At 69.1% G+C, this 402769-nt stretch carries 381 protein-coding genes, 8 tRNA genes and 4 pseudogenes (1 of these 393 running past the window's edge); 246 read left to right on the top strand and 147 right to left on the bottom strand.

What is annotated here, in order from left to right:
• Positions 1-279 precede the first annotated feature (279 nt).
• The gene (gene ribD, locus K340_RS0107915; RefSeq protein WP_051265399.1) at positions 280-1350 is read left to right on the top strand and encodes a bifunctional diaminohydroxyphosphoribosylaminopyrimidine deaminase/5-amino-6-(5-phosphoribosylamino)uracil reductase RibD; all 1071 of its coding nucleotides are present in this window, start codon (positions 280-282) and stop codon (positions 1348-1350) included.
• A gap of 84 nt (positions 1351-1434) precedes the next feature.
• On the opposite strand, the gene K340_RS0107910 is transcribed toward ribD, so the two are convergent.
• Positions 1435-1507 (bottom strand) — tRNA-Lys (locus K340_RS0107910).
• 142 nt (positions 1508-1649) lie between these two features.
• On the opposite strand from K340_RS0107910, the gene K340_RS28290 reads away from it, so the two are divergent.
• The 8 genes from K340_RS28290 (at position 1650) to K340_RS37270 (ending at position 7018) form a co-directional block, all read left to right on the top strand.
• Positions 1650-2177 carry a MarR family winged helix-turn-helix transcriptional regulator gene (locus tag K340_RS28290; RefSeq protein ID WP_051265398.1) on the top strand — a complete coding sequence of 176 codons (528 nt, stop codon included), beginning with the start codon at positions 1650-1652 and terminating at the stop codon, positions 2175-2177.
• Positions 2174-4030, top strand: a complete 1857-nt coding sequence (locus tag K340_RS28285; RefSeq protein WP_051265396.1) for an MDR family MFS transporter — start codon at positions 2174-2176, stop codon at positions 4028-4030. Before K340_RS28290 ends, K340_RS28285 begins: the two co-directional genes overlap by 4 nt.
• A 126-nt stretch (positions 4031-4156) precedes the next feature.
• A tRNA-Glu gene (locus K340_RS0107895) sits at positions 4157-4229 on the top strand.
• Between the two features lie 64 nt (positions 4230-4293).
• A tRNA-Asp gene (locus tag K340_RS0107890) sits at positions 4294-4367 on the top strand.
• A 46-nt stretch (positions 4368-4413) separates the two neighbouring features.
• Positions 4414-4490, top strand: a tRNA-Phe gene (locus K340_RS0107885).
• A 137-nt stretch (positions 4491-4627) separates the two neighbouring features.
• A complete protein-coding gene (locus K340_RS0107880; RefSeq protein ID WP_029136323.1) occupies positions 4628-5404 on the top strand; it encodes an SDR family oxidoreductase in 777 nt (258 codons plus the stop codon).
• A 3-nt stretch (positions 5405-5407) separates the two neighbouring features.
• The gene (locus K340_RS0107875; protein WP_029136322.1) at positions 5408-6457 is read left to right on the top strand and encodes a DUF4185 domain-containing protein; all 1050 of its coding nucleotides are present in this window, start codon (positions 5408-5410) and stop codon (positions 6455-6457) included.
• Between the two features lie 45 nt (positions 6458-6502).
• Positions 6503-7018, top strand: a complete 516-nt coding sequence (locus tag K340_RS37270; protein WP_029136321.1) for a gamma carbonic anhydrase family protein — start codon at positions 6503-6505, stop codon at positions 7016-7018.
• 16 nt (positions 7019-7034) lie between these two features.
• On the opposite strand, the gene K340_RS0107865 is transcribed toward K340_RS37270, so the two are convergent.
• Entirely contained in the window at positions 7035-7844 is an 810-nt protein-coding gene (locus K340_RS0107865) for a DUF1295 domain-containing protein (protein WP_029136325.1), read from the bottom strand.
• A 54-nt stretch (positions 7845-7898) separates the two neighbouring features.
• On the opposite strand from K340_RS0107865, the gene K340_RS0107860 reads away from it, so the two are divergent.
• Genes K340_RS0107860 through K340_RS0107845 form a run of 4 tightly spaced genes read left to right on the top strand, consistent with a single transcriptional unit; the run spans position 7899 to position 13038 of the window.
• A complete protein-coding gene (locus tag K340_RS0107860; RefSeq protein WP_029136320.1) occupies positions 7899-9347 on the top strand; it encodes a magnesium chelatase in 1449 nt (482 codons plus the stop codon).
• A gap of 2 nt (positions 9348-9349) precedes the next feature.
• Complete coding sequence (locus K340_RS0107855) at positions 9350-11368, top strand: vWA domain-containing protein (protein WP_029136319.1); 2019 nt, start codon at positions 9350-9352, stop codon at positions 11366-11368.
• A 17-nt stretch (positions 11369-11385) separates the two neighbouring features.
• Positions 11386-12432: an enoyl-CoA hydratase/isomerase family protein gene (locus tag K340_RS0107850; RefSeq protein WP_084614145.1), complete on the top strand. Its 1047-nt coding sequence runs from the start codon at positions 11386-11388 to the stop codon at positions 12430-12432.
• Between the two features lie 51 nt (positions 12433-12483).
• Positions 12484-13038 (top strand): DUF421 domain-containing protein, encoded by a 555-nt coding sequence (locus K340_RS0107845; protein ID WP_029136317.1) that lies wholly within the window; start codon positions 12484-12486, stop codon positions 13036-13038.
• Between the two features lie 27 nt (positions 13039-13065).
• Here the strand turns inward: K340_RS0107845 and K340_RS0107840 are convergent, their stop codons facing one another.
• The 3 genes from K340_RS0107840 to K340_RS34040 all read right to left on the bottom strand — a co-directional run bounded on the left by K340_RS0107840 (position 13066) and on the right by K340_RS34040 (position 17761).
• Entirely contained in the window at positions 13066-15141 is a 2076-nt protein-coding gene (locus K340_RS0107840; protein WP_029136316.1) for an ABC transporter ATP-binding protein, read from the bottom strand.
• A complete protein-coding gene (locus tag K340_RS0107835) occupies positions 15138-16871 on the bottom strand; it encodes an ABC transporter ATP-binding protein (protein ID WP_029136315.1) in 1734 nt (577 codons plus the stop codon). Before K340_RS0107835 ends, K340_RS0107840 begins: the two co-directional genes overlap by 4 nt.
• Before the next feature lie 161 nt (positions 16872-17032).
• On the bottom strand, positions 17033-17761 hold the full coding sequence (locus K340_RS34040) for a TetR/AcrR family transcriptional regulator (protein ID WP_154674133.1): 729 nt from the start codon (positions 17759-17761) through the stop codon (positions 17033-17035).
• 246 nt (positions 17762-18007) lie between these two features.
• Here K340_RS34040 and K340_RS0107825 point away from each other — a divergent pair, with 246 nt between their 5' ends.
• Entirely contained in the window at positions 18008-18913 is a 906-nt protein-coding gene (locus tag K340_RS0107825; protein ID WP_029136314.1) for an endonuclease domain-containing protein, read from the top strand.
• A gap of 86 nt (positions 18914-18999) precedes the next feature.
• Here K340_RS0107825 and rfbB read toward each other — a convergent pair whose 3' ends face one another.
• The 3 genes from rfbB to K340_RS0107810 form a co-directional block, all read right to left on the bottom strand.
• The gene (gene rfbB / locus K340_RS0107820) at positions 19000-19995 is read right to left on the bottom strand and encodes a dTDP-glucose 4,6-dehydratase (RefSeq protein WP_029136313.1); all 996 of its coding nucleotides are present in this window, start codon (positions 19993-19995) and stop codon (positions 19000-19002) included.
• Between the two features lie 64 nt (positions 19996-20059).
• On the bottom strand, positions 20060-20821 hold the full coding sequence (locus tag K340_RS0107815; protein WP_029136312.1) for a GntR family transcriptional regulator: 762 nt from the start codon (positions 20819-20821) through the stop codon (positions 20060-20062).
• Positions 20822-20855: 34 nt separating this feature from the next.
• Complete coding sequence (locus tag K340_RS0107810) at positions 20856-21419, bottom strand: GNAT family N-acetyltransferase (protein WP_029136311.1); 564 nt, start codon at positions 21417-21419, stop codon at positions 20856-20858.
• A 177-nt stretch (positions 21420-21596) separates the two neighbouring features.
• Between K340_RS0107810 and K340_RS28275 the strand changes: the two genes are divergently transcribed.
• Genes K340_RS28275 through K340_RS0107795 form a run of 3 tightly spaced genes read left to right on the top strand, consistent with a single transcriptional unit; the run spans position 21597 to position 28455 of the window.
• The gene (locus K340_RS28275) at positions 21597-26279 is read left to right on the top strand and encodes an ATP-dependent helicase (RefSeq protein ID WP_037363486.1); all 4683 of its coding nucleotides are present in this window, start codon (positions 21597-21599) and stop codon (positions 26277-26279) included.
• The gene (locus K340_RS28270) at positions 26279-27253 is read left to right on the top strand and encodes a DNA-formamidopyrimidine glycosylase family protein (RefSeq protein WP_051265392.1); all 975 of its coding nucleotides are present in this window, start codon (positions 26279-26281) and stop codon (positions 27251-27253) included. The genes K340_RS28275 and K340_RS28270 overlap by 1 nt, the downstream gene beginning before the upstream one ends.
• Positions 27254-27279: 26 nt before the next feature.
• Positions 27280-28455, top strand: a complete 1176-nt coding sequence (locus K340_RS0107795) for a hypothetical protein (RefSeq protein ID WP_154674132.1) — start codon at positions 27280-27282, stop codon at positions 28453-28455.
• 14 nt (positions 28456-28469) lie between these two features.
• Here the strand turns inward: K340_RS0107795 and K340_RS0107790 are convergent, their stop codons facing one another.
• The gene (locus K340_RS0107790) at positions 28470-29906 is read right to left on the bottom strand and encodes a neutral zinc metallopeptidase (RefSeq protein WP_154674131.1); all 1437 of its coding nucleotides are present in this window, start codon (positions 29904-29906) and stop codon (positions 28470-28472) included.
• A 336-nt stretch (positions 29907-30242) separates the two neighbouring features.
• Here K340_RS0107790 and kynA point away from each other — a divergent pair, with 336 nt between their 5' ends.
• Complete coding sequence (gene kynA / locus K340_RS0107780) at positions 30243-31112, top strand: tryptophan 2,3-dioxygenase (RefSeq protein WP_051265390.1); 870 nt, start codon at positions 30243-30245, stop codon at positions 31110-31112.
• A gap of 81 nt (positions 31113-31193) precedes the next feature.
• Here kynA and K340_RS28265 read toward each other — a convergent pair whose 3' ends face one another.
• Positions 31194-32390, bottom strand: coding sequence for a dipeptidase (locus K340_RS28265; protein WP_051265388.1), 1197 nt, complete (start codon positions 32388-32390; stop codon positions 31194-31196).
• Positions 32387-33640 (bottom strand): pyridoxal phosphate-dependent aminotransferase, encoded by a 1254-nt coding sequence (locus K340_RS0107770; protein WP_037363150.1) that lies wholly within the window; start codon positions 33638-33640, stop codon positions 32387-32389. Before K340_RS0107770 ends, K340_RS28265 begins: the two co-directional genes overlap by 4 nt.
• Before the next feature lie 151 nt (positions 33641-33791).
• Between K340_RS0107770 and K340_RS0107765 the strand changes: the two genes are divergently transcribed.
• From K340_RS0107765 to K340_RS28260, 3 genes are read left to right on the top strand one after another with little or no spacing between them, the layout of a single operon-like run.
• Positions 33792-35132: a DUF445 domain-containing protein gene (locus tag K340_RS0107765; RefSeq protein ID WP_029136306.1), complete on the top strand. Its 1341-nt coding sequence runs from the start codon at positions 33792-33794 to the stop codon at positions 35130-35132.
• A gap of 7 nt (positions 35133-35139) precedes the next feature.
• The gene (locus K340_RS0107760) at positions 35140-36084 is read left to right on the top strand and encodes a S66 peptidase family protein (protein WP_029136305.1); all 945 of its coding nucleotides are present in this window, start codon (positions 35140-35142) and stop codon (positions 36082-36084) included.
• Positions 36074-36706: an SIS domain-containing protein gene (locus K340_RS28260; RefSeq protein WP_037363147.1), complete on the top strand. Its 633-nt coding sequence runs from the start codon at positions 36074-36076 to the stop codon at positions 36704-36706. Before K340_RS0107760 ends, K340_RS28260 begins: the two co-directional genes overlap by 11 nt.
• A gap of 19 nt (positions 36707-36725) precedes the next feature.
• Here the strand turns inward: K340_RS28260 and K340_RS0107750 are convergent, their stop codons facing one another.
• Positions 36726-37490, bottom strand: coding sequence for a hypothetical protein (locus K340_RS0107750; protein WP_154674130.1), 765 nt, complete (start codon positions 37488-37490; stop codon positions 36726-36728).
• A gap of 286 nt (positions 37491-37776) precedes the next feature.
• Here K340_RS0107750 and K340_RS28255 point away from each other — a divergent pair, with 286 nt between their 5' ends.
• Genes K340_RS28255 through K340_RS0107735 form a run of 3 tightly spaced genes read left to right on the top strand, consistent with a single transcriptional unit; the run spans position 37777 to position 39418 of the window.
• Positions 37777-38235 (top strand): helix-turn-helix domain-containing protein, encoded by a 459-nt coding sequence (locus tag K340_RS28255; RefSeq protein ID WP_051265385.1) that lies wholly within the window; start codon positions 37777-37779, stop codon positions 38233-38235.
• Between the two features lies 1 nt (position 38236).
• Positions 38237-39088 (top strand): hypothetical protein, encoded by an 852-nt coding sequence (locus tag K340_RS0107740; RefSeq protein ID WP_029136303.1) that lies wholly within the window; start codon positions 38237-38239, stop codon positions 39086-39088.
• 15 nt (positions 39089-39103) lie between these two features.
• Positions 39104-39418: a DUF2516 family protein gene (locus tag K340_RS0107735; protein ID WP_211229314.1), complete on the top strand. Its 315-nt coding sequence runs from the start codon at positions 39104-39106 to the stop codon at positions 39416-39418.
• 4 nt (positions 39419-39422) lie between these two features.
• Here the strand turns inward: K340_RS0107735 and K340_RS28250 are convergent, their stop codons facing one another.
• Complete coding sequence (locus K340_RS28250) at positions 39423-39980, bottom strand: inorganic diphosphatase (protein ID WP_051265383.1); 558 nt, start codon at positions 39978-39980, stop codon at positions 39423-39425.
• A gap of 301 nt (positions 39981-40281) precedes the next feature.
• On the opposite strand from K340_RS28250, the gene dacB reads away from it, so the two are divergent.
• From dacB to tilS, 3 genes are read left to right on the top strand one after another with little or no spacing between them, the layout of a single operon-like run.
• Positions 40282-41700: a D-alanyl-D-alanine carboxypeptidase/D-alanyl-D-alanine endopeptidase gene (gene dacB / locus K340_RS0107725; protein WP_211229313.1), complete on the top strand. Its 1419-nt coding sequence runs from the start codon at positions 40282-40284 to the stop codon at positions 41698-41700.
• Entirely contained in the window at positions 41697-42776 is a 1080-nt protein-coding gene (locus tag K340_RS0107720) for a zinc-dependent metalloprotease (RefSeq protein ID WP_029136300.1), read from the top strand. Before dacB ends, K340_RS0107720 begins: the two co-directional genes overlap by 4 nt.
• Positions 42776-43771, top strand: a complete 996-nt coding sequence (gene tilS / locus K340_RS0107715; protein ID WP_051265379.1) for a tRNA lysidine(34) synthetase TilS — start codon at positions 42776-42778, stop codon at positions 43769-43771. Before K340_RS0107720 ends, tilS begins: the two co-directional genes overlap by 1 nt.
• A gap of 6 nt (positions 43772-43777) precedes the next feature.
• On the opposite strand, the gene K340_RS36580 is transcribed toward tilS, so the two are convergent.
• Positions 43778-44485 carry an Rv0361 family membrane protein gene (locus K340_RS36580; protein WP_051265377.1) on the bottom strand — a complete coding sequence of 236 codons (708 nt, stop codon included), beginning with the start codon at positions 44483-44485 and terminating at the stop codon, positions 43778-43780.
• A gap of 233 nt (positions 44486-44718) precedes the next feature.
• Between K340_RS36580 and hpt the strand changes: the two genes are divergently transcribed.
• The 8 genes from hpt to K340_RS36575 all read left to right on the top strand — a co-directional run bounded on the left by hpt (position 44719) and on the right by K340_RS36575 (position 52064).
• On the top strand, positions 44719-45291 hold the full coding sequence (hpt, locus tag K340_RS0107705; RefSeq protein WP_029136298.1) for a hypoxanthine phosphoribosyltransferase: 573 nt from the start codon (positions 44719-44721) through the stop codon (positions 45289-45291).
• Between the two features lie 247 nt (positions 45292-45538).
• Positions 45539-48001, top strand: coding sequence for an ATP-dependent zinc metalloprotease FtsH (ftsH, locus tag K340_RS28240; protein WP_084614143.1), 2463 nt, complete (start codon positions 45539-45541; stop codon positions 47999-48001).
• A 5-nt stretch (positions 48002-48006) separates the two neighbouring features.
• Positions 48007-48636: a GTP cyclohydrolase I FolE gene (gene folE, locus K340_RS0107695; RefSeq protein WP_051265447.1), complete on the top strand. Its 630-nt coding sequence runs from the start codon at positions 48007-48009 to the stop codon at positions 48634-48636.
• A gap of 44 nt (positions 48637-48680) precedes the next feature.
• Positions 48681-49583 (top strand): dihydropteroate synthase, encoded by a 903-nt coding sequence (folP, locus tag K340_RS28235; protein ID WP_456093902.1) that lies wholly within the window; start codon positions 48681-48683, stop codon positions 49581-49583.
• A gap of 1 nt (position 49584) precedes the next feature.
• Positions 49585-50025: a dihydroneopterin aldolase gene (folB, locus tag K340_RS0107685; protein ID WP_029136296.1), complete on the top strand. Its 441-nt coding sequence runs from the start codon at positions 49585-49587 to the stop codon at positions 50023-50025.
• A gap of 2 nt (positions 50026-50027) precedes the next feature.
• Entirely contained in the window at positions 50028-50507 is a 480-nt protein-coding gene (gene folK, locus K340_RS0107680) for a 2-amino-4-hydroxy-6-hydroxymethyldihydropteridine diphosphokinase (RefSeq protein ID WP_029136295.1), read from the top strand.
• Positions 50507-50992 carry a DUF3180 domain-containing protein gene (locus K340_RS0107675; RefSeq protein WP_029136294.1) on the top strand — a complete coding sequence of 162 codons (486 nt, stop codon included), beginning with the start codon at positions 50507-50509 and terminating at the stop codon, positions 50990-50992. Before folK ends, K340_RS0107675 begins: the two co-directional genes overlap by 1 nt.
• A 52-nt stretch (positions 50993-51044) precedes the next feature.
• A complete protein-coding gene (locus K340_RS36575; RefSeq protein ID WP_211229312.1) occupies positions 51045-52064 on the top strand; it encodes a DUF6779 domain-containing protein in 1020 nt (339 codons plus the stop codon).
• Between the two features lie 9 nt (positions 52065-52073).
• On the opposite strand, the gene K340_RS0107665 is transcribed toward K340_RS36575, so the two are convergent.
• A complete protein-coding gene (locus K340_RS0107665) occupies positions 52074-52955 on the bottom strand; it encodes a hypothetical protein (RefSeq protein WP_051265445.1) in 882 nt (293 codons plus the stop codon).
• Positions 52952-53767: a class I SAM-dependent methyltransferase gene (locus tag K340_RS34035; RefSeq protein ID WP_051265375.1), complete on the bottom strand. Its 816-nt coding sequence runs from the start codon at positions 53765-53767 to the stop codon at positions 52952-52954. The genes K340_RS0107665 and K340_RS34035 overlap by 4 nt, the downstream gene beginning before the upstream one ends.
• Before the next feature lie 182 nt (positions 53768-53949).
• Here K340_RS34035 and K340_RS34030 point away from each other — a divergent pair, with 182 nt between their 5' ends.
• The 3 genes from K340_RS34030 to K340_RS28215 all read left to right on the top strand — a co-directional run bounded on the left by K340_RS34030 (position 53950) and on the right by K340_RS28215 (position 60436).
• Complete coding sequence (locus K340_RS34030; protein ID WP_051265373.1) at positions 53950-56733, top strand: C40 family peptidase; 2784 nt, start codon at positions 53950-53952, stop codon at positions 56731-56733.
• A 435-nt stretch (positions 56734-57168) separates the two neighbouring features.
• Positions 57169-57519: a histone-like nucleoid-structuring protein Lsr2 gene (locus tag K340_RS0107650; RefSeq protein ID WP_029136292.1), complete on the top strand. Its 351-nt coding sequence runs from the start codon at positions 57169-57171 to the stop codon at positions 57517-57519.
• Between the two features lie 340 nt (positions 57520-57859).
• Entirely contained in the window at positions 57860-60436 is a 2577-nt protein-coding gene (locus K340_RS28215) for an ATP-dependent Clp protease ATP-binding subunit (protein ID WP_037363143.1), read from the top strand.
• A 241-nt stretch (positions 60437-60677) separates the two neighbouring features.
• Here K340_RS28215 and K340_RS0107640 read toward each other — a convergent pair whose 3' ends face one another.
• The 4 genes from K340_RS0107640 to K340_RS0107625 all read right to left on the bottom strand — a co-directional run bounded on the left by K340_RS0107640 (position 60678) and on the right by K340_RS0107625 (position 64280).
• On the bottom strand, positions 60678-61673 hold the full coding sequence (locus K340_RS0107640; protein WP_029136291.1) for an ABC transporter ATP-binding protein: 996 nt from the start codon (positions 61671-61673) through the stop codon (positions 60678-60680).
• On the bottom strand, positions 61670-62506 hold the full coding sequence (locus K340_RS0107635) for an ABC transporter permease (protein ID WP_211229311.1): 837 nt from the start codon (positions 62504-62506) through the stop codon (positions 61670-61672). The genes K340_RS0107640 and K340_RS0107635 overlap by 4 nt, the downstream gene beginning before the upstream one ends.
• On the bottom strand, positions 62499-63305 hold the full coding sequence (locus K340_RS0107630; RefSeq protein ID WP_029136289.1) for an ABC transporter permease: 807 nt from the start codon (positions 63303-63305) through the stop codon (positions 62499-62501). The genes K340_RS0107635 and K340_RS0107630 overlap by 8 nt, the downstream gene beginning before the upstream one ends.
• 111 nt (positions 63306-63416) lie before the next feature.
• On the bottom strand, positions 63417-64280 hold the full coding sequence (locus K340_RS0107625; protein WP_037363141.1) for an HhH-GPD family protein: 864 nt from the start codon (positions 64278-64280) through the stop codon (positions 63417-63419).
• 160 nt (positions 64281-64440) lie between these two features.
• On the opposite strand from K340_RS0107625, the gene K340_RS36570 reads away from it, so the two are divergent.
• The gene (locus K340_RS36570; protein ID WP_211229310.1) at positions 64441-65430 is read left to right on the top strand and encodes a hypothetical protein; all 990 of its coding nucleotides are present in this window, start codon (positions 64441-64443) and stop codon (positions 65428-65430) included.
• Positions 65431-65448: 18 nt separating this feature from the next.
• Here K340_RS36570 and disA read toward each other — a convergent pair whose 3' ends face one another.
• The 4 genes from disA to K340_RS0107595 all read right to left on the bottom strand — a co-directional run bounded on the left by disA (position 65449) and on the right by K340_RS0107595 (position 70026).
• A complete protein-coding gene (gene disA, locus K340_RS0107610) occupies positions 65449-66501 on the bottom strand; it encodes a DNA integrity scanning diadenylate cyclase DisA (RefSeq protein ID WP_037363445.1) in 1053 nt (350 codons plus the stop codon).
• Positions 66502-66624: 123 nt separating this feature from the next.
• Positions 66625-68052 (bottom strand): DNA repair protein RadA, encoded by a 1428-nt coding sequence (gene radA, locus K340_RS0107605; protein ID WP_029136285.1) that lies wholly within the window; start codon positions 68050-68052, stop codon positions 66625-66627.
• Positions 68053-68172: 120 nt separating this feature from the next.
• On the bottom strand, positions 68173-68826 hold the full coding sequence (locus tag K340_RS0107600; protein ID WP_029136284.1) for a response regulator: 654 nt from the start codon (positions 68824-68826) through the stop codon (positions 68173-68175).
• Positions 68827-68844: 18 nt separating this feature from the next.
• The gene (locus tag K340_RS0107595) at positions 68845-70026 is read right to left on the bottom strand and encodes a sensor histidine kinase (protein ID WP_051265368.1); all 1182 of its coding nucleotides are present in this window, start codon (positions 70024-70026) and stop codon (positions 68845-68847) included.
• Between the two features lie 143 nt (positions 70027-70169).
• Between K340_RS0107595 and K340_RS0107590 the strand changes: the two genes are divergently transcribed.
• Positions 70170-70940 carry a sensor domain-containing protein gene (locus K340_RS0107590; RefSeq protein ID WP_037363136.1) on the top strand — a complete coding sequence of 257 codons (771 nt, stop codon included), beginning with the start codon at positions 70170-70172 and terminating at the stop codon, positions 70938-70940.
• Positions 70941-70950: 10 nt separating this feature from the next.
• Here the strand turns inward: K340_RS0107590 and K340_RS28205 are convergent, their stop codons facing one another.
• From K340_RS28205 to K340_RS28190, 4 genes are all read right to left on the bottom strand, one after another.
• Entirely contained in the window at positions 70951-72429 is a 1479-nt protein-coding gene (locus K340_RS28205; protein ID WP_051265366.1) for a glycoside-pentoside-hexuronide (GPH):cation symporter, read from the bottom strand.
• A 126-nt stretch (positions 72430-72555) separates the two neighbouring features.
• Positions 72556-74265 (bottom strand): hypothetical protein, encoded by a 1710-nt coding sequence (locus K340_RS28200; RefSeq protein WP_051265364.1) that lies wholly within the window; start codon positions 74263-74265, stop codon positions 72556-72558.
• Positions 74266-74409: 144 nt separating this feature from the next.
• Complete coding sequence (locus tag K340_RS28195) at positions 74410-76815, bottom strand: beta-glucosidase family protein (RefSeq protein WP_084614140.1); 2406 nt, start codon at positions 76813-76815, stop codon at positions 74410-74412.
• Positions 76816-77012: 197 nt separating this feature from the next.
• Positions 77013-79547, bottom strand: coding sequence for a carbohydrate-binding protein (locus K340_RS28190; protein WP_161632069.1), 2535 nt, complete (start codon positions 79545-79547; stop codon positions 77013-77015).
• 794 nt (positions 79548-80341) lie between these two features.
• On the opposite strand from K340_RS28190, the gene K340_RS28185 reads away from it, so the two are divergent.
• The 3 genes and pseudogenes from K340_RS28185 to K340_RS36935 all read left to right on the top strand — a co-directional run.
• Positions 80342-82456 carry a glycoside hydrolase family 3 protein gene (locus K340_RS28185; RefSeq protein WP_051265362.1) on the top strand — a complete coding sequence of 705 codons (2115 nt, stop codon included), beginning with the start codon at positions 80342-80344 and terminating at the stop codon, positions 82454-82456.
• A 214-nt stretch (positions 82457-82670) separates the two neighbouring features.
• Positions 82671-83033 carry an ArsR/SmtB family transcription factor gene (locus K340_RS0107560; RefSeq protein ID WP_029136281.1) on the top strand — a complete coding sequence of 121 codons (363 nt, stop codon included), beginning with the start codon at positions 82671-82673 and terminating at the stop codon, positions 83031-83033.
• 17 nt (positions 83034-83050) lie between these two features.
• Positions 83051-84115 (top strand): annotated as a pseudogene (locus K340_RS36935) (cation diffusion facilitator family transporter); the annotation flags it as partial.
• 27 nt (positions 84116-84142) lie between these two features.
• Here the strand turns inward: K340_RS36935 and K340_RS36930 are convergent.
• The 4 genes from K340_RS36930 to K340_RS0107535 are packed head-to-tail and all read right to left on the bottom strand — an operon-like array spanning position 84143 to position 88344.
• Complete coding sequence (locus K340_RS36930) at positions 84143-85036, bottom strand: ABC transporter permease (RefSeq protein ID WP_084614138.1); 894 nt, start codon at positions 85034-85036, stop codon at positions 84143-84145.
• Positions 85036-85953, bottom strand: coding sequence for an ABC transporter permease (locus K340_RS0107545; protein ID WP_029136279.1), 918 nt, complete (start codon positions 85951-85953; stop codon positions 85036-85038). Before K340_RS0107545 ends, K340_RS36930 begins: the two co-directional genes overlap by 1 nt.
• The gene (locus K340_RS28175) at positions 85950-87092 is read right to left on the bottom strand and encodes an ABC transporter ATP-binding protein (protein WP_051265360.1); all 1143 of its coding nucleotides are present in this window, start codon (positions 87090-87092) and stop codon (positions 85950-85952) included. Before K340_RS28175 ends, K340_RS0107545 begins: the two co-directional genes overlap by 4 nt.
• Before the next feature lie 28 nt (positions 87093-87120).
• A complete protein-coding gene (locus tag K340_RS0107535; RefSeq protein WP_154674125.1) occupies positions 87121-88344 on the bottom strand; it encodes an extracellular solute-binding protein in 1224 nt (407 codons plus the stop codon).
• A gap of 184 nt (positions 88345-88528) precedes the next feature.
• On the opposite strand from K340_RS0107535, the gene K340_RS0107530 reads away from it, so the two are divergent.
• From K340_RS0107530 to K340_RS28170, 3 genes are all read left to right on the top strand, one after another.
• The gene (locus K340_RS0107530) at positions 88529-89587 is read left to right on the top strand and encodes a LacI family DNA-binding transcriptional regulator (RefSeq protein WP_029136277.1); all 1059 of its coding nucleotides are present in this window, start codon (positions 88529-88531) and stop codon (positions 89585-89587) included.
• 70 nt (positions 89588-89657) lie between these two features.
• Complete coding sequence (gene uxaC, locus K340_RS0107525) at positions 89658-91079, top strand: glucuronate isomerase (protein ID WP_037363133.1); 1422 nt, start codon at positions 89658-89660, stop codon at positions 91077-91079.
• On the top strand, positions 91076-92452 hold the full coding sequence (locus K340_RS28170; RefSeq protein ID WP_154674124.1) for a mannitol dehydrogenase family protein: 1377 nt from the start codon (positions 91076-91078) through the stop codon (positions 92450-92452). Before uxaC (K340_RS0107525) ends, K340_RS28170 begins: the two co-directional genes overlap by 4 nt.
• Positions 92453-92464: 12 nt before the next feature.
• Here the strand turns inward: K340_RS28170 and K340_RS28165 are convergent, their stop codons facing one another.
• The 4 genes from K340_RS28165 to K340_RS0107500 form a co-directional block, all read right to left on the bottom strand.
• Positions 92465-94048: a gluconokinase gene (locus K340_RS28165; RefSeq protein WP_051265358.1), complete on the bottom strand. Its 1584-nt coding sequence runs from the start codon at positions 94046-94048 to the stop codon at positions 92465-92467.
• A complete protein-coding gene (locus K340_RS0107510) occupies positions 94045-95430 on the bottom strand; it encodes a mannitol dehydrogenase family protein (RefSeq protein WP_029136275.1) in 1386 nt (461 codons plus the stop codon). Before K340_RS0107510 ends, K340_RS28165 begins: the two co-directional genes overlap by 4 nt.
• Positions 95427-96845, bottom strand: coding sequence for a glucuronate isomerase (gene uxaC, locus K340_RS0107505; RefSeq protein ID WP_037363127.1), 1419 nt, complete (start codon positions 96843-96845; stop codon positions 95427-95429). The genes K340_RS0107510 and uxaC (K340_RS0107505) overlap by 4 nt, the downstream gene beginning before the upstream one ends.
• Positions 96846-96935: 90 nt before the next feature.
• A complete protein-coding gene (locus K340_RS0107500) occupies positions 96936-97574 on the bottom strand; it encodes a dihydrofolate reductase family protein (protein ID WP_029136273.1) in 639 nt (212 codons plus the stop codon).
• 176 nt (positions 97575-97750) lie between these two features.
• On the opposite strand from K340_RS0107500, the gene K340_RS0107495 reads away from it, so the two are divergent.
• The gene (locus K340_RS0107495; RefSeq protein ID WP_029136272.1) at positions 97751-99157 is read left to right on the top strand and encodes a lactate racemase domain-containing protein; all 1407 of its coding nucleotides are present in this window, start codon (positions 97751-97753) and stop codon (positions 99155-99157) included.
• Here K340_RS0107495 and K340_RS0107490 read toward each other — a convergent pair.
• Positions 99142-100161 carry a LacI family DNA-binding transcriptional regulator gene (locus K340_RS0107490; protein ID WP_029136271.1) on the bottom strand — a complete coding sequence of 340 codons (1020 nt, stop codon included), beginning with the start codon at positions 100159-100161 and terminating at the stop codon, positions 99142-99144. The two genes, K340_RS0107495 and K340_RS0107490, sit on opposite strands and share 16 nt — an antisense overlap.
• A gap of 155 nt (positions 100162-100316) precedes the next feature.
• Between K340_RS0107490 and uidA the strand changes: the two genes are divergently transcribed.
• The 3 genes from uidA to larB are packed head-to-tail and all read left to right on the top strand — an operon-like array spanning position 100317 to position 103739.
• A complete protein-coding gene (uidA, locus tag K340_RS0107485) occupies positions 100317-102125 on the top strand; it encodes a beta-glucuronidase (RefSeq protein ID WP_029136270.1) in 1809 nt (602 codons plus the stop codon).
• A gap of 26 nt (positions 102126-102151) precedes the next feature.
• Positions 102152-103012 (top strand): ATP-dependent sacrificial sulfur transferase LarE, encoded by an 861-nt coding sequence (locus K340_RS0107480; RefSeq protein WP_029136269.1) that lies wholly within the window; start codon positions 102152-102154, stop codon positions 103010-103012.
• A complete protein-coding gene (gene larB, locus K340_RS0107475) occupies positions 103005-103739 on the top strand; it encodes a nickel pincer cofactor biosynthesis protein LarB (protein ID WP_029136268.1) in 735 nt (244 codons plus the stop codon). Before K340_RS0107480 ends, larB begins: the two co-directional genes overlap by 8 nt.
• Here larB and larC read toward each other — a convergent pair.
• Positions 103736-104965, bottom strand: a complete 1230-nt coding sequence (larC, locus tag K340_RS0107470) for a nickel pincer cofactor biosynthesis protein LarC (protein WP_029136267.1) — start codon at positions 104963-104965, stop codon at positions 103736-103738. The genes larB and larC overlap by 4 nt on opposite strands.
• A gap of 16 nt (positions 104966-104981) precedes the next feature.
• Positions 104982-105659, bottom strand: a complete 678-nt coding sequence (locus tag K340_RS34025) for a copper chaperone PCu(A)C (protein WP_051265356.1) — start codon at positions 105657-105659, stop codon at positions 104982-104984.
• 291 nt (positions 105660-105950) lie between these two features.
• Between K340_RS34025 and K340_RS0107460 the strand changes: the two genes are divergently transcribed.
• Together K340_RS0107460 and ispD are read left to right on the top strand one after the other, a co-directional pair.
• Positions 105951-106433 carry a CarD family transcriptional regulator gene (locus K340_RS0107460; RefSeq protein ID WP_029136266.1) on the top strand — a complete coding sequence of 161 codons (483 nt, stop codon included), beginning with the start codon at positions 105951-105953 and terminating at the stop codon, positions 106431-106433.
• Between the two features lie 40 nt (positions 106434-106473).
• A complete protein-coding gene (ispD, locus tag K340_RS0107455; protein WP_029136265.1) occupies positions 106474-107676 on the top strand; it encodes a 2-C-methyl-D-erythritol 4-phosphate cytidylyltransferase in 1203 nt (400 codons plus the stop codon).
• Here ispD and K340_RS28155 read toward each other — a convergent pair whose 3' ends face one another.
• Entirely contained in the window at positions 107677-111390 is a 3714-nt protein-coding gene (locus K340_RS28155; RefSeq protein WP_161632068.1) for an NPCBM/NEW2 domain-containing protein, read from the bottom strand.
• 182 nt (positions 111391-111572) lie between these two features.
• Positions 111573-112817, bottom strand: coding sequence for an MFS transporter (locus K340_RS0107445; RefSeq protein WP_029136264.1), 1245 nt, complete (start codon positions 112815-112817; stop codon positions 111573-111575).
• Between the two features lie 77 nt (positions 112818-112894).
• Here K340_RS0107445 and proC point away from each other — a divergent pair, with 77 nt between their 5' ends.
• The 3 genes from proC to K340_RS35015 all read left to right on the top strand — a co-directional run bounded on the left by proC (position 112895) and on the right by K340_RS35015 (position 114515).
• Positions 112895-113725 (top strand): pyrroline-5-carboxylate reductase, encoded by an 831-nt coding sequence (gene proC, locus K340_RS0107440; RefSeq protein WP_029136263.1) that lies wholly within the window; start codon positions 112895-112897, stop codon positions 113723-113725.
• A gap of 277 nt (positions 113726-114002) precedes the next feature.
• Positions 114003-114233, top strand: coding sequence for a helix-turn-helix domain-containing protein (locus K340_RS0107435; protein WP_029136262.1), 231 nt, complete (start codon positions 114003-114005; stop codon positions 114231-114233).
• 180 nt (positions 114234-114413) lie between these two features.
• Positions 114414-114515, top strand: a complete 102-nt coding sequence (locus K340_RS35015) for a 30S ribosomal protein bS22 (RefSeq protein ID WP_015746237.1) — start codon at positions 114414-114416, stop codon at positions 114513-114515.
• An 82-nt stretch (positions 114516-114597) separates the two neighbouring features.
• On the opposite strand, the gene K340_RS0107425 is transcribed toward K340_RS35015, so the two are convergent.
• The 5 genes from K340_RS0107425 to K340_RS0107405 form a co-directional block, all read right to left on the bottom strand.
• Positions 114598-115449, bottom strand: a complete 852-nt coding sequence (locus K340_RS0107425) for a polyphosphate polymerase domain-containing protein (protein ID WP_029136261.1) — start codon at positions 115447-115449, stop codon at positions 114598-114600.
• On the bottom strand, positions 115446-116075 hold the full coding sequence (locus tag K340_RS28150; protein ID WP_037363122.1) for a DUF4956 domain-containing protein: 630 nt from the start codon (positions 116073-116075) through the stop codon (positions 115446-115448). Before K340_RS28150 ends, K340_RS0107425 begins: the two co-directional genes overlap by 4 nt.
• A 96-nt stretch (positions 116076-116171) precedes the next feature.
• The gene (locus K340_RS0107415; protein ID WP_029136260.1) at positions 116172-116831 is read right to left on the bottom strand and encodes a response regulator transcription factor; all 660 of its coding nucleotides are present in this window, start codon (positions 116829-116831) and stop codon (positions 116172-116174) included.
• A complete protein-coding gene (locus tag K340_RS0107410; protein ID WP_211229308.1) occupies positions 116828-118249 on the bottom strand; it encodes a sensor histidine kinase in 1422 nt (473 codons plus the stop codon). Before K340_RS0107410 ends, K340_RS0107415 begins: the two co-directional genes overlap by 4 nt.
• Positions 118237-118665 carry a hypothetical protein gene (locus K340_RS0107405; protein WP_029136258.1) on the bottom strand — a complete coding sequence of 143 codons (429 nt, stop codon included), beginning with the start codon at positions 118663-118665 and terminating at the stop codon, positions 118237-118239. Before K340_RS0107405 ends, K340_RS0107410 begins: the two co-directional genes overlap by 13 nt.
• A gap of 160 nt (positions 118666-118825) precedes the next feature.
• On the opposite strand from K340_RS0107405, the gene K340_RS0107400 reads away from it, so the two are divergent.
• Positions 118826-119956, top strand: a complete 1131-nt coding sequence (locus tag K340_RS0107400) for an NAD-dependent epimerase/dehydratase family protein (protein ID WP_029136257.1) — start codon at positions 118826-118828, stop codon at positions 119954-119956.
• Complete coding sequence (locus K340_RS0107395; protein ID WP_029136256.1) at positions 119953-120927, top strand: lysophospholipid acyltransferase family protein; 975 nt, start codon at positions 119953-119955, stop codon at positions 120925-120927. Before K340_RS0107400 ends, K340_RS0107395 begins: the two co-directional genes overlap by 4 nt.
• A 38-nt stretch (positions 120928-120965) precedes the next feature.
• Here K340_RS0107395 and K340_RS0107390 read toward each other — a convergent pair whose 3' ends face one another.
• Positions 120966-121859: an HAD family hydrolase gene (locus K340_RS0107390; RefSeq protein ID WP_029136255.1), complete on the bottom strand. Its 894-nt coding sequence runs from the start codon at positions 121857-121859 to the stop codon at positions 120966-120968.
• A gap of 143 nt (positions 121860-122002) precedes the next feature.
• Between K340_RS0107390 and K340_RS34020 the strand changes: the two genes are divergently transcribed.
• A complete protein-coding gene (locus tag K340_RS34020) occupies positions 122003-123994 on the top strand; it encodes a class I adenylate-forming enzyme family protein (RefSeq protein ID WP_029136254.1) in 1992 nt (663 codons plus the stop codon).
• Positions 123995-124000: 6 nt separating this feature from the next.
• On the opposite strand, the gene pdxR is transcribed toward K340_RS34020, so the two are convergent.
• Positions 124001-125482: a MocR-like pyridoxine biosynthesis transcription factor PdxR gene (pdxR, locus tag K340_RS0107380; RefSeq protein WP_037363403.1), complete on the bottom strand. Its 1482-nt coding sequence runs from the start codon at positions 125480-125482 to the stop codon at positions 124001-124003.
• Between the two features lie 99 nt (positions 125483-125581).
• Here pdxR and pdxS point away from each other — a divergent pair, with 99 nt between their 5' ends.
• Positions 125582-126526, top strand: a complete 945-nt coding sequence (pdxS, locus tag K340_RS0107375; protein ID WP_084614134.1) for a pyridoxal 5'-phosphate synthase lyase subunit PdxS — start codon at positions 125582-125584, stop codon at positions 126524-126526.
• Positions 126527-126588: 62 nt separating this feature from the next.
• Positions 126589-127167 (top strand): pyridoxal 5'-phosphate synthase glutaminase subunit PdxT, encoded by a 579-nt coding sequence (gene pdxT / locus K340_RS28140; RefSeq protein WP_211229319.1) that lies wholly within the window; start codon positions 126589-126591, stop codon positions 127165-127167.
• Here pdxT and K340_RS28135 read toward each other — a convergent pair.
• On the bottom strand, positions 127077-128279 hold the full coding sequence (locus tag K340_RS28135; RefSeq protein ID WP_051265351.1) for an MFS transporter: 1203 nt from the start codon (positions 128277-128279) through the stop codon (positions 127077-127079). The genes pdxT and K340_RS28135 overlap by 91 nt on opposite strands.
• 123 nt (positions 128280-128402) lie before the next feature.
• Between K340_RS28135 and K340_RS0107360 the strand changes: the two genes are divergently transcribed.
• The 11 genes from K340_RS0107360 to ccsB all read left to right on the top strand — a co-directional run bounded on the left by K340_RS0107360 (position 128403) and on the right by ccsB (position 138315).
• Positions 128403-129584 carry an acyl-CoA dehydrogenase family protein gene (locus K340_RS0107360; RefSeq protein ID WP_029136251.1) on the top strand — a complete coding sequence of 394 codons (1182 nt, stop codon included), beginning with the start codon at positions 128403-128405 and terminating at the stop codon, positions 129582-129584.
• On the top strand, positions 129581-129826 hold the full coding sequence (locus tag K340_RS0107355; protein ID WP_029136250.1) for a glutaredoxin family protein: 246 nt from the start codon (positions 129581-129583) through the stop codon (positions 129824-129826). Before K340_RS0107360 ends, K340_RS0107355 begins: the two co-directional genes overlap by 4 nt.
• 185 nt (positions 129827-130011) lie before the next feature.
• Positions 130012-130782 (top strand): redox-sensing transcriptional repressor Rex, encoded by a 771-nt coding sequence (locus tag K340_RS28130; protein ID WP_322786026.1) that lies wholly within the window; start codon positions 130012-130014, stop codon positions 130780-130782.
• Entirely contained in the window at positions 130779-132302 is a 1524-nt protein-coding gene (locus K340_RS0107345; RefSeq protein WP_029136249.1) for a bifunctional uroporphyrinogen-III C-methyltransferase/uroporphyrinogen-III synthase, read from the top strand. The genes K340_RS28130 and K340_RS0107345 overlap by 4 nt, the downstream gene beginning before the upstream one ends.
• 92 nt (positions 132303-132394) lie before the next feature.
• Positions 132395-133051 (top strand): hypothetical protein, encoded by a 657-nt coding sequence (locus K340_RS0107340; RefSeq protein WP_029136248.1) that lies wholly within the window; start codon positions 132395-132397, stop codon positions 133049-133051.
• Entirely contained in the window at positions 133048-133413 is a 366-nt protein-coding gene (locus K340_RS0107335; protein ID WP_029136247.1) for a hypothetical protein, read from the top strand. The genes K340_RS0107340 and K340_RS0107335 overlap by 4 nt, the downstream gene beginning before the upstream one ends.
• Positions 133410-134099 carry a histidine phosphatase family protein gene (locus tag K340_RS0107330; RefSeq protein ID WP_051265347.1) on the top strand — a complete coding sequence of 230 codons (690 nt, stop codon included), beginning with the start codon at positions 133410-133412 and terminating at the stop codon, positions 134097-134099. Before K340_RS0107335 ends, K340_RS0107330 begins: the two co-directional genes overlap by 4 nt.
• On the top strand, positions 134096-134704 hold the full coding sequence (locus K340_RS0107325; protein WP_037363112.1) for a TlpA family protein disulfide reductase: 609 nt from the start codon (positions 134096-134098) through the stop codon (positions 134702-134704). Before K340_RS0107330 ends, K340_RS0107325 begins: the two co-directional genes overlap by 4 nt.
• Complete coding sequence (locus K340_RS0107320; RefSeq protein WP_051265345.1) at positions 134701-135534, top strand: cytochrome c biogenesis CcdA family protein; 834 nt, start codon at positions 134701-134703, stop codon at positions 135532-135534. The genes K340_RS0107325 and K340_RS0107320 overlap by 4 nt, the downstream gene beginning before the upstream one ends.
• Positions 135535-137259, top strand: coding sequence for a cytochrome c biogenesis protein ResB (gene resB, locus K340_RS28125; protein ID WP_084614133.1), 1725 nt, complete (start codon positions 135535-135537; stop codon positions 137257-137259). It abuts the gene before it with no gap.
• A gap of 3 nt (positions 137260-137262) precedes the next feature.
• A complete protein-coding gene (ccsB, locus tag K340_RS0107310; RefSeq protein ID WP_037363395.1) occupies positions 137263-138315 on the top strand; it encodes a c-type cytochrome biogenesis protein CcsB in 1053 nt (350 codons plus the stop codon).
• A gap of 226 nt (positions 138316-138541) precedes the next feature.
• On the opposite strand, the gene K340_RS0107305 is transcribed toward ccsB, so the two are convergent.
• Positions 138542-138781 (bottom strand): hypothetical protein, encoded by a 240-nt coding sequence (locus K340_RS0107305; RefSeq protein WP_029136242.1) that lies wholly within the window; start codon positions 138779-138781, stop codon positions 138542-138544.
• A gap of 73 nt (positions 138782-138854) precedes the next feature.
• Positions 138855-139061: a BldC family transcriptional regulator gene (locus K340_RS0107300; protein WP_037363393.1), complete on the bottom strand. Its 207-nt coding sequence runs from the start codon at positions 139059-139061 to the stop codon at positions 138855-138857.
• A 229-nt stretch (positions 139062-139290) separates the two neighbouring features.
• Here K340_RS0107300 and K340_RS0107290 point away from each other — a divergent pair, with 229 nt between their 5' ends.
• The 3 genes from K340_RS0107290 to cds1 are packed head-to-tail and all read left to right on the top strand — an operon-like array spanning position 139291 to position 141250.
• Complete coding sequence (locus K340_RS0107290; protein ID WP_029136240.1) at positions 139291-139770, top strand: Lrp/AsnC family transcriptional regulator; 480 nt, start codon at positions 139291-139293, stop codon at positions 139768-139770.
• Positions 139771-139775: 5 nt separating this feature from the next.
• Entirely contained in the window at positions 139776-140111 is a 336-nt protein-coding gene (locus K340_RS0107285) for a DUF4229 domain-containing protein (protein ID WP_051265343.1), read from the top strand.
• Entirely contained in the window at positions 140108-141250 is a 1143-nt protein-coding gene (cds1, locus tag K340_RS0107280) for an L-cysteine desulfhydrase Cds1 (protein WP_037363109.1), read from the top strand. Before K340_RS0107285 ends, cds1 begins: the two co-directional genes overlap by 4 nt.
• Here the strand turns inward: cds1 and K340_RS28120 are convergent.
• The 6 genes from K340_RS28120 to K340_RS0107245 are packed head-to-tail and all read right to left on the bottom strand — an operon-like array spanning position 141233 to position 149317.
• Positions 141233-142144: an MBL fold metallo-hydrolase gene (locus K340_RS28120; protein WP_084614132.1), complete on the bottom strand. Its 912-nt coding sequence runs from the start codon at positions 142142-142144 to the stop codon at positions 141233-141235. The genes cds1 and K340_RS28120 overlap by 18 nt on opposite strands.
• A 6-nt stretch (positions 142145-142150) precedes the next feature.
• Entirely contained in the window at positions 142151-144262 is a 2112-nt protein-coding gene (locus tag K340_RS0107270) for a S9 family peptidase (RefSeq protein ID WP_084614163.1), read from the bottom strand.
• 48 nt (positions 144263-144310) lie between these two features.
• A complete protein-coding gene (locus K340_RS0107265) occupies positions 144311-145600 on the bottom strand; it encodes an ABC transporter permease (RefSeq protein WP_084614131.1) in 1290 nt (429 codons plus the stop codon).
• Complete coding sequence (locus K340_RS0107260; protein ID WP_051265340.1) at positions 145597-146322, bottom strand: ABC transporter ATP-binding protein; 726 nt, start codon at positions 146320-146322, stop codon at positions 145597-145599. Before K340_RS0107260 ends, K340_RS0107265 begins: the two co-directional genes overlap by 4 nt.
• A complete protein-coding gene (locus K340_RS34015; protein WP_051265338.1) occupies positions 146319-148124 on the bottom strand; it encodes a hypothetical protein in 1806 nt (601 codons plus the stop codon). The genes K340_RS0107260 and K340_RS34015 overlap by 4 nt, the downstream gene beginning before the upstream one ends.
• Positions 148124-149317, bottom strand: coding sequence for a hypothetical protein (locus tag K340_RS0107245; protein WP_029136234.1), 1194 nt, complete (start codon positions 149315-149317; stop codon positions 148124-148126). Before K340_RS0107245 ends, K340_RS34015 begins: the two co-directional genes overlap by 1 nt.
• Before the next feature lie 173 nt (positions 149318-149490).
• Between K340_RS0107245 and K340_RS0107240 the strand changes: the two genes are divergently transcribed.
• Together K340_RS0107240 and K340_RS0107235 are read left to right on the top strand one after the other, a co-directional pair.
• A complete protein-coding gene (locus tag K340_RS0107240; protein WP_029136233.1) occupies positions 149491-150150 on the top strand; it encodes a response regulator transcription factor in 660 nt (219 codons plus the stop codon).
• Positions 150147-151448: a sensor histidine kinase gene (locus K340_RS0107235; RefSeq protein WP_037363107.1), complete on the top strand. Its 1302-nt coding sequence runs from the start codon at positions 150147-150149 to the stop codon at positions 151446-151448. The genes K340_RS0107240 and K340_RS0107235 overlap by 4 nt, the downstream gene beginning before the upstream one ends.
• 43 nt (positions 151449-151491) lie before the next feature.
• Here the strand turns inward: K340_RS0107235 and K340_RS36925 are convergent, their stop codons facing one another.
• Positions 151492-152244, bottom strand: coding sequence for an HNH endonuclease (locus tag K340_RS36925; RefSeq protein ID WP_051265336.1), 753 nt, complete (start codon positions 152242-152244; stop codon positions 151492-151494).
• 265 nt (positions 152245-152509) lie between these two features.
• Positions 152510-153151: pseudogene (locus tag K340_RS37480) on the bottom strand (DUF222 domain-containing protein); the annotation flags it as partial.
• A 627-nt stretch (positions 153152-153778) separates the two neighbouring features.
• Here K340_RS37480 and K340_RS34005 point away from each other — a divergent pair.
• Entirely contained in the window at positions 153779-154354 is a 576-nt protein-coding gene (locus K340_RS34005; RefSeq protein WP_051265334.1) for a GNAT family N-acetyltransferase, read from the top strand.
• On the opposite strand, the gene K340_RS0107215 is transcribed toward K340_RS34005, so the two are convergent.
• Positions 154355-155086, bottom strand: coding sequence for an SDR family oxidoreductase (locus K340_RS0107215; RefSeq protein WP_029136230.1), 732 nt, complete (start codon positions 155084-155086; stop codon positions 154355-154357).
• On the opposite strand from K340_RS0107215, the gene K340_RS0107210 reads away from it, so the two are divergent.
• Positions 155064-155729 carry a TetR/AcrR family transcriptional regulator gene (locus K340_RS0107210; protein WP_211229307.1) on the top strand — a complete coding sequence of 222 codons (666 nt, stop codon included), beginning with the start codon at positions 155064-155066 and terminating at the stop codon, positions 155727-155729. The genes K340_RS0107215 and K340_RS0107210 overlap by 23 nt on opposite strands.
• Positions 155726-156691 carry a prolyl aminopeptidase gene (pip, locus tag K340_RS0107205; protein WP_029136228.1) on the top strand — a complete coding sequence of 322 codons (966 nt, stop codon included), beginning with the start codon at positions 155726-155728 and terminating at the stop codon, positions 156689-156691. Before K340_RS0107210 ends, pip begins: the two co-directional genes overlap by 4 nt.
• Before the next feature lie 38 nt (positions 156692-156729).
• Here pip and aspS read toward each other — a convergent pair whose 3' ends face one another.
• Positions 156730-158046, bottom strand: a complete 1317-nt coding sequence (gene aspS / locus K340_RS0107200) for an aspartate--tRNA(Asn) ligase (protein ID WP_051265433.1) — start codon at positions 158044-158046, stop codon at positions 156730-156732.
• A gap of 254 nt (positions 158047-158300) precedes the next feature.
• On the opposite strand from aspS, the gene K340_RS28095 reads away from it, so the two are divergent.
• From K340_RS28095 to K340_RS28085, 3 genes are read left to right on the top strand one after another with little or no spacing between them, the layout of a single operon-like run.
• A complete protein-coding gene (locus tag K340_RS28095) occupies positions 158301-158672 on the top strand; it encodes a nuclear transport factor 2 family protein (RefSeq protein WP_051265330.1) in 372 nt (123 codons plus the stop codon).
• A gap of 10 nt (positions 158673-158682) precedes the next feature.
• Positions 158683-159474 carry a helix-turn-helix domain-containing protein gene (locus tag K340_RS28090; RefSeq protein WP_051265327.1) on the top strand — a complete coding sequence of 264 codons (792 nt, stop codon included), beginning with the start codon at positions 158683-158685 and terminating at the stop codon, positions 159472-159474.
• 10 nt (positions 159475-159484) lie between these two features.
• On the top strand, positions 159485-160993 hold the full coding sequence (locus K340_RS28085) for a pyridoxal phosphate-dependent decarboxylase family protein (protein ID WP_211229305.1): 1509 nt from the start codon (positions 159485-159487) through the stop codon (positions 160991-160993).
• On the opposite strand, the gene K340_RS0107180 is transcribed toward K340_RS28085, so the two are convergent.
• Entirely contained in the window at positions 160971-161855 is an 885-nt protein-coding gene (locus K340_RS0107180) for a 1,4-dihydroxy-2-naphthoate polyprenyltransferase (RefSeq protein ID WP_029136226.1), read from the bottom strand. The two genes, K340_RS28085 and K340_RS0107180, sit on opposite strands and share 23 nt — an antisense overlap.
• Positions 161856-161887: 32 nt before the next feature.
• Between K340_RS0107180 and K340_RS0107175 the strand changes: the two genes are divergently transcribed.
• Positions 161888-162232 carry a DUF6412 domain-containing protein gene (locus K340_RS0107175; protein ID WP_211229304.1) on the top strand — a complete coding sequence of 115 codons (345 nt, stop codon included), beginning with the start codon at positions 161888-161890 and terminating at the stop codon, positions 162230-162232.
• Positions 162233-162356: 124 nt separating this feature from the next.
• The gene (yidC, locus tag K340_RS28080; RefSeq protein WP_084614129.1) at positions 162357-163202 is read left to right on the top strand and encodes a membrane protein insertase YidC; all 846 of its coding nucleotides are present in this window, start codon (positions 162357-162359) and stop codon (positions 163200-163202) included.
• On the opposite strand, the gene K340_RS0107165 is transcribed toward yidC, so the two are convergent.
• The 3 genes from K340_RS0107165 to K340_RS0107155 are packed head-to-tail and all read right to left on the bottom strand — an operon-like array spanning position 163156 to position 165722.
• Positions 163156-163632: an OsmC family protein gene (locus K340_RS0107165; protein ID WP_029136224.1), complete on the bottom strand. Its 477-nt coding sequence runs from the start codon at positions 163630-163632 to the stop codon at positions 163156-163158. The genes yidC and K340_RS0107165 overlap by 47 nt on opposite strands.
• Positions 163629-164765 (bottom strand): o-succinylbenzoate--CoA ligase, encoded by a 1137-nt coding sequence (gene menE, locus K340_RS0107160; RefSeq protein WP_029136223.1) that lies wholly within the window; start codon positions 164763-164765, stop codon positions 163629-163631. Before menE ends, K340_RS0107165 begins: the two co-directional genes overlap by 4 nt.
• Positions 164766-164771: 6 nt before the next feature.
• Entirely contained in the window at positions 164772-165722 is a 951-nt protein-coding gene (locus K340_RS0107155) for a 1,4-dihydroxy-2-naphthoyl-CoA synthase (RefSeq protein ID WP_029136222.1), read from the bottom strand.
• A gap of 140 nt (positions 165723-165862) precedes the next feature.
• Between K340_RS0107155 and K340_RS0107150 the strand changes: the two genes are divergently transcribed.
• The 4 genes from K340_RS0107150 to recD all read left to right on the top strand — a co-directional run bounded on the left by K340_RS0107150 (position 165863) and on the right by recD (position 176510).
• Positions 165863-167458 (top strand): phosphodiester glycosidase family protein, encoded by a 1596-nt coding sequence (locus K340_RS0107150; protein WP_029136221.1) that lies wholly within the window; start codon positions 165863-165865, stop codon positions 167456-167458.
• A gap of 66 nt (positions 167459-167524) precedes the next feature.
• Entirely contained in the window at positions 167525-170992 is a 3468-nt protein-coding gene (recC, locus tag K340_RS0107145) for an exodeoxyribonuclease V subunit gamma (RefSeq protein ID WP_029136220.1), read from the top strand.
• Complete coding sequence (locus tag K340_RS0107140) at positions 170989-174513, top strand: UvrD-helicase domain-containing protein (protein ID WP_211229303.1); 3525 nt, start codon at positions 170989-170991, stop codon at positions 174511-174513. Before recC ends, K340_RS0107140 begins: the two co-directional genes overlap by 4 nt.
• On the top strand, positions 174510-176510 hold the full coding sequence (gene recD / locus K340_RS0107135; RefSeq protein ID WP_029136218.1) for an exodeoxyribonuclease V subunit alpha: 2001 nt from the start codon (positions 174510-174512) through the stop codon (positions 176508-176510). Before K340_RS0107140 ends, recD begins: the two co-directional genes overlap by 4 nt.
• Positions 176511-176526: 16 nt before the next feature.
• Here the strand turns inward: recD and K340_RS0107130 are convergent, their stop codons facing one another.
• Positions 176527-177672, bottom strand: coding sequence for an ROK family transcriptional regulator (locus tag K340_RS0107130; protein ID WP_029136217.1), 1146 nt, complete (start codon positions 177670-177672; stop codon positions 176527-176529).
• Between the two features lie 325 nt (positions 177673-177997).
• Between K340_RS0107130 and K340_RS28075 the strand changes: the two genes are divergently transcribed.
• Together K340_RS28075 and K340_RS0107115 are read left to right on the top strand one after the other, a co-directional pair.
• The gene (locus K340_RS28075; RefSeq protein WP_084614128.1) at positions 177998-180694 is read left to right on the top strand and encodes a beta-glucosidase family protein; all 2697 of its coding nucleotides are present in this window, start codon (positions 177998-178000) and stop codon (positions 180692-180694) included.
• 492 nt (positions 180695-181186) lie between these two features.
• Positions 181187-182383 (top strand): RtcB family protein, encoded by a 1197-nt coding sequence (locus K340_RS0107115; RefSeq protein WP_029136216.1) that lies wholly within the window; start codon positions 181187-181189, stop codon positions 182381-182383.
• A 69-nt stretch (positions 182384-182452) separates the two neighbouring features.
• On the opposite strand, the gene K340_RS28070 is transcribed toward K340_RS0107115, so the two are convergent.
• The gene (locus K340_RS28070) at positions 182453-182914 is read right to left on the bottom strand and encodes a MarR family winged helix-turn-helix transcriptional regulator (RefSeq protein ID WP_037363103.1); all 462 of its coding nucleotides are present in this window, start codon (positions 182912-182914) and stop codon (positions 182453-182455) included.
• Positions 182915-182943: 29 nt separating this feature from the next.
• On the opposite strand from K340_RS28070, the gene K340_RS28065 reads away from it, so the two are divergent.
• Positions 182944-184140, top strand: coding sequence for a bifunctional NAD(P)H-dependent oxidoreductase/GNAT family N-acetyltransferase (locus tag K340_RS28065; protein ID WP_084614127.1), 1197 nt, complete (start codon positions 182944-182946; stop codon positions 184138-184140).
• On the opposite strand, the gene K340_RS0107100 is transcribed toward K340_RS28065, so the two are convergent.
• Together K340_RS0107100 and K340_RS0107090 are read right to left on the bottom strand one after the other, a co-directional pair.
• Complete coding sequence (locus tag K340_RS0107100; protein ID WP_084614126.1) at positions 184044-185021, bottom strand: zinc-binding dehydrogenase; 978 nt, start codon at positions 185019-185021, stop codon at positions 184044-184046. The two genes, K340_RS28065 and K340_RS0107100, sit on opposite strands and share 97 nt — an antisense overlap.
• Positions 185018-185905 (bottom strand): haloalkane dehalogenase, encoded by an 888-nt coding sequence (locus K340_RS0107090; RefSeq protein ID WP_029136214.1) that lies wholly within the window; start codon positions 185903-185905, stop codon positions 185018-185020. Before K340_RS0107090 ends, K340_RS0107100 begins: the two co-directional genes overlap by 4 nt.
• A gap of 142 nt (positions 185906-186047) precedes the next feature.
• On the opposite strand from K340_RS0107090, the gene K340_RS0107085 reads away from it, so the two are divergent.
• The 5 genes from K340_RS0107085 to menD are packed head-to-tail and all read left to right on the top strand — an operon-like array spanning position 186048 to position 190139.
• Positions 186048-186425, top strand: coding sequence for a MarR family winged helix-turn-helix transcriptional regulator (locus K340_RS0107085; protein WP_154674123.1), 378 nt, complete (start codon positions 186048-186050; stop codon positions 186423-186425).
• A 4-nt stretch (positions 186426-186429) separates the two neighbouring features.
• Positions 186430-186822, top strand: a complete 393-nt coding sequence (locus K340_RS0107080; RefSeq protein ID WP_029136212.1) for a VOC family protein — start codon at positions 186430-186432, stop codon at positions 186820-186822.
• Complete coding sequence (locus tag K340_RS0107075; protein WP_245599488.1) at positions 186815-187819, top strand: o-succinylbenzoate synthase; 1005 nt, start codon at positions 186815-186817, stop codon at positions 187817-187819. Before K340_RS0107080 ends, K340_RS0107075 begins: the two co-directional genes overlap by 8 nt.
• Complete coding sequence (locus K340_RS28060) at positions 187816-188481, top strand: class I SAM-dependent methyltransferase (protein ID WP_154674122.1); 666 nt, start codon at positions 187816-187818, stop codon at positions 188479-188481. Before K340_RS0107075 ends, K340_RS28060 begins: the two co-directional genes overlap by 4 nt.
• Positions 188478-190139: a 2-succinyl-5-enolpyruvyl-6-hydroxy-3-cyclohexene-1-carboxylic-acid synthase gene (gene menD, locus K340_RS0107065; protein WP_029136210.1), complete on the top strand. Its 1662-nt coding sequence runs from the start codon at positions 188478-188480 to the stop codon at positions 190137-190139. Before K340_RS28060 ends, menD begins: the two co-directional genes overlap by 4 nt.
• A 169-nt stretch (positions 190140-190308) precedes the next feature.
• Here the strand turns inward: menD and K340_RS0107060 are convergent, their stop codons facing one another.
• Positions 190309-191544 carry an isochorismate synthase gene (locus K340_RS0107060; protein WP_029136209.1) on the bottom strand — a complete coding sequence of 412 codons (1236 nt, stop codon included), beginning with the start codon at positions 191542-191544 and terminating at the stop codon, positions 190309-190311.
• A gap of 184 nt (positions 191545-191728) precedes the next feature.
• Here K340_RS0107060 and K340_RS28055 point away from each other — a divergent pair, with 184 nt between their 5' ends.
• A complete protein-coding gene (locus tag K340_RS28055; protein ID WP_154674121.1) occupies positions 191729-192181 on the top strand; it encodes a DUF3592 domain-containing protein in 453 nt (150 codons plus the stop codon).
• A gap of 5 nt (positions 192182-192186) precedes the next feature.
• On the opposite strand, the gene K340_RS0107050 is transcribed toward K340_RS28055, so the two are convergent.
• The gene (locus K340_RS0107050; RefSeq protein ID WP_245599487.1) at positions 192187-193032 is read right to left on the bottom strand and encodes an inositol monophosphatase family protein; all 846 of its coding nucleotides are present in this window, start codon (positions 193030-193032) and stop codon (positions 192187-192189) included.
• A 173-nt stretch (positions 193033-193205) separates the two neighbouring features.
• On the opposite strand from K340_RS0107050, the gene K340_RS0107045 reads away from it, so the two are divergent.
• From K340_RS0107045 to K340_RS0106955, 19 genes are all read left to right on the top strand, one after another.
• Positions 193206-193898 (top strand): demethylmenaquinone methyltransferase, encoded by a 693-nt coding sequence (locus K340_RS0107045; protein ID WP_029136207.1) that lies wholly within the window; start codon positions 193206-193208, stop codon positions 193896-193898.
• Between the two features lie 240 nt (positions 193899-194138).
• A complete protein-coding gene (locus K340_RS0107040) occupies positions 194139-195419 on the top strand; it encodes a geranylgeranyl reductase family protein (protein ID WP_029136206.1) in 1281 nt (426 codons plus the stop codon).
• 27 nt (positions 195420-195446) lie between these two features.
• Positions 195447-195815, top strand: a complete 369-nt coding sequence (locus tag K340_RS0107035; RefSeq protein WP_037363097.1) for an NADH-quinone oxidoreductase subunit A — start codon at positions 195447-195449, stop codon at positions 195813-195815.
• A gap of 53 nt (positions 195816-195868) precedes the next feature.
• Positions 195869-196471: a NuoB/complex I 20 kDa subunit family protein gene (locus tag K340_RS36565; RefSeq protein WP_051265315.1), complete on the top strand. Its 603-nt coding sequence runs from the start codon at positions 195869-195871 to the stop codon at positions 196469-196471.
• A gap of 56 nt (positions 196472-196527) precedes the next feature.
• A complete protein-coding gene (locus K340_RS0107025; protein WP_029136204.1) occupies positions 196528-197256 on the top strand; it encodes an NADH-quinone oxidoreductase subunit C in 729 nt (242 codons plus the stop codon).
• Positions 197256-198638, top strand: coding sequence for an NADH-quinone oxidoreductase subunit D (locus tag K340_RS0107020; protein WP_029136203.1), 1383 nt, complete (start codon positions 197256-197258; stop codon positions 198636-198638). Before K340_RS0107025 ends, K340_RS0107020 begins: the two co-directional genes overlap by 1 nt.
• Entirely contained in the window at positions 198635-199435 is an 801-nt protein-coding gene (gene nuoE / locus K340_RS0107015) for an NADH-quinone oxidoreductase subunit NuoE (RefSeq protein ID WP_084614125.1), read from the top strand. Before K340_RS0107020 ends, nuoE begins: the two co-directional genes overlap by 4 nt.
• Before the next feature lie 85 nt (positions 199436-199520).
• Positions 199521-200804: an NADH-quinone oxidoreductase subunit NuoF gene (nuoF, locus tag K340_RS0107010; RefSeq protein WP_051265313.1), complete on the top strand. Its 1284-nt coding sequence runs from the start codon at positions 199521-199523 to the stop codon at positions 200802-200804.
• A gap of 53 nt (positions 200805-200857) precedes the next feature.
• Positions 200858-203362, top strand: a complete 2505-nt coding sequence (locus K340_RS28045) for an NADH-quinone oxidoreductase subunit G (protein WP_051265311.1) — start codon at positions 200858-200860, stop codon at positions 203360-203362.
• Positions 203359-204774, top strand: a complete 1416-nt coding sequence (gene nuoH, locus K340_RS28040; RefSeq protein ID WP_051265309.1) for an NADH-quinone oxidoreductase subunit NuoH — start codon at positions 203359-203361, stop codon at positions 204772-204774. Before K340_RS28045 ends, nuoH begins: the two co-directional genes overlap by 4 nt.
• Positions 204761-205381, top strand: coding sequence for an NADH-quinone oxidoreductase subunit NuoI (gene nuoI / locus K340_RS28035; protein ID WP_245599486.1), 621 nt, complete (start codon positions 204761-204763; stop codon positions 205379-205381). Before nuoH ends, nuoI begins: the two co-directional genes overlap by 14 nt.
• Complete coding sequence (locus K340_RS28030; protein WP_051265308.1) at positions 205378-206229, top strand: NADH-quinone oxidoreductase subunit J; 852 nt, start codon at positions 205378-205380, stop codon at positions 206227-206229. The genes nuoI and K340_RS28030 overlap by 4 nt, the downstream gene beginning before the upstream one ends.
• The gene (gene nuoK, locus K340_RS0106985) at positions 206226-206525 is read left to right on the top strand and encodes an NADH-quinone oxidoreductase subunit NuoK (protein WP_029136200.1); all 300 of its coding nucleotides are present in this window, start codon (positions 206226-206228) and stop codon (positions 206523-206525) included. Before K340_RS28030 ends, nuoK begins: the two co-directional genes overlap by 4 nt.
• 36 nt (positions 206526-206561) lie before the next feature.
• Positions 206562-208460, top strand: coding sequence for an NADH-quinone oxidoreductase subunit L (gene nuoL, locus K340_RS0106980; RefSeq protein ID WP_029136199.1), 1899 nt, complete (start codon positions 206562-206564; stop codon positions 208458-208460).
• Positions 208457-210349 (top strand): complex I subunit 4 family protein, encoded by a 1893-nt coding sequence (locus K340_RS0106975; protein ID WP_245599485.1) that lies wholly within the window; start codon positions 208457-208459, stop codon positions 210347-210349. Before nuoL ends, K340_RS0106975 begins: the two co-directional genes overlap by 4 nt.
• Complete coding sequence (gene nuoN, locus K340_RS0106970; protein ID WP_037363094.1) at positions 210346-211926, top strand: NADH-quinone oxidoreductase subunit NuoN; 1581 nt, start codon at positions 210346-210348, stop codon at positions 211924-211926. The genes K340_RS0106975 and nuoN overlap by 4 nt, the downstream gene beginning before the upstream one ends.
• Positions 211927-211958: 32 nt before the next feature.
• The gene (locus K340_RS0106965; protein ID WP_029136196.1) at positions 211959-212162 is read left to right on the top strand and encodes a ribbon-helix-helix protein, CopG family; all 204 of its coding nucleotides are present in this window, start codon (positions 211959-211961) and stop codon (positions 212160-212162) included.
• Positions 212159-212539, top strand: coding sequence for a type II toxin-antitoxin system death-on-curing family toxin (locus tag K340_RS0106960; protein ID WP_029136195.1), 381 nt, complete (start codon positions 212159-212161; stop codon positions 212537-212539). Before K340_RS0106965 ends, K340_RS0106960 begins: the two co-directional genes overlap by 4 nt.
• A 111-nt stretch (positions 212540-212650) precedes the next feature.
• Positions 212651-213646: a polyprenyl synthetase family protein gene (locus K340_RS0106955; RefSeq protein ID WP_029136194.1), complete on the top strand. Its 996-nt coding sequence runs from the start codon at positions 212651-212653 to the stop codon at positions 213644-213646.
• A 50-nt stretch (positions 213647-213696) separates the two neighbouring features.
• On the opposite strand, the gene K340_RS0106950 is transcribed toward K340_RS0106955, so the two are convergent.
• The gene (locus tag K340_RS0106950; protein WP_154674120.1) at positions 213697-216627 is read right to left on the bottom strand and encodes a zinc-binding metallopeptidase family protein; all 2931 of its coding nucleotides are present in this window, start codon (positions 216625-216627) and stop codon (positions 213697-213699) included.
• Positions 216628-216813: 186 nt separating this feature from the next.
• Entirely contained in the window at positions 216814-217425 is a 612-nt protein-coding gene (locus tag K340_RS0106945) for a hypothetical protein (RefSeq protein WP_084614124.1), read from the bottom strand.
• 145 nt (positions 217426-217570) lie between these two features.
• Between K340_RS0106945 and K340_RS0106940 the strand changes: the two genes are divergently transcribed.
• The 3 genes from K340_RS0106940 (at position 217571) to K340_RS0106930 (ending at position 219388) form a co-directional block, all read left to right on the top strand.
• The gene (locus K340_RS0106940; protein ID WP_029136191.1) at positions 217571-218467 is read left to right on the top strand and encodes a sulfurtransferase; all 897 of its coding nucleotides are present in this window, start codon (positions 217571-217573) and stop codon (positions 218465-218467) included.
• Positions 218464-218931 carry a SufE family protein gene (locus K340_RS0106935; protein WP_029136190.1) on the top strand — a complete coding sequence of 156 codons (468 nt, stop codon included), beginning with the start codon at positions 218464-218466 and terminating at the stop codon, positions 218929-218931. The genes K340_RS0106940 and K340_RS0106935 overlap by 4 nt, the downstream gene beginning before the upstream one ends.
• 85 nt (positions 218932-219016) lie before the next feature.
• Positions 219017-219388, top strand: coding sequence for a cupin domain-containing protein (locus K340_RS0106930; RefSeq protein ID WP_029136189.1), 372 nt, complete (start codon positions 219017-219019; stop codon positions 219386-219388).
• 33 nt (positions 219389-219421) lie between these two features.
• Here K340_RS0106930 and K340_RS0106925 read toward each other — a convergent pair whose 3' ends face one another.
• Both K340_RS0106925 and K340_RS34000 read right to left on the bottom strand, forming a co-directional pair.
• Positions 219422-219931 carry a hypothetical protein gene (locus K340_RS0106925; protein WP_029136188.1) on the bottom strand — a complete coding sequence of 170 codons (510 nt, stop codon included), beginning with the start codon at positions 219929-219931 and terminating at the stop codon, positions 219422-219424.
• Between the two features lie 23 nt (positions 219932-219954).
• Positions 219955-221853: a glycoside hydrolase family 15 protein gene (locus K340_RS34000; RefSeq protein WP_051265304.1), complete on the bottom strand. Its 1899-nt coding sequence runs from the start codon at positions 221851-221853 to the stop codon at positions 219955-219957.
• A 209-nt stretch (positions 221854-222062) separates the two neighbouring features.
• On the opposite strand from K340_RS34000, the gene K340_RS0106915 reads away from it, so the two are divergent.
• From K340_RS0106915 to efeB, 4 genes are all read left to right on the top strand, one after another.
• Positions 222063-223268: a GNAT family N-acetyltransferase gene (locus K340_RS0106915; protein ID WP_029136187.1), complete on the top strand. Its 1206-nt coding sequence runs from the start codon at positions 222063-222065 to the stop codon at positions 223266-223268.
• A gap of 105 nt (positions 223269-223373) precedes the next feature.
• Positions 223374-225038, top strand: coding sequence for an iron uptake transporter permease EfeU (gene efeU / locus K340_RS37265; protein ID WP_154674119.1), 1665 nt, complete (start codon positions 223374-223376; stop codon positions 225036-225038).
• A gap of 126 nt (positions 225039-225164) precedes the next feature.
• A complete protein-coding gene (efeO, locus tag K340_RS0106905; protein ID WP_407662205.1) occupies positions 225165-226367 on the top strand; it encodes an iron uptake system protein EfeO in 1203 nt (400 codons plus the stop codon).
• The gene (efeB, locus tag K340_RS0106900) at positions 226364-227707 is read left to right on the top strand and encodes an iron uptake transporter deferrochelatase/peroxidase subunit (protein WP_245599484.1); all 1344 of its coding nucleotides are present in this window, start codon (positions 226364-226366) and stop codon (positions 227705-227707) included. Before efeO ends, efeB begins: the two co-directional genes overlap by 4 nt.
• Positions 227708-227718: 11 nt before the next feature.
• Here the strand turns inward: efeB and K340_RS28015 are convergent, their stop codons facing one another.
• The 3 genes from K340_RS28015 to aceA all read right to left on the bottom strand — a co-directional run bounded on the left by K340_RS28015 (position 227719) and on the right by aceA (position 231501).
• A complete protein-coding gene (locus K340_RS28015) occupies positions 227719-228327 on the bottom strand; it encodes a uridine kinase family protein (protein WP_211229299.1) in 609 nt (202 codons plus the stop codon).
• A 79-nt stretch (positions 228328-228406) separates the two neighbouring features.
• Positions 228407-230086 (bottom strand): malate synthase A, encoded by a 1680-nt coding sequence (gene aceB, locus K340_RS28010; protein ID WP_037363089.1) that lies wholly within the window; start codon positions 230084-230086, stop codon positions 228407-228409.
• A gap of 41 nt (positions 230087-230127) precedes the next feature.
• A complete protein-coding gene (aceA, locus tag K340_RS0106885; protein ID WP_084614122.1) occupies positions 230128-231501 on the bottom strand; it encodes an isocitrate lyase in 1374 nt (457 codons plus the stop codon).
• 116 nt (positions 231502-231617) lie between these two features.
• Here aceA and K340_RS0106880 point away from each other — a divergent pair, with 116 nt between their 5' ends.
• Together K340_RS0106880 and K340_RS0106875 are read left to right on the top strand one after the other, a co-directional pair.
• Entirely contained in the window at positions 231618-233081 is a 1464-nt protein-coding gene (locus tag K340_RS0106880; protein WP_037363087.1) for an XRE family transcriptional regulator, read from the top strand.
• Positions 233082-233189: 108 nt separating this feature from the next.
• Positions 233190-233627: an OsmC family peroxiredoxin gene (locus K340_RS0106875; RefSeq protein WP_029136182.1), complete on the top strand. Its 438-nt coding sequence runs from the start codon at positions 233190-233192 to the stop codon at positions 233625-233627.
• A 3-nt stretch (positions 233628-233630) separates the two neighbouring features.
• Here K340_RS0106875 and K340_RS35745 read toward each other — a convergent pair whose 3' ends face one another.
• The 3 genes from K340_RS35745 to K340_RS28005 are packed head-to-tail and all read right to left on the bottom strand — an operon-like array spanning position 233631 to position 235441.
• Complete coding sequence (locus K340_RS35745) at positions 233631-234035, bottom strand: hypothetical protein (protein ID WP_029136181.1); 405 nt, start codon at positions 234033-234035, stop codon at positions 233631-233633.
• A 31-nt stretch (positions 234036-234066) separates the two neighbouring features.
• Positions 234067-234945, bottom strand: coding sequence for an EamA family transporter RarD (gene rarD / locus K340_RS0106865; protein ID WP_029136180.1), 879 nt, complete (start codon positions 234943-234945; stop codon positions 234067-234069).
• Positions 234946-234949: 4 nt separating this feature from the next.
• Positions 234950-235441: an Lrp/AsnC family transcriptional regulator gene (locus K340_RS28005; protein ID WP_245599483.1), complete on the bottom strand. Its 492-nt coding sequence runs from the start codon at positions 235439-235441 to the stop codon at positions 234950-234952.
• A 52-nt stretch (positions 235442-235493) separates the two neighbouring features.
• Here K340_RS28005 and ddaH point away from each other — a divergent pair, with 52 nt between their 5' ends.
• Entirely contained in the window at positions 235494-236345 is an 852-nt protein-coding gene (gene ddaH, locus K340_RS0106855) for a dimethylargininase (protein ID WP_051265302.1), read from the top strand.
• Positions 236346-236349: 4 nt separating this feature from the next.
• Here the strand turns inward: ddaH and K340_RS0106850 are convergent, their stop codons facing one another.
• From K340_RS0106850 to K340_RS0106840, 3 genes are read right to left on the bottom strand one after another with little or no spacing between them, the layout of a single operon-like run.
• Positions 236350-237543 carry an acetate/propionate family kinase gene (locus K340_RS0106850; RefSeq protein ID WP_029136178.1) on the bottom strand — a complete coding sequence of 398 codons (1194 nt, stop codon included), beginning with the start codon at positions 237541-237543 and terminating at the stop codon, positions 236350-236352.
• On the bottom strand, positions 237540-239618 hold the full coding sequence (gene pta, locus K340_RS28000) for a phosphate acetyltransferase (protein WP_037363085.1): 2079 nt from the start codon (positions 239616-239618) through the stop codon (positions 237540-237542). The genes K340_RS0106850 and pta overlap by 4 nt, the downstream gene beginning before the upstream one ends.
• 4 nt (positions 239619-239622) lie before the next feature.
• Positions 239623-240114 carry a YajQ family cyclic di-GMP-binding protein gene (locus K340_RS0106840; protein ID WP_029136177.1) on the bottom strand — a complete coding sequence of 164 codons (492 nt, stop codon included), beginning with the start codon at positions 240112-240114 and terminating at the stop codon, positions 239623-239625.
• A 131-nt stretch (positions 240115-240245) separates the two neighbouring features.
• Between K340_RS0106840 and K340_RS0106835 the strand changes: the two genes are divergently transcribed.
• Positions 240246-240327, top strand: a tRNA-Tyr gene (locus tag K340_RS0106835).
• A 45-nt stretch (positions 240328-240372) separates the two neighbouring features.
• On the opposite strand, the gene K340_RS27995 is transcribed toward K340_RS0106835, so the two are convergent.
• Both K340_RS27995 and K340_RS0106825 read right to left on the bottom strand, forming a co-directional pair.
• Positions 240373-241602 (bottom strand): site-specific integrase, encoded by a 1230-nt coding sequence (locus K340_RS27995; RefSeq protein ID WP_084614121.1) that lies wholly within the window; start codon positions 241600-241602, stop codon positions 240373-240375.
• The gene (locus tag K340_RS0106825; RefSeq protein ID WP_161632066.1) at positions 241595-242260 is read right to left on the bottom strand and encodes a helix-turn-helix domain-containing protein; all 666 of its coding nucleotides are present in this window, start codon (positions 242258-242260) and stop codon (positions 241595-241597) included. Before K340_RS0106825 ends, K340_RS27995 begins: the two co-directional genes overlap by 8 nt.
• A 93-nt stretch (positions 242261-242353) precedes the next feature.
• Between K340_RS0106825 and K340_RS35740 the strand changes: the two genes are divergently transcribed.
• Together K340_RS35740 and K340_RS0106815 are read left to right on the top strand one after the other, a co-directional pair.
• The gene (locus K340_RS35740) at positions 242354-242554 is read left to right on the top strand and encodes a helix-turn-helix domain-containing protein (RefSeq protein ID WP_211229298.1); all 201 of its coding nucleotides are present in this window, start codon (positions 242354-242356) and stop codon (positions 242552-242554) included.
• A 38-nt stretch (positions 242555-242592) separates the two neighbouring features.
• The gene (locus K340_RS0106815) at positions 242593-243717 is read left to right on the top strand and encodes a hypothetical protein (RefSeq protein ID WP_029136175.1); all 1125 of its coding nucleotides are present in this window, start codon (positions 242593-242595) and stop codon (positions 243715-243717) included.
• Between the two features lie 723 nt (positions 243718-244440).
• Here K340_RS0106815 and K340_RS0106800 read toward each other — a convergent pair.
• From K340_RS0106800 to K340_RS37475, 11 genes are all read right to left on the bottom strand, one after another.
• Positions 244441-244671 (bottom strand): hypothetical protein, encoded by a 231-nt coding sequence (locus K340_RS0106800; protein WP_154674114.1) that lies wholly within the window; start codon positions 244669-244671, stop codon positions 244441-244443.
• Positions 244672-244712: 41 nt separating this feature from the next.
• Entirely contained in the window at positions 244713-247007 is a 2295-nt protein-coding gene (locus tag K340_RS36560; protein WP_029136172.1) for a lytic transglycosylase domain-containing protein, read from the bottom strand.
• Entirely contained in the window at positions 247004-247459 is a 456-nt protein-coding gene (locus K340_RS0106790; protein ID WP_029136171.1) for a phage virion morphogenesis protein, read from the bottom strand. Before K340_RS0106790 ends, K340_RS36560 begins: the two co-directional genes overlap by 4 nt.
• 238 nt (positions 247460-247697) lie before the next feature.
• A complete protein-coding gene (locus K340_RS33985) occupies positions 247698-249188 on the bottom strand; it encodes a CHAP domain-containing protein (protein ID WP_084614120.1) in 1491 nt (496 codons plus the stop codon).
• Complete coding sequence (locus tag K340_RS33980; RefSeq protein ID WP_051265296.1) at positions 249185-249694, bottom strand: hypothetical protein; 510 nt, start codon at positions 249692-249694, stop codon at positions 249185-249187. The genes K340_RS33985 and K340_RS33980 overlap by 4 nt, the downstream gene beginning before the upstream one ends.
• Positions 249691-249912 carry a hypothetical protein gene (locus K340_RS0106775; protein WP_029136170.1) on the bottom strand — a complete coding sequence of 74 codons (222 nt, stop codon included), beginning with the start codon at positions 249910-249912 and terminating at the stop codon, positions 249691-249693. Before K340_RS0106775 ends, K340_RS33980 begins: the two co-directional genes overlap by 4 nt.
• Entirely contained in the window at positions 249909-250115 is a 207-nt protein-coding gene (locus K340_RS0106770; RefSeq protein WP_029136169.1) for a hypothetical protein, read from the bottom strand. The genes K340_RS0106775 and K340_RS0106770 overlap by 4 nt, the downstream gene beginning before the upstream one ends.
• Positions 250112-250291, bottom strand: coding sequence for a hypothetical protein (locus tag K340_RS0106765; protein WP_029136168.1), 180 nt, complete (start codon positions 250289-250291; stop codon positions 250112-250114). Before K340_RS0106765 ends, K340_RS0106770 begins: the two co-directional genes overlap by 4 nt.
• Positions 250288-250647 carry a hypothetical protein gene (locus tag K340_RS0106760; RefSeq protein ID WP_029136167.1) on the bottom strand — a complete coding sequence of 120 codons (360 nt, stop codon included), beginning with the start codon at positions 250645-250647 and terminating at the stop codon, positions 250288-250290. Before K340_RS0106760 ends, K340_RS0106765 begins: the two co-directional genes overlap by 4 nt.
• Positions 250644-251738 (bottom strand): P-loop NTPase family protein, encoded by a 1095-nt coding sequence (locus tag K340_RS33975; RefSeq protein ID WP_161632065.1) that lies wholly within the window; start codon positions 251736-251738, stop codon positions 250644-250646. Before K340_RS33975 ends, K340_RS0106760 begins: the two co-directional genes overlap by 4 nt.
• A gap of 205 nt (positions 251739-251943) precedes the next feature.
• Positions 251944-252495, bottom strand: a complete 552-nt coding sequence (locus K340_RS37475) for a DnaB-like helicase N-terminal domain-containing protein (protein WP_084614119.1) — start codon at positions 252493-252495, stop codon at positions 251944-251946.
• An 878-nt stretch (positions 252496-253373) separates the two neighbouring features.
• On the opposite strand from K340_RS37475, the gene K340_RS0106745 reads away from it, so the two are divergent.
• Genes K340_RS0106745 through K340_RS36905 form a run of 3 tightly spaced genes read left to right on the top strand, consistent with a single transcriptional unit; the run spans position 253374 to position 254243 of the window.
• Positions 253374-253637 (top strand): hypothetical protein, encoded by a 264-nt coding sequence (locus K340_RS0106745; RefSeq protein WP_154674112.1) that lies wholly within the window; start codon positions 253374-253376, stop codon positions 253635-253637.
• Positions 253634-254020, top strand: coding sequence for a hypothetical protein (locus K340_RS0106740; protein ID WP_029136164.1), 387 nt, complete (start codon positions 253634-253636; stop codon positions 254018-254020). Before K340_RS0106745 ends, K340_RS0106740 begins: the two co-directional genes overlap by 4 nt.
• Position 254021: 1 nt before the next feature.
• The gene (locus K340_RS36905; protein ID WP_029136163.1) at positions 254022-254243 is read left to right on the top strand and encodes a hypothetical protein; all 222 of its coding nucleotides are present in this window, start codon (positions 254022-254024) and stop codon (positions 254241-254243) included.
• 64 nt (positions 254244-254307) lie between these two features.
• Here K340_RS36905 and K340_RS0106730 read toward each other — a convergent pair whose 3' ends face one another.
• From K340_RS0106730 to K340_RS0106715, 4 genes are all read right to left on the bottom strand, one after another.
• The gene (locus tag K340_RS0106730; RefSeq protein ID WP_154674111.1) at positions 254308-254646 is read right to left on the bottom strand and encodes a hypothetical protein; all 339 of its coding nucleotides are present in this window, start codon (positions 254644-254646) and stop codon (positions 254308-254310) included.
• Positions 254647-254795: 149 nt separating this feature from the next.
• Positions 254796-255263, bottom strand: a complete 468-nt coding sequence (locus tag K340_RS0106725; protein ID WP_029136161.1) for an ImmA/IrrE family metallo-endopeptidase — start codon at positions 255261-255263, stop codon at positions 254796-254798.
• Positions 255260-255655 carry an ImmA/IrrE family metallo-endopeptidase gene (locus K340_RS33970; protein ID WP_161632064.1) on the bottom strand — a complete coding sequence of 132 codons (396 nt, stop codon included), beginning with the start codon at positions 255653-255655 and terminating at the stop codon, positions 255260-255262. Before K340_RS33970 ends, K340_RS0106725 begins: the two co-directional genes overlap by 4 nt.
• Before the next feature lie 41 nt (positions 255656-255696).
• Positions 255697-256215, bottom strand: coding sequence for a hypothetical protein (locus K340_RS0106715; protein WP_029136160.1), 519 nt, complete (start codon positions 256213-256215; stop codon positions 255697-255699).
• A gap of 340 nt (positions 256216-256555) precedes the next feature.
• Here K340_RS0106715 and K340_RS0106710 point away from each other — a divergent pair, with 340 nt between their 5' ends.
• The 15 genes from K340_RS0106710 to K340_RS0106640 all read left to right on the top strand — a co-directional run bounded on the left by K340_RS0106710 (position 256556) and on the right by K340_RS0106640 (position 264121).
• Positions 256556-256813 carry a type II toxin-antitoxin system RelE family toxin gene (locus K340_RS0106710; protein ID WP_029136159.1) on the top strand — a complete coding sequence of 86 codons (258 nt, stop codon included), beginning with the start codon at positions 256556-256558 and terminating at the stop codon, positions 256811-256813.
• Between the two features lie 5 nt (positions 256814-256818).
• Positions 256819-257079: a type II toxin-antitoxin system Phd/YefM family antitoxin gene (locus K340_RS27965; RefSeq protein WP_154674110.1), complete on the top strand. Its 261-nt coding sequence runs from the start codon at positions 256819-256821 to the stop codon at positions 257077-257079.
• A 175-nt stretch (positions 257080-257254) separates the two neighbouring features.
• A tRNA-Thr gene (locus K340_RS0106700) sits at positions 257255-257327 on the top strand.
• A gap of 101 nt (positions 257328-257428) precedes the next feature.
• A tRNA-Met gene (locus tag K340_RS0106695) sits at positions 257429-257504 on the top strand.
• Positions 257505-257587: 83 nt separating this feature from the next.
• Positions 257588-257752 (top strand): 50S ribosomal protein L33, encoded by a 165-nt coding sequence (gene rpmG, locus K340_RS0106690; protein WP_029136158.1) that lies wholly within the window; start codon positions 257588-257590, stop codon positions 257750-257752.
• Positions 257753-257790: 38 nt separating this feature from the next.
• A complete protein-coding gene (locus K340_RS0106685; RefSeq protein WP_029136157.1) occupies positions 257791-258237 on the top strand; it encodes an FAS1-like dehydratase domain-containing protein in 447 nt (148 codons plus the stop codon).
• A complete protein-coding gene (locus K340_RS0106680) occupies positions 258237-258659 on the top strand; it encodes a MaoC family dehydratase (RefSeq protein ID WP_029136156.1) in 423 nt (140 codons plus the stop codon). The genes K340_RS0106685 and K340_RS0106680 overlap by 1 nt, the downstream gene beginning before the upstream one ends.
• A 204-nt stretch (positions 258660-258863) precedes the next feature.
• A tRNA-Trp gene (locus K340_RS0106675) sits at positions 258864-258936 on the top strand.
• Positions 258937-259160: 224 nt separating this feature from the next.
• Positions 259161-259724: a preprotein translocase subunit SecE gene (gene secE, locus K340_RS33965; RefSeq protein ID WP_029136155.1), complete on the top strand. Its 564-nt coding sequence runs from the start codon at positions 259161-259163 to the stop codon at positions 259722-259724.
• Between the two features lie 88 nt (positions 259725-259812).
• A complete protein-coding gene (gene nusG / locus K340_RS0106665; RefSeq protein WP_029136154.1) occupies positions 259813-260670 on the top strand; it encodes a transcription termination/antitermination protein NusG in 858 nt (285 codons plus the stop codon).
• A gap of 69 nt (positions 260671-260739) precedes the next feature.
• Positions 260740-261177, top strand: a complete 438-nt coding sequence (rplK, locus tag K340_RS0106660) for a 50S ribosomal protein L11 (protein WP_029136153.1) — start codon at positions 260740-260742, stop codon at positions 261175-261177.
• Between the two features lie 106 nt (positions 261178-261283).
• On the top strand, positions 261284-261997 hold the full coding sequence (rplA, locus tag K340_RS0106655) for a 50S ribosomal protein L1 (RefSeq protein ID WP_029136152.1): 714 nt from the start codon (positions 261284-261286) through the stop codon (positions 261995-261997).
• A gap of 463 nt (positions 261998-262460) precedes the next feature.
• Positions 262461-263087 carry a 50S ribosomal protein L10 gene (gene rplJ, locus K340_RS0106650; RefSeq protein ID WP_029136151.1) on the top strand — a complete coding sequence of 209 codons (627 nt, stop codon included), beginning with the start codon at positions 262461-262463 and terminating at the stop codon, positions 263085-263087.
• A gap of 103 nt (positions 263088-263190) precedes the next feature.
• Positions 263191-263583: a 50S ribosomal protein L7/L12 gene (gene rplL / locus K340_RS0106645; protein WP_029136150.1), complete on the top strand. Its 393-nt coding sequence runs from the start codon at positions 263191-263193 to the stop codon at positions 263581-263583.
• 145 nt (positions 263584-263728) lie between these two features.
• Positions 263729-264121: a hypothetical protein gene (locus K340_RS0106640; protein ID WP_029136149.1), complete on the top strand. Its 393-nt coding sequence runs from the start codon at positions 263729-263731 to the stop codon at positions 264119-264121.
• Between the two features lie 66 nt (positions 264122-264187).
• On the opposite strand, the gene K340_RS0106635 is transcribed toward K340_RS0106640, so the two are convergent.
• Positions 264188-265576 carry an FAD-binding oxidoreductase gene (locus K340_RS0106635; protein WP_037363077.1) on the bottom strand — a complete coding sequence of 463 codons (1389 nt, stop codon included), beginning with the start codon at positions 265574-265576 and terminating at the stop codon, positions 264188-264190.
• A gap of 79 nt (positions 265577-265655) precedes the next feature.
• Here K340_RS0106635 and K340_RS0106630 point away from each other — a divergent pair, with 79 nt between their 5' ends.
• From K340_RS0106630 to K340_RS0106600, 7 genes are all read left to right on the top strand, one after another.
• The gene (locus tag K340_RS0106630; RefSeq protein WP_029136147.1) at positions 265656-266036 is read left to right on the top strand and encodes a VOC family protein; all 381 of its coding nucleotides are present in this window, start codon (positions 265656-265658) and stop codon (positions 266034-266036) included.
• 419 nt (positions 266037-266455) lie between these two features.
• Complete coding sequence (rpoB, locus tag K340_RS0106625) at positions 266456-269908, top strand: DNA-directed RNA polymerase subunit beta (protein WP_029136146.1); 3453 nt, start codon at positions 266456-266458, stop codon at positions 269906-269908.
• 110 nt (positions 269909-270018) lie between these two features.
• Positions 270019-273933 (top strand): DNA-directed RNA polymerase subunit beta', encoded by a 3915-nt coding sequence (locus K340_RS0106620; protein WP_029136145.1) that lies wholly within the window; start codon positions 270019-270021, stop codon positions 273931-273933.
• A 270-nt stretch (positions 273934-274203) separates the two neighbouring features.
• Positions 274204-274797 carry a HEAT repeat domain-containing protein gene (locus K340_RS0106615; protein ID WP_029136144.1) on the top strand — a complete coding sequence of 198 codons (594 nt, stop codon included), beginning with the start codon at positions 274204-274206 and terminating at the stop codon, positions 274795-274797.
• Entirely contained in the window at positions 274784-275827 is a 1044-nt protein-coding gene (locus K340_RS0106610; RefSeq protein WP_211229297.1) for a MerR family transcriptional regulator, read from the top strand. Before K340_RS0106615 ends, K340_RS0106610 begins: the two co-directional genes overlap by 14 nt.
• Before the next feature lie 69 nt (positions 275828-275896).
• Positions 275897-277048 carry a sensor histidine kinase gene (locus K340_RS0106605; RefSeq protein ID WP_029136142.1) on the top strand — a complete coding sequence of 384 codons (1152 nt, stop codon included), beginning with the start codon at positions 275897-275899 and terminating at the stop codon, positions 277046-277048.
• Positions 277036-277725 (top strand): response regulator, encoded by a 690-nt coding sequence (locus K340_RS0106600; protein WP_029136141.1) that lies wholly within the window; start codon positions 277036-277038, stop codon positions 277723-277725. The genes K340_RS0106605 and K340_RS0106600 overlap by 13 nt, the downstream gene beginning before the upstream one ends.
• 8 nt (positions 277726-277733) lie before the next feature.
• On the opposite strand, the gene lysS is transcribed toward K340_RS0106600, so the two are convergent.
• The 6 genes from lysS to K340_RS0106570 form a co-directional block, all read right to left on the bottom strand.
• The gene (lysS, locus tag K340_RS0106595; protein WP_037363279.1) at positions 277734-279515 is read right to left on the bottom strand and encodes a lysine--tRNA ligase; all 1782 of its coding nucleotides are present in this window, start codon (positions 279513-279515) and stop codon (positions 277734-277736) included.
• Between the two features lie 126 nt (positions 279516-279641).
• On the bottom strand, positions 279642-281153 hold the full coding sequence (locus K340_RS0106590) for a mannitol dehydrogenase family protein (RefSeq protein WP_211229296.1): 1512 nt from the start codon (positions 281151-281153) through the stop codon (positions 279642-279644).
• Positions 281150-282037 carry a carbohydrate ABC transporter permease gene (locus tag K340_RS0106585; protein WP_029136138.1) on the bottom strand — a complete coding sequence of 296 codons (888 nt, stop codon included), beginning with the start codon at positions 282035-282037 and terminating at the stop codon, positions 281150-281152. The genes K340_RS0106590 and K340_RS0106585 overlap by 4 nt, the downstream gene beginning before the upstream one ends.
• Positions 282034-282981 carry a carbohydrate ABC transporter permease gene (locus tag K340_RS0106580; RefSeq protein WP_084614117.1) on the bottom strand — a complete coding sequence of 316 codons (948 nt, stop codon included), beginning with the start codon at positions 282979-282981 and terminating at the stop codon, positions 282034-282036. Before K340_RS0106580 ends, K340_RS0106585 begins: the two co-directional genes overlap by 4 nt.
• Positions 282982-283071: 90 nt before the next feature.
• Entirely contained in the window at positions 283072-284448 is a 1377-nt protein-coding gene (locus K340_RS0106575; protein WP_029136136.1) for an ABC transporter substrate-binding protein, read from the bottom strand.
• Positions 284449-284551: 103 nt separating this feature from the next.
• Positions 284552-285325, bottom strand: coding sequence for a DeoR/GlpR family DNA-binding transcription regulator (locus K340_RS0106570; protein WP_029136135.1), 774 nt, complete (start codon positions 285323-285325; stop codon positions 284552-284554).
• Positions 285326-285761: 436 nt separating this feature from the next.
• On the opposite strand from K340_RS0106570, the gene K340_RS27955 reads away from it, so the two are divergent.
• The 5 genes from K340_RS27955 to tuf all read left to right on the top strand — a co-directional run bounded on the left by K340_RS27955 (position 285762) and on the right by tuf (position 292187).
• A complete protein-coding gene (locus tag K340_RS27955; RefSeq protein WP_084614115.1) occupies positions 285762-287393 on the top strand; it encodes a M28 family metallopeptidase in 1632 nt (543 codons plus the stop codon).
• A gap of 390 nt (positions 287394-287783) precedes the next feature.
• Positions 287784-288158, top strand: coding sequence for a 30S ribosomal protein S12 (rpsL, locus tag K340_RS0106555; protein WP_029136134.1), 375 nt, complete (start codon positions 287784-287786; stop codon positions 288156-288158).
• Between the two features lies 1 nt (position 288159).
• Positions 288160-288630: a 30S ribosomal protein S7 gene (rpsG, locus tag K340_RS0106550; RefSeq protein WP_029136133.1), complete on the top strand. Its 471-nt coding sequence runs from the start codon at positions 288160-288162 to the stop codon at positions 288628-288630.
• A gap of 77 nt (positions 288631-288707) precedes the next feature.
• On the top strand, positions 288708-290804 hold the full coding sequence (gene fusA / locus K340_RS0106545) for an elongation factor G (RefSeq protein ID WP_029136132.1): 2097 nt from the start codon (positions 288708-288710) through the stop codon (positions 290802-290804).
• A 192-nt stretch (positions 290805-290996) separates the two neighbouring features.
• Positions 290997-292187, top strand: a complete 1191-nt coding sequence (gene tuf / locus K340_RS0106540; protein ID WP_029136131.1) for an elongation factor Tu — start codon at positions 290997-290999, stop codon at positions 292185-292187.
• 250 nt (positions 292188-292437) lie between these two features.
• Here the strand turns inward: tuf and K340_RS27950 are convergent, their stop codons facing one another.
• Positions 292438-293421, bottom strand: coding sequence for a hypothetical protein (locus K340_RS27950; RefSeq protein WP_154674109.1), 984 nt, complete (start codon positions 293419-293421; stop codon positions 292438-292440).
• A 302-nt stretch (positions 293422-293723) separates the two neighbouring features.
• Here K340_RS27950 and K340_RS0106530 point away from each other — a divergent pair, with 302 nt between their 5' ends.
• From K340_RS0106530 to K340_RS33960, 16 genes are all read left to right on the top strand, one after another.
• Positions 293724-294536 (top strand): MBL fold metallo-hydrolase, encoded by an 813-nt coding sequence (locus tag K340_RS0106530; protein WP_029136130.1) that lies wholly within the window; start codon positions 293724-293726, stop codon positions 294534-294536.
• A 79-nt stretch (positions 294537-294615) separates the two neighbouring features.
• Positions 294616-295866 (top strand): glycosyltransferase, encoded by a 1251-nt coding sequence (locus K340_RS0106525; RefSeq protein ID WP_029136129.1) that lies wholly within the window; start codon positions 294616-294618, stop codon positions 295864-295866.
• Positions 295863-296648: a PIG-L deacetylase family protein gene (locus tag K340_RS27945; RefSeq protein WP_051265288.1), complete on the top strand. Its 786-nt coding sequence runs from the start codon at positions 295863-295865 to the stop codon at positions 296646-296648. The genes K340_RS0106525 and K340_RS27945 overlap by 4 nt, the downstream gene beginning before the upstream one ends.
• Before the next feature lie 45 nt (positions 296649-296693).
• Entirely contained in the window at positions 296694-297086 is a 393-nt protein-coding gene (locus K340_RS0106515) for a DUF1304 domain-containing protein (protein WP_051265286.1), read from the top strand.
• 501 nt (positions 297087-297587) lie between these two features.
• Positions 297588-297893, top strand: a complete 306-nt coding sequence (gene rpsJ / locus K340_RS0106510) for a 30S ribosomal protein S10 (RefSeq protein WP_003938093.1) — start codon at positions 297588-297590, stop codon at positions 297891-297893.
• An 85-nt stretch (positions 297894-297978) separates the two neighbouring features.
• Complete coding sequence (gene rplC, locus K340_RS0106505; protein WP_029136127.1) at positions 297979-298662, top strand: 50S ribosomal protein L3; 684 nt, start codon at positions 297979-297981, stop codon at positions 298660-298662.
• Complete coding sequence (gene rplD / locus K340_RS0106500) at positions 298662-299675, top strand: 50S ribosomal protein L4, sunset domain variant (protein WP_051265284.1); 1014 nt, start codon at positions 298662-298664, stop codon at positions 299673-299675. Before rplC ends, rplD begins: the two co-directional genes overlap by 1 nt.
• On the top strand, positions 299672-299965 hold the full coding sequence (gene rplW, locus K340_RS0106495; protein ID WP_029136125.1) for a 50S ribosomal protein L23: 294 nt from the start codon (positions 299672-299674) through the stop codon (positions 299963-299965). The genes rplD and rplW overlap by 4 nt, the downstream gene beginning before the upstream one ends.
• Before the next feature lie 27 nt (positions 299966-299992).
• The gene (rplB, locus tag K340_RS0106490) at positions 299993-300832 is read left to right on the top strand and encodes a 50S ribosomal protein L2 (RefSeq protein ID WP_029136124.1); all 840 of its coding nucleotides are present in this window, start codon (positions 299993-299995) and stop codon (positions 300830-300832) included.
• A gap of 65 nt (positions 300833-300897) precedes the next feature.
• Positions 300898-301179 carry a 30S ribosomal protein S19 gene (gene rpsS, locus K340_RS0106485; protein WP_029136123.1) on the top strand — a complete coding sequence of 94 codons (282 nt, stop codon included), beginning with the start codon at positions 300898-300900 and terminating at the stop codon, positions 301177-301179.
• A gap of 44 nt (positions 301180-301223) precedes the next feature.
• Entirely contained in the window at positions 301224-301679 is a 456-nt protein-coding gene (gene rplV / locus K340_RS0106480) for a 50S ribosomal protein L22 (protein WP_037363067.1), read from the top strand.
• Entirely contained in the window at positions 301679-302515 is an 837-nt protein-coding gene (gene rpsC / locus K340_RS0106475; protein WP_029136121.1) for a 30S ribosomal protein S3, read from the top strand. Before rplV ends, rpsC begins: the two co-directional genes overlap by 1 nt.
• A gap of 5 nt (positions 302516-302520) precedes the next feature.
• A complete protein-coding gene (gene rplP, locus K340_RS0106470; RefSeq protein WP_029136120.1) occupies positions 302521-302940 on the top strand; it encodes a 50S ribosomal protein L16 in 420 nt (139 codons plus the stop codon).
• Complete coding sequence (gene rpmC / locus K340_RS0106465; RefSeq protein ID WP_084614114.1) at positions 302940-303248, top strand: 50S ribosomal protein L29; 309 nt, start codon at positions 302940-302942, stop codon at positions 303246-303248. Before rplP ends, rpmC begins: the two co-directional genes overlap by 1 nt.
• Positions 303245-303553, top strand: a complete 309-nt coding sequence (gene rpsQ, locus K340_RS0106460) for a 30S ribosomal protein S17 (RefSeq protein WP_037363064.1) — start codon at positions 303245-303247, stop codon at positions 303551-303553. The genes rpmC and rpsQ overlap by 4 nt, the downstream gene beginning before the upstream one ends.
• A 122-nt stretch (positions 303554-303675) precedes the next feature.
• Positions 303676-304320, top strand: coding sequence for a DUF1707 SHOCT-like domain-containing protein (locus tag K340_RS33960; RefSeq protein ID WP_051265282.1), 645 nt, complete (start codon positions 303676-303678; stop codon positions 304318-304320).
• On the opposite strand, the gene K340_RS27935 is transcribed toward K340_RS33960, so the two are convergent.
• The 3 genes from K340_RS27935 to K340_RS0106440 are packed head-to-tail and all read right to left on the bottom strand — an operon-like array spanning position 304301 to position 305791.
• The gene (locus K340_RS27935) at positions 304301-305035 is read right to left on the bottom strand and encodes a DUF998 domain-containing protein (protein WP_211229295.1); all 735 of its coding nucleotides are present in this window, start codon (positions 305033-305035) and stop codon (positions 304301-304303) included. The two genes, K340_RS33960 and K340_RS27935, sit on opposite strands and share 20 nt — an antisense overlap.
• Before the next feature lie 4 nt (positions 305036-305039).
• A complete protein-coding gene (locus tag K340_RS0106445) occupies positions 305040-305471 on the bottom strand; it encodes an SRPBCC family protein (protein ID WP_029136117.1) in 432 nt (143 codons plus the stop codon).
• Entirely contained in the window at positions 305468-305791 is a 324-nt protein-coding gene (locus tag K340_RS0106440) for an ArsR/SmtB family transcription factor (protein WP_029136116.1), read from the bottom strand. Before K340_RS0106440 ends, K340_RS0106445 begins: the two co-directional genes overlap by 4 nt.
• A gap of 76 nt (positions 305792-305867) precedes the next feature.
• On the opposite strand from K340_RS0106440, the gene K340_RS0106435 reads away from it, so the two are divergent.
• The 17 genes from K340_RS0106435 (at position 305868) to K340_RS0106355 (ending at position 317980) form a co-directional block, all read left to right on the top strand.
• Entirely contained in the window at positions 305868-306824 is a 957-nt protein-coding gene (locus K340_RS0106435) for a pseudouridine synthase (protein WP_029136115.1), read from the top strand.
• Positions 306825-307152: 328 nt separating this feature from the next.
• Complete coding sequence (rplN, locus tag K340_RS0106430) at positions 307153-307521, top strand: 50S ribosomal protein L14 (RefSeq protein ID WP_029136114.1); 369 nt, start codon at positions 307153-307155, stop codon at positions 307519-307521.
• A 5-nt stretch (positions 307522-307526) separates the two neighbouring features.
• Complete coding sequence (rplX, locus tag K340_RS0106425; protein WP_029136113.1) at positions 307527-307841, top strand: 50S ribosomal protein L24; 315 nt, start codon at positions 307527-307529, stop codon at positions 307839-307841.
• A complete protein-coding gene (rplE, locus tag K340_RS0106420; protein WP_029136112.1) occupies positions 307841-308413 on the top strand; it encodes a 50S ribosomal protein L5 in 573 nt (190 codons plus the stop codon). Before rplX ends, rplE begins: the two co-directional genes overlap by 1 nt.
• 4 nt (positions 308414-308417) lie before the next feature.
• Entirely contained in the window at positions 308418-308603 is a 186-nt protein-coding gene (locus K340_RS0106415) for a type Z 30S ribosomal protein S14 (RefSeq protein WP_029136111.1), read from the top strand.
• 135 nt (positions 308604-308738) lie between these two features.
• Positions 308739-309137: a 30S ribosomal protein S8 gene (gene rpsH, locus K340_RS0106410; RefSeq protein WP_029136110.1), complete on the top strand. Its 399-nt coding sequence runs from the start codon at positions 308739-308741 to the stop codon at positions 309135-309137.
• Positions 309138-309154: 17 nt separating this feature from the next.
• Positions 309155-309691, top strand: coding sequence for a 50S ribosomal protein L6 (rplF, locus tag K340_RS0106405; RefSeq protein ID WP_029136109.1), 537 nt, complete (start codon positions 309155-309157; stop codon positions 309689-309691).
• Positions 309691-310059 (top strand): 50S ribosomal protein L18, encoded by a 369-nt coding sequence (rplR, locus tag K340_RS0106400; protein ID WP_029136108.1) that lies wholly within the window; start codon positions 309691-309693, stop codon positions 310057-310059. Before rplF ends, rplR begins: the two co-directional genes overlap by 1 nt.
• A gap of 49 nt (positions 310060-310108) precedes the next feature.
• Positions 310109-310741 carry a 30S ribosomal protein S5 gene (gene rpsE, locus K340_RS0106395; protein WP_029136107.1) on the top strand — a complete coding sequence of 211 codons (633 nt, stop codon included), beginning with the start codon at positions 310109-310111 and terminating at the stop codon, positions 310739-310741.
• Between the two features lies 1 nt (position 310742).
• Positions 310743-310970, top strand: coding sequence for a 50S ribosomal protein L30 (gene rpmD / locus K340_RS0106390; RefSeq protein ID WP_029136106.1), 228 nt, complete (start codon positions 310743-310745; stop codon positions 310968-310970).
• A 6-nt stretch (positions 310971-310976) separates the two neighbouring features.
• Positions 310977-311420 carry a 50S ribosomal protein L15 gene (rplO, locus tag K340_RS0106385; protein WP_029136105.1) on the top strand — a complete coding sequence of 148 codons (444 nt, stop codon included), beginning with the start codon at positions 310977-310979 and terminating at the stop codon, positions 311418-311420.
• Between the two features lie 221 nt (positions 311421-311641).
• Positions 311642-312976: a preprotein translocase subunit SecY gene (secY, locus tag K340_RS0106380; protein WP_029136104.1), complete on the top strand. Its 1335-nt coding sequence runs from the start codon at positions 311642-311644 to the stop codon at positions 312974-312976.
• A 14-nt stretch (positions 312977-312990) separates the two neighbouring features.
• Positions 312991-313578 (top strand): adenylate kinase, encoded by a 588-nt coding sequence (locus tag K340_RS27930; protein WP_051265410.1) that lies wholly within the window; start codon positions 312991-312993, stop codon positions 313576-313578.
• The gene (gene map, locus K340_RS0106370) at positions 313571-314419 is read left to right on the top strand and encodes a type I methionyl aminopeptidase (protein ID WP_029136103.1); all 849 of its coding nucleotides are present in this window, start codon (positions 313571-313573) and stop codon (positions 314417-314419) included. The genes K340_RS27930 and map overlap by 8 nt, the downstream gene beginning before the upstream one ends.
• Positions 314420-314543: 124 nt before the next feature.
• Positions 314544-315800 carry a polysaccharide pyruvyl transferase family protein gene (locus tag K340_RS0106365; protein ID WP_029136102.1) on the top strand — a complete coding sequence of 419 codons (1257 nt, stop codon included), beginning with the start codon at positions 314544-314546 and terminating at the stop codon, positions 315798-315800.
• A 54-nt stretch (positions 315801-315854) separates the two neighbouring features.
• Entirely contained in the window at positions 315855-316964 is a 1110-nt protein-coding gene (locus K340_RS0106360; RefSeq protein ID WP_029136101.1) for a nitroreductase family protein, read from the top strand.
• Complete coding sequence (locus tag K340_RS0106355) at positions 316961-317980, top strand: lysylphosphatidylglycerol synthase transmembrane domain-containing protein (RefSeq protein ID WP_029136100.1); 1020 nt, start codon at positions 316961-316963, stop codon at positions 317978-317980. The genes K340_RS0106360 and K340_RS0106355 overlap by 4 nt, the downstream gene beginning before the upstream one ends.
• Positions 317981-318005: 25 nt before the next feature.
• Here the strand turns inward: K340_RS0106355 and K340_RS0106350 are convergent, their stop codons facing one another.
• From K340_RS0106350 to K340_RS0106335, 4 genes are all read right to left on the bottom strand, one after another.
• A complete protein-coding gene (locus K340_RS0106350) occupies positions 318006-318440 on the bottom strand; it encodes a CBS domain-containing protein (RefSeq protein ID WP_029136099.1) in 435 nt (144 codons plus the stop codon).
• Positions 318441-318580: 140 nt separating this feature from the next.
• Positions 318581-320188, bottom strand: coding sequence for a DHA2 family efflux MFS transporter permease subunit (locus tag K340_RS0106345; RefSeq protein WP_029136098.1), 1608 nt, complete (start codon positions 320186-320188; stop codon positions 318581-318583).
• Positions 320189-320470: 282 nt separating this feature from the next.
• On the bottom strand, positions 320471-321127 hold the full coding sequence (locus tag K340_RS0106340; RefSeq protein ID WP_051265280.1) for a TetR/AcrR family transcriptional regulator: 657 nt from the start codon (positions 321125-321127) through the stop codon (positions 320471-320473).
• Positions 321128-321278: 151 nt separating this feature from the next.
• Entirely contained in the window at positions 321279-322178 is a 900-nt protein-coding gene (locus K340_RS0106335) for a LysR family transcriptional regulator (protein WP_029136096.1), read from the bottom strand.
• A gap of 72 nt (positions 322179-322250) precedes the next feature.
• Between K340_RS0106335 and K340_RS0106330 the strand changes: the two genes are divergently transcribed.
• Positions 322251-323306, top strand: coding sequence for a YeiH family protein (locus K340_RS0106330; protein WP_051265278.1), 1056 nt, complete (start codon positions 322251-322253; stop codon positions 323304-323306).
• 11 nt (positions 323307-323317) lie between these two features.
• On the opposite strand, the gene K340_RS27925 is transcribed toward K340_RS0106330, so the two are convergent.
• From K340_RS27925 to K340_RS27910, 4 genes are read right to left on the bottom strand one after another with little or no spacing between them, the layout of a single operon-like run.
• The gene (locus K340_RS27925) at positions 323318-324100 is read right to left on the bottom strand and encodes a serine hydrolase (protein ID WP_051265276.1); all 783 of its coding nucleotides are present in this window, start codon (positions 324098-324100) and stop codon (positions 323318-323320) included.
• 32 nt (positions 324101-324132) lie between these two features.
• Positions 324133-325014, bottom strand: coding sequence for a phosphatase PAP2 family protein (locus K340_RS33955; protein WP_051265274.1), 882 nt, complete (start codon positions 325012-325014; stop codon positions 324133-324135).
• Positions 325011-325538, bottom strand: coding sequence for an ankyrin repeat domain-containing protein (locus tag K340_RS27915; protein WP_051265272.1), 528 nt, complete (start codon positions 325536-325538; stop codon positions 325011-325013). The genes K340_RS33955 and K340_RS27915 overlap by 4 nt, the downstream gene beginning before the upstream one ends.
• A 48-nt stretch (positions 325539-325586) precedes the next feature.
• On the bottom strand, positions 325587-327038 hold the full coding sequence (locus K340_RS27910; protein WP_154674108.1) for an MFS transporter: 1452 nt from the start codon (positions 327036-327038) through the stop codon (positions 325587-325589).
• 201 nt (positions 327039-327239) lie between these two features.
• Here K340_RS27910 and K340_RS0106305 point away from each other — a divergent pair, with 201 nt between their 5' ends.
• The 13 genes from K340_RS0106305 (at position 327240) to glmM (ending at position 337871) form a co-directional block, all read left to right on the top strand.
• Positions 327240-328241 carry a sigma-70 family RNA polymerase sigma factor gene (locus K340_RS0106305; protein WP_029136094.1) on the top strand — a complete coding sequence of 334 codons (1002 nt, stop codon included), beginning with the start codon at positions 327240-327242 and terminating at the stop codon, positions 328239-328241.
• 374 nt (positions 328242-328615) lie between these two features.
• The gene (infA, locus tag K340_RS0106300; RefSeq protein WP_029136093.1) at positions 328616-328837 is read left to right on the top strand and encodes a translation initiation factor IF-1; all 222 of its coding nucleotides are present in this window, start codon (positions 328616-328618) and stop codon (positions 328835-328837) included.
• 44 nt (positions 328838-328881) lie between these two features.
• The gene (gene rpmJ, locus K340_RS0106295) at positions 328882-328995 is read left to right on the top strand and encodes a 50S ribosomal protein L36 (RefSeq protein ID WP_029136092.1); all 114 of its coding nucleotides are present in this window, start codon (positions 328882-328884) and stop codon (positions 328993-328995) included.
• Positions 328996-329190: 195 nt separating this feature from the next.
• On the top strand, positions 329191-329568 hold the full coding sequence (gene rpsM, locus K340_RS0106290; protein ID WP_029136091.1) for a 30S ribosomal protein S13: 378 nt from the start codon (positions 329191-329193) through the stop codon (positions 329566-329568).
• A gap of 6 nt (positions 329569-329574) precedes the next feature.
• Complete coding sequence (rpsK, locus tag K340_RS0106285) at positions 329575-329982, top strand: 30S ribosomal protein S11 (RefSeq protein WP_029136090.1); 408 nt, start codon at positions 329575-329577, stop codon at positions 329980-329982.
• A 20-nt stretch (positions 329983-330002) separates the two neighbouring features.
• Positions 330003-330608: a 30S ribosomal protein S4 gene (gene rpsD, locus K340_RS0106280; protein ID WP_029136089.1), complete on the top strand. Its 606-nt coding sequence runs from the start codon at positions 330003-330005 to the stop codon at positions 330606-330608.
• Positions 330609-330821: 213 nt separating this feature from the next.
• The gene (locus K340_RS0106275) at positions 330822-331877 is read left to right on the top strand and encodes a DNA-directed RNA polymerase subunit alpha (protein WP_029136088.1); all 1056 of its coding nucleotides are present in this window, start codon (positions 330822-330824) and stop codon (positions 331875-331877) included.
• Positions 331878-332009: 132 nt separating this feature from the next.
• Entirely contained in the window at positions 332010-332810 is an 801-nt protein-coding gene (gene rplQ, locus K340_RS37410) for a 50S ribosomal protein L17, sunset domain variant (RefSeq protein WP_029136087.1), read from the top strand.
• Between the two features lie 103 nt (positions 332811-332913).
• On the top strand, positions 332914-333849 hold the full coding sequence (truA, locus tag K340_RS27905) for a tRNA pseudouridine(38-40) synthase TruA (protein WP_154674107.1): 936 nt from the start codon (positions 332914-332916) through the stop codon (positions 333847-333849).
• Positions 333849-335192, top strand: coding sequence for a DUF7373 family lipoprotein (locus tag K340_RS0106260; protein ID WP_029136086.1), 1344 nt, complete (start codon positions 333849-333851; stop codon positions 335190-335192). Before truA ends, K340_RS0106260 begins: the two co-directional genes overlap by 1 nt.
• Before the next feature lie 182 nt (positions 335193-335374).
• A complete protein-coding gene (gene rplM, locus K340_RS0106255; RefSeq protein WP_029136085.1) occupies positions 335375-335818 on the top strand; it encodes a 50S ribosomal protein L13 in 444 nt (147 codons plus the stop codon).
• 29 nt (positions 335819-335847) lie between these two features.
• Positions 335848-336471: a 30S ribosomal protein S9 gene (gene rpsI, locus K340_RS37470; protein WP_084614111.1), complete on the top strand. Its 624-nt coding sequence runs from the start codon at positions 335848-335850 to the stop codon at positions 336469-336471.
• Between the two features lie 17 nt (positions 336472-336488).
• Complete coding sequence (glmM, locus tag K340_RS0106245) at positions 336489-337871, top strand: phosphoglucosamine mutase (protein ID WP_029136083.1); 1383 nt, start codon at positions 336489-336491, stop codon at positions 337869-337871.
• Between the two features lie 121 nt (positions 337872-337992).
• Here the strand turns inward: glmM and K340_RS0106240 are convergent, their stop codons facing one another.
• Genes K340_RS0106240 through K340_RS37255 form a run of 3 tightly spaced genes read right to left on the bottom strand, consistent with a single transcriptional unit; the run spans position 337993 to position 341104 of the window.
• Positions 337993-340389, bottom strand: a complete 2397-nt coding sequence (locus K340_RS0106240; protein WP_029136082.1) for an FtsX-like permease family protein — start codon at positions 340387-340389, stop codon at positions 337993-337995.
• The gene (locus tag K340_RS37260; protein WP_281170690.1) at positions 340389-340745 is read right to left on the bottom strand and encodes an ATP-binding cassette domain-containing protein; all 357 of its coding nucleotides are present in this window, start codon (positions 340743-340745) and stop codon (positions 340389-340391) included. Before K340_RS37260 ends, K340_RS0106240 begins: the two co-directional genes overlap by 1 nt.
• Positions 340742-341104, bottom strand: a complete 363-nt coding sequence (locus K340_RS37255; protein WP_051265268.1) for an ATP-binding cassette domain-containing protein — start codon at positions 341102-341104, stop codon at positions 340742-340744. The genes K340_RS37260 and K340_RS37255 overlap by 4 nt, the downstream gene beginning before the upstream one ends.
• A 426-nt stretch (positions 341105-341530) precedes the next feature.
• Here K340_RS37255 and K340_RS37465 point away from each other — a divergent pair.
• Positions 341531-341728 (top strand): annotated as a pseudogene (locus tag K340_RS37465) (hypothetical protein); the annotation flags it as partial.
• On the opposite strand, the gene K340_RS0106230 reads toward K340_RS37465, so the two are convergent.
• On the bottom strand, positions 341676-342431 hold the full coding sequence (locus K340_RS0106230; RefSeq protein WP_029136081.1) for an SDR family oxidoreductase: 756 nt from the start codon (positions 342429-342431) through the stop codon (positions 341676-341678). The pseudogene K340_RS37465 and the gene K340_RS0106230 overlap by 53 nt on opposite strands.
• 8 nt (positions 342432-342439) lie before the next feature.
• The gene (locus K340_RS27895) at positions 342440-343258 is read right to left on the bottom strand and encodes a poly(ethylene terephthalate) hydrolase family protein (protein WP_037363054.1); all 819 of its coding nucleotides are present in this window, start codon (positions 343256-343258) and stop codon (positions 342440-342442) included.
• Positions 343259-343378: 120 nt separating this feature from the next.
• Here K340_RS27895 and K340_RS0106220 point away from each other — a divergent pair, with 120 nt between their 5' ends.
• Both K340_RS0106220 and K340_RS33940 read left to right on the top strand, forming a co-directional pair.
• The gene (locus tag K340_RS0106220; protein WP_029136080.1) at positions 343379-345031 is read left to right on the top strand and encodes an AAA family ATPase; all 1653 of its coding nucleotides are present in this window, start codon (positions 343379-343381) and stop codon (positions 345029-345031) included.
• 198 nt (positions 345032-345229) lie between these two features.
• Complete coding sequence (locus tag K340_RS33940) at positions 345230-345889, top strand: hypothetical protein (protein ID WP_029136079.1); 660 nt, start codon at positions 345230-345232, stop codon at positions 345887-345889.
• Between the two features lie 35 nt (positions 345890-345924).
• On the opposite strand, the gene K340_RS0106210 is transcribed toward K340_RS33940, so the two are convergent.
• Together K340_RS0106210 and K340_RS35720 are read right to left on the bottom strand one after the other, a co-directional pair.
• Positions 345925-347007: a hypothetical protein gene (locus K340_RS0106210; protein WP_029136078.1), complete on the bottom strand. Its 1083-nt coding sequence runs from the start codon at positions 347005-347007 to the stop codon at positions 345925-345927.
• A gap of 54 nt (positions 347008-347061) precedes the next feature.
• Positions 347062-347217: a hypothetical protein gene (locus tag K340_RS35720; protein WP_154674105.1), complete on the bottom strand. Its 156-nt coding sequence runs from the start codon at positions 347215-347217 to the stop codon at positions 347062-347064.
• A gap of 400 nt (positions 347218-347617) precedes the next feature.
• Here K340_RS35720 and K340_RS0106200 point away from each other — a divergent pair, with 400 nt between their 5' ends.
• The 8 genes from K340_RS0106200 (at position 347618) to tsaE (ending at position 355096) form a co-directional block, all read left to right on the top strand.
• Positions 347618-348166, top strand: coding sequence for a methyltransferase (locus tag K340_RS0106200; RefSeq protein WP_029136077.1), 549 nt, complete (start codon positions 347618-347620; stop codon positions 348164-348166).
• Between the two features lie 179 nt (positions 348167-348345).
• Positions 348346-348723, top strand: coding sequence for a holo-ACP synthase (locus K340_RS0106195; protein ID WP_029136076.1), 378 nt, complete (start codon positions 348346-348348; stop codon positions 348721-348723).
• Positions 348720-350189 carry an NAD(P)H-hydrate dehydratase gene (locus K340_RS27885; protein WP_051265266.1) on the top strand — a complete coding sequence of 490 codons (1470 nt, stop codon included), beginning with the start codon at positions 348720-348722 and terminating at the stop codon, positions 350187-350189. The genes K340_RS0106195 and K340_RS27885 overlap by 4 nt, the downstream gene beginning before the upstream one ends.
• A gap of 71 nt (positions 350190-350260) precedes the next feature.
• Positions 350261-351637, top strand: a complete 1377-nt coding sequence (locus K340_RS0106185) for a TrkH family potassium uptake protein (RefSeq protein ID WP_051265264.1) — start codon at positions 350261-350263, stop codon at positions 351635-351637.
• A gap of 19 nt (positions 351638-351656) precedes the next feature.
• The gene (locus tag K340_RS0106180; RefSeq protein ID WP_029136074.1) at positions 351657-352316 is read left to right on the top strand and encodes a potassium channel family protein; all 660 of its coding nucleotides are present in this window, start codon (positions 351657-351659) and stop codon (positions 352314-352316) included.
• Complete coding sequence (gene alr / locus K340_RS0106175; protein ID WP_029136073.1) at positions 352313-353458, top strand: alanine racemase; 1146 nt, start codon at positions 352313-352315, stop codon at positions 353456-353458. Before K340_RS0106180 ends, alr begins: the two co-directional genes overlap by 4 nt.
• A complete protein-coding gene (locus tag K340_RS27880; RefSeq protein WP_084614107.1) occupies positions 353427-354611 on the top strand; it encodes an alpha/beta fold hydrolase in 1185 nt (394 codons plus the stop codon). The genes alr and K340_RS27880 overlap by 32 nt, the downstream gene beginning before the upstream one ends.
• On the top strand, positions 354608-355096 hold the full coding sequence (gene tsaE, locus K340_RS27875; RefSeq protein WP_051265260.1) for a tRNA (adenosine(37)-N6)-threonylcarbamoyltransferase complex ATPase subunit type 1 TsaE: 489 nt from the start codon (positions 354608-354610) through the stop codon (positions 355094-355096). Before K340_RS27880 ends, tsaE begins: the two co-directional genes overlap by 4 nt.
• Here tsaE and K340_RS0106160 read toward each other — a convergent pair.
• On the bottom strand, positions 355093-356130 hold the full coding sequence (locus K340_RS0106160; RefSeq protein ID WP_029136072.1) for a LacI family DNA-binding transcriptional regulator: 1038 nt from the start codon (positions 356128-356130) through the stop codon (positions 355093-355095). The two genes, tsaE and K340_RS0106160, sit on opposite strands and share 4 nt — an antisense overlap.
• Positions 356131-356240: 110 nt before the next feature.
• Between K340_RS0106160 and tsaB the strand changes: the two genes are divergently transcribed.
• From tsaB to groL, 6 genes are all read left to right on the top strand, one after another.
• On the top strand, positions 356241-356957 hold the full coding sequence (gene tsaB, locus K340_RS0106155; protein ID WP_029136071.1) for a tRNA (adenosine(37)-N6)-threonylcarbamoyltransferase complex dimerization subunit type 1 TsaB: 717 nt from the start codon (positions 356241-356243) through the stop codon (positions 356955-356957).
• A complete protein-coding gene (rimI, locus tag K340_RS0106150; RefSeq protein WP_051265258.1) occupies positions 356954-357439 on the top strand; it encodes a ribosomal protein S18-alanine N-acetyltransferase in 486 nt (161 codons plus the stop codon). Before tsaB ends, rimI begins: the two co-directional genes overlap by 4 nt.
• Positions 357436-358557 carry a tRNA (adenosine(37)-N6)-threonylcarbamoyltransferase complex transferase subunit TsaD gene (tsaD, locus tag K340_RS0106145; RefSeq protein ID WP_029136069.1) on the top strand — a complete coding sequence of 374 codons (1122 nt, stop codon included), beginning with the start codon at positions 357436-357438 and terminating at the stop codon, positions 358555-358557. The genes rimI and tsaD overlap by 4 nt, the downstream gene beginning before the upstream one ends.
• An 88-nt stretch (positions 358558-358645) precedes the next feature.
• On the top strand, positions 358646-359086 hold the full coding sequence (locus tag K340_RS0106140; protein ID WP_029136068.1) for a DUF4259 domain-containing protein: 441 nt from the start codon (positions 358646-358648) through the stop codon (positions 359084-359086).
• Between the two features lie 221 nt (positions 359087-359307).
• A complete protein-coding gene (gene groES, locus K340_RS0106135) occupies positions 359308-359607 on the top strand; it encodes a co-chaperone GroES (protein WP_029136067.1) in 300 nt (99 codons plus the stop codon).
• Positions 359608-359768: 161 nt separating this feature from the next.
• The gene (gene groL, locus K340_RS0106130) at positions 359769-361385 is read left to right on the top strand and encodes a chaperonin GroEL (RefSeq protein ID WP_029136066.1); all 1617 of its coding nucleotides are present in this window, start codon (positions 359769-359771) and stop codon (positions 361383-361385) included.
• A 50-nt stretch (positions 361386-361435) separates the two neighbouring features.
• Here the strand turns inward: groL and K340_RS0106125 are convergent, their stop codons facing one another.
• Complete coding sequence (locus K340_RS0106125) at positions 361436-361723, bottom strand: WhiB family transcriptional regulator (RefSeq protein WP_029136065.1); 288 nt, start codon at positions 361721-361723, stop codon at positions 361436-361438.
• 403 nt (positions 361724-362126) lie between these two features.
• On the opposite strand from K340_RS0106125, the gene K340_RS0106120 reads away from it, so the two are divergent.
• The 7 genes from K340_RS0106120 (at position 362127) to nagA (ending at position 369849) form a co-directional block, all read left to right on the top strand.
• Complete coding sequence (locus K340_RS0106120) at positions 362127-362726, top strand: response regulator transcription factor (protein WP_029136064.1); 600 nt, start codon at positions 362127-362129, stop codon at positions 362724-362726.
• A 32-nt stretch (positions 362727-362758) separates the two neighbouring features.
• Positions 362759-363388: an RNA polymerase sigma factor ShbA gene (shbA, locus tag K340_RS27870; protein ID WP_051265256.1), complete on the top strand. Its 630-nt coding sequence runs from the start codon at positions 362759-362761 to the stop codon at positions 363386-363388.
• Complete coding sequence (locus K340_RS0106110) at positions 363385-364818, top strand: hypothetical protein (RefSeq protein ID WP_029136063.1); 1434 nt, start codon at positions 363385-363387, stop codon at positions 364816-364818. The genes shbA and K340_RS0106110 overlap by 4 nt, the downstream gene beginning before the upstream one ends.
• An 85-nt stretch (positions 364819-364903) precedes the next feature.
• Positions 364904-366547 carry an IMP dehydrogenase gene (gene guaB / locus K340_RS0106105; protein ID WP_084614106.1) on the top strand — a complete coding sequence of 548 codons (1644 nt, stop codon included), beginning with the start codon at positions 364904-364906 and terminating at the stop codon, positions 366545-366547.
• A gap of 10 nt (positions 366548-366557) precedes the next feature.
• Positions 366558-367688 (top strand): GuaB3 family IMP dehydrogenase-related protein, encoded by a 1131-nt coding sequence (locus tag K340_RS0106100; protein WP_029136061.1) that lies wholly within the window; start codon positions 366558-366560, stop codon positions 367686-367688.
• Positions 367689-367702: 14 nt separating this feature from the next.
• Entirely contained in the window at positions 367703-368656 is a 954-nt protein-coding gene (locus K340_RS0106095; RefSeq protein WP_211229291.1) for an ROK family protein, read from the top strand.
• On the top strand, positions 368653-369849 hold the full coding sequence (gene nagA / locus K340_RS0106090) for an N-acetylglucosamine-6-phosphate deacetylase (protein WP_029136059.1): 1197 nt from the start codon (positions 368653-368655) through the stop codon (positions 369847-369849). The genes K340_RS0106095 and nagA overlap by 4 nt, the downstream gene beginning before the upstream one ends.
• Here nagA and K340_RS0106085 read toward each other — a convergent pair.
• Positions 369846-370112: a DUF4031 domain-containing protein gene (locus tag K340_RS0106085; protein ID WP_029136058.1), complete on the bottom strand. Its 267-nt coding sequence runs from the start codon at positions 370110-370112 to the stop codon at positions 369846-369848. The two genes, nagA and K340_RS0106085, sit on opposite strands and share 4 nt — an antisense overlap.
• A 36-nt stretch (positions 370113-370148) precedes the next feature.
• Between K340_RS0106085 and K340_RS36550 the strand changes: the two genes are divergently transcribed.
• Positions 370149-371744 (top strand): hypothetical protein, encoded by a 1596-nt coding sequence (locus K340_RS36550; RefSeq protein ID WP_029136057.1) that lies wholly within the window; start codon positions 370149-370151, stop codon positions 371742-371744.
• An 11-nt stretch (positions 371745-371755) separates the two neighbouring features.
• Here the strand turns inward: K340_RS36550 and K340_RS35715 are convergent, their stop codons facing one another.
• The 3 genes and pseudogenes from K340_RS35715 to paaZ form a co-directional block, all read right to left on the bottom strand.
• Positions 371756-372118 (bottom strand): HNH endonuclease, encoded by a 363-nt coding sequence (locus tag K340_RS35715; RefSeq protein WP_154674104.1) that lies wholly within the window; start codon positions 372116-372118, stop codon positions 371756-371758.
• 220 nt (positions 372119-372338) lie between these two features.
• A pseudogene (locus tag K340_RS37460) lies at positions 372339-373121 on the bottom strand (DUF222 domain-containing protein); the annotation flags it as partial.
• 419 nt (positions 373122-373540) lie between these two features.
• Positions 373541-375586, bottom strand: coding sequence for a phenylacetic acid degradation bifunctional protein PaaZ (paaZ, locus tag K340_RS0106065; protein ID WP_029136055.1), 2046 nt, complete (start codon positions 375584-375586; stop codon positions 373541-373543).
• Positions 375587-375695: 109 nt separating this feature from the next.
• Here paaZ and paaA point away from each other — a divergent pair, with 109 nt between their 5' ends.
• Genes paaA through paaI form a run of 7 tightly spaced genes read left to right on the top strand, consistent with a single transcriptional unit; the run spans position 375696 to position 381989 of the window.
• Positions 375696-376697: a 1,2-phenylacetyl-CoA epoxidase subunit PaaA gene (gene paaA / locus K340_RS27855; RefSeq protein ID WP_084614104.1), complete on the top strand. Its 1002-nt coding sequence runs from the start codon at positions 375696-375698 to the stop codon at positions 376695-376697.
• Positions 376694-377071 (top strand): 1,2-phenylacetyl-CoA epoxidase subunit PaaB, encoded by a 378-nt coding sequence (gene paaB, locus K340_RS0106055; RefSeq protein WP_084614103.1) that lies wholly within the window; start codon positions 376694-376696, stop codon positions 377069-377071. The genes paaA and paaB overlap by 4 nt, the downstream gene beginning before the upstream one ends.
• Complete coding sequence (gene paaC, locus K340_RS0106050; protein WP_084614102.1) at positions 377068-377862, top strand: 1,2-phenylacetyl-CoA epoxidase subunit PaaC; 795 nt, start codon at positions 377068-377070, stop codon at positions 377860-377862. The genes paaB and paaC overlap by 4 nt, the downstream gene beginning before the upstream one ends.
• Positions 377862-378974 carry a 1,2-phenylacetyl-CoA epoxidase subunit PaaE gene (gene paaE / locus K340_RS0106045; protein WP_037363214.1) on the top strand — a complete coding sequence of 371 codons (1113 nt, stop codon included), beginning with the start codon at positions 377862-377864 and terminating at the stop codon, positions 378972-378974. Before paaC ends, paaE begins: the two co-directional genes overlap by 1 nt.
• Before the next feature lie 21 nt (positions 378975-378995).
• A complete protein-coding gene (gene pcaF, locus K340_RS0106040; RefSeq protein ID WP_029136051.1) occupies positions 378996-380198 on the top strand; it encodes a 3-oxoadipyl-CoA thiolase in 1203 nt (400 codons plus the stop codon).
• Positions 380199-380215: 17 nt separating this feature from the next.
• Entirely contained in the window at positions 380216-381523 is a 1308-nt protein-coding gene (gene paaK / locus K340_RS0106035) for a phenylacetate--CoA ligase PaaK (RefSeq protein WP_029136050.1), read from the top strand.
• Positions 381516-381989, top strand: a complete 474-nt coding sequence (paaI, locus tag K340_RS0106030; RefSeq protein WP_084614101.1) for a hydroxyphenylacetyl-CoA thioesterase PaaI — start codon at positions 381516-381518, stop codon at positions 381987-381989. The genes paaK and paaI overlap by 8 nt, the downstream gene beginning before the upstream one ends.
• An 18-nt stretch (positions 381990-382007) precedes the next feature.
• Here the strand turns inward: paaI and K340_RS0106025 are convergent, their stop codons facing one another.
• Positions 382008-382583, bottom strand: a complete 576-nt coding sequence (locus K340_RS0106025) for a TerD family protein (protein WP_029136048.1) — start codon at positions 382581-382583, stop codon at positions 382008-382010.
• A gap of 215 nt (positions 382584-382798) precedes the next feature.
• Here K340_RS0106025 and K340_RS27850 point away from each other — a divergent pair, with 215 nt between their 5' ends.
• The gene (locus K340_RS27850) at positions 382799-384043 is read left to right on the top strand and encodes a hypothetical protein (RefSeq protein WP_051265253.1); all 1245 of its coding nucleotides are present in this window, start codon (positions 382799-382801) and stop codon (positions 384041-384043) included.
• A 39-nt stretch (positions 384044-384082) separates the two neighbouring features.
• Here the strand turns inward: K340_RS27850 and K340_RS33925 are convergent, their stop codons facing one another.
• Both K340_RS33925 and K340_RS0106005 read right to left on the bottom strand, forming a co-directional pair.
• Positions 384083-384676: a histidine phosphatase family protein gene (locus tag K340_RS33925; protein WP_029136046.1), complete on the bottom strand. Its 594-nt coding sequence runs from the start codon at positions 384674-384676 to the stop codon at positions 384083-384085.
• A 3-nt stretch (positions 384677-384679) separates the two neighbouring features.
• Positions 384680-385246, bottom strand: coding sequence for a dTDP-4-dehydrorhamnose 3,5-epimerase family protein (locus K340_RS0106005; RefSeq protein ID WP_051265251.1), 567 nt, complete (start codon positions 385244-385246; stop codon positions 384680-384682).
• Positions 385247-385396: 150 nt separating this feature from the next.
• Here K340_RS0106005 and K340_RS0106000 point away from each other — a divergent pair, with 150 nt between their 5' ends.
• Together K340_RS0106000 and K340_RS0105995 are read left to right on the top strand one after the other, a co-directional pair.
• Complete coding sequence (locus tag K340_RS0106000) at positions 385397-386167, top strand: phosphatidylserine decarboxylase (protein ID WP_029136044.1); 771 nt, start codon at positions 385397-385399, stop codon at positions 386165-386167.
• Between the two features lies 1 nt (position 386168).
• A complete protein-coding gene (locus tag K340_RS0105995) occupies positions 386169-387152 on the top strand; it encodes a CDP-alcohol phosphatidyltransferase family protein (RefSeq protein WP_029136043.1) in 984 nt (327 codons plus the stop codon).
• A 61-nt stretch (positions 387153-387213) separates the two neighbouring features.
• Here the strand turns inward: K340_RS0105995 and K340_RS0105990 are convergent, their stop codons facing one another.
• The 5 genes from K340_RS0105990 to hppD form a co-directional block, all read right to left on the bottom strand.
• Positions 387214-388773, bottom strand: a complete 1560-nt coding sequence (locus K340_RS0105990; protein WP_029136042.1) for an ATP-dependent DNA ligase — start codon at positions 388771-388773, stop codon at positions 387214-387216.
• A 56-nt stretch (positions 388774-388829) separates the two neighbouring features.
• On the bottom strand, positions 388830-389135 hold the full coding sequence (locus tag K340_RS0105985; RefSeq protein ID WP_029136041.1) for a DUF3263 domain-containing protein: 306 nt from the start codon (positions 389133-389135) through the stop codon (positions 388830-388832).
• 133 nt (positions 389136-389268) lie between these two features.
• Positions 389269-389712 carry a VOC family protein gene (locus K340_RS27840; RefSeq protein ID WP_051265249.1) on the bottom strand — a complete coding sequence of 148 codons (444 nt, stop codon included), beginning with the start codon at positions 389710-389712 and terminating at the stop codon, positions 389269-389271.
• 47 nt (positions 389713-389759) lie between these two features.
• Positions 389760-390464 carry a VIT1/CCC1 transporter family protein gene (locus tag K340_RS0105975; protein ID WP_029136040.1) on the bottom strand — a complete coding sequence of 235 codons (705 nt, stop codon included), beginning with the start codon at positions 390462-390464 and terminating at the stop codon, positions 389760-389762.
• 79 nt (positions 390465-390543) lie between these two features.
• The gene (hppD, locus tag K340_RS0105970; protein WP_211229315.1) at positions 390544-391746 is read right to left on the bottom strand and encodes a 4-hydroxyphenylpyruvate dioxygenase; all 1203 of its coding nucleotides are present in this window, start codon (positions 391744-391746) and stop codon (positions 390544-390546) included.
• 208 nt (positions 391747-391954) lie between these two features.
• Here hppD and K340_RS0105965 point away from each other — a divergent pair, with 208 nt between their 5' ends.
• Complete coding sequence (locus K340_RS0105965; protein WP_029136038.1) at positions 391955-392446, top strand: Lrp/AsnC family transcriptional regulator; 492 nt, start codon at positions 391955-391957, stop codon at positions 392444-392446.
• Between the two features lie 4 nt (positions 392447-392450).
• On the opposite strand, the gene K340_RS0105960 is transcribed toward K340_RS0105965, so the two are convergent.
• Together K340_RS0105960 and K340_RS37250 are read right to left on the bottom strand one after the other, a co-directional pair.
• The gene (locus K340_RS0105960) at positions 392451-392864 is read right to left on the bottom strand and encodes a PPOX class F420-dependent oxidoreductase (protein WP_029136037.1); all 414 of its coding nucleotides are present in this window, start codon (positions 392862-392864) and stop codon (positions 392451-392453) included.
• Positions 392865-392956: 92 nt separating this feature from the next.
• Positions 392957-393628: an IclR family transcriptional regulator gene (locus tag K340_RS37250; RefSeq protein WP_029136036.1), complete on the bottom strand. Its 672-nt coding sequence runs from the start codon at positions 393626-393628 to the stop codon at positions 392957-392959.
• Positions 393629-393659: 31 nt separating this feature from the next.
• Here K340_RS37250 and K340_RS27835 point away from each other — a divergent pair, with 31 nt between their 5' ends.
• Positions 393660-395000, top strand: coding sequence for a hypothetical protein (locus K340_RS27835; RefSeq protein ID WP_211229290.1), 1341 nt, complete (start codon positions 393660-393662; stop codon positions 394998-395000).
• On the opposite strand, the gene K340_RS0105945 is transcribed toward K340_RS27835, so the two are convergent.
• Positions 394932-396002, bottom strand: coding sequence for a copper resistance D family protein (locus K340_RS0105945; RefSeq protein ID WP_211229289.1), 1071 nt, complete (start codon positions 396000-396002; stop codon positions 394932-394934). The genes K340_RS27835 and K340_RS0105945 overlap by 69 nt on opposite strands.
• Positions 396003-396077: 75 nt before the next feature.
• Between K340_RS0105945 and K340_RS0105940 the strand changes: the two genes are divergently transcribed.
• Complete coding sequence (locus K340_RS0105940) at positions 396078-396698, top strand: putative glycolipid-binding domain-containing protein (RefSeq protein WP_154674103.1); 621 nt, start codon at positions 396078-396080, stop codon at positions 396696-396698.
• Positions 396699-396739: 41 nt separating this feature from the next.
• Positions 396740-397027 carry an antitoxin gene (locus K340_RS27830; RefSeq protein ID WP_037363052.1) on the top strand — a complete coding sequence of 96 codons (288 nt, stop codon included), beginning with the start codon at positions 396740-396742 and terminating at the stop codon, positions 397025-397027.
• Here the strand turns inward: K340_RS27830 and K340_RS0105930 are convergent.
• The gene (locus K340_RS0105930) at positions 397021-398244 is read right to left on the bottom strand and encodes an MFS transporter (protein ID WP_029136033.1); all 1224 of its coding nucleotides are present in this window, start codon (positions 398242-398244) and stop codon (positions 397021-397023) included. The two genes, K340_RS27830 and K340_RS0105930, sit on opposite strands and share 7 nt — an antisense overlap.
• A complete protein-coding gene (locus K340_RS27825) occupies positions 398241-398906 on the bottom strand; it encodes a TetR/AcrR family transcriptional regulator (protein ID WP_037363051.1) in 666 nt (221 codons plus the stop codon). The genes K340_RS0105930 and K340_RS27825 overlap by 4 nt, the downstream gene beginning before the upstream one ends.
• Before the next feature lie 157 nt (positions 398907-399063).
• Here K340_RS27825 and K340_RS0105920 point away from each other — a divergent pair, with 157 nt between their 5' ends.
• Positions 399064-399954: an LLM class flavin-dependent oxidoreductase gene (locus K340_RS0105920; protein WP_029136032.1), complete on the top strand. Its 891-nt coding sequence runs from the start codon at positions 399064-399066 to the stop codon at positions 399952-399954.
• A 39-nt stretch (positions 399955-399993) separates the two neighbouring features.
• Here K340_RS0105920 and hrpA read toward each other — a convergent pair whose 3' ends face one another.
• On the bottom strand, positions 399994-402769 hold the 3' portion of the coding sequence (hrpA, locus tag K340_RS0105915; RefSeq protein ID WP_211229288.1) for an ATP-dependent RNA helicase HrpA. The gene runs 1571 nt beyond the window's last position; only the last 2776 of its 4347 coding nucleotides appear in the window; the start codon falls outside the window, past its right edge — the gene reads right to left on this strand; its stop codon occupies positions 399994-399996.

The raw sequence follows: 402769 nt of genomic DNA, 5'->3' as shown, positions 1-402769 counted from the left end.
TCCTCGCGGGTTGACCCCGCTCAGTGCCGATGGTTCGTCCCCGCGTTCCGTTGCTGCGCAACGGTCCGCGCGGGTCCACGCCCGCTCGCTCACGGAATCCCCCACTCGTCGGATCCCGGACCGATGGCACCGGGTGCGGCGGCTGTCGCCGGGAGCGGCGACCGTCGACGTATCCTCGACCGTGCCGCAGCACCACAATACGGCCCGATCTCGCAGTTCGGGCGGCAGGTGTCCAGGCGATCGTGGCCGGCTCAACCGGCGCGGGGAAGGGATGACCGGATGGCCCCGGCGACCGACATCACCGACCAGGAACGCGATGCGCTGCAACGCGCCGTCGAGCTCGCCGGCCGCGGCGCCGGCACCGCGCTGCCCAACCCGGTGGTCGGCTGCGTGCTGCTGGACGCCACCGGCGCGCCGGTCGGCGAGGGGTTCCATCGACGGGCCGGCGGGCCGCACGCCGAGGTGCTGGGGCTGGCCGCGGCCGGCGAGTCGGCCCGCGGCGGGACGGCCGTCGTCACCCTCGAGCCGTGCAACCACACCGGCCGCACCGGCCCGTGCAGTGAGGCGTTGATCGCCGCCGGGGTCGCCAGGGTGGTGGTCGCGGTCCGCGATCCGTGGCGGCCGGCGGCCGGCGGCATCGAACGCCTGAGGTCCGCCGGCGTCGACGTCGTCGACCTGTCTGAGCTGCCCGCATCGGCCGACGCCGAGCAGGTGAACCGGGTCTGGCTCACCGCGACCCGGCTGCAGCGCCCGTTCGTCACTTTCAAGGCCGGGATGACGATCGACGGTCGGGTGGCCGCTGCCGACGGCAGCAGCAGATGGATCACCTCGGAGCAGTCCAGGGCCGACGTGCACCGGCTGCGATCGGCGGTCGACACCATGATGGCCGGGGTCGGCACCGTGCTGGTCGACGACCCGCAGCTCACTGCCCGTGGCCCCGACGGAGCACCGGCCGGTCGCCAGCCGCTCCGGGTGGTGGTCGATTCCCGGGGCCGAACACCCGCCACCGCACGGGTTCTGGATGATGTCGCGGAGACACTCATCGCGACCGTCGCCGAGTTCGGCGCCGGCCCGGCGGGCGGGGTCGACCTGCCGGCCCTGCTGTCCGCGCTGTACGGGCGCGGCCGGCGGCACGTGCTGCTGGAGGGCGGACCGCGGCTCGCCGCGGCGATGTTCGATGCCAACCTGGTGGACGAGGTGCTGATCTATCAGGCGCCGATGCTGTTGGGCGCGGGATCCCAGGTGGTCGCCGGTGGAACGGTCGGCACCCTGGCCGACGCACATCACTTCGAACTGCGCGACGTCACCCGGTTCGGACCAGACGTCCGGCTGCTCTGGGTGCGCTCCTGAGCCTGCCAGTGCCCCCAGGATTGGGGAGATTTTGGCCGCGACTACGCGGCGGAAATCGACCCAGTATTGAGCCGGCGTGAGGAGTGGGCCCCCAGGGGCTCGAACCCTGGACCAGCGGATTAAAAGTCCGATGCTCTACCGACTGAGCTAGAGGCCCGTGCGCGACGTGATCGCGCCCTGCGAGCGTACCGATCCGACAGCGGCGCTGTCCAAGCCGGTACCCGCGACCCCACCGCATGACGAGCCCCGGAATCCGGGTGCATACTTGCTGGCGGCAACTAGTTGATAAGGGCAAGCAAATGATGTCCGAAGAGGCGTCCGACGAAATTCCGGACCTGATGATGCGGCTGATGCGGCAGTTCGGCATCGCCAAGTCAAGGGTGAGTGCACTGCATCGCGAGGATGCCGTACCGCTCTACCTGCTGGCCAAGATCGGTGAGGGTCCGCCAAGGCGGGCGGGCACGCTGGCCGCCGAACTGGACGCGGATCCGTCCACCGTTTCGCGACAGGTCGCGCAGTTGGTCAAGGACGGGATGGTCGAGCGCAAGGCCGATCCGGAGGACGGCAGGGCCTCGATCCTGGAACTCACCGACGCCGGGCGCCGGCGCCGTGCGGAGATGTTCCGGCATCGGGCCACCGTCTTCGGCGCCGTCACCCAGGACTGGACCGACGGCGAGCGCGCCGAGTTCGGACGGCTGCTGCACCGGTACGTCGAGCAGTTCGAAGCCGATCGCGAGGACTTGCTGGCCGACGCGCTCGGCGCCAGGTTCGTAACCCTCCATCCGTCAGAACAGAAGGACTCCGTCACAGGAGAGGGACAGTCATGACCGTCAGGATTGCCAAGTCGCCCGGCCACGCCGACGACGGTTCGATCACCCACAAGCAGATCCTGACCATTCTGTCCGGCCTGATGGCCGGCATGTTCCTGGCCGCGCTCGACCAGACGGTGGTCTCGACGGCGATCCGGACGATCGCCGACGACCTCAGCGGCCAGAGCCTGCAGGCCTGGGTCACCACCGCCTACCTGATCACCAGCACCATCGCCACCCCGCTCTACGGCAAGCTCTCGGACATCTACGGCCGCCGGCCGTTCTACCTGCTGGCCATCTCGCTGTTCGTCATCGGATCGTTGGCCTGCACGTTCTCCACCTCGATGTACGAGCTCGCCGCCTTCCGGGCGTTCCAGGGGCTCGGCGCCGGCGGGTTGTTCTCGTTGTCGTTGGCGATCATGGGCGACATCCTTGCCCCCCGGGAGCGGGCGAAGTACCAGGGTTACTTCATGGCCGTGTTCGGCACCTCTTCGGTGCTCGGGCCACTGATCGGCGGGCTCTTCGCCGGGGCGAACTCGATCCTGGGTATCGCCGGCTGGCGCTGGGTGTTCCTGATCAACGTGCCGATCGGGATCGCCGCGCTGCTCATCGTCTACCGGGTGCTGCACATCCCGCACACGCCACGGGATCACCGGATCGATTGGTGGGGCGCGGTGGCCCTGGTCGTCGGCCTGGTGCCGCTGCTGACGGTGGCGGAGCAGGGCCAGCAGTGGGGGTGGAGCTCGGCCGGATCGCTGATCCTGTTCGCGATCGGCGCGATCGGCCTGGTCTCCTTCGTGCTGGTCGAGATCAGGATGAAGGAGGAGGCGCTGATCCCGATGCGGCTGTTCCGCAACAGCGGGTTCACCCTCATGCAGGTCACCGGCCTGCTGGTCGGCATGGCGATGTTCGGCGCCATCCTCACCCTGCCGTTGTTCCTGCAGATCGTGCGCGGCGCCACCCCGACCCAGTCCGGCCTGCAGATGCTCGCGATGACCATCGGGATGATGTCGGCCGCGGTGATCTCCGGCCAACTCACCGCCAGAACCGGGCGGTACAAGATCTTCCCGCAGATCGGCATGGCACTGGTGGTGATCGGCGCCGTGCTGCTGGCCTTCTTCCTGCAGATCGACACCAAGAACATCTGGCTGTGGGCGATGATCTTCCTGGTCGGGTTCGGTATCGGTAACTGCATGCAGTCGCTGACGCTGGCCACCCAGAACTCGGTGCCCAGCCAGGACATGGGCGTGGCGACCTCAGCGGCCACCTTCTTCCGTCAGGTCGGCGGCACCATCGGCGTCGCGGTCTTCCTGTCGATGCTGTTCAGCCTGCTGCCCAAGAACATCGGCAAACAGGTCGCGGCCGCGATGCCGGACCCGGCCTTCCAGCAGGCCGCCGCGGAGCACGCCCACTCCAGCGACCCGGCGGTGATCGGGCAGTCCATCGCCCATATGGGTCAGCAGATGGAGGCCGACACCTCCTTCCTGCAGCACATCCCGGCGGTGCTGGCGTACCCGTTCAAACAGGGTTTCGTCGACTCCATGCACCCGGTGTTCCTGCTGGCCGCGGTGGTCGCCGCGCTGGCCTTCGTCGTGCTGCTGTTCTTCAAGGAAGTACCCCTGCGGATGACGTCAGCGCTGGTGGAGCGGCAGCAGGCGGCGAAGGCCGCAGCGGCGGCCGACTCGGCGGCCGGCGGCCCGGATGAGGCGGCGCACGGCTCGCACGACGCAGGTGACGTGCCGGTCCCGGTCGGCGAGCGGATCCCAGGGCTGACGGACGGGCACGGTCACGCTGCGGACGGGCAGCCGGACGCTGCCGACGGGGGAGGTTCGGCACCGCCCGGTCCCGGTCGGCACTCGCGGCCGGACTGACCGGTACCCGCGCTGGGTCGAACCAGCTCCTACCGCCATTGCTCAGGCGTTTTGTGCCCGGTGGCCTGCCTGCCGTATGCTGATCGGGCTCCCAACGGCAAGCCGTTGGAGGTGGACTTTGGTCCAGCCCCCATCGTCTAGCGGCCTAGGACCCCGCCCTTTCACGGCGGTAGCACGGGTTCGAATCCCGTTGGGGGTACACGCGGTCAAACGGCCCGGATTTTTCCGGTACGGTTGCCGATGCAGTACCAGTACAACAGCAAGGCCCTGTGGCGCAGTTGGTTAGCGCGCCGCCCTGTCACGGCGGAGGTCGCGGGTTCAAGTCCCGTCAGGGTCGCAGCGCGCGGGGCCGGTTCGAGAAATCGGACCGGCCCCGCGCGTATGGCCAGGTAGCTCAGTCGGTACGAGCGTTCGCCTGAAAAGTGAAAGGTCGCCGGTTCGATCCCGGCCCTGGCCACCAGACAGACCCCGGTCGGCCGCTGCCGACCGGGGTTTCGGCGAACTACCGACCGTTTCGGTCCGCCCCTGTTGACCGGTTCGACCCGTTACCGATGGGTCGAACGGCCGGACGCCGATTCGACATGCGATGGTGGGCGGATGCAGATCTCGTTGCGCGATCGGACCGCGATGGTGACCGGAGGATCCAGAGGCCTGGGTCTGGCAACGGCCCATCGGTTCGTCGCCTCCGGAGCGAGTGTCGCGGTGGTCGCCAGGGACGCAGCAGTGCTGGCCGGCGCCGTCGAGCAGCTGCGGGCCGCGGGCGCCGGGTCGGTGGTGGGCATCGCGGCCGACGTCGCCACCGCCGACGGCGTCCGGCACGCCTATCACGAGGCGATGGCGCAACTCGGCCGGCTGGACATCGTGGTCAACAACGCCGGGTCGGCCGCCGTAGGGCCGGCCGCCGAGCTCGCCGACGACGTCCTGCAGGCCGACCTGGATCTGAAACTGTTTGCGGCGCTGCGGCTCTCCCGGCTGGTCTGGCCGCAAATGGTCGAGCGGCGGTGGGGTCGGATCATCAACGTGCTCGCCATCGCGGCGAAGGCGCCGCCGACCGGAACGGCCCCGACCTCGATCAGCCGGGCGGCCGGGATGTCGTTGACGAAACTGCTGGCCGGCGATGGAGCGCCGCACAACATCCTGGTGAACGCCCTACTCGTCGGGTCGATCGAGTCCGACCAGACCGAGCGGATGGCGCGCGAACAGGGCGTAGCGGTTGCCGATTTTCTTGCCCGGTCCGGCGAGCGCATTCCGCTGGGCCGGGTCGGTCGGGCCGCGGAGTTCGCCGATGTCGCCTGCTTCCTGGCCTCGGAGGCGAGTTCGTACGTCACCGGTACCGCGATCAATGTCGACGGCGGATTGTCCCCGGTGGTCTGACGAATGACGCTGCCAGACAGTCCATTGGTCGCTTCCGTCCGCGACCTCGGTGTCCAGTTCCTGGACAACGACATCGACATCACCGGTCAGGACGCCGTCAGCTCGGTGCTGTTGGCGGACGGCACCACATTCTGGATCTTCGGTGACACGATCGAAGGGCCGTTCGACTCCATCCGGGGCTTCGAGCTCACCGAGGTGCTGTCCAACACCGGAGCGGTCGTGCCGTTACAGGACCTGTCGGCGGGGGTCAGGGATTTTCGCTATCTGACGACGCCCGACGGTACCCGGGCAAGGCAGCTCATCGGCTTCATCCCACCGGAACATAAGGCACGGCAACGGCTATGGGCTATTCACGGTGTCCAGATCGGCGATCAGCTCTACCTGTACTACCACAAGATCACCATGGACCCGACGCGCGACGTCTTCGAGACCTTCACCCTGGACGGAATGGGGGTGGCCAAGGCCGGCCCGGATCTCCAGTTCGAGCGGCTGACGGCGCCGGACGGCAGTCGCGAGTGGTGGAAGGGTGACGAGCCGGGGTTCGGGGTCTGGGTGCACCAGCACGGGGAGCACCTGTACCTGTGGGGTTCGATCCAGCCGGCATCGAAGTCGGCCGGCGACCTGTATCTCGCCCGGGTCCGGCCCGCGGACATCGAGAACCATGCCGCCTATGAGTATCTCGTGCAGGCGCCGACGCCGGCGCGACCGGACGTGCCACCGCGCTGGTCGCCGACGTTCAGCCCGACCGCGTGCCTGTTCTCCGATGTGCCGAACGAAATGTCCTCGTCCTGGAACGAGTACCTCGGCGCCTTCGTCTCGTTGACCACCTACCAGCGGGAGAACCAACTCGTCATCCGCACAGCGCCGGAGATCACCGGTCCGTGGAGCGAGCCGCAGGTGATATTCCGACCGGCGAAGACGACACCGGACTCGCTGTTCAACGCGGGCAAGGAGCATCCCGAGTTCGCCCGCGACGGTGGCAGGACCACCTACATGACATTCATCGACTCGTCGGTCTATGTCCCGCACCTGATCGAGATCACCTTCGCCTGACGCCCGCCCGGCCACCACCAAGGAGTCGGTGCGAAGATCGCTGTCATGATCATCGACCTGCCCGATCGCCGACCGCAGATCCACGAATCCGCCTGGATCGCACCCACCGCAACGATCGTCGGCGGCGTCAGCGTCGCCGCCGACGCCAGCATCTGGTACGGCGTGGTGCTGCGGGCCGACTCCGGCCCGATCGAGATCGGTGCCGGCTCCAACGTGCAGGACAACTCGGTGATGCACACCGATGAGGGACTCACCCTGCGGATCGGTCGCCGGGTCACCGTCGGGCACGGTGCCATCGTGCACGGCGCGGACATCGACGACGACGTGCTGATCGGGATGGGTGCGGTGCTGCTGAACCATTGCCGGATCGGCAGCGGATCCATCGTCGGGGCCGGCGCGGTGGTGTCCGAGGGTGCGGTGATCCCGCCGAACTCGCTGGTGCTCGGCGTTCCCGGCAAGGTCCGGCGGCAGACCACCGATGCCGAACGGGAGCGGATCGCCGGCGGGGCCAGTGGTTACGTCGACAGGGCGCGGCAGCACCGACAGGGTTCGCCCCGATAGTCGCCGACCCGTCCGGTCACGGCTGCGGGTGCGCCGGCGCCGTCCGCTGCCGTCGCGGCGGCAGCGGGATCAGCATCGACGTCCGACGCCGATAGTCGGCGTACCCGGGATACCTGCTCGCCGAGATGCTCTCGGTGAACAGCGTCGATCCGATGAACAGCAGCGTCAGCAGCACAGCACCGGCGACGGTCCACACCGCGACAGTGCCGGCGGCGATCGCGCCGAAGGCGAAGATCGCCCACCACTGGCCGAGCTCGCAGAAGAAGTTCGGGTGTCGGGAGTAGCGGAACAGCCCGCCCGTCAGGAATCCGCTCGCCTGCCCGGATGCCTTGCGCCGGTGGAAGTCCCACTGCTGTTGGTCGGCGACGGTCTCGCCGGTGAGCAGCAGCAGGAAGACCACCGCTGCGATGACGTCACCGGCGCCCAGCGACGTCGGATGCTGCGCCGCGGTCCAGGCCGGCAGGGTGATCATCAGCAACAGGAAGTTCTGGTAACCGGCGATGAACACGATGTTGAACGCCTGGAATGCGGCGGGTGGCATCTTCGAGCGCAGGATCTTCCATCGGTAGTCCTCGCCGCCGGGCGAGTATCCGCCCTTGCGCGCGTAGTTGAACGTCAGCCTGATCGCCCACAAGGTCACCAGCGCGGCCATCAGCGTCACCCGAGCGTCGAAGCCGGAACCGGCGGCGAACACCCACAGGTACCCGGCCGGCACCACCGACCAGATCCGGTCCACCCACGAGTATTCGCGGGTGAGGACCGACAGCAGCCAGCACAGGATCGCGACCCCGGCGGCGATCCAGCAGTTCAGCGCCAACGCACTCACGACCCGGACGCTACGCCTGCCACCGGCCTTGTCGAATCCGGGAATCGGCCTACGCTGGACGGGGTGACTTCTCCTGCAGAGCCGACGGGCTCCACCACTCCCGTCACCGATACCCCGCCACCGACCATCACGACCGTCGCCGAGCTCCGCGCCTCAGGCCACCGCTATCGCACCGTCAAACAGGAACTGCGGGAGAACCTGGTGCGGCGGCTGCGGTCCGGCGAGCCGTCGATGCCGGGCATGGTCGGGCTGCAGGACACCGTCATCCCCGAGGTCGAGCGGGCGGTACTGGCCGGCCACGACTTCGTGCTGCTCGGCGAGCGCGGCCAGGGCAAGACCCGGCTGATGCGCACCCTGGTCGGCCTGCTCGACGAGTGGACGCCGGTGATCGACGGCTCGGAGCTCAACGAGCACCCCTTCCATCCGATCAGCGTCGGCTCGCGAGCCAGGTCCGCCGAACTCGGCGACGAACTGCCGGTCGGCTGGCTGCACCGGGACCACCGGTACGCCGAGAAGCTGGCCACCCCGGACACCAGCGTTGGCGACCTGATCGGCGACGTCGACCCGACCAAGATCGCCGAGGGCCGGCACCTCGGCGACCCGGAGACCGTGCACTACGGGCTGTTGCCGCGTGGCAACCGCGGGATCTTCGGCATCAACGAGCTGCCGGACCTGGCCGAGCGGATCCAGGTGGGTCTGTTCAACGTGTTGGAGGAACGGGACATCCAGATCCGCGGCTATGCGCTGCGGTTGCCGTTGGATCTGCTGGTGGTGGCCTCGGCCAACCCGGAGGACTACACCAACCGCGGGCGGATCATCACCCCGCTCAAGGACCGGTTCGGCGCCGAGATTCGTACCCACTACCCGACCGATACCGACGCCGACGTCGACCTGGTGCGGCAGGAGGCCCAGCTGGTCGCGGTGGTGCCAGAGCACCTGCTGCGGGTGATCGCCCGGCTCACCCATGAGCTGCGCGGCTCCACCTCCATCGACCAACGATCCGGGGTGTCGGCCCGGTTCTCGATCGCCGCGTCCGAGGCCGTCGCCGCCGCGGCGCTGCGGCGCGGTGCGCTGGTCGGTGAGGACGACCCGGTGGCCCGGATCGGCGACCTCGCGCCGGCGCTGACCACCCTGCGCGGCAAGCTGGAATTCGAGATGGGCGAGGAAGGCCGCGAGGACGAGGTGCTGGAGCACCTGCTGCGGATGGCCACTGCCGGGGTGTTCCGCGAGCTCACCCGTGGTGTCGATCTGTCCGGACTGACGGAGCGGTTCGCCGACGATCTGATCGTCGAGACCGGGACGCTGGTCCCCGGACGGCAGCTGCTGGACCAGATCGGCACCGTCCGCGGGCTGTCGGCGCTGCTGGACGCGGCCGGCATCAACGAGGACAGCGTGACGCCCGGGCAGGTGGCGGCGGCCGTCGAGTTCGCCCTCGAGGGCCTCTACCTGTCCCGCCGGCTGAGCAAGGAATCAGCTGGTGGCAACACGATCTACGGCAGCTGACGATGCCCGCCAACGATGCCGGCGGCCGGTTCCGATACCGGTCGTGGCGCGAGGGTCCCGACCCGCTGGCGCCGCCGTTCGACGTGCGGGCGGTGGTCGACGAGCTGGGCGACTCGCTGATGACCGGCAGCAGCCTTCGGGACGCGCTGGACCGGTTGCGGCACAGCGGAACCAGGGACACGCCTGGCATCGACGAACTGCACCGGCGGATCGCCAGGCAACGTCGGGAACTGTCCCGGCGGGGTGATCTGACCGGTGCGCTGTCGTCAGCCAGGGCGGCGCTGGACCAGGCCCTGGCCGCCGAACGGGAGACCCTCGCCGGCGCCGATGACGACGAGGCGCGACTGGCCGAGATGACGCTGGACGCCCTGCCGGACACCGTCGCCGCCGCGATGCGCGAGTTGCAGGACTATGCCTGGCGCAATCCGGAGGCGGCGGCCGCGTTCCGGGCGATCTCGGAGCAGATGCGCGATCAGCTGCTCGACCAGCAGTTCGGCGGGCTGAAGCAGGCGCTGCAGTCGCAGGATCCGGCCGCCCTGCGGCGGATCAAGGACATGATGGCCGACCTCAACCAGCTGCTGGCCGACCACGCCAGGGGGACCGACACCCCCGAGCAGTTCGAAGAGTTCATGGATCGGCACGGCGATTTCTTCCCCGAGCAGCCGAGGGATGTCGACGAGCTGATCGATCAGCTGGCCAAGCGGCAGGCGGCCGCTGAGCGGCTGCTGCGTTCGCTGAGTCGCGAGCAGCGTGCGGAGCTGGAAGACCTGATGCAGCAGGCGATCGGGACAGATCCGGACCTGGCCTCCGAGCTCGCCCAGCTGCAGGACAACCTGACCGCGCTGCGGCCGGGGATGATGCGCGGTCAGGGTTTCAACGTCGACGGCGACCAGCCGCTGGACTACGGCGAGGCGGCCGGGGTGATGGGCGAGCTCGCCGACCTGGAGGACCTGGAAACCCAACTGTCGCAGCAGTATCCGGGTGCCACGCTGGACGACATCGACGTCGAGAACGTCGAACGGCAGCTCGGTGCCGACGCCGCCCGGGACCTACGGGCGCTGCGCGACCTGGAACGCGAGCTGGAGCGGCAGGGCTACCTGCGCCGTACCGCCGAAGGACTGTCGTTGTCGCCCAAGGCGTTGCGTCGGCTCGGGCAGAGCGCGTTGAAGCGGATCTTCGCCGACCTGAACGCGCACGGCGCCGGCGGGCACGACGACCGCCGGACCGGTGCGGCGGACGAGCGTACCGGGGCGTTCCTGCCCTGGGAGTTCGGCGGCGAGCAGCCGATCGACGCCGTCCGCACCGTCACCAACGCGGTGCTGCGGCGGGCAGCCGGCGACGGGCCCGGGACACTCCCCACCTCGCTGACGCTCGGCGTGGGCCCACCGCTACGGCTGGAGGTCGAGGACTTCGTCATCGCCGAGACGGAACGCCGGACCACGGCAGCGGTGGCGCTGTGTGTCGACCTTTCCTTCTCCATGGTGATGGAGGATCGCTGGCTGCCGATGAAGCAGACCGCGCTGGCGCTCACCCACCTGATCGGTACCCGGTTCCGGCAGGACGCGCTGGAGATCATCGGATTCGACCGGACCGCCAGGGTGCTGAGCGCGATGGAACTGGCCGAGGTGGAACCGGAGTGGGTCAAGGGCACCAACCTGCAGCACGCGCTGATGCTGGCGACCCGTCACCTGCGCCGGCATCCGGAGGCCGAACCGGTGATCCTGGTGATCACCGACGGGGAGCCGACCGCATCGCTGCAGGACGGCTTCCCGGTGTTCTCCTGGCCGCCGACGCCGCAGATCATCGCGGACACGGTGACCGAGGTGGACGCCGTGGCCCGGCTCGGTGCCACCCTCAACATCTTCCGGCTGGGTGAGGATCCCGGCCTGGCCCGATTCGTCGACGCGATGGCGAAACGGGCCGGCGGGCGGGTGTTCGCACCGTCCACCGACCGGCTGGGGGAGTACGTGGTGAGCGACTACCTGCGCGCCCGCCGGGGCCGGCACCGGCGAGCGGGCTGATGACCTAGGTTGGCGGGGTGACGTCATCCCCCTCGCCCGCCGGCCCTGCGGCATCGGCCGCCACCGAACCCGACCTGATCGCGACCGTCAGGGGTCGGCTCGGCCACCTGAGGCTCAACCGCCCGCGGCAGATCAATGCCTTGAGCGTCGAGCTGATCGATCTGCTGAGCGCGCAGCTGTCGGCCTGGGCCGACGACGACGCGGTCGAGCTGGTGCTGGTCGACGGTGCCGGCGGCCGCGGGCTGAGCGCCGGTGGCGACATCAAGGCGCTGTACGCCGGGATTTTGGCCGGCAGCGGCCCTGGCAACTTCTTCACCCACGAGTACGCGATGAACGCGATGATCGCGCACTACCCGAAGCCGTACGTGGCGGTGATGGACGGCGTCACCATGGGCGGCGGGGTCGGCATCTCGGGGCACGGCAGTGTCCGGATCGTCACCGAGCGGTCCCAGGTGGCGATGCCGGAAACCGCGATCGGGCTGTTCCCCGACGTCGGCGCGCTGTACCTGTTGGCCCGCTGCCCCGGCGAGCTCGGTACCCACCTGGCGCTGACCGGCGCCCGGCTGAACGGGCCGCAGGCGATCGGCGCCGGACTGGCCGACCACTACCTGCCGGCTGCCGGGGTGCCCGAGCTGATCGAGCGGCTCGAACAAGGCGTAGCGGGGTTGTCCCGCAGCGCCTGGGCAACCCCGCCGGCCGACCTGCCGGGCGCGGACATCGGCAGCGGCTGGATCGATGCCTGCTACGTCGGCGATCGGGCCGAGGACATCCTGGATCGGCTGGACTCGCGGCCGGAGCCGGCCGCCGGGGCGGCCGCGGCCACCATCAGGTCGATGTCGCCGACCTCGGTCAAGGTCACCCTGGCCGCGATCCGCCGGGCCGCCTCGATGACCGTCGACCAGGTGCTGGCCCAGGATCTGGCGCTGATGGACCATTTCGTCCGCAGCCACGACCTGCGGGAGGGCATCAGGGCCCAGGTGATCGACAAGGACCGGTCGCCGAAGTGGGACCCGTCGACCCTCGACGCGGTGAATGACGCCGACGTGGTGGCCCTGTTCCTCTAGCGTGCCTGGCAGGGGCGTCGATCCACGGCGCCGGGCCCTACGGAGTGCGCCATGTGGCACAGCATGTTCAGCTTCGACATCCCGGTCGCGGAGAAGATCATCCGGACCATCGCGATCTACCTGCTGATCGTCATCATCTTCCGGATCACCGGCCGCCGATCGCTGTCCCAGTCCAACACCCAGGACCTGGTGGTGATCTTCCTGCTGTCCAACGTTGTGCAGAACGCGGTGATCGGTCCGGACAACACGGTGCTCGGCGGTGCCGTCGGTGCGGTGGTGCTGGTGTCGGCGAACTCGTTGCTGGACAACCTTTCCTACCGGTTCCCGGCGGTGCAACGGTGGCTGGACGGGACGTCGGTGGAGGTGGTGGCGGACGGCGTCGCCACGCCGGCGGCCAAGCGGCTGCAGCTGCGGCCGAGCGACCTTGACCACGTGGTGCGCTTGCAGAACGGCAACGACCTGTCCGAGGTCCGCACCGGTGAATTGGATCCGGACGGGCACCTGGTGATCACCCTGAAGGAGCAGTTCCGGTCCGCGACCGCCGGCGACATCCAGGCGTTGAACGCCCGGCTGGACCGGATCGAGGCGCTGCTGACGGCTCGGTAGGCCGTGTCGTCAGCAGCGCCTCGCCCGTCAGCCCGGCAGTCGGCCGGGAGCACCGGCCGGGACCGCGTCCGTCCCGCCCTCCTCGCCATCCTCCTCGATCGGGGCGGCGAACTGCGACTGGTACAGGTCGTAGTAGGCGCCCTCGGCGGCGATCAGCTGGGAGTGGTTGCCCTGCTCGACGATCGCACCGTTCTCCATCACCAGGATCAGGTCCGCATCCCTGATGGTGGACAGCCGGTGGGCGATCACGAAGCTGGTCCGGTCGCTGCGCAGGGCGGCCATCGCGTGCTGCACCAGCAGTTCGGTGCGGGTATCGACCGAGCTGGTCGCCTCGTCCAGGATCAGCAGTGACGGATCGGCCAGGAACGCCCTGGCGATGGTGATCAGCTGCTTCTCGCCGGCCGAGACGTTACTGCCCTCGGAGTCGATCACCGTGTCGTAGCCGTCCGGCAGCGAACGGACGAACCGGTCGACGTAGGTGGCGGTGGCGGCGGCGACGATCTGCTCTTCGGTGGCGTCCGGATTGCCGTAGGCGATGTTCTCCCTGATGGTGCCGCCGAACAGCCAGGTGTCCTGCAACACCATGCCGATGCCGGACCGCAGCTCGTCGCGGGTCATCGCCGCGATGTCGGCACCGTCCAGGGTGATCCGGCCGCCGTCGAGTTCGTAGAACCGCAGGATCAGGTTCACCAGGGTGGTCTTGCCGGCGCCGGTCGGTCCGACGATGGCCACCGTGTGGCCAGGCTCGGCGACCAGCGACAGATCGCGGATCAGCGGCTTGTCCGGCGAGTAGGAGAAGCTGACATTCTGGAACTCGACCCTGCCGTGCCGGAAATTCGGCGGCACGGTGACCGGGACCTTCGGGTCGGCGCTCTGCTCCGGCTCGTCCAGCAGTTCGAAGACCCGCTCGGCCGAGGCCACCCCGGACTGCAGCACGTTGGCCATCGAGGCCACCTGCGACAGCGGCTGGGTGAACTGGCGCGAGTACTGGATGAACGCCTGCACGTTGCCGAGGCTGATCGATCCGGAGGCCACCCGGAGCCCGCCGACCACCGCGACCAGCACGTAGGTCAGGTTCCCGATGAACATCATCGCCGGCATGATGGTGCCGGAGATGAACTGAGCCTTGAAACTCGACTCGTACAGCTCGGCGTTCTTCTCCCGGAAGCCCTGCTGCACCTCCTTCTGCCGGCCGAAGACCTTGACCAGCGAGTGCCCGGTGTAGAACTCCTCGACCTGGCTGTTCAGCTCGCCGGTGCTGCGCCACTGGGCGATGAACTGCTTCTGGCTGCGCTTGGCGATCTTGGCGGTGATCAGGAAGCTGATCGGAATGGTGATGATGGCGATCAGCGACAGCAGCGGGGAGATGATCAGCATCATGACCAGCACGCCGATCACCTGCAGCACACTGGTGAGCAGCTGGGACATGGTCTGCTGCAACGACTGTGAGATGTTGTCGATGTCGTTGGTGACCCGGCTCAGCACCTCGCCGCGTTGCTGGGTGTCGAAGTACTTCAGCGGCAGCCGGTTCAGTTTCGCCTCGACGTCACTGCGCAGCCGCACCACGGTGCGGTTGACCAGTCCGGCCAGGATGAATCCCTGCATCCACAGCAGCAGCGAACTCACCACGTAGATGCCCAGCACGATCAGCAGGATCCGGCCGAGCTCGGAGAAGTCGATGCCGGCTCCGGGTACCAGGTTCATCGCCGACAGCATGTCGGCCTGGCTGGTGTTGCCGGCGCTGCGCAGGATCTCGACGACCTGATCCTTGGAGGTGCCCGCCGGGAACTGCTTGAAGATGCTGTTGCTGGTCCAGCCGTCGAAGATGACGTCGGTGGCCTTGCCGAGCACCTTGGGCCCGATCACCGCCAGGGCGATGCCGACCACCGCGAGGGCGAGCACTGCCGCCACCCGGATCCGTTCCGGGGCAAGGCGTCCGAGCAGTCGTTTGGCCGACGGCCCGAAGTTCAGCGACTTCTCGGTGGGCATCGAGTTCCCCCAAGGGCCGCCGCCGCGGTTACCGCCCTTACGGCTGACGTCGCGGACGGTCGCCGCGTCGTCCTTCTTTTCCTGGGTGTCCTTGTCCAGCTTCGGCCGACTCATGCTGCCTCCTCCACGCTCATCTGGGACTCGACGATCTCGGCGTACGTCGGGCAGCTGTCCAACAGGTCGTGGTGCCGGCCGATGCCGACGATCCGGCCGTTGTCCAGCACCACGATCGAGTCGGCGTCCCGAATGGTCGAAACCCGTTGCGCCACAACGATCACGCTGGCATCTCTGGTTCTGGGCCTCAGTGCGGCCCGAAGTCTGGCATCGGTGGCCACGTCCAAGGCGGAGAACGAGTCGTCGAACAGGTACACCGGCGGCTTCTTGACCAGGGCCCTGGCGATCGCCAACCGCTGCCGCTGGCCGCCGGAGACGTTGGTACCGCCCTGGGAGATCGGCGATTCCAACCCCTGCGCCATGGCTCGGACGAAGTCCTCCGACTGGGCCACCCGCAGGGCGTCCCACAGTTCCTCGTCGGTGGCGTCCGGGTTGCCGTAGCGCAGGTTGCTGGCCACCGTTCCGGAGAACAGGAAGGCCTTCTGCGGAATGAGGCCGATCCTGGCCCACAGGTCGTCCGGGTCGTAGCTGCGAACGTCCAACCCGTCCAGCAGGACCCGTCCGCCGGTCACGTCGAACAGCCTGGGGATCAACGAGATCAGCGTGGTCTTGCCGGATCCGGTGGAGCCGATCACTGCGGTGGTCTGGCCCGGCCTGGCGCTGAAGCTGATGTTCGTCAGCACTGGTTCGTCAGCCCCGGGGTAGGAGAATTCGACATCCGCGAATTCGACGATGCCGACGGCGGCGGGCGCCGGTACGGCGGATTCGGGAGCCTGCACCGACGATTCGGTGTCCAGCACCTCCTTGATCCGCTCCGCGCTGACCGCGGCCCGCGGGATCATCACGGACATGAAGGTCGCCATCATCACCGACATCAGGATCTGGATCAGATAGTTCAGGAAGGCCATCAGGGAGCCGACCTGGATGGTGTCGGTGTTGACCCGATGGCCACCGAACCAGAGCACCGCGACGCTGGAGGCGTTGAGGATCAGCATCACCACCGGGAACATCAGCGCCATCAGTCGTCCGACCCGCAGCGACACCCTGGCGAGTTCGTCGTTCGCGACGCCGAACCGTTTGGTCTCCTGGGGTTCCCGGACGAACGCGCGGACCACCCGGATACCGGTGATCTGCTCGCGCATCACCCGGTTGATGTTGTCCAGCTTCTTCTGCATCACCCGGAACCCGGGGACCATCTTGATGACGATGGCACCGATGCAGATCAGCAGCAGCGGCACCGCGACCAGCAGCAACCAGGACAGCCCCGCGTCCTGCCGCAGGGCCATGATGATGCCGCCGATGCACATGATCGGCGCCATCACCAGCAGGGTGAAGGTCATCACCACCAGGGTCTGCACCTGGGTGACGTCGTTGGTGTTGCGGGTGATCAGCGAGGCCGGGGTGAAGTGCTGGACCTCGCGGTCGGCGAAGGTGCCGACCTTGTCGAACAGGCCCTGCCGGACGTCCCGGCCGAAGGCCATCGCGACCTTCGCGCCGAAGTAGACGGCCGCGATGCTGCAGACGATCTGCACAGCGGTGACGGCCAGCATCACCCCACCGAGACCCCAAATGGTGCCGATGTCGCCCTTGGCGACGCCGTCGTCGATGACGTCGGCGTTCAGGCTCGGCAGGTACAACGAGGCGATGGTGCCGATGAGTTGGAGAACGATCACCGCCCCGATCGGCGCCTTGTACGGCGCCAGATAGGTGCGGAGTAGGCGGAGCAGCATTGCCGGTCCTTCCGGTGGTGGTGTCGAGTTGCGGGTGCTGTTGTGTGTGCTGCGCGAGCCGTGTCGGGCGACTCTGACCGGGCAGCCCGGCGTCGGCGCCGGGCTTGGTGGAACTGGACACCGACGTGGGAGTAACGATCGACCCTCACGTCGGGTAGCGGTCAAGACGTGTTCGCGCTGGGCGATCTTCTGCGGCGGGTTTTCGCTGACGGCGCAGCCGTGGCGACGTCGGCACGGATGACGTCGGCGCCGATGGAGTCGGCGCCGACGGCCGTGGCCGGCCGGCGGCGGGCGGCCACCGCCGTTGTCGTGCTCGGGATCCCGGCGGGCCGGCGGCGGACGCCGTCCAGCAGCACCTCGACGATGTCGACCGCGGCCAGCGGCCGGCCCTCGTTGATCATCGGGTGGGTGCTGGAGAAGATGAGCAGCCGCAACACTTCCGCGGCCGTTGTCGGCTCGACGGACAGCTCGTGGCGACGGTGATCGAGCAGATCGACGATGCGCTGCTGGACCGGATCGAGTTCGACGTGGCGCTCCATCGCCCACTCCGGCATCCACCGGATCGCCATCGCGATCTGGAAGATCTCTTGGACCCGGTCCTTCATCGCGGCCACCAGGTCCGAGATCAGCTCGTGCAGTGGTGCGTCGCGGTCCATGGCATCGATCTCGGCGAGTACCGGCTTCGGATCGATCGCGTCGACCACCACCGCCCGTAAGATGGCCTCCTTGTCGTCGAAGACGCGGAACAGCGTGCCCTCGGCCACTCCGGCCGCCGCGGCGATCTGCTTGGTGGTCAATTCCCGGCCGTGCTCCCGGACCAGCGGTCGGGTCGCCGTGACGATCGACTGCCGTCGCTCGTCCGGGGACATCGGCCTGGCTCTGGGGGACACGTCGACCACAGTAACTGAGTGAGTGCTCACTCACAAGCTAATATTCCGGGTCCGCGGGTCCTGCCGGATGACCGTCGGCGCCGACCCCGCGCGATTCTCGACTTCGAGATACCACCGGTGGGCCACGGAGTCCGAGTTCCTATCCCGAGGTCCGGCCCAGCAAGGTTTGTCCACCCGCCCAGGTTTGTCCACAGAACCTGCTGCGACTCGGCCGCTGCCGCCAACGATGGTCGAGGCTTGCTCGTCATGGGGGAAGAAATTGCGCTACTGGCAACCATCGCGGGAAGCGCCGGGCTGTTCAACGCCGCCCAGGCAGCACTGGCCGGCGTCACGGTGGATCGATTGGCGCTGCTGATCCGGCGAAAAGCCGTCCTGCGACTGGCCAAGGGTTGGTACACGGTTGGACCGATCGAGAGCCGCGAGCAACGCCACCTGTTGACCGCGCGCGCACTGGTCAACACTTTCGCCGGGCGCGCGGTCGCCAGCCATCAGACGGCGGTTCTCTGGCATGGCCTGCCGCTCTACCTGTGGGCTGCCGCGACCGTTCACCTGACCAGGTCGAACGACGACCACGCCCGTCGTCGCCGTGGTTTGGTGCTACATCCGGCCCCGGCCGGCTGGGCGTCGCCGACCGAGGTCGTCCCGCCGGCGGTGGCGGTGGTGCAATACGGACAGCAGCACGGCCGAATGTCGGCGATCGTCGCCGGCGATGCCTTGCTGCACCGCAAGCTGGCGACCCTGGCTGACCTCGGTGCCGCGGTCGAGTTGCTGCGACATGTGCCCGGAAATGGTGCCAGCAGATCCATGCTCGAGCTGCTGGACGAAAGTTCGGAGTCGCCGGGGGAGAGTCGGCTGCGGATTGCGCTGAAGCTGCTGGGCTTCGCGGTGACGCCGCAGGTGGCCTTCCCGGAAGTCCGAGCCAGAGTCGACTTCGTCTTGGACACCGCTCGAGTGATCATCGAGTTCGATGGCCAGATCAAGTACCAGACGCCGGCAGACGTTTTCAAGGAGAAGCAACGGGAGGACCAGTTGCGGGAACTCGGCTACGAGGTCGTGCGATTCGTTTGGGCAGACCTCGATGATCTCGAGTTGATCCGGGGCCGGGTGGAGCGAGCGATTCGCCGTGCGGAGTCCCGGTCCGGCCGCCGATAGCGGCTCTTCGGGGTACCACCTTCGTCGACGTTACCCACTGGTACTCGGGCGAGGACGGATTTGGTACCCCGAAGACGGGCTCGGTGTCAGCGGCCGAGGCGGGCGTAGGTCTGCTCGGTGGCTTCCTTGGACTTGGACCACCAGTCGGTGTTGTCGGCGTACCAGTCGATGGTGTTCTGCAGGCCGGCGCGCAGGTCGGAGTACTGCGGTCGCCAGTCGGTCTCGGCGCGCAGTTTCGACGAGTCGATGGCGTAGCGAAGGTCGTGGCCGGGCCGGTCGTTCACGTGCTCGAACCAGTCGGCAGGCTTGTCCATCAACTCCAGCAGGAGCGCGATGATCTGCTTGTTGTTCCGCTCGCCATCCGCCCCGATCAGGTAGGTCTCGCCGAGACGCCCCTGCTCGAGAATGGCGACAACGGCATCGTTGTGGTCGTCGACGTGGATCCAGTCGCGGACGTTCTCGCCGGTGCCGTACAGCTTGGGCTTGACCCCCTGCAGGATGCCGGTGATCTGCCGCGGGATGAACTTCTCCACATGTTGCCGCGGCCCGTAGTTGTTGCTGCAGTTGGACAGCGTCGCCTGCAGGCCGAACGAGCGGATCCAGGCGCGCACTAACAGGTCTGCGCTGGCCTTCGACGCGGAGTACGGACTGGACGGGTTCAGCGGAGTGCTCTCGGTGAACCGGCTCTCCTCGTCCAACTCCAGATCGCCGTAGACCTCGTCGGTGGAGATGTGGTGCAGCCGCTTGCCGTGGGAGCGGACCGCCTCGAGCAGCCGGTAGGTGCCGATGATGTTCGACTCGATGAACGGCCACGGATTGTCCAGCGAGTTGTCGTTGTGCGACTCGGCGGCGAAGTGGACCACGATGTCGTTGTCGGACACCAGTTTTCCGATCAGTTCGGCGTCGGCAACGTTGCCCTCGACGAACTCGACCCGGTCACCGGCCGGGGCCAGGGTCGCCTTGTCGCCGGCATAGGTCAGGGCGTCGACGACGGTGAGCTGCCAATCCGGGCGGGTCTGCAGGGTGCGCAGGACGAAGTTGGAGCCGATGAAACCGGCACCGCCGGTGACCAGGACGCGCATGGGGTTCTCCTTGGTGGTGAGGGTCTTTCGGGGCTGACGAACAACAGGGCTGACGAACAACAGGTCAGCCGGGCTCCTCCCGCAGGCCTGGTGGCTCGTCGGCCAGCGGCGACCAACCACGGAACTCGACCTCGAGGCTGAACCGATGGGCCAGATAACGATGGTCCGACAGGGCTATCGGGTCGCCGTCAGTGGCCAGCGGGACCCGGCGGATCAACAGCAGCGGCGAGCCGACCGGTGCGCCGAGCAAAGACTGGTCGAGCGCCCCGGCGATGCCGGCGGTGATGCTCTGTCGGACCGCATCGATCGTGGTTCCGGACCGGTGCAGGCTCTGCCAGATCCCGGGGGCGGCCGCGTCGGCGCGGCTGATGTCGGCGGCCAGATCCGGGCGGACCCATTCGGTCGACCGCTCCAGTGGGTCGCCGTCGGCCGAGCGGACGCTGCGGCAGTGCAGAGTGTCGGCGCCGGGCCGCAGACCCAGGATCGCCGCGACATGGTCGGGTGCCGGCTCGAAGGCGAACGAGACCACCCGGCGGTGCAGTTGCTGGCCGGCGGACGTCACCGCCGACTCCGCATGTCGGAACGAGCCGATCGCCAGCGCCTGGTGGAACGACCGGCCGGCAACGAACCAGCCCGCACCCTGGCGACTCTCCAGCAGGCCCTCATCCCGCAGCAGGTCGAGCGCCTTGCGGATCGTCATCCGGCTGGCCAGGTATCGCCCACCGAGGGCGGCCTCGCTCTCCAGCGCGCCGCCGCTGCCGACATCGCCGAGCGCGATGCGCTCCCGCAGCTCGTCGGCGATCTGCCGGTAGCGGGCACCTGTCATAGATTTGTATAGTACAGGTAGTTCGACGAAGTCGTCAGCGCCCGAGCCACTGCTCACGGGTGATCGCGTACTCGACCTCTCCGTGTTCCGTCCCGGGCAACGGGTGTTCCCAGTCCTGGTGGAACGTGCGGACATAGGTCAACCCGACCGACTTCATCGTTGCGCGCGAGGCGGTGTTGACGGCCATCGTCTCGGCGAAGATCCGGTCGAGACCGAGGTCGGCGAACCCGTGCTGCAGCAGGCGGCGGGCGCCCTCGCCGGCCAGTCCGCGGCGCCAATGCCGTCGCAGCAGCCGATAGCCGAGCTCGGCCTGACCGCGAACGGGCCCCTGGTCCGGGCGTTCCGGCGGCTCGAGGATCCACCAGCCGACGAACCCGCCGTCGGTGAACCCGGCCCAGAATCCGAGACCGGGCACCCGATCGGCGACGGCCAGCCTGCCATGGTGCAACTCGGTCACTTCGCTGCGGGAGCGCGGGCGACCGGGATCGAGGTAGCGCATCACCTCCGGGTCCGAGTCCAGCTCCACCTCGTACTCGAGATGGTCATCGGTCAACGGAACCAGCGTCAGCCGGTCGGTCGTGAGCGTGCGTTGGGGCATCGTCGGATCCTGTCAACTGCAGCGCGGTCGCGTCGATCCCAATTCGGCCCGCCCCGCAGTGTCAGTGCCGCAGGACACAATGGGTGGGTGAGTAGAGGTCCAGCCGGCCCGCCGGAATCCACCGACCCGCCGGAGTCCACCGGTGCGGCGGGCGGCCCGGGCGCCCCCGGCGATCCACTGGCCCGCTTCTCGCCGTTGGTCAGGGACTGGTTCGCCGCGGCGTTCGCGCAGCCGACGCCGGCGCAGGTCGGGGCCTGGCGCGCGATCGGCAGCGGCGACCACACCTTGGTGGTGGCACCCACCGGCTCCGGCAAGACCCTTGCCGCCTTCCTGTCGGCCATCAACGAAATCGTCACAGCCGAAATCGGCAGCGCAGGGCCCCGGGTCGACCCGCACCGGCGCTGCCGGGTGCTGTACCTCTCGCCGATCAAGGCGCTCGCGGTCGACGTCGAACGCAACCTGCGGTCGCCGATCGCCGGCGTCGCCGGCCTGGCCAGGGCGCGTGGGCTGGCGCCGCCGGAGGTCACCGTCGCCGTCAGGTCCGGCGACACCCCGGCGGCGGATCGCCGGGCCTTCAGTCGCTATGGGGCGGACATCCTGATCACCACCCCGGAATCGCTGTTCCTGCTGCTGACCAGCCGGGCCAGGGAGATGCTGGTCGGCGTCGACACCGTGATCATCGACGAGGTGCATTCGATCGCCGGCTCCAAACGCGGTGCGCACCTGGCCGTTTCACTCGACCGGCTGGATGCCCTGCTGGACCGGCCGGCCCAGCGGATCGGGTTGTCGGCCACCGTCCGCCCGGTGCAGGAGGCGGCCAGGTTCCTGACCGGCGGCCGGCCGGTCACCGTCGTCGACCCACCCACGAGCAAGGTGATCGACGTCGACGTGGTGGTCCCGGTGGAGGACATGTCCGCGCTCGGCGGCCCGGCCGAAGATCTCACCGGTCCCGCCTCCGGCGACGTCCGCCGGACGTCCATCTGGCCGCATGTCGAGGAACGGGTGGCCGATCTGATCACCGCCCATCACTCGACCATCGTGTTCGCCAATTCCCGTCGACTTGCCGAGCGGTTGACGGCCAGGATCAACGAGATCCACGCCGAGCGCACCGGTGTCGAGATCGACCACGACAGTCCGCCGCCGGCCCAGCTGATGGCCCAGTCCGGCCGATCCTTCGGCGCCGCAACGGTTCTGGCGAAGGCGCACCACGGTAGTGTCTCGGCCGAGCAGCGATCGATCATCGAGAACGAGCTGAAGACCGGGGTGCTGCCGGCCGTGGTGGCCACCTCGAGCCTTGAGCTCGGCATCGACATGGGCGCGGTCGATCTGGTGATCCAGGTGGAGGCGCCGCCCAGCGTCGCCGGCGGCCTGCAGCGGATCGGCCGGGCCGGCCATCAGGTGGGGGCACCCAGTCACGGGGTGATGTTCCCGAAGTTCCGCGGCGATCTGCTGTCAACGGCGGTGGTCGCCGAGCGGATGCGGTCCGGCGAGATCGAACAGCTGTCGGCGACCTCGCTGCCGCTGGACGTGCTGGCCCAGCAGATCGTGGCGATCGTGGCGATGGAGCCGATCACCGTCGACGAGCTGCATGCGCTGCTGCGGCGCAGCGCCCCGTTCGCGGCTCTCGGCCGCGGACCGTTGGACGCCGTGTTGGACATGCTCTCCGGCCGGTATCCCAGCGAGGAGTTTGCCGAGTTGCGGCCGCGGCTCAACTGGGACCGGACGACCGGGCGGCTGGTCGGCCGACCGGGTGCGCAGATGCTGGCCAACACCTCCGGTGGCACCATCCCGGACCGCGGGCTGTTCGGGGTGTTCCTAGCGTCGGGGGACGGCCCCGGTCGGCGGGTCGGCGAACTCGACGAGGAGATGGTCTACGAGTCGCGGGTCGGCGATGTGTTCGCGCTCGGGTCCAGCAGCTGGCGGATCGTCGACATCACCCACGACCAGGTGCAGGTGGTGCCGGCGACCGGGTTGCCCGGCCGGCTGCCGTTCTGGAAGGGCGACACCCTCGGCCGGCCGGCCGAGCTCGGGCGTGCGCACGGGGCCTTCGTCCGGGAGATCGCCGACAGCGCAGCGGGTGCGGCGCAGTCGGCCGCGGCTGACGAACGACTCGCCGCGATCGGCCTTGACGCCAACGCCAGGGCGAACGTGGTCGGCTACCTGGCCGAGCAGAAGGCCGCCACCGGCCTGGTGCCGGACGAGAAAACCCTGGTGCTGGAACGGTTCCGCGACGAGCTCGGCGACTGGCGGCTGGTATTGCACTCGCCCTACGGGGCGGCCGTGCACGCGCCGTGGGCGCTGGTGATCGCCGCCCGGATGCGGGAGCGGTTCGGGGTCGACGTCTCGGCCATGCACGCCGACGACGGCATCGTGCTGCGGCTGCCGGACCTGGAGTACGACGGTGGGCTGCCCGATCTGGCCGAGCTGCTGGTGCTGGACCCGGACACCGTCACCGCGGAGGTGACCGAGCAGATCGGCGGATCGGCGGTCTTCGCCGCCCGCTTCCGCGAGTGCGCCGCCCGGGCGCTGCTGTTGCCGCGCAGGCAGATCGGGTCGAGGCAGCCGCTGTGGCAGCAGCGGCTGCGAGCCGCCCAGCTGCTCGAGGTGGCAGCGAAGTACCCGTCGTTCCCGATCGTCGCCGAGGCGGTCCGGGAATGCCTGCAGGACGTGTTCGACGTTCCGGCCCTGGTAGAGGTGCAGCGGCGACTCGCCGCCCGCACCGTCCGGCTGGTCGAGGTGCAGACCGCCGCTCCCAGCCCGTTCGCCTCGTCCCTACTGTTCGGCTACGTCGCGCAATACATCTACGACGGCGACTCGCCGCTGGCCGAGCGCCGGGCGGCAGCGCTCACCCTCGACCCCGGGTTGCTCGCCGAATTGCTCGGCGGGCCCGACGTGCCGGTGCTGCGCGACCTGCTCGATCCGGCATCGGTGGTCACCACCGAGTCGGAACTGCAGCGGCTCGCGGAGCAACGCCGGGCCCGCAACATCGACGAGATCGCCGATCTGCTCAGGATCCTCGGCCCGCTGACGGCCGACGAGGTGGCCGTCAGGAGCGTGCTGGTCGAACCTGGTACGGCGCTGGTCGCGCTGACCGAGCTGGTCGCGGCCCGGCGAGCGCTGTCGGTCCGGGTCGGTGGCCGCGACTGCTATGCCGATCCGAACGACGCCGCGCTGCTCCGGGACGGGCTGGGGGTGGCGTTGCCGGTCGGCGTTGCCGAGGCCTACCTGACGCCGGTCGACGATCCGATTGGGTCGCTGATCGGCCGTTACGCCCGTACCCGCGGGCCATTCGTACCGGCCGCGCCGGCCGTCAGATACGGGCTCGGCGTCGCTGTGGTGTCCGACGCGCTGCGCCGGCTGGCCTCCACCGGCCGGATCGCCGAGGGCGAGCTGCGCCCGCCCGGTGCCGAACCCGTCGACCCGCTGGATGCCGCCGCCACCGCGGGGAACCCCGGCCGGGAGTACGTCGATGCCGAGGTGCTCCGACTGCTCCGCCGGCGGTCGCTGGCTGCGCTGCGCGCCGACGTGGAACCCGTTGATCCGCGCCAGCTCTCGACGTTCCTGCCGGCCTGGAACGGCATCGGGGCGAGCGGGTCCGGCCGCTTGCGCGGGGTGGACGGTGTGCTGCGGGCGGTCGAACAACTCGCCGGGGTGCGGTTGCCGGCGTCCGCCGTCGAGACGTTGGTGTTGCCCGCCAGGGTGCCCGACTACGCGCCGGCGATGCTGGACGAGTTGCTGGCCACCGGCGAGGTGTTGTGGGCCGGCCACGGTGCGCCGGCGGCCGACGACGGCTGGATCAGCCTGCACCCGGCCGACAGTGCCGCGCTCACCCTGCCGATCCCCGGGGAGGTGCCGGCGGGAGTCGCGTACCGGGCACTGGTGCAGGTGCTGGGCGGTGGCGGTGCCTACTTCTTCCGGCCGCTGGCGGATGCGGCGGCCGGGCAGCTCGACGAGCCGGTATCCGACGCAGACCTGACGGAAGCGTTGTGGGAGTTGGTGTTCGCCGGCTGGCTGACGGCCGGCACGCTGGCGCCGTTGCGGGCCAGGATGTCCGGCGGCCGGACCACCCACCGCCAGCCCAGCCGGCCGCCCCGGCTGCGGATGGGCCGGGGCGGCGGGCTGGCGGCGATGGCGGCCGGCCGCAGCACCCGGGTGCCGCCGATGGTCGGCGGCGCCTGGTCGCTGTTGCCCGCTGCCGAGGTGGATCCGACGATCAGGGCGCACGCCGCGGCCGAGACCTTGCTCGACCGGCACGGCATCGTCACCCGCGGGGCGGTGCTGGCCGAGGACGTGCCGGGCGGGTTCGGCGGCGTGTATCGGGTGCTGTCCGCATTCGAGGAGACCGGCCGGGTACGTCGCGGGTACTTCGTCGAGGGACTCGGCGCCGCGCAGTTCGGCACCTCCGGTGCGGTCGACCGGCTGCGGACCTCGACCGACCCGCTGGCGGGCGGCGCGGCCGGGCCCGCTGACCAGCCGGTGGTGTTGGCGGCGGCCGACCCGGCGAATCCCTACGGCGCCGCGCTGCCCTGGCCGGACCGGGGTGAGCTCGCCGAGAAGCACCGGCCGGCCAGGCGGGCCGGAGCGGTCGTCGTGCTGCTCGGCGGCGCCCCGGTGCTGTACGCCGAACGCGGCGGACGGTCGCTGCTCAGCTTCACCGGCGATGCCGCCCGGCTCACTGCTGCCGCCGGCGCGCTGGCCGGCCTGGTCCGCGGCGGCCGGCTCGGCGGGATGACGGTGCGCCGGATCGACGGCGTCGACGCGGTCGGTCCCGACCTGACCGGACCGCTGCCGCAGGTACTGCAGGACAACGGGTTCGCCGTCACCCCACGGGGCCTGCGACTGCGGGCGGGGGTGCGCTGATGCCCGAGGGCGACACCGTTCTGCGTACCGCACAAGGACTCCACCGAGCGCTGGCCGGTCGGATCCTGACCGTCGCGCAACTGCGCTGGGCCGAGCTCGGCGAGGTGGACCTGACCGGCCGCGAGGTGATCGAGGTGCGGGCCTACGGCAAACACCTGCTGCTGCGGATGGGGCCGACGGCCACCACGGCCTCCGCGGCCGGCGGCCCGATGCGATCGCGGGGGCCGACGGGACCGGCGACCCTGCACACCCACCTGCGGATGGACGGCAGCTGGCGGATCCACTCGACCCCGGACCGCGGGATCCCGAGCGCCCGCGACCACCAGGTCCGAGCGGTGCTGGCCAATGCGGAATGGACCGCGGTCGGCACCCTGCTCGGCATGCTCGACCTGGTGCCGACCGCCGACGAGCACACCCTGATCGGCCATCTCGGCCCGGATGTGATGGCCGACGACTGGGACGCGGTCGGCCGTGACGCGGCCCTGCAGCGATGGGCGGCGGCACCGACCCGGCCGGTCGGCGAGGCTTTGCTTGACCAAACGACCGTGGCCGGGATCGGCACCATCTACCTGGCCGAATCGCTGTTCATGGCCAAGATCTCGCCGTGGACGCCGGCCGGCGAGGTGGACGCCGGCGCCCTGTTGGACATCGCGCGCAGGCTTCTGCTGCGGGGAGCCGGGCAACCGGCGCCGAACACCACCGGCGACCCGCGGCGCAACGAAGGGACCTATGTGCACGCCAGGTCCGGCCGGCCGTGCCGGCGCTGCGGCACCGTCGTCCGGGTGGCCGGCGTCCGCGCCGCGCCGACCGAACGCCCGGCCTTCTACTGTCCGACCTGCCAGGTGGGCCCGACCCCGACGGACGACGGCCGGCCGATGGCGCCGCTCGGGTCCGCGCCGTACCGGTTCGGCTCGAGGCGGAATGTCGGTCTGGGGCCGCCGCGGACGAAATCCCGCCGACCGCGACCCGGCTGAATCACGACCATGGGAGGATCAGTTCGATGCCTTCCACCAAACCCAGGGTCGTCGCGAGCCGGCGGATGCCTGGACCAGTACGCGGCATCGTCACCGTGCTCGCCGTGCTGGTCGTTGCCGGGCTGGCCTTTCTCGGAGTGACCGGGATCGAGCGGGCCCGCGACAGCAACGCGGGGACGACGCCTGGCGGTGCCGGCGGAGCGGACGGATCCAGCGGAGCCGGGGCGACGGCCACCGGCGACGGGCAACATTGGATCACCCTGACCACCGCGCCGCCGGCCACCAGCACGGCGAGCAGCACGCCGGCGACGCCGACCAGCGCCCCGCCGCCGGTGTCCAAGCTCGGCGCGGCGGTCGATGTCAGGCACGGCGACAGCAACTTCCGGATCACCGTCGGCGCCCCGAGCTGGCAGCCGGGTGCCCAGTGGGCGAGCCCGCATCGGGCGTCCAACGGCGGCTTCCTGGTGGTTCCGGTGACCGTCGTCCGGCTGTCCGGCCCGCAGGGTCTGGACACGTTCAGCTACAGCGACTGGAAGCTGGGCGGCGCGGCGAAGCCGGCCGCTACGGGATCGACCGGCGCGGGATCGACCGGCGCCGAGCTGATCGATGCGGAACTGATCGGCGGCGGCTACGTCGACGAGTTCAGCAGCGTCGATCCCGGGCTGGGGAAGAAGGTCACCGGGAACGTGGTGTTCGACGTGCCGTACCGCAGCGGTGTGCTGGCGCTGACGGACACCGACACCGTGCTCGCGCAGTGGAAACTGGGAACCGCGCGGAAGTCGGCGGCGCCGAAGACCGCGGCCATGGGCGAGAAGATCAGCAGCCCGGTCGGGCAGGTGCCGCTGCGCGCTGCCGTCACTGCGACCCAGTGGTACCCGACCTCCGACCCCGCGGTCGGTGAGGCCCTGGACAACGGATACCTGCTGGTGATCACGGTGAGCGTCAGCCCCGTTGCGAAGGCGCTGGACGAGGAGACCTATCTCGCCCCGGACCAGTGGTCGTTCGTCGCGGCCGGGCACCAGCCCAGCTCGGGCAACGGCGGCACCATCGGTCGGGAGCACGTCGGTCAGATCACGCTGTCCGCGGACAGCGGCACGGTCGGGACCAGGGTGATGTTCGACGCCGCCGGGAAGGCCGGAACGGTGCGACTGCTGGGCCGGGACGGAACTCCGCTGATGAGCTGGGCGGTGCCCGGCCCCTGAGCGCAGCGGTTTCTCTACTGCTGCCCGTAGAAGTCGAAACAGCTGCGGATGTCGTAGACGATGCCGATGTGCAGGGCCTGCACCTGATCCAGCACCCTGGTGCTGTTCTTCGAATTCACGTCACCGGCCGGCAGCGGTGAGGTGACCACCTCGTAGACCGCCTTGTTCAGGTCGTTCGGCGACAGCTTCAACTTGTCCGGACCCTGCGGATCCTTCAGCCACTTGGCCCAGGTGCCGGCGTAGCACAACGCCTTCAGCCCGGCCTGGTTGCCGGTCAGCGTGCCGCCGCCGGTGGCCTGCGCGGCCAACGCGTAGCGGCTGGCGAGCAGCATCATCGCCGAGAAGTCGCCGCGATTGGTCGTCCAGTCGGCCGGCGGGGTACCGATCTTCTGCAGCTGCTCGAGGTTGTAGTTGACGGTTCCGGTTGCCGGGCAGTAGCTGACCGGGCCTTGCGGGCTGGTGCCCTCACAGGCCGGCGGGGTGTCGCCGGAGTACTTGGCCAGCTTGGGTTTTTGGTATCCGGGCACGGTGTGGCCGAAGTACTCGTCGAGGGTGGTGGCCACCTGGTTGATCAGCTTGTCCGTCACCTCGATGTTGCTGAAGTCCTTGGGAATCTGGGTGAACCCGGTCTGCTGGATCCGCTTGTTCACCTCCGCCTGGGTGATCTCGTTGCAGCGCTTGGCGCCGTTCGCGAATCCCAACGAGGCGGCGAACGTGCGGTCGAAGGCCGATCCGTGGCCGCCGGCGTTGTCACTGCTCAAGCCGACCGGGTCGCCGACCCACATCATCGCGGCCATCACCTGACGCATCCCGGCTGCATCGGAGAAATCGAAGTACGTCGAGTGTCCGTCAGCGACCCATCGCCAATAGGCGCCGGCGTAGCAGTCGGCCTGTTGTTCCAGCAACACCGTCGAACTACGCGGCACGCCGAGCCGGGCCTGCACCAGGTGCCCCATCTCGTGGGCCAGCACGGTCGGCGCGCTGATCTCACCGACGTCCTGCTCCATCTTGGGCAGCAGCACGCCGCGGTCCCAGACGATGGTGTCGCAGCCGCCGATGTAGGAGGCGTTGACCGAACCGGCCAGCTTCCCGCCACAGGCGGTGGCGCTGCTGTCGTTCGAGTCGTAGGAGATCAGCGCCTTCGCCTTGGTGAACTCCTTGCCGAAGTCCTGCGGGAAGACCTCACCGTAGAAGGTGTACAGGTCGGAGATCGTCGACTCGGCCAGGGTGTCGTACTTGTTGCCGTCCTCGGTACCCTCCGCACTCACCGTCGGGGCCGGGGCGTCACTCTTGAGTCCGTTCGGTCCGTCCGCCGTCGGATCCTGCGACCCGGAATCGGCCTCCGCGACCCTGACCGCCTGGCCGGCGATCGTGCTGGTGCAACCGGCGGCGAACAGGGACAACGCGGCGACTGCCACCGCCAGCCGCGTACGGCGAACCCGTCGGGTCATGGTCGGAGGTCCTCTCTGATGTGCCGGTGCCACCGGCCCTGCCTTCGCAGGTGACGCTACCGTGTGCGGCCAGATCGGGTGGCCCCTTCAGCGAGCTCAATGCCGCTGGGCACAATGGGCAGCGTGCCGTCGCCGGATGCCGGGTTCACCATCGTCGCACCGACGACGGTGGAACAGGGACGGACGCCGCCACGCTGTTCGACCAGCAGCCGATGGTCGATCCGACCATCGCCGGACGGGTGCCGGCGACGCAGAGCATCGGGTCAGGTCCTCCTGGGACCTGACGACAACGACACCAACGCACCAGACGACAACCCAGGACGAGGACGGAAACCGATGAGTGTCAACGACAATGCCGCGACCACCGAAGCCGGGATCAGGCACCTGGAGGATGGTGTCCAACGCGACTTCTCGGCCAGCATGTCCTACGGCGACTACCTGGACCTGCACAAGCTCCTGTCGGCGCAGCACCCGCGGTCGGAGCCGCCGCAGCACGACGAACTGCTGTTCATCATCCAGCACCAGACTTCCGAGCTCTGGCTCAAGCTACTGCTGCACGAACTGCGATCGGCGCGGTCACTGTTGGCCACCGACCAGCTGCCACAGGCGCTGAAGCGGCTGGCCAGGGTCAAGCACATCCAGAACACGCTGACCGAACAGTGGACCGTGCTGGCCACCCTGACCCCGAGCGAGTACGCCCAGATCCGGCCGTTCCTGGCCACCAGCTCGGGGTTCCAGTCGTGGCAGTACCGGGCCGTGGAGTTCATCCTCGGCAACAAGAACCCGGAGATGATCGACGTCTTCGAACACGATCCGCAGGCCAAGCAGTTGCTCACCCAGCTGCTGGAGGAGCCGAGCCTGTACGACGAGTTCCTGCGCTACCTGGCCCGGCGTGGGTACCCGATCCCGGCGTCGGTGTTGGACCGTGACGTGCGGCGGCCGTACGTCATCGACACCGATCTGGTCGCCGCCTTCGAGGCGGTGTATGCGGATCCGGCCGCCCACTGGGGTGTGTACGAGAGCTGCGAGGAACTGGTCGACATCGAGGACAACTTCCAGCTCTGGCGGTTCCGGCACCTGCGGGTGGTGGAGCGGATCATCGGCGACAAGACCGGCACCGGCGGGTCCACCGGCGTCGACTTTCTGCGGAAGGCGCTGCAGCTCACCTTCTTCCCGGAGCTGTACGCCGTCCGAACGGTGCTGTAACCCCGAGGTAGCGGAAAGCTGGCGAGGTAGCGCGGGTCTCGCGGAGCGTCCTGGCAACTTTCCGCTACCTGCCCGAGGGTGTCAGGCGCCGAAGCCGGGGTCGGCGATGCGTTCGGCGTCCTCCAGTACCCGCAGGATGTTGCCGCTGGTGAGTCCGGCCAGATCCTCGTTGGACCAGCCGCGCTCGGCCAGCTCGGTGAGCAACGCCGGGTAGCCCGACACGTCCGGTATCCCCTGCGGCAGAACCGGAACGCCGTCGAAGTCGCCACCCAGCCCGACGTGGGCCGGACCTGCCACCTCCCGCGCGTGGTCCAGGTGGTCGGCGACCTGCTGCAGTGTGGCCTGCGGGGTCGGGTGATCGATCTGCCAGGCCTTGAACTCCGTCACCGCATCGGGATCCCCGACGGCGCCGCCGTCGTCGAGCCAGCGCTCCAGCTTCAGCCGGTGCCGCTCGGCCTGCTCGGCCACCCGGTGATCGGCGCATTCCTGGCTGACGAAACCCGGGACGAAGGTCAGCATGATGACGCCGTTGTTGTCCGGCAACCGCTCCAGCACGTCGTCCGGTACGTCGCGGACGTGGTCGCACAGGGCGCGACACGACGAATGGGAGAAGATCACCGGCGCGGTCGAGACGTCCAGCGCGTCCCGCATGGTGCTCGGCGCGACGTGACTGAGGTCGACCAACATCCCGATCCGGTTCATCTCGGCCACCACTTCGCGGCCGAAGTCGTTGAGCCCGCCCACATTCGGTTCGTCGGTGGCACTGTCGGCCCACGGCACGTTCTGGTTGTGGGTCAGCGTCAGGTAGGCCACGCCGAGTTTGCGCAGCACCCGCAGCACCCCGAGCGAGGAGTCGATCGAGTGGCCGCCCTCGGCGCCCATCAGCGAGGCGATCCGGCCGGTCGACCAGGCGGCCCGGACGTCGGCAGCGGTCCTGGCCGCGGCGAAGGTGTCCGGGTAGCGAGCGATGATCCGCTGCACGCAGTCGATCTGCTCCAGCGTGGCCGTCACCGCTTCGCCCTGCGGCAGGTCGCCGGGGACGAACACCGACCAGAACTGGGCACCGACGCCGCCGGCCCGCAGCCGTGGAATGTCCGTGTGCAGCTCGGGCTGTGACTCGGCGATGTCGGTGGCCTGCAGGTCGTATCCGCGACCCCGCAGTGCCCAGGGCAGATCGTTGTGGCCGTCGAACACCGGCGCTGCCTTCAGCAGTGCGGCGATCCGGTCGGTCGGGGCAGCGGAGGTTGGGGCGGCGGGGGAGGTCTCTGCGGCGGTCATACCGATGATCCTGCCAGTCGCCGCACCGCTTCGTCGATCACCTCGTCGCGCTTGCAGAAGGCGAACCTGACGAAGTGCGCGCCGGCGGCCGGGTCGGCATAGAAGACCTGTTGCGGCACCGCGACGACTCCGCACCGATCCGGCAGCGTTCGGCAGAACGTCAGCCCGTCGGTGTCCGCCGCCGAACCGGCGCGCCGCAGCATCGGGCGGATGTCCGCCACCACGAAGTAGGTGCCCTGCGGGCGGACCACCTCGAACCCGGCGGCCGTCAGCCCGTCACACAGCCTGTCCCGCTTGTCCTGCAGACTCTTTCGTAGTCCGCCGACCCATTCCCGTTCGGTGCGCAGCGCCCCGGCGACCGCCGGTTGGAACGGGGCACCGCCGACGAAGGTGAGGAACTGTTTGACCGCCCGGACGGCGGCCACCAGCGGCGCCGGGCCGCAGACCCAGCCGATCTTCCAGCCGGTGACGTTGAAGCTCTTCCCGGCGCTGGACACGGTGAGGGTGCGTTCGGCCATCCCCGGCAGGGTGCCGATCGGCAGGTGCGGCACCGGCCGGGCGCCGTCGGCGGCACCGTCACCGGTACCCGGACCGGCGGCGTCACCGTCGGCGAAGGTCAGGTACTCATAGACCTCGTCGGTCACCACGATCAGGTCCCGGTCGATCGCCACGGCGGCGACCGCCGCCAGCTCCGCATGGGTCAGCACGGTGCCGGTCGGGTTGTGCGGGCTGTTCAGCAGGATCAGCCTGGTCCGATCGGTGACGGCGTCGGCCAGCGCCTGCGGGTCGAGGGCGAACCGGCCGATGGCTGGGTCGCCGCACGGTCGCAGCCGGACCGGCACCAGCACCCCATGGGCCATCGCCACCGCGGCCGGGTACGAGTCGTAGAACGGCTCCAGCACGATCACCTCGTCGCCCGGCTCGATCAGGGCCAGGACGGCGGCCGCAATCGCCTCGGTGGCGCCGACCGTCACCAGCACCTCGGTATCCGGGTTGAAGCGCTGCCCGTAATCGGCCAGCCGGGCCTCGGCGATCGCCTGGCGCAGCTCCGGGATGCCCGGGCCGGGCGGGTACTGGTTCGCGCCGTCCGCGATCGCCTGCTGGGCGGCCGCCAGCATCGAGGCCGGACCGTCGGTGTCCGGGAATCCCTGGCCCAGGTTGATCGCGCCGGTGGACACGGCCAGCGCCGACATCTCGGCGAAGATCGTTGAGGTGAACGGTCGAAGGCGCCGGACCAGGGGCTCAGTCATGGACGACATTGTGCTCGGGCCACCAGCGACCCCGAAGTCCGCGGGTCCCGGTGCGGTTATCGGGCCCCGTTCACCCTGATTTTCACCCCATAAGCACCCTGGGACCCGCGATCGGGGCGGGTGGCGGCCGACGGGCGGGCAGAATGCAGCCATGAGTGAACTGGTCCCGACCGCGACGGCCCCGTCGGCGCCGCCGCCGCAGCGCCCGGCCCCACCGGGCGGTGCGCGGGAATCGATCACCGACCTGACGCCGATGGACCGGGTCCGGCGGCGGGCGCTGGTCAAGATGAAGCTGTTCGCGACGGCGCTGCTGGCGGTGATGGCGGTCATCTTCGTGGTCGCCTGGATCCTGCAGGACCGGTATCCGTGGCTGGGCTACGTGCGGGCGGCGGCCGAGGCCGGCATGGTCGGCGGGCTCGCCGACTGGTTCGCCGTCACCGCGCTGTTCCGTCATCCGATGGGGCTGAAGATCCCGCACACCGCGATCATTCCGGAGCGCAAGGACGCCATCGGCAGTTCACTCAGCGAGTTCGTGGCGACCAACTTCCTGTCGGAGGAGCTGGTCAGGGAGAAGGTCAGCAGCTTCGGCGTCGCGCAGCGCGCCGGCGAGTACCTGCTGCGGCCGGATGCCGCCGAACGACTGGTGGCGGAGGCGGCGGTTGCTGCCCGCGGGCTGTCCAAGGTGCTGACCGACGACCAGGTGACCGACCTGATCACCGGGCTGGCCCGGCGGCGGATCAGCGAGACCCGGATCGGCCCGCCGATCGGCCGGATCGCGGCCGACGTCTTCGAGCGCGGCGAGCACCACCCGCTGGTCGACTTCATCGTGGAGCGTTGCTACGACTGGATCCGGAACAACTACACGGTGGTGGCCAGGGTGGTGGCGCAGCGATCGCCCAGCTGGTCGCCGAAGTTCCTCGACTCGATCGTCGCGGACCGGCTCTACCTGGAGGTGGAGACGTTCGCCAAGGCGGTGCGCGACGATCCGCAGCACGAGCTGCGCAAGGCGCTCGACACCTTCCTGTCCGAGTTCGCCCAGGACCTGCAGCACGACGAGAAGACGATGGCGCGGGTCGATGCGATCAAGGAACGGGTGCTGGACAACCGGCAGGTCCGGCAGCTGGCCGGCGAGTTCTGGCACTCGGCCAAGCAGGCACTGCTGGAGGCGATCGACGATCCCGATTCGGCGTTGCGGCGCTCGGCGGTGCAGGCGCTCATCTCGTTCGGGCGCAGCCTGACCGAGGACGGACCGACGGCCCGCAGGGTCAACACCTGGGTGGCCGACGCCGCTGGTTACGTGGCGGCGAATCACGCCAGGTCGATCACCGGGATCATCGACGAGACGATCGCCCGCTGGGACGGTGAGGCGACCAGCCGCAAGATCGAACTGCAGATCGGCCGGGATCTACAGTTCATCCGGATCAACGGCACCGTCGTCGGGTCACTGGCCGGCCTGGCGATCTACACCATCGCGCAACTGGTCCTGGGCTGAGGTGCCGATGACGAACCTGGCAGCGATCGGCCCGTTGCGGGCGGGGGATCGGGTCGCGATGGTGGCCACCGCCGGGCCGGCGACCCCGGAACAGCACGATCGCGCGGTCCAGCTGCTCAAGGACTGGGGGCTGCAGCCGGTCAGCTACCCGTCGGTGCTCTCCAAACACCCCCGAGCCGACTACCTGGCGGCGCCGGACCTGGTGCGCAGCAACGACTTCGAACGGGCCTGGTGCGATCCGGAGATCGCCGGCATCTTCTGTCTGCGCGGCGGCTACGGCAGCGTGCGGATGCTGGACGGCCTGGACGCTGCCCGGATGCGGGCCGCCGCCGGCAAGCCGGTGTACGGCAGCTCCGACGTGACCGCGGTGCACGAGTGGCTGCGCGAACAGCTCGGCGCCGCCGGCTGGTTCACCCCGATGATCGGCACCGATGCCCTGCTGAACGACGCGGCGGCCACCGACCAACTGCGGGCCGCGGTGTTCTGCGAACCGGCCGGCCGGCGCTGGACCGGACCCAACGCCGAGGTGTTGATTCCCGGCACCGCCAGTGGGGTGACGATCGGCGGCAACCTGTCGTTGCTGGCCATGACGCTCGGCGCCAGGAACCGCCGGGCGCCGGACAACGCGGGCACCATCGCCCTGCTGGAGGACATCAACGAGGAGACCTACAAGGTCGACGGGTACCTGCAGAGCCTGTTGCGGGCCGGCTGGTTCGACGGCGTCACCGGCGTCGCCCTCGGCAGCTGGCAGGACTGCGAGACCCTGGACGGCATTCGCGAGCTGTTCGTCGAAACCCTGACGCCGCTGGGTGTCCCGGTCGCCTGGGAGCTGGCCTTCGGGCATTGCGCGGCCGCCAACAGCATTCCGCTAGGGGTCCGTGCGTGTCTGGTCGCGACGTCCGGCAGACACCCGGAGCTGATCCTGCAGGGGGAGCCCGCCGATGGCCGCTGACGGCATCCGGCCACGATCCGCGACCCTGCTCAAGAGCCGGTTGCTCGACGTGCACCGCAGCGAGTTCGCCGCCGGGATCGACTGGGCCGCAACCGATCCCGGGCTGGAGGCGGCGGCGGCCAGGATCACCGCTGCCCGTCGCCGATTTGTCATCGGCGCGGCCACGTCGTTCAACTATGCGTCCCTGCTGGCAGCGAAACTCAGCGCTGCGCTGGCCAAGGTCACCCTGATCGACGGCACCATCGTCCGCCCGCTGGACATCCTGTCCGACGTGCACAGCAACGACGTGTTGATCGCGCTGTCGTTCCGGCCCTACCGCCGGTACACCATCGACGCCGCGGTGCCGTTCGTGCACGCGGGCGGAGAGTTGGTGGTGCTGACCGACTCCGACGACGCCCCGCTCAACCGTTGGGCTGCAGCCTCGGTGGTGATCGGTGGCCAGCAGCAACCACCGGAGTTCGCCGACCAGTTGCATCCGGAGACACCGGACGCCTCACCGGTCGTGGTGGCGATGGTGATCGACATTCTGACCGCGCTGTCCGGTGCCAGCGCCAAGGGCGCCGGCCGCCGGCTCGCGGCCCGCGAGCGGTTGGCCACCGAGCTCGGGCTGTTCCTCGACTGATCCGGCACCGCGCCGGTCGCTACAGGTCTTCGACCCTGCTGACGGTGGCGCACATCTTCCAGCTCTCGTCCTGTCGCACCATCAGGCTCCGGAAGCTCGAGGAGTCGGTGGCCGGCGTCACGGAGAACATGGCGATGCCGTGCGGACGAGCGGTGATCACCGAGGTCAGCTTCACGGTGACGTGACCGCTCAGGACGGCCGGATTCTGTGACGTCCCATTGCCGAACGCCGCTCTGTCCTGCCGGCAGGAGAGGGCGACGACAGCCGCGTCGTCACCGGCGTTGACGGCCGCCGTCCAGGCCTCGGCGACCCTGGTGGCATCCTGCCGGTCCTTGGCGTAGGTGCCGCCGGCGGCGCCGGTCCGGGAGCTGGGTGCGGTGGTCCGGGGGCTGGGTGCGGTGGTCCGGGAGCTGGGTGCGGCGGATCTGGTGGTCGGCACGGCCGTGGTGACCGGCTCGGTGGGCCGGTCAGTGGTGCCGGCCCGGGTCGATCGGTCGGTGCTCCGGGGTGACGCGCTCGTGGGCGAACCGGTGGAGCTCGGGTAGGGGGTCGGCGGTTGCTGGGAGCCGACCGGCTGGGCACCGCTGGCCACGGTGCCGGGGTTGTGGGTGACGATCACGACGGTGCCGATGATGACGGCGACCAGCGCGGCGACGCAGGCCGCGATGGCGGCGCCGCGCCCGCGCGACGGCTCCCGGTGCCACTCGCCGGCCCAGGGCGGGGTGGAGTAGTTCGGGCCGGGCACCGGACCGGGCGGCCGGCCGGGCATCGACCCGGGGGGCATCGGGAGGGGCTGACGGTAGCCGCCCTGGTGCGGACGGGCACCGGGATGCCGGCCCGGTGGCGCCGGATACCAGCCGGGCGGCGCAGCCGCGGGGTGACGACCGAAGGGCGGTGGCTGTTGGTTCATCGTTGCCTCTCTCCGGTGCGCTGGCCCGCCGCGCGGCGGCCGGTCGGGCTTCTGCTGCTCGGACGTCAGACCCGGCGGTTTCGTTCCGTCGCGTCTGCGCCGCAAGCGCGGTGCTAGCAGGCCGCTTGCAAGAGCAAGCAAGCCTCGTTAGGATCGGGGTATGGATCTGGTTCCGATGCTCGGGCCGGTCCGTGAGCTCGGCGAATTCATCCGGGACCAGCGGACCTCGGCGCAGCTGTCGCTGCGCGCGTTGGCCGACAAGGCCGGCATCAGCAACCCGTACCTGTCGCAGGTGGAACGCGGCCTGCGCAAGCCGAGCGCCGAGATCCTGGCCCAGATCGCCCAGGGCCTGTCGATCTCGGCGGAGTCGCTGCTCGCCAAGGCCGGCCTGCTGCCGGAGCGGTCGACCGAGGGGGTGGTGGCGGCGATCGAGGCCGACCCGGCGCTCACCGCCCGGCAGAAGGCCGCGCTGACGGACATCTACCGCGCGTTCGTCGCCGATCACCAACCGCCGCCGGATGCCGGCGACGCCCACCCGAACCCAACAACCACAGCAACCGCGACCACAGCAACCGCAACAACAGAGCTGACGGACAACCCCGTCACCGAAGGAGATTGAGATGACCGACACCAACGACCTGACCGCCCGCGCCCAGGCGGCGATCGAGAAGATCGCCGACCGGATGCCGGAGCTGCCCAAGCCGGTGCTGGCCGCGATCGGCGCGGCCGATCTGGCCGGCCGCCAGCTCACCGATCTGGTCGGCCGGATCAGCGAGCGGACCGGGGTGAAGGCGCCGACCATGCCGCAGCGGGACGAGGTGGTCGACGAGCTGCGGGCCACCGCCGCCGATCTGCCCGGCAAGTTGCAGCAGTTCGCCGGGGAGCTCCCGCAGAAGGTGCAGGAGCTGATCGCCGAGCTGCCGGCCAAGGCGAAGGACCTGGCCGACGAGCTGGAGCAGTTCGCCGCCGGGCTGCCCGGCAAGGTGCAGAAGCTGTCCGACGACCTGCCGGACAAGGTCTCCGAGGTCGGGGCCCAGTTGCAGCCCGATCAGGTCAGGAAGTCGGCCGAGGCCTACGGCCAGCTGATCAGCACGGTTTTCGACACCCTCGCCGATCGCGGCGGCAAGACCTGGGAAGGGCTGCGCAACAGGGGCCCGGTTCCGGGATCCGTGGTCGACGCTCCCGCCGAGAAGGCCGACGCCGCCGAGCAGGCCGACGCCGAGAAGGTCGACGCCGCTGACGACAGGGCCGCCGGGCAGGCCGACGCCGCAAACGAGCCGGCCGACGAGTCGGGAGACTCGGCGACGGCTGCCCCCGGGGCTTCGTCGGCCAAGAGTGCCGCCCAGCGTCCGGCCCGCCGCAAGCCGACGGTGAAGACCGAGGAGACCGACGCGGAAGCGACCTCGCGGCCCGCCGCGGCCAACAAGCCCGCCGCCGATTCGCAGGCACCGGAGTCCGACGACGCGAACTGACCGTACGCTGGTGGGGTGACGTTCGTCGTTCCCATCACCCACTGGATCACCCTGGCCATGGGCGCCATCGGCGCCGTGGTCGGGGTGTTCGCGTTTGTCGACGCGGTGATCCGCCGCGCCGACGCGTTCCCGGCCGCCGACAAGCAGACCAAGGTCACCTGGACCGGCATCACCGCGCTGAGCGGCGTGCTGCTGGTTCTCGGGCTCTATCCGATGGTGTTCCCGCCGCCGAGCCTGCTGTGGCTGGCCGGGATGATCGGCTCACTGGTCTATCTGCTGGACGTGCGCCCGCGGCTGCGGGAGGTCACCGGGGGATCGTCACACTGGTGACGGTCTAGCTGACGCCGCCGGTCGCTTCCATCGCCTCGTCGACCGCCTCGTCGTGCGAGGAGCCTTCGGCCACCGCTTCCAGCCGCTTCTGTTCCCGGTTGAACGAGATCCGGATCTCCGTCTCCGCGTCTCCGCGGCCGACCCAGTTCGCGCCCTCGACGCTCTTGCCGGGCTCCAGGTCCTTGTAGACCTCGAAGAAGTGCTGGATCTCCAGCCGCTCGAATTTCGGCAGATCGCCGATGTCCTGCAGGTTGTCCCGGCGCGGATCGGCCGACGCGACGCAGAGCACCTTGTCGTCCGGGCCCTTCTCGTCCGTCATCCGGAACATCCCGATCGCACGGGCGCGCACCAGGCAGCCGGGAAAGGTCGGTTCGGCCAGCAGCACCAGCGCGTCCAGTGGGTCGCCGTCCTGGCCGAGGGTGTTCTCGATGTAGCCGTAGTCGGCGGGGTACTGGGTCGCTGTGAACAGCGTCCGGTCCAGCCGGATACGACCACTCTCGTGATCGACCTCGTACTTGTTCCGAGATCCTTTGGGGATCTCGATGAGGACGTCGAACTCCATCGGGACGCTCCTTCCGTTCACCTGATGTCGAAGGCGGCCACGCCACCGGAATTGGCCGACTCGCAAGGGTGCGGCACACTCGGGCGAGACCTGCAGCCCACGCCAGACTCTAGTCTGTTGGGGGTGCCGGTCCGTCATCGTTGCGGGTGGGAGAGGCGGGCGTCACAGTTCGGGCCGCCCGGCCGGTCTGGCACCAGCACGGCTCGACAACTGGCGAATCAGTTCTGACGGAAAGGCAGGTCTCGTGGTCCGAAGGCGTCGCGCGGGACGATCCAACACCCGCCGGAATGTGCTCATCACCGTGCTGTGCGTCGTTGTGGTGGCCGCGCTCGGGGTGGGTTCGTACCTGTTCCTGACCGCGGACGGCCGCGGCGGCAACGAGCAGGCCGGCGGTGACGGCTCGACGGTCACCACCTCGGTGAGCAAGCCGAAGCCGGTCGACCCGAAGGTCGGCTCGCCGAAGCTCGCCCTCGCCCCGTTGCCGAACGCCAAGACCGCCCCGACTCCGCAGGGTGTCGCCAAGGCGCTGGCGCCGGTGCTGGCCGACCCGAACCTGGCCAATTACTCCGGCGAGGTGATCGATCCGGCGTCCGGCACCGTGCTCTGGAAGAAGGACGCGGCCACCGCGCAGATCCCGGCATCGACGGCGAAGCTGCTGACCGGTGTCGCCCTGCTCGCCTCGGTGAAGGACCCGAACGCGCGGCTCACCACCAAGGTCGTCAAGGGTGACCAGGCCGGCGACATCATCTTCGTCGGTGGCGGTGACGTCACCCTGTCTGCGCGGTCGGCCGGCGTCGACACGGTGTACGACGGTGCGCCGACGGTGAGCGATCTGGCCGCCCAGGTGCAGGCCTCCGGGGTGCCGGTGAAACGGATCGTGCTGGACACCTCGTACTGGACCGGCCCGGACCTGGCCACCGGCTGGAAGACCGAGGACATCAAGGGCACCGCGCAGGTCCGGCAGGGCTACATCACCAAGATGTCCGCGCTGATGGTCGACGGCGATCGGCAGGACCCGTCGATCGAGAACTCGCCCAGGACCGGCGATCCGGCGATGACGGCCGGCAAGGCGCTGGCCAGGGCGCTGGGCAATGCCGACCTGCCGATCATCGACGGCACCGCGCCGCCGAAGGGCCAGGTGATCGCGCAGGTGCACTCGCAGCCGCTGTCGATCCTGTTGTCGCAGGCGCTGTTGAACTCCGACAACATCCTGGCCGAGTCGCTGGCCCGTGAGGTGGCGGGCGCGCAGGGTGCACCGCGGTCGTTCGAGGGCGCGTCGGCCGCCACCCTGCTGGCCCTGCAGGACCTGAAGATCGACACCATCAATGTCCAGTTGTTCGACGGCTCGGGGATGTCCGAGAACGACCGGGTGACCCCCGACGTGCTCGCCCAGGTGCTGGCACAGGCGACCTCGGGAAAGAAGCCGGCACTGCGGTACCTGCTGGCCGGGCTGCCGGTCGCCGGGGTGAGCGGCACCTTGTCGGCCGATCAGGAACACCGCTTCGACGACGCCAGGTCGAAGGCCGGAGCCGGCTGGGTGCGGGCCAAGACCGGATCGCTGAACTCGACCTATGTGCTCGCCGGATACACCCCGGACACCGACGGCCGGCTGCTGGTCTTCTCGCTCATCTCCAACGCGTCCATCCCGGGTGACGACACCGGGACCAGGCCGACCCAGGATGCCTTCGCCACCGTGTTGCGGATGTGCGGGTGTCGATGACGCCCGAGCCGCCGTCGCCGGTCGACTGGTCGGCGGCCGTCCGGTCGGCCACCAGGTTCGCCCCGACCGGCCCGTCGGTGACGCCGGCGCAGGCCGCGGCGGCCGTCGCCGAGCTGCGGCAGTTCGCCAGGGAGTCGGAGCTGACGGTGCGCGAAGTGACCGGACTCGGTGCCGGGTTGCCGGTCGCCGACGCCGAGGTGGTCGATCGGCCGGCCTGGATCGAGGCCACCGCGGACGGCATGGCGGAGCTGACCGCGCCGCTGACCCGCAAGCTCGGCAGCCAGGTGTCGACCGCCGGCCGCACCGCTGCCGGTGCCCAGGTGGGGGTGGTGCTCGGCTTCCTGTCCGGGCGGGTGCTCGGACAGTACGACCCACTGGGCGAGTCGACGGCCTGGAGCGGGCGCGGAGACGAGCAATCGGCAACCGGCGGAAGCCGGCAGGCCGGGCGGCTGCTGCTGGTGGTGCCCAACATCATCAAGGTCGAGCGGGAGCTGAAGGTCGACTCCGCCGACTTCCGCCGCTGGGTCTGCCTGCACGAGGGCACCCATCGGCTGCAGTTCACCGCGGTGCCGTGGCTGCGGGACTACTTCGTCGGCCAGGTCGCCGAGTTCGGTGCTGTCGCCGACCTGGATGCGCGGGAGCTGCTCGGCCGGCTTGCGGACGCGGTCCGCGGCGGTCGGCGGGATGATCGGCAGAGCTGGATCGAGAAGATGCAGAGCCCGGAGCAGCGGGTGGTGTTCGACCGGATGATGGCGCTGATGAGCCTGCTCGAGGGCCACGCCGACCATGTGATGGACGCCGTCGGGACGCAGGTGGTGCCCAGTGTCGCGGCGATCAGGTCCGCGTTCACCAGACGTCGCAAGAAGGGCGCAGGGCCGATCGACCGGCTGCTCCGCAGCCTGCTCGGCATGGACATGAAGATGTCGCAGTACATCAAGGGCGAAGCCTTTGTCTCGCAAGTTGTTTCACGCGCCGGGATGGACGCGTTCAATACCGTGTGGTCGGCACCGGAAGCGCTGCCCAGCCGGGCGGAGATCGCCGACCCGGCGGCCTGGATGGCCAGGGTGCTTGGTTGATGCCCGGGGGCGCCGAGCAGGTTCGGTTGCCGGTGACCGATCCGGTGCGTCGCGCGGTGTCGGACTGGCTCACCGAGTTCGCCGGCGCCGGGCCGCTGGTGGTCGCGGTCTCCGGCGGTGCCGATTCGCTGGCGCTGGCCGCCGCGGTGGCCGCCGAGACGGCCGGGGACGGTCGCCGGGCGGTGGCGGTGACCGTCGACCACGGACTCCAGCCGGGTTCGGCGCTGCAGGCCGACCGGTGCGCAGAGCAGTTGCGGCGCATCGGGTTCTCCGACGTCCGGATCGCGGCGGTGACGGTCGGGCGGACCGGCGGCACCGAGGCCGCGGCCAGGACCGCCCGTTACCGGGCGCTGCTGCAGCTGGCTGCCGACCTCGGGTCCGATGGGCCGGCCCCGGTGCTGCTCGGTCATACGCTCGACGACCAGGCGGAGACGGTTCTGCTCGGGCTGGCCCGCGGGTCCGGCCCGCGGTCGGTCGCCGGGATGCACCGTTGGCGGCCTCCGTGGGGTCGTCCGTTGTTGGCCGTCCGCCGTGGCGACACCGAGAAGGCCTGCGCCGCTGTGGGTCTGACGCCGTGGTCGGACCCGCACAACGAGGATCCGGCATTCACCAGGGTGCGGCTGCGGACCGAGGTGTTGCCGCTGCTCGAACAGGTGCTCTCCGGTGGCGTGGCCGCAGCACTGGCCAGGACGGCCGATCTGCTGGCCGACGACCTGCAGGCGCTGGACCTGATCGCAGACCGCATCCTGCCATCGGTGGCTGCCGGTCCCGGGCTGCTCGAGGCTGCCACGCTGGCCGTCGAGCCGCCCGCGGTGCGGCGCCGGATCATCCGGCAATGGCTTGCCGGGCAGGGGATCTCGGGGCTGACCGCGGACCACCTGTACCGCCTCGACCGGCTGCTCGATGGACGTGACGGTGCCGCGGTGCGATTACCCGGCGGTTGGGACGTGACCCGCAGCGAGCGGTACCTGCGCGTGCATCGGGTTGCGGATTAGCCGGCGTCAGTTGTCGTCGGCGCTGCCGCACTGCTTCCAGGATCCCTGTTCCTTCACCAGTTGCACCGTGCTGGTGTCCGAGGAGCCGCTGATCGTGAGAGTGACGTCGGCGGTAGCGCTGTCGCCGTTCACAGCGACGTTCTCGATCTTGTCGACCAGGATGGGGCCGGACGGTCGGCCCTGGTTGGAGACGCCTGACTTCTTGGCGGCGCAGGTCAGCGAGGCCGCCTTGGTCAGATCACCGGCGTCGGCGGCCTTGACGAAATCGTTGAGTACCTGGGTGATCTGCGTGGTGTCGTCACCGCCGGAGGCCTTGTCGTCACCGGAATTGACTAGCACCAGGGTCACCGTGACGGCGGCCGCGACCACCACCACGGCGGCCACCATCAGCGCGATCAGCTTGTTGCGATTGCGCGGCGCGCCGGGTCCGGCCTGACCGTAGCCCTGCTGCCCGTACTGGTCCGGCGGTCCGTAGCCCGGTTGCCCGTAGCCCGCTTGTTGGCCGTAGCCCGGTTGCTGCCCGTAGCCGGCCTGTTGTCCGTAGTTCGGTGGTGCCGGGTAGCCGCCCTGTTGCCCGTAGCCGCCTTGTTGCCCGTAGCCGCCCTGTTGCCCGTAGCCCGGTTGGTTTCCGTAGCCAGGCTGTTGTCCGTAGCCAGGCTGGTAGGGCTGTGCTGCAGAGCCATCCGGCTGCGTCGGATCATGTGGACCGGACATGGCTGCCTCCTGCGTGCTGTGGTCCGAACAGCATGCCCCAATTCGGCGGCCGCGTCCGGACAATGGCAGGCTGAACCACGGACGCCGTCCGACCGCCTGCCGTCAGCCATGGGAGCACAGTGACCGGTTCGTCGAAGTTGTCGTCAGCCTCGCCGTCGGCCCAGGATTCGGTGCCGGAGCCCGGCGCGGATCCCGGCCTCACCACCGTGTTGACGGCCGCCGACGCCGTCCGGATCGAGGGCACCGATCCGGCGGCCCCGCACGGTTACGGCGGTGAGCTGTCGGCGCTGTTGATCGACGCCCCGACGCTGGCTGCCAAGATCGGGCAGCTGGCCGCCGCAGTGGCCGCCGACCACGACAACGAACGCCCGCCGCTGTTGGTCTGCGTGCTCAAGGGCGCCGTGCTGTTCATGACCGACTTCGCCCGGGCATTGCCGATCCCGTCCGAGATGGAGTTCATGGCGGTCTCCTCCTACGGCTCGGCAACGAGCTCGTCCGGCGTGGTGCGGATCCTCAAGGACCTGGATTCGGACATCTCCGGTCGCCGGGTGGTGATCGTCGAGGACATCATCGACTCCGGGCTGACGCTGTCCTGGCTGCTGAAGAACCTGGAGTCGAGGGGCCCGGCGCAGATCGACGTGGTGGCGCTGTTGCGCAAACCGGAAGCGGTCAAGGTCCCGTTGCAGGTCGGCTACATCGGCTTCGACATCCCCACCGAGTTCGTCGTCGGCTACGGCCTGGACTACGCCGAGCGCTACCGGGATCTGCCGTTCGTCGGCCTGTTGGCCGAGCACATGTACCGCTGACCAGGATCCAGGCGTGCGATCCCGGGTGGGCCTGACGACGGCCGGCTCCGGTTCTGCTCAGCGCAGATCCGGAACGATTCAGCGACAGCGGGCGTTGTAGCTGTCAGGCGCTGTTGTGGCTGGTCAGCGGCGGTGGGCGCGAGAGCGCGCCGCCGCACGGTAGTCTGAATCATCCGGTCATGCCCAGCGCTGCCCGCAGTTATTCCGATGTCAGGGAGGGTCGAGGCCGCCTTCGGCCGACTACCGCATGGATCGCAAGAAGCTCCTTCGCTCACCGCTGGTATGGATCCTGGTGGTGGTGATGCTGTACCTCGGGTACAGCTTCTTCAGCGACGAAACCCGGGGATATGCCCAGGTCACCACCTCCCAGGCACTGGAACAGCTCACCAAGGGCAACGTCTCCGAGGCGGTCATCGACGACAAGGAACAACGGCTCCGGCTGACGCTCAAGTCGCCGGTCGACAACCAGACGAAGCTCGTCACCCAATACCCGGCGAGCGCCACCGACGAGATCTTCACTGCCGTGCAGAACGGCAAGACCGACAAATACGACACCACCGTGACCAGCGAGTCTGCGCTGTTCTCGATGCTGCTGTACCTGATCCCGATCGCGCTGATCCTGGTCTTCTTCCTGTGGATGATGAACAACGCGCAGGGCGGCGGGAACAAGGTCCTGAGCTTCGGCAAGTCGAAGGCGAAACTGCTCAACAAGGACATGCCGGCGACCAAGTTCACCGATGTGGCCGGCGCCGATGAGGCCGTCGAGGAGCTCGACGAGATCCGTGACTTCCTGGCCAATCCGGCCCGCTACCAGGCGCTGGGCGCGAAGATCCCCAAGGGTGTGCTGCTCTACGGCCCGCCCGGGACCGGCAAGACGCTGCTCGCCCGCGCGGTCGCCGGCGAGGCCGGCGTGCCGTTCTACACGATTTCCGGGTCCGACTTCGTCGAGATGTTCGTCGGTGTCGGCGCCTCCCGGGTCCGCGACCTGTTCGAGCAGGCCAAGCAGAACGCGCCGGCGATCATCTTCGTCGACGAGATCGACGCGGTCGGCCGGCACCGTGGCGCCGGGATGGGCGGCGGTCACGACGAGCGCGAACAGACCCTGAACCAGCTGCTGGTCGAGATGGACGGGTTCGAGTCGCAGGGCGGGATCATCCTGATCGCAGCCACCAACCGGCCCGACATCCTGGATCCGGCGCTGCTGCGGCCGGGCCGCTTCGACCGGCAGATCCCGGTCGGGCTGCCCGATCTCCGCGGTCGGCAGGCGGTGCTGGCCGTGCATGCCAAGGGCAAGCCGTTCGCCCCGGACGTCGACCTGCTGCCGCTGGCCAAGCGCACCGTCGGGATGTCCGGCGCCGACCTGGCCAACGTGATCAACGAGGCCGCACTGCTCACCGCCCGGGAGAACGGCACGCTGATCACCAACGCCGCGCTCGAGGAGTCGGTGGACCGGGTGGTCGGCGGACCGGCCCGCAAGGGACGGGTGATCTCGGAGACCGAGAAGAAGATCACCGCCTACCACGAGGGCGGCCACGCCCTGGCGGCCTGGGCGATGCCCGGGCTCGAGCCGGTCTACAAGGTGACGATCCTGCCGAGGGGTCGCACCGGCGGGCACGCACTGGTGGTCCCCGAGGACGACAAGCAGTTGATGACCAGGTCCGAGATGATCAACCGGCTGGTGATGTCGATGGGCGGCCGGGCCGCCGAGGAGCTGGTGTTCGCCGAGCCGACCACCGGTGCCTCCTCCGACATCGCCCAGGCCACCAAGATCGCCAAGGCGATGGTCACCGAGTACGGGATGAGCGCCAAACTCGGCGCGGTCAAGTACGGCACCGGGGATGACGAACCCTTCCTCGGCCGCACCTACGGGCACAGCCAGGACTACTCGGCCGAGGTGAGTGCCGAGATCGACCACGCGGTGCGGGCGCTGATCGAGACCGCGCACACCGAGGCCTACGAGGTGCTCAACACCTACCGCGACGTGCTGGACAAGCTGGCCGGGGCGTTGCTGGAGAAGGAGACCCTGGAGCAGCGCGATCTGGAGGGGATCTTCGCCGACGTCGAAAAGCGGCCGAGGATCACCGTTTTCGACGAGTGGGGCGACCGGCTGCCCAGCGACGTGCCACCGATCAAGACGCCGCGAGAACTGGCCATCGAGCGCGGCGAGCCGTTGCCGGAGGAAGAACCGAAACCGCGGCTGACGAAATCCCCGGTGCCGGTCGGCACCGATCCCGCTCACCCCGGCGACGGGTTCCAGCCCGCCGGCTACCCGCAGGGCGGTTACCCGCAGGGTGGCTATCCGCCGGCCGGATACCAGCCGGCCGGACAGCGACCGGGTGACGGCCGTCGTCAGGATCCGCCGAACTGGACCGGCGGCGTCCTGCCGGGGCCCCTGGGCCCGCCGTCCTGGGGCGGCAACGGCGACGGCGGCAACGGTCATGGCAACGGACAGAACGGCCACCCCTATCCGGGCAACGGCCGGCAGGTCGGCCCGGCCGGCGGTCCGTGGCCGACCGGATATCCGTCCGGCCAGTACGGCAACGGCCGTCCCGCCGAACAGCAGGGCCCGAATCCCCGCCCCACCAACGGACATCCGGGCGCCGGTCAGCCGACCAATCCGGCCGGCCCGGGCACCGGAGCGCACCGGCAACGGCCGGATCAACAGGAGCCACCCGCCGATCCCTGGGCGCCGCCCGGCGAGCAGCGGTGACCCCTTTGGAACCTGAGCTGGTCGAATCGGTCGGAGACCTGGACCCGGAGCTGGCCACCGCGGCCAGAGCGTTCGACGGACCGCGCGCCGAAGCCGCGGTGCGCGAGTTGCTCGCCGCGATCGGTGAGGATCCGGACCGGGAAGGACTGCGGGACACCCCGGCCCGGGTCGCCCGGGCCTACGCCGAGCAGTTCGCCGGGCTGTACACCGATCCGGACGAGACGCTGCTCACGCTGTTCGACGAGGGCCACGCCGAGCTGATCCTGGTGCGCGACATCGAGATGTACTCCACCTGCGAGCATCACCTGGTGCCGTTCTTCGGCAAGGCGCATGTCGGCTACATCCCCGGGCGCGACGGACGGGTCACCGGCCTGTCCAAGCTGGCCCGGTTGGTCGACGGGTATGCGAAGCGCCCCCAGGTCCAGGAGCGGCTGACCACCCAGATCGCCGATGCCCTTGTCCGCCGGCTGCGACCCGCAGGGGTGATCGTGGTGATCGAGGCCGAGCACCTGTGTATGGCGATGCGCGGCGTGCGCAAGCCGGGGGCGACCACCACCACGTCGGCGGTCCGCGGCATCCTGCAGTCGCAGGCCAGGACACGGGCCGAGGCGATGAGCCTGATCACGGGCCGTTGACGCCGGTGCGGCGGCAGCTTCCGGTGTTCGGTGCCCGGCCGTGGGTGCTGGGCGTGCTGAACGTAACCCCCGATTCGTTCTCCGACGGCGGCCTGTGGAACGCGACCGACACCGCGGTCGCCCACGCCCATCAGCTGATCGCCGACGGCGCCGAGCTGATCGACATCGGCGGCGAGTCGACCAGACCGGGCGCCCATCGGATCGACCCGGAGACCGAGCGGCGCCGGGTGATCCCGGTCATCACCGCGTTGGCCGCCGACGGTGTGCTCTGTTCCGTGGACACCACCAGGGCCGAGGTGGCGCAGGCGGCGATCGCTGCCGGAGCGGTGCTGGTCAACGACGTGTCCGGCGGGCTGGCCGACCCCGGGATGGCCCCGCTGGTGGCCGAGACCGGCGTGCCATGGGTACTGATGCACTGGCGCGGCCACAGCGACGTGATGCAGCGGCTGACGACCTACGACGATGTGGTGGTCGACGTCCGGACCGAGCTGCTGCGGCAGGTGGAGGCCGCGCTCGCGGCCGGCGTCGACGAGCGGTCGCTGATCCTCGATCCCGGGCTCGGTTTCGCCAAGACCTCCGAGCACAACTGGCAGCTGTTGCGCCGGCTGGACGAGCTGGTCGCGGTCGGGTTGCCGGTGTTGTTGGGCGCCTCCCGCAAGCGTTTTCTCGGCGATCTGCTGGGTCGCGATCAGGACTCGCCGCCCCGTCCGCCGGCCGGGCGGGATGTCGCGACGGCTGCTACGTCGATGCTGGCCGCGCAGCACGGGGTGTGGGGCGTTCGGGTGCATGAGCCGCTGGTCACGCTGGACGCCATGCGGGTGGCGGTGGCGGTGGCCGGTGCCGGCGAGTCGCCGGGGCGGGACACGCCGACCGGGCCACTGGCCGTGCACACCGGCTCGGGATTCGTCGACGGCGCCCGGCTGCGTGCCGGCCGCTTGGAGGTGTGAGGTGGCAGATCGGATCACCCTGACCGGGCTGCGGGTGGACGGCCGACACGGCGTCTTCGAACACGAGCGGCGGGACGGTCAGCTCTTCGTGGTCGATGTGACGCTCTGGCTGGACCTGCGGGCCGCGGCCGACACCGACGACCTGGCGGCCACCGTCGACTACGGTGCGCTGGCCCAGCTGGCGGCCGGCATCGTCGGCGGGGAGCCACGCGACCTGATCGAGACGGTGGCTGCGGAGATCGCCGACGCCGTCATGACGGCGTACGGGCCGCCGGCGGCCGGGCCCGCCGATCGCGACCCTGCCGACCGTCGCCCCGTGGTGCACGCCGTCGAGGTGACGGTGCACAAGCCGCAGGCCCCGATCCCGCTTGACTTCGCCGATGTCGCGGTGACCGCGCGACGCTCGGTGCGCGGCGGACGCGGCCTGCCGGCGGGGGAGTAGCGGTGACGGAGGCAGTTCTCTCCATCGGGTCGAACCTTGGTGACCGTCGCGGGTACCTGACCGGCGCCGTCAGCCAGTTGGGCGACGCGGTGCGGGCCGTCTCCTCGATCTATCGGACGCCGCCCTGGGGTGGGGTCGAGCAGGACGACTTCTACAACGCGGTGGTGCTGGTCGACGATGCCGGCGTGCGGGACCCACTTGACTGGCTGCGTCGCTGCCAGGCGCTGGAGCAGACGGCCGGCCGGGAGCGCACGGTCCGCTGGGGGCCCCGGACGCTGGATGCCGACGTGATCGTGGTGGGCGCGCTGATCAGCGCCGACCCCGAGCTGACCCTGCCGCATCCGCGGGCGCACGAGCGGGCCTTCGTGCTGGTGCCGTGGGCCGAACTGGACCCGACGGCCGTGCTGCCGGGACACGGGCCGATCGCCGATCTGCTGCCCGGATTGGACCGCACCGGTATCGACCGGATCGGCCGGCTGTGATGGCCGGCCAACAGCAGCAGGGCATCGGGTTGACCCGCTGGCGTGACCTCGCGGTGGTGGCCGTGATCGCGGCGCTCGCCGGATACCTGTTGGTGCGCTGGAACTATCACCGACTGCCGCCGCTGCCCCGGCTGGCCGGGCTACCGGCGGCGGTGATCGGCATCGGGGAGGGCATCGCCGGGTGGGGACTGCGTGGGCGGATCCGGGGTCGGGGCGCGGCGATCGCCCCGCTCTCGGTGGCCAGGGCCCTCACGGTGGCCAAGGCCACCGCGCTGGCCGCCGCCGCCTTCGGCGGTCTGTGGATCGGGTTGCTGGGGTATGTACTGCCGCTGTCCGGTGAGGTGGTTGCGGCAGCCGGCGACCGGACCACCGCGGTGATCGGCGTGGTCGGGGCACTGGTGATGCTGGCCGGTGCGCTGCTGCTGGAGCGTGGCTGCGTGCGGCCGCCCGATCAACCCGACAAGGACGCTCCGCCACAGATCTGAGCTCGTCCGATCGCTGTCCGGCGGGCACCGCGCCCCCGGTACGCTCGTCGTCATGTCCTCGTCCGCCACGCCATCGCGACGTCGAGGATCGACCCCGATAGCCCTGCGGCTGTTGTTGATCCTCGGCTTCCTGCTGGGGGCAGCGGCCACCGTGCTGGTGTTCGTCTTCTCGGATCAGGTGCGCTGGCTGCGATTCGCCGTGCTGCTGGCTCTGTGGGCCGCCCTGGTCGCCGCCTTCGCCGTCGCCCGTTCGCGTCGGGAGGCGCAGGCGGTCGCCGCCCGGGAGAACGAGATGACCCGCACCTATCAGCTGGAGTTGCACCGAGAGGTGACCGCCCGACGGGAGTACGAGGCCGCGGTCGCGGCGAACGCCAGGGACGAGGCTGAGGACCGCAACACCGCGGAACTGAAGGCGCTGCGTGCGCAGCTGGACCGGCTGACGGCGACGCTGACCACCCTGTTGGACGGCGACGTGCTGATCGAGCGGCTGACCCTGTCGGCCGAGGCCACCAGGGTGCGTGGTCGTGGCGATCAGGGACGTGCTCAGCTGGCCGGGCTGGTGTTCCCGGAGCTGGCGAATACGGTGGATTCCACCGTCATCCCGGCGCAGGCCCGCCCGTTGGAAGCCTCGTCAGTGCCCGAGCCGGAACCGGAAGTGCAGCCCGAGCCGGAACCGGAAGTGCAGCCCGAACCCGAGCCCGAGCCCGAGCCGGAGCCCGAACCCGAACCGGAGCCAGCGCCCGAACCCGAGCCCGAGCCAGCGCCCGAACCCGAGCCCGAGCCGGAGCCGGAGCCCGAACCGGAGCCCGAGCCCGAACCGGAACCCGAACCCGAGCCCGAGCCGGAGCCGGCGCGCGAACCGGAGCCCGAACCGGAACCAGAGCCCGAGCCAGAGCCCGAACCGGAAGCGGGGCCCGGACCGCAGCCCGAGCCTGAGCCCGTGCGCGTGCCTGCTGGCGGTCACCAGATCGTTGATTCCGGTGCGGGGGAACGCGTCTCGGCCGCCGAACTGCTGGCCGCGTTCGGCGCCAATGCCAGCGGCGGCCGTCGCCGGCGACGCGCCGAGGACTGACCTGACCGGTCAGCCGGCGGTCAGGACCTGACCGGCCACGGCGCGCAGCCGCTCCCGCAACGGTGCGCCCAGTTCGGCGAATTCCCGTTGCAGGGCAACGTATTCCGCCTTGCCTGCCGGTGTTTCGATCTCGATCGGCCGATACCCGAGAGCCGACAGGTCGTACGGCGAGGCCCGCATGTCGACCTCCCTGATCCGCCGCGCCAGCCGGAAACAGTCCAGCAGCAGCTCGCTGGGTACCGCTGGGATCAGCTTGTATGCCCACTTGTAGAGGTCCATTCCGACGTGCAGGCAACCGGGCTGCTCCAGGTCGGCCCTGGACTCCAGGGTCGGCTGTAACTGGTTACGTGGCCGGGCCGGTTCGGTGAAGAAGCGGAACGCGTCGTAGTGGGTACAGCGGATCTGCGCCTGCTGCACCACGGCGTCGGTGCCCGCCGAACCCAGCCGCAGCGGCCAGTCCGCGTGCCGCACCTGTTCGGCGGAGCGTCGGTAGACCATCGCCCACTCGTGCAGACCGAAGCAGCCGAACTGCCCGGCCCGGCCGGCGGTGGCACCGAGAAGCCGTTCGGTGAAACGGATCGCCTCACCCCTGGCGGCCAGCAGGGCCGGCGCGTCGACGGTCGCCACCCCGTCGGTGAACCGGTGGAAGCGCCAGTTCTTGCGTTCCGCCGCGCCGGCCAGGCCGACTCCGATGCCCGGATACCAGGTCCGTAGCTGGCCGGGGCGCAGGGTGTAGTAGGTGAACAGGAAGTCGTCGACCGGGTGGTGGTCACCGACGCCGGCCCGCCGCCGCCGCGCGGCCGTCAGCCCGTCAGCCACGTGCGCGTGCGTTGCCGCTGCCGACCGCCAGGTCGGCTCGTCGAGAACTTCGGTGACGACCGCTGAGCTCATCTGCGGGTCGCCACCCACACCTCGCAGGTCTCGGCGAGCTCGACCGGCCCGGTCCAGCCGGCGACCAGCGCGTCGAGACCGCTGTGCAGTGCGGCCCGGCGATCGTCAGCGGCGGTGATCACATACGACAGGGTGTCCACCAACCCGTTCAGCCCGGCGGCGTCGATCGGCCTGGTCCAGCGGAACCGCTGCAGGGCGGGGTCGGTGAATTCGGCCCGCCCGGAGAACGGCGGCTCCGGCGGGGCCGGCGTCGACCGTCCGGTGGCACCACCCTGCGGCCGGACGTGCCGGTCCAGCTCTGCTTCGAAGGCGGCGGTGAACGGATGCGCCGGGTCGTGGACGTTCCACAGGGCGGCCAGCCGGCCGCCGGCGCGCAGCACCCGGGCGGCCTCCGGCAGTGCCCGGTCGAGATCGAACCAGTGCATGGCCTGGCCGACAACGATCACGTCGGTCGAACCGTCCGGCAGCGGGATCTGTTCGGCGCTGCCGGTCAACGCGTGGATGCCGGGCAGCGCTGCCCGGAGCTGATCGACCATTTGCGGGTCCGGCTCCACCGCGGTCAGTTCGACGACTCCGGCGTCCGGCAGTCCCTGCACCGCAGCGGCCAGCTTGCCGGTGCCGGCACCCAGATCGAGTACGTGTCCCGGGTCGGTTCCGATCGCCGCCCGGACGGCCGGCTCCGGATAGCCGGGCCGGAACCGGTGGTACCCGGCGGCCGCGCCGCCGAACGAGCCGGCCAGTTGGGCCTTGAGCTCGGCGGGCAGCGGCGTGCCGGGGCGGTGCTCGTGCAGGTGCAGCGAAGGCTTGGTCACCCGACCAGTGTCCCCTCCGCCGGGCGGTCGGGGCGACTCACCGGATCGAGGGGGTCGCTCGGTATCCATCGGGCGATGGAGATCATCATCTGGGTGATGCCCGCGCGCTCATCGGCCTAGTGCGGTTGAATAGTGCGAAGGACCCGGAACAGCGGACCTCGAACGGACGGGTTGCCACAAAAATGCGGTTGCGAAGGACCACCGGACACTCGGCCCGGTCGGACTGGCGGCACAAGGCGATGGCCGCTGCCGGAACCCTGGCCGTCGTCGTCGGTGTGCTCGCCGCGCCGGCCGTCGAGGCGGCACCGTTGCCGGCGCCGGCCACCGGCTCACTCACCCAGTGCTGGACGGCGAACTCCCACTACGCAGCGACCGACCCGTTCGTATTCGGCGGCGTGCGGCTGACGGCGGCCCAGATCGCCACGGCCCAGACCATCGCCGACGTGTCGGCCGCCCGGCATCTCACCGATCGATCCGTGCGGATCGCGGTGGCTGCCGCAATGAACGCCTCCGGACTCGATCCCCAGTACCGCAACGGCGCGACGGTCGGGCTGTTCGCCCAGCCGCTGAGCGCGGTCGCCGCCGCCGCTCCGGTGCTGGCCGACCGGTCGGATCCGGTAGCGGCAACCAGGGCATTCTTCGAACGGCTGACCGTCCAGGTTCCTGGCTATCAAGACGATCCGCGCTCCGACGCGGAACTCGCGGCACTGGTCGTCGGGCCGTCGGCCAAGGCCGGGGTCACCAAATATGCCGCGCTCTCCACCCAGCTGGCCGGCGTTGTCACCGACGACAGCACCGCCTCCGCCTCCCGGATCGCGACGCTGACCATGCGGCTGGTCACCGCCGCCACCGAGCGGTCCGTCAGCCCCGCTGCGATCGCCACCGGCTTCGTCGAGCAGACCCTCACCGTCCTGCTCGGCAGCGTCCTCGGCGGCCTGATCATGTCGCCGGCGACCACCGTGACACCACCGCCGGAGGTGGCCGCCCCGGCCGCCGACAGCGGCTCCCCGCCCGCGGCCGCCGGAGCGTCCCAGCCCGGCTATCGCCTGCGCGGCCAGCAGGCGATCGTGCCCGTCGGCTCGGACGCGCCCGGCTCGGATACCGCTGGTGCGGACACGGTCAATTCGGACACAGTTGATTCGGATAAGGCCCCGACCGATTCGGCCACTCCGGCCGACAGCGCCACGGAGTCCGTTCCGACAACGACGAGTTCGTCGACAGACCCCACGACGACGAGCACGCCGACGGGGACGACCGAAACCACCCCGACGGAATCCACGCCCGCGGAAACCACTACGACGACCTCCGCGACGACCTCAACGACGACTCCACCGCCGAGTACCTCGACCACCAGCACCTCGAAGCCGACGTCGTCGAAAGACCCCACGTCGAAGCCCAGCACGTCGAAGCCCAGCACCTCGAAGTCGAGCACCTCGACGACCAAGCCTTCGACAACGACGGTTCCGACGACCAAGCCGTCGACAACTGAGCCGTCGACGACTGAGCCTTCGACGAGCAAGCCGTCGACAACCAGGCCCTCGGCGAGTGCGTCTTCACCGACGAAGTCGGCATCCAGTGAGTCGCCGCCGAGCGACTCACCGGCGAACCCGGATCCGCACGAGGCACCGCCGAGCTTCCCGGCGAACCCGACAGAGACCCCTGACCCGGTCGATCCGAACAGCACCGCGGTGCCGGCCGGCACGCCTGCGGCAACGGTCGGCAACTGCCTGCCGACCGGCGGTTCGCCGAGCCAGTTCGACCCGGGCAGCATCATCTCCGACGAGGTCTTCTACGACACCGATTCGATGACGGCGGCCCAGATCGCCGCCTTCCTGAACAACGTCGGAGCGAGCTGCCAGGGCGCCTGGTGTGCTCGTAATCTGACCGTCGACGTGCCGTCGATGCCGAAGAACCGGTACTGCGATGCCTACCCGGGCGGGCGGCAGAGCGCCGCGACGGCGATCGCGGGCATCTCAGCGGCCTGCGGCATCAACCCGCAGGTGATGCTCGTGACCCTCCAGAAGGAGGCCGGACTGCTCACCAGGTCCGATGCAACCCAGGCCAGCTGGAACGCCGCCTGGGGCTGGTACTGCCCGGACACCGGTCCCGGCGGATCGGCGAACTGCGATCCGGCCCACGCCGGGTTCGTGAACCAGCTGTACGGGATGGCCCAGCAGTGGTCGCGCTACAAGTTTGATCCCGGGAAGTACCACTACCGCGCCGGCCAGGTCGCCGACGTGATGTGGAACGTCAAGGAATCCGGCTGCGGCTCCGCCCCGGTGTACATCCGGAACGCGGCCACCGCGTCGCTGTACAACTACACGCCGTACCAGCCGAACGCCGCATCGCTGGCGAGCTATCCGGCGGCCGGTGACCGGTGCTCTTCGTACGGCAACCGCAACTTCTTCGTGCTGTTCGGCAAGTACTTCGGCGGCACCGGGGCGGGCGTGGCCGCAGCGACGACCGTGAGCGGCACCGTTGTCACCCTGCCGAGCGGTCCGAACGTGGCCGCCGGCGCCGCCGGGCAGCGGATAGTCGCTCCGAACTCCGCCGTCGCCCGCGGTATCGCGGCCGGTCTGGCATCGGTCGGTCTGCCGTACGTCTGGGGCGGCGGTACCAATGGCGGTGGACCAGATCAGGGTTGTTCACGGGCGGGCGGTTCGTCGAATTCCTGCCAGGGCATCGTTGGATTCGACTGCTCGGGGCTGACGGCGTTCGTGCTCAATCAGGCCGGCTTCTCCACCGGCACCGATTCGGGTAGCCAGCGGTCCGGCGGCCAGCGAATCCCGTGGGATCGGGCGCAGCCCGGGGACATCATCGGTTACCCCGGTCACGTCTCCATTTTCCTGGGTTGGATCAATGGCGTCCCGTACATGCTGCAGGCGCCGTCGGTCGGCAAGCAGGTTCAGGTCCGGACCGTCTACACCCACAACATCGATCCGGTAGTTCACCGCTACTGGCGCTGATGTTCGCCGGGAACCTCGGGCAGGTTCCGTGCCCCTACCGGCGTCACCTCATCTGTGAGATGCATTGCATTTCATCGCATCCCGGCTTATGTATACCGAACTCAACAGGCCGCGGGATCGGATAGTTTGCGGGGATTGCCAGGTCGGTTCGGCGGATTCCGCGAGCTCGGGCATTCCTGTTGTTACCACTGCGACCATCCCGTTGCTTACGGCACCCGATGCCACCGGACAGATGAATATGAGGCATCACGGACGGCGGTCACCGGGCAGAGCTGTGAATGCCACGACGGAGGAATCCGACCGGCCCGGTTCGCGAAATCGGCCGAATTGGCGACACCTGGGCAATTCATGTTCTACAGTGTGTGCTGCGAATCATGGTGATTCGCGAGAACTGCCCGAACTACCTCAGCCACCGCTGAGACATGGAGGCCCAACGTGGCAACTCAGACCACCGTCACACTCGTCGATGACATCGACGGTTCAGATGCGGCGGAAACCGTGGAATTCGCCCTCGACGGCGCGTCCTATGAGATCGACCTGACCGAGAAGAACGCCAAGAAGTTGCGCGACGCACTCGCCAATTACGTGGCCCATGCCCGGCACGTCGGCGCCGGCTCGTCGGCCCGTCGCAGCAGTGGACGGCGCGGCGCACGCGCCGCCCAGGTTCGCAACAGTCGCGAGCAGCTGCAGGCGATCCGCGAGTGGGCCCGCAAGCAGGGATACGAGGTGTCCGACCGTGGTCGGATCGCCGCCGGCATCGTCGAGGCGTTCGAGGACGCTCACTGATCGGTTCGTCAGCACGGCAGTTCGTCAGCCACCCAGCCCCGTCCGGTTCGTCCGGTACGGGGCTGTGGTGTCGGTAGCTGTTCGCCCACGGCGTACCAGAGGAACTGGCGGAACGCGACCGGGTCAGGAAGCGTTGAAGACGAATGACGTCGCTGTGCGCGCGGCGTCGTCAGATGTACTGCACGACCATCGTCGTCGGTCTCCGGAGAACCGGTGCCGCACTACAGTGGGGGTGACATTCGCGGGCGCAGACAGCGTCCGTGAACGACATTCACCGGCCCACCGACGTCGAACGCAGTTCCGCTGTTCACCGACGCGCACGCCGGAGAAGGAGTGCTCAATGTTCGAACGGTTCACCGACCGGGCCCGCCGGGTGGTCGTCCTGGCCCAAGAAGAAGCCCGGATGCTCAACCACAACTACATCGGGACCGAGCACATCCTGCTCGGCCTGATCCACGAGGGCGAGGGTGTCGCCGCCAAGGCACTTGAGTCGCTCAACATTGCGCTGGAGGGCGTCCGCGCCCAGGTCGAGGAGATCATCGGCCAGGGTGCGCAGGCACCGTCCGGGCACATCCCGTTCACCCCGCGCGCCAAGAAGGTGCTCGAGCTGAGCCTGCGCGAGGCGCTGCAGCTGGGCCACAACTACATCGGCACCGAGCACATCCTGCTCGGCCTGATCCGCGAGGGTGAGGGCGTCGCGGCCCAGGTGCTGGTCAAGCTCGGCGCCGATCTGAACAGGGTCCGTCAGCAGGTTCTGCAGCTGCTGTCCGGCTACCAGGGCAAGGAGACCGCGGCCGCCGAGACCGGCGGGCGCAGTGAGGGGACCCCGTCCACCTCGCTGGTGCTCGACCAGTTCGGCCGCAATCTCACCCAGAGCGCCCGCGAGGGCAAGCTCGACCCGGTGATCGGCCGGGAGAAGGAGATCGAGCGGGTCATGCAGGTGCTGTCCCGCCGCACCAAGAACAACCCGGTGCTGATCGGTGAGCCGGGCGTCGGCAAGACCGCGGTGGTCGAGGGCCTGGCCCAGGCGATCGTCCGCGGCGACGTCCCGCAGACCCTCAAGGACAAGCACCTCTACACGCTGGACCTGGGATCGCTGGTGGCCGGCAGCCGCTACCGCGGCGATTTCGAGGAACGGCTGAAGAAGGTCCTCAAGGAGATCCGCACCCGCGGCGACATCATCCTGTTCATCGACGAGATCCACACCCTGGTCGGTGCGGGCGCCGCCGAGGGTGCGATCGACGCCGCCAGCATTCTCAAGCCGATGCTGGCCCGCGGCGAGCTGCAGACCATCGGCGCGACCACGCTCGACGAGTACCGCAAGTACGTGGAGAAGGACGCCGCGCTGGAGCGCCGGTTCCAGCCGATCCAGGTCGGCGAGCCCTCGGTGGCCCACACCATCGAGATCCTCAAGGGCCTGCGCGACCGGTACGAGGCGCACCACCGGATCACCATCACCGACGACGCGCTGGTCGCGGCGTCGACGTTGGCCGACCGGTACATCAGCGACCGGTTCCTGCCGGACAAGGCGATCGACCTGATCGACGAGGCCGGCGCACGGATGCGGATCCGTCGGATGACGGCTCCGCCGGACCTGCGCGAATTCGACGAGAAGCTCGCCGGGGTCCGCCGGGAGAAGGAATCGGCGATCGACGCCCAGGACTTCGAGAAGGCGGCGGCGCTGCGGGACAACGAGAAGCAGCTGCTGGGCAAGAAGTCGGAGCGGGAGAAGGCCTGGAAGGACGGCGACCTCGACGTCGTGTCCGAGGTGGCCGGAGAGCAGATCGCCGAGGTATTGGCGAACTGGACCGGCATCCCGGTGTTCAAGCTGACCGAGGAGGAGACCACCCGGCTGCTCAAGATGGAAGATGCCCTGCACAAGCGGATCATCGGCCAGAACGAGGCGGTCAAGGCGGTGTCCAAGGCGATCCGGCGGACCCGCGCAGGGCTCAAGGACCCGAAGCGGCCGAGTGGCTCGTTCATCTTCGCGGGCCCGTCCGGTGTCGGTAAGACCGAGCTGACGAAGGCGCTCGCCGAGTTCCTGTTCGGCGACGAGGACGCGCTGATCCAGGTCGACATGGGCGAGTTCCACGACCGATACACCGCGTCGCGGCTGTTCGGTGCCCCTCCCGGGTACGTCGGCTACGAAGAGGGCGGCCAGCTCACCGAGAAGGTGCGCCGGAAGCCGTTCTCAGTGGTGCTGTTCGACGAGATCGAGAAGGCCCACCCGGAGATCTACAACTCGCTGTTGCAGGTGCTGGAGGACGGTCGGCTCACCGACGGTCAGGGCCGGACGGTGGACTTCAAGAACACCGTCATCGTGTTCACCTCCAACCTGGGCACCTCGGACATCTCCAAGGCCGTCGGCCTCGGGTTCTCCTCGGGCAACGATGCCGATTCGAACTACGAGCGGATGAAGACCAAGGTCAACGACGAGCTGAAGCGTCACTTCCGGCCGGAGTTCCTCAACCGGATCGACGACGTGGTGGTCTTCCACCAGCTCACCACCGAGGAGATCGACCAGATGGTCGTCCTGATGCTGAAGCGGGTCGAGATCGCGCTGAAGAACAAGGACATGGACCTGGAGGTCTCGCCGGCGGCCAAGGCACTGCTGGCCGAGCGTGGCTTCGACCCGGTGCTGGGCGCCCGTCCGTTGCGGCGGACCATCCAGCGGGAGATCGAGGATGCACTCAGCGAGAAGATCCTGTTCGACGAGGTGAAGGCGGGTCAGCTGATCAAGGTCGACGCCGACGGCACCGGTCCGGAGGCGAAGTTCAGCTTCGTCGGGATCGACCGGGCACCGAGCATGGCCAAGGAGCCGGTCGGCGCCACCATGGTGAAGGGCGACCCGGGGCCGCTCAGCGTCCCCGGCAGCCCGGCGCCCGGCGCCGGAGCCGGTGGCGCCGAGGCAGTCTGATCCTGAGCTGCCCCGCGCAGCACGTCGGCACGACAGGGCCCGCACTCCGATCAGGGGTGCGGGCCCTAGTGTTGTGTGGTCGGAGCCGCCGACTCGGAGGGTTGGTCCCCGCCCGTGGGCCGTTGTTGTGGTCGGAGCCGCCGACTCGGAGGGTAGGTCCCCGCCCGTGGGCCGTTGTTGTGGTCGGAGCCGCCGACTCGGAGGGTAGGTTCCCGCCCGCGACGTGCTTGTTGCGAGCCCGTCAGCCCTCGGCGGCGGTGTAGATCCGCCGCACCACGTCCTCGATGTCCGGCTCCTCGATGGACAGGTCGCGCAGTTCGGCCCGCTCGGAGACGGCGGCCAGCACGACCGGGATCGAGGGGGCGGCGCCGGGCTGGTCGCCGTCGCCGGCCAGCGCCAGTCGCTGCCGCAGCCCGCCGCCTTCGCTGCCCAGATGGGTGACACCGGGAATGCCGATCAGGTCCGGCGTCGGCGTGGCCAGATCGATCACCAGCACCCGGCCGGCGCCGACGGTGGCCGCCAGCCCCGGCAGGCTGCCGTCATAGGCGAGGGTCCCGTGATCGACCACCAGTACCCGGTTGCAGAGCCGCTCGATGTCGCCCATGTCGTGGGTGGTGAGCAGCAGGGTGGTGCCCTTGGCGGCGCGTTCGGCGATCAGGAATTCCCGCAGCCGCTGCTTGCTGAGCACATCGAGCCCGATGGTCGGCTCGTCCAGGATGAGCAGCTCGGGGGAGTGCAGCAGGGCGGCGGCGATCTCTGCGCGCATGCGTTGCCCCAGTGACAGCTGTCGGACCGGGGTGTCCCAATAGCCGGTCATGTCCAGCTGCTGCGCCAACTCGTCGGTGCGGGCCGCGGCGGCGGCGCTCGGCATCCGGTGCACGTCGCCGAGGATGGCGAACGATTCCCGGACCGGAAGATCCCACCACAGCTGGGAGCGTTGGCCGAACACCACTCCCACCCGCCTGGCCAGCTCCTTGCGGCGGCGCAGCGGGTCCAGCCCGCAGGTCCGGGCCGAACCGGAACTCGGCACCAGGATGCCGATCAGCATCTTGATGGTGGTGGACTTGCCGGCTCCGTTCGCCCCGATGTAGCCGACCGACTCGCCGGCAGCGACGGAGAACGTCATGTCGGCCACCGCTGTGACCGTGTCTCGCCGGACGGATCCCTTGCGCCGCACCAGGAACCGACGGGTCAGACCTTCCGCCTCGATGATCGGTGCCGAACCGCGCATGCTCATCCGCCGCCTCCTTGATAGTGCCGAACACCGAGCCGCCAGGTCGCCAGCGCGGCACCGGCCGCCCAGAGCGCCGCCACCGGTAGGAACCAGGCCAGCCAACTGGGCAGCATCGGCGGCCCGGGCAGGTCCAGGATCACCAGCGCCGGCAGATACGCGCAGAACGTCACCGGGAACAGAAATCCGAAAATGATCTTCAGCGGCCCCGGCCACACCGCGGCCGGCTGGGTGGAAGCGGTCGAACCGCCGTAGACGAACGCGGCGGTGGCCTCCGACCCGCTGATCAGGAAGAACTGCAGCCCGCCGGCGGTGACGAACAGCGAGCTGTAGATCACGGTGCCGAACACCAACGAGATCACGATCATCGCGACCGTCGCCTGCGACCAGTGGATGTGGTTGACCGACAAGGCGATCGCGGCGCAGGCCACCCCGACGCCGACCCTGGCCAGCCGCCGCAGCTGGACGTCCGAGGTCACCACCTGCGCCAGCAGTGGCTGCGGTCGCAGGTAGTAGATGTCCAGGGTGCCGGCCCGCAGCACCGCCGGCAGGGTGTCCACGTGGCCGACCATCACCTCGGCGGTGGAAAAGCCGATGTTGGCCAGGCCGAACACCAGCAGTACCGCCCGGAAATCCAGCCCGCCGAGTACCTGCACGTTGTGGAAGATCACCCAGACCTCGGCCAGTTCGACCAACCCGGCGACGAATGCCGACACCGTGTCGATGGCGAAAGACGCTCGGTAACTGCGTTGCGCCCGGATCCGCGCGGCGAGCACCGAGCGGTACGGGGTCCACCGGCCGATGCCAGGTTCGGCATGCGCGGGGAGCTGATCAACCACCTTGCACCTCCAGCTTGAGCCAGCCACGCGCGGTCAGCAGCCTGCCGATCGCGCAGGTGACGGCGAGCCAGAACACCTGCACGGCAACGGCTCGGACGGCCTCGGCGCCGACGATCCGGCCCGACAGCACGTCGATCGGCGTCATCAGGATCGACGGGAACGGAGTGCAGTTCGCCAGCGTGTGCAACCAACCGGGGAACATCCCGACCGGAACGAACAGGCCGGCCAGGAAGGTCGAGACGATCATGTAGAAGTTGCGCAGGCCGCGCCCCTCGACCAGCCAGAAGCCGATGACGTTCACCGCATATCGCCCGAAGAAGGAGACCGTCATCCCGAGCAGTACCGCAATCGCGCCCAGCAGGTACGGGCCGGCCGACGTTGGCAGCCGCAGGCCTGTGGTGAGGGCGCCGATCACCAGCGGTGGCAACAATCGGGTCGACAGGTTGAACAGGTTCCTGCCGAGATCCGCTGCCAGATAAGATGTTTGGATGTCCAACGGCCGGGCGAAGTCGATGGCCACCTCGCCGGTGCGGACCCGTTCGCCGATCTCCGAGGTGCCGTTGAGCTGAACCGCGCCGAGCAAACCCTGGGACAGCCAGACATAGGCGACCATCGACTCGAGGTCGTAGCCGGCCACGCTGCCTCCGGCCGCGTGCACGGTGGCGACCAGCATCGCTGCCTTCAGGAAGCCGAAGGTGGTGTTGGCGATCAGCCCGCCGGCCACCGCCGGCAGATACCGGGTCTGCGCAGCGAAGCTGGCCCTGAGCAGGCGGAACCAAGGTCTCAGAGCGGGGGGCACAAGGAGTTGACTGTAGACCTGTCTTCGGCTCTTGACCAGACCATTTCCACCGAAGTATTCGAATGTGGTGCGCCCCGCACGGAGGTTCGCGCTCTTGGTTGAACCCGTCCGTCACCCGCCGGGGAGAGCGACCGAATCGGGATCGCGTCGCACGGCAAGGCCGTCCGCCAGCAGCGAGTCCAGGCACCGCCGGCGTTGCTCGGCGACCGGCCAGACGGCATCAAGGTCCGCGGTGGGCACCGGGCCCGGCGATGCCCGCAGCACGGCCATGATCCGGCCACGGACCTGACGGTCCGTGCCGTGCCAGGCCTGCGGACGCCGGGTGACGGTAGCCGCCGGCTTCCCGGCGGTCAGCCAGCGACAGCGGTCGCGGACCGGGCAGTCATCACACTTCGGTGACGCGCGACAGACCAGCGCGCCGAACTCCATCAACGCGACCGACAGCGCAGCCGCGGTCGAGGCGTCGGCCGGCAGCAGCTCGGCCAGCAGTGCCCGATCGGCGGCACCGGCCGGGCCGCCGTCGTCGATGCCGCGAACCAGCCGGTTGACCACCCGCCGCACGTTGGTGTCGACCACCGGAACCCTGGCGCCGAAGGCGAACGCGGCCACCGCCCTGGCGGTGTAGTCGCCGACGCCCGGGAGCGCCAGCAGATCGCCGAGGTCGCGGGGGACCCGACCGTCATGCCGCTGCGTGATCGCCACCGCCGCGGCGTGCAGCCGCAACGCCCGGCGCGGGTAGCCGAGCCGGCCCCAGGCGCGCACGGCCTCACCCGGCGAATCGGCGGCAAGTGCGGCCGGAGTCGGCCATCGCCGCAGCCAGTCCCGATAGGTCGCCAGCACTCTTGACACCGGAGTCTGCTGCAGCATCACCTCGCTGACCAGCACTCCCCAAGGTCCGGCGGATTTCTCGCGCCAGGGCAGCTCTCGACCGTGCCGGGCGAAGAACGTCAACAGCTCGGCCACCGGGAGGTTCACCAGCCCAACGCTACGGGGCCGGCATCTCCCTCGGAGCACCGTCTTCGGGGTACCTGCTTCGACTGGCTACCCCACTCGTGGTACCCCGAAGTCGACCATCGTGGCTGAGCTACGGCGTTGCGCCGCAGCTCACGCCGGGTGCGCCGTTACGGTCGAGGTCGTGATGAATCCCGTCGGCCCCTTGCCACCGAAGGTGTACTGGCTGCGTCGTTCGCTGGTGATCGCTGCCGCGGTCATCGTGCTGGTCGGCCTGGTCTGGATCGTCGCCAACAAGGCCGGCGCTGCCCCGGACAACACCGGTTCGGACACAGCCGGGTCGGGCACCGCCGGCCCGGCGACCACCTCGGCGGCACTCACCGGTGTGCTGGCCTCGGACAGCTCGTCGGCCGCCGACACCAGTGCGACCGGCCGGACGACCTCCGCGAAAACCTCCGCAACGGCTAAGTCGACGGCCAAGTCGACGGCCAAGTCCACCGGGTCCACCGGCTCATCGAAGGAGACGGGTTCGGCGCCGACCCCGGTCCGGCGGACCACGCCGCCGGCGAAGACCACCGAAAGCCGCTCGACCGAGGCTGCGGCCGCCACGACGGCGCCGGCGAAGTCGACGACCAGCAAGGCCGCGGCCACCACCAAAGCTCCGGCCACCAGCAAAGCTCCGGCCACCAGCAAGGCACCGGCCACCAGCAAGGCACCGGCGAAGACCACGACCAGGACAACCACGAAGCCGCCGGCCCCCAGCACCGACGCCCAGGGTCGCTTGCTCTGCGCCGGTTCGGCCATCGCACTGGCCACCACCGCGCGATCCGCCAGCTATCCGGTCGGTGCGCAGCCGATCCTCGGTCTGACGGTGACCAACACCTCCGGCACCGCCTGCGCGCAGGACGTGTCCGGGACCAAGCAGGTGTTCACCGTCTATGACGCGGCCAAGAAACGGGTCTGGTCGACGGCCGACTGTTTCCCGGGCTCTGGTACCGAGATCAGCATGCTGAATCCCGGCGAAAGCCTGCAGTTCAACATCAAATGGGCCGGCACCACGTCGACTCCGGGCTGCGCGACGGAGCGGGTCCCGGTGACTCCGGGCAGCTACACGGCAGTCGCGAAGCTGGGTGGGCTGACGGCCAAGCCGGTGACCCTGACCGTCACCGGCTGACGCCGGTCCGGCACGACGTCAGACGAACCGGTCGGTGATCGACGCCTCGGCCAGCCTGGACAGCCCCTCACGGACCACCCTGGCCCTGGCCTCGCCGACCCCGTCGACCTCCTGCAGGTCGGAGGCGGTGGCGGCCAGCAACGCCTGCAGGCTGCCGAAGTGCACGATCAGCCGCTCCAGCACGGTCGGCGGGAGCCGTTGGATGCCGGACAACAGCCGGTAGCCGCGCGCCGACACCTGGCTGTCCAGCGATTCCCCGGCGTGGCCAAGGGTGCGCGCGATCGTGCTCAGGTCGAGCAGCGACGGCCCGTTGAGCTCGTCCAGCTTCGCCTCGATGTCGGGCAAACTGGCCGGTTGGTCCGCCGGTAGGTAATCGCGGACGATCAGCTCGCTCAGGCCCTCGGTGCCGGCCAGCAGCTCGTCCAACTGCAGGCCGAGCAATCGACCGTCGGTGCCGAGCTCGATCACATTGCCGACCAGCTCGTCGGCGATCCGCTGGACCATCAGCAGCCGCTGCATCACCGTCATCGCGTCGCGCAGCGTGGTGAAGTCCTGGATCTCCAGGGCGGACAGGGTGGACGCCACCTCGTCGAACCGCGACTTGTAGCGCTGCAGGGTGGCCAGGGCCTGGTTCGCCCGGCCGAGAATGGTCGGGGTGTCGGCGACCTCGTGCCGAACTCCGCCGACGTACAGGCTGATCGTCGACATCGAATGGCTGACAGCCAGTACCGGAACGCCGGTCTGGATCGCGGTGCGTTCGGCCGTGCGGTGCCGGGTGCCGGACTCGACGGTGGGAATGGTGGCGTCCGGCATCAACTGGACGTTCGCCCGGACGATCCGGCTGGTGTCGTGGTTCAGCACCACTGCGCCGTCCATCTTGGACAGTTCCCGCAGGCGGGTGGGGGAGAACTCAATGTCGAGCACGAACCCGCCGTCACAGATCGCCTCGACCTCGCGATTGTCGCCGATCACGATGAGCGCACCGGTGCGACCGCGCAGAATCCGTTCCAAGCCCTCGCGCATGGCGGTGCCGGGTGCCAGCCCGGCCAGCACTGTGCGGTGCGCATCCATCGTCGGCCGACCGTTCACCCCGACTTCCCCCGCTCCTTGCTCGGCGCCGCCCGCCGACGGCCAGCCGCCGGTGGATATCGCGGCCAGTCTAGGTGGTGGGGCTGGGCCGCATCGCGGGCCGTGTCAGGATCGCAACCAGCGCACCACCCCGTTGTCGTTGCCCAGCGCGCGGAATGCGGCCCCGAGATCGCCGACCTCGTCGACCCGGATGCCGGCCGGCTCCCCAGGTGAATTGCCGGCCGGCACCACCGCGTGATCGAAGCCCAGCCGGGCGGCTTCGGCGAGCCGGCGGGACAGCGCCGGTACCGGCCGGATGTCCGCCGACAGGCCGATCTCACCGAGAAAGATCGTCCGTGGTCGCAGCGGAATGTCCCGGACGCTGGACCACACCGCCATCGCCAGCGCCAGGTCGACGGCCGGCTCCAGCACCTTGACGCCGCCGGTGGTGGTGGCGATCACCTCCTTGCCGCCGAGCGCCACGCCGGCGAATCGCTGGAGCACGGCCAGCGCAATCGTCACCCTGGTGGCGTCCAGGCCGGACACCGTGCGCCGGGCACCACCGGCAGAATCGGCTGCCGGGCCGACCAGCGCCTGAATTTCGACCGGCAGGGCGCGGCGGCCCTGCATGGTGACGGTGACGGCGGTACCCGGCACCCGCGGGCGGTTGGCGTTCAGGAAGACCTCCGACGGATCGACCAGCCCCTCGATGCCCTCCGCCGTCATCCGGAAGCAGCCGACCTCGTCGGACGGGCCGAACCGGTTCTTCACCCCGCGCACCATCCGCAGCGGCGAATGCCGGTCGCCCTCGAAGTGCAGGACCACGTCGACCAGGTGCTCGAGCGTGCGCGGACCGGCCACCGAACCGTCCTTGGTGACGTGCCCGACCAACACGCAGGCGATGCCCCGCTCCTTTGCGGCGGCGGTGAGGGCGGCTGCCACCGCTCGGACCTGGGTGACGCCGCCGGCACTGCCGTCCACCTCGGCCGCGGCGATGGTCTGTACCGAATCGATCACCACCAGCTCCGGGCGGACCTCGTCGAGGTGGCCCAGTACCGCCGACAGTTCGGTTTCGGCGGCCAGGAAGATCGATGGATGGATGGCGCCCATCCGCTCGGCCCGCAGCCGGACCTGGGCGGCCGACTCCTCACCGGTGACGATCAGTACCCGACCCTGGCCCGATGCCGCCCAGGTCTGCGCGGCCGACAGCAGCAGGGTGGACTTGCCGACGCCCGGTTCGCCGGCCAGCAGCACGACACTGCCGGGCACCAGCCCGCCGCCGAGCACCCGGTCCAGCTCGCCGACCCCGCTGGGTCTGGCCACGGCCAGCTCCGGGTCGATGTCGACCATCGGCCTGGCCGGCGCGTTGACCGGGCCGGCCGACACCTTGCGCAGGGTGGCCCGGGGAACGCCCTTCTCGGTGAGCGAGCCCCAGGCCTGACACTCGGGGCACCTGCCGACCCATTTGACCGCGACCGCGCCGCACTCGGTGCAGGCGTACTCGGTGCGGACACGCTGGCCGGAACCCGACCGGGAGGTACTCGACGTCTTCATTCATCGAACATACGTCCGGCCACCGACAGTCCCCGGATGCCACGCTGCCGACCCGCCGACCACGACAATGTCGGCCACTGCCACTGCCACTGTCACGGCCGCGGCCACGGTCAGGTCACGTCAGTGCGGCGCCGACTCCAGGAACGCGAGCACCGCCAGCACCCGCCGGTTGTCGTCGTCGCTCTGCTGCAGCCCGAGCTTGCCGAAGATCGAATTGGTGTGCTTGCCGACCGCCTTTTCGGTGACGAACATCGCCGCGGCGATGGCCGCGTTGGAGCGCCCCTCCGCCATCAGCGATAGCACCTCGGTCTCGCGGGGGGTGAGCGCTGCGATCGGCGACCTGCTGCCCTGCCGGGACAGCAGGGTGGCGATCACCTCCGGGTCCATCGCGGTGCCACCGGCGGCCACCCGGCGCACCGTGTCGACGAACCCGGCGATGTCGGAAACCCTGTCCTTCAACAGATATCCGACGCCGCCGGTGCCCTGGGCGAGCAACTCCCTGGCGTACAGCTGCTCGACGTACTGACTCAGTACCAGCACCGGGAGATCGGGCAGTTGTTGCCGAGCCTCCAGCGCCGCCCTGATCCCCTCGTCGGTGAACGACGGCGGCAGTCTGACGTCGACGATGGCCAGGTCCGGGCGGTGCTGGACTGCCTCCCGCACCAGCGACGGACCGTTGTCGACGGCGGCGACCACCTCGATGTGGTGCGCGTCGAGCAGCCGGATCATCCCGTCCCGCAGCAAGGCAAGATCCTCGGCCAGCACCACTCGCAACTCGCTCACATCGGGAGCTTAGCGAGCGACCCCTTCGGCCGGCGTCAGCTCACACCGGGCGGCCATCGTCACCACGGTGGGGCCGCCGTGCGGGCTGACCACGGCGAGGGTGCCGTCGAACGCCTCCAGCCGGGAGGCGATGCCGGCCAGGCCGCCGCCGGGGGCGACCACCGCGCCGCCAACACCATCGTCCACCACCTGGACGTGCAATACCCCGTCGCTGTGCTCCAGCCAGATCGAGATCGTTTGCGCCCCTGAATGTTTGGTGGCATTCGTCATCGCCTCGGCGATGCCGAAGTAGAAGGCTGCCTCGACCGGCGCCGGTGGTCGGCCGGGCAGGGCGCCGTCGAGGCTGACGGAGACCGGGCTGGCAATGGCCAGCGACTCGATGCCGCCGAGCAGGCCGCGGTCGGCCAGCACCGGTGGATGGATGCCGCGGACCAGGCTGCGCAGGTCGGCCAGCGCGTCCCGGGTGGTGCCGCGAGCCTGGGCCATCAGCTCCCTGGCCTTGGCCGGATCGGCGTCCAGCAACGACTCGGCCAGCCCGATGTCCATGCCGGCGGCCACCAGCCTGGCCTGCGCACCGTCGTGCAGGTCTCGTTCGATCCGCCGCAGCTCGGCGGCCGAATGGTCGACCGACCTGGCCCGTGACCCCTCGAGCGTGCTGATCCGTTCCCGCAGCTCGGCCTCCTTCGGCTCCAGCAGGGTGCGGTTGATCGCCGCGTCCATCCGCAGCAACAGCGGCGAGATCCAGTAGCCGACCGGCAGCACGATGTAGCCGAAGAAGGCGGCCAGGTTGAGTGCCAGCCCGACCGTCGTCACCTCGAGCAGCCAGATCATCTCCCGCCAGGTGGCCGGGTCGGTCAGCCGTTCGCCGAGTCCGGCCAGGCCGCGTTTGCGGCGGGCGCTGTGCGGATCCGGGATGTCCGTGCCGAGGATGCGCCCGGAAATCCGGCGCTCCACGGCCGCGTACTTGCGCAGCAGCAACAGGCTGATGTTCGTCAGCACCAGGCCGATCCAGATCACGATGGTGGCCAGCGAGACGGCGAGCAGCACGATCAGGGCGATCCCGAGGAACCGCCAGATCACTCTGGCGACGCAGTAGCCGAAGAGCTGCCAGCGGCTCGGTGCGGGGTGCGTAGCCTGCACCGGGAAGGAGTCCTGCGCGCGGTCCGGATCCGGCATGGTGGAGATCGACATACCTTTCATCGTGCACGGCCGCGGCCGCCGTGTCGGTGGTCCCGGCACCCCTGTCATTGTCCGCCGAGGTAGGGAAAACCCCACCTCGAAGTGGCGGACTGGACCGCTGCCCGGCGACCGCCGGCGGCGGCAGAGTATTCAGCATGACAGCCCAGATGACGGACCGGACGTCCTTTTACAGCGCTCCCTCGGGTGGGACGAGTACCGACACCGGCTGGTTCGGTCCGGAGATCGCCGCGCCGCAGTACTACGGCGGATCAGGTCGGCCGGGACCAAGGCCGCGCCGGACGGGACCGGCCGACGCCCTCGCCCAGGCGCTCTACGGACTGATCTCGTTCCCGTTGGCGCTGGCGTTCTTCGTCAGCGTCTGGGTGCTGTGCAGCGTGGGAGCGGGCCTGGCGGTGGTCTGGGTCGGCGTGCCGATCCTGGCCCTCGGGCTGCTGATCGCCCGCTTCGGTGCGTTCCTGCAGCTCGGCCTCTTCGAGTCGATGACAGGCACCCCGATGTCCTATGCCGGCCCATCAGCCAGGCGCCGCAGCCATGGCCTGATGGGATCGCTGGCGGTGCTGATCACCGACTCCGGTTCCTGGCGGGCGGTCGGTTACTGGCTGCTGAAGATGATTCTCGCTCCGGTGCAGTTCGGCGTGGTGATCGGTTTCTACACCTACTCACTCGGGACACTCAGCTACCCGTTCTGGCGGCGTTGGCTGCCGGCTCAGCAGGCCTCGGACGGCAGTTGGCACCGCGGGTCGAGCTTCGGCACCGATTTCTTCGTCGACACCTGGCCGCGGATGCTGGTCCAGATGGCCATCGGGATCGGCGTGCTGATGCTTGCGCCGGCCGTGGTCCGGGCGGTCAACTCGATCGATAGAGGGCTGCTGCGGGTGCTGGTCGCCGGCCGCCGGGCCAGCTGATCTGCGGGGATCAGCGCTCGGTCGCGGGCAGCACCAGGCCGGCCGGCTGGTCCGGGATCACCAGGTTGTCCAGCTGCGCCTTGCGGGCCTCGGTCTCGTCCCTGATCTGCTTGTAGGCGTCGTCGGTGAGTGGGTACTTGACGAAGATCAGCATCGCGATGATCGCGCAGACCGCCGGGACCAAGCCCATCGTCATCTTGATCATGGTGAGGGCGCTCTCCGGCTGTACCGGGTGCGGAATTGCCTTGGTGGCCGCCAGGTAGCCGCCGATGGCCAGTGCCCAGGCGGTGGCGGCGCCGCCGATCGACTGGGTGATCTTGCGGGTGAAGGAGAAGATCGCATAGGTCGCGCCCTCGGACCGCTGTCCGGACTTCCACTCGCCGTACTCGACGGTGTCGGCCTCCAGTCCGAACATCACGGTGTTGATCAGCGAGGCGCCGACCCCCTTGATGCCCAGGAACACCAGGGCCAGGAAGACGCCGCCGTCCGGTACCAGGAACAGGCCGACCCCGCCGATGACGGTCAGCAGACCGCAGTACTGGAACACCGCCTTCTTGCCGATCAGGCCGATCAGCTTCGGGATGAACGGTGTGACGACGATCTGGATGCCGCTGTTCACGATCACCATCGGCACCGCCCAGGCCGCGTCGCCCAGCACGTACTGCGCGTAGAACAGGGTGGCGCCGGAGACTGCGAACAACCCGGTCAGATAGAAGAAGCTGGCGCCGCACAGGTAGGCGAGCGGCTTGTTCGAGCGCAGCGTCGCGAACGTCTCCCGGATGGTGACCCGTGGTTGCACCCGGACAACGCGTTCGTGACACCACAGGAACGTCAACAGATATGCCAACGATCCGATCACCACGAAGCTGAGGGTGGTCCAGGTGAAAATGCCCTGGGCGCGACCGAGGTATTGCTCGGGACTCAGCGAATCCTTGTCCGCCTGCAACGACGAGATCATCGGCGAGATGATGAACGTCAGCACGATGCCGCCGACAGCCGCGCCGAGCGAGCGGGCGGCGACCAACTTCGCTCGTTGGTGCACCGACTGGGTCATAGCCGAAGCCAGCGATCCGTAAGGAATGTTCACCAACGAATAGACCAGACCGAGCGCTGCATAGGTCAGGTAGGCGTAGACAAGTTTTGTGGTGGTACTCGAATCCGGAACGTGGAAGCTCAGAAAGCTCAGGAACAGCAGCGGCACCGCGCCGAAGAGAATGAACGGCCGGAACTTCCCCCAGCGGGTGTTCGTACGGTCGACCAGCCGGCCCGCCAGCAGGTCTGCCACCGCGTCCCAGAGCCGCACCACCAGGAACATGGTGCCGACGGACGCGGCGGTCAGACCGGCCACGTCGGTGTAGTAGTACAGCAAGAACGAGGCGCCGAGGGTGAACGCCAGGTTGTTGGCGAAATCACCGAGGCCATAGCCGATCACCGCGGTGGGTTTGAGATTGGCATGAGCGGCTTCCCGCTGAACCTCAAGAACAGTCATGTCGAATCCTTTCCAGCGGCACCGGTGCCGGTGTGATGGATTCAGTAAAGGTCCTCCAGGTCGTAATCCGTGAGTGGTTGCAACCAGTTGTCTGCCGCCCGATCTGGTGCGGGCGGCCCGGGCCGGTCAGCGCTGCCGGTCTGCCTGTTGCGCCTCGTACAGCGAAGCGGGAATGAGGCCGCGCCGGTCGGTGCCCTCGATGTGACCGGCGGGGGCCTTGAACGGGCCGTCACCATCCACCCGGCCCTGACAGCCGATGGCGTAGTTCTGCGCCGACGGAGGTTGCTGGACCACCATTTGCGTGTCGTCGACGTCGCAGTTCCAGGCCACCGAGTTGACAGCCGCCCAGCCGTGCGAAGTGCCGTAATCGCCGCGGTTGCCCAGCATGACGGTCCGGTCGGTAGCGGGCCGGATCTCCTGGTGGTTGTCGAACAACAGCCCCTGGCTCCACCGCCGGTGTCCCTCGGAGGACGCCAGACTGGCAGTGGCGGTGGTGCGATGGAAGACGATTCCGGAGGCCGTGCCGCCGCCGTTGACGATGAAGGAATGACGTCCGTTGCCGGCATGGCAGTCGGTGAACAGGACGAGCTGCGAGCGCGCCTCGGCATCGAAGTTGTAGCGCCGTCCACCCTCCACCCGGCCGACCGGGTCGAGGGACCGGCAATTCGAGACCGTCACCCTGGTCGCGCCGGCCGTCATGATTCCCGCCTTGACGAAGTGCAGCACCGTGCAGCTGAGCACCCAGGCGTCGCGGACGTTCCCGAGCCGGATGCCGTTGGCCGCATGCTCTTCGTCGTTCGGTCCGTCGGTGACGATGTCCACCCGCAGGTGCTCGACACCGACGTCGGTGACCAGCCCTGCCTGGTCCCACAGGTACAGGTAGCTGCGCGACAACGCGCGGTCGAGGGTGGCGAAGAGCGGGGCATCAAGGGTCAGCCGGTCGGCGGCAACGTCGGTGATGTGACGCAGGTTGACGACCGGCACACTGCCCACCTGCCATCGAGGGTCGTCGCCGGTGCCACCGCCCGCAACGGCCTTCAGCCATTCTCGGCTGCACGGGTGCACGATGACGACCGGGTTACCGGGCCGGAACTGGGCGGCGGAGGCGACGGAGATGCTCGACGAGCCGATCGGCACCAGATCGGACGTCAGGTCCGTCCGCGAGCCCGGCACCTCACCGTCCCACTTCCCGCCGGCGCCGAGAGCGACGACCGTGCGACCCTTCGGCGAATTGCCGACGGCCCGCAGGATGGTGTTCGTCGAGGGGTCCTGACCGTCGCCGGCGCCGCGGAGCACCACGCCGCTGACCGTGACGTTGACGGTGCCGGCAACCTCGTAGGTTCCGGCTCGAAGTTCGAGTGCGCCGCGGAAACCGTCCGGGCCCGGCGGCAATGCACCGACCAGGTCGATCGCCTGCTGCAGGTGCCGGGTGTTGTCGCCACGGATCGGCCCTACTGTGTGCACGGCCGGAATCTGTGGAACCGGTTGCCGTCCAAGGTGATAGCCGACGGATCCGAAATCCGGCAGCCGCAGACCGTCGCGCTCGGCATAGGCCAGATGGCAGGTCGCGCCCATGGTCAGGAGTGCCGACTCCCAGCCGGAGGTGGAGGTGGCAGGTGTGCTCCGATTGCTGGTCGTCGCACCCGGTCTCTCGGTCTCGTCGGTGCTGGTCGGTGTGGTCGCGGTGCCGCTGGTTGTCGGTGTGGTCGGAGTCGGAGCGGTGGTGGTCCGGCTGTCCGGCGACCGGTCTGGTGACGGTTCGCCCGTGCACCCGGCGATCAGGCCGCCGCCGACGGCGACGATCGCGGCGAGCAGCGCGCGCCTGGAGATCGTCATCGCAGTGCTCCCTTCTCCGCCTCGCCTGCCGGAATGCCGTCACCTGTCGGATCGTCCGCGCCGGCCTGTTGTCGATGCTGGCAGAGGGCCTCCCGTTCCGTGAACGGGAGGCCCTCCGACATCCGAGGCGCTATCCGCCGGCGATCAGTTCTTCGGGAACTTCAGGTTCACCGCCTTCGTCAACGGGGTGCTGTCGGACGCGCCACCGACATGGACGGTGTAGCTCCCGTTCGCCTGCACCCAGGAGCCGTCCAGCCAATCCCGCAGATCGTCCGACGCGGGCTTGAAGTACCCGAACGGATGATTCGAGGCCGCGGAATCGATGGTGATCCGGACGACCTTGCTCTTGTTGGGCTGGAGGTCGATCTTGTCGAATCCGACCAGCCGCATCGACGGCTCCTGCGACTCCGCGGGCAGGGTCAGGTAGACCTGCGGAACCTCCTGGCCTTCGACCTTGCCGGTGTTGGTCACCCGGAACTGTGCGGTGACAACGGGTTTTCCCTTCGCCGTGCTCTTCTTGAGCTTCAGGTCGCTGTAGGCGAAGGCGGTGTACGACAGACCGTGGCCGAACGCGAACGCCGGGGCGACGTCGTTCTGCTGGTACCAGCGGTATCCCATCGACATGCCCTCGCTGTAGTAGGCGACGAGTTGCTTCTGACCCGGTTTCGGGTTCCTGGACTTCCCGCCCTCGAATCCGGTGTTCTCGTGCACGCCCGGGTACTGCCAGTTGTTCTCCCAGGCGGCCTGCTTGGCCGCCGACGGCCAGGTGACCGGAGTCTTGCCGGACGGATTGATCCGGCCGAACAGCACGCCGGCCACCACATCACCGTCGTCCTGACCGGGGAACCAGGCCGCCACGATGGCCCTGGCGTGCGACGCCCAGTTCATCGTCACACCGGCTGCCGTCTTGAGCACCACCACGTTGTTCGGGTTCGCCTGGGTGACCTTCCACGCCAGGGTGTGCTGGTCAACGCCGTTGATCACTGGCAGGTTCAGCTTCTTCAGGTCCTCTGTCTCGCGGGGGTTGGTGCCCAGCATCATGATGACCATGTCGGACTTCTTGGCCAACGCGACCGCCGAGTCCATGTTGCTGGCGTTGTTGTAGGTCACCGTGGCATTCGACCCGATCCGGGCCAGCTCATTCTTGATGCCCTGCAGCGGGGTCACCGTGTACGGCGGCACGACTGAGACGTTGTCGTCGGGATGAATCGACCGCGGCGGCATGACCGCCTGGCCGGCGAACCACTTCGGCCCGATCAGTGCGATCGACGTGACATTCTTGCCCAGCGGCAGGATGTTCTTGTCGTTCTTCAGCAGGGTGATGCCCTGCTCGGCGAGCGTGCGCGCCTTGGCGGCGTTTGCCGTCAGGTTGTCCACGCCGAACGAATTCCACTCTTCCGGGTGATCGAAGTTGCCGAACTTGAACATCTGCACGTACCGCGGCTTGAGCACCTTGTCGAGGTCCGACTCGGTGAGTTCGCCGTACTTGATGGCGTCCTTGATCAGGTTGGCCTTGAAGAACACCGGGAACCAGTCGAGCTCGAAGCCGACACCTGCCTTGATAGCACGGGCGGTGCTGTGCATGGCGACCCGGTCGGACTCGATCCAGCCGTCGTATCCCCAACTCGTCAGGGTCTTGGTGAGCGAGTCCTGGCTGTCGCAGTTCCACTGGTAGTTGACCATCGGGTAGGCGCACATCAGCCCGGCGGGCTTGGCGTCCCTGATGGCCATCTCGAACGGCAGCAGGTACAGCTCGTGCATCGCCTGCGACGGGATCCGTACCGAGCCGGTCCAGCGCTCCTGGCTGAACTCGTTCTCATTTCCCATGTAGTGCTTGATCATGGTCTGGGTGCCCTGCGACTGGATGCCCTGGATCTGCGCCGTCGTCACGACGCCGGCCAGGTACGGGTCCTCACCCGGGTACTCCTGGGCGCGGCCCTCGAACGGGTTCCGAACCAGGTTCGCGGCCGGTCCGAGCAGGATCTGGTGGGCGAAGGTCTTGGCCTCCGACCCGACGACCTCGCCCCAGCCCCTGACCGCCTGCGGGTCGAAACTCGCCGCCGACACGGTCGCCGACGGGCCGGCAGTCTTGATCGGCTCCGGTGTGCAGTTGCCACCGCGGATCCCGTTGCCGGCATTGACTTCCCGCAACGTCGGGATGCCCAGCGCCGGGATCCCCTCGACGTGCCGGGCCAGCGCGGTGAAGCCGCAGGTGGCCTGCTTGTTGCCCTCGGCCAGATAGGTGCCGGAGATCTGTTCCGGCGCAGGGTTGTTCTGCATCTGTTCGATCTTCTGGTCCAGCGTCATCGCGGCCAGTAGCAGGTCCGACCGCTGCTGTGGGCTCAGCGCGGTGTTCATCCACGGCAAAGCGGCTACTGCGGCGGACAGTTGCGGCGCAGCAGGCGCTGCCAGGGCGGCCGGTCGCGGCGCCGGCGGCGCTGCCGCGGCGGCAGGTGGCGCGGCGGTGGCCGGTACTGACACCAGCCCGGCCAGCAGGGCAATCGCCGCGGCGGCGGCGACTTTCGGGAGCTGATTTCGACGAACTTTCATCGTTGAACGTCCAATCTGATGATCTATCGATGCGCCGGGTAGGGCGCGTCGATGCCGACGAGAACTACAACCGCACGTTTTCCTGCCACCCTTCTGTCGTTGTGGGATCCGTCGCGACCGGTCGATGACGACGGATCGGCGATACGCGCACCTGCTGTCTCCTTTCGGTTCCTTGGTCTCCCCATCGGTTTCGGCCGCTAGCGCCGGAAGGTCAGCCAGTTGAGGTTGACGATCCCGTTCTTGGTGCTGCCGGTGAAGGTCAGATAGACGTCCCGGACGCCGGTCGGCGCCGACGTCAGCGCCGTCGCCGTCGTGCTGAAGGTCTGCCAGCCGCCGGTGTTTCCGACTGGGACGCTGGCAATGCGCGGACCCGATGGGCCGTCGAGCCGGACGTCGATCGAACCAACGGCGGCGGAGCCGGAGGCGATCCGGGTTGCGATGGTCCGGGGAGATTCGCGGCCGAAGTCCACCCGGCGGTATCCGAGCAGGTCACCCTGGTGCAGATACCCGACGTTCAGTCCACCGCCGACGTCCGCGGTGTCCTGCAGTTGCGTCCCAGACTGCTCGTCGCGGCTCTCCGCCTCGATCCTCGAGTCGGCAGGGCGTTCACCGAGGTGCCAGCTGACCGTGTCGGTGTGCCGGATGCCGTCGATGGTCGCGGTGACCTCGACGAGGTTGCCACCCGGCTCCAAGGTGACGTCGGTCCAGCGGAAGATCCGGTCGGAACTGCTCCTGGTGCCCAGCGGACGACCGTTGAGGGTGGCCGTCACCTGGGAGGCGTTGGAGTAGACCTTGATCTCGGCGACCGGGTCGGTCCGCTCGGTCCACCGCCGGCTGTTGATGTGCAGGGTCGCCGTGTCTGCCCAATTGGCCTTGTACCAGTAGAAGGCGTCCTTGCGGACGGCCCGGTCCCGGGTCACCAGGCCCTTGTCGTTGATGCCGGGCTGATCGCCCTCTGACCGCCGGTCGGAGGCGAAGTCGAACATGTTCCAGACGAAGCTGCCCCAGATGAACGGGCGTGCCTGGAACTGCTTCAACGATGCCTCGTGGAACAGCGCCTGATACTCCTCCGGGTGCCAGCGCCCCGTGGTCTCCGGTGGTTCCGGGGCGAGCTCGTGCTGGTTGATGTTGGCGCCGGCGCCGTACTCGGACACCGAGATCTTCCGGCCCGGGTCGGCGGCATGGAGTTTGTCGGCCCAGGTCCCCAGGCTGTCCCACGATTTGCTGTACCAGCCGTAATACTTGTTGTAGCTGGAGGTTTCGGCGTGGCCGTTGACCTGGCTGCGGTCGGAGATGCAGCACGATGCGTAGGTGGTGATCCGGTCCGGATCCTCAGTGTCGGCGAGGTCGGAGAGCCCGCTCAGCAGATCGTTGGTGGCAGCGTCGGCAACCCGTTGTTCATTGCCGATGCCCCAGAACACGATCGACGGATGGTTGTAGTTCTGCCGGATCATCTCGACCAGTTGCTGTTCGACGTTCCGGCGGAACGCCGTTGACCCGGTGTAGTCGTTGATGAACGGGATCTCTGCCCAGACAACGAAGCCTTTCGCGTCGGCGAGGCCGTAGTCGATCTGGTCGTGCGGGTAGTGCGCCATCCGGATGGCGTTGGCGCCCATTTCGCCGATGATCTCGAGATCCTGTTTGTGGTCGGCGTTGTCGATCGCCCACCCCTTGCCGGAGCGATCCTGGTGCAGGTTCACCCCATGCAGCGGAAGCTGTTTGCCGTTGAGAATGAAGCCCTTGTCGGCGTCCACCCGGAACGTGCGCAGGCCCAGTGGCTCGGTGACGACGTCTGTCACCCGGTTCGCCCCGCTGTCGATCAGTTCCACCCGGACCTGATATTGATAAGGGTCGGCGATGCCGTTCCACCGGCGTGGGTCGGCAATGGTCAGGCTCTGCACGACGCTGGTCCCGCTGCCCGCGGCCAGCTGCCGTGGCGTGGTGGTGCCGGCGGCGACGGTCGAGCCGTCCGCATCGGTGACCGTGGCCCGGACGGCGACCGGGCTGCTGCCGGTGTTGTTGTTCCAGAGTCTGGTCGTCACCTCGACCGTGGCCGACGAGTCCGTGACCTCCCGTTGACGCAGGTAGACGCCGGGACCGCCATTGTCCAGCATCCGGACCTGCAACGGATCGACCGCCCAGAGACTGACGTTGCGGTAGATGCCGCCGTCGAAGCTGTAGTCCGCCCGCAGCGGCGCGATGTCCGGGTCCGGCGAGTTGTCGACCTTCACCGCGATGACGTTGTCCGCGCCGACCTTCAGGGCATCGGTGGCGTTGAACCGGAACCGGGTGTAGCCCCCCTCGTGCTGCCCGAGATGAACGCCATTGACCCACACGTCGGCAACCTGGTTCACGCCGGCGAACTGCAGGTACAGTTGCTTGCCGTCGAGGGTCGGCGGAACGGTGTAATGCCGTCGGTACCAACCGATCCCACGGAAGTAGTCGTCTCCTCCGTCGGCCCCGTCGTCGGCGTTCCAGGTGTGCGGCGCGCTGACGTCCTGCCAGGTCGTTGCGTCGAAGTCGGGCCGCTCCGCGCCCGGCACGTCGGTCCGGGTGAACTTCCAGCCGGGATTCAGATCGATCCGCTGCCGCAGGTCTGCGGCTCCGGCCGGTGCCACTTGGCTCGCCCCGGCCGCCGTTCGGCCGAGATCGGTGACGATGGGCAGGGCAGTGGCGATCGCCAGCAGGCCGGCCAGCATCAGGGTGGTGGTTCCTCCGACAGGTTTCTTCATGACGTCTCCTCGCGGTTCCACCAGACACCGCAAGATTGTCTGCCGTCTCGGATGATCTCCCAGCCGATATATCTCATGCCGGATACCTTTCGTTTGTCGGGCGAAGGCGAATTGCTCCGGAGTCTCTCGGCGGCGCATCGTTTCAGGAATTGGTTGCCATTTGTTGCATTCGCTCCGGCTGGTGTGGGCCGATGAGCGATGTTTCGTGGAGCGGCCGGGCAGGCGCCCCGGGCCGGGCCGGGCAGTGGCCAGGGTCTGGGGGACCGCTTGTCATTGACCATCTGCACTCCCGTTGCCCGCGAAGGGAACCTGGTTGCGGTGATCGTGCCCACGGGACGGGATCAGCGTCAATGATGCAGTGCCCGATTCATCCTGACGCGCTCGCCCGACAACCGCGAGTGTCCGGGGCAGTCACGAGTTGGCCCTCAATAGATGGTGTCGGGTCCGGCGGGTCTCCTGAATGGCATATTGCCCGTCGCGCCGAGTGACATGTCTTGGCTCCGGAATATTTCCCGAATCTGCCTTGAGCCTCAGATGTTTCCTGGTTGAACGGAATTCAGGGCGTCGAAAAAATGGTTGCCGAAAGCACAGGAATAGCGAGGCAACAAATGGCAACCGATGGTGACTCCGGCAGCGGCCTCAGCACAATCCTGCTACCCACTGATGAGTTCGACATTGCCGTACAGCACGATCACGATGCCTCCACTGAGCGTGACCCGCCCGTTTCCCGCATCGGTCGTCCTTCCAAGCCCCGGGGCTGCGCGGCAGGGGCATTCACCGAGAAGGAAACATCCATGAGACATTCCACCCGCGCCGCGGGCCTGCTCGTCCTGGCGGTGGCGGTGACGGCACCGTCGATCCTCGCGTCGGCTGCGGCGGGCGCCCCGGCCGGCGCCGCGCCCTCCGGACGGCACGATCAGCCGGCCGTCTCCACCAAGGTCAAGGACGTACTCACTGTCGATCATCTGCGATTCCGGGACGCCAACGGCAACGGTCGGCTCGACGGCTACGAAGACTGGCGGCGACCGGTCGCACAGCGGATCGCCGACCTGTTGCCACGGATGTCGCTGGCAGACAAGGCCGGACTGATGGTCGCGGACTCGGCCTTCACCGGCGATTCGGCGTCCTGCCCAGCAGGTCCGGACAACGGTGTGCTCTGCGAGACGGACGGCATCATTCTCCAGCCGTTCCCACAGGGAACCATGGCCGTCAGCACCATGGTGAAGACCAATCACATGCGGTACCTGATCTCTCGGGACAACCCGACCGCCCACGACCTTGCGGTCTGGACGAACGCGATCCAGCAGGTAGCGGAGTCGACCCCGCTGGGGATTCCGGCCGTGCCGACATCCAATCCGCGGAACCACCTCAGCCCGGCCGGTTACGGCCTGTCGGAGGCCTCGGGCCAGTTCTCTTCCTGGCCCGGGACGGAGGGGCTGGCGGCCATGCACGATCCTGCCCTGGTGGGCGAGTTCGCCAAGATCGCTCAGAAGGAATGGCGTGCAGCGGGTCTGCGGAAGATGTACGGCTACCAGATCGACACGGTCGGTGAACCGCGCTGGACCCGCGACAGTGGAACGTTCGGCGAGAACCCGCAGCTGACGGCGTCCTACGCGTCGGCGTTGGTCAAGGGATTCCAGGGAAAGAAGCTGGGCACCGACTCGGTGTCGCTGACCATCAAGCACTTCCCCGGCAACGGCTCGGCGCCCAACGGGCTCGACTCGCACTACCAGTGGGGCCAGTGCGCGGTCTACCCGACGGCCGGAAGCCTGTTCAAGTATCAGGTGCCGCAGTTCAAGGCCGCAGTGGACGCCGGGGTGAGCTCGGTGATGACGTACTACCAGCGGCCGTGCAACGACCAGTCCGTCCCGCAGATCGACGGCAAGCCGTTCGCCGAGGAACAGGGCGCCGCGTACAACTCGCAGCTGATCAACGAAGTGCTGCGCGGCAAGCTCGGCTTCAAGGGCTACGTGAACACCGACTCCGGGATCATCGACAACACCGATTGGGGCGTACAGGATCTGACGCCGGTGCAGCGGGTCGCCGAGGCCATCAACGCGGGCTCGGACGTCATCTCGATCATGGGTGGACCGGACCGGCTGGTGCAGGCGGTAGAGCAGGGCCTGATCCCGATGAGCCGCATCGACCAGGCCAACACCCGGCTGCTCACCGAGATCTTCTCCCTCGGGCTGTTCGATAACCCCTACGTCGACCCGGATAACGCCCAACGGGTGGCCGACTCGGTCCGTTCACAGAAGCTTGCCGACCAGGCGCACCGCGAGTCCGTGGTGCTGATGCGCAACGACCAGCGCGAACTGCCGCTGGTGGCGAGCAAGCACGGGCAGATCAAGCTCTACGTAGAGGTGCAGTCGCCGAAGGACGCGGAGTTGCGCACGGCGAAGCTGCGCGAGACGATCACCGCTGAGGATCCGTCCATCACGCTGGTCGATTCGCCCGCCAAGGCAACCGACGCGTTCGTCTGGCTGCAGCCCTCGCCGCACATCGAGACCGACAGCGCCGGCAACCAGACCGACGTCTCGATCGACCTCGCCGACCCGACCGTCGGCGTCAACGCCGCCCGCGTGCGTCAGATCGAGGCGCAGGTACCGACCGTGTTGGCGATCAATCTCACCAATCCGTACGTCATCTCGTCGGTCGAGCGCGGCGCGGCCGCGGTGGTCGGGACCTTCGACACCCAGTCGACCGCGGTGCTGGACGTGATTCGTGGTCGCTACAACCCGACCGGCAAGTTGCCCGTCACCGTGCCGGCATCGGTCTCCGTGGTCGAGCACAACGCACCCGACGTGCCGGGCTATGCAGAGGGACGCGACTACCCGTACCGGTCGGCGAGCGGCCAGGCATACCTTGCCGGATTCGGGCTGAGCTACGGCAAGCACAGCGGTCGCTGACCCGGCCGGCAACAAGGTCCGCCAGCTTCGGCGCCGTGGGAGTCACCTCCCGCGGCGCCGGAGGGCGTGCTGGCGAGCAGGTGCCCTGATACCGGTCGTCGGGGTTAGGACCCTGCTGATCGACGTCGTCGACGGTGGCACGGTGCGGATCGGTGTGTGGCACTCGGTCGGTCAGGGCTGACCTCGACCGACCGGTCCGTGCAATAATCTGCGCATGGATGCAGATATGCGAGCTTGTGGGCAGGAGCCGGACGGTCAGTACGTTGAGCTGGCCGTCGAGGTGTTCGGGATGCTCGCCGATGCCACTCGGGTGCGGCTGATTCTGGCGTTGCGGGATGCCGAGTTGTCGGTGAGTCGACTGGCCGAGCTCGTCGACAAGTCGCCGGCCGCGGTGTCACAGCATCTGGCGAAACTCCGGCTGGCGCGGTTCGTCACCACCCGGCAGGAGGGGACGCGGGTGTTCTATCGGCTGGCGAACGAGCACGCCAGCCAACTGGTGTCCGACGCGATCTTCCAGGCCGAACACTCCGTGGACGGCACTCCCCGACACCACCAGCAAGACGAGGTCACCGGGTGACACCCACGCAGTCCTACGTGGGGGATGGTCACGCCGACCACGACGATCATCACCACCGGCATGACCACGGCCATACCCACGACCACGGCCACGATCACGACCATGGGCATACCCACGATCACGCCCATGGGCATTCGCACCCGACCGGGGTCAAGGGGTTCTTCGTATCGGTGTTCAAGCCGCACAGCCACGATGCCGCCGATTCCATCGACGATGCGCTGGAATCGAATGCCGCCGGCATCCGCGCCCTGAAGATCAGCCTGCTGGTCCTGCTGCTCACCGCGATCGCCCAGTTGCTGATCGTGATCTTCACCGGCTCGGTCGCACTGCTGGCCGATACGATCCATAACTTCTCCGACGCGCTGACGGCAGTACCGCTGTGGATCGCCTTTGCGCTGGCGCGCCGGAAGCCGACCCGCCGGTACACCTACGGTTACGGCCGGGCCGAGGATCTGGCCGGGCTGTTCATCGTCGCGATGATCGCGCTGTCGGCTGTGCTGGCCGGATACGAGTCGATCCGGCGACTGATCGATCAGCAGCCGATCGGCCATGTCTGGGTCGTCTTCGCGGCCGGGCTGATCGGGTTCGCCGGTAACGAACTGGTGGCGATCTATCGGATCCGGGTCGGCCGGCAGATCGGCTCCGCTGCGCTGGTCGCGGATGGCCTGCACGCCCGCACCGACGGCTTCACGTCCCTGGCGGTCGCGGTCGGCGCGGTCGGCGTATTGCTGGGCTTCCCGCTGGCAGACCCGATCGTCGGCATCCTGATCTCCCTCGCGATCCTGGTCATCCTCAAGGGTGCCGTCGTCGAAGTCTTCCGCCGGCTCATGGACGGAGTCGACCCCGACGTCGTCACGGCCACCGAGCGACACCTGGCGACCATTCCGGGGGTGCTCGGTGTGCGCCGGCTGCAGATGCGATGGAACGGTCACCGGCTGACCGCCGACGCCGACATCGTCGTCGATCCGGAGCTGGCGCTGCCGAGTGCCCGGGCCATCGCCGACGACGCCGAACACCACCTCAAGACCTCGGTGGCCAAGCTGGCAGAGGTCAACGTCCACATCTATCCACGCACTGAAGGCCCATCGGCACAGGCCGTTCCGCTCGGCCTACTCCTTGCCGGTGTCCCCGCCCCTGGCGACCAGTTGCGTCGGGTTGACGAACCGGAGCGCGATGACCAGCAGCACCAGCATCGAACCGGTGTAGATGGTCGCCATCGCGTCGACGGACTGGTTGGCCCTGATCCCGGCACCGAACACCGAGTTGTACAGCGCGACAACCAATGTGGTGCTGTCCGGTCCGGCGGTCAGGAAGGTGAGTTCGAACATGCCGACGGTGCGGACCAACACCAGGATGCTGGCCGCCAGCATGCCGGGGATCAGTAGCGGGCCGAGGATCCGGGTGAAGACTGCCGAGGTCTTGGCCCCACACATCCGCGCGGCGGCCTCGATCTTCGGGTCGATCTGCTCGATGAACGGTGTCATCGTCAGGATCACGAACGGTACCGACGGCACCAGGTTTGCCAGGATCACCCCGGTCAGCGATCCGGCCAGGTTCACCTTGTAGAGCACAGTGGCCAGCGGAATGCCGTAGGTGATCGGCGGCACCAGGATCGGTAGCACGAATAGCAGCAGCAGGAACTTCTTGCCGGGGAACGTCCTGCGGGCCAACACGTATGACGCGGGGACGCCGATCAGCACCGACAGCACGACCACGATGATGGCGACCTCGGCGGTGACGATCAGTACATGACTGAGCCCGAACTCGGTCCAGGCCTGCGAGTACCACCTGGTGGTGAAGCCGGAAGGCAGCCAGCCGCCGAACCAGGTCTTGCCGAAGGAATCGACCACCACGGAGGCGACCAATGCGATCAGATTGACGAAGAAGAAGGCGAGCAGGAACCAGACCACGACGGCCCAGATCCGGACCCTGCGGCGCGGTCGTGGGCCTGCCTTTGCCGCGTCCGACGCTGCGGACGGGAGTTCTCGGGTGGGGGTGGACATCAGCCTTTACCTCCGGTGGCACCGCGGTACAGGGTGGTCCGCCACAGCATGACCAGTCCGATGACCACCAACATCACCACGGCCATGATCATCGCCATGGTGGAACCCATGGGGAAGTCGAATTGCTGGAACGCCGCGTCGTAGGCCGCGATCGACATCACCCGGGTGGAACCGGTCGGATCGCCGACCAGCTGGGCGGACGGGAAGACGGAGAACGCCAGCACGAACGACAGCGTGAAGGTGATCACCAACCCGGGAGCGAGCAGCGGCATGGTGATGGTCCGGAACCGCTGCATGGGACCGGCTCCGAGGGTGGCGGCCGCCTTGTCCAGTGCCGGGTCGATGCCGGAGATGTAGGAAAGGGTGAGCAGGAAGGCGAACGGGAACCCGGTGATGATCAGGCTCAGAAAGACGCCGATCCAGTTGTGGATCAGGGTGAGCGGCTCGTCGATGATGCCCAGGTCGAGCAGGACCGTGTTCAGCCAGCCGGTGGGGCCGGCGTACATGATCAGGCCTTGCGCGGTGAGCACCGTTCCCAGCGTGATCGGGACGACCAGAAGTGTGGTCAGCAGCCGCTTTCCGCGGACCTTTCCGCGCATCAGATAGGCGATCGGGATCGACGCGATCACGTTGAAGAGGGCGGCCGGTAGGCCGAGGCCCAGGGTCTTCCAGATGGTGTTGCGCAGATACGGGTCGCTGAAGAAGGCGGCGTAGTTGCCGAAGATGCCACCGCCGTGCGAGGGCTGGAAGGACAGTCCGAGGCCGTACAGGAACGGGTACATGAACAACAGCACGATGAACGCGACCGCCGGCAGCAGCAGCCACAGGGTGCGGTCGACGCCGCGCTCGGCGAGCCGGTGCCGCAAGGACGACTGGTTGCTCGGCGGCCGGACCGCCGGCGCCGTCGCGGTGCTCACCGGCCGGTCCCCGGTCCGCCGGCACCGACCCCGGCCGGCGCGTCCTCGGTCGTCTGCTGCACGTCGGCGTCGATGCTGTTGTCGCTGCGGAAGACCAATACCCGATGGGCCGGCACCCCGAGCACCACATGGTCGCCCGGCGCCACCCGCTCGGAGGTGCGGAAGTAGATCGACAGGCCGTCGGCGGTCGAGGCCTGCACCGACAGCTCGCGGCCGTGGTACTCGGCGATATCGACCGTGACCTCGATCCGATTGCCGTCTGTCGCACCGATGGTGAAGTCCTCGGGCCGGATGGCCGCGATCGCCCGGCCGGTGGTCACCGACTCGCGATTGGCGCCGACCAGGGCGATGTGCTTGCCGCGGGCGGACACCTTCTCGGCATCGGCCGTGACGATGTCCAGCTCCAGCAGGTTGCGATATCCCATGAAGCCGGCCACATATGCGTTGGCCGGGTGGTCGTACACCTCCTCCGGTGTGCCGAACTGCTGCATCACGCCCAGCCGCAGCACGACCAGCCGATCGGCCATCGACAGCGCCTCTTCCTGGTCGTGGGTGACATAGACCGTCGTCAGACCCAGGTTCTGGTGCAGCCGACGGATTTCCATCCGCATCTCGAGCCGGAGCTGCGCGTCCAGGTTCGACAACGGTTCGTCCATCAGCACCAGCGGCGGGTGGAGGGCAACAGCGCGAGCGATCGCCACTCGCTGCTGCTGCCCTCCGGACAGCTGACCCGGCGCCTTGTGCTGATGCTCCTGCAACTGCACCAGTGCCACGGCCTCATCCACCCGCTTGGCGGCCTCGGCCTTCGGTACCTTGTGCATCTTCAGCCCGAAGCCGATGTTCTTGCGGACCGACATGTGCGGGAAGAGCGCGTAGTTCTGGAAGACCATGCCGAACCCACGCTGTTCGGGTGGGAGGGTGTCGATCCGCCTGTCGTCCAGGTAGATCGATCCTCCGGTGAGTGGCAGCAGCCCGGCGATGCAGTTCAGCGCGGTGGACTTGCCGCAGCCACTCGGACCGAGCAGTGCGATGAACTCCTGTCCCGAGATGGTCAGGTTCAGGTCGTTCAGGGCATTCTGCGAACCGTAGGCGCGGCTGACGCCGTCGAGTCTGAGTTCGCGGAAGTGGTTGTCCGTCATGGCTTCGTGTCCTTCCAGCGATTCTGTGCTACTTCTGGCTGCCGACGAGTCGGTTCCATTTGTCGAAGGCCGCGACCTGTTGCTTGGCGGGCAGCGACGTTTCCACCGGGAAGTTCTTGATCCAGTCCGCGTATTCGGCGCGGCCGAACTCCTTGAGCACATCCTGGCTCTCCTGCGGTGCCATCTCGATCGTCACGTCCTTGACGGCCGGGCCGGGGTAGAAGTAGCCCTTGTCGTAGGCGATCGCCTGCTGGTCCGGCTTGAGCATCCAGGCGATCAGCGCGAGGTCGGCGGCCAGGACGTCGTTCGACACGCCCTTCGGGATCAGCGCGTACTGCGCATCACTGACCCAGTGCATGTTGTCGAAAGCGCTGACCTTCACGGTGTTCGGAACGGTACCGAGCACCCGCGGATTGATGTCCCAGCCGGTGGTCGACGCCACGATGTCGACCGCGCCGGATGCCAGGTTCTTCATCGTCTCGGTGGTTCCGGACGGGTAGTTCGCGGTGTACTTGCCGAGCTCCTGCAGGAATGCCCAGGTCTTGTCCCAGCCCTTGTCCGGATCTTTCGGATCGGTGTCACCGAGCAGATACGGCAGGCCCATCAGGAAGGTCCGGCCGGGACCGGAGTTGGCCGGGTTGGCGTACTGGACCTTCCCAGGGTTCGCCTTGGCGTACTCGAGCAGCGCCGCGGGCGTCTTCGGCGGCGCCGACACCTTGTCCGGGTTGTATTCCAGCAGTGGGCCGGACGGGTAGTAGACGACTTCGATGCCGTGCCCGGCAGCCAGTTTCTGCATGTTGGCCGCCGGCTCGAGGTAGTTGTCCATCAGCCCCGGGAAACGGCTGTCGAAGGCGGGGGTGAGCTCGGTTAGCAGGTCGTTCTCGACGCCGGCAGCCAAACCGTCGGTGCCGCTGAGTACCAGGCTGGTGGTGACCGCGCCGCCCTGCTGTTCGGCCTTGAGCTTGCCGGTCATCGCCGGCGCCTGGCCGGTGGTGTAGGTGACCTCCTTGACGATGTCCGGGTTGGCTGCCTTGAAGTTCTCGATCATCCCCTTGGTCAGCTGCAGGTTGCCGGCGATGTCCAGGATGTTCAGCGTGACCGGTGCGCTCGGCTTGTCCGGCACTTCGGTCGCGTTGACGCTCCCGGTGGCCTGGTCTGCCCCGGATGACGGTGCTCCGCAGGCGCTGACCAGCAGGGCGAACGCGCTCGCGCCGGCGACGAGTGCCACGGGCAGGCGTGATGGTCTCGACATTCCTGACTCCTTTGTCTTGGTGGTCGTGTCTTGGTGGTCGTGTCTTGGCGGTCCGGTCTGGATCCGGCCCCGTCCGCCGTGAATTCAGTCATTCAGGCAGCCCGGTCCAGCAAGTGGCAAGCGGTTGCCATGAGTTGTCGCGCGGCCTATCGTCGGGAACTCGGCTTCAACGACGAGGTGACCTGTGGTCGAACAGCGGAACGGCGATCAACGGCCGCCGACGATCTACGACGTGGCGCGCGCCGCCGGGGTGGCCGTTTCGACAGTGTCGAGGGCATTCTCCCGTCCCGGACGGGTCAACGCGGAAACTGCCGCCCGGATCCGGAAAATCGCCTCGGACATGGGCTACCGGACCAATCCGCTCGCCCGTGCTCTGCTCACCGGGCGGACCTCGGTGATCGCGCTGGCCATCGCCGACATCACCAATCCCTACTACTTCGGCATCATTCGGGGCGCGCAGGCGGCGGCGATCGACGCCGGGTACACCATGCTGTTGGCGAACGCCCAGGAATCCGATCGGCTGGAACGCGAGGCGCTGGACCGGTCCATCGGCATGGTTGACGGCATTGTGCTGACCAGCACCCGGATGTCGGACTCGGCGATCCGAAAGATGGCCAGGCTACGCCCGCTGATCGTGTTGAACAGAGTGGTGGTGGGGCTGCCCTGCGTGGTGACCGACCATCGCCACGGGATGCGCGAAGCCGTCGCCCATCTGACCGAACTCGGCCACACCTCGATGACCTACGTCGCCGGGCCGGAGGCCGCCTGGGCCGACAGCGTGCGTTGGCAGGCGTTGCGGGAGATCGCCGCCGAGCGCGGTCTGAAGGTGCACCGGATCGGGCCGCATCCGCCGACGGTTGCCGGCGGAGTGACTGCGGTGGAACAGTTCCGGACACAGCCGGCCGGTGCGGTGATCGCCTACAACGACATGGTGGCGCTGGGATTCCTGCAGGGCCTGGCGGCGCTGGGCGCGAAGGTTCCGGCCGACGTCAGCGTGATCGGGTTCGACAACATCTTCGGCACCGAACTCGTCACCCCGGGGCTGACGACCGTCGCCTCGCCGCTGCAGACGTTGGGGGCGACGGCCGTGCGGCAACTGGTGGCGACCATCGGTGGCGCGCCACCGCAGACCGGTGATCCGGTGATGTTGCCGACCCGGCTGGTGATCCGCGGCTCGACGGGGCCGTTCCGGCGGCGGCGCACCGCCGCGGCATTCCGTTCGGGATCGACCGCGGGCGGTTAGCACGCTGGCCGGACCGGCAACTGACGGCAACCGATTGCCACCGAATGCCGTCACCCTGAACAGTGCGGCTATGCCCGCCGACACCGCGCCGCTGATGCCCCATCCGGACCGACTGCTGCCGCCGGATCCCGGGATCCGGCGGCTGGCGCGCGAGCTGTACGACGGTGTCCGGGAGTTGCCGATCATTTCCCCGCACGGTCACGTCGATGCCAGGGTGCTGTTGGACGACGAGCTGTTTCCCAATCCGGCGGAACTGCTAGTGACCCCGGATCACTACGTCACCCGGCTGCTGCACGCCAGCGGCGTCACCCTGCCGGAACTCGGCATCGGTGGCCAGCCGCTGGCGCCGGATCGCGCCCGGGCCGTCTGGCACCGGCTGTGCGACAACTGGTCGGTGTTTGCCGGCACCCCGGTCAGGTACTGGCTGGAATCGGAGTTGTCGGGGATCTTCGGGATCATCGATGAACCGTGCGCGGCCAACGCCGATGCGATCTACGAACAGATAGCAGATCGACTGCAGCAGCCGGAGTTCCGGCCACGGGCACTGTTCGCCCGGTTCGGCATCTCGGTGCTGGCCACCACGGACGACCCGGTCGACGATCTGTCGGCGCACGCTGCGCTGGCCGCCGATCCGACGTTCGAGGCCAGGGTGCTGCCGACCTTCCGGCCCGATCGATACCTGGACCCTGCACGACCGGGCTGGGCAGCGGCCCAGGACGGACTGGGCCGGGCCGCGGACCTGGACACCGGTGACTACCAGGGCTACCTGGCGGCGTTGGAGAACCGGCGGCGCTACTTCGTGGAGCACGGTGCGGTCTCGGCCGATCACGGCCACATCGACCCCCGTACCGATCCGCTGAGCACCGCGGAGGCAAGCAGGATCTATCGATCCGCACTGGCCGGATCGGTCACCGCTGCCGAGGCAGATGCGTTCCGCCGCAACATGTTGCTGGAGATGGCCCGGATGTCGTGCGACGACGGACTGGTGATGACCGTCCACCCGGGGGCACTGCGCGACTACGAGTCCGGGCTCGCCGCCCGGTTCGGCCCGGACCGCGGCCACGACATTCCGGTCGCGACCGAGTACACCCGGGCAATCCGGCCGCTGCTGGAGCGCTACGGCAACCATCCCAACCTGCATCTGGTGTTGTTCACCCTCGACGAGACCGTCTGGTCCCGGGAACTCGCGCCGCTGGCCGGGTTCTTCCCGAGCGTCTATCTCGGTGTGCCCTGGTGGTTCCTGGATGCACCGGACGCCATCCGTCGGTTCCGGGCGGCGGTCACCGAGACAGCCGGATTCACCCGCACCTCGGGGTTCATCGACGACACCAGGGCGTTCTGCTCGATCCCGGCCCGGCACGACATGGCTCGCCGGCTGGACTGCGGCTACCTGGCCGGCCTGGTCGCCGAACACCGCGTGGGTGAGGACGAGGCGCGCCGCATAGCGCACGATCTGGTCGCCGAGAACCCACGCCGGGTATTCAAGTTGTGAGCAACCCGCAACCCTTGGCCAGGTGTGCCGGGTCGCCGGCCGCGCCGGTCGGCATCGCCCACCTCGGTCTCGGCAACTTCTTCCGGGCCCATCAGGCCTGGTACACCGGCCTGGCACCGGACGCCGCGGAGTGGGGGATTGCGGCGTTCACCGGCCGCAGCGCCGCACTGGCCGATCGGATGACGGCGCAGGACGGCCTCTACACGCTCGTCACCAAAGCAGCGACCGGGAACCGGTTCGACGTCGTCTCCAGCGTCAGTCTGGCCCGCCCGGCAGCGGATAACGACGCCTGGTCAACGGTTCTGGCCGCGCCCAGCACCAGGGCGCTGACGCTCACCGTGACCGAGGCAGGCTACCGACGCGGTGCCGACGGCGACCTCGATCGCGGCGACCCCGGGGTGCTGTCCGACCTCGAGAGACTGCGGGCGGACCCGACGGCAGCCGTCACCACTGTCCCGGGGCGTCTCGTCGCCGGGCTGGCCGCGCGACGCCGGGCCGATGCCGGCCCGATCACCGTGATTCCCTGCGACAATCTGGCCGACAACGGAAGTGTGGTGCGGCAGGTCGTCGGCTCGGCGGCCGAGCTGTTGGAACCGGCGCTCGCCCGGTGGATCGGTGAATCGGTCAGCTTCGTCACCAGCATGGTCGACCGGATCACCCCGCGTGGCACCGCCGCCGACAGCGCGGAGGTCGCGGCGGCGACAGGCCGGACCGACACCTGCCCGGTGATCACCGAGCCGTTCAGCGAGTGGGTCCTGTGTGGCGACTTCCCGGCCGGCCGGCCGCGGTGGGACGCGGTCGGCACCGAGTTCGTCGACGACGTAGGGCCGTTCGAGCGGCGCAAGTTGTGGTTGTTGAACGGCGCGCACTCACTGCTCGCCTACGAGGGCTCGATCAGAGGGCACGTCACCGTTTCCGAGGCGATGGCCGACGATGCCTGCCGCGACTGGGTGCAGCAGTGGTGGGCAGAGGCATTGACACACCTGCCCTTTCCGTCCGCCGAGCTGACGCGCTACACCGACGCCCTGACGGAGAGATTCGCCAACCGGAGTATCCGGCACCTGCTGGCGCAGATCGCCGCCGACGGTTCGCAGAAGCTGCCGATCAGGGTGCTCCCGGTGCTGGCGCTGGAACGGGCCGCCGGCCGGATCCCGATCGCCGCCACCAGAATTCTGGCGGCCTGGGTGGTTCAGCTCCGCGGCGGGACCGGAGGGGTGACCGACCCGCACGCGGCCCGACTGGTGGAGCTGGCCGCCGGCCCCTTGCACGACGCAGTCACCAGGATCCTGGACCGGCTGGACCCGGCGGTCGGTGCCGACGCCACCGTGGTGGCAACGGTGGTCGCCCATGCGGAGGAACTCGCGCGGCAGTAGGCACCGGCGACGTCACCCGGATCGCGCCGGCACCGGCGCGGCCGGCCGGAACAGTTCGGCGACCCGCCCGAGGTCGGACAGCAACCGCGGGAAATCGGCGCGGACCCGCCGATAGGTGTCCGCCAGGGCGGGGTCCGGATTGGTGAGCCGGTCCGTTCCGGTGTCCGGACCCGGCAGCAGAGCCAACGCGCTGTCGAACGAGGCGGCGCGCCCGATGCCGATCAGGCCGAGCGCCGCGGCGCCCCTCGCCGATCCCTCGGCGCCGTCGGCCACGACGATCGGTCGGTCCAGCACACCGGCCAGTACGGTGCGCCACAGGTCCGAGCGGAAGACGCCGCCGGTGGCCCGAACGGAGTCGATCGGGTGCACCGCGTCGAGCTCATCGACGATGACCGACAGTTGCAGCGCAACGCCTTCCACTGCCGCGCGGACGAAATGGCCACGGGTGTGCCGGCTTCGGACTCCGAGGAAGGCGCCGGCTACCGTCGGGTCCCACAGCGGTGCCCGCTCGGCCATCAGGAACGGCAGCGCGAGCAGTCCGTCGCTGCCGGCCGGAACGGTCGCGGCCAATGCCAAGGTCTGTTCGTCGGTCGAGGAATCGGCGCCGCTGTCCGGCCGGCCGAACACCTCGCCGGCCCATCGCTGGGTCGCACCGCCGTTGCTGATCGCGCCACCGATGGTCCAGGCATCGTCGGTGAGGGCATAGCAGAACAGCCGGCCGCCGGGATCGACGTACGGCTCCGGAACGACGGTGCGCACTGCACCGCTGGTGCCGATGCTCAGGCCGGCGACACCCGGGCGCAGGGCGCCGGTGCCGAGGTTGCCGGACGGGCCGTCACCGGCGCCGAGCACCACTGGCGTCGCTGTTGGCAACCCGACCCGTGGGGCAACCGCCCTGGTGAGCCCCAGGGCCGCGGTCGTCGGCAGGATGATCGGCAGCTGCTCTGCGGAAACCCCGACCATGGCAAGAGTTTCCGGCGACCAGCTGCGGGTGTTCAGGTCGAGCAGGCCGGTACCACTGGCGCTGGACAGTTCGGTGGCCTGCGTACCGGTGAGGGCCTGCACGATCCAGTCCTTCAGGCCGACCCAGGCGCGCACCCGGCCGGAGAGCTCAGGTTCGTGCTCGGCGAACCAGATCAGCTTGGTCAGTGGGGACATCGGATGCACGGGCGTCCCGGAACGGTGGTGCAGCTCGGCTGCGAGCCCTTCTGCGCGCAGCCGGCGCGCGATGTCCGTCGCTCGGGAATCGGCCCAGGTGAGCAGCGGCGTCAGCGGCCGCAGATCGGTGTCGAGGCCGATCAGGCCGTGCATCGCGGCACTCAACGACACCGCGATCACCCGGGACGCCCCGCCGCGGGAGACGCTTTCGGCGATCGCGCCGAGCGCGGCGGCCAGGATCACCTCTGGCTGCTGTATCTCCCATCCGTCCTGCGGGTGCAGCAGCGGATACTCCCGGACCACGGTGTGCCGCCACCGAGAGCCGACGCCGAAGGCGGTCACCTTGGTGGCGGTGGTGCCGACGTCAACCCCGATGACGATCTCGGCCGGGGGTGCGGCGTCACCACGGCCGGCTACCGCGCGCGGCCGGTCGCTCATGCCGGCGCAGCCGGTCGGGCGCTGCTCAGCTCCCCGGCCTGATCGATCACCGCATCGGTGACCCGCTGGTCCTCTACCCCGAGGAACGACAACACCGTGCGGACCGCGCCCGGCAGGTCGTGTTCGACCACCTCGTTCTGCAGCTGGGTCGCGCCGCGGTCACTGACCGGCGCCCCGAGGCCGCGTAGGTGTAGCACCCAGGCGGCGATCACTCTGGTTGCACCACCGGCGATCCGGCCCTGCGCCAGCTCGCCGAGAAGGGTCGGCAGGATCCGGATCGGAACCTTCTGCGAGCCGTCGGCGGCGATCTGCGCGAGCAGATGCCTGATCCGTGGGTTCGCGTAACGCTGCAGCAGAGCCGCGCGGTAGTCCGCGATCTCGGCGGCCGGCAACGGTAGCTGCCGCGCCGCATCGTCCCACCACTGGTCGACCCACCCGCGGACCACCGGATCGGCGATCGCCTCGGCCACCGTCTCGGCGCCGCGGATGCTCGCCGCGTAGGCCAGTAGCGAGTGGGATCCGTTGAGCAGCCACAGCTTGCGGTGCTCCCAGGGTTCGATGTCGTCGACGAACCGGGCGCCGGCGCCGGCCCAGTCCGGGTGGCCGGCCGCGAACTCGCCGCTGAGCACCCATTCGGTGAACGGCTCGGTGACCACGCACTCCGGATCGTCGATGCCGGTGGCCGCCAATAGATCTGCCCGGTCGGCCGGCACCGCCCTTGGGGTGATCCGATCCACCATCGTGGTGACGAAACCGACGTTCTGCTCGATCCATCCGGGCAGGCCGTCGTCGACCAGCTCGGCCAGCTCGTTGACCACCCGGGCGACCATCGAGCCGTTGCCCGGCACGTTGTCGCAGGGCACCAGGGTGATCGGCGTCAGCCCGGCGTCGCGGCGGTGCAACAGGCCGAGCACGAGCTTGCCGGGCACCGTGCTCACGTTCGCCGTCAGCCCGGCGACCCGCAGCGCCGCGATGTCGGCGGCGACGTCGCCGTCAGCGGTGTCCAGACCGCCGTCGGCGTTCCGGCAGTACCCGGCCTCGGTCACCGTGAGGGTCACCAGCGCCAGGGCGGGCAGTCGGAAAGCGTTGCGCCAGGCCGAGATGTCGGTGGACACGCCGACCTCCGACAAGGCCGAGACCACCATCGGCCGGTCGGCATCGGCGCCGCGCACCAGCAGCGTGTACAGACCGTCCTGCGCCCGCAGCGGGCCAACCGCGCTACGTCCGGTGAACGCGAGATAGCCCCAGTCGGCGGCGTCGGAAGCGATCTCGGTGTAGTAAGCCTGGTGCGCCCGGAAGAAGTTGCCCAGACCCAGGTGCACCATCCGCACCGGGGCCGCCGGCCGCCCGTCCCGGGCCCGGGACAGCGACGTCAACGTCATAGTTTGAACGCCTTTCGTGGTTGGGCCAGCACCAGGTCGGCCGCTGTCTCGATCGCCTCGTCCAGGTCGAGCCGGTGGGACACAACGAGTTCGGCCAGGTAGCCGCTGTCGACCCGGCGGGCCATGTCGTGTCGGGCCGGGATCGAACAGAATGCCCGGGTGTCGTCGATGAACCCCGAGGTGCGGGAGAATCCGGCGGTCTCGGTCACCGCGCCGCGGAACCGCCTGGCGGCCTCCGGCGCGTCCAGGAACCACCACGGCGCGCCGATGTAGACGCTGGGGTAGAAGCCGGCCAGCGGCGCGATCTCCCGGGACAGCGTCGCCTCGTCCAGGGTGAACAGCACCAGGTGGAATCCCTCGGCGGTGCCGAACCGGTCCAGCAGGTGCCGCAGACCGCTGGTGTACTCGCCGGCGACCGGGATGTCGTGTCCGGTGTCGGGCCCGAACTGCTGCGCGGTCGGAGCGTGATGGTTGCGGAACACGCCGGGATGCAGCGTCATCACCAGGCCGTCCTCGACCGACATCCTGGCCATCTCCACCAGCAGATGCCGACGCAGCGCGGTCGCCTCCGCCTCGGTCGCGATACCGGCGCGGGCGGCGGTGAAGATCCGGCTCGCCTCGGCCTCCTCAAGGGTCAGGGTCACCGCGTCGGCATGGCTGTGATCGGCGGAGACAGCGCCGTGCTCGACGAAGTAGCGGCGCCGGTTCTCCAGCGCGGCAATGAATCCCGGGTAGTCGCAGGTGTCGATGCCGGACGCCGCCGCCAATGTGTCCAGCAGGTCCGGCCAGCGCCGGCCGGCCGGCTCCAGGTACTTGTCCGGCCGGAAGGTGGGTAGCACCCGTGGCGTGAAGTCGGGGTCGTCCCGAAGCCGGGTGTGCTCGGCGAGGTCGTCGCTGGGGTCGTCGGTGGTGGCCAGCACGGAGATGCCGAACCTGCGCATCAACGCCCGCGGCCGGAACTCGTCGGAGGCCAGCGCCGCGGCGATGGTGTCGTAGATCGCGTCCGAGGTCGCCGCGGACGGCCGCGTCGCGACGCCGAAGATGTCGTGCAGCACGCTTTCCATCCAGAACCTGACCGGGGTGCCCCGATAGAGCGGCCAGTGTGAACAGAACAACCGCCAGGCCCGCCGCGACTGTTCCTCGGTGAGCGGCTTGCGATCGACGCCGAGAGCGGTCAGCGGGACACCGGCCGCGTGCAGCAGCCGGGTGACGTAATGATCCGGTGAGATCAACAAGGACGTGGGGTCGGTGAACGGGGTATCGTCCGCCAGCCACTGCGGCGGGACATGCCCGTGCGGCGAGATGATCGGGAGGTCGGCGATGCCGGCGTAGATCCGCCGGGCGATGTCCCTGGTGCCGGGATCGGCCGGAAACAGTCGATCCGGATGCACGCTCAACGAGGCGTCGGTGCTCATACCGCCATCCTCGCGGCGAGCACCCCCGACACCAGCATGGTTGCCATGAGTTGTCGGCGGCCGAATCGCGGGACGCGGGACCGCGCGGGCCTAGACCTTGCGGTTCCAGAGCTGATGGGTGACGCCGTTGGGTGCGGTGACCGACTCGATGCTGAAGCGGTCCTGCAGATCGCGCGTTCCGTCCCAGAGGGAGACGCCGCGGCCCAGGGTGATCGGCACGACGGTCAGGTGCATGAAGTCGACCAGGTCGGCCTGCAGGAACTGCCGCACGGTCGACGGCCCGCCGCCGAGCCGGACGTCGGGACCGCCCGCCGCCTCCCTGGCCAGCCGCAGGACCTCCTGCGGCGAGCCGTCGACGAACCGGAAGCTGGTCCCGTTGGGGAAGTCGATCTGCGGGTGCGGATGATGCGTCATGACGAAAACCGGTGTGTGGAAAGGCGGTTCGTCGCCCCACCAACCCCGCCATCCGTCGTCCGGCCATTCCCCGACCTGCGGGCCGAACTTCCGCCGCCCCATGATTTCGGCGCCGACCCCCTGACCCCACAGGCTGATCAGCGCACGATCGAGGGTGATCGGCGCGTCCGCCTTGTCCACCCCATGGATCACCCGGCCGTCGAACCAACCGAACAGGCCTTCGGCGCCGCCGATCGGGGCGTCGAGCGTCACCTGTTCGCCGGCCGCATAGCCGTCGAGGGAGATGTTCAGGTTGTGGACCCGGGTGCGGGGCATGGCGACTCCATGGTTATCGGGTGGCTGTGATCGGAACGAAGGCATCACAGCACAGGAGGACCACGCCGGAGTGCCGAACTCATCGCCCGGCGCGGAACTCGCGGCCGCCCGGACCGACCGGGTCGGCGACGGGACCATGGCTTGCCGCCGCGGCGGCGGTGGCGCAGGGTGGAGCGATGACGACCATCACCGACACCGGGGACCCGACGGACCTTGCCGTCCGCCTCGGCGGACCGACCGGGCAGCTCACCGAGGCCGAGGTGACGGAGTTCGTCGCCGGGCAGCTCGCGGGTCACGACCTTGACGGACGCAGCGTCTGCGTGCTGGTCCCGGACGGGACCCGGAACTGTCCGATGCCGCTGCTGCTGCGGGCCGTGCACGGTGCGCTTTACGGCCGTGCGTCCAGGATCACCGTGCTGGTCGCCCTCGGCACCCATGCCGCGATGAGCGAGCAGGCACTGGCCGTCCATCTCGGCTACCGGGCAGGACACCTCCAGGACTCCTATCCGGGCACCACCGTGATCAATCACGAGTGGTGGAAGCCGGAGACGTTCGCCGACCTCGGCACGATTTCTGCCGCCCGCATCGCCGAGTTGTCCGAGGGTCGGATGAGCGCGGAGGTGCAGGTGCTGCTGAACCGGGCGGTGGTGGAGCACGACGTCGCGCTGGTGCTCGGGCCGGTGCTGCCGCACGAAGTGGTCGGTATCTCCGGCGGTAACAAGTACTTCTTCCCCGGCGTCGCCGGGCAGAAGATCATCGACGTCTCGCATTGGCTCGGCGCCCTGATCACCTCGGCGGAGATCATCGGCACCACCGGCATCACCCCGGTGCGGGCCCTGATCAACGACGGCGCCGCCCTGATCCCGGCCGAGAAGATCGCCTTCTGCGTCGTCACCGCGGAGAGCGACAGCACCGACTCGGACGCCGAGATCAGCGCGGACGACGACGCCGGGATCGGCGGGCACCGGATTGCCGCGGCCGGTACCGAGGCAGGGCGGGCACCGGCCGGAAGTGCAACGCGCAGTTCGGGTCTGCACTCGGTGTCCTTCGGCAGCACGCTGAGCAGCTGGGCCGACGCTGCGCAGGTCTGCGCCGCGACCCACGTGCAGTATCTGGACCGCCCGGTGCGCCGGGTGTTGTCCATCGTTCCCGAGATGTACGACGAGATCTGGACCGGCGCCAAGGGTTTCTACAAGGTGGAGCCGATCGTCGCCGACGGCGGCGAGGTGATCCTGTACGCCCCGCACATCACCGAGATCGCCTCCAGCCATCCGCAGATCCACGACGTCGGCTACCACTGTCGCGACTACTTCGTGAAACAGTGGGACCGCTTCTCCGGCGTGCACTGGGGAGTGCTGGCCCATTCCACCCACCTTCGCGGCGCCGGCAGCTACGACCCCGCGACCGGTCAGGAGACGCTGCGGGTGGACGTCACCCTGGCCACCGGCATCCCCGAGCAGGAATGCCACTCGGTGAACCTCGGCTACCTGGACCCGGCGGGCATCGACATCGCCGCCTACGAAGCGGATCCGGAGACCCTGGTGGTGCACCGCGCCGGCGAGGTGCTCTACCGGCTCCGCTGACCGCCGCCGGCGGCCGACCGGTGCGCCGTCGACTCGCGCTCGATCAGCTTGACCGGCAACAACAATGGCTGGCCCTTGGTGCGTGCGCCGCCGGCCACCGCGATGCAGTTCGTCACCCCGTTGGCGCCCATCGCCCGTAGCGGCGCGGCGACGGTGGTGAGCGCGGGGGAGACGATTTCGTCGAGGATGATGTTGTCGAATCCGACCACGCTGATGTCCTGCGGCACCCGCAGCCCGAGCGCCTGGATGCCCTTGATGACGCCGATCGCGAGTTGATCGTTGTAGGCGAGCACGGCGGTCGCGTGACTCTCGACCACCTGACGGGCCGCCCGCAGACCGGCCTGCACGTTCGGCTGGTTCGGTCCGATCCGTTTCAACTTCAGTTCCAGCTCGAGCGCGGCCTCCCGGAGTGAGCGCCAGCGGATCCCGTCCACCCAGCTGGTTTCCGGACCGGCCACGTAGGTGACGGTGTCGTGGCCGAGCATTCCGAGGTGTTCGGCCGCCCGGCGGACCCCGCGCGGGTTGTCGCTCACCACGCAGTTCACCTCCGGGATGGTCCGGTTGAGCAACACGATCGCCTTCTGCTTGGCCATCATCCGCAGGCTGGAGTCGCTCATCCGGGAACTGGCGATGACCACCCCGTCGACGTGGGCGAACTCGTGCTCGATGGCGTTGCGTTCCAGCGTCGGCGACTCGCCGGTGTGCGACAGGATCAGGTTGTAACCGGCCTGGTGTGCCGCCGAGTACGCGCCGTTGATGATCTCCGCGTAGAACGGGTTGGTCACGTCGGCGATCACCAGCGCGATGGAGCCGGTGGCAACTCGTTCGGCCCCGGTCGCACCGCCAAGGGCGGTGCTGCGATAACCGAGCCGTTCGGCGACCTCGAAGATCGCCTTGGCAGTGTCCGAGTTGACGCGGCCCGGCCGGGCGTACGCCCTGGACACCGTCGACGGCGCGACCCCCGCCTCGCGGGCCACGTCGTAGATCGTCGGCCGCCGCTCCATCTTCGAAGGCTAGGGAGGCGGTGCCCGAATGGCAACAGCTGGCAACTACTTGCTGTGGCGCACGGTTCCGGGAGCCAATGGATGCAGCACCTACCACCGGCAACCACCGGCAATCCGCCGAGGAGCCGAAACCACTCGCAGGAAGGACCGCCGCCATGCTGCGCCCCCAGGATTCTCCCACCCGCGATCGCAAGTCCCTCAACGGGATCTGGTCGTTCGCGCTGGACCGAGAGGGCTCGGGGCGCGCCGATCGCTGGTTCGCCGGTGCGTTGCCGGGTACTGAGGACATGGCGGTGCCGGCCAGCTTCAACGACATCGCCGCCGACCCGGCGGTTCGCGATTACGTCGGCGACATCTGGTACCAGCGCACGGTGACCGTGCCACGTGGCTGGGCCGGCGAACGGATCGTGCTGCACTTCGAATCGGCCACCCACCGGGCGACGGTGTGGGTCGACGACACCGAGGTGATGAGCCACGAAGGTGGCTACACCCCGTTCGAGGCCGACGTCACCGACCACGTGACGCCGGGTACGACGGTGCGGATCACCGCCTGTGTCAACAACTCGCTCTCGTTCTCCAGCGTGCCGCCGGGCGTCATCGAGGACACCCCGGACGGGCCGAGGCAGCGCTACTGGCACGACTTCTTCAACTATGCCGGCCTGCACCGCACGGTGTGGCTGTACTGCGCCCCGGCCACCAGGGTGCAGGACGTCACCGTGGTCACCGGGCTGGACGGATCGACCGGAACCGTCGACTGGACCGCCGAACTTGCAACCGCGGTGACGGTCGAGGGGTCCGTCAGCCCCGTGGTCAGGGTCTCGCTGGCCGACGCCGCTGGCACCGAGGTGGCCACCGGTTCCGGTGAGTCCGGCACCCTGACGGTGCCGGACGTACATCCCTGGGCACCGGGCGACGGCTATCTGTACCGGCTGTCGGTCGAGATCACCGACGGCGCAGCGGACGATGCCACGGTGCTGGACAGCTACGGGCTGAACGTCGGCATCCGCACCGTAGAGGTCCGCGGCGCGGAGTTCCTGATCAACGGCGAGCCGTTCTATTTCAAGGGTTTCGGCAAGCACGAGGACCTCGAGGTGATCGGCAAGGGGCACAACGATCCGCACCTGGTGCACGACTTCAAGTTGCTCGACTGGATCGGCGCCAACTCATTCCGGACGTCGCACTATCCGTACTCGGAGGACGTGATCGACTACGCCGACGCCCACGGCATCGTGCTGATCGACGAGACCGCCGCGGTCGGGATGAACATGGGTCTGGGCGGGGGGATCTTCGGCTCGCAGGGCTACACCACCTTCTCGGCCGAGACGATCAACGAGACGACCCAGCAGGTGCATGCCCAGGCGATCCGGGAGCTGATCGCCAGGGACAAGAACCACCCGAGCGTGGTGCTCTGGTCGATCGCGAACGAGCCTGAATCAGATACACCAGCTGCGGAGGCCTATTTCCGGCCGCTGTTCGACGTCGCCCGCGAGGCGGATCCGTCGCGGCCGGTCGGCTTCGTCAACGTGATGCTGGCCCCGCACGGCAAGTGCCGGGTCTCGCAGTTCGGCGACGTGCTGATGATCAACCGCTACTACGGCTGGTACGTGAACACCGGCGACCTGCCGAACGCCGAGATCGCGCTGGCGGAGGAGCTGCGCGGCTGGGCGAGCGACGGCAAGCCGATCATCATCACCGAGTACGGCGCCGACACGCTGGCCGGCCTGCACTCGGTGACCCCGCAACCGTGGAGCGAGGAGTACCAGGTCGAGTTGCTGGAGATGAGTCACCGGGTGTTCGACTCGATCGACGAGGTGGTCGGCGAGCACATCTGGAACTTCGCCGACTTCGCCACCACCCCGGGGATCATGCGGGTGGACGGGAACAAGAAGGGTGTGTTCACCCGGGACCGCAGGCCGAAGGCGGCGGCGCAGCTGATGCGCCGACGCTGGCGCGCAGGGAACTGATCGCCCGGCCGGGGCAAGATGACACCATGACACGGATGGACCCGTCGGCGGACCTCGGCGAACAGCGGGCGGCTGCGGAGAGGGTCGCCGATCAGTTGGCCGGTGTCGACCGGCTCGGCGTGGCGTTCTCCGGCGGCGTCGATTCCGCGCTGCTGCTGGCTCTGGCCGTCCGGACCCTCGGCGCCGAGCGGGTGATCGCCGTCCTCGGCGTCTCACCGAGCCTGGCCGCGGACGAGCGGGCGGCGGCGCACCAGGTGGCGGCGTTCATCGGGGCGCCGGTGGTCGAGGTGCTCACCGACGAGGGCTCGAACCCCGCGTACCGGGCCAACGGGCCGGACCGCTGCTACCACTGCAAGAACGAGTTGTTCACCAGGATCGATGACGAACTCGTTGTCCAACAGCGCCTTTCGGCCGTTGCCTACGGCGAGAACGCCGATGACGTGATCCGCCCGGATCGTCCGGGCGCGTTGGCCGCGACCGAGCACGGGGTGCTCCGGCCGCTGGCCGAGGCGGGGATCGACAAGGTAGGAGTGCGGGCGCTGGCCCGCGCGCTGCGGCTGCCGTGCGCCGACAAACCGGCCGCTCCCTGCCTGGCCTCCCGGATCCCGCACCACGAGAGCGTCGACCCGATCAAACTCGGGCAGATCGAGCGGGCCGAGGCCGGCGTCCGGGCCCTCGGGTTCGCCGACTGCCGGGTGCGACACCACGGCGACATCGCCCGGCTGGAACTGCCGTCGGCCGACCTGGCCCCGGCCACCGCCGATCCGCTGCGGACCCAGCTGCTCGCCGCGGTCCGGGCGGCCGGATTCCGTTTCGTGGCACTGGACCTGGCCGGCATCCAGTCGGGCGCGTTCACCCTGCCTTTGGTCACCGTGAACCATGGCTGACGATCCGGACCCATTGACCGGGATCGCCGATCTGGACGTCGATCGGATGCGGCGGCGCGGCTACCCGGAAGCGATCTACTGCGAAGGCAAGACCGCCGAGCAGGTCGGTGCGATCGCCGCAGTTGTCGCCGCCAGATCAGCCGGGCCGCAGGGCCGTCGGGCGACCGGCGTCACCTTGTTCACCCGGGCCGGCCCGCAACATGCCGCCGCTGTCCTCGCCGAGCTGCCGGATGCCCTGCACGACACCACCTCTCGACTACTCGCCTGGCCACCGGAACCCCCACCGGCCACCGGCGGAACGGTGCTGGTGCTGTCTGCCGGGACGTCCGACCTGCCGGTCGCCAGGGAGGCCGAGCTGACCGCCCGCTACCTCGGCCGGGCGACCGAACTGGTGGTCGACGTCGGTGTGGCCGGGCTGCACCGGCTCACCAAGCACCTTGAGCGGCTGCGCGCGGCCAGGGTGATCGTGGTGGTCGCCGGGATGGACGGCGCGCTGCCGGGGGTGGTGGCCGGTTTGGTGAGTGCGCCGCTGGTCGCGGTGCCGACCTCGGTGGGCTACGGCGCGGCCTTCGATGGGCTGGCGCCGCTGCTCACCATGCTCAATGCCTGCGCGCCCGGGGTCGGTGTGGTGAATATCGACAACGGTTACGGCGCAGGGCATCTGGCTGCTCAGATCGCGGCACCGTTCGAAGCTGCCGGAGGCCCGGCGGAGGAACCGGTGGGCTAATTCCTGACCCCGGGTGGCAGGCCGGCACCCGGGACCACGCCGGCGGCCCTGGCCCCGGCCTCGGCCTCGGCCAGCACATCGGCGACGGTGCGGCCGGTCGCGTCGGCGGCGGCCGCGGCGTCGGAATACTCGGCGGTGGCATGCAGCACCACCCCGTCGCGGTGGCCGATCTTCACCGCGACCGTCCCGCCGGCCAGTTCGACATCGAGGTAGCAACGGTCCAGAGCGGTGCGCTGTACTCCGAAGCTGCGTACCCCCAGCGTCGAGGTGCGGGCCAGCACGATCTGCTGCAGCGCCGGTGCGAGCGCCGGTTCGGCCAGCACCGAGAGCACCTGGCCCGGCCGGCCCTTCTTCATCAGCACCGGCGTCAGCCAGGCGTCGGCGGCGCCGGCGGCCAGCAGCGCGTCGAGCACCGACGGCCACAGCCGCGGGTCGAGATCGTCGACCGTGGTCTCCAGCATCGTCAACCGGGTCGTGCCGGCGGCCGGTGCGGTCGCCGCCGAGGTTCCCAGTACCGCGCGGACCACGTTGGGGCGATCGGGTCGATCCCGGCTGCCGGCGCCGACGCCGACCCGCTGCACCGTCATTGCGGGCAGCGGCCCGGTACCGGCCGCGAGGGTGGTCAGCAGCGCCACTCCGGTCGGGGTGGCGAGCTCGCCGTCGCCGCCGGAGGTCACCGACCAGCCGGCGATCAGTTCGGTGACCGCCGGCACCGGCACCGGGAGCACGCCGTGAGCGGCGCGAACGGTGCCCGAGCCGAGGGCGATCTCGCTGACCGTCACCCGGTCCGCCCCGAGCGAGTCGAGCGCCGCGCAACTGCCCACCAGGTCCGCGATCGAGTCCCAGGCCCCGACCTCGTGGAAGTGCACGTCGTCGGCCGCGACTCCGTGCACCCGCCCCTCGGCGGCGGCCAGCGCACCGAACGCGGCCAGGGCGTTCGCCCGCGCGCCCTCGGTCAGTTCGGCCGCGACGATCCGATTCCGGATCTCCCGCCAGCTCCGGTGGTGCTGATCGGTGGCCACCAACTCGACGTCGACCTTCAGTGCCCGGAGTCCGGCCCGGCTCACCTCGCGCTGCCGGAGCAGTACGGTGCCCGGGATCACCGCGTCGACGGCGGCCTGGATGCCGGGCAGCCGGACCCCGAGGTCGACCAGCGCGGCCAGCAACATGTCGCCGGCCACCCCGGCGGTGGCGTCGAGCCACAACACCCGGCGGTCGGCGGTCACACCGGCGGCCCGCCGGTCAGCCGTTGCAGGAAGTGCCCGGCGCTGCCGACGGGCCTGACGAAGGCGCGGGCGAAGCGGCGGCGGTCGCGGCCGCCTCGTGTGCACCGGTCAGCCACAGCGGGGTCGGATGCGGCGGCTGGATGTCGATGGTTTCGCGCGGCCCGGTGCGCTCCTTCGGGATCTGGATGGGCACGTTCAGCGTGAGCTGGCCGGCCTGGGCGAAGGAGAAGGTGACCGGGAACGCCTGGCCGAAGCACAGTGTCTTCTTCGCGCCGGTCAGGGTCGCGGTCAACTTGCTGTCGGCACTGACGGTGACCGAGCCGTAGCCGGGGACCTTGATCGCACCGGACAGCTCGATCGAGCCGGCGACCGGCGAGCTGACACCGGTCAGCGAGTCCTCGGCATTGCCGTTGTTGGTCAGCACCAGCAGCAGGGGGACATCGCTGCCCTCCGGGTAGTTCGCCGCGTCCGGGGTGGCCAGCAGCGCGTTCCGGACGCCCATGGCGCCGGCATTTCCGTTCGCACCGTCGATCGCCGGGACCTGTTGGGCGGTCTGCGAGATCATCCCGGCGGCACAACCGGACAGCAACAGGGTGAACGTCGCTGCCAGCGCGATCAGCGCAACGCGAGCACTCCGCCGACGGGCGCCGAGATCGGACGTACTGCGGCTGCGGGCTGGCCGTTCCCAAGACACTGGCGGACCCCTTCGGTTCGAGCGAGCGAGCGATGGCCTCTGCAGATTAGTCGTCTTCGGTCCACAGGTGCGCGCCGGGCACGCCCAAACGCGCCCGGCGGACCGGTCCGGGCGCCCGTTCAGTGACCGACGGCGGGCACCCGCGCGGCACCCGATCGGGGTTCCGATTGCCCCGACAGCACGGAACGGGGCGGTTTGTCAACCCCAGTCATAGGGCCTGACCTGCGACAACGAGTAGAACGGCGGTTCAGATCGTGGTAAGCTGAGGTAGGCGAAAGGGGAACCGCACTCATGGTTTTCAAGGTCGGCGAGACTGTTGTTTACCCCCATCATGGGGCCGCTTTGATCCAGGCCACCGAGACCCGCGTGGTCAAGGGCGAGGAAAAGCTCTACCTGGTTCTGAAGGTCGCCCAGGGCGATCTGACGGTCAAGGTTCCGGCCGAGAACGCCGAGATCGTCGGTGTTCGGGATGTGGTCGACCAGACGGGTCTTGACCACGTTTTCGAGGTGTTGCGGGCGCCGCACACCGAAGAGCCGACCAACTGGTCGCGCCGCTACAAGGCCAACCTGGAGAAGCTCGCCTCCGGCGATGTGAACAAGGTGGCCGAGGTGGTTCGCGACCTGTGGCGCCGCGATCGCGAGCGTGGCCTGTCCGCCGGCGAGAAGCGGATGCTGGCCAAGGCCCGGCAGATCCTGGTGTCCGAACTGGCGCTGGCCGAGCACACCGACGAGGACAAGGCCGAGGTCATCCTCGACGAGGTCCTCGCTTCCTGACCGCGTCACACCGGATCGAGCCTGCTGAACGAGCGCGGGAATGACGGTCATCGCCGTGGTTCCGGCTGCCGGCCGGGGCGAACGTCTCGGGCTGGGCGTGCCGAAGGCCTTCGTCGAGGTGGACGGGCGTCCGCTGCTGCTGCACGCCGTACAGGCGCTGCTGGCCGGCGGTGTCGACCGGGTCGTGGTCGCCGTCCCCGAGTCGGAGCTCGACCCGGCGAGAACGCTGCTCGGCCCTGAGATCACCGTGGTAGCCGGGGGAGCCGACCGCACCGCGTCCGTCGCGGCCGCCTTGCTGGCCGCCGGCAGCGACTGCGATGTCATCCTGGTGCACGACGCCGCCCGGGCCTTCGTTCCCCCCGAGCTGGTCCGGCGGGTGATCGCTGCCGTCCGTGCGGGTTCCCGCGCGGTCGTCCCGGTCCTTCCCGTCACCGACACGGTGCGCGGTGTGCTGACCGACCTGGCCGCCGACGGCAGCCGGAACGAGCACAGCAGCGGCGTCATCGACCGGGCCGGCCTGCGTGCCGTGCAGACCCCGCAGGGTTTCGAACCCGGGTTGCTGCGGGATGCCTACCGGCACGCTTCGGCCGGCGGCCGATCGGCCACCGACGACGCCTCGCTGGTCGAGAACCTGGGCGTCACCGTTGATTTCGTCCCCGGCGATGCCGAGGCGGCCAAGGTGACCACGGCCGCCGACCTGGCTGCCGTCCGGGCCCGCCGGGAGCTGCCGCTGCCGGCTTCGGGCTCTGGGTTGCGGGTCGGCATCGGGGTCGACGTGCACCCGATCGAGCAGGGCAGGGCCTGCTGGCTGGCCGGACTGCTGTTCCCGGACGACGACGGCTGCGCCGGTCACTCGGACGGCGACGTCGCGGCGCATGCGATCTGCGATGCGCTGCTGACGGCGGCCGGCCTCGGCGATCTGGGCAGCGTCTTCGGCACCGACGACCCGCAGTGGGCCGGCGCCGCCGGCTCCACCCTGCTCGCCGAGACCGTTCGCCTGGTGGCGCTGGCCGGCTTCGACGTGGTCAACGTCGCGGTGCAGATCATCGCCAATACGCCGCGGTTCGCGGACCGACGAACTGAGGCTCAGCAAACGCTGAGCACCACGGTCGGTGCCCCGGTGTCGGTGGCCGCCACCACCACCGACGGACTGGGGCTCACCGGCCGTGGCGAGGGCCGGGCGGCCCAGGCCACGGCGCTGCTGGTCAGTCGGAACAGCGCAGTGGCCGGCCGCAGCAGTTGATCAGGCACTGCAGCTGAGCTTCGCCGACCCCCAATCGGCGTGGTCGCCGGAGATCGACGAGGCGCCGGGGGTGACCACCAGATCCAGGTAGTCGGCTCCGGACACGTCGGCCGTCAGATCCACCGGGGCCGAGCTGCCGGTCAGCACCGGCGAGATCACCTTGTCGACGCCGTCCACCCTGACGGTGAAGATCACCGAGCCGTAGTCGGCGATCTCGTCGTCGATCCCGACGGTCGCGGTGAACTTCGTGCACCGGCCGGACAGGTTGTACGACACGGTCGATGGCGCGTGGGTGCCAAGGCCCTTGGCGTGCACCACCCCGCCCAGGGTGATCGGGTTGCCGTCGTTCGCGCGGTTCTCTCCGTTGGACTGGTCCTTCTCCACCGGGCCGTAGCCGTTGCTCGAGCTGATCTCGGTCAGGTCGCTGACCCAGGAGTCGCCGGCCGGCGGCGGCGGCGGAAGCGCCGTCGAGCCGACGCTGACGGCGAACACATGCATCGCCGAGTTCGACGGCAACGTCACCGCCGCAACCTCTTTGGTCGGTGAGATGCGCAGGGTCGTGGAGAACACCGAGTAGTCGACGGTCGGGTACTGCACCCCGGCCTGCCCGCTGATGTACTTGCCCTTCGACGAGGCGACCTTGGTGTTGCCGAACGCCGTGGCCACGCAACACCAGTTCGTCAGTCCGACCGTCCCGGTGCTGGTCGAACCGTCGGTGTAGGTCACCGTCACCGGGCCGGAAGCGACGGTGCTGCTGCCGGATCCCAGGATGCCAAGGGCGTTCCCGCGGCCGGAGACCGCGATGGTCTGACCGGCGGCAGCGATGTTGTCGTCGGCCGCCGGCGCCACGTCCGGCCAGGTGTAGCTGAGCGACCCGGCGGTCACCGAGGCGCCGGGGGTGAGGCCGGCGGCCACCAGCTGCTCCGAGACGAAACTGCCGGCCCCGGCACCGGATCCGTCCCACCGGCCGTCGGCCGAGCCGGCCAGATCGGTGACGCCGTTGTTGTCCAGGGCGGCGGCCACGTTCGGATACGGCACCACCGTCTCCGCCGAGAAGTCGCCGAGATAGCTTGCCCCGCGGGCGGTGTAGCGCGCCGAAGCGGTGAGCACCGCGGTTCCCGGCGTCGCGTCAGCGGCCACCGTGACGGTGATCGGGACGGTCGCCGACGCCCCCGGCTCGATCGTCGTTCGGACCGGAACCTCGGCGGGGGTGCCGGTGACGCCGGCGTTGTCGGAGGTCAGGCTCAGCCGCAGACCGGTGACCACGGCGTCGGTGTCGTTGCGGAAGGTCACCTGGACCTCGGACGTGGATCCCGGAGTGGCCATCGCGGGCGCGGTGAACGACACCGCGCCGGCCGAGTCGTTCTTCTTGCTGACCACGGACGCGCCGCCGGAGATCACCACGTCGAGCGCGGCGTTGCGGGCCACCGCCGGCGTCTTGATGTGGGCGATGCCGCCGTCGTAGTACCAGCCGGTGGCCACCCCGGCCAGTGCGTCGGCATCGGCGACCTGGTCGAGCTTCTTCTTGCCGGCCTTGACGTTCTTCGGCTGGACCGGCGAGTGCACCGCGAGGTTGTAGGCCCGATTGTCGACCTGGCCGGTGTAGCGACCGTCGATCTTGCCCAGCGTGACGGTGATCTTGCCGTTGCCTGCCGTCGGGGCGGCCACCGAGATCTGCTGCGTCGACGACTTGCCGGCGGCGTACTGCCGGGTCACGCCGTCGTCCTCGTAGAGGGAGAACGACGAGCGGCCCTGCGGGTAGATGTCGACGTCCAGCTGGGTCTTGTCCCTGGTCTGCCACGACGTGGTGCCCTCCGGCCACATCGGTACCACCGCACCGGCTTTCACGAACAGCGGCAGGGTGTCCAGCGGCGCATGGTAGCCGTTGATCGTGGTCGGGCCGGTGTACGTGCGGTGCGTCCAGTAGTCCACCCAGGTGCCCTTCGGCAGGTAGATGCCGTTGCGCACCGAGGTGTCGGAGTAGACCGGGGCGACCAGGAAGTCGTCGCCGGAGAGGAACTCGTATTTGGCCGCGTCGCTCGCCGCCACCGGGTCGTTCGGGTACTCCAGGTAGAGCGGGCGGACCTGGCCGACCCCGGTCGCATGGGCCTGCGCGCTGTAGCTGTAGGAGTACGGCAGTAGTCGTTCCTTGAGCAGCAGGTACTTGCGGTTGATCGCGTTGTACTCCTCGCCGTAGCGCCACGGCTGCTTGTCGTAGCCGGACCAGCCGTCCATGGTCATCGTGGTCGGCAGCATCGCCTTCCACTGCAGGTCGCGGACGTAGGTCTTCGGCGATCCGCCGTAGATGCCGTCGACATCTCCGGTGTTGTAGGCGATCCCGGACACCGTCGAGCTCGCGTAGGTCGGGATCTGCCAGCGGATGTAGTCCCACGAACCGGACTGGTCACCGGACCACAGCACGCCGCAGCGCTGGGCACCGGCCCACGAGTTCGGTTGGTAGACAAAGCCTCTGGCATCCGATCCGTTCTGGATGCCGTCGTAGGCACTCTGGCAACCGTCGAGGGCGAACCGGTAGCCGGGGCCGACCCAGGCGACGTCCAGCTTGCGCACCTTCACCCCTGCGGCCGTCTCGTCGGCGATGTTCGCCAGCCCGTCCTGGGTCCACAGCCCCAGCGCCATGTTGCGCTGCTGCAGACCGTCACCGGTTTCCGCGAGATTCTCGTAGCCGCAGCCGTAACCGTCGTTCACCAGCATCCAGCCGTTCGGCATGCCGTTGTCGACGTAGCCCTGGGCGATGTCCAGTGCGTCCAGCGTGTGCCGCTCGCCGCGATTGGCGTTGTGCAGATAGCAATCGGAATCGCCGAGTTCCAGGCCGTAGATGGGCGGCAGGAAGGGCTTGCCGACCAGTGAGGTGTAGGCGCCGATCACCGTCTTCATGTCGCCGACGAAGTAGTAGGCGTCGAACCGCTGTTCGTTCTCGGTGGTGGTGGTCGGCGCGCCGCCTATGCCCGCAGCGCCGTCGGCGAACGTGTAGCTGCCAGGCGCGAAGGTGTTGCGGAACACGCCGTAGCCGGCGGTGGAGACGTAGTACGGCTGAGAGTTGTTGTAGCCGCCCTCGTTCCAGTTGAAGCTGTTGGCCACGTTGATCGTCTTGCCGGTGTGGTTGTAGGCGCCGTTCTGCTCGCCGCCACCGAAGAACTGCTCGCCGGGTTTCGGCGTCAACGTCTGGGTGGTGCCCGCCTCGGTCCAGGACAACGGGCTCGCTTCGGCGAACAGCACCGAACCGGCCGCATTCCGCAGGGTCAGCTTCGGCGCCGACCTGGTCACGGTCAGCGATGCATCCGGGGTGCTCAGCCGGTAGCCGGTTGCGGTGGTCGCCAGCTTCAGCGTGCCACTGGGCGCCGCCGGGTCCTTGATCATCGGCTCGTCCGGCGCGGTCGGGTCCGAGGGTGCGCTGTTCGGGTCGGTGAAGGTGCCGTCCTGGGCGAACTCGACGTGCAGGGTCGCGTTCGTGGTGGCGGTGACCCGGAGCGCCCCGGCGCCGGCGGTGAACGTCACCGTGTGCCGGTCGACCTGCTCGGCAGCGGTGATGTCGGCGACCTGGCCGGCCGCGGACGGCGCTGCGGCCACCGCTGCGACTGAATCGGCCGTCGGATCGGCCGAGGCGCCGACGGCGCCGGCAGGCACGAGCAGCCCGGCAGCGAGCAGCGGGATCGCTACCTGCGCGATCCAGCGATGACGTTTCATGATCATAGAGAGCCTCCGGCGCGCAACATTGGACAGTTGGTGGGTCTGTTCCTACGGCATTCGGGGGGAGTTGTCACTAGTCCGGGCCACATTTGCGGGTGAAAAAGCCCGATCGGACCAGCCCGGCGGCGCGGCCGCGCACGCAGCGGGGCCGGGCACTCAGCGGGGCCGTCCGGGCGCCGGACGGCTCAGGCGGTCGCCGGTGCGAGCGCCGGCAGGTCGTCCTCGAAGTATCGCGGCCGGGCGATCGTCAGCCCGACGAACAGATGCACGACCACCAGCGCGCAGAGCATGATCAGCGGCCAGGTCCAGCCGCCGGTCCAGTCGTGCAGCAGGCCGAACAGGATGGGCCCGGCCGAGGCCATCAGGTAGCCGGCGGACTGGGCGAAGGCGGACAGCGAGATCGTCCCGCCCGGTGTCCTGGCCCGCAGCGCGATCAGGGTCAGCGCGGTCGGGAAGGCGCCACCGCCCAGCCCGATCAAGATCGACCAGAGCCAGGTGGTGGTGTTCGGCGCCAGGATCAACCCCAGATAGCCGCCCAGGTAGCAGAGCGCCATCGCGGTCATCGGCACCCTGGCGTTCGGCATTCGGCCGAGCAGCCACGGCACGATCGCGGCGATCGGGATGCCGACCGCCGCCAGGATGAACACCTGGAACGCACCCTGCTGATCCGTCATCCCGGCGTCCACCAGGATCTCCGGCAGCCAGCCGAACATCACGTAGGCCTGCAGCGACTGCAGCCCGAAATAGCCGGCCATCGCCCAGGCCACCCGTGATCGCCGCAGCTGCGACACCGGGATCCGCCGCGGACCCTGCTGAAGGTTGCCCGGCCGGCCGACCGCGATCACGGTGGCGATCCACGGGAGCAGCGCGAGCCCGGCCAGCAGGGCCCACAGCCCGATGCCGAGGCGCCAGTCGCCGCCGAAGCTCCGTTCCAACGGCAGGGTGACGGCCGCGCCGATCGCCCCGCCGCTGGTCAGCAGCACCGTGTACCCGGCTGTCACCGCAGTCACCGAATTCGGGAAGTGCAGCCTCACCAGCCCGGGCAACAGCACATTGCCCACCGCGATCCCGGCCAGCGTCAGCACCGAACCGATGAACAGCATCGGGATGCCGGGCAGCAGCGAACGGACCAGCTGACCGCCGATCATCGCCAGCACGGCCAACAACACCGTGCGATGGGAGCCGATCCGGGCGGCCAGGGCCGGTGCGCCGATCCCGAGGATGGCGAACGAGAGGGTGGGCAGGGCCAGCAACAGGCCGGCGGCGCCGCCGGAGAGCCCGGTGTCGGCGCGGAGTTCGGGCATCACCGCACCCAGTGCGTTGACCGCCGGACGCAGGTTGAAGGCCAGGATCAGGATCGAGACCAGTACCAGCCAGCCGGGTACTCGGCCCACCCGGGGCGACCGGGCGGTGGCTGCTGGACGACTCACCGGCTCAGCGTAGGGGTCCTCCCGGCGCGCCCGGACCACCCGTCCGGCCGCTGCGCCGGGATGGGATGCTGGCCGACATGACTGTGGCAAAAGACACCGGCGACTACCGGATCGCCATTCTCGGCGCCGGCAAGATCGGCGAGGCATTGCTCTCCGGACTGGTGTCGGCGGGGCGGGCGCCGAGCTCGCTGATGTTCACCGAACGTTACGAGGCCCGGTGCGCAGAGCTCACCGCCCACTACGGGGTACCGGCCGTCGGCACCGCCGAAGCGGCCGCGACTGCCGACGTCCTTGTGGTGGCGGTCAAGCCGCAGGACATCGAGCCGCTGCTGGTCGAGCTGGCGGCCGCGATCACTCCCGGCACACTGGTCGTCTCGTTGGCCGCCGGACTGCCAACGGCGCTGTACGAGCGGCATCTGCCGGCCGGCACCCCGGTGGTGCGGGTGATGCCGAACACGGCGCTGCTGGTGGGCGAGGCGATGTCGGCCATCTCGCCGGGCAGTCACGCCACCGATGCCCACCTGTCAACGGTGGAGGAGCTGCTCAGCTCGGTCGGCAAGGTGGTGCGGGTGCCGGAGAACCAGCAGGACGCGGTGACGGCCTTGTCCGGTTCCGGACCCGCCTATTTCTTCTTCCTGGTCGAGGCGATGATCGACGCCGGAATCCTGCTCGGCCTGCCGCGGGCGGTGTCCACCGACCTGATCATCCAGTCGGCGGTCGGCGCGGCGACCATGCTGCGCGATTCCGGCGAGCACCCGGTCGCGCTGCGAGAGGCGGTCACCTCCCCGGGGGGGACCACGATCGCGGCGATCCGGGAACTGGAGAACCACGGCGTCCGGGCGGCGCTGCTGGCCGCCATCGAGGCCGCGGCGATCCGCTCCGGCGAGCTCGGCAAGGCGCACCACTGACCTTGGTTGCCGGCCGGGCGCGCTTACCAGTACGCGGGACGAGATCCCAGGGGTGACCCCCCGATGCCGCACGAATACCACTCGAACGGATGACGATTCAGAAATTTATCCGACAGCTCGAGCGCGCCTCCGACAGGATTTGCTCTCATTGGGATAGAGGTTCCTGTCGCATCTGTACCACCAGTAACGCTAGAGTGCTTCCAGCACGAGCGCGACTGTGTCCACCGGAGGGGAAGCCCGGTGGCGTGATGCGTGCCGAGAGACGGTGCACAGGACTATGGCCGCTGAGCCGAAGAAGGAAGCGAGCGTCCCCGCGGACGCGTCGCTGGCGGAGATGCGTTTTCTGACGGTTGCCGAGGTGGCTTCGTTGATGCGCGTCTCGCGAATGACGGTGTACCGCCTGGTGCACGGGAACGAGTTGCCGGCCGTTCGGGTCGGCCGGTCGTTCCGGGTGCCGGAGCGTGCGGTGCACGATTATCTCCGGACGGCGTTCAACGACGTCGGATGATGGTGGCCGGCGCAGGTGGCCGGTCACGGCCCTCACGGGCTGGTGATCATCGCTGCTCGCAGCCGGTAGACTGCTCGGCAGGCTCCAGGCGCCCGTGCCTGACCCACGGGGCCTGATTCGTACGTCCAGACATGTCAAGTCCGCAGCAACAGCGGCATAGCGATCTCGAGGTTGGAACACATGGGCTCTGTCATCAAGAAGCGTCGTAAGCGGATGGCCAAGAAGAAGCACCGCAAGTTGCTGCGCAAGACCCGCGTCGCGCGTCGCAAGGCCGGCAAGTAACCGCTCCGACGGGCAGAGCCTGACGACAGCACCCCCCGGCGCCATGGGCGCCGGGGTTTTGTCGTATCCGGTGCCGGTCCGGTCAGCCCTGCTGGGGGCTGACGAAATGCCGCCGCAGGGTCCGATGCCACGGGTTCGACCGGACCCAGGGATGGACCAGTGCGATCCCGAGACAGTATTTGCTCATCGGCAGCGGGCGGACCCCCAGACCGCGGAGCAACACGTCGGCCGGGCCGGTGCCCGTCGCCGACTTCGACTCGACCAGCACCGCAGCGGCCGGGCCGGAGGCGGTTCGATCGCCGGCCCGGAAGGTCAGGTCGACGTCGCAGGTGAGTCGGGAGCCGGACGTCAGGTCCACCAGCGTTGCCCGCCGGTAGCCGGTCGTCAACGCGGGGGCCAGCCGCGCAATGTCGATGCCGGACGACCTGGGCGCGGTCGATCCGGTCGCGCCTGATCGCGCCGGTGCGGCCCCGGCGAGCCGATCGGCGACGAAGTCCAGGCCCGCCGCCGTCAGCCGTTCGGAGTCGGCGGCCGGATACGGCGACCGGTATTTCACCGTCCGGTCACGATGCCCCTTCGCCTTGACCTCGAGCACGCAGTCGCCGGAATCGAGGTAAGTCCTGGTTCGGACCTTGAACCGATGGCGGCGGCCCTGCAGGTGGTGGTGATACCCGGCCAGTTCGGCGGTGTCGAAGTAGACGGACCGGTAGTGGAACACCCGACGGCCGTCGATCTCCAGCGCCCGGAACTGATCACCGAGGCCGGCCAGCACCCGGTTGAAGGCAGACAGTGGCACCAGGTACTTGCGGTCCACCCTGGTCAGCAGTGCGGCGTGCGCCATCACCTGGTCCAGCCCGACCGGAGACCTGCGGCGGAGCCCGTCGACCAGCCCCGCCGCAGCCGGGCTGGTCGGTCCGAAGCCGATGCCCGTCATCGCGCGGTCGAGAACGTGGGTGCGGCCGGGAACGTACCTGCTGCTGGGAACGTGGGTACCGCCGGTGGCGCCGATGCCGGCGACTTGGGCAGTCGATAGCGCACATCGACGACGGTGACATCGCGAACCAGATCGCACTCGATCACCTCGGCCCGCCGGATCCTTGCTCCCAGCAGCCGGCCGAGTTCCGCTACCAGCGCCCGTTCGTCCAGGTGCGCGGAGTCCAGGACGATCGTCTGCCGCCTCGCCCGCGACAGCACCCACGGGTGATCGGCGGCGAACACCACGGCGAGCAGCAGCGCCGACAGGGCTGGCGACAGCCACCAGGGATCGGGTCGGATGCCGGCCATCAGGCCCAGCGCCAGTGCGGAGAAGTAGTAGGCGGTCTCCTGCTGGCTGATCTGGTCCGAGCGCAACCGGATGATCGACAGCACGCCGAACAGGCCAAGGCCCAGCCCGACACCCGCCTCGGCGCCGATCAGCACCGAGGCAACGGCGAGCACCCCGACGTTCAGCGCGATCAGCGCGAGCAAGAGATCACGGCGCTGATGCCGGGGGAAGTACAGGCCGAAGGCGAGAATGCCGATGGCGATCAGGTCGCTGAGAATGACTGCTGCGGTGGTCATGGTGATCCTTCCGTGGGCGGCATACCTCTTCGCACTTCAGGCTGCTGCCCGCCGGTGACGCTGCGATGAGTCGCCGATGAGAAGCCCCTCATCCGGTCAGGGCAGTAGCCGGTACCCGCTGCCACGGACCGTCTCGATGCGTTGGTCGCCGAGCTTGCGCCGCAGGTAGCGCACGTACACGTCCACCACGTTCGAGCCCGGATCGAAGTCGAAGCCCCATACCTGGCTCAACAGCTGTTCGCGGGTCAGCACCTGGTCCGGGTGGCGCAGGAACACCTCGGTGAGCGCGAACTCGCGGGCGGTCAGCTCCACCGCGCGGCCGTCGACCAGTGCCCGCCGGGTCCGCAGGTCAAGCGCGAGATTGCCGACGGTCAGCACGGTCGCCTCCGGCGTGCGATCGCTGCGCAGCCGCAGCCGCACTCTGGCGAGCAGCTCATCGAAGGCGAAAGGTTTGGCCATGTAGTCGTCCGCGCCGCCCTCCAGCCCGGCAACCGTGTCGGCCACCTCGCCGCGGGCCGTGAGAATGATGATAGGGATGTTCGACTTCTCGACCCGCAACCGGCGCAGTACCTCGAAGCCATCCTGCACCGGCAGGCCGATGTCCAGGATCAGCAGATCGAATCGGCCGCTGCGGGCCAACTGATATGCGGAGTCGCCGTCCGTGGCGATTTCGGTGACGAAGCCGTTGCGGGACAAGCCCTTGTTCAGGAACGAGGCGATCCGGTGTTCGTCCTCCGCGATCAGGATCCGGTTCATCTGCCGACCTCCGGCAAGTCGAGGGTGACGGTGGTACCGACGTCGAGGGTGCTGTCCAGCTGGACCCGGCCGCCGTGCGCGGCGGCGATCGAGGTGACGATGGACAGGCCGATGCCGGCCCCCTGCCGATCGGTCCGGGCACGTCCGCGTTCGAAGCGTTGAAAGATCCGCTGCCGGTCCTCCGGTTGTATGCCGGTGCCGGTGTCGCGGACCCAGAGCAGCACCCGGCCGTCGTGCACCGCCGATCCGATCGCGATCTCGGCGCCATCGGTCGTCGCGTCGACAGCGTTGGCCGCCAGTTGCATGAGGGCCTGGGTCAGCCGCTGGCCGTCTGCCAGCATCGTCCGGTCCGCGACCTGGTCGATGGACCATCGGCGGTTTCCGAGCGCGCGGGCCTTTGCCGTCACTTCGATGGTGAGGTCGGCCAGATCGACATCGCCGATCCGCAGGAAGTCCGGCCGTCCGGCCTTCGCCAGCACGATGAGATCGTCGACGATCCGGTTCATCCGATCCAGCTCGTCGAGCACCAGGGCGCGGGTCTGGGCCCGCTCCTGCGGGTCGTCGCCCATCAGCTCGAGGTGGCCGCGGATCACCGTCAGCGGGGTACGCAGCTCATGTCCGGCGTCGTCGAGGAAATTGCGCTGATCCGCGAAGGCAGATTCGATCCGGTCCAGCATCCCGTTGAAGGTGCCGGCCAACCGGGCGACGTCGTCGTTGCCGGTCACCTCGATCCGGCGGCCGAGATCGGACTCGCCGATCCGCTCAGCGGTCTGCCGGACCAGCCGGATCGGCGCCAGTACCTGACCGGCGATCAACCAGCTGACCAGTCCGGCCGCTGCCAGCGCGCAGAAGCTGACCACGGCCAGCACCCTGACCACCGACCACGCCTGGGCGCGGGCCTCGGCCGCGAATTCGACCACCACCAGCGATGCGTGCCGGGCATCGCCGGCCACCTGCAGCGGATACACCGCCAGTATCGCGGGTCCGGCGGCGGTCATCACGGTGTGCGAGAGCGGTGTCGTGGCCTCGGCGGCCAGCGCGATCACGGCCGGGTCGAGGTCCAGTCGGGCGGGCGGCGGCTGTGGGCTGCGATGGTCGGCCCGGCCGTCGATCACGCTGAAGAACGTCTCGGGTTCGTCGGGCAGATTCTCCTGCAGGAAACCGGTCAGCAGGACATCGACCGCCGGCGGCGCCGCGCCGGCCCGGGCTGCGGCCGTCCGGGCGGTGAAGGCCCGGAACTTCTGGCCCTCGTGGGCCAGTTCCTCGGCGAGATGGCCGTCAGCCCTGGCCAACAGCACCTGGCCGGCCACCAGGACGGAGGCCGTCAGCGCCAACGCCACCAGCAACAGCATCCAGCCGACGATCCTGCCCCTGGCGCTCAGCCCGCCGCGGCGCGGCGGGCCGGTCAGTCGTCGCACGCGTCGTCGCTTGCGTCGTCATCGTCATCGTCCTGGTCCGAATCGTCCTCGCCGGCTGGGCAGACCGGACCCGGGCTGGCCCTGGTCGCGCCACGGTCGTCGGAGTCGGCGGTCGATGCGGTGGTCCGGGTCGTGGTCGAGTCGTTGGTCGATGCGGTGCCGTGGTCCGTCGGAGTGGCCAGGGTCCGGCTCCCGGTGTTCGGCGTGGTGTCCGGCCGGCCCGTGGTCGTCTGCCGCGCGGTGCTCGTCGGCCGGGTGGTGCTTGTCTGCTGGGACGAGGTCGCGGACGAGCTGCCGACCACGACGGCGGGCCCGAGCGTCGGTGGGTCGGCGTTGGCCAGCGCGCCGGCGAACAACCAGGCAGCGAGCACGAGCAGCGGGCCGAGTACCAGCAGCCCGATTCCTGATCGACTCATGCCTCCACCGTTCCTGGCAGTGGTGAGCTGCCGGTGATGCAGTGATGAGAAGCCTCTCATCTGCGTACGCCCCGGTCGATCGGCAGCACGGATGTGGGCCGCGAGGTTCCGCCGACGGACCGCACCAGGCACACTGGTGTTCTCGGAAAGGGGAGGTGGCGTGGCAGGTTCGATCGTGCTCGTCACCGGGGTCACCCGGTTCCTGGGATCCTCGCTGGCCGGTCGGTTGAGCGCGCTGCCGCAGATCGAGCGGGTGATCGGGGTCGATGCCGCGCTGCCGGACGCGCAGGCCAGGGAACGGATGGGGACCGCGGAATTCGTCCGCGCCGACATTCGCAGCCCGCTGATCTCCCGGGTGATCGACCGCGCCGAGGTCGACACCGTCGTGCACGCGTCGGCGACCGCGACGCCGCCGAGTTCGGCGGCCAGGACGCTGACCAAGGAAATGAACGTCATCGGCACCATGCAGCTGTTGGCCGCGTGCCAGCGCGCCCGCCAGGTGCGCCACCTGGTGGTCAGATCGACCGCCGCGGTCTACGGCGGTTCGTCCCGGGACCCGGCCGTTTTCGCGGAGGGCGACGAGCCGCGGTCGGTGCCCAGCTCCGGCCCGGCGCGCGACGCCGTCGACATCGAGGGGTACCTGCGGGGCTTCGCCCGCCGGCGCCCGGACGTGCGGGTCGCGGTGCCCAGGTTCAGCGAGATCATCGGTCCGACCGTGCGCACCCCGCTGACCCGCTACTTCTCCCTGTCGCCGTTCGTCCCGGTGCTGCTCGGCCGGGACGCGCGGATGCAGCTGGTGCACGAGCAGGACGCGGTCGAGGTGATGTTGCGGTTGGCACTCGGCGACGCCGCGGGCACGGTGAACGTTGCCGGGGCCGGCACCCTCACCCTGCGGCAGGCGATCCGCCGGGCCGGCCGGATCCCGATGCCGATGCTGCCTGGCACCATCGGGCTGCTCGGCCGGGCACTGCGGACGGCCAGGATCGGTGGCTTCTCGCCGGAACAGGTGGCCCTGCTGGCGCACGGCCGGGTGCTGGACACCACCAGGCTGCGCGACGACGTCGGCATCGCGCTGCGGTACTCCACCGAGCAGGCGTTCGCCGACTTCGTCGGCAGCCTGGCGCCGGCCGTCCTGCCGGCGGCGGTCCGGGCGGTCGAGAGCGGGCTGCTCAGTGCCGTCGGTGCCCGGCGGCCGGTCGGCACCGACGGGGCTGACGCCGCGGCCGCTCAGTCCCCAACCGGGCCGTCGCGGCCGCGGCTGGTCAGCATCCACGGGGAGAAAATCCGATGACCAGCCACCGCCCGGGGCCGCCGCCGAGCCAAGGGCACGAACCGACCGACCCGGGCGAGCCGCCGGCGTCATCGGAACCGGCGGCCGCAGCTGCGGCAACGTCGTCATCGGCGGTTCCGGCGAGCCCGGACGGCTGGCCGGACCGGCTCGCCGACGCGCTGGCCTTCGTCCGGCGGCGGATCACCGGCGATTACTCGATCGACGATTTCGGGTACGACCAGGACTTCACCCGGTCCGTGGTGCTACCGCCGTTGCGGTTGTTGTACGAGAAGTGGTTCCGGGTGCAAACCCTTGGGCTGCACAATATTCCGGACTCCGGCGGGGCCTTGATCGTGGCCAACCACTCCGGCACCGTGCCGATGGACGCGGCGATGCTGACGGTGGCCATTCACGACCACCACCCGCAGCATCGGCCGCCACGATTGCTGGCCGCCGACCTGGTTTTCGACACTCCGGTGTTGGGCCCGCTGGCCCGCAAGGCCGGCGGCACCCTGGCCTGCAACCCGGACGCCGAGCGACTGCTGGCCGCCGGTGAGTTGGTCTCGGTGTTCCCGGAGGGCTTCAAGGGGGTCGGTAAGCCCTACCGGCAGCGGTACCGGCTGCAGCGATTCGGCCGAGGTGGGTTCGTCTCAGCGGCGCTGCTGAGGGGGGTGCCGATCATTCCGTGTTCGATCGTCGGTGCCGAGGAGATCTATCCGCTGCTGGGCAACATCCCGCAGTTGGCCAGGGCGCTCGGTCTGCCGTACTTCCCGGTGACCCCGACCTTCCCGCTGCTCGGGCCGCTGGGGGCGATCCCGTTGCCGTCCAAGTGGTTGATCGAGTTCGGCGAGCCGATTCGCACCGACGAGTTCGGTCCCGGCGCCGCCGAGGACCCGATGGTGGTCTTCAACCTGTCCGATCAGGTGCGCGAGACCATCCAGCAGTCGTTGTACCGGCTGCTGCTGCAGCGCGGCCACCCGTTCTTCGGTTGAGCGACGGCTTTTCGCCGATCGAGCCCAGGGGTGACGGCTCAGCGCAGCTTGCGCCGGACTGCCAGGCCGCCCACCACCGCGCCGGCCAACGCCCCAGCGCCGAGCACCGACGGGACCCCGATCCTGGCGGCCTTGCGAGCCGTGCGGAAGTCGCGGATCTGCCAGCCCCGGCGCCGGGCGATGTCGCGCAGCGCGCCGTCCGGGTTCACCGCCACTGCGGTGCCGACCACACTGAGCATCGGCACGTCGTTGGCCGAGTCCGAGTAGGCGGTACAGCGTCGCAGGTCCAGGCCCTCACTGGCGGCCAGCGCACGCACCGCGGCCGCCTTCGCCGGGCCGTGCAGCAACTCGCCGACCAGTCGACCTGTGTAGACGCCGTCCTCGGTCTCGGCGACCGTGCCCAGCGCTCCGGTCAGTTCGAGCCTGCGGGCGATCAACGACGCCAGCTCGACCGGGGTCGCCGTCACCAGCCAGACCCGCTGACCCGCCTCCAGGTGCCGCCGGGCCAACGCGAGTGTTCCGGCGTAGATCTTGTCGGCCATCGACTCGTCGTAGATGTCCTCGCCGAGGGCGACGATCTCCGCGACCGTCCGGCCGGCCACGAACGACAGCGCTTCCTCACGGGAGTTGTGCACGTCGTCCATGTCCTCGGCGCCGCCCACCCGGAACTTCAGCTGCCGGGCGGCGAATCGGACCAGGTCCCCGGTGGTGAAGAAGTTGCGGGCCGCCAGTCCGCGGACGAAGTGGTAGACCGACGCGCCTTGCATGATGGTGTTGTCGACGTCGAAGAAGGCGGCAGCCGTCAGATCCGTTCCGGGTGCCAGTGGCTCGGCGGTGGCATGAGCGGCCTGCACGGCCGCCTCGGCCGAGGCCTCGCCGGCGATCTGGGCGCGCTCGGCCAGTTCCCGCGGGGAAGGCCTGCCGAGTCGCACGCCCCACCTCCTGCCGTCGACGAGTTCGGACGATCCGGTCCAGGGTAGCGACCGCAGCGGGCGGCGTCTGCGTCCGGCACGGCGCACGGCGCTAGGGTCAGGAGAACGTGCACCGGGAGCGGCGGCAGGGAGGTAAGACAGCGATGACGACATCACCGGCCGGCGGGGGCAATGTCGCCGATCTGGTCCGCAGCGCCGGGCAGCAGTTCGGTGACCGGCCGGCGTTGCTGGGCGACGGGCCGGACCGGAGCTGGGCCGACCTGGACGCCGCGGCCGATACCGGCGCGGCCGAGCTGCTGGAGTCCGGTGCCCGGCGCGGGGACCGGGTGCTGATCGTCCTGCCCACCTCCGCCGACCTCGCGCTGGTGCTGATCGCGGTGCTGCGCGCCGGACTGGTCGCAGTGCCGCTGGATCCGGCGCGACCGGAGGCCGCCAGGGTGGCCGGCCGGGTCCAGGCTGCGCTCGCGGTGGTCGCCGACGCCGCGGTGCTCGACGGCGCCGACGTCCGCATCGTGCTGACCCCCGCGGAGCTGGCGCGCTGGTGGACCGCCCGCCGGGCGCCGGTCGACGCGGTCGGCGGCGGTGAGGACCTCGCACTGCTGGCCAGGGCCTCGCGCAGCGACCGGGCGGTGATGATCCCGCACCGCGCCGTCCTGGCGGCGGTCGAGGCGATCATCTCGGCCCGCGGCGCCGACGTGACTGCCGGCGACCGCGCGGTGCTGGCACTGCCGCTGTTCCACCTGGCCGGGCTGGTCACCGCCTTCCTGCCGCTGGCCGTGGTGGGCGCCGCCGCGGTGCTGCCGGGCCCGGCGACCGATGAACCGGACGGCGGGTTGGGGGCGGTGATCCACCGGCACCGGGTGACGCTGCTACCCGGCTCGCCGATGGTCTACCGGCAGCTGCTCCGTGGCCCAGGTACCGAACGCGCGCTGGCCAGCGTGCGGTTGATGACCTCAGGGGCCGCACCACTGCTGCCCGAGGACTTCTCGGCGATCCGCTCGCTGACCGGGCAGAGCGTCTGGGAGGGCTACGGCATCTCCGAGTCGTCGTCGGTGGTGGCCACCTCGTTGATGACGGGTCGGGCCAGGCCCGGCTCGGTGGGGCTGCCAGTGGCCGGGGTGCAGCTGCGGATCATCGCCGATGGCGACGAGGGTGACGACGCCGACGCGGGTGACGACGCTGACGCGGGTGACGCTGACGCGGGCGACGGCGCCGACGCGGGCGACAGCGCCGACGCGGGTGACGCCGCCGCCGCCGACCAGGGCGACGACGGCAACGAAGATGACGACCGCGACGTCGGTGACCGGGCCGACGTCGGTGACCGGACCGACGAGGTTGACTGGGCCGACGAGGGTGACCGGGCCGATGACGGAGACCAGCCCGACGCCGGACACGACCGCGCCGACGGTGCCGACGATGCCGCCGGCGACACTCCGGACGACAACCTGGCCGACGTGGGCAGTGTCGGCGAGGTCGGCCGGATCGCCCTCCGCGGGCCGACGCTGTTCCTCGGCTACTGGCCGGACGGTGCCGACGGCCCAGGACCCGACGGCTGGTACTGCACGGCTGACGTCGGCTACACAGACGACCACGGTGAGCTGCACCTGGTGGACCGGGTCGACGACACGTTTGTGGTGGCCGGCTTCACCGTGTACCCGCGGGAGATCGAGCGGGCACTGGCCGATCATCCCTACGTCGCGGAAGCTGTGGTGATCGGCTTGCCGTCCGCCGCGGGTACCCACGTGGTCGCGTTGCTCGTCGCGCACCCGGGTACCAGACCGACCGACGACGACCTGACCGAGTTCATCGAGCCGCGGTTGCCGGAGTTCAAGCGCCCCAACGAGTTCGTCCTGGTGTCCGAGCTGCCGCGGACAGAGTTGGGTCGGATCGACCGGCAGGCGGCGCTGGCCGAGTACGTGGCCGCCGGCGGGGCGGCGCCGGCGCGGGAACCCGCAGCACTGACGGCCGTGCAGCACCCGGAGCCCGACGCCGAAGCCGGGAAGAACACCGAGGTCGTCCCCGAGGCGGCCGGTGAGCTGGACGATCTCGGCCGCCGACTACCCGGGACCGCGACCAGGGGCCGGCATGACCAGCAGGACTCCGACGAGGATCTGTTCGGCGAGGATTACACCTGATCCACGCTATCCGCGCCGGTGCCTGGCCAGCTGGTTCCTGATCGTGGTGACCGCCGCGACCAGCCGGGCCTCCTCGATCGCCGTGTAACCGATCACCAGGCCGTACCTGACGATTTGCCGTTCGGTCCCTTCGGTGGAATGTGACCAATAGTCACTCAACGCTCCCACTTCGATCCCGGCCCGGGAAAGATGTTGCTGCATCAGCTGTTCACGGTGTCGATCGGCGGTATCGGCCGGCCACTCGACGACGGCGTGCAGGCCGCCGTCCATCCCGCGGACCGTCACCCCGGCGATACCGTCGAGCCCGTCCGTGACGATGTTCCGGCGGCGTCGGTAGGCCCGGCGCATCCGTTGGGTGTGTCGGCGCAGCCCGCCGTTGGCCAGGTATTCGGCCAGTGCCCGCTGAACCACCGACGACAGGGTGGGACCGACGTCGGAGCGCAGCGCCAGGGCCTGCGCACGCAGCCCGGCCGGCAGCAGCAGGAATCCGGCGCCCAGCGCCGGCGTCACCGTCTTGGAGAACGACCCCAGCGTCACCACCCGTTCACCGTCCGGCTCCTGGCGCCGATCCAACGCGGCCAAGGCCGGCAGCGGCGCACCGACGTATCGCAGCTCGGAGTCGTAGTCGTCCTCCACCACAACGGCGTGGTGTCTGCGTGCCCAGTCCAGCAGCTCCAGCCGGCGGGTCACCGTCATCGAGGCGCCCATCGGGTACTGATGGCTCGGGGTCACCATCACCAGGTCGGGCACCCGACCGCCGACCGCGTCCAACTGCGGCACCACCAGCCCCTCGTCATCCACGTCGACCTCGATCACGGTCGCACCCAGCCGGCGCGGCACCTGGCGCAGCGAGGGGTAGCCGGGGTTCTCGACGGCGACGATCAGCCGGCCGCGCCGGGCTGCCAGCACCTGCAGCACGGTGGCCAGTCCGTCGCGCGCCCCGTTGGTCACCAGCAGTTCGTCGGGGGAGACCAGCAGGCCGCGCATCTGTCGCAGGTGGGCGGCGAGTTCGGACCGCAGGGCGGGCAGCCCGGCCGGATCCGCGGCGCCGGAACCAGGATCGGCGGCCGCGACCCGCCAGGCATGGCGCCAGGTGCTGTCGGCCACCGCTGCCACGTCCGGACGGCCCGGCCGCAGGTCGACGACGTCACGCAACTCCGGCGGCCCGGTGGTCGGGCGCCGGACGGCGCCGCCGGCCGACGACGCGGGCGCCGATCCGCTGCCGGGGTGTACCCCGGCCAGGTCCGGGTTCACCACGGTGCCCGAGCCGTGGGCGGTGGTCAGGTAGCCCTCGGCGATCAGCTGGTCCCAGCCGGCCACCACGGTGCCCCGTGACACCCCCAGCCGGTCGGCCAGCGGCCGACTGCCCGGCAGCCGCTCGCCGGGCTGCAGCACCCCGCGGGCGATCAGATCCCGGACGGCGTCGGCGATCTGCACCGGCAGCGGCGGTCCGTCCCGGACCAGGCCGATCGGCAGGTCGATGTCCATCGCAGCTTCACCGCCATCCTGATCGTCGGCCAAGTGGTCTACTGCACTTAGTCGAAACTGGCTCTTGTATTGAACCACTCCGCGACCCATCCTGGAGCCATGACCGATCTTCAGACCCCTGTGTCCGTCACCCCCGATTCCGACCCGACCGATTCCCGGCCGCCGGCCACCGGCGGCGCGCTGGTCAAGCGCGGCCTGGCCGAGATGCTCAAGGGCGGCGTCATCATGGACGTGGTGACCGCCGACCAGGCGAAGCTGGCCGAGGACGCCGGCGCGGTGGCGGTGATGGCCCTGGAGCGGGTGCCGGCCGACATCAGGGCCCAGGGCGGCGTCGCCCGGATGAGCGACCCCGACCTGATCGCGAGCATCATCGACGCCGTCTCGATCCCGGTGATGGCCAAGGCGCGGATCGGCCATTTCGTGGAAGCCCAGGTCCTGCAACACCTTCAGGTCGACTACATCGACGAATCAGAGGTGTTGAGCCCGGCCGACTACGCCAACCACATCGACAAGCATCGCTTCACCGTTCCGTTCGTCTGTGGTGCGACCAACCTGGGCGAGGCGCTGCGCCGGATCACCGAGGGGGCCGCGATGATCCGGTCCAAGGGCGAGGCCGGCACCGGCGACGTGTCCGAGGCGACCAAGCACATCCGGCAGATCCTCGGCGAGATCCGGGCGCTGAGCGCCAAGAGCAGCGACGAGCTGTACCTCGCGGCCAAGGAACTGCAGGCGCCATACGAGCTGGTGGTCGAGGTGGCCCGCCGCGGCGCGCTGCCGGTGGTGCTGTTCACCGCCGGTGGGGTGGCCACCCCGGCCGATGCCGCGATGATGATGCAACTCGGCGCCGACGGTGTCTTCGTCGGCTCCGGCATCTTCAAGTCCGGCGACCCGGTGGCCCGCGCCGCGGCGATCGTCAAGGCCACCGCGGCCTTCGACGACCCCGCGGTGATCGCCGAGGCCTCCCGCGGGCTGGGCGAGGCAATGGTCGGCATCAACGTCTCGGATCTGCCGGCCCCGCACCGGCTCGCCGAGCGCGGCTGGTGAACGCCCCCGCTCCGACGATCGGAGTGCTCGCCCTGCAGGGGGGAGTGGTCGAGCACGAGCGGATGTTGCGCGGGATCGGTGCCGACGTGCTGCTGGTGCGTCGGCCCGAGCAGCTGGCCGTGCTCGACGGGATCGTGCTGCCCGGTGGCGAGTCGTCCACCATCGACCGGCTGCTGCGGATGTTCGGCATCGCCGAGCCACTGGCGGCCAGGATCCGATCGGGGCTGCCGACCCTGGGTACCTGCGCCGGCCTGATCCTGTTGGCCGATGAGGTGCTGGACCCCGCGCCCGGTCAGCAGACCCTGAAGGTCCTGGACATCACCGTGCGCCGCAATGCCTTCGGCCCGCAGGTCGACTCGCTCGAGACAACGGTGGCCACCGATGACGGCCCGGTCACCGCCGCCTTCATCAGAGCGCCAGAGGTGGTCGCTGTGGGTGCCGGGGTACAGGTCATCGGACGGCACCTCGGTCGGGTGGTGGCGGTGAGATCCGGTGCGGTGACGGGCATCTCGTTTCACCCGGAGCTAACGGGCGATACCACCCTGCACCGTCAGCTGATCGCCTCGGCCCGCCGGTGGCGGGTGGCGAACACGGCCGACACCGCGGAGATCACCGCCGTCAGCGCGAACGCGGCAGGGTAGCCCGACAGGTCGGCGAGCGCGCCGGCGGCCAGCGGGCCGACCATCGCCCCGACGTCACCGATGATCTGGTAGGTCGCGATCACCGAACCCCGCCGGCCGTTCGCGACATCGCCGAGTACCGCCCCCGGGCCGACCGCCTGGGCCGCCGATCCGACGCCGCAGATCACCATCGCGACAACGAACAACCAGAGCACCGGCGGTGCGGACAGTGCCGTCATCCCGACCGTGCTGGCGATCCCGCCGACGAGGACCACCCCGATCCGGCCCCGACGATCGGACCAGCGGCCGAACGGCAGCAGCAACGCGGCGTTGACCGCCGCCGAGACGGCCAGCCCGTAGCCGCCCCAGGCCTCACTGAGCAACAGCGCCTCGGTGACGAACAACGGAACGATCGCCACCCGGACCGCGTTGGCCCAGCTGCCGGCCAGATCCGCGACCAGAGCGACCCGGAACTTCGGCAGCGCCAGTGCCTCTCTGATGCCCTCAACCGGTTGCGCCGCTTCACGTTCCGACCGGGGCAGCCGCGGCACCCGGGGAAGCGCCGCGAAGGCGACGACGGCCGCCAACATCAGCGTCCCGGCGTAGAAGAAGAACGGCGTCCGCAGACTGATCGCGGTCAGCGGACCGCCGACCACCGGGCCGAGCACGCCGCCGAGCAGGAACGAGCCCGACCACGCACCCATCGCCCGGCCGCGGACCTCCGAGGGCACCGCAGAGGCCATCACCGATGACGAGGCGACGGTGAACATGGCGGATCCGACGCCGCCGGCGCCACGCAGCAACAGCAGCTGCGGGTAGTTCTGGCTGAGCCCTGCGACCCCGCTGGAGACCGCGACGATCACCAGGCCGATCCCGAGAACCGGTCTGGCGCCGAAGATGTCGACCAGTTTGCCGACGCCGAATGCCGACGCCATCCGGGCGGCCGCGAACATGCTCACCACCAGCGCGGCGGCCGTTCGGCCGACCCCGAACTCGCGGGCGAACACCGGCACCGCCGGGGCCAGGATGCCGAAGCCGATGGCGACGCAGATGGCGATGGCGGACAGGATCCAGACCACCCGGGGCAGCCGCTGCTGGGGCGCCGGAGCTCCGGTCGGATCCGCCGCCGTCATCGCCGTCCCCTCATCGCGCCGTGCCTGAGCAGCACTCCGGCGGAGAATGCCCGTGCATCCGATAGTCGGACGTCATAGTATTGGTGCCGCTCCCGCTCGCTCCGAAACCGAGGATGTCCTCCGATGTCTGCCCCTCTCTATTCCGCCATCGAGCGGGAACTGCCGACCGACGAGTCCCGCGCCCTGCTCGAACTGACCTCCGACCTGGTGCGCGCCGAGCTGCTGCCCAGGGTCGACAAGGCCGAGGACTCGGCCGATTTCCCCCGCGATGTGTTCGCGACGCTGGGGGACACCGGCGTGCTCGGACTGCCCTTCCCCGAGGAATTCGGCGGCGGTGGCCAGCCTGCCACGGTCTACCTACAGGTGATCGAGGAGCTCGCCCGCGGCTGGCTGACGGTCGGCATGGGCACCAGCGTGCACATCCTGTCGTGCCACGGCATCGCCACCGCCGGCACAGCCGACCAGCGTGCGCGGCTGCTGCCGGACATGCTGAACAACAGCCTCGGCGCGTTCTGCCTGTCCGAGGCGCACGCCGGCTCGGACATCGCCACCATGCGCACCACCGCCCGGCGGATCGGCGACGAGTACGAGCTCAACGGCAGCAAGGCCTGGATCACCCATGGCCCGGTCGCCGACTTCTATCTGGTGTTCGCCCGCACCGGCAGCGCGGGGTCCGGCGGTCGCGGACTGTCGGCGTTCCACGTGCCGGCCGGCACCGCCGGCGTCAGTGCCGACATGCCGGAACGGAAGATGGGCCTCAAGGGCTCGCTCACCTCCGGCGTCACCTTCGACCACGCCCGGATTCCGGCCGGCAACCTGATCGGCGCCGAGGGGGACGGGATGGCGATCGCACTGGCCGCCCTCGACTCCGGCCGGCTCGGCATCGCCGCCTGTGCGACGGGCCTGGCCCGGTCCGCGTTGGACGTCGCGCTGCGCTACGCGATCGAGCGGCAGGCGTTCGGCGAGCGCATCGTCGACTTCCAGGGGGTCGGCTTCCTGCTGGCCGATGCCGCGACCGGCATCGAATCGGCCAGAGCGCTGTACCTGGCGGCCGCCAGGCGCAAGGACGCCGGACTGCCGTTCTCCGCCCAGGCGGCGATGGCCAAGCTGACGGCCACCGACATGTGTATGAAGGTGACCACGGACATGGTGCAGGTGCTCGGCGGCGCCGGCTACGTCCTGGATTATCCGGTTGAGCGGTTCATGAGGGAGGCGAAGGTGCTGCAGATCCTGGAGGGCACCAACCAGATCCAGCGCACGGTGATCCTCAAGTCGATGTTGCGGCCCACCGGAACGGCCCGGTGAACGGCGGCGGCAGGCACGTGACGCTGCTCACGCGGGAGGGCTGCCACTTGTGCGAACAAGCCCGACGAACGGTGCGCGAGGCGGCGGCGGCAACCGGCGCCGGTTGGTCGGAAACTGATGTGGACACCGACCCGGAAACACGTGCGGAATACGGGGATCGGGTCCCGGTGGTGCTGGTCGACGGGGTGGAGCACGGCCACTTCCGGGTGGACCTGGATGCGCTGCTCGCGGCACTACGCTGATCAGAACGTTGCTCGCTCTGCGATCCGGCGTTCACCCGAATGCCCGGGCGCTTCCCAGAATCCGGGACCGCCGTCCCACGATCGGTTTTGTTCCCCGGCGCGGGAATGGATAGGGTAATTCCATCGGCGGCCTACCACACACCGGCCGCCACCCCGGCAGTGGGTGCCTCAGTGATGTCATCGCGATGTCCTCCTGGGAATCCGCCTGCCCACTCGAACAACAGGCGGCAGAACAGGTGTCAAAGACCTCGGGCTCCATGCAATCGGGTCGGCGGATGAACGCCGACGCCGAGCATGCCCGGGTGATTCCGGAGGCCACCGCGTCCCGCCTGCTCGGCTACCTGCGGGTGCTCAACGAGTACTCCTTCGGTCGCATCGTCTGTTCCCGCGACCTGGCGCTGGCCGCCGGCGTCGACGCCGCCAAGCTGCGTAGGGACCTGTCCTTCCTCGGCAACTACGGCGTCCGCGGGGTCGGCTACGACGTTGCCACCCTGACCGCCGAGATCTCCATCGCACTGGGGGCGCACACCGCGCACCGGGTAGCGCTGGTCGGCGTCGGTAACCTCGGCCAGGCCCTGGCCGGATACTCCGGGTTCGCCGGCCACGGGTTCCAGTTGGTGGCCCTGTTCGACGCCGACCCGGAACAGGTCGGTCGCACCACTGCGGGCCTGCAGGTGAACGACATCGCCGACGCCGCAACGGTTCTGGCCGAACGGCAGGCCACCATCGGGATCATTGCAACCCCGGCAGGGGCGGCCCAGTCGGTGGCCGAACTGCTGGTCGCGGCCGGTGTCCGGTCGATCCTGAACTTCGCCCCGTGCCTGCTCGAGGTGCCCGGCGACGTCCATCTCCGCCAGGTCGACCTCGGCCTGGAGCTCCAGCTGCTGGCGTTCCACGCGAACAGCCGGCCGACGGATCTTGCCCACGTGATCGCAGAGATAAGGAGCAGTTCATGACCAGGGCTCGCAGAGCGGCCGGGCGTATTGCGTTCGTCGGAGCCGGTCCCGGAGATCCGGGACTGCTGACCGTCAGGGCCCGGGATGCGTTGGCGTCCGCGGACCTGATCGTCACCGATCCGGACGTGCCGGCCGAGATCACCGCGCTGGGCGGCGACGCCGAGGTGCAGCCGGCGGTCGGCGAGCCGGCCGACGTGGCGAAGACGCTCGGAGCCGCGGCCCGATCCGGTTCCGTTGTGGTCCGCTTGGTCTCCGGCGACGTGCTGACCGCCGATCCGGTGATCAAGGAGATCCAGGCGGTCGCCAGGACCGTCATCGCGTTCGAGATCGTGCCGGGTGTCTCCGCCGTCACCGCCGCGGCCAGCTACGCCGGCATCCCGGTCGGCTCGGTGCACACCGTCGCCGACGTCCGGTCCACCCACGACTGGCGGCCGATTGCCGGCGCGCCCGGCACCCTGCTGCTGCAGGCCTCGGCCGGCCACCTGGCCGATGCGGCGGCCGCGCTGGCCGAGTCCGGTCTGGAACCGGCCACCCCGGCCTCGGTGACGACCTGCGCCACGTTGCCAACCCAGCGCACCGTCGACGGCACCCTGGCCACGCTGGACGGCATCGGCCGCGACCTGCTCGGTTCGCTGATCGTCGCCATCGGCTCCAAGGCCGCCCAGCGGGACAAGCTGTCGTGGTGGGAATCGCGGGCGCTCTACGGCTGGCGGGTGCTGATCCCGCAGACCAAGGACCCGGCCGACGAGATGGTCACCATGCTGACCGGGCACGGCGCGACCAGCGAGCGGGTGCCGACCATCGCCGTCGAGCCGCCCCGGACGCCGGCGCAGATGGAACGCGCTGTCAAGGGCCTGGTCGACGGCCGCTACCAGTGGATCGTCTTCACCTCGGAGAACTCGGTGCGCGCGGTCTGGGAGAAGTTCTCCGAGTTCGGCCTGGACGCGCGGGCGTTCTCCGGGGTGCGGATCGCCTGCGTCGATGCGCGGACCACGGCCGCGGTCCTCGCGCTCGGCATCACCGCCGACCTGGTGAGCGATCACCAGGAGAACTCGGCCGGGCTGCTCGATCAGTTCCCGGAGTTCGACGACCTGCTCGATCCGGTCGACCGGGTGCTGCTGCCGCGGGCCGACATCGCCACCGAGACCCTCGCGGCCGGATTGCGCGAGCGCGGCTGGGAAGTGGATGACGTCACCGCCTACCGCACCGTGCGGGCGGCGCCGCCGCCCGCGCCGATCAGGGAAGCCATCAAGACCGGCGGATTCGAGGCGGTCTGCTTCACCTCGTCGTCGACGGTGCGCAATCTGGTCGGCATCGCCGGCAAGCCGCACGCCCGCACCGTGGTGGCCTGTCTGGGTCCGAAGACCGCCGAGACGGCCCGCGAGTTCGGCCTGCGGGTGGACGTGCAGCCGGAGCTGCCGGAGATCCCGGCGATGATCGAGGCCCTCGCGGCGCACGCCCAGCGGCTCCGCGAGGAGGGCGCATTGCCCCCGCCGCGGAAGACGCCCCGGCGCCGCTGACGGCCCCCCACCGACCACCCGGCCGGCGCACCGAGCGCCGGCCACCAGCCAGGATGCCGGGAAACGGCGTACAGACAGGTAGATTCGCTGCTATGACGACACCCGGGGACAAGCCGCGCCGTGGCGGCTTCCTGTCCAACATCTCCTCGGCCCTGACGCCGCCGATCATCACCGACGACGATCCGGACAAGCCCTTGGTGGCGCCGACCGGGATCAAGGTCTCGTCCGTATTGATCGCCATTGCCGGGCTGCTGTTCCTGTACATGGGCATCAACTCGCTGGCCACCCAGAACAGTCAGCTCGATCGCGCGGTGACGAGCTATGTCGCCGATGTCGCCAACTGCACGGCGAAGGTCGGCGGCATCGGTGCCGATGCGAAGGCGCCCGAGGGCGCCGACGACGCCACCACCAAGCTCGCCGATTCCTGCAAGAACATCACCACGCCGGTCCCGACGCAGGAGATGAAGGACAACGCGATCAGCCACCTGCAACTGGTGTCCTGGATCGTGATCGTGATCGGCCTGGCCTCGGTGGCGATCTCCTGGTTCCTGCGCAGCGGGGCCGCCTGGGCCCGCCGGTCGGCCGTCGGGCTCGTCATCGCCACGATGATCCTGACGATGTTCCTGCAGGTGTCGAACCTGTTCACGATGCTCGCTACGCTGCTGCTGGTCGCCGCGGTGCTGATGTGCTACCTCGGCAAGGGCGGCGTCTACTTCGTGAAGACGGCGATGCGGCGCAAGGCGGCGTGACACAGGCCGCCCCGCGGCAACGGTCGCGGCCGCTCCGCGCGCGCCGGTCGACCGGCCACGGCACCGATCGGGCCGCCGACGCCGTCGCGTCGGTGGTCGCGGTGCGGATGGTGATCGCGCTGCTGGGCATGTTCGCCGCGCTCTACGGCACGGTGATGTTGTACCGGCACTCCATGCGCACAACGCTCTGGGGACCGTTCGTGGCGGGCGAGTCGAAGGTCGCGATCGTCCGCTATTCGACGCCGTGGCTGCTGGCCGCTGCCGGTCTGGCACTACTGGCCGGGCTGCTTTTGGTGGCGGCGGTGGCCGACACCGTGCGCTGGCGCCGGCTGCGCAGGGCGGCCCGCGACCGGCGCTCATGAACACCTGGGACACTGCATCGGTGCCCAAAGAATCAGTAACGACAGTGCACCTTTTGCGGCACGGCAAGGTGCAGAATCCGAGCGACATCCTCTACGGGCTGCTGCCGGGCTATCACCTCGCGCAATCCGGGCGGGCGATGGCCCAGGGCGTCGCCGACTACCTGTGCGGTCCGCCGGCATCCGGCGGGCCTGTCGACATCGCCTACCTGGCTGCCTCCCGGCTGGACCGCGCGCAGGAGACCGCGGCCCCGCTGGCCGCCGCCACCGGGTTACCGATCGTCACCGACGATCGGCTGATCGAGGCGGCGAACTCCTTCGAGGGCACCAGGTTCACCGCGAGCACCCTGAAGTCGCCGGCCAACCTGGCGCGGCTGCGCAACCCGGCGTTGCCGTCCTGGGGGGAGCCCTACCTGCAGATCGCCCGGCGGATGCTGGGGGCGGTCTACGCCGCCGAGCAGGTAGCCCGCGGACGGGTCGCGGTGCTGGTGAGCCACCAGCTGCCGATCTGGACGCTGCGCCGGTTCCTGGAAGGTAAGCGGCTGTGGCACAACCCGGCCGGCCGGCAGTGCGCGCTGGCCTCGCTGACCACCCTGATCTTCGCCGGTGGGGTGCTCGACTCGATCCACTACAGCGAGCCGGTGGCGCACATCGCGGGCGTCAACGACCCGGCCGGGACACCGGCATGAGGCGCCGGCCCAGGAGAGCGTCAACGACACTGCGGGCGTTGCTCGGGTGCCTGCTCGGCACCGCACTGCTGCTCACCGGCTGCACCTCCGGCAATGACGCCTCCGCCCCGCAGGGTGGCACCTTCGAACTGGTGACGCCTGGCGGGCTCTTCGAGTTCGACTACCCGCCGGACGAGCGCAAGCCGCTCGGCGAGATCTCCGGGCCGTCGATCTCGGGTGACCAGCGAATCTCGCTGAGCGACTACCCGGATACGGTGATCGTGTTGAACTTCTGGGGCTCATGGTGTCCGCCGTGCCGGGCCGAGGCGGACGACCTGGCCACCGCGGCGACCGATCTGACGGCCGACGGCGTGCAGTTCATCGGCATCGACGTGAAGGAGCCGAAGGGTCCGGCGGCCGACTTCGAGAGCGCCCGCAAGACGCCGTACCCGTCGATCCACGATCAGCAGATGCGCACCTTGCTGTCCATCCGTGGTTACCCGGTCAACTCGGTGCCGTCCACCATCGTGCTGGACCGACAGCACCGGGTGGCGCACATCTGGCTGAAGGACTTCAGCAGCCCGGCACCCTTGGTGAGCGTCGCCAGCAGGGTGGCGGCCGAATGAACGCGACGCTGCAGACGTTCGCCGCCTCCGGCACCGCAAGTTCGGTGACGGACACCGTGCTGTCCGGGCCGTTCCTGCTGGCGGCGGCACTCGCGCTGGCCGCGGGCGTGGTGTCGTTCGCGTCCCCCTGCGTGCTGCCGCTGGTTCCCGGTTACCTCTCGTACCTGGTCGGGCTGGTCGGCGCCGAGGAGTCCGCGGCCGGCGGGGGCCGGGGCGCCGGGCGCGGCGTCGGCACCGCGGTCCGCAGCCGGGCGGTGCGGGCCACCGGCCTGTTCGTGATCGGCTTCACCGTGGTGTTCGTCGCCGAATCGCAGATCGTGCTGGGCTTCTCGCGTTTCCTGGCCGGGAACCAGTTGCTGCTGACCAGGATCGGCGGTGTCGTCACGGTGATCGTCGGGTTGGCGATGCTCGGCTGGGTGCGTCCGATGCAGCGGGAAGCCAGGATCCACGCCCGGCCGACCGGCCGGATCTCCGGGGCACCGCTGCTCGGCGCGTTCTTCGCGTTGGGCTGGACGGTGTGCATCGGTCCGACGTTCCTGGGCATCAATTCGCTGGTGATCGCCAGCGACTGGAACTCATACGCCTGGCGCGGACTGTTCCTGATCCTGCTCTACTGCATCGGGTTGGGGGTGCCGTTCCTGGTGCTGGCCTTCGGCTTCGGCTGGGCGACCAGCGCCTTCGGCTTCCTCCGGCGGCACTCAAGGACCATCCAGATCGTCGGCGCCCTGGCACTGATCGCGATCGGCCTGTTGATGGTGACCGGGGTGTGGACCGACTTCGTCGCCTGGCTGCAGAACCGGTACATCCTCGGCGTCGAGCCGGTGCTGTAGATGTCCGCCACCGACACCACCACCGTCCCGTCCGGCGGCCAGGTACCGCCCGCCCGGCGACGCGTCCGCCCGGCCATCGCCTTCCTGCGCAACACCTGGCGCGGTCTCACCAGCATGCGCACCGCGCTGATCCTGCTGTTCCTGCTGGCGTTGGCCAGCCTGCCGGGTGCGCTGCTGCCGCAGTGGTCGCTGAACGAGTCCAAGACCTCCGACTACATCGCCGCCCATCCCTTCTGGGGACCGTTGATGAACCGGCTCGGGTTCTTCGAGGTGTTCGCCTCACCGTGGTACTCGGCGATCTATCTGCTGCTGTTCATCTCGTTGGTCGGTTGCCTGCTGCCCAGGACGTTCGAGTTCGCCCGGCAGATCGGTGCCCGGCCGGTGTCCACCCCGCGCAACCTTGCCCGGATGCCGCTGCATGCCGAGTACACCGTCGACGGCACCGCCGAGCAGGCCGCCGACCGGGCGGAGGCCACCTTGCGTCGCAAGCACTGGCGGGTGTCCAGGCGGACCGAATCCGGTGGCGTGCACACCCTGTCGGCCGAGAAGGGCTACCTGCGCGAGGTCGGCAACCTGGTCTTCCATTTCTCGCTGCTCGCGCTGCTGATCGCGGTGGCGATCGGCAAGCTGTTCGGCTACGAGGGCAGCGTGATCGTCCAGGTCGGAGACCCGTGGTGCTCGTCGTCCACCAGCAGCTACGACAACTTCCGTCCCGGGCTCACCGTCGACGGCACCGATATGACGCCGTTCTGCCTGCAGATCAAGGACTTCCAGGCCACCTGGTCGCCGTCAGGGCAGGCCCTGAGCTTCCACACCGACGTGAACTACCAGGCGGCCGCCGAGGCCGGCGGCGACTCCTGGCACTCGGCCAGGGTGCAGGTCAACGACCCGCTGCGGATGGCGGGGGAGCGGCTGTACCTGCTCGGCCACGGCTATGCCCCGGACGTCAAGGTGACGTTCCCGAACGGCGACGTGCGCAACTACTCGACACCGTTCATCTCCAACGACCCGATGCTGTTGTCCACCGGCGCGATCAAGGTTCCTGACCCGCCGGGCGTGCCGGCGGACCAGCTGACCCAGCACCAGTTGGCCATCGCGGGACTGTTCGCCCCGACCGCGGCCGAGCACGGCGGCATCATGACCAGCGTCTACCCGGCAGCGGACAAGCCCGGTCTCGCGGTGGACATCTATCGGGGCGACCTCGGGATGGAGGGTGGCCGTCCGCAGTCCGTTTACGCCATCTCGCAGGACCAGGTGGACAAGGGCGCGCTGGTCAAGCTCGACCGGGTCAACCTGTACGTCGGCGACTCGACCACGCTGGACGACGGCACCGTCATCACCTTCACCGGCTACCACGAGTGGGTGTCGCTGCAGACCAGCTACGACCCGGGACAGACGCTGGCGCTGATCGCGGCGATCCTGCTGCTGGCCGGTCTGATGGCCTCGCTGACCATCAAGCGGCGCCGGCTGTGGTTCAGATTGCTGCCACCGGAGGCCGGGTCTGGTGCCGGTGACGAACTTCGACGTACTGTAGTACGCGTCGGTGGGCTGGCCAGGACCGATCAGGCCGGGTACGGCGCGGAGTTCGACGAGGTGTCCCGCTGGGCCGATGACGGCACCGGCAGCGACACGGGTACCGACGAAGGCACAGCTACCGCCGATGGCACCACAGGTACCACCGGCAGCAACACAGGAACCGACGGCACTGCCGCCGAGAGGGAGTAAGTGATGGCAGGGTTTTCCGATCTGGCCTTCCAAGCGGCGATGGCCGGGTACCTGATCGCGCTGATCTGTTACGGCATCGAGGTCGCCTCCCGGCGTGGTCTGGTGCCCACCGCGATGGAGGCGGCCAGCGCACAGCGGGTGCACCTCGCGAAGGTCGGGGCGGCCGGGTCGAGGGCGACCGGGTCGACGGTCACCGGTTACACCGATGCCGACGTCGACGACGAACTCGACGACGACGACGATGACGACGACGACCGGGCGGCGCTGGCGCCCTGGGGAGTCCGGTTCGGCCGGGCGGCGGTGGTCGTCACCGTCATCGGCGTGTTGGCGAACCTGCTGTCGGTGGTGACCCGCGGGATCGCCGCCGGACGGTTGCCGTTGGGCAACATGTACGAGTTCGTCTCGATGATCTGTCTGGCCTCGGTCACCTGCTGGCTGGTCGTGCTGGCCAAGAACCGGGCGCCCGGGCTCCGTCAGCTCGGCCTGTTCGTGCTGATCCCGGTGGTGATCCTGGCCTTCGTGGCCGGCACCAAGCTGTGGATCCCGGCCGGCCCGGTACCGCCGTCACTGAACTCGTACTGGAAGTGGATCCACGTCACCACGGTGTCGCTGTCCGGGTCCGTCCTGCTGGTCAGCGGGGCCGCGTCGGTGCTCTACGTGCTGCGTCACCGCTTCGACCGGAAGCTGTCGGAGATGCCGGACGACGAGGCGCTGGCCACCTCCGTCTGGTCCCGGATGCCGTCGCTGCCGACGCTGGACAAGATCGCCTACCGGACCGCCATCGTGGCGTTTCCGGTGTACACCTTCGCGATCATCGCCGGCGCGTTGTGGGCCGAGGTCGCCTGGGGTCGCTACTGGGGATGGGACCCGAAGGAGACGGTGGCGTTCGTCAGCTGGGTGTTCTACGCCGGGTACCTGCACGCCAGGGCGACGTCGGGCTGGCGCGGACTGCGGTCGGCGTGGATCAACATCATCGGGTTCGCCGCGATCGTGTTCAACCTGTTCTTCGTGAACATGGTGGTCTCCGGCCTGCACAGCTACGCCGGCGTCGGCTGAGCCCCGCCCAGGCGTAGCGGGGTTGTCCCGCAGGCGTAGCGGGGTTGTCCCGGAGGCGTAGCGGGGTTGTCCCGGAGGCGTAGCGGGGTTGTCCCGCAGCACCGTAGCCGGCTGGTACCGCACAGAACGCCGTCAGCCCCCGACCGTGAGGTCGGGGGCTGACGCGTCATCCCTGCTGTTCTGCTCGGACCGTTGGACTCGGACTCCTCAACCGGGACCGGGCAGCTCAGGCGCCGCCGGACCCGTTCTTGTCCTCGCCACGCAACCGCCGGTCGATCTCCCGGAGGAACTCCGGATCGTCGTCCGGTGCCACCTGCCGGAGCTGCGGCCGTGGCCGTGGAGCGGGCCGCTGGCGCACTCCGGGCCCGCCGCTCGGGGGGGTTTCGGCGTCGATCCGGGCCCCCAAGCCACGCCAGGCCAGCGCAATCACCAGGATCGTGATGGCCAGTGCGACCAGTAGGTACATGGGGCCTCCTTCGGCTCACTCCAGGGTACCCACAACGGCGGCCGACGAGGGCCACGTGTGGGTAACCACCTGATCACGCCGTATCGCGTGACGCTTCCTCGGTGAGGTCGGCGAGCAATGCGGTCACTTCGGACTCCCGGAACCGTCGATGGCCACCCGGGGTACGGATCGAGCCGATCCGTCCGGCCGATGCCCATCGCGTGACGGTCTTCGGATCGACCCTGAACATCAGGGCGACCTCGCCAGGGGTGAGTAGCTTCTCGGTGTTCTCTGCAGCCACGGTGTACAACCTCCGATTCGTACTCTGTTCAGACGCACCGCCCGGGAGGGCGTTCTGGTTCCATTGTGCGCTTTCGTGCCTGATCGGTTCCCCGCCGAGGTGGCGGTAAAACCGGTCAATTCATCCGACCGCCCGGCGAGTGTACGTGCGTTTCATGACCTTTGCGCCCACCCGGGAAATCACCCAGCGTCCGGCGGCTAGGTTGGTCAGGACTCTTACGGAGGTGTGAATGGACGCGGTCGATCGGCGGCTCATCGATGCGCTGCGGGCGAACGGCAGGGCGAGTTACGCAGAGTTGGCACGGATCGTCGGTCTGTCGTCGTCGGCGGTCCACGAACGGGTGGCCAAGCTCGAGTCGTCCGGGGTGATCAGCGGTTATCGGGCAGTGGTCGATCCCACACTGATCGGCCTCGGGGTGACCGCGTTGGTCGGTGTCGAGCCGGGGGAGAACGGCAATGACACGCTGATCGCCGCCTCGCTGGACGCGGTGCCGGAGGTGGAGAGCTGTTACGCGGTGGCCGGGGCCGAGGCGTTCATCGTGAAGGTACGGGTGCCCAGCGTCGACGATCTGCATCTGGTGCTGGGACGGCTCCGCGGCATCGACGGGGTGGCAAGGACCAGGACGACGGTGGTGCTGGCCACCCGGTTCGAGATGCGACCGCACCCGCTCGAGCCCGGCCCGGGCGTGCCGGCCGAGGACGTACCCTGAGAACCGTGACCGACAACCTGTCCGGCGCGAGCAGACCGCGTACCGGGCGCAGTGGGGTATGGCCGCTGGCGGTCGGGTACGTCGCCCTGCGGCTGTTACTGACGGTGACCTTGGCCGCCGCCCTGCTCGGCATCAGCGCGTTGGTCGGGCTACAGATGCCGATCCTGATCGCGCTGATGTTGGGCATCGTCCTGCAACTGCCGCTGGCCTGGCTGCTGCTGGCGCCGCTGCGCGAGAAGGTGACGGCCGCGATGGCCGCGCAGGCGGGCGAGCGCCGGCTGGCCCGGGAGTCGCTGCGGGCCGCGCTCGCCGGTGACGAGGAAAACGGTGAGAACGGGTGACGGCGACCTCGTCGGCCGCCGGCCCGTGCGCCGGTGGGGTGACGGTCGACCGGTCGGACCCGGCCCGGCGCGCCTGGGTAGCGCAGGCAGTGCGCAGGATCGAGGCGGACGCGCAGCGTAGCGCCGACACGCACCTGCTGCGGTTCCCGCTGCCGAGCGAGGTCGGTGTCGACCTGTACCTCAAGGACGAGTCCACGCACGTCACCGGTTCGCTCAAACACCGGCTGGCCCGTTCGCTGTTCCTGTACGCGCTGTGCAACGGTTGGCTGGGCGAAGGAACGACGGTCATCGAGTCGTCGTCCGGCTCGACAGCGGTGTCGGAGGCCTACTTCGCCCGGCTCATCGGCGTCCCGTTCGTCGCGGTGATGCCGAGGTGGACGTCGCCGGAAAAGATCTCGCTGATCCAGGCGCAGGGCGGCCGGTGTCACCTGGTCGACGACGCAGCCGCGATCTATGACGAGTCCCGGCGGCTGGCCGCCGCCTGCGGCGGCCACTACATGGACCAGTTCACCCACGCCGAGCGGGCCACCGACTGGCGGGGCAACAACAACATCGCCGAGTCGATCTTCGAGCAACTGACGCTGGAGCGGTATCCGGTCCCGGAGTGGATCGTGACCGCAGCGGGTACCGGCGGCACCAGTGCCACTATCGGCCGGTACGTTCGCTACCGGGGGCACGCGACCCGGCTGTGCGTGCCGGACCCGGAGAACTCGGCGTTCTTTCCGGCCTGGTGCGCCTCGGACCCATCGGTGACCGGAGGCGGCTCGAAGATCGAGGGGATCGGCCGCCCGCGGGTGGAGCCGAGCTTCGTCGGCCAGGTGATCGATCGGATGATGACGGTCCCCGACTCGTGCAGCGTTGCGGCGATGCGCGCGGTGGAGAAGGTGTTGGGCCGCAAGGTGGGTCCGTCCACCGGGACCAATCTGTGGACCGCGTTCTCGTTGGCTGCCGAGATGCGTGACGCCGGCGCGGCCGGCTCGATCGTCGCATTGTTGTGTGACAGCGGCGACCGTTATGCGGACAGCTACTACGACGACGACTGGGTGGCAGCACAGGGCTGGGACCTCGGACCGGCCACCGAGATCGTTTCGGAATTCCTCCGCAGTGGCCGATGGCCGGACTCAGCTGCCGGACGCTGAGCCGTTCCGCGGGGGCGAGGACCGGGAACCGATGCGGTACAGCCTGCCCCGCAGCATCTCTCGGATCATCATCACCTTGCCGGGCGAGTTGTAGATGATCAGCTCGTCGAAGGTGTGCTTGCCGATCTTGCCGGCCAGGGCCAACGATCGCTGCCGGAGTCGCTGCAGTGCAGCAGGTTCCAGCTGCAGAGGCGGTTCGTCGGGCTGGTAGCGGGCACCGAGCGGATAGTCCTTACCGGGCACGGTGGTCATCTCGATGTGGCTGCCCACCAGCTGGCTGACGTCGCGGTCCTCGGCGAAGGCGGCCAGTCGGTCGACGCTGCGCATGAACTCGGGATAATCGAAGGCGTACAGCCGGCCGGGGTAGACGGTGTCGCCGGTGAGCAGGAATCCGGTCTGCGGGTCGTACACGGCGATGTGGGTCCGGTGGTGCCCGGGGATGGCCAGCACCTCGAGTTCGCGGCCGCCGAGATCCAGCGTGACGACGTCGTTCGGCCAGTCGGTGAAGCCGAAGAACTGTTGCACCGCTTCCAGTTCGCGGCCGACGACCGTGGTGTCGGGGCGGTTCGAGAACTGATGGTCGCCGGCCACGTGGTCGCCGTGCGAGTGGGTGTGCGCAACGATCAGCCGGCGGCCGGGGTGGGCTGCCAGGAGTTGGTCGACGGTCGCCCGGATCGGGTTCAGTTCCACCGGGCCGACAGCACCGGTGTCCAGCAGCAGGGCACTGCGGTCGCCGATCAGCAGGTGCAGGAACGGCGCCTCGTAGCTGACGTTCTTGCTCTGCCGCAGGATGAAGGTGCGCTCGTCGACCTGGTGCACCTGCAGCAGCGGCTCGTCACCGGGCCGACCGGACTTGGTTCCGTGGATCCACTCGACGTCCAGATTGGGGGCCATCGCCGGTCACCAGTCGAAGACCGTGTCGGGCAACGCGTTCTTGCCGAGCGCGTGCTGATCGACGAAGCCGAGGACCGTCTCGTTCCAGACCCGCGAGTTCGACGGCGAGAGCACCCAATGGTTCTCGCTGGTGAACTGCAGGAAGCGATGCGGCAGATCCTGTGGCTTGCCGTCGAACCCGGAGACCAGGTCCCACCACAGCCGCAGCGCCTCGCTGATCGGGACCCGGTAGTCCCGACTGCCGTGCGTCAACAGCATCGGCGTGCGAATCTTCGCCGCGTGGTGATGCGGCGAGTACTTCGCGTACCACTCCGGCAGGTCGTCGGGTGTGCGGTGCACCCGCACCTTGTGCGCCGCGGCATCCGTGGTCGGGTGTTGCTGATCGAGGGCGTACAGGCCGGCATGGGTGACGATCGCCTTGAACCTGGTGCTGTGGCCGGCGATCCAGTTCGTCATGAAGCCGCCGAAGGAGGCACCGAGCAGGGCGGTTCTGGTGTGATCCAAGGATTTTCGTTGCAGGACGTGATCGGTGAGGGTCTCCACCTCGTGCCAGACGACGTCGGGAAGTCGCGGCCAGCCGCGGTTCAGTCCGGCGTGACCGTAACCGGTGGACATCGCCGGATCGGGCATCAGCACGGCGTAACCGCGGGCGACCGCCAGCCACGGGGACCAGCGCCAGCTCCAGGAGTTGTACGAGCCGTGCGGACCACCGTGGATCCAGAGCATCAGCGGCGCCGGCCGGCGGGCCGACGCGCCCTTGGGAGTACAGAGCCAGCCGCCGACCCGGATGCCGGCGACATCGGTGTCGACCCATTCCAGGGTGCCCGGAACTCCGGCCACCCAGCCGGGTGCCGGCAACCGGCGCGGCTCGCCCACCCGGCGGACCGTCAGTCGGACCGGGGTCGGTGGGGTGTCGATGGTGGACCGCAGGGCGTAGAGGTAACGGCCGTCGGCCGCGGCGTGCAGGCTGGAGTAGACGGCATCGTCGGCGATCGTCTTGCGGACCCGGCCGGTGGCCGGGTCGACCGCCAGGATTGCGCCCCGCGAATGCAGATCGCCGGTGACGTACAGGGTTTGGCCGTCGGGCGCCCAGACGTACTCGCCGATCGTCAGATCGCCGACCTCGACGGCGACCGGCTCGCCGCCGGCCACCGGGTGCAGTTCGAGGAAGTCGTAGCTGGTGTCGGTCGGGGTGGAGCCGGTGACCCTGGTGACGGCGAGCGTGCTGCCGTCCGGCGAGAAGCTCGGGCCGGCATATCCGTGGGCCGATGTGCCGCGCAGCAACACCTTCCGTCGCCGGCGGGCGGTGTCGATCAGCACCAACGAGGTACCTGTCTCGCCCCGCCGGTCACGCCGGGTCCAGGTGGTGGCGACGGTGCGGCCGTCGGGGGAGAGATCGGCGGTGGCATTGAGTAGCGAGACGGTGTCGGCATCGGTGGCCAGATCGGTGAGCGGGCCGGCCTTTCCGTCAGCCACCGGATCGACAAGGTTCAGTCGGGGCGAGGTGTCGTTGATCTCGTGATCCCAGTACCGGATGGGCATCCCGGTGTGCAGGATCGCGGTGACGCCCCGATCCTTGCGGCGTTTCCGGGCCTCGGCGTCGGTGTCCGACGATCCGCCGGCGACCACCGACCCGGTGGCCAGCAGGCGCCCGTCCGCGGCCACGCCGGCGATGCCGAGACCGCCCGGAGCGTCGGCCACCACACGCGCCTCGCCGTGTTCGCGAAGCCGCCAGATCGCGGTATGCGATTGGCCGTTGTTCGCAGATCCGTTCTGCTCGCCCTCGGTGTCGGGGCGGGCCGAGGTGAACAGCAGCGCGCCGTCCGGCGCGAATCGCGGTGCGGACTCGCCCTTCACCGAGAAGGTGAGCCGCCGTGGCTCGGCGAGACCTTCGGGATCCACCTCCCACAGCGCGCTGACGTACTTGCTGCCGTTGGCGTCGGGCCGCTGGACCGCGGCGACCAACCGCTTGCCGTCCGGGCTCAGCGCCAGCGCCGTGATCCGGGGCAGCGCCACGAACCCGGCGATGTCGGTGAAGTCCGCGAAGGGCGTCTCCTCGGCGATCACACCAGTGGGGTGAGTGTTGGCTGTCTCGGCTGAACGGGCGCGCGTCGGCATGACTGCGACCGTATACGCGTCGATCACCGGCAGGATCACCGCGCTGCATCAGGATCCCTGCCGCAGCGCGGTGATCGGCTCGATCGTCGCCGCCTTGGCCGCTGGATAGGCCCCGGACAGCAGGCCGATCAGCGCGCCGGCGACCGGCGCCGCGATCGCCATCCGCAGGTCGAGGACCGGGGTCCAGTCCCGCCCGATGGACGCCGCCAGCACCGTGAGCACGCCGATGGCGGCGCCGATCAACCCGCCGATCATGCCGATCACCCCGCTCTCCACCAGGAACTGTCCGGCGATGTGCCGGCGCTTGGCGCCCAGCGCGCGACGCAGGCCGATCTCCGGCGTCCGTTCCATCACCGACAGCAGGGTCACGTTGGCAATGCCGAAGCCGCCGACCACCAGCGCCAAAGCCCCGAAGGCCAGGAACAGTCCGTTGACGTCCTGCTGGACCGCGTCACCGAGTCGGCCGGGCGGGGGCGGCGCTGAGACCTTGACCGAGTCCGGCTGATTCGGTGCCACCGCGATCGCGGCCTGTCGCCCGACCTGTTGGGCAGCACCGAGGACGGTGCGGACGTCGACGTCCGACGGGGCGGCCAGATTGAACCGAACCGCTGCGGTGCCGTTCGGAATGATCACCGCATCGAGCAGGGCGTCCCGGCGCTCGACCGCCCCGATGACGCCGATCACCGCGTAGCTGCGGTCGCCGATGAAGATGCTCGGCCGGGAATCGACCCTGGAGATCCCGAGTTTCTGCGCCGCCCGAGCCCCCAGCACGGCCACCGGATCGGCCCGCCGGTCGTGACCGGCATCGAAGAACCTGCCGGTGGCCAGCGTTCCGACATCGGCGTCCAGCAGCCCGGGAGATCCGGCCACCACCGGGATGTCGAACGTGGCGCTGTTCGTCGGATCGATCAGCTGCACGCCACTGACCGAGTCGGTACCGATGTCGATCTCGGTGTAGGTGCCGGCCGCGGCGACGCCGGCCAGCCGGCCGACTCGCTCGGCCGCATCCCACGGAAGTTCGGCGGTGCCGTTGTCGTCGTCCGGGGCGCCCGGCGGAGCCTCGGCCGGGGTGAGTACCACCCTGGTGGCAGCCACCGCGTCGAACCGCTGGGCGATCTGCCCGCCGGCCGTCTGTCCCAACCCGAGCGTGGCCACCAGAGCGCCGATGCCGACCACGGTGCCGATCATGGTGAGCACCAGACGAGCCGGTCTGGAACCGATCCCCAGCACCGCCTCGTCCAGCAGATCGGTCGCCCTGATCCGCGACTTCCGTCGGCGGGAGGCCGATATCGTCGGCGGTGCAGGCGGATCGACCTGGTCGAAGATGGACAGGCTCATGCCGGGCTCAACTCCCCGTCGGAGATCCGGACGCGTCGCTCTGCCCGCCGGCTGACCTGGTCGTCGTGGGTGATGACAGCGAGCGTCAGACCGTCAGCATGCAGGGTGTCGAACAGATCAAGGACGCCGGAGGCGTTCTGGTGGTCCAGGTTTCCGGTCGGCTCGTCGGCCAGCAGCAGCGACGGACGGCCGGCAAGTGCGCGGGCGATGGCCACCCGCTGCCGTTCGCCGCCGGACAGCTTGGTGGGTAGGAAGTGCTGGCGTCCGGACAGCCCGACCTGCTCCAGAACCTCGACCGCGCGCGCCTTTCGCACTGCCCGCGGAACCGCCTGGTAGAGCATCGAGAGCATCACGTTGTCCAGCACGGTGCGGCCACCGATCAGGTGAAAGGTCTGGAATACGAAGCCTATTCGGCGGCCCCGTAGGCCGCTGCGGGCTGCTTCCCCGAGCTCGGCGACGTCCTGTCCGTCCAGCCGGTACACCCCGGATGTCGGACGGTCGAGCAGCCCCAGCAGATGCAGCAGCGTTGACTTGCCGGATCCGGAGGGCCCGACGATCGACAGGTACTCGCCCGGTTCGATTCGCAGATCTACCCCCCGAACCGCGAGTACCTCCGGAGTGCCTGGATAGCTGCGATGGACGTCGATCAACTCGACGACCGGCAGCGGCGCGGGGTCGTTGGCATCGGATGCCGGTGGCACCAGCGGTAGGTCCGTGGTCATCGTCCGACCACCACGAGGCTGTTCTCGGTCAAGGTGTCCTTGCCGACGCCGACCACCGCGCCGTTGTGGTCGGTCGGCACCACTTCGACCTCGCCGGCCGCGGACAGGCCGACCTTGACCGTCTGGAACCGGGTGCTGCCATCGGGCTCGAGCACCTCGACCCGGGGGTTCCCGTCGGAATCGGAGTACAACGCGGCCGTCGGCACGGCCAGGACCTTCCCGGCCGTCGCGCCGACCGCGATCACCACCTTGACGTTCGACCCGCCGAGCGAGTCCGTCTGCGCCTTGGTAATCCGTCCAGGGTCGAGGGTGACGGTCCAGTCGCCGTTCTTGCCGGCATCGGTGTCCGGGTCGGCAGCCTTGACCTTGGAGATGGTGGCCGTCACCGGGTCCGTCCCTGGGAGGGTGAGTTCTGCCGTCATCCCCTTCTTCAGCAGGCTCGCCTCGGCCTCGCTGACGGTGGCCGAAACCTGCAGCTGCGAGCCGGAAACCGTCATCACCGTGCCGTCGATCGCCGAGCCCTTCTTGACCTTCACCTCGTTGACCCGGCGGGGCAGGCCAGGCAGGTAGACGACCTCGGCCGCCGGTAGCGGCGTCCGAGCCTCGGCAACGGCCGTGGCCAGGTCGTGCTTCGCCTGGGTCAGTGCCTGCTTCGCGGTCGTCACCGTCCTCTCGGCCGCCGCGTCGTCCGGGCCGGCCAGCAGCTCGTCCCGCTGGGCGATGGCGACCGCGAGCTTGTTTTTCGCTGCGGCGATGGCCGTTTGATCCGGTGGCCCTTGCCGATTCGCCGCGTCGAACGCCTGCTGGGCGACAGTCGCCTTGTCCTTCGCCGCCGCCAGCGCAGACCGGGCCGCGTCCAGCCGCCCTTGTGCTGCCTTTTCCAGTGCCGCTTGGTGGTGTGCTGCCTTGTCTTGTGCTGCTGTGTCTTGTGCTGCCTTGCGTTGTGCTGCTACGTCTTCGGCAGCGGCTTTGGCCTGCTGCAACTGTTGCTCGGCGGCCGATACCTGTTCCTCGGCCTGCTGCCGGGCCTGGTTCGCCGCGTCCAGCGCGCGCTGCGCCGCGGCGACCGCCGCCTCATCTGCCGGGGTCGGCGCGGTTCTGGCCTTCGCCAGTTCGGCCGACGCGGTGTCGATCGCCCCCTGGGCGGCGAGCTTCTCCGACTCGGTGGGCGGCTTGTCGACCTGGGCCAGCTCGGCTTCGGCCTGCGTCACCTGCTGTTCGGCTGCCCGCTTCCGCTCCTTGGCCTGGTCGACCTTGTTCTGGGCCTCGGGGGTCGGCGTCGGTGCCGAGTAGCCGAGCTTGGCGTACAGCCGACCGACCGCGGCGATGGTTGCCGTGTCGTACTCGCCGCTCGATCGGCCGGTCAGCAACCTCAGGCGGTGCAAGGCAGCCTGCAGCTGAACGACGTCCGGCCCGCGACTGCCAGGGACGATGGTCCGATAGGTGGACAGTGCGCCACCCAGCGCGATCACCGGTCGCCCGGCCACCTCGAGCAGCACCGTGCCCTCGGCCACCGGATCGCCGATCTTCGGCACCCGGCCGGTGACCACCGGCTGGGTGTCGCCGCCGGCCGGTACCCCGATGTCGGCCGGGTCGGTGAAGGCGACGTCGCCGCGGGTGGTGACCTCCGAATGCAGCGCCTTCAACGCGACCGGAACGGTGATCGGGCCGGCCGCCGGCGGCGCCGCGCGGGCCGCGGCATCGGCCGGCGAGACGATGAACTGCGCCGCCACATAGCCACCGCCGGCCGCGATCACCGCCGTCACCGCGACCAGCGCGATACTCCGGCGTGGTGAGGCCATCAGCGGCCGCCGTTCATGGCGTCGCGGTATCGCTCCAGCTCGGCCTTGTGCGCGACCACGAAGGCTTTTTCCAGTTCTACCCGGACTGCGTCGTAGGTGGTCCGGTAGTCCTTTCGGCAGTCGAAATCGGCCAGCGCCAGCGCGATCTCCTCCTTGCGCAGGTCCGCCGTCTTCTGTTGATCGGGCGCCGGTGGCGCGTCCGTGCCGGTACCGCCGGCGGCCGGTCCGCCGACCGTGACCCCGCGCTCGCCTCGTTGGAAATCCCAACCGTTGAGGTCGGCCCACTTCTTCATGATCGAGTCCTGCGGGTCGGTGATCTTGGTGTAGCCGGGATGTCCGGCGTCGGCCAGGCAGCTCGCCCAGGCCTTGATCAACGGCGCCACCCGCGGATCGGCGTCGACCCGCTGGTGCAGGTCGTCCAGCGCCTTGAACAGGTCGTCGAAGTCCGACGTGTCGATCTGTTGACGGTTCCCGAAGACCTTGGTCTGGGCGGTGCCGTAGCAGCCGACATCGGCCGCTCCGGCCGTCCCCGAACCGGACGTGCCCGAACCGGACGTGCCCGAACCGGTCGTGCCCGAACCGGTCGTGCCCGAACCGGTCGTGCCCGAACTGGCCGTGCCCGAACCGGCCGTGCCCGAACCGGCCGTGCCCGAACCGGCTACCCCCGGGCCACCGGGACCGATGGCCACCACGGCGCCGCCACCGCCGACGGAAAGGCTGGCTCCGGCGGAGCCGAAGAGTGCCTTCTGGTACGCCTTCCGCTCGGACGCCGACATCTTCTCCATGGCCGCCTGGTTCGGGTCCTTCTGGTCCTCGGACGGCTTGACCTCGTTGGTCGTGGTGATGCCGTATCCATACTTGGCCGTCCAGTCGCGATCGGCGACGCTGTTGCTCTCGCGGCTCATCGTGACCGTGCCTGCCATCGCGGCGTCGAACGGGATATAGGTGAATCCCTGCTCCTTCATGCACGACGCCACCAGCTCCTGTACCTGGTGCTGTTGGGCCTTGGCTTTCTCGTCATCCTCGGGTTTCGTTCCGCCGCCGAGGTATTCGTCCAGCGGCCCGGCGACGGGTGCCGATCCGGAGCTCGGTGTGGACCCCTCGCCCGCGCCGGTCCCGCTGCAGCCGCTGATGGTCCCGAACGCCGTGGCCACGAGGGCGCCGATGATCAGTCCCGATCGTGTTCGTCCCATGCTGTCGTCCTCCCTGGTGCCCGTCACTCTCGGGCGCTGGATGGGTCGGGAACTGTTTCTATCCAGGTCGGGGTTGGGCCGGGGTCTGACGCTTTCTCACCCGCTGCTAACCCGGCTGCGGGATGCTGGATGGCATTTCCGGTCGGGCCGGACGCGGACGAAGGGAGAACAGCATGCGGGTGCTGATCGTCGAGGACGAACAAGACCTTGCGCGGACGCTCGCCACCGGGCTGCGGGACGAGGGGATCCACGCCGAGGTGTGCGGTGACGGTGCCGCCGCGCTGGCCCACCTGGGTGCGAACGACGTGGACGTCGTTGTGCTGGACCGTGATCTGCCGGTGCTGCACGGCGACGCGGTCTGCCGGGCACTGATCGCCGCCGAACATCCAGCCAGGGTGCTGATGTTGACCGCCGCCGGATCGCTGTCGGACCGGGTGTCGGGCCTCGATCTCGGGGCTGACGACTACCTCGCCAAGCCGTTCGCCTACGTCGAGCTGCTCGCCCGGATTCGAGCGCTCGGCCGCCGGGGCGGCGAAGCGAGCCGGGGCCGGGTCTTGGAGCGTGCCGGTATCAGGTTGGACACCGATCGGCGGACCGCCGAACGGGACGGCCGGCCGGTGCGGCTGACGCCCAAGGAAATGGCGGTGCTACAGGCACTGCTGGAGGCCGACGGCGGTGCGTTGTCGCCGACGGAGCTGCTCGACGAGGTGTGGGAGGACCCGTTCGATCGTTCGCGCGGTGTGGTGAAAGTGGTGGTGTTCTCCCTGCGTCGCAAACTCGGCAACCCTCCGGTCATCCAGACCGAGGTCGGCCACGGATACCGGATCGGATGATCATGAAGGTGCCCGCAGTACTTGCCCGCCAGAGCTTCCGCACCAAACTGGCGCTGGGACTCACCACCGTCTTCGTGGTGGCCGGAGTCGCGCTGGTGTTGGTCGAATATCTGATGGTGTCGCGACTGTTCGACCACGCGATCGCCTCGAGTACCGACGCGATCAGTTCCATGCCGCCGGGGGTGAGCGTGATGACCGCCGCCACGGACGGGGTCGGGGTGGCGAAAGGCCTCGAGATGGCCACGGCGACCGGACCGGCGGTTCCGGGCGACGCCACCGGCAGCTGGTCGACCGTGGTGATCGCCGGGGAGCCGGCGCAGAGCTGGTACATGGGCAAGTCCCAGAGCCTGGCCGGTGATGTCCGGGTCGGACTGCTCGTGTGGTCAGGCATCGCCCTGCTGGTCTTCGCCGTGCTGGCGGCGGCGGTGTCGTGGTGGTTGGCCCGCAGGTCCATGCGTCGGATCGGCGAGGTGACGGCGATCGCCAAGGACCTGTCGACCCACGACCTGGACAAGCGGCTCGATCTGCCCGGTCCGCCCGACGAGATCAAGGAGCTGGCGGATACCTTCGATGCCATGCTGGATCGGCTACAGGCCTCCTTCACCAGTCAGGAGCGGTTCGTGGCCAACGCTTCTCATGAGTTGCGGACCCCGCTGACGACGGCCAGGACCGCTTTGGAGATCCCGCTGAGTCAGGGGAAGGTCCCGGAGAGCCTGCAGCCGGCCATCCGCACCGCGCTGAAGGCCGGGCAACAGAGCGAAGTGCTGATCGCGGCGCTGCTGACGTTGGCGCGCGGGCAGACCACCGGAGACTTCAGTACCTCGGACCTGGCCGAGGTGGTGACCGATGCGGTCGATGACCTCAAGGAACGGATGGGCGGCGCGGAGATCGAGATCCGGATGCACACGGTTCCGTCGCCGGTGACCGCCGACCAGGTGATGCTCGCCAGGGCAGTGACGAACCTGTTGGACAATGCATGGCTGCACAACGAAGCCGGCGGTCGGATCTGGATCGACGTGCACACCGAGTCGCAGAACGTGGTGCTGGCCATCGAGAACACCGGTCCGCCGATCGATGATGAGCACATCGAACTGTTGGCCGAGCCGTTCTATCGCTCCCAGGCGTCCCGCACGTCGATCCGGCGGCCGGACGGCCGCAGCGGCGTCGGACTCGGGCTGTCCATCGTCCGAGCGATCGCGGAGGCGCACCGTGGCCGGCTGGAGATCTCCGGCCGGACTGGCGGCGGGCTGACGGTGCGGATGCTGGTGCCGGTCCGGGTGCCGGCTCTCGTGTCGTGACCTTGTCCCGTCTCAAATTCGATACCTTTCCGGGGCCCGACGCTCAGAACGGCGCTGGGTCATAGAGCGGCTGGGACTCGAGATCGGCTGCAGTGAAGTGGATTCCGCCGGGTTGCGGTTCGGGATGATCGGTGGCGGTGTATCCGTGCGGTGTCGTCCATCGCAGGTGGTTTCCAGGGGTGCGGATGGCGGTCCAGCCGAGGAACGTCTTCGCCCGATGGTGGCTGCGACACAGGCAATCGAGATTGCAGGGGCAGGTGGGACCGCCCTGGTCGTACGGCCGGCGATGGTCGAGGTCGCAGTTCTCGGCCGGCCGTCGGCAGCCGGGGTGACGGCAGACGCGGTCGCGGGTGATGACGTAGTCCTTGGTGGCGACCGGCGGGCGGTAGACGGCGCGGCCATGGTCGAGAGTGCCGCCGCAGGTGGCGTCGTTGGTGCAGTTTTGGTGGCCGGGTCGGTCGGTACAGGATCTGGTGCCGGCAGGGGTCTGCCCGCGGGCACGGTTGTCCGCCGGATCGCCTGGTGATTGTTGGTGTGGGGTGGCGTCTTCGCGGTTGATGGCCAGTCGGATGCTGGACGCGGACTCGGCGAGAAGGCGGGCGAGGCCGGCATGAATCCAGCCGTGTCCGGCGAGCCGTGCTGGGTCGTCGTCGAGGCCGGCGAGGGTGGACGCGCCGATGGCGACGGTGAGCGCGACGCACGGTGACCAGGGCGCGAAATCCGGCGGTGGGCCGGTACTTTCCGGCGTGGCGGCTGTCGGTGCTGTCGGTGCTGTCGGTGCTGTCCGGGCGACCACTATTCTCCGGCGCTGGACCCGCTTTGCCGGACGCGTTGGTGTCGTCGGTCGCGTCGGCGTTGTCCGGAGTGCCGGCATCCTCCGGCGCTGGACTCGAGTTGTCTGTCGGATCGGTTGTGTCGGGCGGGGCCTGGGGTGGAGCGACTGCCGGTTCGGGCGTCGGCTCGGCGGCCGCGGGCGGTTGGTCGGGTACCTGACCGCGCAGATCGGTGTGGCCGGTTTCGGCAAGGTTGGTGAAGATGCCGGCGAAGATGTCCGCGCGGAGTTGGTCGATGGTTCGGCCGTCGCGGAGTGCGGCGGGGAAGCGGCGGGCTGCTGCGTCCAACACGGCGCCGGTGAGCAACGCCTTGTCGGCAGGGAGGTCGGCGCTGAACCGTCCCATCCCGTCGAGGCCGGCCTGTCGGCGGGTTCGCCGGTTGGCCAAGGCATCCTTCGCCCGTTGTTCGGCGGCGCCGGGATCGGCGAGCATCAATAGGTGTTCGCAGTGGTCGGCGAATGGTCTGGGGGTGTATTTGCTGCTGTCGGCGATGGCCTGTCTTTCGGCCCGGCCGCGCGGCTCGGGTGTCAGGGAACTGAAGGTGCCGCTGATGGTATGGGCTCGTTGTCGGTCGAGGTAGCCGGCGAGTTGGGCTTCCAGCGTGGAGGGGAATTCGTCGACCACGACCATGGCGTGGCGGATCCGGTAGGCGGCGGAGGCCGGTGAGATGCCCAGCACCGCCGAGACTTCGGCGGCGGCGGCCCGCTCGGCGCCGTCGGCCAGCGCGGCCTGCCAGTCAGGGCGTTCGGCGACGGCCGCGGCGAAAGCCACGGGATCGGCGCGAACGTCCAGCGGGATGAGCTCGACGGCGCAGGGGTGCAGGGAGTTGCCACGCCGGCCGTCGGACACCAGGTCGAGCAGGCGCTCCATGCTGACCGAGACACCCGGCCGGGCGAAGGAGGCCAGCCATTGGTCCTGGCGGGCCTGTAGTCGGGCGGTCTGCCGTTCAGTCGCGGCGATCAGCCGCAGCCGGCCGAGCGGCGACATCGAAGGGTCGGTCGGGTCGCACCGCTCGATCAGCTCGCCCGCCACCGCCCCAGGTGGCAGGAGCGCCACTGCCGCGGCGATCCGGTCCGGGGAGACCCGGCCGAAGGGATCCGTCAACGCGGCCAGTGCGTCATCCGCGGTGGTGGCCGCCAGCAGCTCCGCTGTCGGCAGTTGCCAGCCCGGCTCACCTGGCACGCCGCCCGGGTCGATCGCCGTCATCCCCATACCCCCAATCCGGCGGCGCCGTCGCCACCGAAACGTCTACTACATCGAGCATCTCACCCGGTACCGACAGTCCCCGAGTTGTTGCTGTCGAGCTCGAGATCCTGCATTGCCGTGAGCATCTCAGCCGCCACCGACAGTCCCGAACTCGCGGACCGGGTCAGCCGGCTGAAGGAGCCTGCACCGACAGTCCCGAACTCGCGGACCGGGTCAGCCGGCTGAAGGAGCCCGCACCGACAGTCACGATCCGGCCGGTGCGTTGTCGTAGGTTCGTGCCAAGATCAATGGGTGGTCGATGACGACATCGAGGTCTGCCCCGCCGACGCCTCCCGGTGGGACTCGTTGGCCGAACTGTTCGGCCGGGCCGGCGCCTCCAACGGTTGCTGGTGCCAGTACTGGATTCTCGGCGCCGGGTACCACCGTCGCGACCGGGCATCGAACCGCGCCGACCTGAAGGCCGAGATCAGCAGCGGCATGGCCGGCCTACTCGCCTTCCGACAGGGCCGGCCGGTCGGCTGGGCCCGAGTGTGCGAACGCGACGAACTCGGATGGCTCAGCGAACGGTTCCCGAAGTACCACTTCTCCGGGACTTCGGTGATCGCCCTGCCGTGTCTGTACGTGCGGCCGCCGGACCGCGGGACCGGGGTGATGACCGCCCTGGTCTCGGGTGCCGTCGACTGGGCGCGAGTGCACCGGAAGGTGTTGCAGGCCTATCCGATCGACCCGAGCGTCGAGCGCGCGAGCCGCAACAGGTTCACCGGCGTCCTGCCGTCATTCCTGGCAGCCGGATTCACCGAGGTGGGCCGATTGGCCACCGACCGGCCGGTGGTGGAGTGGGCGGGTACCGGCGACCTTGACCGCTGATCAGATCGTCACCAGTCGGGCGCCGCCGTCCGTCTCGATCACCGTGCCGGTGACGTTCCGGTTGGTCGCGACGAAGGCGATCGCCTCGGCGATCTGCTCCGGCCCGGCGATCTGTCGCGCCGGCAACGCGGCTGCCGCCTGTTCGAAGTACGCCACCCTGCTGGGCTCGGGAATGCCCGACCACCACGGGGTGTCGACGAACCCGGGGGACACCGCGTTCACCCGCCGCGGCGCCAGCTCGACGGCGAGCGGCCGGACCAGCGCCTCCACCGCCGCATTGACGGCAGCCAGGCCGGCAGTGCCGGGCATCGCCGATCTGGCCGTGATGGCGCCCACCACGGTGATCGATGCGGCCGGCGCCAGGTAGGGCAGCACGGCCTGCACGGTGACCACCTGGGCCCAGAACTTCGCGTCGAACGCCCGCCGCAACGCCGCCAGATCGAGGTCCGCGAACGGCCCCATGCCCTCGGCGCCGCCGGCCGTCACCACCAGGATGTCGATCGCGCCGAGCCCCGCCGCCACCTGCACCAGTGCTTCCGGGTCGCCGGCGTCGGCCTGATGGGTGATCACGGCAGGCATCTGTGCCGAGGCCTTCAGCAGCCGCTCGGAGTCCCGACCGATGATGTGCACCTGGTACCCACGGTCCAGCAGCAGTTGCGCCGTTGCCGAGCCGATGCCGGACGACCCCCCGACCACCAGCGCGAGACCGGTGTTCTTCGTGTTCGTTTCCATCGTCATACTCACTTCTTTTCAATACGAGACGGTCCGTATTGAATACGGTACACTTCCGGAAATGAACAAGCCAGCGGCGGCACGGGGGAGGACCCGCAACGAGGACACCCGCCGGGCGATCCTGGACGCGGCCGTCGACATCGTCGGATCCGACGGATACGCGGCGGTATCGATGGAGCGGATCGCGCGGGAGTCGGGGGCCGGCAAGCAGACGATCTATCGATGGTGGCCGACGAAGGCGGACGTCGTGATGGAGGCGTTGCTGCGCAAGGTCGAGTCGCGCGTCGCGGCTCCCGAGACCGGCACCCTTCGTGGTGACCTGACCGAGTTCCTGACCAGCTCGGTGGGTCTGGCCCGGACCCCGGGCGTCACCGATCTGTTGCGGGCGCTGGCCGCCGAGGCGCAACTGGACGAAGCGTTCGCCGATCGCTTCCGCGCGATCTTCGTCGACAATCGGCGCGCCGCGCTGACGGAGATCCTGGGGCGCCATGAGCACGACATTGCGGAAGGCGTCGGCATCGGCACTCTGGTGGATGTGGTGTTCGGCGTGGTCTGGTACCGGATCCTGATCCGCCCGACACCCTTCGACGACGCCGTCATCGGTGAGCTGGTCAACCTTCTCGCCGCCGGGGAGACACGGTGACAACACCAGCGGCACCGGCGCCGGCCGAAAGCGGCATGCTCGATGTGGGTGACGGCAACAAGATCCACTGGGAGAGCTGGGGCGACCGGTCCGGCAAGCCGGTGGTCAGCCTGCACGGCGGGCCCGGCAGCGGCGCATCCACCGAGCAGCCGAAAACCTTCGACCTGAACCGCTATCGGCTCATCAGGTTCGATCAACGGGGTTGTGGGCGCAGTACGCCGAACGCCGCGGATCCGGACACCGACATGAGTGTCAACACCACCGCGCACCTGGTCAACGACCTGGAGCTGCTGCGCGCGCATCTCGGGATCGAGCGGTGGCTGGTCTATGGCGGGTCCTGGGGCGCGACCCTGGCGCTGGCCTACGCGCAGGTGCACCGGGCGCGGGTGTCAGAGATGGTGCTGGTCAGCGTCACCAGCACCAGACGCAGCGAGATCGACTGGCTCTACCACGGTGTGGGACGGCTGTTCCCGGGCGAGTGGGAACGGTTTGTCGCGCACGTTCCCGAGGCTCCGTCCGGCGGCCACATCCTGCCGGTGCTGGCCGCCTATGCCGCCCGGATGGCTGACGCCGACCGAGCCGTTCGGGACGCGGCGGCCGCCGAGTGGGTCGCCTGGGAGGACGCCGTCATCTCCGGCGAGACCAACGGCTCGCCCGGTGCCTACAGTGCCCGGGACCCGGCTTCCCGCAACGCCTTCGTGCGCATCTGCGCACACTTCTTCAGCAACGCCGCCTGGCTCAGTGAGGGGCAGCTGATCGACAATGCCGGCCGGCTGGCCGGCATTCCCGGTCGGCTGATCCACGGCCGGTACGACCTGGGCAGCCCGCTGATCACGGCCTGGGAGCTGGCCAAGGCCTGGCCCGACGCGCAACTCACCGTGGTCGAGGATTCCGGACACACCGGAAGCAGCACGATGACCGAAGCGATCCGGGCCGCGCTGACGGACTTCGCCGATCGGTGAGGTCCGTCAGCACGCCGCGTCCGACTCCCGATCGGTGATCAGGGCGCCAGCCGGTGCAGATCCCGTGGGAACAACGTGGCCAGCCGAATGTTGTCGGCCCCGACCAGCCGCATCACCCACCGCTCAAGGCCGATCGCGAAGCCGCCGTGCGGCGGCATCCCGTGTCGGAACCCCTGCAGATAGCCGGCGTACGCGTCGGGGCGCTCTCCGCGAGAAGCCAGTGCTGCCAGGTAGTCCGGGTATCGGTGCAGCCGCTGACCGCCGGTCACCAGCTCCTGCCCGCGGAACAGCAGGTCGAAGGAATTGGTCCAGCGAGAATCGTCCGGCTGCGGTGCTGTGTAGAAGGGCCGCTTGACGGCAGGATAACCCTCGACGGCGAGGAAATCGGTCCCGTGCTCGCGCAGCGCCCATGCGCCGAGGGCACGTTCGTGCTCGGGGGCCAGATCCGGCTCGTCCGGATCCGCTCCCGCCAGTCGCAGCGCCTCGCTGAAGTGGACCACCGGGATCTGTTGCGGCACCACGGGTATCCGGGCTCCGGCCAGGTCGGCGGCAGCGCCGGGCAGTGCCGCGACCATCCCGGCCAACGCCTCCCGCAGCAGCGCCAGCACGTCGCGATGCGAGTCGATGAACCCGATCTCGGCGTCCAGCGAGACATATTCGGACAGATGTCGCACGGTGTCGTGCGGCTCCGCCCGAAACACCGGTCCGGTCTCGTAGACCCGCTCGTAAACGCCGACCATCGTCTGCTTGTAGAACTGTGGCGATTGCGCCAGGTACGCGGGCGTACCCAGGTAGTCCAGCTCGAAGACGTTCGCCCCCGATTCCGTCGCGCCCGCAACGATTTTCGGCGTCATGATCTCGGTGAAGCCAAGGCTGTCCAAGGTGGACCGGAACCCTCGCACCGACGCCGCGGCCAATTCCCAGACGGCTCTGCGGGTGGGATGACGCCAGGTCACCGCCGCGTTGTCCAGCAGCACCGGCAGCCCGGCCGCCAGCCCCGGTCGCCAGAGCTCGACCGGGGGAGTCTCGGCCACCGACGACAGCACGGTCAGCACCGGTGCGGAGATCTCGACGCCGCCGGGAGCCTGCGGGTTGCGCTCGGCAACCCCGCGCACCCGGATGACGGTTTCCTCGCCCAGCGCGTCGACCTGTGCCCGCACCGCGGGATCGGTCGCCACCACCTGGGCGGTGCCGCTGCGGTCGCGGACGATCAGGAAGGTCACCGACGACAGCCGGCGGCGCCGATGGATCCAGCCTTCGACGGTCACCGGGCCCTCAGCCGGCAGGTCCGCGCACAGGGTGCGCGGCGGGGGTGCGGTCGGCGATGTGGAGTGTTGCGATGTGCTGTGTTGCATGGTCTTTGCCACCTCCTCGAGTGTCCCGTGGGTGATGTGGGCGATCGGGAGGTCGCGGTGCCACCACATCTTCGTCGACCAGGATCGGCCGACCTCGAGGAGTCGTACTGCTGCGGTGACAAGTCGACTTCGGCTCGGGGTTCGTCACACCCGTCGTTGCCGGAGTAGATCCATCGTATCGGAACCGGGCCCCGATGCCGCCATGAAATCCGAGTTCATCGACACCGCCGCTGCCCGCTGCCACACTCGGCACCATGAACGATCAGAAGCGACTGGTGATCACGGCGATGCAGGAACTCATCGGCAAAGGAAATCTCGATGCTGTCGAGCCGCTGATGCGGGAGGACTTCGTCGACCACAATCCACAGGTGTCGACGTCGTCGAGGGCGGACTGGATCGCCTTCTTCCGGGACTTTCCGTTGAAGCAGATGCGGATCGAGATCCTCCGGTTGTTCGCCGACGACGAGTTCGTGACGATGTTCTCGCGGCGTTGGTTGGCAGACGGTTCGGTGATCCTGGTGTCCGATGTCTTCCGGGTCACCGACGGCCTGATCGCCGAACACTGGGAGGTCGTCCAACCGATCGATGGCGACACCAATCCGCTGGCCACGCTCTCCGCGGGCTAGACTCGCGTTCGTGCAGACTGTCGGAGGGTTGTTGCGGCAGTGGCGGAATCGTCGCCGGCTCAGTCAACTCGACCTGGCGATCGCTGCCGGCGTGTCACCGCGCCACGTCAGCCTGGTCGAGACCGGTCGCTCGCGCCCCAGCGCCGACATGGTGCTCCGACTGGCCACCGAGCTCGACGTGCCGTTGCGAGAGCGCAATCGGTTGCTGGTGGCGGCCGGGTTCGCCCCTCGGTACTTCGAGCGGCCGTTCGAGACGCCGGACATGTCTGCGGTCCACGCGGCCATCGTCCGGGTGCTGGGTGCGCACGAGCCCTATCCCGCCGTGGTCTTCGATCGGCACTGGAACATCGTGATGGCCAATCGTGCCGCCGCGCAGCTTCTGGACACCGCATCAGCCGAGCTGCGCGCTGATCCGGTCAACATGGTGCGCCTGGCGCTGTCGCCCGAAGGCCTGGCATCGAGCATCGTCAACTTCGCCGACGTCAAGAACTTCTTCCGCCTGCGCTTGGCGCGTCAGCTCGCCAGAACCGGCGATCCCGTCATCGCAGCCCTCTACAACGAGTTCTTCGGGGCCACGCCGCCCGAGGAGGGTCCTGGCCCCGACGCCTCTGAGGTGGTCATTCCGATGCTGATCCGACACCGCGGCCATGAGCTCCGGCTGTTCTCGACGGTCACCACCTTCGGAACTCCTCAGGACGTCACGCTCGATGAGATCTCCCTGGAGTCCTATTACCCGGCGGACAAACGCAGCGCAGACGTCCTCAACGAGCTGGCGGCCGACCGGTCGGGGACAGCCATCTAAGCTGATGCCGATGAGTCACATGTCCGCAGACGAGTTCCGCCGCAACGGCCACCAGGTGATCGACTGGATCGCCGACTACTGGGAATCGATCGACCATCGCCCGGTGCTGGCCCAGGTCAATCCGGGCGAGATCGCCGCGAAGTTGCCGCACCACGCCCCCGAACACCCGGAGCCGTTCGACGCCGTACTCGCCGATCTGGACGAGATCGTGATGCCGGGCATCACCCACTGGCAGCACCCGCGCTTCTTCGCTTATTTCCCGGCGAACTCCTCGCCGGCCGCGGCGCTCGGCGATCTGCTGTCCAGCGGCATCGGTGCCCAGGGGATGATCTGGGCAACCAGTCCGGCGCTCACCGAACTCGAGCAGGTGGTGATGGACGCCTTCGCGGAGGCGCTGGGCCTGCCGGAGGCGTTCCGACACAACGGATCCGATGGAGTTGGCGGCGGCGTCATCGCCGACACCGCGTCGACCGCGACCTTCACCGCGCTGTTGGCCGCGCTGCACCGGTCCAGCGGCGGGCGGGCGCGTGTCGATGGCGTCGCCACCGACCGCTACACCATCTACGGATCGAGCCAGGCGCACTCGTCGCTGCTGAAGGCCAGCATGATGGCCGGGCTCGGCGAGCAGGCGATCCGTAGCATCGACGTCGATCCCGCGACCCAGGCGATGGACCTGGACAGTCTGCGCGCGGCGGTCGAACGCGATGTTGCCCAAGGATTCCGGCCGGTGATGATCCAGGCGGCGGTCGGCACCACGTCCACCGGCGCCGTCGACCCGGTGGCGCTGATCGGTCCGGTGGCCAGGGAGGTCGGTGCCTGGCTGCACGTCGACGCGGCCTGGGCCGGCGTCGCCGCGGTCCGGCCGGAACTGCGCTGGATCAACGACGGCGTGGCCGAGTACGCAGATTCATACGTGACCAACCCGCACAAGTGGCTGCTCACCACGTTCGACTGCAGCACGTTCTGGGTGCGCGATCGGCAGGCGCTCACCGGGGCGCTGTCGTTGCTGCCGGAATATCTGCGGAACCCGGCCAGCGAGTCCGGTGCGGTGGTCGACTTCCGTGACTGGCATCCGCAACTGGGCAGACGATTTCGTGCCGTCAAACTGTGGATGGTGCTGCGCAGCTACGGTCTGACCGGCCTGCGTCGGCACATCGGCGCCGGCATCGCCCAGGCCCGCCGGATTGCCGACCTGGTGCTGGACGACCCGCGGATGGCGTTCGCCGCACCGCCCGTGCTGGGGCTGGTCACCTTCCGTATCGTCGCCGATGACAATGGTACCCGGCTCACCGACGAACAGGCTGACCTGGTCACCATGACGGCGATGGAGCTGGTCAATGCCTCGGGGGTGGCATATCTGAGCCACACCAAGGTGAACGACCGGACCGCGATCAGGATCGCGGTCGGCGGGTGGCGAACGACGGACGCCGACATCGAGACCACCTGGGAACAGCTCCGGCAGGCGGCCGCCAGTGCGCTCGCTACCGCCCCGCCGACTACAGAGCAGCCAGCCGGGTGAAGACCAGCCCGAGGGTGACCAGTACCGCATAGGCGAATTCGATCGCGCCCGTCGCGCCGAGCACGGCGATCAGTTTCGGCCCGCGGGCGCCGTGCAGTACGGCCTTGACCGGCGCGATCGCCAGCAGGATCGGCAGCAACCCCAGCAGCACCCACGGCCGGCGGATGCCGACCGCGATCACCGCCAGGAAGGCGCCGGCCAGCATCAGCACGTACACCCGGCGGGACAGGCTGTCGCCGAGCAGCACCGCCAGCGTGCGCTTGCCGGATTTCTTGTCCGATTCGATGTCGCGCAGGTTGTTCGCCATCAGTAACGCGCAGGCCAGCAACCCGATGCCGATGCTCAGGGTGAGCGAGCCGTAAGTGATCCGGCCGGCCTGCACGTAGGTGGTGCCGTTGACCGCGAACAACCCGAAGAACACGAAGACGAACAGCTCGCCGAACCCGGCGTAGCCGTACGGTCGCGGCCCGCCGGTGTAGAACCAGGCTGCCAGCACCGCGAGTGCGCCCGGGATCACCAGCCACCAGCCGGAGGTGGCCGCCAGCGCGAGCCCGGCCAGCGCCGCCACCGCGAAGCAGGCCAAGGCGGCCCGTTTCACCTGGGCCGGCTGGGCCAACCCGGATCCGACCAGCCGCATCGGGCCGATCCGATGCTCGTCGGTCCCGCGGATGCCGTCGGAATAGTCGTTGGCGAAGTTCACCCCGATCTGCAGCGCCAGGCTGACGACCAGCGCGAGTACCGCCTTCCAGGCAACGAAATGAACGAGCGCGGCGGCCACGCCGGTGCCGACCAGAACGGGGGCGACGGCAGCGGGCAGCGTGCGCGGGCGGGAGGCGGACAGCCATTCGGACAGGGAAGCCACAACATCAAACCCTAGCCGGGTACGATGCTGTCGTGGCCAGTGGCAGTGCGATCCGCGGTGACGCCGTGCGAAGGATGCGGCTGCTGCTTGCCGTGCTCCCGGTGCTGGTTCTCGAGCTGCCGGCCCTGCTGGGCGGATTGCCGTCGGGCGCCACCGGACCGCTGGCTTTTGCCGCCGCACTGACGGCCGGCCTGGTGATCGTGATCGCCGTCGCCGGCACCCAGCTGCGGCTCAACCCGGAGGCGGCGCCGGCCTGGGTCCGCACCTTGAGCTTGCGGGACTGCGCGGAACACACCGCGTTCTTGCGCTTGCGCGACCCCGACGCCCGCGGCCGTACCCGCCCGAGAGCACCGACCGCGGCCCCGACGGCTGCGTGAGCTCCCAGCAACTCGCCTCCTTTTCCGCAGGACTGCCGTTCGCGGCACCCCGCAGCCGTTTCCGTTGATCTGAAACCCCTTCCGCGCGCCCCGGTGGCGTGCGTCCCCAACGGAGCGTTCCCCCATGTTCGATGTCTTTACCTACCCCGTTTCCGCCGTATTGTGGCTCTGGCACCGGGTGTTCGGTGCCGTCTTCGGCCCGGCCAGCGGTATTGCCTGGGCCTTGGCCATCGCCTTTCTGGTGTTCACCATCAGGGCGTTGTTGATCAAACCCGCACTGCACCAACTGCGATCCGCCCGAAGGACGCAGCAACTGGCGCCGCAGGTCGCCGTCATCCGCAAGAAGTACCGGACCGATCGGAACCGACAGGCCGCAGAGATGCAGAAGCTGTACGCCGACAACGGCGTCAGCATGTTCGGTGGCATCGGCCCGATGCTGCTGCAGCTTCCGGTGGTGTTGAGCCTGTACGGCGTGTTGCGAGGGTTCGCGCCAGGCGCGACGAGCAACCGGATCTTCGACCGGTCCGGTGTCGACTCGTTCCTGGGCGCGCACCTGTTCGGTGCCAGGATCGGCAACTGGATCAGCCAACCGGCCGCCGATCTGTTGCAGGCCGGCACCGGTCGGCCGGAGCTGCTGGCGGTCGGGCTGCCGCTGATCCTGCTGGCCGGCGCCGCGACCTTCCTGTCCATGCGCCTGTCGATGCGGCGGTCGGCATTGCTGCGGGCCGACCCGCAGGTGTCGGCGATCTCCAGGCTGATGCCGTATCTGGCGCCGCTGGGGTTACTGGTCTCCGGGTTGCTCTTCCCGGTTCCGCTCGCCCTGTTGCTGTATTTCCTGGCGACCAACGTGTGGACCTTGGGACAGACGCACTTTCTCGGCCGAAAGGTGGATCGCGAATTCTCCGCGGCTGGGCCGCCGAAGGTCAAGCGGCCCAGCCGAATTCGGCAGTCACCAACATTCGGGCGGTGACGCTGTTGGCGATGAAGCACTCATGGTGGGCGATGTCGACCAGCTTGCGCAGGCGCTCATCGGTGGGACGCTGACGGTCGGTGTCGGCCAGGGTGATCACCGGGTTCAGGCGGATGGTGGTGATCCGGGTCGGCCGGTCGGCCTCATCCATCTCGGCCTCGGCGGCGTCGGTGTAGCCGACCACGTCGAGGCGGGCCCTGGCGGCCACCGCCAGGAAACTCAGCAGCTGGCAGGAGCTCGCGGCGGCCAACAGCAGTTGTTCCGGGTTCAGCAGGCTCGGGTCGCCGAGGAAGGCCGGGTCCGATGAGAGCTCGAGAGGTTGCTCCGCCGGGGCGGCGGTGAGGCGGTGACGACGGTCGTAGGCGTCATACCCGACGCCGGTCGAACCGGCCCATCGCAACTCGGATCGGTAGTGGTGCACGGTGTTCATCCCTCTCTCGCCGATGCCGCAATACGGGCAGCGGCCGCCCGGTCGGGCTTGCCCGGGCCGCGCACCGGTAGCGCGTCGATATGTACCCAGCGGCGCGGCCGGTAGTGCCGTGGTAGCTGCGCAAGGGCGATCGCGAGCTGATCGTCGCCGGGGATGACGCCGGTGACGACACCGACCAGCTGTTGGCCCCACTCGGCATCCGGCACTCCGACGACCACCACCTCACCGATGCCGGGTACGCCGGACAGTGCTCGCTCGATGGGGGCCGGCGGGACCTTCTCGCCGCCGCTGACGATCATCTCGTCGGCCCGGCCGAGCACGGTGAGGCCGGCATCGGTGAGCACGCCGAGGTCGTCGGTCCGGAACGTCCCCGGCTCCGGAAAGGCTTGGTGGCCGGGCATTCCCAGGTACCCCCGGGCGACGACCTTGCCGGTCAATGAGATCCGTCCGTCATCCCCGATGCCCACCGACACCCCGTCGAGCGGCCGGCCGTCGTACACGCAGCCGCCGCAGGTCTCGCTCATGCCGTAACTGGTGACGGTGCGGATGCCGGCAGAGCTGCTGCGAGCCAACAGCTCCGGCGATGTCGCCGCGCCACCGACCAGTACGGCATCGAATCCGGCCAGTACCTCGGTGGCCGCGACATCCGCCAGGATGCGGTGCAATTGGGTCGGCACCAGCGAGACGTATCGTCGCTCGCTCTCCAGAGTTGCCACCGCTGCAACGAAACCGGCTGCAGTGAACGGCCTTCCGGTGTCCAGCACGGCAATGGGGGCGTTCGCGCCGGCCGCGCGGAGCAATACCTGCAGGCCGGCGATGTGGTGTGCGGGGAGCGCCAGCAGCCAGCCGCCGGGACCGCCCAGCCGCCGCTCGGTGGCCGCCGCCGAGGCCGCGAGCGCTGAAGAGGGCAGCAGCACCCGCTTGGCGTCGCCGGTGGATCCGGAGGTGGCCATCACGATCGCTGTCGGGTCGTCGCCGTCGCCGAGGTCGTCGAAAGTCGTTGTGCCGGCCGGTGCATCGGCCGGCAGAGGTTGGACCGCCGGGCCGCCGGCGAGGGCATCCACCAGCCGGGGGAGCAGGTCCAGCACGGCGGATCCGGTGGGCATCGGCAGCTGGAGCAGGGGACGGGACATCGCGGCTCAGTAGGCCCAGGGGTAGCCGTCGAACTCCGGATCGCGCTTCTGCAGGAAGGCGTCCCTGCCCTCGACCGCCTCGTCGGTGCCGTAGGCCAGTCGGGTGGCCTCGCCGGCGAACACCTGCTGGCCGACCATCCCGTCGTCGGTCAGGTTGAAGGCGAACTTGAGCATCCGCTGGGCGGTCGGCGACTTCGCGTTGATCGCGGCGGCCCACTGCAGGGCAACAGTTTCCAGCTCGGCGTGCGGCACCACCTCGTTGACCGCGCCCATCGCGTGCATCTGCTCCGCGGTGTACTCCCGGCCGAGGAAGAAGATCTCCCTGGCGAACTTCTGGCCCACCAACTTGGCCAGGTAGGCGCTGCCGTAGCCGCCGTCGAACGAGCCGACATCGGCGTCGGTCTGCTTGAACCTGGCGTGCTCGGCGCTGGCCAGGGTGAGATCGCAGATCACGTGCAGCGAATGACCACCGCCGGCCGCCCAGCCGGGCACCACGGCGATCACCACCTTGGGCATGAACCTGATCAGCCGTTGCACCTCGAGAATGTGCAACCGGCCGGCCCTGGCCGGATCGACCGTCTCGGCGGTATCGCCGCTGGCGTACTGATAGCCGCTGCGGCCGCGGATCCGCTGGTCGCCGCCGGAGCAGAACGCCCAGCCGCCGTCGCGTGGACTCGGCCCGTTACCGGTCAACAGCACGCAGCCCACATCGCTGGTCATCCGGGCGTGATCCAGGGCCCGGTACAACTCGTCGACGGTGTGTGGCCGGAACGCGTTGCGCACCTCGGGCCGGTTGAACGCCACCCGCACCGTCGGCAGATCGCCGGCGCTGCCGTCGCGGCGGATGCCGATCTGTCGGTGATAGGTGACGTCGGTGAAGTCGAAGCCCTCGACCCGACGCCACTGCTTCTCGTCGAACGGCTGTTGTGGGTCGCCCGGAGACGTCGAACTGGACATGGGTCGAGCGTACGAGACGTCCGGTTCCGACCGGCAGCCGGCGACGCACAGCGACCGGCGGGCGGCTGAACGGGTTGGATCTGCGGCGAACCGGGGACTGCGGTTGCCACCGGCCGGCACTGCTGCCCAGACTCGATGCCGTGAACCGAAGCAGAAGCCGTGCCGTCCTTGTCCTGGCTGTGGCAGCAGTGGTCGCCGGGGTGACGCCGGCCGCTGCCGGTACCGGTCACCGTCCGTCCGTCCCTGAGCTGCCGCTCGGCCCGTCCGACCTTCCGCAGTCGTCGTCGACGCGGCAACTGGAGCCGGGCGTCACACTCACCGAGATCACCAGGGGCGCGATCGATCCCGACACTGCGTGGGTGGTCGAGCTGAGCATCCCGGGCGGGGCCGGCAGCCCGGATCCCGATGCACCGGCCCGATCGGTGCAGGACCGCGGCGCCGCCGACGATCTGGTGACACGCCTTGCCGCGGCAGGGTTCTCGGCTCAGGACGATGCCGTTCGTCAGCCGAGGGTGGCCGACCTCCCGGCGTCGGTGATCGGCTACCGGGTGCGGCTGGCCGAGCAGTTCCCGACCCAGGCCGCCGCCACCACGGCGGCCGCCTCGTTGAAGGCCGCCGGGTTCACCGGTCGGGCCTGGTACACCGGCTGGGACGGCGGCAGCGACGTCGCCGGCCAGTGGAATGTCAAGGTGCTGACCATCGATCCGAGCCGGTTCCGCGGCGAGCTGGGCGCCACCTACGGACCCGACATCGAGAACCGGGAGACGACCACCGCCCTCGGCCGGTCGGTCGGCGCGGTGGCGGCGATCAATGCCGGCTTCTTCGTGCTCGATCCGAAGGCCGGTGCCCAGGGCGACGCGGCCGGCGTCGGGGTCTACAACGGTGTACTGGAGTCGGAGACCACCGCCGGCCGGCCGGCCCTGCTGCTCACCTCGAACGCCCGGCACACCTCGGTGATCCGGCCAACGTGGCGTGGTTCCGTGAACCTCGGCGGGCGGTCGTATCCGCTGGACGGGATCAACCGGGTGCCGGGGCTGATCCGTAACTGCGGCGGTATCGGCGACCAGCCGACCGACCTGCCGCAACACGACGTGACCTGCACCGACCCGGACGAGTTGATCGTCTTCACCGGCGCCTTCGGGGCCACGACACCGGCCGGCGCCGGTGCCGAAGTGGTGCTGGATCGCCGGTCGAAGGTGGTCGCCGTGCACGCACAGCGCGGGGTAGCACTACGGCCGGGCGAACGGTCGGTGCAGGCCACCGGGGCGGAGGCGGCCGAACTCGCCACTGTGCGTCCCGGGCAGCTGCTGCGGATCAGCACCAGCATCACCGACGGCCGGGCCAACCTGGCCCGACCGGGGGTCACCGTGGTGAACGGCGGCCCGCAGCTGCTGCAGAACGGGCGGGTGCACATCACCCAACGAACGGACGGCATGGTGCACGCGGACGATCCGTCATTCGCCTACGGCTGGGTCCTGCAGCGCAACCCGCGGACCTTCGCCGGCGTGGACGCCCGCGGCCGGACGGTGCTGGTGACGGTCGACGGACGTCAGCTCGGCGATCTCGGCCTGTCCATCCCGGAGACGGCGGCCGTGGCCAAGGCCCTCGGGATGACCGAGGCGATCAACCTGGACGGCGGCGGCTCGACCGCGATGGCGATCGACGGGCAGCTGATCAGCCATCCATCGGACGCCACCGGGGAGCGTCCGGTAGGCGACGCCATCTACCTCGGCTGACGGGGGACTCACGCTGTCGGTATCGGGTCGTAGGCTCGCAGCACAGAGTCGACCCGGGGGAGTTACATGCCGCTACATCTGCACCGCGCGCAGCGCAGCGATGCGCTGGTCGCCGGATTGGCAGACGTGTTGCGCGCCCCGCTGGCCGATCCGATGGCCACCGAGATCGTCGCCGTACCGGCCAGGGGAATCGAGCGCTGGCTGACCCAGCGATTGGCCCATCAGCTGGGCCGGACCGATGGGGACGACGGCGTCTGCGCGAACGTCGATTTCTCCTCGCCCACCCGGCTCGTCGAACGAGCGCTCAGCATCGCGTCCGGTGTCGACCCGGACACCGACCCCTGGCAGGTTCAGCGGATGGTCTGGCCGCTGCTGGCCACCATCGATCAGTGCGTCACCGAGCCGTGGTGCGCCGCCCTCGCCGACCATCTCGGCGCCACCGACCCGGCCACCGACCCGGCCACCGACCCGGCCGACGGCCCTGCGGCCGAACTGCGCCGGTCCCGACGGCTCGCCGTCGCCGGGCGGCTGGCCGGTCTGTTCGAGTCCTACAGTGCCTACCGGCCCGGAGTGCTGCAGGACTGGGTGGCCGGCGGCAACACCGACGGCTGCGGCCTCGAGCTGCCCGTCCAACGGCACTGGCAGCCCGAGCTGTTCCGCCGGTTGCGGGCGGCGATCGACAGCCCCTGCCCGGCAGAACGGCTGGACGCCGCCTGCGACAGCCTCCGCGACCGGCCGGAGCTGTTGCCACTGCCGGATCGGTTGTCGGTCTTCGGCCCGACCCGGTTGTCGGCCCAGGAACTTGCCGTGCTGGACGCTATCGCTGCCGCCAGGGACGTGCATGTCTGGATCCCGCAGCCGTCACCGTCGCTGTGGGCGGCCCTTGCCCAGCGCAGCGAGGCGAGCAGCGGCGGCCCGATCCGGCGGCGGCAGGACCCGACGGCCGGTGCCCCCGGCCACCCGCTGCTGCGTTCCCTGGGGCGGGACAGCCGGGAGTTTCAGCTCCGACTGATGTCCTGCCGGTCCACCGTGATCGACCACCTGCACCCCGATCTGGGTCGCTCACCCGGTGTCCTCGGCCGGCTGCAGCAGGACCTGGCCGGCGATCGGCCGCCGCCCGGCGATCAGCGGGGCGACGACCGGCGTCCGCTGCTGGATCCGGACGATCGCAGCATTGGCGTGCACGCCTGTCACGGTCGCGACCGGCAGGTGGAGGTGCTCAGGGACGTGTTGGTCGGGTTGCTCGCCGACGACCAGACCCTGCAGCCGCGGGACATCCTGGTGATGTGTCCGGACATCGAGCTGTACGCCCCGTTGATCCTGGCTGCCTTCGGCACGCCCGGCGATCCGGCTGCCGTGGTCGCCGACGCAGTCGACGGATCCCATCCGGGGACCAGGATCCGGGTCCGGCTCGCCGACCGCGCCCTCCGCCGGACCAATCCGGTACTGGACGTCCTCGCCCGGTTGCTCGAGCTGGCCGACTCGCGGATGGGTGCCTCCGAGGTCCTTGATTTCGCTGCCCTGCCGCCGGTGCGTCGCCGGTTCGGTTTCGATGACGACGATCTGCAGCGGCTGCGGGAGTGGGTGATCGCCTCCGGCATCCGATGGGGACTGAACGAACGGAGCCGGGCCGGTTACGGGCTGGCCGGACTGAAGCAGAACACCTGGCGCACCGGGCTGGACCGGATTCTGCTCGGCGTCGCGATGTCCGAGGACGAGCCGAATTATCTGAGCCTGGCGCTGCCGTTGGACGACGTCGACTCGTCCGACATCGGCCTGACCGGCCGGCTCGCCGAGCTGGTCGACCGATTGGCGCTCGCGGCCAGGGAGCTCACCCGGACCCAGCCGCTGACGGAGTGGGTCCGCGCGCTGGGCGCCGCGCTGGAATCGCTGGCTGCGGTGAGCGACGGGGACGCCTGGCAACTCGACCAGGCGCACCGGACCCTGCGGGAGGCAGTGGAAGACGCCGGCCCGCGGGCGGCGTCCATGCCGCTGCGACTGGCCGACCTGACCGGCATGTTCGCCGATGCGCTGCGGGGCCGGCCGACCAGGGCCAACTTCCGCACCGGTGAGCTGACCATCTGTTCGATGGTGCCGATGCGGTCGGTGCCGCATCGGGTGGTCTGCCTGCTCGGGTTGGACGACGGCGAGTTTCCCCGCACCGGACGGGTCGACGGCGACGACGTACTGTCGCTGGAACCCGTTGTCGGCGAACGGGATCGCACCAGCGAGGACCGGCAGCTGATGCTCGATGCGATCAATGCGGCCACCGAGCATCTGGTCTTCCTGTATTCCGGCGCCGACGACCGGACGGGCACCGAGCGGCCGCCCGCCGCCGCGCTCGGCGAGGTGCTGGACGTGTTGGACGCCACCGTCCGCGCGGCCGATGGCGGCCCGGCCAGAGACCAGCTGCTGGTGCGGCATCCGTTGCAGCCCTTCGATCATCGCAACTTCGCGACGGCAGATTCCCCGACTCGTGGGCCGTTCAGCTTCGACCGGTCCGCCCTCTTGGGTGCCAGGGCCTCGGCGCGGGTGCTGGCCGACGGGGGGCCGGCGCCCACCGGACTGCTGACTTCTGCGCTGCCGGAGCCGCCGGCCGAGAGCTCCATCGAGCTGGCCGATCTGATCCGGTTCTTCGAGCATCCGGCCAAGGCGTTCCTGCGAGACCGGCTCGGGTTGTCCGGTACCTGGACCGAGGACGACGTCGACGACGAACTCTCGGTGAGCCTGGACAGCCTGCAGGAGTGGGCGATCGGCGAGCGCATTCTGCACCAACAGCTGGCCGGCGCCCCGGCCGCCGAGGTGGTTCAGGCCGAATTCCGGCGCGGCAGCCTCCCGCCGGGGCGGCAGGCGAGCGTGGTACTGCGGCAGCTGACGAACAATGTCGCGCCGCTGGTCGATGCGGCGGGCCCGCTGACCGGCGGCAGCGGAGAGCAGCACGACATCAACCTGGCGCTGCCCGGCGGCCGGCTGCTGACCGGTACCGTCGGCCCGCTGCGGGACGGCGTGCTGACCAGGGTCACCTATTCCAGAGTCGGTGCCAGGCACCGGATCCGGGCCTGGATCAGCGTACTGGCGCTGGCCGCCGTCAGTCCCGGGTTCGCCCCGCGAGCGGTGACGATCGGTCGCGGCGGGAAGTACCAGCCGGTGCGGGTCTCCCGGATGACGCCGCCGTCGGCCGAGCGGGCAGCCGCGACGCTGGCGAGTCTGGTCGCGATTCGCGACGCCGGGCTGACGGCTCCGCTGCCGCTGCCGCCGAAGACCGCGATGACGTATGTCGAGGCCCGCCGGCAGAAGGGGCGGAACCCGCAGGAGGCGCTGGAGTGGGCGGCCAGGGACTGGGCCGGCGACCGGTTCGCCGGTGAGGGACAGGACGCCGAACACCGAATGATCTGGGGCACGGTCGATCTCGCCACGGTCGCCGTCGGCCTGGGTCCGGCCGGGCCGGCAGCCATCGACGAGACCGGACGCTGGGGCGAGCTGGCCGATGCCGTGTACCGACCGCTGTTGGATGCGGAGGTGATCGGATCGTGAGCGGATCGGACAGGGCGCTGCCGACGGTCGGCACCTTCCAGGTGACCGCGGACCTCCCTTGGGGCTCGACCGTGGTGCTGGAAGCCAGCGCCGGCACCGGCAAGACCTACACCATCGCCTCGTTGACTGCTCGCTACCTGGCCGAGGGGAAGGTGCGGCTGGAGGACATGATGCTGGTGACCTTCGGCCGGATGGCCACCCAGGAGCTGCGCGACCGGGTGCGCGGCCGGCTGGTCGAGATCGAACGGCAGTTGGCCGACCCGGCGGTCGCGGCCGGCTCCGACGACGAGGTGGTCGCGCTGCTGGCCGATGCCGACCCGGGCGAGGTGGCGCAGCGGCGCAAGCGACTGGCGACCGCGCTCGCCGCGTTCGACGAGGCGACCATCGCGACCACGCACTCGTTCTGTCAGCGGATGCTGGCCGGGCTGGGTATCGCCGCGGACAACGAGCCGAACACCGGCCTGCTGGAGAACTCGATCGAGTTGCTCCGGCAGGTGGTGGACGACGAGTACCTGCGCCGCTATGCCGATCGGGACGCCCCGCCGTTCGACCAGGCGACGGCGCTGCGTCTCGCCGCGGACGCGGTCGGCATCCCGCAGGCGCGGCTGGAACCGGTGGAGGCGCCGGCAGATACCCCGGCCGGCGAGCGCGTCGCCTTCGCCGCCGGCGTCCGCACCGCGTTCGACCTGCGAAAGCGTGGCCGGCGGGTGATGGACTTCGACGACCTGCAGACCCGGCTGGCCGAGGCGCTGGAGCATCCGGTGCGCGGCGAAGCGGCCAGGGCGACCCTGCGGTCGGCCTACCAGGTGGTGCTGGTCGACGAGTTCCAGGACACCGATCCGGTGCAGTGGAAGATCCTGCAGGCCGCATTCCACACGCACAGCACGCTGGTGCTGATCGGCGATCCGAAGCAGGCCATCTACGCCTTCCGCGGGGCGGACGTGTTCACCTACCTGGCCGCCGTCGACGCCGCCGGCGCCCAGCAGACCCTTGGCACCAACTGGCGCAGCGACGCCCCACTGGTTCGGGCGCTCGACCATCTGTGGGGCGGGCTGACACTCGGCGACCCAAGGATCAGGGTGCACACCATCGAGGCCCGTCACGCGGGCTCGCGGCTGCAGGTTCCGGGCGGCCGTGCCGGAGAAAGCCTTGCGCCGCTGCGGATCCGCCGGCTGCGCCGTTGGCAGGCCGATCAGAGCGCCGGCGGAAAGTGCATCGCGAAGTCGGCCCGGGCGGTGGTGGCAACCGACCTGGCCGCCGAGGTGGTGCAACTGCTCGGCTCCGGCGCGACGATCGAGAGCAAGGACGGCCCGCCCCGGGACATCAGCCCCGGCGACATCGCGGTCCTGGTGCACCAGAACGACCAGGGGGTGCTGATCCGGGATGCGCTGCGCAAGCTCGGTGTGCCGGTGGTGCTGACCGGGAACGCCAGCGTCTTCGACTCCGACGCCGCCCGGCACTGGAGCACCCTGCTGGACGCCTTGGACGCGCCGAACCGGGCCAGCAGAGCCAGGTCTGCCGCCCTCACCCCGTTCATCGGCTGGACGGCGCAGCAGCTCGCCGCCGCCGGACCGGTCGACATCGATGCGCTGATCGACCTGTTGCGGGACTGGGCGCGCCGGCTGCAGACCGGCGGGATGTCGGCGCTGTTGGAGACGGTGACGGTCAGCGGCGGCATCGCCGAACGGGTGCTGGCGATGCCGGACGGCGACCGGCTGCTGACCGACATCCGGCACGTCGCGCACGTGATGAACGCGGTCGCCAGGACGGAGCATCTCGGCTCGGCAGCGTTGTTGGAGTGGTTGCGGCACCGGATCAACGAAGCGAGCGGGGATGCTCCCGAGGAGTTGAGCCGACGGCTGTCGTCCGAGGACGCGGCGGTACAGGTGCTCACCGTGCACCGCAGCAAGGGCCTGGAGTTCGGCGTCGTCTTCGTGCCGTACGCCTGGAACCGGTGGTTGCCGGACGACCCGGACCCGTTGCGGCTGCACGATTCCGACGGCCACCAGGTGCTGGACGTCGGTGGCGAGGGCGGGCCGGGTTACCGGCAGCGGATCAAGGCGCACAACGCCGAGGCGCTGGGCGAGGACCTGCGGGTGATGTACGTGGCCTTCACCCGGGCGCGTTCGATGCTGGTCACCTGGTGGGTGCCGAGCACCGTCACCGCGCAGTCCCCGCTGAACCGGGTGCTGCTGGGTACCTCCGCGCACGGGGAGGTACCCGACCGGGTCGACTTCGGTCAGGATGCGGACGTCAGGGCGGCGTTGGACCGTCGGTCCGCGGCCTCCGGCGGACTGATCGCGATCGAGGAAGCCGAACCGGACCGGACCCCGCACTACCGGCGAACCGCCGACCCGGCAACGGAGCTGACGGTACGCACCTTCGATCGGGATCTGGACGTGAGCTGGCGGCGCACTTCGTACTCCGGTCTGACGAAAGCCGCGCACGACGCGCATTACGGCGCCCTCGAGCTGGCGCTGCCCGGCCCGCACGGGCCGGGAGAGGCGGACGACTCCGAGAGCGCCGCACCTTCCGGTGGCGGCGTCGATCCGGTCACCGGCAGCGAGCCGGAGAACCCGGGGACCGTCGACGAGCCGGCGGTGCCGTTCATGGGTGCAGCCGACGCGTCCGACGCCCTCGAAGCGGTGAGCGCCGGCGAGGCGGGGCTGCGGGAGATCGGCTCGCCGCTGGAGGACTTTCCCGGCGGCACGGCGTTCGGCACCGTGGTGCACGAGGTACTCGAGTACCTGGACACCGATGCCGCCGACCTGCGGGCAGAACTGCTGGCGCACTGCGAACGGGTGCTCGGCAGTTCCTCGGGGAGCGAGGTGAACACCGAACTCGACCCCGTCGCCCTGGCCGCCGGACTGGAGCCGGTGTTCCGGACGCCGCTCGGCGCGGCCGCCGGCAACCTGACGCTGGCCGCGATCCCACCGCGGGACCGGTTGGCAGAGATGAACTTCGAACTGCCGCTGGCCGGCGGCGACGACCCGCACACCGAGTCGAAACTGGCGGATCTCGCCGATGTGTTGCAGCAGCACCTGGCGGCCGACGAGCTGCTCGCCGGCTACCCGGAACTGCTGCGGGACGAGTTGCTGGCCGGAGAGCCGCTGCGCGGCTATCTCAACGGCAGCCTGGACGCGGTCCTTCGGGTCACCGGCGCCGATTCCACACCGCGCTACCTGATCGTCGACTACAAGACGAACCGGCTCGGGGTCCCCGGAGAGGCGTTGTCCGCCTGGGACTATCGCCCGCGTGCGATGGCCGACGCGATGATGACCGCGCACTACCCGCTGCAGGCACTGCTCTACGCGGTCGCGCTGCACCGGTACCTGCGGTGGCGCCAGCCGGGGTACGACCCCGACGTCCATCTGGGCGGCGCGCTCTACCTGTTCGTCCGCGGCATGTCGGGCCCGGACACCCCGGTGCTGGACGGGATGCCGTGCGGGGTGTTCACCTGGACGCCGTCCGCGCAGTTGGTGATCGCCTCCTCCCGGGTGCTGGCAGGTGAGCCACGATGACCACACCGGATCCGTACGGACGCAACCTGGCGTTGGCCGTGCGCGGCGTGCTGTCCGAGTTCAATCGGGCCGAGGTGCTCGATGCCGCCGATGTGCACGTCGCCCGTCAGCTCGGGCAGCTCGGAGGGGAGGGCGACCAGAGGGTGCTACTGGCCGCGGCGCTCACCGTGCGTGCGGTCCGCAACGGCTCGGTCTGCCTGGACCTGTCAACCGTCAGGGACACCGTCGTCGGCGACGATCGGGCGATCGAGGAGGTGACCGATCCCGAACTGGCCAGGCAGCTGACGGCGGTGCGTGCGTTGGACTGGCCGGACCCGACCGACTGGGCATCCGCTGTGCAGAACAGCCCGCTGGTGACGGTGGTCGGCGCGGCGGCCCCGGCGGCCCGGTCGATCGGCGGTCCGGGCCGGCCGCTGCGCTGGTCGGACGGATTGCTCTACCTGGACCGCTATTGGCGGCAGGAGCATCTGGTGGCCACCGAACTCGACGCCCGCAGCGGGGTCGGGCTGGCCGACGGCGCGGACGCCGACCGACTCAGGGCGGCCATCGCCCGGATGTTCCCCGGCGACAACGAGTCCCGGCAGCGGATCGCTACCGCGGTGTGCGCCGGCCATCGGTTGGCGGTGATCGCCGGCGGCCCGGGGACCGGCAAGACCACGGCGGTGGCCCGGATGCTGGCTGTGCTGGTCGACCAGCCGGGCCCGCGTCCGCGGATCGCGCTCGCGGCGCCGACCGGCAAGGCGGCCGCGCGACTGCAGCAGGCCGTGCGGGACGAGGTGGCCACCCTCGGGGTGTCCGACCAACAGCGTCTCGGCGAGCTGACGGCGTCCACCCTGCACCGGTTGCTCGGCTGGAAACCCCGCTCCAAGTCCAGGTTCCGGCACGATCGGACCAACCACCTGCCCTACGACATCGTGGTCGTCGATGAGACCTCGATGGTCTCGCTGACCATGATGGCCAGGCTGCTGGAGGCGATGCGGCCCGACGGCAGGCTGGTGCTTGTCGGCGATCCGGATCAGCTCGCCTCGGTCGAGGCCGGCGCCGTACTCGGCGATATCGTTGCCAGGGCAACCGATCTCGGATCAGGATCGGCGAAGCAGATCGACGCGGTCGCCGGGATCGAGGTGATCGAGCGACTGTGCCCGGTGGAGTCTGCGGGGCTGGACGCGATCGGCCGGGCCGAAGCGGCGGCCGGCGTCACCCGGCTCACCCATCGTTTCCGGTTCGGTGGCGCGATCGCCGAGCTGGCCGATGCGGTGCGGACCGGCGACGCGGATGCCGCGCTCGCCGTGCTGACCGCTGCCGACGATCCGTCGGCAGCGGTGTCGCTGGTGCCCTGGGACATCGACGTGCTGCGGGCGGAGCGGGCGCCGTTCCGCGACCAGGTGGTGGAATCGGCCAGGGCGCTGGCCGTTGCCGCCACCGCCGGCGACATCCCGGGCGCGCTCGTCGCCATGGACCGTCATCGGCTGCTGTGCGCGCACCGGCGGGGCCCGTACGGCGCGAGTCTGTGGGCGGCCAATGCGCAACGCTGGATCGCCGCCGACCTGCTGACGAATCCGTTGCCCGGCACCGATAGCGCTGCGGCGTTGGAGGCCGCGAGCATCTGGTGGTCGCCGGGACGGCCGCTGCTGGTCAGCGAGAACGACTACGAGTTGGGGCTCTTCAACGGCGATACCGGCGTGGTGGTGCGGGACCCGCAACGGGGAATCATCGCCGCTTTCGGCGACCCCGCGGACCCGATCCTGGTGCGGCCGGGTCGACTGTCCGGCGTGCAGAGCGTCTACGCAATGACCATCCACAAAAGCCAGGGCAGTCAGTTCACCGCGGTGACGGTGGTCCTGCCGCCCGCCGAATCGCCGTTGCTGACCAGGGAGCTGCTGTACACCGCCGTCACCCGGGCCAGCGAACGGGTGCGGGTGGTGGGCACCGAGGACGCGGTCCGCGCCGCCATCGGCCGGCCGGTCACCAGGGCCTCCGGGCTGCGCCGGCGCTGACAGGGCTTCAGATCGGTCAGCGCACCACACCCAGCACTGCGTCGGTCGCCATCGCCAGAGCGCCGAGAAGCTCTGCGTCGGAACCGGTTTCGGCGCGGACAACGGTGACTGCGTCGGAGACAGCAGGTTGCGCGAACCTGTCGATCGACTCCCGGATGCCGTCCATCACCGGGTCGCCGTATTCGCTGAGCTCGCCGCCGATGATCACCCCCGCTGGGTTGAGACAGTTGCACAGGTCGGCGATCACCCTGCCGATCGTCCGTCCCGCCCCGGACAGGATGCGACGGCCGGCCGGATCCGATTGGGCGACAGCCGGTTCCGCCAATTCAGGACGAATACGGCTGAGCTTGTCCCGGACCACGTCGATGGAGGCCTCCGTCTCCAGGCAACCGTGGTTCCCGCACCGACACCATTGCGTCAGACCTGGAATCTGGGTGTGTCCGATCTCGCCGGCGATACCAGTGGCGCCGCGATATGGCCTCCCCGACAGCACCAGACTCGACCCGACTCCGTGTGATGCCTTGACGTACAGGAAGTCGCCGAGACGTCCCCCGACACCGAACCGTAGCTCGCCCAACGCCCCGAGATTGGCGTCGTTGTCGACCTGGACCGGCAGCCCGATTCGGCGCTCCAACTCCAGTTCCGGCGACAGGTCCACCCAGCTGGAAAGGATGGTCGGGGACATCACGTTTCGCTGCGGCGTCGAATCCAACGGCCCTGGAATGCCCGCCGCCGCAGCCAATACCCGCTCGATCGGTGCGCCGAGATCGTGCAACGTCGCTGCCACCAGTTGCGCGCAGTTGTCGAGCGCTTCGGGTGCGTGTGCGTCGACCTGGATCTCGATGCGACGCCGGCTGCGAATTCGACCATCGGTCTCGGCAACGGCGACAGCGATGTGATTGTGGCCGAAGTCGATCGCCAACAGATACCCGGCAGGCAATACCGGGAGCAGCTCGACAGACGGCCGGCCGCTGCCCGATCCCGGTCCTTTCGGTGGCCCCACCCGTTCGACGACCTGGTTCGCATCGATGAGGGTGGACACCAGAGTCGAGATGGCACTGCGGGACAGCCCGGTGGCCGCCGCGAGCTCGGTCCGGCTGACGGATCGACGCTCTCGGACCAGCGCGAGCACGCGGTCGAGATTGGTATCGCGTGAACCCATGGGCCGAACCGTAGCAGGGCACCGATCCCTGATTGGTGCAGATGCGGTCGATTCCGGGGCGCAGTTCCGTGGAAGCGCAGGTTGCAGGCGCAACTGTGTCACTTTAATCCATGCTCAGAAATAAAAGCTGGCAGCCTTGACACTAATCAACCAGAAGATGAACGATTCCGGGCAGAACGTTCACGCCGAACCCCTGCGGACTCACCCGGCCCGGTCTGGTTCGGAACCTCACCTCAGTGAGCCTGCGCAGCAGCATGCGTCGAGTGACGAGCGGGCTGTCGGAGGCCAAACGTCCCAGCGGGGACACCGGAAGGACCGACGTGCCATGACGACATCAACTCGACCGTGGTCGAGAAGACCGGCTTCCACTGCGATCGGCATCACCGCGGCTGCGTTCCTGGTCGGAGGATTCCTGCCAGCAGCGGCCAGTCCTCCCGCGGTCAGCACAACGGCAGCGGTGCGCGCTGTCGCGGCGCCGGCCGTCACCGGCGATGCCAAGGTCGATGCGCTGCTCGCGAAGATGACCTTGGACGAAAAGCTGACGTTGCTGAACGGTGTGCGCGAGACGGCCACTGCCGATTCGCAGTACCAGGCCGGCTACCTGCCGGGCATCCCGCGGCTGGGCATTCCGTCGCTCAGACTGTCCGACGGTCCGCCCGGTGTCATCACCCGGCAGGACTCCACCGGTATGACCTCGACCATGGGAGTAGCCGCAACCTTCAGCCAGAGTGATGCCAAGGCGAACGGAGCGACCATCGGCCGTGACGCCCGGGCGTTGGGCCAGGACGTTGTCCTGGAACCGTTCGTCAACATGGACCGAGATACCAGCTGGGGCAGGGCATTCAACACGTTCGGGGAGGACCCGCTGCTCACCGGCCAGACCGCTGCGGCGGAGATCACCGGTATCCAGGCTCAAGGGGTGATGTCGCAGGTCAAGCACTACATCGCGTACGACGGCGGCAACAATGTGACTGTTGACTCGCAGACGCTCCACGAGATCTACCTGCAGCCGTTCGCCGATGCGGTCAAAGCCGGTGTCTCGTCCGTCATGTGCTCGTACAACGCCGTCAACGGGTACCAGGCGTGTGCGAATTCGACGATACTGACCCAGATCCTGCGGAACGAGCTGGGGTTCAAAGGGTTCGTCACCTCTGATTGGGGCGCCAACCACGGCACCACAGACCTCAATGCCGGCCTTGACCTGTCGATGCCGGGCGGCTCGTACTTCACCAAGGACAAGTTGAAGGCGGCGATCGGCAGTGGCTCGATCCAGGTGTCCAGGGTGACCGAGGCAGCCGGCCGAATTCTCTACGAGATGGATCTGTTCGGGCTGCTCGACGGTAACTCCAAGCACACGGTCACGCCGGAGACGACCGCGAAGAACCAACGAGTCGTCCTCAAGACGGCGCAGGATGCGGCCACGCTGCTCCAGAACAAAGGAAATATCCTTCCGCTCAGCAAGTCCTCGTTGTCGTCGCTGGCCCTGATCGGACCCGGCGCGGGGCAGACCATCGCCACCAACAGCGGTGGCGAGGCAGCCGGCGGGCTGGTAGACCTGCAGGTCAGTGCATTGACGACGCTGCGCAAGGAGACCAAGGGGACAGGTTCGCACATCAAGTACGCGGTCGCCGACGACCTGACCGGCGCCCCGGTACCGGCTTCGGCGCTGTCGCACAACGGATCTCCCGGGCTGCTCCGCAGCACCCCCGGCAGCACCGCCACCCAGGTGGACCGGAGGCTGAACTTCACCACCGGAAACAACCGGGCACTGGCGGCCGGCAGCTCGCAGAGCTGGAGCGGCGATCTGACGGTCGCCAAGGCCGGCAACTACTGGTTGAACATCCAGGCGTTGGGCGGTACGGCCACCCTCAAGGTCGACGGGAACACGCTGACCACCGTCGGTGGCGGGTTCGGACCGTCGGCTCGTTACGGCGTTGTGCACCCGACGGATGGGAACGCGCCGACGTCCACGACGGACCACCTCGCTAACGGGCGCACGTTGGTCGCCCTGACGGCCGGCCCGCACACCTTGTCCGTCGACCAGAGCCCCGACGTGTCGGGGCGTCCGGTCGAGGTCCGGCTGAACTGGGTCACGCCGGCTCAACAAAAGAAGAATCACGCAGCCGCGGTTGCTGCCGCGAAGCGGGCCAAGACCGCGGTGGTCTTCGTCTGGGCGACCGGCTCCGGTGATCTGTCGGCGCCGCTGCCGGACGGCCAGGACCAATTGATCGCCGATGTTGCGGCGGTGAACCCGAATACGGTGGTCGTGTTGCAGTCCAACGAACCGATTGCCATGCCGTGGCTTTCGTCGGTGAAGGCCGTTCTCGAGGTCTACTACGGGGGCGATCAGGCCGGAGTGGCGCAGGCGAACGTGCTGTTGGGCAAGGCCAACCCCGGCGGGCGGCTCCCCTTCACCTGGCCGACGAGCCTGGATCAGGAAGTGGCGCACCAGGCCGACCACCCTGAACGCTCCAGCGCCGGCGTGGACGCCGACGGGAAGCTGTGTACCAGTGGCGGCCGGAACTCCACCTGCAAGACGACCTACTCGGAGGGCCTGAACATCGGTTACCGGTTCTTCGACGCGACCGGGGAGAAGCCCCTGTACCCGTTCGGATATGGCCTGTCCTATGCCAAGTTCAAGTATTCGGGACTGCGCACCTCGACAGCGTCCGACGGCGGGTTGAACGTCAGCTTCCGGGTCCGCAACACCGGCAAGGTTGCCGGTGCCGAGGTTCCGCAGCTCTACCTGCGAGCACCGGATCAGGCGCCGGACGGCGTGCAGTTCGCGGTCAAGGCCTTAGCCGCCTACGGTCGAATCCAGCTGGCCGCCAAGCAATCTGTGACGGTCGCCCTGCACATTCCAGTGCGGCAGTTGCAGTACTGGTCGGACGCCTCCGGCTGGACCACTGCCGTCGGCACCCGCAGGTTGGAGGTTGGACCTAATGAGCAGGACGTGGCCCTGAGCCGGACGATCACCGTCCGCGATGGATCCACGGTGAGCGGGTACGCCAAGCACAACTGATCGGGCGACCCCGCCCGGAGGGTGACTGATTCGGTCGAACAGTCGCCACCGGGCGGGGACGCTCGCTGTTGCCGGCCAATCCTTGCGGAGCGCTCGGCCGCTACACCAGTTGACGCTGGACGGCGCTGGACGGCGCTGGACAGCGCGGGTCGGCGCCGACGTCTCCGAAAGCCTTTGGCGCTCGGGCGGTGTGCGTGTACCGTCAGCGACGCGACAGTTTGTCGCCCATACCGAAACGAACACGATGCGGAGCCGAGGAGGCGACCGATGAGCTGTAAGAGCTGGCACCGACTACCGGAACAGCCGAGCCGGCCGGCCATGCGCTACGCGCTGCCCGAGCCGCAACCCGCCTCGTTCGAATCGGTGACCTGAACCGCGTCCTTCACCATCTCGTGAGCGCCGGCGACCTCGGGTTGCCGGCGCTTCTTTGTGTCCACAACACAGCGGTGTCCACTACACCGTCAAATCCCGTCATTCCGAGAGGACCGCATCATGCAGCGAATCGGACCCAGATTGATCAGCTGGGCATCGATGATCGACGACGCCACCCTGGAGCAGGCGAAGCTCACCGCCGAGCTCGATATCATTCACCCGCACCTGGCGTTGATGCCGGACGCTCACCTCGGTAAGGGCGCGACTGTCGGCTCGGTGATCCCGACCAAGGGAGCGATCATTCCGGCGGCGGTCGGGGTCGACATCGGCTGCGGCATGCGTGCCGTCCGCACTCAGTTCAGCCGGTCGGAGCTGGTCGCGAGAGCGGCTGCAGCCCAGCCACTGTCGACACTGCGGACCTCGATCGAGCGCGCGATCCCGATGTCCATGGGTCGGCACAACGAGGAGGTGCTGCCGACTGCCGAGCCGCGGATCGCCACCCTGGAGGAGCTGGCCGGCGAGTTGCTGCCGACCATTCAGTCGCGCAGTAAGGGTTGGCGGCATCAGCTCGGTTCGCTGGGCTCGGGCAACCATTTCATCGAGGTGACCGCGGACGAGGCCGATCGGGTCTGGTTGTTCCTGCATTCTGGGTCGAGGGGTATCGGGAATCAGATCGCACAGCATCACATCGGTGTCGCCCGGACGGTGAATGCCGATGCGGGCGTGGTGTTGCCGGACCCCGACCTGGCCTATCTCACCGAGGGCACCGATGAGTTCGCGGCTTACTTGGCCGAGTTGACCTGGGCGCAGACCTTCGCCGCGCTCAACCGCGACGAGATGATGGAGCGCACCGTGTCCTGTCTGTCGCACTGGATGGACACCGAGGTGACGGTGGAGCAGGACATCGGTTGCCACCACAACTACTCGGCGTCCGAGGTGCACACCGTCAACGGCGTCGACGAGCGGTTGTGGGTGTCCCGCAAGGGTGCCATCCACGCCGGCGTCGGCGTGCCGGGGCTGATTCCGGGATCGATGGGAACGGCCTCGTACGTGGTGGTGGGCAAGGGAAATGCCGACGCCCTGCGGTCTGCCCCGCACGGCGCGGGACGGACCTACTCCCGGAACAGGGCTCGCAAGACGTTCAGCAAGGACGACCTGCGGGCAGCGATGGTCGGCATCGAGTACCGCGACACCGACGCGTTCATCGACGAGATTCCGGCCGCGTACAAGGACATCGACCAAGTGATGGCGGACGCCGCTGATCTGGTCGAGATCCGGCACACGCTGAGGCAGTTGGTGAGTGTGAAGGGCGATTAACGGTCCGGGCCGTGAACTCGGGTGGGTGGGTCCGGCGAAATCGCAGAAGTGGCCCGATCCGCGACGACATCACTCGGAGATGATCTGATCGGCGATACGTTCGAGGTTCGCCAAGTCGTCGCGCCGCAGTCGGTCGATGACGTGCCGCCGTACCGAGACCACGTGGGCAGGGGCGGCTTCGGCCAGGATCTCGAACCCGTGGGGCGTGAGGACCAGCAGGCAACCCCGGCCGTCGTCCGGGTCGGGCCGTCGCTCGACCAGACCGCGGGACTCCATGCGGCTCGCGTGTCGGGAGAGCCGGCTGCGCGACCAGGCCATCTTGGTGGCCTGTGCGTGCAGGGTGCTTGTCCGGTCGGGGGCCTCTGACAATGTGCTGAGGACCTCGTAGTCGGCTTCGGAAAGTCCCAATTCGGCGAGGTCCTGTGCCGTGCGCGCCTGGACGACGACCATCATCCGCCGGAACGTTCGCCAGGCCCGCTCTTCGTCCGCGTCCAACCACGAATCGACCGCCTGCACCGGTTTCATTGACATGTAACCAACATAGTACTAATCTCGTTTCTATGTTAACGAGATGTCTGCGAGTCCTTGTCATCGTGTGCAGCACGCGGCCCGGAGCGTTGGGGCCGTCGATCGCCGAGTGGCTGGCGGGGAGCCTTGCCCATCAGGCGGCGGACCGCGCCGTCGAGTTGGTTCCGGTCTCCCTGGCCGAGCTGGGCCTGCCCTTCCTGGACGAGGAGGAGCAGCCGTCCACGGCGATCTATCGGCACGAGCACACCCGACGGTGGAGCGCGATGGTCGATGCCGCTGACGGCTTCATCGTGGTGACGCCGGAATACAACTACGGGATGCCGGCGTCCCTGAAGAACGCGCTGGACTACCTTTCCCGGGAATGGGCTTGGAAGCCGGTCGCGTTCGTCAGTTACGGGAACACCTCCGCCGGCACCAGGTCGGTCCAGCATGCCAAGCAGGTGGTCACCACGCTGCGGTTGGTGCCAACGGGCGCAACGCTGGCGATCCGCATCGGCGACGCAGTTGAGCACGGCCGGTTGCGCCCCGATGTTGGCCGCGACGCAGCGGCCGCCGCAGTCCTCGACGAGTTGGTCCGGCTCAGCCACACCCTCCGGCCTCTCCGCGAGCAGGAACAGGACGGCACCCTCCCCGGCCCGCTGCCGGGGACCTACCTGCGACGGCTGGGTCCTCAAGACGCTGCCGAGGTGGCCGTGCTGCAACGGTGCTGCTGGGTTGACGAAGCGATTGCCAACGACTCGCTGGCCATTCCTGCGTTGCTGGAGTCGCCGGAGGAGATCAAGGACTGGCTTGCCGATTGGCAGTCCTGGGGCCTGTGGCGTGATGGGAGGCTGTTAGGGATGATCCGAGCCCGCCGGATCGACGACGAGTGGCACGTTGGTCGCCTCGCAGTCGCCCCCGACCAGCGCGGCCGAGGCGTGGGTGGCTGGCTTCTCGAGTTGGCTGAGGCAGCCTGCGATCCAGGGTGTCAGACCCTGTGTCTGTTCACCGGGGCACGCAGCCAGGCCAACATTCGGCGCTATCAGAGCAGTGGGTACCGGGTGGTGGCTGAGCGCGGCGCGCCCGGAGTGGTTTGCATGATCAGGCCGCGGGCGTCTGGGACGAGGACGCATTCTGATCCCGCCGAGGCGCCTCACGGCACCAGCACGACCTTTCCCAGGGACCGACGCTCCTCGATCGCGCGGTGGGCCTCTGGCGCCTCGGCGAGCGAGAAGCGCTGGCCGATGTGAGGGACCAGTGACCTGTCGGCCGTAGCAGCCAGAGCCTTCTCCTCGAGATCTCGCAGTCCGCCCGCGCGTTGAAATAGCCGCGCGCCGACCGCCGCCGAGACCGCGATACCAGTGTTGTAGACGGTTTCGGCGTCCAGCGGGATGGCAGAGCCGGACGCGGTGCCGAACATGACCAGCCGCCCACCGGGTCGGAGGAGGGCCATGGCTTCTGCGCCAAGGCTGCCACCCACCCCGTCCAGGACCAGGCTGGCACGCGAAGGCCCTAAGAGACTTTGCACCACGTCAGGCCAGTCCGTCTGACCGGAGTCGATCGCTTCACCCCCCAAGGCGACGACGGTTTCAGCCTTGGCGGCGCCGGTCGCCAGGCCGATCACGCGTGCCCCGCTTCGCCGGGCAGCCACGGTGAGCATCGCGCCGACGCCGCCGGCGGCGCCCGTGACGACGACGATGTCGTCGGTACGGATCTCAGCGAGTTCGAGGATGGCCTGCGCAGTGCGGCCCGTGCCGATGGCCGCGACGGCCTCGGCGGGGTCGACGTACCCCGCGACACCGTGAAGTCTTGGGACGTCGGCAATTGCGAGCTCGGCATAGCCACCGCTCGCGACGCCGAGATCGGCGACGACATACCGTCCGACCCAGGACGAATCGTCGTCTGAGCCCACGGCATCGACATGTCCGGCTACCTCGCGGCCGGGGGTCATCGGCAAGGTCACGCGTGCGCGCGGTGGACCCAGGCCGGATCGGATTTGGGCGTCGAGCAGGTGCACACCCGCGGCGAGGACCCGGATCCTGACCTGGCCGGGCCCAGGGCTGAGGTCGGGCAGGCGCTCTAGCCGCAGCGTTTCCGGGCCGCCGAACTCGTGCTGTCGGATCGCTCTCACAGCGCGCCGCCTGCTCCCGCGAGAGCTCGCCCGTCCAGCCCGTGACGGTTGATCCATTCGCACAGGGCCGTGGCGATCGCGGCAGGCTGGTCCTCCGGTGCATGGTGGCCGGCGACGCCGCAGTCGACGATCTCGAGGTTGGTGGCATGGCCACGTACCCATGCCTCGACCGGGGGTCCCATCAGGCCGGGGCCGTCATGGAAGGTCGGCATCAGCTTCGGTACGTCGGCCGACTCTGCCAGCCATCTGTCGTAGCTCTCGACCCGGGCGACGACATCGGCCGGCTGGCCGTCGATCGGCATAGATCGTGGCCACTGTAGGAGTGGTCGCCGCGACTCCGGAGTTGGAAACGGGGCTCGGTAGACGTCGTGATCGGGCTCGCTGAGCTGGGCGATGTTGCCGGTCAGCGCCCGCTCGATGAAGAGATTTTCTTCCAGAACGGCGTGCTCGCCGGCTCCAGGTGTCCGCAACATGGTGAAGACCGGTCGGGCCGACTCCGGCAGGTCCTTCCAGGACATCGGTCGCACGATGGTTTCGAAGAACGCGATGCCGCGAACCTGTGATGGATGCCGGGCCGCCCAGTCCAGGGCGAGCGCGCCGCCCCAGTCGTGGCCAACGAGGACGATCTGGCGGAGCCCCATGCTCTCGATCCAGCCCTCCAGGTAGCGCGCCTGATCTGCGAACGAATACGCGATGTCGGGCTTTCCCGATCGACCCATGCCGACAAGATCGAGCGCGAGGGCCCGGACCGTTCCGGGCATACGGGGCAGGATTTTTCGCCACAGGTGTGAGGAAGTCGGGTTGCCATGGAGGAAGACGACGGGCTGCCCCTCCCCCATAGTCTGGTAGTGCAGATGGGTGTCAAGTACATCGATGTCCGGCATGGTTTTCCTTGGGCTCTAGAATGACAGGTGACTGACGAAACTAGTATGGGAGATTAGACAGGTGCCTGTCAATAACGGCGCGAATGACGGGCCTCGGATCTCGCTGATGCTTCGAGTCCTCCATGAGGCGTACACATCGGCCGTGGATGGCGAATTGGCCGCAGCGGGCTTCGAAAACCTCACGGGAGGTCGTGCGAAGGTGCTTCCGTTCGTTCCCGCGGACGGCATTGCGGTGGGCAGGCTCGCCGCGCTCGCGGGCGTGCGGAAGCAGAGCATGGCCCAGATGGTCGACCAGCTGCAGAAGGATGGCTACCTGTGGACACGGGCGCACCCGGATGACGCGCGCTCCCGGCTGGTCTTCCTGACCCTGCTCGGCGAGCAGGCCAGGCCCGAGGCGATTGCTGCTGGCGACCGTGTCGAACAGGTCTGGGCCGAGCTGACCAGTGCCGCCCTCGTCGCGAGGCTGCGAACCGACTTGAGAAGACTTTCTGAGGCGATAGAAGACGTTCGCCTAATCTGATGCGGTGAACCTTGACCTCGTCACCCTCGTTGTCGAGGAGTACGACGCTGCGATCGCGTTTTTCACCGAGGTACTCGGCTTCGACCTTGCCGAGGACTCCCCATCGCTGACGAACGACGGCCGGCCCAAGCGCTGGGTGGTGGTCCGGCCGCCCGGCGGCGGCACCGGCCTGTTGCTGGCCCAATCGGACGGAACCGAGCAGGACGCGGTGATCGGCAACCAGCACGGCGGGCGGGTCGGATACTTCCTGCGGGTGGACGACTTCGACGCTCACTACCGGCGGATGATGCAGGCCGGCGTCGAATTCCTCACCGAACCGCGCACCGAGTCGTACGGGCGGGTGGCGGTCTTCCGGGACCTGGCAGGCAACAAGTGGGATCTGCTGTCCGGTGAATGAGTCGGTCGCGGAGATTCTTGCCACGGCCAGGGTTTTCGCCCTCCCGATGGTCACCAAGTTCCGTCGCGTCACCGTCCGCGAGGGCATCTTGCTGCACGGACCGGCCGGTTGGGCAGAGTTCGCCCCGTTCCGCGATTACGACGACGTGGCCTGCGTGCCCTGGCTGCGCGCGGCGCTGGCCTCGGCCTCTGTCGCATGGCCGACGCCGGTGCGGGCGTTCATCGACGTCAACACCACGGTCCCGGTGGTCTCACCCGAACGCGCCGCCGAACTCGTGACGGCGTCCGGCTGCCGCACGGCGAAGGTGAAGGTCGCCGATCCCGGCAGCGAGCCGGCGGCGGACGCCGATCGGCTGGCCGCGGTCCGGGAGGCCCTCGGCCCGGGCGGACGGATCAGGATCGATGCGAACGCGGCCTGGTCGGCGGTCGAGGCCATCGAGCTGATCCCGATGCTGGCGGACGCGGCCGGCGGGCTGGAGTACGTGGAGCAGCCCTGCCCGTCGGTCGCCGAACTCGCCCGGGTGCGGGCGGCGGTCGGGGTGCCGATCGCCGCTGACGAGTCGATCCGGCTGGCCACCGACCCGCTCGCCGTCGCCAGGGCCGGCGCCGCCGATGTCGCCGTCATCAAGGTCGCCCCGCTCGGCGGGGTGCCCGCGGCGCTACGCATCGCGGCGGCCGTTCAGCGCGAGTCGGGGATGCAGATCGTGGTGTCGTCCGCGGTCGATTCGGCCGTGGGCCTGGCCGCCGGGGTGGCCGCGGCCGCCGCCCTGCCCGAGCTGCCGTACGCCTGCGGACTTGGCACCGCCTCCCTACTGGCTGAGGACGTCGTCACCGACCGGCCACTGCCGGTCGACGGCCGGTTGCCGGCCCCGCGCATCGCGCCGGAACCGGACCGGCTGGCGGCGGTGACCGCCGACGCCGGGACGAGTTCCTACTGGCTGGACCGGCTGCGCCGGGTGGCAGAGCTGCTCGAGCGACCCGGCACACTGTCCGAGTGAGTAACTCGCCCGCCTCCAGAGCTGAACAGCGCACGCGGACCATTGCCGCGTACCAAGCCGACGCCGGCTCCTACAGCGCGGCGACTTCGTCCATGTCACGATCGATGTCGCCCGCAACGGCTGCGGCGATCGACGGGTTCGTCGAGCGCTGCGGGGCCGGGGCAAGGATCCTGGAGATCGGAAGCGGGCCGGGACACGATGCCCTGGCATTGGAAGCGCGGGGTCTGTTGGTCGATCGGACCGACATCACCCCCGCCTTCGTCGACCTGTTACGTGAGCGTGGCAAGACTGCCAAGGTGCTGGACCCGCTGATCGACGATCTGGCCGGACCCTACGACGGCGTGTGGGCAAGCGCAGTCTTGTTGCATCTGAGCAGGTTCGAGGCGCCTGTTGTGCTGTACCGGTTAGCCCAGGCCACGGTTCCGGGAGGTTGGCTGGCAACCTCGGTGAAGGTCGGTGACGGCGACGACTGGTTGATCAGGGGCAGCATCGCCGGTGCGAGACACTTCACTTTCTGGCAGCGGGAATCATGGTGCGCAGCCCAGGAGGCGGCCGGATGGTCGGTCGTGGAATCCGGTGAGAACCCAGGTCGTCTCGGCGACACCTGGCTGCGCACTCTTGCGCGGCGCCCGTTCGCAACCGCCACTGGGGACGCCAGGTGACCAACCCACCATCCGTCGCTCTGGCCCGCACGCTGGTCGAGGAGTTCATCGCGGCCGGCGTCACCGACGCGGTGTTGGCGCCCGGGTCGCGGAACGCACCGCTGTCCATCGCCCTGCAGCAGGCCGACGCGGTTGGCCGGATCCGGCTGCACGTGCGGATCGACGAACGCACCGCGGGATTCCTCGCACTCGGGTTGGGTCGCGGTGCCGGCCGTCCGGCACTGGTGGCGACCACCTCCGGTACGGCGGTGGCCAACCTGCACCCGGCCGTGCTGGAGGCCCATCACGGCGGTGTCCCGATGATCGTGCTGTCCGCCGATCGCCCGCCGGCGTTGCGGGAGCTGGGCGCGAACCAGGTGATCGATCAGCGTCGGGTGTTCGGCCCGGCGTTGCGCCTGTTCACCGAGATCGACACTCCCGCAGGCGATCCGGGTGATCCGGCCCGATGGCGATCCGCCGTCGGTGAGGCGATGGTCGCGGCCACCGCCGCCCTGCCCGGCCCGGTGCAGCTGAACCTTCCGCTGGCCGAGCCGTTGCTGCCCGATGACGACGAACCGTGGTCACCTGCTGCTTCGTCATCCCTGGTTCCGCAGCGCCAGCCGTTCGAGCAGCGGCAGCCGATGGACGCGACGCCGATCGAGGCGCCGCGGCCGGGGGAGCGGGTGTTGTTCCTGGCCGATCTGACCCATCCGGCGGCCGCCGGCGTTGCGGCTGCCGGGCATCCGGTGATCGCGGAGTCCGGTGGCGCAGCAGGAAGTGCCGTGCTGGACGCCGGGATCCCGTTGCTGGAAGCGGGTTTCGCCGACCTCGCGCCGCCCGACCGGGTGGTCGTGCTCGGCCGCCCCACGCTCTACCGCGCGGTGTCCAGGCTGCTGGCCACCGCCCCGCGGATAGATGTGGTCGGACCCACCGGCCCGGTCGCCGACCCGACCGGTCGGGCGCACGCCGTCGCGGCCGGGCTGGCACCGATCGCCGCACCCGCTGCGCCGGCGTTCCGAACTGCATGGCGGGAGGCAAATGCCGCTGCCGCCACCGTGATCGCACGTCGACTGGCAGGGGCGGACCTCGCACTCGGGCCCAAGCTCGCCCGGGAGCTGGTGGCGACCCTGCCGTCCGGGGAGCCGGGCATTCCGCTGGTACTCGGCTCGTCCCAGACTCCCCGTGATGTCGGACGGTTCGCGACGGCGCGGGCGGGGATCCGGGTGATCGCGAACCGTGGCGTCGCCGGCATCGACGGCAGCAATTCGACCGCCGTCGGCGTTGCGCTCGCCAGCGGCCGTCCGACGGTGGCGTTGATGGGTGATCTCACTTTTCTGTACGACCTGACGGGGCTGCTGATCGGCCCGCACGAACCCCGGCCGGACCTGACGATCGTCGTTTCCAACAATGACGGTGGGGCGATCTTCGCCACGCTGGAACCGGGACAACCCCGCTACGGCAGCGCCTTTGAACGGGTCTTCGGCACTCCGCACGGGGCGGCGGTCGGCCAGGCGGTCGAGGCGTTCGGCGTCGAGCATGTGCTGGTCACCGAACCCGAGCAGTTGCGGGCGGAGCTCGCCGATGGCACCGGCATCCGGGTGCTGGAGGTGCCGACCTCACGCACCGACCTGCGGGACTGGTTGGCCGACACCGGCGCTGCCGTGCAGGCTGCGCTCTGAGTCCTGCCGCGGAGGGAGGTCACCGAGACGTCGCATCGGGCGGGTGAGGGCCGGGTGTGTGGCGCGGGAGGTCACCGAGACGTCGCAACGGGCGGGTGAGGGCCGGGTGTGTGGCGCGGGAGGTCACCGAGACGTCGCATCGGGCGGGTGAGGGCTGCGGGACGACCCGTCAGCCGGACTCCAGGGCATCCCGGATCGGCAGCATCTTGACCTGCGCCTCCCTGGCCTCGGTGTCCGGATCCGAGTCGGCGACGATGCCACCGCCGGCGATCATCCGGACGGTCCGTCCGCGTACTTCGGCGCAGCGCAGAGCCAGGGCGAACTCGCCGTCGCCGGATGCGTCGATCCAGCCAACCGGTCCGGCGTAGCGCCCGCGGCCGACCGGTTCCAACTCGCGGATCGTCTGCATCGCAACGTGTGTCGGGGTGCCGCCGACGGCAGCGGTGGGGTGCAGCAGGGCAGCCAGCTCCAGCGCCGTGAGCGCCGGCTCGGTGAGCTCACCGGAGATGTCGGTGGCCAGATGGGTCAGGTTCGCCAGCACCAGCGGGCTCGCCTGCGCCGGCACCTCGAGCGTCGTGGACACCGGCAGCAGCGCCTCGGCGACCGAATCGACCGCGTACCGGTGCTCCTCCTGGTTCTTGCTGCTGGCGATCAGCGTCGCACTCACCGGATCCCCGGCGTGCTCGGCCCACCCGGTGCCGGCCAGTACCCTGGATTGGATGTGAGATCCGTTGCGCTGCAGCAACATCTCGGGCGTCGCACCGATCAGACCGTCGATCGCGTAGGTCCAGCAGGAGGGGTAGCGGGCGGCCAGCGCGTCGAGCAGGAACCGTTCGTCGACGTCGCGTTCGGTGGTCGCGGTCAAGTCGTGGCTGAGTACCACCTTGCGCAGTTCGCCGGCCCTGATCCGGGCCGTCGCGGCCGCCACCGCCGCGGTGAAGCCGGCCACCGAGAACGTCGCGTCGGAGTAACGGACCGAACCGGGGGACCGCACCGGAACCACCTGCTGACGGTCGGGCCGGCCGATCACGGTGCTGAAGGTGCCGCGCCCGTTCCGCCGGATCAGCACCTGCGGGACGATGGCCACCGCCTCGTCGGGCGTCGGCCCTGAGGAGTCGAAGCCCAGAGCGACGAAGGCCACCGGGCCGCCGATCCCGTCGGCGTCGTCGATGTCGAACTGGTCTACCAGCTCCGCGAACCAGTCGCCGATCTGTCGCGCGGCGCCGGGACCGGCCGTGGTGAACCGGGCGTACTCGCCCCACCCGATCAGCCCGTCACCGTCGGTGACGAAGGACAGGGTGCCGGTCGGCGCGGGAATAGCGGTGAACAACGAGCCGTCGATCGGCTCGATGGCTCGGGTGACAACGCGCACGGCCGAGTCGAGCGCGGCGGTCGTCGGGTGCATAGCCGTCACTCCTGCGACCCTAGCGGCCCGTCCGGCAGTCCGACGACGGCCGCACCGGCGACTGTGGCCGTCGAGACACTGTGGTGTTACGGACACTGCACCTGATCGAACACTGCGCCCAATCGAACACTGCACCCTGATCGAACACTGCGCCTGGTCGCAGACCGCCTCCTAGACTCGCAGCGTGAGTCCCGCCCGCACGTCACCCGCCCGGCGGTGGTTGCAGCGCGGTGTGCTGACGGTGACCGGGGCGATTGCCATCATGCTGCTGGCGCTGCTGGCCGCGATGTACCTCAACGACCGGACGATCGACGCGGACCGGGTCCGGACGACCGCAACGGTGCTGGCGGTGTCGCCGCTGCGGACCGGGATCGAGTTCGTCGACCAGAACGGGCTGACGGTCCGCCCCAGCGGCGGCGTGCTCTACCCGGGCCTGTTGCACGTCGGACAGCAGTTCGTGGTCGAGTATTCCGCCGCCCATCCGGAGGTGGTGCGAGTGGCCGGGCGGACCGCGGCGAACGGGCTGTTGATGGTCCTGTTCGCCGCGGCCGGTACCGCGCTGGTCGCGGCGGCGGCGCCGATGCTGCTCCGCCGGTCGGCCGACCGGGTCGGCCGCCGGGTGCGCGCGGTGGGCTGACGGACCTACGGCGCGGCGGCCGGCCGGTGCCCGACCAGCGCCAGAACCGCCGGCACGGTGCCCGGTGCGGCCACCACCAGGCCTCCCAGCGGCAACGTCCCAGGGCTGCCGTCCAGGGTGACGACCGCCAGGCCGGCTTCCGCGGCCAGGGCCAGCGCCCCGCCGACGTCCCAGACCTGATAGTCGAACAGCACGGCGGCGGCCGCCCGTCCCAGCGCCACCTGGGTGATGGCCAGGGCCGGGGAACCGAGCATCCGCAGCCCGATCCGTGCCCTGCGACAGCTGTCGACCAGGACCACCGCCAGGTCGTGGTCGAGCCCGCCGGCAAGTTCGGTACAGATCAGCCGGCCCGTCAGGTCGCATTCAGCACCGGGGTCGGGTCCGGCGGGCCTGGGCACGACGCTGCCGTTGGCCCGCAGACCACGGTCGCGGGCGGCCGCATAGATCTGCGCCCGGTACGGATCGGCGATCACCCCGACCAACGGACCGTCGGCATCCAACAGCGCCAGCGAGTAGCTGCACCATGGCAGGCCGGCCAGATAGTTGGCGGTGCCGTCGATCGGGTCGACCACCCACAGCAGCTCCGGGCCGTCCGCCGATCCCGGCAGGGCCGGTGGCAGCGGCCCGAGGCCGTCCGGACCGCCGTACTCCTCGCCGAGCACCGGGATGCCGGGGAACTCGCCGGTCAGCACCCTGCGGGTGTGTCGTTCCAGGGTGCGATCGGTGTCCGTCACCCAGTCGAAGGGCGATACCCCCGGGTCGGCTGCCCCCCGCCCGGCGGTGGCGGCAATCACCTCGGCGGCGTCGTTGGCCAGCCGGCCGGCGATCTCCAGCGCCCGCGAGATGGTCACGATCCGGTTCGCAGACGCCTGCTGTCTCGTGGCCGGTCCCGGGGTCGGTCGACGGTGCGCCGTGGCGGGCATGCCGTCGATGATCGCGGCGCGGAGTGACGACCCGGCCACAACGCCGTGGCCGCGGGGTGTCCGGAGGGTGAGCGCTGGGTCCGCCGGTATCGTGACCTGCCATGGGACGAGCCGACCTGGACAAGCAGCCGCGGCAGGTGGCTGCCATGTTCGACGGGGTGGCGCAGAAGTACGACCGGACGAACACGCTGCTCTCGCTGGGCCAGGACCGGCGGTGGCGGCGGCACATGGTCGCCGCGTTGTCCCTGGAGCCGGGCCACAAGGTGCTGGACGTGGCCGCCGGGACCGCGGTCTCCACCCAGGAACTGGCCGCGACCGGTGCCTGGGCGGTAGCGGCCGACTTCTCGCTCGGCATGCTGCAGGCGGGCCGGGCCAAGCGCGGGTCATTGCCGATGGCGGCGGCCGACGCGCTGGCGTTGCCGTTCGAGGATGCGACGTTCGATGCGCTGACGATCTCGTTCGGGCTGCGCAATGTGGTCGATCCGGAGCGGGCACTCACCGAGTTCGCCAGGGTCGTCCGGCCCGGTGGGCAGCTGTTGGTGTGCGAGTTCTCCCGCCCCTACCTGCCGATGCGCTGGGGCTACCGGTTCTACCTGCGTCAGGTGCTGCCGCGGGTCGCCAAGCGGTTCGGCTCCAACCCCGAGGCCTATACCTACCTGAGCGAATCGATCTCGGACTGGCCCGACCAGAAGCAGCTGGCGCGCAAGATCGCCGGCTGCGGCTGGACCGAGGTTGCCTGGCGGAATATGACGTTCGGTGTGGTGGCACTGCACCACGCGCTGCGGACCGACTGAGCGTCCGTCGGCCCGGATTCGGCGGCCGATTCTGCTGCGACGAGGGGCTCTTCGATAGTGAGGTAACCCTAAGAAGACCCACCGCTGTGACCGCACTTACACTGACCGCGCACGACTTCGTGAACCGATGCACAAGCTCGGTCGCGACGTGATCACCACGCTGCTGTGGTGATCACGATGCCGTGCCGAGATGCCGTGTCGATCGATGCCGTCGCGAGAGCGGCAGAGGAGGGTGGAGGCGTGGCCAACTGGACCGTTCCCACCGAAGGCACCGCGGACGTGATCGTGGTCGGCGCCGGACCGGCCGGATCGACCGCCGCCGTGTACCTGGCCAGGTCCGGACTCGATGTGATGGTGCTGGAGAAGTCGACGTTTCCGCGGGAAAAGGTGTGCGGCGACGGGCTGACGCCTCGTGGCGTCAAGCAACTGCACCAGCTGGGCATCGACACCTCAGGTGACGACTGGATTCGCAATCGCGGGCTGCGGGTGGTCGGCGGCGGCCGGACCATCGAACTTCCCTGGCCCACCCTCGCGGACTTTCCCGATTTCGGCCTCGTCCGTCCGCGCCGCGACTTCGACGACATGCTGGCCGGCATGGCGGTGAAGGCCGGCGCCCGGCTACGCACCGCGACGACCGTGACCGGGCCGGTGCTGGACGAGAAGTCGGGCCGGATCACCGGCGTGCGGGCCAAGACCGAGTCGGGTGAGCAGACGTTCAGCGCTCCGCTGGTGATCGCCGCCGACGGGGTGTCGGCCAGGGTCGCGCTCGGGATGGGCATCGACAAGCGTGACGACCGACCGCTCGGCGTCGCGGTGCGCCGCTACTACACCAGCCCGCGGACCAACGACGACCATCTCGAGTCGCACCTTGAGCTGTGGGACCGCAGCGACCCGGACGATCCCAAGCTGCTGCCCGGGTACGGCTGGATCTTCGGACTCGGTGACGGCACGGTCAACGTCGGCCTGGGAATGCTGAACTCCTCCAAGGCATTCGGCAAGACCAACTACCGGACGCTGCTACGGACCTGGCTGGACGGGACCCCGCAGGAGTGGGGACTGCGCGAGGAGAACGCGATCGGCGGCATCGGCGGCGCGGCGTTGCCGATGGGCTTCAACCGCACCCCGCACTACGACCGCGGGCTGCTGCTGATCGGCGACGCCGGTGGCGTGGTGAACCCGTTCAACGGCGAGGGCATCGCCTACGCGATGGAGTCGGCCGCCATCGCCGCCGACGCCGTGCTGCAGGCCACCGGCCGGTCCGGCGCCGCCCGCGAGGCGGCGCTGCACGGCTATTCGTCGGCGATGAAGGCGCACCTGGGAACGTATTACCGACTGGGCACCATCTTCTCCACCCTGATCGGCAATCCGAAGGTGATGCGGGCGGCGACCACGCTGGGTCTGCCGCGAAAACGACTGATGTACCTGGTCCTCAAACTATTGGCCGGTCTGTACGACGGATCGGACGGCGACTGGGCCGACCGGGTTGTCCGTGGGTTGAACCGGGCGGTGCCCAGTGTGTAGCCGTGGAACTGGAGAGGGGCACAGCTGATGCTCGACGCCTACCTACCCATCGTCATTCTCGTCATCGTCGCCGGCGGCTTCGCCGTGACGATGGCGACGGTGGTGTCGGACAAACTCGGCCCGCGCCGGTTCAACCGGGCCAAGCTGGACGCCTACGAATGCGGCATCGAACCGACGCCGCTGCCGCCGGGCACCTCCGGCCGGTTCCCGATCAAGTTCTACCTGACGGCGATGCTGTTCATCGTCTTCGACATCGAGATCATCTTCCTCTATCCCTGGGCCCAGTCCGCCGACGTCCTCGGCGTCTTCGGGCTGGTCGAGATCGGGCTGTTCATCCTGACCGTGTTCGTCGCCTACGCCTACGTCTGGCGCCGCGGTGGATTGGACTGGGACTGATGACATCCCGCGGGAAAATTCCCCCGACATCGTGCGGAAAGGTCTGAGCCGTCATGGGTTTGGAAGAGAAGCTGCCGAACGGCATCCTGCTGGCCAGCGTCGAGAAACTGGTGAACTGGACCCGTAAGGCCTCCATGTTCCCGGCCACCTTCGGGCTGGCCTGTTGTGCCATCGAGATGATGACAACCGGGGCTCCGCGGTACGACCTCGGCCGGTTCGGCATGGAGGTGTTCCGGGCGTCGCCGAGGCAGGCCGACCTGATGATCGTGGCCGGTCGGGTGACGCAGAAGATGGCGCCGGTGCTACGACAGATCTACGACCAGATGCCGGAACCGAAATGGGTGCTGGCGATGGGCGTCTGCGCCAGTTCCGGCGGCATGTTCAACAACTACGCGGTGGTGCAGGGAGTGGATCACATCGTGCCGGTGGACATGTATCTGCCCGGCTGTCCGCCGCGCCCGGAGATGCTGATCGACGCCATCCTGAAGCTGCATGCCAAGGTGATGGACGATCCGCTGGGTCCGGTGCGGGCGGCGGAGTTCGAGGGCAAGCGCACCGAACTGGTGGCCTCCTCGGTCAAGTACGGACGCGGCCGGCGCCTGCCGGTCGGCCGGCCGGGTGCCGAACCCGGCGAACCGGCCGGGGTGCGCTGGTGAGCCAGGACAAGCAGTCGGAGCCGGGCGGGGCCACTTCTGTCGATTCGCCGGCCTCCATCGTCACCGGGACCACCGACGACGCCGCGCACCAGGGTGGCGGCCTGGCGGTGCCGGGATCCGCGCCCGAGCTGGCGACCGGCGTCGAACGATCCGGGATGTTCGGCATCCATGGCACCGGCGACACCTCGGGCTACGGCGGACTGCACCGCGCACCGTATGTCCCGCAGCCCGCCGACCGGCCCTACGGCGGCTACTTCGACGAGGTGGTCGATGCGCTGCTGCAGGCGATGTCCGAACGCGGGATCCCGGCCACCGCGATCGAGCAGATCACCGTCGCCGTCGGTGAACTCACGGTCTATCTGCAGCGCGACCACCTGCAGGCGTTGTTCTGGGCGGTCCGCGACGATCCGGGACTCCGGTTCGAGACGTTGAGTTCACTGAGCGGCGTCGACTACGGCGAACAGGTGCCCCGCAGGCTGCACGTCGTCTACGAGATGCTGTCGATGACCTACCGCCGGCGGATGCGACTTGAGGTGTCCGTCGACGTCGCCGATCCCTATGTGCCCAGCGCGGTTCCGGTCTATCCGACCGCCGACTGGCACGAGCGGGAGGCCTACGACATGTTCGGCATCGTCTTCGCCGGGCACCCGGCGCTGACCAGGATCCTGATGCCCGACGACTGGGACGGACACCCGCAGCGGAAGGACTATCCGCTCGGCGGCATCGCCGTCGAGTACAAGGGCGCCGAGATCCCGCCGCCCGATCAGCGGAGGGTGTACTCGTGATGAGCCCCGAGAACGACCAAGAGGTGCGCCGAGCCCGGGCCACCGAGACCACCGAGGGCCGGATGTTCACGGTCACCGGCGGCGACTGGGACGACATGGTCTCCGAGCTCAGCAGCTCGGTCGGCGACAATGCCGGCCGGGACACCGGCGGCAGCGACGACTTCAGCGACGAACGCATCATCATCAACATGGGTCCGCAGCACCCGTCCACCCACGGGGTGCTCCGGCTGATCCTCGAGCTCGAGGGCGAGACGGTGACCCAGGCCCGGTCGGTGATCGGGTACCTGCACACGGGTATCGAGAAGAACTGCGAGTACCGGACCTGGACCCAGGGCGTCACCTTCGTCACCCGGGCCGATTATCTGTCGCCGGCGTTCAACGAGGCCGCCTACTGCCTGGCGGTGGAGAAGTTGCTCGGGATCGAGGTGCCGCCGCGGGCCGAGGTGATCAGGGTGCTGCTGATGGAGCTCACCCGGATCTCCTCGCACCTGGTGGCGATCGCCACCGGTGGCATGGAACTCGGTGCGTTGACCGGTATGACGGCCGGTTTCCGGGAACGCGAGGAAGCGTTGCACCTGATGGAGTTCCTCACCGGACTGCGGATGAACATGGCATTCATCCGACCCGGTGGAGTGGCCCAGGACATGCCGGAGGGGACCCAGCAACGGGTCCAGGAGTTCATCGACGTGATGGACAAACGGCTCCCCGAATACGACAAACTGCTGACCGGCCAACCGATCTGGAAGGCCAGGATGCAGGGCGTCGGGGTGCTGCCGCTGGAGGGTTGCCTGCAACTGGGCATCACCGGTCCGGTGCTGCGATCGGCCGGCTACGCCTGGGATCTGCGAAAGACCATGCCCTACAGCGGCTACGAGACCTACGACTTCGAGGTGCCGACCGCCACCGAGGCCGACTGCTACGCCCGTTTCGTGTTGCGGGTCGCCGAGATGCATGAGTCGCTCAAGATCATGCGGCAGGCGAATGCCCGGCTGTCCGAGCCCGGGCCGGTGATGGTGCAGGACAAGAAGATCGCCTGGCCGGCGCAGCTGGCGCTGGGTGCCGACGGCATGGGCAACTCGTTGGAGCACATCCGCAAGATCATGGGTCAGTCGATGGAAGCGCTGATCCACCACTTCAAGCTGGTCACCGAGGGCTTCCACGTTCCGGCCGGGCAGGCCTACATGGCGATCGAGAACCCCCGCGGTGAGCTGGGTTGCCACGTGGTGTCCGACGGCGGCACCCGGCCGTGGCGGGTGCATCTGCGCGATCCCGGATTCGTGAACCTGCAGGCGATGCCGGCGCTGAGCGAGGGCGGGATGATCGCCGACGTGGTAGCCGCGGTCGCGTCTCTTGATCCGGTGATGGGAGGAGTGGACCGATGAGTGTGGACGTTCCCGCTGGGCAATCTCGAGCGGATGCGGAATCGAACATCCCGGTGCCGAACCAGCGCCTGGGGATTCCGGAATTCCTGTACACCGGAACGGTTTTCGACGAGGTGACCCGGGGCCAGACCGAGGAGATCATCGCCAAGTACCCGCAACAGCGGTCGGCGTTGCTGCCGTTGCTGCACCTGGTGCAATCGGTGGAGGGTTTCGTCAGCGCCGACGGCATCGCCTTCTGCGCTGATCGGCTGAACCTGACCATCGCCGAGGTCGAGGCGGTGGCCACCTTCTACACGATGTACAAGCGGGAGCCGTGCGGCCAGCACCTGGTCAGCGTGTGCACCAACGCGCTGTGCGCCGTGCTCGGCGGTGACGCGATCCTGTCCCGGCTGTCCGGACACCTGGGTATCGGCCCGGACGAGACGGCCGGTGAGCCCGGTACCGAGGGGTCGATCACCCTGGAGCATGCCGAATGCCTGGCCGCCTGCGACCACGGTCCGGTGGTCACCGTCAACTACGAGTACTACGACAACCAGACCCCGGAGTCGGCCCTCGAGCTGGTCACGGAGTTGCAGGCCGGCCGAAAGCCGCATCCGACCCGCGGCGCGCCGCTCACCGACTTCCGCACCACCGAACGTGAGATCGCCGGCATCTTCAGCGATCTCGCCGATCAGGTCAATGCGCCGACGGCGTCGGAAGAAACGTTGCGCGGCAACGAGATCGCCGACCGGCTGCGGCAAACGGCCCCGAGTATGCCCGAGTCGTACGAGATGCCGCCGCTGCCCGAGAGGAAGTGAGGTGGCCGACATGACCAGCTCAGGTGCAAGTAATGAAGCCGGCGCAGTGGTGCCGCCGTCGGGACCGGACGACACCCCAGCGGTAATGACGCCGGTGCTCACCAGGCGGTGGGCGTCGCCGCAGTCGTGGAGTATCGCGACCTACCGCAAGCTCGACGGCTACACGGCGCTGGCCGCCGCGCTGAAGACCGAGCCGGGCCGGCTGGTCGAGCTGATGAAGAACTCCGGGTTGCGCGGTCGCGGCGGCGCCGGCTTCCCGACCGGTCTGAAGTGGTCGTTCCTGCCGCCGCCGGATGGCAAGCCGCGGTACCTGGTGGTGAACGCCGACGAGGGCGAGCCCGGTACCTGCAAGGACATTCCGCTGATGATGGCCGATCCGCACTCGCTGATCGAGGGCTGCATCATCACCTGCTATGCGATCGGCTCGCAGCTGGCCGCGATCTACGTCCGCGGCGAGGCCGTGCAGGCCATGCGCCGGGTCGCCCAGGCGGTGCGCGAGGCGAAGGAGCGGGGCTTCCTCGGCAAGAACATCCTGGGCAGCGGCTTCGACTGCGAGATCATCGTGCACGCGGGGGCCGGTGCCTACATCTGTGGCGAGGAGACCGCGCTGCTGGACTCGCTGGAGGGCCTGCGCGGGCAGCCGCGACTGAAGCCGCCGTTCCCGGCGGTGGCCGGCCTGTACGCCCGGCCGACCGTGGTGAACAACGTGGAGACCATCGCCTCGGTCCCGGTGATCGTGGCCGGCGGCAGCGACTGGTACCGGCAGATGGGCACCGAGAAGTCGCCCGGGCCGAAGATCTTCAGCCTGTCCGGCCACGTCACCCGACCCGGACAGTACGAGGCTCCGATGGGCACCACGCTGCGTCAGCTGCTCGCCGCGGCGGGCGGGATGAAGGACGGCATCCCGCTCAAGTTCTTCACCCCGGGTGGGTCTTCGACGCCGATCTTCACTCCTGCCCAACTGGACGTGCCGCTGAGCTTCGACGATGTGGCCGCTGCCGGATCCATGCTGGGCACCACAGCGCTGATGTGTTTCAACGAGACGGTGTCGGTGCCATGGGCGGTCTGGAAGTGGCTGGAGTTCTACAAGCACGAATCCTGCGGCAAGTGCACGCCGTGCCGCGAGGGCACCTGGTGGCTCGCCCAGGTCCTGCGCAGGGTGGTCAGCGGCAGGGGAGTGATGGCCGACCTCGACACCCTCACGGACGCAGCGTCGAACATCTTCGGACGGGCGTTCTGCGCGCTCGGGGACGGTGCTGCCACCCCGGTGACGAGTGCGTTCTTGCACTTCCGCAGCGAGTTCGAGGATCTGGTCACCGGCCGGACACCGCCGGTTATCGGAACCCGCGAGCTGGTGGGGGCGCACTGACATGACTGGCACACCGAGCAGGACCAGCACTCCGAGACGGCGGGCATGCTGAGATGACACTGGCGACCGACAACAAGAACCCCGCACCCGACGAGCCCGCGCAGCAGCCGGTGCCCGAGGGGCACGTCCGGCTGACCATTGACGGCATCGAGGTCATCGCGCCCAAGGGCGAACTGGTGATCAGGACCGCGGAACGGATCGGCATCGCCATCCCGCGGTTCTGCGATCACCCGCTGCTGGAACCGGTCGGTGCCTGTCGACAGTGCCTGGTCGAGGTGGAGATGGGCGGCCGGCCGATGCCCAAGCCGCAGGCGTCCTGCACGCAGACGGTCGGCGATGGAATGGTGGTGAAGACCGCGCTGACCTCGCCGGTGGCGGACAAGGCGCAGCGCGGCAACATCGAGTTCCTGCTGCTCAACCACCCGCTGGACTGCCCGATGTGCGACAAGGGCGGCGAATGCCCGTTGCAGAACCAGTCGATGTCCAACGGCTACGCCGACTCCCGGTTGTTGGACGCCAAGCGGGTGTTCACCAAGCCGATCGCGATTTCCACCGAGATTCTGCTCGACCGGGAACGCTGCGTGCAGTGCCAGCGGTGTACCCGATTCTCCGCGCAGATCGCCGGCGACCGGTTCATCGACTTGCTCGAACGAGGCCCCGACCAGCAGATCGGCATCGGTACCGGGGCTCCGTTCCAGTCGTACTTCTCCGGCAACACCATTCAGATCTGCCCGGTCGGCGCGCTCACCTCCACCGCGTACCGGTTCCGGTCGCGGCCGTTCGATCTGGTCAGCGACCCGAGCATCTGCGAGCACTGTGCCGACGGGTGCGCGCTGCGCACCGATCATCGGCAGGGCGACGTGATGCGCCGGTTGGCCGGTGACGATCCAGCGGTGAACGAGGAGTGGAACTGCGACAAGGGGCGGTTCGCCTTCAGCTACGTCACCCAGCCGGACCGGTTGACCTCGCCGCTGATCCGGCGAGAGAGCGGCGAGTTGGAATCGGCGTCCTGGACCGAGGCGATGGCGGTCGCTGCCGACGGGCTGACCAGGGCCAGGCAGGCGGGCGGTGTCGGCGTGCTGACCGGCGGCCGGCTCACTGTGACGGACGCCTACGCCTACGCGAAGTTCGCGCGACTGGCGTTACGCACCAACGACATCGACTTCCGGGCCAGGCTCGGCTCGGACGAGGAGCAGTCGTTCCTGGCGGCGAAGGTGGTCGGGCAGTCGCCGGAGACCGGCGGCGTCAGCTACGACTCCCTGGAGTCCGCGCCGGTGGTGCTGCTGGTGGCGCTGGAGCCGGAGGAGGAGTCGCCGATCCTGTTCCTGCGGCTGCGCAAGGCATCCCGGGCCGCGACCACGGTGTACTCGGTGGCTGCGCTGGCCTCCCGCGGCCTGCAGAAGATGTCCGGCATCCTGCTGCCGGCGGTGCCGGGCGCCGAGTCGTCAGTGGTGTCCAGGCTGACCGGCGGCGGTGACGGACCAGCGCTGACCGAACCCGGCGCGGTGATCCTGGTCGGCGAACGGGCCGCGCAGACGCCAGGTCTGCTCACCGCGGTCGCCGAACTCGCCGACAGCACCGGCGCCAAACTGGCCTGGGTGCCACGACGGGCCGGTGAGCGCGGTGCGCTGGCCGCCGGTGCGCTGCCGACCCTGCTGCCCGGCGGTCGGCCGATCGCCGATGACGGCGCCCGCGCCGAGGTCGAGAAGGCATGGGGTGCATCGATTCCCACCGCACCCGGTCGCGACGCCGACGGTATCGTCGCCGCCGCAGCCGGCGGGGAGCTGGGCGGTCTACTGATCGGCGGGGTCGATCCGGCGGACTGCCCCGACCCGGCGGCCGTGCTCGCCGCAGTCCGGGCCGCGGGTTTCGTGGTCAGCCTGGAGCTGCGGACCAGCGCGATCACCGAACTGGCCGACGTGGTGTTCCCGGCGGCGGCCGCGGTGGAGAAGTCCGGCGCCTACCTGAACTGGGAGGGCCGGGTACGACCGTTCGAGGTCGCCACCCGCAAGTCCGGCCGGTTGGACGACGGTCGCATCCTCGACACCCTCGGTGTCGAGATGGATGTCGACCTGTACACCCAGTCGCCGGTCGCCGCCGAGGCGGAGATCGAACGACTCGGAGCCTGGCAGGGGGCTGCGGCCACGCTCGCGGCTCCGGCCGTCACCGACCCTGCCGATGCCTCGGCCGGGCAGGGGCTGGTGCTCGCTTCCTGGCGGATGGCGATCGACGGCGGCTCGATGCTGGACGGCGAGCCGCATCTGGCCGGTACCGCGAAGTCCGACGTGATCTGCGTGGCGGCGAGTACGGCCGCCGCACAGGGGTTAGCCGATGCCACCAGGGCATCGGTGACCGGGCCGGCCGGGACCGTGACGCTGCCGCTGCAGGTGTTGCCGGACTCCGAGATGGTGGCGGACACGGTGTGGCTGCCGGGGCGGGTGGATGGCGTTCAGATCACTGCGAAGCTCGGAGCGACTGTCGGGCAACGAGTTGCGGTCAGGCGGAGCGAAGCGATGAGCTTTGCCGGCAGCGACGACAGCGAAGGAGCAGGCCGATGAGTCCGGACGGTTCGGTCGCGCCGCTGCTGTGGGACGACCCGTGGTGGCTGATCCTGATCAAGGTGGTGGGAGTCTTCGCCTTCCTGCTGGTGCTCACCCTGTTCACCATCTGGTTCGAGCGACGGGTCGTCGGCCGGATGCAGCACCGGCCCGGTCCGAACTGGAACGGCCCGTTCGGCCTGCTGCAGTCGCTGGCCGACGCGCTCAAGCTGCACTTCAAGGAAGGCATCATCCCGAAGGGCGCGGACAAGTTCGTCTACATCGCCGCTCCGGTGATGTGTGCGATCCCGGCGTTCCTGGTGTTCTCGATCATCCCGATCGGCGGACCGGTGTCGATGTTCGGGCAGCAGACCGCGTTGCAGCTGGTCGACCTGCCGGTCGGCGTGCTGGCCGCGTTGGCCTTCGCGTCCATCGGTGTCTACGGACTGGTGCTGGGCGGATGGGCCTCCGGATCGACCTACCCGCTGCTCGGCGGACTGCGCTCGGCGGCCCAGGTGATCAGCTACGAGATCGCCATGGGGTTGTCGTTCGTCGCGGTGTTCATCTATTCCGGGACGTTGTCGATGTCGGGCATCGTCAACCAGCAGCACGGCGGCTGGTACGCCTGGCTGCTGCCGGTGTCGTTCGTCATCTACGTGATCTCGATGGTCGGCGAGACCAACCGTGCGCCGTTCGACCTCGCCGAGGCGGAGGGCGAGCTGGTCGGCGGTTACAACACCGAGTACTCGTCGATGCGGTTCGGCCTGTTCTACCTGGCCGAGTACATCAACATGGTGAACGTCTCGGCGATCGCCACCACGCTGTTCCTGGGTGGTTGGCAGGCCCCATGGCCGTTGTCGTTGTGGCACGGCGCGAACACCGGCTGGTGGACGTTCCTGTGGTTCTTCATCAAGGTGCTGCTGTTCCTGTTCTTCTTCGTCTGGCTGCGCGGCACGCTGCCGCGGATCCGCTACGACCAGTTCATGGCGATGGGCTGGAAGGTACTGGTACCGGTTTCGCTGGCCTGGATCCTGCTGGTCGCCACCGCCAGGGTGCTCAACAACTCCACCTCGCTGACCACCAGGGAAGTGCTGCTGTGGATGGGGATCCCGCTGGTCATCCTGTTGTTGATCATCGCGTTCTGGCCGGGCCGGAAGGCACCGCCCGACACCGACGGCGACTACCCCGGCGCCGGGCCCGATGCGCTGCTGCCCGAGGCCGGTGGCCAATGGCAGCCGGAGGGTCACGGTATTGCCGGTGGCCAGGTGGTGGCGCCGGCGCTGGGCAGATATCCGATACCGCCGCTCGACCTGGCGGTGCCGGTCGCGCCCCGTCGCTCGGTGCTGGTCGGCGGTGCGCCGCCGGTGGGCCAGCAGCCACCGACCGACGGGGACGCAGTGAACGGAACGGGAGGTCATCATGTCGTTTCTTGACCCGGTGAAGGGGTTCGGCGTCACCTTCGCCACCATGTTCAAGCCGGTCGTCACCGAGGACTACCCGCGTAAGCCGGTGCAGCCGGCCGGCCGTTACCACGGCCGGCATCAGCTGAACCGTCATCCCGACGGGTTGGAGAAGTGCGTCGGCTGCGAATTGTGCGCCTGGGCCTGCCCGGCCGACGCGATCTTCGTGGAGGGCGCCGACAACACCGACGAGGAGCGGTACTCGCCGGGCGAGCGGTACGGCAAGGACTACCAGATCAACTACCTGCGCTGCATCGGCTGCGGCCTGTGCATCGAGGCGTGCCCGACCAGGGCGCTGTCGATGACGAACGAGTACGAGATCGCCGACGACGACCGGCAGCGGTTGATCTACACCAAGGACATGCTGCTGGCGCCGCTGCAGCCGGGCATGGAACAGCCGCCGCACCCGGCCCGGCTCGGTGATGAGAAGGACTACTACGCCTACGGTCCGCAGTTCCTGGCCGATCCGACCTTCCGGCCCGGTGGGCGGGCCGCCCATCCCGTTCCGGTACCGCCGGGGCCGGATCCGTTGCCCGGTCCGGGAGCCGAACCGGCCGCCAGCAACGGAGGCCGGCGGTGATCGAACTCGCGCAGGCCGCGGCACCGGTGGTGTACGGCAACCCAGGCGCCGAGCAGGTGATGTTCTGGATCCTGGCACCGTTGGCGCTGGCCGGAGCCGTTGGCATGGTGGTGTCCAGGGTCGCGGTGCACTCGGCACTGTGGCTGATGCTGACGATGATGTGCCTCGGCGCGTTCTACATCCTGAACGAGGCCGAGTTCCTGGGTTTCGCGCAGATGATCGTCTACACCGGCGCGATCATGATGCTGTTCCTGTTCGTGCTGATGCTCACCGGCCGGGACGCCGGCGACTCGGTGATCGAGCCGCTGCGCGGGCAGCGGACGGCGGCCATCCTGCTCGGGATCGGGCTGGTGGCATTGATCGTCGCCGGTCTGGTGCGGGCGCTGGCGGGTAGTGCGATGGCCGGACTGGACACCCCGTTGGCCGACCGCGGCCCGATCGGCTCCATCGCGGCCGAGCTGTTCACCGACTACCTGTTCCCGTTCGAGCTGACCAGTGCGCTGCTGATCACCGCGGCGGTGGGCGCGATGGTGCTGGCGCACGTGGAGCGCGCACCGGGCGAACGGCGCAACCAGCGGGTGCGGGTCGCGGCGCGGATGCGCTCTGACCGGATGTCGCCGTTGCCCGGCCCAGGCGTGTTCGCCACCTCGTCGTCCAACGCCACACCGGCGCTGCTGCCGGACGGATCCATTGCGCCGGAATCAGTGTCGACGTTGGTCGAACACAGCGAGTCGGTGCGGGTGGCGGAGAACTTCGCCAGCGGCAGATCCCTGGCGGAGCTGGAGACCGGCGAGAACCCGCGGCGTCCCGGTGACCCCGGCGATCCCGGTGAGGAGGATCAACGATGAGTCCCACTCACTACCTGGTGCTGTCCGCGCTGCTGTTCGGCATCGGCGCGGTCGGGGTACTGGTCCGCCGCAACGCGATCGTCGTCTTCATGTGCGTCGAGCTGATGCTCAACGCGGTGAATCTGTCGCTGGTCACCTTCTCCCGGATGCACGGCAACCTCGACGGGATGGTGATGGCCTTCTTCGTGATGGTGGTCGCCGCCGCCGAAGTCGTTGTCGGGCTGGCCATCATCATGTCCATCTTCCGTAGCCGGCGGAGCGCCTCCGTCGACGACGCGAATTTGCTCAAGTTCTGACATGAGCAAACCGGACCTGAGCACAGGAGCGAATTCGTGACTTCCATTGCCTGGCTGCTGCTGGCACTGCCGATAGCCGGTGCGCTGATCCTGCTGATCGGTGGCCGCGCCTTGGACAAGATCGGCCACCTGATCGGTTGCGTGGCCGTCCTTGCCGCCTTCGTCGTCGGCCTGCTGCTGTTCCTGGACTCATCGGGCAGCACCCACGTCCAGCTGTTCGACTGGATCGGGGTCGCGGACCTGCGGATCGGGCTCGGGCTGCATCTGGACCCGTTGTCGCTGACCTTCGTACTGCTGATCACCGGTGTCGGGTCGCTGATCCACATCTATTCGATCGGCTACATGGCGCACGACGGCGAGCGCCGGAAGTTCTTCGCGTACATGAACCTTTTCGTCGCGGCCATGCTGCTGCTGGTCCTGGGCGACAGCTTCGTGTCGCTGTACGCCGGCTGGGAAGGCGTCGGCGTCGCCTCGTACCTGCTGATCGGGTTCTGGTCCGACCGCCGCTCGGCGGCCACCGCGGCCAAGAAGGCGTTCATCATGAACCGGGTCGGCGACGTCGGGCTGGTGCTGGCGATCCTGTTGATCTTCAAGGAGACCGGCAGCACCGACTTCGACAAGGTTTTCGCGGCGATGCCCGAGGTGGCGGCCAACTCGCCAGGCACCGTGACGGCGATCGGCCTGCTGCTGTTGCTCGGAGCCTGCGGCAAGTCCGGTCAGGTGCCGCTGCAGGCCTGGTTGCCGGACGCGATGGAGGGTCCGACGCCGGTGTCGGCACTGATCCACGCCGCCACGATGGTGACGGCCGGCGTCTATCTGATCGCTCGGTGCAGCGACATCTTCAATCTGACGCCCGACGGGCAGCTGGTGGTCTGCATCGTCGGCGCCGTCACCCTGTTGGTCGGCTGCATCGCCGGTTGCGCGAAGGACGACATCAAGAAAGTCCTTGCCTACTCGACGGTCTCGCAGATCGGTTACATGTTCCTGGCGGTCGGTCTCGGCACCGGTGCCTACGGCCTGGCGATCATGCACCTGCTGACCCACGGCTTCTTCAAGGCGGCGCTGTTCCTCGGTGCCGGCAGCGTGATGCACGCGATGAACGACGACGTCGACATGCGCCGGATGGGTGGGCTGGCCCGCCGGCTGCCGATCACCTTCGCCGTGATGACCTGCGGCTATCTGGCGATCATCGGATTCCCGTTCCTGTCCGGATACTTCTCCAAGGATCTGATCATCGAGGCGGCCTTCGGGGCCGGCGGGGCGAAGGGCTGGATCTTCGGTCTGGCAGCGCTGATCGGCGCCGGCATCACCGCGTTCTACATGACCCGGCTGATGATCATGACCTTCCTCGGCGACCCGCGCTGGAAGCAGCTGCGGTCGGCGGACGGTAGGGAGTATCACCCGCACGAGTCGCCCGCGGTGATGACGGTCCCGATGATCCTGCTGGCGATCGGCGCCCTCGGCGCCGGTGGCTACCTGGCCGTCGGGCACCGGCTGGTCGACTACCTCGCGCCGTCGGTCGGCTCGTTCCACGAGCCCGAACTGCCGATGCCGACCGTCGTCATCACCCTGCTGACGCTGCTGCTGGTGGCGCTCGGCGTACTGATCGCCTGGCTGTACGTCGGCCGGCGTCCGGTGCCGGTGATCGCCCCGGCCAGGGTGAACCCGGTGGTCGCGCTGGCGCGCGCCGACGTCGGCGGCGACGCCATCAACGAGGCCTTGTTCGCCCGGCCCGGCATCTGGGCCACCAGGATGGCGGTTTTCGCCGACGGCCGGGGTGTCGACGGCGCGGTGAACGGTGTAGCGGCCGGACTCGGCGGGCTGTCCGGGATCTGGCGCCGCTGGCAGAACGGGTACGTCCGGTCCTATGCGTTGTCGATGATGGCCGGGACGCTGCTCCTGGTCCTCGCCCTGCTAGTGGTGAGGTACGCGTGAACGCGACAGGAAACAACCCCTTGCTGCTGCTGCTGATCGGCGTGCCGTTGATCGGCGCCGTGGCGATGATGTTCTGCAAGAACCTGGCCGAACGCACCGCGAAGTTGATCGCCCTGGTGTTCGCGTTGATCCCGTTGGTGCTGGCGGTGTTCCTCTGGATCGCGGCCAAGAAGGATCTGACCAACCCGTACGCCGGGCTGCCGAACCCGACCGCTGCGCCGCCGGACTCGTTCAGTCCGCTGTTCTCCCAGACCTTCTCGGCCGACTGGATCCCGTCGTTCGGGATCAGGTTCTCGCTGGGTGTCGACGGCATTTCACTGGTGATGATCGCGCTGATCACCCTGCTGGTGCCGATCGTGCTCGGCGCCTGCTGGGAGGAGAAGCTGCCGGCCGGTCGCAGCGTTGCCGGCTACTTCGGGCTGCTGCTGGCCCTCGAGGGCGCGATGATCGGCGTCTTCGCCGCGACCGACGTGTTCCTGTTCTACGTGATGTTCGAAGTGATGCTGATCCCGATGTACTTCCTGGTCGGGGCGTACGGCGGGGTGCGCAGGGCGTACGCGGCCACCAAGTTCTTCCTGTACTCGCTGCTCGGCGGTCTGTTGATGCTGGCCAGCGTGATCGGGCTGTACGTGGCCTCCGCCGACATCCGGCCGGAGGGCGGCACTCTCGACTTCGCCGAGTTGCGGGCGATCGCCCATCAGATCCCGTTGTCCACCCAACTGTGGATCTTCGGCGGGTTCGCCATCGCGTTCGCGATCAAGGCGCCGCTGGTGCCGCTGCACACCTGGCTGCCCGACGCCGGCGCCGAGGCGCCGATCGGCGCCGGCACCCTGCTGGTCGGGGTACTTGACAAGGTCGGCACCTTCGGATTCCTGCGGATCTGTCTGCCGCTGTTGCCGCTGGCCTCGGCCAAACTGGCCTGGTTGATCATCCTGTTGGCGGTGATCGGCATCATCTACGGAGCGATCGTGGCCGCCGGCCAGACGGACCTGAAGCGCTTCGTCACCTACACCTCGATCGCGCACTTCGGCTTCATCGCGTTGGGCTGCTTCGTGTTCACCACCCAGGCGGTGTCCGGGGCGGTGTTCTACATGGTGAACCACGGCCTGGCCACCGGCCTGCTGTTCCTGGTGGTCGGGATGCTCACCGCCCGCGGCGGATCCCGGCTGATCTCCGACTACGGCGGCGTCTGGAAGGTCGCTCCGTTGCTCGGCGGGCTGTTCCTGATCGCCTCGTTCGCCACCATCGCGGTGCCCGGCACCAACTCGTTCGTCTCGGAGTTCCTGGTGCTGATCGGATCGTTCCGCACCCAACCGGTGTGGGCGATCATCGCGACCACCGGGATCATCCTGGCCGCGGTCTACATGCTCTGGGTGTTCCAGCAGGTGTTCACCGGACCGGTGCGTGGCCGAGCGGTGGTCGGTGACGGCGGCGCAGTTCCGGACGGTGCCCTCGGCCCCGACTCGGATGCGACCACCGGGCCGATTCTCCTCGGTGGCGGAGCGGCTGCCGGGGAAGGGGTTTCGTCAGCCCCGTCCGACGACGCCTGGGCAGTGAGTGCCCCGTCGGCGACCCTGACCGAGGCGCGTACGGACCCGCACGGCGTTCCGGCCGTCGACCCGAACGCGCAGACCGTCAAGCTGGGAGCCGACACGATCACCGCGGCGGCCGACCAGCAGACCCAGCACCCGAAGCCGCGGGTGAAGGCGCTGTTCGGAGACCTGTCCAAACGCGAGCTGCTGGTGCTCAGCCCGCTGGCCGCGCTCATCATCTTGCTCGGTGTGTACCCGAAGCCGGTGTTGGATGTCATCAACCCGACCGCGGTCCGCACAGTGATCGACAGCGGTCATGTCGATCCGTCGTTCTCGATCCCGGAGGCCGGTCGATGATCCAGCACCTGCTCGCAGTGACCGCGCCGGCGAACGCCATCGCGGCGCCGACGGTCGACCTCAGGGCCGTCCTGCCGATCCTCATCGTGCTCGGCGGCGCCTGCCTCGGCGTTTTGGTGGAAGCCGTGCTGCCGAAGGGATCCCGCTACGCCGGTCAGCTGGTCGTGACCATCGGGTCGGTGGTCGTTGCTGGTGTCTTCACCGTCATCGGCGCCGTCGACAAGCACTATGCGGTGACCTTCGCCGGCTCGATCGCGGTCGATCGCGCCAGCTATGTGATGTGGGGCGTGGTGCTGGTGCTGGCGCTGGCCTCGGTGCTGCTGATGGCCGACCGGGTCGCCGAGCCCGGCGGCGCGATCGTCGCGCAGGCCGCGGCCAGGGTCGGCTCGGTGCGGGACCGGACGGCCACCGCCACCGCACTGCCGATGCAGACCGAGGTCTTCCCGCTGACCCTGTTCGCCGTCGGCGGGATGCTGGTGTTCCCGGCGGCATCGAACCTGCTGACGCTGTTCATCGCGCTCGAGGTGCTGAGCCTGCCGCTGTACCTGATGGCCGGGATGGCCAGGCGCCGCCGGTTGATCAGCCAGGAGGCGGCGGTCAAATACTTCCTGCTCGGCGCGTTCACCTCGGCGATCCTGCTCTACGGCATCGCGTTGCTGTACGGCTACGCGGGCACCATCAGTTTCTCCGGGATTCGCGCGGCGGCGAGTGCCGCGGCCGGCTCGGATGTGTTGCTGCTGGCCGGCATCGCGCTGCTGGTCGTCGGGCTGCTGTTCAAGAGCTCGACCGGCCCGTTCCACCTGTGGACGCCGGACGTCTACCAGGGCGCGCCGACCCCGGTCACGGCGTTCATGGCGGCCTGCACCAAGGCCGCGGCGTTCGCCGCGATGCTGCGGGTGATGATGGTCGCGTTGGAGCCGATGGTCCAGACCTGGCGGCCGGTGCTCTGGGCGGTGGCCATCCTGTCGATGGCGATCGGCTCGATCATCGGCATCACCCAGACGGACATGAAGCGGATGCTCGCCTACTCGTCGGTGGCCCATGCCGGTTTCCTGTTGCTGGGCGTGATGGCGGTCTCCGAGAAGGGCGCCTCCGGCACCATGTTCTACCTGGTCACCTACGGGCTGGCGACGATCGGTGCGTTCGCCGTTCTCACGGTCGTCCGCCGCGGTGACGGCGAGGCCACCCACCTGTCCGACTGGGCCGGCCTGGCCAAACGCTCGCCGGTGCTGGCCGCGGTGATGAGCCTGTTCCTGTTGTCCTTCGCCGGTATCCCGCTCACCAGCGGGTTCATCGGCAAGCTGGCGGTGTTCGCCGCCGCGATGAACGCCGGGATGGGCGCGCTGGTGGTGATCGCGATGATCGCCACCGCTATCACCGCATTCTTCTACCTGCGGATCATCGTGCTGATGTACTTCTCCGAGCCCACCTCCGGCGACAACGCGCCGTACGTCGCGGTGCCCGGCGCCCTCACGGCCGTGGTGATCGGTGCCTGCGGGGTGCTCACCCTGGTGCTGGGTATCGTCCCGGGCTGGGCGCTGGACGCGCTGACGGTGACGGTGCCGTTCCTGTCCTGAGCGCGCGGTATCACATTTGGTATCATCGAGCCATGGCGATGACGCTGCGATTGGACGAGTCCGAGACCGAGGCATTGCGCCGGCGTGCGGAAATTGAGTCGCGCTCGATGCAGGATGTTGCCCGCGAGGCTGTTCGGGAGTACATCGAGAGCCACAGCAAGGCCGACCTGATCGATCAGGTCATCGCGGAGGAGATTCCCAAGTACGCGGAGGCGCTCGAGCGGCTCGGCCAGTGATCTATCTGGACGGCAGCGACCTCCAGCACATCGCCGAACGCGTCATCGGACATGATCTGGTGCGTGACCACGGGCTGTTGGGGTCGGCGACGGCCAGGCCACAGACCACCGTGTTCGGCGCCGACGCCTATCCCTCGCTGGCCGAGAAGGCGGCCGCGCTCCTGCACTCCGTCGCGATGAATCACGCCCTGATCGACGGCAACAAGCGTCTGGCGCTGGCGGCGACGATCACCTTCCTCGGAATCAGCGGGTATCGACTGACGCTGACGAACGACGAGGCCTACGACCTGATCATCTCGGTCGCCTCCGGGCAGTTGCGCGACGTTGGCGCCATCGCCGAGATCCTCGAGGTGGGGACGGAACCGCGCCGGGCCTGACCGGGCGGGACAGACCCGCTACGGCAGGCGTAGCGGGCTTGTCCCGGCGGTGTCCCGGCGCCGCCGGATGACCTGGACAGACCCGCCTCCCGGGTTGGATAGGCTGGCCGGGTGAACGCCCCTGTCGAACTGGCCGGCATCGAGCTGACGGACCCGGATCTCACCGCGCGGCTGTCGGCCGGCCTGCTCCGGGTGGAGGCACTGCTGGAGTCCGAGGTGGTCAGCGAGTTCGGGTTCGTCACCGAGGCGGCCTCGCACCTGATGCACGCCGGCGGCAAGCGGTTCCGGCCGCTGTTCACCCTCGTTGCCGCGGGGATCGGCCCGAAACCCGACGCCGACGGGGTGGTGACCGCCGCCGCCGTGGTCGAGCTGATCCATCTGGCAACGCTGTACCACGACGACGTCATGGACGAGGCCGACATCAGGCGGGGCGCGAAGTCGGCCAACGCCCGCTGGGACAACTCGATCGCCATCCTGACCGGTGACTTCCTGTTCGCGCACGCCTCCCGGCTGGTCGCCGGGCTCGGTCCGGACGCGGTGTCGATCATCGCCGAGACCTTCGCCGAGCTGGTCACCGGGCAGACCAGGGAGACCGTCGGTCCGCGGCCGGACGACGACCCCATCGAGCACCACTTGCGGGTACTGAACGAGAAGACCGCGGCGCTGCTGGATACCTGTGGCCGCTATGCCGGCATGTTCTCCGGGGCCTCCGAGCCGGAGATCGCCGCGCTTCGCCGGTACGGCAGGGCGATCGGGATGGCCTTCCAGATCTCCGACGACATCATCGATCTCACCTCGACCGACTCCGGTAAGACGCCGGGTACCGACCTGCGGGCCGGCGTCCCGACGCTGCCGGTGCTGTACACGCTGGCCGACCGGTCGTCGGACGCGCGGCTGGTCGAACTGGTCGCCGGCCCGATCTCCTCCGACCAGGAGGTCGCCGAGGCGGTCTCGCTGCTCAGGGACTCCCCGGGGATGACGAGGGCCCAGCAGACGCTGGCCGACCACGCCGACAGCGCCAGCGCCGCGCTGGCCGAGCTGCCGGCGTCGCCGGCGGTCGAGGCCCTCGGGTCGCTGGTGCCGTTCGTGGTGGCCCGCACCCGTTAGGCCCGGTCCGCGACGCCGCGGACCGGGTCCAACGGGCGGCGATCCCTGGCTCAGACGATCCGGATCGACCGCACCTGGGTGTTGCCCTTGGTGTCGACGTAGACCCGGTAGTCGCCGACACGGTAGGTCCCGGCCGCGTTGTTGCTGATGGTGAAGGTGGCGGTCACCGAGGATTCGCTGCCGTCGACGTGAGTCTCCGTCACCGTGATGGTCAACTCGTTCGTGTTGCCCTTCAGCTTCTTCACGACCGCGGAAGGCTCGGCATCGACGACCGCGTTGTCGACCGTCACGTAGACCGCGTCGGGCGAGGCGAACTCGGCGTTCTTGAGCCCGTCACCGAGCACGAAGAAGCCGCGTTGTTCGATGGCCCCGCGCTCGGGGAAGGGATTCGGGTTCGAGGCCAGGTACGTGGGGTTGACCGTGTACAGGTCCGTCTTGGAGTCCGCGAGCACGGCCTTCACCCCCGTGTACGGGGCATCGGTGATCGCCAGGTTGACCGACAGGTAGATGGCATCGGGGTTGTTGGCCGAGATGCGCGAGGAGAAGTACTTGTCGGCGCGTTGCCCCGCGGGGACGGCCAGGGGCACGACCTTTCCGTCGACGAGGACGTTGAACCGGAAGTCGCCGTAGCCACCGTTCACGAACTTCGCCCAGGCCGCATCCGTCAGGTGGCCGGGTCGCTCCACCTTGAACTCGAGCCGCATCGGCGCGACGTAGTCGCTGTTCAGGTACTCGGGGTCGGTCAGCGGCAGGTAGACACCGCCCGGTGCGTGCCCAAGTTCGAAGGCCGCAGCCGTCGGGGCCGAGTTGCCTCGCGCGTTCCACATCGGGATGTTGAACGAGGTGGCGCCGAGCAGGGCCGCGGAGCCCAACAGGCTCGGGTCGACTTCCTCCGAAGCGTCTTTGTAGGTTCCGATCGTGACGTCGAGCAGGTCGAGGTCCGCCCGGTCGGCGTTCAGCCCGGGAATGTCCGCCCACATGAGCTTGGCGCCGGCCGGGCCCGAGTACCTGGCCATCTCCAGCATGCCGTCGGCCATCAGCTTGGTCATCTGCACGGCCGAGTCGACCTTCATCCGCTCGTTGGCGGTGTGCCACCAGCGTTCGTTACCGGGGATCACCGCACCGAAGGCGGTCATCTTGTTGCGGAAGCTGCTGGCCAGGGTGCCGCCGGTCGTCCCCTGCGGATACACCACGTCCCTGAGGGCATACGGATCCGCGAACGCGTCCGGGTCCTGATCCATCGTGGCCTGGTAACTCCCGAACTGAAGAGCCGTCAGCGGGTTGTCGTGGGTGACGTACAGGCCGGCCCCGACGGGCGAGCCGAGGGCGCCGATGGTGAACCCCTTGGCCTGGAATGCGGCGGTGACGGCCGTCGTCGCCTGGGTGGAATCGGCGGCGGTGACGTGCATGCTGCGCACGTACATCGGCATGCTGAGGGTGCCGGAGGAGTCCGTGTAGAAGCTCGTCGGCTCCTCGGTGCGGATGCCACCCATCAGGGCGAAGGTGAGGTTCGGGGTGCCGTTGTTCGGGTTGCGCAACAGGTTCGCCGGGATCCCCATGTACTTGCCGATGTACGCCTCGCCTTCGACGCCGCCGGTGAAGAACAGGTCCGCGATGCCCTCGGCGGCCTTCTTCAACTGGAGGTCCGACGCGGTGATGCCCAGATCTCCCAGTCCGTGGGAGATCAGGAACATGCCCCACACGATGGCGTTCTTGCCGTACTGCGGGGTGGGCATCTCCATGGCCACGTCGGTGTTGACCTCGAGGGTCAGCGCGTCACCGGCGATCGTGGTCTGCACCTTTGCGGTGGTGCCGGCTGCCGTCGGGAGCCACCCCTTCGCGGTCGCCGCCGCGGTGATCGCCGCGACGAACCGATCACGCTCGGCGGAGCTCGCCCCCGTCAGATCAAGGGTGATTCTCGCCCGGGAGGCGATCTGGGTGGTGCTGCCGTAGGCGATGTCCTTGAGCGTCGGGTCTCCGTCCCGGAGGGTGACGCCGGCGGTGGCGTCCGTCAGCCGGAAGGCCTTGCCGGCGTCTGCGGACAGGTCCATCGACACCGACGGGGTGACGGAGCCGGAGTTGCCGACGATCACCGGGAATCGCGAGTCGGAGGTGTAGGCCGCGATCGGCATCTCCTCCCGGTTGAGATTCTTGTAGGCCCAGTTGTCGTAGAAGGTCGGATTCGTGTTGTACGGCAACGACTGGAACGTGGCGGTGTTCGCCGGGGTGGGGGTGCCGGGGCCACCGTCTTCGTAGATTCCCATCACGATGCGGACCCGCCGATCCATCGGCAGCCCGGATTCCAGCAGCGCCTTGGCCGCGAGCAGCGTCGCCAGCGTCGGGCCGCTGTCGTCCTGGATGCCCGCCCCGTAGATCCAGCTGTTCTGAATGTATGGCGAGTGGTACGCCCCCGGTGTGCCGAGGTTGCCGTCGGCATCCCGCCAGCGCTCGAGCTGGGCTGCGGTGACCGACGACGTCGGCGAGTCGAGATGGCTCAACGCCATGACCATCTCGGGGGCGTCCGGGTCACCGATCTCCACGTAGACGTACTTGTCGGCCTGGCGTTGGACGACCACCGGGAAGCCCAGGTCCTTGGCCAGTTTCACCACCCAGGCGAGCTTGGCGACCTTGCGGTCGTACTCGTACTGGTTACTTTCGGTGTTGCTGACCGGGAAGGGGTATGCGGTGGCAGCCGTGCCGCCTCGCGAGATCGAGTCGTAGCTCGACCCGTCCAGCATCGCGCCCATCAAGCTGAGCGGGTCGTAGGTCCCGTCACCGACCCGCGCACTGTTGATGCGCCCGGCCAGCGCCTCGACCTCGGCGTGCACCACTTCTCGCTCGTCGTCGTTGACCGACAGCGGGTAGGTGGTGCTGGGCTGGAAGCGCTCCGGGGCATTGCTGGTCGCGGAACTCTCGGCCACCGCCCCCATGGACAGGAGCAGGGTGATGCCCAGCGTCATTGCCATCGGCTTAGTGCGCATGAACGTGCTCTCTTTCGACGTTGCGACCCAAAAGAACTTCCGCCAGGTACCTGGTCCGGATGATGGCGCAGACCGACGGTCCGCAACAAGCCGGAACCATGAAAGCTTTGGCAGGAATTGAGGTGGCCGGCGGCGCACCGGCAGGCAACGATTGGGGCCGGCGCAGTCCCTGGTGCCCAGCGCCCGTCAGCGCTGCGGCGACTCCGTCGCCGCCAACACGGCAGCCAATTGCTCGCCTGGACAGGCGTGCGCACCGCGACCGAACGGCGCCTCGCTCAGGTCCACCAGCACCTCACGACCATCGGGAGCCACCCGCCGGGTCACCGGAATCGGCGGTCCGGTCCGGCCGGACCGGCGCTGTTCGGCGACGGCCGTCAGCCCGGCATGCGCCTGCACCAGGATGCAGATCAGCATCGCGGTCCGTTCCGAGCGATCTCCGCAGGCGACCACCAGGCGTTCGACCGCGTCGTCGGCGGCGGCCGTCAGTTCTCGGTCCGAGGTGTGCGGCTGATAGGCCGCGGCCGCGGCCGCCACCTCGCCGACCAACTCCCGGGAGAGCCCCATCGCGGCCAGCAAGGCAGCGGGCGGCTGCCCGCCGGCGCCCGGCCGGACGTCGAGCCCGGCCAGGGTGCGCTCGAGGACGGCCCGCCGGCGGGTGTGCTCGGCGCCCTCGCTGAACCGCGGCACCCGGCCGCGCAACCAGCCGATGCCGTGTTCGGCCTCCGGGCAGTGCGGAACGGTGTACCGGGGGTCCTCCAATACTTCGGACGGCAGCGGGTCCATTCGTCGGCTCGTCATCGGTGAACTGTGCCGCCCGGATGCTTCGGTGGCGACCGAATCGCCCGGCACCGACCGGGCAACGGCCGGGTGGGAACATGGAGTGCAACGGCCCGGTTGATCCTGGCAGACCTGGCCGCCCGGCATGTTTTCTGATGGAGGACCCGTGACATCACCGACCACAGTTCCACTGGACAGCGACCCGAAGTTCGCCGACTACGCGGCCCCGGAGGCCCTGGTCAGCACGCAGTGGCTGGCCGATCACCTCGGCGACCCCGGACTGGTCGTGGTGGAGTCGGACGAGGACGTGCTGCTCTACGAGACCGGGCACATCCCCGGTTCGGTCAAGGTCGATTGGCACCTGGACCTGAACGATCCGGTGACCCGCGACTATGTTGACGCCCCTGCATTCGCAGAGCTGATGTCCCGCAAGGGGATCGACCGGGACACCACGATCGTGGTCTACGGCGACAAGTCGAACTGGTGGGCGGCCTACGCGATGTGGGTGTTCAGCCTGTTCGGCCATTCCGACGTCCGGCTGCTGGACGGCGGCCGGGCCAAGTGGCAGGCGGAGGGCCGCGAGCTGACCACCGACGTGCCGACCCCGGAACGGGCCGACTACCCGGTCGTCGAGCGAGACGAATCCGGGCTCCGGGCCTTCCTGCCCGAGGTTCGCGCACATATCGGCCGGCCGATGATCGACGTCCGCAGCCCGGCCGAGTACTCCGGCGAGCGCACCCACATGCCGGATTACCCGGACGAGGGCGCGTTGCGCGGCGGGCACATCCCGGGCGCCCAATCGGTGCCGTGGAGCCGGGCGGCGAACGACGACGGCACCTTCCGGTCAGCGGCCGAGCTGCGCGCCATCTACACCGGCGAGAAGGGCCTGCAGCCCACCGACGACGTGATCGCCTACTGCCGGATCGGCGAGCGGTCGAGCCATACCTGGTTCGTGCTGCGGTATCTGCTCGGGTTCGACAAGGTGCGCAATTACGACGGATCGTGGACCGAGTGGGGCAACGCGGTGCGGGTGCCGATCGTCAAGGGGGACCAGCCGGGATGACGCAACCCAGCGATCTGCCCGGCTCGTTGCAGGAGATCGTCGACGACTTCGCCGCCTTGACCAACCCGGACCGGCTGCAGTTACTGCTGGACTTCAGCCGCGAGTTGCCGGCGCTGCCTGCCCGGTATGCCGAGCATCCGGAGCTGCTCGAGCCGGTGCCGGAGTGCCAGTCGCCGATCTTCCTGCTCACCGAGCTGGACACGAGCCAGGCTGCCGGCGATCGGGCGACCGTGCACCTGTACTTCAGCGCGCCGCCGGAGGCGCCGACCACCCGGGGGTTCGCCGGCATCCTTCAGGAGGGGATGGACGGGCTGACGGCCGCCGAGGTGCTTGCGGTTCCGGCCGATCTGCCGATGCGGTTGTCGCTGGCGGATGCCGTCAGCCCGTTGCGGTTGCGCGGGATGAGCGGCATGCTCGGCCGGATCCAGCGCCAGGTGCGGGAGAAGATCACCGCCGCGCAATGATCGCGCAATGATGAGGTGGGATTTCGACCGCGAGTAGGCGGTCATTTCCCACCCGTTCTCGCAGGGACCCGGATACCGTTGGTCCATGGTGGAGCCGATTGACCTGGACGAGAAGTTCGGTCGATTCTTCGACACCTGGTCGCCGAAAGTGGTGGCCAGGCTGAATGACTACGAGATCAAGCTGGTCCGGCTCGACGGCGAATTCGTCTGGCACACCCATCCCGACACCGATGAACTGTTCCTGGTGCTGGACGGCGCGCTCACCATCCAGTTGCGCGACGACGAGGTACACCTCGGCCCGGGGCAGTTGTTCGTGGTGCCGCGCGGGGTCGAGCACTGCCCGAGGACCGTTTCCGGCCAGGTGCGGGCGATGCTGATCGAGCCGGCGGGTGTGGTCAATACCGGCGACGCCAGCGGCGCGCTGACCGCTGATCACGACGACTCGTTGGCGCAGTAGCTCAGGGCTGACGGGAAGACGGTCGGGCCGCGGTCAGAACTGTCTGACGCCGATCGTGTTGCGTACCTTGGCAACCCGGATGGTGCGCCCGAGGGTGGCCGCGCCGACCACCGCGGCCGCGATCGCGGCCAGGCAGACCGCGAACGACAGCACCAGCAGCGGCGCGCCGCTGCTCGGGGCGTTCTTGTCCAGCAGCACCAGGATCCATTGGGCCAGAACGGCTCCGACCAACACGCCGTAGGCCGTCAGGATCACCGGGCCGCCGGTCTGCCTCTTGGCGATCAGCAGCAGGGACAACGCCGACAAAGCGACCGCGACGGCGACGAAGGGCGTCACCACCGCGGCGCCGAGGGTGAGGAACCCGCTGCGGTCGATCAGCGTGCCGTCATCGAACAGCACCACCAGCACGACGACCAGCACCACGATCGCCAGCGCCACGTTCACCAGACAGACGATCCAACTGGCCCGCCACCACGGCGCGGCGGCCCGCTGCGCCTCGGCCAGTCGCTGGTGCTGTTCGTCATTCACCCGTTCGTCAGCCACCCGGCAACGGTAATCGTCCGGGCTCAGCCGCCCGCAGTTGGCGGTGCCGCCAGTCCCTTGCCGTCCAGCGAGAGCAGCGTCATCAGCACGATCGAGCCGGTCCAGGCCAGTGGGACGGTCGAGCCGGGATGCCCATCGGCGGTCACCATCTCGGGAAGCTCACCGAGCCAGTTGCGCTGGTCGATCACCCAGTCGAGCGTCTCGGTGGCCCGCTTCCGGTTGCCCAGGCCCGCCCAGCCGAGCGCGAAGAACGAGGTGCTCGGGGTCCAGGTGGCATCGCCCCAGTTCTGGTCCGGGTCGTTCCCGGGCACCACGCCGCCGTTGCCGCGGACCAGCGCGTCCCAGGTGTCGGACAGGGCGGCCGGCAGGCCGGCCGGGGCGGTGTTGAACGGCGGCGCCATGAACGCCGCGGCGCTGTCCCTGCCGTGCAGGTTGTCGGCAGTTCGCGGATACCCGTTGGGCGCGAATGTGTTCGCGATCCCGTCGGACAGTTTCCTGGCGGCCGCCGACCAGCGCTCGGCGTCGTCGGAATGTCGCTGCGCGCGGGCCAGCGCAACCGAGGCGTTCAGGCCGGCGAGTAGCGGGGCGGCGGTGCCGATGTTGGCGGTGCTGGTGCCGATCTCCCAGTAGTCGGGCGAGGCCGGTGGCAACCCGTCGGCATCCAGCGAGGCTGCCGCGTAGTCGGCCGCCTTGCGAATGGTCGGGTACAGCGCGGCGAGCTGCGTCGAGCGATGCGACCGTGGTGCGTGCTGGTACCACTGCCAGGTGGCCCACGGCACCCAGCCGTTGGCGTCGAGCTGCCAATGCCGTCCGTCGGGCGGCCCGGCCCCGTCCAGCGTCGTCCTGGCCTCCCAGGTGCCGTCGGCGCGTTGGGTGGCGGCGTTGAACTGCAGGATCCGGTAGGCCTCGGCGCTGTGCCCGGTGGCCGCGAAGGCGGCCGCGGCGAAGCTGGTGTCCCGCGGCCACGAGTACTTCCAGATGGAGTACCAGGCCGCGGCCAGGGCTCCGTTCGGCTGCAGCAGAGCGCGCATGCTCAGCAGGGCCCGGGTGGCGACGCTCCGCTGCTCGAGGGTGCGACCCGGGATGGTGCCTTGGGCTAGCCAGCGCCATGACTCGGTGATCTGACGGACGGCTCCCCGATCACCGGCCCGCACGGTGACCGGTTCGGTGGCGCCGGCCGGCAGATATCGCCAGTTGCCGTCCGGCAGCCGCAGCACATTGCTGCCGGGAAGATAGTCGGCGCCCCAGCCGTCGGCCGGCGAGATGGCCGCGGTGGCGGTGCCGTTGTAGAACAGCCCGGCCGTGTAGGCCTGGCCCAGCCATGGCGGCAGGGCCCGATAGCAGGCGCCCGGAGTGCCGCAGCCCTGCGCTCCGGTGGGATCGATGAAGAATGCGGTGATGCTGGCCGGATACTCCTGCCAGCCGCCCCAGTAGTCCAGATCGTAGTTCCAGCTGCTCCGGCCGCCGGGCACCGCGGCCCTGGTGCCGTACCAGGCGACCCGGTCGGCGGTCGGGGTGTGCGCCTGGATCGTCAGGTAGTAGACCTGGCCGGCGGTGACGTCGACGTCCAGGTCGAAGTCCACCCAGCCGGACCCGGTACCGCCGAGCGCTGCGATGTCACGGGTCGCGGTGGCAACGGTGCTGGCCGGGTCGGCGACGTTCGTCCGGATCTCCGCAGTGATGCTGCCCTCCGCCGCCTGGCTCTCCAGCCATGCGGACGCCACCGACACATGGTCGTCGGCGGAGACGAACTCCTGGGCCCCGGCGTTGTTGGTGGCGTTCAGCCGGTACAGGGCGGTGCCGTGCTCAGGCTGCCCGGTGAACACCGGTTCGGCGGCGTTCGCCGGGATGATGCCCAGTGGCATCAGCAGGGCGCCGGCCAGCAGGGCGGTCAACAGCCGCGGGCGGGTGAGGGTCTGCATCTTGGGGCCTCCGTGCGCGAACCTGCGCGGAATACGGCTCGGTTGAGCGGTGATGGACAGGCAATCGCAGTACGGACGGTAGCGATCGAGTGTGCGCGAACCACAGATGCAGACGGGTCATCTCTGCGGTGACGCAGCGTCACCAGGCCAGTGTCCGGCTGGGCAGGGCCGGATCCGGTGCCGGCGGTGCCCGTCCTTAAGGTCACGATGTGACCATTTCCCACCGCTTGCTCGACCAGAACGACGCTGACGCCTCGATTCGGCTGGGGCAGGAGGCCTTCGGCTTTCCCTCGGATCCGGCCCCGGCGACAGTTGCGCCGGCAAAGCCCTTTCCGCCGGCCGGCGCCCATGCTCACGGGATCTTCGACGGTGACGAACTCGCCGCCCGGTTGTTTGCCCGCGAATACCTCAGCCATTTCGCCGGAGAGCAGGTGCCGACCTGCGGGATTGCCGGGGTCACGGTGAAGGCCGAGTATCGCGGCCGCGGGCTGCTCACAGACCTGTTCGCCGCTGTCCACGACGCCGCCAAAGACAGGGGAGAGGTGATCTCCACCCTGTTCCCGACGGCCCCAGGGATCTACCGCCGGTTCGGATACGAGCTGGTCGGTGACTACTCGACCGTCGAGATCCCCAGTGCTGCACTGGCTTCGATCCGCAGGCCGGCCGGGATCGAGGTCCGAAGGGCGGGGGTCGACGACGCCGAGGCGATTCAACGTGTCTATCACCAGTGGGCCAGCAGTCAGCACGGGCCGCTCACCCGCACCGGACCGAGTTTCAGCGGCGGCGCCGCCGAGTTCCTCGACTCGTTCAACGGCGTCACTGTCGCGGTCGACTCCGCACAGCAGGTGGTCGGGTTCGCGTCCTGGGACCGCGGTCCGAGCACCGGCAGGGGCTCGGCCTTCGAAGTCAGCGACCTGATCGGCAGTACGGCGGCAGCCACCGCGGCGCTCTGGTCGGTGGTCGCCAGCTTCGCGTCGGTCACCGGCAAGGTCAAGGTCGACACGTCCGGTGACGACCTGGCGCGCTTCGCCCTGCCGTCGGTGGACTGGAGCGTCGTCAGTCCCCGGCCGTACATGCTGGCGGTACTCGATGTGGCCGGCGCGTTCACCGCCCGCAGCGTCACTGCGGCGATAGCCGCAGAGCTGGAGTTCGCGATCGCCGGACATCCGATCGGGGCGCAGAACGGCGGCTACCGGTTGAACGTCGGGGCCGGCCAGGTCGACTGCCGGCACGCGTCCGACTCGGGCGGAGTACGGACCTACAGCCCGCAAGGGATAGCCGTCGCCTACGCCGGCACCCAGTCGTCGGCCAACCTGCGGACGGTCGGCATGCTCTCCGGCGGCGACCCGGGCGACGATTCGGTGTGGGATGCGTTGTTCGGCGGACACCAGTTCCACATCCGCGACTACTTCTGACCGGGGCCCGCTGCCGGCCGATTTCTCCGCGCCCCGGCCGGTGGTGTTTACTGACGTGCGCCAGTGCGAGGTGAGCCTTGCCTAACCCTGCGCGTATTCTCCAGTATGACCACCGCCGAAAGGAGCCCGACGTTGCTTGCGACCTTTGTCATCGGCCTCCGAGAGGGGCTGGAGGCGGCGCTCATCGTCGGCATCATCGCGGCATTCCTCAAGCAGGACGGCAAGTCCCGCGCGGTGCGGCAGATGTGGCTCGGCGTCGGTCTGGCCGTTCTGCTCTGCCTGCTGATCGGCCTCGGGCTCGCCCTGCTGTCCGGTGCCCTGCCGCAGCGGCAGCAGGAGATGCTGGAGACCGTCATCGGGCTGGTCGCGGTGGCGATGGTGACCTGGATGGTGCTGTGGATGCGCCAGCACTCCAAGGACCTCAAGCGCGACCTCGGTCAGGTGGTGGGCGGCGCGCTGGCCCAGGGCACCTCGTTCGCGCTGGTCGCGATGGCCTTCCTGGCGGTGGTCAGGGAGGGCGTGGAGACCGCCGTCTTCCTGGTCGCGGCCTCGCAGACGGCCGCCGGCGCCGCGACCTTCGCCGGTGCGTTCCTCGGGATCGCGGTGGCCGTGGTGCTCGGCTATCTGATCTACCGCGGCGGGGTGAAGCTCAACCTGTCCAAGTTCTTCCGGATCACCGGCGTGGTGCTGGTACTGGTGGCCGGCGGTGTGCTGATGTCCAGCCTTTACCACGCTTACGAGGCCGGCTGGATCACCATCGGCCGGCAGGTCTGGCTCGACTTCTCCTCGTTCATCCGCCCGGGCTCGGTCCAGGAGTCGCTGCTCACCGGGGTGCTCGGCATCCGGGCGCAGCTGACCGCCATCGATGTGCTCGCCTGGCTGCTCTACGTCGTGCCGATGTTGGTGATCGTCGTCTGGCCGCCGCGCCGGCCGGTGCCCAGGGCGACCATGACCAAGCTGCTGCTGGGTAGCGGTGCCGTCGCCGCCCTCGCCGCCGTCCTGCTGGCCACCCTGGTCCCCGGGCCGACCGGGGTCACCGGAGCATCGGGCGCCAGGGACTTCACCCTGGTCGCGGGCGCCTCCGAGATCGGCCGGCTCGATGCCTCGCTGTCCGCCGTCTCCGGCGACCGGCTCACTGCGCGATTGACCGGATCCGTCGCGGTCGCCCCGGTTGCCGGTGCACCGGGGGGAGCGGCCACCCTCGACGCCGACGCCGACCTCTCGCTGAGCGGCGCGACGACCGTCGCCGGGCGCCCGGCGCTCACCTTCACCGGCCCGGCCCGGCCGACCACCATCGACGGTGCCGGAACCGCGAAGATGACCGCCGGGGAACTGGCCGCCCTGAACGGCGGCCGCTACCCGGTCGGCCTCCGGTCGGCCGATGCCGATGTCCGGCTCACCGTCACCCGGACCGCGTCGATTCAACCGACGGTGACGTTGGATGCCGCGACCAAGGCCATCGTTTCGGTGGCGCTGGACGTCACCCCGGCGCTGATCGCGACCGAACCGGGCGGCCAGACGCACCGGGTCGCACTTCCTCCCGCCGCCGCAGCCGCCGACCGGGCCTCGGTCGCCGCGGCCTCCACTGCTGCCGCCGAGCGCGCCGCGGTCGCCTCCCGGGCCGCCGTACTCGGCACCCTGCTGCCGTGGCTGCTCGGTGTCTGGGGCGTCATCGTCGCCGGCTCCGGGCTGCTGTTGCTGTTGCGTCGCCCCAAACCCGTCCGATCCACCGCCGCCGTTCCGACCGCTGCCACCGTCCGAGGAGCTTGAATGTCATACCCGTTGTCCCGTCACCGATCCACCCGCATCGCGCTGATCGGCGCGACGGCGGCTGCCGCGTTGTTGCTGGCCGGATGCGGATCCGACGGCGCCGCCGACCCGGGCAACGTTGCGTCGGTGACCGACATTGCCTCGAGCAGTTCGGCGGCCGCGAGCGCGGCCGCCGCCAGTCCGGCAGCGGCGGCCTCGGCTGCCGCGGGTTCGGCCGCTGGGGGTTCGGCTGCTGGGGGTTCGGCTGCGGGTGGCGCTACCGCCGTCACCGTGACGATCACCGCCGCCGATGGCTGCACGGTCGAACCGAATACGGTGCCGGCCGGTCCGGTCACCTTCACCATCAGCAACGTGGACGCCACCGCGGTCAGCGAGGTGCACCTGATGGGCGGCGACCGGATCCGCGGTGAGCGGGAGAACCTCGCGCCCGGATTCGACGGCAACTTCTCGGTGACGCTGGACGGTGGCTCCTACCAGGTGCTGTGCCCCGGCGCGGCAACCGAGACCCAGCCGTTCACCGTCACCGGCAAGGCCGCGCAGGCCTCGGGTGACGTCAACGATCTGCTGGCGAAGGCGACCAGCGACTACAGCGAATACGTCAGCACCCAGGCCGACTACCTGGTGGGCGCGACCGCGGAGTTGGCCACGGCGCTGAAGTCCGGGGATCTGAAGAAGTCCCAGCAGGCCTATGCGAAGGCCCGTCCGTTCTACGAGCGGATCGAGCCGGTGGCCGAGTCGTTCGGTGACCTCGACCCCGACATCGATGCCAGGGACGGCGATGTGCCGGCCGCGCAGTGGAAGGGCTTCCACCAGATCGAGAAGGCGCTGTTCGTCGACAAGAGCGTCGCCAAGGCCGAGCCGTTCATGGCCGACCTGACCAGCAACGTGGCGAAGCTGAAGTCGTTGACCGCGGAACTGGCGAAGGGCACGGAAGCGGGCGACGGCAAGGGGTACCAGCCCGACGAGGTGGCCAACGGGGCGTCGTCCCTGTTGGAGGAGGTGCAGAAGTCCAAGATCTCCGGCGAGGAGGAGAGGTACTCGCACATCGACCTGCTGGACTTCGCGGCCAACGTCGAGGGCTCGCAGCAGGCATTCGCCGCGCTGACGCCGGCGCTGGACAAGATCGACCCGCAACTCGCGCCGCCGATCAGCGCCAGGTTCGCGGCCCTGAACACCCTGCTCGAGTCCCATCGGGACGCCGCGGCCCTCGGTGGGTACGCGCTGTACACCGACCTGTCCAAGGCCGAGGTGAAGGCGCTGGCGGATGCCCTGCTGGCCGTGCAGGAGCCGCTGTCGCAGGTCTCGGCGAAGGTGGCATCGGCGGGGTGACGCAGCTGCCGAACCAGGGCGATCCGGCCGGTCCACCGGCCGGCCGGCCCGACCGCCCGGCCGATCCGGGTCGCCGGCGGTTGCTCGGCACCGCCGCCCTCGGCACCGTCGGGTTGCTCGCCGGCGGGGTGGCCGGGTACGGCATCCGCGCCGCTACCGAGTCGGCGCCCGCCGGCACCGGTACCGCCGGGGACAGCACGGATCCGGCGAACTCGGCCGGCCCGGACAACGGCGTGGTGCCGTTCTACGGCGCCCGGCAGGCCGGCATCACCACCCGCCAGCAGGAACAGATGATGTTCGCCGCCTTCGACGTGACCACGATGGATGTGCGCGCGCTGCAGCAGTTGCTGGGTCGCTGGGCGGCGGTGGCTTCCCGCTACACCCAGGGCCAGACCACCAGCGGCGGCGAGCCGGCACCGAACCGCCCGCCGGACGACACCGGCGAGGGGATGGACCTGGGAGCCCACTCGCTGACCATCACGGTCGGCTTCGGTGCCTCACTGTTCGACGAACGATTCGGTCTGACGGACAAGATGCCCGCCGCGCTCCGGCCGTTCGGCATGCTGCCCGGCGAGGGTGACATGAAGGCGGACATCAGCGGTGGCGACCTGTGCGTGCAGGCCTGCGCCGACGATCCGCAGGTGGTGTTCCACGCGGTGCGCAACCTGACCCGGATCGCCCGCGGCACAGCGGTTCTGCGCTGGTCGCAGCTCGGTTTCGGCCGGGCGTCGGCGACCGGTACCGGGCAGACGACGCCGCGGAACCTGTTCGGCTTCAAGGACGGCACCCGCAACATCCACGCCGACGAGAGCGCCGATCTGGAGGCGGACGTCTGGGTCGGCCAGGAGACCGATCAGGAGTGGATGAGCGGCGGCAGTTACCTCATCGCCCGCAAGATCGGGATGATCATCGAGTCCTGGGATGCCACCGTGCTCTCGGAGCAGGAGCGAATCTTCGGCCGGGCCAAGCAGTCCGGTGCTCCGCTGTCCGGCGGCACCGAGTTCACCGCGCCGAACTTCGGTGCCCGCACCGGCGGGGCCGACGCGATCGACGTCAATGCCCACATCCGGTTGGCCGCCGCCGAGCAGAACAACGGCGTGCGGATCCTGCGCCGCGGCTACAACTACACCGACGGCCAGGACGCCACCGGCCGGCTGGACGCCGGGCTGTTCTTCATCGCGTTCCAGAAGGACCCGGAGCAGTTCAAGGTGCTGCAGACCAAGCTCGGTGCGCACGACCTGCTGAACGAATACATCGTGCATCTCGGTGGTGGTACCTGGGCCTGCCCGCCCGGCGTCAGCAAGGCCGGGGACTGGTTCGGTAAGGCCCTGTTCGGCTGAGTCGCGCTGACTCAGCGCTGCTTCAGACCGGCCAGATAGCGTCGGGTGGCGCGTACCGACATCGGGCGGCAACCGGCGGCCAGCAGCGCGCGGACGATGGCCGGCTCCCGACGGGCCAGCAACAGCCCGCGGCGGACCAGGAACGCCGGTGACTTCCGCCGCTCGCGCAGGTCCCGGGACAGCCGCAGGGCGAAGGTGATCCACCGGGACCGCCGGACGCAGATCGCCCGCTCCAACAGGTCGTGATCGGCACATCCGGCGACCAGCTCGGCGACGAAGATGCCCTCGGCGACGAACACTCGCTCGTCCCTCAGGCTCACCGTCCTGCTGCCGCTCGGGCCGTTGGCGGCCAGGTCGTACACCGGGACCTCGGCACTGCCGGTCCGGCACAACGACTCCAGCGCCGCCTGGGCGGCCGCCGCGTTCCAGCTGCCGGGGTGGTCCCAGTCGACCTCGCCGTGCGGCAGCCGCGGCAGGTCCGGGTCGTCACCCGATCGGTAGAAGTCGTCGAGGGCGAGCACCGACAGCCCGGACCTTTCCGCGAGCCGGGACTTGCCGCAGCCGGACGGACCTGCCAACAGCACGACCTTCGCGGCGGGGACGGCTGGCAAGGCGGGCACGGCGGAGATTCTGCCCGATCTGCTGCCTGGCGGTCACCTCGGCGGCCGGGCGGCAGCAGATCGGGCGGGCCCGGCCGTCTCAGGCGGCAGTGTCGGCCAGGGCGGGCGGTTGGATCCGCTCGGACTGCCGCAGGTCGGCGGGGGTCAACGGGCCGGTCATCCGCAGCGGTGGCTCGGTCAGATACCGCACGTACGCGTACGGGGTGAAGAATCCGGGCAGCCGCTCGCCGAGCGAGACCTCGAGCAGCACGTCCCTGGCCGCGTCGACCTGGGCGGGGCTGCCCCACTCACCCTCCCTGACCAGCAGCTGGGCCTCCTCGTCGATCATCTCCCGGATCATCTCGGCGGTCACCCGCGGGCCCTCGACCAGCCGGGTGCGGTACCGGATCCATTGCCACAGCTGGGCTCTGGAGATCTCGACGGTGGCCGCATCCTCCATCAGATGATCGATCGCGGCTGCGCCGGTGCCGCCGATCCAGGCCGTCAGATATCGCATGGCGACCGACACGTTGGTGGCGATCCCGGCCAGCGACACGCCGCCGGACGGCGGCGTCAGCAGGTCGTCGGCGGTCACCGCGACGTCCTTGCGGAGCCGGTTCCGCTGGTCCGGCGCATCCCGCAGGACGGCGTCGAACGCGGCGCGGCAGGTCGGCACCAGGCCGGGATGGGCGACCCAGGAGCCGTCGAAGCCGTCGGCGGCCTCCCGGCTCTTGTCGGCGGCGACCTTGGCCAGCGCGTCGGTGGTGGCCAGTTCGTCCCGGCGGTCGGGGACGACCGCCGCCATCCCACCGATGGCATGGGCACCGCGCTGGTGGCAGGTGGCCACCAGCAGCTCGGTGTACGCCCGCATGAACGGCGTGGTCATCGTCACCTGGCCGCGTTCCGGCAGCACGAACTGTTCGCCGCGTTCGGCCACCGTGCGCAGGTAGCTGAAGATGTAGTCCCAGCGGCCGGCGTTCAGCCCGGCCGAGTGCTCGCGCAACTCGTAGAGGATCTCGTGCATCTCGAAGGCCGCCGGCAACGTCTCGATCAGCACGGTGGCCCTGATGGTGCCCTGCGGAATGCCGAGCAGTTGCTGGGCCAGCACGAAGACGTCGTTCCACAGCCGGGCCTCGGTGTGGGACTCCAGCTTCGGCAGATAGAAGTAGGGGCCGGCCCCGGCGTCGATCAGTGCCTGGGCGTTGTGGAAGAAGTACAGGCCGAAGTCGACCAGCGATGCCGACAACGGCCGCCCGTCGACCACCAGATGCTTCTCGCACAGGTGCCAGCCGCGCGGGCGCATCACGATGGTCGGGGTGTCGCCGGCCACCCGGTAGTCCTTGCCGTCGGCGGTGAAGGCCAGCTCGCCGCGGATCGCGTCCCGCAGGGTGAGTTGGGAGCCGACCACGTTGGACCAAGTGGGTGCGGTCGAGTCCTCCAGGTCGGCCATCCACACGTCGGCCCCGGAATTGAGCGCGTTGATCGTCATCTTCGGCGTCGCCGGGCCGGTGATCTCCACCCGCCGGTCGATCAGACCCGGTGCTGGATCGACGATCTGCCAGCTCGGGTCGTCGCGGATGCCGGCCGTCTCCGGGCGAAAGTCCGGCATCCGGCCGCCGCCGGCGATGCTCTCGCTGCGGGCCCGGCGGGCGGCCAGCAGGTCGGCGCGGCGGCCGGCGAAGGCGCCGTCCAGCCGGGTCAGGAAGTCGAGTGCTGCAGGTGTCAGGATCTCGTCGAATCGGGGGTGCAGGGTGCCGCGGATCTGGCAGTGGGCGTTCATCGGGTTCTCCTGGGGGAAGGCGTCTGTGCGGGCGGTGATGATCAGTGGAACTGCGCGGCCTCGGTGGAACCGGCCAGCGCGAGGGTGCCGCTGGCCGGATTGATCGCGGTGGCCACCTGGTCGAAGTAGCCGGTGCCGACCTCGGCCTGGTGCTTGATGGCGGTGTAGCCGGCCGGTGCGGCGGCGAACTCCGCCTCCTGCAACTGCACGTAGGCCGACATGCCGGATCGGGCATAGCCGTTGGCCAGTGCGAACATCGAGTGGTTCAGCGCATGGAAGCCGGCCAGCGTGATGAACTGGAAGCGGTAGCCCAGTGCGCCGAGCTGGTCCTGGAAGGCGGCGATCTCGCTGTCCGACAGCGCGGCCTTCCAGTTGAACGACGGAGAGCAGTTGTAGGCCAACATCTTTCCGGGGAACTCCCGGTGCAGCTCGGTGGCGAACTCGCGAGCCAACCCGAGATCCGGTGTCCCGGTCTCGACCCAGATCAGGTCGCTGTACGGCGCGTAGGCCTTCGCCCTGGCCAGCACCGGTTCGAGCCCGCTGCGCACCCGGTGGAAGCCCTCCGCGGTGCGTTCGCCGGTCAGGAACGGTGCGTCGATCGGGTCGACGTCGCTGGTCAGCAGATCGGCGGCCAGCGCGTCGGTGCGGGCCACCACCAGGGTCGGCACGCCGAGCACGTCGGCGGCCAGCCGGGCGGCGCTCAGTGTTCGGACGTGTTGTGAGGTAGGGACAAGCACCTTGCCGCCCAGGTGGCCGCACTTCTTCTCCGAGGCCAGCTGATCCTCGAAGTGCACGCCGGCGGCCCCGGCCACGATCATCGACTTCATCAGCTCGAAGGCGTTCAGGGCTCCGCCGAACCCGGCCTCCGCGTCGGCGACGATCGGCACCAGGTAGTCGGTGCCGTGCTCGCCGTTGGCCCAGTCGATCTGATCGGCGCGGATCAGCGCGTTGTTGATCCGGCGGACCACCGCCGGCACCGAGTTCACCGGGTACAGGCTCTGGTCCGGGTAGGTCTGGCCGGACAGATTCGCATCGGCCGCCACCTGCCAGCCGGACAGGTAGATCGCCGACAGCCCGCCGCGCACCATCTGCACCGCCTGGTTGCCGGTCAGCGCGCCGAGAGCGCGGACGAAGGTCTGTCGGGTCAGCTGTTGCCAGAGTTTCTCGGCGCCGAGCCGGGCCAGCGTGTTCTCTTCGACCACACTGCCGCGCAGCCGCACCACGTCCTCGGCGCTGTAGCCACGCTCGATGCCCGCCCACCGGGGATCGCCGGCCCATTGCCGGCGCAACAGCGCGGCGGCATCGCCGCCCGGCCGGGGTGCCGGCGCGGCAGTCCGCTCGTCCGGCCCGGCGGCCGAACCGTCGACGGGAGTGGCTGGGAAGGGTCGGGTGGCCGGGCTCTCGGTGATCGTCATCAGGTCCTCGCTCCAGATGTGGTGTTCGGTCGATAGATCGAGGAAATGTCAAGAACTGGGCTACGACCAGCCGTCTTCACCGTCAAGAAACGCGATTCTTGCGATATCGTCGGGCAATGTCGGAAATCGGGATGTCAGCGTCGGTGACGACGATCACGCCGGCCGACCCGATTGCGGTCGGCCGGCGGCTGCGCCACCTGCGCCGGGCGGCGCACCGGACGCTGGACGATGTGGCCGGCGCGGTCGGTATCTCGGCCAGTGCGCTGTCGTTGATCGAGAACGGCAGACGGGAACCGAAGCTCGGCGTGCTGACCGCATTGGCCGCCGATCTCGGGACCGCGCCGGGGGAGCTGCTGTCGCCGGCGGCGCCGAGCCGGCGGACGGCGCTGGAGATCGAACTGGAACGCGCACAGCGAGCCGATTCGTTCCCGGCGCTGGGGGTCCCGGCCGTCCGGGTCGGCCCGCGGCTGCCGACGGAGGCGCTGGAGGCACTGGTCGGCCTGCACCGGTCGTTGGCCGCGGCGCAGACCGAACGGGCGGCCACCCCCGAACACGCCCGACGGGCCAATGCCGCGTTGCGCGAGCGAATGCGGTTGGCGGACAACTACTTCGGCGACATCGAGCGGGCCGCGGAGCAGCTGCTGGCGGCCGTCGGGCACAGCGCCGGGCCGATCACCCGCACCGTGGTCGACAAGCTGGCAGCGCAGCTGGGCTACACGCTGGTGCACGTCACCGATCTGCCGGCGTCCACCCGCAGCGTCACCGACACCGTGCACCGGCGGGTCTACCTGCCGCAACCGGAGGCCGGCCAGAGCGATTCGCGATCCCTTGCGCTGCAGGCCCTGGGACACCTGGTGTTGCAACACCAGGTGCCGGCCGACTACGCGGACTTCTTGAACCAGCGGGTGGAGATCAACTACTTCGCGGCCGCCCTGCTGATCCCGGAACGGGCGGCAGTTCCGTTGCTGCGCAACGCCCAGGCCGAGAAGGACATCGCCATCGAGGACCTGCGCGACCTGTTCGCGGTGTCCTATGAGACGGCGGCGCACCGGTTCACCAACCTGGCCACCCGGCACCTGGAGCTGCCGGTGCACTTCATGCGGATCTCCTCGGCCGGGGTGATCTACAAGGCCTACGAGAACGACGGCGTGCACTTCCCGACGGATCCCACCGGCGCCATCGAGGGCCAGCGGGTGTGCCGGTTCTGGACGGCGCGCCAGGTGTTCGAGCGGCCGGACCGCTCGGCCGCCTACCAGCAGTACACGGACACCCCGTCCGGGACCTACTGGTGCACGTCGGCGGTGGACCGCACGCCGGCCGGGACCTTCTCGGTGAGTGTGGGTGTGCCGTACCGGCAGGTGAAGTGGATGCGCGGCCGGGAGACCACCGAGCGGAGCGTCTCGCGCTGCCCCGACCCGGCCTGCTGCACCAGGCCACCGGCCGAGCTGGCGCAGCGCTGGGAGGGCAAGGTGTGGCCGAGCGCCCGGGTGCATTCGCATCTGCTGGCCGCGATGCCGCCCGGGGTGTTCCCCGGCGTCGACGACACCGAGGTCCTGACCTTTCTGCAGCAGCACTCCTGACGGCGCGGTCGTTCGTCACTCCCGCGGCTGCCGGGCGCCGGTTGCACTTTGTACCGCGCAGGGAAGTATGGGGTGGTAACCACCGATCCCGACCCGAGGAGAGCCCAGATGCCCACACGTACCGCGCGCACCGAATGGTCCGGAGGCCTGCAGGACGGCAGCGGAACCGTCACGTTGACCAGTTCGAACCTGGGCTCCTACGACGTGTCGTTCCCCAAGCGGGCCGCCGAGGACGCCGGCGGCACCACCTCGCCGGAGGAGCTCATTGCAGCCGCCCACACCGCCTGCTACTGCATGCAGTTGTCCGCAGTGATCGGCGAGGCCGGTGGGACCGTCGAGTCGCTGGTCGCGGACGCGGCGGTCGGGCTCGGCCCGGACCCGGCCGGCGGTTTCCGGTTGACCGGCATCAAGCTGACGGTGCGCGGCAAGGTCGCCGGGCTGGACTCGGACGGCTTCGTCAAGGCGGCGGAAGCGGCCAAGGCCGGTTGCCCGGTCTCCAAGGCCCTCACCGGTGTGGAGATCACCCTGGACGCTGCCCTGGCCTGATCGTCAGCCGGCGGACGGGCGGAAGCGGTAGGTCAGCTCGACCGACGACCGGTCGGCGACCGAGGTGCGGCGGGCAACGAAGTAGTCGTCACCGACGGCTGTCACCGCGAAGGTCACCAGCATCTCGAACGGAGCGCTGACACTGAACCGTCCGGTCGGGGTGTAGTCGCCGACCCTGGCCGGTGTGCTGTCCGGGCCGCCGTCCGTCTCGGTGACCTTGCCGTTGCCGAACCGCAGGCCGCTGCCCTCGGCGAGGTAGCTGCCGTCGGTGCGGGGTTGGAAGTTCGTCGGGTCCGGCGCTGCCGGATCGCCGGGCCCGACCTGGCCGCCGCCGCCCGCGGCGTTCTCATCGGCGTTGTTGTGGTCGTCACCGGACTTTCGTCCGCGCAACGCATCGAGGATGCCCATGGCGCTGCCTGCCCTCCTGGATCGGCTGTCCTCAACTGTAGGCAACTCTGCTCCGGCGGGCGCGGCGCAGCGCGTCGGCCGACAGCAGTACCAGAGCGCACCAGATCAGCCCGAAACCGGCCCAGCGGGCCGGCGGCATCGACTCGTGCGCCCACAGCACGCCGAGCAGGAACTGCACAACGGGGGTCAGGTACTGCAGCAAGCCCAATACCGACAGCGGCAGCGCCTGGGCCGCGCGACCGAAGGCCAATAGCGGGATCACCGTCACCACGCCGGTCAGCAGCAGCAGCACGACGTGTCCGATCCCGTTATCGGTCAGGGTGCCATCGCCACTGGCCTGCAGGGCGATGACGGTGGCCGCCGCCGGGATCGCCAGCACCATCCCCTCGGCGGTGAGCGAGACGGTCGGGGTGAGCGGTACGACCTTCTTGACCAGCCCATAGCAACCGAAGCTGAGCGCCAGAACCACCGACAGATAAGGGATCCGGCCGCCGGAGATGCTGATCACGACCGCGGCCGCGACGCCCAGCCCGACGGCGGTCCACTGCACCGGCCGCAGCCGCTCGCCGAGCGCGAGCACCCCGATCAGCACGCTGACGAGGGGATTCATGAAGTAGCCCAGCGAAGCTCCGATCACCTGGCCGTTGTTGACGGCGTAGATGTACACCCCCCAGTTGACCGCGATCAGGGCCGCGGCCAGCGCCACCAGCAGCCATACCCGCAGGGGGATCGCCCGGATGGCCCGCCATTGCCGCAGTGCGGTCAGCACCAGGGCCATCGCCAACAGCGACCAGATCATCCGGTGGGCCAGGATCTCCACGGCGCCGGCGGGTTCCAGCAGCGGCCAGTAGAGCGGGAACAGCCCCCAGATCAGGTAGGCGCTGACGCCCGCGACGACGCCGCGGCGCACTCCGTCAGCCCGCCGGTTCGGAACCGGCGACCGTGAGACCGACCGACTGCCGGTCCAGCACCGACGACAACACGATCGTCGACTCGGTCCTGGCCACTCCGGCGGCCGAGCGGATCCGTTCCAGGGCCTGCTCGAAGTGGGCCATGTCGGCGGCCCGCAGATGCACCAGCACGTCGGCGTCGCCGGACACGGTGTAGGCGGCGATCACCTCGGGGATCGGCGAGAGCAACTGCCGGATCCGTCCCGGGGGGACGTTGCCGGTGTAGGTCACCGCGACGAACGCCTGCGCCGTCCAGCCGAGCATGGCCGGATCGACCCTGGCGGTGAAGCCGGTGATGACACCGTCCGAACGCAACCGGTCGACCCGGCGCTTCACGGCCGGCGCCGACAGCCCCACCTGCTGACCGATCTCCCGGAACGAGCTCCGAGCCTCGGCGACCAGGCACGAAATGATGTGACTGTCGATCTTGTCGATCTGCAATGAACTGTGCTCCATTCGGGCGGAGAGTCGCTTGTCGTTTCGTCGGAGTGCATCCTATCGTCGAGTCATGTCCCTCGCTGTTGGAAGCAACCCGGTCAACCTGTCTGCCGCTGCGCAGCGAGTCGCCCGCCCGCGCACCTACCTGATGTGCCGACCGACCTACTTCGACGTCACCTACGAGATCAACGCCTGGATGCACGCCGACGTCGAGGTCGACCGCGAGCTGGCGATGCGGCAGTGGGAAGATCTTCGATCGACCTACCTCGACCTGGGCAACACCGTTGAGGTGATCGAAGGGGTACCCGGCCAGCCCGACATGGTGTTCGCGGCGAACGCCGGCACCGTGGTCGGCGGCCGGGTGGTGGCTGCCAAGTTCCTCCGGCCCGAGCGCACCGGCGAGGAGGCGCCGTACCGGGCGTGGTTCGCCGCCCGGTACCCGGAGATGGTGATCCCTGAATACGTCAACGAGGGGGAGGGCGACTACCTGTGGACCGGCTCGGCGTTGCTGGCCGGCAGCGGCTTCCGCACCGACCCCAAGGAGCACACCGAGACGGCGGCCTCGCTCGGCGTCCCACTGGTCCCGTTGGAACTGGTCAGCCCGAGCTTCTACCACCTGGACACAGCACTGGCAGTACTGGCCGACGACCAGATCGCCTATCTCCCTGAGGCATTCAGCCACGCGTCCCAGCAGGTCCTGCGCGATCGGTTCCCGGACGCGATCATCGCGACCAGGGCGGATGCCGACTGGTTCGGCCTCAACGCCACCAGCGACGGCCGGAACGTGGTGGTCGCCGCTCAGGCCGAACAACTGCAACGCGACCTGACCGCAGCCGGGTACCGGCCGGTTCCGGTGGACGTCTCAGAGTTCCGCAAGGCCGGCGGCGGCATCAAGTGCTGCACCCTGGAACTGCGGGGCTGACGCCTCAGCGCACCAGGGCGGCGGCCTTGCGGGCGATCGCCAGTTCCTCGTTCGTCGGCACCACCAGCACCTCGACCGCGGAGCCGACCGCCGAGATCACCCGCGGGCCGTGGGCGGGGGAGTGGTTCCGGTCGGGGTCGACCGTGATCCCCAGCCCGTGAAGGCCCTGCAGGATGCCGGCCCGCACCCTGGCATCGTTCTCCCCGACTCCGGCCGTGAACACCACGGCGTCGAGTCGGCCGAGCACGGCCAGGTAGGCCCCGACGTACTTTCGCGCCCGGTGGCAGTAGACCTCCAGCGCCAACTCGGCCTCCGGGTTGCCGGCAGCGATCCGGGCATGCAGGTCGCGCATGTCGACGACGCCGGCCAGCCCGAGCACACCGGATCTGCGGTTCAGCAGCTCGTCCAGCGCGGCCACGTCCAGGCCGGCCGCCCGCTGCAGGTGCAGCAACGCGCCGGGATCGATGTCGCCGGAACGGGTTCCCATCACCAGGCCCTCGAGCGGGGTCATCCCCATCGATGTCTCCACCGCGACCCCGCCGCGGATCGCCGACACCGAGGCCCCGTTGCCCAGGTGCAGCACGATCTGATTGAGGTCGGCCGGCGGCCGGCCGAGCACGCTCGCCGCCAGCCCCGACACGTACTCGTGGCTGGTGCCGTGGAAGCCGTAGCGCCGCACCTGATATGCGGCCGCCACCGCGGTGTCGATGGCGTAGCTGGCGGCGGCTGCCGGCAGGGTGCGGAAGAACGCGGTGTCGAAGACGGCCACCTGTGGGGTGTCGGGGAAGGCCCTGGCCGCCCGCTCGATCCCTTGGGCGTTCGCCGGATTGTGCAGGGGAGCGAGCACCGAGAGCTGCCGGATCCGTTGCAGGACGGCGTCATCGACGATCACCGGATCACCGAAGTCGGATCCGCCGTGGACCACTCGGTGCCCGACGGCGAGCAGATTCTGGTCGGCAATCGGGCTGCCGGACTCGGCGAACAGCTGTACGACGACGTCCAGTGCGGCCGAGTAGTCGGGGACCGGGCCGGCCCACTGCTTGGTGCCGCCCGGCGAACGGTGGGTGGCCGAACCCTGCTGCTGGCCGATCCGTTCGACCACCCCGGAGGCCGCGACGTCGCCGCTGTCCGGTTGCAGCAGTTGATATTTCATCGACGACGAGCCCGAGTTGAGCACCAGTACGCTGTCGGCCGTCATCCGGCGTCCGAGGTCGTCGTCTGCTGTGCCTGGATGGCGGTGATCGCCACCGTATTGACGATGTCGTCGACCAGCGCTCCGCGGGACAGGTCGTTGACCGACTTCGCCAGGCCCTGCAGCACCGGGCCGATGGCCACCGCGCCGGCGCTGCGTTGGACCGCCTTGTAGGTGTTGTTGCCGGTGTTCAGATCCGGGAAGATCAACACGGTGGCCCGCCCGGCGACCGCCGACCCGGGAGCCTTCGCCGCGGCCACTGCCGGGTCCACCGCGGCGTCGTACTGGATCGGACCGTCCACCGGCAGGTCCGGCCGTCGGCGGCGGACCAGATCGGTTGCCCGGCGTACCTTCTCGACGTCGGCGCCGTCGCCACTGGCGCCGGTCGAGTACGAGAGCATGGCGATCCGCGGGTCGACACCGAACCGGGCTGCGGTGGCGGCCGACGAGATCGCGATGTCCGCCAGTTGTTCGGCGGTCGGATCGGGGTTCACCGCGCAGTCGCCGTAGACCAACACCCGATCGGCAAGGCACATCAGGAAGACGCTCGAAACGATCGAGGTGCCGGCGGCGGTGCGGATGATCTCGAATGCCGGCTTGATGGTCTGCGCGGTGGTGTGGGCCGCGCCGGACACCATGCCGTCGGCCAGCCCGAGCTGCACCATCATCGTGCCGAAGTACGAGACGTCGCCGAGCCGCTCGGTGGCCTGCGCGATCGTCACCCCCTTGTGGGCTCGCAACCGGGCGTACTCGGCGGCGAACCTGGTGCGCAGTTCGGGGTCGTCGGGGGAGACCACCGTGGCCGTCCCGATGTCCAGCCCGAGTCGGGATGCGCTGGCCCGCAGCCGGTTCTCCTCGCCGAGCAGGGTGATGTCGGCGACACCGAGCCGCAGCAGCGACGCGGTCGCCCGCAGGATCCGTTCGTCGTCGCCCTCGGGTAGCACGATCCGCTTGCGGGCCGATCTGGCCCGCTCGATCAGGCGGAACTGGAACATCAACGGCGTCACCACGGTCGAGGCGGCGACGTTCATCGCGCCCAGCAGCGCCGGGCCGTCCACCGCGTCCGCGAACACCCGGAGCGCGGTCTCCACCTTGACCGGCGACGCGGCGGTGATCCGCCCGCGGACGCCGGCCAGTTGGGTGGCCGTCTGGAAGGTGTCGTGCGGTGCGGTGACGATCGGCAGATCGTGTTCGATCCCGTCGATCAGCGTCCGGATGGGTTGTGGCGGCAGGTATCCGCCGGTCAGCACGATTACCGACAGGTTCGGGAAGGTGCCGGACTCGTGCGCCAGCAGCAGGCCGGGCAGCAGGTCCGCCCGGTCGCCGGGAGCGATCACCGCCGAGTCGGGGCGGAGCCTGGTGAGTACGTTCGGCAGCGACATCGCGGCCACCACGAAGCCGAGTGCCTCCCGGTCCAGCCAGTCCGGGTTGCCGCGCAGCAGGGTGCCATCGCACGCCTCGATCAGGGCCCGGACGGTCGGGGCGACCAGCAGTGGCACTTCGGGGATGACGGCGGTCTGCAGGCCCCGGAAGCCGGCAAGTTGCTCCCGCACGGCGCCGGCCTGCTCGGCCTCGACCCGGTTCGCGATCACCGCGATCGGCTGGGCGTGCTGCGCGGCGAGTTCGGACAGCGAGATCTCGGCGGCCAGTCGGATCTGGTCGGGAGCCCGACCACGGCCGGAAACCACCAGCACCACCGGGGCACCGAGATCGGCCGCTACCTGCGCGTTGAAGTCCAGCTCACCGGGACTGGACACATCGGTGAAGTCGCTGCCCAGCACCACCACCGCGTCGAACCGTTGGCTCAGGGCGGCGAACCGGCGGACGATCTCGGCGTGCGCCGCGGCCGGGTCCGCATGCACCTGTTCGTACAGGATGCCGACCGCTTCGGTCCGATCCTGTCGCACCGCCGGGTGTGACAGCAGCAGATCGAGGACGACGTCCGACTCGGGCGAGGGCGCGACCGGTCGGAACACCCCGACTCGGTCGACCTGCCGGGTGAGCAGGTCCAGCACGCCGAACGCCACGATCGACTTGACCGATGCGCCCTCGGCGGCCGCGATGTAGACGCTGCGCGACACGGTCTCAGCGGTAGTTCGTGAACTGCAGTGCGATGTCCAGGTCGGCGTTCTTGAGCAACGCGATCACCGCCTGCAGGTCGTCCCGCTTCTTGCCGGACACCCGCAGCTGGTCGCCCTGGATCTGCGACTGCACGCCCTTGGGGCCTTCGTCCCTGATCAGCTTGCCGATCTTCTTGGCGTTCTCGCTGGAGATGCCCTCGACGATCTTGCCGGTGACCTTGTAGGTCTTGCCGGAGGCCTGCGGCTCACCGATCTCCAGCGAGCGCAGCGAGATGCCGCGCTTGATCAACTTCTCCTTGAACACCTCGATGGCGGCGGTGCAGCGCTCCTCGGTGGCCGAGGTGATGGTGACCCCGTCCTCGCCGGCCCAGGCAATGGTGGTGTCGGTGCCGCGGAAGTCGAACCGCTGGCTCAACTCCTTGCCGGCCTGGTTCAGGGCGTTGTCCGCCTCCTGGTGATCGACCTTGGACACCACGTCGAACGACGGGTCGGCCATGCATCCCACCTCTTTCTCTGCCTGTGGATTCATCCTGCCGGGTGGCGCCCGGCAGGCGCCCGGTCCCATCCTGCCCGGTCCGCCCGGCGATTGGGATCGCGCCCACCCGTCGTTGTAGTCTGATCCGGCACGGCAGGTTGCCCGAGCGGCCAAAGGGAGCTGACTGTAAATCAGCCGGCATTGCCTACGGGGGTTCAAATCCCTCACCTGCCACTGTGCGGTGACCAGCGGGTTCGCTCTTCGGAGCGGGCCCGCTGGTCATTTCAGGGCCTCAGGTGTGTGCGATGTGTGTGCAGTGGGTGGCAGTAGAGCCTCCGCAGCCATCGCTGCCTGACGCCCGATTCCGCCCACCAGGTGGCTGTAGGTGTCGGATGTGAGCGAAATCGTAGAGTGCCCGAGCATCTTGGAAACGACCGCGATGTCGGTGCCGGATGCCAGCATCAGCGACGCCGCACCGTGGCGCAGGTCGTGCAGCTTCACCTGCCGGAGCCCAGCCTTCGTGGTCAGCGAGTGGAACAGTCGACTCACGTAGTCGGGGGACAGGTCGGAGCCGTCCTCCCGGGCGAATACACGGCCATTGTCGCTGTACGCCTCGGCCCAGGCGTCCCGCTCCTGCTGCTGGGCGAATTGGTGGCCGAGCAGCGCGCCGACGACCCGGGAGCCGATGTCGATCCGTCGGTGCTCACCGGATCGAGTCTTCGGTTTGCCCTCGAGCTTCGCCCCGCCTGCCTGGACGATCTGTGTCCGGACGGTGATTACCTGGTTGATCAGGTCGACGTCCGACCAGCGCAGCCCGACCAGCTCGCCCCGCCGGAGGCCAGTGAACGCCGCGACCTCGAACAGTGCGCCGAGCCGGTGCTCTGCCGCCTTCGTGAGGAATGTGCCGAGCTCTGCCGGCTCCCACGGGTGCACCATCGGCCGCGGGGCATCCGGCAGCTCGACGTCGGCCGCTGGGTTCGAGCCGATCAGCTTGAGCTTGCGGGCCGAGGTCAACGCACTGGACAGCGTCGCGTGGATCCGGCGCACGGTGACCCGGCCGCGACCGTCGGCGAGCAGGGACCCGATCAGGTCATCGATGTGATGCGGCTGCAGCTGCCGGAGGCGAAGCGCACCGACCGCTGGCACGATGTCCTCGGTGATGTACCGCCGGTACATGCGCAGCGTCGACGGGCGGAGCTTGCCGGTGCTCTCCTTCTTGTCCGCCCAAGAGGTCAGGAACGCGGCGACGGTCTCTCTGGTGTCGTCCCGGTAGGTGCCCTGGTCGAGCTGCGAGCGAGCCTTGTTCCGGGCCCGCTCGGCTGCCTGCCGGGTGGTGAACCCGGATTCGAACACCTGCCGGCGCTTGCCGGTCCGCGGATCCTTCCCGGCGCTGATCCGGTAGCGCCAGGTGCCATGCTTCTTGTCGTCCAGCTTCGGGCAGCCCGCGCCCATCTGTTGGCCGCTCTCGTCCCGGCAGCCGCACGCCTTCCACACGCTCTTGTCAGCCATCGATCTCGCTCCGCTCTCCTAGCAGTTCGTCGCAGACCTGGATCCAAGGCGAATTCCACATGCGTTCCGTGTCGCTGATGCGCATCTTGCGGAGTACGTCGTCACGCGAATGTTCGATCTCGTCGCGGAAGTCCGGGTACTCATCTAGGTAGACACGCAGCAACGGGATCAGATGGTCGAGTCCGCGTTGCGCGTCCGCTGTGCGCCGGATCAGGTCGGCTGCCTCTCGCATCTGCTCCTTCGCGATCGCGTGGGTCTTCCGGCCGGTCTGGTAGAGCACGCTCTCCAGTTCGTTCGGGGCCACCTGGTCGCCGTCGCGCAGCTCGACGTAGTCCGTGGAGTGCATCAGCTCCGGGATCGTCGTTCCCAACGCCATCGCGAGGGCCACGAGTTCCGCCGCTGTGAAGGATCGGCGCCCCTTGATCGCAGCGGAGACTGCCTGCCGTGACCACTCGCCGACGTACGGCTCAAGCCGCCGGCCGAGTTCCGCCTGACTCATGTCACCGCGCAGTCGATCGATGTTCCGGCCGATGGCTTCCTCGATCTTGCCGACCTCGCGGCCCGCGTATTCCGGCATCCGTCCCTTCCTGTCCCTCATGGTGTCTCCTACAGCATGACACGCCCCTTCTGGCTTGACAAGTCCCTTCCTGTCCCTCATGGTTGTAATAGGAGATCGGACAGTCCGATCGAGCGATACAGCAGTCCGGAGGTCGCCGTGGAGATTCCAAGCGAACTGAGAGGTCGAGCTACGGTGCCGCTCTGGCCAGATGTCGGCAGGCTGCTCGGCATCGGCCGCAATCAGGCGTACGAGGCAGCTAGACAAGGAGAAATCCCTTCGTTGCATCTCGGCAGGACCTGGCTCGTGCCGGTGCCGAAGCTGCTGGAACTGCTCGGCTACAGGGCCGACTCCCAGGTCAAGCGCACGGCCGGCGAGGGCTCGTCCGTCGCCTGACGCCGTGAAATCAAGCTGTGCCGTTACCATGCGCAACTATGGCGCTGGAACCCTTCGCATACTTCAAGCTGACGGGTGCCCGGTTCGACGCGGCGAAGGGGTTTCCCGCTGACGCTGGGGAGATCCTGAGCAGGTATCAGCGGCTGGTGCTCATCATGGCCCGAGTGGTCTACCTGGACGATCACCCCAACCGGTCACGGGTACCGGGAGGATTCGGCGACGGGCTGGATCTACGAGTACGGGGCTTTGAAGACGGGAGCTCCCTCCCACTGCTGGAGCGGGAGGTGACCGCCCTGCATGTCCCGAACCAGCCGATTGTCATGCAGGATTTCTATGACCGGGGGCGGCAAGCACTCGAAGACACGCTGGCTAGTCTCGATCGACGCACGGGCGTGCCCTTCGCGCTGTCGGACGATGACCTCGGCGAGTTTCAGGCGTTCTGCAAGCTCCTTCAGGATGGAGAGGTCGCCGAGCTGGGTCCGCCCGGTGCATCCAGTGCGCGCGGCACCGCACGTCGAGAGCAGGTTGACGAGCTGGAGCGACTTCGCGAAGGCCTGCGTACGATTGGCCGGGACGTCGTTCGGGGCCAAATCGTCGCCATGAACACGTTCAAGATGACCTTCACCATGCGCGGTGTCGGTCGTCAGGTGGAAGGTAAGTACGCGATCCAGCAGGCGCTGGCGATCCGCCACCGTTTGCGCGATGAGCAGACCGGTCGACCGTGGGTTGCACTAACTGGGCAGGTCCAGCGAGCGGCAAACGGGGCGATCACTGAGTTGCTGAGCGTGGACCATATCGAGTACACCGCAGACGACGCGAAGGAGATCGTGATGGCCAAGCTCGATCTCCTCCGCAGGCTCGAGGACGGGTGGAGTGGGCGGGGCAGTCGGGCCGTGTCAGAAGTCGCTCTGCGCAATTACGGGGCGTTCATGGAATCGTTGGGCAACCACCTCGACACGCGCGCTGAGCCGACGGCGACACCCCAGGGCGGCCTCCGGCTCGAATGGGAACGCTACGGCGACGAATTCGTGGTGGAGATCGAGCCGAGCGGTGGCGTGTACATGTGCATCCTGCACGCGGATGGACGTGACGAAGATGTTGAGTCGAGCGACTTCGCTGCCTCAGATCTGGAGCGTTTCGTTCGCACGGGCACGTTGAAATGACCGACGCGACAGGGGCTATTCCCTGTGGTCAGCTCCTGTCAGACCGTTCGACCCTGCTGCTCAGGCAGGCGCTTCCGGGAAACTGCAACTCGGACGGGACACTCCAGAAGGGCCTGTTCCTCCCGTCATCCCCAGACCCCGATGACCCGCATCAGTTTTTACTCATGTCCACGACTCACGGGCGTGTCAAGCCAGACGAGGCATACGAGCGCCATATCAATCGCGGTGGACAGTCGCTAGGGACTTGGGGCCTGACCGTAGGTGAGGCGCTCGATCTGACCTACCAGTGTTATGAGGACGGAGGCATCGGTGAGAACCCTCCGGATCACGTCTCCGTTGACATGACTCACGTTGGCAGAAGCAAGCGGGAGCGCCTCGCGAGCCGCCTTCGGCAGCACGCGCTCGCGCGCGGCATTCTTTATCAGCCGGCTCCGGCCCAGCCTTAGAGTCTCAACCCCTGCTCGCTGGTCGTCCGGTCCGTCGACGTGCACGGCGGCACCCGCTGCTCGATGTCGCAGTCGCGGCAGTAATACGTCCGGTGCTGGTACTCGTGGCCACCGGGGCAGGGTGGCGGTACCTCGGTCAGTGCTTGGCCGTCCCGGCGGCAGCGCATGGGCTCAGGGTAGGCGCGGCCGCCGACAGGCGATCCCCCTTCCGAATGCACACACCTTGCACACACGCGTCCGGTCACTGCAGGTCAGGGCCGTGGAAGCTGACACTGAATCAGCCGCAGTCTGCGAGCCGCAACGCGATGCGCTGCAGGATCTCTGACCGGTCCTCGCCCGTCTGCTGGGCCTGGTCGTGCAGTAGCTCGACAGACAGAGCGAACGATCCGACGAGCAGCCTGATGGCGCCGTCGAGGCTGTGACTATGGGCGAGATTATCGGCAGCGGCCTGGAATTGCTGGTTGGCGAACGCCGGGCCATCCTCATCGGCGATGAAGGCGGTCAGCACGCCGAGAGCCTGCCGCGTCCCAGCGTCATGATCACCGGCCATCACAGGTTCCTCGTGTTCTGCTTGCGTCGCTCGCCCTCGAGCAGTTCCGGTAGCCGGTCCTGCAGGAGCGCGAGGACGGCCTCGGGGTCCGAGACGCCGCTGATGACGATTGCACCGGCAGCGAACGCTCCGGCCTCGATCACGGTGCCCTGGGAGTGGTTGTTGACGGCCCGCTCGGCGACGTCCCATTGACTGGGCGTCAGTACAGCTTCCGGCTTGTCCAGCCCGCTGACCGCGATCCCGCCCGGCGGCAGCCAGCCGCCCGAGTCGTAACCGCCGGCCTTGTTGTAGGCCGCTGGCAAAGTCCTGTACGTCGCCTTGGCGTAGCGGATCGAGGCGAGCATGTTGGACAACGGATCCCAAATGTCCGTGTCGTAGCCGGGCATCGCGTACGACTTGAACGTCGGATCGATGACCTGCATCAGGCCCTTCGAAGGCGTGCCATTCTTCGCATTCCGATCCCAGTTATTGATCGCGGAGGGATTACCCGTGGACTCCATGCCGAGCCGGTGCATCATCGCCGACAGGTTCTCGCTGCTGTAGTCCCCGGTGATCTGGAGAGCCTGCGTTGCAACGTTCTTCCAGCGGGCTACCGGGTCGTCGCCGGACGGTGTAGCGGATACCTGCGGGGCCGCACTGGTTGCCGTGTTGCTCCCGAGGGAGAACACAGATTGCAGCTGCGCCATGAACAGTGCTTGCGAGATCGGGTCCCGCTGGAACTGCGGGTTGGTGCCCGCGATCCCACCGAACGCGAATCCCCGCCGGCCAGCGGATGCGGCGGCGTTCCATGCCATGAACGTGGCCGGGCCGATGGCCTTCACCAGTTCCGGGACGGCCACGCCCTCGCCGGGGGACAGCATCGCCGCGACCGAATCGACACCAGGTGCATACCCGGGAAGGACGGTGCCCTTCGAATGACCGGGCATCTTTTCGACGTCCGGGCCGTGATTCATGCCGGGGACGTTCATCTTCATGACCTTGCGCCCGTCCGGCAGAGTCGAGACGAGTGGCTTGCCGTCCGGTCCGGTTGCTGGGGTGAGTTCCGTGGCCTTCCCGGACCACGCGTCTTTCACCTTGTCCCAGTTCGCGATGATGTACGCAACCGCAGCGGCCACAGCAAACACCGGATGAGTCTTGAACACGTAGGCGGACAGGGCGATCGCCGCGGTGAACTTCACCCAGGCGCCTTCCGCTGACGAGAAGTAGGTGACCAGAGGCTTGATGTTGTCTCCGAATTTGGCTACCCAGTCAACGATCTTCTCGAACATCGGGATGCCGGTTCGCTCGATCCAGTCCCCGAACTTGATCGCATAGGGCAACAGCTTCTCGCCGAGCTCCTGTTTGACGTTCGCGAACTGGTTCGACAGTTTGGCCAAGGTGCCGTTCGCGCCTTCGCCTTCCTTCTCTGCGAACCCGCCGACCTGGGCGCGGAGCGCCTTCATCATCTCGGCGTAGTCGTACCCAGCTGAACCGGTCGCCTTGAAGTTGACCGAGATATCCCGCAGGGCATCCGAATTGCCCAAGAACGCGTCCGTTACCGACTTCGTGGCCTGGTCAAGGTCCTTGCCGGTCTTCGCCGCGTAGTCCTGGATCAGCGGGATCATCTTCGTGATCTGCGCTCCGGACAGCCGCATCTGCGCCAGCTGGACAACACTGGCCTTCGTGGAGTCGGCGTCGAAGCGGGTCAGTTTCTCCCGGGCATTAGCAAGCTCCTCGATCTTGCCGATGTTGGTGTCAGCGAGTTTCGGGAATCGGGAGAACGCGTCCTCCAGTTGACTTTGCACAGCCTCGGAATCCATTGCGGACTGGACTGCGGACACCAGGAACGCCCCAATACCCAGCGCGCTGATTCCGCCGAGGATCTTCCCCTTGATGCCCTTGAGGAACCCGTCACCGGACTTCTTCCCCCCGTCCTCGGCATCGCCCTTCACCTTGTCCCAGCCGTCCTTGATGCCGGCGAAGAACCCGCGCTGCTTCTCCGCCATCGCGTCGTACTCGGCGGCGTTCGCCTTGTAGATGTCCTTCGCCGACTGGGTGGCGTCGGCCTTCGCCCGTGTCCACCCCGCTTTCAATCCGGCGAAGAATCCGCCCTGGGATTTCCCGGCATCGTCGGTGGCCTTCGCGACTGTCTTCGCAGCCTTGCTGTGCTCCTCCACCCACTGTTCGGCAGTTTGGCCGTACGTCTTGCCGAGGGTCCTGCTCATATCCTCAGCCGCGGCACCGACCTTGCCGAGATCCTTGGCCGCCAGGTCGGCGCCGATCATCTTGACCGTCAAAACGAGCGGCTCGGTCATGCGTCGCCCTCCTGGATGAACCGCTGCAAGATCTTGACCAGCTGCGTCCGACCCGAAGCGGGAAGCTCGAGCGGCCGGCGCCGCGGCATCCTGTCTGTGCCGCGCTGGTGGTACCGCGCGTACGGAACCTCGGTACCAATCGTCATCTCGGTTTCGTTGATCTGCTCGATCCCGAACGGGCGGTCAGTCAGCGACCGCTTCAGCGCTCCGGTGCGCTCCAAGATCGGCTTCCCCGGGTAGTGGCGCATCTTCCACGCCCGGTACCTCGGGGACAGCGGAGACCAACCACCCGAGCCGTACCCGCCCTGCGACGAGAACTGCTGCTGCTCGATCGTCGCAACAGTGGACGCCATCCGGTCGAACGCCGGCGAAGCGTCGGTGAGCCGGTCAGTCCACCTGAGCAGCTGTCGGTGCAGCTGCTGGTCTCCGTCGATGTCGATGAGGAGCCTCATCCGCTCATCCGCTCAGTCACGATCGTTCGCCCTTCGCCCGTAGTTCGCCTGCCCCAACGATCCCGCGTCATCGGCCGGCATTGTGGGACCCGTTCTCAGGCGGCAGAAGGACCCTTACCTGCCTCCATGCCTCGAATCGGCTGATTATGGATCAGCTTCTAGTGCTCTGACCTGCATCGATAGAGCGGGTGTGTGCAACGTGTGTGCAGGCGCCTCCCAGCTGCGGGGGACTGTTCACTCACCCCGGCAGGCCGATCGTTGCTCCGCCGGTCTGCGAGTTGTAGGCCGGAACGTTGTTGATGGTCCCCGTCGGGGTCTGGGGTTGCGGATCCACGATCCGGCCGCAGGTCACCTGGACCGTCTGGGTCAGCCGCAGGTTCATGACGACCTTGTCGACGGCCCACTGGCCGTTCAGGGACCGGAGCCGGCCGGACATGTTCACCAAATCCCCGGGCCGGATGCTCCACCGGTCCGCGGACAGCAGACCGAACGTCAGCACGTCGCCGTTCCGGTCGCCGGTGGAAACGTCCACAACCGGCATCCCATCCAAACCGTCGGTGTACCGGTCCCACGCCGTCCACTCGAAGTCCCAGATCCGCTTCGCTGCCCGCATCGCCAGCCACGTCGGCCGGCCGAAATAGATCGTGTTGTCGTGCTCGAAGCACACGCACCCGAGACCCTTGGCGATCTGTTGCATGACGTCCCAGGTGGTCTGCTCCGACGTACGCGCGATGTTCACATCCCCGGAGTTGGTGTCCTCTACGACCGCTCGGGCGCCGGCGTTCACGGCCATGTCCTTGACCCAGCGGTAGGGATCGACCTGCCCGAACGTCGTCACGGTGTGGAGCGGGCCACCTGAGCCGCGGGAGGTCTTCACGTTCGTCACCTGCATGTGCTGGTCCCCGAAGTCCAAGGAGATGGGCCGGCCGAACTCCTCCGACTGGTAGTCGCGGGAGAAGATCCCGGACGCGGCGAAGTCCGCTGTGGCGTTGTCCTGCACCGTGAGTTCCAAGGTGCCTCTTTCCGTCGAGGCGAACGTCAGCGCGGCCTTCGTGACCCGAGACGTGAGGTCCGTGGGGAGCCTGGCGCCGGATACCCGGATCGCGGCGAGCGTGTTGTTGCCCTGGACCGGCTGTAGGCCACGCAGCGGCACCAGGGGCCGTTTCGGAGGGGCTTCGTAGGTCCCGATGATCGGGTTGATTCGGTCGTAGCCGCCGCCGATCCCCGGGCCCATCTCGTCGTACAGCGGCCGTCCGTACCCGCGGAAGAACCCGTCATGATGAGTCCGGGCGTGGGTGGCTACGGTGTCGCCGTTCCGGCCGTTCACCGTGTCGTAGGTGTTGCCCTCGATCGTGGAATAGCCGTTGGCGTCGGCGGCGATCACTAGCCCCACATGCGAGATGCGGCCCATTCCGAAGTCGTAGAAGACGATGTCGCCGGGCTGGATGCCAGAGGAAGAACCTGCAACGAACGCGTTCCGCTGCCGGAACCAGTCCGCCCATGTCGGGGTGTACTCGAACCCCTTCGGGTTCTCGGCGTCCGCGTACGGGTTCGGGACTTCGGGGCCGATGTTGGCCGCGGCCGTGTAGCCGCACCAGGAGACGAACTGGGCGCACCACGGCTGGCCCTGGTCGCCGTACCAGGCCCCATATTTCGTGATGTTCGTGCCCGACTCGACATACCCGAGTTCGCCCTTGGCGACTGCGATCACATCTGCTGCTGAGGTCATGACGATTGCCCTTCGGATTCGAGATCTGATGATGTGAAAGAAGGACTGTCGATAGTCCTTGGCGCGAGAGCGGGGTTGAACACCACCTGCAGCACCGAGCCGTCCATCGTGACGTCAGTCCGGGAAGGTGCATCCAGACCGAACAGCTTCCGGCGGGACTCCGAGAGCCGGGCGATCGCGTGCGCAGCCTTCACCACCAGGTCACCGTCGTCGGCGCCGAGCAGCACACCCCGGACACGTGCCATCGCCTCCTCGAGCGTGTCCGCCTCGCGTGCGATCAGTTCCTCACCGGCGCTCTGGCGGGCAGCGTCCTTGATCGCCTCCACCGCCTTGTATGCCCCGCTGGCGTTGGCGTATCCGACCCGCCTGGCGATCTCATCGAACGGCAGACCCTCCTTGCGGAGCTCGACCGCCCGGATGTGCCGTTCCTGCCGCTGCAGGTTCCGCGGTGACGGTGCGGCGTTCGGGTTACGTTTCCGTCCCTTGTGTTTCCGTTCGGCGGTCACTGGCGTTTACCTTTCAGGTCGCCCAGGCGTTCGCGTATTACGTCGGTCATGATCAAGAGGGCACCGAGCAGAAAACGCACGGTGTACGGGTCTTGGCCTTCGTTCAGCTCGTCGGTGAGGGCTTGGGCCCAGGTGTGTTCACCTGCGGCTTCCAAGGCGTCGACGGCGTGCTGCGCTTCGCTGGCCACGAGCAGGCGCGCCATCACAGGGTCGCTCACTTGTCCCACCCGCTGACGTCGGCGGCGGGGCCGAGTAGTTTCCTCCGTGAGCGTCGGACTCGTTCGAGCGTCGCGTTTGCCTTCGCCCGGAGCCGGGGTGTTCCGGCGCCGTCCAGGATCTCCTGCGCGGCGGCTTCCATATAGGCCAGCTTCGCAACTTCTTCGGCGATGAGTTCGTCCATGGTTGGCTGCTCGGTGCTCATTCGCTGTACTCCTTGGCATCGATGGTTTCGGTATCTGTGAGGCGGCGGGCTTCGGGCGGGAGGACGCCGACACAGACCACATGCCCAGCGCCGTCGGTCTGGTAGCCCAGGCGCGTCAGCCACAGATCGGCCAGCTTGCTGCGGATGCGTGCCGGGAGCGATGGGTTCGTGGTCATTCTGGGATCTCCTTGTGGTCTGGGTCGTATTCGTCGGCGAGTTGCTGGAGTGCCTGCCGGAGGGGCACTCCGATGACGGAGCGGTCGATGAGCGCTCCGAGTTCTTCGGCGAGAATGTGGATCACACCGGTGAGGTACATCGCAGTGTCGGGTTCGGAGTGGTCGATCCGGATCCGCGCGATCAACTGGTCGACGTTGACGACGTCGCCGGCCGCTGCGGCGATCCGGTATCCGGCGCCCATCAGCGGCAGCACTGCCTCGGTGGAGGCGATGACGTTCAGCAGGTTTCCGCGCATGTCGAGGGTGACCGCGGTCGCTGGGTCCAGGAACCGCATCTGTGTGTCCCGGCCGGTCATGCGACTGCGCTCCCTTCACGGTCCGCGATCAGACACTCAATGCAGCCCGGTGTCTGTCCCGTGGGGTGTCCGCAGGGCCTGAGTTCCACCGTGTTCCCCGTTCCCAACACAGGGGTAGGGGAACGGGGAACGTTCGCCGTCTCGCTTGTTCCCCGTTCCCCGGGAACGCTTCGGGAACGGGAACGCCAGACACGCAACGTTTCCGCAGCCCGCTCACTGCGCCAGTTCATCCGCTCCTTGACGTCCCGAACGTTCGCCGGCGCCGGGTCCAGCGCGTCGAGTGCAGCCAGGTCAGCAGACGCCACGCTGGCGATCTGCTGACTGTCGGTGTCCTGTGGTGCTCGCAGGTTCCACGTCATCCCGGTCCCGGTTGGGGTCAGGGTGAACAGTCCGGCGGATGGTTCCCGGTCGCCGCGGGGGCAGTGCTCGCGTAGCCCGCCGTGCCGGTCCTTGTTGACCATCAGCCACACGGCGCCACCATGTCCGGGCACGAACTGGTCCTTGACCTTGACCCGGATCGAGACCCCGCCGACGGCGCGGCGTTTCGCGTTGGTGCCGGTCGGCCCGGACTCGGCTGAGGCAACGTTCTTGGCGACGTGGTCGACGGTGATGACGCAGGCACCGGCCATCGCCAGTGGCTTGAGCGCCTCGGCGTGGACTGTGGTGAAGTCGTCCGGGTTGTTGGAGGACAGCCGGAACATCGGCAGGAGTTCGCCTACCGAGTCGACCACGACCAGCGTCGGGCGCCAGGTGACCAGGAACGCAACCAGGTCCAGCAGCTGCGCCTTGTCTTCGGGTTCGACGTAGCGGAATCGGTCGGGGTCGGACAGGTCCTCCGATCGGCAGCCGAGATCCAACAGGCGGGTGACGATGCCGGCCATGCCGTTGTGGTCGATGTCCACGAATACGGCGCGGCCGCCGATCTTCAACACTTCCTGGATCGCTGCGCAGGTCACCATCGTCTTGCCGGACTCGGCGTCGGCGAACAGTGCGTTGACCTGGCCGGCGTAGAAGATGGCCCGGCCGTCGTCGCGGGTCAGCACCTCGGGCCTGGGCGGATCGGGGAGTTCGCCGGCGAGTAGAGCAGCCACGTCACCGAACAGCCGGGCACCACGCTCGGCGGCGCCTTTCTGGCGTGTTCCCCGTTCCCCGACCTGTGTGTGGGGAACGGGGAACGTTCCCTCGGGCAACCGTTCCCCGTTCCCGACAGTGGGGGATGGGAACGGGGAACGGCCTTCACTCGGCGGTTCCGACGGTAGCGGCACGCCGTCATCGAATGCTGTGCTCGCGATCAGTTCAGACATGCTGACCACCCACCCGAGCAACAGCGGCGGTGACCGCGGCCAGTTCGTCGCTGACGATCGTCTGCAGATCAGCCAGCGGGCCACCCTCGGCAGCGGCTGCGATGCGCTGGGCGGCTTCCACAGCCCGGCGACGGGCGGCAGCCTCGACCACCATCCCGGCGTAATATGCGGCAGATGCCGGAACCGGCGCAGCGTCGATCGTTTCGTGCAGCCAGGTAGCCAGAGCGACCCGCGGCTTGCCGGCCTCGAGCCGGGCATGCCGGGCGACGTACCCAATCACGGTCAATGCATCGACCGGCAGCCCCTCGGCGCGCATCTGGCGGACCACGCCGATGACGAACCGACTGCGGGGCTCGGCGAAGTCGGTGTCAGTGACCAGCTTGAGCACCAGGTCTTGGATCTCAGTCGCGGCGAACACGACGGCGCCGACAACCGCAGCTTCGGCGGCACCTGACGTAGAATCGAATTGGTCGCCCGCCAGGAGATCGCCTCGGAGTGCCGCAGCCTCGCCCGCTGCGGCTCTTCGCTTTTCAGGCAGCGTCATTGCCGTCACCGCCCACGAACGGCGTCAGTAGACGGTCGAGATCAGCAGGGTCAACGACGAGCATGCCCCTGTGGTCACGGTGGCTCGGCAGGGATCCGTCAGCGATCCGGCGACGGAGCGTCCAGTGGGACACGCCGATTAGAGCTGCAGCCTCCGTCAGAGGCAATCTCCCGGCGTTACGCAACGGACTTGCCTTCGACGGTCTGCAGCGGGCAGAGAGCGGCGTCCAGTTCGTTGAGGTCAACGCGAAGTAGCTTCGGCCCGAGTCGGTAGCCCGGGATGATTCCGGATGCGATCCAATGACGGAGTGTCTCTCCTGTGACTCCGGCGTAGCTCGTCGCCTCGGCGAGCGAGACTAGGCGCCGTGTCTGTTCAGGGATGGGTGAGCGGGGCATGATGGCTATGGCCTTTCCTGTGGAGGGGCCCCGGCCGGCGGGTGCTGGGTGTCTTGGTCGATTTCACAGCGCCCGCCGGTGTGCTCCCTTGCACATCCGGGGTCTGTAGGTGACTTGACCACGTTTCGTGCGATCTCGGTGGGAGGGTTCACGGGCCGCAGCAACCACCCGCTTGCTCGCATTTGTCAGACCTAGAAACACGTTCATATACGACCATTCACGTTCATAAACTGATCGGACAGGTTCGAACACGTTGGCACACTTGACTTATGGGGACTACACAAACGCGCTCCCGGGTGACTCGCCGGAAATTGCCTGCCGCTCCGCGCGTGTCGCGCCGACCTCGCCCACATAGCGTTGCGAGTTGCCACCTGAATGCCCGTGCCCGATGGAAGAATGGAGAGGTGCCCCCGGAAGAGGCCCCACGGATCCACTCCCGGGGGCGCACAAAGGCAACACTGGCGGACAACTAGGAGAAGACTCATGAACACGGAAGTAATCCCGGCACCAACACCAGCAATGACGCACATCTACGAAGAGGGTTACGTCATCCCGGAAGATGACAGCCTGGTCCGGTACACGCACTTTCACGTGGTGCCGCGAATCCGCAAGGGTTGCCGGGTCTCATTCACGAACTGCAAATTCGACTTCGCTGAGAGCGACGAAGAGGCGATGTCCATGATCCAGGAAGTGTCCTGGGCAAATCCCGTCAGTGTGTACGACCAGTCCAACGGAGTGACAAAATGAGCGACACCGATCAGACCCGCCGGGACCGGATCGTCGGCCAGGCGTTGAGTGCCGGCAAGATCCACCCGACTTCCGTGTCCCGGTTCCGGGAGTTGATGGCCGCCGACGAGAAGTCCACCACGATCCTGCTGGACCAACTCGTCGCAATTCCCATCGAGCCCATCTCCCAGTTCTCGGCCGGGGGTCTCACCGATGAGGACGTGCAGGCCGCGGCCGCAGCCATCGGGCTCGGATCCCTGCTTCCCCCGGCTACCCAGTTCAGTCAGGCCGACATGGTGGCCGCTGCCGCGACCGTCGGGCTCGGCCCGGCGCCGGTCATGGACTTCGGGTTCACCGACGCAGACACAAGGGCCGCTGCGGCATCGATCGGATTGGGGCGCTGACATGGTGATGACCCACGAGCAGTACATGGATAGCTTGGACGACGCCGCACGCCGGGCACGGAATGCCGAGGCCGAAGCGGTCGCCGATGATGCGCGGTGGTACTCGTCAATGAGGGCGCTGAACGCATCGCGGGGGGCCGCGCAGAAGGAACTGGACGAGCGGGTTGGGCTGATCAACTCGGCCGGCTACTTCCAGCGCGGCAACCCGGGCTCCGTTCTCTGACTCCGCGAACGCGAAGCGCCCCCGGACATCAGCCGGGGGCGCTTCGTCATCATTCCGGGAACTATCAGCGGATCGCACCACCGACCGCCGCGACCGCTCCACCGACGGCGCAGAGGATCAGCCCGACCCCAAGACTCACCATCTCCGGGGCGGTTGACGTCAGGCGCACCATCTCGAAGATCGCCAGTGCGAGGCCCAGTAGCCCGAGCGCGACGCACAACCAGCGGAGCCCGCCGGCGTTGCCGAGCAGCCAAACCAGAGCGACGACAGCGACGATGACACCGAGGACGAAGAACAGTCCGGCGTCAGACGAGAACAGCGGCGGGGTATAGGACATGAACCCGGCGGAGATCCACGGCAGCAGTGTCCCGACGATGATCCCGATCGCTCCAAGCAGGGACACGATCGCACCAACCGGGGTGCGCCTCGCCGGCGGCTGCATGCGTAGATGAGGAGGTATCGGCGGCGGCATCGTGAACTGTGGCTGCTGCTGCTGCCATCCCTGCGGCTGCCAGTCCTGCTGAGACGGTCCGTTCGGTGTGCTCACTTCGATCAGCCCCTCACCGGTGAATGACCCCGACGACCTGCCCGAATGCTAGATCGCCGCAACGCAGCCTCGGCAATCTCTGTGGTCACCTCGAGCTCGGCCGCGACCCGGCCCGCGGTGATGCGTGCCGGCGCAAGGCGACGCTCCACCTTCGCCAACTCCAGCGGATCGACCAGGGTCCACGCGGCCAGCACATCGGCCGCCTGCTCATCGGCCTCGCCGATCACCTGGTGGCCGAGCGCGGCATGCGCGCACTGGTGGGCCAGTGCCGACACCCGCTGAACCGGGGGCATACTGTCGTCCAGCCGGATCACCCGCCGGGTAGGCGACCAAGATCCGAGCACCCCGTCCGGCATCTCGGCCGGCTCGGCCACGATCGCCCGTGCTTCAGCCCAGGTGAGTAGCCAGTCCCAGCGTTCGATCAGCCGCGGCGTCCACTCCAACGGCGGCTGCTTCGGAGCCGGTTGCCTCATGACTCGGCCCCGACGCGATCCCGCAGCAGGCAACGCCACGAATTCACCACCCACATCATCACACCGAGCTCGTCAGCGATGCGGCACAAATCGTTGCCCCACAGGGTGGTTGCGGCGTCGTGCATCACTGGGTCGATCAGCCTCTCGGCCGCCCACCGGTTCGCGTCCACTTCCTGCTGGTCCTTGGATCCGACGTGGCCGAGGGCGACATGCCCGCACTCGTGCGTGAGCGTCGACCACTCCTGCACCTGAGACAACCCGGTGGACAGGTAGATAGTTCGCCTGTCCGGGTGCCACTCCCCGAAGCGCTCCGGCGGCAGGTCGGCGAATAGGACGGCGATCCCTCGGGCCTCGGCCCACAACCACGGGTCGAACTCGTCCGCGCTCGGCATGTTCCGATCATGCGCCGAGGGTGCGACAACCAAGGTGAGTGTCATCGCTCTGCCTCTGCGTCCATAGCGCTGATCGTCGCCACGGCGTTGAGAAGCTCGGCGGCGAAGGCCGCGGCATCCTCGGCCGTCACGTCCTCGCGCTCAAGGGTCGGCACGTAGATCTTGGCCGGGGCGATCTCGCCGTCCTGCTCGAGCGCTGAGATCTGCACTCCGAGCGGGCTGGTGCCGCCGACGTGCAGGAAGCCGTCGTCGTCGCCATCGTGGGTTTCGCACCACCGGATCGGACACTGGGCATCGGCGACGTGTACACGCAGTTGGTCGCCTTCGCGGGAACGTCGGCTCGGATCGCCAGACAGTGCCCGGAGTACATCGTCGGCCTCGTCAGCCGCGGCGAACAGGCCACTGATGTCGATGACCTGGCCGTCGCCCTCCGTGCTGCGCTTCGGGAGATTGCCCTTGGCTCGCACTCCGGCGTCCCAGCCGGCCTGGGCGCCGAGCTGCCAGATGGTGCCGGCCGTTTCGGGCGTGAGGATCGTCGGGTGGATGGTGGTGGTGGACATGGTGTCGCTTCCCTTCGGTTGTGTGTGCACTGGTGTGTGCAGACTGCTGGGGACTACTGGGGACGGGCAGGGAGCCGGCCTATCTGCGGGCGGGTCCTGACCTGCATATTCGGTACTGGCAGGCATTGGGGGGGACGGCCGGGACTGCGGTTGATCTGTCTGTAAATCAGCCGGCATTGCCTACGGGGGTTCAAATCCCTCACCTGCCACTGTGCGGTGACCAGCGGGTTCGCTCTTCGGAGCGGGCCCGCTGGTCTATTTCGGGCACACAGCGGGCACCGCGAGCACCAGCGGGGCCTTGGTCCTGAGTTTAGGCCCTAATTAAGGTACTATTGTGGGTATGGCCTACAGGGTGGAAATCAGGGCCAGCGCCGCGAAGACGATCGCTGCGCTTCAACGCCCACAGGCGCGCAGGATCAGCGATGCCATCCGTGGCCTGGCCGACGATCCCCGCCCGCACGGCGCGATCAAGATGTCCGGTGCGGACGCCTACCGGCTCCGCGTCGGCAACTACCGGATCATCTACACGATCCGGGACGACATCGTCACCGTCACGGTGACAAAGGTCGGACACCGCAGAGAGGTATACCGGAGGTGAACGAGATGAAGCTGATCCCGATCAGCGAAGCGAAGCCACGGATGGCGGCCCTGGTCGAGCAGGCCGACACCGAGGATGTCGTCCTGACCCGCCACGGGCGCCCCGTCGCAGTGCTGTTGTCCAGCAGGCGCTACGAGGAGTTGCTGGAGCGACTGGAAGACGCCGAGGACTCGCTGTCGGTCTACCAGACCGTCGACGAGCCCGTGGTCGATGCCGAGGAGTTCTTCGCCAGCCTGGGGTTGACGCCCCACCCCGCGGCGTCCTGACCCGACTGAACATCGGCGGCTGGGATGGCGGCCGGATCGTCGGTGGGTCGAAGGCACGGCCAGGGTCCGGCGCCGGAGTCAGTCCGCTCACCTGGCGATTTAGTGACGCCCGTGCTGTGCTGTATCGTTGTCGACGTTGCACAGCAGCGGACCGCGAGGTTCGCAGTCTCAGCACGCCCCTTTAGCTCAGTCGGCAGAGCGTCTCCATGGTAAGGAGAAGGTCTACGGTTCGATTCCGTAAAGGGGCTCGGAGCGACCGGCCGCAGGCACCGTGATCTGGAACTGGGAAGATCTGGAGCCGTGCGGTCGTTGTTCTGACCGGCACCGGTACCTCCGGGGCCGATCGCATGGCGGTGTAGCTCAGTCGGTAGAGCAAGCGGCTCATAATCGCTGTGTCGCCGGTTCAAGTCCGGCCACCGCTACCACGCCGCCCGCAGGGCGGTCCCCGCCCCGCGGGTGCTGGTGCGAGAGCGCCCGTCACCCCTGTTCGAGAAAGAGGCTCCACACCGTGGCCGCCACCGACGTTCGTCCGAAGATCACCATGGCTTGCGAAGAGTGCAAGCACCGCAACTACATCACCCGCAAGAACCGCCGCAACGATCCCGATCGCCTCGAGATCAAGAAGTTCTGCCCGAACTGCGGCACCCACCGGGTGCACAAAGAGACCCGCTGACGCGACCAGCCAAGACTCGCTGACCAGGCCCCGGCCGCATGCCGATGGATCCGTCCTTCGCCGGACGTGAGTACCCACTGGGCGAGGCGTACCTGGTCGGCGTCGAGAAGGTCCGCGAGTTCGCTGCCGCGATCGGCGACGACAATCCGCTGTTCCACGACCGGGCCGTTGCCCGCGCCGCCGGCTACCCGGACCTGCTGGCCCCGCCGACCTTCGCGTTCGCCGTGATCAACGGCGCCCAGGAGGCAGTGCTGTTCGACCCGGCACTCGGGCTGGACTTCTCCCGGGTGGTGCACGGCGACCAGCGCTTCGTCTACAGCCGGCCGATCGTCGCCGGCGATGAGTTGAGCTGCACCATCGTCATCGACTCGATCAAGAACATGGCCGGCAACGACATGATCACCCTGCGCTCCGAGATCGTCGACGCGACCGGCGCGCACGTGGTCACCGGCTACGGCATGCTCGTCTCCCGGGCGGCCGGCTGATGACCGCGGACCTGACCTCGGTGGCGGTCGGTGATGAACTGCCCCCGCTGACGGTGCACCTGGACCGTGGCCGGCTGGTCCGTTACGCCGGCGCCTCCGGCGACTTCAACCCGATCCATTGGAACCCGCGGGTGGCCGCCGACGTCGGGCTGCCGGACGTCATCGCCCACGGCATGCTCACCATGGCCGTCGCCGGTCGGATCGTCACCGACTGGCTCGGCGATCCCGGTCCGCTGGCCGAGTACGGCGTCCGGTTCACCCGGCCGGTCGTGGTCGCCGACCCCGACGGTGCCGAGGTCGGGATCACCGCAAAGATCGGTGCGATCGACGAGCAGGCCAGGACCGCTCGGATCGACATCACCGCGACCTTCGCCGGCAAGACCGTGCTCGGCAAGTCCCGCGCCGTCATCCGGTTGCCGTGAGTCCCGCGACCGGATCGGCGATTGGTCCGGCGGCGGGGTGGTGGCCTACACTTGACCGTCTGGGGTGTGCTGAAGCCTGCCCGCCGAGTGCGATCTGCGTTCGGTAGCGGAGCTGGGGCGCATCCCGGTCTCGTGAAACGGCCACGTGTTGCAGCGTGCCGGTGCGCGAGTGCCAGGGCAACGGCAGTTGTCGATGCAGTACAGAGGGGCGTAGCTCAACTGGCAGAGCAGCGGTCTCCAAAACCGCAGGTTGCAGGTTCAAGTCCTGTCGCCCCTGCTCCGCGGGATCCGGGTCGACCGGGCACCCGGGCCCGGCTCAGGCCGGGTGCCGTCCGGCAGGACGGCTCCGGTCCGACGCACTCAGGTGGGTCGGTTCCGGTCAGGCAGGCTGTTCGTAGCGGACAGCCAGAACGGTGAGGACGAGGTAGGCGTGAGCGAGCTTGCGAGCGAACCATCGGCGCTGAACGAGGGCAGCCCGCGAGGGACGAGCGGGGAGCCCTCGTGAGCAACGATCACGACGGCACCGAAGAGGCATGGGAAGTCGGGGACGACACCCAAGCCGGAGCCGACGCTTCGTCCACCCCGGAAACGGATGACGGCGACGCAACCGGCGCCGGATCCGCCGAACTCTCGGGTGACGCGGACGACGCCGACGTCGACAGTGGCGAGGTCGAGAACGACACCGTGGCTGACGACAACGACGACGAGGCCGACGACAGCGACGAAGCCGACTCCGGCACGGAACTGGTCGGCGCCGGTGTCGCCGCCGGCTCGGCTCGCGCCGCGGCCCGCCGATCGGCGGCGGTGAAGGCCGGCATCACCGAGAAGAAGGGCCGGGCGACAGCCGGTCGGGACGACAACAGGGACACCCGCGGCAATCTGTTCCAGCGTTTGCTGCGGTTCCTGCGGGAAGTCGTCGCGGAGCTGAAGAAGGTCATCTGGCCGGCTCGGAAGCAGATGATCACCTACAGCATCGTGGTGATCGTGTTCGTGGTGTTCATGGTGGCGCTGGTCTACGGCCTGGACGCGCTGTTCGCCCAGGGAGTGCTGTCGATCTTCGGTTGACCGACCCGGCCGACGGTCAGGGCCGGATCACCACACCACCGACCACCAGAAACGCAGCGCCATCACCGAACGAGGAAGTGAGATAACCGTGTCGAGCCCCGACCACACCGAGAGCAGTGAGCTCGGTTCCGAGTTGCTCGACGCCGATCCCGGCGTCGAGTTCACCGGCGCCGCACTCACCGACGAGCAGGCCGCCGAAGCTGCGGAGGCCGCCGACAGCGCTCCTGGCGACGGCGTGGCTGACGACACCGCAGCCGACGGCAGCGCAGCCGACGACGCAGCCGCCGACGGCGAACCCGCTGCGGACGAATCCACCGCCGATGACAAGGCCGCGCCCGAGGAGGTGGCCGATCCGGTCGCCGAACTGCGGGAGAGCCTGAAGGCAGCGGACGGCCACTGGTACGTGGTGCACAGCTACGCCGGTTACGAGAACAAGGTCAAGGCCAACCTCGAGACCCGGATCCGTTCGCTGGACATGGAGGACTTCATCTTCCAGATCGAGGTGCCGACCGAAGAGGTCACCGAGATCAAGAACGGCCAGCCCAAGATCGTCCAGCGCAAGGTCTACCCGGGCTACATCCTGGTCCGGATGGAACTGACGGACGCCTCCTGGAGCGCGGTCCGCAACACCCCGGGCGTCACCGGCTTCGTCGGTGCCACCGCCCAGCGCCCGTCGCCGTTGAGCGTCGACGAGGTCATCAAGATCCTGGCCCCGGCCGCGCCGAAGAAGTCGACCCAGGCGGCCGCGAAGACCGGCGAGCCGGTCCGGACCGAGGTGGACTACTCGGTCGGCGAATCGGTCACCGTCATGGACGGCCCGTTCGCCACGTTGCCGGCGACCATCAACGAGGTCGACGCGCACACCCAGAAGCTCAAGGTGCTGGTCTCGATCTTCGGTCGCGAGACACCCGTCGAGCTGTCCTTCACCCAGGTCGAGAAGATCTGACCCGTCGTCGCCTGGTAACCGCCAGACGCGCTCCATCCCCAGCCCCCGGATAACGCAAGAGAGAAAGTCATGCCCCCGAAGAAGAAGAAGCTCGCAGCGATCATCAAGCTGCAGATCAAGGCCGGCGCGGCCAACCCGGCTCCGCCGGTCGGCCCGGCGCTCGGCCAGCACGGCGTCAACATCATGGAGTTCTGCAAGGCCTACAACGCCGCGACCGAGTCGCAGCGCGGTGACGTGGTCCCGGTCGAGATCTCCGTGTACGAAGATCGTTCGTTCGACTTCAAGCTGAAGACCCCGCCGGCCGCGAAACTGCTGCTCAAGGCCGCCGGTGTCGAAAAGGGCTCCGGCACCCCGCACACCACCAAGGTCGCCAGCGTGACCATGGACCAGGTGCGCGAGATCGCCGAGCTGAAGAAGGTCGACCTGAACGCCAACGACGTGGATGCGGCGACGAAGATCATCGCCGGCACCGCCCGCTCGATGGGCATCACCGTCAAGGGCGCCTGAACCAAGTAGCCCGTCAGTAGTACGGCGGTCCGCACCCGCGGATTGTCGGTGGGAGGGTCGAGCGCGACCCGCAACCACGAACTCCACTCAGCAACAAGGAGCAGTCATGAAGCGCAGCAAGGCCTATCGCGCGGCGGCGGAACTCGTCGACCGCGAAAATCTGTACACCCCGCTGCAGGCAGCGGAGCTGGCCAAGAAGACGTCCACCACCAAGATGGACGGGACCGTCGAGGTGGCCATGGTGCTCGGCGTCGATCCCCGTAAGGCGGACCAGATGGTGCGGGGCACCGTCAACCTGCCCAACGGCACCGGCAAGACCGCCAAGGTGATCGTCTTCGCCGTCGGCGACAAGGCCGCCGAGGCCGAGGCCGCCGGCGCCGACGTGGTCGGCAGCGACGACCTGATCGAGAAGATCCAGGGTGGCTGGCTGGAGTTCGACGCCGCCATCGCCACGCCGGACCAGATGGCCAAGGTCGGCCGGATCGCGCGGGTTCTGGGGCCGCGCGGCCTGATGCCGAACCCGAAGACCGGAACGGTGACCGCAGACGTCGCCAAGGCCGTGTCGGACATTAAGGGCGGCAAGATCAACTTCCGCGTCGACAAGGCCGCCAACCTGCACATGGTGATCGGCAAGGCGTCCTTCGACGTCGACAAGCTGGTGGAGAACTACGCCGCCGTGCTCGACGAGGTGCTGCGGGCCAAGCCCGCCGCCGCCAAGGGCCGCTACATCAAGAAGATCGCCATCAGCACCACCATGGGCCCCGGCATCCTGGTCGATCCGTCGATCACCCGGAACCTGCTGGCCCAGCCGGAGGCCTGATCCGCCGTCGACGGTGGTGATCGCGCCGCCGTCATCCGACGCCCCGATGCCCTGTGCATCGGGGCGTCGGCGCGTATCGGTTGCGATGAGTGCGTTCTGACGGTGCCGGCCGCCGCGCGATTTGGCGGTAGCGGCGACACCCCGGTATCGTGAGCAGTGATCCACCGCAGACCGTCGGCTCTTGCCTGCGCCGGTTCCACCGGCACGGCAAGTGAAGGTCCCGGAAGTTCCGGGCGGCCCACGCAGGAGGACGAGGTAGCAGTTGCCGCCAGGTGCCGGGTAATTCCGGTCCGGTGAGCACTTCACGCCCCGTGCGCCTGCGCATGGGGCGTTCGTCATTCCCGGGGTCGAACTCCTTCCGGCGAGAACCGGTGGCCGGCAACGACAATCATCAGCCGGCAGAACTGCCGGCGGTGAGAACCGTTGTCACCACTGTTGATTCGCTACAAGGAAGGAGGCGCCGATGGCCACAGCAGCGAAGGTCGCCACAGTCGCCGAGATCGCGGACCAGTTCCGCAACTCGTCCGCTGCCGTCGTGACCGAGTACCGCGGCCTGAAGATGTCCCAGCTCACCCAGCTCCGTCGTGATCTGGGCAGCGAGGTCGCCTACACCGTCGCCAAGAACACCCTGGTCCGCCGCGCAGCGGCGGAGGCCGGGGTGGAGGGCCTGGACGAACTGTTCAACGGCCCGACCGCGATCGCGTTCGTCACCGGGGAACCGGTGAACGCGGCGAAGGCCCTGCGGGACTTCGCCAAGGCGAACGCTCTGCTGGTGATCAAGGGCGGGGTGATGGACGGCAAGGTCCTGAACACCCTCGAGGTCACCAAGCTCGCCGACCTTGAGTCGCGCGAGGTATTGCTGGCCAAGCTGGCCGGCGCGATGAAGGCCAGCCTGTCCCAGGCTGCCGTCATGTTCAACCAGCTTCCCTCGCAGGTCGCCCGCCTGGCGGCTGCCCTGCAGGAGAAGCGGGCCGACGAGGCTCCGGTGGCCGTTGCCGCCGAAGCCCCCGAGGCCGACACGGCGCAGGCCGACACCGAGGTCACGGACGACGCAGCGGACGCTGCCGAGACCGAGACCGAGACCGCCTGATCCGACCGGCACCATCCGGTCGCAGATCAGACCGGTTCATCCATCACCCAAGACCTGCCCCGTGTATCAGCGGGACAAGTAGTACGAGAAAGGAACGCCCATCATGGCGAAGCTGACCACTGACGAGTTGCTCGACGCGTTCAAGGAGCTCACCCTCATCGAGCTGAGCGAGTTCGTCAAGCAGTTCGAGGAGACCTTCGGCGTCACCGCCGCCGCAGCGGCCCCGCAGGTTATTGCCGGCCCGGCCGGCCCCGGAGCTGCCCCCGAGGCGGCCGAGGAGCAGGACGAGTTCGATGTCGTCCTCGAGGCTGCCGGCGAGAAGAAGGTCCAGGTCATCAAGGCGGTCCGCGAGATTGTTTCGGGCCTGGGCCTGAAGGAAGCCAAGGACCTGGTCGACGGTGCGCCGAAGGCCATCCTGGAGAAGGCTCCCAAGGAGGCCGCCGAGGCCGCCAAGGCGAAGCTGGAAGAGGCCGGCGCGACGGCCACCGTCAAGTAATTCGGATCTGACGCCCGGTTCGCCGGGAATCGTCACCCGGATTTCTGCACCGCCCGAAGGGGCGGGCTCCACCACGGAGCCCGCCCCTTCGGCGTACCCGGATACCCTTGGGGAACGAGCAACGAAGGCGAGGGGAGCGCAGCGGATGGATGTCAAGGTCAGTACGCCGTCGATGGTCAGGGGATCGGCCGTCACCGCCGCGATGCTGGTGCCGGGACGCGGCCGGTTCAGCCGCGTCGTCCGCACCGGCGTGGTCGCCGCCGGCTACCTGGGTTCGTTCGCGCTCGACCCGCAGGCCAAGCCCGAGCACTACACGCTGATGTCCTTCACCGGCAGCGAAGACGTGCCGGACCAGCTGCGCAGCTACGGCAACGTGGCCGTCGGCACGGCCAGCTGGGTCGGTATCCAGACGCTGGTCGCGCACGCGGCGGCGTTGCTGCCGCTGCCGAAGACCTTCAAGGCGCTGCTGGTCGGCGGCGGGGTCGCGGTGGCCGACAGCTGGGTGGGCGAGCGCGTCCGCAACGCCAGGGCGGCCTGAGCGCCGGCCCCGGGTCAGCGGGCCGCTGCGTGGTGACGGCGTTCCGGGACGCAAGCCCCGAAGCGGTCAGAGGACCGCGCCGGGGTTGAGGATGCCGTCCGGATCCAGCGCATCCTTGATCCGCTGGGTCAGCGCGAGCACGTCCGGCCCGAGCTGATCGGGGAGTGCCCCCTTCTTCAACCGGCCGACACCGTGTTCGCCGGTGATCGTGCCGCCCAGTGACAGCGCCAGGGCCATCACCTCATCGAAGGCCAGCCGGGCCCGGCGCACCGATTCCGGGTCGCCGCCGTCGTGGACCACCAGCGGATGGGTGTTGCCGTCGCCGGCGTGCGCGACCACCGCGATCTCGACGCCGTGAGCCGCGGAGATGCCTTCGATGCCGACGATCAGCGCGGGCAGCTGGGGGATCGGCACCCCGACGTCCTCGAACAGCAGGGTGCCGCGCTTCTCCAGGGCCTGGAAGGCCTGCCGCCGCGCGTGCAGGAACATCTCGCCCTCGGCCGGGTCGTCGGTACAGAAGCTTTCCTTGGCGCCGGCCAGGTCACACGCCCGCTGCATCTCCTCGATCTCCAACCGGCGGGCCGCGCCCGGGGCATCCGACTGGCCGATCAGCAGGGCACCGGCCTCCCGGTCCAGCCCGGCCTGGAACAGGTCCTCGCAGGCGTTGATGGAGTAGTTGTCCATCAGCTCCATCATCGACGGCCGCTGGGTCGCGCCGATGGCCACCACCGCATTCGCCGCCGACTCGACATCCGGAAAGCTGGCCACGAAGGTGGCGGCCGGCGGCTGAGCCGGCAGCAACCGCAGGATTGCCTTCGTGATGATGCCGAGCAGGCCCTCACTGCCGACGAACAGCTTGACCAGCGACAGCCCGGCGGTGTCCTTGATCCGTTGCCCGCCAAGGGAAACCAGGGTGCCGTCGGCCAGCACCACATCCATCCCGAGCACGTAGTCGGTGGTGACGCCGTACTTCACGCAACACAGGCCGCCGGCGTTGGTGGCCAGATTGCCGCCGATGGAACACATCTCGAAACTCGACGGGTCCGGCGGATACCACAGTCCGTGGGCGGCGGCGGCGCGCTTCACCTCGGCGTTGATCGCCCCCGGTTCGACGACGGCAGTGCGGGTGGCGGTGTCGATGACGATGTCCGTCATCTTCTCCATGCTCAGCACGATGCCGCCGTCGACGGCGGTGAAACCGCCGGACAGGCCGGTGCCGGCGCCGCGCGGGACGATCGGAATTCGATGCCTGGCCGCCCAGCGGACGGTCGCCTGCACGTCGCTCGCGCTGTTCGCCCTGACCACCGCGAGCGGGGTGCCGGCGTCCGGGTCGTGCGCCCAGTCCTGGCGGTAGTTCTGCAGGGTGGCGGGATGATCGGCGACGGTGCCGGCCGGCAGCTCGTCGATCAATTCCTGCAGCGCCGACTCCCTGGCCGGCTGCGGTGCCGCGGTCATACGTTCGACGTTACTAGGGTCGGCACCGGCCGAGCCGCCGACCCGGGCGGTTGTCGGTGGCTCGTGCGACGATCTGGGCATGTTCGATCACGTAGGGATTCAGGCCGCTGACGTCGACGCGGCCGTGCGCTTCTACACCGGCGTCCTCGCGCCCATCGGCGTCGTCGAGGCGATGCGGTTCCCGACCGACGACGGTCCGGTGGTCGGGCTGGCCGGGTCCGACGGCGAGCCCGGGTTCTGGCTCAGTCCGAACGTCGGCGGCGGCCCGGCGAGGGAGGACCACCTCGCCTTCGCGGCCGGCTCGCGGGATGAGGTGGATGCGGTGCACGCGGCCGCGGTGGCCGCCGGCGTCGAGGTGCTGCACGAGCCGCGGGAATGGCCGGAGTACCACCCCGGTTACTACGCCGTGTTCCTGCGCGACCTGGACGGGCACAACGTGGAGGTGGTCACCCACCAGTAGCCGGATGGCCGGCCTCGGCGCCGTGTCGATCGGGTTCGCCTCCCGGTCCACACACGCCGAACGGTGCTTGACACTCCGCCCTTCCCGGTCCAGCATTGGACCCACGACGTCGGCCATATAGCGGGCCGCGTCCCTCGTTCTCGCGAGCAGTACCGCCCGGTGTGAGTGAAACCACCGCGACGTGCGCTCGCCGCTGAGGGCACGTCTGGACAAGTGCGCCCTTTTGCGGGTAGGCTTCATGGTTGCGCTGCCTTCCTTCCGCCCCCAACCTCCAGTCGTGTCGTCGCCCATGTCGCCGTGCCTGCAACGGCGCGCCGGACGCAGGCCCGCTGACCTGGGGAAACAAGGATTTGCAGCGAACGCGACAGTGAACACCCGGCAGGCACACCCGGCAGTACCGGTCCTCGGAAGGACGCATCTTGGCAGTCAGCACGTCAGCCCAGTCCACCACCCGCACCCCCACAGGCGCCACCAAGCGGGTTTCGTTCGCCAAGCTTCGCGAACCGCTCGAGGTTCCGAACCTGTTGGCACTGCAAACCGAGTCGTTCGACTGGTTGATCGGTGCCCAGGGTTGGCGCGACCGTCAGGAGGAGCCGATCCCGTCCGGTCTGGACGAGATCCTCACCGAGATCTCCCCGATCGAGGATTTCTCCGGAAACCTGTCCCTCTCGTTCGCCGATCCGTGGTTCGACGACGTCAAGGCGACCGAAGCGGATTGCCGCGAGAAGGACATGACCTACTCGGCGCCGCTGTTCGTCACCGCCGAGTTCATGAACGCCGAGACCGGCGAGATCAAGTCCCAGACCGTCTTCATGGGTGACTTCCCGATGATGACGAGCAAGGGCACGTTCATCATCAACGGCACCGAGCGGGTCGTCGTCAGCCAGTTGGTCCGGTCCCCGGGTGTGTACTTCGAGCGCAGCCTGGACAAGGCCGCCGGCAAGGACGTCTTCTCCGTCAAGGTGATCCCGTCCCGCGGTGCCTGGCTCGAGTTCGACATCGACAAGCGCGACACCATCGGCGTGCGGATCGACCGCAAGCGCCGGCAGCCGGTCACCGTGCTGCTGAAGGCGCTGGGCTGGGACGAGGCCAGGATCCGGGAGAAGTTCGCCTGGTCCGAGGTGCTGCTGTCGACCCTGGAGAAGGACCACATCGCCGGGCAGGACGAGGCGCTGCTGGACATCTACCGCAAGCTGCGCCCGGGCGAGCCGCCGACCCGTGAGTCCGCGGAGAACCTGCTGCAGAACCTGTTCTTCAAGGACAAGCGGTACGACCTGGCCAAGGTCGGCCGGTACAAGCTGAACAAGAAGCTCGGCGTCAACGAGCCGACCAGCGTCGGCGTGCTGACCGAGGGCGACCTGGTCGCCGTCGTCGAGTACCTACTGCGGCTGCACGACGGCCAGACCAGCTGGACCGTCCGTGGCCAGGACCTGCCGGTCGAGGTCGACGACATCGACCACTTCGGCAACCGTCGGCTGCGTACCGTCGGCGAGCTCATCCAGAACCAGGTCCGGGTCGGTCTGTCCCGGATGGAGCGGGTGGTCCGCGAGCGGATGACGACCCAGGACGTCGAGGCGATCACGCCGCAGACCCTGATCAACATCCGCCCGGTGGTCGCCTCGATCCGCGAGTTCTTCGGCACCAGCCAGCTGTCCCAGTTCATGGACCAGGTCAACCCGCTGGCCGGCCTGACCCACAAGCGCCGGATGTCGGCGCTCGGGCCGGGCGGTCTGTCCCGTGACCGGGCATCGCTCGAGGTCCGCGACGTGCACTCCAGCCACTACGGCCGGATGTGTCCGATCGAGACGCCCGAGGGCCCGAACATCGGCCTGATCGGCTCGCTGGCGACCTTCGCGCGGGTGAACCCGTTCGGGTTCATCGAAACCCCGTACCGCAAGGTCACCGACGGCGTCGCCACCGACCAGATCGACTACCTGACGGCGGACGAGGAAGATCGCTTCGTCATCGCCCAGGCCAACGTCAAGCTGGACGGCAAGGACCGGCTGGCCGAGTCGCAGGTCCTGGTCCGGCGCAAGGGCGGCGAGGTCGACCAGGTCGAGCCGGCCGCGGTCGACTACATGGACGTCTCGCCGCGCCAGACGGTCTCCGTCGCCACCGCGATGATTCCGTTCCTTGAGCACGACGAGGCCAACCGGGCGCTGATGGGCGCCAATATGCAGCGTCAGTCCGTTCCGTTGCTGCGCAGCGAGTCGCCGCTGGTCGGCACCGGGATGGAACTGCGGGCCGCGGTCGACGCCGGCGACGTCGTCGTTGCCGACGCGTCGGGAGTTGTCGAGGAGGTCACCGCCGATTTCGTCTCGGTGATGACCGACGACGGGCAGCACAAGACCTACCGGCTGCACAAGTTCGTCCGCAGCAACCAGGGCACCTCGATCAACCAGAAGCCGATCGTCTCCGAGGGCGACCGGGTCGAGGCCGGCCAGGTGATCGCCGACGGTCCGTGCACCGAGGGCGGCGAGATGGCCCTCGGCAAGAACCTGCTGGTCGCCTTCATGCCCTGGGAGGGGCACAACTACGAAGACGCCATCATCCTGTCCCAGCGCATCGTGCAGGACGACGTTCTCACCTCGATCCACATCGAGGAGCACGAGATCGACGCCCGCGACACGAAGCTGGGGCCGGAGGAGATCACCCGGGACATCCCGAACGTCTCCGAGGAGGTCCTGGCGGATCTCGACGAGCGCGGGATCATCCGGATCGGCGCCGAGGTCCAGGACGGCGACATCCTGGTCGGCAAGGTCACGCCCAAGGGCGAGACCGAGCTGACCCCGGAAGAGCGGCTGCTGCGCGCGATCTTCGGTGAGAAGGCCCGCGAGGTCCGCGACACCTCACTCAAGGTGCCGCACGGCGAGACCGGCAAGGTGATCGGCGTCCGGGTGTTCACCCGCGACGAGGACGATGCCGAGCTCAACGCCGGTGTCAACGAGCTGGTCCGGGTGTACGTGGCCCAGAAGCGGAAGATCCAGGACGGCGACAAGCTCGCCGGCCGGCACGGCAACAAGGGCGTCATCGGCAAGATCCTGCCGGCCGAGGACATGCCCTTCCTGCCGGACGGCACCCCGGTCGACATCATCCTGAACCCGCACGGCGTGCCGCGACGGATGAACGTCGGCCAGATCCTGGAGACCCACCTCGGGTGGGTCGCGGCGCAGGGCTGGCAGATCGAGGGCAACCCCGACTGGGCGGAGAACATCGAGGCGCGCAGCGCCGAGCCGTTCACCCGCACCGCCACCCCGGTGTTCGACGGCGCCTCCGAGGACGAGATCGAGGGCCTGCTCGGCTCGACCACCCCGACCCGCGATGGCGACCGGCTGGTCGACACCGACGGGAAGGCGACCTTGTACGACGGCCGCTCCGGCGAGCCGTTCCCGTACCCGGTCGCGGTCGGCTACATGTACATCCTGAAGCTGGCTCACCTGGTGGACGACAAGATCCACGCCCGCTCCACCGGCCCGTACTCGATGATCACCCAGCAGCCGCTGGGCGGTAAGGCGCAGTTCGGTGGCCAGCGGTTCGGCGAGATGGAGTGCTGGGCCATGCAGGCCTACGGCGCCGCCTACACGCTGCAGGAACTGTTGACCATCAAGTCCGACGACATCGTCGGTCGGGTCAAGGTGTACGAGGCCATCGTCAAGGGCGAGAACATCCCCGAGCCGGGTATCCCGGAGTCGTTCAAGGTGCTCCTCAAGGAGCTCCAGGCGCTGTGCCTGAACGTGGAGGTGCTCTCCAGCGACGGCGTCACCATCGAGATGCGTGACACCGACGACGACGACCTCGAACGCGCAGCGGCCAACCTCGGGATCAACCTGTCCCGCAACGAGTCCGCCTCCGTCGACGACCTGGTCAACTAACTCCGACGTCCCGTGCCCGGCCTCCTGGTCGGGCACGGGGTCCGTCACCCCCGTCCTGGGATGACGAAAACCGTTCCAGGACACCGTTTTCGAACAAGGGATTAACACAAGTGCTCGACGTCAACTTCTTCGACGAGTTGCGCATCGGCCTCGCGACCGCGGACGACATCCGCGCCTGGTCGCACGGTGAGGTCAAGAAGCCCGAGACGATCAACTACCGCACCCTCAAGCCGGAGAAGGACGGGCTCTTCTGCGAGAAGATCTTCGGCCCGACCCGCGACTGGGAATGCGCCTGCGGCAAGTACAAGCGGGTTCGGTTCAAGGGCATCATCTGTGAGCGCTGTGGCGTCGAGGTCACTCGCGCCAAGGTGCGCCGCGAGCGGATGGGGCACATCGAGCTGGCCGCCCCTGTCACCCACATCTGGTACTTCAAGGGCGTCCCGTCGCGCCTTGGCTACCTGCTCGACCTGGCGCCGAAGGATCTCGAGAAGATCATCTACTTCGCCGCCTACCTGATCACCACCATCGATGACGAGCAGCGGCACACCGACCTGCCGACCATCGAGGCCGAGCTGGGTGTCGAGCGCAAGAACATCGAGAACTCCCGCGACGCCGACCTGGACGCGCGCGCCAAGAAGCTCGAGAACGACCTCACCGAGCTGGAGGCCGAGGGTGCCAAGTCGGACGTGCGCCGCAAGGTGCGCGACGGCGGCGAGCGCGAGCAGCGGCAGATCCGCGACGGTGCCCAGCGCAAGCTGGATCGTCTGGACGAGGTGCTGGACACCTTCAAGAAGCTCAAGGTCGGCGACCTGATCGTCGACGAGCTGCTGTACCGCGAGCTGGAGGATCGCTTCGGCGACTACTTCACCGGTGGCATGGGCGCCGAGGCGCTGAAGAAGATCATCTCCGACTTCGACATCGACGCCGAGGTGGAGTCGCTGCGCGACACCATCAAGAACGGCAAGGGCCAGAAGAAGCTGCGCGCGATCAAGCGGCTCAAGGTCGTTGCCGCGTTCCAGCAGACGCAGAACTCGCCGCTGGGCATGGTGCTCGACTGCGTTCCGGTGATCCCGCCGGAGCTGCGGCCGATGGTGCAGTTGGACGGCGGCCGGTTCGCCACCTCCGACCTGAACGATCTGTACCGCCGGGTGATCAACCGGAACAACCGGCTGAAGCGGCTGATGGACCTCGGCGCGCCCGAGATCATCGTCAACAACGAGAAGCGGATGCTGCAGGAGGCCGTCGACGCGCTGTTCGACAACGGCCGCCGCGGCCGGCCGGTGACCGGACCGGGCAACCGCCCGCTGAAGTCGCTGTCCGATCTGCTCAAGGGCAAGCAGGGCCGGTTCCGGCAGAACCTGCTCGGCAAGCGCGTCGACTACTCCGGCCGCAGCGTCATCGTGGTCGGGCCGCAGCTCAAGCTGCATCAGTGCGGCCTGCCCAAGCTGATGGCGCTCGAGCTGTTCAAGCCGTTCGTGATGAAGCGGCTGGTCGACCTGAACCACGCACAGAACATCAAGTCCGCCAAGCGGATGGTTGAGCGTCAGCGCCCGCAGGTGTGGGACGTGCTGGAGGAGGTTATCGGGCAGCACCCGGTGATGCTCAACCGGGCACCCACCCTGCACCGGTTGGGTATCCAGGCTTTCGAGCCGCAGCTCGTCGAGGGCAAGGCCATCCAGCTGCACCCGCTGGTCTGCGCCGCGTTCAACGCCGACTTCGACGGCGACCAGATGGCTGTCCACCTGCCGCTGTCGTCCGAGGCGCAGTCCGAGGCTCGGATCCTGATGCTGTCCAGCAACAACATCCTGTCGCCGGCCTCCGGCAAGCCGCTGGCCATGCCCTCGCTCGACCTGGTGACCGGCCTGTACTACCTGTGCGGGCTGAAGCCGGAGGGCACCGGCGCCGGGCAGGTCTTCTCGTCCTCGTCGGAGGCCATCATGGCCCGCGACGCCGGACTGATCGACCTGCGGGCGCCGATCAAGGTGCGGCTGACGGGCGTCGTTCCCGGCCCCGATGCGGAGCTGGCCGACGACTGGGAGGCCGGGCAGCCGTGGCTGGCCGACACCACCCTGGGTCGGGTGCTGTTCAACGAGCTGCTCCCGGCGGACTACCCGTTCATCAACGAGGAGATGCCGAAGAAGCGGCAGGCCGCGATCGTCAACGATATGGCCGAGCGCTACCCGATGTCGCTGGTCGCGCAGACGCTGGACAAGCTCAAGGAGGCCGGTTTCTACTGGGCCACCCGTTCGGGCATGACGGTCGCCATCCACGACGTCGTCATCCCGAAGGAGAAGGAAGCCATCCTCGCCTCGCACGAGGCGGAGGCGGCCAAGGTCGAGAAGTCGTACCAGCGAGGCAACCTGAGCCACGCCGAGCGGAACAACGACCTGGTCCGGATCTGGGAGAACGCCACCAAGGAGATCGAGGCGGCCATTCCCGGGGCGTACCCGAAGGACAATCCGGTCTACGTGCTGGTCGCGGCCGGCGCTGCCGGTAACTGGATCCAGGTGCGGTCGCTGGCCGGGATGAAGGGCGTGGTGGCCAACTCGCGCGGCGAGCAGATCCCGCGGCCGATCCGGTCCAGCTTCCGTGAGGGCCTGTCGGTGTTGGAGTACTTCATCAACACCCACTCGGCGCGCAAGGGCCTGGCCGACACCGCGCTGCGGACGGCGGAGTCCGGCTACCTGACCCGGCGGCTGGTCGACGTCAGCCAGGACGTGATCGTCCGGGAGAACGACTGCGGCACCGAGCGCGGCCTCGAGCTGCCGATCGCCGACATCTACGCCGACGGCAGTGTGCACCCGCACGAGCACGCCGAGACCTCGATCGAGGCCCGGATCCTCGCGGTGGACGTCACCGACGGCAAGGGCAAGGTGCTGCTGGCGGCCGGTACCGACCTGCGGGACGAGCACATCGCTCCGCTGCTGGAGGCCGGGCTGCGCAGCGTCAAGGTGCGCTCCGTGCTCACCTGTGAGGCGGCCATCGGTACCTGCGCCGTCTGTTACGGACGGTCGCTGGCCACCGGCAACCTGGTGGACGTCGGCGAGGCCGTCGGCATCGTCGCCGCCCAGTCGATCGGTGAGCCCGGGACGCAGCTGACCATGCGGACCTTCCACACCGGTGCGGCGTCGGGTTCCTCCGACATCACCCAGGGTCTGCCGCGTGTCCAGGAGCTGTTCGAGGCCCGGGTTCCGAAGGGTCGGGCGCCGATCGCCGACGCCGCCGGCCGGGTGCAGATCGACGACAGCGACAAGTTCCTCAAGATCACCATCGTGCCGGACGACGGCAGCGAAGAGGTCGTCTACGAGAAGCTGCCGAAGACCCAGCGGCTGGCGACCATCGCGGTCGATGGCAGCGAGCGGCTGCTCACCGACGGCGACCACGTCGAGGTCGGCCAGCAGTTGCTGGAGGGCAACGCCGATCCGCACGAGGTGCTGCGGGTGATGGGTGCTCGTCAGGTGCAGATCCACCTGGTGCGCGAGGTGCAGAACGTGTACCGCGCGCAGGGTGTGTCGATCCACGACAAGCACATCGAGGTGATCGTCCGGCAGATGCTGCGTCGGGTGACCGTCATCGATTCCGGCTCGACCGAGTTCCTGCCGGGCGCGGTGATCGAACGCGGTGAGTTCGAGAACGTGAACCGTGCGGCGATGGCCGAAGGTGGCGAGGCGGCCGCCGGCCGTCCGGTGCTGATGGGCATCACCAAGGCGTCGCTGGCCACCGACTCGTGGCTCTCGGCGGCCTCCTTCCAGGAGACCACCCGGGTGCTCACCGATGCGGCGATCAACGCCAAGAGCGACAAGTTGGTCGGCCTCAAGGAGAACGTGATCATCGGCAAGCTGATCCCGGCCGGTACCGGCATTGCCCGGTACCGCGACATCGCGGTCAACCCCACCGAAGAGGCTAGGGCCGCTGCGTACGCCCTGCCGGCGTTCGACGACACCTACTACACCGGCGATTTCAGCGCCAACACCGGTGCGGCAGTGCCGTTGGACGATTACGACATGGGTCGCGACTACCGCTGAGGTATCGTTGACGCAGAGCATCACCCACGGGGGGTCGAAGTACCCTCCGGGAGGTTGACGAAGGGGCCGGTTCCGTCAGGGACCGGCCCCTTCGACTGTCCGCCCCTTTCCGCGAGGATCAACTTCTGCGGCGAGGATCAACTTCGGCAGGTTGGTCCGGTTTGTCGGGTCTGACGCCGAAGTCGATCCGCGCACGGCCGGCCGGATGTCGCTCAAGGCTTGACCTTGACATGATGTCAAGGCCTGGACTGGTCGCGGAGGTGATGTCCGATGACGTCCATCGGCGACCTGCAACACCCTTCTTCGTCGGTCCGGTTGCGCACCGCGATGGCCGCCGGCGTCGGCCAGGACGACCGGCATCTGGAGCCGTTGTTGCGGCGCTGTGCCGTCGAGCCGGATTTCTTCGTGCGGGACACGCTGACCTGGGCCCTGACCCGGTATCCGGCCGAGTGCACAGTGCCGCCTCTGCTCGAGCTGGCCCGGTCCGATGCGGCGCAGGCGCGCAGCCAGGCCCTGCACACCCTGTCGAAGATCGCCGACCCGCGCGGCTGGTCGGCCATCAGCCCGGAGGTGTTGCAGGATCCGGACGACGAGGTGGCCACGGCCGCCTGGCGGGCAGCGGTGGTGCTCGTCCCGATCGAGCAGCGGTCGGAGTTGGCCGCCCGGCTGGGTGCCCAGCTCGGTCGCGGCGGGCGTGACGTGCAGCGGAGCCTGAGTCGGGCGATGGTCGCACTCGGTGAGGCCATCTGGCCGGTCCTGCGTGCGCGCCTGGCCGATCCGGACCTCGCGGTCCGGCGTCATGCCGTCGCCACCGAGCGGCTGTGGCGCGATCCGGAGTCGGGGTTCGACAGTGTCGACCAATGAGACGGTGCCGACCGGTGCGACGATGCTGATCGGTGAGGTGTCGCGGCGGACCGGCATCAGTGCCCGGATGCTGCGGCACTACGACGCGATCGGTCTGCTGGCGCCGGCCGAGCGCTCCGCGGGTGACTACCGCCGTTACTCGCCGGCGGACCTGCAGCGACTGCTGCACATCGAGTCGCTCCGCTCGTTGGGCCTGCGGCTCACCGAGGTGAAGCGGGCGCTGGACGAGGGCGACCCGGGGCCGGCGGAGGTCGTCGACCAGTTGGTGGTCGGTACCCGGGCCCGCATCCGGCAGGAACAGGAGTTGCTGCACCGGCTGCACCGGGTGCGGGCCGGCGGGCCGGCGGACTGGACCGAGGTGCTACGGATCATCGCGCTGCTGCGCGGCCTGGATTCGGCGGATCCGCAGCGGCGCCAGCGGGTGGCGTTGACCCCGGCCGGCCCCGAGGGGCTCCCGGTGCGGGAATGGGTCGACGCGGTGCTCGGCGAGGACGACCCGAATGTCGCCGGCGCGCTGCGGTGGGCATTGGCGCGATCGGCCGGAGACCCGCTGCCGTTGTTGGCCGCCGCGCTTGACGCCCCGGACGGGGAGACCCGGCGGCGGGCGGTCACCGCGATCGCCGAACTCGACACCGCCGCCGCGCTCGAGGTGCTGACCAGGGCGCTGGAGCATCCCGATCCGGCGGTCCGCGGGCGAGCCGCGGTCGCGGTCGGGTCCAAGGGCATCGATGCGGCCCGCGCGGCACTGATCGGGCTGGTCGCCGATGGGGTCGACGATGTGGCGGCGGCCGAGGCCCTCGGTGTGCTGGCCGCCGGACCCGGAGTCGCCGATCGCATCGTGGCGGAGATCGCCGAGCGATTGCACCGCGTCGGGGCCACCGGCGCCGCCCGCGGCCGACTGGCCCAGGCGCTGGGGGAGTTGCCGACGGTCGCGACGCGTGAGCTACTCACCACGCTGGCCGGCGATCCCGAGCCCCGGGTCGCCTTGACCGCCGTCTATCTGCTGCGCCGATCGCGGACCGGCCGGTAACCACTGCGACGCCGGGTACCGACCTTGGTCGGTACCGACGCCCGTCGGCCGGCCCTACGCTGACGTGCGATGACGAACCAGCCCTGCACGCCGCAACCGCGGGTGTCACGCACCGAACTGTGGGTCACCGTCGTGGGCGTCGGCCTGCTGATCGGGTTCACCCTGTTCGGCCAGTTGAGCAGCGGTGCCGGTGCGCTGCCACTGTGGGGTCAGATCACCGTGGCGGCGGCGGCCATCGGCCTGCTGCCGGTGCTGCTGCGGCGACCGGTGCCCGGCGCCCTCGGGCTGACGGCGCTGGCCGGTGTGTCCGGCATCGCCACCCCCGGCTCGACCTTCGCGACGTTCTACGTTGCGCGTACCCGGCCGCTGCCGGTGGCCATCGCGGTCGCCGGCGCCGGGGTGGCCGTGCACCTGCTGCGCTGGTGGTGGGAGCCGATGCCCGGCCTCGGCTTCGGCTGGTGGGTGCTGCTGGATGTGCTCGCGCATGGGGCGCTGCTCGCCTGGGGCGCCTGCTGGCGAGCCAGATGGGCGTTGATCGGCTCGCTGCGGGAGCGGGCGGCGGCCGCCGAGGCCGGCCGGGAGCGGCAGTTGCAGCAGGCCAGGGCACAGGAGAGGGCGCTGATCGCCAGGGAGATGCACGATGTGCTGGCCCATCGGCTGTCGTTGTTGGCCACCTACGCCGGCGCCCTGGAGTTCCGGCCGGACGCGCCGCCGGAGCGGTTGGCGCAGGCCGCCGGGGTGGTGCGGGCCGGCACCCACCAGGCGCTCGACGAGCTGCGCGAGGTGATCGGGTTGCTGCGGGACGGGGACCCGGAGGCTCCGGCCCGGCCGCAGCCGGGACTCCAGGAGATTGCCGAGCTGGTTCGCGAGGCTGCCGCGGCCGGCACCGAGGTCACGCTGCGGGCCGACCATGACGATCCGCAGGCGCTGCCCGGCACCACCGCGCGCACCGCCTACCGGCTGGTGCAGGAGGGGCTGACGAACGCGCGCAAGCATGCCCCCGGCGCGCCGGTGACGGTGTCGGTCAGCGGTGGACCGGGTGCCGGCCTGCGGGTGCGGGTGCGCAATGACGCCGCCAGGGTGCCGGCGCTGGTCGGCGGCGGGGCGGGCGCCGGGTTGGTCGGGCTGGCCGAGCGGGTGGAACTGGTCGGCGGACTGTTGCGGCACGGACCGGACGGCTCGGGTTTCGAGCTGGCCGCCGAACTACCATGGCCGGAATGACCCGGACGGTGCGTGTGCTGATCGTTGACGACGACCCGCTGGTGCGTGCCGGGCTGACCATGATGCTTGACGGCGCGACCACTGACGCCGGGTCCGGGCCGCGCGGACGAATCTCCGTGGTGGGGGAGGCGACCGACGGCGACGAGGTGCCGACCGCGCTGGATGCCCATCCGTGCGACCTGGTGCTGATGGACCTGCGGATGCGCCGGGTGGACGGCATCACCGCGACTCGGCGGCTGCAGGCTCGACCGAACGCCCCGAAGGTGGTGGTGCTGACCACCTTTCACGCCGACGAGGAGATCCTCGGCGCGCTGGAGGCGGGAGCGGTCGGATATCTGCTCAAGGACACCCCGCCGGAGCGGATCGTCGCCTCGCTGGTGCAGGCGGCGGACGGTGAGTCGATCCTGTCCCCGGAGGTCACCCGCCGGCTGATCGACCGTGCGGTCGGGCAGCGGGCCGATGCCGGTGGCGCCGGGCGGCTGCTCGCCGGGCTCACCGAACGCGAGGCGGAGATCGCGGGCGCCATCGCCCGTGGCCGGACCAACGCCCAGATCGCCGCCGAGTTGTACCTGAGCGTGGCCACCGTCAAGGCCTACGTGACCGGGGTGCTGGCCAAGCTGCAGGTCGACAACCGCACCCAGGTCGCCCTGCTGGTGCAGCAGGCCGAGCGCGGCTGACCTGGCGGTCAGGGGGTGAGCAGCGCGCGGACCCGCTCGGGGCCGATCGCCAGCAGCAGGGTGGGCAGCCGGGGGCCGGTGTCCTTGTCGATCAGCAATCGGTAGAGCAGGACGAAGAACGTCCGCTGCGCGGCCGACAACTCCTTGTCGCCCTTGACGATCTGGTCGGCAGCGAACCCGCGTTGCACCTTGGGCACCCCGTACACCTGGTGGGTGAGCCCCTCGAGAGTCCAGCCGTCCTCCACGGCCGACAGCTCGGAACCGTTGCCGTCCAACAGCATCCGCAGGCTCTCGCGCTGCTCGTCGGTGGCCGCGGCGAGCAGCTCGGTCGCCGGGCCGGTGCGGACGACCGTGCGGTCCTCGGCGGCCATCCTGGTCGCCACCCAGTGTTCGACACAGTCCAGTCGGGGTCGCAGTTCGTCGACCGAGGAGACCGGGTCCTTCGGGTCCAGCTGACCGACGATGCGCAGCAGCTGGTCCTCGTCACCGGTGGTGATGTCGACGATCGAGGCCAGCGTGCGGTAGGAGATCGGATGCGGGGTGACTGGCAGGCTGCGGTCCGCGACCGACGACGCCCGGACCTGGGCAGCGTATTCGGCCGGGCCGGCCGCACCTTCGGACACCCTGCGCTGCAACGCGTCCCACTCGTCGTACAGCCGCTGGATCTCGGCGTCGAAGGCGATGTCGAACGACTGGTTCGGTCGCCGCCTGGCGTACAGCCAGCGGACCAGGGCCGGCTCCATGATCTGCAGCGCGTCGGCCGGTACCGGCACCCGGCCGCGGGATGACGACATCTTCGCCATCCCCTTGATCCCGACGAAGGCATACATCGGCCCGATCGGGCGCTGCCAGCCGAACAGCGGCGCCAGGTCCTTGCCGACCTCGAACGACGAGCCGGGGGACTGGTGGTCGACGCCGGATGGTTCGAAGATCACCTTCTCGTACGCCCAGCGCATCGGCCAGTCGACCTTCCAGACCAGCTTGCCGTGGCGAAAGTCCTTCAGCAGCACCGTTTCCGAGTGCCCGCACGCGCAACTGTAGGAGAGCTCGGTGGTCGCGTCGTCATACCCGGTGACGGTGGTGGTGTCCCGCCCGCACACCGTGCAGTACGGCTTGTACGGGTAGTACCCGCCGTCGGCGGAACCGTCGTCCTCGGCGGCGGCGCCGGAACCTTCGGCGGCAGCGGCTGCGGCCGCTGCTTCGTCCTCGGACAGCTTCGGGGCCGGCTTACCGCCCTTGCCGGGCGTGCCGCCGTTGCCGGGCTTCGCGCCGGCCGCCGCCGCAGCGTCCAGCGTGCGGTACTGGTCGAGCACCTTGTCGATCTGCGCCCGGTGCTCCATTGCGAACAGGATCTGCTCGGTGTACGCGCCGGACGTGTACTGCTCGGTCTGGCTGATGCTGCGGTAGTCGATGCCCAGTTCGTTGAGCGATTCCTCGCACTGCGCCCGGAAGTGGGCGGCCCAGGACCGGTGCGGCGATCCGTGCGGCGGCGGCACCGAGGTCAGCGGCTTGCCGATGTGCTCGGCCCAGGACTCGTCAACCCCGTCCAGACCGGCCGGCACCCGCCGGAACCGGTCGTAGTCGTCCCAGCTGATCAGGTGATCGGCCGCAATCCCGCGCCGCCGGACCTCGTCGGCCACCAGGTGCGGCGTCATCACCTCGCGCAGATTGCCCAGGTGGATGGGCCCGGACGGGGACAGCCCGGAGGCGCACACCACCGGCGAGCCGAGACGCTGCGCCTCGGCGATCACCTCGTCGGCGATCCGGCTCACCCAGTCGTCCAGCTGCATGTCGCTCACGACTGTTGAGGTTATCGCCAGTCGGTGGCCGACCCGACCACCCGCCCGTCGATGATCATGACGCACAGCCCGGGACGTGCCGGCGAGGTGTCCGATTTGCCGGGCCGGCGCCCATGATCAACCTGAAGGGCGAGCCTCGACCAGGCCTTTCACGGTCGCTGCCGCTCCCTTGCTGTGCAACGAATCCAGAGCCGCCAGATACGGCTCGGTGAAGCGCTCTTCGGTCGCCAGGTCGCCGAACAGGTCGGGGTTGCGGACGAACGCCAGCGGGTCTGACGCCTGGGCGGCCGCGGCGGCCATCCGCTCGTCGGCCAGCCGGTCGACAACGGTGATCGGGTTGCCCTGCTCGTCGACTGCTTCGGCATAACGGGCCCAACTGGCCACGATGGCCGCCGACAGGGTCACGTCCCGCCCCGCCTCCAGGTTCGCCCTGATCACCGGGACCAGCCACTTCGGGATCCGGTCCGAGCTCTCGGCGGCCAGCCGGGCCAGGGTGTCCCGGATCCCGGCATTGGAGAACCGCTCGATCAGCTCGCGGGAATAGGCGTCCAGGTCGATGCCGGGCACCGGAGCCAACGTCGGCCTCGCCTCCCGTTCCATGTAGTCCAGCAGGAAGCGGGCGATGGTCTCGTCCTTCGCGGCATCGTCGACATAGGTGTAACCGGCCAGCACGCCGAAGTAGGCGATGCCCTGGTGCGAGGCGTTCAGCAACCGCAGCTTCATCAGCTCGTACGGCACCACGTCGGGCACCAGTTGGGCGCCGACGGTCTCCCAGGCCGGTCGACCGCCGGGGAAGTGATCCTCAAGGGCCCACTGGGTGAACGGCTCGCAGACCACCGGCCAGGAGTCGTCGATGCCGAACCGCTCGGCCACCGTGGCGCGGTCCGCGTCGGTGGTGACGGGGGTGATCCGGTCGACCATGCAGTTCGGGAAGGCGACGCCGGCGGCCACCCAGGCACCCAGTTCGGCGTCCTTGGCGGTGGCGTACGCGGTGAACGCCTTGGCCGCCAGGTGTCCGTTGCCCTGCAGGTTGTCGCAGCTCATCACGGTGAACGGCGGGATCCCGCGGTCCCGCCGGCGGCGCAGCCCCTCGGTGACCAGCCCGAAGACCGTGGCCGGCGCGGTGCCCGGGCCGGCCGCCAGGTCGGCCCGGATCGGCGCGGGGGAGGGATCGAACTCGCCCGTCACCTGATTGAGGCTGTAACCCCCTTCGGTGACGGTGAGGCTGACGATCCGGACCGCCGGATCGGCGAGCTTCTCCAGCACCGCCTCCGGATCGTCCGGGGCATACAGGTAGTCGACGATCGAGCCGATCACCCTGGCCTCCACGGTGCCGTCCGGGGCCTTGGTGACCAACGTGTACAGGTGGTCCTGGGCGGCCAACACCTCCGCCATCCGCCGGTCCGCCGGCATCACCCCGACGCCGCAGATGCCCCACTCGGTCGCACCGCTGGCGAGCACCCGATCGGTGTACATCGCCTGGTGTGCCCGGTGGAACCCGCCGACCCCGAAGTGCACGATGCCCGCCGTCACCGCGGTTCGGTCGTACTCCGGCACCGGCACGGATTCGCCGATGGCGGAAAGGTTCTGCGCTGTCAGGGCCAGCGGATGGTGGCCTGGTCCGCTCACTTGACAGCTCCCAGACTCAGGCCCTGGACCAGCTTGTCCTGGGCGGCGAACCCGGCGATCAGCACCGGCAGCGAGATCACCGTAGCGGCCGCACAGACCTGGGCCAGGAACTGCCCCTGGGAGGTGACGAAGCCGGTCAGGTAGACCGGTGAGGTCTCCGCGACCACGCCGGTCAGCACCCTGGCGAACAGCATCTCGTTCCAGGCGAAGATGAAGCAGATCAACGCGGTGGCCGCGATGCCAGGTGCGACGATCGGGACGATCACCCGACGGAGGGTCTGGACCAGGTTCGCGCCGTCCAGCGAGGCCGCCTCGAACAGCGCCGGTGGGATGTCGGCCAGGAACGAGCGCATCATCCAGACCGCGATCGGCAGGTTCATCGAGGTGTAGATGATGATCATGAACCAGATGTTGTCCAGCATGCCGATCTTGGTGGCGATCAAATAGATCGGCATCAACCCGGCCACCGCCGGCAGCATCTTGGTGGACAGGAAGAAGAACATCACGTCCGACCATTTGCGGACCGGCCGCACCGACAGCGCGTAGGCGGCCGGGATGGCCAGGATCAGCACCAGCGCCGTGGAGAAGATCGACGCCCACGCCGAGTTGATCAATGGCGGCCACGGGCTGGCGCCGGCCGCGCCGAAGAAGTTCCGGTAGCCCTCGAGGGTCAACGGGGCGAAGAACGCCGGGGTCGACTGTGTCGCATCGGCTTCGGAGTGGAAGCTGGTGAGCACCATCCACAGGATCGGGATGAAGAAGATGATGGCGACCACCCAGGTGAGGGCGGTGATCCAGCCGCCGCCCTTCTTCTTCGGACCGGGGGCCGACGCCGGCGGCACGGCGGCGACCGGGGCGCTGACGGTTGCTGGTTGCGCGCTCATCGGGTGCTCTCTTCCTTGAGCAGGCTGGACACACTGCGCAGGGCGAAGGTGGCGATGATCAGCGACCCGATCACCACGACCACCCCCTGCGCCGAGGCCAGGCCGTAGTTCTGGGCGGTGAAAAGCGTCTGGTAGATCGTGTACGGCAGGTTCGCCGTGCCGAGGCCGCCCGAGGTGATGGTGAAGACGGCATCGAAGTTCTGCACGATGTAGATGGCGCCGAGCAGCCCGGCGAGTTCCAGGTAGCGGCGCATGTGCGGCAGCGTCAGATGGGTGAACATCTGCCACGGGGTCGCCCCGTCCACGGATGCCGCCTCGAGGATGTCCGGCGGGCGGGACTGCAGGCCGGCCAACAGGATCAACGTCATGAACGGCGTCCACTGCCAGATCAGCTGAACCTGGATGCTGGCCAGCGGGAACTCGCTGATCCAGTCCGGACCCGTGATCCCGACGAGGTTCAGCAGTCCGTTCAGCAGCCCGAACAACGGGTTGTAGATGGCGTGTTTGAACAGCAGCGCCGCGGCGACCGGGACGATCAGGAACGGCGCGATGATCATCGTCCTGACCAGGCCGCGGCCGAAGAACGTCCGGTTGAGCAGCAGCGCGATGCCCAGCCCCAGAACGAGGCTGACGAGGACCACGACGACGGTCAGGATGATCGTGGTGAACACCGACTTGCGCAGGTCGCTGTCGGTGAACACCTGGGCGTAGTTGTCGAACCAGGCGAAGTGCCGGTCGTCGGGGCGGAAGGCGTTCCAGTTGAAGAAGGAGATCGCCAGGGTGGCCAGGAAGGGCAACTGGGTCACGATGATCATGAAGACCAGCGCGGGCAGCAACGGTGCCCGGCGGGCCCAGTTGTCCTTCTTGGTCGGCAGGTTGAACCGGGTGCCGGTTCCGGTGGTGTCGCCGGTGGCCTGACCGGTGGCGGTGGCTGAGGTGGCCATGCTCGCTCCTGTGGTGGCTGGGTTCGTGGTCATGTTCGAGTGGTCATGTTCGAGTTCGGGTTCGGGTGGTCGGGTCGACTCGTCGGATGGTCATGACCGGTAGGTGTCGGCGACCTTTTCGGCGAGTTTCTGGCCCTGGGCCATCGCGTCGACGACATCGGTCTGTCCGGCTATTGCGCTGGAGACGTACTGCGACACCTTGGTTCCCAGATCGGTGAACTCGGGAATGTCGACGAACTGGATGCCGACGGTCGGTCGCGGCTGCATGCCAGGGTTCTCCGGATCCGCCTCCTGGATCGCGGTCTTGGTCGCCTCGGCGAAGGCGCCGGCGGCCTTCAGGTAGTCCGCGTTCTCGTACGTCGAGATCCGCTTGCCGGCGGGCGCCCTGGCCCAACCGAGGTCGGCTCCCACCTCGGCCTCGTACTCCTTCGACGACGCCCAGGAGACGAAAGCCCAGGCGTCATCGGCCTTCTGGGTGCTGGCCTCGATGGCCCACGACCAGGTGTAGAGCCAGCCGGACGCCTTGGTCAGCTTGACCGGCGCCTGGACGTAGCCGATCTTGCCCTGTACCGGGGAACCCTCGCCCTCCAGCGAACCGGCGGCCGAGGTGGCGTCGTACCACATCGCCACCTTGCCGGCGGACAACGCGTTCAGGCATTCGGTGAAGCCGGCCGACGGGGCGCCGACCTCACCGTGCTGGCGCACCAGATCGACGTAGAACTGCACCGCGGCGGTGAACTCGGGGGAGTCGACCTTGGCGTTCCAGTCCTTGTCGAACCAGGTGCCGCCGAACGTGTTCACCACGGTGGTGAGCGGGGCGAAGACCTGACCCCAACCGGGCTGGCCGCGCAGGCAGATGCCGCGCATGTCCGGCGCGTAGGTGCGGTCGGCCTTGGCGGCCAGCGCGGCGACCTCGTCCCAGGTCGGACGGTCCGGCATCGTCAGGCCGAGCTTGGCGAAGACGTCCTTGCGGTACATCAGGAACGACGACTCGCCGTAGAAGGGTTCGCCGTAGAGCTTCCCGTCGGCCCCGGACAGCGATTTCGTCATCGACGGGAAGATGTCGGCCTGGTCGAAGGTCGGGTCCGCCTTCACCTGATCGTCCAACGGGTACAGCCAATGGTTCTTCGAGTAGATCGGGATCTCGAAGTTCGACAAGGTGGCCACGTCGTACTGGCCGGCCTGGCTGGTGAACTCGGAGGCCGCCTTGTCCCGCAGGTCGTTCTCCGGCAGCACGGTGAAGTTCACGGTGATCCCGGTCTTGGCCGTGAAGTACTTGTCGGTCAACCCCTGCAGGTCGATCATCTGCGGGTTGTTGACCATCAGCACGTTGATCGACCGGCCGCTGCTGGAGAAGCCGCCGGCACCGGCGCAGCTGACCAACCCGGCGGCCATCATCAGCGCTGCCACCACGGCCAGCGCGCGCCGGCCCACGGACCGGCGGCGACGCCGCAGTGGCGAGCGAATTCCTTGCTGCCTCGGCTGTTTCCTCGATTTCGTCGTCGAATTCGTCATCGACAATGTCCTTTCGTTTGGCAGGCGGCCGGTCACGGTGCGAGGGCGGGGCGGGCTACACCCTGACCACCTGCGGCCCCATGACCGAGTAGCGGTGCGCCTCGTAGGCGGGCAACCCGCTGTCGGTGACCAGCAGCTCGAAATCCGCGATTTCGGCGAACCTGCAGAAGCTGGCGACGCCGAACTTGGTGTGCACCCCGACGAACATTCGCCGTCGGGACACCCTGGCCGCGGTCTGCTTGACCGCGGCCACGGCGGGATCCGGGGTGGTCAGGCCGTGTTCGCGGGACAGGCCGTTCGCCCCCAGTACCGCCAGGTCGATGACCAGCCCGGTGAGCATCGAGGTGGCCCAGTGGTCGACGATGCCCATCGTCCGGCCGCGGACCCGGCCACCGAGCAGGATGGTGGTGTGCCGGGAGTTGGCGGCCAGCGACCCGGCGGCCGCCAACGACGAGGTGACCACGGTCAGCGGGCGCTCGACGACGGCCAGCCGCTCGGCGATCAGCTGCGGCGTGTAGCCCTCGTCGACAAAGACCGTCTCGGCGTCGCCGAGCGCGGCGACCGCGGCCTCGGCGATCCGGTGCTTCTCGGCCACCAGGCTGCCGGCGCGCCGGTCCATGCTGGATTCGAAGCCGGCGCTCTCCACCGGATAGGCGCCGCCGTGGGTGCGACGGATCAGGCCGTGGTCCTCCAGCACCTTCAGATCGCGGCGGACGGTCTCGCTGGCCACCGCCAGTCGGTCGGCCAATTCGGTGACGCCGATGTGGCCGGTGCCGCGCGCGTGATCCAGGATCTGCCGCCGGCGCTCGTCACCCGCCTTGACCGACATGCCACACGCCTCCTCGCTGGGCCCCTGGCGACCACTCGCCGGTGTTACCCGGATCACGATTCGAGGGGGTCACTAACAAGTAGCAGCCCGTTCGGGCCGGGTCGAGTGGCCCAGCTCACGTCGATCCTGCCCGAATCATGCCCGGGTTCGCGCTCCGTCGCCAGGTGGAACGGGCCGAAGCCGGGACTTGGCCGCCCGTTTCCGGGCAGATTCACGCCCGACTGATGTGGAACTCCGGGCAACGCTCCGCACTTCGGGTTAGCGCTGTGGGGCCGGGTGTCGGGAACGGCTCGGATGACGGTCCGTGACCGGTCGCTGCGCCACCGTGGATCCGGCGACCCGTAACGGCGGTTGACGCCGGCCGGGACGGCTCGGAAAAGTGGTGCGGGTCACAGTGCCGGCACCGGGCCGGGGCCGGCGAGCGAAGGATCCAACGATGAGACGTCTGAACTACAGCCGCCGGATCGCCGTCCTGGGGGTCGCCGTTGCGGTGTCCACGGCAGGTGCCGTGTCCGTGGTCGGCGCGTTTCCGGCGGCGGCCGAGGTGTCGCCGCTGCGCGCGGTGGCAGCGCCGGCGGCGACCTCTGTGGCGCCGGCGGCGCAGTCGGGGACACCGGCTAAGGCGAAGTCGGCAGCGAAGGCGACCAAGCTCGCCGAGAAACTGGTCAAGAAGGTGACGGCGGCGAGCGCGAACCGGCACCTGATCGCGCTGCAGCGGATCGCCGCGCAACACGACGGCAACCGGTCGGCGGACTCCGCCGGGTACGACGCGAGCGTCGACTACGTGGTCAGCACGCTGCGCCGGGCCGGGTTCGCGGTCCGGACGCCGACGTTCACCTACGACACGGACGTGGCCGATGCGAATTCCATCTCAGTGGCCGGTACCGCCTACCAGCTGGACAAGATGGCCGAGAGCATCGACACCCCGGCCGGCGGCCTGACCGGTGCCCTGGTGGTGGTGCCGGAGGACGCCACGACCGGTTGTGAGGCAACAGATTTCGCCGGACTGGAGTTGACCGGTGCGGTCGCGCTGATCCGCCGTGGCGGCTGCACGTTCGAGCAGAAGGCGCTGAATGCCGCCGGGCTCGGAGCGGTCGCCGTCGCCATCTCCAACAACGTGCCCGGCCCACTCACCAACGTGACGATCACCAACCAGGGTCCGGTGCCGGTGGGCGGCATCAGTCAGCAGGACGGCGACACCTTGGCCGGGCTGGCCGGCGAGCAGGCCACCGTCGACCTGCGCTACCACGTCGAGCAGGTGCAGCAGCGGAACGTGATCGCGCAGACCCGCACCGGCAAGAAGGACAACGTGGTGATGCTCGGCGCCCACCTGGACAGCGTTCCGGTCGGGCCGGGGATCAACGACAACGGCACCGGGTCGGCCGGGCTGCTGGAGCTGGCGTTGCAGCTGGGCAGCTCGCCGAAGGTGAACAACGCCGTGCGATTCGCCTGGTGGGGCGCCGAGGAACTCGGGCTGCTCGGGTCCAGCGCCTATGCCGCCGGGCTGACGTTCGAGCAGCAGCTCGACATCTCGATGTACCTGAACTTCGACATGATCGGTTCGCCGAACGCCGGCTACTTCGTCTACGACGGCGACGACTCGGACGCCGAGGGGGCCGGCGCCGGACCGTACGGTTCGGCCCAGATCGAGCAGACGTTCACCGACTTCTTCTCGAGCCGGCTCGGTGTCCCGACGCAGGGCACCGACTTCGACGGCCGGTCCGACTACGGCGGGTTCATCGAGCTGGGTATCCCGTCCGGGGGCTTGTTCACCGGCGCCGAAGGTGTGAAGACCGCCGACCAGGTGGCACTCTGGGGCGGCACCGCGGGTATCGCCTACGACCCCTGCTACCACGCGGCCTGCGACAACCTGGGCAATGTGGACCGGGCGGCTTTCGACCGCAACCTGGATGCGACGGCCTGGGCGACCGGGGTCTACGCCTGGTCAACGGAATCGGTGAACGGGGTGCCGCCGCGCGCGGCGCGGGCCGCGCTGCGCGCCGCGGCCATGGCCAAGGCCGGCCCGGCGAAGGCTGGCACGGCCGCGGCTTCCGCGGCGGCAGCCTGAGCTGCCGATGGGTGCCGGACCACCCCTGCGGAGGCGGTAGACTGAAGGCGAGTACCCAGCGCTGTGATTCCGGCTGCCCCCGCCTCGGCGGATCAGTGGGGCCGGAATCGGCGGGACTTCCCAGTTGTTGTACGACGTGGTTGTTGTGATCACCTCGTACGTCAGCCGGGACCCCGTCCGGCACAGGCCCTCGTGAACCGCATCGGTTGGCCCCTTTCCGGGGTGATCCGGTAGAGTTCCCGATCGGCCCAGACTAGCTGGGTCCTTGTCGCATGCTCGGGTTCGGACGGCCGATTTCGATCGACGCCGGCTGTGCCTCACATCCGCCCGGCACCCGTCACAAGCTCTACCTCGACGCAGCACCAGAAGACAGGAAGAAGTAGCCAGCACATGCCTACGATCCAGCAGCTGGTCCGCAAGGGCCGCAAGGACAAGGTCACCAAGACCAAGACGCCGGCGCTCAAGGGCTCCCCGCAGCGCCGCGGCGTCTGCACCCGCGTCTACACGACCACCCCGAAGAAGCCGAACTCCGCGCTGCGCAAGGTCGCCCGGGTGAAGCTGACCAGCCAGATCGAGGTCACGGCCTACATCCCGGGTGAGGGTCACAACCTGCAGGAGCACTCGATCGTGCTCGTTCGCGGTGGCCGGGTGAAGGACCTTCCTGGCGTTCGTTACAAGATCATCCGCGGCTCGCTCGACACCCAGGGTGTCAAGAACCGCAAGCAGGCTCGTAGCCGTTACGGCGCGAAGAAGGAGAAGAGCTGACATGCCCCGTAAGGGACCCGCTCCGCGCCGGCCGATGATGGCCGACCCGGTCTACAATTCGCCGCTGGTCACCCAGCTCGTCAACAAGGTGCTGCTCGACGGCAAGCGCTCGATCGCCCAGTCGATCGTCTACGGCGCCCTCGAGGGCTGCCGGGAGAAGACCGGCACCGATCCGGTCGTCACCCTCAAGCGCGCGCTGGACAACGTCAAGCCCTCCCTGGAGGTCAAGAGCCGCCGGGTCGGTGGCGCCACCTACCAGGTGCCGGTCGAGGTTCCGACCCGCCGGCAGGGCACGCTGGCCCTGCGCTGGCTGGTCGGTTACTCCCGCGCGCGGCGTGAGAAGACCATGACCGAGCGGCTGATGAACGAGCTGCTGGACGCCAGCAACGGCCTGGGCGCTTCGGTGAAGCGTCGCGAGGACACGCACAAGATGGCCGACTCCAACAAGGCCTTCGCGCACTACCGCTGGTAGTCAACCGGAACCGCGGCCGGCCGGCAACGGCCGACGCGGCACGAGAGAAAACACGAGAGACAAAGAGGAAACCCGCAGTGGCTGAGAAGGCCCTCGACAAGGTTCGCAACATCGGCATCATGGCCCACATCGATGCCGGTAAGACCACGACTACCGAGCGGATCCTGTTCTACACCGGCATCACCTACAAGATCGGCGAGGTGCACGACGGCGCCGCGACGATGGACTGGATGGAGCAGGAGCAGGAGCGCGGTATCACCATCACCTCCGCTGCGACGAAGACGCAGTGGAAGGGGCACACGATCAACATCATCGACACCCCCGGCCACGTCGACTTCACCGTCGAGGTGGAGCGCTCGCTGCGGGTCCTCGACGGCGCAGTCGCGGTCTACGACGGTGTCGCCGGCGTCGAGCCGCAGACCGAACAGGTCTGGCGGCAGGCGGAGAAGTACCACGTGCCGCGGATGTGCTACGTCAACAAGCTCGACCGCACCGGTGCGAACTTCTTCCGCTGCGTCGACATGATGGTCGAGCGGCTCGGCGCCACCCCGGCAGTGCTGCAGCTGCCGATCGGCGCCGAGGGCGACTTCATCGGCGTCGTCGATCTGCTGACGATGAAGGCCTTCACCTGGCGCGGCGAGACCAAGATGGGTGAGGACTACGAGATCGAGGAGATCCCGGCGGATCTGCTCGAGCAGGCCAAGGAGTACCGGGAGAAGCTGGTCGAGGTGATCAGCGAGAACGACGACGAGGCGATGCTGTCGTTCCTGGAGGGCGAGGAGCTCTCGGTCCCGGAGCTCAAGGCCGCGCTGCGCCGCGCCACTCTGGCCTCCAAGGTCAACCCGGTGGTCTGCGGTACCTCGTTCAAGAACAAGGGTGTTCAGCCGATGCTGGACGCGATCGTCGACTACCTGCCGTCGCCGATCGACGTCGGCGCGGTGCACGGCACCCTGCAGGACGGCGTCACCCCGGCCGAGCGCGAGCCCGATCCGAATGCGCCGTTCAGCGGCCTGGCGTTCAAGATCGCCACCGATCCGCACCTGGGCAAGCTGACCTACGTGCGGGTCTACTCGGGCACCCTGAACACCGGTACCCAGGTGATCAACGCCGTCAAGGACCGCAAGGAACGGATCGGCAAGATCTACCAGATGCACGCCGCCAAGCGCGAGGAGCTGCAAAGCGTCTCGGCCGGTGACATCTGCGCCGTGATGGGTCTCAAGCAGACCACCACCGGTGAGACGCTGGCCGACCCGGCGAACCCGATCGTGCTGGAGTCGATGAGCTTCCCGGACCCGGTGATCTCGGTGGCCATCGAGCCGAAGACGAAGGCGGACCAGGAGAAACTGGGCGTCGCGATCCAGAAGCTGGCCGAAGAGGACCCGACGTTCAAGGTCAAGAACGACGAGGAGACCGGGCAGACCGTCATCTCCGGGATGGGCGAGCTGCACCTGGACATCCTGGTCGACCGGATGCGCCGCGAGTTCAACGTCGAGGCCAACATCGGTAAGCCGCAGGTGGCCTACCGGGAGACGATCCGCGGCACCGTCGAGCGGCTCGATTACACCCACAAGAAGCAGACGGGTGGCTCGGGCCAGTTCGCCAAGGTGCAGATCAAGGTCGAGCCGCTGGACATGACCCAGTCCGAGGGCGCCACCTACGAGTTCGTCAACGCCGTTACCGGTGGTCGGATCCCGAAGGAGTACATCCCCTCGGTGGACGCCGGTGCGCAGGACGCGCTGCAGTACGGCATCCTGGCCGGCTACCCGATGCTCGGCGTCAAGCTGACGCTGCTCGACGGTGGCTACCACGAGGTCGACTCGTCGGAGATGGCGTTCAAGATCGCCGGCTCCATCGCGATCAAGGAAGCGCTGCACAAGGCGAAGCCGGTGATCCTGGAACCGCTGATGGCCGTCGAGGTCGTCACCCCCGAGGACAACATGGGTGACGTGATCGGCGACCTGAACTCCCGTCGTGGCCAGATCCAGTCGATGGACGAGCGGGCCGGCGCCCGGGTCGTGCACGCGCTGGTGCCGCTGAGCGAGATGTTCGGTTACGTCGGCGACCTGCGGTCCAAGACCCAGGGTCGGGCCAGCTACTCGATGGTGTTCGACAGCTATGCGGAGGTTCCGCAGAACGTGGCGAAGGAAATCATCGCTAAAGCAACAGGCGAGTGACGTCGGTGAGTGACGGGACTTGAACCCGTCACTCACCCCGTCATCCATGTTGTTGTCATAGACGAGACGGTCTCGGAACACCTTCGGAGACCGTCACGGGTCCGGGCCAGCAGGCCCGGTCCAGATCCACTCAAGCGTTACCTCGGTCGATCCGATCGCGGGGCGCAGGAACAAGTCCTGAGGAGGACAGCAGTGGCGAAGGCCAAGTTCGACCGCAGCAAGCCGCACGTCAACATCGGCACCATCGGACACGTTGACCACGGCAAGACCACCCTGACCGCGGCTATCTCGAAGGTCCTGGCGGAGAAGTACCCGGATGTCAACACCGCCGCTGCGTTCGACGAGATCGACAAGGCGCCGGAAGAGCGCCAGCGCGGTATCACCATCAACATCTCGCACCAGGAGTACACCACCGACAAGCGGCACTACGCCCACGTCGATGCTCCGGGTCACGCCGACTACATCAAGAACATGATCACCGGTGCCGCTCAGATGGACGGCGCCATCCTGGTGGTCGCCGCCACCGACGGCCCGATGCCGCAGACCAAGGAGCACGTGCTGCTGGCCCGCCAGGTCGGCGTGCCGTACATCCTTGTCGCCCTGAACAAGGCCGACATGGTCGACGACGAGGAGATCCTGGAGCTCGTCGAGCTCGAGGTCCGCGAGCTGCTCGCCTCCCAGGAGTTCGACGAGGACGCCCCGGTCGTCCGGGTCTCCGCGCTGAAGGCCCTCGAGGGCGACCCGCAGTGGGTCAAGAGCATCGAAGAGCTGATGGAGGCCGTCGACGAGTCCATCCCGGACCCGGTTCGCGACACCGAGAAGCCCTTCCTGATGCCGATCGAGGATGTCTTCACGATCACCGGTCGTGGCACCGTCGTCACCGGCAAGATCGAGCGCGGCGTGCTCAAGGTGAACGAGGAGGTCGAGATCGTCGGTATCAAGGAGAAGTCCTTCAAGACCACGGTCACCGGCATCGAGATGTTCCGCAAGCTGCTCGACTCGGCACAGGCGGGCGACAACGCCGGCCTGCTGCTGCGCGGCACCAAGCGCGAGGAGGTGGAGCGCGGCCAGGTCGTCGTCAAGCCGGGCTCGATCACCCCGCACACCGAGTTCGAGGCCCAGGCCTACATCCTGGGCAAGGACGAGGGTGGCCGGCACACGCCGTTCTTCAACAACTACCGGCCGCAGTTCTTCTTCCGCACCACCGATGTGACCGGTGTGGTGAACCTGCCGGAGGGCACCGAGATGGTGATGCCCGGCGACACCACCGAGATGACCGTTCAGCTGATCCAGCCGATCGCCGTCGAAGAGGGCCTGCGGTTCGCCATCCGTGAGGGTGGCCGCACCGTCGGCGCCGGTTCCGTCACGAAGATCATCAAGTAATTCCAGCAGTCCGGGAAACCCCCGTCCGGCCTCGTGCCGGGCGGGGGTTTCTGCTGTCCTGGCAGCCTTTCCACGCTGGCAACCTTTCCACGCTGGCAACCTTTCCACGCTGGCAGCCTTTCCACCAAGCCTCGCAAGGCAATTCGTGGTGCGCAGGGCGAATTTGCCCTGCGCACCACTGGTGGCGTTGCGAGGCTTGCGGGACCCGGCGTTGGGGGACCGGCCTTGTGGGGCCCTGCCGTGCGCCGGCTCATTCCGGGAGCCGGACCGGTGGCCGGGTGACGACCTTTCCGCGGATGACGCCGGCGGTCACCAGCGATCGGCGGGCCTTACCGGCTCGCAGGATCCGGTTGGCAAGTTCGGCAGGGTTGCGCAGGTCGTCCCAGCTGACGCGGATGACGAGCCAGCCCAGTTCCGTCAGCCGCTCCTCCCGACGCTTCTCCCGGAGCACCGCATCGACCGCGTCTTCGCCCGGGCGGAGCAGTTGGGTGTACTTCTTCTTGCCGTCGAACTCGATCAGGATGCCGAAGGCCAGGATGGCCAGATCGACGCGGGCGACGAAAGTCCCTTCCTCGTCGTAGATCTCGACCTGCAACTCGGGCTCCGGCAGGCCGCGTCCGCGCATCGACAGCCGCAGCAGGCTCTCGCCGGGGCTCTCGGACCGGCCGTCCACGCAGCCCAGCGCCCGGGTCGCCGCTGGGGTGCCGGCCCGGAACTTGGCCTCGAGCAGGGCGGCGGCGATCAGGTCTGTCGTCGCCGTGCCGGCCTGCAGGGCGGCATCGGCGGCCGTCACGGTGGTGGCGGGTTTCTCGCAACGCCCCAGATCGACCAGGGTCCGGGCAACGGTGGTCAGTTCGATGCCACCGAGCGTCATCCGCATCGATGCCGGCAGTTCGCCGACGTGTACCCGGCGGGCGGCCGTACGGGTGCCGCCGCCGTTGCCCGGTCGGGTGAGGTGCACGGCCCCCAACTTCGTCCGCACCAGCGGCAGCCCGTGCAGCGCCGCCGCGGACAGATGGCTGACGATCAGCCCCGGCGAGCGCGCTGCCATCGCGTGCACCCGGACCACGTATCTCTCCTCGGGCGTGAGCGCGAGGTATGGCTCGGTGTCGACGTACACCCCGGTGGCCAGCCGGGTGAATCGGCCGGCGGCCAGTGCCGCGCGGATCTCGGCATCGGTGGCACCGGCCTGCAGCATCGCGCTGCGCTGGCGCAAGCAGGGGAGCATCGTCATGCCGTCCACCGTTGCGCGGCGGCGAGGATCCGGTGGGAGCGCCGCCTCCCGCTGTGGACAGACGGAGCCGGGTGGACAACGGCCCGCGGCCGCCGAAGGTTCGCAACACTATTCGTGGGTCGCAAGGTGAAATCGGCCCGCGAACCACTGGTTGCCTTGCGGACCCTTGGCCGATGCCGCGGCCGGCGGCTGACCGCCACCGATGTCGACTGGGCCGTCGGGGAGGGGATCGAGCTCAACGGGCGCTTGACCTCATCCGCGCGTGAAGTCCTATCGTTGACCTCCCGAACGAGAGGACTCTCATGCTGATCTGCGCCACCTGTGCCGTCGAGTACGACGAGCCGACGCCCGATGTCTGTCCGATCTGCGCCGACGAGCGGCAATGGGTGCCATCGGACGGCCAGCATTGGACAACGCTGGACGAGATGACCGCAGCCGGGCAGCAACTCACCTTCACCGACAACGAACCGGGGCTGACGGGGATCGCCACCGACCCGAAGGTCGGCATCGGCCAGACCGCTCAGTTGCTCAGTACGCCGGAGGGCTCGCTGCTCTGGGATCCGACCGGGTACGTCGACGACGAGGCGGTCCGCCGGGTGCTGGATCAGGGTCCGGTACTGGCGATCGCGGCCAGCCATCCGCACATGTTCGGCGTCCAGGTCGAATGGTCGCACCGGCTCGGCGATGTCCCGGTGTTGGTGGCCGAGGCGGACCGGGAGTGGTTGGGCCGCAACGACTCCGTCGTCGAGTTCTGGTCCGGCAGCCGGCAGATCACCGAGGGGGTGACGGTGCACCAGGTCGGCGGCCACTTCGTCGGAAGCGGCGTCGTGCACTGGACGGCCGGGGCTGACGGCAGGGGCGTGTTGCTCACCGGGGACAGCGTCTTCCCGAACCCGGATCACCGCTCGGTCGGCTTCCTGCGCAGCTACCCGAACAAGATCCCGCTGTCCGGGGCGGTTGTCCAACGGATTGCCGATCAGCTGGAACCGCTGGCCTACGACCGGATCTACGGAAACTTCAACAACACCATCGACACCGATGCCAAGGCGGCGCTGCGGATGTCCGCCGACCGTCACGCGGCCTGGGTGCGCGGCGACTTCGACCACCTGACCTGACGAGTTCGTCCCGGAGACGCCGTCAGGGCAGCTGTCACCCGACTGCCCACCCGTCGGGCCGGGCAGGGAGACTGTGACGGTGACCGACACACCGGCGGGCCTGCGGATCGCGCTGGTGTCGATGCACACCTCGCCGCTCGACAACCCCGGCTCCGGCGATGCCGGCGGGATGAACGTGTACCTGGAGGCGGTGTCCAGGCACCTGGTCGCCGAGGGGCTCGAGATCGACCTGCTGACCCGGCGCACCGCCCCCGACCAGCCCGATTCGGTGCTGTTACCCAGCGGCGCCCGGCTGCGCTACCTGGCGGCCGGGCCGCCGGACACCGTCCCGAAGTCTGCCCTGCGGCACTTCGTCGACGAGTTCTCGCAGAACGTGGCCGATCTCGGCCACTACGACGTGGTGCACTCGCATTACTGGCTCTCCGGGGTGGCCGGGCTGGCGGTCGCCGAGGCGAGCGGAGCCCCACATGTGTTGAACCTGCACACGGTCGCGGCGATGAAGAACGCCGCGCTGGCGCCGGGCGATGCCCCCGAGCCGCCGCTACGGCTGAACTGGGAACGGGATCTGGTGCGGGCCAGCGCGCTGATCGTCGCGGCCACCGCCGCGGAGGCCGACTCCATCCACCGCGACTACGGCGCCGCCGACGACCGGATCGCGGTGATCCCGCCCGGTGTCGACCGGGAGATCTTCCGGCCCGACGGTGCCGCGCCGAACTGGTCGTCCGAGCTGCCCGGGCTGGCCGACGGCGCACGCAGGGCCATCGAGCACGGCGGATATCTGATGATGGGCGCCAGGACCCAGCCGCTGAAGGGGCACGACCTGGCGGTCAGAGCGCTCGCCGCGCTGCCCGCCGATCGGCTGTTGGTGCTGGTCGGTGACGTCAGTCCGGGACAGGACGCTTTCCGGGCCGAACTCGACCGGCTCATCGGGCAGCTCGGTCTGGCCGATCGGGTGGTCTTCCTGCCGGCCCAACCGCGGAAGCGGCTGGCGGATCTGCTGCGCGGCGCCGCGCTGTTGCTGGGGCCTTCGCATTCGGAAACGTTCGGGCTGATCACCCTGGAGGCCGCGGCCTGCGGCACCCCGACCATCGCCTCCAAGGTCAACGGTCTGGCCGAGGCGGTCGGCGACGGCGTCTCCGGGGTGCTGGTGCCGAGCTTCGACCCGCAGGTCTGGGCCGCGGTGATCTCGGAGCTGCTGGCGGACCCGCAGCGGCTGGCCGCCCTGAGTGCTTCCGCGCAGCACTACGCTTCACGGTTCGACTGGGCCGCAGTGGCCGGGCGGCTGGCCGGCCATTACCGTCGGCTCGCCGCGTCGAGAGGTGAAAGATGAAGGCGGACAGTGTGTTCGGCGAGATCGTCGATCCCGATCATCCGATCTCGGTGCGCCACGTGTTGTTCGTGCACGCGCACCCGGACGACGAGACGCTGGCCACCGGCGGCTCGATCGCCCGGCTGGTGGACGACGGTGTGCGGGTCTCGGTGGTGACGGCGACCAGGGGGGAGCGCGGCGACATCGTGCCCGGTTCGCTGGCCGGCCGAGGAGAATCGGAGCTGGTGACGGTCCGGATGGGCGAGCTCGCTGCGGCGCTGGATGCGCTCGGAGTCGCCGATCACCAATGGCTCGGGACGCCGCCGGCCCGGCTGGCCGACGAGGCTCCCCGCCGCTATCTGGATTCCGGAATGCAGTGGGGCGCAGACGGTCTGGCAGCGCCCGCGGCCGACGTCCCGGAGGACGCATTGACCTCGGCCCCGCTCCGGGAGGCGACCGACGATCTGCTGGCGCTGATCCACCGGAGCCGGCCGGACCTGCTGGTGAGCTACGAGGCGACCGGCGGCTACGGGCATCCCGACCACGTCCGGGTGCACCGGATCGCCCGGGCCGCGGCCGCCGCCGCCGGCCTGCCGTTCGTGCAGGTAGTGCCGCCCGCCCTGGCCACCCCAGCGGACCCGGCGGTGGACGTCAGCCGGCAGCGGCCGGCGGTGCTGCGGGCGCTGCGCAGCTATCGCACCCAGCTCGAGCAGGTGCACGCCGATCACGTGGTCCACGTCGGTGGACAGCGCCAGGACCTGCTGCCGGTCGAGTACTTCCGGCTGGATCCGCCCGGCTCCTAGCGGCTCGGCGGAGCAGTCGTCGACGCCCCGGGGTGCGATGATCCGGTGGTGTTCATCGCAATCGCGGCCGGCCTCGCCGCCCTGGTGCACGTCTACATCTTCGTCATCGAGTCGCTGCGGTTCGTCACCCCGGCAACGATGAAGGCGTTCGGCATCCGCACCACCGCGGACGCCGAGACGATGCGGCCATGGGCCTTCAACCAGGGCTTCTACAACCTCTTCCTGGCGATCACGGCCGGCGTCGGCGTCGTCGTGTTGTTGGCCGCGACCGACGGCAGCAGCGGCGAGACGGTCGGCCGGACGCTGATCTGGACGGCCGCGGCATCGATGCTCGGCGCCGCCCTGGTGCTGGTCGGCAGCGACCGGACCAAGGCCCGAAGCGCCGCCGTGCAGGGGATCTTCCCGCTGCTGACGATCATCGCGCTGCTGGTCGGCTGACGATTCACCCCGCCGATTTGAATCGGAGGGGTCTGGTGAGGCATACTTTTCTGGTTGCCCTCATCGGGTAGCGGCTGCCTCCGGTCGGACCAGTTCCGAGCGGCAGTCGCAACGCGACCCCCATCGGGCCACCCGCAGCAGTAACTGTCTCACCGGGTGGTCGGCAAGGGCAGCCGACAGCAGCAACACCGAGCGCTCCGCAGCGAGCGCTGCCGGTCCGTGTGGACCTCCCGGCAGTCATCGGCCAGCAGTTCCGGCCAGGGAGGACGCATGAGTCGGTCGGGCGACACGCCCGACCGCGTGGACCGGTGAACCCGGGATTGATGAACAGCGGCAGCGGAACGTGCCTGGCACCAGCTCAGGGCGGACCACTGGAACGGCCCGATCATGGCCGTGCCCTGTTCGCCAACGCCCGGTGCAGGACAGGCGCAGTGCAGTGCAGGGACATCAGTGTCCGGCCACCGGCCGGCACACCGACAGACGACATGAAGGACGGCAAGCGTGGCGGGACAGAAGATCCGCATCAGGCTCAAGGCCTATGACCACGAAGCGATCGACGCCTCCGCGCGCAAGATCGTCGAGACTGTGACCCGGACCGGCGCCAGGGTCGTCGGCCCGGTCCCGTTGCCCACCGAGAAGAACGTGTACTGCGTGATCCGCTCGCCGCACAAGTACAAGGACTCGCGCGAGCACTTCGAGATGCGCACCCACAAGCGCCTGATCGACATCCTCGACCCGACGCCGAAGACGGTGGACGCGCTGATGCGCATCGACCTGCCGGCGTCCGTGGACGTCAACATCCAGTAGGGATTCCTTCGTACTCACGACCCCTCGAGTGCGAACGGACCGCTACGTCCGGTGCACGTCCAGAGGAGATGGGCTTTTCAACACCATGGCTAACACATTGAAGGGCATCCTGGGCCACAAGCTCGGGATGACGCAGGTCTTCGACGACGCGAACCGGGTCGTCCCGGTCACCGTCGTCGCCGCCGGCCCGGTCGTCGTCACCGCGGTCCGCACCGTCGAGACCGACGGTTACAGCGCTGTCCAGTTCGCGTTCGGCGCGATCGACCCGCGCAAGGTCACCAAGCCCGTTGCCGGGCACTACAACAAGGCCGGTCTGACGCCTCGTCGGCACCTGGTCGAGCTCCGCACCGAGGACGTCAGCGGCTACGAGGTGGGCCAGGAGCTCACCGCCGAGCAGGTCTTCGACGCCGGCGCCGAGGTCGACATCACCGGTACCTCCAAGGGCAAGGGCACCGCCGGTGTCATGAAGCGCCACGGATTCAAGGGCCTGTCGAGCGGTCACGGTGTGCACCGCAAGCACCGCGCTCCCGGCTCCATCGGTGGCTGCTCCACCCCCGGCCGGGTCTTCAAGGGCCTGCGGATGGCCGGACGGATGGGCAACGTCACCGTCACCACCCAGAGCCTCACTGTGCACGCGGTCGACGCCGACAAGGGTCTGCTGCTGATCAAGGGTGCCGTTCCCGGCCCCAAGGGCGGTCTCGTGATGATCAAGACCGCCGTCAAGAGCTCCGCTGCAGGCATTGCCGCGGGCGGGAAGGTTGACGCCTGATGACCACCGTCGATATCACCACCCCGGCCGGTAAGGCCGACGGCAGCGTCGAGCTGCCCGGCGAGATTTTCGACGTCCAGTCGAACGTCCCGCTGATGCACCAGGTGGTGGTGGCCCAGTTGGCCGCCGCTCGCCAGGGCACCCACAGCACCAAGACCCGCTCGCAGGTCAGCGGTGGCGGCGCCAAGCCGTACCGGCAGAAGGGCACCGGCCGGGCCCGTCAGGGCTCGACCCGTTCGCCGCAGTTCGTCGGCGGTGGCATCAGCCACGGACCGGTGCCGCACGGCTACAGCCAGCGCACCCCGAAGAAGATGAAAGCCGCCGCACTGCGTGGCGCGCTGTCCGATCGGGCCCGCTCCGGCAACGTGCACGTGCTGTCCTCACTGGTCGACGGCGACACCCCGTCCACCAAGACGGCGATCGCCGCCCTGGCGTCGGTTTCCACCGCGAAGAACATCCTGGTGGTCGTCGCCCGCGAGGACGAGGCCGGCTGGAAGTCGCTGCGCAATGCCGAGCAGGTGCACCTGATCAGCTCCGATCAGCTCAACACCTACGACGTGCTGGTCTCCGACGATGTGGTCTTCACCAAGACCGCGCTGGACGAGTTCCTGGCCTTCGCCAAGCCCGGCAAGTCGGTCGAGACCCCGGCCGAGGACGTTGCCGCCGAGCGCAAGCCGGCCGTCAGTGCCGCGAAGAAGAAGCAGGCCAAGCCGGCCAAGCTGGTCGAGGCTGTCGCGGATGCGGGCGAGGCCAAGGACTTCGGTCCGGACAGCCACGCACCGCTGGCCGACGGCAGCGAGCCGGACGGGTTCCCGATCAAGGGCAACGCCGACTCGATGCTGTACCACGTCCCCGGCAGCCGGTTCTACAACGCGACCGTCGCCGAGGTCTGGTTCCGCACCGCCGAGGCCGCCGAGGCCGCCGGCTTCCTGCTCCCGCCGAGCCAGCGCAAGGCCGACGACGAGGCTGCCGAGAACGCCGACGCAGAGACCACCGAGGAGTCCGACCAGTGACCGCCAACCCGCGCGACATCATCCTGCGGCCCGTTGTCTCGGAGAAGAGCTACGGACTGCTGGAGACCGGGCGCTACACCTTCGAGGTGCACCCGGCCGCGAACAAGACGCAGATCAAGATCGCCATCCAGCAGATCTTCGACGTCACCGTCATTTCGGTGAACACGATCAACCGACAGGGCAAGCGCAAGCGCACCCGCTTCGGCTACGGCCAGCGCAAGTCCTCCAAGCGCGCGATCGTCACGCTGTCGGCCGACAGCAAGCCGATCGAAATCTTCACGGGCGCCTGAGACCGGGTAAGGGAATAAGGCACAGACATGGGTATCCGTAAATACAAGCCGACCACCCCGGGTCGTCGCGGTTCTTCGGTGAGCGATTTCGCCGAGATCACCCGCGAGACCCCGGAGAAGTCGCTCATCGCGCCGGTCCACTCCAAGGGCGGCCGCAACGTCCACGGCCGGGTCACCGCCCGGCATCAGGGCGGCGGTCACAAGCGGGCGTACCGGATCATCGACTTCCGTCGGGCCGACAAGGACGGCGTGCCGGCCAAGGTCGCGCACATCGAATACGACCCGAATCGCACCGCGCGGATCGCGCTGCTGCACTTCGCGGACGGCGAGAAGCGCTACATCATCGCGCCGAACCGGCTGCGTCAGGGCGACCCGATCGAGACCGGCCCCGCGGCCGACATCAAGCCGGGCAACAACCTGCCGCTGCGCAACATCCCGGTCGGTACGGTGATCCACGCGATCGAGCTCCGCCCCGGCGGCGGCGCCAAGATCGCCCGCAGCGCCGGCGTCAAGGTGCAGCTGGTCGCCAAGGACGGTCCGTACGCCCAGCTGCGGATGCCGTCCGGCGAGATCCGCAACGTCGACGTGCGCTGCCGCGCCACCATCGGCGAGGTCGGCAACTCCGAGCACGCCAACATCAACTGGGGCAAGGCCGGCCGGATGCGCTGGAAGGGCAAGCGCCCGTCCGTCCGCGGTGTCGCGATGAACCCGGTCGATCACCCGCACGGCGGTGGTGAGGGCAAGACCTCCGGTGGCCGTCACCCGGTCAACCCTGGCGGCAAGCCCGAGGGCCGCACCCGCCGGCCGAACAAGGCGAGCGACAAGCTCATCGTCCGCCGTCGCCGTAAGGGCGGTAAGAAGCGATGACGAACAACACGTCGGCCAACCGGGCCGTCACCACCATCGAGAACTGAGCAGGAAGGAAGCCACAGATGCCACGCAGTCTGAAAAAGGGTCCGTTCATCGACGACCACCTGCTCAAGAAGGTGGATGTCGCCAACGACAAGGGTTCCAAGGCCGTCATCAAGACCTGGTCCCGCCGCTCGACGATCATCCCCGACATGCTCGGGCACACGATCGCCGTGCACGACGGTCGCAAGCACGTCCCGGTGTTCGTCACCGAGTCGATGGTCGGCCACAAGCTGGGGGAGTTCGCTCCCACCCGCACGTTCAAGGGCCACATCAAGGACGACCGTCGCGCCCGGCGCGTCTGATCGCACCGCCCGAGTCATTGCGAAACTGAGAGAAGAGCACACCCATGAATCCCAAGGCTGGCAACACAGCGGCAGCTGAGCTGCCGCGCGCCAGGGCTCAGGCGCGGCACGTGCGCATGACGCCGATGAAGGCGCGCCGGGTCATCGACCTGGTCCGCGGTCGTTCGGTCGCCGACGCGTTGGCGATCCTGAAGTTCTCCCCGCAGGCCGCCGCTGAGCCGGTTGCCAAGGTGATCGCCTCGGCGGCCGCCAACGCGGAGAACAACCAGGGCCTCAACCCGGAAGCGCTCGTCATCGAGACGGCGTACGCCGACGAGGGCGCCACCCTCAAGCGGTTCCAGCCGCGGGCCCAGGGCCGGGCGTTCCGGATCCGCAAGCGCACCTGCCACATCACCATCGAGGTTGTCGAAGTTGAGAACGCCGCAAGCGCGGCCCGTTCTCGTTCAGCTAGGTCCGGCCGTAACCGCGGTCAGTCGAGTGCGAAGGGGAGGACCCGCTAGTGGGTCAGAAGATCAACCCGCACGGGTTCCGTCTCGGTATCACCACCGACTGGAACTCCCGCTGGTATGCCGACAAGGCCTACGCCGAGTACGTGGCGGAGGATGTCGCGATCCGCAAGATCATGTCAACGGGCATGGATCGGGCCGGCATCGCGAACGTGGAGATCGAGCGCACCCGTGACCGGGTCAGGGTCGACATCCACACCGCCCGTCCGGGCATCGTCATCGGGCGCCGCGGCGCCGAGGCCGATCGCCTGCGCGGCCAGCTGGAGAAGCTGACCGGCAAGCAGGTCCAGCTGAACATCCTCGAGGTGCGCAACCCCGAGTCGAATGCCCAGCTGGTCGCCCAGGGCGTCGCCGAGCAGCTGTCCAACCGGGTGTCGTTCCGTCGCGCCATGCGCAAGTCGATGCAGTCGGCGCAGCGCAGCGGCGCGGTCAAGGGCATCCGGATCCAGTGCTCCGGTCGCCTCGGCGGCGCCGAGATGAGCCGCAGCGAGTTCTACCGCGAGGGCCGGGTGCCACTGCACACCCTGCGGGCGGACATCGACTACGGCTTCTTCGAGGCCAAGACCACCTTCGGCCGGATCGGCGTGAAGGTCTGGATCTACAAGGGCGACAAGTCCGGCACTCTCGCCGAGCAGAAGGCCGCCGAGGCGGCCGCTGCCCAGCGCGCCGGTGCCGGCGCGGGCGCCGGTGCCGGCCGCGGTCGCGACGATCGGCCGCGTCGTCGCGGCGGTGCCTCCGGCACCACCCCGACCTCGACGGACGCCGGTCGCGCCGCGGATCAGGCCCCGGCCGGGTCCGACGCCCCGGCCAGTACAGCAACGGAGGTCTGACGAACATGTTGATCCCCCGCAGGGTCAAGCACCGCAAGCAGCACCGGCCGCACCGTACCGGGATGGCCTCCGGCGGCACCCAGGTGACCTTCGGCGACTTCGGCATCCAGGCGCTGGAGCCGGCGTACGTCACCAACCGGCAGATCGAGTCCGCTCGTATCGCCATCAACCGGCACATCAAGCGTGGCGGCAAGGTCTGGATCAATGTGTTCCCGGACCGCCCGCTCACCAAGAAGCCCGCCGAGGTCCGGATGGGTTCCGGCAAGGGTTCGCCCGAGTGGTGGGTTGCCAACATCAAGCCCGGCCGGGTCATCTTTGAGATGAGCTACCCGACCGAGGCCATCGCCCGCGAGGCACTGCGCCGTGCGATCCACAAGTTGCCGATGAAGTGCCGCATCGTGACCCGTGAGGGTGGTGAGAACTGATGGCCAAGAAGTCCGAGGAAAAGAGCGCGGCGAAGGATGCCGCGAAGACAACGCCGAAGCACGACACCAAGTCGGCGGCCGACGAGCTGCGCGAGCTGGGCAGCGAGGAGTTGGCTGCCAGGCTGTCGGAGGCCAAGGAGGAGCTGTTCAACCTCCGGTTCCAGATGGCCACCGGCCAGATGGACAACAACCGTCGGCTGCGCACCGTGCGGCACGATATCGCCCGGGTCTACACCGTGATGCGCGAGCGCGAGCTCGGGCTGTCGGTGGGTCCGGATCAGTTCCCCGGTGAGGAAGGTGCCGCATGAGCACACCCGAGAACGACAGCGTTCCCACGGTCGAGACCGTGACTGACGCCGACAAGCGCGGCGAGCGCAAGGTCCGCGAGGGCTACGTCGTCTCCGACAAGATGTCGAAGACGATCGTGGTCGAGCTCGAGGACCGGGTCAAGCACCCGCGCTACGCCAAGGTCATCCGTCGCACCAGCAAGGTGAAGGTGCACGACGAGCAGGAGATCGCCGGCATCGGCGACCGCGTCCGGCTCGCCGAGACCCGGCCGCTGTCCGCCACCAAGCGTTGGCGGCTGGTCGAGGTCCTGGAGAAGGCCAAGTAAGCAGTTCACCGGCGACCTCGATCGCCGGGCAGCAGCCCCCGAAGCCCCTGCGGCCTCGGGGGTTGCTGCGTCCGGAGGTTATTCGGCGCGGAACCGGTGGTGTCCGTCCTACCCTGTCGGGCATGGACGAGTGGAACCCTGACGCGTTGCCGACCGGTGAGCCTGAGAACGAACGATCAGCGCTCAGTGTGCGTGCGAACGAATCGTCGGCGCTGCTGGCCTCCGATGCCGAACGCGAGCGGGTGGCGAACCTGCTCGGCGAGGCCGCCGGCGAGGGTCGGCTGACGTTGGCCGAGTTCAGTGACCGGGCCGGGCGGGCCTACGCCAGCCGGACCCGCGGCGAACTGGAGCCGCTGCTGGCCGATCTCCCGGCCGGGATCGGGTCGGTTGCCCCGACGACGGTTCCGGCGGTCCGGCTGCCGGTCGTCGGCAACGCCGTCGCGGTCCAGCAGGTCACCCCGATCGGTGCGATCAAGCGCAGCGGCCGCTGGCGGCTGGACCGCGACACCTCGCTGAAGGTCACCGTCGGGCCGGTGAAGCTCGACCTGCGCGGCGCCGAGATCGCGGCCCAAGACGTCAACCTGCACGTCGAGACCGTGCTCGGTGCCGTGAAGGTGTGGATCCCGACCGGTGTTCGGGTGCTGGTCGACGGCACCACCTCGGTCGGCACCAGGACGATCGAGGAGGACACCCCGCGCGGACCCGGTCCGGTGCTGCGGCTGCACATCGACACCGCGATCGGCTCGGTCAAGGTGTACCGGGTCTGACGATCCCGCCCCGGTCCCGATCGGGGTCCGCAGAGCCGATCAGCCAACATCCCAGCGCGATGACGGCCGCCACTTCGAAGCCGGCGATGCCGCGTTCCACCACCCCGAGCGGGATCAATTGCCACCAGGCACCGCCGCTGACCGCCGCCACCACAATCGCGCCGAGCAGCACGGACAGGCAGCACAGGGCGCCGACGGCCAGGGCTGACGCCGCCCTGGCGGCCGTCGAGTTCCGCCGCCACCCGGCGGCGAGCAGCACCCCGACCGGGAGCGCGACGAAGGCGATGAGGCTGGCCACCCGATGGGTCGTCCCGGTGCCGCTCGGGCCGACCGCCCAGTTGTGTTTCGGGAAGGCCACGATGCCGAGCAGACCGATCCCCCAGAGCGTCAACAGGATCGACCCCGGGGAGATGGGTCGGACCAGACGCCGCCGGACCAGCCCGATCAACAGCGCGGCCGAGCCGGCGGCCAGCGCCACAATGGCGGTGTTGAATGCCCAGCTGCCGGGGGAGTAGACGTACTCAGAGATCGTCTGCAGGCGCATCGGCTTACCGCGCAGCGGCCGACCACCGATCACCAGGTCGAGGGTCAGGACGGCGACGGCAGCCAGAACTCCGCCGGCGACTCCCGCCCAGCCGAGTACCTTCGTCAGCCCGCACACGGGCGGATGTCCGGCGGCACCGACGTGGTCAGTGGCCTGGCGGATGTCCGTCATCGCTTCACATTACGGAGTCGGTGGTGTGCTCGAGCGCGTCGAGGACGAAGTCCCAACCCTGCCGGTAGGCGTCGACCGGTTCGGCCGAGGTCCAGGGACCGGTGTGCAGCAGGTCGATCCGGGTGCCGTCACCATCAGGGGTAAAGGTCACCGCGACGCGTTCGCTCTCACCCTCGGCGCCGTCCTCGATCCAGATCCAGCTGAACACCAGCCGTTGCGGCGGCGTCAGCTCGAGGAAGACGCCGCGGACGCCGATGCCGTGGTCGGCCGCGTCGATCCGGTAGCTGCCGCCAACCGTCGCGTCGACCTGATAACGGGTGTCGGGCCAGGTGTGCCACCACCAGGTAGCCAGCCCGTCCTCGGTGGTCCAGGCTCGCCAGAGCTGCTCGGCGGTGGCGTTGAAGGTCCGGGTCATGGTCAGCTGAATCGGGTTCACGACGTCTCCAGATGGTCGGCGAGGGCATCGAACTGGTTGCTCCAGAACGACTTTCGGGTGAGTAGCCAGTCGGCCAGTTGGTCAAGACCGGCAGGGCGCAGGACATGGCTGACGGTCCGCCCGGTCTTCGACGACTCGATCAGGCTGGCCCGGCGCAGCAGGTCCAGGTGCTTGTGCAGAGCCGGGAGCCCGATGTCCAGCAACTCGGCCAGTTCGCTGCTGGTGGCGCTACCGGCACCCAGTCGGCTGATGATCTGCCGCCGGCCGCGATGCGCCAACGCCGTCGCTGCGCCGTCCAGCCCGTCGTCATACTTCACCATTTGGCGAAGTATTGCCGATGTGCCGCCCGTTGGCAAGCGGGGCTGGACCGGTCGGTCCTGCGCCTACGCTGAGCCGGTGTCCGGATCCCCGTTGCCGCAACGATTCGGACTGGACGCCGCCCGGATCCGGATGCCGGCCGAAGGCCCGTGGGCGACCCTGCGCGAGCACCTGCACGATCGACTGAGCAGGGTCGACGACGAGCGGATCGACGACGTGCTGCGATCCGGCGGCTACGTCGATGACGACGGTGTCCCGCTCGGTCTGGACGCCCCGTTCGTCGCCGGGCAGCGGATCTGGTTCCATCGCGACCTGCCGGACGAGCCGCAGGTGCCGTTCGAGATCGGCATCCTGCACGCCGACGAGCGGATCGTGGTGGTCGACAAGCCGCACTTCCTGGCCACCATCCCGCGCGGGCAGCACATCCGGCAGACCGTGTTGGTGAAGGTCCGTGAACAACTCGGGCTGCCGGAGTTGGCGCCGGCGCATCGGCTGGACCGGGCCACTGCCGGTGTGCTGATGTTCACCACCGGTCGCAGGTGGCGCGGCAGCTACCAGAATGTGTTCCGGGATCGGCTGGCGCACAAGACCTATCTGGCACTGGCGCCGATCCGCGACGACCTGGTGCTGCCCGTCGTGGTGCGCAGCAACATCGTCAAGGAGCGTGGTGTCATCCAGGCCCACCAGCGGGTCGACCTGCCGCCGAACTCGGAATCGCTGGTGGAGCTGATCGAGCCGGTGCCAGCGATCGGGTCGCAAGCCGGGCCGGCGCTGGGCCTCTACCGGATCACCCCGCACACCGGTCGCACCCACCAGATCCGCCTGCACCTGTTGTTGCTCGGGATCCCGATCGTGAACGACCAGCTCTATCCCGAACTCACCGACACCGGCCGGGACGACTTCTCCACGCCGCTGCAGCTGCTGGCCGAGTCGCTGAGCTTCACCGACCCGATCGACGGCACCGACCGCCGGTTCGTCTCGAGGCGCCGGCTGGATTCAGCACACGAACGACCAGGACGCCGCACCGGGCAGTAGTGGCTCCGCCACGATTTGGGGATCGGGCTCCGGACTGCGTAGACTCGGTATTCGGCCACCCGTGCGCGAGCACAGGTGCGCCATCTGGTCTGGCGGGGTCGGAAATCCCGTCAGGACACTGTTGGTCTTTCTCTCCACCTGCACGGGATGCGGGGATCGGTTCGCCCGATACCGCCGGCCCACGGCACATGCCACAGGCAAGAGCGAAAAGGCGGGTCCGGCGTTGCGTCGGATGCCCGTACTTCCTCTTGTCTTTTCGCGTGTCGGCACAAGGTAGGGGCGTCGGACGGGGCAGAACCAGCGGAAACAAGGACAAGGAACGACTGCTGTGATTCAGCAAGAGTCGCGTCTCCGGGTCGCCGACAACACCGGCGCCAAGGAGATCCTGTGTATCCGCGTGCTCGGTGGCTCAGGCCGCCGGTATGCGGGCATCGGCGACAAGATCGTCGCCACCGTCAAGGACGCCATCCCGGGCGCCGGGGTGAAGAAGGGTGACGTCGTCAAGGCCGTCATCGTCCGCACCGTCAAGGAGCGTCGTCGTCCGGACGGTTCGTACATCCGCTTCGACGAGAACGCCGCGGTCCTGATCAAGGACGACGGCGATCCGCGCGGCACCCGCATCTTCGGGCCGGTCGGTCGCGAGCTCAGGGACAAGCGCTACATGAAGATCATTTCGCTCGCACCGGAGGTGCTGTGATGGGTATGAAGGTTCGCAAGGGCGACACCGTTCTGGTCATCGCCGGCAAGGACAAGGGCGCCAAGGGCAAGGTCATCCAGGCCTACCCGGAGACCGAGCGGGTGCTGGTCGAGGGCGTCAACCGGATCAAGAAGCACACCAAGGTGTCGACCACCCAGCGTGGCGCGAAGTCCGGCGGCATCGTCACCCAGGAAGCGTCGATCCACATCTCCAACGTGATGGTCGTGGACGGCGACAACAAGGCGACCCGCGTCGGCAAGCGCACCGATGACGAAGGGCGTCGCGTCCGCGTGTCGCGTCGTTCCGGCAAGGACCTGTGATGACGACCGTAGAAAACTCAGCGACGACGAGTCCGCGGCTGAAGACCCGCTACGCCGACGAGATCAAGCCGGCGATGCTCGAGCAGTTCAACTACCCGAACGTCATGCAGATCCCCGGTCTGGTCAAGATCGTGGTCAACATGGGTGTCGGCGAGGCTGCCCGCGACGCCAAGCTGATCGAGGGCGCTGTCCGCGATCTGGCCACCATCACCGGTCAGAAGCCGGAGGTGAAGAAGGCCCGCAAGTCCATCGCCCAGTTCAAACTGCGCGAGGGCATGCCGATCGGCGCCAAGGTCACCCTGCGCAACGACCGGATGTGGGAGTTCCTGGACCGGCTGCTGACCATCGCGCTGCCGCGTATCCGTGACTTCCGTGGTCTGTCGGCCAAGCAGTTCGACGGCAACGGCAACTACACCTTCGGATTGAACGAGCAGTCGATGTTCCACGAGATCGACATCGACAAGATCGATCGCCCGCGGGGCATGGACATCACCGTGGTCACCACGGCGACCACCGACGACGAGGGCCGGGCGCTGCTGAAGCTCCTGGGCTTCCCCTTCAAGGAGAACTGAGCCGATGGCGAAGACCGCTCTGATCAACAAGTCCAAGCGCAAGCCGAAGTTCAAGGTGCGCGGCTACACCCGATGCAATCGCTGCGGCCGCCCGCATTCGGTGTACCGCAAGTTCGGCCTGTGCCGGATCTGTCTGCGCGAGATGGCACACGCCGGCGAGTTGCCCGGCGTCACCAAGTCGTCCTGGTAGTCCACATCCGAGGTTCGCGGGTCCCAGTGCGGTTGTCGGTCGCCGATAACCATGACAGCACCCGCGAACACCCCCACTGATTCGTCACAGGCCCGGAAACACTCCGGGAACCAGGCGAGAAAGGCACCATCTGCCATGACCATGACCGATCCGATCGCGGACTTCCTGACCCGCATCAGGAACGCGAACTCGGCGTACCACGACGAGGTCGTGATGCCCTTCTCGAAGCTGAAGGGACACATCGCCGACATCCTCGTCAAAGAGGGCTACATCGCGAACTGGACCACCGCCGACGCCACCGTCGGCAAGTCCCTCGTGGTGAACCTGAAGTACGGCCCGAACCGTGAGCGTTCCATCGCCGGCGTCCGTCGGGTGTCCAAGCCGGGTCTGCGCGTCTATGCGCGGTCCACGGATCTGCCCAAGGTGCTCGGCGGTCTCGGTATCGCCATCATCTCCACCTCCACCGGCCTGCTGACCGACCGTCAGGCCGCCCGACAGAAGGTGGGCGGGGAAGTCCTCGCCTACGTCTGGTAATCGAAGGACCATCACACATGTCGCGAATCGGAAAACAGCCGATCCCCGTCCCATCAGGGGTCGACGTGAACATCGACGGCTCGCACGTGACAGTCAAGGGCCCCAAGGGTTCTCTGCAGCTCACCGTCGTCGAGCCCATCAGCGTGTCCAAGGATGACGGCGTGCTGTCCGTCACCCGGCCGGACGACGAGCGCGAGTCCCGTGCCCGGCACGGCCTGACCCGCAGCCTGGTCAACAACATGGTCGTCGGCGTCACCGAGGGATACAGCAAGGCCCTCGAGATCGTCGGCGTCGGTTACCGCGTGCAGGCCAAGGGTCGCGACCTGGAGTTCGCGCTCGGCTACTCGCACCCGGTTCCGGTGGTGGCCCCCGAGGGCATCACCTTCGTCGTCGAGTCCCCGATCAAGTTCCGCGTCGAGGGCATCGACAAGCAGTTGGTCGGCGAGGTCGCCGCCAACATCCGCAAGCTGCGCAAGCCCGACCCGTACAAGGGCAAGGGCGTGCGGTACGCCGGCGAAATCGTCCGCCGCAAGGTCGGAAAGACGGGTAAGTAATGGCTGCCAATATCTCCCAGAAGCGTGCGGTTGCCCGCACCCGCCGCCACTTCCGGCTGCGCAAGAAGGTCGTCGGCTCCGCCGAGCGTCCCCGTCTGGTCGTCACCCGGTCCTCGCGCCACATCGGCGTGCAGGTCGTGGACGACTCGGTCGGCCGCACCCTGGCTGCCGCCTCCACCCTGGAGGCGGACTTCCGCGCCGGTGACGGCGACAAGACCGCCAAGGCCCGCAAGGTCGGCGAACTGATCGCCGAGCGCGCCAAGGCCGCCGGTGTCGACGCCGTCGTCTTCGATCGCTCAGGCGACAAGTACCACGGCCGGATCGCGGCCCTGGCCGATGGCGCCCGCGGCGCCGGGCTGGAGTTCTGATGAACATCTCCAGCAAGCAGAACGTCAACAAGATCGAGAGGGACATCTGATGCCCGGACCCGAACGGCGTACCAACGACCGGGGTAACGAGCGCACCGGCGGCGACCGTGGCGGCGAGCGGCGCGGCCGCGGCGGCCGCGATCAGCGGCGCGACGCCGCGCCCGAGAAGAATCCGTTCCTCGAGCGCATCGTGACCACCAACCGGGTGTCCAAGGTCGTCCAGGGTGGTCGTCGGTTCTCCTTCACCGCTCTGGTGGTCGTCGGCGACGGCGACGGCAAGGTCGGCGTCGGCTACGGCAAGGCCAAGGAAATCCCGGCCGCCATCGCCAAGGGCGTCGAAGAGGCCAAGAAGCACATGTTCTCGGTGCCCCGCATCGCCGGCACCATTCCGCACGCGATCCAGGGCGAGGCCGCTGCCGGCGTCGTGCTGCTCCGTCCGGCCAGCCCCGGTACCGGCGTCATCGCCGGTGGCCCGGTGCGTGCCGTGCTGGAGTGTGCCGGGATCAAGGACATCCTCAGCAAGTCGCTGGGGTCGGACAACCCGATCAACATCGTGCACGCCACCGTTGCGGCCCTCAAGGGCCTGCAGCGCCCGGAAGAGGTCGCGGCCCGCCGCGGCCTCCCGATCGAGGACGTCGCGCCGGCAGCCATGCTGCGGGCGCGCGCCGGCCAGGGAGTCTGAGATGGCCCAACTGAAGGTGACCCAGATCCGGTCCACCATCGGCAACAAGAAGGGCGCCCGCGACTCGGTGCGTTCGCTTGGCCTGAAGCGGATGCACCAGTCCGTCGTGGTCGAGGACAACCCGGTGAACCGCGGATACCTCAAGACCGCCACGCATCTGCTGTCGGTCGAGACGATCGACGGCAGCGAAGCAGGCGCAGTCGGCGCCACGAGTGCGAAGAAGGACTGACGAACAATGACCATCAAGGTTCATCACCTTCGACCGGCGCCCGGGGCCAAGACGGCCAAGACCCGGGTCGGCCGCGGCGAGGGTTCCAAGGGCAAGACCGCCGGGCGCGGTACCAAGGGCACCGGCGCACGCAAGAACGTGCCGGCCAGCTTCGAGGGCGGCCAGCTGCCGCTGCACATGCGGCTGCCGAAGCTCAAGGGCTTCCGTAACGCGTTCCGCACCAGCTACCAGGTGGTCAACGTCGGCCAGCTCGCCACCCTGTTCCCGCAGGGTGGAGCCGTCGGCGTCGACGAACTCGTCGGAGCGGGCGCGGTCCGCAAGGGCGAGCTGGTCAAGGTTCTCGGCGACGGCGACGTCGCAGGGGTGAAGCTCGACGTGACCGCGCACAAGTTCTCCGGAACGGCCGGCGAGAAGCTGGCCGCCGCCGGGGGCAGCGCGACCACCCTGTAAGGCACCGTCGCGCGCATCCCCCGGGCACGGTCGGCTCTGTCGACCAGGCCAGGGGGATGTGTGCGTTAGGCTCAATTCTCGGTGCGCGCGAACGCCGCACTATGTTGGACACCGCACCATGTCAGGTACATCTCGCCGCAAGCTTCAATGGGCGCCGCCGGGCCACCTCCGTCTTCGGTACGGTCCGGTCCCGGCGGGTGGCGGCACCACCAGGAGGAACGTTGCTTTCAGCATTCGTCTCGGCGATGAAGACGCCGGATCTTCGCAAGAAGATCCTCTTCACGCTGGGCCTGGTCGCCATCTACCGGCTCGGAGCCACCGTCCCGAGCCCCGGGGTCGACTACAAGGCGGTCAACTACTGCCGCGAGGCCACCGGCGGCCAGAGCAATGATCTGCTCAGCCTGCTGAACCTGTTCTCCGGCGGGGCGCTGCTGCACATCTCGGTGTTCGCGCTGGGCATCATGCCCTACATCACCGCATCGATCATCATCCAGTTGCTGGGTGTCGTCATCCCGCGGTTCGAGCAGTTGAAGAAGCAGGGCCAGGCCGGTCAGGCCAAGCTCACCCAGTACACCCGTTACCTGACGATCGGTCTCGGCGTGCTGCAGTCCACCGCGTACATCGCGATGGCGCGCAGCGGCACGCTGTTCGCGGGCTGTGACCGGGCCGATCAGATCGTCGATCAGAGCGGCTTCTCGCTGGTGGTGATGGTGCTGGTGATGACCGCCGGCACCGCGGCCATCATGTGGATGGGTGAGCTGATCACCGATCGCGGCATCGGCAACGGCATGTCCATCCTGATCTTCACCTCGATCGCCGCCCGGATCGTCCCCGAGGGACAGAACATCCTGGCTACCCAGGGCGGCGTCGTCTTCGGGGTGATCCTGGTGCTGGCGCTGGCGATCATCGTCACCGTGGTGTTCGTCGAGCAGGCCCAGCGCCGGATCCCGGTGCAGTACGCCAAGCGGATGGTCGGCCGCAAGATGTACGGCGGCACCTCGACCTACCTGCCGCTCAAGGTCAACCAGGCCGGCGTCATCCCGGTCATCTTCGCCACCTCGCTGCTGTACATCCCGAACCTGATCATGCAGTTGGTCGGCACTCAGCTGGACGACACCGGCGCGGTCACCGGCGGCGGTTGGCAGCAGTGGGTCAGCTTCTACATCGTCGACCAGGGCAGCTGGGTGCACATCATCGTGTACTTCGCCCTGATCATCTTCTTCACCTACTTCTACGTCGGCATCACCTTCAACCCGACCGAACGGGCCGACGATCTGAAGAAGTACGGCGGCTTCATCCCCGGTATCCGCCCGGGCCGCCCGACCGCCGAGTATCTCCAGTTCGTGCTGAGCCGGATCACCTTCCCCGGCTCGATCTACCTGGGCATCGTGGCCATCCTGCCGAACTTCTTCCTCACCATCACCGGCGACGGCAACAACCAGAACTTCCCGTTCGGCGGCGTGTCGGTGCTGATCATGGTCGGCGTCGGGCTCGACACGATGAAGCAGATCGAGTCGCAGCTGATGCAGCGTAACTACGAAGGGTTCTTGCGGTGACGGCCGGCGCGGCGATGCGGATGATGATCATCGGTCCGCAGGGCGCGGGCAAGGGCACGCAGGCGACCCGGCTCACCGCAGAACTGGGCATCCCGCACGTCTCGACCGGCGACCTGTTCCGGGCGAACATCACCGACGGCACCGAGCTCGGCACGTTGGCCAAGAGCTACATGGACGCCGGGCAACTGGTGCCCGACGAGGTCACCCAGCGGATGGTCGCCGACCGGTTGTCCCAGCCGGACGCGGCGAAGGGATTCCTGCTCGACGGGTTCCCCCGGAACACCCAGCAGGCCGACTGGCTGTCGGGTGAGCTGGCCCATCACCACACCCCGATCCACCGGGTCATCCTGCTGACCGCCCCCGACGACGTGCTGATCGAGCGGATGCTGGATCGCGGGCGGGCCGACGACACGGTCGAGGCGATTCGCCGCCGGCTGGACATCTTCCACGCGGAGACCCTGCCGCTGGTCGAGTACTACGGCGAGAAAGTCGTGAAGATCGACGGCTACGGCACTGTCGACGAGGTTCACGACCGGATCATCAAGGCATTGGGCCTCAACGGCTCCGAGAGTCCAGGGAACGCCGCCCGTACCGATGGCTGACGGCATCCAACTCAAGACCCGCGGCGAGCTCCAGGCCATGCGGGCCAGCGGGCTGGTGTTGGCCAGGGCACTGGATGCGGTCCGCGCGCAGATCGCCCCGGGGGTCACGACCGCGCAACTCGACGACGTGGTCGCCGCGGTCATCGCCGAGGCCGGCGCGACGCCGAACTTCAAGGGTTACCACGGGTATCCGGCGACCATCTGCACCTCGGTGAACGACGAGGTGGTGCATGGCATCCCGTCCGCCCGGGTGCTGGCCGACGGCGACCTGCTCAGCGTGGACGCCGGCTGCATCCTGGACGGCTGGCACTCCGACTCCGCGTTCTCCGTGCACGTCGGCGCGCCGTCCGACGAGTCGGAGACCGCCGCCGCCGAGGTCGACATGATCAACGCGGCCTGGCGTTCCCTGTGGGCCGGGGTCGCGGCCGCCAAGGCCGGCGGCAGGCTGGGCGACGTCTCGTTCGCCATCGAGCAGTCGGTCAACAAATCCGGGGCTGACGACGGTCGCCGGTACGGCTCCGTCAGCGGCTACGGCGGGCATGGCATCGGCACCGAGATGCACATGGATCCGTTCGTCGCCAACCAGGGCAAGCGGGGCCGCGGAGCGAAGCTGGTGCCGGGCATGGCGTTGGCCATCGAACCGATGCTCACGCTGGGCCGGCCGGCCACCAAGGAACTGGACGACGGCTGGACCGTGGTCACCAGGGACGGGGCGCGGGCGGCGCACGTCGAGCACTCGATCGCCATCACCTCGGACGGCGTCTCGGTGCTCACGGCGCCGGATCGCGGTGCCGCGGAGCTGGCGGCGTTCGACATCGAACCGGTGGATCTCGACGGATGACGCTGCGCCCCACCCCGAGCCGTCGGGTGCCGTCGCCGAACGGCGCTGACCGGTTGCTCGCCGCGCGGTCATGCCTGCGCGTCGATGCGCGTCCCCTCGTCAACCGCCCCGGAAGGATTCTGTCGTGACCAAGGTTGCCGTCATCGGTGCCGCCTATTCGGCGAACAAGGGCGCCGCCTCGATGATGCAGTCGCTGCTGGACAATCTGCCCGCCCGGGTCGACGGGGTGCGGATCGTCGCCGTTTCCACCCATGCCGGCGCCGACCGGCGGGCCTATGCGGCCGCCGGTCTGGACGTGCCCGTGGTGTCCCAGGCGCCGGTCGAGATGGGTCTGGCGCACGTTCCGCTGGCGCTGGTCGCCGGGCTGTTGCGCCGGCTGAAGCTGCCGTACACCTGGCTGCTGCGGCCGGCCGGTCTGCGGGCCCTGCACGATGCCGATCTGGTGGCCGATCTGTCCGGCATCTCGTTCGTCGACGGCCGGCGGTTCGTGGTGATCGTCTACAACGCGTTGGTGGTCTGGGTGCCGATGCTGCTGGGCACGCCGGTGGTCAAGTGCTCACAGGCGATGGGTCCGTTCAAGACCCGGGTCAACCGGTTGCTGGCGGGCTTCACCCTCAAGCGGCTGGCCCGGGTGTGCCCGCGCGGCTCGGTGACCGAGTCGTACGTGCGATCGCTGGGGTTGAAGAACGTGACGCCGGCCGGTGACATGGCCTTCACCATGCAGGTACCGGACGACGTCCGGGAGGCCGCCCGCAAGGATCTGGCCGCCAGGGGCGACGGTCCCTACCTGACCCTGTCGCCCAGCCAGGTGGTCGCCACCTACTGCGAGGGCAAGGACATCCCGTACCCGCAGATCATGGCCGACTTCATCGATCGGGTCGGCGAGGCCACCGGACTGCGGGTGGTGATGATCGCCCACTCCGCCCAGGCGAACAAGGGCGTCGGGCACATGAACGATCTGCCGTTGTGCCGGGACATCGCCGCACTGGTGCGCAACCCCGGCAACCTGACCTTCTTCGATGACGAACTGATGCCGACCACGCTGCGCGCGATCATCGGTGAGTCGGAGGCGATCGTCGCCTCCCGCTTCCACGCGATGATCTCCGCACTCACCGAGAAGGTGCCGCCGCTGGTGATCGGCTGGTCGCACAAGTACGGCGAGGTGCTCGCACCGTTCGAGCTGGCCGAGTCGGCCATCACCTACGACGAACTTGTCGATGCCGACACCATCGTCGCCCGGACCGTGCAGGTGCTGGCCGATCGGGACGCGGTGATCGAGCGGATCGAGCAGAACCTGCCGGCCGCGCAGGCGGCTTCGATGACGAATTTCGACGTGCTCAGCGACGAGCTCGCGCGCGCGGGACAGCCCGCGCATCGGTAACAGGAACCAGGCGCCCGCGTGCATCGCGGACGTCCGGTCGAGACGGGGACGATAATGATCAAACGCCTGATCCGGCTGGCGAAGCAGCTACTGGCCGTGACCTGGATCCGTCGGGTCTACGAGGGCACCACCCGCGGGCTGCTCGAGGTCGGGGCGGCGAACCGGGTGACGGCAACACTGTTCTCGATTCCGGGACTGCTCACCTTCAACCGTGAACAGTTCGCCGTGCTGCGCGGCCGCCGCGACTACTACCGCAACCTGCAGCGGGCCCGCCAGACCCATGTCGAACTGCGCCGCAACGTGCACCGCCTGGAGAAGGGCATGTCCATGCGGCCCCGCCGGCCGGTGTTCGCCAAGGACTACATCGACGAGACGATCGAGTTCTACCAGAGTGCGGTACGGCTGGCCGCCACCACCAGCGGCTCCGGGATCGACAACGACGAGCTGGCCTGGGCACACGGCGTGCTCTCCCACTACTTCGAGATCGTCGACAACGCCGATCCGGTGGTGGCCAAGGCGGCCAAGCGATTTGCCGCCGCGCCGCACATCGTCGCCAACGGCGATTCCGGCGGTGCGGTCCATCCGTTCGCCCGCCGCGACGGCGCGGTCAGCGAGGTCGGCTACGACGGTCTGCTCCAGTTGGCGATGCAGCGCCGGTCGGTGCGCTGGTTCCAGGACAAGCCGGTGCCAAGGGACTTGATCGACAAGGCGCTGTTGGTCGGCCGCCAGTCACCCACGGCCTGCAACAGGCTGCCGTACGAGTACCTGGTGTTCGACGACCCCGAGATGGTCAAGCAGGTCGCCTCGATCCCGAGCGGGTCCGGGGGCTACTACCACCAGATCCCGACCGTGGTCGTGGTCAAGGGCAATCTCGACTCGTACTTCTCGCCGCGGGACCGGCACGTCATCTACATCGACGCCGCGTTGTCCGCGATGGGCTTCATGTATGCGCTGGAGACCCTGGGGTTGGCCTCCAGCGTCATCAACTGGCCGGACTTCGAACCACTCGAGATGACGATGGCCGGCAAGCTCGGTCTCGGTCCGGCCGAGCGGGTGATCATGTTGATCGCCATCGGCTATCCCGATCCGGACGGCATCATCCCGTCGTCGACCAAGAAGTCGCTGGACGTGCTGCGCCGGTTCAACGAGTTGCCCCAGAAGTGACCGAGCAGCCCGACGCGGAGGCGCTGGACATGCCGCCGGCGGCTTCGCCCGATGCGCCGGTGGGCGGCACCGGCCGCGGTGGCCGCCGGCGCAAACTCGCAGCGTTGTCCGTAGTGGTCGGCACGGTGCTGGCGCTGGCCTGCCTGTGGTTCGTCGGGGCCCAGTTCGCCCGGGACTGGAATCGGTCGAAGGAGCTGCTGGCGAACGCGCGCTGGGCCTGGTTGATCCTGGCCGTGCCGCTGGCGCTGACCGGGATGACGATGCTCGGCATGGTCTGGCGCTCGGTGCTGGCGGCGCTGGGCACCACCGTCCGCCGCCGTCAGCTGTTCGTCTGGTACCAGATCGGCATGCTGGGCAAGTACATCCCTGGCGGGATCGTCCAGGTGGTGGGACGCGCCGAGCTTGCCACCCGCGGCGGCGTGCCCAGGTCCACCGCCTACAACAGCGTTGCCCTGTCGATGGGAGCGACCTACATCTGCGGGGCACTGGTGTCGGCCATCCTGTTGCCGTTCGCGCTGGCCGACCGCGGCTCCGTCGGCTCGATCTGGTGGATCCTGCTGGTGATCCCGATCGGCCTCGCCGCCCTGCACCCGAAGGTCCTCGGCCTGCTGTTCCGGTTGGCGGAGAAGGCGTTCGGCGGCGCCGACGACCGGCAGGTGCCGAGTTGGGGAGCCTCTGTCGTGCTGGTCGCCCGGCACGCACCCGGTTGGTTGGTGAACGGCCTCGCCTGCTGGGTCTGCGCCCTGGCGTTCGCCCCGTCGGCCCCGATCGGCACGGTGGTCTTCGCCGGCATCATCTCCTGGGTCGGCGGCTTCCTGGTGATCTTCGTACCCAGTGGCGCCGGTGTGCGGGAGGCGATGTTCGTGGCACTGGCCGCCCCGGTGATCGGCGGTCCCGCCGCGGCCGCGACCGCGATCGTGTCCCGGCTGGTCTTCGTGCTCGGTGACGTTCTGGGCGCCCTGCTGGCGGTGCTGGTCCGGCAACTGACCAGGCGTCCGCCGCCGCTGGCGCCCTGACCGGACGTCGCCGACGGCCGGCTGCTCAGCGGGTGGAGGAGATGTAGTCGACGAGTTGGTGCTGCTCGGTCTCGAGCTCGTCGATCCGGCTCTTCACGATGTCCCCGATGGTGACGATGCCGGCCAACGCACCGTTCGCGACCACCGGTAGGTGCCGGAACCGGCCGTCGGTCATCACCTTGGCCAGCTCGCGGATCTCATCGGTCGGCCCGCAGGTCCGGACCGGGGTGGTCATGATGTCGGCCACCCGCTGTTCCAGCAGCGCGGCGCCGTGGGCGTGCAGTGCCCGCGCCACGTCCCGCTCGCTGACGATGCCGGCCACATCGGTGCCGTCGGTGGTCACCACCAAGGCGCCGATCTTGTGCTCGGCGAGGGCCGCCACCAGCTCGGCGACGGTTGCGGTCGGCGCGATGGTGGCCACCGTCGACCCCTTGTTGTCCAGAACGCTCTTGACGCGCATGGCACCTCCAGCATCGTTGCTGCTCAGGCCGTCCATCCAGACTAGATGGTTGGTCGCCGGTCCGCTCGCTGCGCCGAGGCCGGTACCTGAGTATTCAGGTACCGGCCCCGGATTGTTGCCGCTCAACGCCGACGGCGGCGTCAGCCCATGTGGACGGTTGCCTTGTCGCCGTCCGCAGCCAGCTCCTCGTGCTTGACGTTCAGCAACAGCACGGTGACGATGCCGCCGAACAGGATCATCCCGGCCGCCACCCAGAAGCCCTGGGTGGAGGCGAAGGTCTGGATCTGCGCGCCGTACTGGGCCGTGAACGCCTTCATCGCCTCGGCCTGGGCGGCCGGGCCGGTCGGCAACGGAAGACCCTGGGCCTGCATCTGGGCCATGACGCCGGCCAGCAGGTCCTGGGTCTTGCTGGCCGCGGCGTTCGCGAAGACCGTTGACAGCGCGGCGATACCGACGGCGCCGCCGATCTGCTGGGCGGTGTTCAGTGCCGATGCGGCGGCGCCGGAGTCTGCCGGATCGATCCGCGCGGTCGAGGTGAGCGTCAGCGGGATGAACAGCAGACCCATGCCGAGCGACATCACGATGATCCACGGCAGCAGCCCGGTGGCGTAGCCGCTGTCAGCGTGCAGATGGGTGAAGCCCCACAGCCCGGTGGCGGCCAGCAGCCCGCCCGCTCCCGCGATCCAGCGCGGATCCACCCGTGCGATCAGGTTGGAGGCGATACCGGCCGACACCACGAGCCCGCCGCTGAACGGCAGGAACGCGATGCCCGCCTTGATCGGCGCGTAGCCCATCACCTGCTGCACGTACAGCCCGAGGAAGAAGAACAGCGCGAACATCCCGGCGCCGACGAGCAGCATGGTGAACAGGCTGACGCCTCGGTTCCGATCGGCCAGGATGCGCAGTGGCAGCAGCGGATGCCGGACCCTGGCCTCGATCAGGACGAAAGCGATCAGGACCAGGATGCCGCCGATCAGTGGAACCAGCGTCCAGATGTTCCCCCAGCCGGCGAGCGCACCGGTCGCGTCCCGCTGTGCCGCGTGCGACAACCCGTAGACGATGCCGAACAGTCCGAGGGTGCCGGTGACGGCGCCGGGCAGGTCGAGGCTGCTGTCGCTGCCCTCGGATTCCTTCAGCACCCGCGGGGCGGCGAACGCGATGAACAACCCGATCGGCACGTTGATGAAGAACGTCCACCGCCAGTCGACCTCGGTGAGCGCGCCACCGAGAATGAGCCCGACGGCGGCTCCGACACCGGACATGACGGCGTAGACCGCCATCGCCCGGTTCCGTTCCTTGCCGGCGGCGAAGGTGGTGTTGATCAGCGCCAGTGCCGCCGGTGCTGCCATCGCCGCGCCGGCGCCCTGGAGAATCCGGGCGAGCAGCATGACGCCGGGGTTCGGCGCCACTCCGCCCAACAGTGATGCTGCCCAGAACAGCGTCACGCCGATGACGAACATGCGTCGACGCCCGAGCAGGTCCCCGAGCCGGCCGCCGAGCAGCAGCAGGCTGCCGAAAGCCAGCCCGTAGGCGGTGACCACCCATTGCCGGCCGTTGTCCGAGAAGCCCAGGTCCGTCTGGATGTGCGGCAGGGCGATGGTCACGATCGTGCCGTCCAGCACGATCATCAGTTGAGCGGTGGCGATCACGATCAGTGCCAGGCCGAGGCCGCGCTTCTTGACCTGGTCGGGCTGCGATGTACCGGCGGCGTGAGTGCCGCCGAGATCTGGTGGTGCGGACGTCGTCATGGCGGTCCTTCCTCAGTTTCTTGGTGTCGTGGGTGTGACGGGTAGCGCCGATCCGATGTGACCGGATCCGGCGGGAAGTGATCGAAGGGTCAGGTGGTGCGGGCAGACGCCATCGCGGGCGCACCGTGATGCGTGGCCCGAGAGCGAAGAGCGCAGGAGTGGGAGCGAAAGGGGTTGGGGCGCAACCTGAACAGGTTGCTACGGGTGACGCCGTCCGGGATCCGGACGACCGCTCAGAGGACGTCGTCGTCGGTGAGTAATTGAGTCAGGAAGCGGGTCGAATCAGGTAGAACTCGTCGGACCCGCCGTCATGGTGGCCCGACAGGCCGGCAGCAGGACCGTTTCGATGGCGGCCCTGGCCGCCGTGGTGTCCGGACCGCTGCCGGTCACCATCGCGTGGTAGACGGCTAGGGCCGGAAGGATCTGGCCCAATTGCTCGAGGTCGGCGTCCTTGCCGATCTCACCGCGGCACTGCGCGCGCCGCAGTACCTCGACCAGCAAGCCCTGTCGGGGTTGCATGAAGTGCAGGTTGAACGCAGCGGTCAGGTCCGCCTCGCGGTGCAGGGCCGGAACGATTGCGCGGACGATGCCGGGCAACAGCTGGGTCCATTCGGGGTCGGCACAGATCAACTGCTCCAGGTCGCCTTCCAGCGTCCCGGTGTCCAACAGGTCCGGCCGGCCGGCCGGACAGACGGCGATCTGGTCGAGTGCGCTGATCACCAGGTCGACCTTGGTGGGCCAACGCCGGTACAGCGTCGCCTTGCTGGCCTTGACCTCGGCGGCCACCATGTCGAAGGTGAGCTTGTCGTAGCCGACCTCGACGAGCAGCCGGACAACACCTTCGAAGATCGCGCCCTCGCGATCTCCGTCGATCCGCGGCCTGGCCGCGGGCACGGACACCGGCTCGACCCGATCGCTGCCGACGACGGTGTCGGTCATGGCGCCTCCTCGATGTCGTAGCTGATCGAAGTCGTGATGACTCGACCACCGGAGCGACAGCTTCATAGAACGAAACTGTTTCGTACCGTCTCAATGTAGTCCGTCGGCGCCGCCGGGCGGCAACGGATTATCGAGTGAGCCGGGTCACACTTCAACGCCGATGGGACAACTGGGCCAGGGCCGCAGCGGCGGGACTCGGCCTGGCCCCCCGGCGGCTGACCATCCGTAGCTGCCGGCGCAGGTCGAGTCCATCGGTGCGGATCTGCACCAGCGATCCTCTGGTGAGCTCGGCGGCGACGGCCAGCCGGCTGATCACGGTGGCCCCGGCCCCGGCGGCGACAGCGATCTTGACCGCGGCATTGCTGTCGAGCTCGAGCACGTCGGCGAGCTCCAGGGTGCCGACCGCCCGCTCCAGCACCTCCCTGGTCCCGGAACCCTGTTCCCGCACCACCAGCGCGGTACCGAGCAGGTCGGCCGCGGTGACCGGGGTCCGCCGCCGGGTGAACGGGTGCCCGGGCGCGGCCACCAGCAACAGCTCGTCGTCCCGCACCGTCGATGTCGTCAAACCCTTGGGCACGCCAGGGGATTCGATGTACCCGAGATCGCAGTCGCCGGCGACGACGGCCGCGACCACGCCGGTGGAGTTCATCACCTCGAGCCGGACCCTGGCGCCGGACTCGACGGTCCTGAGCTCGGCCAACCACAGCGGCATCAGGTACTCGGCGACGGTCTGGCTGGCCGCCACCCGCACCGTCTCGCTGCCGGCCGTGCGCAGTGCGGCGGCGCCGGCCAGCAGGGCATCGGTGGCCCGCAACACCTCCCTGGCCCACTCGGTCACCAGCCGGCCGTGGTCGGTGAGTTCGGAACCGGTGGTTCTGCGGCGCAGCAGTCGCAGCCCGAGACGCCTTTCCAGCACGGCGATCCGCTTGCTCGCCGACGGTTGGCTGATCCCGTCCCGACGAGCGGCCCCGCCGATCGAGCCGGTATCGGCGACCAGCGCGAGCAACCGGATGGCGTCAAGGTCGGGGAGCGGCGCGCTGCGGTCCGGCATAGCCGAAGTCTATGACCCCTCTCGCGGATCGGTGACTACCGCGGCGGCCGCGATTGCGCCAGGCTGGTCGGCATGCACGCCACCGATACTTCGACCGCCGGCCGGCGTGGCGCGCTGCGCCGGGCCGTGCCGCTGCTCCCCGGGCTGTTGGTCGCGGCGGCCGGCGCGGCCCTGGCCTACCTGGTGCACCTGGCGGTCCCCGGCCTCAACCCCGGCAGCGCCGCCGTCGCGCTGGGCGTGCTCGCGGTGAACCTCGGCCTGATCCGCCCGGTGCTGCAACCGGGTCTCAAGATCGCCTCCCGCACGCTGCTGCGGACGGCGGTGGTGCTGCTGGGGCTGCAACTGTCCTTCCGGCAGCTCGGTGAGCTCGGCTCGGCCGGCCTGATCGTCGTGGTGGTGACCGTCGGCGTCACCTTCGTCACCACCAGATGGCTGGGCCGGCTGCTCGGGCTGGACCGGCCGCTGAGCCTGCTCATCGCTACCGGCTTCTCCATCTGCGGCGCCTCGGCGATCGCGGCGATGGAGCCGTTCGCCAAGGGCCGCAAGCACGATACGGCGGTCGCCGTCGCCCTGGTCACCCTGTGCGGCAGCCTGGCGATCGTCATTCTGCCGCTGCTGCAACACCCGCTGGGCCTGGACGACCCCGTTGCCTTCGGCTCCTGGGTGGGGGCCTCCGTGCACGACGTCGGTCAGACGGTGGCCACCGCCAACCAGGTGCCGGGCGCCCTGCAGAGTGCGGTGATCGTCAAGCTGACCAGGGTGATCATGTTGGCGCCGTTGGTGTTCGCCGTCGCTGTGTCGGTCCGCCGGGTCGCCGCCCGACTGTCGTCGGGGACAGCGCAGTCATCCCCGGTCGAGCCGGGCCGTCGACCGCCGCTGATGCCGCTGTTCGTGCTCGGCTTCCTGCTGGCGATCATCGCCAACTCGGTCTTCAGTATTCCGGCCGGTGCCCTGCAGGCGGCCAAGACGGCGCAGGAGATCCTGCTCGCCGTAGCGCTTTTCGGGCTGGGGACCGGCGTCTCCTGGCAAGTGCTGCGCAAGGCAGGCGGCAAACCCCTACTGCTGGGCCTGATCTCGTGGGTGATCATCGCCGCGGTGGCATACGCGGGCGTCCGGCTGACCCACTGACATCCCGCCGGTCAGCCGCCGACCAGTGCCCGGACCCGCTCGCCGACGGCGAACATCTCGCCCAGCACCGCATCGCGCTCGTCGGCGCCGCCCGACTCGGTGAACTCGGCCAGAACCCCATAGGCCACAGCCAGTTTCGGCCCGGTCACCAGGCCGACGTCGCAACGGATCCCGGTTTCGGTGCCGGTCTTGTGGGACAGTGTCAGCCCGCGGTCCGGTTCGACGTGCGCCAACGGGTCGAGGCCGAGTGCGCCGGCCGTCATCGAGGTGTCGGTGTCCAGCGTCAGCCACTGCAGGACCTGCCGGGAGACCACCCTGGACCGCACCTCGCCGCGGTGCAGCCTGGCCAGCAGATCGGCCAGTTCGGCCGCGGTGCCGGTGGACAAGGTCGGCGGATCGGACGGCCGGCGGACCGCCCTGACCCGGTCGTGCAGGGCGGTGTGCTTCAGTCCGAGGGTGCGGGCCCGTTCCATCACTGCAGGGATGCCGACGTGCCGCAGCAACAAATTGGTGGCCAGGTTGTCGCTGACCGCGCCGACCAGCACCGCGAGATCGGCGGCCGGCAGCGCCTGCACCTGCAGGTGCTGCAACAGCCCGGAGTCGTTCATCTCGTCGGCCGGCGCCCGCTGCAGCGTCTGCTGCGCGGGCATCCGGCCGTCGGCCATCCGGATGGCAACCTCGATCAACAACAGGATCTTGCCGATGGACGCGGTGCGGTGCACCCGCTCGCCACCGTCGAACTCGAGCACCGCGCCGGAATCGGCATCGAGGAGACACACGCTGATCTGGGCCACCCGCAGAGTCTAGGTGGGCAGGGGCGGCCGACTCAGGACGCGGCGCCGTCGGCAGGTGCGTCGGGCACATCGGAGGCGCCGGGGTGGTCCAGATCGGTGGTGCCAGGGTCGTTGCCGGTCGGGCCACCGTGCTGGGCGTTGTCCCGGTAGGAACGCCACAACCGCCGCGCGACGACGCACAACAGCAGCCAGCCGGCGCCGGTCAGCCAGCCACCGAGCACGTCGGTCGCCCAGTGCACCCCGAGGTAGAGCCGGCTGATGCCGATCGCCGCGATCAGCGTCAGCGCCGCCGCGACGACGCCGATTCTGGCGGCCACGGGGCGAGTGCCGGCCACCAGTAGCACGGTGAGCGTTCCGAGGATCGCCGTCGAGGCCAGTGCATGTCCGGAAGGGAAGGAGGCGTTGGTCTCCGTCACCAGCCGGAAGTCGGCCGGTGGGCGCTGTCGCCCTACCGCTCGTTTACCGATGACGACGATCAGTCCCGCGCCGGCCGCCACCACGGCGGTGAGTACGGCGTCACCGCGTCGCCGGCGCCACCACAACAGCGCCGCGGTCAGGCCGGCCAGCACGCCCATCACCAGGGTGCTGCCCACCGTGGTGACCACCTTCGCGACGGCGGTCGCAGCGGGGGAGCGGTGGTCGATGAACCACTGCCAGGTCGGCCGGTCGAAGACGGTCAGCCCGTCACCCTCGGCCGCGGCGTCGGCCAGGATCGCCGCCAGGCCGCCGAGTACTGCGAGCGCGAGCGCAGCGAGGGCGAAGGTGCCGGCCGGGGCGATCCGGCGAACCCCGGTCGCATGCAGCGCGGCGAGTCCGGCGAGCGTCCCGAGCAGCAGCGCGGCGATCGCGTAGGGCAGCCAGGCCTGCCAGTAGTGGCTGAACATGCCGGTCGGCAGCGCCGCCCGGAGGTTCACGGCGCCGACCTGGCCAGCAGCGTGCGGATCCGCCTGCGCATCCGTTTGGCTCCAGCAGACAGAATCCGCTCGTCGGTCAGATCCATCAGCTGCCCGAAGGTGACGCCGTTGATGTTCCTGGCACCGGGATCGGCTCCGGCGCCGAGCATCGCCAGGATCGCGTCGTACCGGTTCACCAGCGCGGCCCAGTGCAGCGCGGTGTCACCGCTGCGGTCGGTCGCGGTCAGGTCGACCCCGCGGTCGATCAACAGCTCGAGGGTGTCGGCGCGCCCGGCCAGCAACGCCGAATGCACCGCGGTGACGCCGGTGACGGTGTTGCGCACGGACGCGTCGACGCCGGCATCCAGCAGCAGTTCCAACAGGTCCGTCGATTCCAGCATCGCCGCCCAGTGCAGCGCGGTGTTGCCCTCGCTGTCGCCCGCACGCCAGTCGGCGCCGTCGGCCAGCAGGGCCGCCAACCGGTGCGGGTGCTGGTGCAGCACGGCGTCGATCAGCGCTGTGCGCTCCCACCCGGCGTCGGCCATCCGGTCATTGTGCCGCCGGTGCAGCGGTGCCGACGGCGGCCCCGCAGATCAGCGCGCCTCGGCCCGCCGGCGGATCGCGATGGACCGGGCAAGTGCGGCGGCGGCGACCACTCCGGCCGCAGCCGCGGCGGCGAGCACCCATGCCGTCGTGGACATGGCCGTCGTCGATATCGCCCGGGTCCAACCGACGGCACCCGGTTCGTCGTGGGCCAGGAACACCCCGCCGATCGCCGCGACGCCGACCACACCGGCCAGTTGCAGGGCAGACATCAGCAGCCCACTCGCGTCACCCACCTGTGCCGGCGGGACGAATCGCACCGAGTGGGTCACCAGGGTCCCGATGCCGAGCCCGAGACCGGCACCGATCGACGAAAGGGCTACCCAGAGGGCGGGTCCGGTCTGCGAGCCGTTCCGCAGGCCGACGACCAGCCCCAGATAGCCAACGGTGCACAGCGCCAGCGCGACCGCCGGCAACAGGTGCTGCACCGATGCCGGCAGCCGCGCCCAGGAGAATCCCACCGCACCGAACACCACCGCCATCGGCGCCAGCGTCATTCCGGTCCGCAGCGCCGTGTCACCCAGGCCCGCCTGCAGATGCAACGAGAAGGTGAACAGGAAGCCGGCGAAGGCCGCCATCAGCAGTGCCAGCGTCGTGATGCCGAGCGCGAGCCCCGGCCGTCGCAGTACCGCGACGTCGATCAGCGGGTCGCCGCCGCGAGCCCGGATCCGTTGCTCCATCCCGACCAGCACGACCAGCAGCCCGACGCCGGCCGCCATCGCAGCGAATGTCCAGGCAGGCCAGCCGTATTCGCGACCGAGCACCAGCGGAGCAACGACGAGGGAGACGGCCGGCAACGAGACGGCCAGCCCGGAGACGTCGAGGCGGCGGGATCCGGCCGGCGCATCCGCTGGCAGCAGCCTGGGCAGCAACGCCAGGATCACCACGGCGATCGGGACATTGACCATGAAGATGGGGCGCCAGCTCGTGCCGAACAGGTCCGCGTTCACCAGCACACCACCGACGACCAGGCCCAGCACCATGCCGACGGACATGACCGCGCTGTAGGCGCTGAACGCCACCGCGCGGGCCTGGCCGGTGAACCGGAGCTGGATGATGCTCATCACCTGCGGCACCGTCATCGCGGCGGCGGCACCCTGGACGAGCCGCGCCGCGATCAGCACGCCGATGTTCGGCGCGAGTCCACAGACCAGCGAGCTGACGGCGAAAATCGCCACCCCGGCGAGGTAGACCCGCCGGCGACCGTGGATGTCGCCGAGCCGGGCGCCGGTGATCAGCAGCATCGAGTAGGCGATGGCGTACCCGCCGATGACGAGCTGCAGCGCGGCCCCGGACGCGCCGAGCTCGGCCCGGATGGTCGGAACGGCGACGTTCACGATCGTGGTGTCCAGCAACGCCATGAAGTGGCCGAGCAGCAGCACGACCAGCATCGGCCATGGCGTGCGGGTGCGGGTGGGTGGTGCAAGTTCGGCGACGGTCATCCTGGCTCCTCCGATGCGTGGCGCCCCGATCGAGCCCCATCGCAGGTACCTACCGGCCGACGCCGGAAACTCATCGCTCACCGGATCGCGTCAAGATCGCTGGTCGATGACCGATGAGTCTTCGCGGGATCGCGAGTAGGTATCAGTGACACCATCGACGGCACCATTGACGCGAACAGCGGCAAGAACCGAGGCACCGACATGACGACCGCCAGTTGGGGCGAGCCCACCGAGGGAGGCGGCGACTTCAGCCGCCGCCTGCAGCCGTACCGGCGCGAGCTGCTCGCCTACTGCTACCGGATGATGGGCGGGATCCATGACGCCGAGGACCTGCTCCAGGAGACGATGCTGCGGGCCTGGCGCGCCCTCGACGACTACGACCCGAGCCGGGCATCGATCCGGACCTGGCTCTACCGGATCGCGACGAACGCATGTCTGACGGCGCTCGAGCAGCGCGGCCGCCGGGCCATGCCGTCCGGACTCCGGCCGGCCAGTACGGAGCCCGCCGAGGCGCTCGACCGGCAGCCGGGTGTCTCGTGGCTGCAGCCGGCCCCGGACTCGCTGCTGCTGTCGGATGATCCGGCCGACACCGTCGTCACCCGGGAGAGCGTCCGGTTGGCCCTGGTGGCGACGTTGCAGCAGCTGCCGCCGCGGCAACGGGTGGTGTTCATCCTGCGCGACGTGCTGGTCTGGCGGGCGGCGGAGGTCGCCGAGCTGCTGGACAGCTCGGTGGCCGCCGTCAACAGCGCTCTGCAGCGGGCGCGGGCGCAGCTGGGAAGCGTCGAACCGGACACCACAGACGCCACAGACCCGCTGAGCCCGCAGCTGCAGGACCTGCTGGCGCGTTACGTGAAAGCCTTCGAGACGGCCGACATCGCCGAGCTCGTCAGCATCATGCGCGCGGACGTCGCGCTTGAGATGCCGCCGTACGCAACCTGGTTCGCCGGTCGCGACGCGGTTGCCGGCTTCTTCTCGGAGGTGGTGTTCGCCACCGGTGGGCGCCGGACCCTGCCGACGCTGGCCAACGGCCAGCCGGCGATCGCGTCGTACAAGCAGTTGCCCGACGGCCGCTTCGGTGCGCACTCGATCCACCTGCTCACGCCGACCTCGGGTGCGATACTGCGGTTGCGGGTCTTCATGGAGCCCGGCCTGTTCGCGACCTTCGACCTGCCCGAGTTGCTGCCCGCGGTCGGCTCCGGCTGATCGGTCCGCGAATTGGAGTTACCCCTGCTTCCCGCGTAGAGTGGCTCTTGGCGCGCGTGTCGGGCCGGTTTGTTGCTGGGAAAGTTCGGGGTCCCATTCCCGGGAAGTCCCAGTTACCGATCGGATCGACATCCTCGAACGCGCATCTTCCGGGAGAGCGGTTCGGTACGGCGTCGTCAGTCGCAGCGCCGGGCCGGTGCCCGGGCAACGATGTCGAGCTCACCGGCTCCTCCGCCGCCCCGTCCGGGGTTGGCAGAACGGGCCGGTCGGGCCGTGCCGTGCGTGACGGTGTGCTCCTGCGGGAACACGAGCCGGCCACGGGCGGTTGCAGCACTGGCACGAGGCAGCCGAGGACAACCAGGATTGCGGAGGATATGGGCAAGAAAGACGGGGCCATCGAGGTCGAAGGCCGGGTCGTGGAGCCGCTACCCAACGCCATGTTCCGCGTGGAGTTGGAGAACGGGCACCGCGTGCTCGCGCACATCAGCGGCAAGATGCGGCAGCACTACATCCGCATCCTGCCCGAGGACCGGGTGGTCGTGGAGCTCTCGCCGTACGACCTCTCCCGCGGTCGCATCGTTTACCGCTACAAGTAACCGGTAGCAATTCAACACAGTCACACGCAACAGAGGACACGACGATGAAGGTTCAGCCGAGCGTCAAGAAGATCTGTGACAAGTGCAAGGTGATCCGTCGCCACAGCCGCGTCATGGTGATCTGCGACAACCCGCGGCACAAGCAACGTCAGGGCTGATCAGGCCCCGACGTCGCCCGGGCAACCGGGCACCAGCAGTACCCAGCATCGCGTCACCAGCCGTCACCCGCGGGCAACCAGCGGCGAACGGACACCCTCGGACTACAGGCCGAGGCCCGGAAACATCCGGGACGGGACGCGACCGACACCTGTAGCGCCATTCCCGTCCGCGGGAAGAAATGGAGAGGTTGCCTGATGGCACGTCTCATGGGCGTCGATCTTCCCCGCGACAAGCGGATGGAGGTCGCACTCACCTACATCTACGGCATCGGGCACACCCGCTCGCTCGCCGTGCTGAAGGCCACCGGCATCAGCCCGGACCTTCGGTCCAAGGATCTCAGCGACGAGCAGGTTCTGGCTCTGCGCGATGCGATCGAGGCCAACGAGTTCAAGGTCGAAGGTGACCTGCGCCGCGAGGTGCAGGCCGACATTCGCCGCAAGATGGAGATCGGCTCGTACCAGGGCCTGCGGCACCGCCGCCACCTCCCCGTCCGCGGCCAGCGCACCAAGACCAATGCCAGGACTCGTAAGGGCCCGAAGAAGACCATCGCCGGCAAGAAGAAGGCCAGGTAATCGACTATGCCTCCCAAGACTCGCACCGGTCCCGGCGCGAAGAAGGTGCGCCGTAAGGAGAAGAAGAATGTCTCCCACGGCCACGCTCACATCAAGAGCACGTTCAACAACACCATCGTCTCGATCACCGATCCGACCGGTGCCGTGATCAGCTGGGCCTCCGCCGGCCACGTCGGCTTCAAGGGCTCCCGCAAGTCCACCCCGTACGCCGCCCAGATGGCCGCCGAGTCCGCCGCCCGCAAGGCGATGGAGCACGGCATGCGCAAGGTCGACGTCTTCGTCAAGGGCCCGGGCTCGGGCCGCGAGACCGCGATCCGTTCGCTGCAGGCCGCCGGCCTGGAGGTCGGCGCGATCTCCGACGTCACCCCCCAGGCCCACAACGGCACCCGTCCGCCCAAGCGGCGTCGGGTCTGACGGGGAGAAGGTAAAAGAAAATGGCTAGATATACAGGTCCCGTCACCAAGATCTCCCGCCGGCTCAAGACCGACCTCGTCGGCGGCGACCAGGCGTTCGAGCGTCGTCCGTTCCCCCCGGGGCAGCACGGCCGCGCTCGCACCAAGGAGAAGGAATACCTGACGCAGCTGCAGGAGAAGCAGAAGGCCCGCTTCACCTACGGCGTCATGGAGAAGCAGTTCTCCCGGTACTACAAGGAAGCTGCCCGCAGGGCCGGCAAGACCGGCGACTCGCTGATGCAGATTCTCGAGTCGCGGCTGGACAACGTGGTGTATCGCGCGGGCCTTGCCCGCACCCGGCGCGGCGCCCGTCAGCTCGTCACCCACGGCCACTTCGAGGTCAACGGTGTCCGGGTGGACGTTCCGTCGTACCGGGTCGAGCAGTTCGACATCGTCACGGTCCGCAAGCAGTCGCTGGCCAAGTTCCCGATCGAGGTGGCCCGCCAGACGTTCGGTGATCGGCCCACCCCGGCCTGGCTGCAGGTGGTCCCCGACACCCTGCAGGTGCTGATCCACCAGCTGCCGGTCCGCGGCCAGATCGACTCGCAGATCAACGAGCAGCTGATCGTCGAGTACTACTCCAAGTGATGAACTCCGTCCATCCCTTGGGGCCACACGCGATCCGACTTCGTCGTTTCGTCGTGGGCCACAAGTAGCGCAAGAGCCCGATCGGCAGGAGCGATTCCTGCCGATCGGGCATCTGCCTGTTTCGGCATCACCGCATGTGAAGTAACCGCATTTGAAGTAACACCGTGACGTCATATAGCGGTCGTCACCTGAACATTGGGAGAGGAATCCCCTGTGCTGATTTCCCAGCGCCCCAGTCTGTCCGAAGAGACCGTCAACGACAGCCGTTCGCGGTTCGTCATCGAGCCGCTCGAGCCCGGCTTCGGCTACACCCTCGGCAACTCGCTCCGCCGGACGTTGCTCTCGTCCATCCCCGGCGCCTCCGTCACCAGCATCCGCATCGACGGTGTGCTGCACGAGTTCACCACGGTGCCCGGTGTCAAGGAAGATGTCACCGAGCTGATCCTCAACGTCAAGGACCTGGTCGTCTCCTCCGAGGACGACGAGCCGGTCACCATGTACCTGCGCAAGCAGGGCCCGGGTGAGGTCACCGCCGCCGACATCGCGCCGCCGGCCGGCGTCACCGTGCACAACCCGGACCTGCACCTGGCCACCCTGACCAAGAAGGGCAAGCTCGAGATCGAGCTGGTCGTCGAGCGTGGCCGCGGCTACGTGCCGGCCGCCCCGAACAAGGTGGTCGGCGCCGAGATCGGCCGGATCCCGGTCGACTCGATCTACTCGCCGGTGCTCAAGGTCACCTACCGGGTGGAGGCCACCCGGGTCGAGCAGCGCACCGACTTCGACCGGCTGGTGCTGGACGTGGAGACCAAGTCGTCCATCTCCCCGCGGGACGCGCTGGCCTCGGCCGGCACCACCCTGGTGGAGCTGTTCGGGCTGGCCCGCGAGCTGAACCTGAACGCCGAGGGCATCGAGATCGGCCCGTCGCCGGCCGAGGCGGACCACATCGCCGCGTTCGCGCTGCCGATCGAGGAGATGGACCTGACCGTCCGCTCCTACAACTGCCTCAAGCGCGAGGGCATCCACACCGTCGGTGAGCTGGTCGCCCGCACCGAGGCCGACCTGCTGGACATCCGCAACTTCGGCCAGAAGTCGATCGACGAGGTCAAGGTCAAGCTGCACCAGATGGGCCTGGCGCTCAAGGACTCGCCGGCCGGGTTCGACCCGACCGCCGCTGCCCTGGCCTACGGCAACGACTGGGGCTCGGGCGCGTCGGATTCCGACGACGACTCGGGTGACGACACCGACTACGCGGAGACCGAGCAGATCTGACCGTGGCCGGATCCGATCCGGCCACGGCGGTTCCGCCGCCTCGGCGCCCGCGCCCCACTTCCGGGGCCAAGCACCACATCTGACGTACCACCGAGAACCCCGCCGGGAGGCGGGACACCCTAGGAGCACGACATGCCCACCCCCAGCAAGGGCCCCCGCCTCGGCGGCTCGCCGCAGCACGAGCGGCTGATCCTGGCCAACCTGGCCACCCAGCTGTTCGAGCACGGCAAGATCACCACCACCGAGACCAAGGCCAAGCGGCTGCGTCCGGTGGCCGAGAAGCTGATCACCTCGGCCAAGCGCGGCACTCTGCACGCCCGTCGCGAGGTGCTCAAGACCGTCCGCGACAAGGACGTGCTGCACAAGCTGTTCGCCGAGATCGCGCCGAGCTTCGCCACCCGCGAGGGCGGCTACACCCGGATCACCAAGGTGCTGCCGCGCAAGGGCGACAACGCCCCGATGGCGCAGATCGAGCTGATCACCGAGGAGACCGTCACCGCGCAGGCCTCCAGGGCTACCCGCAGGGCTGCCTCGCAGCAGAAGGCCGACAGCAAGCCGGCCGAGTCGACCGAGACCACCGACAGCACCGATGCGGCGGCCGAGGACGCCCCGCAGGCTCTGGTCGACACCGATGGCGCCGCCACGGCCGAGGTCGAGGAGAGCACGTCAACGGACGAGGCTCCCTACGGCGCGGGCAGCCATGCCCCGCTGGAGGACGGCAGCGCACCGGAGGGCTTCCCGATCAAGGGCAATGCCGACTCGATGCTGTACCACGTGCCGGATTCGGCGTTCTACGAGCGCACTGTCGCCGAGGTCTGGTTCGCCACCGCCGAGGACGCGGAGGCCGCCGGATTCCAGTTGCCGCCCTCGCAGCGCGAGGACGCGTCCGAGGACTCGGCAGCGGACAGCGCTGAGGACTCCGACAACGGCTGACGGCCGGCGCCCGGATTCACGAAGGCCCGTTCCCTGCAAGGGGAGCGGGCCTTCGGCATTCGAGCGCACCGGCGCTGTCCGGCCGGTCCGATACCCTCGGGCGGTGACGACGGAGATTCCTGCGGCGCCGCCCGTCAGACTGCGGCTGGACATCTCCTACGACGGCACCGACTTCGTCGGCTGGGCGGTGCAACCGGAGCGGCGCACGGTGGCGGGAGTGCTGGGCGAGGCGCTGGCCGTCCTGTTCCGCACCCCGGTGTCGCTGGTGGTGGCCGGACGCACTGACTCGGGTGTCCACGCCACCGGTCAGGTGGCGCACCTCGACGTCGATCGGATGGCGCTGATTTCTCTGACGCCGCGACATCGCGACCGGTCGCTCGACCAGGGCTGCGCCGGTCTACGCCGCCGGCTGGCCGGCCTGCTGCCGCCGGACGTCAGGGTGCGCGCGGTGACAGTCGCCCCGGCCGGGTTCGACGCCCGCTTCTCGGCCCTGCGGCGGCACTACCGCTACCGGATCAGCACGGCGGATTGGGGGGTGGACCCCCTGCACCGGTCCGACGTGTTCGCCCGGCCCCGCCCATTGGACGCGGTGGCCATGCAACGGGCCGCTGACACCCTGCTCGGGCTGCGGGATTTCGCAACCTTCTGCAAGGCCCGCCCGGACGGCACTACCATCCGAGAACTGCAGCAGCTGTCGATCACCACCGATGACGACGACGTGGTGATCACGGTCGCGGCCGATGCGTTCTGCCATTCGATGGTTCGATCGCTGGTGGGCGTGCTGATCGCGGTCGGGGAGGGACGGATGCCGATCACCGAGCCGGCGGTGCTGCTGCAGGCGAAGCGGCGGACCTCTTCGGTGCACACCGCGCCCGCCAGGGGGCTGACCTTGGTCGGCGTCGACTACCCAGCAGACACGGCGCTGGCGGCCAGATCGGCGGCCACCAGGGCGCAGCGCAGCGACCTCGATGTCCGGACGGCTGCCGAGGCGATGACAGACCAGAACAACGGGGCTTCCCGGGACGAAGAGGAAATGTGATGACGGTGCGGCGGACACTCAGCTGGCGGGCGGCGATCGCGGTGATTGCCGGTGCGGCACTGATCGCGGGCTGTGCGAACTCGGTCGCCGGCTCCGCGCAGGCTGCGCCCGACGCGACCGGACTGACCTCGGCGCCGACGGGATCGGCCGGCCCGACGCCGACGCCGACCACCGACCAGAGCTCGCCGCCGGCAACCCCGACCTCGCCCGTGACGACTGCCGGGCCGCCTCCGGACACCGCGGGGTCGACCCCGGCCACCGCTGGATCCAGCGATCCGTCGTCGTCGGCGTCGAGCACCGGCGGCGGCGAGGACCCGCTGTATCCGATGGCGCCGCGCGCACTGAACAAGAATCCGACCAGCGAGGAGTCCGCGGCCGCCATCGAGGGCCGCCGGCTTGCCGGCTATGTGGTGCACCCCACGGCGGTGATGCCGACCTACACCGTCGGCAAGAGCCCGACCTACCCGTACAAGAGTGCGGACGCGTTGTCACTGCTGTTCACCGAACCGGTGCCGGCCGTTGCCGGCCGGGACGGGATGTACGCGGGATTCTCCAGCGTCAGGGGCACCGAGGACAACTCTGCAGCCCTGGTCGTCGCGGTCCTGGAGTTCCCGGACCGGGCCAAGGCAGCCAAGGCCGCCACCGACATGGCAGCGGCGGCGAAGGACGACGGCGACGCGAAGCTGACCATCCCCGGCTTCCCGAAGGCTGTGGGATGGACGGCCAAGAGCACCCGCGGCCAGTACGCGCACGCCTTCCAGGCGATCGGCCCGCTGGTGATGTACGCCTGGATCGAGGGCAAGGCAACCGACAAGGCGCAACAGCCTAGCTACCTCGCGAAATACTTCAGTATGGAGAAAGCAGCCCTCAAGGATTTCAAGGCGACCCCCAAGGACAAGCTCAAAACCCTGCTGGTGGATCCCGACGGGCTGTACGCCAGGACCCTGCCGATGCCTTCCGGTAAGGGCGATGTCTCCAATGGCGCGTACACGGCCGCCGCGATGATGCACCTGATGGGCGACTACGCCCAGGACGGGAAGGCGTTCAAGGACGCCGGGGTCGACTCGGTCGCCTCCAACCGGTCCACCGTGTACCGGGCGACCGACAACAGCGGTGCGACGCTCGTCCGGGACACCTTCTACCAGGAGATTCGGACCCAGAACCCGAAGATGCAGGACCTGGCGCTGCAGGGGACCCCGGACGCCAAGTGCCTGGAGGACGCGCTGAACGCCAGCTACTACTGCACCGGAGCGGTGGGCCGGTACGCCTTCGAGTTCCGATCCGACAGCGCGACGGATGTGACGAAGTCGCTGGCCTCGCAGATCGCGATGCTCAACGCCTGACACCGGCCATGGGCCGGCTCACTTTGACCTGGTCCGGTCCTTCGCGGTAATCTTGACCCTTGTGCGCCCCACGGGGGAGTTGGTGCGCGCCGCCAGATGAACCACCAGAAGGATCTGTGCCGGTGAACCGGTCCGGAACCACCGAGCTGTTCACCCAGTTTTCTAGACGAAGAGGCAGACCTGTGCGCACGTACAGCCCCAAGCCCGGCGATGTGACCCACGCCTGGCACGTGATCGACGCGACCGATGTCGTGCTGGGCCGGCTGGCCAGCCAGGCAGCGCAGCTGCTGCGCGGCAAGCACAAGGCCATCTATGCGCCGCACATCGACACCGGCGACTTCGTCGTCATCATCAACGCGGAGAAGGTTGCCATCTCCGGCAACAAGCGCGACGGCAAGGTGCTCTACCGGCACTCGGGTTACCCGGGCGGGCTGCGGTCACAGACCGTCGGCCAGCTGCTCGACAGCAAGCCGGACAAGCTCGTCGAGAAGGCCATCATCGGGATGCTGCCGCACAACTCGATCGGCCGCCAGATGGGCCGCAAGCTCAAGGTCTACGCCGGCCCCGAGCACCCGCACGCGGCACAGAAGCCCGAGCCGTTCGAGATCATCCAGGTAGCCCAGTGAGCACCGACACCCCTAGCGAGAACACCGAAATGAGCGACGCAGTGAGCAACCCCGCCAGCGAGACCCCCGAGGTCGAGGCCACGGCCGACCCGGCGACCGATGCCGCTGACACCGCCACCGAGGCCGCTGCCACCGAGGCGCCCGCAGCCGAGGCCCCGGCGGACGAGGTCGAGGTCGACGTTGTCGAACCGGCCGAGGTGATCGAGCCGGTCGTCACCGACGAGGCGCCGGAAATCGTCCCTGCCGTGACCGTGCACGTCGCCGTCGACCGCCCGGTGCAGACCGTCGGTCGCCGCAAGGAGGCCATCGTCCGGGTCCGCCTGATGCCCGGCACCGGTCAGTTCACGCTGAACGGCCGCACCCTGGACGGCTACTTCCCGAACAAGGTGCACCAGCAGCTCGTCAAGGAGCCGTTCGTCAACCTCGAGAAGGACGGCATCTACGACGTCTTCGCCTCGCTGTCCGGCGGCGGCGTCACCGGCCAGGCCGGCGCGCTGCGGCTGGGTATCGCCCGGGCGCTGATCGAGCTCGAGCCGACCGATCGCCCGCCGCTGAAGAAGGCCGGCTTCCTCAAGCGCGACCCGCGGGTCAAGGAGCGTAAGAAGTACGGCCTGAAGAAGGCCCGCAAGGCCCCCCAGTACTCCAAGCGCTGATCCAGCAGCGCCGCGACATGGCTCGGCTCTTCGGAACCGACGGTGTTCGGGGTCTGGCCAACGCCGACCTCACTCCTGCCCTCGCGCTGCGTCTGGCCACCTCGGCCGCCCGTGTGCTGACCGCCGATCCGGCGAAGGCACGGGCGGCTGCTGTGTCTGCCGGGGGCGACCAGAAGCCGCCCACCCGGACCCGCCCGCTCGCCGTGATCGGCCGCGATCCGCGGGCCAGCGGCGAGATGCTGGAGGCCGCGGTGGCGGCGGGGCTGGCCTCGGCCGGCGTCGACGTCGCGCTGCTCGGGGTACTGCCGACGCCGGGTGTCGCCTATCTCACCGGGGTACTCGGCGCCGACCTCGGCGTGGTCATCTCGGCCTCGCACAACGCGATGCCGGACAACGGGATCAAGATCTTCGGCGCCGGCGGTTTCAAGCTCGCCGACGACGTCGAGGACGCCATCGAGGCCGGGATGGATGCCGAGCTGCCGTTGCCGACCGGCGACCGGGTCGGCCGGATCTACGACGAACACGGCGCGGTGGACCGTTACGTCGACCATCTGCTGGTCTCCATCCCGCACGCGCTGACCGGCATCAAGGTCGTCGTCGACTGTGCGCACGGCGCGTCCTCGACGGTCGCCCCCGAGGTCTACCGGCGGGCCGGCGCGGAGGTGATCGTGATCGCCGGCGAACCCGACGGGTTGAACATCAACGAGGGCGTCGGCTCGACCCACCTGGACGGGTTGCGGGCGGCGGTGGTCGCCAACGGCGCCGATCTCGGCATTGCCCACGACGGTGACGCCGACCGCTGCCTGGCGGTGGCGGCCGACGGCTCGGACGTCGACGGCGACGCCATCCTGGCGGTGCTCGCGCTGGCCATGCAGGAACGCGGGGAACTGAACTACGGCACCGTGGTGACAACGGTGATGGCCAATCTCGGGTTCCATCAGGCGATGCGGCGGGCCGGCCTCACGGTCAAGACCACGGCGGTCGGCGACCGCTACGTGCTGGCCGAGATGAACGCCGGCGGATACTCGCTGGGCGGCGAGCAGTCCGGCCACATCGTGATGAGCGACTACGCGACCACCGGCGACGGGCTGCTCACCGCGACCCACCTGATGGCCAGGGTGGCGGCCACCGGCATCACGCTGGGCAACCTGGCCAAGGTGGTGACCAAGTTCCCGCAGGTGCTGATCAATGTCCGGGTCGCCGACAAGGCCGCAGTGGCGGACTCGGCCGCCGTTCGGTCGGCGGTTGCCGAGGCGCAGGCCGAACTGGGGGAGTCCGGCCGGGTGCTGCTGCGGCCGTCCGGCACCGAGCCGCTGGTCCGGGTGATGGTCGAGGCTCCTGAGGGGACGGTGGCCAAGGGCATCGCCGAGCGGGTCGCCTCGGTCGTCGCCTCGGCCTGACTGAGGCGATAGCGCTGCCTGGGTTCCGCTGCAGACGCCCGGTCAGTCCGGCGCCGTGACCGTGAGGCCGTTGCTGCGAGCGGCTTGGGCCAGTCGATCGTGGCGGACCGTGCTGCCTGGGTCATGACAGTGACAGGAACCCATCCGCTGCTCTCGGTCGAGCGAGAAATGCGATGGCGACGAGGAGGGCCAAACCCACGGTTGCCCATCCCACAGTCGTCCAGGGGACGGCAAGTGGCATGTCGACCGGAATCAGCCTGACCCATGCGATGAAGAGGCCACCCGCTACGCCGAACACCCAACCAACCGCTATCGGAATGACGGAGCTCAGTAATCCGGTCAAGGTGACGGCCGCCGCCGACATTCCGAGGGCGGCGAGTTGGCGGTAGGTGCGACAGTTTTCGCGGGCCGCGGCGACCATCGCTGTGGCCGCCAGCAGCAGTGCCAGCACACCGCCGGCGCGGACGAGGAAGTCGGTGGTGCCACCCAGCCGGTTGGTCGGTGGCGTATCGACCGAAACGTCGCGGCTGAGCATGCCCTGGGCCATAGCCGCGGACCGGATCTCGACGAATCGATTCGCGGCAGCAGGGATTCGGTAGTCGAGTACTTTCGCGGTCGTCCCCGTAGGGAGCGCCGATGTGAGGAGGACGGCGGTGGTCACCTGCCGGGCACTGTCGTCGGCCTGCCGTCGACGAAAAGTGATGTGCCGATGGTCGCCGGCGGACGGTCCGGTGAGCGTCGTTGATCCGCCGCCGGGTGCGGACCCGAGCACCAACAATTCGCCGCGCGACAGGGCCGCCGCGTCCTCCGGCGACGCCGATAGCCCGGTCAGCTTGCTGAGGTCACTCGGATCGTCGATCACCGTGATCTCGCGGCTGTCTTCGCCGATTGCCGGCTGCCAGCATGATCCGTCGGGAGAACTGGTCAGACAGCGCAAGGCGACCGGCTCCTGCCCGGCGGCGGCACCGATCGCCCGCACTGTCTCCGGCGGAAGGGCGTGCCCGTGACTGTTGATGCGAACCTGCCCGGCGGGGGGATTGGCCACGTGCAGTAATTGCTGCTGTCGATTCAGGGACTGGCCGCTGGCGGCAACTCCGATCGGCAGGCACAAGCCCGTCAGCACCGCAGCCACCGTCACGAGCGTGCGGCCCTGGTCGCGAACCACGAGTACGCCCCCGATGTCGGCGGGTATCCCGAGGCGGCGAAGTATCCGATGTAGCACGGCAACGAGGTCGGGTGCGCTGGAGATCAGTAGGACGATGAACGAACCGATGGCAAGGAAGGCGCCCGTCATGTCGTCGCGCAGCGTGGCCACGCTGATTGCGGAACCGACGATCGCCAACGCCTGAATTGTGCGACGGATCCACCCGCGGCGTCCGCGGACCGGCACGTTGTCGCTCGCCGGCCTTGCTCCGGCGCCCTGATCAGCATCCCGGGCGACACGTGCACTCACCAGCCACGCCACGACCACCGTGGTCGCGACGGCCAGGCCCGCCATCGTGATCGTTGCGGTCACCGAAATGCCGTGCTGGGTAACGACACCGCGCTTGAGTGCGGCGGCCAGTGCGGCGGTCAGCATGGGTGCCAACGCTGCTCCGATGCCGACCCCGACGACGGCCGCGGGCACGGCGACCAGCAGTGCCCCGAGCACGATGAGGGAACGAATTCCTCGACGCCGCAGGCCGAACGCGCTCAGCACGGCAAAGTCCGCTCGAGTCCGCCGCAGCCTCACGACCAGGCCGAAGGCCGCGCCGACGACGGCGAGAATCACCACCGGAATGGCGACCAGGGTTGGTTGCTGGACATAGAAGGGATCGCCGGCAAATGCGGCGGTGGCGTCTGCGACCACTGCTCTCGGATCCTTGATGCTGACCGCACCGTCCGGTTTCCGGGGATCGACGAGGACGTCACGGGTCGGGAAAAGTGACGACCGGATCATGGACGGCACCTGTAGGGACCGCCACGTTCCGGCTTCGCCGAGGATGGTCAGCTCGTCCGTCCGGCGCAGTGGCTCCACGACGCCTGTGATGGCGACCGGATGTGCCGGGTCGCTGGCTACGACCACTTCGGAACCCGGTGTGAGCTGCAGTTGTTCGGCGAGTTCAACACTGACCGCAGCGTGGCGTGGTGAGTTCGGCAAGCGCCCGGCGATGACGCGGTACAGCTCGTCCGACTGGACCGCGCCCCAGTGGGTTTCCCGGTAGATCACCTCCGCGCCGGCACCGTGAGCGGTCGCCGGTACGTCGTAGATCTCGGTGCGGATGGTCGCAACCTTCATGTCTGGGCCAAGTCGGGTGGCCAGATCATCGGGGATGGCGCCGTCGCCGACCGAGATGCTCGCGGCGTGGCCGCCGGTCATCAACTGGACAACCTGCTCCCGGGTACTGGCCACACTCTGTGCGGCAGCAACCCCCGCGACGGTCGCGGCGAGTGGGAGGGCTACCAGGACAGCAGTGACGACGGACGAGCGTCCCACGAAGAGTCGTGAGGCGAGCCGCCACCACAGGTCCTTGGTCATCAGCTGCTTTGGGCCCGCATTCCGCCCGTCAACTGGCGGTCGCTGATGACCACGCTTCTGGTACCCCAGGCGGCCAGAGCCGGGTCGTGGGTGGCAACCACGACCGACGAACCACCGTCCGCGGCACGATGCAAGGCTCTGTACACGATCGCAGCAGTCTCCTTGTCCAGCGCTGACGTCGGTTCGTCAGCCAGCAGGATTGGTTTAGGGATCGAGATCGCTCGGGCGACGCTCACCCGCTGACGTTGGCCGCCGGACAATTCACCTGGAAACCGATCGCAATATTCCGCCAATCCAACTACATCTAGGGCGCTCAGTGCGATAGCCCGTGCATTCTTTGAGGGTGCCCCGTTCAATCGAGCCGCAGTCCGACATTCTCCGCGACGGTGAGCATGGTCAGGAGATTGAACTCCTGAAATACCACAGCCGACCTGGTCGCGCGATAATGGGCGCGTTGATCGCTATCAGTCGTCGTGAGATCGACCCCGGCGCATTGCACCACGCCCTCGACCGGAATGAGCAGCCCGGCAAGGATGGCCAACAACGTGCTCTTTCCGCTGCCGCTCACGCCGTGCAGGACCACGAACTCGCCAGGTTCAACCGTGAAGGAGACGCCAAGCAGGGCACAGTGCTCGTCCGAAGGTCCGGGATATCGATAGCTGAGCTGAGAGATTTCGATCGAGCCGTTGGTGACCAGGACCGGCGTCTTCTGCACGCGGATCAGCAGACTGCAGCGGAGTGGTAGACGCGCATCAATGAGTCTCGTCATTGAAGTCGTAGCCGACATTCGCCTGCCTGGTACCGGTGTTCAAGCAGATGTATGAGTTTCCTGCTTTGCCTCGACCGAGGCCGAGTGCCACTGCGATCGAGATTCCGGCGAACGACTTCTTAGACATCGAAGTTCCCCTTGCCTCTGCCCCCCGACGGGGAGCGATTTTAAAAAACGTTAGGACTGGCCAGATGCCTTGTCAATAGCCAGTTGTAACGGACAGTTCCCGAACTCGTTGGCCGCGAGAATCCTACTTTTTACCGACGCACCACGCCTTGGTCGCCCGCCGGACCGATCGACTGAAGTGTCGAGTTCCGCGGGCCGGGTCCCACGGTAGTTGCCCGACATCCCTGGCTGCGACCGGCTGGCTGAGCACCTGTGGTGGCCGAACTGGGCGAAACCGCCCGGGTGCTGCTTCGGCCGTCAGGCACCGAGCCGCTGGTCCGGGCGGTCGGGGCCCCGGAGGGGCGGTCGACACCGGCGTCGCCGAACGAGTCGCCACCGTTGTCGCTTCGGCCTAACCCGGCGGATTTCCCGCGTTCTCGGAAGCCAGCCATTCGTCGAAAGTGATGCTGCCGCGCGGGCCGTCCGCGTCCGGCAGCGAGCCGCCGGTGGCCATCGCAGTGCCCACCTTGCCGGGCAGTCGGAACGCCACGATCGGTTTGCGGACGCCACGCGCCTTGGCTACCCGCCGAACCAGCTGACTCATGTCGAGTTGCTGCGGGCCGGCCAGGTCGGGGACCCGGCCGGCCGGTGGCCGACGGGCCAGGTCGGCAAGCAGCTGCCCGACCTCCCGGGCGGCGACCGGCTGGCTGAGCATCTTCGGGCCGATGACGACCGGGCCGGTGCGATCGAGCATCTGGCCGGCGAACTCGTGGAACTGGGTGGCGCGCAGCACGGTGGCCGGAACCGGTCCGGCCAGCGCCGCCTGCTCCTGGCTCAGCTTCGCGGCGTAGTACCCCAGCCCGACCCGGTCGATGCCGACGATGGAGAGCAGTACATGGTGTCCGACCCCGGCACGTTGCTCGGCCGCCAGCAGGTTGCGGGTGCCGGTCTCGAAGAACGCGGTGGCCTTCTTCCGACTCATCGTCTCGATGTTGCTGACGTCGATCACCGCGTCCACTCCGGCCAGCGCGGCGTCCAGCCCGGCTCCGGTGGTCAGGTCGACCCCGGTCGACCGACTCAGCACCACCGGCTCGTCGCCGTTGCCGCGGACCGCCTCGACGACGAACCGCCCGACCACGCCGGTGCCACCGGCGACCGCGATCTTCATCGCTTCAACTACTGCTCGTCCTGCGGATCGCTCAGATCGACGATCGAGGTTCCGGGAATCTTCTCCTCCAGCTCGTCGGCCAGCTGGTCCTGCCCGGCCAGGTGCCGCAGGAAGAAGGCGGTGGCCAGCGTCCGGGTTGCCTGCTGGATCCGCTTCTCGGCACCATTGCCGGACAACGCGGTGGTCCAGTGCCGGCCCTCGGCCAGCCCGAGATGCTGGGCGCCCTTGACCTCTCGCAGTTGCACCGGGCCGCCCCAGGACCTGGCGAGTTCCGCGCCGGCGTTCTCGCCCATCCGGTCGGCAACTCCGACCAGGTGCAGCCCGGGGACGGTCACGTCGCCGGCGACCCGCAGGGCCGCCCTGCTCGCGCTCGCGGTGACCGTCGCGACCGCCTTGATACCGGAGTCGACCGCCGCGGCCAACACCGCGGCGCCGCCGCCCAGTGAATGCCCGAGCACCCCGAGCTTGCTCGCGCTGCCGGTCACCACGCCGCCACCCAGGCTGCCCGCGACCACGGAGCGCAGTGACCTCGACAGGTCGGCACCCAGCCCGGAGTAAGACGGCACCGGCCCGCGCTCGGTGGCGGGTGCGACCACGATGAAGCCCCAGGACGCCAGGTAGCGCAGGGTCCCGGCGTACCGGTGGACGGGCTGCAGCCAGCCGTGCCCGAAGGCGATCACCGGCAGGTCCCGCCCGCTGACGGGCGCGAATACCGAGCCGGGAAGGCCGACCGCGGCCAGATCGCCGGAGGCGATCCGGTGCGGGCCGGGCCGGGACAGGTACTCGAGGGTCGGCTTGTCGACCGACGGTGACGACGAGCGGGCCATGATCCTCCCTGGGACAGGTGCGTTCCGTAGAGTATCGCCCAGCCGCCGGCAACGCCGGACCGTGGCAGCCAGGGTGACGCCCGCGGCACCTGTCGGCGACCAGAGAAGGGGACCCATCGGATGGCCGAGGACTTTCCCGTCAGCCTGCGGCGGTTGGTCCGCGCCAGGTTCCCGCTGCTGTCGATCTCGACGGCCGAGGAGACCAGGGTGTTGGGCAGCATCGCCGCCGTGGTGGGCGACGGTCGGCAGGTGACGCCGCAACGCCGGGTCTTCACCTGGTCGACATCGGCGGGGTTCGCCGCCCTCGGCCAGCCGGGGAACCCGGACAGCCGGACCCCGCTGGCCGCGCTGGCGGCCGCCGCGGCGCTCACCATGCCGAGCGTGGTGGTGATGTTCGACCTGCATCCGTGGCTGGGCAGCAACGCGGCGCCGCCGGATACCCAGGTGGTGCGGGCCATCAAGGACCTGGTCCGGTTCTACAAGGACGGCACGGTTCCGCGGACGCTGATCCTGATCTCGCCGGTGCAGAACGTGCCGGCCGAGCTGGAGTCGTTGGTCACCCTGCTGGATTTCCCGTTGCCGGACGAGACGTTCCTGCGGGACCTGCTGCAGCGGATGATCACCCGCAACACCGAGGCCGGCGCGTTGCAGACCGACCTGGGGGACGACGGGGTGGAGCGGCTGGCCCAGGCCGCGACCGGTCTCACCGCCTACGAGGCCGAGAACGCGTTCGCCAGGGCGATGGTCGCCGACGCCCACCTGACGGTGGATGACGTCACCGTTGTGGCCGAGGAGAAGCGTCAGATCATCCGCAAATCCGGTGTGCTGGAAGTGATCTCGTCCTCCGTCAGGCTCGACGACATCGGCGGTCTGGGAAACCTGAAGACCTGGTTGACCAAACGCAACGGTTCCTGGTTGGGGGAGGCCAAGGCCTACGGACTGCCCGCCCCGAAGGGGGTGCTGATGACCGGGGTGCCCGGTTGCGGCAAATCACTGACAGCCAAAGCGATGTCGTCGGCCTGGGGGCTGCCGCTGATCCGACTGGACATCGGCCGGATCTTCGGCGGACTGGTCGGCGCCAGCGAACAGAACATCCGCACCGCCATCCGGACCGCGGAAGCGGTGGCTCCCTGCGTGCTGTGGATCGACGAGATCGAGAAGGGCTTCGCCGCGGGAGCCTCCGGCGCCGGCGACTCCGGTACCTCGGCCCGGGTGTTCGGCACCTTCCTGTCCTGGATGCAGGAGAAGACCGCATCGGTGTTCGTGATGGCCACCGCCAACGACATCGACCTGCTGCCACCAGAGTTTCTCCGCAAGGGCCGGTTCGACGAGATCTTCTTCATCGACCTGCCGACCCGCTCCGAACGCCGGGACATCTTCCGGGTGCACCTGGTGGCCAGGCTGGCCGCCGGACCGGCGCTCGGCGATCTGCAGATCACCGAGCCGGTGCTGGACGCGCTGGCCGACGCCACCGAGGGATTCTCCGGCGCGGAGATCGAGCAGGCGGTGATCTCGGCCTGCTTCGACGCCTTCAACGAGCGCCGCACGTTGGTCACCGACGACATGTTGCGCGAGATCGGCAACACCGTCCCGTTGTCGGTGACCCAGGCCGAGGAAATCACCGCCCTGCGGAACTGGGCGGATGTGCGGGCGGTCGCGGCATCGGCCGCACAGGACCGCGAGGGGTATACGACACCGCCCGCCGAGGTGGTGACGCCGGCCATCGATCCGGACACCGTCCGGCATCGCGGCGGCCGCCCGGTCGATGCCTGAACGGCGTAGCGGCGATGACGAGCCGAGCCGTCGGCGACGGCTTCGCATCGCTCGCAAACCACCCATCCGGAGTAGGTCAGCCCCGGCGGGCGTCACCGACCGTGGGTCAACCGCGGAATCCGTGTGAATCCTGGTCGTCAGATTGCACCCTGGGCTGAGTAGGATGACCCGCATCACGTGGTCCGGAAGGGGTCTGATGTGGCAATCCCGAATCAGGCCACTCCGACGGTGCGCACGCTCGACACTCCCGAGGCGATCGGCGAGAGCCTCGAGTGGCTTCACCGAACGACGAAGTACGAGGTCCTGAGCGCGCTGCCGGACGGCGACTACGACGTGCGGGCTCTGCGGAGCAGCTGGGATGCGGACGTCGCCGATCTCGATCGCGGCGTCGACACCAGGACGATCTACCCGGCAAGGGCAGCCCGCCGGCCCGAGGTGATGGAGTACCTGGCCCAATACGCGGCCCGGGGCGCGAAGGTCAGGGTGCTCGGCACGGTGCCCAACCGGATGGTGATCTCTGACAGGCTGCGGGCAATCGTGCCGGAGTCGCCGGATACCCCAACCGGCAGGGCGCTGTTGATCAGCGGCAAGGTGCTGGTGCGGGCGCTGTACTCCGAGTTCCTCGGGCTGTGGCGGGCGTCGCTGCCGGTGGGGTTCTCCTCGGGCGGGCTGGACGTCGAACTGGTCCGGGAGACGCTGCTGGTGCTCGCCGAAGGGCTGACGGACGAGGCGGCCGCCCGCAAGAACGGCTGGTCGGTCCGGACCTATCGGCGGCGGATTGCCGCCGTGCTGGAACTGCTGGGCACCACCAGCCGGTTCGAGGCGGGCGCACTGGCCCGCGAACAGGGCTGGATCTAAGACAGGGTCTGATCTAAGACCGGGCTGGATCTAGCTCAGCGGGCCGCGTCGACCAACTCGGGAACCTGGGCGGCCAGGTCGGTCAGCTGCCGGTCCTGGAAGGCGGCCGCGTCGTGCAGCTCCACCAATACCCGCAGGGTCGCGGTCCGGCCGGTCACCACGATGTCCTTGGCCGGACCGTAGGCGACCAGGAAGGCATCGCGGCACTCGCTGATCACCGCGCGCTGGCGGGCCGCGGCGGCCGGATCCAGATAGTCGGTGAGATGGTCCTGGACCAGCAGTTCGCCCAGCACCCAGGCCAGATCGAAATCCTCCGGGCCGTAGGCGATCTCGTCGCCGGTGAGCAGCGCGGGCGACGCCGGCGACTCCGGGACCACGATGGCCGACAGCCCGGCCCGGCCGTGCACCACGCGCTGCTGGGGCATCTCATGGACCCAGGAGATGATCTCCTCGGTGCGGCCGGTGCCGAGCAGCGACACCAGCCGGTCGTGCATGAATTCCGCCGACCAGGGGCCCTCGCCGGAGCGCAGCCAGCGGGCCAGCCGGGTCGGGCCGCTCGGTGCCGGCAAACCCTCGGCGTGTGCCGGGTCCACCGAGTGGATCATCCGGAGCGCATCGCCGAGTCCGCCCGCGGTCCGGACCAGATCGTCGATCCGGACTGTGGTGCCGTGCAGGCCCGCACCCGCGCTGTTGCCGTGCAACAGGGTCAGATGTGAGGCCAGGCTGGCCCGGCCGGGCGCGAGGTGATGACGCCGGTCGCCGTCCACCCAGCCCATCGACACCCGGCAGCCGGTGTCCGGCAACTCGCTGAGGGCCAGCCGGAGGTCCACCGGCGCGGAGCGGAGCGGATCGGAGCGCTCGATCCCGGGGCCGAAGCTCCAGCGGAACCGGTCGGCGTCGGGCGATCCGGCCATCCGGGCCCGGACCTCGGTGTCCAGGTAGCCGGTGAGCAGCAGCCCGACGATGCCCGGCTCGGACCGCCGCTGGCCGCTCTGTCCGCCGGGGACCCCTGATTCAACCTGTTCCCAGACGGCCAGATCCCGGGCCGAGGTGCCGCGCACCGGCGCGAGCTCCCGGCGGGTGCCGGGCTCCCACGTGGTGGACGGTGTCTCGGTCATCGGGCTGGTCCGCTCAGGAATCGGGGGGATGGAGTAGGAACGATGGAGACCGACTCAGAAGCCGACGTTGCACCAGGTGCACATGACCTGCGCGCCGCCGCCGTTCTGCAGGCCGTGGAACGCCGGAGCTGCCGAGGCAGCGCTGGTGGGTGCCAGCATCAGCACGGTCGCGGCGATGGTTCCGGTGACGGCGGCGAGAAGCTTGCGCATAGTGGAATCTCCAGTTTCGAGGCCGTTCGGCCGGACGGTCGTGATCCCGGCAGGGGCTAGCCGGGCTCGTACGGACAACTATGAGCGATAGCGGTTGAAAGGTAGCGCTCCGTGGCAAGAAGTTGCCACCGTCGCTCCGATCTTCACCCGCCTCCGCGAAACTGGTGCCGAAGCGTGGTCGCCCACGGCTTCGCTCCGGTGAATATCGGTTCGGTCGGAGGACCAGGCAGATGTCGCACCGAAGAAACGTCGACCCGATGCCACCGAACGTCATGTCGGAGACATCGTCAGTCGCACGAACGTGCAGCAGACGGTGACATGCGGCAGACGAAACATGCAATAGACGAATCCATGCAGTGGACGATCCGGCCACCGGATCACATTCTTGGGAGGACCTGACGTGATCGCGCACCCGTTGCTCTCGGCCAACACTGTTCCAGGGATGCGGGGCGGGCCGTCCAGCATTCCTCGTCGGCTGTGGTTCGCCGAGCACGTGCCCTGGCACCGGGTGCGGTCGGTGGTCGACGTCAGCGACGATTCGGGCCGGTTGCTGTCCGAAGTGATGGACGATTTCGACGGTTCGGCGGTGCTGGTCGATCTGGCCGGCAATGCCACGGCCAGCCGGGCGCTGCTGGCGCGGTGCGGCGATCGGGTCAGCGTGAGGTCCGGTGATCTGCTCACCGAGCTGCCGGCCGGTGCCGACTTCTACCTGCTGCCCGATGGTCTGGAGGACCTGGACAGCGGCCGGCTCGGCCGGTTGATGCGAGCGGTATCGCAGGCCTGTCTGCCCTCCGGTCGCGCGCTGGCCTGCATGTCGGCGGCCGGTGCCGCCACTGTGGTGCGCAGCGCCGAGCGGGCCGGCCTGGAAGTGACGCGGAGGGGCGGCGACGCCACCGCGGCGCTCATCGAGTTCGGTTCGGGACCCCTGCGGGTGCTCCCGGGCCAGTAAGCGGACGTGTCGGCGCCGGCGGGGCGGCGACCGGCGCGTGCGGATCGTGACAGACGGCCGGTGACAACGCCGTGACCGCCGTATCTGTTGTGCCCTGGTCGGGGGTGGGCCTCCGGCCGTCTGCCACGATGTTGGCGATGACCACCTTTCCTGCGCCGGCGCCGGTTCCACCCGGATCAGTGGTACTCGGAGTCGGCATCGACGTGGTGGCCGTCGACCGGTTCGCTGCGGCGCTGCGGCGCACACCGACCCTGGCCGCCCGGCTGTTCACCTCGGACGAGCAGATCACCGCCGCAGGTCACCAGCGATCGGTGGCATCGCTGGCCGCCAGGTTCGCCGCCAAGGAGGCGGTCGCCAAGGCGCTGGGGGTGCCGGCCGGAATGGACTGGCACGACTGCGCGGTGCAGTCCACCGACGGTGGCCGGCCGGTGCTGCGGGTGGTCGACACCGTCGCCGGAGCTGCTGCCGCTCAAGGGATCACGGGTTGGCAGCTGTCGCTGTCCCACGACGCCGGGATCGCCGCGGCCGTGGTGATCGCTCTCGGGCCGCCTCGATGATCCCCGCGTTCACCGTCAGCCAGCTGCGAGCGGCCGAGCAGACAGCGCTGGCCGCCGCCCCGGACGGCATGCCCATGCAGCGCGCCGCCAGAGCGGTTGCCACCGTTGCGATCTCCCGGTTGCCGCGGCCGTTGCCCGGCCGCAGGGTGCTGCTGTTGGTCGGGTCAGGCAACAACGGGGGTGACGCATTGTTCGCCGGCGCCCTCCTGCGCCGGCGCGGCGTCGCGGTGACCGCCCTGCTGGCCGACCCGGCCAAGGCGCACCCGGCGGGTCTGGGCGCCTTCCGGCGGGCCGGTGGTCGGGTGGTCGACGCGGCCGAACCGGGGCCGGTCGCGACCTTCGCCGGCGTCATCGAGGACACCTTCACCTTCGGTGGGGACTTCGTCGGCGTCGACCTGGTGATCGACGGGCTGGTCGGGATCGGCGCCCGGCCGCCGCTGCGGCCGGCGGCCGCCCGGCTCGCCCGGCTCACCGGGAACTCCCGGGCCGAAGTGCTGGCCGTCGACCTGCCGAGCGGGATCGATCCGGACACCGGCGACGAGGACGGGCCGGCCGTCAGCGCCGCAGTCACCGTGACCTTCGGTGCCCCGAGCACCGGACTACTGGCCAGCGAGCGCACCGGCGAGCTGGTGATCGCCGACCTCGGGTTGGCGCCGGAGCCCGAAGGACTGCCGGACGCCTGGGCCATGGACGACGCCGATGTAGAAACGCTGCGACCGCGACCCGGCAGCGGCGACGACAAGTATTCCGGCGGCGTCACCGGCGTGCTGGCCGGTTCCGCGCGCTATCCGGGCGCCGCGGTGCTGGCGACCGGCGCCGCCGTCCGGCTGCGCCCAGGTCTGGTCCGCTATGCCGGACCGCAGGCCGAAGGGGTGCTGGCCCGCTGGCCCGAGGTGGTCGCTGCGGCCGAACCGGCCGACGCCGGCCGGGTGCAGGCCTGGTTGGCCGGGCCCGGCATGGGGACCGACGGTCGGGCGCTGAGCCGGTTGTTGACCGTGCTGGAGCAGGACGTGCCGGTGTTGGTCGACGCCGATGGGCTGACCCTGCTGGCCGAACACCCCACCCTGTTGCCGATGCGGACCGGACGTGACCAGGCACCGCCGACCGTGCTCACCCCGCACGCCGGGGAGTTCGCCCGGCTCTGGCCGGACCTCGATCCGACCCGAAGGGTCGCCGCCGCCCGGGCCGCGGCCAGGGCCGCCGACGCGGTGGTGCTGCTCAAGGGTCATCGCACGGTGATCGCCGCACCGGACGGCCGCACCGCGGTGAACGTCAACGGCACGGCCTGGCTCGCCTCCGCCGGTTCCGGGGACGTGCTGTCCGGCGTCATCTCCTCGCTGCTGGCCGCCGGCCTCGACCCGTTCCTGGCCGCCGCGGTCGGCGCCCGGCTGCACGGCCGGGCCGGGGAACGGGCCGAACGCGCGGGGATCGCCGGCGCCCAGGCACTGTGGGACCAGCTGAACTGAACGACCAGACGTGCGGACCCGGGCGGCGAGCCCGCGGGCCGGCTACTGGCCTGCCGCCTACAGTCGGCGACATGCGGTCGATCGACAGCCTCGGTGCGCAGCGCCGACGGCGGCGCCGATCGGGTCGTCACTGGCGGCCGGCCCAGTTGATTCTGGCCGGGTTCGCGATCGGCGTGGTGGTCGGCACCGGGTTGCTGATGTTGCCGATCGCCCGGGCCGGCCAGGGCGGGACGGACCTGCTCACCGCGTTCTTCCATGCGGCCAGCTCGATCTGTGTCGTCGGCCTGACGACGGTGGACACCGGCACCTATTGGTCCGGTTTCGGCCAGCTGGTGATTCTGCTGCTGGTACAGGTCGGCGGGTTCGGCATCATGGCCTTCGCCTCACTGCTGGGGGTGGTGGTGACCCGCAGGCTCGGTCTGCGCTCGAGGCTCACGGCGGCGGCCGAGACGAAGAACTCGGGGATCGGCGGAGTGGCCGGGCTGCTGATCAGGGTGGCCGTCGTCGGCCTGTCGATCGAGCTGCTGTGCACGGTGCTGCTGACCGTCAGATTCCTCACCGGCTACCAGTTCTCCTTCGGAAAGGCGTTGTACCACGGTGTGTTCCACGCCGTCACCGCGTTCAACAACGCCGGTTTCGCGCTCCGGCCGGACGGTCTGGACGCTTACGTCGACGACCCGTGGATCTGCCTGACGCTGGCCGTCACCGTTGCGCTGGGCAGCCTGGGCTTTCCGGTGCTGTTCGAGTTGGCCCGGCGCTCGCGGACCCCGGGCAAGTGGTCGACCCACACCAAGATCACCGTTCTGGGGTCGGGGTTGTTGTTCGTCATCGGGGCGTTGTTCATCACCATTTCCGAATGGTCCAACCCGGACAGCATCGGCGGGCTGTCGCCCGGCAGCCGGATCCTGGCCGGCGTCTTCCATTCGGTATCACTGCGCACCGCCGGGTTCAGCACCGTCGACATCGGCGGCATGCATCAGGGCACCTGGCTGGGGATGGACGTGTTGATGTTCATCGGCGGCGGGTCGGCCGGTACCTCTGGCGGCATCAAGGTGACCACCTTCGCGGTGCTGCTGTTCGTGATCATCGCCGAGGTCCGCGGCGATCGCGCGGTGAACGCCTTCGGCCGGCGGATCTCCTCGCGCACAGTGCAGCAGGCGGTCACGGTCGCGCTGCTCTCGGTGGCCGCGGTGGTGGTCGCGACCATCGTCCTGGTGGAGATCACCGACTTCTCCACCGATCGGGTGCTGTTCGAAGTGGTCAGCGCGTTCGGTACCACCGGGCTGACCACCGGCATCACCACGCAGTTGCCGTCGGCCGGGCTGCTGCTGTTGACCGGGCTGATGTTCCTGGGCCGGCTCGGCCCGGTCACCCTGGTGTCGGCGCTGGCGCTGCGGGACAGTGAACGACGATTCGATTATCCGGAAGGCAGGCCCCTCATTGGCTAGAACACCAGGCGCGGAGGTCGTGCGCGGCAACACCGACGCGGTCGCCGTGCTCGGGCTGGGCAGGTTCGGCTCGGCCGTCGCCGCGGAGCTGGTCGATTCCGGTACCGAGGTACTCGGCATCGACATCAGCGGCAAGGCCGTGCAGCGGATCAGCGATCAGCTGACGCACGTGCTGCGGGCCGACACCACCGACGCCACGGCCCTCGAGCAGGCCGGCATCGGCGAGTTCGCCCGGGTGGTGATCACCATGGGCGGCGACATCGAGGCCAGCCTGCTCACCTCCGCTGTGGTGCTGGACGCCGGCGTTGGTGAGGTCTGGGCGAAGGCAATCTCCGAACCGCACGCGAAGATTCTGCGCAAGCTCGGGGTGCACCACGTGGTCCGGCCCGAGTACGACATGGGCCGGCGGGTGGCCACCCTGTTGCGCGGCCGGATGCTGGACTACATCGAGTTCGAGGACGGGTTCGCGATGGGGGAGACCCGGCCGCCGAAGGTGCTCATCGACCGCCAGTTGGACACCGGGCGGCTGCGGACCGGCTTCGGCGTCACGGTGGTGGCGCTCAAGCGGCACGGCAGCGGATTCGTGGAGCAGGTCGACGGCGCCGAGATCAACGCCGACGATCTGCTGATCGTCACCGGGACCCAGCAGGACGTGCTGCGCTTCTCCGAGCACAAATGACGGGCCCGGTGCGCTGCGAAGCGGTGATCGAGCTGTCCGCGGTCCGGGCCAACGTCCGGGCCCTGCGGTCGCGGCTGCGCCCGGGTACCGCGTTGATGGCGGTGGTGAAGGCCGACGGGTACGGGCACGGCGCGGTGCCGGTGGCCGGCGCGGCGCTGGCTGCCGGCGCCGACCTGCTCGGGGTGGCCACCCCTGCCGAGGCGGTGGCACTGCGGGCGGCCGGTGTAGACGCCCGGTTGGTGGCCTGGCTGTGGACCCCGCTGCAGGATCCGGGCCCGGCGCTGGCCCTCGGCGTCGAACTCGGGGTGAGCTCGCCGGCCCAGCTGGATGCGGTGCTGGCCGCCGGCGACGTCGGCGGCCGGCCGCGGATCCACCTCAAGGTCGACACCGGCCTCGGCCGGGGCGGCGCCGCCGGTGCCGACATCGCCGTTCTGCTGGCGGCGGCGGCCACGGCGGCCGCCGCCGGCCGGGTCGAGGTGGTCGGGCTGATGAGCCACCTGGCCAGCGCCGACATCCCCGGGGATCCGTCGGTGGCCGAACAGGCGGCCGCGTTCGCCGCCGCCCGGCAGGCGGCGGCGGCCGCCGGTCTGACGCCGGCCGCGCACCTGGCGAACACGGCCGCCGTCCTCGACCATCCCGAGCTGCAGCTGGATCTGGTCCGCACCGGCATCGGTTTGTACGGACTCAGCCCGGTCGCCGATCCGGCCGGCCTGCGGCCGGCGATGACACTGCGGGCCGCGGTCGCGCTGACCAAGCGGGTACCGGCCGGCCACGGGGTGTCGTACGGGCTGACGTACCGCACGAAGGCCGAGACCACGCTGGCCCTGGTACCGATCGGCTACGGCGACGGCGTGCCGCGGGCGGCGTCCAACGCGGCCGAGGTGCTGATCGGCGACGCCCGCCGGCGGATCGCCGGACGGGTGGCGATGGACCAGTTCGTCGTCGACTGCGGCGACGCGCCGGTGTCCCCGGGCGACGAGGTGCTGCTGTTCGGCCCCGGCGACCGTGGGGAGCCGACCGCGCGGGACTGGGCGGTGGCCTGCGGCACCATCGACTACGAGATCGTCACCCGGATCGGTCCACGAACGCCGCGCCGGTACACCGGCCGTGATGACGAACCCCCGGCCTTGCGGGGAGACTGAACGGGTGGGCACCTGGGGCAAGATTCTCGGTACGGCATCGGTGGTGACCGGCGCGATCGGCGCCATCGCCGCCGGCGGGGTGACGGCGCAGCGACGGGCGGTCGGCAAGTACCGCCGGCTGGCCGCCGAGGGCGGCGACGTCTACGACGCGCTGACGCCCGACCGCAGCTACACGGTGGCCTCGGCGGACGGGGTGAGTCTGTACGTCGAGGAGGTCGGCCCGGCCGACGCACCACTGACGGTGGTGTTCGCGCACGGTTGGACCCTGCGGATGGGCTCCTGGCACTACCAGCGGATCGGCCTGTCCGGGTCGGGCTTCGGCGAACCGGGCGCCTCGCCGAGAAGCCCACAGGCCCGGCTGGTGTTCTACGACCAGCGCTCGCACGGCCAGTCCGGTCGGGCGCTGCCCGGGCGGTCCACCCTGCCGGCGATCGGCGAGGACCTGGCCGCCGTGATCGCCACCGCCGCTCCCGACGGCCCGGTGGTCCTGGTCGGCCATTCGATGGGCGGGATGGCGATCCTGGCGCTGGCCGCCGCCGAGCCGGAGCTGATCGCCGACCGGGTGGTCGGCGTCGCCCTGGTCGACACCTCGGCATACCTGGACTCCGGGAAGACCCGGCGGCCGACCCTGATGGGCGGCAGCGCACTGGTCCGGGCGTTCACCGCCACCGCGTCGCGGTACCCGCGGATGTTCGAGCGTGGCCGGCCGGCGACCAGGGACGCGGTCTGGCTGTTGACCCGCAACTTCGGCTTCGCCGATCCCCAGGTGCCGACGCAGGTGGTCGACTACGTCGATCAGATGATCGCGGACACCCCGATCGAAGTGATCGCCGAGTTCCTGCCCGCGGTGCTGGCCCACGACCTGCGGGATGGGTTGACGGCCCTGGCGCCGCTGCCGGCGGTCGTCATCTGCGGGTCGGCCGACCGGATGCTGCCGGTGGCCCAGTCGGAGGCGCTGGCGCAGGCATTGCCGTTGGCGGAGTTGGTGATCGTGCCGGGTGCTGGGCACAACGTGATGCTGGAGAACCCGACCGCGACCACCGAAGCGTTGCGGGAGCTGTTGTGGCGGGCCGCTTCCGAGGCCGGTATCAAGGGCGCCAAGGGGCATCGGAGGGCAGCCCGCGCCGATGATCGACGGAGTGCGACGGCATGACCGATACGGCATCCGTGCGGCTGGAACTACCCGAGCTCGCCGACACGATGCGGTTCGGCGCCGCGCTGGGCAGCCGGCTGCGGCCCGGCGACCTGGTGCTGCTGGCCGGCGAGCTCGGTGCCGGGAAAACCGCGCTCACCAAAGGCATCGCGGTCGGTATGGGAATCACCGAGACGATCACCTCGCCCACCTTCGTGCTGGCCAGAGTGCACAACGGAACCAGGGACGGACTGCCCACCACCCTGGTGCACGTCGACGCCTACCGGCTCGGCGGCAGCGTCGAACTCGACGACCTGGACCTGGACACCGATCTGTCCAGGGCCGCGGTGGTGATCGAATGGGGCGAGGGAATCGCGGCCGGGCTGGCATCGGACCCGTTGCACATCAAGCTGATCCGTCATCCCGACGACAGCCGTAGCGCGGTTGTCTCGGCCGGCGCCCGCTGGCGCGACACCGTTTCGGCGCTGGTTCCCGACCCCGCCTAGCGTTCCGGCGTCGAGGCCCGGACCGCCAACTCCACCGACACCTCGCGGTGCAGCACCAGGTCCGGATCGCCGGTGGTGTCCAGCGCCAGATCGGTGGCCAGCGCGCCGATCTCCTCCAGCGGGAGCTTCACGGTGGTCAGTGCCGGCCGGATGTCGCGGAGCATCGGCACGTCCTCGAAGCCGGCGATCGCCACGTCCCGCGGCACCCGGTAGCCGTGTTCGGCGAGCGCGGCGATCGCCCCGACGGCCATCACGTCGTTCACCGCGAACACCGCGTCGACGGTGTCCGGGTCCAACCCCTGGCCGAGCAGCTCCGTCATCCCCGCGTAGCCGCCGTCCCGGGAGAACTGGGAGCTCAGCACGTGTTCGTCCGGGAGTTCGACGCCGAGCGCGGCCAGCCCGGCCCGGAACCCGGCCACCCGGTCCTCGCTGGTGGCCAGATTCTCCGGCCCGGCCAGCACGGCAAAGCTGTGGTATCCCAACGACACCAGCAGCCGGGCGAGCTTCTCGGCGCCCCCGGCGTTGTCGATCACCACGGTATTGACCCCGGGCATCGGCCGGCCGATCGCGGCCACCCGCCCGCCGGCCCGGCTGAATTCGGCGATTTCGGCGGTCAGCGCCGCCTCCGTCGCCGGGTCGGTGAACCGGGAGCCGGCCAGGATCACCGCCCTGGCCCGCTGCCGGCGCAGCTCGGCCAGATGTCTGATCTCGGTCTCCGGGTCGCCGCCGGTGGCCGCGACGGTGACGATCAGGTCGCTGCGGGCGGCGGCGGCCATCACCCCGGCGGCGACCGAGCCGGCGAACGGGTCGGCGATGTCGTGCACCAGCAGACCGATCGAGCTGCTCCGACCCCGGGACATCGCCTGGGCGGCAGCGTTCGGCACATAGTTCAGCGCCCGGGCGGCGGCCAGTACCCGTTGCGCCAGGTCGGCCCTCACGGTCCGGCCGGTCGCGCCGTGCAGCGCCCGGGACGCGGTGGCCAGCGAGACGCCGGCGGCCGCCGCGACATCGGCCAGCGTTGCGGTCGCCGCCATCGGTGCCTCCTCGCTGTAGCCGCGAACGGGACGATTGTCGCAGCAGGTGCCCGGGCCGTCGGCAGACGTGCCCTTTCGTAGACTGGACGCGACATGACAATCTGCTGCCGATGCTGGTCCTAGCCCTGGACACCGCCACCCCCGCGGTCACCGCGGGGGTGGTCCGCGTGCTGCTGCCGAACGAGTTGATCGACGCCGCTGCCGGCGGCCCGGCGACGGACCCGGTCAGCCTGCTGGCCGAACGGAGTGTCGACGACGCCTTCGGCCACGCCGAACACCTGATGCCGCTGGCCACGGCCGCCGTGGCCGCGGCCGGCACGTCATTGACCGAGCTGGATGCGGTGGTGGTCGGTCTCGGGCCGGGCCCGTTCACCGGCCTGCGGGTCGGCATCGCCACCGCGGAGGCACTCGGCGACGGGCTCGACCGCCCGGTGTACGGCGTCTGCAGCCACGACGCCCTGATCCGCTCGGTCGGGGCGCTGCCGGGTCCGACCCTGGTGGTCACCGATGCCCGGCGTCGCGAGGTGTACGTCAGCGCCTATGACGCCGCCGGCCGGCGGATCGACGGGCCGCGGGTCGTTGCCCCGGCCGCGCTGCCGGGGCTGATCGCCGGCCTGCCGGCCGCGCCGGTCGCCGTCGCCGGACCAGGTGCCCCGCTGGCCGGTGGTGAACTGCCCGTGCTGTCGCTCGGCTCGACCGCGTTCGGACTGGCCAGGGTCGCCGGACCGGAGCTGGTGACCGGCGCCGTCCCCGGCCCGCTGACCCCGCTCTATCTGCGCCGACCGGACGTCACCGTGTCGGCCGGCCCGAAGTCGGTGCTGCGATGAGCGCGCCGGCCGGCCCCACGACGGGCGTGCCGGGGTCGGCCCAGTTGCCGCCGTTGCGCTGGTGGCAGATCCCGCAGTTGGTCGAGCTCGAGCGGCGGCTGTTCCCCGGTGATTCGCCGTGGTCCGCCGAGATGTTCTGGTCCGAGCTTGCCGCCGGGCACCACTACGTTGTGCACCACCTGGGCGGCGACCCGGCCGCCCCGATCGACGGCTACGCCGGGCTCGCCGGCCAACCGGACGAGGCCGAGGTGCAGACCATCGGCGTGCATCCGGACAGCCAGGGCCGCGGCCTTGGCCGGGCGCTGCTCGCCGATCTGCTCCGGCAGGCCGGGGACCGCCGGGTGCTGCTGGAGGTGCGGACCGACAACGAGCCGGCGATCCGGCTGTACGAGAGCGTCGGATTCGTCCGGATCGGGTTGCGCCGCAACTACTACCGGCCCAGCGGCGCCGATGCCTACACCATGCACCGGCCGGCCCGATGAACACCCGGCTCGGCGAGGGGGCGATCGTCTTCGGTCTCGAATCGTCCTGTGACGAGACCGGTGCAGGGCTGGTCAGGATCGGCGAACCGGTCGACCGGGTCGACGGGATCGACGGGTCTGACGGCGGGCCTGCGGCGGCCGGCAGTCACCGGCTCGAACTGCTCGGTCACCAGCTCGCCTCGTCCTCCGAACAGCACGCCCGGTTCGGCGGCGTGGTGCCGGAGATCGCTTCAAGGGCGCACCTGGAGGAATTGCTGCCGACGGTGCACGCCGCCTTCGACAAGGCGGGCATCCGGCAGCGGGACGTGGACGCCATCGCGGTGACCTGCGGCCCGGGCCTGGCCGGCGCCCTGCTGGTCGGGGTGGCCGCCGCGAAGGCGTACGCGGCCGCCTGGGGCGTTCCGCTGTTCGGCGTCAACCACCTCGCCGGGCACGTCGCCGCGGACACTCTCGAGCACGGACCGCTGCCCTCACCGACGCTGGCGCTGTTGGTCTCCGGCGGTCACACCCAGCTGCTGAAGATCACCGACCTCGGCCGGGACATCGTCGAGCTGGGCAGCACCGTCGACGATGCCGCCGGCGAGGCCTACGACAAGGTCGCCCGGCTGCTCGGGCTGGGGTATCCGGGCGGCCCGGTGATCGATCGCCTTGCCGCCCAAGGAGATCCGGCCGCCGTCCGGTTCCCGCGCGGGCTCACCGGGCCCCGCGACCGGCCCTACGACTTCTCCTTCTCCGGGCTGAAGACGGCGGTCGCCCGGCATGTGGAGACGCTGCGGGCCGGCGGCGCAGAGGTGCCGGTCGAGGACATCTGCGCGTCCTTCCAGGAGGCGGTGGCCGACGTGCTCACCGGCAAGATGGTGGCGGCGGCCATGGCCAACGGCATCGACACCGTGGTGATCGCCGGTGGGGTGGCGGCCAACGGCCGGCTGCGGGCGCTGGCCCGGCAGCGCTGCGACGCCGCCGGGCTGCGCCTGCGGGTGCCGTCACCAGGTCTGTGCACGGACAACGGGGCGATGATCGCGGCTGTCGGCGCGCACGCCGCGCTGGCCGGGGCGGCGCCGTCAGCGGAGTCGTTGTCCGCAAACCCGGGTCTGCCGGTCGGTACGGTCGCGGTCTGAGGGCGCCGGTGCGCGCCCGGGCCCGACCGGGCATCCTGGAGACCGACCGACGCAGCCGACCGCGAGCAACAGGCAGGAGCAGGCAACGATGACGGAGAAAGCGGCCGACCGAGGTGGCCCAGGGCTGTTCGGCGGCGCGGCGGCCATGGCCTTCACCGAGAAGCTGGTGTCCGCGGATCGGGCGACCGCCGGTTCGATGATCACCGAGGCACTGCGGGCAGTACTGGAGGCCGGCGACGACCTGGACGCCACCGAGGCCGAGAGCGCTCTGGTGACGGTGGCGGTCCTGGTGAGCGAGGAAGATCCTGCGGTGCTGGACGGCGCCCCGGACGTCGATGCGCTGCGCCGACAGCTGGCGCAGCTGGACACCGAGCTGACGCCGGCCCGCCGGACCGCGGCCCGCGGTGTGCTCACCAGGGCGTTGCTGCCGGCGGCGAATTCCTGGCTCGCCCAGCGGTCGACCGAGGCCGACTGGCCGCGGACCAGGGCCGACCTCGAACGTCTCGCCGAGCTGCTCGCGGACGCCTGACCGGGCATCGGGCCCGGCGCCGGTACCGACTGCCAAGCGGTTCTCCGGGGGTGGTTGATGCGCTGGCACTCGCGCGGGTAGAGTGCCAATCGAGTGGCAATGACGGATGGCCGGCACCCGCGACGACGGTGGTCCGACTGAGTCACTCGGTGCGGCACTCGTGCAGCATTCATTCCCACCCATCGAAGACACTGAAACCCCAGAAGGGGGAGGTCAAGCAAGTGGCGAGCGTGAACATCCAGCCGCTCGAGGACAAGATCCTCGTCCAGGCCAATGAGGCCGAGACCACGACCGCGTCCGGTCTGGTCATCCCCGACACCGCCAAGGAGAAGCCCCAGGAGGGCACCGTCCTGGCCGTCGGACCCGGTCGCGTCGACGACAACGGCCAGCGCGTCCCGGTGGACGTCGCAGAAGGCGACGTCGTCATCTATTCGAAGTACGGCGGCACCGAGGTCAAGTACAGCGGCCAGGAGTATCTGATCCTGTCGGCCCGTGACGTGCTGGCCAAGATCACCAAGTGATCCACCAGGGCCAGGCCGGTTCGTTCGGCTGACGCCATCCTCACGCCCCGGCGACCGGAAACCGGCCGCCGGGGCGTGAGGCGTCTGTGCCCTGCTCCACCGGACTGCTCACCAGCAGCCGGCCACCAAAGCCTGCTCACAACTGAAGGACAACCACCGATATGGCGAAGCAGATCAGCTTCGACACCGCAGCCAGGGCCGGGATCCTGCGCGGCGTCGACACCCTCACCGACGCGGTGCGGGTCACCCTCGGCCCACGCGGCCGGAACGTGGTGCTGGACAAGAAGTTCGGCGGCCCGACCGTCACCAACGACGGCGTCACCATCGCCCGCGAGATCGACCTGGAGGATCCGGTCGAGAACCTCGGGGCGCAGCTGGTGAAGACGGCCGCCACCAAGACCAACGATGTGGCCGGCGACGGCACCACCACCGCAACCGTGCTGGCCAGGGCGATCATCGCCGAAGGCCTGCGGAACGTGACCGCCGGCGCCGATCCGATGGCGTTGCGGACCGGTATCGCTGCGGCGGCCGAGAAGGTCGCTGCCGTGCTGGCCGAGCAGGCGATCGAGGTGGCGGGCAACCGCGACCGGATCGCCCAGGTCGGCAGCATCGCCTCCCGCGACGAGACCATCGGCGCACTGCTCGGCGAGGCGATCGACAAGGTCGGCGGCGACGGGGTGATCACCGTCGAGGAGTCCAACGGCACCTCGATCGAACTCGAGTTCACCGACGGCATGCAGTTCGACAAGGGCTTCATCTCGCCCCACTTCATCACCGACGCCGAGGCCGGCCAGGCGGTTCTGGAGAATGCCAAGATTCTGCTGGTCCGGGAGAAAGTGTCGGCGCTGGCCGACCTGCTCCCGGTGCTGGAGAAGGTGCTGGACGCCAACGCGCCGCTGCTGATCATCGCCGAGGACGTCGACGGTGAGGCGCTGTCGACGCTCACCGTCAACGCGCTGCGCAAGACGCTGAAGGTGGCCGCGGTCAAGGCGCCCTTCTTCGGTGACCGGCGCAAGGCCTTCATGCAGGACCTGGCGATCGTCACCGGTGGCGAGGTGGTGTCCGCCGAGGTCGGTCTCAAGCTGTCCGAGGTCGGGCTCGACGTGCTGGGCAGCGCCCGGCGAGTGGTGATCGACAAGGACACCACCACCGTCGTCGACGGTGGGGGAGAGCAGTCCGCCGTCGACGAGCGGGCTGCACAGATCCGCGGCGAGATCGAGACCACCGACTCGGACTGGGATCGGGAGAAGCTGCAGGAGCGGCTGGCCAAGCTCGGCGGCGGGGTCGCCGTGATCAAGGTCGGCGCCGCCACCGAGACCGAGGTCAAGGAGCGCAAGCACCGGGTCGAGGATGCGGTCGCGGCCACCAAGGCTGCGGTCGCCGAAGGCATCATCGCCGGCGGCGGGTCGTCACTGGTGCATGCTGCCGCCGAACTGGCGGACGGTCTCGGGTTGACCGGCGATGCCGCGATCGGCGTCGCGGCGGTGCGTAAGGCGCTGCTGGCACCGGCCTACTGGATCGCCACCAACGCCGGTGAGGAGGGCTCGGTGGTGGTCAACAAGATCGCCGAACAGCCGCTCGGACACGGCTACGACGCCAACACCGGCGAGTTCACCGACCTGTTGGCCGCCGGGATCATCGACCCGGTCAAGGTGACCAGGTCGGCAGTGGCCAACGCGGCCTCGATCGCCGCGATGGTGCTGACCACCGAGGGCACCGTCACCGAGGTGCCGCAGGACAAGGACGAGCGGGCGGGTCACGCCGGGCACTCGCACTGACCAGCTGAACCGGGAGCGGGCCCCTCGGGGTCCGCTCCCGCCGCGTTGGGTCAGCGACGCGGCGGCGCTGTGTTGAGGATGCCGGCGCGCTCGCCCTCGGAGAGCCCGCCCCAGATCCCGTACGGCTCGTGTACCGCGAGCGCATGGGCCCGGCATTGCGCCAGCACCGGGCACTCGAGGCAGATCGCTTTCGCCTTGGTCTCACGACGGGCCCTTGCCGGGCCGCGCTCACCCTCCGGGTGGAAGAAATACGAACTCGCCATGCCCCGGCAGGCGCCGAACAGTTGCCAGTCCCACAGGTCCGCATTCGGACCCGGGAGGCGTCTGGTGTCAGCCACGTCCTGTCCCCTTCTTCCGGCGTAAACCGTCGAAGTCCGGTGAAGGGTGAGCGGCGATCGGCCGTGACAGCTGTGGCGTTCTCGCCGCCGCGCTCCGACCCGACTCGGTGCGGCGTGTGCTAGTCGATCTTGAAACTAGGCCGGTTTCCTGCGGTGGACAACACCCTGCCGGTGAACAAATCACAACTAGACCCCATCGGGTCTATTGACCATGGGCAGACGTTATGCGCTCCGTAGACCTGATACCCCATTCGAGCACCGGATTTCCCCGGTAGTGTCACGGGTGGGATAGGCCAAAGTAGCTACTGTGTGGTAAACCTGCACCCAGTAGGGGCGCGTCGGAGCCCTTTCGGCTCCGATGTCAGCAAGCCTATTGAGTGCGGGCGGCTGGAGGGGTACTGGGATGACGAGCGTGCTGATCTGCGACGAACGGCGCACGGCCCGGGACGGGTTGACCAGGGTGATGACGGCGGTCGCGGCGGTCGACAATGTCGACTGCGTCGCCTCCGGCGATGAGCTGCTGAACCGGTACGGCCGGGAATCCGCGGACATCGTGCTGATCGGCACCCAACGGGCGCTGACCAGCGGGATCGAGGCGACCCGCCGGCTGATGGCGCTGCACCCCGGCGCGGTGGTGATCGTGTTCGGGTCGCCGGACGACACGGCGTCGATCGCCGCGGCGATCGCCTGCGGTGCCAGGGGATTCCTGCGCTGGGACGCCGGCCGGCCGGAAATCGTCGCGGCGCTGGCCGACGCGCTGGCCGATCCGCGGTTCGGTTCGCAGCGCAACGAAGGCGTGGAGAACGACATTCCGCTCACCGAGCGGGAGCTGCAGGTGTTGCGGGGGATGAGCCAGGGCCAGTCCAACGCCGAGATCGGCCGGGAATTGTTCCTGTCCGAGGACACCGTGAAGACCCACGCGCGCCGTTTGTTCCGTAAGCTCGGCGCACGGGACCGCGCGCAAGCGGTCGCTGTCGGATTCCGCCGCGGGCTGGTTGCCTGAGCGGACCGTTCGTCGGACGAGGGCGGGTCGAGATGGTCGCAGCGTGGCAGGCGCCGGCCGCCGGGTCCGACGCCGTCGACGATCTGGTCGAGTCGGCGCTGGCCGGTGACCGGGACGCGCTCGATCAGCTGATCGCCACCGTCCACCCGCTGGTCGTCAAGTACTGCCGGGCGCGGGTCGCCGCCGGCCTGCGGGCAGTGGCCGGCGCCGACGACGTGGCGCAGGAAGTGTGCCTGGCGGTGGTCTCCGCACTGCCCGGCTACCGCCGCGGCAGCACCCCGTTCCTCGGTTTCGTCTACGGCATCGCGGCGCACAAGGTCGCCGACGTGCACCGGGCATCGGCCAAGGTGCTCAGCATCCCGGTTCCCGAGATCCCGGACGCCGCCGACTCCGCGGACTCGCCGGAACAGCAGGCTATGCGCAGCGCCACCGCGGCCAGGATCGGCCAGATGGTGGCGACCCTGCCGCCGCAGCAGCAGGAGATCCTTCGGCTGCGGGTGGTGGTCGGCCTGTCTGCCGAGCAGACCGCGGCCGCGTTGGAGATGTCCGCCGGCGCGGTCCGGGTGGCCCAGCATCGGGCACTCGGCCGGTTGCGGTCGCTGCTCACCGAAGCGGGCGAGGCACCGGTGGATCAGGGCGGCTGGGCGGAGGTCATCGGATGACCCGAGCGACCGAGCGACTGCCCGACGTACACGCCGTGGTGTTCGACGACTACCTGCTGGACCGGCTGGCGACCGGCAACGGCCGGTCGGACACCCCGGTGGAGGGAGCGCTGCGCCGGTGGCGCGACCAGCTGCTGCTGGACCTGCCGCCGATCCCGACCGACCGCGAGCTCCGGGCGATGACGCGCGGCCGCCGTTTCCATCTGCGCCCCGACGACGGCGGCCGCCGGGCCGGCCGGTCCTGGCACGCGGTGACCGGCATCGCCGCCTCCATCGTGCTGCTGCTGGGCGGCACCACCGCGATCGGCGCGCGCGCGGCGCACCCCGGCGACCTGCTGTGGCCGGTCACCCAGGTGCTCTGGGGCGACCGCGCCGACTCGGTGCTGGCCCAGCAGAGCGCCACCCGGGCGCTGGTCGACGCCAGGTCGGCGCTCGCGATCGGCGATCTGGCCGCGGCCAGGATGGCGCTGGCCCGAGCGGCCGCCGCGGTGCCGATGATCGCCCTGAACGACGGCCGGAACGAGGTCGCGGCCGACCTGGAATCACTGACCGCGACGATGCGGCAGACCGTCGCCGCGCCGCCGGAGAAGCCTTCGGAAGCGGCCGGACCCACCGACGACGACGTTCCGGACGGACCGGCGGCACCGTCGGCGCATGCCGCCCCAGACGATGATGGCGCCGGCCGGGCCGCCGGCGGCGCGAACGGCAACGCGAACAACGGCAACGCGGATGACGGCAACGACGTTGCCGGGTCGTCGGCGACCGCACCGGCCAGTCGGGCGGCAGCGCCGGGTGGCCAGGCGGATCGATCGACGGCGACCGGGGACCACGACCGGATACCCGCGCACCGGTCGTCGGCAGGTGCTGCGGCTCCTGCGCCCCATCGACCGCCGGCCGCGCAGACCACCGCCCCGCCGTCGAGTCGGCAGTCCACCGTCCCGACGTCGCAATCCGGGTCCCAGCACACCTCGCGACCGGCGGACTCGGACCACCAGCAGGCCGGCCCGGTCGGACCGTCCAGCGACGCCCCGACGGACCAGCCGGATCCGACCTCTGCCGCAACGTCGCCGTCGACCTCGGCATCGGAATCCGCCGGCGGCTCATCCGTGACCGACACCACGAGCGTGGCTGCTTCCGACGACGGCAAGTCGGCGTCGGACGCCGCCTCGTCCGTGCCGTCAGCCCCGTCGTCCAGCTTGTCGGCGTCGTCACCGGCGCAGACCGCGATGGTGCCGAGCGTCGACGACCCGGGGAGTGGCGCCGGAGCGGGCGAGCAGCCGCTGCTCGCACCCGCGATCGGATCGGAGATCGCTCTCACCTCACCGACCGGCGCGGCGCTTTCGGTATCGACCGAGCCGGCCGAGCCCGGGTCGGGTGAGGCCGTGACCCCCACCGTCGTCGTCACGTCGTCCGGAACCGTCGCGGTCTGAGCCGGGCGGCCGACGGCGGTGTCCGGCCGCGGCGGCCACGGTCTCTAGGATGGTGGTACCGCAATGGCTTCACGGAAGGCAGCCGATGACCCGTTCCGCCGAGCACCTCGACAGCTGGCGTTCAGAGACGTTTTCAGACACCGAACCGGCAGCCAGCCGATCGGCCGCCGGTATTCCGGCCGACCCGGCGGCCGGCGAGCGACCGGCGCAGCCGCATTCGGACCCGGCAGCGGTGGTGTCCGATGACAAGTTCTCGCTGATCGGCCTCACCTACGACGACGTGCTGCTGCTGCCTGACGCCTCGGACCTGGTGCCCAGTGAGGCCGACACATCCACCCGGCTGACCCGGAACGTGACGCTGCGGATCCCGCTGGTGTCCAGCGCGATGGATACCGTCACCGAGGCGCGGATGGCCATCGCGATGGCCCGCCAGGGCGGCATCGGGGTGCTGCACTACAACATGCCGCCGGAGGAGCAGGCCGCGCAGATCGAGCTGGTCAAGCGGTCCGAGGCGGGCATGGTCACGGACCCGATCACCTGTCCGCCGAACGCCACCATCGCCGACGCCGACGCCCTGTGTGCCCGGTTCCGGATCTCCGGGGTGCCGGTCACCGACGCCGACGGGCGGCTGGTCGGCATCATCACCAACCGGGACATGCGTTTCGAGACCGACCTGTCCCGACCGGTGCGTGAGGTGATGACCCCGATGCCGCTGGTCACCGCCCCGGTCGGGGTGTCCGGCGAGGCGGCGCTCGGCCTGCTCCGCAAGCACAAGATCGAGAAGCTGCCGCTGGTCGACGCGGACGGCAGGCTCCGCGGGCTGATCACGGTCAAGGACTTCGTCAAGACCGAGCAGTACCCGAACGCGACCAAGGACGGCAACGGCCGGCTGCTGGTGGCGGCGGCGGTCAGCGTCGGCGAGCCGGCCTACGCCAGGGCGATGGGTCTGGTGGATGCCGGCGTCGACGTGCTGGTGGTCGATACCGCCCACGGGCATTCCAACGCGGTCGCCGACCAGGTGGCCCGACTGCAGGCGGACGTCGGGAATCGGGTGGACATCATCGGCGGGAACGTGGCCACCAGGGCCGGCGCCCAGGCGTTGGTGGACGCGGGCGTCGACGCCGTCAAGGTCGGCGTCGGCCCCGGTTCGATCTGCACCACCCGGGTGGTCACCGGGATCGGGGTGCCGCAGGTGACGGCGATCCACGAGGCCGTCAAGGCCTGCCGACCGGCCGGGATTCCGGTGATCGGTGACGGCGGGCTGCAGTTCTCCGGAGACATCGCCAAGGCCATCGCGGTGGGCGCCGACACGGTGATGCTCGGTTCGCTGCTGGCCGGGGTCGAGGAGTCGCCGGGGGAGACGATCTTCGTCCAGGGCAAGCAGTACAAGACCTACCGGGGGATGGGCTCGCTGGGCGCGATGGCGAGCCGGGATGCCGCCCGCGGCGGCGGAGTCTCCCGCGGTCGGTACGGGCAGGACGACGTGTTGTCCGACGACAAGCTGGTGCCGGAGGGTATCGAGGGACGGGTGCCCTACCGCGGCAAACTGGCCGACGTCACCCATCAGCTGATCGGTGGACTGCGGGCGGCGATGGGATACACCGGGTCGCACACCATTTCTCGGCTGCAGGACGCGAAGCTGGTCCGGATCACCTCGGCCGGTCTCAAGGAATCGCATCCGCACGACATCACCATCACCGCCGAAGCCCCCAACTACTTCGACCGCTAGGGAACCTTTTGTGAGTGACAGCGTGGAGATCGGCATGGGCCGGACGGCCCGGCGCAGTTACACCCTCGACGACATCGGCATCGTGCCGACCCGGCGGACCCGGTCCTCCGCCGATATTTCGACGGCCTGGCAGATCGACGCCTACCGGTTCGAGATCCCGTTGCTCACCCAACCTTCCGACGCGGTAGTCGACCCGGACACCGCGGTCGCGGTCGGCCGGCTCGGCGGTCTCGGGGTGATCGACGGCGAGGGACTGTGGGCCAGGCACGCCGAGCCGCGGCGGGTGATCCAGGAGCTGATCGAGCTCGCCGAGACCGCAGAGTCCACCGAGCAGGTGGTGGCCGCGGTCCAGCAGGCGTATTCCGCGCCGGTGTCGGTCGACCTGCTCACCGAGGCGGTGCACACCCTGCGCGACGGCGGCGGCACGGTCGCCGTGCGGTTGTCCCCGCAGAATGCCGGATCGCTTGCCCAGCAGGTGATCTCGGCCGGCGTCGAGCTACTGGTGATTCAGGGGACGATCGTCTCGGCCGAGCACGTGCAGGGCAGCGGCGAAGCGTTGAACCTGAAGAGCTTCATCGCCGATCTGGACGTGCCGGTGATCGTCGGCGGGTGCACCAACTACCAGACGGCGACCCACCTGATGCGCACCGGCGCGGCCGGCGTGATCGTCGGTACCGGCGCCGGGATGACCTCGACCACCGACGAGGTGCTGGGGATCGAGGTGGCGATGGCCACCGCGATCGCCGACGCCGCGGCTGCCCGCCGTTCGTACCTGGACGAGACCGGCGGCCGCTACGTCCACGTGATCGCCGCCGGCGACATCGCGACCAGTGCCGACGTCGCGAAGGCAATCGCCTGTGGCGCCGATGCGGTAATGCTCGGAGAACCGTTGTCCGAGGCAGATTCCGCGCCGGCGGCCGGCTGGTTCTGGCCGCCATCGGCGGCGCATCCGGCGCTGCCCCGCGGCTACCCGCTGCCCACCGGGTCGGCCGATGTCCCGATCGAGCGGCTGCTGAACGGGCCGGCGATCGGGGCGGACGGCCGGACCAACCTGTTCGGCGCGCTGCGGCGGGCGATGGCCAAGACCGGCTACAGCGACCTGAAGGAGTTCCAGAAGGTCGGCCTGTCGGTGGCGCACTGAACGCCCGACCGGAGGTGGACGCCATCGGGGTGCCGGCGATCCCGGGGGAGCCGCGAATCCGGACCGATCTGGTGGCGGCACTGGATGTCGGTGGTACGTCGATCAAGGCCGGGCTGATCGCCGAGGACGGCACCGTGGTGCGCGAGTCGCGCCGGCCGACGGGCGCCGAAGGGGGCCCGCAGGCAGCGGTCGACCGGATCGTCGCCTTCGCGCAGGATCTGGTCGACACCGACAATGTCCGGGCGCTCGGCCTCGGCGTCCCCGGTGTGGTGGACAGCGCCGCCGGAATTGCCAGGTACGCGGCCAACCTCGGCTGGCGCGATGTCCCGTTCGTGCGCCTGTTGTCCGACCGGCTCGGGATCCCGGTGGTGCTCGGCCACGACGTCCGGCTGGGGGCGCTGGCCGAGGCCGTCCTCGGCGCCGGTACCGGCACCGACTCGGTGTACTTCGTGGCCATCGGCACCGGCATCGCCGGCGGCCTGGTCGAGGGCGGTCGGGTGGACAACGGGGCGACCGGGCAGGCCGGTGAGGTCGGGCACCTGGTGGTGCGGCCCGGCGGGCCGTTGTGCGGGTGCGGCAACCACGGCTGCCTGGAGTCGATCGCCTCGGCCTCCCGGATCGGCAGGGCCTACAGCGAACTCACCGGCGTGCAGGCATCGGCCCGGGATGTCGTTGAGCTGCTGCAGTCCGGTGACGAGGCCGCCGGTCAGGTCTGGGCCGACGCGATCGACGCGCTGGCCGACGCGCTGGCCGCGGTGACGGTGCTGCAGGACCCCGGGGTGATCGTCATCGGCGGTGGGCTGTCGCTGGCCGGGGAGGCGTTGACCGGCCCGTTGGCCGGGGCGCTGGCGCAGCGGTTGACGTTCCGCACCGCTCCGCCGATCGCGGTCACCGAACTCGGGGACCGGGCCGGCCTGGCGGGCGCCGCCCTGCTCGCCTGGCAGCAGCTTCGAAAGGACAAGCCGTGACGGAGCCGACCCGGACCGTGTTCACCGATGCCATGGTGGTGACGGCCGATGCGGTGTTCGCGCCCGGCTGGGTCGCGCTCGCCGGTGACCGGATCGTCGGGGTCGGCGAGCGGCAGGTTCCGGCTGAGTTCGCCGACGGTGCAACGAATATCGAGCTGGCCGGCCGGTGGCTGCTGCCCGGCTTCATCGACCTGCATGTGCATGGGGCGGCCGGCGCGACGTTCGATGCCGGCGCCGCCGACATCGCCGCCGGGCTGGCCGCCCACCGTCGGCACGGCACCACCCGCTCGCTGGTCTCGCTGGTCACTGCCTCGATCCCGGAGCTGGTCTCCCGGGTGTCGGCGGCCGCGGCCTACGCCGCCGGCGATCCGCACGTGCTCGGACTGCACCTGGAGGGCCCGTTCCTGTCCGAGCTGCGTCGGGGTGTGCACGACCCCGCATTGTTGCGGGCACCCGAACCCGCTGCGCTGGAACAGTTGTTGGTCGCGGGCGACGGTCAGGTCCGGGTGCTGACACTGGCCCCGGAGCTCGACGGCGGGCTCACCGCGGTGCGGTTCTGCGTCAGCTCCGGGGTGCATGCCGCGGTCGGGCACTCCGACGCCGACTACCCGACCGCGCTGGCCGCGTTCGAGGCCGGCGCCGATCTGGTGACGCACGCGTTCAACGGGATGCGGCCGCTGCACCACCGGGACCCGGCGATCATCGGCGCCGCGATGGACGCCGGGGTGGTGCTGGAGGCGATCAACGACGGCGTGCACCTGCATCCGGCGACGGTGCGGCTGCTCCGGTCGATCGCGCCCGGCCGGGTGGCGCTGGTGACGGACGCGATGGCCGCGGCCGGCGCTGCCGACGGCGACTACTCGCTGGCGGGATTCGACGTCCGGGTGTCCGATGGAGGCGCGCGGCTGGTGACCGACGATCCCGCGGTCCCGGGGTCGATCGCCGGTTCGACGCTGACCATGGACGTGGCGGTACGTCGGGCGGTGCAGGACGTCGGGCTGCCGGTGGTCGAGGCGGTGGCCGCCGCCTCCCTGGTGCCGGCCCGGCTGCTCGGGGTCGAGCGGGACCACGGCAGCATCGCACAGGGCCGGATCGCCGATCTGGTGGTGGCCGATCCGGACTGGTCGGTCGAGGCGGTGATGGTCGGCGGCAAGTGGGCCGACGAGCGTCGGCCGGAGCCGCCGGCGCGCTAACTGACCCGGGCCTTGCGCACCCGCAGCCCGGCAGCCGTCAGCCTGGCCAGCAGTTCCCGGGAGTCGACCGGCAGGGCGCCACGACCCACCAGCGAGTCGTAGCGGTCCTGCGGCACGTCGTAGTGATCGCGATCGAACCCGCGCTCCGGGATGCCGGCGGCGGCGGCGAAGGCGTGCAGTTCATCCAGGCTGACATCGCTGACCAGGTGTGACCAGACCTTGCCGTGGGCCGGCCAGCGCGGTGGATCGATCAGTATGGACATGCCGCCAGAGTAGGGGCACTGGCCTACGGTGAACAGGTGCGGGTGACGCGGTGGCGCCGGGGCCTGGCCGGGCTGCTGCTGACCGGCGCCCTGCTGGTGGCCGGCTGCTCGGCCGTCGTCACCGGTGAGCCGGTCGCCGCAACCGGCCGACCGGCGCTGGCCACCCCTGGCGCTCGGACCACGCCCACCGAGCTCAGCGCCCCGACCACCCCGACCGAGCCGACGACCCCGACCGAGCCGACGACCCCGACCGAGCCGACGACCCCGACCGAGCCGACGACCCCGACCGAGCTGACGGACCCGACAGCACCGACGGCGCGGACCACACCGACCCCGCGGACGACGCCCGAGACGTCCGGCCGGACGGTGAGCACCGCGATCCGGCCGACCCCGGCGACGCCGGCGCCGGCTCCGATGCCCGCCGTGCTCGACGTGCAGCCGCTGCTGCGGTCGATGACCGCCGCGCTGAACGACCACGACAGAGCTGCTTTCCTGAGCCACTTCTCGTCCCCGGCGGTCACCGTCGCGGCCCGGTGGTGGGACAACATGGACGTCATCGGCTTCGACGCCGGGTCGGTGGCGACCTACCAGGATCAGGGCCTGCGGGTGGCGCCGAACGATGCCGGGATCGCCGACATCGACTACCTGATGGCCGGCGCGCACCATCCCTCCGACGGCGCGGACGCCGACGGCACACCGGTGATCGGTACGTCCCAGTACCAGGTGCGGGTGAGCTGGCAACGCGACGGATCGCTGAAGATCACCAGGTGGCACGCGGTCCGGCCGGCCCCCTGGGACTGTTCGTGCGCGCTGGTCGCGACCAAGGGTTCCAGGGTGGTGGTGCTCAGCACCCCGGCGGCCGTCGGCTACGCCGAGCAGGTCGCCCAGGCCGCCGACACCGCGATCGACTTCCAGCGGCGGCTGTTCGTCGGTTCGAAGGTCGCGTTGACCCCGCTGAGCGGTGCGGTGATCTTCGCGACCGACCGGGCCACCGAGATTCAGAAGTGGTTCCGGGCAACGACGGACAAGCTCTCCGACGTCACCGGCATCGCGCTGGCCTATGTGCGGGATCTGACGATCGCCTTCGGCGACGACCGGCCGGTCGACCGGGAAGTGGGAAGTTCGCGGCTGGCGGTGGGCCCGATGGCCTCGGGTCTGCTGCCGAGTGTGCTGGTGCACGAACTGACCCACTACCGGTTCTTCGCCCTGCCGCTGGATCGTCAGCACCTGACCAACGATCCAGCGCTCGCGGAAGGGGTGGCGCAGTATGTGACCGAGCTGTACTTCGGCTCCAGCGCAGCGCAGGTGGCCACGGGCGCACCCGTGGCAGATCTGGGAACTTATCGGCTGGTGATGACGCCGGCCCGGCTGGAGAAGCTGTTCACCGGAGCCCCGCCGACCGCGGCGCAGATGCGGGACGGCAGCGCGGACGAATTGAACTTCTGGTATGTGATCGCCGCGTCGGTCTTCGTCTACCTCGGCGAGAAGTACAGCGTGGCAACGGCTCTGAAGATCGCCGAGTGCGGCTACACGGGCCGGGAAGCGTTCGCCTGCGCGGCGGATGCAACGGGGGGATCGGCGAAGAGTCTGCAGAGCAGTTGGGCGGACTGGGTACGCCGGAGCTACGGGTAATCGCTCCGAGGTCAGATCTTGGTACTGGTTCCGGGCATGCCGGTTTGGTGGGGTGGCAGGGTGGCGTATCGGTGGCCGGTGGGGGTGGGGGTGGTGACGATGGTTTCGCCGGGTCGGTCGCCGCGTTGGGTGTGCCAGCCGGGGATGTCTTTGGCGTAGTTCCCGGATTCGCAGAGTCCTTGGCCGTTGTCGATGCTGGTGTCGCCGCCGTCGCGGTAGGGGGTGATGTGGTCGGCGTGCCGGATCGCGGCGGCGCAGTAGGGGTGTCGACAGACCCGGTCCCGCAGGGTGATGAACCGGCGCAGGATGCCGTCGAACTCGCGTTTCCGGGAGTCCATGTTGGTCGCGACCCCGGTGACCGGGTCGACCAGCACCCGTTGCAGCCACACCTTGGCGCGGCGGAATTCGCGGGCGGTGACATCGAAGTCGGGGCTGGGGGTTTCGCAGGTGCATTCGCCGGGCGGGTGCTGGCCGGCGGACGCGGCGGGTGGTCCGCTGGTTTTTTGTTTCGGGTGGTTGGCCGGCGATGATGGCTCTGGCGTGTTCGGCCGGGATCGGGCCGAGACCTTCCAGGATCGCCGGTTCGTCACCGCCGTTGAATACCGTCTCCGGGGTGACGGTCAGGTTGATCACGACGGGCACCAGATGCGGGTCGCGTTCGCCGGTGACCGCACAGACCAGCAGGTCGGCCATGATCTGGTTCAGGGTGCGGGTCTCGCCGCCGACCCCGCGGATCGCTTTCGCCCTCTTCAGCAGGGTCGCGTACACCCGCACACCCTGCGCCAGCGGCAGCGACGCCCCGAGGTTCGCCATCCCGTCCTTACCCGGCCTCACCCAGACCCGGCGGTCCTTCTCCGCGGCAGTGCGCCGAGCGATCAGGCCGTGCGGGTCAATCGCGTACGCGGCGGCGTCGGCGGCCTGCTCGGTCTGCGCCTTGTTCCAGCCCGACATCCGCGGGCTGATCCCGGCGTCGACGAGGATCGCGTCGGTGTCCGTGAGGTGCGAGGTGCGGTTCGCCAGGATCGCGCACTGGTCCTCGGACACCGCACCCGCCCACAGCTGTTTGAACGCTTCGGGGAGCCGGTCCCGCAGGGTGACCGCCAGGCCGACGTGCCGGGACGCGGCGACCGGGGAGATCCGACGGGCGAACCCGATCTGCTCGGCGATGCCGCGGCCCAACTTCGACGCCGGAACACCGGATGCGGACTGTTCGGCGCGTTGCTGTTCGGCGAACGCGACCTCCTCCGCCAGCTGCGCCGCCGCCAGCACCGCTCGGGCCTGCTCCAACGCGGCGATCCGATCCACCCGCGCCGCGGCATCCCTGGGCGGCGCCGAGGTGGCCAGGACATCGGTGAACGCCCGCACCGATCGGACCATCCCATCGCCCAGCGGCCGCAGCAGCCGCCGCACCTCGTCCTCGAACCCCGGACCGAACGTCAACCGGACCGGCGCCCACGACGGCGCCAGCGCGGCCAACGTCGCCGCCCTGCCAGAATCCGTATCGCGACTCCCGCCGTCCTCCATCATACGTTCGATTTTATATCTTTCACCTGCACTCTTCAAGCGACTACTTCTGCTCACGGTGAACGGCGAAACCGGTTCACGGACGGTGGGTTCCGCGCAGGTATTCGTCGATTGTGATGAATTCATCCGCGCCGTCAAACTGCACGGACGACCTCGGGATCGAGCGAGTTGCCGCGGCCGGGGATCGACGCACCGGTCAGCACTGGATTCGTCATTCGTCGTGTGTAGCACCGCGTACCGACAGTTGTCGGTCACGCGTCATCAACTCGGTGTCAGCCGGCCGCTGACTCCAGCGCGTTGATCGTCAGAAGGTCGTACGCGGCAACGAGTTCGCCATCGGAATTGGTCACCCCGACGTCCCAGGTCACCTCGCCCTGGTCGATGCCGCCGCGAATGGTCTTGGCCTTGCAGGTGAGCCGGACCGAGATGACGTCACCGGGGTAGACGGGTTTGACGAACCGCAGCCGATCCAGGCCGAAGTTGGCCAGCACCGGACCCGGATCGGGATCGACGAACAGGCCGGCCGCCGCCGCCAGCACGAAGTAGCCGTGCGCCACCCGCCCCTCGAACAACGGATTCGCCGCTGCAGCCTGGTCATCCATGTGCGCGTAGAAGGTGTCGCCGGTGAAGTGCGCGAACGTCTCGATGTCGGCCAGGGTGATCTCCCGGGTGCCGGTGTGGAAGGTGTCACCGATCTGCAGCTGCTCGTAGTACTTGCGGAACGGGTGCACCCCGGGGTCGACCTCCGGCGCGTTGGCGTTCCACCTGCCGGTAGCGGCGGCGATCAGCGCCGGCGACCCGGACAGGCTGGTGGCCTGCATCAGGTGCAGCACACCGCGAATGCCACCGAGCTCGGCACCACCGCCGGCCCGCCCGGGACCGCCGTGGATCAGGTTGGGCAACACGGCTCCGTGTGGGGTGGCCGCCGCCGCACTGTCGCGATCCAGCAACAACAACCGACCGTGGAACGGCGCGATCTCCCGCACCAGGTCGCGGACGAACTGCTGGTCGTTGCTGACCACCGAGGCGACCAGACTGCCCTCCCCCAGCGCCACCAGCTCGGCCGCCTCGGCGGCGTCCGTATACGGGAACAGCGTGGTCACCGGACCGAAAGCCTCGATGGTGTGCAGGTTCCGGTCCCGACGGTCGCGGGCCAGCAGCACCGTCGGCGGGAAGAACGCACCCTTGGCCGGGTCTCCGGAACCGAGCGTCAGCTCCGCGTCCGGTCCACCGAGCAGGATGTCCGCCCCCTGCGCCAACCGGCGCACCGCGCCGGCCACCTCGTCGCGCTGCGCGACACTCACCAACGGCCCCATCCGGGTCGCCGGATCGCGCGGGTCGCCGACCACCACCTTCCCCAGTCGCGCCGTCAACGCATCGATCACCTTGTCCAGCAACGGCTCCGGTACCAGAGCGCGACGGATCGCGGTGCACTTCTGGCCGGTCTTCGACGTCACCTCGCGGGCCACCGTCTTGATGAACTGGGCGAACTCCTCGGTGTCCGGCCCGCCGTCCGGGCCGAGGATTGACGCGTTCAGCGAATCGGCCTCGCCGTTGAAGGTGGCGCTCCGCTCGACGACCGCCGGCCCGGACCGCAGCTTGGCAGCGGTCGATGCGGAACCGGTGAAGGCGATCACGTCGTTCCCGCCGAGGTGGTCCAACAGGTCACCGACACCGCCGGCGATGAACTGCACCGAGCCTTCCGGCAGGATGCCGGACTCGATGATCTGCCGGAAGGCCTGCTCGGCCAGCTGCGCGGTGGCGGTGGCCGGCTTGACGATCACCGGCAGCCCGGCCAGCAGGGTGGGCGCGAGTTTCTCCAGCATTCCCCAGACCGGGAAGTTGAACGCGTTGATAAAGACGGCAACGCCCGGCCGCGACGAGTAGATCGTCTGCCCGACGAAGTTGGGGTCCTTGCCCAGCGGCTCGATGCCACCGTCGGTGTAGATGGTGTCGTCCGGCAGCTCCCGGCGGGCCTTGCTGCCGTAGACGAACAGCACGCCGATGCCGCCCTCGACGTCGACCTGGGCGTCCGGGGTGGTGGCGCCGGCGGCGCCGTAGTTCGCGTGGATCTCGCCGGCCCGCCCGGTCAGGTACTTGCCCAGCTCCTTGAGCATCAGGCCGCGCTGCTGGAAGGTCAGCGCCCGCAGCGCCGGACCACCGACGGTCCTGGCGTGTTCGACCATCGCCGCCACGTCCAGTCCGCTGGCGGAAACCGTGGCCACCACCTCGCCGGTCGACGAGTCCAGGATCGGAGTGCCGTCGTCGGCGGCCGCGTACCAGGAACCGGCGGCGTAGCTGCTCAATTTCTGCGTCATGACCCGTTCCTACTCCTCTGCCGCAAGCGTGCCATCTGGACAGCTGACCGTTCGGTCAGTAATACTGTCACACAGGGCATTACAAAGTAAGTGGCGCGAGGAGGCAGGCATGGATGCCGAGGCGGACCTGCAGCAGCACTTCGACGAACTGATCGAGGCCGATGTCAGGATCGAGCCACGGGACTGGATGCCGGAGGCCTACCGCAAGACGCTGATCCGGCAGATCGCTCAGCACGCCCACTCCGAGATCATCGGCATGCAGCCCGAGGGCAACTGGATCACCAGGGCGCCGAGCCTGCGCCGCAAGGCGATCCTGATGGCCAAGGTGCAGGACGAGGCCGGGCACGGCCAGTACCTCTACTCGGCCGCCGAGACACTGGGTATCTCCCGCGAGCAGATGCTCCACCTGCTGCATGCCGGCAAGCACAAGTACTCGTCGATCTTCAACTACCCGACGCTGAGCTGGGCCGACATGGGCTCCATCGGCTGGCTGGTGGACGGCGCAGCGATCATGAACCAGGTGCCGCTGTGCCGCTGCTCCTACGGCCCGTATGCCCGCGCGATGATCCGGGTCTGCAAGGAGGAGTCGTTCCACCAGCGGCAGGGCTACGAGATCCTCTACACCCTCTCCCACGGGACGCCCGAGCAGAAGGCGATGGCCCAGGAGTCGGTCGATCGCTGGTGGTGGCCGTCGCTGATGATGTTCGGCCCACCGGACTCCGAGTCGTCGCACACCGAGCAGTCGATGGCCTGGAAGATCAAGCGGCACACCAATGACGAGCTGCGGCAGAAGTTCGTCGACATGTGCGTGCAGCAGGCCGAAGTACTCGGACTGACGCTGCCCGACCCCGATCTGGCCTGGAACGAAGAGCGCGGACACTACGACTTCGGCGAGATCGACTGGGACGAGCTGTACCGGGTGATCAAGGGGAACGGGCCCTGCAACAAGCAGCGGCTGGACCTTAGGGTGGCCGCGCACGACAACGGCCGTTGGGTGCGGGAAGCCGCGTCCGCCTATGCGGCGAAGCGGGACAAGCCCGCTACGCCTGACCGGGACAACCCCGCTACGCCCGGCCGGGACAACCCCGCTACGCCTGAGAGGGTGGCATGAGCACATCCGCCGACTGGCCCGCGAGGCGACAGGGAAGCGAGGATCCGAGTGTCGCCGACGAAGGAGACGACGCTCAGGCCCGGAGAGACCGCGGAGCCGAGCCATGGGCACTGTTCGAGGTGTTCGTCCGGGCCCGCCGCGGGCTGTCGCACAACCATGTCGGCAGCCTGCACGCGCCGGACCCGACGATGGCGCTGCAGAACGCCCGCGATCTGTACACCCGCCGGCAGGAAGGCGTGTCGATCTGGGTGGTGCGCTCGACCGACATCACCGCGTCCTCTCCCGACGAGAAGGATGCGTTCTTCGAACCCGCTGCCGACAAGATCTACCGTCACCCCACGTTCTACGACGTGCCCGACGGGGTGCAGATGTGACCGGCACGCCCCCGGACGCGCGCGCCCAGCGCACCGCCGACGTGCACGAGTACACCCTGCGGCTGGCCGATGACAGCCTGATCCTGAGCCACCGGCTGGCCGAGTGGGCCGCGCACGCTCCGCAGCTCGAGGAGGACCTGGCGCTGACCAACATCGGGCTCGACCTGCTCGGCCAGGCCAGGGCGCTGCTCACCTACGCCGCCGAACTCGGCGACGACCAGAAGTATCGCGACGAGGACGACCTGGCCTACCTGCGCTCCGAACAGGAGTTCCGCTGTTGCCTGCTGGTGCAGCAGCCCAACGACGACGACTTCGGGCTGACGATGGTCCGTCAGCTGTTCTTCTCCGCGTATCAGGTGCCGCTCTTCGAGCGGCTGTCCGGCAGCAAGGACGCCACCCTCGCCGCGGTCGCGGCGAAAGGGGTGAAGGAGGCCAGGTATCACCTCGAGCACGCCTCGGGCTGGGTGATCCGGCTCGGCGATGGCACCGAGGAGTCGCACCGGCGGGTGCAGGAATCCGTCGACCGGCTCTGGCCTTACGTCGGCGAGCTGTTCGAGTCCGACGAGCTGCTGCAGCGACTGGGCGCCGTCGGCATCGCCGCGGAACCTGCGGCGCTGCACCAGGTCTGGGATGACGCGGTGACGCGGGTACTCACCGAGGCGACGCTGACCGTCCCGACGGCGGTGTTCAAGCCGGGCACCGGCCGCGCCGGCCGGCACAGCGAGGCACTGGGCTTTCTGCTCGCCGAGATGCAGTACCTGCACCGGCTGCACCCAGGAGCACGCTGGTGATCGTTGCGGAGAGTCCTGCGACCGGGCGACAGCGCGCGGCCTTCCACCTGCTCAGGGTGTCGGCAATCGACCGGCTGACGGACGACTCGGCGGCGGTCAGCTTCGAGGTGCCCCGGCACCTGCGCGACGAGTTCTCCTTCGCCGCCGGGCAGCACCTGGCGATCAGGGCGACGATCGCCGGTGACGACATCCGCCGCAACTACTCGATCTGCGCCCCGGCCGGTTCCGGGCTACTACGGATCGGGGTGAAGCGGCTGCCGGACGGCGTGTTCTCCTCGTACGCCCTCGACCGGCTGCAGGTGGGCGACAGCCTGGAGGTGCTGAGCCCGAGCGGGACCTTCGGCACGCAGTTCGATCCGTTGCAGGCCAGGCATTACGGCGCGGTCGCCGCCGGATCCGGGATCACCCCGATACTGTCCATCCTGGCCTCGGCGCTGGCCGCCGAACCGGGCAGCCGGGCGACGCTGATCTTCGTCAACGCCACCTCACGCAGCATCATGTTCCTGGAGGATCTCGAGGATCTGAAGAACCGCTACCTCGGGCGGCTGCAGATCGTGCACGTGCTTTCCCGGGAGACCCAGGACGCCGAACTGCTGTCCGGCCGGTTGGACGCCGAACGGCTCACCGGGCTGCTCGACTCCCTGTGCGTCGACGGCAGCGGGAAACTCACCGTCGACGACTGGTTCCTGTGCGGCCCGCTACCGCTGACCGACCTGGTCCGGGACACCCTGGTCGAGCGCGGCACCGATCCGCAGCACATCCACCGTGAGTTGTTCCACGCCGATGCGCTGCCGCCGCGGGCGGCGGTGGCCCGCGAACAGTCCCGCGAGGACGGCTTCGAGGTGACGGTGGTGTTGGACGGCCGGACCACCGAGTTCACCATGAGCCCGGATGCCGATTCGGTGTTGGACGCCGCCCGGCTGCTGCGCAGCGAGATCCCGTTCGCCTGCAAGAACGGAGTCTGCGGCACCTGCCGGTGCAAGTTGGTGTCCGGCACGGTCGAGATGGCCCAGAACTATGCTTTGGAGGCCGACGAGGTCGAGCGCGGGTATGTGCTCGCCTGTCAGTCTTACCCGACCTCGGACAGTATCGTCGTCGACTTCGATCAGTGAGTTCAGTGAGGAAGATGCTGTGTGAGTGAGGCATTCTTGGTCGCCGGCAGCCGGACGCCGATCGGACGGTACGGCGGGGTGCTGTCGTCGGTGCGGCCGGACGACCTGGCCGCCCTGCTGATCCGCACCCTGACCGAGCGACTGCCGGCGGTGGACTGGGCCGCGGTCGACGACGTCATCCTCGGCTGCGCGAATCAGGCCGGCGAGGACAACCGCAACGTGGCCAGGATGGCCACCCTGCTGTCCGGCCTGCCGGTGACGATCAGCGGTACCACCGTCAACCGGCTGTGTGCCTCCGGCGCCGACGCCATCGCCATCGGCGCCCGGCAGATCCGCTGCGGCGAGGCCGATCTGATCATCGCCGGCGGGGTCGAGAGCATGAGCCGGGCGCCGTTCGTCGTCGGCAAGTCGACCAGCGCATTCGCCCGCGACCCACAGATGTTCGACACCACCCTCGGCTGGCGGTTCGTCAACCCCCGGCTGCAGAACGAGTACGGCACTGAATCGATGGCCGAGACCGGCGAGAACGTGGCGGCCGACTTCGGGGTCTCCCGCGCCGATCAGGACGGCTTCGCACTGCGCTCCCAGCAACGGGCGGCCGCTGCGATCGCGCGTGGCCGGTTCGGCACCGAGATCACCGCGGTGCCGGTGCCCCAGCGCAAGGGTGATCCGGTGCTGGTGGACACCGACGAGCACCCGAGGCAGACCTCGATGGAAGCACTGGCGAAGCTGCCTACGCCGTTCCGGGCCGGCGGCACGGTGACCGCCGGCAACGCCTCCGGCGTCAACGACGGCGCGGCCGTGGTGCTGCTGGCCTCCGCCGCCGCGGTCGACAGGTACCGGCTCGAACCGATCGCCCGGATCACCGGAGCGGCGACCGCGGGCGTGCCACCCAGGATCATGGGCATGGGCCCGGTCCCGGCCACGCGGAAGCTGTTGCAGCGAAACGGGTTGCAAGTTGCCGATCTGGACGTGGTCGAGCTGAACGAGGCATTCGCCTCGCAGGCCCTGGCCGTGCTGCGGGAACTCGACCTGCCGGACGACGCGGAGTTCGTCAACCCCAACGGCGGAGCCATCGCCCTCGGGCACCCACTCGGCGCCACCGGCGCCCGCCTGGTGCTGACCGCCGCATTGGAGCTGGCGCAGCGCGACGCAGCCCGGGCCCTGGCCACCATGTGTATCGGCGTCGGCCAGGGCCTTTCGGTCCTGATCGAACGGCCGTAGCGGTCAGGAGGCCGACGATGTTGGATCTGACACCGGACCGGGCGGATCTGGACCCGATCGAGATCGCTCCGCGGGAAGAGATCGAGGCGCTGCAACTGCAGCGGATGCACTGGACGCTGAACCATGCCTACCGCAACGTCCCGCACTACCGGCAAGCGTTCGACGACTTGGGCATCCATCCGGACGACCTGCGGCAGCTGTCGGACCTGCGGCACTTCCCGTTCACCGTGAAGAACGACCTGCGGGACACCTACCCGTTCGGCATGTTCGCCGTCCCCCGCGAACAGATTCGCCGATTGCACGGCTCCAGTGGCACCACCGGCAAGCCGATCGTGGTGGGCTACACGCAGAACGATCTGGACATGTGGGCCGACGTGGTCGCCCGGTCGATCAGGGCCGCCGGCGGCCGGCCCGGCATGCGGGTGCACAACGCCTACGGCTACGGCCTGTTCACCGGCGGCCTGGGGCTGCATGCCGGCGCGGAACGGTTGGGCTGCACGGTGATCCCGATGTCGGCCGGCCAGACCGAGCGGCAGGTCAAACTCATCGTCGACTTCGAACCGGACATCATCGTCGTCACCCCGTCGTACATGCTCTCGATCGTGGACGAGATGGAGCGGCAGGGCGTCGACCCGCGGTCGACCACGCTGAAGGTCGGCATCTTCGGGGCCGAACCGTGGACCCAGGACATGCGCAGGGAGATCGAGGAACGCCTCGACATGCACGCCGTCGACATCTACGGCCTGTCCGAGGTGATCGGGCCGGGGGTCTCGAACGAAACGGTGGAGACGAAGGACGGGCTGCACATCTGGGAGGACCACTTCTACCCGGAGGTGATCGACCCGGTCACCGGCGAGGTGCTGCCTGACGGGGAGAAGGGCGAGCTGGTGTTCACCTCGCTCACCAAGGAGGCCTTCCCGGTGATCCGTTACCGGACAAGGGATCTCACCCGGCTGCTGCCGGGGACCGCCCGGACGATGCGGCGGATGGAGAAGATCACCGGCCGCAGCGACGACATGATCATCCTGCGTGGGGTGAACCTGTTCCCCAGCCAGATCGAGGAGATCCTGCTCGGCTACCCCGGGCTGAGCGCGCACTTCCAGCTGGTGCTGACCAAGGACGGGCGGATGGACGCGATGGCGGTGCAGGTGGAGGCCCGGCCGGACTATGCGGAGACCGGCGAACGCGCGACGGCGGCCGAGCAGGTGCGCAAGCGGATCAAGGACGTGATCGGGGTGACCACCACGGTGCAGGTCCTGGAGCCGTTCGCCATCGAGCGCTCGCTGGGCAAGGCCCGGCGGATCATCGACCAGCGCCATGGCTGAACCGGCCACCGATGGCCACCCTGGCGTGGCCGCAGCTGACCGCCTCACCGTTCCGGACAGCGCCGATCCGGCGGCGGATCTGGCCGCGGTCGGCAACATGCTGGCCGACGACGCGGCGTCCGCCGGACTCGGCATGCGGCTCACCGAACTCGGCCTCGGCAGCGCAACGGTGACCATGACCGTGCGCCCGGACATGGTGAACGGCCACGACATCGGCCACGGCGGCTACATCTTCCTGGTGGCCGACACCGCGTTCGCCTGCGCCTGCAACACCCACGGCCCGGTGACGGTGGCGGCCGGCGCCGACATCAGCTTCGTCCGACCGGCGAAGGCCGGCGACCTGCTGACCGCCCGGGCCGTCGAACGCGCCCGGTACGGCCGCAGCGGCATCTACGACGTGACCGTCAGCAATCCGGCGGGCCTGGTCGCCGAGTTCCGCGGCCGGTCCCGGACCCTGCCGCGCTGACGGACACCCGACGGTGCGTCAGACGTTGACGCCGAAGTCCCTGGCGATTCCGCTGAGGCCGGAGGCGTAGCCCTGGCCGACGGCCCGGAACTTCCACTCGGTGCCGTTGCGGTACAGCTCGCCGAAGACCATCGCGGTCTCGGTCGAGGCGTCCTCGGTCAGGTCGTAGCGGGCCAGCTCGACGTTGTTGCTGCGGTCCACCACCCGGATGAACGCGTTGCGTACCTGGCCGAACGACTGCGAGCGGGCGTCCGCCTCGTAGATCGACACCGGGAAGACGATCGACACGATGTTCGGCGGCACGGCCACCAGGTTGACGTTGATCGCCTCGTCGTCACCCTCGCCCTCGCCGGTCAGGTTGTCGCCGGTGTGCTCGATCGAGCCGTCCGGCGAGCGGAGGTTGTTGAAGAAGATGAAGTGCTGGTCGGACAGCACCTTCTTGTCCTCGCCCAGCGCCAGCGCGCTGGCGTCCAGATCGAAGTCGACACCGGTAGTGGTCCGCACGTCCCAACCCAGACCGATGGTGACCGCCGTCAGGTTCGGGGCCTCCTTCGTCAGCGAAACGTTCCCACCCTTGGAAAGGCTCACACCCATAACTCTCGCGACCTCCGTCGTCTCGTGGTTCTCCGGCGGCTCGCGATCGGCCCGATGGCCGACGCTGACCTGATTTCGAGCCTACAGGTGGCGGCGGAGGCGGCATCGGGGAATCTCACCGATCCTGGCCTCAGGGTGCCGCGGGTGGGCCGCGGGGCGCCGCATCCCAGCGTTGCCCGGCACGGCCGCGGTGGCGGCTACTAGCATCGGCGCCAATGAGTGCTCCATGGTTCGGCGGCGGACGCAACCGCCAGGCGACCGACCTCGCTCCGGCCAGGTCGGCGTTGGACGGCGCCGCCCAGGCGCTGATCGACCTGGACACCCGACAGGGTTACGTCGACGACGCCATCAAATCGGCGCAGGCACTGACCGGTTCCACCGAGATCGCCAGGGCCTGGACGCCGATCGCCGAGCGCGCCTTCAAGGCGTCGGCCGAGTACCTGGACGCGACCGCGAAGTACCCGCTCACCGACACCTACGGCGAGCCGAACGCCAACCTTGATGTGGAATCCGCCCGCCGGGCGTTCGTCAGCGCGCACCGGGCGATGGCCGATGCCGCCTCAGCCGTCGACGGCTTCTACTCCCGCTACCGCGACCAGATCGAGGCCAGCAAACGGACACTGGCCGCCATCCCGAAGTTGGTCGGTGACGCCAGGGCGGCGGCCGCGGCCGCGACCGACCGGGCCGGCCAGGTCGCGCAGCAGCAGCCGGGCTTGCTGGACCTGCGATCGGTGGTGGCGGCGATGGACGGGCTGTCGGCGGCGATGTCCGCGCTGGACGCCGGCGGCTCGGCGGCCGACCTGCAGCAGGCGGCGACCGCGGTCCACGCGGCCGCGGGTGCCTTCACCGAGGCGATCAACGACGCCCCGCACCTGGCCCAGAAGGCCGCCGGCTCGCTGCCGTCGTTGAAGACCCGGTTGGACAGCCTGGCCACCAGGATGCAGCGGTTGCCGCAGGCCCAGTCGGCGATGTGGCGGGAGTTCAGCCAGGCCAGTTCCGCCGACCTGAACGAGCACGGCCGGCGCGCCGACGCAGCATTGTCGGCGGCCAGGGCCGACTTCGACAAGGCCACGACGGCGGTCCGCGATGGCAGGTCGGAGGACGCCCTCGAGCTGGTCGCCTCCAGTCGCCAGCACGCCGGCCAGGCCGACGCGCTGATCGACGACGTGACCGGCCGGCTGGAGCAGTTGCGCGAGGTGAAGCGGGACCCACGGGGCGCCGAACACCCGGTGCGGTTCGCGATCCGGGATGCCCAGCGGCTGGTGGTGGACCGCGGGTTGGCGGGTGAGTGGGGTTCGGTACTGGACGCCCAGTCGGCCAGGGTGGACCGGGCCATGCAGGGCATGGACCGCCCGCACCCCGACTACTGGTCGATGATCACCGAGCTGCGGTCGGTCCGCGAGTTCGTCGCCGACATCGTCGACCGGGTCCGGCAGCAGGCCCGCACCGACCGGGGCTGACGGCGCGGACATCAGCCCGTCCGGGTCAGCCCGTCCGGGTCAGGCGTCCGGCGGCCAGGCCCGGCAGACCCAGTCGTCGTTGTCGATCTCGAACTCGACGACGGCGGTGTTCGCCAGCCTGCCCGGTCGACAGCGATGGCCGTCCAGCACCGGCAGGGCGAACCGCATCACCCCACCGTGACTGATCGCCAGCACCGTCTCGCCGCGGTTCTCGTCCGAGATCTGTTGCAGCGCATCACGTATCCGTTCCAGCACAGCGGTGCCGGTCTCGGCTCCCGGCATCACAGCGGCATGCTCGCCGGCCAGCCAGCGGGTGAAGGTCGGCTGGAACGGGTCGGTGTCAAGGGGCCGGCCGGCGCCGTCGCCGACCTCGAATTCGCGCAGACCGGCGAGCGGGGTGAACCCGACGCCGAGCCGCTCAGCAACGATCTCGGCCGTCTGCACCGAGCGTTCCATGGTGCTCGGATAGACATGACCGATCCGCCGCGGCCGCAGTCGCTCCGCCAGCTCGGCGGCCTGCCTGCGGCCGAGTTCGGTGAGGGTGCCACCGGCGTCCGACCACAGCTCGGTCGGGTAGGTCGCCTCGGCGTGCCGGGCGATCAGCACCGTCGCCGGACACTGCAGGTCACTCACCGGTCACGTCCGCAGCTGCGAGAACAGCGGCGCCGACGCGTCTTTCGCCGACACCTGGGCAGGGTTCTGCGGGTCCACCGGGATCGGCCAGTCGATGCCGAGACCGGTGTCCAACGGCGAATACCCGACACCGGCCATCCCCGGCCGCCACTCGTCGGTGAAGCAGTACAGGTACTGGCAGCCCGCCTCGGACACCGATTGGAAGCCGTTGCAGACGCCGGCCGGGACCAGCACCTGGGTGCCGGTCCGCAGCGGAAGGGTGACGACCGCGCCGTAGCTCGGCGAGCCCTCCCGCGCGTCCAGATAGGCACCGAAGGCCTCGCCCGCGACACAGGCGACCAGCTTGACCATGGCCTCGCCGTGCAGCCCGCGGATGCCGCCCCGGGCGGTCTCGGTGATATTGATCTGCTGCCAGGCGCCGAGGCCGGCCAGCGGACCGGCATAGGCCGAGGCCCGGAAGAACTCTCGGACCGTGCCCCGCGGCTCGGTGACCTGCTTCATCGTCAGCACCAGCAGACCGTCGATGGCTGTCTTGTCGACCTGCATCTCGGTGATCTGCGGCGTCGTCATGTGCCCATCGTTCCACGGCCGTTCGCGCCCGGTGCACTACCGTGGGGCTCACCCTGCGCACACGGCAGGGCAAGGCTCCACCACCAGTGGCGGCCGATCATGACCAGCAGGCAGACCCAGCACCGAAGAGAAGGAACCGACGAGTTCGCGATGGCGAAACACGCAGATCAGACCGGAGGCGACGGCGCCGGCACCGGGGCCGCGCATATTCTCGATCTGGTGCGGCAGGCGATTCCGCCGATGCACCCGGGCGGCCGGCCGATCGTCGCCGGCGTTGCCGGCGCCACCCTCGGGCTCCGGCTGCTGTTGCGCTCGTTCGGGCTGCGCCGGGCCGGCCGGTTCGTCGGCCGCACCGGCCTGATCGGAACCGCGGCCACCGCACTGTTCTTCCGCGTCCCGAACCGGGTGACGCCGGCCGGCGTCGGCACCGTTGTCGCCCCCGCCGACGGCCTGATCGCGGTGGTCGACGAGGCCGTGCCGCCGGCCGAGCTCGGCCTGGATCCCACCCCGCGGCCCCGGGTCTCGGTGTTCCTGTCGCTGCTGGACGTGCACGTGCAGCGGGTGCCGGTGGAGGGCATCGTCACGCATGCCGCCTACCGGCCGGGGAAGTTCCTGTCGGCGGATCTGGACAAGGCGTCCGAGGACAACGAGCGCAACTCGCTGCTGATCGGTGCGGTCGCCGGCGGCGAGGTGGTGGTCACCCAGATCGCCGGGCTGTTGGCCCGCCGCATCGTCTGTGACGTCAGCCCCGGCAGCCCGGTGCACACCGGCGCGACCTACGGGCTGATCAGGTTCGGGTCCAGGGTCGACACCTATCTGCCGGTCGGCACGCCGCTCAAGGTGCGGGTCGGGCAGCGGACGATCGGCGGCGAAACGGTCCTGGCCGAACTGGGTGGCGCCGGTTCGAGCACCGGCACCTGAGATGGCCGTGTCGATGCCGGCCGGAGTGCGGTTCCTGCCGAACGCGATCACCGTCCTGGCGCTGTGCGCTGGGCTGTCCTCGATCGCGCTCGCCCATCGGGAACAGTGGTTCCTGGCGGCGGCAATCATCGGTGCCGCTGCCGTGCTGGACTCACTGGACGGCCCGGCCGCCCGGTTACTGCATTCGTCCAGCCGGATCGGCGCCGAGCTTGATTCACTGTCCGACTGCGTCAGCTTCGGCGTGGCACCGGCGGTGGTGATGTATCTCTGGGGGCTCGACCGGCACCCGATCGGCTGGTTGATCTGCCTGGTCTACGCGGTCTGCACCACGCTGCGGCTGGCCCGGTTCAACTCACTGTTGGACGACGACAACCCCAAGCCATACGCAAAAGGCTTCTTCACCGGGATCCCGTCGACGGCCGGCGGGCTGCTGGCCATCCTGCCGATGGCGCTGTACACGCGATTCGGCGACGGCTGGTGGACGAACGGCTGGCTGGTCGCCCTGTGGCTGCTCGTCGTGGCCGCACTGATGATCTCCCGGGTGCCGACCATCGCCCTCAAGTCGGTGTACTTCCCCTCGCAGTTGGTGATGCCCGCATTGATCGGCCTGGTGATCTGCGTGGCGCTGGCGTTCTACCAGCCGGTGATCATGTTCGCGCTCGGGATATTGGTGTACCTGGCACATCTGCCCTACGCCTCGTGGAAGTACCGGCACCTGCGTCGACACCCAGAGCTCTGGTATTCCGGTCGGGTGCGGACCCGGGTCAGGACCAGCCCCAGTCGACTGCGGCCCAGGGTTCCCACCCGGAGAGTCGCCGGCCGGGCCGGCGAGCGCAGACGGCCACGGTCATCGACGGCACCTGGATCATCCCCAGCATCTGGGTCGTCCGCCGCATCTGGGTCGTCCGCCACACCTGGGTCGTCCGCCGCGGCGGCCGAGCAACCCCGTCAGCCCCGGCGGTTGGGCCGTCGACGGTTGCGCTGAATCCCCCTTTGACGTTGCTCCGCCCAGCGGAGCATTGCCAAAGGTGGACGATCGTCGCAGGTCAGGGCGTTGAGTCCGGGGCCAGCAGGGCCCGCAGGGTGTCGATGGTGTCGGTCTGCTCCGCGGGTTTGGCGGTGTCGCCGAGCCGGTAGCTCTTGACCCTGGCGAACCGCAGCGCCACCCCACCCGGGTAGCGGCTGGACCGCTGCACGCCGTCGATCGCGATCTCCACCACCGTGGTCGGCTCGACGAACACCGCACCCCCGCTGTCCGCGCTGCCGGTCCGCCGGGACTCGATGGTCGGGAAGAACTCGGTCTGCCAGCGCAGGATGTCGTCCGTCAGCCCCTTGAAGGTCTTGCCGACCATCACGAAGCCACCGGGCTCACCGAACTCGCCGTCCGGGTCCCGGGCGCCCAGGTGCAGGTTCGACAGCCAACCGGTGCGCCGGCCGTAGCCCCATTCGGCGGCCAGCACCACCAGGTCGTAGGTGTGCACGGGCTTCACCTTGACCCAGCTCTTGCCCCGACGGCCGGCCGCGTAGACCGAATCGACCGCCTTGACCAGTACCCCTTCGTGCCCGGCTGCCAGCGCGCGGCCGAACAGTTGCTCGGCGGCGGCCGGATCGGCGGTGATCACCCCGGGGACGACCCGGTCGCCGACCACCGCCTCCAGTTCGGCCCGGCGCCGGCGCAGCGGCTCGTCGATCAGGTCGACGCCGCCGGCGTGCAGCAGGTCGAAGAACCACACCGACAGCTGGGCCTGCCGCGCCGACCGGGCGCCGAACCGGCTCATCGTGTCGGCGAACGGCCTGGCCCGGCCGTCCTCGCCGAGGGTGAGCGTCTCGCCGTCCAGGATCAGGTCGCCGCCGGGGAACCCGCCGACCAGTTCGACCACCTCGGGCACCCGCGCGGTGACGTCGGCCAGCGTCCGGGTGAAGGCGCTGACGACGCCGCCCACCCGGTGGATCTGCAGCCGCGCACCGTCGAGTTTGAACTCGACGGAGGCCTCGCCGGTGATCTCCAGCGCCGCGGTCGGTGACGCCGCGGTGCTCGCCAGCATCGGCAGCACCGGGATGCCCGGCGTGAGGCCGACGTCGTCGAACCCGTCCCCGGTCAATGCCCGTCTGGCGGTCTCGCCGAGATCGCCGGTGAGCATCGCCGCCCGCCGCACCGCAGTCGCCGGGCGGCCGGCGGCGGCGGCGATCGCGTCCAGCACCACCCCCTCGAGCGCACCGGTGCGGACGTCACCGAGCAGCGACCGGACCAGGAAGTCCTGTTCGTCGGAAGTGGCGCGGGTCAACAGGTCTCGTAACACCGTCGCCCTGACCGTTGTCGATCCGCTGCCGGAGCCGACGGCCGCGGCCAGCCGGTCGAGGGCGGCATCGACGTCGGCCAGCTGCAGGGAGGCGGTCGGCGCTGGTTCTGGTCGGACGCCGTCGAGCGTGCGCCAGCCGACGCCGGTGCGGCCTTGTCGTGGCTTGCCCAGCAACAGACCGATCGCGGTCGGCACCTGGTCCGGCGGCAGCCCGCGGAACAGCTCGGCGAGCGCAGCGACCTTCGCCAGTCGCGAGCTGGTGGCGGCGGCGGTGGCCGCCGCACCGACCACGTCGGTGAGCGTCATCCGATTATTGTCGCGCGAGCGACCGACAGTGCCGATTGACCAGAAGTGCGGGTGGGTCAGCTCTCGATGCCGAGCCGGCGCTTGGACCTGGCCTGCTGCCGGGTCTGCCGCATCCGCCGGAGCCGGCGCACCAGCAGCGGGTCGTAGGCCAGCGCGACCGGGTTGTCGATGACGGCGTTCAACACCTGGTAGTACCTGGTCGGCGACAGGTCGAACATCTCCTTGATCGCCTGCTCCTTGGCCCCGGCGAACTGCCACCACTGCCGTTCGAACTGCAGCACGTCACGCTCCCGGCGGGTCAGGCCATCGGGAAGCTCCTCGGGTGCTCCATCGCTCCCGGCGGCCGAGTTCGCACTCGTCATCGCTGCTTCCTCCTGTGGCCGTGCTGGTGCGAATCACACCTGTGTCATTCCGTAGAACCATCCCACCACGCGGCCCGCCCCCGGTCCAGTTGCCCCCGGAGTGTCGCGCCCGGAGTGTCGGCAACCCCGCAGGTCACGGGGCTGACGGGACCGGTGTGACGATTGTGACGGGTGTGACCGGCAAGCCGGCGACCAGCTCGACCTCGAATCCATCGTTGTTGGTCAGATAGCCGGCGAACTGCTCATCGCCACCGGCATGTGGATAGCGATCGGCGAACAGCTGGGTCCAGCCGTGATCTGCGGCCCGCGCCATCAGGGCATCCAGCGCCGCCACGTCACCCGCGTGGAAGGCCAGATGATTGAGACCGGGTCGGAGCCGATCGTGCACGTCGCCGATCATCGCCGGCGACTGTTCGACCACCAGGTAGGTCTCCCCCAGCCGCCAGCCTCGACCGGCCGGCCAGTTCTGGAACTCGGTGTAGCCCAGCGCCCCGAGCAGCCACCCCCATTCGGCCACCGCCCGCGACAGATCGGGCACCCACAGCTCGACGTGGTGCAGCAGACCTCTTTTCGGCATTCGCCGACCCTAGCCAAGGCGCCGTCGTCGAGGCTTGGTCGGCTGCGTCAGAAGATCAGCATGCCCACCAGGTAGCTGGATCCGAGCGTGCCGACGCCGACCGCGAGCGTTCGGGCCACGGTGCGCGAGACGGTCGTGTGACCGCGCCGCGCGCTGACGAACGAGGTGATGACCAGCGAGATGACCACGGTCAGCAGGATCGCCCAGCCCTCCACCGCACCCGGCACGAACGCGCTGACCAGCAGCGGGACCAGCGAGCCGAGGATGAAGGCAGCTCCTGCCGACACCCCTGCCCAGGCCGGCGCCCACCGCGGCATCAGCTGTCGGATGTCGTGCTCGGCGTCGAGTTGGGCGGCCAGCGCATCCCGCGCGCTCAGCTGCTCGGCCACCTGGCGGGCCAGGTCGGGGGCCAGCCCGCGACTCACGTAGTGATCGGCAAGTTCGGCGAGCTCCGCTTCCGGACTGTGCTCGAGTTCGGCCGCTTCCACCGCGATCACCCTGAGCTGCGCATCCCGCTCGGCGGCCTCCTCCGCCCACTTGGCTCCGCCCAGACCCAGGCCGCCGGCGATCATCGCGACGAACGCCGCCGTCAACAGCGTGGCGTCGGTGGCGCCCGCGCCGGCGAAGCCCTCAAGGATGCCGGCCGTCGCCAGGATTCCGTCATTCGCGTCGACGGTCCAGGAGCGGGTCGCCCTGGCGTCGGACAGGGCGCTGCGAAACCGAGCGAACCTACCGTCGGTGGATTCGCTCATCGGCCGAAAGTACCCGGCGGACACCGACGGGTAATGCCGGGCCCTGGGCACCCCTCAGGATTGCCCAGGGCACCGGCCCTCAGAGGTTGCCGCGGCGGTCCTGCTCGCGTTCGATCGCCTCGAACAACGCCTTGAAGTTGCCCTTGCCGAAGCCGAGCGAACCGTGCCGCTCGATCAGCTCGAAGAACACCGTCGGCCGGTCGCCCAGCGGCGCGGTGAAGATCTGCAAGAGGTAGCCGTCCTCGTCCCGGTCGACCAGGATGCCGCGCCTCTGCAACTCCTCGATCGGCACCCGCACCTTGCCGATCCGGGCCCGCAGCTCCGGGTCCTGGTAGTACGAATCCGGCGTGGACAGGAACTGGACCCCGTTGGCCCGCAACGCATCCACCGAGGCGATGATGTCGCCGGTGGCCACCGCAAGGTGCTGGGCACCGGCGCCGCGATAGAACTCCAGATACTCATCGATCTGGGACTTCTTCTTCGCCACGGCCGGCTCGTTGAGCGGGAACTTGACCCGGTGGTTGCCGTTCGCGACCACCTTGCTCATCAGCGCCGAATAGTCGGTGGCGATGTCGTCACCGATGAATTCGGCCATGTTCACAAAGCCCATCACCTTGTTGTAGAAGGTGACCCACTCGTCCATCCGGCCGAGCTCGACGTTGCCGACAATGTGGTCAAGGGCCTGGAACAGCCGCTTCGGCTCACCGTCCCGCTTGACCCACTTCGACTGCGCCGCAACGTATCCGGGCAGATACGGGCCGGTGTAACGGCTCCGGTCGACCAGGGTATGACGGGTGTCTCCGTAGGTCGCGATGGCCCCGATCCTGACCGTGCCGTGCTCGTCGGTGACGTCCTGCGGCTCCCGCAGCACCGTCGCGCCGGCCCGGCGCGCCTGTTCGATGCACTTGTCCACGTCGGGCACCTCGAGCGCGATGTCGGACACCCCGTCGCCGTGCTTGCGGTGATGCTCCACCAACTCCGAGTCCGGATCCACCGCGCCGTTGATCACGAAACGGATCGAGCCGGACTTCAGCACGAACGATTTGTGGTCGCGGTTGCCGTTCTCCGGGCCGGAGTAGGCGACCAATTCCATGCCCCAGGCCGACTGGTAGTAGTGCGCGGTCTGGGTGGCGTTGCCGACCACGAAGACGATGGCGTCCCAACCGGTCACCGGGAACGGGTCGGCATCGGCGTCGTAGTCGACCAACCCGACCAACTGCACCAGTTCTTCCGGGGTCAGATTGGCGGCGCGCTCCTCGACGGTCAGCTCGAGGTTCTCCATGGTGGTCATCAACTACTCCTGACGTTGGGCCGCCGATCCGTTGCGGCTGTCGGCCGGGATCGGCCGGGGCGCGGCGGTGAGCTCGGTGAGTGCATCGTGAACAGTGACCCGCGGGTAGGCAAGAGATCAGTCTGACGCTGGCTATGGTGTACAGAATGGCGAACCTGAACGCCCGAACGCTGAACACTTTGCACAGCCCGGAGAAACAGTGATCATTGACGAACTGGACGCGGCGATCCTCGATCTGCTGGCCACCGATCCACGGGTCGGGGTGCTCGAGGCGTCGCGACGGCTGCGGGTCGCCCGCGGCACGGTGCAGGCCCGGCTCGACCGACTGCAGCGCACCGGGGTGATCGCCGACTTCGCGCCGACGATCGACCCGGCAGCGCTTGGCTACCCGGTCACCGCGTTCCTGTCGCTGGAGATCGCGCAGAGCGGCGGCCGGGCGAACGTTCTCACGCATCTGCGGCAGATTCCCGAGGTGATCGAGGTGCACACCGTCACCGGCACCGCCGACCTGCTGGTGCACCTGGTCGCCCGGTCGAACTCCGATCTGCAGCGGGTGATCGACTCGGTGGTCGCCGATCCGTCGGTGCTGCGGGCGGCCACCACCATCGCGCTGGCCACCCCGATCCCACTGCGCACCAGGCCGCTGGTGGCCTCGGCGGTTGATCAACCGCGAGCGGTCGAACAGGCGTGAACCGTCAGCCGGGCAGTTCGCCGGAGGCGCGCTCCGGGCGGATCCGGATCACCACCCGCTCGTCGGCCACCATCGCCGCCCGGTACTCATCCCAGTCCGGGTGCTCGCCGGCGATCGCCCGATAGACCTCGACCAGCAGATCCACCGTGCCGGGGTCGGTCTGATCGATGATCTCGGCGGTGCCGTCAACCTGCACCCAGTAGCCGTAGAAGGCGTCCGCCAGCACCAGTACCGATGCCCGCGGGTCTCGCCGCAGGTTCCGCACCTTGGCCAGCATCTGGCGGCTGGAGATCACCAGCGCGCCGTCCAGCACGCCGATGTTCAGCGGCGACATCTGCGGAGATCCGTCCTTGCGTCTCGTGGCCAGTACCGCATGGTCGTTCTCCGCCACATACGCGAGCGCCTGTTCGATCGTCACAGCCACAGCAGCCTCCGGAATCGGTTGTCACCCAGTTCGATGGTCAACCGCGGCGGCGGCCACGGGATTCCAGCCCGACACCCATCGAGACCTCACGGGCCGATGGCCCTGGCCAACGCGGTGGCGGCCTGCTGCAACGGATCCACCACCGCCGTTTGGTCCAAGGTGCCCAGCGCCACCACGCCGACCGACGCCTCCAGCAGGGCCGACGGAACCGCCACCGCCAACCCCCACGCGCCCGGCTGCAGTTCGCCGGACGACTCGACCGCCGTCATCCGGCCGCCGCGGGCGGCCAGGATGGCCCGGCCGGCGGCGCCCCGCTCCAGGGGATGACGCGACCCGGTCCGGTAGGCGACATGGAAGTCGGTCCAGCTGGGTTCGACGACGGCGACCGCCACCGCCTCGTCCCCGTCCGCCAGCGACAGGTGTGCGGTGGCCCCGGTGGCCTCCGCCAGCCGACGCAGGATCGGCACCGCGACCCGGCGGACCTGCGACTGCGCCCGTTGCGACAGGCGCAGCACGCCCGGCCCGATGCTCACCCGGCCGTCACCGGAGCGACGGGCATAACCGTGATCGAGCAACGAGGCCAGCAGCCGGTAGACCACCGGGCGGCTCAGTGACATCCGGCCGGCCAGTTCGCTGACCGTCAGCCCCTCGGGATGATCGGCCAGCAAGGCGAGCACTGCCAGCCCGCGATCCAGCGCCGATGAGCGCTCCGGTGCGCGCTTCGGCGGCCGGTCCGGCGGCGGTGGAAGCATGCCCATATCCTGCCCGACCGCACCGTATTCTGGCGCCATGCAACGACTGGCCGGCTTCATGCGCACCTACTGGTCGCGGGGCACGGCCGGCCGCCCGACGCCACGTTCGCTGAATGCGTTCATGCAACGGATGTGGCTGCTGGCGCTGCTGTTCAAACTGCTCGGTTCCAGCTGGGACGTCTCCTGGCACTTCAAGTGGTTGCGCGACGACCTCGCGCCGCCGCACCTGTTGAACACCGTCGGCACCGGGATCGCCATCGGGCTGGTGCTCGCCCATTCGTTCACCGGCTACGGGGTGGAGAAGGCGTCGCTGCGGCTGATGCAGTGGGGCACCGGCATTTTCGTCATCGCCGGGCCGATCGACATCATCAACCACCGGATCAACGGGCTGGATCTGACGGCCTGGTCGCCGTCACACCTGTTGTTGTACACCGGGACCGCGATCATGATCGCCGGTGTCATCCGGAACTGGTACCGCACCTACCCACGTTCGGCCGGCAGATCCCGCGGCTGGACGCTGGGCATGCTGGCGCTGTGGCTGTTCCTGTTCGAGGACGTCTTCTTCCCGCAGCTGCAGCAGGAGTACGGAGTCCTGGAGATCGCCTCCTGGTTCCGCGGCGCGCCGTACGCCGAACCGTCGCTGCTCAGCTTCGCCGCCGACCAGCTGGGCCGACCGGTTGACGACCTGTCGCTGAACAACTTCGCGATGCCGATCCCGCCGTGGGTATATCCGTTGTGGGCCTTGGTGATCTGCGTGCCGCTGCTGGCCTTCGCCCGTCGGATGGTCGGCTTCGCGTTCACCGCCACCGCGGTGACGGCTGGCTATCTGGCCTACCGGCTGGTGATCTGGCCGCTGCTGGTGGTCGGCAACTTCCCGCCTTCGGTGCCGCCGGTCTGGCTGCTCGCCCTCGGCCTGGCCGTCGACCTGGTGTTCCTGCTCCGGTCTCCCGTGGTGCGCACGGTGGTCGGTGGGATCGGGGTGACGGCCGTCGGCTACGGCGCACTGTGGTTGCAGGCCACGGCCTCCGGCTCGCCCACCGGACTCGGCTCGATGGATATCGCGCAATGGCGCACCGAGTTCGAGACCGGTCATCCGCTGCGCGCGGTGCCGGTGCAGTGGAACACCATCGCCCTGGCCGCGATCGGGCTGCTGATCACCTGGGGCATCGCCGAATGGTTGTCGGGCCGGACGATGCCGGGCCAGGACCGGCCGCCGCCGCTGACCGTCGAGTTCGCCCCGGAGCCACCGCGGAACGCCGCCGGGCAGCTGACCGGGCCGGGGCCGGCCGGCTCAGCGGCGCCAACCGGCTCAGAACGGGCTGACGGGCGCCCTGGTGAGCACCACGGCCACCCCGAAGGCGATCGCCAGCACCAGTAGTTCCCAGCCGCACCAGAGGGCGATCGCCGACGGACGGCCGGCCGCCACCTGCGGCAGCAGCCGGGTGCGCACTACCACCGCCGTCACCGCGATGGCTGCCATGCAGATGATCTTGGCCAGCAGCAGCACGCCGTACCTGGTCTGCCACAACGACTCCGGCAGTGAGGTGATCGGCGACAGGGCCAGCTCGACCAGTCCGTTGAACAGCCCGGTGAGGCCGACCAGCAGCACACACCAGGTGGCCAGTCTGGAGAATCGCGGCAACGCGATCGCCAGCAACGCTGGCCGGCGGATCAGGAAGATCAGCAGCGCGCCGAGTCCGCCCGCCCAGGCGGTGGCGGCGACCACGTGCAGTTCCATCGAGATCATCGCGACGTCGTGCCAGTACCAGTTCGACGCGTGCCCGGTGAGTGGCAGCGGCAGCAGCCCGAACAGCACGATGCCGACCCGCAACTCGGCCGGCACCTTCTCACCGTGCCGGACCGAGAGCCGGCACAGCCAGAACGAGATCAGCCCGCAGGCGGCCGACAGCAGCAGTCCCTTGCCGGCCGGAACGTTGCCGACATACGCCCAGATCTGCCCCGCCGACGGGAATCCGTCACCGGTGGCCGCCGAGATCTCCCAGGCCAGCAGCAGCACCGACAGCAGGGCGGCGGCGGTCCACAGCAGGCTGGCCCAGGCGGCGATCGGCCGGGCCCGGCGCAGCACCGGTTCGGTCGCGCCCGGGTCGTCGAAGCCGACCATCTTCGACAGCAGCGCCAGCCCGGCGGCGGCCACCGCGCCCAGATCGAGCAGCACCCTGGCAACCGGGATGCCCAGCCGGACAACCGCCGGTACCGGCTCGATCCCGACCACGGTCGCGGGCTCCGTCAGCCCCGTGCCGACCAGCGCCGTGATCAGGGCGGCGGCCGCCAGCAGGGCCGCGAACCCGGCGGCCGGGCGCACCAGCCCGGCGAACGGGAGCACGGGACCGGGCCGTTCGGCGGGCCGGGATCTGGTCACCCGATCATCGTGACATGCGCGGCCGGGGCTGTCGGAAGTTCGTCAGCTGCCGATTTCGGCGCTAACGTGTCTGACGTGGCAATTCCTCAATCCTCATTCATGTTCACCTCGACGTCCTCGGCGGCTGCCCCGGACGCACTCGCCGACGATCTGGTGCTGGAGACGGCCAGGGTCGTCCGGTCCGACCGTGGCCTGCGGGTCAACGGCTACCTGGTTCGGTCCGCCGAAGACGCCGATCGGGCGTTCGGCTGCTGGTACTCGCTGCTCACCGACCCGGCCGGCAACCTCCGCCGGCTGACGGTGCGGGCCGACGCGGCGATCGGTGAACGATCGCTGTCGATGACCAAGGCCCCTGGCACTCCCTGGGTGCTGGACCGGGCCGACGGGCGGCAGCAGCAGCCGGACCTCGGCGACGACACCGACGTGGTGCTGGCCGGTTCGCTGCTGGCGCTGTCGCTGCCGGCCCAGCGGCTGGCCCTGCACCATTCCGAGGTCGGCGCCTCGACCTCCGTCGAGGTGGCGGTCGTCGACGTCCCGGACCTCACCCTTTCGACCGAACGGGTGGCATACCGCACAGTCTCGAAGAGTGCCGACGGCACCGTTGAGGTCGCCGTGACCAGCGGAAACGGCGAATCGCTGCTGACCATCGACAGAAATGGCGTCATCGGGCAGACGCCCGTGCCCGCGACTCGCTAGGCTGGAAGAGTGACGCCGTCGGCGTCGAAGGGAGCGACATCATGGTTGATTTCGGTGACATGAAGGACAAGGCGCAGGACTTCATCGCTGAGCACGACGACCAGGTCAAGGACGGCATCGAGAAGGTCGGCGACTTCGTCGGCGACAAGATCGGTCACGACAAGGTCGACGGCATCCAGGACAAGCTCACCGGCCTGGTCGACAAGCTCGCCGGCAACGACCCGGCCGCACCGGCAGCCGCTCCTGCAGCCGCTCCGGAGGCTCCCGCGGCACCGGCCGAGGCGCCCGCGGCACCGGCCGACACACCGCCGGCGCCGCCCGCTCAGTGAGGCGGTAGCCGCGCCAGGACGATCGCGATGACTGCGGCGAACGTCAGCAGTCCCCCGACGTAGCCGACCGCGCCGCCCCAGCCGGCCGCGGCGAACACCACGCCGGCGCCGGCGCCGATCACCGCGCTGCCCAGGTAGTAGCCGAACAGGTACATCGATGACGCCTCGGCGCGGTGTTCGGTGGCGCGCCGTCCGACCCATCCGCTGGCCACCGCGTGAGCGGCGAAGAAGCCGCCGGTGAACAGCAGCATCCCGATGAGCAGCACGGCCAGCGTGCCGGACAGCAGCGCGACCAACCCGACACCGGTGATCACCACCGCGACCAGGAGCACCCGGCCGCGGCCGAACCGGTCGGCCAGCCGGCCGGCCGTTGCCGAGGTCACCGTGCCGGCCAGGTAGAAGCAGAAGACCAGGGACACCAGCGCCTGCGGCAGCCCGAACGGCGCCCCGAGCAGCCGGAACCCGACCAGGTTGTAGATCGAGACGAAGCCGCCCATCAACAGGAACGCCAGGACGAAAAGGCCAGCCAGGGCAGGGTTTCGCAGATGCCCGAGCACATTGCGGGCCACCGCGCGCGGGGCGATCCGGGTGGGAGTGAACCGGCGCGAGGCCGGCGCCGACCGGATGAAGATCACGGTGAACGCCAGCGCGGCGGCGGCGGCGACCTCCAGCGCCCAGCGCCAGTGCATGACGTCCAGCGCCAGCCCGGTGATCAGCCGACCGGACAGCCCACCGAGGGTGGTGCCGGCGATGTAGCGGCCCATCGCCGCGCCGATCGCGCCGTGGTCGACCTCCTCGGCGAGGTAGGCCATCGCCACCGCGGGCACGCCGGCCAGCGCGACGCCCTGCAGGGCGCGGCCGACCACCAGCAGTTCGAAGGTCGGGCTCAGTGGGATCAACAGGCCGAGCACGGCACTGCTGACGGCGCTGACGGTCATCACCGGTGTCCGGCCGAATCGTTCGGACAGCACGCTGGCCGGGATGATCGTCAGCGCGAGCAGTCCGGTGGTCGCGCTCACCGCCAGCGTGGCGGCGCCGGCGTCGACACCGAAGGCGGTGGTTAGTTGGGGCAGCACGGCCTGCGGCGCGTACATCGCCGCGAATGTCGTCATCCCGGCGGCGAACAACGCCAGGGTGAGCGAGCGATAGCCGGCACTGCCGCGGCGATAGCCGGCCACCGGGCCGACGTCGTCGGCCGGTGGCGGTTCCCGGGTCACGGATCCGGGACGGCCAGGCCGGCGACGAGCACGTGCACCATCCGGCGGGCGTCATAGCCCGAGTCGGCGGCCACCCCGGCCACCTCGGTGGTGTCGGCGCCCCCGGTGGTGCCGGCACTCTCGGTGGTGCCGGCGGCGCCGGCGGCGCCGGCGCACAGGCTGCCGATCGCCCGCAGCAGCCCGTACGCATCGACATCTGAGCGGGTCTCGCCCGCTGCCGCCGCGGCCTCCAGTAGCCGCTCGCACACCGGCACCAGTCGGTCCAGGAAGTAGGCGTGCAGGGTCTGGAACTGCGCGTCGTCCGACTGCAGTGCAGCGGCGAGGCCGTGCTTGGTGACCAGGAAGTCGACGAACAGATCGACCCAGCGGGTCAGTGCGACGGACGGTGAAGCGCTGTCGGCCAGCAGGGCCGGCCCGGCCTGTGCGCAGGCATCCACCTGGTGACGGAAGACGGCGATGACGAGATCCGCCCTGGTCGGGAAGTGCCGGTAAATGGTGCCCATGCCGACGCCCGCGCGCGCCGCGATGACGCGGACCGGCGCCTGGACTCCCGCGGTGACGAACACCTCGGCGGCGGCGTCCAACAGGCTCTGTTCGTTGCGGCGGGCGTCGGCCCGCTTGCGCGGGGCGGCAGTGGTCGATCGCTCGCCGCTGTCGGACATCACGCCTGCTCCGTTCCGCTGATCCTGGGCTCGGGTGGTCCCTTGTCGTTGCTAACCGGAACATCGCTCCGTATAGTTACCGGAGCAGCGTTCCGCTTCCAGTGTGCCAGGGCTGGACGGACCGATTCACCGCTCAGCCTCGATGAAGGAGCATCCCATGGACACCAATCCTCGACCGCGGTTCGGGATCATGACGGCCCCGTCGCAGGTCGGCTACCACGAACTGCTCAGGGTCTGGCAGCAGGCGGACGCCCTCCCGCAGATCGAGCATGCCTGGCTGTTCGACCACCTGATGCCGATCTTCGGCGACCCGAACGGCCCGACCTTCGAAGGTTGGACACTGCTGTCCGCCCTGGCGGCGCAGACCGAACGGCTGCGCCTGGGGATCATGGTGACCAGCAACCGTTTCCGGCCACCGGCAATGCTGGCCAAGATCGCGGCCACCGTCGATGTGGTCGCCGACGGGCGGCTGGACTTCGGCATCGGCGCCGGGTCGCTGCCGAGCCATCCGATCGCCCGCCGCGAATACGAGGCACACGGCCTGCCCTACCACGACGCTGCGTACGCGGTCGCCAGTCTCGCCGAGGCGTGCACCATCATCCGCCGGCTGTGGACCTCGGACCAGCCGTTCGACTTCGACGGCCGCTATCACCAGCTGAGCGGCGCCTTCGGCAGCCCGAAACCCGTGCAGCGGCCGCATCCGCCGATCCTGATCGGCGGCCGGTCCACCGGGACGCTGCGGGTGGTCGCCGAGCACGCCGACCTGTGGAACATCCCCGGCGGCGACATCGACGATGCCGTCCGCCGCAGCGCCCGGCTCGACCGCCTCTGTGCCGAGATCGGCCGAGATCCGGCCGCCATCACCAGGTCCATCGCCCTACCGGTCGACTATCAGCGGCCCGGCGCCGGCCGAGCGGCGATCGCCGAGGCCATCGACGCCGGCTTCCCGCACATCGTGCTGATGCTGCCGGCCCCGTATCCCGACCAGGTAGCCAGTTGGGTCGTCGACGAGCTCATTTCGCGCCACGCAACGGTCCCGGTCGGTTGAGCTGAGGTCGGAGCGGGAGCTGGTCGGTGCCATGCCCGATCAGTGCAGTGCGGCGATGGCGGTGCGGATCCGCTTGGCAGAGACCGGGATCGCGGTGCGCATCGGCTGGGCGAACTGGGCGACCCGGAACTCCTGCAGCATCCGGCGAGCGGCCGCGACATCCGGGTCGGTCAGTCGCGCCGGGCGCAGGGTGGCCAACCGCGCCTCGAGTTCGGTGCTCAGTTGCAGCACCTCTGCCATCCGCTCGGAGTCCCGCTCCGGGTTCTGTCTGGCCCGTTCGGCCCTGGTCGCCAGCGCCTGCAGGTAGCGGTCCAGGTCCGGCAGGTGCGCGGCGGTGGTGGCGGTGAGGAACCCGGTGGGCAACAGGCCGGCGAGTTCGCGGCGCATATCGATCGCGGCGGCAGCGAGCGCAGTTCCCTGGACATCGTCGATCGCGGCCTGGGCCCGGTGGGCCGCACGCAGGATCGAGGCACCGGCGGTCACCACGTCCAAAGTGGCCTTGTCCAGGTGCGGCCCCAGCTTGGCCGTCAGGGCGGCGAAGCCCGGCGCGTCCCAGACCGGTCCGCCGGCCCAGTCAAGGAGCGCGTCGACGGCCGCCTCGACGGCGTCGTCGACCAGCGCGGCCAGCGACCCGTGCGGTGCGGTGGCCAGCGTCATCAGCTGGTCGCGGCTGAGCTGGTACTTCAGGTAGCCCAACGGGTTTCGCGCGCCAAGCACCAGCAGTCGGCGGGTGCCGGCCCGCATCGATCTGCTCTGGTCGGCGACCGCGGTATAGACCCGGACACCGACCGCGTCGCCCTCGTCGACCAGCGCCGGATAGGCCCTGACCTGCTGGCCGTGCAATTCCCGGACGATCTCCCGCGGCACCCCGTCGGCCGGGAACTCCCGCAGGCCGTGTCGCTCGACCGAACTACCGGCGTCGCTGACGGCTGCCGCAACCGCTTCCCTGGTGCTGCTCTGCAGCCGCTGCTGAAGTGCGGGTAGATCCTTGCCGGTGGCCACCTCGTTGCCGTCGGCGTCGACCACCCGGAAGGTCATCCGCAGGTGTGGTGGAAGCTTCTCGAGGTCGAAATCACCTGACCCGACGACGATCCCGGTGAGCGCCGTCAGCTGCGCGGCCAATTGGGCCGGCAGCGCCGCCGCGCCGCCGGCGGCCGGGCCGGCCTCGATCCCGGCCAGCGCCGCCCTGGCGAAGTCCGGGGCCGGAACGAAGTTGCGCCGCAAGGTCTTCGGCAGGGTACGCAGCAGCGCCACCGCGAGATCACTGCGCAGGCCTGGGATCTGCGAGGCGAACGAGTCCGGCGTCACCCTCGCCAGCACCGGCAGCGGGATGGTGACGGTGACCCCGTCGTCCTCGCGGGCCGGGTCGAAGACGTAGTCCAGTTCCAGGTCGACCCCGCCCGAGGAGAACCGGTCGGGAAAGGCTTCGGCGGAGACGTCGGCGGCGCCGGCCGCGATCAGCATCTCCGGAGTGAAGGTCAGCAGGTCAGGATCGGCCCGGGAAACCTTGCGCCACCAGGAGTCCAGGTGCCGACCCGAGGTGACGTCGGCCGGGATCCGGGCGTCGTACAGGGCGTACATTGCCTCGTCGTCGATCATGATGTCCCGGCGGCGTGCCCGGTCCTCGCGGCGGGCGACTTCCTCGGCGGCCTCCTGATTGGCGGCGAACCAGGCATGGCGGGTGTCCCAGTCGGCCTCGACCAGGGCGTGCCGGATGAACATCTCCCTGGCCAGTTCAGGGTCGATCCGGTCGAACTGCACGGTCCGGGCGGCGGTCAACACCACCCCGAACAGGGTGACCCGCTCGGTGGCCACCACCGCCGCCCGCTTGGCGTCCCACCGCGGCTCGGAATGGCTGCGCTTCACCAGGTCTCCGCCGAGCCGTTCCGCCCAGGTCGGATCGATCCTGGCCGCCATCCGCCCCCACAGCCTGGACGTCTCGACCAGTTCGGCCGCCACCACGAAATTCGGCGGCGACTTCGCCAGCGACGAACCGGGCCAGAGCACGAACCGGGTGCCCCGGGCGCCGGCGTACTCACGGGTGTTCTCGACCTTCGCGCCGATGTGCGAGAGCAGTCCGGACAGCAGCGACAGATGGATGGACTCGGCGTCGAGCGCGACGGCGGCCGATCCCTTGCCCTGCTGGGTGGACGGTCGTCTTGTCGGGGTGGATACGTCGGCCGACCGAGCGCCGGATTCCGCCGGCGCAGCGGTCGAGGACGCCGTCGGGCTGGCGCCGGCCGTCGCGGACTGCTGCGCGGCGAACTTCGCTGCGGCGAAGGCGCTGCTGCCTTTGCCCCGCCGGCGTCGCTTCTTCGGATCGCGACTCTCCCCCGGCCGGTCAGGACGATGTGTCTTGTGGCCGTCGGTGTTGTTGCTGTCCAGGGTGCTTCCGTCGACGGTGTTGCTATCGGCAGCGCTGCCGTCGAGGGCGCTGCGGCTCGGATCCATGCCGAGCTGCCGGGCCACCTGCTTGAGCTGGGCGTGCAGGTCCTGCCACTCCCTGATCCGCAGGTAGTGCAGATACTCGCTGCGGCACATCCGGCGGAACGCATTGCCGGACAGCGCCTTCGCCTGATCCTTCAGGTAGTGCCAGAGATTCACCAGGGCGAGGAAGTCGGAGGTCGGATCGGCGAACCTGGCGTGTGACGCCCGCGCCTTGTCCTGCTCCTCGAGCGGGTACTCGCGAACATCCTGGATGGCCAACGCGGCGGTGATCACCAGAATCTCGGCCAGGCAGCCGCGGGACTCCGCCTCCACGATCATCCTGGCCAATTGCGGGTCCAGCGGCAGCGCAGAGAGCTTGCGGCCGACC

The sequence above is a fragment of the Nakamurella lactea DSM 19367 genome, from assembly GCF_000426645.1.
GTDB classification, from domain to species: Bacteria; Actinomycetota; Actinomycetes; order Mycobacteriales; family Nakamurellaceae; genus Nakamurella; species Nakamurella lactea.
Note: the sequence above shows the minus strand (reverse complement) of the source record. Positions and strands in the feature narration are given on the sequence as shown.

What these genes read in the sequence shown, in the direction of transcription:
- ribD (WP_051265399.1), top strand. Translation starts at nt 280, where the DNA reads ATGGCCCCGGCGACCGACATCACCGACCAGGAACGCGATGCGCTGCAA.
- K340_RS28290 (WP_051265398.1), top strand. Translation starts at nt 1,650, where the DNA reads ATGATGTCCGAAGAGGCGTCCGACGAAATTCCGGACCTGATGATGCGG.
- K340_RS28285 (WP_051265396.1), top strand. Translation starts at nt 2,174, where the DNA reads ATGACCGTCAGGATTGCCAAGTCGCCCGGCCACGCCGACGACGGTTCG.
- K340_RS0107880 (WP_029136323.1), top strand. Translation starts at nt 4,628, where the DNA reads ATGCAGATCTCGTTGCGCGATCGGACCGCGATGGTGACCGGAGGATCC.
- K340_RS0107875 (WP_029136322.1), top strand. Translation starts at nt 5,408, where the DNA reads ATGACGCTGCCAGACAGTCCATTGGTCGCTTCCGTCCGCGACCTCGGT.
- K340_RS37270 (WP_029136321.1), top strand. Translation starts at nt 6,503, where the DNA reads ATGATCATCGACCTGCCCGATCGCCGACCGCAGATCCACGAATCCGCC.
- K340_RS0107855 (WP_029136319.1), top strand. Translation starts at nt 9,350, where the DNA reads ATGCCCGCCAACGATGCCGGCGGCCGGTTCCGATACCGGTCGTGGCGC.
- K340_RS0107845 (WP_029136317.1), top strand. Translation starts at nt 12,484, where the DNA reads ATGTGGCACAGCATGTTCAGCTTCGACATCCCGGTCGCGGAGAAGATC.
- K340_RS0107840 (WP_029136316.1), bottom strand. Translation starts at nt 15,141, where the DNA reads ATGAGTCGGCCGAAGCTGGACAAGGACACCCAGGAAAAGAAGGACGAC.
- K340_RS0107835 (WP_029136315.1), bottom strand. Translation starts at nt 16,871, where the DNA reads ATGCTGCTCCGCCTACTCCGCACCTATCTGGCGCCGTACAAGGCGCCG.
- K340_RS0107825 (WP_029136314.1), top strand. Translation starts at nt 18,008, where the DNA reads ATGGGGGAAGAAATTGCGCTACTGGCAACCATCGCGGGAAGCGCCGGG.
- rfbB (WP_029136313.1), bottom strand. Translation starts at nt 19,995, where the DNA reads ATGCGCGTCCTGGTCACCGGCGGTGCCGGTTTCATCGGCTCCAACTTC.
- K340_RS0107815 (WP_029136312.1), bottom strand. Translation starts at nt 20,821, where the DNA reads ATGACAGGTGCCCGCTACCGGCAGATCGCCGACGAGCTGCGGGAGCGC.
- K340_RS0107810 (WP_029136311.1), bottom strand. Translation starts at nt 21,419, where the DNA reads ATGCCCCAACGCACGCTCACGACCGACCGGCTGACGCTGGTTCCGTTG.
- K340_RS28270 (WP_051265392.1), top strand. Translation starts at nt 26,279, where the DNA reads ATGCCCGAGGGCGACACCGTTCTGCGTACCGCACAAGGACTCCACCGA.
- K340_RS0107795 (WP_154674132.1), top strand. Translation starts at nt 27,280, where the DNA reads ATGCCTTCCACCAAACCCAGGGTCGTCGCGAGCCGGCGGATGCCTGGA.
- K340_RS0107790 (WP_154674131.1), bottom strand. Translation starts at nt 29,906, where the DNA reads ATGACCCGACGGGTTCGCCGTACGCGGCTGGCGGTGGCAGTCGCCGCG.
- kynA (WP_051265390.1), top strand. Translation starts at nt 30,243, where the DNA reads ATGAGTGTCAACGACAATGCCGCGACCACCGAAGCCGGGATCAGGCAC.
- K340_RS28265 (WP_051265388.1), bottom strand. Translation starts at nt 32,390, where the DNA reads ATGACCGCCGCAGAGACCTCCCCCGCCGCCCCAACCTCCGCTGCCCCG.
- K340_RS0107770 (WP_037363150.1), bottom strand. Translation starts at nt 33,640, where the DNA reads ATGACTGAGCCCCTGGTCCGGCGCCTTCGACCGTTCACCTCAACGATC.
- K340_RS0107765 (WP_029136306.1), top strand. Translation starts at nt 33,792, where the DNA reads ATGAGTGAACTGGTCCCGACCGCGACGGCCCCGTCGGCGCCGCCGCCG.
- K340_RS0107760 (WP_029136305.1), top strand. Translation starts at nt 35,140, where the DNA reads ATGACGAACCTGGCAGCGATCGGCCCGTTGCGGGCGGGGGATCGGGTC.
- K340_RS28260 (WP_037363147.1), top strand. Translation starts at nt 36,074, where the DNA reads ATGGCCGCTGACGGCATCCGGCCACGATCCGCGACCCTGCTCAAGAGC.
- K340_RS0107750 (WP_154674130.1), bottom strand. Translation starts at nt 37,490, where the DNA reads ATGCCCCCCGGGTCGATGCCCGGCCGGCCGCCCGGTCCGGTGCCCGGC.
- K340_RS28255 (WP_051265385.1), top strand. Translation starts at nt 37,777, where the DNA reads ATGGATCTGGTTCCGATGCTCGGGCCGGTCCGTGAGCTCGGCGAATTC.
- K340_RS0107740 (WP_029136303.1), top strand. Translation starts at nt 38,237, where the DNA reads ATGACCGACACCAACGACCTGACCGCCCGCGCCCAGGCGGCGATCGAG.
- K340_RS28250 (WP_051265383.1), bottom strand. Translation starts at nt 39,980, where the DNA reads ATGGAGTTCGACGTCCTCATCGAGATCCCCAAAGGATCTCGGAACAAG.
- K340_RS0107720 (WP_029136300.1), top strand. Translation starts at nt 41,697, where the DNA reads ATGACGCCCGAGCCGCCGTCGCCGGTCGACTGGTCGGCGGCCGTCCGG.
- tilS (WP_051265379.1), top strand. Translation starts at nt 42,776, where the DNA reads ATGCCCGGGGGCGCCGAGCAGGTTCGGTTGCCGGTGACCGATCCGGTG.
- K340_RS36580 (WP_051265377.1), bottom strand. Translation starts at nt 44,485, where the DNA reads ATGTCCGGTCCACATGATCCGACGCAGCCGGATGGCTCTGCAGCACAG.
- ftsH (WP_084614143.1), top strand. Translation starts at nt 45,539, where the DNA reads ATGGATCGCAAGAAGCTCCTTCGCTCACCGCTGGTATGGATCCTGGTG.
- K340_RS0107675 (WP_029136294.1), top strand. Translation starts at nt 50,507, where the DNA reads ATGGCCGGCCAACAGCAGCAGGGCATCGGGTTGACCCGCTGGCGTGAC.
- K340_RS36575 (WP_211229312.1), top strand. Translation starts at nt 51,045, where the DNA reads ATGTCCTCGTCCGCCACGCCATCGCGACGTCGAGGATCGACCCCGATA.
- K340_RS0107665 (WP_051265445.1), bottom strand. Translation starts at nt 52,955, where the DNA reads ATGAGCTCAGCGGTCGTCACCGAAGTTCTCGACGAGCCGACCTGGCGG.
- K340_RS34030 (WP_051265373.1), top strand. Translation starts at nt 53,950, where the DNA reads ATGCGGTTGCGAAGGACCACCGGACACTCGGCCCGGTCGGACTGGCGG.
- K340_RS28215 (WP_037363143.1), top strand. Translation starts at nt 57,860, where the DNA reads ATGTTCGAACGGTTCACCGACCGGGCCCGCCGGGTGGTCGTCCTGGCC.
- K340_RS0107640 (WP_029136291.1), bottom strand. Translation starts at nt 61,673, where the DNA reads ATGAGCATGCGCGGTTCGGCACCGATCATCGAGGCGGAAGGTCTGACC.
- disA (WP_037363445.1), bottom strand. Translation starts at nt 66,501, where the DNA reads ATGGATGCGCACCGCACAGTGCTGGCCGGGCTGGCACCCGGCACCGCC.
- radA (WP_029136285.1), bottom strand. Translation starts at nt 68,052, where the DNA reads ATGAAGACGTCGAGTACCTCCCGGTCGGGTTCCGGCCAGCGTGTCCGC.
- K340_RS0107595 (WP_051265368.1), bottom strand. Translation starts at nt 70,026, where the DNA reads ATGTCGATCTCCACCATGCCGGATCCGGACCGCGCGCAGGACTCCTTC.
- K340_RS0107590 (WP_037363136.1), top strand. Translation starts at nt 70,170, where the DNA reads ATGACAGCCCAGATGACGGACCGGACGTCCTTTTACAGCGCTCCCTCG.
- K340_RS28205 (WP_051265366.1), bottom strand. Translation starts at nt 72,429, where the DNA reads ATGACTGTTCTTGAGGTTCAGCGGGAAGCCGCTCATGCCAATCTCAAA.
- K340_RS28200 (WP_051265364.1), bottom strand. Translation starts at nt 74,265, where the DNA reads ATGACGATCTCCAGGCGCGCGCTGCTCGCCGCGATCGTCGCCGTCGGC.
- K340_RS28195 (WP_084614140.1), bottom strand. Translation starts at nt 76,815, where the DNA reads ATGAAAGTTCGTCGAAATCAGCTCCCGAAAGTCGCCGCCGCCGCGGCG.
- K340_RS28190 (WP_161632069.1), bottom strand. Translation starts at nt 79,547, where the DNA reads ATGAAGAAACCTGTCGGAGGAACCACCACCCTGATGCTGGCCGGCCTG.
- K340_RS28185 (WP_051265362.1), top strand. Translation starts at nt 80,342, where the DNA reads ATGAGACATTCCACCCGCGCCGCGGGCCTGCTCGTCCTGGCGGTGGCG.
- K340_RS0107560 (WP_029136281.1), top strand. Translation starts at nt 82,671, where the DNA reads ATGGATGCAGATATGCGAGCTTGTGGGCAGGAGCCGGACGGTCAGTAC.
- K340_RS36930 (WP_084614138.1), bottom strand. Translation starts at nt 85,036, where the DNA reads ATGTCCACCCCCACCCGAGAACTCCCGTCCGCAGCGTCGGACGCGGCA.
- K340_RS28175 (WP_051265360.1), bottom strand. Translation starts at nt 87,092, where the DNA reads ATGACGGACAACCACTTCCGCGAACTCAGACTCGACGGCGTCAGCCGC.
- K340_RS0107535 (WP_154674125.1), bottom strand. Translation starts at nt 88,344, where the DNA reads ATGTCGAGACCATCACGCCTGCCCGTGGCACTCGTCGCCGGCGCGAGC.
- uxaC (WP_037363133.1), top strand. Translation starts at nt 89,658, where the DNA reads ATGCCCGCCGACACCGCGCCGCTGATGCCCCATCCGGACCGACTGCTG.
- K340_RS28165 (WP_051265358.1), bottom strand. Translation starts at nt 94,048, where the DNA reads ATGAGCGACCGGCCGCGCGCGGTAGCCGGCCGTGGTGACGCCGCACCC.
- K340_RS0107510 (WP_029136275.1), bottom strand. Translation starts at nt 95,430, where the DNA reads ATGACGTTGACGTCGCTGTCCCGGGCCCGGGACGGGCGGCCGGCGGCC.
- uxaC (WP_037363127.1), bottom strand. Translation starts at nt 96,845, where the DNA reads ATGAGCACCGACGCCTCGTTGAGCGTGCATCCGGATCGACTGTTTCCG.
- K340_RS0107500 (WP_029136273.1), bottom strand. Translation starts at nt 97,574, where the DNA reads ATGCCCCGCACCCGGGTCCACAACCTGAACATCTCCCTCGACGGCTAT.
- K340_RS0107495 (WP_029136272.1), top strand. Translation starts at nt 97,751, where the DNA reads ATGACGACCATCACCGACACCGGGGACCCGACGGACCTTGCCGTCCGC.
- K340_RS0107490 (WP_029136271.1), bottom strand. Translation starts at nt 100,161, where the DNA reads ATGGAGCGGCGGCCGACGATCTACGACGTGGCCCGCGAGGCGGGGGTC.
- uidA (WP_029136270.1), top strand. Translation starts at nt 100,317, where the DNA reads ATGCTGCGCCCCCAGGATTCTCCCACCCGCGATCGCAAGTCCCTCAAC.
- K340_RS0107480 (WP_029136269.1), top strand. Translation starts at nt 102,152, where the DNA reads ATGACACGGATGGACCCGTCGGCGGACCTCGGCGAACAGCGGGCGGCT.
- larB (WP_029136268.1), top strand. Translation starts at nt 103,005, where the DNA reads ATGGCTGACGATCCGGACCCATTGACCGGGATCGCCGATCTGGACGTC.
- K340_RS0107460 (WP_029136266.1), top strand. Translation starts at nt 105,951, where the DNA reads ATGGTTTTCAAGGTCGGCGAGACTGTTGTTTACCCCCATCATGGGGCC.
- ispD (WP_029136265.1), top strand. Translation starts at nt 106,474, where the DNA reads ATGACGGTCATCGCCGTGGTTCCGGCTGCCGGCCGGGGCGAACGTCTC.
- K340_RS28155 (WP_161632068.1), bottom strand. Translation starts at nt 111,390, where the DNA reads ATGATCATGAAACGTCATCGCTGGATCGCGCAGGTAGCGATCCCGCTG.
- proC (WP_029136263.1), top strand. Translation starts at nt 112,895, where the DNA reads ATGACTGTGGCAAAAGACACCGGCGACTACCGGATCGCCATTCTCGGC.
- K340_RS0107435 (WP_029136262.1), top strand. Translation starts at nt 114,003, where the DNA reads ATGGCCGCTGAGCCGAAGAAGGAAGCGAGCGTCCCCGCGGACGCGTCG.
- K340_RS35015 (WP_015746237.1), top strand. Translation starts at nt 114,414, where the DNA reads ATGGGCTCTGTCATCAAGAAGCGTCGTAAGCGGATGGCCAAGAAGAAG.
- K340_RS0107425 (WP_029136261.1), bottom strand. Translation starts at nt 115,449, where the DNA reads ATGACGGGCATCGGCTTCGGACCGACCAGCCCGGCTGCGGCGGGGCTG.
- K340_RS28150 (WP_037363122.1), bottom strand. Translation starts at nt 116,075, where the DNA reads ATGACCACCGCAGCAGTCATTCTCAGCGACCTGATCGCCATCGGCATT.
- K340_RS0107415 (WP_029136260.1), bottom strand. Translation starts at nt 116,831, where the DNA reads ATGAACCGGATCCTGATCGCGGAGGACGAACACCGGATCGCCTCGTTC.
- K340_RS0107405 (WP_029136258.1), bottom strand. Translation starts at nt 118,665, where the DNA reads ATGAGTCGATCAGGAATCGGGCTGCTGGTACTCGGCCCGCTGCTCGTG.
- K340_RS0107395 (WP_029136256.1), top strand. Translation starts at nt 119,953, where the DNA reads ATGACCAGCCACCGCCCGGGGCCGCCGCCGAGCCAAGGGCACGAACCG.
- K340_RS34020 (WP_029136254.1), top strand. Translation starts at nt 122,003, where the DNA reads ATGACGACATCACCGGCCGGCGGGGGCAATGTCGCCGATCTGGTCCGC.
- pdxR (WP_037363403.1), bottom strand. Translation starts at nt 125,482, where the DNA reads ATGGACATCGACCTGCCGATCGGCCTGGTCCGGGACGGACCGCCGCTG.
- pdxS (WP_084614134.1), top strand. Translation starts at nt 125,582, where the DNA reads ATGACCGATCTTCAGACCCCTGTGTCCGTCACCCCCGATTCCGACCCG.
- pdxT (WP_211229319.1), top strand. Translation starts at nt 126,589, where the DNA reads ATGTTGCGCGGGATCGGTGCCGACGTGCTGCTGGTGCGTCGGCCCGAG.
- K340_RS28135 (WP_051265351.1), bottom strand. Translation starts at nt 128,279, where the DNA reads ATGACGGCGGCGGATCCGACCGGAGCTCCGGCGCCCCAGCAGCGGCTG.
- K340_RS0107360 (WP_029136251.1), top strand. Translation starts at nt 128,403, where the DNA reads ATGTCTGCCCCTCTCTATTCCGCCATCGAGCGGGAACTGCCGACCGAC.
- K340_RS28130 (WP_322786026.1), top strand. Translation starts at nt 130,012, where the DNA reads ATGTCCTCCTGGGAATCCGCCTGCCCACTCGAACAACAGGCGGCAGAA.
- K340_RS0107345 (WP_029136249.1), top strand. Translation starts at nt 130,779, where the DNA reads ATGACCAGGGCTCGCAGAGCGGCCGGGCGTATTGCGTTCGTCGGAGCC.
- K340_RS0107340 (WP_029136248.1), top strand. Translation starts at nt 132,395, where the DNA reads ATGACGACACCCGGGGACAAGCCGCGCCGTGGCGGCTTCCTGTCCAAC.
- K340_RS0107330 (WP_051265347.1), top strand. Translation starts at nt 133,410, where the DNA reads ATGAACACCTGGGACACTGCATCGGTGCCCAAAGAATCAGTAACGACA.
- K340_RS0107325 (WP_037363112.1), top strand. Translation starts at nt 134,096, where the DNA reads ATGAGGCGCCGGCCCAGGAGAGCGTCAACGACACTGCGGGCGTTGCTC.
- K340_RS0107320 (WP_051265345.1), top strand. Translation starts at nt 134,701, where the DNA reads ATGAACGCGACGCTGCAGACGTTCGCCGCCTCCGGCACCGCAAGTTCG.
- resB (WP_084614133.1), top strand. Translation starts at nt 135,535, where the DNA reads ATGTCCGCCACCGACACCACCACCGTCCCGTCCGGCGGCCAGGTACCG.
- ccsB (WP_037363395.1), top strand. Translation starts at nt 137,263, where the DNA reads ATGGCAGGGTTTTCCGATCTGGCCTTCCAAGCGGCGATGGCCGGGTAC.
- K340_RS0107305 (WP_029136242.1), bottom strand. Translation starts at nt 138,781, where the DNA reads ATGTACCTACTGGTCGCACTGGCCATCACGATCCTGGTGATTGCGCTG.
- K340_RS0107290 (WP_029136240.1), top strand. Translation starts at nt 139,291, where the DNA reads ATGGACGCGGTCGATCGGCGGCTCATCGATGCGCTGCGGGCGAACGGC.
- K340_RS28120 (WP_084614132.1), bottom strand. Translation starts at nt 142,144, where the DNA reads ATGGCCCCCAATCTGGACGTCGAGTGGATCCACGGAACCAAGTCCGGT.
- K340_RS0107270 (WP_084614163.1), bottom strand. Translation starts at nt 144,262, where the DNA reads ATGCCGACGCGCGCCCGTTCAGCCGAGACAGCCAACACTCACCCCACT.
- K340_RS0107265 (WP_084614131.1), bottom strand. Translation starts at nt 145,600, where the DNA reads ATGAGCCTGTCCATCTTCGACCAGGTCGATCCGCCTGCACCGCCGACG.
- K340_RS0107260 (WP_051265340.1), bottom strand. Translation starts at nt 146,322, where the DNA reads ATGACCACGGACCTACCGCTGGTGCCACCGGCATCCGATGCCAACGAC.
- K340_RS34015 (WP_051265338.1), bottom strand. Translation starts at nt 148,124, where the DNA reads ATGGCCTCACCACGCCGGAGTATCGCGCTGGTCGCGGTGACGGCGGTG.
- K340_RS0107245 (WP_029136234.1), bottom strand. Translation starts at nt 149,317, where the DNA reads ATGGGACGAACACGATCGGGACTGATCATCGGCGCCCTCGTGGCCACG.
- K340_RS0107240 (WP_029136233.1), top strand. Translation starts at nt 149,491, where the DNA reads ATGCGGGTGCTGATCGTCGAGGACGAACAAGACCTTGCGCGGACGCTC.
- K340_RS0107235 (WP_037363107.1), top strand. Translation starts at nt 150,147, where the DNA reads ATGATCATGAAGGTGCCCGCAGTACTTGCCCGCCAGAGCTTCCGCACC.
- K340_RS0107215 (WP_029136230.1), bottom strand. Translation starts at nt 155,086, where the DNA reads ATGGAAACGAACACGAAGAACACCGGTCTCGCGCTGGTGGTCGGGGGG.
- aspS (WP_051265433.1), bottom strand. Translation starts at nt 158,046, where the DNA reads ATGCAACACAGCACATCGCAACACTCCACATCGCCGACCGCACCCCCG.
- K340_RS28095 (WP_051265330.1), top strand. Translation starts at nt 158,301, where the DNA reads ATGAACGATCAGAAGCGACTGGTGATCACGGCGATGCAGGAACTCATC.
- K340_RS28085 (WP_211229305.1), top strand. Translation starts at nt 159,485, where the DNA reads ATGAGTCACATGTCCGCAGACGAGTTCCGCCGCAACGGCCACCAGGTG.
- yidC (WP_084614129.1), top strand. Translation starts at nt 162,357, where the DNA reads ATGTTCGATGTCTTTACCTACCCCGTTTCCGCCGTATTGTGGCTCTGG.
- K340_RS0107165 (WP_029136224.1), bottom strand. Translation starts at nt 163,632, where the DNA reads ATGAACACCGTGCACCACTACCGATCCGAGTTGCGATGGGCCGGTTCG.
- menE (WP_029136223.1), bottom strand. Translation starts at nt 164,765, where the DNA reads ATGTCCCGTCCCCTGCTCCAGCTGCCGATGCCCACCGGATCCGCCGTG.
- K340_RS0107155 (WP_029136222.1), bottom strand. Translation starts at nt 165,722, where the DNA reads ATGTCCAGTTCGACGTCTCCGGGCGACCCACAACAGCCGTTCGACGAG.
- recC (WP_029136220.1), top strand. Translation starts at nt 167,525, where the DNA reads ATGCCGCTACATCTGCACCGCGCGCAGCGCAGCGATGCGCTGGTCGCC.
- recD (WP_029136218.1), top strand. Translation starts at nt 174,510, where the DNA reads ATGACCACACCGGATCCGTACGGACGCAACCTGGCGTTGGCCGTGCGC.
- K340_RS0107130 (WP_029136217.1), bottom strand. Translation starts at nt 177,672, where the DNA reads ATGGGTTCACGCGATACCAATCTCGACCGCGTGCTCGCGCTGGTCCGA.
- K340_RS28075 (WP_084614128.1), top strand. Translation starts at nt 177,998, where the DNA reads ATGACGACATCAACTCGACCGTGGTCGAGAAGACCGGCTTCCACTGCG.
- K340_RS0107115 (WP_029136216.1), top strand. Translation starts at nt 181,187, where the DNA reads ATGCAGCGAATCGGACCCAGATTGATCAGCTGGGCATCGATGATCGAC.
- K340_RS28070 (WP_037363103.1), bottom strand. Translation starts at nt 182,914, where the DNA reads ATGTCAATGAAACCGGTGCAGGCGGTCGATTCGTGGTTGGACGCGGAC.
- K340_RS28065 (WP_084614127.1), top strand. Translation starts at nt 182,944, where the DNA reads ATGTTAACGAGATGTCTGCGAGTCCTTGTCATCGTGTGCAGCACGCGG.
- K340_RS0107090 (WP_029136214.1), bottom strand. Translation starts at nt 185,905, where the DNA reads ATGCCGGACATCGATGTACTTGACACCCATCTGCACTACCAGACTATG.
- K340_RS0107060 (WP_029136209.1), bottom strand. Translation starts at nt 191,544, where the DNA reads ATGCACCCGACGACCGCCGCGCTCGACTCGGCCGTGCGCGTTGTCACC.
- K340_RS0107045 (WP_029136207.1), top strand. Translation starts at nt 193,206, where the DNA reads ATGGGACGAGCCGACCTGGACAAGCAGCCGCGGCAGGTGGCTGCCATG.
- K340_RS0107035 (WP_037363097.1), top strand. Translation starts at nt 195,447, where the DNA reads ATGCTCGACGCCTACCTACCCATCGTCATTCTCGTCATCGTCGCCGGC.
- K340_RS36565 (WP_051265315.1), top strand. Translation starts at nt 195,869, where the DNA reads ATGGGTTTGGAAGAGAAGCTGCCGAACGGCATCCTGCTGGCCAGCGTC.
- K340_RS0107020 (WP_029136203.1), top strand. Translation starts at nt 197,256, where the DNA reads ATGAGCCCCGAGAACGACCAAGAGGTGCGCCGAGCCCGGGCCACCGAG.
- nuoE (WP_084614125.1), top strand. Translation starts at nt 198,635, where the DNA reads ATGAGTGTGGACGTTCCCGCTGGGCAATCTCGAGCGGATGCGGAATCG.
- nuoF (WP_051265313.1), top strand. Translation starts at nt 199,521, where the DNA reads ATGACGCCGGTGCTCACCAGGCGGTGGGCGTCGCCGCAGTCGTGGAGT.
- K340_RS28045 (WP_051265311.1), top strand. Translation starts at nt 200,858, where the DNA reads ATGACACTGGCGACCGACAACAAGAACCCCGCACCCGACGAGCCCGCG.
- nuoH (WP_051265309.1), top strand. Translation starts at nt 203,359, where the DNA reads ATGAGTCCGGACGGTTCGGTCGCGCCGCTGCTGTGGGACGACCCGTGG.
- nuoI (WP_245599486.1), top strand. Translation starts at nt 204,761, where the DNA reads ATGTCGTTTCTTGACCCGGTGAAGGGGTTCGGCGTCACCTTCGCCACC.
- nuoK (WP_029136200.1), top strand. Translation starts at nt 206,226, where the DNA reads ATGAGTCCCACTCACTACCTGGTGCTGTCCGCGCTGCTGTTCGGCATC.
- nuoN (WP_037363094.1), top strand. Translation starts at nt 210,346, where the DNA reads ATGATCCAGCACCTGCTCGCAGTGACCGCGCCGGCGAACGCCATCGCG.
- K340_RS0106965 (WP_029136196.1), top strand. Translation starts at nt 211,959, where the DNA reads ATGGCGATGACGCTGCGATTGGACGAGTCCGAGACCGAGGCATTGCGC.
- K340_RS0106950 (WP_154674120.1), bottom strand. Translation starts at nt 216,627, where the DNA reads ATGCGCACTAAGCCGATGGCAATGACGCTGGGCATCACCCTGCTCCTG.
- K340_RS0106945 (WP_084614124.1), bottom strand. Translation starts at nt 217,425, where the DNA reads ATGACGAGCCGACGAATGGACCCGCTGCCGTCCGAAGTATTGGAGGAC.
- K340_RS0106935 (WP_029136190.1), top strand. Translation starts at nt 218,464, where the DNA reads ATGACGCAACCCAGCGATCTGCCCGGCTCGTTGCAGGAGATCGTCGAC.
- K340_RS0106930 (WP_029136189.1), top strand. Translation starts at nt 219,017, where the DNA reads ATGGTGGAGCCGATTGACCTGGACGAGAAGTTCGGTCGATTCTTCGAC.
- K340_RS34000 (WP_051265304.1), bottom strand. Translation starts at nt 221,853, where the DNA reads ATGCAGACCCTCACCCGCCCGCGGCTGTTGACCGCCCTGCTGGCCGGC.
- efeU (WP_154674119.1), top strand. Translation starts at nt 223,374, where the DNA reads ATGACCACCGCCGAAAGGAGCCCGACGTTGCTTGCGACCTTTGTCATC.
- aceB (WP_037363089.1), bottom strand. Translation starts at nt 230,086, where the DNA reads ATGAACGCCCACTGCCAGATCCGCGGCACCCTGCACCCCCGATTCGAC.
- aceA (WP_084614122.1), bottom strand. Translation starts at nt 231,501, where the DNA reads ATGACGATCACCGAGAGCCCGGCCACCCGACCCTTCCCAGCCACTCCC.
- K340_RS0106880 (WP_037363087.1), top strand. Translation starts at nt 231,618, where the DNA reads ATGTCGGAAATCGGGATGTCAGCGTCGGTGACGACGATCACGCCGGCC.
- K340_RS0106875 (WP_029136182.1), top strand. Translation starts at nt 233,190, where the DNA reads ATGCCCACACGTACCGCGCGCACCGAATGGTCCGGAGGCCTGCAGGAC.
- K340_RS35745 (WP_029136181.1), bottom strand. Translation starts at nt 234,035, where the DNA reads ATGGGCATCCTCGATGCGTTGCGCGGACGAAAGTCCGGTGACGACCAC.
- K340_RS28005 (WP_245599483.1), bottom strand. Translation starts at nt 235,441, where the DNA reads ATGGAGCACAGTTCATTGCAGATCGACAAGATCGACAGTCACATCATT.
- ddaH (WP_051265302.1), top strand. Translation starts at nt 235,494, where the DNA reads ATGTCCCTCGCTGTTGGAAGCAACCCGGTCAACCTGTCTGCCGCTGCG.
- K340_RS0106850 (WP_029136178.1), bottom strand. Translation starts at nt 237,543, where the DNA reads ATGACGGCCGACAGCGTACTGGTGCTCAACTCGGGCTCGTCGTCGATG.
- K340_RS0106840 (WP_029136177.1), bottom strand. Translation starts at nt 240,114, where the DNA reads ATGGCCGACCCGTCGTTCGACGTGGTGTCCAAGGTCGATCACCAGGAG.
- K340_RS27995 (WP_084614121.1), bottom strand. Translation starts at nt 241,602, where the DNA reads ATGGCTGACAAGAGCGTGTGGAAGGCGTGCGGCTGCCGGGACGAGAGC.
- K340_RS0106825 (WP_161632066.1), bottom strand. Translation starts at nt 242,260, where the DNA reads ATGAGGGACAGGAAGGGACTTGTCAAGCCAGAAGGGGCGTGTCATGCT.
- K340_RS0106815 (WP_029136175.1), top strand. Translation starts at nt 242,593, where the DNA reads ATGGCGCTGGAACCCTTCGCATACTTCAAGCTGACGGGTGCCCGGTTC.
- K340_RS36560 (WP_029136172.1), bottom strand. Translation starts at nt 247,007, where the DNA reads ATGACCGAGCCGCTCGTTTTGACGGTCAAGATGATCGGCGCCGACCTG.
- K340_RS0106790 (WP_029136171.1), bottom strand. Translation starts at nt 247,459, where the DNA reads ATGAGGCTCCTCATCGACATCGACGGAGACCAGCAGCTGCACCGACAG.
- K340_RS33985 (WP_084614120.1), bottom strand. Translation starts at nt 249,188, where the DNA reads ATGACCTCAGCAGCAGATGTGATCGCAGTCGCCAAGGGCGAACTCGGG.
- K340_RS0106770 (WP_029136169.1), bottom strand. Translation starts at nt 250,115, where the DNA reads ATGAGCACCGAGCAGCCAACCATGGACGAACTCATCGCCGAAGAAGTT.
- K340_RS0106765 (WP_029136168.1), bottom strand. Translation starts at nt 250,291, where the DNA reads ATGACCACGAACCCATCGCTCCCGGCACGCATCCGCAGCAAGCTGGCC.
- K340_RS0106760 (WP_029136167.1), bottom strand. Translation starts at nt 250,647, where the DNA reads ATGACCGGCCGGGACACACAGATGCGGTTCCTGGACCCAGCGACCGCG.
- K340_RS37475 (WP_084614119.1), bottom strand. Translation starts at nt 252,495, where the DNA reads ATGACGCTGCCTGAAAAGCGAAGAGCCGCAGCGGGCGAGGCTGCGGCA.
- K340_RS0106745 (WP_154674112.1), top strand. Translation starts at nt 253,374, where the DNA reads ATGAACACGGAAGTAATCCCGGCACCAACACCAGCAATGACGCACATC.
- K340_RS0106740 (WP_029136164.1), top strand. Translation starts at nt 253,634, where the DNA reads ATGAGCGACACCGATCAGACCCGCCGGGACCGGATCGTCGGCCAGGCG.
- K340_RS36905 (WP_029136163.1), top strand. Translation starts at nt 254,022, where the DNA reads ATGGTGATGACCCACGAGCAGTACATGGATAGCTTGGACGACGCCGCA.
- K340_RS0106725 (WP_029136161.1), bottom strand. Translation starts at nt 255,263, where the DNA reads ATGAGGCAACCGGCTCCGAAGCAGCCGCCGTTGGAGTGGACGCCGCGG.
- K340_RS33970 (WP_161632064.1), bottom strand. Translation starts at nt 255,655, where the DNA reads ATGCCGAGCGCGGACGAGTTCGACCCGTGGTTGTGGGCCGAGGCCCGA.
- K340_RS0106715 (WP_029136160.1), bottom strand. Translation starts at nt 256,215, where the DNA reads ATGTCCACCACCACCATCCACCCGACGATCCTCACGCCCGAAACGGCC.
- K340_RS0106710 (WP_029136159.1), top strand. Translation starts at nt 256,556, where the DNA reads ATGGCCTACAGGGTGGAAATCAGGGCCAGCGCCGCGAAGACGATCGCT.
- K340_RS27965 (WP_154674110.1), top strand. Translation starts at nt 256,819, where the DNA reads ATGAAGCTGATCCCGATCAGCGAAGCGAAGCCACGGATGGCGGCCCTG.
- K340_RS0106685 (WP_029136157.1), top strand. Translation starts at nt 257,791, where the DNA reads ATGCCGATGGATCCGTCCTTCGCCGGACGTGAGTACCCACTGGGCGAG.
- K340_RS0106680 (WP_029136156.1), top strand. Translation starts at nt 258,237, where the DNA reads ATGACCGCGGACCTGACCTCGGTGGCGGTCGGTGATGAACTGCCCCCG.
- rplK (WP_029136153.1), top strand. Translation starts at nt 260,740, where the DNA reads ATGCCCCCGAAGAAGAAGAAGCTCGCAGCGATCATCAAGCTGCAGATC.
- rplA (WP_029136152.1), top strand. Translation starts at nt 261,284, where the DNA reads ATGAAGCGCAGCAAGGCCTATCGCGCGGCGGCGGAACTCGTCGACCGC.
- rplJ (WP_029136151.1), top strand. Translation starts at nt 262,461, where the DNA reads ATGGCCACAGCAGCGAAGGTCGCCACAGTCGCCGAGATCGCGGACCAG.
- rplL (WP_029136150.1), top strand. Translation starts at nt 263,191, where the DNA reads ATGGCGAAGCTGACCACTGACGAGTTGCTCGACGCGTTCAAGGAGCTC.
- K340_RS0106640 (WP_029136149.1), top strand. Translation starts at nt 263,729, where the DNA reads ATGGATGTCAAGGTCAGTACGCCGTCGATGGTCAGGGGATCGGCCGTC.
- K340_RS0106635 (WP_037363077.1), bottom strand. Translation starts at nt 265,576, where the DNA reads ATGACCGCGGCACCGCAGCCGGCCAGGGAGTCGGCGCTGCAGGAATTG.
- K340_RS0106630 (WP_029136147.1), top strand. Translation starts at nt 265,656, where the DNA reads ATGTTCGATCACGTAGGGATTCAGGCCGCTGACGTCGACGCGGCCGTG.
- K340_RS0106615 (WP_029136144.1), top strand. Translation starts at nt 274,204, where the DNA reads ATGACGTCCATCGGCGACCTGCAACACCCTTCTTCGTCGGTCCGGTTG.
- K340_RS0106605 (WP_029136142.1), top strand. Translation starts at nt 275,897, where the DNA reads ATGACGAACCAGCCCTGCACGCCGCAACCGCGGGTGTCACGCACCGAA.
- K340_RS0106600 (WP_029136141.1), top strand. Translation starts at nt 277,036, where the DNA reads ATGGCCGGAATGACCCGGACGGTGCGTGTGCTGATCGTTGACGACGAC.
- lysS (WP_037363279.1), bottom strand. Translation starts at nt 279,515, where the DNA reads ATGCAGCTGGACGACTGGGTGAGCCGGATCGCCGACGAGGTGATCGCC.
- K340_RS0106585 (WP_029136138.1), bottom strand. Translation starts at nt 282,037, where the DNA reads ATGAGCGCGCAACCAGCAACCGTCAGCGCCCCGGTCGCCGCCGTGCCG.
- K340_RS0106580 (WP_084614117.1), bottom strand. Translation starts at nt 282,981, where the DNA reads ATGGCCACCTCAGCCACCGCCACCGGTCAGGCCACCGGCGACACCACC.
- K340_RS0106570 (WP_029136135.1), bottom strand. Translation starts at nt 285,325, where the DNA reads ATGTCGGTCAAGGCGGGTGACGAGCGCCGGCGGCAGATCCTGGATCAC.
- K340_RS27955 (WP_084614115.1), top strand. Translation starts at nt 285,762, where the DNA reads ATGAGACGTCTGAACTACAGCCGCCGGATCGCCGTCCTGGGGGTCGCC.
- rpsL (WP_029136134.1), top strand. Translation starts at nt 287,784, where the DNA reads ATGCCTACGATCCAGCAGCTGGTCCGCAAGGGCCGCAAGGACAAGGTC.
- rpsG (WP_029136133.1), top strand. Translation starts at nt 288,160, where the DNA reads ATGCCCCGTAAGGGACCCGCTCCGCGCCGGCCGATGATGGCCGACCCG.
- K340_RS27950 (WP_154674109.1), bottom strand. Translation starts at nt 293,421, where the DNA reads ATGACGATGCTCCCCTGCTTGCGCCAGCGCAGCGCGATGCTGCAGGCC.
- K340_RS0106530 (WP_029136130.1), top strand. Translation starts at nt 293,724, where the DNA reads ATGCTGATCTGCGCCACCTGTGCCGTCGAGTACGACGAGCCGACGCCC.
- K340_RS27945 (WP_051265288.1), top strand. Translation starts at nt 295,863, where the DNA reads ATGAAGGCGGACAGTGTGTTCGGCGAGATCGTCGATCCCGATCATCCG.
- rplC (WP_029136127.1), top strand. Translation starts at nt 297,979, where the DNA reads ATGGCTAACACATTGAAGGGCATCCTGGGCCACAAGCTCGGGATGACG.
- rplD (WP_051265284.1), top strand. Translation starts at nt 298,662, where the DNA reads ATGACCACCGTCGATATCACCACCCCGGCCGGTAAGGCCGACGGCAGC.
- rplB (WP_029136124.1), top strand. Translation starts at nt 299,993, where the DNA reads ATGGGTATCCGTAAATACAAGCCGACCACCCCGGGTCGTCGCGGTTCT.
- rpsS (WP_029136123.1), top strand. Translation starts at nt 300,898, where the DNA reads ATGCCACGCAGTCTGAAAAAGGGTCCGTTCATCGACGACCACCTGCTC.
- rplV (WP_037363067.1), top strand. Translation starts at nt 301,224, where the DNA reads ATGAATCCCAAGGCTGGCAACACAGCGGCAGCTGAGCTGCCGCGCGCC.
- rplP (WP_029136120.1), top strand. Translation starts at nt 302,521, where the DNA reads ATGTTGATCCCCCGCAGGGTCAAGCACCGCAAGCAGCACCGGCCGCAC.
- rpmC (WP_084614114.1), top strand. Translation starts at nt 302,940, where the DNA reads ATGGCCAAGAAGTCCGAGGAAAAGAGCGCGGCGAAGGATGCCGCGAAG.
- rpsQ (WP_037363064.1), top strand. Translation starts at nt 303,245, where the DNA reads ATGAGCACACCCGAGAACGACAGCGTTCCCACGGTCGAGACCGTGACT.
- K340_RS33960 (WP_051265282.1), top strand. Translation starts at nt 303,676, where the DNA reads ATGGACGAGTGGAACCCTGACGCGTTGCCGACCGGTGAGCCTGAGAAC.
- K340_RS27935 (WP_211229295.1), bottom strand. Translation starts at nt 305,035, where the DNA reads ATGACGGACATCCGCCAGGCCACTGACCACGTCGGTGCCGCCGGACAT.
- K340_RS0106440 (WP_029136116.1), bottom strand. Translation starts at nt 305,791, where the DNA reads ATGGTGAAGTATGACGACGGGCTGGACGGCGCAGCGACGGCGTTGGCG.
- rplX (WP_029136113.1), top strand. Translation starts at nt 307,527, where the DNA reads ATGAAGGTTCGCAAGGGCGACACCGTTCTGGTCATCGCCGGCAAGGAC.
- rplE (WP_029136112.1), top strand. Translation starts at nt 307,841, where the DNA reads ATGACGACCGTAGAAAACTCAGCGACGACGAGTCCGCGGCTGAAGACC.
- K340_RS0106415 (WP_029136111.1), top strand. Translation starts at nt 308,418, where the DNA reads ATGGCGAAGACCGCTCTGATCAACAAGTCCAAGCGCAAGCCGAAGTTC.
- rpsH (WP_029136110.1), top strand. Translation starts at nt 308,739, where the DNA reads ATGACCATGACCGATCCGATCGCGGACTTCCTGACCCGCATCAGGAAC.
- rplF (WP_029136109.1), top strand. Translation starts at nt 309,155, where the DNA reads ATGTCGCGAATCGGAAAACAGCCGATCCCCGTCCCATCAGGGGTCGAC.
- rplR (WP_029136108.1), top strand. Translation starts at nt 309,691, where the DNA reads ATGGCTGCCAATATCTCCCAGAAGCGTGCGGTTGCCCGCACCCGCCGC.
- rpsE (WP_029136107.1), top strand. Translation starts at nt 310,109, where the DNA reads ATGCCCGGACCCGAACGGCGTACCAACGACCGGGGTAACGAGCGCACC.
- rpmD (WP_029136106.1), top strand. Translation starts at nt 310,743, where the DNA reads ATGGCCCAACTGAAGGTGACCCAGATCCGGTCCACCATCGGCAACAAG.
- rplO (WP_029136105.1), top strand. Translation starts at nt 310,977, where the DNA reads ATGACCATCAAGGTTCATCACCTTCGACCGGCGCCCGGGGCCAAGACG.
- K340_RS27930 (WP_051265410.1), top strand. Translation starts at nt 312,991, where the DNA reads ATGCGGATGATGATCATCGGTCCGCAGGGCGCGGGCAAGGGCACGCAG.
- map (WP_029136103.1), top strand. Translation starts at nt 313,571, where the DNA reads ATGGCTGACGGCATCCAACTCAAGACCCGCGGCGAGCTCCAGGCCATG.
- K340_RS0106360 (WP_029136101.1), top strand. Translation starts at nt 315,855, where the DNA reads ATGATCAAACGCCTGATCCGGCTGGCGAAGCAGCTACTGGCCGTGACC.
- K340_RS0106350 (WP_029136099.1), bottom strand. Translation starts at nt 318,440, where the DNA reads ATGCGCGTCAAGAGCGTTCTGGACAACAAGGGGTCGACGGTGGCCACC.
- K340_RS0106345 (WP_029136098.1), bottom strand. Translation starts at nt 320,188, where the DNA reads ATGACGACGTCCGCACCACCAGATCTCGGCGGCACTCACGCCGCCGGT.
- K340_RS0106340 (WP_051265280.1), bottom strand. Translation starts at nt 321,127, where the DNA reads ATGACCGACACCGTCGTCGGCAGCGATCGGGTCGAGCCGGTGTCCGTG.
- K340_RS0106335 (WP_029136096.1), bottom strand. Translation starts at nt 322,178, where the DNA reads ATGCCGGACCGCAGCGCGCCGCTCCCCGACCTTGACGCCATCCGGTTG.
- K340_RS0106330 (WP_051265278.1), top strand. Translation starts at nt 322,251, where the DNA reads ATGCACGCCACCGATACTTCGACCGCCGGCCGGCGTGGCGCGCTGCGC.
- K340_RS27915 (WP_051265272.1), bottom strand. Translation starts at nt 325,538, where the DNA reads ATGGCCGACGCCGGGTGGGAGCGCACAGCGCTGATCGACGCCGTGCTG.
- K340_RS27910 (WP_154674108.1), bottom strand. Translation starts at nt 327,038, where the DNA reads ATGACCGTCGCCGAACTTGCACCACCCACCCGCACCCGCACGCCATGG.
- K340_RS0106305 (WP_029136094.1), top strand. Translation starts at nt 327,240, where the DNA reads ATGACGACCGCCAGTTGGGGCGAGCCCACCGAGGGAGGCGGCGACTTC.
- infA (WP_029136093.1), top strand. Translation starts at nt 328,616, where the DNA reads ATGGGCAAGAAAGACGGGGCCATCGAGGTCGAAGGCCGGGTCGTGGAG.
- rpmJ (WP_029136092.1), top strand. Translation starts at nt 328,882, where the DNA reads ATGAAGGTTCAGCCGAGCGTCAAGAAGATCTGTGACAAGTGCAAGGTG.
- rpsM (WP_029136091.1), top strand. Translation starts at nt 329,191, where the DNA reads ATGGCACGTCTCATGGGCGTCGATCTTCCCCGCGACAAGCGGATGGAG.
- rpsK (WP_029136090.1), top strand. Translation starts at nt 329,575, where the DNA reads ATGCCTCCCAAGACTCGCACCGGTCCCGGCGCGAAGAAGGTGCGCCGT.
- rpsD (WP_029136089.1), top strand. Translation starts at nt 330,003, where the DNA reads ATGGCTAGATATACAGGTCCCGTCACCAAGATCTCCCGCCGGCTCAAG.
- rplQ (WP_029136087.1), top strand. Translation starts at nt 332,010, where the DNA reads ATGCCCACCCCCAGCAAGGGCCCCCGCCTCGGCGGCTCGCCGCAGCAC.
- K340_RS0106260 (WP_029136086.1), top strand. Translation starts at nt 333,849, where the DNA reads ATGACGGTGCGGCGGACACTCAGCTGGCGGGCGGCGATCGCGGTGATT.
- rpsI (WP_084614111.1), top strand. Translation starts at nt 335,848, where the DNA reads ATGAGCGACGCAGTGAGCAACCCCGCCAGCGAGACCCCCGAGGTCGAG.
- glmM (WP_029136083.1), top strand. Translation starts at nt 336,489, where the DNA reads ATGGCTCGGCTCTTCGGAACCGACGGTGTTCGGGGTCTGGCCAACGCC.
- K340_RS0106240 (WP_029136082.1), bottom strand. Translation starts at nt 340,389, where the DNA reads ATGACCAAGGACCTGTGGTGGCGGCTCGCCTCACGACTCTTCGTGGGA.
- K340_RS0106230 (WP_029136081.1), bottom strand. Translation starts at nt 342,431, where the DNA reads ATGAAGATCGCGGTCGCCGGTGGCACCGGCGTGGTCGGGCGGTTCGTC.
- K340_RS27895 (WP_037363054.1), bottom strand. Translation starts at nt 343,258, where the DNA reads ATGGCCCGCTCGTCGTCACCGTCGGTCGACAAGCCGACCCTCGAGTAC.
- K340_RS0106220 (WP_029136080.1), top strand. Translation starts at nt 343,379, where the DNA reads ATGGCCGAGGACTTTCCCGTCAGCCTGCGGCGGTTGGTCCGCGCCAGG.
- K340_RS0106210 (WP_029136078.1), bottom strand. Translation starts at nt 347,007, where the DNA reads ATGACCGAGACACCGTCCACCACGTGGGAGCCCGGCACCCGCCGGGAG.
- K340_RS35720 (WP_154674105.1), bottom strand. Translation starts at nt 347,217, where the DNA reads ATGCGCAAGCTTCTCGCCGCCGTCACCGGAACCATCGCCGCGACCGTG.
- K340_RS27885 (WP_051265266.1), top strand. Translation starts at nt 348,720, where the DNA reads ATGATCCCCGCGTTCACCGTCAGCCAGCTGCGAGCGGCCGAGCAGACA.
- K340_RS0106185 (WP_051265264.1), top strand. Translation starts at nt 350,261, where the DNA reads ATGCGGTCGATCGACAGCCTCGGTGCGCAGCGCCGACGGCGGCGCCGA.
- alr (WP_029136073.1), top strand. Translation starts at nt 352,313, where the DNA reads ATGACGGGCCCGGTGCGCTGCGAAGCGGTGATCGAGCTGTCCGCGGTC.
- K340_RS27880 (WP_084614107.1), top strand. Translation starts at nt 353,427, where the DNA reads ATGACGAACCCCCGGCCTTGCGGGGAGACTGAACGGGTGGGCACCTGG.
- tsaE (WP_051265260.1), top strand. Translation starts at nt 354,608, where the DNA reads ATGACCGATACGGCATCCGTGCGGCTGGAACTACCCGAGCTCGCCGAC.
- K340_RS0106160 (WP_029136072.1), bottom strand. Translation starts at nt 356,130, where the DNA reads ATGGCGGCGACCGCAACGCTGGCCGATGTCGCGGCGGCCGCCGGCGTC.
- tsaB (WP_029136071.1), top strand. Translation starts at nt 356,241, where the DNA reads ATGCTGGTCCTAGCCCTGGACACCGCCACCCCCGCGGTCACCGCGGGG.
- rimI (WP_051265258.1), top strand. Translation starts at nt 356,954, where the DNA reads ATGAGCGCGCCGGCCGGCCCCACGACGGGCGTGCCGGGGTCGGCCCAG.
- tsaD (WP_029136069.1), top strand. Translation starts at nt 357,436, where the DNA reads ATGAACACCCGGCTCGGCGAGGGGGCGATCGTCTTCGGTCTCGAATCG.
- K340_RS0106140 (WP_029136068.1), top strand. Translation starts at nt 358,646, where the DNA reads ATGACGGAGAAAGCGGCCGACCGAGGTGGCCCAGGGCTGTTCGGCGGC.
- groL (WP_029136066.1), top strand. Translation starts at nt 359,769, where the DNA reads ATGGCGAAGCAGATCAGCTTCGACACCGCAGCCAGGGCCGGGATCCTG.
- K340_RS0106120 (WP_029136064.1), top strand. Translation starts at nt 362,127, where the DNA reads ATGACGAGCGTGCTGATCTGCGACGAACGGCGCACGGCCCGGGACGGG.
- shbA (WP_051265256.1), top strand. Translation starts at nt 362,759, where the DNA reads ATGGTCGCAGCGTGGCAGGCGCCGGCCGCCGGGTCCGACGCCGTCGAC.
- K340_RS0106110 (WP_029136063.1), top strand. Translation starts at nt 363,385, where the DNA reads ATGACCCGAGCGACCGAGCGACTGCCCGACGTACACGCCGTGGTGTTC.
- guaB (WP_084614106.1), top strand. Translation starts at nt 364,904, where the DNA reads ATGACCCGTTCCGCCGAGCACCTCGACAGCTGGCGTTCAGAGACGTTT.
- K340_RS0106085 (WP_029136058.1), bottom strand. Translation starts at nt 370,112, where the DNA reads ATGTCCATACTGATCGATCCACCGCGCTGGCCGGCCCACGGCAAGGTC.
- paaZ (WP_029136055.1), bottom strand. Translation starts at nt 375,586, where the DNA reads ATGACGCAGAAATTGAGCAGCTACGCCGCCGGTTCCTGGTACGCGGCC.
- paaA (WP_084614104.1), top strand. Translation starts at nt 375,696, where the DNA reads ATGGATGCCGAGGCGGACCTGCAGCAGCACTTCGACGAACTGATCGAG.
- paaB (WP_084614103.1), top strand. Translation starts at nt 376,694, where the DNA reads ATGAGCACATCCGCCGACTGGCCCGCGAGGCGACAGGGAAGCGAGGAT.
- paaK (WP_029136050.1), top strand. Translation starts at nt 380,216, where the DNA reads ATGTTGGATCTGACACCGGACCGGGCGGATCTGGACCCGATCGAGATC.
- paaI (WP_084614101.1), top strand. Translation starts at nt 381,516, where the DNA reads ATGGCTGAACCGGCCACCGATGGCCACCCTGGCGTGGCCGCAGCTGAC.
- K340_RS0106025 (WP_029136048.1), bottom strand. Translation starts at nt 382,583, where the DNA reads ATGGGTGTGAGCCTTTCCAAGGGTGGGAACGTTTCGCTGACGAAGGAG.
- K340_RS27850 (WP_051265253.1), top strand. Translation starts at nt 382,799, where the DNA reads ATGAGTGCTCCATGGTTCGGCGGCGGACGCAACCGCCAGGCGACCGAC.
- K340_RS0106005 (WP_051265251.1), bottom strand. Translation starts at nt 385,246, where the DNA reads ATGACGACGCCGCAGATCACCGAGATGCAGGTCGACAAGACAGCCATC.
- K340_RS0106000 (WP_029136044.1), top strand. Translation starts at nt 385,397, where the DNA reads ATGGCGAAACACGCAGATCAGACCGGAGGCGACGGCGCCGGCACCGGG.
- K340_RS0105995 (WP_029136043.1), top strand. Translation starts at nt 386,169, where the DNA reads ATGGCCGTGTCGATGCCGGCCGGAGTGCGGTTCCTGCCGAACGCGATC.
- K340_RS0105990 (WP_029136042.1), bottom strand. Translation starts at nt 388,773, where the DNA reads ATGACGCTCACCGACGTGGTCGGTGCGGCGGCCACCGCCGCCGCCACC.
- K340_RS0105985 (WP_029136041.1), bottom strand. Translation starts at nt 389,135, where the DNA reads ATGACGAGTGCGAACTCGGCCGCCGGGAGCGATGGAGCACCCGAGGAG.
- K340_RS27840 (WP_051265249.1), bottom strand. Translation starts at nt 389,712, where the DNA reads ATGCCGAAAAGAGGTCTGCTGCACCACGTCGAGCTGTGGGTGCCCGAT.
- K340_RS0105975 (WP_029136040.1), bottom strand. Translation starts at nt 390,464, where the DNA reads ATGAGCGAATCCACCGACGGTAGGTTCGCTCGGTTTCGCAGCGCCCTG.
- hppD (WP_211229315.1), bottom strand. Translation starts at nt 391,746, where the DNA reads ATGGAGAACCTCGAGCTGACCGTCGAGGAGCGCGCCGCCAATCTGACC.
- K340_RS37250 (WP_029136036.1), bottom strand. Translation starts at nt 393,628, where the DNA reads ATGGGCATGCTTCCACCGCCGCCGGACCGGCCGCCGAAGCGCGCACCG.
- K340_RS27835 (WP_211229290.1), top strand. Translation starts at nt 393,660, where the DNA reads ATGCAACGACTGGCCGGCTTCATGCGCACCTACTGGTCGCGGGGCACG.
- K340_RS27830 (WP_037363052.1), top strand. Translation starts at nt 396,740, where the DNA reads ATGGTTGATTTCGGTGACATGAAGGACAAGGCGCAGGACTTCATCGCT.
- K340_RS27825 (WP_037363051.1), bottom strand. Translation starts at nt 398,906, where the DNA reads ATGTCCGACAGCGGCGAGCGATCGACCACTGCCGCCCCGCGCAAGCGG.
- K340_RS0105920 (WP_029136032.1), top strand. Translation starts at nt 399,064, where the DNA reads ATGGACACCAATCCTCGACCGCGGTTCGGGATCATGACGGCCCCGTCG.